This is a genomic window from Streptomyces sp. CA-181903, from assembly GCF_050937075.1.
Lineage (GTDB): Bacteria > Actinomycetota > Actinomycetes > Streptomycetales > Streptomycetaceae > Streptomyces.
The window spans coordinates 3,546,906-4,004,560 of sequence record NZ_JBNJLY010000001.1; the positions used below are offsets into that span (position 1 = coordinate 3,546,906).

At 72.0% G+C, this 457,655-nt stretch carries 358 protein-coding genes, 18 tRNA genes, 6 rRNA genes and 32 pseudogenes (2 of these 414 cut by a window edge); 190 read left to right on the forward strand and 224 right to left on the reverse strand.

The features are described from left to right. A protein-coding gene (locus ACQEVS_RS15840) for a hypothetical protein (RefSeq protein ID WP_433020911.1) crosses the window boundary here: on the forward strand, window positions 1-397 show its 3' portion. 299 nt of this gene lie to the left of the window's left edge; only the last 397 of its 696 coding nucleotides appear in the window; its start codon lies beyond the left edge, outside the window; its stop codon occupies window positions 395-397. Window positions 398-462: 65 nt separating this feature from the next. Here ACQEVS_RS15840 and lysS read toward each other — a convergent pair whose 3' ends face one another. Further along, entirely contained in the window at window positions 463-2,196 is a 1,734-nt protein-coding gene (lysS, locus tag ACQEVS_RS15845) for a lysine--tRNA ligase (RefSeq protein WP_433020914.1), read from the reverse strand. Between the two features lie 194 nt (window positions 2,197-2,390). Between lysS and argS the strand changes: the two genes are divergently transcribed. Next, window positions 2,391-4,154 (forward strand): arginine--tRNA ligase, encoded by a 1,764-nt coding sequence (argS, locus tag ACQEVS_RS15850; RefSeq protein ID WP_433020916.1) that lies wholly within the window; start codon window positions 2,391-2,393, stop codon window positions 4,152-4,154. A gap of 4 nt (window positions 4,155-4,158) precedes the next feature. Here the strand turns inward: argS and ACQEVS_RS15855 are convergent, their stop codons facing one another. The 6 genes from ACQEVS_RS15855 to ACQEVS_RS15880 form a co-directional block, all read right to left on the reverse strand. Beyond that, window positions 4,159-4,608: an ATP-binding protein gene (locus ACQEVS_RS15855; protein ID WP_433020919.1), complete on the reverse strand. Its 450-nt coding sequence runs from the start codon at window positions 4,606-4,608 to the stop codon at window positions 4,159-4,161. A 328-nt stretch (window positions 4,609-4,936) separates the two neighbouring features. Further along, a complete protein-coding gene (hemB, locus tag ACQEVS_RS15860; RefSeq protein WP_433020922.1) occupies window positions 4,937-5,932 on the reverse strand; it encodes a porphobilinogen synthase in 996 nt (331 codons plus the stop codon). Beyond that, on the reverse strand, window positions 5,929-7,578 hold the full coding sequence (locus ACQEVS_RS15865; protein ID WP_433020925.1) for a uroporphyrinogen-III synthase: 1,650 nt from the start codon (window positions 7,576-7,578) through the stop codon (window positions 5,929-5,931). Before ACQEVS_RS15865 ends, hemB begins: the two co-directional genes overlap by 4 nt. Then, on the reverse strand, window positions 7,575-8,537 hold the full coding sequence (gene hemC, locus ACQEVS_RS15870; protein WP_433020928.1) for a hydroxymethylbilane synthase: 963 nt from the start codon (window positions 8,535-8,537) through the stop codon (window positions 7,575-7,577). Before hemC ends, ACQEVS_RS15865 begins: the two co-directional genes overlap by 4 nt. Beyond that, window positions 8,534-9,916, reverse strand: coding sequence for a glutamyl-tRNA reductase (locus ACQEVS_RS15875; RefSeq protein WP_433020931.1), 1,383 nt, complete (start codon window positions 9,914-9,916; stop codon window positions 8,534-8,536). Before ACQEVS_RS15875 ends, hemC begins: the two co-directional genes overlap by 4 nt. Beyond that, window positions 9,913-10,698, reverse strand: a complete 786-nt coding sequence (locus ACQEVS_RS15880) for a redox-sensing transcriptional repressor Rex (protein WP_433020934.1) — start codon at window positions 10,696-10,698, stop codon at window positions 9,913-9,915. Before ACQEVS_RS15880 ends, ACQEVS_RS15875 begins: the two co-directional genes overlap by 4 nt. A gap of 446 nt (window positions 10,699-11,144) precedes the next feature. Here ACQEVS_RS15880 and ACQEVS_RS15885 point away from each other — a divergent pair, with 446 nt between their 5' ends. From ACQEVS_RS15885 to ACQEVS_RS15900, 4 genes and pseudogenes are all read left to right on the forward strand, one after another. Continuing rightward, window positions 11,145-11,414 carry a glutaredoxin family protein gene (locus ACQEVS_RS15885; protein ID WP_433020937.1) on the forward strand — a complete coding sequence of 90 codons (270 nt, stop codon included), beginning with the start codon at window positions 11,145-11,147 and terminating at the stop codon, window positions 11,412-11,414. 173 nt (window positions 11,415-11,587) lie between these two features. Then, window positions 11,588-12,562 (forward strand): HAD family hydrolase, encoded by a 975-nt coding sequence (locus ACQEVS_RS15890; protein WP_433027582.1) that lies wholly within the window; start codon window positions 11,588-11,590, stop codon window positions 12,560-12,562. Window positions 12,563-13,078: 516 nt separating this feature from the next. Beyond that, a complete protein-coding gene (locus ACQEVS_RS15895) occupies window positions 13,079-13,897 on the forward strand; it encodes an ECF subfamily RNA polymerase sigma factor, BldN family (protein ID WP_433020940.1) in 819 nt (272 codons plus the stop codon). Window positions 13,898-14,131: 234 nt separating this feature from the next. Further along, window positions 14,132-15,351: pseudogene (locus ACQEVS_RS15900) on the forward strand (DUF5667 domain-containing protein). 96 nt (window positions 15,352-15,447) lie between these two features. On the opposite strand, the gene ACQEVS_RS15905 reads toward ACQEVS_RS15900, so the two are convergent. The 9 genes from ACQEVS_RS15905 to ACQEVS_RS15945 all read right to left on the reverse strand — a co-directional run bounded on the left by ACQEVS_RS15905 (window position 15,448) and on the right by ACQEVS_RS15945 (window position 25,801). After that, on the reverse strand, window positions 15,448-16,485 hold the full coding sequence (locus ACQEVS_RS15905; protein ID WP_433020943.1) for a lysophospholipid acyltransferase family protein: 1,038 nt from the start codon (window positions 16,483-16,485) through the stop codon (window positions 15,448-15,450). Window positions 16,486-16,499: 14 nt separating this feature from the next. Beyond that, on the reverse strand, window positions 16,500-17,558 hold the full coding sequence (locus tag ACQEVS_RS15910; RefSeq protein ID WP_433027584.1) for an NAD-dependent epimerase/dehydratase family protein: 1,059 nt from the start codon (window positions 17,556-17,558) through the stop codon (window positions 16,500-16,502). A 367-nt stretch (window positions 17,559-17,925) separates the two neighbouring features. Further along, window positions 17,926-18,024, reverse strand: coding sequence for a 30S ribosomal protein bS22 (locus ACQEVS_RS15915; protein ID WP_003948845.1), 99 nt, complete (start codon window positions 18,022-18,024; stop codon window positions 17,926-17,928). A 110-nt stretch (window positions 18,025-18,134) separates the two neighbouring features. Continuing rightward, window positions 18,135-18,344: a helix-turn-helix domain-containing protein gene (locus ACQEVS_RS15920; protein ID WP_154080489.1), complete on the reverse strand. Its 210-nt coding sequence runs from the start codon at window positions 18,342-18,344 to the stop codon at window positions 18,135-18,137. 128 nt (window positions 18,345-18,472) lie between these two features. Next, window positions 18,473-19,270 (reverse strand): phosphatase, encoded by a 798-nt coding sequence (locus ACQEVS_RS15925; RefSeq protein ID WP_433020947.1) that lies wholly within the window; start codon window positions 19,268-19,270, stop codon window positions 18,473-18,475. Window positions 19,271-19,423: 153 nt separating this feature from the next. Then, window positions 19,424-20,596, reverse strand: a complete 1,173-nt coding sequence (locus ACQEVS_RS15930) for an acetoin utilization protein AcuC (protein WP_433020950.1) — start codon at window positions 20,594-20,596, stop codon at window positions 19,424-19,426. A gap of 88 nt (window positions 20,597-20,684) precedes the next feature. Further along, window positions 20,685-20,801: ribosomal RNA gene (gene rrf / locus ACQEVS_RS15935) — 5S ribosomal RNA — on the reverse strand. 77 nt (window positions 20,802-20,878) lie between these two features. Continuing rightward, window positions 20,879-24,001 (reverse strand): 23S ribosomal RNA (locus ACQEVS_RS15940). Window positions 24,002-24,276: 275 nt separating this feature from the next. Then, a 16S ribosomal RNA gene (locus ACQEVS_RS15945) occupies window positions 24,277-25,801 on the reverse strand. The 16S, 23S and 5S rRNA genes sit together here, the layout of an rRNA operon. A 772-nt stretch (window positions 25,802-26,573) precedes the next feature. Here ACQEVS_RS15945 and trpS point away from each other — a divergent pair. After that, window positions 26,574-27,581: a tryptophan--tRNA ligase gene (gene trpS / locus ACQEVS_RS15950; protein WP_433020953.1), complete on the forward strand. Its 1,008-nt coding sequence runs from the start codon at window positions 26,574-26,576 to the stop codon at window positions 27,579-27,581. A gap of 45 nt (window positions 27,582-27,626) precedes the next feature. Here the strand turns inward: trpS and proC are convergent, their stop codons facing one another. Then, window positions 27,627-28,436 carry a pyrroline-5-carboxylate reductase gene (proC, locus tag ACQEVS_RS15955; RefSeq protein ID WP_433020956.1) on the reverse strand — a complete coding sequence of 270 codons (810 nt, stop codon included), beginning with the start codon at window positions 28,434-28,436 and terminating at the stop codon, window positions 27,627-27,629. A gap of 545 nt (window positions 28,437-28,981) precedes the next feature. Between proC and ACQEVS_RS15960 the strand changes: the two genes are divergently transcribed. Further along, entirely contained in the window at window positions 28,982-30,340 is a 1,359-nt protein-coding gene (locus ACQEVS_RS15960; RefSeq protein WP_433020959.1) for a SulP family inorganic anion transporter, read from the forward strand. A 116-nt stretch (window positions 30,341-30,456) separates the two neighbouring features. On the opposite strand, the gene rrf (ACQEVS_RS15965) is transcribed toward ACQEVS_RS15960, so the two are convergent. The 4 genes from rrf (ACQEVS_RS15965) to ACQEVS_RS15980 all read right to left on the reverse strand — a co-directional run bounded on the left by rrf (ACQEVS_RS15965) (window position 30,457) and on the right by ACQEVS_RS15980 (window position 36,734). Continuing rightward, window positions 30,457-30,573: ribosomal RNA gene (rrf, locus tag ACQEVS_RS15965) — 5S ribosomal RNA — on the reverse strand. Window positions 30,574-30,650: 77 nt separating this feature from the next. Beyond that, window positions 30,651-33,775: ribosomal RNA gene (locus tag ACQEVS_RS15970) — 23S ribosomal RNA — on the reverse strand. Between the two features lie 275 nt (window positions 33,776-34,050). Continuing rightward, window positions 34,051-35,576: ribosomal RNA gene (locus ACQEVS_RS15975) — 16S ribosomal RNA — on the reverse strand. Window positions 35,577-36,185: 609 nt separating this feature from the next. After that, window positions 36,186-36,734, reverse strand: coding sequence for a MarR family winged helix-turn-helix transcriptional regulator (locus ACQEVS_RS15980; RefSeq protein WP_433020962.1), 549 nt, complete (start codon window positions 36,732-36,734; stop codon window positions 36,186-36,188). Between the two features lie 151 nt (window positions 36,735-36,885). Between ACQEVS_RS15980 and ACQEVS_RS15985 the strand changes: the two genes are divergently transcribed. Further along, window positions 36,886-38,187, forward strand: coding sequence for an MFS transporter (locus tag ACQEVS_RS15985; protein WP_433027587.1), 1,302 nt, complete (start codon window positions 36,886-36,888; stop codon window positions 38,185-38,187). A 149-nt stretch (window positions 38,188-38,336) separates the two neighbouring features. On the opposite strand, the gene ACQEVS_RS15990 is transcribed toward ACQEVS_RS15985, so the two are convergent. Beyond that, the gene (locus ACQEVS_RS15990) at window positions 38,337-40,079 is read right to left on the reverse strand and encodes an ATP-binding SpoIIE family protein phosphatase (protein ID WP_433020965.1); all 1,743 of its coding nucleotides are present in this window, start codon (window positions 40,077-40,079) and stop codon (window positions 38,337-38,339) included. Between the two features lie 275 nt (window positions 40,080-40,354). Further along, window positions 40,355-41,698, reverse strand: coding sequence for an NAD(P)/FAD-dependent oxidoreductase (locus tag ACQEVS_RS15995; RefSeq protein ID WP_433020968.1), 1,344 nt, complete (start codon window positions 41,696-41,698; stop codon window positions 40,355-40,357). Window positions 41,699-42,078: 380 nt separating this feature from the next. On the opposite strand from ACQEVS_RS15995, the gene ACQEVS_RS16000 reads away from it, so the two are divergent. Beyond that, window positions 42,079-42,834, forward strand: coding sequence for a TetR/AcrR family transcriptional regulator (locus ACQEVS_RS16000; RefSeq protein ID WP_433020971.1), 756 nt, complete (start codon window positions 42,079-42,081; stop codon window positions 42,832-42,834). A 1,027-nt stretch (window positions 42,835-43,861) separates the two neighbouring features. Continuing rightward, a complete protein-coding gene (locus ACQEVS_RS16005; protein ID WP_433020974.1) occupies window positions 43,862-45,805 on the forward strand; it encodes a sigma-70 family RNA polymerase sigma factor in 1,944 nt (647 codons plus the stop codon). Between the two features lie 74 nt (window positions 45,806-45,879). Here the strand turns inward: ACQEVS_RS16005 and ACQEVS_RS16010 are convergent, their stop codons facing one another. Next, entirely contained in the window at window positions 45,880-48,057 is a 2,178-nt protein-coding gene (locus ACQEVS_RS16010) for an asparagine synthase-related protein (protein WP_433020977.1), read from the reverse strand. A gap of 762 nt (window positions 48,058-48,819) precedes the next feature. Between ACQEVS_RS16010 and ACQEVS_RS16015 the strand changes: the two genes are divergently transcribed. From ACQEVS_RS16015 to ACQEVS_RS16030, 4 genes are all read left to right on the forward strand, one after another. Beyond that, window positions 48,820-50,271, forward strand: a complete 1,452-nt coding sequence (locus ACQEVS_RS16015; RefSeq protein ID WP_433020980.1) for an MFS transporter — start codon at window positions 48,820-48,822, stop codon at window positions 50,269-50,271. 266 nt (window positions 50,272-50,537) lie between these two features. Next, window positions 50,538-51,746 carry an L-2-hydroxyglutarate oxidase gene (gene lhgO / locus ACQEVS_RS16020; RefSeq protein WP_433020983.1) on the forward strand — a complete coding sequence of 403 codons (1,209 nt, stop codon included), beginning with the start codon at window positions 50,538-50,540 and terminating at the stop codon, window positions 51,744-51,746. Window positions 51,747-52,047: 301 nt separating this feature from the next. Continuing rightward, window positions 52,048-52,770, forward strand: a complete 723-nt coding sequence (trmB, locus tag ACQEVS_RS16025; protein ID WP_433027590.1) for a tRNA (guanosine(46)-N7)-methyltransferase TrmB — start codon at window positions 52,048-52,050, stop codon at window positions 52,768-52,770. Window positions 52,771-53,141: 371 nt separating this feature from the next. Continuing rightward, on the forward strand, window positions 53,142-54,602 hold the full coding sequence (locus tag ACQEVS_RS16030) for a PrsW family intramembrane metalloprotease (protein ID WP_433020986.1): 1,461 nt from the start codon (window positions 53,142-53,144) through the stop codon (window positions 54,600-54,602). Between the two features lie 76 nt (window positions 54,603-54,678). On the opposite strand, the gene ACQEVS_RS16035 is transcribed toward ACQEVS_RS16030, so the two are convergent. Continuing rightward, complete coding sequence (locus ACQEVS_RS16035) at window positions 54,679-55,911, reverse strand: MFS transporter (protein ID WP_433020989.1); 1,233 nt, start codon at window positions 55,909-55,911, stop codon at window positions 54,679-54,681. Window positions 55,912-55,984: 73 nt separating this feature from the next. Between ACQEVS_RS16035 and ACQEVS_RS16040 the strand changes: the two genes are divergently transcribed. Further along, entirely contained in the window at window positions 55,985-56,962 is a 978-nt protein-coding gene (locus ACQEVS_RS16040) for a helix-turn-helix domain-containing protein (protein WP_433020992.1), read from the forward strand. A gap of 264 nt (window positions 56,963-57,226) precedes the next feature. Then, entirely contained in the window at window positions 57,227-57,538 is a 312-nt protein-coding gene (locus ACQEVS_RS16045) for a hypothetical protein (RefSeq protein WP_433027593.1), read from the forward strand. 149 nt (window positions 57,539-57,687) lie between these two features. On the opposite strand, the gene ACQEVS_RS16050 is transcribed toward ACQEVS_RS16045, so the two are convergent. From ACQEVS_RS16050 to ACQEVS_RS16080, 7 genes are all read right to left on the reverse strand, one after another. After that, window positions 57,688-58,644, reverse strand: coding sequence for an aldo/keto reductase (locus tag ACQEVS_RS16050; RefSeq protein ID WP_433020995.1), 957 nt, complete (start codon window positions 58,642-58,644; stop codon window positions 57,688-57,690). Window positions 58,645-58,779: 135 nt separating this feature from the next. After that, a complete protein-coding gene (locus tag ACQEVS_RS16055) occupies window positions 58,780-60,369 on the reverse strand; it encodes an MFS transporter (protein WP_433027596.1) in 1,590 nt (529 codons plus the stop codon). Window positions 60,370-60,506: 137 nt separating this feature from the next. Beyond that, on the reverse strand, window positions 60,507-62,006 hold the full coding sequence (locus tag ACQEVS_RS16060) for a M23 family metallopeptidase (protein ID WP_433020998.1): 1,500 nt from the start codon (window positions 62,004-62,006) through the stop codon (window positions 60,507-60,509). A 344-nt stretch (window positions 62,007-62,350) separates the two neighbouring features. After that, the gene (locus ACQEVS_RS16065; RefSeq protein ID WP_433021001.1) at window positions 62,351-63,532 is read right to left on the reverse strand and encodes a PP2C family protein-serine/threonine phosphatase; all 1,182 of its coding nucleotides are present in this window, start codon (window positions 63,530-63,532) and stop codon (window positions 62,351-62,353) included. Window positions 63,533-63,855: 323 nt separating this feature from the next. Beyond that, window positions 63,856-65,430, reverse strand: coding sequence for a DEAD/DEAH box helicase (locus tag ACQEVS_RS16070; RefSeq protein WP_433021004.1), 1,575 nt, complete (start codon window positions 65,428-65,430; stop codon window positions 63,856-63,858). A gap of 278 nt (window positions 65,431-65,708) precedes the next feature. Further along, entirely contained in the window at window positions 65,709-65,912 is a 204-nt protein-coding gene (locus tag ACQEVS_RS16075) for a cold-shock protein (protein WP_223772130.1), read from the reverse strand. A gap of 230 nt (window positions 65,913-66,142) precedes the next feature. Continuing rightward, window positions 66,143-66,943, reverse strand: coding sequence for a DUF6227 family protein (locus tag ACQEVS_RS16080; protein WP_004947893.1), 801 nt, complete (start codon window positions 66,941-66,943; stop codon window positions 66,143-66,145). Between the two features lie 216 nt (window positions 66,944-67,159). Between ACQEVS_RS16080 and ACQEVS_RS16085 the strand changes: the two genes are divergently transcribed. Both ACQEVS_RS16085 and ACQEVS_RS16090 read left to right on the forward strand, forming a co-directional pair. Next, window positions 67,160-67,489, forward strand: coding sequence for a nuclear transport factor 2 family protein (locus ACQEVS_RS16085; RefSeq protein WP_433021009.1), 330 nt, complete (start codon window positions 67,160-67,162; stop codon window positions 67,487-67,489). 196 nt (window positions 67,490-67,685) lie between these two features. Next, entirely contained in the window at window positions 67,686-68,057 is a 372-nt protein-coding gene (locus tag ACQEVS_RS16090; protein WP_433021012.1) for a winged helix-turn-helix domain-containing protein, read from the forward strand. Window positions 68,058-68,322: 265 nt separating this feature from the next. Here ACQEVS_RS16090 and ACQEVS_RS16095 read toward each other — a convergent pair. The 4 genes from ACQEVS_RS16095 to ACQEVS_RS16110 form a co-directional block, all read right to left on the reverse strand. Further along, a tRNA-Lys gene (locus ACQEVS_RS16095) sits at window positions 68,323-68,398 on the reverse strand. Window positions 68,399-68,557: 159 nt separating this feature from the next. Further along, window positions 68,558-70,813, reverse strand: coding sequence for a DEAD/DEAH box helicase (locus ACQEVS_RS16100; RefSeq protein ID WP_433021015.1), 2,256 nt, complete (start codon window positions 70,811-70,813; stop codon window positions 68,558-68,560). Window positions 70,814-71,054: 241 nt separating this feature from the next. Then, window positions 71,055-71,615: a hypothetical protein gene (locus ACQEVS_RS16105; protein ID WP_433021018.1), complete on the reverse strand. Its 561-nt coding sequence runs from the start codon at window positions 71,613-71,615 to the stop codon at window positions 71,055-71,057. A 243-nt stretch (window positions 71,616-71,858) separates the two neighbouring features. Further along, on the reverse strand, window positions 71,859-72,209 hold the full coding sequence (locus ACQEVS_RS16110; RefSeq protein WP_004947857.1) for a metallopeptidase family protein: 351 nt from the start codon (window positions 72,207-72,209) through the stop codon (window positions 71,859-71,861). A gap of 173 nt (window positions 72,210-72,382) precedes the next feature. Here ACQEVS_RS16110 and ACQEVS_RS16115 point away from each other — a divergent pair. The 6 genes from ACQEVS_RS16115 (at window position 72,383) to ACQEVS_RS16140 (ending at window position 77,332) form a co-directional block, all read left to right on the forward strand. Further along, window positions 72,383-72,455 (forward strand) — tRNA-Glu (locus tag ACQEVS_RS16115). 39 nt (window positions 72,456-72,494) lie between these two features. Then, window positions 72,495-72,569, forward strand: a tRNA-Asp gene (locus ACQEVS_RS16120). 24 nt (window positions 72,570-72,593) lie between these two features. Beyond that, window positions 72,594-72,667: transfer RNA gene (locus tag ACQEVS_RS16125), tRNA-Phe, on the forward strand. Window positions 72,668-72,782: 115 nt separating this feature from the next. Next, the gene (gene hrpA / locus ACQEVS_RS16130) at window positions 72,783-76,742 is read left to right on the forward strand and encodes an ATP-dependent RNA helicase HrpA (protein ID WP_433021022.1); all 3,960 of its coding nucleotides are present in this window, start codon (window positions 72,783-72,785) and stop codon (window positions 76,740-76,742) included. 116 nt (window positions 76,743-76,858) lie between these two features. Beyond that, window positions 76,859-76,933 (forward strand) — tRNA-Asp (locus ACQEVS_RS16135). A 189-nt stretch (window positions 76,934-77,122) separates the two neighbouring features. Next, the gene (locus tag ACQEVS_RS16140; RefSeq protein WP_433021025.1) at window positions 77,123-77,332 is read left to right on the forward strand and encodes a DUF6274 family protein; all 210 of its coding nucleotides are present in this window, start codon (window positions 77,123-77,125) and stop codon (window positions 77,330-77,332) included. A gap of 499 nt (window positions 77,333-77,831) precedes the next feature. Here the strand turns inward: ACQEVS_RS16140 and bldC are convergent, their stop codons facing one another. Next, the gene (bldC, locus tag ACQEVS_RS16145) at window positions 77,832-78,038 is read right to left on the reverse strand and encodes a developmental transcriptional regulator BldC (protein WP_003980577.1); all 207 of its coding nucleotides are present in this window, start codon (window positions 78,036-78,038) and stop codon (window positions 77,832-77,834) included. Between the two features lie 475 nt (window positions 78,039-78,513). Continuing rightward, window positions 78,514-79,383 carry a hypothetical protein gene (locus ACQEVS_RS16150; RefSeq protein ID WP_433021030.1) on the reverse strand — a complete coding sequence of 290 codons (870 nt, stop codon included), beginning with the start codon at window positions 79,381-79,383 and terminating at the stop codon, window positions 78,514-78,516. Window positions 79,384-79,585: 202 nt separating this feature from the next. On the opposite strand from ACQEVS_RS16150, the pseudogene ACQEVS_RS16155 reads away from it, so the two are divergent. Both ACQEVS_RS16155 and ACQEVS_RS16160 read left to right on the forward strand, forming a co-directional pair. Beyond that, window positions 79,586-80,718, forward strand: a pseudogene (locus ACQEVS_RS16155) (Leu/Phe/Val dehydrogenase). 366 nt (window positions 80,719-81,084) lie between these two features. Further along, window positions 81,085-81,339, forward strand: coding sequence for a DUF3073 domain-containing protein (locus tag ACQEVS_RS16160; protein ID WP_433021033.1), 255 nt, complete (start codon window positions 81,085-81,087; stop codon window positions 81,337-81,339). Between the two features lie 68 nt (window positions 81,340-81,407). Here the strand turns inward: ACQEVS_RS16160 and purM are convergent, their stop codons facing one another. From purM to ACQEVS_RS16180, 4 genes are all read right to left on the reverse strand, one after another. Then, entirely contained in the window at window positions 81,408-82,505 is a 1,098-nt protein-coding gene (gene purM / locus ACQEVS_RS16165) for a phosphoribosylformylglycinamidine cyclo-ligase (protein WP_433021036.1), read from the reverse strand. Window positions 82,506-82,530: 25 nt separating this feature from the next. After that, complete coding sequence (gene purF / locus ACQEVS_RS16170; protein ID WP_433021039.1) at window positions 82,531-84,048, reverse strand: amidophosphoribosyltransferase; 1,518 nt, start codon at window positions 84,046-84,048, stop codon at window positions 82,531-82,533. Between the two features lie 114 nt (window positions 84,049-84,162). Beyond that, a complete protein-coding gene (locus ACQEVS_RS16175; RefSeq protein ID WP_433021042.1) occupies window positions 84,163-84,996 on the reverse strand; it encodes a sterol carrier family protein in 834 nt (277 codons plus the stop codon). Window positions 84,997-85,122: 126 nt separating this feature from the next. Further along, window positions 85,123-85,785: a TetR/AcrR family transcriptional regulator gene (locus tag ACQEVS_RS16180; protein ID WP_433021045.1), complete on the reverse strand. Its 663-nt coding sequence runs from the start codon at window positions 85,783-85,785 to the stop codon at window positions 85,123-85,125. A 79-nt stretch (window positions 85,786-85,864) separates the two neighbouring features. On the opposite strand from ACQEVS_RS16180, the gene ACQEVS_RS16185 reads away from it, so the two are divergent. Then, entirely contained in the window at window positions 85,865-87,367 is a 1,503-nt protein-coding gene (locus ACQEVS_RS16185) for an MFS transporter (protein ID WP_433021048.1), read from the forward strand. A gap of 86 nt (window positions 87,368-87,453) precedes the next feature. Here the strand turns inward: ACQEVS_RS16185 and purL are convergent, their stop codons facing one another. From purL to purS, 3 genes are read right to left on the reverse strand one after another with little or no spacing between them, the layout of a single operon-like run. After that, entirely contained in the window at window positions 87,454-89,703 is a 2,250-nt protein-coding gene (purL, locus tag ACQEVS_RS16190; RefSeq protein WP_433021051.1) for a phosphoribosylformylglycinamidine synthase subunit PurL, read from the reverse strand. Then, window positions 89,700-90,380: a phosphoribosylformylglycinamidine synthase subunit PurQ gene (gene purQ / locus ACQEVS_RS16195; protein WP_433021054.1), complete on the reverse strand. Its 681-nt coding sequence runs from the start codon at window positions 90,378-90,380 to the stop codon at window positions 89,700-89,702. The genes purL and purQ overlap by 4 nt, the downstream gene beginning before the upstream one ends. Further along, the gene (purS, locus tag ACQEVS_RS16200) at window positions 90,377-90,631 is read right to left on the reverse strand and encodes a phosphoribosylformylglycinamidine synthase subunit PurS (protein ID WP_004947817.1); all 255 of its coding nucleotides are present in this window, start codon (window positions 90,629-90,631) and stop codon (window positions 90,377-90,379) included. Before purS ends, purQ begins: the two co-directional genes overlap by 4 nt. Window positions 90,632-90,948: 317 nt before the next feature. Here purS and ACQEVS_RS16205 point away from each other — a divergent pair, with 317 nt between their 5' ends. From ACQEVS_RS16205 to ACQEVS_RS16240, 8 genes are all read left to right on the forward strand, one after another. Further along, window positions 90,949-91,266 (forward strand): histone-like nucleoid-structuring protein Lsr2, encoded by a 318-nt coding sequence (locus ACQEVS_RS16205; RefSeq protein ID WP_433021058.1) that lies wholly within the window; start codon window positions 90,949-90,951, stop codon window positions 91,264-91,266. A 214-nt stretch (window positions 91,267-91,480) separates the two neighbouring features. Then, window positions 91,481-91,552, forward strand: a tRNA-Gly gene (locus ACQEVS_RS16210). 44 nt (window positions 91,553-91,596) lie between these two features. Continuing rightward, window positions 91,597-91,671: transfer RNA gene (locus ACQEVS_RS16215), tRNA-Gly, on the forward strand. 39 nt (window positions 91,672-91,710) lie between these two features. Then, a tRNA-Gly gene (locus ACQEVS_RS16220) sits at window positions 91,711-91,782 on the forward strand. A 78-nt stretch (window positions 91,783-91,860) separates the two neighbouring features. Next, a tRNA-Gly gene (locus tag ACQEVS_RS16225) sits at window positions 91,861-91,936 on the forward strand. A 36-nt stretch (window positions 91,937-91,972) separates the two neighbouring features. Continuing rightward, on the forward strand, window positions 91,973-93,658 hold the full coding sequence (locus ACQEVS_RS16230) for a histidine kinase (protein WP_433021061.1): 1,686 nt from the start codon (window positions 91,973-91,975) through the stop codon (window positions 93,656-93,658). Further along, window positions 93,655-94,260, forward strand: coding sequence for a response regulator transcription factor (locus ACQEVS_RS16235; RefSeq protein ID WP_433021064.1), 606 nt, complete (start codon window positions 93,655-93,657; stop codon window positions 94,258-94,260). The genes ACQEVS_RS16230 and ACQEVS_RS16235 overlap by 4 nt, the downstream gene beginning before the upstream one ends. A gap of 33 nt (window positions 94,261-94,293) precedes the next feature. After that, window positions 94,294-94,366: transfer RNA gene (locus ACQEVS_RS16240), tRNA-Gly, on the forward strand. Between the two features lie 53 nt (window positions 94,367-94,419). On the opposite strand, the gene ACQEVS_RS16245 is transcribed toward ACQEVS_RS16240, so the two are convergent. The 6 genes from ACQEVS_RS16245 to purD form a co-directional block, all read right to left on the reverse strand. Next, window positions 94,420-95,820, reverse strand: a complete 1,401-nt coding sequence (locus ACQEVS_RS16245; protein WP_433021068.1) for an ATP-binding protein — start codon at window positions 95,818-95,820, stop codon at window positions 94,420-94,422. Beyond that, window positions 95,817-96,524: a response regulator transcription factor gene (locus ACQEVS_RS16250; protein WP_433021071.1), complete on the reverse strand. Its 708-nt coding sequence runs from the start codon at window positions 96,522-96,524 to the stop codon at window positions 95,817-95,819. Before ACQEVS_RS16250 ends, ACQEVS_RS16245 begins: the two co-directional genes overlap by 4 nt. A gap of 243 nt (window positions 96,525-96,767) precedes the next feature. Then, window positions 96,768-97,670: a phosphoribosylaminoimidazolesuccinocarboxamide synthase gene (locus ACQEVS_RS16255; protein ID WP_433021074.1), complete on the reverse strand. Its 903-nt coding sequence runs from the start codon at window positions 97,668-97,670 to the stop codon at window positions 96,768-96,770. Window positions 97,671-97,738: 68 nt separating this feature from the next. Then, on the reverse strand, window positions 97,739-99,100 hold the full coding sequence (locus ACQEVS_RS16260; RefSeq protein ID WP_433027599.1) for a N,N-dimethylformamidase beta subunit family domain-containing protein: 1,362 nt from the start codon (window positions 99,098-99,100) through the stop codon (window positions 97,739-97,741). 391 nt (window positions 99,101-99,491) lie between these two features. After that, entirely contained in the window at window positions 99,492-101,183 is a 1,692-nt protein-coding gene (locus tag ACQEVS_RS16265; RefSeq protein ID WP_433027602.1) for a hypothetical protein, read from the reverse strand. 464 nt (window positions 101,184-101,647) lie between these two features. Continuing rightward, entirely contained in the window at window positions 101,648-102,892 is a 1,245-nt protein-coding gene (purD, locus tag ACQEVS_RS16270; RefSeq protein ID WP_433021076.1) for a phosphoribosylamine--glycine ligase, read from the reverse strand. Between the two features lie 280 nt (window positions 102,893-103,172). On the opposite strand from purD, the gene ACQEVS_RS16275 reads away from it, so the two are divergent. After that, entirely contained in the window at window positions 103,173-103,904 is a 732-nt protein-coding gene (locus ACQEVS_RS16275) for an SLATT domain-containing protein (RefSeq protein ID WP_433021078.1), read from the forward strand. A gap of 58 nt (window positions 103,905-103,962) precedes the next feature. On the opposite strand, the pseudogene ACQEVS_RS16280 reads toward ACQEVS_RS16275, so the two are convergent. From ACQEVS_RS16280 to ACQEVS_RS16295, 4 genes and pseudogenes are all read right to left on the reverse strand, one after another. After that, window positions 103,963-104,612, reverse strand: a pseudogene (locus ACQEVS_RS16280) (hypothetical protein). A 146-nt stretch (window positions 104,613-104,758) separates the two neighbouring features. After that, window positions 104,759-107,230, reverse strand: a complete 2,472-nt coding sequence (locus ACQEVS_RS16285; protein ID WP_433021080.1) for a dolichyl-phosphate beta-glucosyltransferase — start codon at window positions 107,228-107,230, stop codon at window positions 104,759-104,761. A gap of 181 nt (window positions 107,231-107,411) precedes the next feature. After that, window positions 107,412-108,083: a GntR family transcriptional regulator gene (locus ACQEVS_RS16290; RefSeq protein ID WP_433021082.1), complete on the reverse strand. Its 672-nt coding sequence runs from the start codon at window positions 108,081-108,083 to the stop codon at window positions 107,412-107,414. Window positions 108,084-108,279: 196 nt separating this feature from the next. Next, entirely contained in the window at window positions 108,280-109,635 is a 1,356-nt protein-coding gene (locus ACQEVS_RS16295; protein WP_433021084.1) for an aspartate aminotransferase family protein, read from the reverse strand. A 425-nt stretch (window positions 109,636-110,060) separates the two neighbouring features. Between ACQEVS_RS16295 and ACQEVS_RS16300 the strand changes: the two genes are divergently transcribed. Together ACQEVS_RS16300 and ACQEVS_RS16305 are read left to right on the forward strand one after the other, a co-directional pair. Next, entirely contained in the window at window positions 110,061-110,264 is a 204-nt protein-coding gene (locus ACQEVS_RS16300) for a cold-shock protein (RefSeq protein ID WP_433021086.1), read from the forward strand. A gap of 131 nt (window positions 110,265-110,395) precedes the next feature. Then, window positions 110,396-112,204, forward strand: coding sequence for a serine/threonine-protein kinase (locus tag ACQEVS_RS16305; RefSeq protein WP_433021088.1), 1,809 nt, complete (start codon window positions 110,396-110,398; stop codon window positions 112,202-112,204). Window positions 112,205-112,265: 61 nt separating this feature from the next. Here ACQEVS_RS16305 and ACQEVS_RS16310 read toward each other — a convergent pair whose 3' ends face one another. Next, on the reverse strand, window positions 112,266-113,552 hold the full coding sequence (locus ACQEVS_RS16310; protein ID WP_433021090.1) for an adenylosuccinate synthase: 1,287 nt from the start codon (window positions 113,550-113,552) through the stop codon (window positions 112,266-112,268). Window positions 113,553-113,728: 176 nt separating this feature from the next. Between ACQEVS_RS16310 and ACQEVS_RS16315 the strand changes: the two genes are divergently transcribed. Then, window positions 113,729-114,571, forward strand: coding sequence for a diacylglycerol kinase (locus tag ACQEVS_RS16315; RefSeq protein ID WP_433021092.1), 843 nt, complete (start codon window positions 113,729-113,731; stop codon window positions 114,569-114,571). A 184-nt stretch (window positions 114,572-114,755) separates the two neighbouring features. Here ACQEVS_RS16315 and ACQEVS_RS16320 read toward each other — a convergent pair whose 3' ends face one another. From ACQEVS_RS16320 to ACQEVS_RS16380, 13 genes and pseudogenes are all read right to left on the reverse strand, one after another. Next, complete coding sequence (locus tag ACQEVS_RS16320) at window positions 114,756-115,382, reverse strand: response regulator (protein WP_433027605.1); 627 nt, start codon at window positions 115,380-115,382, stop codon at window positions 114,756-114,758. 29 nt (window positions 115,383-115,411) lie between these two features. Beyond that, a pseudogene (locus ACQEVS_RS16325) lies at window positions 115,412-116,724 on the reverse strand (sensor histidine kinase). Window positions 116,725-116,748: 24 nt separating this feature from the next. Beyond that, window positions 116,749-117,534: an alpha/beta hydrolase gene (locus ACQEVS_RS16330; protein ID WP_433021094.1), complete on the reverse strand. Its 786-nt coding sequence runs from the start codon at window positions 117,532-117,534 to the stop codon at window positions 116,749-116,751. After that, on the reverse strand, window positions 117,531-118,688 hold the full coding sequence (gene kynU / locus ACQEVS_RS16335) for a kynureninase (RefSeq protein ID WP_433027608.1): 1,158 nt from the start codon (window positions 118,686-118,688) through the stop codon (window positions 117,531-117,533). Before kynU ends, ACQEVS_RS16330 begins: the two co-directional genes overlap by 4 nt. A gap of 118 nt (window positions 118,689-118,806) precedes the next feature. Further along, window positions 118,807-119,628 carry a tryptophan 2,3-dioxygenase gene (locus ACQEVS_RS16340; protein ID WP_433021096.1) on the reverse strand — a complete coding sequence of 274 codons (822 nt, stop codon included), beginning with the start codon at window positions 119,626-119,628 and terminating at the stop codon, window positions 118,807-118,809. A gap of 251 nt (window positions 119,629-119,879) precedes the next feature. Beyond that, window positions 119,880-120,293 (reverse strand): DUF3151 domain-containing protein, encoded by a 414-nt coding sequence (locus ACQEVS_RS16345; protein ID WP_433021098.1) that lies wholly within the window; start codon window positions 120,291-120,293, stop codon window positions 119,880-119,882. A 44-nt stretch (window positions 120,294-120,337) separates the two neighbouring features. Next, window positions 120,338-121,912 (reverse strand): MFS transporter, encoded by a 1,575-nt coding sequence (locus ACQEVS_RS16350; RefSeq protein ID WP_433021100.1) that lies wholly within the window; start codon window positions 121,910-121,912, stop codon window positions 120,338-120,340. 111 nt (window positions 121,913-122,023) lie between these two features. After that, window positions 122,024-123,046 (reverse strand): class II fructose-bisphosphate aldolase, encoded by a 1,023-nt coding sequence (fbaA, locus tag ACQEVS_RS16355; protein ID WP_398267171.1) that lies wholly within the window; start codon window positions 123,044-123,046, stop codon window positions 122,024-122,026. A 203-nt stretch (window positions 123,047-123,249) separates the two neighbouring features. Further along, a complete protein-coding gene (gene pyrE, locus ACQEVS_RS16360) occupies window positions 123,250-123,786 on the reverse strand; it encodes an orotate phosphoribosyltransferase (RefSeq protein WP_433021102.1) in 537 nt (178 codons plus the stop codon). 10 nt (window positions 123,787-123,796) lie between these two features. Beyond that, entirely contained in the window at window positions 123,797-124,597 is an 801-nt protein-coding gene (locus ACQEVS_RS16365) for an aldose 1-epimerase (RefSeq protein WP_433021104.1), read from the reverse strand. Window positions 124,598-124,677: 80 nt separating this feature from the next. Then, entirely contained in the window at window positions 124,678-125,451 is a 774-nt protein-coding gene (locus ACQEVS_RS16370; protein WP_433021106.1) for a CoxG family protein, read from the reverse strand. A gap of 87 nt (window positions 125,452-125,538) precedes the next feature. Continuing rightward, window positions 125,539-126,189, reverse strand: coding sequence for an NAD(P)-dependent oxidoreductase (locus ACQEVS_RS16375; protein ID WP_433021108.1), 651 nt, complete (start codon window positions 126,187-126,189; stop codon window positions 125,539-125,541). 40 nt (window positions 126,190-126,229) lie between these two features. Continuing rightward, a complete protein-coding gene (locus ACQEVS_RS16380) occupies window positions 126,230-126,907 on the reverse strand; it encodes a DsbA family protein (RefSeq protein ID WP_433021110.1) in 678 nt (225 codons plus the stop codon). A gap of 75 nt (window positions 126,908-126,982) precedes the next feature. Between ACQEVS_RS16380 and ACQEVS_RS16385 the strand changes: the two genes are divergently transcribed. Continuing rightward, window positions 126,983-127,903 (forward strand): helix-turn-helix domain-containing protein, encoded by a 921-nt coding sequence (locus ACQEVS_RS16385; RefSeq protein ID WP_433021112.1) that lies wholly within the window; start codon window positions 126,983-126,985, stop codon window positions 127,901-127,903. A 107-nt stretch (window positions 127,904-128,010) separates the two neighbouring features. On the opposite strand, the pseudogene ACQEVS_RS16390 reads toward ACQEVS_RS16385, so the two are convergent. From ACQEVS_RS16390 to ACQEVS_RS16400, 3 genes and pseudogenes are all read right to left on the reverse strand, one after another. After that, window positions 128,011-129,560 (reverse strand): annotated as a pseudogene (locus ACQEVS_RS16390) (polyamine aminopropyltransferase). 70 nt (window positions 129,561-129,630) lie between these two features. Further along, window positions 129,631-130,218, reverse strand: a complete 588-nt coding sequence (locus ACQEVS_RS16395) for a DUF2617 family protein (RefSeq protein WP_433021114.1) — start codon at window positions 130,216-130,218, stop codon at window positions 129,631-129,633. A gap of 389 nt (window positions 130,219-130,607) precedes the next feature. Beyond that, window positions 130,608-131,758 (reverse strand): annotated as a pseudogene (locus tag ACQEVS_RS16400) (aminotransferase class I/II-fold pyridoxal phosphate-dependent enzyme). A gap of 404 nt (window positions 131,759-132,162) precedes the next feature. On the opposite strand from ACQEVS_RS16400, the gene ACQEVS_RS16405 reads away from it, so the two are divergent. Then, window positions 132,163-133,371, forward strand: coding sequence for a hypothetical protein (locus ACQEVS_RS16405; protein WP_433021116.1), 1,209 nt, complete (start codon window positions 132,163-132,165; stop codon window positions 133,369-133,371). Window positions 133,372-133,396: 25 nt separating this feature from the next. Here the strand turns inward: ACQEVS_RS16405 and ACQEVS_RS16410 are convergent, their stop codons facing one another. Further along, window positions 133,397-133,945 carry a YbjN domain-containing protein gene (locus tag ACQEVS_RS16410; RefSeq protein ID WP_223766122.1) on the reverse strand — a complete coding sequence of 183 codons (549 nt, stop codon included), beginning with the start codon at window positions 133,943-133,945 and terminating at the stop codon, window positions 133,397-133,399. Window positions 133,946-134,091: 146 nt separating this feature from the next. Continuing rightward, window positions 134,092-136,713, reverse strand: coding sequence for an ATP-dependent chaperone ClpB (gene clpB, locus ACQEVS_RS16415; RefSeq protein WP_433021119.1), 2,622 nt, complete (start codon window positions 136,711-136,713; stop codon window positions 134,092-134,094). Between the two features lie 193 nt (window positions 136,714-136,906). Between clpB and ACQEVS_RS16420 the strand changes: the two are divergent. The 3 genes and pseudogenes from ACQEVS_RS16420 to ACQEVS_RS16430 all read left to right on the forward strand — a co-directional run bounded on the left by ACQEVS_RS16420 (window position 136,907) and on the right by ACQEVS_RS16430 (window position 138,544). Beyond that, window positions 136,907-137,490 (forward strand): annotated as a pseudogene (locus ACQEVS_RS16420) (Uma2 family endonuclease). A 25-nt stretch (window positions 137,491-137,515) separates the two neighbouring features. Then, the gene (locus ACQEVS_RS16425) at window positions 137,516-137,932 is read left to right on the forward strand and encodes a pyridoxamine 5'-phosphate oxidase family protein (RefSeq protein ID WP_433021121.1); all 417 of its coding nucleotides are present in this window, start codon (window positions 137,516-137,518) and stop codon (window positions 137,930-137,932) included. Between the two features lie 90 nt (window positions 137,933-138,022). Next, complete coding sequence (locus ACQEVS_RS16430; protein WP_433021123.1) at window positions 138,023-138,544, forward strand: GNAT family N-acetyltransferase; 522 nt, start codon at window positions 138,023-138,025, stop codon at window positions 138,542-138,544. A 26-nt stretch (window positions 138,545-138,570) separates the two neighbouring features. On the opposite strand, the gene ACQEVS_RS16435 is transcribed toward ACQEVS_RS16430, so the two are convergent. The 5 genes from ACQEVS_RS16435 to dnaK form a co-directional block, all read right to left on the reverse strand. Continuing rightward, window positions 138,571-139,563 carry an endonuclease domain-containing protein gene (locus ACQEVS_RS16435; protein ID WP_433021125.1) on the reverse strand — a complete coding sequence of 331 codons (993 nt, stop codon included), beginning with the start codon at window positions 139,561-139,563 and terminating at the stop codon, window positions 138,571-138,573. Between the two features lie 180 nt (window positions 139,564-139,743). Then, window positions 139,744-140,214 carry a heat shock protein transcriptional repressor HspR gene (locus ACQEVS_RS16440; RefSeq protein ID WP_433021127.1) on the reverse strand — a complete coding sequence of 157 codons (471 nt, stop codon included), beginning with the start codon at window positions 140,212-140,214 and terminating at the stop codon, window positions 139,744-139,746. A gap of 5 nt (window positions 140,215-140,219) precedes the next feature. Continuing rightward, on the reverse strand, window positions 140,220-141,386 hold the full coding sequence (gene dnaJ, locus ACQEVS_RS16445) for a molecular chaperone DnaJ (RefSeq protein WP_433021129.1): 1,167 nt from the start codon (window positions 141,384-141,386) through the stop codon (window positions 140,220-140,222). A 51-nt stretch (window positions 141,387-141,437) separates the two neighbouring features. Beyond that, window positions 141,438-142,073 carry a nucleotide exchange factor GrpE gene (grpE, locus tag ACQEVS_RS16450; RefSeq protein ID WP_433021131.1) on the reverse strand — a complete coding sequence of 212 codons (636 nt, stop codon included), beginning with the start codon at window positions 142,071-142,073 and terminating at the stop codon, window positions 141,438-141,440. Next, window positions 142,070-143,965 carry a molecular chaperone DnaK gene (dnaK, locus tag ACQEVS_RS16455; protein WP_433021133.1) on the reverse strand — a complete coding sequence of 632 codons (1,896 nt, stop codon included), beginning with the start codon at window positions 143,963-143,965 and terminating at the stop codon, window positions 142,070-142,072. Before dnaK ends, grpE begins: the two co-directional genes overlap by 4 nt. Window positions 143,966-144,240: 275 nt before the next feature. Between dnaK and ACQEVS_RS16460 the strand changes: the two genes are divergently transcribed. From ACQEVS_RS16460 to ACQEVS_RS16470, 3 genes and pseudogenes are all read left to right on the forward strand, one after another. Beyond that, window positions 144,241-146,526, forward strand: a complete 2,286-nt coding sequence (locus ACQEVS_RS16460) for a (Fe-S)-binding protein (protein ID WP_433021135.1) — start codon at window positions 144,241-144,243, stop codon at window positions 146,524-146,526. A 120-nt stretch (window positions 146,527-146,646) separates the two neighbouring features. Further along, window positions 146,647-147,216 carry a Uma2 family endonuclease gene (locus ACQEVS_RS16465; RefSeq protein ID WP_433021137.1) on the forward strand — a complete coding sequence of 190 codons (570 nt, stop codon included), beginning with the start codon at window positions 146,647-146,649 and terminating at the stop codon, window positions 147,214-147,216. Window positions 147,217-147,807: 591 nt separating this feature from the next. Then, window positions 147,808-148,874 (forward strand): annotated as a pseudogene (locus tag ACQEVS_RS16470) (Yip1 family protein). 78 nt (window positions 148,875-148,952) lie between these two features. Here ACQEVS_RS16470 and ACQEVS_RS16475 read toward each other — a convergent pair. From ACQEVS_RS16475 to ACQEVS_RS16485, 3 genes are all read right to left on the reverse strand, one after another. Next, window positions 148,953-149,450 (reverse strand): phosphoribosyltransferase, encoded by a 498-nt coding sequence (locus ACQEVS_RS16475; protein ID WP_185944345.1) that lies wholly within the window; start codon window positions 149,448-149,450, stop codon window positions 148,953-148,955. A 49-nt stretch (window positions 149,451-149,499) separates the two neighbouring features. Beyond that, a complete protein-coding gene (gene dcd / locus ACQEVS_RS16480) occupies window positions 149,500-150,075 on the reverse strand; it encodes a dCTP deaminase (protein WP_004947512.1) in 576 nt (191 codons plus the stop codon). Window positions 150,076-150,159: 84 nt separating this feature from the next. Then, on the reverse strand, window positions 150,160-150,324 hold the full coding sequence (locus tag ACQEVS_RS16485) for a hypothetical protein (RefSeq protein WP_004947509.1): 165 nt from the start codon (window positions 150,322-150,324) through the stop codon (window positions 150,160-150,162). Window positions 150,325-150,581: 257 nt separating this feature from the next. Here ACQEVS_RS16485 and ACQEVS_RS16490 point away from each other — a divergent pair. Together ACQEVS_RS16490 and ACQEVS_RS16495 are read left to right on the forward strand one after the other, a co-directional pair. Further along, window positions 150,582-150,652, forward strand: a tRNA-Gly gene (locus ACQEVS_RS16490). Between the two features lie 319 nt (window positions 150,653-150,971). Then, entirely contained in the window at window positions 150,972-151,439 is a 468-nt protein-coding gene (locus ACQEVS_RS16495; RefSeq protein WP_433021141.1) for a hypothetical protein, read from the forward strand. An 82-nt stretch (window positions 151,440-151,521) separates the two neighbouring features. Here the strand turns inward: ACQEVS_RS16495 and ACQEVS_RS16500 are convergent, their stop codons facing one another. From ACQEVS_RS16500 to ACQEVS_RS16510, 3 genes are all read right to left on the reverse strand, one after another. After that, entirely contained in the window at window positions 151,522-152,673 is a 1,152-nt protein-coding gene (locus tag ACQEVS_RS16500) for a tyrosine-type recombinase/integrase (protein ID WP_433021143.1), read from the reverse strand. Continuing rightward, window positions 152,673-152,912 carry an excisionase family DNA-binding protein gene (locus ACQEVS_RS16505; RefSeq protein WP_433021145.1) on the reverse strand — a complete coding sequence of 80 codons (240 nt, stop codon included), beginning with the start codon at window positions 152,910-152,912 and terminating at the stop codon, window positions 152,673-152,675. Before ACQEVS_RS16505 ends, ACQEVS_RS16500 begins: the two co-directional genes overlap by 1 nt. 134 nt (window positions 152,913-153,046) lie before the next feature. Then, window positions 153,047-153,298 (reverse strand): helix-turn-helix domain-containing protein, encoded by a 252-nt coding sequence (locus ACQEVS_RS16510; RefSeq protein ID WP_433021147.1) that lies wholly within the window; start codon window positions 153,296-153,298, stop codon window positions 153,047-153,049. 771 nt (window positions 153,299-154,069) lie between these two features. Here ACQEVS_RS16510 and ACQEVS_RS16515 point away from each other — a divergent pair. Continuing rightward, window positions 154,070-155,290, forward strand: coding sequence for a DUF3631 domain-containing protein (locus ACQEVS_RS16515; protein ID WP_433027611.1), 1,221 nt, complete (start codon window positions 154,070-154,072; stop codon window positions 155,288-155,290). A gap of 430 nt (window positions 155,291-155,720) precedes the next feature. On the opposite strand, the gene ACQEVS_RS16520 is transcribed toward ACQEVS_RS16515, so the two are convergent. Then, window positions 155,721-155,939, reverse strand: a complete 219-nt coding sequence (locus tag ACQEVS_RS16520) for a DUF397 domain-containing protein (RefSeq protein ID WP_433021149.1) — start codon at window positions 155,937-155,939, stop codon at window positions 155,721-155,723. Continuing rightward, complete coding sequence (locus ACQEVS_RS16525) at window positions 155,936-156,811, reverse strand: helix-turn-helix domain-containing protein (protein WP_433021151.1); 876 nt, start codon at window positions 156,809-156,811, stop codon at window positions 155,936-155,938. Before ACQEVS_RS16525 ends, ACQEVS_RS16520 begins: the two co-directional genes overlap by 4 nt. Window positions 156,812-157,011: 200 nt before the next feature. On the opposite strand from ACQEVS_RS16525, the gene ACQEVS_RS16530 reads away from it, so the two are divergent. The 11 genes from ACQEVS_RS16530 (at window position 157,012) to ACQEVS_RS16580 (ending at window position 167,320) form a co-directional block, all read left to right on the forward strand. After that, a complete protein-coding gene (locus tag ACQEVS_RS16530; RefSeq protein WP_433021153.1) occupies window positions 157,012-157,488 on the forward strand; it encodes an ATP-binding protein in 477 nt (158 codons plus the stop codon). Then, window positions 157,481-157,810: a hypothetical protein gene (locus ACQEVS_RS16535; protein WP_433021155.1), complete on the forward strand. Its 330-nt coding sequence runs from the start codon at window positions 157,481-157,483 to the stop codon at window positions 157,808-157,810. Before ACQEVS_RS16530 ends, ACQEVS_RS16535 begins: the two co-directional genes overlap by 8 nt. A 143-nt stretch (window positions 157,811-157,953) precedes the next feature. Beyond that, on the forward strand, window positions 157,954-158,124 hold the full coding sequence (locus ACQEVS_RS16540; RefSeq protein WP_433021157.1) for a lasso RiPP family leader peptide-containing protein: 171 nt from the start codon (window positions 157,954-157,956) through the stop codon (window positions 158,122-158,124). Beyond that, on the forward strand, window positions 158,121-159,941 hold the full coding sequence (locus ACQEVS_RS16545; RefSeq protein ID WP_433021159.1) for an asparagine synthase-related protein: 1,821 nt from the start codon (window positions 158,121-158,123) through the stop codon (window positions 159,939-159,941). Before ACQEVS_RS16540 ends, ACQEVS_RS16545 begins: the two co-directional genes overlap by 4 nt. Window positions 159,942-159,961: 20 nt before the next feature. Then, window positions 159,962-160,219: a PqqD family peptide modification chaperone gene (locus ACQEVS_RS16550; protein ID WP_433021161.1), complete on the forward strand. Its 258-nt coding sequence runs from the start codon at window positions 159,962-159,964 to the stop codon at window positions 160,217-160,219. Next, the gene (locus tag ACQEVS_RS16555) at window positions 160,216-160,653 is read left to right on the forward strand and encodes a lasso peptide biosynthesis B2 protein (protein ID WP_433021163.1); all 438 of its coding nucleotides are present in this window, start codon (window positions 160,216-160,218) and stop codon (window positions 160,651-160,653) included. Before ACQEVS_RS16550 ends, ACQEVS_RS16555 begins: the two co-directional genes overlap by 4 nt. Then, window positions 160,650-161,801: a protein-L-isoaspartate O-methyltransferase family protein gene (locus tag ACQEVS_RS16560; protein ID WP_433021165.1), complete on the forward strand. Its 1,152-nt coding sequence runs from the start codon at window positions 160,650-160,652 to the stop codon at window positions 161,799-161,801. Before ACQEVS_RS16555 ends, ACQEVS_RS16560 begins: the two co-directional genes overlap by 4 nt. Window positions 161,802-162,232: 431 nt before the next feature. Then, window positions 162,233-162,970: a PIG-L deacetylase family protein gene (locus tag ACQEVS_RS16565; RefSeq protein ID WP_433021167.1), complete on the forward strand. Its 738-nt coding sequence runs from the start codon at window positions 162,233-162,235 to the stop codon at window positions 162,968-162,970. A 63-nt stretch (window positions 162,971-163,033) separates the two neighbouring features. Beyond that, on the forward strand, window positions 163,034-163,921 hold the full coding sequence (locus ACQEVS_RS16570; protein ID WP_433021169.1) for a glycosyltransferase family 2 protein: 888 nt from the start codon (window positions 163,034-163,036) through the stop codon (window positions 163,919-163,921). Beyond that, on the forward strand, window positions 163,911-166,586 hold the full coding sequence (locus ACQEVS_RS16575) for an ATP-binding cassette domain-containing protein (RefSeq protein ID WP_433021171.1): 2,676 nt from the start codon (window positions 163,911-163,913) through the stop codon (window positions 166,584-166,586). The genes ACQEVS_RS16570 and ACQEVS_RS16575 overlap by 11 nt, the downstream gene beginning before the upstream one ends. Continuing rightward, the gene (locus ACQEVS_RS16580) at window positions 166,583-167,320 is read left to right on the forward strand and encodes an ABC transporter permease (protein WP_433021173.1); all 738 of its coding nucleotides are present in this window, start codon (window positions 166,583-166,585) and stop codon (window positions 167,318-167,320) included. The genes ACQEVS_RS16575 and ACQEVS_RS16580 overlap by 4 nt, the downstream gene beginning before the upstream one ends. Before the next feature lie 110 nt (window positions 167,321-167,430). Here the strand turns inward: ACQEVS_RS16580 and ACQEVS_RS16585 are convergent, their stop codons facing one another. The 7 genes from ACQEVS_RS16585 to ACQEVS_RS16615 form a co-directional block, all read right to left on the reverse strand. Beyond that, window positions 167,431-167,937 (reverse strand): Ig-like domain-containing protein, encoded by a 507-nt coding sequence (locus ACQEVS_RS16585; protein ID WP_433021175.1) that lies wholly within the window; start codon window positions 167,935-167,937, stop codon window positions 167,431-167,433. A 664-nt stretch (window positions 167,938-168,601) separates the two neighbouring features. Next, window positions 168,602-169,117, reverse strand: coding sequence for an EF-hand domain-containing protein (locus ACQEVS_RS16590; protein WP_433021177.1), 516 nt, complete (start codon window positions 169,115-169,117; stop codon window positions 168,602-168,604). A gap of 204 nt (window positions 169,118-169,321) precedes the next feature. Further along, window positions 169,322-169,963, reverse strand: a complete 642-nt coding sequence (locus ACQEVS_RS16595; protein WP_433021179.1) for a response regulator — start codon at window positions 169,961-169,963, stop codon at window positions 169,322-169,324. Then, window positions 169,960-171,321, reverse strand: coding sequence for a sensor histidine kinase (locus tag ACQEVS_RS16600; RefSeq protein ID WP_433021181.1), 1,362 nt, complete (start codon window positions 171,319-171,321; stop codon window positions 169,960-169,962). Before ACQEVS_RS16600 ends, ACQEVS_RS16595 begins: the two co-directional genes overlap by 4 nt. A 5-nt stretch (window positions 171,322-171,326) precedes the next feature. Further along, window positions 171,327-173,519 carry an MMPL family transporter gene (locus ACQEVS_RS16605; protein WP_433021183.1) on the reverse strand — a complete coding sequence of 731 codons (2,193 nt, stop codon included), beginning with the start codon at window positions 173,517-173,519 and terminating at the stop codon, window positions 171,327-171,329. Window positions 173,520-173,917: 398 nt separating this feature from the next. Further along, complete coding sequence (locus ACQEVS_RS16610) at window positions 173,918-174,121, reverse strand: cold-shock protein (RefSeq protein WP_004947459.1); 204 nt, start codon at window positions 174,119-174,121, stop codon at window positions 173,918-173,920. 725 nt (window positions 174,122-174,846) lie between these two features. Beyond that, window positions 174,847-175,374, reverse strand: coding sequence for a DUF4232 domain-containing protein (locus ACQEVS_RS16615; RefSeq protein WP_433021186.1), 528 nt, complete (start codon window positions 175,372-175,374; stop codon window positions 174,847-174,849). Between the two features lie 387 nt (window positions 175,375-175,761). Between ACQEVS_RS16615 and ACQEVS_RS16620 the strand changes: the two genes are divergently transcribed. Then, window positions 175,762-177,480 carry a helix-turn-helix domain-containing protein gene (locus tag ACQEVS_RS16620; RefSeq protein WP_433021188.1) on the forward strand — a complete coding sequence of 573 codons (1,719 nt, stop codon included), beginning with the start codon at window positions 175,762-175,764 and terminating at the stop codon, window positions 177,478-177,480. 106 nt (window positions 177,481-177,586) lie between these two features. Here the strand turns inward: ACQEVS_RS16620 and ACQEVS_RS16625 are convergent, their stop codons facing one another. From ACQEVS_RS16625 to ACQEVS_RS16640, 4 genes are all read right to left on the reverse strand, one after another. Continuing rightward, the gene (locus ACQEVS_RS16625; protein WP_433021190.1) at window positions 177,587-178,393 is read right to left on the reverse strand and encodes a hypothetical protein; all 807 of its coding nucleotides are present in this window, start codon (window positions 178,391-178,393) and stop codon (window positions 177,587-177,589) included. A 202-nt stretch (window positions 178,394-178,595) separates the two neighbouring features. Then, window positions 178,596-178,997 carry a rodlin gene (locus tag ACQEVS_RS16630; RefSeq protein ID WP_433021192.1) on the reverse strand — a complete coding sequence of 134 codons (402 nt, stop codon included), beginning with the start codon at window positions 178,995-178,997 and terminating at the stop codon, window positions 178,596-178,598. A 254-nt stretch (window positions 178,998-179,251) separates the two neighbouring features. Beyond that, complete coding sequence (locus ACQEVS_RS16635) at window positions 179,252-179,647, reverse strand: rodlin (protein WP_433027614.1); 396 nt, start codon at window positions 179,645-179,647, stop codon at window positions 179,252-179,254. Window positions 179,648-179,948: 301 nt separating this feature from the next. After that, entirely contained in the window at window positions 179,949-180,185 is a 237-nt protein-coding gene (locus ACQEVS_RS16640) for an acyl-CoA carboxylase subunit epsilon (RefSeq protein ID WP_351505912.1), read from the reverse strand. Between the two features lie 497 nt (window positions 180,186-180,682). Here ACQEVS_RS16640 and ACQEVS_RS16645 point away from each other — a divergent pair, with 497 nt between their 5' ends. Continuing rightward, window positions 180,683-181,282: a TetR/AcrR family transcriptional regulator gene (locus ACQEVS_RS16645; RefSeq protein WP_433021194.1), complete on the forward strand. Its 600-nt coding sequence runs from the start codon at window positions 180,683-180,685 to the stop codon at window positions 181,280-181,282. 124 nt (window positions 181,283-181,406) lie between these two features. Here the strand turns inward: ACQEVS_RS16645 and ACQEVS_RS16650 are convergent, their stop codons facing one another. Further along, a complete protein-coding gene (locus ACQEVS_RS16650) occupies window positions 181,407-182,108 on the reverse strand; it encodes a ScbR family autoregulator-binding transcription factor (RefSeq protein WP_433021196.1) in 702 nt (233 codons plus the stop codon). 958 nt (window positions 182,109-183,066) lie between these two features. Between ACQEVS_RS16650 and ACQEVS_RS16655 the strand changes: the two genes are divergently transcribed. Beyond that, the gene (locus ACQEVS_RS16655) at window positions 183,067-184,140 is read left to right on the forward strand and encodes an alpha/beta hydrolase (RefSeq protein WP_433021198.1); all 1,074 of its coding nucleotides are present in this window, start codon (window positions 183,067-183,069) and stop codon (window positions 184,138-184,140) included. Between the two features lie 157 nt (window positions 184,141-184,297). On the opposite strand, the gene ACQEVS_RS16660 is transcribed toward ACQEVS_RS16655, so the two are convergent. Further along, window positions 184,298-185,668 (reverse strand): alpha/beta hydrolase, encoded by a 1,371-nt coding sequence (locus tag ACQEVS_RS16660; protein WP_433021200.1) that lies wholly within the window; start codon window positions 185,666-185,668, stop codon window positions 184,298-184,300. Window positions 185,669-185,972: 304 nt separating this feature from the next. Between ACQEVS_RS16660 and ACQEVS_RS16665 the strand changes: the two genes are divergently transcribed. From ACQEVS_RS16665 to ACQEVS_RS16685, 5 genes are all read left to right on the forward strand, one after another. After that, window positions 185,973-187,340, forward strand: a complete 1,368-nt coding sequence (locus ACQEVS_RS16665) for a carotenoid oxygenase family protein (protein WP_433021202.1) — start codon at window positions 185,973-185,975, stop codon at window positions 187,338-187,340. A gap of 175 nt (window positions 187,341-187,515) precedes the next feature. Beyond that, window positions 187,516-188,733, forward strand: coding sequence for a VWA domain-containing protein (locus tag ACQEVS_RS16670; protein WP_433021204.1), 1,218 nt, complete (start codon window positions 187,516-187,518; stop codon window positions 188,731-188,733). A gap of 253 nt (window positions 188,734-188,986) precedes the next feature. Then, the gene (locus tag ACQEVS_RS16675) at window positions 188,987-189,286 is read left to right on the forward strand and encodes a hypothetical protein (RefSeq protein ID WP_433021206.1); all 300 of its coding nucleotides are present in this window, start codon (window positions 188,987-188,989) and stop codon (window positions 189,284-189,286) included. 174 nt (window positions 189,287-189,460) lie between these two features. Then, window positions 189,461-191,179 (forward strand): methionine--tRNA ligase, encoded by a 1,719-nt coding sequence (metG, locus tag ACQEVS_RS16680; protein WP_433021208.1) that lies wholly within the window; start codon window positions 189,461-189,463, stop codon window positions 191,177-191,179. Window positions 191,180-191,341: 162 nt separating this feature from the next. Continuing rightward, a complete protein-coding gene (locus ACQEVS_RS16685) occupies window positions 191,342-191,716 on the forward strand; it encodes a DNA-binding response regulator (protein WP_433021210.1) in 375 nt (124 codons plus the stop codon). A 150-nt stretch (window positions 191,717-191,866) separates the two neighbouring features. Here the strand turns inward: ACQEVS_RS16685 and aspS are convergent, their stop codons facing one another. Beyond that, the gene (gene aspS / locus ACQEVS_RS16690) at window positions 191,867-193,633 is read right to left on the reverse strand and encodes an aspartate--tRNA ligase (protein WP_433021212.1); all 1,767 of its coding nucleotides are present in this window, start codon (window positions 193,631-193,633) and stop codon (window positions 191,867-191,869) included. Window positions 193,634-193,784: 151 nt separating this feature from the next. On the opposite strand from aspS, the pseudogene ACQEVS_RS16695 reads away from it, so the two are divergent. Continuing rightward, window positions 193,785-195,928: pseudogene (locus ACQEVS_RS16695) on the forward strand (ATP-binding SpoIIE family protein phosphatase). A 270-nt stretch (window positions 195,929-196,198) separates the two neighbouring features. On the opposite strand, the gene ACQEVS_RS16700 reads toward ACQEVS_RS16695, so the two are convergent. Beyond that, the gene (locus tag ACQEVS_RS16700; protein WP_433021214.1) at window positions 196,199-197,146 is read right to left on the reverse strand and encodes a pirin family protein; all 948 of its coding nucleotides are present in this window, start codon (window positions 197,144-197,146) and stop codon (window positions 196,199-196,201) included. Between the two features lie 110 nt (window positions 197,147-197,256). Here ACQEVS_RS16700 and ACQEVS_RS16705 point away from each other — a divergent pair, with 110 nt between their 5' ends. After that, window positions 197,257-198,087 carry a trypsin-like serine peptidase gene (locus ACQEVS_RS16705; protein WP_433021216.1) on the forward strand — a complete coding sequence of 277 codons (831 nt, stop codon included), beginning with the start codon at window positions 197,257-197,259 and terminating at the stop codon, window positions 198,085-198,087. A gap of 5 nt (window positions 198,088-198,092) precedes the next feature. Beyond that, window positions 198,093-198,230: a hypothetical protein gene (locus ACQEVS_RS16710; protein ID WP_433021218.1), complete on the forward strand. Its 138-nt coding sequence runs from the start codon at window positions 198,093-198,095 to the stop codon at window positions 198,228-198,230. Window positions 198,231-198,305: 75 nt separating this feature from the next. Here the strand turns inward: ACQEVS_RS16710 and ACQEVS_RS16715 are convergent, their stop codons facing one another. Beyond that, window positions 198,306-198,758 (reverse strand): SseB family protein, encoded by a 453-nt coding sequence (locus tag ACQEVS_RS16715; RefSeq protein ID WP_185940286.1) that lies wholly within the window; start codon window positions 198,756-198,758, stop codon window positions 198,306-198,308. Between the two features lie 142 nt (window positions 198,759-198,900). Between ACQEVS_RS16715 and ACQEVS_RS16720 the strand changes: the two genes are divergently transcribed. From ACQEVS_RS16720 to ACQEVS_RS16735, 4 genes are all read left to right on the forward strand, one after another. Continuing rightward, window positions 198,901-200,727 (forward strand): acyl-CoA dehydrogenase, encoded by a 1,827-nt coding sequence (locus ACQEVS_RS16720; RefSeq protein ID WP_433021220.1) that lies wholly within the window; start codon window positions 198,901-198,903, stop codon window positions 200,725-200,727. A 97-nt stretch (window positions 200,728-200,824) separates the two neighbouring features. After that, on the forward strand, window positions 200,825-202,114 hold the full coding sequence (locus tag ACQEVS_RS16725) for a M18 family aminopeptidase (protein WP_433021222.1): 1,290 nt from the start codon (window positions 200,825-200,827) through the stop codon (window positions 202,112-202,114). Between the two features lie 96 nt (window positions 202,115-202,210). After that, window positions 202,211-202,822 carry a DUF4232 domain-containing protein gene (locus ACQEVS_RS16730; RefSeq protein WP_433021224.1) on the forward strand — a complete coding sequence of 204 codons (612 nt, stop codon included), beginning with the start codon at window positions 202,211-202,213 and terminating at the stop codon, window positions 202,820-202,822. 302 nt (window positions 202,823-203,124) lie between these two features. After that, on the forward strand, window positions 203,125-203,349 hold the full coding sequence (locus ACQEVS_RS16735; protein ID WP_433021226.1) for a DUF6458 family protein: 225 nt from the start codon (window positions 203,125-203,127) through the stop codon (window positions 203,347-203,349). A 15-nt stretch (window positions 203,350-203,364) separates the two neighbouring features. On the opposite strand, the pseudogene ACQEVS_RS16740 reads toward ACQEVS_RS16735, so the two are convergent. From ACQEVS_RS16740 to ACQEVS_RS16750, 3 genes and pseudogenes are all read right to left on the reverse strand, one after another. Then, window positions 203,365-205,205 (reverse strand): annotated as a pseudogene (locus tag ACQEVS_RS16740) (NHL domain-containing thioredoxin family protein). 162 nt (window positions 205,206-205,367) lie between these two features. Then, on the reverse strand, window positions 205,368-205,556 hold the full coding sequence (locus ACQEVS_RS16745) for a hypothetical protein (protein ID WP_433021228.1): 189 nt from the start codon (window positions 205,554-205,556) through the stop codon (window positions 205,368-205,370). Between the two features lie 3 nt (window positions 205,557-205,559). After that, window positions 205,560-205,694: a hypothetical protein gene (locus ACQEVS_RS16750; RefSeq protein WP_433021230.1), complete on the reverse strand. Its 135-nt coding sequence runs from the start codon at window positions 205,692-205,694 to the stop codon at window positions 205,560-205,562. A gap of 453 nt (window positions 205,695-206,147) precedes the next feature. Between ACQEVS_RS16750 and ACQEVS_RS16755 the strand changes: the two are divergent. Together ACQEVS_RS16755 and ACQEVS_RS16760 are read left to right on the forward strand one after the other, a co-directional pair. Then, window positions 206,148-206,351, forward strand: a pseudogene (locus tag ACQEVS_RS16755) (helix-turn-helix transcriptional regulator); the annotation flags it as partial. 195 nt (window positions 206,352-206,546) lie between these two features. Beyond that, window positions 206,547-207,344, forward strand: coding sequence for a hypothetical protein (locus ACQEVS_RS16760; RefSeq protein ID WP_433027617.1), 798 nt, complete (start codon window positions 206,547-206,549; stop codon window positions 207,342-207,344). 176 nt (window positions 207,345-207,520) lie between these two features. Here ACQEVS_RS16760 and ACQEVS_RS16765 read toward each other — a convergent pair whose 3' ends face one another. After that, window positions 207,521-208,300 carry a carbon-nitrogen family hydrolase gene (locus tag ACQEVS_RS16765; RefSeq protein WP_433021232.1) on the reverse strand — a complete coding sequence of 260 codons (780 nt, stop codon included), beginning with the start codon at window positions 208,298-208,300 and terminating at the stop codon, window positions 207,521-207,523. 130 nt (window positions 208,301-208,430) lie between these two features. Between ACQEVS_RS16765 and ACQEVS_RS16770 the strand changes: the two genes are divergently transcribed. Beyond that, on the forward strand, window positions 208,431-209,261 hold the full coding sequence (locus ACQEVS_RS16770; protein WP_433021234.1) for a maleylpyruvate isomerase family mycothiol-dependent enzyme: 831 nt from the start codon (window positions 208,431-208,433) through the stop codon (window positions 209,259-209,261). Window positions 209,262-209,357: 96 nt separating this feature from the next. Here ACQEVS_RS16770 and ACQEVS_RS16775 read toward each other — a convergent pair whose 3' ends face one another. From ACQEVS_RS16775 to pdhA, 6 genes are all read right to left on the reverse strand, one after another. Beyond that, window positions 209,358-210,647 (reverse strand): MFS transporter, encoded by a 1,290-nt coding sequence (locus ACQEVS_RS16775; protein WP_433027620.1) that lies wholly within the window; start codon window positions 210,645-210,647, stop codon window positions 209,358-209,360. 7 nt (window positions 210,648-210,654) lie between these two features. Then, window positions 210,655-211,239 carry a GntR family transcriptional regulator gene (locus tag ACQEVS_RS16780; protein ID WP_433027623.1) on the reverse strand — a complete coding sequence of 195 codons (585 nt, stop codon included), beginning with the start codon at window positions 211,237-211,239 and terminating at the stop codon, window positions 210,655-210,657. 333 nt (window positions 211,240-211,572) lie between these two features. Further along, window positions 211,573-212,403 carry a helix-turn-helix transcriptional regulator gene (locus ACQEVS_RS16785; protein WP_433021236.1) on the reverse strand — a complete coding sequence of 277 codons (831 nt, stop codon included), beginning with the start codon at window positions 212,401-212,403 and terminating at the stop codon, window positions 211,573-211,575. 470 nt (window positions 212,404-212,873) lie between these two features. Next, the gene (locus ACQEVS_RS16790; RefSeq protein ID WP_433021238.1) at window positions 212,874-214,379 is read right to left on the reverse strand and encodes a dihydrolipoamide acetyltransferase family protein; all 1,506 of its coding nucleotides are present in this window, start codon (window positions 214,377-214,379) and stop codon (window positions 212,874-212,876) included. A gap of 21 nt (window positions 214,380-214,400) precedes the next feature. Then, window positions 214,401-215,381, reverse strand: coding sequence for an alpha-ketoacid dehydrogenase subunit beta (locus ACQEVS_RS16795; protein WP_433021240.1), 981 nt, complete (start codon window positions 215,379-215,381; stop codon window positions 214,401-214,403). Next, complete coding sequence (pdhA, locus tag ACQEVS_RS16800; RefSeq protein WP_433021242.1) at window positions 215,381-216,532, reverse strand: pyruvate dehydrogenase (acetyl-transferring) E1 component subunit alpha; 1,152 nt, start codon at window positions 216,530-216,532, stop codon at window positions 215,381-215,383. The genes ACQEVS_RS16795 and pdhA overlap by 1 nt, the downstream gene beginning before the upstream one ends. A gap of 370 nt (window positions 216,533-216,902) precedes the next feature. On the opposite strand from pdhA, the gene ACQEVS_RS16805 reads away from it, so the two are divergent. The 4 genes and pseudogenes from ACQEVS_RS16805 (at window position 216,903) to ACQEVS_RS16820 (ending at window position 219,643) form a co-directional block, all read left to right on the forward strand. Further along, complete coding sequence (locus tag ACQEVS_RS16805) at window positions 216,903-217,562, forward strand: response regulator (RefSeq protein ID WP_433021244.1); 660 nt, start codon at window positions 216,903-216,905, stop codon at window positions 217,560-217,562. Between the two features lie 123 nt (window positions 217,563-217,685). Next, window positions 217,686-218,141: a pyridoxamine 5'-phosphate oxidase family protein gene (locus ACQEVS_RS16810; protein ID WP_433021246.1), complete on the forward strand. Its 456-nt coding sequence runs from the start codon at window positions 217,686-217,688 to the stop codon at window positions 218,139-218,141. A 15-nt stretch (window positions 218,142-218,156) separates the two neighbouring features. Further along, window positions 218,157-218,615, forward strand: a pseudogene (locus ACQEVS_RS16815) (phosphotransferase); the annotation flags it as partial. 32 nt (window positions 218,616-218,647) lie between these two features. Further along, window positions 218,648-219,643 (forward strand): phosphotransferase, encoded by a 996-nt coding sequence (locus ACQEVS_RS16820; RefSeq protein WP_433021248.1) that lies wholly within the window; start codon window positions 218,648-218,650, stop codon window positions 219,641-219,643. A gap of 59 nt (window positions 219,644-219,702) precedes the next feature. On the opposite strand, the gene ACQEVS_RS16825 is transcribed toward ACQEVS_RS16820, so the two are convergent. Further along, complete coding sequence (locus tag ACQEVS_RS16825) at window positions 219,703-221,394, reverse strand: protein kinase domain-containing protein (RefSeq protein ID WP_433021250.1); 1,692 nt, start codon at window positions 221,392-221,394, stop codon at window positions 219,703-219,705. A gap of 370 nt (window positions 221,395-221,764) precedes the next feature. On the opposite strand from ACQEVS_RS16825, the gene ACQEVS_RS16830 reads away from it, so the two are divergent. Further along, window positions 221,765-223,480, forward strand: a complete 1,716-nt coding sequence (locus ACQEVS_RS16830) for a protein kinase domain-containing protein (RefSeq protein WP_433021252.1) — start codon at window positions 221,765-221,767, stop codon at window positions 223,478-223,480. Between the two features lie 85 nt (window positions 223,481-223,565). Here ACQEVS_RS16830 and ACQEVS_RS16835 read toward each other — a convergent pair whose 3' ends face one another. The 3 genes from ACQEVS_RS16835 to ACQEVS_RS16845 form a co-directional block, all read right to left on the reverse strand. Continuing rightward, the gene (locus ACQEVS_RS16835; RefSeq protein WP_185940311.1) at window positions 223,566-224,129 is read right to left on the reverse strand and encodes a bacterial proteasome activator family protein; all 564 of its coding nucleotides are present in this window, start codon (window positions 224,127-224,129) and stop codon (window positions 223,566-223,568) included. 114 nt (window positions 224,130-224,243) lie between these two features. After that, entirely contained in the window at window positions 224,244-224,750 is a 507-nt protein-coding gene (locus tag ACQEVS_RS16840; protein WP_433021254.1) for a hypothetical protein, read from the reverse strand. Window positions 224,751-225,258: 508 nt separating this feature from the next. Then, window positions 225,259-226,239: an NAD(P)H-quinone oxidoreductase gene (locus ACQEVS_RS16845; protein WP_433021256.1), complete on the reverse strand. Its 981-nt coding sequence runs from the start codon at window positions 226,237-226,239 to the stop codon at window positions 225,259-225,261. 142 nt (window positions 226,240-226,381) lie between these two features. Between ACQEVS_RS16845 and ACQEVS_RS16850 the strand changes: the two genes are divergently transcribed. Beyond that, window positions 226,382-227,554 carry a potassium channel family protein gene (locus ACQEVS_RS16850; RefSeq protein WP_433021258.1) on the forward strand — a complete coding sequence of 391 codons (1,173 nt, stop codon included), beginning with the start codon at window positions 226,382-226,384 and terminating at the stop codon, window positions 227,552-227,554. Window positions 227,555-227,564: 10 nt separating this feature from the next. On the opposite strand, the gene ACQEVS_RS16855 is transcribed toward ACQEVS_RS16850, so the two are convergent. The 7 genes and pseudogenes from ACQEVS_RS16855 to ACQEVS_RS16885 form a co-directional block, all read right to left on the reverse strand. Continuing rightward, window positions 227,565-228,143 (reverse strand): Uma2 family endonuclease, encoded by a 579-nt coding sequence (locus ACQEVS_RS16855; RefSeq protein ID WP_433021260.1) that lies wholly within the window; start codon window positions 228,141-228,143, stop codon window positions 227,565-227,567. 426 nt (window positions 228,144-228,569) lie between these two features. Continuing rightward, window positions 228,570-230,342 (reverse strand): molybdopterin-binding protein, encoded by a 1,773-nt coding sequence (locus tag ACQEVS_RS16860; RefSeq protein ID WP_433021262.1) that lies wholly within the window; start codon window positions 230,340-230,342, stop codon window positions 228,570-228,572. 163 nt (window positions 230,343-230,505) lie between these two features. Then, window positions 230,506-230,937, reverse strand: coding sequence for a hypothetical protein (locus ACQEVS_RS16865; RefSeq protein ID WP_433021264.1), 432 nt, complete (start codon window positions 230,935-230,937; stop codon window positions 230,506-230,508). After that, window positions 230,934-231,802, reverse strand: a pseudogene (locus ACQEVS_RS16870) (NTP transferase domain-containing protein). Before ACQEVS_RS16870 ends, ACQEVS_RS16865 begins: the two are co-directional and overlap by 4 nt. A 90-nt stretch (window positions 231,803-231,892) precedes the next feature. Continuing rightward, window positions 231,893-233,242 (reverse strand): dihydrolipoamide acetyltransferase family protein, encoded by a 1,350-nt coding sequence (locus ACQEVS_RS16875; protein ID WP_433021266.1) that lies wholly within the window; start codon window positions 233,240-233,242, stop codon window positions 231,893-231,895. Beyond that, window positions 233,242-234,378, reverse strand: coding sequence for an alpha-ketoacid dehydrogenase subunit beta (locus tag ACQEVS_RS16880; RefSeq protein WP_433021268.1), 1,137 nt, complete (start codon window positions 234,376-234,378; stop codon window positions 233,242-233,244). Before ACQEVS_RS16880 ends, ACQEVS_RS16875 begins: the two co-directional genes overlap by 1 nt. After that, window positions 234,375-235,544, reverse strand: a complete 1,170-nt coding sequence (locus tag ACQEVS_RS16885) for a thiamine pyrophosphate-dependent dehydrogenase E1 component subunit alpha (RefSeq protein WP_433021270.1) — start codon at window positions 235,542-235,544, stop codon at window positions 234,375-234,377. Before ACQEVS_RS16885 ends, ACQEVS_RS16880 begins: the two co-directional genes overlap by 4 nt. Before the next feature lie 181 nt (window positions 235,545-235,725). On the opposite strand from ACQEVS_RS16885, the gene ACQEVS_RS16890 reads away from it, so the two are divergent. Then, window positions 235,726-236,220, forward strand: a complete 495-nt coding sequence (locus ACQEVS_RS16890) for an Lrp/AsnC family transcriptional regulator (protein WP_004939966.1) — start codon at window positions 235,726-235,728, stop codon at window positions 236,218-236,220. Between the two features lie 222 nt (window positions 236,221-236,442). On the opposite strand, the gene ACQEVS_RS16895 is transcribed toward ACQEVS_RS16890, so the two are convergent. Together ACQEVS_RS16895 and ACQEVS_RS16900 are read right to left on the reverse strand one after the other, a co-directional pair. After that, window positions 236,443-237,033, reverse strand: a complete 591-nt coding sequence (locus ACQEVS_RS16895) for a TetR/AcrR family transcriptional regulator (RefSeq protein WP_433021272.1) — start codon at window positions 237,031-237,033, stop codon at window positions 236,443-236,445. Next, window positions 237,030-238,556 (reverse strand): 3-hydroxyacyl-CoA dehydrogenase, encoded by a 1,527-nt coding sequence (locus ACQEVS_RS16900; protein WP_433021274.1) that lies wholly within the window; start codon window positions 238,554-238,556, stop codon window positions 237,030-237,032. Before ACQEVS_RS16900 ends, ACQEVS_RS16895 begins: the two co-directional genes overlap by 4 nt. Before the next feature lie 232 nt (window positions 238,557-238,788). On the opposite strand from ACQEVS_RS16900, the gene paaN reads away from it, so the two are divergent. Next, entirely contained in the window at window positions 238,789-240,486 is a 1,698-nt protein-coding gene (gene paaN, locus ACQEVS_RS16905) for a phenylacetic acid degradation protein PaaN (RefSeq protein WP_433021276.1), read from the forward strand. A 37-nt stretch (window positions 240,487-240,523) separates the two neighbouring features. Here paaN and ACQEVS_RS16910 read toward each other — a convergent pair whose 3' ends face one another. The 3 genes from ACQEVS_RS16910 to ACQEVS_RS16920 all read right to left on the reverse strand — a co-directional run bounded on the left by ACQEVS_RS16910 (window position 240,524) and on the right by ACQEVS_RS16920 (window position 243,359). Next, window positions 240,524-241,285 carry a TrmH family RNA methyltransferase gene (locus tag ACQEVS_RS16910; protein WP_433021278.1) on the reverse strand — a complete coding sequence of 254 codons (762 nt, stop codon included), beginning with the start codon at window positions 241,283-241,285 and terminating at the stop codon, window positions 240,524-240,526. Between the two features lie 83 nt (window positions 241,286-241,368). Continuing rightward, window positions 241,369-242,670 (reverse strand): HTTM domain-containing protein, encoded by a 1,302-nt coding sequence (locus tag ACQEVS_RS16915; RefSeq protein ID WP_433021280.1) that lies wholly within the window; start codon window positions 242,668-242,670, stop codon window positions 241,369-241,371. After that, entirely contained in the window at window positions 242,667-243,359 is a 693-nt protein-coding gene (locus ACQEVS_RS16920) for a DUF5819 family protein (RefSeq protein WP_433021282.1), read from the reverse strand. The genes ACQEVS_RS16915 and ACQEVS_RS16920 overlap by 4 nt, the downstream gene beginning before the upstream one ends. Window positions 243,360-243,753: 394 nt before the next feature. Here ACQEVS_RS16920 and paaA point away from each other — a divergent pair, with 394 nt between their 5' ends. Genes paaA through ACQEVS_RS16945 form a run of 5 tightly spaced genes read left to right on the forward strand, consistent with a single transcriptional unit; the run spans window position 243,754 to window position 247,424 of the window. Next, window positions 243,754-244,791 (forward strand): 1,2-phenylacetyl-CoA epoxidase subunit PaaA, encoded by a 1,038-nt coding sequence (gene paaA / locus ACQEVS_RS16925; protein WP_433021284.1) that lies wholly within the window; start codon window positions 243,754-243,756, stop codon window positions 244,789-244,791. Then, a complete protein-coding gene (gene paaB / locus ACQEVS_RS16930) occupies window positions 244,788-245,075 on the forward strand; it encodes a 1,2-phenylacetyl-CoA epoxidase subunit PaaB (protein ID WP_433021286.1) in 288 nt (95 codons plus the stop codon). The genes paaA and paaB overlap by 4 nt, the downstream gene beginning before the upstream one ends. Window positions 245,076-245,113: 38 nt before the next feature. Next, the gene (paaC, locus tag ACQEVS_RS16935) at window positions 245,114-245,818 is read left to right on the forward strand and encodes a 1,2-phenylacetyl-CoA epoxidase subunit PaaC (protein ID WP_433027626.1); all 705 of its coding nucleotides are present in this window, start codon (window positions 245,114-245,116) and stop codon (window positions 245,816-245,818) included. Beyond that, a complete protein-coding gene (paaD, locus tag ACQEVS_RS16940) occupies window positions 245,812-246,342 on the forward strand; it encodes a 1,2-phenylacetyl-CoA epoxidase subunit PaaD (RefSeq protein ID WP_433021288.1) in 531 nt (176 codons plus the stop codon). Before paaC ends, paaD begins: the two co-directional genes overlap by 7 nt. Further along, window positions 246,342-247,424, forward strand: coding sequence for a 2Fe-2S iron-sulfur cluster-binding protein (locus ACQEVS_RS16945; protein WP_433021290.1), 1,083 nt, complete (start codon window positions 246,342-246,344; stop codon window positions 247,422-247,424). The genes paaD and ACQEVS_RS16945 overlap by 1 nt, the downstream gene beginning before the upstream one ends. 75 nt (window positions 247,425-247,499) lie before the next feature. Here the strand turns inward: ACQEVS_RS16945 and ACQEVS_RS16950 are convergent, their stop codons facing one another. The 3 genes from ACQEVS_RS16950 to ACQEVS_RS16960 form a co-directional block, all read right to left on the reverse strand. After that, window positions 247,500-247,829, reverse strand: a complete 330-nt coding sequence (locus tag ACQEVS_RS16950; RefSeq protein WP_433027629.1) for a rhodanese-like domain-containing protein — start codon at window positions 247,827-247,829, stop codon at window positions 247,500-247,502. Between the two features lie 275 nt (window positions 247,830-248,104). Further along, window positions 248,105-248,905 carry a hypothetical protein gene (locus tag ACQEVS_RS16955; protein WP_433027632.1) on the reverse strand — a complete coding sequence of 267 codons (801 nt, stop codon included), beginning with the start codon at window positions 248,903-248,905 and terminating at the stop codon, window positions 248,105-248,107. A 38-nt stretch (window positions 248,906-248,943) separates the two neighbouring features. Further along, window positions 248,944-249,981: a hypothetical protein gene (locus ACQEVS_RS16960; RefSeq protein ID WP_433021292.1), complete on the reverse strand. Its 1,038-nt coding sequence runs from the start codon at window positions 249,979-249,981 to the stop codon at window positions 248,944-248,946. A 92-nt stretch (window positions 249,982-250,073) separates the two neighbouring features. Here ACQEVS_RS16960 and ACQEVS_RS16965 point away from each other — a divergent pair, with 92 nt between their 5' ends. Further along, window positions 250,074-250,508 carry a MarR family winged helix-turn-helix transcriptional regulator gene (locus ACQEVS_RS16965; protein ID WP_433021294.1) on the forward strand — a complete coding sequence of 145 codons (435 nt, stop codon included), beginning with the start codon at window positions 250,074-250,076 and terminating at the stop codon, window positions 250,506-250,508. Between the two features lie 151 nt (window positions 250,509-250,659). Here the strand turns inward: ACQEVS_RS16965 and ACQEVS_RS16970 are convergent. After that, window positions 250,660-250,743, reverse strand: a tRNA-Leu gene (locus ACQEVS_RS16970). A 456-nt stretch (window positions 250,744-251,199) separates the two neighbouring features. Between ACQEVS_RS16970 and ACQEVS_RS16975 the strand changes: the two are divergent. The 6 genes and pseudogenes from ACQEVS_RS16975 (at window position 251,200) to pknB (ending at window position 259,404) form a co-directional block, all read left to right on the forward strand. Then, a pseudogene (locus tag ACQEVS_RS16975) lies at window positions 251,200-252,104 on the forward strand (FhaA domain-containing protein). 10 nt (window positions 252,105-252,114) lie between these two features. Further along, the gene (locus ACQEVS_RS16980) at window positions 252,115-252,657 is read left to right on the forward strand and encodes an FHA domain-containing protein FhaB/FipA (RefSeq protein WP_433021296.1); all 543 of its coding nucleotides are present in this window, start codon (window positions 252,115-252,117) and stop codon (window positions 252,655-252,657) included. Window positions 252,658-252,732: 75 nt separating this feature from the next. Then, entirely contained in the window at window positions 252,733-254,277 is a 1,545-nt protein-coding gene (locus ACQEVS_RS16985; protein WP_433027635.1) for a Stp1/IreP family PP2C-type Ser/Thr phosphatase, read from the forward strand. A 38-nt stretch (window positions 254,278-254,315) separates the two neighbouring features. Beyond that, entirely contained in the window at window positions 254,316-255,728 is a 1,413-nt protein-coding gene (locus tag ACQEVS_RS16990; protein ID WP_433021298.1) for an FtsW/RodA/SpoVE family cell cycle protein, read from the forward strand. Then, window positions 255,725-257,182 carry a peptidoglycan D,D-transpeptidase FtsI family protein gene (locus tag ACQEVS_RS16995; RefSeq protein WP_433021300.1) on the forward strand — a complete coding sequence of 486 codons (1,458 nt, stop codon included), beginning with the start codon at window positions 255,725-255,727 and terminating at the stop codon, window positions 257,180-257,182. Before ACQEVS_RS16990 ends, ACQEVS_RS16995 begins: the two co-directional genes overlap by 4 nt. A gap of 155 nt (window positions 257,183-257,337) precedes the next feature. Then, window positions 257,338-259,404, forward strand: coding sequence for a Stk1 family PASTA domain-containing Ser/Thr kinase (pknB, locus tag ACQEVS_RS17000; protein ID WP_433021302.1), 2,067 nt, complete (start codon window positions 257,338-257,340; stop codon window positions 259,402-259,404). 86 nt (window positions 259,405-259,490) lie between these two features. Here pknB and ACQEVS_RS17005 read toward each other — a convergent pair whose 3' ends face one another. From ACQEVS_RS17005 to ACQEVS_RS17030, 6 genes are all read right to left on the reverse strand, one after another. Further along, complete coding sequence (locus ACQEVS_RS17005; protein ID WP_433021304.1) at window positions 259,491-260,213, reverse strand: class E sortase; 723 nt, start codon at window positions 260,211-260,213, stop codon at window positions 259,491-259,493. Window positions 260,214-260,245: 32 nt separating this feature from the next. Further along, a complete protein-coding gene (locus ACQEVS_RS17010) occupies window positions 260,246-260,914 on the reverse strand; it encodes a class E sortase (protein WP_433021306.1) in 669 nt (222 codons plus the stop codon). Then, window positions 260,872-261,597, reverse strand: a complete 726-nt coding sequence (locus tag ACQEVS_RS17015; protein WP_433021308.1) for a hypothetical protein — start codon at window positions 261,595-261,597, stop codon at window positions 260,872-260,874. The genes ACQEVS_RS17010 and ACQEVS_RS17015 overlap by 43 nt, the downstream gene beginning before the upstream one ends. Next, window positions 261,594-262,232, reverse strand: coding sequence for an aminodeoxychorismate/anthranilate synthase component II (locus ACQEVS_RS17020; protein WP_433021310.1), 639 nt, complete (start codon window positions 262,230-262,232; stop codon window positions 261,594-261,596). Before ACQEVS_RS17020 ends, ACQEVS_RS17015 begins: the two co-directional genes overlap by 4 nt. 4 nt (window positions 262,233-262,236) lie before the next feature. Then, window positions 262,237-262,425 (reverse strand): hypothetical protein, encoded by a 189-nt coding sequence (locus tag ACQEVS_RS17025; RefSeq protein WP_185940340.1) that lies wholly within the window; start codon window positions 262,423-262,425, stop codon window positions 262,237-262,239. Between the two features lie 120 nt (window positions 262,426-262,545). Further along, window positions 262,546-263,328, reverse strand: coding sequence for a DUF881 domain-containing protein (locus tag ACQEVS_RS17030; RefSeq protein ID WP_433021312.1), 783 nt, complete (start codon window positions 263,326-263,328; stop codon window positions 262,546-262,548). A gap of 136 nt (window positions 263,329-263,464) precedes the next feature. Here ACQEVS_RS17030 and crgA point away from each other — a divergent pair, with 136 nt between their 5' ends. Continuing rightward, window positions 263,465-263,719 carry a cell division protein CrgA gene (crgA, locus tag ACQEVS_RS17035; RefSeq protein WP_433021314.1) on the forward strand — a complete coding sequence of 85 codons (255 nt, stop codon included), beginning with the start codon at window positions 263,465-263,467 and terminating at the stop codon, window positions 263,717-263,719. Between the two features lie 319 nt (window positions 263,720-264,038). Here the strand turns inward: crgA and ACQEVS_RS17040 are convergent, their stop codons facing one another. Both ACQEVS_RS17040 and ACQEVS_RS17045 read right to left on the reverse strand, forming a co-directional pair. Next, window positions 264,039-264,899, reverse strand: coding sequence for a rhomboid family intramembrane serine protease (locus ACQEVS_RS17040; RefSeq protein WP_433021316.1), 861 nt, complete (start codon window positions 264,897-264,899; stop codon window positions 264,039-264,041). Window positions 264,900-265,008: 109 nt separating this feature from the next. Continuing rightward, window positions 265,009-265,536, reverse strand: a complete 528-nt coding sequence (locus ACQEVS_RS17045; RefSeq protein ID WP_433021318.1) for a peptidylprolyl isomerase — start codon at window positions 265,534-265,536, stop codon at window positions 265,009-265,011. A gap of 227 nt (window positions 265,537-265,763) precedes the next feature. Between ACQEVS_RS17045 and ACQEVS_RS17050 the strand changes: the two genes are divergently transcribed. After that, window positions 265,764-266,429, forward strand: coding sequence for a DUF5324 family protein (locus ACQEVS_RS17050; RefSeq protein WP_433021320.1), 666 nt, complete (start codon window positions 265,764-265,766; stop codon window positions 266,427-266,429). 244 nt (window positions 266,430-266,673) lie between these two features. Here ACQEVS_RS17050 and ACQEVS_RS17055 read toward each other — a convergent pair whose 3' ends face one another. Beyond that, a complete protein-coding gene (locus ACQEVS_RS17055) occupies window positions 266,674-268,167 on the reverse strand; it encodes an MFS transporter (protein ID WP_433027638.1) in 1,494 nt (497 codons plus the stop codon). Between the two features lie 102 nt (window positions 268,168-268,269). Between ACQEVS_RS17055 and ACQEVS_RS17060 the strand changes: the two genes are divergently transcribed. Beyond that, window positions 268,270-269,148 carry a helix-turn-helix transcriptional regulator gene (locus tag ACQEVS_RS17060; protein WP_433021322.1) on the forward strand — a complete coding sequence of 293 codons (879 nt, stop codon included), beginning with the start codon at window positions 268,270-268,272 and terminating at the stop codon, window positions 269,146-269,148. A gap of 36 nt (window positions 269,149-269,184) precedes the next feature. Here the strand turns inward: ACQEVS_RS17060 and ACQEVS_RS17065 are convergent, their stop codons facing one another. Next, entirely contained in the window at window positions 269,185-269,985 is an 801-nt protein-coding gene (locus tag ACQEVS_RS17065; RefSeq protein WP_433021324.1) for a sulfotransferase, read from the reverse strand. A gap of 315 nt (window positions 269,986-270,300) precedes the next feature. On the opposite strand from ACQEVS_RS17065, the gene ACQEVS_RS17070 reads away from it, so the two are divergent. The 6 genes from ACQEVS_RS17070 (at window position 270,301) to ACQEVS_RS17095 (ending at window position 276,572) form a co-directional block, all read left to right on the forward strand. Then, window positions 270,301-270,795, forward strand: coding sequence for an FAS1-like dehydratase domain-containing protein (locus ACQEVS_RS17070; RefSeq protein ID WP_433021326.1), 495 nt, complete (start codon window positions 270,301-270,303; stop codon window positions 270,793-270,795). Next, on the forward strand, window positions 270,792-271,226 hold the full coding sequence (locus ACQEVS_RS17075; RefSeq protein WP_433021328.1) for a MaoC/PaaZ C-terminal domain-containing protein: 435 nt from the start codon (window positions 270,792-270,794) through the stop codon (window positions 271,224-271,226). The genes ACQEVS_RS17070 and ACQEVS_RS17075 overlap by 4 nt, the downstream gene beginning before the upstream one ends. 177 nt (window positions 271,227-271,403) lie before the next feature. Beyond that, window positions 271,404-273,512 (forward strand): aminodeoxychorismate synthase component I, encoded by a 2,109-nt coding sequence (pabB, locus tag ACQEVS_RS17080; RefSeq protein WP_433021330.1) that lies wholly within the window; start codon window positions 271,404-271,406, stop codon window positions 273,510-273,512. Beyond that, window positions 273,512-274,519 carry an aminotransferase class IV gene (locus tag ACQEVS_RS17085; RefSeq protein WP_433021332.1) on the forward strand — a complete coding sequence of 336 codons (1,008 nt, stop codon included), beginning with the start codon at window positions 273,512-273,514 and terminating at the stop codon, window positions 274,517-274,519. The genes pabB and ACQEVS_RS17085 overlap by 1 nt, the downstream gene beginning before the upstream one ends. Further along, window positions 274,429-275,370 (forward strand): AurF N-oxygenase family protein, encoded by a 942-nt coding sequence (locus ACQEVS_RS17090; RefSeq protein WP_433021334.1) that lies wholly within the window; start codon window positions 274,429-274,431, stop codon window positions 275,368-275,370. Before ACQEVS_RS17085 ends, ACQEVS_RS17090 begins: the two co-directional genes overlap by 91 nt. Before the next feature lie 65 nt (window positions 275,371-275,435). Continuing rightward, the gene (locus ACQEVS_RS17095; protein WP_433027641.1) at window positions 275,436-276,572 is read left to right on the forward strand and encodes an acyl-CoA dehydrogenase family protein; all 1,137 of its coding nucleotides are present in this window, start codon (window positions 275,436-275,438) and stop codon (window positions 276,570-276,572) included. 460 nt (window positions 276,573-277,032) lie between these two features. Here the strand turns inward: ACQEVS_RS17095 and ACQEVS_RS17100 are convergent. Then, window positions 277,033-277,105, reverse strand: a tRNA-Ala gene (locus tag ACQEVS_RS17100). A 117-nt stretch (window positions 277,106-277,222) separates the two neighbouring features. On the opposite strand from ACQEVS_RS17100, the gene ACQEVS_RS17105 reads away from it, so the two are divergent. Then, window positions 277,223-277,768: a helix-turn-helix domain-containing protein gene (locus tag ACQEVS_RS17105; protein ID WP_171164647.1), complete on the forward strand. Its 546-nt coding sequence runs from the start codon at window positions 277,223-277,225 to the stop codon at window positions 277,766-277,768. Between the two features lie 9 nt (window positions 277,769-277,777). Beyond that, window positions 277,778-278,928: pseudogene (locus ACQEVS_RS17110) on the forward strand (serine/threonine-protein kinase). A 120-nt stretch (window positions 278,929-279,048) separates the two neighbouring features. Here ACQEVS_RS17110 and ACQEVS_RS17115 read toward each other — a convergent pair. From ACQEVS_RS17115 to dnaA, 11 genes and pseudogenes are all read right to left on the reverse strand, one after another. Further along, a complete protein-coding gene (locus ACQEVS_RS17115) occupies window positions 279,049-279,183 on the reverse strand; it encodes a DLW-39 family protein (RefSeq protein ID WP_003958712.1) in 135 nt (44 codons plus the stop codon). Window positions 279,184-279,404: 221 nt separating this feature from the next. Continuing rightward, window positions 279,405-279,478 (reverse strand) — tRNA-Ile (locus ACQEVS_RS17120). 83 nt (window positions 279,479-279,561) lie between these two features. Beyond that, window positions 279,562-279,939: pseudogene (locus tag ACQEVS_RS17125) on the reverse strand (DUF3566 domain-containing protein); the annotation flags it as partial. A gap of 71 nt (window positions 279,940-280,010) precedes the next feature. Further along, entirely contained in the window at window positions 280,011-280,136 is a 126-nt protein-coding gene (locus ACQEVS_RS17130) for a hypothetical protein (RefSeq protein WP_433021337.1), read from the reverse strand. Between the two features lie 171 nt (window positions 280,137-280,307). Continuing rightward, window positions 280,308-282,941 (reverse strand): DNA gyrase subunit A, encoded by a 2,634-nt coding sequence (gene gyrA / locus ACQEVS_RS17135; protein ID WP_433021339.1) that lies wholly within the window; start codon window positions 282,939-282,941, stop codon window positions 280,308-280,310. A 46-nt stretch (window positions 282,942-282,987) separates the two neighbouring features. Continuing rightward, complete coding sequence (gene gyrB, locus ACQEVS_RS17140) at window positions 282,988-285,054, reverse strand: DNA topoisomerase (ATP-hydrolyzing) subunit B (RefSeq protein ID WP_433021341.1); 2,067 nt, start codon at window positions 285,052-285,054, stop codon at window positions 282,988-282,990. Between the two features lie 351 nt (window positions 285,055-285,405). After that, window positions 285,406-285,951, reverse strand: coding sequence for a DUF721 domain-containing protein (locus tag ACQEVS_RS17145; protein WP_433021343.1), 546 nt, complete (start codon window positions 285,949-285,951; stop codon window positions 285,406-285,408). Beyond that, window positions 285,948-287,081, reverse strand: a complete 1,134-nt coding sequence (recF, locus tag ACQEVS_RS17150) for a DNA replication/repair protein RecF (protein ID WP_433021345.1) — start codon at window positions 287,079-287,081, stop codon at window positions 285,948-285,950. The genes ACQEVS_RS17145 and recF overlap by 4 nt, the downstream gene beginning before the upstream one ends. A 35-nt stretch (window positions 287,082-287,116) precedes the next feature. Continuing rightward, window positions 287,117-287,992: a phosphogluconate dehydrogenase (NAD(+)-dependent, decarboxylating) gene (gene gnd / locus ACQEVS_RS17155; RefSeq protein ID WP_433021347.1), complete on the reverse strand. Its 876-nt coding sequence runs from the start codon at window positions 287,990-287,992 to the stop codon at window positions 287,117-287,119. 275 nt (window positions 287,993-288,267) lie between these two features. Beyond that, entirely contained in the window at window positions 288,268-289,398 is a 1,131-nt protein-coding gene (gene dnaN, locus ACQEVS_RS17160; RefSeq protein ID WP_004939840.1) for a DNA polymerase III subunit beta, read from the reverse strand. 860 nt (window positions 289,399-290,258) lie between these two features. Then, window positions 290,259-292,082 (reverse strand): chromosomal replication initiator protein DnaA, encoded by a 1,824-nt coding sequence (dnaA, locus tag ACQEVS_RS17165; RefSeq protein WP_433021350.1) that lies wholly within the window; start codon window positions 292,080-292,082, stop codon window positions 290,259-290,261. A 447-nt stretch (window positions 292,083-292,529) separates the two neighbouring features. On the opposite strand from dnaA, the gene rpmH reads away from it, so the two are divergent. The 9 genes and pseudogenes from rpmH (at window position 292,530) to ACQEVS_RS17210 (ending at window position 299,379) form a co-directional block, all read left to right on the forward strand. Continuing rightward, a complete protein-coding gene (gene rpmH, locus ACQEVS_RS17170) occupies window positions 292,530-292,667 on the forward strand; it encodes a 50S ribosomal protein L34 (protein WP_003949374.1) in 138 nt (45 codons plus the stop codon). 24 nt (window positions 292,668-292,691) lie between these two features. Further along, window positions 292,692-293,057, forward strand: a pseudogene (gene rnpA, locus ACQEVS_RS17175) (ribonuclease P protein component); the annotation flags it as partial. A gap of 71 nt (window positions 293,058-293,128) precedes the next feature. Continuing rightward, window positions 293,129-293,446 carry a membrane protein insertion efficiency factor YidD gene (yidD, locus tag ACQEVS_RS17180; RefSeq protein ID WP_004939828.1) on the forward strand — a complete coding sequence of 106 codons (318 nt, stop codon included), beginning with the start codon at window positions 293,129-293,131 and terminating at the stop codon, window positions 293,444-293,446. Between the two features lie 3 nt (window positions 293,447-293,449). After that, window positions 293,450-294,586 (forward strand): membrane protein insertase YidC, encoded by a 1,137-nt coding sequence (yidC, locus tag ACQEVS_RS17185; protein ID WP_433021352.1) that lies wholly within the window; start codon window positions 293,450-293,452, stop codon window positions 294,584-294,586. A gap of 15 nt (window positions 294,587-294,601) precedes the next feature. After that, window positions 294,602-295,123 (forward strand): protein jag, encoded by a 522-nt coding sequence (locus ACQEVS_RS17190; RefSeq protein WP_433021354.1) that lies wholly within the window; start codon window positions 294,602-294,604, stop codon window positions 295,121-295,123. Between the two features lie 152 nt (window positions 295,124-295,275). Beyond that, entirely contained in the window at window positions 295,276-295,992 is a 717-nt protein-coding gene (rsmG, locus tag ACQEVS_RS17195) for a 16S rRNA (guanine(527)-N(7))-methyltransferase RsmG (RefSeq protein WP_433021356.1), read from the forward strand. Between the two features lie 268 nt (window positions 295,993-296,260). Further along, the gene (locus ACQEVS_RS17200; RefSeq protein WP_433021358.1) at window positions 296,261-297,328 is read left to right on the forward strand and encodes a ParA family protein; all 1,068 of its coding nucleotides are present in this window, start codon (window positions 296,261-296,263) and stop codon (window positions 297,326-297,328) included. Next, window positions 297,325-298,431: a ParB/RepB/Spo0J family partition protein gene (locus tag ACQEVS_RS17205; RefSeq protein WP_433021360.1), complete on the forward strand. Its 1,107-nt coding sequence runs from the start codon at window positions 297,325-297,327 to the stop codon at window positions 298,429-298,431. The genes ACQEVS_RS17200 and ACQEVS_RS17205 overlap by 4 nt, the downstream gene beginning before the upstream one ends. A gap of 330 nt (window positions 298,432-298,761) precedes the next feature. Further along, window positions 298,762-299,379: a GNAT family N-acetyltransferase gene (locus tag ACQEVS_RS17210; RefSeq protein WP_433021362.1), complete on the forward strand. Its 618-nt coding sequence runs from the start codon at window positions 298,762-298,764 to the stop codon at window positions 299,377-299,379. 74 nt (window positions 299,380-299,453) lie between these two features. Here ACQEVS_RS17210 and trxA read toward each other — a convergent pair whose 3' ends face one another. From trxA to murJ, 6 genes and pseudogenes are all read right to left on the reverse strand, one after another. Then, window positions 299,454-299,783 carry a thioredoxin gene (gene trxA, locus ACQEVS_RS17215; protein WP_433021364.1) on the reverse strand — a complete coding sequence of 110 codons (330 nt, stop codon included), beginning with the start codon at window positions 299,781-299,783 and terminating at the stop codon, window positions 299,454-299,456. Window positions 299,784-299,826: 43 nt separating this feature from the next. Beyond that, window positions 299,827-300,795, reverse strand: coding sequence for a thioredoxin-disulfide reductase (gene trxB, locus ACQEVS_RS17220; protein ID WP_433021366.1), 969 nt, complete (start codon window positions 300,793-300,795; stop codon window positions 299,827-299,829). A gap of 118 nt (window positions 300,796-300,913) precedes the next feature. Beyond that, window positions 300,914-301,837, reverse strand: coding sequence for a hypothetical protein (locus ACQEVS_RS17225; protein WP_433021368.1), 924 nt, complete (start codon window positions 301,835-301,837; stop codon window positions 300,914-300,916). Beyond that, the gene (sigM, locus tag ACQEVS_RS17230) at window positions 301,834-302,505 is read right to left on the reverse strand and encodes an RNA polymerase sigma factor SigM (RefSeq protein ID WP_433027644.1); all 672 of its coding nucleotides are present in this window, start codon (window positions 302,503-302,505) and stop codon (window positions 301,834-301,836) included. Before sigM ends, ACQEVS_RS17225 begins: the two co-directional genes overlap by 4 nt. Before the next feature lie 135 nt (window positions 302,506-302,640). Then, window positions 302,641-304,349: pseudogene (locus ACQEVS_RS17235) on the reverse strand (protein kinase family protein). Window positions 304,350-304,458: 109 nt separating this feature from the next. After that, window positions 304,459-306,336 (reverse strand): murein biosynthesis integral membrane protein MurJ, encoded by a 1,878-nt coding sequence (gene murJ / locus ACQEVS_RS17240; protein ID WP_433021370.1) that lies wholly within the window; start codon window positions 306,334-306,336, stop codon window positions 304,459-304,461. Window positions 306,337-306,488: 152 nt separating this feature from the next. Here murJ and ACQEVS_RS17245 point away from each other — a divergent pair, with 152 nt between their 5' ends. Then, window positions 306,489-306,722: a hypothetical protein gene (locus ACQEVS_RS17245; protein WP_433021372.1), complete on the forward strand. Its 234-nt coding sequence runs from the start codon at window positions 306,489-306,491 to the stop codon at window positions 306,720-306,722. A 40-nt stretch (window positions 306,723-306,762) separates the two neighbouring features. On the opposite strand, the gene ACQEVS_RS17250 is transcribed toward ACQEVS_RS17245, so the two are convergent. After that, window positions 306,763-309,081, reverse strand: coding sequence for a DUF6049 family protein (locus ACQEVS_RS17250; RefSeq protein WP_433021374.1), 2,319 nt, complete (start codon window positions 309,079-309,081; stop codon window positions 306,763-306,765). 208 nt (window positions 309,082-309,289) lie between these two features. Between ACQEVS_RS17250 and ACQEVS_RS17255 the strand changes: the two genes are divergently transcribed. Further along, window positions 309,290-310,759: a CCA tRNA nucleotidyltransferase gene (locus ACQEVS_RS17255; protein ID WP_433021376.1), complete on the forward strand. Its 1,470-nt coding sequence runs from the start codon at window positions 309,290-309,292 to the stop codon at window positions 310,757-310,759. Window positions 310,760-310,778: 19 nt separating this feature from the next. Here ACQEVS_RS17255 and ACQEVS_RS17260 read toward each other — a convergent pair. From ACQEVS_RS17260 to ACQEVS_RS17270, 3 genes and pseudogenes are all read right to left on the reverse strand, one after another. Beyond that, window positions 310,779-312,109 (reverse strand): annotated as a pseudogene (locus ACQEVS_RS17260) (MFS transporter). Window positions 312,110-312,177: 68 nt separating this feature from the next. After that, on the reverse strand, window positions 312,178-313,260 hold the full coding sequence (locus tag ACQEVS_RS17265; RefSeq protein WP_398267749.1) for an inositol-3-phosphate synthase: 1,083 nt from the start codon (window positions 313,258-313,260) through the stop codon (window positions 312,178-312,180). 49 nt (window positions 313,261-313,309) lie between these two features. Further along, window positions 313,310-313,903 carry a PadR family transcriptional regulator gene (locus tag ACQEVS_RS17270; RefSeq protein ID WP_004950660.1) on the reverse strand — a complete coding sequence of 198 codons (594 nt, stop codon included), beginning with the start codon at window positions 313,901-313,903 and terminating at the stop codon, window positions 313,310-313,312. A gap of 385 nt (window positions 313,904-314,288) precedes the next feature. Here ACQEVS_RS17270 and ACQEVS_RS17275 point away from each other — a divergent pair, with 385 nt between their 5' ends. Both ACQEVS_RS17275 and ACQEVS_RS17280 read left to right on the forward strand, forming a co-directional pair. Continuing rightward, window positions 314,289-316,946, forward strand: coding sequence for a transglycosylase domain-containing protein (locus ACQEVS_RS17275; protein ID WP_433021379.1), 2,658 nt, complete (start codon window positions 314,289-314,291; stop codon window positions 316,944-316,946). A gap of 146 nt (window positions 316,947-317,092) precedes the next feature. After that, the gene (locus ACQEVS_RS17280) at window positions 317,093-318,583 is read left to right on the forward strand and encodes a glycosyltransferase family 87 protein (RefSeq protein WP_433021381.1); all 1,491 of its coding nucleotides are present in this window, start codon (window positions 317,093-317,095) and stop codon (window positions 318,581-318,583) included. 45 nt (window positions 318,584-318,628) lie between these two features. Here ACQEVS_RS17280 and ACQEVS_RS17285 read toward each other — a convergent pair whose 3' ends face one another. The 3 genes from ACQEVS_RS17285 to ACQEVS_RS17295 all read right to left on the reverse strand — a co-directional run bounded on the left by ACQEVS_RS17285 (window position 318,629) and on the right by ACQEVS_RS17295 (window position 321,264). Beyond that, window positions 318,629-319,660 (reverse strand): alanine racemase, encoded by a 1,032-nt coding sequence (locus ACQEVS_RS17285; protein ID WP_433021383.1) that lies wholly within the window; start codon window positions 319,658-319,660, stop codon window positions 318,629-318,631. 45 nt (window positions 319,661-319,705) lie between these two features. After that, window positions 319,706-320,824: a lipid II:glycine glycyltransferase FemX gene (locus ACQEVS_RS17290; protein ID WP_433021385.1), complete on the reverse strand. Its 1,119-nt coding sequence runs from the start codon at window positions 320,822-320,824 to the stop codon at window positions 319,706-319,708. 101 nt (window positions 320,825-320,925) lie between these two features. Further along, a complete protein-coding gene (locus tag ACQEVS_RS17295) occupies window positions 320,926-321,264 on the reverse strand; it encodes a hypothetical protein (protein ID WP_051072700.1) in 339 nt (112 codons plus the stop codon). 302 nt (window positions 321,265-321,566) lie between these two features. On the opposite strand from ACQEVS_RS17295, the gene rpsF reads away from it, so the two are divergent. The 4 genes from rpsF (at window position 321,567) to rplI (ending at window position 323,328) form a co-directional block, all read left to right on the forward strand. Further along, window positions 321,567-321,857: a 30S ribosomal protein S6 gene (gene rpsF, locus ACQEVS_RS17300; protein ID WP_004950685.1), complete on the forward strand. Its 291-nt coding sequence runs from the start codon at window positions 321,567-321,569 to the stop codon at window positions 321,855-321,857. 81 nt (window positions 321,858-321,938) lie between these two features. After that, entirely contained in the window at window positions 321,939-322,523 is a 585-nt protein-coding gene (locus ACQEVS_RS17305) for a single-stranded DNA-binding protein (protein ID WP_433021387.1), read from the forward strand. 103 nt (window positions 322,524-322,626) lie between these two features. Beyond that, window positions 322,627-322,863 carry a 30S ribosomal protein S18 gene (rpsR, locus tag ACQEVS_RS17310; protein WP_004950692.1) on the forward strand — a complete coding sequence of 79 codons (237 nt, stop codon included), beginning with the start codon at window positions 322,627-322,629 and terminating at the stop codon, window positions 322,861-322,863. Window positions 322,864-322,881: 18 nt separating this feature from the next. Continuing rightward, complete coding sequence (rplI, locus tag ACQEVS_RS17315) at window positions 322,882-323,328, forward strand: 50S ribosomal protein L9 (RefSeq protein WP_185940371.1); 447 nt, start codon at window positions 322,882-322,884, stop codon at window positions 323,326-323,328. A gap of 195 nt (window positions 323,329-323,523) precedes the next feature. Here the strand turns inward: rplI and ACQEVS_RS17320 are convergent. Continuing rightward, window positions 323,524-324,849: pseudogene (locus tag ACQEVS_RS17320) on the reverse strand (MATE family efflux transporter); the annotation flags it as partial. Window positions 324,850-325,353: 504 nt separating this feature from the next. Between ACQEVS_RS17320 and dnaB the strand changes: the two are divergent. Further along, window positions 325,354-326,859 carry a replicative DNA helicase gene (dnaB, locus tag ACQEVS_RS17325; protein WP_433021389.1) on the forward strand — a complete coding sequence of 502 codons (1,506 nt, stop codon included), beginning with the start codon at window positions 325,354-325,356 and terminating at the stop codon, window positions 326,857-326,859. A 20-nt stretch (window positions 326,860-326,879) separates the two neighbouring features. On the opposite strand, the gene ACQEVS_RS17330 is transcribed toward dnaB, so the two are convergent. Further along, window positions 326,880-328,052 carry an FAD-dependent oxidoreductase gene (locus tag ACQEVS_RS17330; protein WP_433021391.1) on the reverse strand — a complete coding sequence of 391 codons (1,173 nt, stop codon included), beginning with the start codon at window positions 328,050-328,052 and terminating at the stop codon, window positions 326,880-326,882. Window positions 328,053-328,216: 164 nt separating this feature from the next. Beyond that, on the reverse strand, window positions 328,217-329,110 hold the full coding sequence (locus ACQEVS_RS17335; protein WP_433021393.1) for an NADP-dependent oxidoreductase: 894 nt from the start codon (window positions 329,108-329,110) through the stop codon (window positions 328,217-328,219). Window positions 329,111-329,301: 191 nt separating this feature from the next. Here ACQEVS_RS17335 and ACQEVS_RS17340 point away from each other — a divergent pair, with 191 nt between their 5' ends. Together ACQEVS_RS17340 and ACQEVS_RS17345 are read left to right on the forward strand one after the other, a co-directional pair. Further along, on the forward strand, window positions 329,302-329,880 hold the full coding sequence (locus ACQEVS_RS17340) for a TetR/AcrR family transcriptional regulator (RefSeq protein ID WP_433021395.1): 579 nt from the start codon (window positions 329,302-329,304) through the stop codon (window positions 329,878-329,880). Between the two features lie 212 nt (window positions 329,881-330,092). Next, a complete protein-coding gene (locus ACQEVS_RS17345; RefSeq protein WP_433021397.1) occupies window positions 330,093-330,878 on the forward strand; it encodes an oxidoreductase in 786 nt (261 codons plus the stop codon). Between the two features lie 168 nt (window positions 330,879-331,046). On the opposite strand, the gene ACQEVS_RS17350 is transcribed toward ACQEVS_RS17345, so the two are convergent. Both ACQEVS_RS17350 and ACQEVS_RS17355 read right to left on the reverse strand, forming a co-directional pair. After that, window positions 331,047-331,691, reverse strand: coding sequence for an NAD(P)-dependent oxidoreductase (locus ACQEVS_RS17350; protein WP_433021399.1), 645 nt, complete (start codon window positions 331,689-331,691; stop codon window positions 331,047-331,049). Window positions 331,692-331,797: 106 nt separating this feature from the next. Beyond that, on the reverse strand, window positions 331,798-332,685 hold the full coding sequence (locus ACQEVS_RS17355; protein ID WP_433021401.1) for an EamA family transporter: 888 nt from the start codon (window positions 332,683-332,685) through the stop codon (window positions 331,798-331,800). Between the two features lie 87 nt (window positions 332,686-332,772). Here ACQEVS_RS17355 and ACQEVS_RS17360 point away from each other — a divergent pair, with 87 nt between their 5' ends. Then, window positions 332,773-333,330, forward strand: coding sequence for a MarR family winged helix-turn-helix transcriptional regulator (locus tag ACQEVS_RS17360; protein ID WP_433021403.1), 558 nt, complete (start codon window positions 332,773-332,775; stop codon window positions 333,328-333,330). 77 nt (window positions 333,331-333,407) lie between these two features. Next, window positions 333,408-334,169, forward strand: coding sequence for a MerR family transcriptional regulator (locus tag ACQEVS_RS17365; protein WP_433021405.1), 762 nt, complete (start codon window positions 333,408-333,410; stop codon window positions 334,167-334,169). A gap of 12 nt (window positions 334,170-334,181) precedes the next feature. Here ACQEVS_RS17365 and ACQEVS_RS17370 read toward each other — a convergent pair whose 3' ends face one another. Both ACQEVS_RS17370 and ACQEVS_RS17375 read right to left on the reverse strand, forming a co-directional pair. After that, window positions 334,182-334,556 (reverse strand): thioredoxin family protein, encoded by a 375-nt coding sequence (locus tag ACQEVS_RS17370; RefSeq protein ID WP_433021407.1) that lies wholly within the window; start codon window positions 334,554-334,556, stop codon window positions 334,182-334,184. Window positions 334,557-334,625: 69 nt separating this feature from the next. After that, on the reverse strand, window positions 334,626-335,072 hold the full coding sequence (locus tag ACQEVS_RS17375) for a MerR family transcriptional regulator (protein WP_433021409.1): 447 nt from the start codon (window positions 335,070-335,072) through the stop codon (window positions 334,626-334,628). Window positions 335,073-335,173: 101 nt separating this feature from the next. On the opposite strand from ACQEVS_RS17375, the gene ACQEVS_RS17380 reads away from it, so the two are divergent. From ACQEVS_RS17380 to ACQEVS_RS17395, 4 genes are all read left to right on the forward strand, one after another. After that, complete coding sequence (locus ACQEVS_RS17380) at window positions 335,174-336,595, forward strand: serine hydrolase domain-containing protein (RefSeq protein WP_433021411.1); 1,422 nt, start codon at window positions 335,174-335,176, stop codon at window positions 336,593-336,595. A 112-nt stretch (window positions 336,596-336,707) separates the two neighbouring features. Beyond that, complete coding sequence (locus tag ACQEVS_RS17385) at window positions 336,708-337,835, forward strand: pyridoxal-phosphate-dependent aminotransferase family protein (protein ID WP_433021413.1); 1,128 nt, start codon at window positions 336,708-336,710, stop codon at window positions 337,833-337,835. A gap of 210 nt (window positions 337,836-338,045) precedes the next feature. Further along, complete coding sequence (locus ACQEVS_RS17390) at window positions 338,046-339,029, forward strand: ATP-binding cassette domain-containing protein (RefSeq protein ID WP_433021415.1); 984 nt, start codon at window positions 338,046-338,048, stop codon at window positions 339,027-339,029. After that, window positions 339,026-339,787 carry an ABC transporter permease gene (locus ACQEVS_RS17395; protein WP_433021417.1) on the forward strand — a complete coding sequence of 254 codons (762 nt, stop codon included), beginning with the start codon at window positions 339,026-339,028 and terminating at the stop codon, window positions 339,785-339,787. The genes ACQEVS_RS17390 and ACQEVS_RS17395 overlap by 4 nt, the downstream gene beginning before the upstream one ends. Window positions 339,788-339,969: 182 nt before the next feature. On the opposite strand, the gene ACQEVS_RS17400 is transcribed toward ACQEVS_RS17395, so the two are convergent. Then, a complete protein-coding gene (locus tag ACQEVS_RS17400) occupies window positions 339,970-343,188 on the reverse strand; it encodes a BTAD domain-containing putative transcriptional regulator (protein WP_433021419.1) in 3,219 nt (1,072 codons plus the stop codon). 234 nt (window positions 343,189-343,422) lie between these two features. Between ACQEVS_RS17400 and ACQEVS_RS17405 the strand changes: the two genes are divergently transcribed. Beyond that, a complete protein-coding gene (locus ACQEVS_RS17405; protein WP_433021421.1) occupies window positions 343,423-344,184 on the forward strand; it encodes a TetR/AcrR family transcriptional regulator in 762 nt (253 codons plus the stop codon). A gap of 110 nt (window positions 344,185-344,294) precedes the next feature. Here ACQEVS_RS17405 and ACQEVS_RS17410 read toward each other — a convergent pair whose 3' ends face one another. Then, window positions 344,295-344,747: an N-acetyltransferase family protein gene (locus tag ACQEVS_RS17410; RefSeq protein ID WP_433021423.1), complete on the reverse strand. Its 453-nt coding sequence runs from the start codon at window positions 344,745-344,747 to the stop codon at window positions 344,295-344,297. 419 nt (window positions 344,748-345,166) lie between these two features. Further along, window positions 345,167-345,628 carry a MarR family winged helix-turn-helix transcriptional regulator gene (locus ACQEVS_RS17415; RefSeq protein WP_433021425.1) on the reverse strand — a complete coding sequence of 154 codons (462 nt, stop codon included), beginning with the start codon at window positions 345,626-345,628 and terminating at the stop codon, window positions 345,167-345,169. 357 nt (window positions 345,629-345,985) lie between these two features. Here ACQEVS_RS17415 and ACQEVS_RS17420 point away from each other — a divergent pair, with 357 nt between their 5' ends. The 6 genes and pseudogenes from ACQEVS_RS17420 to ACQEVS_RS17445 all read left to right on the forward strand — a co-directional run bounded on the left by ACQEVS_RS17420 (window position 345,986) and on the right by ACQEVS_RS17445 (window position 350,790). Then, entirely contained in the window at window positions 345,986-347,203 is a 1,218-nt protein-coding gene (locus ACQEVS_RS17420; RefSeq protein ID WP_433021427.1) for an MFS transporter, read from the forward strand. 84 nt (window positions 347,204-347,287) lie between these two features. Next, window positions 347,288-347,926 carry an HAD family hydrolase gene (locus ACQEVS_RS17425; protein ID WP_433021429.1) on the forward strand — a complete coding sequence of 213 codons (639 nt, stop codon included), beginning with the start codon at window positions 347,288-347,290 and terminating at the stop codon, window positions 347,924-347,926. A 1,030-nt stretch (window positions 347,927-348,956) separates the two neighbouring features. After that, a pseudogene (locus ACQEVS_RS17430) lies at window positions 348,957-349,148 on the forward strand (globin domain-containing protein); the annotation flags it as partial. 149 nt (window positions 349,149-349,297) lie between these two features. Beyond that, window positions 349,298-349,474, forward strand: a pseudogene (locus ACQEVS_RS17435) (FAD-binding oxidoreductase); the annotation flags it as partial. Window positions 349,475-349,537: 63 nt separating this feature from the next. Beyond that, the gene (locus ACQEVS_RS17440; RefSeq protein WP_433027647.1) at window positions 349,538-349,954 is read left to right on the forward strand and encodes a hypothetical protein; all 417 of its coding nucleotides are present in this window, start codon (window positions 349,538-349,540) and stop codon (window positions 349,952-349,954) included. 68 nt (window positions 349,955-350,022) lie between these two features. After that, entirely contained in the window at window positions 350,023-350,790 is a 768-nt protein-coding gene (locus ACQEVS_RS17445) for a pyridoxamine 5'-phosphate oxidase family protein (protein ID WP_433021432.1), read from the forward strand. A 16-nt stretch (window positions 350,791-350,806) separates the two neighbouring features. Here the strand turns inward: ACQEVS_RS17445 and ACQEVS_RS17450 are convergent, their stop codons facing one another. After that, on the reverse strand, window positions 350,807-351,331 hold the full coding sequence (locus ACQEVS_RS17450; protein ID WP_433021434.1) for an NUDIX domain-containing protein: 525 nt from the start codon (window positions 351,329-351,331) through the stop codon (window positions 350,807-350,809). A gap of 42 nt (window positions 351,332-351,373) precedes the next feature. Continuing rightward, the gene (locus ACQEVS_RS17455; protein ID WP_433021436.1) at window positions 351,374-352,270 is read right to left on the reverse strand and encodes a LysR family transcriptional regulator; all 897 of its coding nucleotides are present in this window, start codon (window positions 352,268-352,270) and stop codon (window positions 351,374-351,376) included. Window positions 352,271-352,734: 464 nt separating this feature from the next. Here ACQEVS_RS17455 and ACQEVS_RS17460 point away from each other — a divergent pair, with 464 nt between their 5' ends. Beyond that, window positions 352,735-353,001 (forward strand): hypothetical protein, encoded by a 267-nt coding sequence (locus tag ACQEVS_RS17460; protein ID WP_004948400.1) that lies wholly within the window; start codon window positions 352,735-352,737, stop codon window positions 352,999-353,001. A gap of 156 nt (window positions 353,002-353,157) precedes the next feature. On the opposite strand, the gene ACQEVS_RS17465 is transcribed toward ACQEVS_RS17460, so the two are convergent. After that, window positions 353,158-353,538 (reverse strand): phage holin family protein, encoded by a 381-nt coding sequence (locus ACQEVS_RS17465; RefSeq protein WP_433021438.1) that lies wholly within the window; start codon window positions 353,536-353,538, stop codon window positions 353,158-353,160. 81 nt (window positions 353,539-353,619) lie between these two features. Between ACQEVS_RS17465 and ACQEVS_RS17470 the strand changes: the two genes are divergently transcribed. The 3 genes from ACQEVS_RS17470 to ACQEVS_RS17480 all read left to right on the forward strand — a co-directional run bounded on the left by ACQEVS_RS17470 (window position 353,620) and on the right by ACQEVS_RS17480 (window position 355,540). Beyond that, window positions 353,620-353,937 carry a cupin domain-containing protein gene (locus tag ACQEVS_RS17470; protein ID WP_433021440.1) on the forward strand — a complete coding sequence of 106 codons (318 nt, stop codon included), beginning with the start codon at window positions 353,620-353,622 and terminating at the stop codon, window positions 353,935-353,937. Between the two features lie 363 nt (window positions 353,938-354,300). Beyond that, on the forward strand, window positions 354,301-354,522 hold the full coding sequence (locus ACQEVS_RS17475; protein ID WP_433021442.1) for a DUF5326 family protein: 222 nt from the start codon (window positions 354,301-354,303) through the stop codon (window positions 354,520-354,522). 571 nt (window positions 354,523-355,093) lie between these two features. After that, entirely contained in the window at window positions 355,094-355,540 is a 447-nt protein-coding gene (locus ACQEVS_RS17480; protein WP_004948386.1) for an SsgA family sporulation/cell division regulator, read from the forward strand. On the opposite strand, the gene ACQEVS_RS17485 is transcribed toward ACQEVS_RS17480, so the two are convergent. The 3 genes from ACQEVS_RS17485 to ACQEVS_RS17495 all read right to left on the reverse strand — a co-directional run bounded on the left by ACQEVS_RS17485 (window position 355,537) and on the right by ACQEVS_RS17495 (window position 359,155). Next, window positions 355,537-357,243, reverse strand: coding sequence for an SPFH domain-containing protein (locus ACQEVS_RS17485; protein WP_433021445.1), 1,707 nt, complete (start codon window positions 357,241-357,243; stop codon window positions 355,537-355,539). The two genes, ACQEVS_RS17480 and ACQEVS_RS17485, sit on opposite strands and share 4 nt — an antisense overlap. Window positions 357,244-357,301: 58 nt before the next feature. Beyond that, entirely contained in the window at window positions 357,302-357,502 is a 201-nt protein-coding gene (locus tag ACQEVS_RS17490; protein ID WP_433021447.1) for a hypothetical protein, read from the reverse strand. Window positions 357,503-357,583: 81 nt separating this feature from the next. Continuing rightward, window positions 357,584-359,155, reverse strand: coding sequence for a YibE/F family protein (locus ACQEVS_RS17495; RefSeq protein WP_433021449.1), 1,572 nt, complete (start codon window positions 359,153-359,155; stop codon window positions 357,584-357,586). A 190-nt stretch (window positions 359,156-359,345) separates the two neighbouring features. Between ACQEVS_RS17495 and thiC the strand changes: the two genes are divergently transcribed. Continuing rightward, a complete protein-coding gene (gene thiC / locus ACQEVS_RS17500) occupies window positions 359,346-361,172 on the forward strand; it encodes a phosphomethylpyrimidine synthase ThiC (RefSeq protein ID WP_433021451.1) in 1,827 nt (608 codons plus the stop codon). Between the two features lie 129 nt (window positions 361,173-361,301). On the opposite strand, the pseudogene ACQEVS_RS17505 reads toward thiC, so the two are convergent. After that, a pseudogene (locus ACQEVS_RS17505) lies at window positions 361,302-361,532 on the reverse strand (NUDIX hydrolase); the annotation flags it as partial. Between the two features lie 125 nt (window positions 361,533-361,657). Between ACQEVS_RS17505 and ACQEVS_RS17510 the strand changes: the two are divergent. Next, window positions 361,658-363,070: a VWA domain-containing protein gene (locus ACQEVS_RS17510; protein ID WP_433021453.1), complete on the forward strand. Its 1,413-nt coding sequence runs from the start codon at window positions 361,658-361,660 to the stop codon at window positions 363,068-363,070. 12 nt (window positions 363,071-363,082) lie between these two features. On the opposite strand, the gene ACQEVS_RS17515 is transcribed toward ACQEVS_RS17510, so the two are convergent. The 3 genes and pseudogenes from ACQEVS_RS17515 to ACQEVS_RS17525 all read right to left on the reverse strand — a co-directional run. After that, window positions 363,083-364,027, reverse strand: a complete 945-nt coding sequence (locus ACQEVS_RS17515; protein ID WP_433021455.1) for a hypothetical protein — start codon at window positions 364,025-364,027, stop codon at window positions 363,083-363,085. A gap of 179 nt (window positions 364,028-364,206) precedes the next feature. Further along, entirely contained in the window at window positions 364,207-365,400 is a 1,194-nt protein-coding gene (locus ACQEVS_RS17520; RefSeq protein WP_433021457.1) for a metallophosphoesterase, read from the reverse strand. A gap of 479 nt (window positions 365,401-365,879) precedes the next feature. After that, window positions 365,880-366,974 (reverse strand): annotated as a pseudogene (locus ACQEVS_RS17525) (LacI family DNA-binding transcriptional regulator); the annotation flags it as partial. A gap of 439 nt (window positions 366,975-367,413) precedes the next feature. On the opposite strand from ACQEVS_RS17525, the gene hisC reads away from it, so the two are divergent. The 8 genes and pseudogenes from hisC to ACQEVS_RS17565 all read left to right on the forward strand — a co-directional run bounded on the left by hisC (window position 367,414) and on the right by ACQEVS_RS17565 (window position 381,265). Continuing rightward, on the forward strand, window positions 367,414-368,499 hold the full coding sequence (gene hisC / locus ACQEVS_RS17530) for a histidinol-phosphate transaminase (protein WP_433021459.1): 1,086 nt from the start codon (window positions 367,414-367,416) through the stop codon (window positions 368,497-368,499). A 324-nt stretch (window positions 368,500-368,823) separates the two neighbouring features. Next, complete coding sequence (locus ACQEVS_RS17535) at window positions 368,824-370,461, forward strand: cytochrome ubiquinol oxidase subunit I (RefSeq protein ID WP_433021461.1); 1,638 nt, start codon at window positions 368,824-368,826, stop codon at window positions 370,459-370,461. A 29-nt stretch (window positions 370,462-370,490) separates the two neighbouring features. After that, complete coding sequence (gene cydB, locus ACQEVS_RS17540) at window positions 370,491-371,492, forward strand: cytochrome d ubiquinol oxidase subunit II (RefSeq protein ID WP_433021463.1); 1,002 nt, start codon at window positions 370,491-370,493, stop codon at window positions 371,490-371,492. Window positions 371,493-371,514: 22 nt separating this feature from the next. Further along, window positions 371,515-373,575, forward strand: a complete 2,061-nt coding sequence (cydD, locus tag ACQEVS_RS17545; RefSeq protein ID WP_433021465.1) for a thiol reductant ABC exporter subunit CydD — start codon at window positions 371,515-371,517, stop codon at window positions 373,573-373,575. Next, window positions 373,476-375,236, forward strand: a pseudogene (gene cydC, locus ACQEVS_RS17550) (thiol reductant ABC exporter subunit CydC); the annotation flags it as partial. The gene cydD and the pseudogene cydC, both read left to right, overlap by 100 nt. Window positions 375,237-375,317: 81 nt before the next feature. Further along, window positions 375,318-376,991 carry a sensor histidine kinase gene (locus ACQEVS_RS17555; protein ID WP_433027650.1) on the forward strand — a complete coding sequence of 558 codons (1,674 nt, stop codon included), beginning with the start codon at window positions 375,318-375,320 and terminating at the stop codon, window positions 376,989-376,991. Window positions 376,992-377,721: 730 nt separating this feature from the next. Beyond that, window positions 377,722-378,927 carry a M23 family metallopeptidase gene (locus ACQEVS_RS17560; protein WP_433021467.1) on the forward strand — a complete coding sequence of 402 codons (1,206 nt, stop codon included), beginning with the start codon at window positions 377,722-377,724 and terminating at the stop codon, window positions 378,925-378,927. Between the two features lie 607 nt (window positions 378,928-379,534). Continuing rightward, entirely contained in the window at window positions 379,535-381,265 is a 1,731-nt protein-coding gene (locus ACQEVS_RS17565) for a mycolysin (protein ID WP_433021469.1), read from the forward strand. A 30-nt stretch (window positions 381,266-381,295) separates the two neighbouring features. On the opposite strand, the gene ACQEVS_RS17570 is transcribed toward ACQEVS_RS17565, so the two are convergent. After that, the gene (locus ACQEVS_RS17570; protein WP_433021471.1) at window positions 381,296-382,192 is read right to left on the reverse strand and encodes an HAD family hydrolase; all 897 of its coding nucleotides are present in this window, start codon (window positions 382,190-382,192) and stop codon (window positions 381,296-381,298) included. Between the two features lie 146 nt (window positions 382,193-382,338). Here ACQEVS_RS17570 and ACQEVS_RS17575 point away from each other — a divergent pair, with 146 nt between their 5' ends. The 5 genes from ACQEVS_RS17575 to pspAB all read left to right on the forward strand — a co-directional run bounded on the left by ACQEVS_RS17575 (window position 382,339) and on the right by pspAB (window position 385,629). After that, the gene (locus ACQEVS_RS17575) at window positions 382,339-383,241 is read left to right on the forward strand and encodes an LLM class flavin-dependent oxidoreductase (RefSeq protein WP_433021473.1); all 903 of its coding nucleotides are present in this window, start codon (window positions 382,339-382,341) and stop codon (window positions 383,239-383,241) included. A 48-nt stretch (window positions 383,242-383,289) separates the two neighbouring features. Next, window positions 383,290-383,559 carry a hypothetical protein gene (locus ACQEVS_RS17580; protein ID WP_433021475.1) on the forward strand — a complete coding sequence of 90 codons (270 nt, stop codon included), beginning with the start codon at window positions 383,290-383,292 and terminating at the stop codon, window positions 383,557-383,559. Continuing rightward, a complete protein-coding gene (locus ACQEVS_RS17585) occupies window positions 383,556-383,957 on the forward strand; it encodes a DNA-binding protein (RefSeq protein WP_433021477.1) in 402 nt (133 codons plus the stop codon). Before ACQEVS_RS17580 ends, ACQEVS_RS17585 begins: the two co-directional genes overlap by 4 nt. A 160-nt stretch (window positions 383,958-384,117) precedes the next feature. Beyond that, entirely contained in the window at window positions 384,118-385,035 is a 918-nt protein-coding gene (gene htpX, locus ACQEVS_RS17590; protein ID WP_433021479.1) for a zinc metalloprotease HtpX, read from the forward strand. Window positions 385,036-385,044: 9 nt separating this feature from the next. After that, window positions 385,045-385,629, forward strand: coding sequence for a PspA-associated protein PspAB (pspAB, locus tag ACQEVS_RS17595; protein WP_433021481.1), 585 nt, complete (start codon window positions 385,045-385,047; stop codon window positions 385,627-385,629). On the opposite strand, the gene ACQEVS_RS17600 is transcribed toward pspAB, so the two are convergent. The 4 genes from ACQEVS_RS17600 to ACQEVS_RS17615 all read right to left on the reverse strand — a co-directional run bounded on the left by ACQEVS_RS17600 (window position 385,559) and on the right by ACQEVS_RS17615 (window position 390,357). Continuing rightward, entirely contained in the window at window positions 385,559-386,563 is a 1,005-nt protein-coding gene (locus ACQEVS_RS17600; RefSeq protein WP_433021483.1) for a MerR family transcriptional regulator, read from the reverse strand. The genes pspAB and ACQEVS_RS17600 overlap by 71 nt on opposite strands. A gap of 31 nt (window positions 386,564-386,594) precedes the next feature. Then, window positions 386,595-387,497 (reverse strand): metal-dependent hydrolase, encoded by a 903-nt coding sequence (locus ACQEVS_RS17605; RefSeq protein ID WP_433021485.1) that lies wholly within the window; start codon window positions 387,495-387,497, stop codon window positions 386,595-386,597. Between the two features lie 113 nt (window positions 387,498-387,610). Continuing rightward, window positions 387,611-389,437 (reverse strand): SDR family oxidoreductase, encoded by a 1,827-nt coding sequence (locus tag ACQEVS_RS17610; protein ID WP_433021487.1) that lies wholly within the window; start codon window positions 389,435-389,437, stop codon window positions 387,611-387,613. After that, window positions 389,434-390,357, reverse strand: coding sequence for a M24 family metallopeptidase (locus ACQEVS_RS17615; protein WP_433021489.1), 924 nt, complete (start codon window positions 390,355-390,357; stop codon window positions 389,434-389,436). The genes ACQEVS_RS17610 and ACQEVS_RS17615 overlap by 4 nt, the downstream gene beginning before the upstream one ends. 251 nt (window positions 390,358-390,608) lie before the next feature. Between ACQEVS_RS17615 and ACQEVS_RS17620 the strand changes: the two genes are divergently transcribed. From ACQEVS_RS17620 to ACQEVS_RS17635, 4 genes are read left to right on the forward strand one after another with little or no spacing between them, the layout of a single operon-like run. Next, the gene (locus ACQEVS_RS17620; RefSeq protein ID WP_433021491.1) at window positions 390,609-391,643 is read left to right on the forward strand and encodes an ABC transporter ATP-binding protein; all 1,035 of its coding nucleotides are present in this window, start codon (window positions 390,609-390,611) and stop codon (window positions 391,641-391,643) included. Next, window positions 391,633-392,532: an ABC transporter permease gene (locus ACQEVS_RS17625; protein ID WP_433021493.1), complete on the forward strand. Its 900-nt coding sequence runs from the start codon at window positions 391,633-391,635 to the stop codon at window positions 392,530-392,532. The genes ACQEVS_RS17620 and ACQEVS_RS17625 overlap by 11 nt, the downstream gene beginning before the upstream one ends. Further along, window positions 392,529-393,440 carry an ABC transporter ATP-binding protein gene (locus ACQEVS_RS17630; RefSeq protein WP_433021495.1) on the forward strand — a complete coding sequence of 304 codons (912 nt, stop codon included), beginning with the start codon at window positions 392,529-392,531 and terminating at the stop codon, window positions 393,438-393,440. Before ACQEVS_RS17625 ends, ACQEVS_RS17630 begins: the two co-directional genes overlap by 4 nt. Window positions 393,441-393,466: 26 nt before the next feature. Then, window positions 393,467-394,195: an ABC transporter permease gene (locus ACQEVS_RS17635; protein ID WP_433021497.1), complete on the forward strand. Its 729-nt coding sequence runs from the start codon at window positions 393,467-393,469 to the stop codon at window positions 394,193-394,195. 59 nt (window positions 394,196-394,254) lie between these two features. Here ACQEVS_RS17635 and ACQEVS_RS17640 read toward each other — a convergent pair. From ACQEVS_RS17640 to ACQEVS_RS17660, 5 genes and pseudogenes are all read right to left on the reverse strand, one after another. Further along, a pseudogene (locus tag ACQEVS_RS17640) lies at window positions 394,255-395,198 on the reverse strand (aminoglycoside phosphotransferase family protein). A 49-nt stretch (window positions 395,199-395,247) separates the two neighbouring features. Continuing rightward, window positions 395,248-396,510 (reverse strand): CynX/NimT family MFS transporter, encoded by a 1,263-nt coding sequence (locus tag ACQEVS_RS17645; protein ID WP_433021499.1) that lies wholly within the window; start codon window positions 396,508-396,510, stop codon window positions 395,248-395,250. Window positions 396,511-396,578: 68 nt separating this feature from the next. Further along, on the reverse strand, window positions 396,579-397,295 hold the full coding sequence (locus ACQEVS_RS17650; protein WP_433021501.1) for a FadR/GntR family transcriptional regulator: 717 nt from the start codon (window positions 397,293-397,295) through the stop codon (window positions 396,579-396,581). 230 nt (window positions 397,296-397,525) lie between these two features. Beyond that, entirely contained in the window at window positions 397,526-400,462 is a 2,937-nt protein-coding gene (locus tag ACQEVS_RS17655) for a helix-turn-helix transcriptional regulator (RefSeq protein ID WP_433021503.1), read from the reverse strand. 75 nt (window positions 400,463-400,537) lie between these two features. Next, window positions 400,538-401,110 carry an NADPH-dependent FMN reductase gene (locus ACQEVS_RS17660; RefSeq protein WP_433021505.1) on the reverse strand — a complete coding sequence of 191 codons (573 nt, stop codon included), beginning with the start codon at window positions 401,108-401,110 and terminating at the stop codon, window positions 400,538-400,540. A gap of 199 nt (window positions 401,111-401,309) precedes the next feature. Between ACQEVS_RS17660 and ACQEVS_RS17665 the strand changes: the two genes are divergently transcribed. Then, window positions 401,310-402,830 carry an MFS transporter gene (locus ACQEVS_RS17665; RefSeq protein ID WP_433021507.1) on the forward strand — a complete coding sequence of 507 codons (1,521 nt, stop codon included), beginning with the start codon at window positions 401,310-401,312 and terminating at the stop codon, window positions 402,828-402,830. 205 nt (window positions 402,831-403,035) lie between these two features. On the opposite strand, the gene ACQEVS_RS17670 is transcribed toward ACQEVS_RS17665, so the two are convergent. Beyond that, the gene (locus ACQEVS_RS17670; RefSeq protein WP_433021509.1) at window positions 403,036-403,392 is read right to left on the reverse strand and encodes a DUF6247 family protein; all 357 of its coding nucleotides are present in this window, start codon (window positions 403,390-403,392) and stop codon (window positions 403,036-403,038) included. Window positions 403,393-403,568: 176 nt separating this feature from the next. Here ACQEVS_RS17670 and ACQEVS_RS17675 point away from each other — a divergent pair, with 176 nt between their 5' ends. Further along, window positions 403,569-404,309, forward strand: coding sequence for a rhomboid-like protein (locus ACQEVS_RS17675; protein WP_433021511.1), 741 nt, complete (start codon window positions 403,569-403,571; stop codon window positions 404,307-404,309). Window positions 404,310-404,493: 184 nt separating this feature from the next. On the opposite strand, the gene ACQEVS_RS17680 is transcribed toward ACQEVS_RS17675, so the two are convergent. From ACQEVS_RS17680 to ACQEVS_RS17720, 9 genes are all read right to left on the reverse strand, one after another. Next, window positions 404,494-405,306: an HAD family hydrolase gene (locus tag ACQEVS_RS17680; protein ID WP_433021513.1), complete on the reverse strand. Its 813-nt coding sequence runs from the start codon at window positions 405,304-405,306 to the stop codon at window positions 404,494-404,496. Continuing rightward, a complete protein-coding gene (serS, locus tag ACQEVS_RS17685; RefSeq protein WP_433021515.1) occupies window positions 405,303-406,580 on the reverse strand; it encodes a serine--tRNA ligase in 1,278 nt (425 codons plus the stop codon). The genes ACQEVS_RS17680 and serS overlap by 4 nt, the downstream gene beginning before the upstream one ends. Before the next feature lie 642 nt (window positions 406,581-407,222). Beyond that, on the reverse strand, window positions 407,223-408,173 hold the full coding sequence (gene pheA, locus ACQEVS_RS17690; protein WP_433027653.1) for a prephenate dehydratase: 951 nt from the start codon (window positions 408,171-408,173) through the stop codon (window positions 407,223-407,225). Between the two features lie 244 nt (window positions 408,174-408,417). After that, entirely contained in the window at window positions 408,418-409,797 is a 1,380-nt protein-coding gene (gene efeB / locus ACQEVS_RS17695; protein ID WP_433021517.1) for an iron uptake transporter deferrochelatase/peroxidase subunit, read from the reverse strand. Between the two features lie 36 nt (window positions 409,798-409,833). Continuing rightward, on the reverse strand, window positions 409,834-411,810 hold the full coding sequence (locus tag ACQEVS_RS17700) for a copper resistance protein CopC (RefSeq protein WP_433021519.1): 1,977 nt from the start codon (window positions 411,808-411,810) through the stop codon (window positions 409,834-409,836). A 6-nt stretch (window positions 411,811-411,816) separates the two neighbouring features. Beyond that, a complete protein-coding gene (locus tag ACQEVS_RS17705) occupies window positions 411,817-412,281 on the reverse strand; it encodes a copper chaperone PCu(A)C (RefSeq protein ID WP_433021521.1) in 465 nt (154 codons plus the stop codon). Continuing rightward, window positions 412,281-412,943: an SCO family protein gene (locus ACQEVS_RS17710; RefSeq protein WP_004954120.1), complete on the reverse strand. Its 663-nt coding sequence runs from the start codon at window positions 412,941-412,943 to the stop codon at window positions 412,281-412,283. The genes ACQEVS_RS17705 and ACQEVS_RS17710 overlap by 1 nt, the downstream gene beginning before the upstream one ends. A gap of 80 nt (window positions 412,944-413,023) precedes the next feature. Beyond that, window positions 413,024-413,779, reverse strand: coding sequence for a YcnI family copper-binding membrane protein (locus ACQEVS_RS17715; RefSeq protein WP_433021524.1), 756 nt, complete (start codon window positions 413,777-413,779; stop codon window positions 413,024-413,026). A 102-nt stretch (window positions 413,780-413,881) separates the two neighbouring features. After that, window positions 413,882-414,685, reverse strand: coding sequence for a hypothetical protein (locus ACQEVS_RS17720; protein WP_433021526.1), 804 nt, complete (start codon window positions 414,683-414,685; stop codon window positions 413,882-413,884). Window positions 414,686-414,862: 177 nt separating this feature from the next. On the opposite strand from ACQEVS_RS17720, the pseudogene ACQEVS_RS17725 reads away from it, so the two are divergent. Continuing rightward, window positions 414,863-415,440, forward strand: a pseudogene (locus ACQEVS_RS17725) (ATP-binding protein). Window positions 415,441-415,557: 117 nt separating this feature from the next. Here ACQEVS_RS17725 and ACQEVS_RS17730 read toward each other — a convergent pair. Both ACQEVS_RS17730 and ACQEVS_RS17735 read right to left on the reverse strand, forming a co-directional pair. Then, window positions 415,558-416,741 (reverse strand): annotated as a pseudogene (locus ACQEVS_RS17730) (RNA polymerase sigma factor). After that, on the reverse strand, window positions 416,741-417,154 hold the full coding sequence (locus tag ACQEVS_RS17735) for a YciI family protein (RefSeq protein WP_433021528.1): 414 nt from the start codon (window positions 417,152-417,154) through the stop codon (window positions 416,741-416,743). Before ACQEVS_RS17735 ends, ACQEVS_RS17730 begins: the two are co-directional and overlap by 1 nt. Before the next feature lie 441 nt (window positions 417,155-417,595). Here ACQEVS_RS17735 and ACQEVS_RS17740 point away from each other — a divergent pair, with 441 nt between their 5' ends. Together ACQEVS_RS17740 and ACQEVS_RS17745 are read left to right on the forward strand one after the other, a co-directional pair. Next, window positions 417,596-418,003, forward strand: coding sequence for an RNHCP domain-containing protein (locus ACQEVS_RS17740; RefSeq protein ID WP_433021530.1), 408 nt, complete (start codon window positions 417,596-417,598; stop codon window positions 418,001-418,003). Between the two features lie 25 nt (window positions 418,004-418,028). Beyond that, window positions 418,029-418,457: an RNHCP domain-containing protein gene (locus ACQEVS_RS17745; protein ID WP_433021532.1), complete on the forward strand. Its 429-nt coding sequence runs from the start codon at window positions 418,029-418,031 to the stop codon at window positions 418,455-418,457. Window positions 418,458-418,527: 70 nt separating this feature from the next. Here ACQEVS_RS17745 and ACQEVS_RS17750 read toward each other — a convergent pair whose 3' ends face one another. Both ACQEVS_RS17750 and ACQEVS_RS17755 read right to left on the reverse strand, forming a co-directional pair. Then, window positions 418,528-419,982: an aminopeptidase P family protein gene (locus ACQEVS_RS17750; protein WP_433021534.1), complete on the reverse strand. Its 1,455-nt coding sequence runs from the start codon at window positions 419,980-419,982 to the stop codon at window positions 418,528-418,530. Between the two features lie 111 nt (window positions 419,983-420,093). Beyond that, window positions 420,094-421,977, reverse strand: a complete 1,884-nt coding sequence (locus tag ACQEVS_RS17755) for a PP2C family protein-serine/threonine phosphatase (protein ID WP_433021536.1) — start codon at window positions 421,975-421,977, stop codon at window positions 420,094-420,096. Window positions 421,978-422,726: 749 nt separating this feature from the next. Here ACQEVS_RS17755 and ACQEVS_RS17760 point away from each other — a divergent pair. Continuing rightward, entirely contained in the window at window positions 422,727-423,488 is a 762-nt protein-coding gene (locus ACQEVS_RS17760; RefSeq protein WP_433021538.1) for a bifunctional DNA primase/polymerase, read from the forward strand. A gap of 864 nt (window positions 423,489-424,352) precedes the next feature. On the opposite strand, the gene ACQEVS_RS17765 is transcribed toward ACQEVS_RS17760, so the two are convergent. After that, window positions 424,353-424,499, reverse strand: a complete 147-nt coding sequence (locus ACQEVS_RS17765; RefSeq protein ID WP_433021540.1) for a hypothetical protein — start codon at window positions 424,497-424,499, stop codon at window positions 424,353-424,355. 991 nt (window positions 424,500-425,490) lie between these two features. Between ACQEVS_RS17765 and ACQEVS_RS17770 the strand changes: the two genes are divergently transcribed. Then, window positions 425,491-426,459 carry a DUF5926 family protein gene (locus ACQEVS_RS17770; protein WP_433021542.1) on the forward strand — a complete coding sequence of 323 codons (969 nt, stop codon included), beginning with the start codon at window positions 425,491-425,493 and terminating at the stop codon, window positions 426,457-426,459. A 400-nt stretch (window positions 426,460-426,859) separates the two neighbouring features. Here ACQEVS_RS17770 and ACQEVS_RS17775 read toward each other — a convergent pair. Beyond that, window positions 426,860-427,511: pseudogene (locus ACQEVS_RS17775) on the reverse strand (ATP-binding protein). A 56-nt stretch (window positions 427,512-427,567) separates the two neighbouring features. Further along, window positions 427,568-428,416: a glycerophosphodiester phosphodiesterase gene (locus ACQEVS_RS17780; protein WP_433021544.1), complete on the reverse strand. Its 849-nt coding sequence runs from the start codon at window positions 428,414-428,416 to the stop codon at window positions 427,568-427,570. 324 nt (window positions 428,417-428,740) lie between these two features. On the opposite strand from ACQEVS_RS17780, the gene ACQEVS_RS17785 reads away from it, so the two are divergent. Continuing rightward, a complete protein-coding gene (locus ACQEVS_RS17785) occupies window positions 428,741-430,300 on the forward strand; it encodes a trypsin-like peptidase domain-containing protein (protein WP_433021546.1) in 1,560 nt (519 codons plus the stop codon). Window positions 430,301-430,407: 107 nt separating this feature from the next. Next, window positions 430,408-430,494 (forward strand) — tRNA-Ser (locus ACQEVS_RS17790). Between the two features lie 71 nt (window positions 430,495-430,565). Here the strand turns inward: ACQEVS_RS17790 and ACQEVS_RS17795 are convergent. Then, window positions 430,566-432,263 (reverse strand): fibronectin type III domain-containing protein, encoded by a 1,698-nt coding sequence (locus ACQEVS_RS17795; RefSeq protein WP_433021548.1) that lies wholly within the window; start codon window positions 432,261-432,263, stop codon window positions 430,566-430,568. 479 nt (window positions 432,264-432,742) lie between these two features. Between ACQEVS_RS17795 and ACQEVS_RS17800 the strand changes: the two genes are divergently transcribed. Beyond that, complete coding sequence (locus ACQEVS_RS17800) at window positions 432,743-433,246, forward strand: carboxymuconolactone decarboxylase family protein (RefSeq protein ID WP_433021550.1); 504 nt, start codon at window positions 432,743-432,745, stop codon at window positions 433,244-433,246. An 82-nt stretch (window positions 433,247-433,328) separates the two neighbouring features. Here ACQEVS_RS17800 and ACQEVS_RS17805 read toward each other — a convergent pair whose 3' ends face one another. After that, window positions 433,329-433,997 carry a GGDEF domain-containing protein gene (locus ACQEVS_RS17805; RefSeq protein ID WP_433021552.1) on the reverse strand — a complete coding sequence of 223 codons (669 nt, stop codon included), beginning with the start codon at window positions 433,995-433,997 and terminating at the stop codon, window positions 433,329-433,331. Between the two features lie 595 nt (window positions 433,998-434,592). Between ACQEVS_RS17805 and ACQEVS_RS17810 the strand changes: the two genes are divergently transcribed. The 4 genes from ACQEVS_RS17810 (at window position 434,593) to ACQEVS_RS17825 (ending at window position 439,373) form a co-directional block, all read left to right on the forward strand. Continuing rightward, the gene (locus ACQEVS_RS17810) at window positions 434,593-434,916 is read left to right on the forward strand and encodes a hypothetical protein (protein WP_433021554.1); all 324 of its coding nucleotides are present in this window, start codon (window positions 434,593-434,595) and stop codon (window positions 434,914-434,916) included. Between the two features lie 772 nt (window positions 434,917-435,688). Beyond that, window positions 435,689-436,525 carry a DUF1906 domain-containing protein gene (locus ACQEVS_RS17815; RefSeq protein WP_433021556.1) on the forward strand — a complete coding sequence of 279 codons (837 nt, stop codon included), beginning with the start codon at window positions 435,689-435,691 and terminating at the stop codon, window positions 436,523-436,525. A gap of 152 nt (window positions 436,526-436,677) precedes the next feature. After that, window positions 436,678-437,214: a SigE family RNA polymerase sigma factor gene (locus tag ACQEVS_RS17820; protein ID WP_433021558.1), complete on the forward strand. Its 537-nt coding sequence runs from the start codon at window positions 436,678-436,680 to the stop codon at window positions 437,212-437,214. A gap of 488 nt (window positions 437,215-437,702) precedes the next feature. Next, window positions 437,703-439,373: a long-chain fatty acid--CoA ligase gene (locus tag ACQEVS_RS17825; RefSeq protein ID WP_433021560.1), complete on the forward strand. Its 1,671-nt coding sequence runs from the start codon at window positions 437,703-437,705 to the stop codon at window positions 439,371-439,373. A 319-nt stretch (window positions 439,374-439,692) separates the two neighbouring features. Here the strand turns inward: ACQEVS_RS17825 and ACQEVS_RS17830 are convergent, their stop codons facing one another. After that, window positions 439,693-441,036, reverse strand: coding sequence for an MFS transporter (locus ACQEVS_RS17830; protein ID WP_433021562.1), 1,344 nt, complete (start codon window positions 441,034-441,036; stop codon window positions 439,693-439,695). 126 nt (window positions 441,037-441,162) lie between these two features. On the opposite strand from ACQEVS_RS17830, the gene ACQEVS_RS17835 reads away from it, so the two are divergent. Then, complete coding sequence (locus ACQEVS_RS17835) at window positions 441,163-441,741, forward strand: TetR family transcriptional regulator (protein ID WP_433021564.1); 579 nt, start codon at window positions 441,163-441,165, stop codon at window positions 441,739-441,741. 9 nt (window positions 441,742-441,750) lie between these two features. On the opposite strand, the pseudogene ACQEVS_RS17840 reads toward ACQEVS_RS17835, so the two are convergent. Both ACQEVS_RS17840 and ACQEVS_RS17845 read right to left on the reverse strand, forming a co-directional pair. After that, window positions 441,751-446,620 (reverse strand): annotated as a pseudogene (locus ACQEVS_RS17840) (PAS domain-containing protein). Window positions 446,621-447,105: 485 nt separating this feature from the next. Continuing rightward, complete coding sequence (locus ACQEVS_RS17845; RefSeq protein WP_433021566.1) at window positions 447,106-447,687, reverse strand: SSI family serine proteinase inhibitor; 582 nt, start codon at window positions 447,685-447,687, stop codon at window positions 447,106-447,108. 207 nt (window positions 447,688-447,894) lie between these two features. On the opposite strand from ACQEVS_RS17845, the gene ACQEVS_RS17850 reads away from it, so the two are divergent. The 7 genes and pseudogenes from ACQEVS_RS17850 to ACQEVS_RS17880 all read left to right on the forward strand — a co-directional run bounded on the left by ACQEVS_RS17850 (window position 447,895) and on the right by ACQEVS_RS17880 (window position 452,493). Continuing rightward, window positions 447,895-447,985: transfer RNA gene (locus tag ACQEVS_RS17850), tRNA-Ser, on the forward strand. 214 nt (window positions 447,986-448,199) lie between these two features. After that, window positions 448,200-448,272 (forward strand) — tRNA-Arg (locus tag ACQEVS_RS17855). Between the two features lie 47 nt (window positions 448,273-448,319). Continuing rightward, a tRNA-Met gene (locus ACQEVS_RS17860) sits at window positions 448,320-448,393 on the forward strand. A 93-nt stretch (window positions 448,394-448,486) separates the two neighbouring features. Beyond that, window positions 448,487-449,407, forward strand: a complete 921-nt coding sequence (locus ACQEVS_RS17865; protein ID WP_433021568.1) for an amidohydrolase family protein — start codon at window positions 448,487-448,489, stop codon at window positions 449,405-449,407. Between the two features lie 165 nt (window positions 449,408-449,572). Further along, window positions 449,573-449,872: pseudogene (locus tag ACQEVS_RS17870) on the forward strand (winged helix-turn-helix domain-containing protein); the annotation flags it as partial. A 223-nt stretch (window positions 449,873-450,095) separates the two neighbouring features. Then, a complete protein-coding gene (locus ACQEVS_RS17875) occupies window positions 450,096-451,631 on the forward strand; it encodes an MFS transporter (RefSeq protein ID WP_433021570.1) in 1,536 nt (511 codons plus the stop codon). A gap of 64 nt (window positions 451,632-451,695) precedes the next feature. Then, window positions 451,696-452,493, forward strand: coding sequence for a TetR/AcrR family transcriptional regulator (locus ACQEVS_RS17880; RefSeq protein WP_433021572.1), 798 nt, complete (start codon window positions 451,696-451,698; stop codon window positions 452,491-452,493). A gap of 319 nt (window positions 452,494-452,812) precedes the next feature. Here the strand turns inward: ACQEVS_RS17880 and ACQEVS_RS17885 are convergent. Together ACQEVS_RS17885 and ACQEVS_RS17890 are read right to left on the reverse strand one after the other, a co-directional pair. Further along, window positions 452,813-454,446 (reverse strand): annotated as a pseudogene (locus ACQEVS_RS17885) (MDR family MFS transporter). Between the two features lie 30 nt (window positions 454,447-454,476). Beyond that, the gene (locus tag ACQEVS_RS17890) at window positions 454,477-454,980 is read right to left on the reverse strand and encodes a MarR family winged helix-turn-helix transcriptional regulator (protein WP_433021574.1); all 504 of its coding nucleotides are present in this window, start codon (window positions 454,978-454,980) and stop codon (window positions 454,477-454,479) included. A gap of 255 nt (window positions 454,981-455,235) precedes the next feature. Here ACQEVS_RS17890 and ACQEVS_RS17895 point away from each other — a divergent pair, with 255 nt between their 5' ends. Continuing rightward, window positions 455,236-455,469, forward strand: coding sequence for a hypothetical protein (locus ACQEVS_RS17895; RefSeq protein WP_433021576.1), 234 nt, complete (start codon window positions 455,236-455,238; stop codon window positions 455,467-455,469). 353 nt (window positions 455,470-455,822) lie between these two features. On the opposite strand, the gene ACQEVS_RS17900 is transcribed toward ACQEVS_RS17895, so the two are convergent. Both ACQEVS_RS17900 and ACQEVS_RS17905 read right to left on the reverse strand, forming a co-directional pair. Beyond that, window positions 455,823-456,656, reverse strand: coding sequence for an RNA polymerase sigma factor SigF (locus ACQEVS_RS17900; RefSeq protein WP_004943124.1), 834 nt, complete (start codon window positions 456,654-456,656; stop codon window positions 455,823-455,825). Between the two features lie 199 nt (window positions 456,657-456,855). Next, window positions 456,856-457,655, reverse strand: the 3' portion of a protein-coding gene (locus tag ACQEVS_RS17905) for an RNA polymerase sigma factor SigF (protein WP_433027656.1). Its footprint extends 28 nt past the window's final position; only the last 800 of its 828 coding nucleotides appear in the window; its start codon lies off the right edge, out of view; its stop codon occupies window positions 456,856-456,858.

A 457,655-nucleotide genomic window follows, 5' to 3' on the forward strand; every position in this document is an offset into this window, starting at 1 on the left:
CGACGCCGCCGACCAGCAGTTCCGCTCGCTGAACCTGCACATCATGGCCCTGAGCGGCGACCCGACGGCGGGCTCCGCCGACAAGCGCGCGCAGGACTACGCGAACCAGCAGGTCAAGATGGCCACCACCGAGGACGACCCCAAGGACGTCAAGACCGACAAGACCAGTGGCATCGGCGACTGGGCGTCGACGGTGACCACGACGACCAAGAAGAAGGACGTCGACTTCTCCAACGTCACGGTGGTCGCCCGGACGGCCAACGTGGTGGTCGCCCTCAAGTACAGCGGCGCGGGGTACGAGGGCGCGAAGCGCCCGAGCGCGGCCGATCTGACGAAGGACGCGCAGGACGCGGCGAAGGAGGCGGTGGCCTCGGTGGCCGCCGCCAACAAGAAGTAGCGCGGAAAGGCGAAGGGCCCGCCCCCCCCGAGGGGAGGCGGGCCCTTCGTCCGTGTCGCGGCGCGTCAGACGGCGAGCAGCTTGCGCACCCGGTCCGCGCCGACGGCGAGGAGCAGGGTGGGCAGTCGCGGCCCGGTGTCCCGGCCGACGAGCAGCTGGTAGAGCAGCGCGAAGAAGGAGCGCTGGGCGACCTTCAGCTCGGGGGTGGGCTTGGCGTCCGGCTCCAGGCCCGCCTGGATCTTGGGCACGCCGTAGACCAGGGTGGTGAGCCCGTCGAGCGACCAGTGCTCGTCCAGCCCGGCGAGGAGCAGCCGCAGCGATTCGCGGCCCTGCTCGTCGAGGGCGGCGAGGGTCTCGGTGTCGGGCTCGTCGCGGACGATGGTCCGCTGGTCGGCCGGGACCTGGGTGTTGATCCAGTACTCGGCGCGGTCCAGCCGGGGCCGGGTCTCGTCGAGCGAGGTGACCGGGTTCTCCGGGTCGAGGTCGCCGAGGATGCGCAGCGTCTGCTCGTCGTGGCCGGCGGTGATGTCGACGACCGAGGCGAGCGTCCGGTACGGCAGCGGGCGCGGGGTGCGGGGCAGCTCGCCGGCGGCGGTGCGGGCGGCGCGGCTGTACGCGGCGGCGTCGGCGGGCAGCACGGAGCCGTCGGCGACCTTGGCCTCCAGCTTGTCCCACTCGTCGTAGAGCCGCTGGATCTCCTGGTCGAAGGCGATCTTGAAGGACTGGTTGGGCTTGCGGCGGGCGTAGAGCCAGCGCAGCAGCGGCGCTTCCATGATCTTCAGTGCGTCGCCCGGGGTCGGGACCCCGCCCCTCGACGACGACATCTTGGCCATGCCGCTGATGCCGACGAAGGCGTACATCGGGCCGATCGGCTGCTCGCCGCCGAAGATCTTGCGGACGATCTGGCCGCCGACGACGAAGGAGGAGCCGGGCGAGGAGTGGTCGACGCCGGAGGGCTCGAAGATCACGCCCTCGAAGGCCCAGCGCATCGGCCAGTCGACCTTCCAGACCAGCTTGCCGCGGTTGAACTCGCTGAGCAGGACGGTCTCGGAGTGGCCGCAGACGCAGGTGTACGAGAGCTCGGTGCTCTCGTCGTCGTACGCCGTGACCGTGGTGAGGTCGCGCTCGCAGGCGCCGCAGTAGGGCTTGTACGGGAAGTAGCCCGCGCCGCCGCCGCTGCCGTCGTCCTCGCTCGCCGCGCCGGAGCCCTCGGCGGCCTCCAGCTCGGCCTCCTCGACCTTCTTCTGCTGCTGCTTCGGCTTGCCGGTCGCCTTGTCCTTCGTCCGGTACTGGTCGAGGACCGCGTCGATGTCGGCGCGGTGCTTCATCGCGTGCAGGATCTGCTCGCGGTAGGCACCGGAGGTGTACTGCTCGGTCTGGCTGATCGGGTCGTACTCGACGCCCAGCTCGGCCAGGGCCTCGACCATGGCGGCCTTGAAGTGCTCGGCCCAGTTCGGGTACGCCGAGCCGGCGGGGGCCGGGACCGAGGTCAGCGGCTTGCCGATGTGCTCGGCCCAGGACTCGTCGATGCCGGGGACGCCGGCCGGGACCTTGCGGTAACGGTCGTAGTCGTCCCAGGACAGCACGTGGCGGACCTGGTGGCCGCGGCGCCGGATCTCGTCGGCGACCAGGTGCGGGGTCATGACCTCGCGCAGGTTGCCCAGGTGGATCGGGCCGGAGGGGCTGAGGCCGGACGCGACGACGATGGGTTTGCCGGGCGCGCGGCGCTCGCCTTCGGCGATGACCTCGTCGGCGAAACGGGAGACCCAGTCGGCCTCGGTGCTCTGAGCCTGAGCCACGGCACTTCCTTCCTTACGGTCTGGCATGACCATTGTCCCAGACGGCGGCGGGGGGCCGCCGGTTGCCCGGGGAGGCGCGAAAAAGCGCGCGGGGCCTGTGATATCGGCATGGGATACTCGGTGCAGCGGCGCCGCTCTCATCCACAGGTCGCCCTCAGCACGCACGCCCCCTACAAGGAATGGGCCCGCTTCCCATGGCTTTGGTTCCCTCCCTCGCATCCACGCTCGACCGGCGCATCGCGGACGCGCTCTCGGCGGCCCTGCCGGAGGCCGGCGCCGCCGACCCGCTGCTGCGACGGAGCGACCGCGCGGACTTCCAGGCCAACGGGATGCTGGCGCTGGCCAAGAAGCTCAAGGGGAACCCGCGCGAGCTGGCCGCCAAGGTCGTCGGGAACCTGCCGGCGGACGAGCTGATCGCGGACGTCGAGGTGTCGGGCCCGGGCTTCCTCAACGTCACCCTCACCGACGGCGCGATCCTGCAAACGCTGGCCGCGCGGTACGCGGACGACCGCCTGGGCGTGCCCTTCAAGGAGCACCCGGGCACCACGGTCATCGACTGGGCGCAGCCGAACGTGGCCAAGGAGATGCACGTCGGCCACCTGCGGAACTCGGTGATCGGCAACTCGGTCGTCAAGACCCTGGAGTTCGTCGGCGAGAAGGTCGTCAGCCGTCACCACATCGGCGACTGGGGCACCCAGTTCGGCATGCTCATCCAGTACCTGACCGAGCACCCGCACGAGCTGGACCACGAGGGCGAGATCTCCGGCGAGGAGGCGATGTCCAACCTCAACCGGCTCTACAAGGCGTCCCGCACCCTGTTCGACTCCGACGACGCGTTCAAGGCCCGCGCCCGGCGCCGGGTGGTGGACCTCCAGGCGGGCGACGAGGAGACCCTCGCGCTCTGGCAGCGGTTCGTCGACGAGTCGAAGATCTATTTCTACTCGGTCTTCGACAAGCTGGACGTGGAGATCCGCGACGAGGACATCGTCGGCGAGTCCGGCTACAACGACATGCTCGCGGAGACCTGCCGGCTCCTGGAGGAGTCCGGTGTCGCGGTCCGTTCGGAGGGCGCGCTGTGCGTCTTCTTCGACGACGTGAAGGGCCCGGAGGGCAAGCCGGTCCCGCTGATCGTCCAGAAGTCCGACGGCGGCTTCGGCTACGCGGCGACGGACCTGTCGGCGATCCGCGACCGGGTGTTCAACCTCAAGGCCGACACCCTGCTGTATGTGGTGGACAGCCGCCAGTCGCTGCACTTCAAGATGGTCTTCGAGACGGCGCGCCGGGCGGGCTGGCTGACCGACGACACCCAGGCCGTGATGCTCGGCTTCGGCACGGTGCTCGGCAAGGACGGCAAGCCGTTCAAGACCCGTGAGGGCGAGACCGTCCGGCTGGTGGACCTGCTGGACGAGGCGATCGACCGGGCCACGGCCGTGGTGCGCGACAAGGCCGAGAAGGTGGGCCTGTCGGAGCAGGAGATCGTGGAGAACGGCCGGCACGTGGGCATCGGCGCGGTGAAGTACGCCGACCTGTCCACCTCGGTCTCCCGCGACTACAAGTTCGACCTGGACCAGATGGTGTCGCTGAACGGCGACACGTCCGTCTACCTCCAGTACGCCTACGCGCGGATCCGCTCGATCCTCCGCAAGGCGGGCGAGGTCGCGCCGGCCGCCCACCCGGAGCTGCCGCTGGCCCCGGCCGAGCGGGCGCTGGGTCTGCACCTGGACCAGTTCGGCGAGATCGTCACCGAGGTCGCCGCGTCGTACGAGCCGCACAAGCTGGCCGGCTACCTGTACCAGCTGGCCTCGCACCTGACGACGTTCTACGACCAGTGCCAGGTGCTCAGCGACGAGAACGCGCCGGAGGTCGTGGAGAACCGCCTGTTCCTCGTCGACCTGACCGCCCGCACGCTGCGGCAGGGCATGGCGCTGCTGGGCATCCACACGCCCGAGCGCCTCTGACGCCTCAGCCGGCCGCGCCCGTCGGCGCTCCGAGCTCGAACCAGATCAACTTCCCCACCAGCCCCTGGGGTTGATCCCGGAGCGCGAACCCGCCCCAGCTGTCGGCACACCGCTGGACGAGGCCGAGCCCCCGCCCCCGCTCGGCCTCCGGCCCGGCGGCGTCGGCGGGCGGCACGGCGTCCAGCGCGGGCATCCGCGGGTTGGTGTCCCAGACGGCGACCCGCACCCGGTCCCCGTCCCGCCGCACCCGCACGGACGCGGGCCCGTCGGAGTACCGGTAGGCGTTGGTGACCAGCTCGGACGTCAGCAACTCGGCGGTGTCGGCGAGTTCGAGGAACCCGTGCTCCTCGAAGATGGTGCGGAGGGTGCGCCGGGCGATGCACGGTGCCATCGGGTCGGACGGGACCTGGAGCGTGTATTCCCAGTCGTCGGCGAGATCCGGCTCATGACTCATGCACGCCTCCACAGAGTGAGCGATCTGACACGCAGAGTAGTCATGTTCGGTTTTCCGGTGCCAGGGGTGCCCGGTTTCGGGGAGAGACGACCTATGTGGGTGACACGGGGGTACGAAACGGTGGGGGTGCCCCGGTCCCTCCCCTTCGCCGATTCCTGGGGCTGCGCCCCAGACCCCGAAACCGCGCTCCGCGCGGTTGTCCTCAAACGCCGGACGGGCTGTAGTCAGCCCGTCTGGCGTTTGAGGACGCGCGCCGCAGGCGCGCTCAGGGGTGCGGGCCCTCCCGCAAGAAACGGAGAAGGGGCGGGACCGGGGCACCCCGACCGCGTCAGCCCAACTGCCGCGCGACCTCCGTCGCCCAATACGTCAGGATCATGTTGGCCCCGGCCCGCTTGATCCCCGTGAGCGTCTCCAGAATGGCCCGCTCCCGATCGATCCACCCATTGGCCGCAGCGGCCTCGACCATCGCGTACTCACCAGAGATCTGGTAAGCCGCGACGGGCACGTCCACCGCCTCGGCGACCTTGGCAAGCACGTCGAGGTAGGGCAGCGCCGGCTTCACCATGACCATGTCCGCACCCTCCTCAAGGTCGAGCGCGAGCTCACGCATCGACTCCCGAAGGTTCGCCGGATCCTGCTGGTACGTCTTCCGGTCCCCCTGCAAGGACGACCCGACGGCCTCCCGGAACGGCCCGTAGAACGCCGACGCGTACTTCGCGGTGTACGCGAGGACGGATACGTCCTCATGCCCGGTCTGGTCCAGGGCATCCCGGATGACCCCGACCTGACCGTCCATCATCCCGCTGGGGCCCACCACATGGACGCCCGCATCGGCCTGGACCTGGGCCATCTCGGCGTACCGCTCCAGAGTGGCGTCGTTGTCCACCCGCCCGTCGGAGTCGAGCACACCGCAGTGCCCGTGATCCGTGAACTCGTCCAGGCACAGGTCGGACATGATGACGAGCTCGTCGCCGACCTCGGCCTTCACATCGCGGATGGCGACCTGGAGGATGCCGTCCGGATCGGTGCCCGCGGTGCCGAGCGCGTCCTTCTTCGCCTCCTCGGGCACACCGAAGAGCATGATCCCGGAGACGCCCGCCTCGACCGCCTCGACGGCGGCCTTCCGCAGCGTGTCACGGCTGTGCTGCACGACCCCGGGCATGGCCGAGATCGGCACCGGCTCGGTGACGCCCTCCCGCACGAAGGCGGGAAGGATCAGGTCGGACGGGTGCAGCCGGTACTCGGCGACCATCCGGCGCATGGCCGGGGTGGTGCGGAGCCGGCGGGGCCGGGCCCCCGGGAACGTGCCGTACGTGGTGCTCAACTCCGTGCCCTTCTACGCGATCCGGGCCGCCGCTCGCTCGGGCGCGTGACCGGGTCACCGGCCTCGATCGCGGCGTCGCGCCGCGCGGCCCCGAACTCCGCGAGCGCCTCGGCGAGCTTGTGCACCGAGGGCTCGGGCGACAGCACGTCCACCCGCAGGCCGTGTTCCTCCGCGGTCTTCGCGGTGGCCGGGCCGATGCAGGCGATGACGGTGACGTTGTGCGGCTTGCCGGCGATGCCGACGAGGTTCCGCACGGTGGACGAGGACGTGAAGAGCACGGCGTCGAAGCCGCCGCCCTTGATCGCCTCGCGGGTCTCGGCCGGCGGCGGCGAGGCGCGCACCGTCCGGTAGGCGGTGACGTCGTCCACCTCCCAGCCGAGCTCGATCAGGCCCGCCACCAGGGTCTCGGTGGCGATGTCGGCGCGCGGCAGGAAGACGCGGTCGATCGGGTCGAAGACCGGGTCGTAGGGCGGCCAGTCCTCCAGCAGCCCGGCGGCCGACTGCTCGCCGCTCGGCACCAGGTCGGGCTTGACGCCGAACTCGATCAGCGACTTGGCGGTCTGCTCGCCGACGGCGGCGACCTTGATGCCGGCGAAGGCACGCGCGTCCAGCCCGTACTCCTCGAACTTCTCGCGCACCGCCTTGACGGCGTTCACGGACGTGAAGGCGATCCACTCGTAGCGCCCGGTGACCAGGCCCTTGACCGCGCGCTCCATCTGCTGCGGGGTGCGCGGCGGTTCGACGGCGATGGTCGGCACCTCGTGCGGCACGGCGCCGTACGAGCGGAGCTGGTCGGAGAGCGACGCGGCCTGCTCCTTGGTGCGCGGCACCAGGACGTTCCAGCCGAACAGCGGCTTGGACTCGAACCAGGACAGCGGCTCGCGGTGGTCGGCCGCGCTGCGCTCGCCGACCACGGCTATCACCGGCTGTCCGCCGTCGGGCGACGGCAGCACCTTGGCGGCCTTGAGCACCTGGGCGATCGTGCCGAGGGTGGCCGTCCAGGTGCGCTGGCGGGTGGTGGTGCCGGCGACGGTGACGCTCAGCGGGGTGTCCGGCTTGCGGCCGGCCGCGACCAGTTCGCCGGCGGCGGCGGTGACGGTGTCCAGGGTGGTCGTCACCACGACCGTGGCCTGGCTCGCGCCCACCTCGGACCAGCAGGTGTCGGAGGCGGTCCGGGCGTCGACGAACCGCACGTCGCCGCCCTTCGGGTCGCGCAGCGGCACACCGGCGTAGGCGGGTACGCCGACGGCGGTGGCGATGCCGGGGACCACCTCGAAGGTGATGCCCTCGGCGGCGCAGGCGAGCATCTCGTCGGCGGCGTTCCCGTCGAGGCCGGGGTCGCCGAGGACCGCACGGACGACCCGCTTGCCGCCGCGCGCGGCCGTCATGACAAGATTGGCCGTGTCCCTGAGGACAGGGATGCCGACGGCCTTTGACGCCTCGTCAGGGACGGGCTGCGCCGGCATGTCCACATGTGCGCGCGCATGTGCGCGCACCACCTCCAGCACCTGTGGGTCGGCGATCAGGACGTCCGCGGATGCCAGCGCCTCGACGGCGCGGAGCGTCAGCAGTCCCGGATCGCCGGGGCCCGCACCGAGGAAGGTGACGTGCCCGTGCGCGGAGTGGTTCGGGGCGGTGGGGTTCAATGTGCTCGCTCCCCCATAAGACCGGCCGCACCCTTGTCCAGCATGTCGGCCGCGAGTTCGCGTCCGAGGGCCAGGGCGTCGTGGTGCGACGCGGGAACGGGACCGGTGGTGGACAGCTGCACCAGCGTCGAGCCGTCGGTCGTGCCGACGACGCCGCGCAGGCGCATTTCGGGTACGTCCTGCTCGTCTCCCAAGGTGTCGGCCAGCGCACCCACGGGTGCGGAGCAGCCGGCCTCCAGGGCGGCGAGCAGGGAACGCTCGGCGGTCACGGCGGCCCGGGTGTACGGGTCGTCGAGCTCGGCGAGCACGGCGGCGAGCGGCGCGGCGGTGGCGGCGCACTCGATCGCCAGGGCCCCCTGGCCGGGGGCGGGCAAAACGGTGTCGGGCGACAGGAACTCGGTCGCCACGTCGATCCGGCCGAGGCGGGTCAGCCCGGCGGCGGCCAGCACGACCGCGTCGAGTTCCCCGCCGGTGACGAAGCCGAGCCGGGTGTCGACGTTGCCGCGGACCGGCACGGTCTCGATCTCCTTGCCGAGCGCGCGGGCCCAGGCGTTGAGCTGGGCCATGCGGCGCGGCGAGCCGGTGCCGATCCGGGCGCCGGCCGGCAGCTCCTCGAAGGACAGGCCGTCGCGGGCGATCAGCACGTCGCGCGGGTCCTCGCGGCGCGGGACGGCGGCCAGGACGAGGTCGTCGGGCTGCGCGGTCGGCAGGTCCTTGAGCGAGTGCACGGCGAAGTCGACCTCGCCGGCGAGCAGCGCGTCGCGCAGCGCGGAGACGAACACCCCGGTGCCGCCGATCTGCGCCAGGTGCTCGCGCGAGACGTCCCCGTAGGTGGTGATCTCGACCAGCTCGACGGGGCGTCCGGTCAGCCGGCTCACCGCCTCGGCGACCTGGCCCGACTGGGCCATGGCCAGCTTGCTGCGCCGGGTGCCCAGGCGCAGCGGGGTTGTGCCGTTCATGCCGACTCCCGTGCGTTGTTCTTGGTCTCGTGCCGCGCGTCGGCCCGGCTGACGGCGGCGACCGCCTGCGGGTCGAGGTCGAACAGCTCCCGCAGGGCGTCTGCGTAGCCGGCGCCGCCGGGGGTCGAGGCGAGTTCCTTGACGCGCACGGTGGGCGCGTGGAGGAGCTTGTCGACGACGCGGCGGACGGTCTGGGTGATCTCGGCGCGCTGCTTGTCGTCCAGCCCGGGCAGCCGCCCGTCGAGCCGGGCGATCTCGCCCGCGACCACGTCCGCGGCCATGGTGCGCAGGGCGACCACGGTGGGCGTGATGTGGGCGGCGCGCTGGGCGGCGCCGAAGGCGGCGACCTCGTCGGAGACGATGGTCCGCACCCGGTCGACGTCGGCGGCCATGGGCGCGTCGGCCGAGGCCCCGGCGAGCGCCTCGATGTCGACGAACCGCACGCCGTCGATCCCGTGCGCGGCGGCGTCGATGTCGCGCGGCATGGCGAGGTCGAGCAGGGCGAGACGGGCGCAGTCGGCGTCGACGGCGCAGCCGGGCCGGCCAGCGAGCGCGGCGGTGACCGCGTCGGCGGTGAGGACGAGTCCGGTGGCGCCGGTGCAGGAGACGACGATGTCGGCGAGCGCGAGCTCGTCCGGCAGGGCGGTCATCTCGACGGCGCTCGCGGTGACGCGCGCGGCACCGGGCTCGGTGAGGATCTCCACCAGCCGCCGGGCCCGCTCCAGGGTCCGGTTGGCGACGGCCACGTGGCCCACTCCGGCGCGCGCCAGGGTGGCGGCGGCGAGGGACGACATGGAGCCGGCGCCGATGACCAGGGCCCGCTTGCCCGCGGCCCACTCCTCGACGGACGGGCCGTCGTGGAGCTGCTGCAGGCCGAAGGTGACCAGCGACTGCCCGGCCCGGTCGATGCCGGTCTCGCTGTGGGCGCGCTTGCCGACCCGCAGGGCCTGCTGGAACAGGTCGTTGAGCAGCCGGCCGGCGGAGTGCAGCTCCTGGCCGAGGGCGAGGGCGTCCTTGATCTGGCCGAGGATCTGGCCCTCGCCGACGACCATCGAGTCCAGGCCGCAGGCCACCGAGAAGAGGTGGTGGACGGCCCGGTCCTCGTAGTGGACGTAGAGGTGCGGGGTGAGCTCGTCCAGCGGGACGCCCGTGTGGCGGGCGAGCAGCGTGGACAGCTCGGCGACACCGGCGTGGAACTTGTCCACGTCGGCGTAGAGCTCGATCCGGTTGCAGGTGGCCAGGACGGCCGCCTCGGTGGCCGGCTCGGCCGCGAGGGTGTCGTGCACCAGCGCGGCCTTGGCCTCGGGGGTCAGCGAGGCCCGCTCCAGCACGCTCACCGGTGAGCTGCGGTGGCTGAGACCGACGACGAGCAGGCTCATGCCGGCATCACGGCGGGGACGTCCCCGTCCGGACCCTTCCTGCCGCCGCGGGCCGCGGCGGCGGCCGGACGGGCGCTTCCCGATCGCGAAGCCGCGGTCCGCGCGCCCTGCCCCGGCTCCTCCCCGGCCTTGCGCTGCTCGTGGAAGGCCAGGATCTGGAGCTCGATCGACAGGTCGACCTTGCGGACGTCGACGCCGTCCGGCACCGCGAGCACGGTCGGCGCGAAGTTGAGGATCGAGGTGACCCCGGCGGCCACCAGGCGGTCGCAGACCTGCTGGGCGGCGCCGGCCGGGGTGGCGATGACGCCGATGGAGACGCCGTTGTCGCTGATGATCGACTCGAGTTCGTCGGTGTGCCGGACGGGCAGCCCGGCCACCGGCTTGCCCGCCATCGCGGGGTCGGCGTCGATCAGGGCCGCGACGCGGAAGCCGCGGGAGGCGAAGCCGCCGTAGTTGGCGAGCGCCGCGCCGAGGTTGCCGATGCCGACGATGACGACCGGCCAGTCCTGGGTCAGGCCGAGCTCACGGGAGATCTGGTAGACGAGGTACTCCACGTCGTAGCCCACGCCGCGGGTGCCGTACGAGCCGAGGTAGCTGAAGTCCTTGCGCAGCTTGGCGGAGTTGACCCCCGCCGCCGTCGCGAGCTCCTCCGAGGAGACCGTGGGGACCGAGCGCTCGGAGAGCGCGGTCAACGCGCGCAGATACAGCGGGAGCCGGGCGACGGTGGCCTCGGGGATCCCTCGGCTTCGGGTCGCCGGTCGGTGAGTTCGGCCAGTTGCCACGGTGCTCCTGCGGGTAGAGCGGGGCTGCGGGCGGCGCCCTGTCCCAGGACCGCCCCGTCGTATGCAGGCTATGTCTTTGTGAACGCGTGCACAAAGATGGTGTCCGCTTTGTCCGTGCAAAGTGACAGGCGTCACGCGGTCTTTCGGCCCGTTCGGGGAACCATTGGCCGGGTCGCGCCTACAACCACGCACGTCACGCCCGCACCAGGGGTCGGTCGACGGGGACACGGGCGCTCACTCCTCACCGCTATACCCCCGGACACCTACAAATCGCCCATGATGGTAGTCGACTCAGGCACCTATTCGCCCCGCGCGGGAACCGCCCGGGAGCGGCCGGGGAGCGCCCGCGGCAGCCGTTCGGGAACGCTCCCCTTCCCCGGTCCTCCCTGATCACCAGGGCCCGTCCGGCCCTCACCGCACCCGTCCGGCCCCGGCACAATGGCGGCATGAGTCTGCTGCGCCGCCGCAAGAACCCCGCGGATCACCTGGTCACCCTGGTCGGCAAGCCCGGCTGCCACCTCTGCGACGCCGCCGAGGCCGTGATCGCCGAGGTCTGCGGCGGCCTGGGCACCCGCTGGGAGAAGAAGGACATCAACGAGGACGAGGAGCTGCACCGCAAGTACTGGGAGCAGATCCCGGTCGTCCTGATCGACGGGGAGCAGCACGACTTCTGGCGCGTGGACCCGGACCGGCTCCGCAAGGCCCTCGGCGGCTGACCCGCCCCGCGCGGGCGGCGCCCCGAGGTTACCGACACGTATCGTTCATGTCAGGGCTCCTTCACCGTCCTGATCACTCCGAACAAACTGGCTATGCTCGCGGCATGGCCCACCCGTCGCCCGACCGCCGTCCCGGCAGGAGCCCCTTCGGGGCGCGCCTCGAATTCCGCTGGCTGTCCTGGCTCACGTGGCTCTCGCCGCGCCGCTACGCCACCGCGCGCAGCGTCCGGGCAGGCGAGGCGGCGGCCGAGGCGGCCCGCAAGACGGTCCAGGAGCAGGAGGCCCGGGAGGCCGCGCCGGCCGTCGTCGAGGAGACGCCCGCGCCGAGCGGCAAGAAGGCCGCGCGGACCGCGGAGCCGGAGTTCCCCGTGGCGGGCGACGCCAAGGCGGCGGCCTTCTTCGACCTCGACAACACCGTGATGCAGGGCGCCGCCCTCTTCCACTTCGGCCGGGGCCTGTACAAGCGGCACTTCTTCCGCAAGCGCGAACTCGCCCGGTTCGCCTGGCAGCAGGCGTGGTTCCGGCTGGCGGGCAACGAGGACCCGGCGCACATCCAGGACGCGCGCGACAGCGCCCTGTCGATCGTCAAGGGCCACCGGGTCTCCGAGCTGATGTCCGTCGGCGAGGAGATCTACGACGAGTACATGGCCGAGCGCATCTGGCCCGGCACCCGCGCCCTCGCCCAGGCCCACCTGGACGCGGGCCAGAAGGTCTGGCTGGTCACCGCGGCCCCCGTCGAGACCGCGACGATCATCGCCCGCCGGCTCGGCCTGACCGGCGCCCTGGGCACCGTCGCCGAGTCGGTCGGCGGCGTCTACACGGGCAAGCTCGTCGGCGAGATGCTGCACGGCCCGGCCAAGGCGGAGGCCGTCCGCGCGCTGGTCGCGGCCGAGGGCCTGGAGCTCTCCCGGTGCGCCGCGTACAGCGACTCCGCCAACGACATCCCGATGCTCTCGCTGGTCGGCCACCCCTGCGCGGTCAACCCCGACGCGCGGCTGCGGCGCCACGCCCGGGAGCACGGCTGGCGGCTGCGCGACTACCGCACCGGCCGCAAGGCGGCCCGGATCGGCATCCCGGCCGCCGTCGGCCTGGGCGCCCTGGCGGGCGGCGCCGCCGCGGCCGTCGCCCTGCACCGCCGCCGCCGCTGACGACCGCGCGACGCCGGGACCCCGACGCGACTCCGACACCTCCACGGCTCCGACGACGAGCCGCACTCCGGCGACAGGCCGGGGCCGCGGCGAAATGCGCCGCGGCGAAATCCCGCGCCCCGGCCCGCCACTCGCCGTCACCGGATCGGGCGATCACCCAGCCGAGCCGCAGAAGCCCCACTGGCCACTCTGCGTAACCGGCGTTCCCCCACAGGCAATCCGGTTGTCATACCCCCACTCAACCCCCGACAGTCCTGCCGTGTCCGGATTGCCACAACACGCTGCCCAATCGGCCACACCCACAGCAAATACGGTCAACTTCCGCCGGGAGTTCGATATTTGAACGTGCAGCAATAGGTGGAAGTGCGAACGGAAACGGTGATTTGAGCAACTCGGTGTAGTGCTGCCTGTACGAAGGGTTATTCTCCTCAGACGCAATCCGGTACCTCGCTTGTCCCTACGTCGAGTGAAAGCACCGGCACTGCACGTGATGGAAGCTCTGCCTCTGGGAGTCCCGTGTACCCACACGTCGGGGTTGACGCCTCGGGCCTGGCTACGCTGCGCGCAGCGGTCGTCGACCGCCTGCGCGGCTTCGTCCCCACCGCGTACGCCGTCCCCGCCTTCGCCACACCCATCCCCGCGGTAGCCGTTGGCGCTGCCGGGCAAAGGAGCCCCTGCTACGCACTCGCCGAGGCCGGCGCCGCCGTCGGCAGACGCGCCCGCCGCGGCGCTTCGGCCACCACGGCCGCCACGACCACCCCCACGCGCCGTCCCAGCGCCGACAGCGACAGCGCCCGCATGCTGGACCTCGTCGAGCGCGCCCAGGCCGGCGAGGCCGAGGCGTTCGGCCGCCTCTACGACCAGTACGCCGACACCGTCTACCGCTACATCTACTACCGCGTCGGCGGCCGGGCCACGGCCGAGGACCTGACCAGCGAGACGTTCCTGCGCGCCCTGCGCCGCATCGGCACCTTCACCTGGCAGGGCCGTGACTTCGGCGCCTGGCTGGTCACCATCGCCCGCAACCTCGTCGCGGACCACTTCAAGTCCTCCCGGTTCCGCCTGGAAGTCACCACCGGCGAGATGCTCGACGCCAACGAGGTCGAGCGCAGCCCCGAGGACTCCGTCCTCGAATCCCTGTCCAACGCCGCCCTGTTGGAGGCGGTGCGCAAGCTCAACCCCCAGCAGCAGGAGTGCGTCACCCTGCGCTTCCTCCAGGGCCTGTCGGTCGCCGAGACCGCCCGGGTCATGGGGAAGAACGAAGGCGCGATCAAGACCCTGCAGTACCGGGCCGTCCGCACCCTCGCCCGGCTCCTCCCCGACGACGCCCGCTGAGCCGCCGCCGACCCGGTGAGACGCCGCCGGGACCCCGCCGGCCGGCCGCCCCGACGGCCCGCCCGCGACGGCGGCGCGTAACCCGACTGCCACGCCGCTCGTTGTGCGGGATGCAGACTTCCCGCTGTCGCGCCATGCCCGCACACACTCACTCGATCGAGTGGATGCACTCAAGGCGTGCAACCTCCAGGTGTCCGGGGGAGTCGATGGTCATGACGAGAGGAGGTGCCGCCTGTGATCGCGAACGTTTCGGCGCACCGGCGGGCGAACGCCTTCGCCCAAGCTCTGGAGGAGCAGGAACTCCAGGGCGAGGCGGCCGTACGGACCGGCGCACCGGCGGACGAGGCCGAACGGGGGCGGTTGCTGAGCCTGGCCGACGGCCTCGCAGCGCTGCCCGCCCCGGAGCTCGATCCCGAGGTGCGGACCGTGCAGCGGGCGCAGCTGATCGCCGCCATGGAGGCCCAGTTCGCCGGTGGCACCGCGACGGTCCCGGAGCCCCGCAGGGCCCCGGCGGCCTCCGGGTCCTCCGGCCGGGGGCCCACCGGGCCGGCCCGCTCGGCCGGCTCAAGCCGCGCTCCCGCTGGTCCAAGGGACTGGCGGCCGGCGGCCTCACGGTGGGCGTGGCGGCCGGAGCCCTCGGCGGAGTCGCCGCCGCCAGCTCCAACGCCCTTCCGGGAGACACCCTTTACGGGCTCAAGCGCGGCATGGAGGACCTCAAGCTCGGCATGGCCGACAGCGATTCCGAGCGCGGTGACATCCTCCTCGACCAGGCGTCCACCCGCCTCCAGGAGGCGCGCCGGCTGATGGAGCGGGGCCGCTCCGGCCACCTCGACCACGAGTCGCTGAGCGAGATCCGCAAGACCCTCACCGGCATGCGCCAGGACGTCTCCGAGGGCCACCGCCTGCTGCGGGCCGCCTACCACCAGGACGGCTCGCTGGGCCCGCTGCGGCGGCTCTCGTCGTTCACCGCCTCGCACCGCGAGGGCTGGAGCCAGCTGCGCGACCGGCTGCCGCTCCAGCTCACCGACGTCCGGGACGACGTCAGTTCGGTCTTCAGAGCCATAGACGACGAGATCGAGCCGCTGCAGTCGCTGATCCACGACAAGGAGCGGCACGAGAACCACGGCCAGCACACCGCCACTCCTCCCCACTCCGACCACCGGAGCACCCCGGGCCACAGCGCGCCCGCGCCCCGCACGTCGGCGAGCGGCGGCGACAAGCACGCGTCCCACCGCCCGGCGGCGCCCTCCCAGAGCGCCCAGGACGAGCAGGAAGGGCTGCTCGGCGGCACGGGCCTGCTCCACCCGGCCCCGCCCGCGGAGAGCTCCGGCCCGGCCGGCACCGCGCCGCACGGCAAGGACGGCAAGCCGTCCAAGCAGCCGGACGTCACCCTCCCGCCGCTGCTCCCGGACATCATCCCGGGGCTCGGCATCCACGGCGAGGAGCAGAAGTAGCGGCCGACAGGTCCGACGCGGCGGTGGCCGGCGTTCCCACGGGGACGCCGGCCACCGTTTTCCTTCCGCCGAGATCGCGCCGGAAGGGCTCCGGGATCAGAAGAACACCGACCGCCGCTGCACCAGCAGCTTGTAGAGCGTGTGCTGGATCGTCTCCCGCACCTGGTCGGTCAGGTTGAACATCAGCATCGGGTCGTCCGCCGCCTCCGGCGGATAGCCGTCGGTGGGCACCGGCTCCCCGAACTGGATCGTCCACTTCGTCGGCAGCGGGACCGCGCCCAGCGGCCCGAGCCAGGGGAACGTCGGCGTCAGCGGGAAGTACGGCAGCCCGAGCAGCCGCGCCAGCGTCTTGGAGTTGCCGATCATCGGGTAGATCTCCTCGGCCCCGACGATCGAGCACGGCACGATCGGTGCCCCGGCCCGCAGCGCCGTCGACACGAAGCCGCCCCGGCCGAAGCGCTGCAGCCGGTACCGCTCCGAGAACGGCTTCCCGATCCCCTTGAACCCCTCCGGCATCACCCCCACCACCTCGCCGCGCTCCAGCAGCCGCTGCGCGTCCTCGGCACAGGCGAGGGTGTGGCCGAGCTTGCGGGAGATCTCGTTGACGACGGGCAGCTTGAAGACCAGGTCGGCGGCGAGCATCCGGACGTGCCGCGCCGCCGGGTGGTGGTCGTGCACGGCCACCTGGAGCATCAGCCCGTCGATCGGGAGCGTCCCGGAGTGGTTGGCGACGACCAGCGCCGCGCCCTTCTCCGGGATGTTCTCGATCCCCCGCACCTCCACCCGGAAGTACTTCTCGGCGAACGGGCGCAGGGCGGAGAGCACGACCTGGTCGGTGAGCTCCTTGTCGAAGCCGAACTCGTCCACCTCGTAGTCGCCGGTGATGCGGCGGCGCAGGAAGTTCAGGCCGTGGGCGACCTTCCGCTCCCAGCCGTCCGCGGCCGCCTCGGCGGCGCCGGGAGTCCCGGAAGCACCGTCCGTCGCGTCCGCCGCGGCCGGCTCGTCGCGCGGCGGCGGGACGGGCGCGAGGGGCGCCGCGGCGGTCCGCGGGGTACGGCCGGCCTGGGCGCCGCGCCGTGACCGCCGCCGGGAGCGCGGCTCCTCACCGAACGGGATGACCTTCGCGTCCGCCATGGTGCGTGCGCTCCTCACTTCAGGCCGCGGCCGGCAGGCACCGCGGCGGCGATCCGGTCGACGGTACGGGCGAGGGTGTGGGGCGGCAGCAGACCGGTGCCACGGCTCCGGGTGAAGTCGGCGAAGGCCCCCGCCGAGGTGTACCGGGGGTGGAAGCCGAGCGTCTCCCGCATCTGGGTGGTGTCCACGACACGGCCGTGGGTGAGGAGCCGGATCTGCTCCGGGGAGAAGTCCAGCATCCCGAGGGCGCGCAGCGCGGCGCCGGCCCAGGTGACGCTGGGGAGGAAGAACGGCAGGGTGGGGCGTCCGAGGCGCCTGGCGGCCTGTGAGAGCAGGACCACGCCGTCTCCCGCGATGTTGAACGTCCCGCTGTTGAGCGTGCCCCTGGCGGGCTCCGAGGCGGCGATCCGCAGCACCTCGACGGCGTCGTCCTCGTGTACGAACTGCAACCTGGGGTCGAAGCCGAGGACCGTGGGCAGCACGGGCAGCGAGAAGTACTCGGCGAGCGGCGAGTCGGCGTGGGGGCCGAGCAGGTTGGCGAAGCGCAGCACGCACACCGCCACGTCGGGCCGCCGGCGGGCGAATCCGCGGACGTAGCCCTCGACCTCGACGGCGTCCTTCGCGAAGCCGCCGCCGGGCAGCGACTTGGGCGGCGTCGCCTCGGTGAAGACCGCGGGGTCGCGGGGCGCCGAGCCGTAGACGCTCGTGGTGGACTTCACGACCAGCCGCCGCACGGAGGGGGTCTTCTGGCAGGCACCCAGCAGCTGCATGGTGCCGATGACGTTGGTCTCCTTGACCGTGCCCCGGCTCCCCCGGCCGCTGCCCCGCGCGCCGAGCGGGGTGCCGGTGACGTCCATGTGGACCACGGTGTCGACCGCGTGCTCGGTCAGCACCCGGGCGATGGCGGGCTGCCGGATGTCGGCCCGGACGAACTCGGCCCCGCCCAGGCCGTGCTCGGGCGGCACCACGTCCACACCCACGACCCGTTCGACGCCGGGCTCCCGCAGGATCCGGCGGACGAACCGGCCGCCCAGCCGGCGTGCCACTCCGGTGACGAGCACCACCCTGCCCAAGGTCAGCGCCTTCCCTTCCGTGAGGACGATCCCGAGGAGGATCCCGAGGGCGTCCCCGACGACGTTCCCGGAGGCGTCCCCCACCCGGTTCCGGGTGCCCTGTGGCGGCCACCGTAGCGGGTCGCCGTCGCGCTGTGACGTGCGCTCGTCGCGGGGAGCGACATTTCCGGCCGCGCGGACGGACGTGGGGACGGCCGTACGCGGCCCGGGGCGCCCCGGCCGGACCGACGGGTCCCAGGAGCCACCGCGGGTGCCGTACGCCTCACACAGGGCCCGGCGTCTCCCGGGCCTCCCGGAGCCGAACGCACCGCAGCCCTCCCACCGCCGAGGCGATGAGAGGGCTGCGGGACGAACACAGCGACGCTGCTTACTTCTTGTTGCGGCGCTGAACGCGAGTGCGCTTGAGCAGCTTGCGGTGCTTCTTCTTGGCCATCCGCTTGCGCCGCTTCTTGATAACAGAGCCCACGACTACCCTCGCTTACATCGATTCACTCGGTGCGGGGCGTCCGAGCCCACACGACCTACATCGGGCCAGCCTACCCGGCACCGGGCGAACAGCGTAATCCGAGGTCCTCGTCAGGCGGTTTCCACCCCCACAAATGACTCACGGAGGTACTCGTGCACCGCCTGCTCTGGGACCCGGAAGGACCTACCCACCCGGATCGCCGGCAGATGACCACTGTGCACCAAGCGGTACACGGTCATCTTGGACACGCGCATCACCGCGGCGACTTCCGCCACGGTCAGGAACACGACCTCGTTGAGAGGCCTTTCGCCAGCAGCCATGACACACCTGAACCTTCCGCACATGACGCGCACCGGCTTCCCCTCCGGTGACTCCTCGTCGCTGCGCGCTCACTCCCCAGATTAGGGGCGGGTGATGCGAGTGGGGAAGAGGAGCAGCCATCGGCCGCCTACCGTGACAGACACGCTCGATTGAGTACATAGCGAGTAAGCGGTCGGTAGTAATCAGACCGCACAGTGTCATCAAGCGGAACGGCCACGGACACCCTCCCCTCGGCCTCCCCGACGAAGACGGCGGGGTCGTCGGAGTCCGCCAGTCCGATGGCCTCAAAGCCCAGTTGACCTGCCCCGCAGACCCACCCGTGGTCCCCGATGACCAGGGCCGGAAGAGGGCCTCCGGCATCCGCCGCGGCGGCCAGCGCGGCACGAAGCGGGAGGGGTGAATGCGTGTGTGCGCCCGGCTCGTTCGCGGTGGCGCGCGCGCCGGGTTCGCGCACCATCGCGACTCCCCGGACGTAGTCAAGGTTGTATGTGCGTACGCCAAACCGGGTCGTTATGTCGATACTTCGACCCTGCGCCGGGGTGAGGACATCACATCCCGCCGCCGACAGACCGGCGGCCAACCCGGCGTAGAAACCCAGGAGCCGGTGGGGATGACCGGTACCGATCAGCACCGGAGCGCCCGTCGCGGCGACCGTGGCGAGGCGATTCGCGAAGGCTCCCAGCGCCGCCAGCGTTCGATCCGGATCGATCACATCATGCCCGGAAGTCTGTTCAGGATCGGCTGAAACTCCACACCTTTGGCCCATCAGCCGTAACAATTCCTCGTAGTGCCAGTCACTTTCCGGCTCCAGCCCCATCAGCACCCGGGGGTCCCCGGCCACGAACCGCCGGTACCGGTCGAGGCTCCGCTCCCGGGTGGTGGCCACGACCCCGGCGAGGCCGGCGGCGAGCAGATGCGCGCGCAAGCGTTCCACGCACGGGTAACGGGGACGGGCGGGGGCGGGGCACGGCTCCGAGCGCCGGGGGCTCGGGGCTCGGGGCTCGCGTGGCTCAGGGCCTCGGGTGGCTCAGAGGCTTGGGTGGCTCAGTGCGGCAGGCGGCTCAGAGGAGCAGGGGGTTCACGGGAGCAGGCCGTGGGCGGGGAAGGCGGCCCGGCGGGTCGCCAGGATCGCCTGGTCCAGGCGGTCCGCGGGGTCGTAGCCGGACGTCGCGAAGTCCCGCCATTCCGGCCGCAGTCCGTCGGTCATCCGCTGCGGCCCCCACTGGCGGGTGCGCCGGTAGACCTCGTGCCGCCAGTCCTCCGGGACGGCCGTGCCGGGCTCCACGGGCCGGCCGGCGGCGATGGCGCACAGGTGCGTCCAGGACCGCGGCACGACGTCGACGACCGCGTACCCACCGCCGCCCAGGGCCACCCATCGCCCGTCGGTGTGCTCGTGGGCGAGGGCGTGGCAGGACTCGGCGACGAGGCGCTGGGCGTCCAGGGAGACCGTCAGATGCGCGAGGGGGTCCTCGAAGTGCGTGTCGGCCCCGTGCTGGGTCACCAGTACCTGCGGCCGGAAGGCGGCCAGCAGCTCGGGGACGACGGCGTGGAACGCCCGCAGCCATCCGGCGTCCCCGGTCCCGGCCGGCAGCGCCACGTTGACGGCGCCGCCCTCGGCCTCGGGGGCGCCGGTCTCCTCGGGCCAGCCGGTCTCCGGGAAGAGGGTGCGGGGGTGTTCGTGCAGCGAGATGGTGAGGACGCGCGGGTCCTCCCAGAACGCGGCCTGGACGCCGTCGCCGTGGTGGACGTCCACGTCGACGTAGGCCACGCGCTCGGCGCCCAGTTCGAGGAGCCGGGCGACGGCGAGGGCGGCGTCGTTGTAGACGCAGAAGCCGGACGCCGAGCCGGGCATCGCGTGGTGCAGCCCGCCGGTGAAGTTGACGGCGTGTGCGGCCTCGCCGCGCCACACGGCCTCGGCGGCGGCGACGGACTGACCGGCGATCAGCGCGGCGGCGTCGTGCATCCCGGCGAAGGCGGGGTCGTCGGGGGTCCCGAGGCCGTAGGCGGGATCGGCGGCCCGCGGGTCGGCCGAGGCCGCCCGGACGGCCTCGATGTAGTCCTGACGGTGTACCAGCCGCAGCGTCGATTCCCCGGCCGGCCTGGCCGCGACGACCTCCACCGCCTTGTCCAGACCGAACGCCTCGACGAGCCGCATGGTGAGGGCGAGGCGTACCGGATCCATGGGATGTCCCGGTCCGAAGTCGTAACCGGTGACCGCTTCATCCCACATCAGTTGTGCGCGACCGCTCATGACGGCCACGCTATCGGGAAACGCAAAAAAGCCGTAGGCCCCGGATCGATTTCTCATCGATCCAGGGCCCACGGCTTTATCAAATTGAGTTCGGCGGCGTCCTACTCTCCCACACGGTCCCCCATGCAGTACCATCGGCGCTGAAAGGCTTAGCTTCCGGGTTCGGAATGTAACCGGGCGTTTCCCTAACGCTATGACCACCGAAACACTATGAAACAATTTCAACAACCGGCACTTTGGTTGTTCGTGGTTTCAGAACCAACACAGTGGACGCGAGCAACTGAGGACAAGCCCTCGGCCTATTAGTACCAGTCAGCTCCAACCGTTACCGGTCTTCCACACCTGGCCTATCAACCCAGTCGTCTACTGGGAGCCTTACCCCATCAAGTGGGTGGGAGTCCTCATCTCGAAGCAGGCTTCCCGCTTAGATGCTTTCAGCGGTTATCCCTCCCGAACGTAGCCAACCAGCCATGCCCTTGGCAGAACAACTGGCACACCAGAGGTTCGTCCGTCCCGGTCCTCTCGTACTAGGGACAGCCCTTCTCAAGACTCCTACGCGCACAGCGGATAGGGACCGAACTGTCTCACGACGTTCTAAACCCAGCTCGCGTACCGCTTTAATGGGCGAACAGCCCAACCCTTGGGACCGACTCCAGCCCCAGGATGCGACGAGCCGACATCGAGGTGCCAAACCATCCCGTCGATATGGACTCTTGGGGAAGATCAGCCTGTTATCCCCGGGGTACCTTTTATCCGTTGAGCGACGGCGCTTCCACAAGCCACCGCCGGATCACTAGTCCCGACTTTCGTCCCTGCTCGACCCGTCGGTCTCACAGTCAAGCTCCCTTGTGCACTTACACTCAACACCTGATTGCCAACCAGGCTGAGGGAACCTTTGGGCGCCTCCGTTACCCTTTAGGAGGCAACCGCCCCAGTTAAACTACCCACCAGACACTGTCCCTGATCCGGATCACGGACCCAGGTTAGACATCCAGCACGACCAGAGTGGTATTTCAACGACGACTCCACACACACTGGCGTGCATGCTTCACAGTCTCCCACCTATCCTACACAAGCCGAACCGAACACCAATATCAAGCTATAGTAAAGGTCCCGGGGTCTTTCCGTCCTGCTGCGCGAAACGAGCATCTTTACTCGTAGTGCAATTTCACCGGGCCTATGGTTGAGACAGTCGAGAAGTCGTTACGCCATTCGTGCAGGTCGGAACTTACCCGACAAGGAATTTCGCTACCTTAGGATGGTTATAGTTACCACCGCCGTTTACTGGCGCTTAAGTTCTCAGCTTCGCCCCACCGAAATGGAGCTAACCGGTCCCCTTAACGTTCCAGCACCGGGCAGGCGTCAGTCCGTATACATCGCCTTACGGCTTCGCACGGACCTGTGTTTTTAGTAAACAGTCGCTTCTCGCTGGTCTCTGCGGCCACACCCAGCTCAAGGAGTAAATCCCATCACCGGACATGGCCCCCTTCTCCCGAAGTTACGGGGGCATTTTGCCGAGTTCCTTAACCATAGTTCACCCGAACGCCTCGGTATTCTCTACCTGACCACCTGAGTCGGTTTAGGGTACGGGCCGCCATGAAACTCGCTAGAGGCTTTTCTCGACAGCATAGGATCATCCACTTCACCACAATCGGCTCGGCATCAGGTCTCAGGCTTCATGCTGTCCGGATTTGCCTAGACAGCGCCCTACACCCTTACCCCGGGACAACCACCGCCCGGGCTGGACTACCTTCCTGCGTCACCCCATCGCTTACCTACTACAAGTCTGGATCGTCGGCTCCACCACTTTCCATCACCCGAAGGATCCGGAACGGCTTCACGGACTTAGCATCGCCTGATTCGATATTGGGCGTTTCAAAGCGGGTACCGGAATATCAACCGGTTGTCCATCGACTACGCCTGTCGGCCTCGCCTTAGGTCCCGACTTACCCTGGGCAGATCAGCTTGACCCAGGAACCCTTAGTCAATCGGCGCACACGTTTCCCACGTGTGTATCGCTACTCATGCCTGCATTCTCACTCGTGAACCGTCCACAACTCGCTTCCGCGGCTGCTTCACCCGGCACACGACGCTCCCCTACCCATCACAGTCCCCGTTGGGGGTATGTACTGCAATGACACGACTTCGGCGGTACGCTTGAGCCCCGCTACATTGTCGGCGCGGAATCACTTGACCAGTGAGCTATTACGCACTCTTTCAAGGGTGGCTGCTTCTAAGCCAACCTCCTGGTTGTCTCTGCGACTCCACATCCTTTCCCACTTAGCGTACGCTTAGGGGCCTTAGTCGATGCTCTGGGCTGTTTCCCTCTCGACCATGGAGCTTATCCCCCACAGTCTCACTGCCGCGCTCTCACTTACCGGCATTCGGAGTTTGGCTAAGGTCAGTAACCCGGTAGGGCCCATCGCCTATCCAGTGCTCTACCTCCGGCAAGAAACACACGACGCTGCACCTAAATGCATTTCGGGGAGAACCAGCTATCACGGAGTTTGATTGGCCTTTCACCCCTAACCACAGGTCATCCCCCAGGTTTTCAACCCTGGTGGGTTCGGTCCTCCACGAAGTCTTACCTCCGCTTCAACCTGCCCATGGCTAGATCACTCCGCTTCGGGTCTTGGGCGCGCTACTCATTCGCCCTATTCGGACTCGCTTTCGCTACGGCTTCCCCACACGGGTTAACCTCGCAACACACCGCAAACTCGCAGGCTCATTCTTCAAAAGGCACGCAGTCACGACACAAGAAGCAAGCTCCTTGTGCGACGCTCCCACGGCTTGTAGGCACACGGTTTCAGGTACTATTTCACTCCGCTCCCGCGGTACTTTTCACCATTCCCTCACGGTACTATCCGCTATCGGTCACCAGGGAATATTTAGGCTTAGCGGGTGGTCCCGCCAGATTCACACGGGATTTCTCGGGCCCCGTGCTACTTGGGTGTCTCTCAAACGAGCCGCAATGATTTCAGCTACGGGGGTCTTACCCTCTACGCCGGACCTTTCGCATGTCCTTCGCCTATCACTACGGTTTCTGACTCGTCCTGTCGCCGGCAGACGACAGAAGAGAGATCCCACAACCCCCACGACGCAACCCCTGCCGGGTATCACACGTCGAAGGTTTGGCCTCATCCGGTTTCGCTCGCCACTACTCCCGGAATCACGGTTGTTTTCTCTTCCTGCGGGTACTGAGATGTTTCACTTCCCCGCGTTCCCTCCACACTGCCTATGTGTTCAGCAGCGGGTGACAGCCCATGACGACTGCCGGGTTTCCCCATTCGGACACCCCCGGATCACAGCTCGGTTGACAGCTCCCCGGGGCCTATCGCGGCCTCCCACGTCCTTCATCGGTTCCTGGTGCCAAGGCATCCACCGTGCGCCCTTAAAAACTTGGCCACAGATGCTCGCGTCCACTGTGCAGTTCTCAAACAACGACCAGCCACCCGTCACACACCAGACAAGCTGGCGCTTCACCGGGGCCGGACCGAAGATACAGACCGTAGCCCGTACCCTCAGACACCCAACAGCGTGCCCGACCCAGTCACATCAGATCCTGTGTTCCACGCCGAAGCAGTACTAACAAGTCCCTTGCAACTGTGCCGAATAGTCAACGTTCCACCCATGAGCAACCGTGCAGAACGTTTGTCTGCAGTCGGCTATGTGCTCCTTAGAAAGGAGGTGATCCAGCCGCACCTTCCGGTACGGCTACCTTGTTACGACTTCGTCCCAATCGCCAGTCCCACCTTCGACGGCTCCCTCCACAAGGGTTGGGCCACCGGCTTCGGGTGTTACCGACTTTCGTGACGTGACGGGCGGTGTGTACAAGGCCCGGGAACGTATTCACCGCAGCAATGCTGATCTGCGATTACTAGCAACTCCAACTTCATGGGGTCGAGTTGCAGACCCCAATCCGAACTGAGACCGGCTTTTTGAGATTCGCTCCACCTCACGGTATCGCAGCTCATTGTACCGGCCATTGTAGCACGTGTGCAGCCCAAGACATAAGGGGCATGATGACTTGACGTCGTCCCCACCTTCCTCCGAGTTGACCCCGGCAGTCTCCTGTGAGTCCCCATCACCCCGAAAGGCATGCTGGCAACACAGAACAAGGGTTGCGCTCGTTGCGGGACTTAACCCAACATCTCACGACACGAGCTGACGACAGCCATGCACCACCTGTACACCGACCACAAGGGGGCACTATCTCTAGCGCTTTCCGGTGTATGTCAAGCCTTGGTAAGGTTCTTCGCGTTGCGTCGAATTAAGCCACATGCTCCGCTGCTTGTGCGGGCCCCCGTCAATTCCTTTGAGTTTTAGCCTTGCGGCCGTACTCCCCAGGCGGGGAACTTAATGCGTTAGCTGCGGCACGGACGACGTGGAATGTCGCCCACACCTAGTTCCCAACGTTTACGGCGTGGACTACCAGGGTATCTAATCCTGTTCGCTCCCCACGCTTTCGCTCCTCAGCGTCAGTATCGGCCCAGAGATCCGCCTTCGCCACCGGTGTTCCTCCTGATATCTGCGCATTTCACCGCTACACCAGGAATTCCGATCTCCCCTACCGAACTCTAGCCTGCCCGTATCGAATGCAGACCCGGGGTTAAGCCCCGGGCTTTCACATCCGACGCGACAAGCCGCCTACGAGCTCTTTACGCCCAATAATTCCGGACAACGCTTGCGCCCTACGTATTACCGCGGCTGCTGGCACGTAGTTAGCCGGCGCTTCTTCTGCAGGTACCGTCACTTTCGCTTCTTCCCTGCTGAAAGAGGTTTACAACCCGAAGGCCGTCATCCCTCACGCGGCGTCGCTGCATCAGGCTTTCGCCCATTGTGCAATATTCCCCACTGCTGCCTCCCGTAGGAGTCTGGGCCGTGTCTCAGTCCCAGTGTGGCCGGTCGCCCTCTCAGGCCGGCTACCCGTCGTCGCCTTGGTAGGCCATCACCCCACCAACAAGCTGATAGGCCGCGGGCTCATCCTGCACCGCCGGAGCTTTCCACCACCGAGCATGCGCTCAGTAGTCGTATCCGGTATTAGACCCCGTTTCCAGGGCTTGTCCCAGAGTGCAGGGCAGATTGCCCACGTGTTACTCACCCGTTCGCCACTAATCCCCTCCCGAAGGAGGTTCATCGTTCGACTTGCATGTGTTAAGCACGCCGCCAGCGTTCGTCCTGAGCCAGGATCAAACTCTCCGTGAATGTTTACCCGTAATCGGGTGCACACACACGAGAGCGGAACGACCAGGCGGAATAGGCCCGGTCGTTCACAGCGTCCTCGCTGTGTTTTTCAAAGGAACCTCATCCAGGACCACAAGGATCCGTGGACGGGGTTGTTTTATAGTCTGGCGTTGACTTTTGGCACGCTGTTGAGTTCTCAAGGAACGGACGCTTCCTTTGTACTCACCCGAGAGACTCTCTCAGGCTTTCCTCCGGGCGCTTCCCTTCGGTGTTTCCAACCTTACCAGATCCGTTTTCCGTTCCGTTTCCGGTTTGGATTCCGTTTCCGGCCCCCTGTTGGAGCGGGGTTCCCGCCAGCGGAGCGGCTATTTGTTACTGCCGCGCCTTCCGGCGTGATCACTACTTTACCGGATTTCCCCGGCGGCGCCTAATCGGCGCCCGGGGCTCAAACAGAACCGAATTCCGGCATGCCGAAATCAATCCCGTTCAAGGGCCGTGCAGTAGAGGATCCCGCCGAGCTGGCGTGAAGTGCCGCCCCGGTTCCCTCTCGGGCCCCGCTGGCAACTCGAAGAACCTTACACGAGGGCCTTGGTCTGGATCAAACCCGTGGCGCAAGCGGTTTCCGGGCGGTACGGTCGGCGGCATGACCCTGCATGCCCGTAACGGCCAGTGGTGGCCCGCCTGACGGCGGCCACCCCCCTGCGCGTACCCACGCATGCACCCCACGGCCGCCGCCTCGGCGGCCGTTTTCGCTGTCCGTGGCGGTGGTCCCCGTTCCCAAGGAGAGGGACCCATGACCCCCACGACCCGCATCTTCAGCGGTGTGAAGCCCACCGGACACCTGACCCTCGGCAACTACCTGGGCGCCGTCCGGCAGTGGGTCGAGTCGGACCAGCACCGCGCCGACGCCCTCTTCTGCGTGGTGGACCTGCACGCACTGACCGTCGAGCACGACCCGGCCCGTGTCCGTCGGCTGAGCCGACAGGCCGCGACCCTGCTCCTGGCGGCCGGCCTGGACCCCTCCCTCTGCACGGTGTTTGTGCAGAGCCACGTCGACGAGCACACCCGGCTGTCCTATCTCCTGGAGTGCACGGCCGCGGACGGCGAGATGCGCCGCATGATCCAGTACAAGGAGAAGTCGGCACGCGAACGGGCGAACGGCGGAAGCGTCCGCCTGTCCCTCCTCACCTATCCCGTGCTGATGGCCGCCGACATCCTCGCGTACCGCGCCGACGAGGTCCCCGTCGGCGACGACCAGGCGCAGCACGTCGAGCTGACCCGCGACCTCGCCGTGCGCTTCAACCAGCGGTACGGGCCGACGTTCACCGTCCCCCGCGCCGTCCTCCCGCCGGTCGCGGCCCGGGTCATGGACCTCCAGGACCCGACGTCGAAGATGGGGAAGTCGCACGCGGAGACCTCCGGCATCGTCTATCTCCTCGACGAGGCGGACGTGGTGCGCAAGAAGGTGATGCGCGCGGTCACGGACAGCGCGACGGACGTCGTCTACGACCGCGCCGAGCGTCCCGGTGTCGCCAACCTCCTGGAACTGCTCGCCGCCTGTACCGGCACCGCGCCGGACGCCCTGGCCGCGAGCTACGGCTCGTACGGCGCGCTGAAGCGGGACACCGCGGACGCGGTGGTGGAACTGTTGCGCCCGGTACGTGAGAGGCACGCCGAACTCTGCGCCGACCCGACGTACGTGGACGGCGTCCTCCGCGACGGGGCCCGGCGGGCGCGGGAGTTGGCGCGGCCGACGGTCGACGCCGCGTACCGGGCCATCGGCCTGCTCCCCGCCGGCTGACCGCGGGCCACCGCCCGCCGCCTCCGGAACCGGCGGCCCGTCTCGTCAGCCCGTTCCGGAGGCCAGCTCGCGGCTGCGGTCGCGGGCCGCCTCCAGGGCGGCGATGAGCGCGTGCCGCACGCCGTGCTTCTCCAGCTCGCGGATGGCGTTGATCGTCGTGCCGGCCGGCGAGGTCACGGCCTCGCGCAGCTTGACGGGGTGTTCCCCGCTGTCGCGGAGCATCACGGCCGCGCCGATGGCCGCCTGGACGATGAGGTCGTGGGCCTTGTCCCTGGGCAGGCCGAGGAGGATGCCGGCGTCCGTCATCGCCTCGACGAGGAAGTAGAAGTACGCGGGACCGGAGCCGGAGAGCGCGGTCGCGGCGTCCTGCTGCGTCTCGGGGACGCGCAGCGTCTTGCCGACCGGCTTGAAGATCGCCTCGGTGCGCAGCAGGTGTTCCTCGGTGGCGTGCGTGCCCCCGGAGATGACCGACATCCCCTCGTCCACCAGCACCGGGGTGTTGGGCATGACGCGCACCACGGGCGTCCCGGCCGGGAGCCGCTCCTCGAAGAACGCGGTGGGGACACCGGCCGCCGCGCTGATGACGAGCCGGTCGGCCGGCAGGTGCGGGGCGAGCTCGTCGAGGAGCGTCGCCATGTCCTGCGGCTTGACGGCCAGGATGAGGGTGTCGGCGGCCTTCGCGGCGTCGGCGTTGCCGACGATCTCGACGCCGTAGCGCTCGCGCAGGGCCTCGGCGCGCTCCGGGCGTCGTGCGGTGCAGAGCAGCTGCGCGGGGTCCCAGCCTGCCCGGATCATGCCGCTGAGCAGCGCTTCACCGATCTTTCCGGTCCCGAGGACGGCGACTGTCTGGGTCACGGTGTTCACCTTTTCCGCGTTCGCTGTGCCGTGCTGTTGCCGCACTGGCCGCCATCTTCGCACCAGCCCCGACACGGCGGTGGGCAGTAGGAGCGGACGACGGCGCGGGGAGAAGGAGCCACGGCGCGCGCCGGGGCGCATGAGTCAGGGTGTCCGCCGGAGTGAACGGACGGAGCTCTTCCCTCTCCTCGATTCCGTGTTTACAACGCGGTAACGCACCGAACGGCCCGTGGGCACAGGGCTTGGTCACACTGTGGGCGGGTGTTCACGGCGCGCTGCCGGAGGGGGCGAGGACGCGTCCGTACGGGCACCGCGCGCGGACCCGTCCCGCGTCCGCCGCCTGCTCCCGCCTCTCCGTTCGCCTCCGCCCTTCGCCCTCTTCTCCACCCTCTCCCCTTCTCCACCCCTCTCCGCTCTCTTCGCCCTTCGGCCCGACCGTTGCGCACGCAGAGGCTGCCCGGTCCGTTCGCCCGCACTCGTCGTCCACCGCAGGTTCTCGGTCCCCGGCCGCCCCAGTGCGCCCGGGGGCGCTGGAGGCAACCCTCATGGAGCACAAAGACCTCGGCCCCGCCCGCTTCGTCACCTCCCGCCTCGACACCGACTCCCTCCTCCGGTTCCTTCGCCTTCCGCGGCTCCTCCGGGCCGACGTCCACGCGTCCCTCGTCGTCTTCCTCATAACCGTGCCGCTCTCGGCCGGTGTGGCCGTGGCCTCCGGGGTGCCGGTGGAGCTGGGCCTCGTCACCGGAATTGTCGGCGGGTTGCTGACCGGGCTGCTGCCGGGCAGCAGCATCCAGGTGAGCGGGCCGGCCGCGGGCCTCGCCGCGCTCGTGTACGAGGCCGTGCGCACCTACGGGCTCGGCGGCCTGGGCGTACTCGTCCTGGCCACCGGCCTGTTCCAGGTGGTGCTGGGCCTGCTGCGGCTCGGCCGCTGGTTCCGGAAGGTCCCCGTCGCCGTGGTGCAGGGGATGCTGGCGGGGACCGGACTCGTCCTGATCACAGGCCAGTTGTACGAACTCGCCGACGCGAACGCGCCCGGTGGCGGCCTGGAGCGGCTCGGCGGACTCGTCCTCCTGGCCACCGGAACCCTGGAGTCCCCGACGGCGCTGACCGCCGGAGCGGTGGGCGTCGGCACGATGGCGCTGATGGCGCTGTGGCAGCGCTGGCCACGCGGCGTGCGGCTGATGCCTGCGCCACTGGCCGCGGTCCTCGCGGCGACGGCCGTGACATCGGCGCTTCGCCTGCCGGTCGACCGGCTGCGGATCGGTGATCTGATGACCGCCGTCCAGCCGCCGGACGGCCCGGATTTCGTGCGGCTCGGGCAGGTCGGCGTCCTGGGCACGGTCCTGGCCTTCACGCTCGTCGCGTCGGCCGGCACTCTGCTCGGCGCGACGGCGGTCGACCGGCTGCACGACGGTCCGCGCACCGACTACGACAAGGAGCTCATCGCGCAGGGCGCCGGCAACACGGTGTGCGGCATGCTCGGGGCCCTTCCGCTGACCACCGTCATCGTGCGCAGTACGGCCAACGCCCGGGCGGGGGCGCGGACTCGAGCCTCCCGTGTGCTGCAGGGTGTGTGGCTGGCAGTGTTCGCCGCGCTGCTGCCCTGGGCCCTGGGGGCGGTACCGGTCGCCGCGCTCGCCGGTGTGCTGGTGCTCCTGGGCCGGCAGCTGCTGCCGGTACGGGAGTTGGGGCGGCTGTGGGACGGACATCGGGGCGAGGTCGCGGTCCTCCTCGCCACCGCGGGCGCGATCGTGGTGACCGACCCCTTCGAGGGCGCCGTCATCGGGCTGCTCCTGGCCGGCATCAAGGCCGGCTGGGAGGCGACGCGGTTCGGGGGCGACCGCGGGCGAGGAGGAAATGGGCAGGCTGACGACGGCCGTATGCCTTTGATCAGCAAGAAGTGACGGGCACCGAAGTGACGGACGCCGTGGAAGGAATGCGGACGTCTGAAAACGCAAAAAAGCCGTAGGCCCCGGATCGATTTCTCATCGATCCAGGGCCCACGGCTTTATCAAATTGAGTTCGGCGGCGTCCTACTCTCCCACACGGTCCCCCATGCAGTACCATCGGCGCTGAAAGGCTTAGCTTCCGGGTTCGGAATGTAACCGGGCGTTTCCCTAACGCTATGACCACCGAAACACTATGAAACAATTTCAACAACCGGCACTTTGGTTGTTCGTGGTTTCAGAACCAACACAGTGGACGCGAGCAACTGAGGACAAGCCCTCGGCCTATTAGTACCAGTCAGCTCCAACCGTTACCGGTCTTCCACACCTGGCCTATCAACCCAGTCGTCTACTGGGAGCCTTACCCCATCAAGTGGGTGGGAGTCCTCATCTCGAAGCAGGCTTCCCGCTTAGATGCTTTCAGCGGTTATCCCTCCCGAACGTAGCCAACCAGCCATGCCCTTGGCAGAACAACTGGCACACCAGAGGTTCGTCCGTCCCGGTCCTCTCGTACTAGGGACAGCCCTTCTCAAGACTCCTACGCGCACAGCGGATAGGGACCGAACTGTCTCACGACGTTCTAAACCCAGCTCGCGTACCGCTTTAATGGGCGAACAGCCCAACCCTTGGGACCGACTCCAGCCCCAGGATGCGACGAGCCGACATCGAGGTGCCAAACCATCCCGTCGATATGGACTCTTGGGGAAGATCAGCCTGTTATCCCCGGGGTACCTTTTATCCGTTGAGCGACGGCGCTTCCACAAGCCACCGCCGGATCACTAGTCCCGACTTTCGTCCCTGCTCGACCCGTCGGTCTCACAGTCAAGCTCCCTTGTGCACTTACACTCAACACCTGATTGCCAACCAGGCTGAGGGAACCTTTGGGCGCCTCCGTTACCCTTTAGGAGGCAACCGCCCCAGTTAAACTACCCACCAGACACTGTCCCTGATCCGGATCACGGACCCAGGTTAGACATCCAGCACGACCAGAGTGGTATTTCAACGACGACTCCACACACACTGGCGTGCATGCTTCACAGTCTCCCACCTATCCTACACAAGCCGAACCGAACACCAATATCAAGCTATAGTAAAGGTCCCGGGGTCTTTCCGTCCTGCTGCGCGAAACGAGCATCTTTACTCGTAGTGCAATTTCACCGGGCCTATGGTTGAGACAGTCGAGAAGTCGTTACGCCATTCGTGCAGGTCGGAACTTACCCGACAAGGAATTTCGCTACCTTAGGATGGTTATAGTTACCACCGCCGTTTACTGGCGCTTAAGTTCTCAGCTTCGCCCCACCGAAATGGAGCTAACCGGTCCCCTTAACGTTCCAGCACCGGGCAGGCGTCAGTCCGTATACATCGCCTTACGGCTTCGCACGGACCTGTGTTTTTAGTAAACAGTCGCTTCTCGCTGGTCTCTGCGGCCACACCCAGCTCAAGGAGTAAATCCCATCACCGGACATGGCCCCCCTTCTCCCGAAGTTACGGGGGCATTTTGCCGAGTTCCTTAACCATAGTTCACCCGAACGCCTCGGTATTCTCTACCTGACCACCTGAGTCGGTTTAGGGTACGGGCCGCCATGAAACTCGCTAGAGGCTTTTCTCGACAGCATAGGATCATCCACTTCACCACAATCGGCTCGGCATCAGGTCTCAGCCTTAACGTGTGACGGATTTGCCTACCACACGGCCTACACCCTTACCCCGGGACAACCACCGCCCGGGCTGGACTACCTTCCTGCGTCACCCCATCGCTTACCTACTACAAGTCTGGGTCGTCGGCTCCACCACTTTCCATCACCCGAAGGATCCGGAACGGCTTCACGGACTTAGCATCGCCTGATTCGATATTGGGCGTTTCAAAGCGGGTACCGGAATATCAACCGGTTGTCCATCGACTACGCCTGTCGGCCTCGCCTTAGGTCCCGACTTACCCTGGGCAGATCAGCTTGACCCAGGAACCCTTAGTCAATCGGCGCACACGTTTCCCACGTGTGTATCGCTACTCATGCCTGCATTCTCACTCGTGAACCGTCCACAACTCGCTTCCGCGGCTGCTTCACCCGGCACACGACGCTCCCCTACCCATCACAGTCCCCGTTGGGGGTATGTACTGCAATGACACGACTTCGGCGGTACGCTTGAGCCCCGCTACATTGTCGGCGCGGAATCACTTGACCAGTGAGCTATTACGCACTCTTTCAAGGGTGGCTGCTTCTAAGCCAACCTCCTGGTTGTCTCTGCGACTCCACATCCTTTCCCACTTAGCGTACGCTTAGGGGCCTTAGTCGATGCTCTGGGCTGTTTCCCTCTCGACCATGGAGCTTATCCCCCACAGTCTCACTGCCGCGCTCTCACTTACCGGCATTCGGAGTTTGGCTAAGGTCAGTAACCCGGTAGGGCCCATCGCCTATCCAGTGCTCTACCTCCGGCAAGAAACACACGACGCTGCACCTAAATGCATTTCGGGGAGAACCAGCTATCACGGAGTTTGATTGGCCTTTCACCCCTAACCACAGGTCATCCCCCAGGTTTTCAACCCTGGTGGGTTCGGTCCTCCACGAAGTCTTACCTCCGCTTCAACCTGCCCATGGCTAGATCACTCCGCTTCGGGTCTTGGGCGCGCTACTCTGGTCGCCCTATTCGGACTCGCTTTCGCTACGGCTTCCCCACACGGGTTAACCTCGCAACACACCGCAAACTCGCAGGCTCATTCTTCAAAAGGCACGCAGTCACGACACAAGAAGCAAGCTCCTTGTGCGACGCTCCCACGGCTTGTAGGCACACGGTTTCAGGTACTATTTCACTCCGCTCCCGCGGTACTTTTCACCATTCCCTCACGGTACTATCCGCTATCGGTCACCAGGGAATATTTAGGCTTAGCGGGTGGTCCCGCCAGATTCACACGGGATTTCTCGGGCCCCGTGCTACTTGGGTGTCTCTCAAACGAGCCGCAATGATTTCAGCTACGGGGGTCTTACCCTCTACGCCGGACCTTTCGCATGTCCTTCGCCTATCACTACGGTTTCTGACTCGTCTCACAGCCGGCAGACTATGAAAGAGAGATCCCACAACCCCCACGACGCAACCCCTGCCGGGTATCACACGTCGAAGGTTTGGCCTCATCCGGTTTCGCTCGCCACTACTCCCGGAATCACGGTTGTTTTCTCTTCCTGCGGGTACTGAGATGTTTCACTTCCCCGCGTTCCCTCCACACTGCCTATGTGTTCAGCAGCGGGTGACAGCCCATGACGACTGCCGGGTTTCCCCATTCGGACACCCCCGGATCACAGCTCGGTTGACAGCTCCCCGGGGCCTATCGCGGCCTCCCACGTCCTTCATCGGTTCCTGGTGCCAAGGCATCCACCGTGCGCCCTTAAAAACTTGGCCACAGATGCTCGCGTCCACTGTGCAGTTCTCAAACAACGACCAGCCACCCGTCACACACCAGACAAGCTGGCGCTTCACCGGGGCCGGACCGAAGATACAGACCGTAGCCCGTACCCTCAGACACCCAACAGCGTGCCCGACCCAGTCACATCAGATCCTGTGTTCCACGCCGAAGCAGTACTAACAAGTCCCTTGCAACTGTGCCGAATAGTCAACGTTCCACCCATGAGCAACCGTGCAGAACGTTTGTCTGCAGTCGGCTATGTGCTCCTTAGAAAGGAGGTGATCCAGCCGCACCTTCCGGTACGGCTACCTTGTTACGACTTCGTCCCAATCGCCAGTCCCACCTTCGACGGCTCCCTCCACAAGGGTTGGGCCACCGGCTTCGGGTGTTACCGACTTTCGTGACGTGACGGGCGGTGTGTACAAGGCCCGGGAACGTATTCACCGCAGCAATGCTGATCTGCGATTACTAGCAACTCCAACTTCATGGGGTCGAGTTGCAGACCCCAATCCGAACTGAGACCGGCTTTTTGAGATTCGCTCCACCTCACGGTATCGCAGCTCATTGTACCGGCCATTGTAGCACGTGTGCAGCCCAAGACATAAGGGGCATGATGACTTGACGTCGTCCCCACCTTCCTCCGAGTTGACCCCGGCAGTCTCCTGTGAGTCCCCATCACCCCGAAAGGCATGCTGGCAACACAGAACAAGGGTTGCGCTCGTTGCGGGACTTAACCCAACATCTCACGACACGAGCTGACGACAGCCATGCACCACCTGTACACCGACCACAAGGGGGGCACTATCTCTAGCGCTTTCCGGTGTATGTCAAGCCTTGGTAAGGTTCTTCGCGTTGCGTCGAATTAAGCCACATGCTCCGCTGCTTGTGCGGGCCCCCGTCAATTCCTTTGAGTTTTAGCCTTGCGGCCGTACTCCCCAGGCGGGGAACTTAATGCGTTAGCTGCGGCACGGACGACGTGGAATGTCGCCCACACCTAGTTCCCAACGTTTACGGCGTGGACTACCAGGGTATCTAATCCTGTTCGCTCCCCACGCTTTCGCTCCTCAGCGTCAGTATCGGCCCAGAGATCCGCCTTCGCCACCGGTGTTCCTCCTGATATCTGCGCATTTCACCGCTACACCAGGAATTCCGATCTCCCCTACCGAACTCTAGCCTGCCCGTATCGAATGCAGACCCGGGGTTAAGCCCCGGGCTTTCACATCCGACGCGACAAGCCGCCTACGAGCTCTTTACGCCCAATAATTCCGGACAACGCTTGCGCCCTACGTATTACCGCGGCTGCTGGCACGTAGTTAGCCGGCGCTTCTTCTGCAGGTACCGTCACTTTCGCTTCTTCCCTGCTGAAAGAGGTTTACAACCCGAAGGCCGTCATCCCTCACGCGGCGTCGCTGCATCAGGCTTTCGCCCATTGTGCAATATTCCCCACTGCTGCCTCCCGTAGGAGTCTGGGCCGTGTCTCAGTCCCAGTGTGGCCGGTCGCCCTCTCAGGCCGGCTACCCGTCGTCGCCTTGGTAGGCCATCACCCCACCAACAAGCTGATAGGCCGCGGGCTCATCCTGCACCGCCGGAGCTTTCCACCACCGAGCATGCGCTCAGTAGTCGTATCCGGTATTAGACCCCGTTTCCAGGGCTTGTCCCAGAGTGCAGGGCAGATTGCCCACGTGTTACTCACCCGTTCGCCACTAATCCCCTCCCGAAGGAGGTTCATCGTTCGACTTGCATGTGTTAAGCACGCCGCCAGCGTTCGTCCTGAGCCAGGATCAAACTCTCCGTGAATGTTTACCCGTAATCGGGTGACACTCGCGTTGAGCGGAACGACCAGGCGGAATAGGCCCGGTCGTTCACAGCGTCCTCGCTGTGTTTTTCAAAGGAACCTCATCCAGGACCACAAGGATCCGTGGACGGGGTTGTTTTATAGTCTGGCGTTGACTTTTGGCACGCTGTTGAGTTCTCAAGGAACGGACGCTTCCTTTGTACTCACCCGAGAGACTCTCTCAGGCTTTCCTCCGGGCGCTTCCCTTCGGTGTTTCCAACCTTACCAGATCCGTTTTCCGTTCCGTTTCCGGTTTGGATTCCGTTTCCGGCCCCCTGTTGGAGCGGGGTTCCCGCCAGCGGAGCGGCTATTTGTTACTGCCGCGCCTTCCGGCGTGATCACTACTTTACCGGATTTCCCCGGCGGCACCTAATCGGCGCCTGGGGCTCAAACAGAACCGAATTCCGGCATGCCGAAATCAATCCCGTTCAAGGGCCGTGCAGTAGTGGATCCCGCCGAGCTGGCGTGAAGTGCCGCCCCGAAAAGCCCTACGGCTTCGCGGCAGCTCGGAGTACATTACGGATCCGCCGACCCCGTGTCAACCCTCGTGCCGCCGTGCGCCACTGATGGGGTCAGTCGAGGTCCCTGAGGCGTCCGCCGGCGTCCGGCTGGGCCGTTTCGACGCGGCGGAGGAGACGGATCAGGAGTTCGCCGAGCTTGCCGCGGTCCTCGTAGGAGAGGTCCTGGAGGAGTTCCTCCTCGAAGACGGAGGCGAGTCGCATCGCCTCCAGCCACTTCTCCCGGCCGTCCTCCGTGATGCCGACGATGACGCGGACCCGGTTGCTGCCGTCGCGCTCCCGGGTGACGAGACCCTCCGCGACCATCCGGTCGATGCGGTGGGTCATGGCAGCCGGGGTCAGGCCCAGCCGCTTCGCCAGGTCGCCCGGGCCCAGTCGGTAGGGGTGGCCGGCGAGGACCAGGGCCTTGAGGACCTCCCACTCCGCGTTGCTGATCCCCAGCTCGGCGGTCTGCCGCCCGTAGGCGACGTTCATGCGCCGGTTGAGCCGGCTGAGGGCCGAGACGACCTTCTCCACCTGGGGATCGAGGTCCTGGAACTCGCGCTGGTAAGCGGCGATCTGCTCTTCGAGGCTCGGCTCGGCGGAGCCGGGGGTGTCGGCCATGGGCCGCAGTATGACAGACCCCTTGCCGTTAAAGACCTTTGATGTGTACTCTTTAGCTTCGAAGTTTAGCTCTGAAGTCTTCAGGTCTGGACTGTTGCCGTACGCGGCGCGGTCCGGACCGTTTTCGTGATCAAGGAAAAGGAAGGTGAGTGTGACCACCGCGATGGGCGCGGCACTGCGCCGGATCCAGCTGGGCAACGCGCTGAGTGCGTTCGGCAACGGCTTCACGGTCCCGTTCCTGTTCATCTATGTGTCACAGGTGCGGAACCTCGGAGCGAGTACGGCCGGTGTCGTGCTCGCGACGTTCGCCGTGGCCGCGTTGTTCGTGCTGCCCTTCGTCGGGCGGGTGATCGACAGGCGGGGCCCCCTGCCCGTCGCCGTCGCGGGTACGGTGTCGGCCGCCGTCGGCTCCATGGGCCTCGGCCTGGCGGACAGCGAGTTCCTGGTGGTCGTGGCCGCCGCCGCGCTCGGTGCCGGTATCGCGGTCGTCCAGCCGTCGCTGGCCACGATGATCGTCTGGTGTTCCACGACGACCACCCGGTCGCGGGCGTTCGCCACGCAGTTCTTCCTCAACAACCTCGGTCTGGGGGTCGGCGGCCTGCTGGGCGGCCAGCTCGTGGACACGTCCGACCCGTCGAGCTTCGTCCGGCTGTTCGCGATCGAGGCCGTGATGTTCCTGGTGCTGGGCGCCACCGTCGCGACCGTGCGGCTGCCGAAGGCGCCGCGGGTCGAGGACGCCGTCCCGACGGACGGCTCCGCGCGGAACGGGTGGCGGGCGCTGCTCGCCGACCGGGCGATGGTGCAGCTGTGTGTGCTGGGCTTCGTGATGTTCTTCGCCTGCTACGGGCAGTTCGAGTCGGGCCTGTCCGCGTTCGCCGTGGAGGTCACGCGGATCTCGCCCGCGACGCTCGGCATGGCCCTCGCGGCGAACACGTTGGCGATCGTGCTGACGCAGTTCGTGGTGCTGCGGCTGGTCGAGCGGCGGCGGCGGAGCCGGGTCATCGCCCTGGTCGGCCTCATATGGACGGTGGCCTGGGTGGCGGCCGGGGTCTCCGGCCTCGTACCGGGGGCGCACGCGGTCGCGACCACGCTGCTGATCTCGACGTACGCCCTCTTCGGCATCGGCGAGTCGATGCTGGCGCCGACCATGGCCCCGCTGGTCGCGGATCTGGCCGCGCCGGGGCTCGTGGGGCAGTACAACTCGGCGTTCGCCCTCGTGAAGCAGCTGGCGCTGGCCGCGGGGCCGGCCGCCGGCGGGCTGATGGCCGGTTCGGGGCTCTACGCGCCCTACATCGTGCTGCTGGTCGCCTGCTCGCTGGGCATCTCCGTGCTGGCCCTGCGCCTGGGCCGCCGGCTCACGCCCGCGCAGGAGAACCCGCTGCGGGCCCAGGAGCAGCGCACGGTGGCCGCGCGCGTCGTTCCGCAGGAGGAGCGGGCCACGGTCGGCGCCTGACGGCCGACGGGGAGTGTGACGGCGGAGTGGTGCGGTGGAGCGGTGTGCTCCGGCGGCACCGCTCCGCCGTTGTCGTTCATCGGGGCCGGCTCACGTGCGTCGTCACGAGGGCCGGCTTTCGTGCGTCGTCCCGGTGGTGGTCGGCGCGGTCATACGTGGGCGTGTTTCGTCGGCAGGGCGAATTCGCACCAGACCGCCTTGCCGCCGCCGGGGGTGCGGCGCGAACCCCAGGACGAGGCGATGGTGGCGATGATCGAGATGCCGCGGCCGGCCTCGTCGGCCGGTTCGGCGCGGCGGCGGCGCGGGAGGTGGTCGTCGCCGTCGGTGACCTCGATGATCAGACGGCGGTCGGTGCGGCGCAGGCGCAGCTTCATCGGGGGCGTGCCGTGCTGGAGGGAGTTGGCGACGAGCTCGCTGGCGGCGAGGACGCCCAGGTCGCGCAGGTCCGGTGGGAAGCGCCAGCTGGCGAGGACGCCGGAGGCGAAGGCGCGGGCGCGGGGCGCGGCCTCGACGCCGCCGAGCAGTTCGAGCGCCGCGTTGTGGAACAGCTCGGCGTCGTGGCCGGTGCGGGCGGGGTGCTGGAGGACGAGGACGGCGACGTCGTCGTCGTGCTCGTCGGTGATGCCGAGGGAGCGGATGAGGCGGTCGCACATGACCTGGGGGGTGCCCGTGGCGCCGGCGAAGGCGCGTTCGAGGGCGGCGACGCCGTCGTCGATGTCCTCGTCGCGGCGTTCGACCAGGCCGTCGGTGTAGAGGACGGCGCTGCAGCCGGGGCCGAGCGGGACGCTGCCCGAGGTGTGCACCCAGCCGCCGGTGCCGAGGGGCGGGCCGGTGGGCTCGGCGGCGCGGTGGACGGTGCCCTCGGGGTCGCGGACGAGGATGGGCAGGTGGCCGGCGGAGGCGTAGACCAGGCGGCCCTCGTTGGGGTCGTGGACGGCGTAGACGCAGGTCGCGATCTGGGTGGCGTCGATCTCGGCGGCCAGGCCGTCGAGGAGCTGGAGGACCTCGTGGGGCGGCAGGTCGAGGCGGGCGTAGGCGCGGACGGCGGTGCGGAGCTGGCCCATGACGGCCGCGGCGCGCACTCCACGGCCCATGACGTCGCCGATGACCAGGGCGGTGCGGCCGGCCCCGAGGGTGATGACGTCGTACCAGTCCCCGCCGACGGCGGTGTCCTGGCCGCCCGGCTGGTAGGTGGCGGCGACGCGGAGGTCGTCGGGCTGTTCGAGCTCCTGGGGGAGCAGGCTGCGCTGGAGGGTGACGGCGGCCTCGCGCTGGCGGCGTTCGCTGGTGCGCAGCCGTTCGGCGGCCTCGACCTGGTCGGTGACGTCGGCGGCGAAGATCAGGACGCCGGGCTGCGGCGGGCCGTCGCCGGGGACGCCGACGCGCAGCGGGGTGCAGGTGAAGGTGTAGTAGCCGTGCCGGGGGCGGGTGGTGGTGCCGTCCGGGTCCGCGGGGCTGCCGGGGGTGTCGGGGGTGGTGACGCGGCGGGATTTGACGGTGCGGGGTTTGCCGCTGCGCAGTACCTGGTCCATGAGGGCGAGGAGGCCGAGCTCTTCCAGTTCGGTGAGGGCCTCGCGGGCGGGGGCGCCGGGGGTGCGGGGTCCGAAGAGGGCGGCGTAGGCGTCGTTGACGTAGGCGATGCGGTGGTCGGGGCCGTAGACGACGGCGACGAGGGCCGGGACCTGACCGAGGACGTCGTGGACGGACAGTCCGTCGAGGGTGGCGACGGGGCCGTCGGGCGCGGGGAGCGGGCCGGAGCCGGCGCGGGCGGCGGGGACGGATCCCGTGGCAGGTGTCGCCGCGGCGGGGGCGGCCGGGGCGTTGCGGTCGGCGCGCGTCGCGGCCCGGCGCTGTGTGCCGGGGAGCCGGGCGCTCCAGCGGGTGAAGTTCACTGAGGATTACCTCGCGGAGTCGGTCCGGATCAGCTCGGCGACGCGTGGCGGCCGAGCCGCGCGCCCGGCGCGGGGGCGCGGTGGTCGGTGCGGGGGCCGGCCCCCGAGGGAATGCGACAAACGTCTGAATCCTTCGAATCCTCGCGATCGTTACTCTTCGGAAGTGCGAACCCACCCATGGTCACACGTCCAGTGTGGCCGACCGGACTGACATCCGTGAGACGTCGGAGCCGTCGGCGGGAGTTCCCCGCTCCGGTACCGGCGTGGCGTGTGCGTCACCCGGCCTCCGGATGGCGGCCGGTGCCCGCGGCGAGTTCGAATTCGGCCCGGGGGTTCTCCAGCGAGCCGAGCGAGACGATCTCCCGCTTGAAGAGGCCGGCGAGGGTCCATTCGGCGAGGACGCGGGCCTTGCGGTTGAAGGTGGGGATGCGGCTGAGGTGGTAGGCGCGGTGCAGGAACCAGGCGGGGTAGCCCTTGAACTTCTGTCCGTAGACGTGGGCGACGCCCTTGTGCAGGCCGAGTGAGGCGACCGAGCCGACGTACTTGTGCCGGTAGTCGGTGAGGGAGTGGCCGCGGAGGGAGCAGAGGACGTTGCCGGCGAGGGTCCTCGCCTGGCGGACGGCGTGTTGCGCGTTGGGGGCGCATTCGACGCCCGGTTCATGCGCCGTCAGGTCGGGGACGGCGGCGGCGTCGCCGGCGGACCAGGCGTGGTCGACCCCCTCGATCCGCAGGTCGGGGCGGCACTTCAGCCGGCCGCGGGCGTTCAGCGGCAGGCCGGTGGCAGCGAGGAGGGGGTGCGGTTTGACGCCCGCGGTCCACACGAGGGTGCGGGCGGGGTGGCGGGAGCCGTCGCTGAGCACCACGACGCGGTCCTCGCAGGAGTCGAGGCGGGTGTCGAGGCGGACGTCGATGTTCCGGCCGCGCAGCACACGGACGGCGTAACGGCCCATCTCCTCGCCGACCTCGGGGAGGATGCGGCCGGTGGCCTCGACGAGGACGAAGCGCAGGTCCTCCTGCTCGATGTTGTGGTAGTACCGGGAGGCGTAGCGGGCCATGTCCTCCAGCTCGGCCAACGCCTCCACGCCGGCATAGCCGCCGCCGACGAAGACGAAGGTGAGGGCGGCGTCGCGGACCTCCGGATCGCGGGTGGAGGAGGCGATGTCCAGTTGCTCCAGGACGTGGTTCCGCAGGCCGATGGCCTCCTCGACGGTCTTGAAGCCGATGCCGTGCTCGGCGAGGCCGGGGATCGGCAGGGTGCGGGAGACGGAGCCCGGGGCGATGATCAGCTCGTCGTAGTGGACGGTGAGGGCACCCGCGCCGGCCTCCTCGGTGGCGGCCGTCCGGACGGTGGCGGTCCGCGCCGCGTGGTCGAGCGCGGACACCTCGCCGACGAGGAGCCGGCAGCCCTTGAGGACGCTGCGCAGCGGGACGACGACGTGCCGGGGCGAGATGGAGCCGGCCGCGGCCTCGGGGAGGAAGGGCTGGTAGGTCATGTAGGGGTCGGGGCTGACGACCAGGACCTCGGCCTCGCCCTTCCGCAGCTTGCGCTGGAGGTGCAGTGCGGCGTACATGCCCACGTAGCCGCCCCCGACGACCAGAATGCGCGTCGCTTCCTTCACCGCCGGTTCTTTGGCCAAGGCTGTCCCTTCACATCCTCGCGGTCACACGGCTCCCTTCCATGACGCACCGGGTACCGGTGTTTGTCCACAGGGCCGGGCGAAACGTATGACCGGAGACGTAGCCGGAAGGCGGAGCCTCCGCTTGCCCCGCCTGGGACAAGGTATGCAGGTCAGCGCGGATCCGCCGGGGTGGTGAGGTGGTGCGGAATCAACCGCGGACCCGCGCGTACTCCTATTGGGGGCAGGATGTGCGGAACTACCCTCTTCTTTCTTGACCTGGGCTCAACTATGTTCGTACTTCGTCGGGGTTCAGGCAGCGGTCTGCTCCGGCAGTCAGGGCGGGGAGTCTCCGGGGGGAGACGTCATAACCGGGGGAACGTATGCACATTCAGGGCTCTCATTGGTCTACCGCTGTCGCGCCCTCCGAAGGGAACGGCGGCCGTAGTACGCCGTTGCGCGTGGACGCGCAGCGCAATCTGGAACATGTGCTGCGGGCGGCTCGCGAGGTCTTCGGCGAGCTGGGGTACGGAGCGCCGATGGAGGACGTGGCGCGCCGGGCCCGGGTCGGCGTGGGAACGGTCTACCGGCGGTTCCCGAGCAAGGACGTCCTGGTCAGGCGGATAGCCGAGGAAGAGACGGCACGGCTGACCGAGCAGGCTCGGACGGCGCTGGGCCAGGAGGAGGAGCCATGGTCGGCGCTCTCCCGGTTCCTGCGCACCTCGGTGGCCTCGGGCGCCGGGCGGCTGCTGCCGCCGCAGGTGCTGCGGGTCGGCGTCGAGGGCGAGTCCGCCCCGGAGGCGGCGGCACCGCCGCAGGCCCGGGTGCCGCAGCAGCGGCAGCCGGGGGCGGCCGGAGGTCAGCTCCACGAGCTGCGCCTCGTCGAGCAGCGGCCGGTGCCGGTGCCCGAGGGGCAGCGGGACGGCTCGGGCGCGGCGGCGCTGCTGGAGGTCGTCGGACGTCTGGTGGACCGGGCGCGGTCGGCGGGTGAGCTGCGGCCGGACGTGACCGTCGCGGACGTGCTGCTGGTCATCGCCACGGCGGCGCCTTCGCTGCCGGACGCGGCGCAGCAGGCGGCGGCGTCCTCGCGGCTGCTCGACATCCTGCTGGAGGGGCTTCGGTCGCGGCCGGCGGCTTGACCGGTCTGATGGCCTGACGGCTTGACGGCTTGATGTTGGGGCGCACGTTGGCCGGTTGAGGGCGGTCGTCCGATGCCGGCCTTCCCGTGGCGGCCGTTCGACCGGGCCTTCTGGTGGTTGCCGTTCGTCGGCGGATCGGCGGGACCGGTGGGGGCGTGCTTCGCCCGGATCCGGGTCCTGCCGGCGCTTCGGTTCGCTCCGGCCGGTTCGACTCGTACCGGCTCGTTCCGGCTCGTTCCGGTTGTTCCAGCCGGGCGGGCCGGGGCGGTTCACGGTGTCGGTGTGCCGGGCCGGGCCTTGTCGGACGCGGTGGGTCGTGCGGTTGCGGTCGCCGCCGCGCACATCCGGAGGGGGCACCCGGAGCGGCGCCCGAAAGCCGCACCCGAAAGGAGGGTGGCTCTTCGGAAGGTTGTTCCCGTTCGAGTGACTCCGAGAGTGGCGGAACCCGGTTCGGGGCGGGGATTTCTCCACGCTCCGGTGTGCGAACGCTCCTCGGACGAGTGGTTGCCGTTCGCGCGTCTGCCATCGCCGTGTGCGTCTGTGCCACGCTGACCCCTGTTTTGTTCGGTGGCCGGCGTGCACGGGAGCTTCCGCTATGGGTCGTGACGGGCGGGAAGAGCCGTACGGGAACGAGGAGGCGGGCGCCTCGGCGTCGCACCGGACGCCGCCCGGGGTGCCAGGGCAGGGCGGTCCGCACGGTCGCGGCCGAGGGCGGCGCGGAGGGTCCCGGGCGAGCGTTCCCAAGCAGCGCGGCAGTGCGTGGGGCGGCGCGTTCGACGCGGCCATCGCGCACCCCACCGCCGGCAGGCCGCTCCCGCGGCCGTCGGCTCCGGCGGCGCTGCCCGGGCCTGCCGGTCCCGGTGCTCGCGACGCCGACGGCGGTCCCGATGCCCCCGGCGGTTCTGACGGCGGGTCCGATGCGGATGGTGTACCCGACACATCCGGTGCGCCCTCTGCGCCGGATGCGGGGGAAACGCTCCCGGACGGCGCGGAAGACCGGCCCCGGGCCGGCGCCGATGACGACCGTGTGCCTGACGGAGCGGACGCCGGTGGCGCCGGGAAGGCGGGGGCCGTCGGAGACGGGTCGGCGCTCTCGGACACGGAGTTGGTGGCCCGGCTGCGGGACGGCGAGGACGTGAGCGGGGAGGCGTACGCCCTGCTCTACCGGCGGCACGCCGCCGCGGTCCGCGGCTACGCCCGGACCTGCTGCCGCGACGTCCACACCGCGGAGGACCTCACCAACGAGGTGTTCGCCGCCACGCTGCAGGCGGTGCGCCGGGGCGGGGGGCCCGACACGGCCGTACGCGCCTACCTGCTCACCACCGTGCGGCGGGTCGCCGCCGCCTGGACGCGGACCGCTCGGCGGGAGCGCCTCATCGAGGACTTCGCGGTGTTCGCCGTCTCCGCGGCCGGGGCCTCGATGGACCCGGAGGACACCCCCGTCGACCCGGGCGCGGACGTGCGCGCGATGCGGCAGGCCGAGACGTCCCTCGCCGTGCAGGCGTTCCGCAGCCTGCCGGAGCGGTGGCAGATGGTGCTCTGGCACACCACCGTCGAGGAGGAGTCGCCCAGCCAGGTGGCGCCGCTGCTGGGACTGAGCCCCAACGCCACCGCCGTGCTCGCGCACCGGGCCCGCGAGGGGCTGCGGCAGGCGTATCTGCAGGCGCACGTCAGCGCGTCGCTGACGGCTGCGGGGAGTTGCGCGCAGTACGCCGACCGGCTCGGGGCGTACGCGCGCGGCGGGCTGCGGGCGCGGGCCGAGCGGGGGCTGCGCAAGCACCTGGCGGAGTGCGCCCGGTGCCGTACCGCCGCGCTGGAGCTGGCGGACGTCAACGCGCGGCTGCGGGCGGTGCTGCCGGTGGCGCTCGTCGGATGGTTCACCGCCGGCGCCTCGGTCAAGGCCGTCGCCGGGCTGGCGGCCGGCGCGGGAGCCGCCGCGGGTACAGGCGCTGCGGTGAGTGGTGGGGCGGCGGGCGGCGGTGCCTCCGCGGCCGCCGGTTCGGCCGGTTCCGGTGGCAGCGCGGCGGCGGGCGAGGGGTTGGGGGCACCCGCGAAGGTCGCCCTCGGCGTCGGGGCGGCCGTCGTCGCCGCCGGTGTGGCCCTCGCCTGCGTCCTGACAGGCGGTTCCGGGGAGTCGCCCGGGAAACCGCAGGCTGTGCGGTCGGCTCCGCCACCCGTCGTACCGTCCCACCCGCCACGGCCGTCCCAGTCGGCCCACTCCGCGCCGCCCGTGGTGAAGGCGCGGCAGGCCGCCCCTCCGTCGAGTGCGTCGGCGAAGCCCACGCCCGGCCCCTCGCCCTCGCCCTCGGCCGCCCACCGGACGACGTCCCCTCCCCCGGCCCGGCCCGCGCCGCCGTCCGCGTCCCCGCCGCGGGAGCCGTCGACCACTCCCCCACCGCCCCCGACGCCCCCGCCCGCCCGTGCCGTCTACCGGCTCGACGACCTGGACTTCGACGTGTTCGGCAACGGGCGCGAACCGCATGTGCGGATCGACGAGGGCAGCCTGGTGTGGCAGCGGGACGGCCTGCGGATCGGGGGCGTCGCCTACCGCCACGGAGTGAGCGTCGGGCCGACGTCGTCCGTCGCCATCGACCTGAACCGGTCCTGTACCGCCTTCGACGCGGTGGTGGGCGTCGACGACCTGTCGCTCGGGCGGCCTGCGCTGCGGTTCTCGGTGCTCGCGGACGGGGACCCCGTGTGGCGGTCGGGCGTCGTCCGCGGGGGCGCTCCGGCCGTGCCCGTCCACGCGGCACTGTCCGGCCGGCGGACGCTGCGGCTGGTGGTGGGGACGGTGGCGCCGGCCGAGGACGCGGTGCCGGCGCCGGAGGGCCCGGCCGAGGCCGTCGACGACGGGCTGGGCCGGTGGCCGGGCGCGGCGGGCCTGGTGCCGGCGGGCCGGCGGGCGGCGCTCACGCCGGTCACCCAACCGGCGCTCGCGGACTGGGCGGTGGCCCGTATCACCTGCTCCTAGCGTCGGCTGTCGGGCGGGCTGCCCGCCGTGCGGGAGGCGGAATTTCGCGGGGCGGCCCCGGTGCGTGGGCCTCGTCAAAGGCTCGGCCGCGGCACCACTCCCCCCGCCACCGCCCGCATGCGCGGCGCCGCCGGGCCCGTCCAGCAGGTGCCCCGGCGGGCCAGCAGGCGACGGAGCCAGAGCTCGGTGGCGACCAGTTCGGCGAGGCCGTCCAGGGGCAGCGGAGCGCCCTCGGCCGCGGAGCGGAGGGCGTCGCGGACGACGCCGGCCTCGATCAGGCCCGCGTCCGCGAGCAAAGGCGCGTCGAAGAGGCGGAGGAGCAGAGCCGCGTACGCCCGCAGGCCGGCCCGGGCCGCCGCCGCGTGGGCGGCGTGGGTGGGGGCGCCCCAGCCGGGCGGCAGTTCACGGATGCCCGCCCCCGCGAGGACGGAGCGCAGGACGGTGGCACGCGCGCCGGGTTGCACGCGGAGCGCCTGGGGGAGCGCGCGGCAGGCTCGTACGACCTGGTTGTCGAGGAAGGGCGCGTGCAGGCGCTGGCCGCGGATCTCCGCGGCCTGTTCGAGGACGCGGAGGTCCGCCGCGTGCCGGGCGAGGGCGGCGGCGGCCCGGCGTTCTCCCGGGCGCTGTGCCGCTCCGGTCGGCCGGACGGCGGCGGCCTGGAGCCGGACCGACACCTCCGCGAGCGCCGCTCCGGTGAGCCAGCGGGCGGCGGGCCCCGGACGGCACCAGGTGAGGGCGGCGATGGAGGCGTCCACGGCCCCGGCCGCGCCGGTGAGGTGTTCGGCCGTGACGAAGTCCGGCGCCAGGAAGCGGGCGGCGGCGCTCTCCAGTCCTTCCCGGTAGGAGGTGCGGGCCAGCCGGCGCGCCGCACGGTAGACGGTGAAGGGGACGGACGCCGAGAAACCGGCGAGCGCCGCCGGCCCGTCCGCGCGGGCCAGGGCGGAGACCGGGCGGAGGAGGTGGCGGCGCCGGCGGCCCAGCAGGAGGTCGGCGAGGCGGGCCGGGTGGGCGTCGAGGACCTGGCGGGCGCCGTGTCCGGTGAAGTGGTCGGCGCTGCCGGCCGCGAGCCGGTGGCGGTGGCGGGCGGCGGTGACGAGGGCGGGGGACGGTTCGTCGGTGAGCGGGCCGTCGAGCAGGTCGGCGTAGGGCAGGGCTTCCTCGGCCGCGGCGACGACGACGTGGTGGAGGCGCGGGTCGGCGGCGAGCGCGCGGGCGCGTTCGAGTTCGGCCTCGCGGGCTCCGCCGCGGTCGGCCACCAGGTCGTTGAAGGTGACGACGAGGAGCCGTTCGCCCGCGCCGGTGCCGTGGCCGAGCGGGGTGCCGGGTGCGCCGGGCAGGCCCGCGGCGAGCAGGGCCAGGGTGGCGGAGGCACTGCCTCCGGAGAGGTCGGCGCCGATGCCGGGGGCGGGGCCGCCGCGGGCGGCGCGGCGGAAGGCGGGGCCCATGCCGGGTACGGGTCCGGGGTCGGCCTCGGGGGTGCGGGGGAAGCCGTTCGGGGCGTGGCGGGGGGCGGCGAGGCGGGTGCGTACCGCTTCCACGAGGGCGTCGCGGACCCCTTCGACGGCCTGGGCGGCTTCGGGTTCGGGGGCGGCGACGACGAGGGAGGCCGCCGGTTCGTAGCTCGTGACGTCGCGTGCGCCGTCGCGCACCACCAGCGCGTGCCCGGGCGGGACGCGCCGTACGCCGGTGTAGGGGGTGCTGTCGCCCAGGGCCTCCGTGGAGTCGGGGCAGGCGAGGAGGGCGGCGAGGTGACCGATGTCGAGTTCGGCCTCGACGAGGTCGGCGAGGGGCAGGGCGGCGGTGGCGTAGGCGGTGCCGCCGGCCCACGCGGCGTGGAAGACGGGCCGGGCGCCGGCCAGGTCGCCGGTGACGGTGATGCGGCGGCCGATCTGGGCGACGGCCGTGTAGCTGCCGGGCCAGGACGTCAGCGGGCGGAGGGCGCCGCCGCGGGTCGCGAGGAGGCCGGTGCGCAGCTGGTGGTCGTCGGCTCCGCAGCGGCCGAGGACGGCGAGGCGGGCGACGGGCGGCGCGGTGGTACGGCCGGTGGTGTCGGGGCGGGCTCCGGCGGGGCGGGTGCCGTTGGGGTGCGGTCCGGCGTGGACGACGCGTACCTCGTCGGGCCGCCAGTCGCCGACCGCCCACAGCGGGTCGGGGTCCTCCCACAGGAGCCGGGCGCCCACGGGCTGGACCGCGGGCGCGGCGGGGACGCCGGGCCGGGAGCTGGCGCGGCTCCACCCCACCAACCAGCGCATCGCCGCCTCCACAGGCTGTGGACAACCATCGGGTAGCAGTCATCATGCACAGCGGGACGGGCGGCGCGACATCGATCGGGCCACTCGGGCCGGTCGGCGGGCGGCCCAACTGACGGGAAAACCGGGCGAAATGGCGTTCTCCGGCGTCACACCGTGGCGCATGCGCATCCCATGCTGCCACGGTCGCGGCGGACTTGGCCGTTCCGGGCCACTGTCCGGCCATGCGGCTCCGTCGGCGTACGGCGGGTTTCAGCCGTTTCCCGCGCGCCCCGCGCGCGGTACGGGCGGCGCGCTCCCACCGCGCGTTTCCGCTCGCGAACGCCTGTGGAGCCCACTTCCGAGATGACCCTCCGTGTCGTGAACGCCGTACGGCGGAAAGGGCGTTCACCGGCGTACGGGTCCTCCGCCGGCCGGGCGCGTCGTGGAGTCCGCGCAGCCCGGGAGGCACGAGCCGCACCCCCGGGCCGGTCCGCCGCCCGCGGGGAATGGGGCGACGGCTTCCCCCAGCCCACTGGATCCAGTACAGCGGGCCAACCCACGCAGAACCATGGAACCGCCCCGGCGATGGCGTATACAAGGCGCACAGCAGGCGCACGGCCACACTCTGCCGGAGCACGTGCCCCTTCGTGCACGCGCATGCGGACCAGAATCCCGCCATCCGGGACAACGCCCCTTAACGGTCGGGATGTGGGGAACTACGCTGGGTTTACGAATGCCCCGCGCCTATGCCGGGGCGGGCATCGTTGTTGCCGAGGGGTGCGCATGTCCAGGGAGCCACGCGGACCGAACGAGAAGCTGGGCACGGTCCTCGCTCTCGCGGGGATCAGCAACGCCGGTCTGGCGCGGAGGGTCAACGACCTTGGTGCGCAGCGGGGATTGACGCTTCGGTACGACAAGACGTCGGTCGCCCGGTGGGTCAGCAAGGGCATGGTGCCGCAGGGCGCCGCGCCCCATCTGATCGCCGCCGCGATAGCGGGCAAGCTGGGCCGGCCGGTGCCGCTGCACGAGATCGGCCTCGCCGAGTCGGATCCGGCGCCGGAGGTCGGCCTCGCGTTTCCGCGCGATGTCGGCCAGGCGGTCCGGTCGGCGACCGAGCTGTACCGGCTGGATTCCGCCGGTCGCCGCGGGGGCGGCGGGATCTGGCAGAGTCTCGCGGGTTCGTTTTCCGTCAGCGCGTACTCCACGCCCGCCTCGCGCTGGCTGATCACGCCCGCGGACAGTTCGGTGGCGCGCGAGCCGCAGCAGGCGGCCCGGGAGCGCGAGGCCGGCGCGGTGCCCGACTGCGGTCTGCCGCAGCGTGTCGGCCACAGCGACGTGGCCAAACTGCGCGAGGCGGCGGACGACGCGCGCCGCTGGGACTCCAAGTACGGCGGCGGCGACTGGCGTTCGTCCATGGTGCCGGAGTGCCTGCGCGTCGACGCGGCGCCACTGCTGCTGGGGGCGTACAGCGACGAGGTGGGGCGCGCGCTGTTCGGCGCGACCGCCGAACTCACCCGGCTCGCCGGGTGGATGGCCTTCGACACCGGGCAGCAGGAGGCGGCGCAGCGCTACTACATCCAGGCGCTGCGGCTGGCCCGCGCGGCCGCCGACGTGCCGCTGGGCGGCTACGTACTGGCCTCGATGAGCCTCCAGGCCACCTACCGCGGCTACGCGGACGAGGGCGTGGACCTGGCCCAGGCCGCGCTGGAGCGCAACCGCGGCCTGGCCACCGCGCGGACGATGAGCTTCTTCCGGCTCGTCGAGGCAAGGGCGCAGGCGAAGGCCGGCGACCAGCCGGCCTGCGGAGCGGCGCTCAAGGCGGCCGAGGGCTGGCTGGAGCGGGCCCGCTCGGGCGACCCGGACCCGTCCTGGCTGGACTTCTACACCCAGGAGCGGTTCGCCGCCGACGCCGCCGAGTGCTACCGCGACCTGGGCATGCCGCGGCAGGTCCAGCGCTTCACCGAGCAGGCGCTGTCCCGGCCCACGGAGGAGTTCGTACGCTCGCACGGGCTGCGGCTGGTGGTGTCGGCGGTCGCGGAGCTGGAGTCCGGCAACCTGGACGCGGCGTGCGCGGCCGGGGTGCGGGCGGTGGAGGTCGCGGGGCGGATCTCGTCGGCGCGGACGACGGAGTACGTACGGGACCTGCTGCACCGGCTGGAGCCGTACGGGAACGAGCCGCGGGTGGTGGAGCTGCGGGAGCGGGCGCGGCCGTTATTGGTGGCCACGACGGCGTGAGGGCTGCACGGGCGGAGCGGCGGGCACCCCGGGGCCGCCCTCTCCCGTTCGCCGGACGTTGCGGCGATGTTCGCCCGGGGGCGGTGGCCGCTGCCCGCGCGCTCCTCGCGTGGCGTCGCCGGCTTCACCCGGAAAGATCCTTTCCGTCTTTCCCCTGGTCCGACGATGTTTCGGCCCGTTGTCAGTGGCGCACGTCATGATAGGAGCCGTTGAGTCGGCCGCAGCGGAGACGGCCGGTGGGTGCGGGAGGGCGGGGAGGTGAGCCCATGGGGGCGTACGACTGCGACGTGCTGGTGATCGGCGGCGGCATCGTGGGCCTGTCGACGGCCTACGCGGTCACGCGCGCCGCGCCGGGTACGAGCGTGGTCGTGCTGGAGAAGGAGCCCGGCCCCGCGCGGCACCAGACGGGGCGCAACAGCGGGGTGATCCACAGCGGGATCTACTACGCGCCGGGCTCGTTGAAGGCCGGTTTCGCGGTGCGGGGCGCGGCGGAGATGGTGAAGTTCTGCGCGGAGCACGGCCTGCCGCACGAGGTCACGGGGAAGCTGATCGTGGCGACGGAGCGGGCCGAACTGCCGCGGCTGCACGCCTTGGTGCAGCGCGGGCGGCGGCACGGCATTCCCGTTCGCGAACTGGGCCCGGCCCAGATAGCCGAGTTCGAGCCGGACGTACGGGGTGTGGGCGCGATCCACGTCGGCACCACGGGCGTCTGCGACTTCGGCGCGGTCGCGGCGCGGCTGGCCCGGCTCGCCGAGGACGCGGGGGCCTCGGTGCGGTACGGCGCGGAGGTACGGGTCGTGGGGCGGCGCGGCGCGGCGGTCGCCGTACGGACGGCGGACGGCACGGTGGTACGGGCCAGGGCCCTGGTCAACTGCGCGGGCCTGCACAGCGATCGGGTGGCCCGGCTCGCGGGCGACGACCCCGGGGTGCGGATCGTCCCGTTCCGCGGGGAGTACTACGCGCTGGCGCCCACCGCGGCGGCGCGGGTGCGCGGCCTGGTCTACCCGGTTCCGGATCCCGCCTTCCCGTTCCTGGGCGTCCACCTCACGCGGGGCGTCGACGGCGGGGTGCACGTGGGGCCGAACGCGGTGCCCGCCCTGGCGCGGGAGGGGTACGCGTGGCGGACCGTACGGCCGGCGGAGCTCGCCGCCACCGTGGCGTTCCCCGGCACGTGGCGGCTGGCGCGCCGGCACTGGCGGTACGGGGCGGCCGAGGCACGGCGCTCGCTGTCGAAGGCGGCCTTCACCGCGGCCGTCCGCCGGCTCCTGCCGGGCGTCACGGAGGACGATCTGATACCCGCGCCGTCCGGGGTCCGCGCCCAGGCGGTGCTGCGGGACGGCACGCTGGCGGACGACTTCCTGTTCGCCGGCTCGCCGCGGATGGTGCACGTCCTGAACGCGCCGTCGCCGGCGGCGACGGCCTCGCTGCCGATCGGGCGGGAGGTGGCGCGGAGGGTGCTGGCGGAGCTGCGGTGAGGCGGTCGGGCGGCCTGGGGTGCGCGACCGCGCGTGGGCTGACATGTACGGAACCGGCCGGTGCGGGCCTCGCCCGTACTATGGAAGAACTGTGTCCGAGAAGTCCGTGAACCCCGCCCGCCACGCCGTCTCCGCCGCGCCCGCGGCCGAGGACGCCCTGGCCGCCACCCCGGCCGACGCCCCCGCCGATGTCCCGGCCGACGCCCCCGCCGCCGAGCCGACGGGCGAGCCGACCGTCGAAGCCGCCGCCGTCCCGGCCGCCGCCGGTGGCGGTGCGCGCGCCCGTGGCCGCCGGGAGCCGATGTTCCCCGACGGTCCCGCCCCGGACCCGGCCGGTTCGCACCACGAGCGGCGCATCCGCTCGTTCCAGCCGCGCCGCAGCCGGGTCACGACCGGGCAGGGCGAGGCACTGCGCCGGCTCTGGCCGGTGTGGGGTCTCGACATCGACGGCATGCGCCGGATCGACCTGGGCGAGCTCTTCGGCGACCCGGCGCTGCCGGTGGTCCTGGAGATCGGCTTCGGCATGGGCGAGGCCACGGCGGAAATGGCCGCGGCGGACCCCGGCACGGGCATCCTCGCGTGCGACGTCCACACGCCGGGCCAGGGCAACCTGCTCGCGCTCGCGGAGCGGCGGGGCCTGAAGAACGTCCGGGTCGCCAACGGCGACGCGATCATCCTGCTCCGCGAGATGCTGGCGCCCGACGCACTGGCCGGCATGCGCGTGTACTTCCCGGACCCGTGGCCCAAGAAGCGGCACCACAAGCGCCGGCTGATCCAGCCCGAGTTCCTGGCCCTGGCGGCGACGCGGCTGGCGCCGGGCGCGCTGCTGCACTGCGCGACGGACTGGGAGCCGTACGCGGAGCAGATGCTGGAGGTGCTGACCGCCAGCCCGGACTTCGAGAACACCCAGCCGGACGGCGGCTTCGCCCCGCGCCCCGACTTCCGTCCGCTGACCCGCTTCGAGGGCCAGGGGCTGGAGAAGGGGCACGCGGTGCGCGACCTCCTCTTCCGCCGCCGCGGCTAGCGGGGAGCACCGGGGGCGGGAGACGCGGGGAGGCTGGGGCCCAGGGGGCCCGGGGCCGCGGCTCGGGGTGCGGAAGCCCGGGACCCGGAGCCTGGAGGTTCGGGAGCTTAGAGCCTGAAAGTCCTAGAGCCCGGAGCCTGGGCGTCCGCCAGCTTGAAGGTCCGAGAGCCCGAAGTCTGGAGCCTGGCGGTCCGGCAGCCCGGAGGCCCAAAGCGCGGAGCCTGGAAGTCCGGCAGCGAAGGTCCGAGAGCCCGGACCCCGGAGCCCGGGGTCCGGCGACCCGGCGACTCGCAGGCCCGGAAGCCCCGAGGCCGGGTAGCCCGGGAGGCAAACCACTCCGCCCGCGCCGCAGCCTTGGCTAGGGTCGTCCAGTGCATGAGTCCCAGCCTCGCCCGCCCCAGCCCGCCGACCCGGGTCCGATACCCGCGCCCGGGGCCCCGGGGGCGCCCGGGATCCCGCCGGCCTTCGGCGCCCTGCCCCCTCCGGCCCGCTGGCACTACCGGCCACGCCGAGCCTTCTGGGACAACAAGGCCGTCCGCGCCGGCACGGTCGTCCTCCTGCTGGCTCTCTGCGGCCTGCTGATCCTCGCCCTCGTCCGGGAGCAGACCGGCACCCGGGGCTTCCTGGTGGGGCTGGGGCTGGCGGTGCTGCCGGTGCCGCTGCTCATCGCCGCGTTCCGCTGGATGGACCGCGTCGAGCCGAAGCCCTGGAAGAACCTGGTCTTCGCGTTCGCGTGGGGCGCCTGCGCGGCCACCCTGGTGGCGCTCATCGCCAACAGCTACGCGACCGAGTGGATCATGAACAGTGTCGACACGGCACACCGCGAGGACGCCGGCACGTTCGGTGCCACGTTCGTCGCGCCGGTGGTCGAGGAGAGCGCGAAGGGAGCGGCGCTGCTGCTCCTCTTCCTCTTCCGGCGCCGCGACTTCAACGGCATCGTGGACGGCGTCGTCGTCGCCGGCATCACCGCCACGGGCTTCGCGTTCACCGAGAACATCCTCTACCTGGGCAACGCGTACGCCTCCGACCAGAGCTTCGGCGCCTCGGGCTTCTCGACGACGGCGGCCACGTTCTTCGTCCGCGTCCTGATGTCCCCGTTCGCCCACCCCCTCTTCACCTCCATGACGGGCCTGGGCTTCGGCATAGCCGCCGGCCTCCCCACCCGCCGCCGCGTCCTGCGCGCCCTGGTCCCCTTCGCGGGCCTGCTCACGGCGATGGTCCTGCACGGCGTGTGGAACGGCTCGGCGTCCCTCCCGGGACTGGGCTTCCTGGCCGTCTACTCACTCTTCATGCTCCCGGTCTTCGGCACCCTCACCTGGCTGACCATCTGGTCCCGCCAGACCGAACTCCGCACCGTCCGCGCCCACCTCCCCGAGTACCAGGCGGCCGGCTGGCTCACCCCGCCGGAACCCCTGGCCCTCTCCTCCATGCGCGCCCGCGGCATCGCCCGCGCCGTGGCCAAACGCACCGCGGGCCGCCCCGCCGCCCGCACGGTCGCCGAGTACATCTCCTTCGCCACGTCCCTGGCCTTCCTCCGCCAACGCGCCTACGCGGGCCGCCTGACCCCGGACTTCACGGCCCGCGAACAGGAACTCCTCCACCACCTCTGGCAGCGCAAGGACGTCGCCCAGCCGGCCCTCGAACGCGCCGCGATGTCGGTCCCCCGACCGGCGACCGCACCCGTGGGTGCCCACCCCGGCCCGATCATGCCCGGCCCGTACGGCGCCGCGCCCGGGTACGGGACCGGGACCGGGTACGGGGCCGGCTACCGGCCGCCCGGCACCGTCCACGGGCCGGGGGCCTACGGGCAGTGGCCGGGGCGCCCGTTCTGACCGCTCGCCGATCCGCTCGTGCGGCCCGGTCCCGTCCCGTCGCCGTGCGGAGACACGGCCGCCCGGTGTCCGTCCGCTACGCCTCGACCGTCGCCGCCGTCGGCCGGCCCTGCTCCCGGGGCGCCGGCTCCTGAGCACCGGTCCGCCGTCCGATCGCCGTGCTCAGGGCGCCGACGCCGAGGGCCGCGGCCGTGCCGGCGATGGCGCTGAACCACCAGATCGTGGCCGGGCCGGTGGTGGCGTAGAGGGTGGTGCCGAGGGAGAGGGCGGTGAAGCGGGCGGTGCCCCAGGTCCACTGGTAGGCGCCCTGGTAGCGGCCTCGGGCGTGGTCGGGGGCGAGGGCGGCGACGATGGAGCCGGCCACGCCGCCGATGGTGGCCTCGCCGAGGGACCAGAGGGCGACGGTGGCGGCGTAGGCCCAGGGGGTGTGGGCGACGCCGGTGAGGGCGACGCCGAGGGCGACGAGGATGCTGCCGGCCACGTAGACGGGGATCTGGCGGAAGCGGGCCAGGACGGTGATGGCGAGCGGCTGGAGGACGACGACCAGGGCGGCGTTGAGGGTGGCCATCAGGCCGAGGGTGGTCGTGGAGAGGCCGTCGTCGCGGATGGCGAGGGGGAGGGCGACCTCGGTGAAGGTGTAGATGACGAGGGCGACGTAGAAGAGGGGGAGCAGGGCGCGCATCAGGGGGTCCCGGAGGACGACTCCGTAGCCCGTGCCGCCGGTCGCGTCGCGGTGGGTGCGCTCGGCGCGGCCCGCGGGGAGGAGGGACGCGGCGATCACCGCGTAGGTGAGGGTGCTCACCACGTCGACGGTGAAGAGGAGCCAGTAGCCCCGGGCCGCCAGGAAGCCGCCCAGCATGCCGGCGACCGCGGTGCCGATGTTGACGGCCCAGTGGAACAGGGAGAACGCCGCCCGCCGGCGGTCGGCGGTGACCTGGTCGGCGAGGAGGGCGCTCGCGGCCGGGCCGACCATGCTGCCGGCGCCGCTGAGCAGGACGGCGGCGAAGGCGAGGGTGACGGTGCCGGGGGCGGTGAAGAGGAGGCCCTGGCCCGCCGCGGTGCCGACGAGACCGGCGATCATCGTGGCCCGGCGGCCCACCCGGTCGGCCAGCAGGCCGCCGAGGGCCGGGCCGATCAGGTTGCCGGCGCCCAGGGCACCGAGCACGTAGGGGATCTGTTCGGTGGGGACGCCGCGGGAGCCGAGGAAGAAGACGAGGAAGGGGGTGACGAGGTAGCCGAGTCTGTTGACGACCGTGCCGGTGAAGACGATCCAGGCGGCGCGGGGGAGACCGCTGAAGGTGGAGAGCATGCCCCGACCTTCGTCCGCCGCCGGCCCGACCTCCATTGATTAAGATCAGGCCGAATGCAACCGGACGACGGGGGTGTCCGTGCTCTCCGAACTCGCCTTTTCCGCTGACGATCTGGCGCTCACCCGCTTCGCGGTCTCACCGATGTGGGAGGTGGTCGCCGGCTTCCGGCTGCTCGTGTCACGGGCCGCCCACCCCGTCCACCGCCCCTGGACCGAGCAGGTCAGGAGCCGGGTGGACGACGCCGGGCTGACGGCCGGGTGGCTGGCCGACCTCGTACCGCCGCAGAACTACCTCTGCGACTTCCTCACCCCGTTCCCGGCCGAGCCGGCGCCGTCGCTCGACGTCGAACTGGCCGCGATCCGGGCCACGTCCGCCGAGTCCGTCCGTCTCGACATCGGCAAACTCCCCCGGGACTCCGCGCGGATCCGGGCGCTGCGCGCCGATCCGGAACGGTGGCTGCCGCAGATCACGGAGGAGATCGAGACGTTCTGGGAGCTCGCCCTCGCCCCCTACTGGGCGAAGATCCGCGCCGTCCTGGACGCGGAGGTCTTCCGCCGGGCCCGCCAGGTCGCCGAGCACGGGGCCGGGCACTTCTTCAACGACCTGCACGCGACGGTGAGCTGGGACGACAACGCCCTCCGGCTGGTCCGCCGGAGCTGTGTGCTGTCCCGGCGGACCGCCGGGCCGGGGCTGCTGCTCGTCCCGTCGGTGTTCGCCGCCGGCGTTCTGACCTGGATGCGGCACCCCGACCCGCCGCAGCTCGCCTATCCCGCGCGCGGCACCGGCACCCTGTGGGAACGGCGTCCCGTGGCCCGGTCCGAGGCCATCGCCGCGGTCCTCGGCCGCTCCCGCACCCGGCTGCTGACCGAGCTCGCGGCCCCCGCCTCCACCACCGAACTGGCCGGCCGCACCGGCATCTCCGCCGCCGGCGTCTCCCAGCACCTGGCGGCGCTGCGCGGGGCGGGCATGGTCAGCGCACACCGCGCCGGGCGGTCCGTCCTCTACGCCCGGACGGCCGTCGCCGAGACGCTGCTCACGGCGGCCGGCTGAGGACGCGCCCGGCGGCCGCGCAGAGTACGGAGGGCCGGCTTCCGCCCACTCGCCGAGGGGTGTCCGCGCGGGCGGGTTAGTGTCGGGAGAGGCGTACGCGTCTGTGGATGTCTTTGATGCGGATGTCACTGATGTGGGCGTCTTTGAGTAAACGTCTCTGATGGGGACGTCTCTGATGGGGACATCATTGATGCGGATCGACACAGGTCGACGCAGATGACGCGGATCGATGCGGAGGTTGCCGGCATGGCAGCGATGAGTGCAGTGACACGGGTTCCGGCGTCCGTGGTGGCCGCGGCCGGGCTCGTCGGCGGGTACGGCGTGGCCCGGCTGACCAAGAAGCGGCCCCTCGGCGGGATCGCCCTCGGCGCGGCCGGCGTGGCGGCGGCCCGCCGGTGGGCCGGCACGGTGGGGTCCGGCAAGGCCGCCGCCCTGACCGGGCTGTACGTGGCCGCGTTTGCCGGCTCCCACCCGCTGGCCAAGAAGGTCGGCGCCTGGCCGTCCGTCCTGGGCGTGGCCGGCACCGTCGCGCTCGCCTCCTGGGGCGTGGAGCGCACGGCGGCACGCGAGGGCTGACAGCGCGCGAGGACGGTCGGGGGCCGGCAGTGCGCGAGGACGGTCGGGGTCGGCAGCGCGTGAGGAGCGGGACGACGCGCGAGGGCTGAGCCTTCGCGCCGGCGCGCCCGTCATCGCGCGCGCCCGCGCCCCGCACCGCACTCCGTCCGCTACGCCGACGCGTCCGTCAGCCTCGCCAACTCCTCCTCCGTGAGCCGCAGATCCGCCAGCGCCAGCAGCGGCGGCAGCTGCTCGACGGTCCGGGCGCTCGCCAGCGGGGTGGCGACCGTCGGCCGGCTCGCGAGCCACGCCAGGGCCACCGTGGCGACCTCCGCGTCGTGCGCGGCGGCGATCTCGTCGAGGGCGGCCAGCACCCGCAGGCCGCGTTCGGTCCTCAGGTGTCGGGCGGCGCCCTCCGCGCGGGCGCTGTCGACGGTCGCGTCCGGCCGGTACTTGCCGGTCAGGAAGCCGGAGGCCAGGGCGTAGTACGGGACGGCGGCGAGGCCGTGCCGGGCGGCGACCTCGGCGAGCGGTCCCTCGTAGCCGTCGCGCGCGACGAGGTTGTACTCGGGCTGGATCGCGACGTACTTGGCGAGCCCGGCGGAGTCGCTGAACTCCAGCGCGCGGGCGAGCCGTTCGGGGGTGACGTTGGAGGCCGCGATCTCGCGGACCTTGCCCTCCTTCACCAGCCCGTCGAGCGTGGCGATGTAGTCCTCGACGGGCAGCGACGGGTCGTCGTAGTGCGTGTAGTACAGGTCGATGCGGTCGGTGCGCAGCCGGCGCAGGGACGCCTCGACGCCCTCCTTGATGACGGCCGCGGAGAGGCCCGGCCGCTCCGGGTAGCCCGCGCCCACCTTGGTGGCCACCACGATGTCGTCGCGGTTGCGGCGGGAGGCCATCCAGTCGCCGATGATGGTCTCGGACTCGCCCCCGGAGTTGCCGGGGACCCAGGCCGAGTAGGCGTCGGCGGTGTCGATGAAGTTGCCGCCGGCCGCGGCGTAGGCGTCCAGGACGGCGAACGACCGGTCCTTGTCGGCCGTCCAGCCGAAGACGTTGCCGCCGAGGGCGAGCGGGTGGACGGACAGACTGCCGATCTTCCGGGTGTGATGACGGTGCTTGTCGGTCATGTCCTGTTCCAGCGTGCCGGGTCCGGAGCGTATTCCTCCGCCGACTCATGTACGCGGGTCTTTCCTATCCGTCCTCTTCTACGCGGGCCTCTCCCGCGCCCTTCCACCCGTGCCTCCCGTACGCGCTGCCCCCGGCTACTCCTCCGACACCGGCGCCGGCGTCGGCTCCCCGCCCGGCCCGGCCCGGAAGGTGCTCTCCCCGCCCGGCCCGGCCCGGAGGCTGCTGCTCCAGCGCGGCGACGAAGGAGAAGCCGGCGAGGGCGGCAGCGGTTCGGGCTGGACGGAGAGCGGGGTGGCGATGTCCTCCAGGGAGCGGCCCTCGGCGCGTACCGCCAGGAAGGCGGCGGTCACCCCGGCCACGCACATCAGCGTCGCGCCGATCTGGAAGGCCAGCACCGCGTCGCTCACCACGCCCGTGGTCGTCAGCTGGGCGAAGAGCAGGGGCCCGCTGATGCCGCCGGCCGCCGTGCCCACCGCGTAGAAGAAGGCGATGGCCATGGCCCGCGTCTCCGTCGGGAACACCTCCGAGACCGTGAGGTAGGCGCTGCTCGCGCCGGCCGAGGCGAAGAAGAGGACCACGCACCAGCAGGCGGTCAGGGTGTTCGCGGTGAGGTGACCCGCGTCGAAGAGCCACGCGGTGACGAAGAGCAGCGCTCCCGACAGCAGGAACGTGGACGAGATCATCACGCGCCGGCCGATGGTGTCGAACAGTTTGCCGAGGAAAAGCGGGCCGAGGAAATTGCCCAGCGCCATCACCGCGAAGAAGTATCCGGTCCGCGCGGTGGCGACGCCGAAGAACTTGGTGAGGATCTCCCCGAATCCGAAGGTGATGGCGTTGTAGAGGAACGCCTGGCCGATGAAGAGGACGAGGCCGAGAACGGCGCGCCGCCGGTAGTCCGTGAAGACCGTTCGGGCGATGGCCCGGAATCCCGTGCGCTTGCGCTGGCGAATGGTGATCCGCCCGGCGGGCGGGGCCAGTTTGATGCCCTTGTCCGCCTCGATGCGTTGCTCGATGGCATCGACCAGCCGTTCGGCTTCCTCCGCTTTCCCGTGGATGAACAGCCAGCGGGGGCTTTCGGGAACCTGGCGGCGGACGACCAGGATGACGAGGCCGAGCACCACGCCCAGCCCGAACGTCAGCCGCCAGCCGATGTCCTTGGGGAAGATCCGGGTGTCCAGGAGGACGATCGACAGCAGCGATCCGGCGATGGCGCCCAGCCAGAAGCTGCCGTTGATGACGAGGTCGACGCGGCCCCGGTAGCGGGCCGGAATCAGCTCGTCCACGGCCGAGTTGATGGCCGCGTACTCGCCGCCGATGCCGAATCCGGTGAGGAAGCGGAAGGCGAAGAACCACCAGGACGAGTACGAGAAAGCCGTCAGGGCCGTCGCCCCCAGGTAGACCGCGAGGGTCACCATGAACAGCCTTTTACGGCCGAACCGGTCGGTGAGCCGGCCGAAGAACAGGGCCCCTAGGCAGGCGCCCGACACATAGAGCGCGGCTGCCACACCGGTCACCTGGGCCCCGGTGATGGGCAGTCCGCTGCCGTGTTCGGAGAGGCGTCCCGCGATGTTCCCGACGACCGTGACCTCCAGGCCGTCGAGGATCCAGACCGTGCCCAGCCCGATCACCACAGTCCAGTGCCACCGGGACCAGGGCAGCCGGTCCAGGCGCGCGGGCACAGAAGTGCTGATGGTCGCGGTCGTCACACAATCTGAGTTCCCGATCGCACTCGGAACATTCGCGGCAAATTTCCGGATCGGTGTGCGGGAGGACGAACCCGGCGCACGGGCGGATCTTCGAGCCCCGGACCCGCGCGGGCGGCGCCCGTCACCACCGCGGGCCCGGGGTCGACGCACGCGGCCTACGGGCGCAGGCCCTTCGACCGCAGCCAGTGCAGCGGATCGACGGGGTGCCCGCCGTGCGGCCGGACCTCCAGGTGCAGGTGCGCCCCGGTGACGTTGCCCGTCGCCCCGACGCGGCCGATGACCTGCCCGGCCGCGACCTTGCCCTTCGTCCTCACCATGGACGACAGGTGGCAGAACCACAGCTCCGTGCCGTCGTCGAGGCGCAGCACGATGCGGTACCCGTACGAACCCGCCCAGCCGGCGTGGGTGATCGTGCCCCCGTGCACCGCCTTGACCGGACTGCCCGTGGGGGCCGCGAAGTCCGTGCCGGTGTGCCGGTGGGACCACATGCCGCCGGCCTGGCCGAAACGGGCGGTGATCCGGTACGAGGAGACCGGCAGGACGTAGGCGCGCTTGGCCCGCGCGGCGGTGATCCGCTCGGCGGCGCGCCGCGCCTCGGCCTGGGCCTGGCCCGTCGCCTTGACCACCGAGGTCTGGACGCCGGCCGCGGCCTCGGCCCGGGCCTTGGGCGCGTTCCCCGCGGCGTGCGGCCGGCCGGCGTGCGCCGCGCTGTCGGCGTGCTGCGACGCCGTGGGGTGCGCGGTGGCGGGCCGGACGGTCGTGGCGTGCGCCGCCTGTGCCGCGCCCTGGGCCTTCCGGTCCGCCGTGGCCTTCGCCGCCGCCATCCGCTGGGCGTCCGCGGCGGCCCGCTCCTGCGCCTCGCGTGTCTCCTGTGCCGTGTGCGCCTCGTGCGTCGCCTCGGCACCGGCGGACTGCCGCTGGTGGTCGGCCTGCTGGAGGATGCGGGCACGCAGGGCCTCACCGGCGTCGGAGGCATCGGCGGCGCCGGAAGAGTCGGCTGCGCGTACCTGGTGCGCTTCGGCCTGGCGCGCTTCGGCCTGGTGCGCTTCGGGCCCGGTATGCGCCGGGGCGATGGCCTCGTCGTCGTCCCCGTCGTCGATCAGGTACGGGCCCGCGCCCGGCAGATGGGAGACGTCCGGCACGGATATGGCCGCCGGGCGCTCCTGCGCGCTGGCCATGCCGCCGGCGCCGACCGCCGCGATCACACCGACGCCGAGCACCGCGCCACTGCGGGCCATGGAGCCGCCGCGCTGCTTGGGGACCCGGTGCCGGCCGCGGGCCGGAGCCTCGTACTCCGCGCCGGCCTCGGCCGGACCCACGGGTTCCGAGCCCACACCGCCGTCCACCGCACCCACCCCGGCCTCTGCGACGCCCTCTCCGACTTCTCCAGACCCTCCGGCCTCTCCGACCCCTCCGGGCGTGGTGATGCCGTCATAGGAGTCGGCACTACCGAACGGGTCGTAGGCGTCGTAGGCGTCATACGTGCCATAGGGGGCGGGAGAGCCGTACGAGTCGTACGACCCCTGGACTTCGAACGGGCCGTCGGCGCCGCCGGGAGGGGGCGGGACGGGGGAGGAGCCGGGTTCGTCCCCGTAGGGGGACTCCGCCCAGGAGCCGTGCGAACCGTCTCCGCCTGCGGACCTGTTGGACGCCACGGGGGCGCTCTCCTTTCCTTCCCTCTCGCCTGCCGCGTCAGCGGTGGAAGTCCCCGGGACGTTCGGGAACGGGAGGGTGCGGAGCAGGCCGGAGAAGGTCGTCCCCTACGGGCCGGGCGCGGCCCGGCGCGATCCCGAGGGCTGGTGGTTCCCCGGTTCCCTCTCGTGCCCACGGGCCCGTACCCACGGGATTCGGCGAAAGCGCGCGGTGCCGCTTCGTGCGGCGGTATGAGGAACGCGCTGCGTTATCGAACGTTAATAGACAGGACTGGTTGTTTCCAAGCCGAAAGCGTGAATCCACGGGCCCGTTGGAAGATCTGCCGGCGATATCCACTGATGGTGTGTCACTCGTTATGCAGCGTGGCCGCAGTGCGGCGCGGTGCGGGCGGGTGGTGGTGCTCGGTGCGCCGGACGGCGAGCAGGGCCATGTCATCGTCGCCGTGCCCGCCCGTGTGCCGGTCGACGTCGGCCACGAGGTGGTCGAGCAGGGCCTCCGGGCTCCGGAACCGCCGCCCCGCGAGCCGCCGCAGGGGGTCGTAGAAGGCGCCCGCCGCGTCCCGCGCCTCCGTCACCCCGTCGGTGAACAGCAGCAGCGTCGTCCCCGGCGGGAACGGGCGTTCCTCCACCCGGTCCGGCCCCTCCCCCGAGTCCCCCAACTCCCCCATGCCCAGCGGCAGGGCGTGCGCGCTCGGCGGGACCTCGGTCACCGTGCCGTCCGGATGGGCCAGCAGCGGGGGCGGGTGGCCGCGGTTCACCAGCCGGACGACCGGGGCGCCGTCGTGCGGCACCTCCGCCAGGACGGCGGTGGTAAAGCCCTCGAACTGGTCGATGCCGGCCCGCCGGCCACCCTCCCGCAGCAGCGCGCGCTCCAGCCGCAGCGCGACCCCGTCCAGCGTCGCCTCCCCCTCCGCCGCCTCGCGGAACGCGCCGATCAGCACCGCGACGGCCTCCACGGCGCCCAGCCCCTTGCCGCGCACGTCACCGACGATCAGCCGGACGCCGTGCGGGGTGTCCTGGACGGCGTACAGGTCGCCGCCGATCCGGGCGTCGGCCTGCGCCGCCACGTACCGCGCCGCGACGCGCAGCCCGTCGAGCCGGCCCGGCGGGGCGGGCAGGACGGCCCGCTGCGCGGCCTCGGCGATACCGCGGGCGGAACGGAGGCGGCTGTCACTGCGGCGCACCACGCGGTTGATGCCCAGGGCGAGCAGGGAGACGGTCAGCACGGTGACGTTCTCGGTGACCGATTCGCCGGTGCTCGGGGAACCGCGGTGGACGGTGATGTCCACGGACGCCACCACGGCGATCGCCGCCGTCACGGCCGTGGCCCGGGCGGACAGCAGGGAGGCGGCGACGAGCGGAGCGGCGGAGAAGAAGGGGGCGGCGTTGTAGTTGGGAGGGGTGAGGAAGGCGAAGACCTCACCCGCGACGAGGAGGACGGCGGGCAGCCAGCAGGCGGCGCGCCACAGCGCGTTCGGGGCGGCGTCCGCCGGGCGCTCAGGGCGCTCGGGCCTCTCTCGCTTCCCCACCGTGCGCTCCCTGACCCGGCCGGCGCCCGACCCGGCCGGCCTCCGCTGCTCCCTCCCAGCGTCGGGGCCGGGAGGAGCGGCGTCCATCGGAGGTGGTCCGTGCGGGGCGCGCCGGGGCGCGGCCGGGCCGCGAAACAGGCGCGGCGGGTTGCAGCGGAGTGCGGCGGCGCGTACGCGGCGGGACGGCGTACGACCACGGCGCGGCGGGGACGGCGTGCGACGGGTGGGGGCGCCGCGAGCCCGTCAGGCCGCTCTGGCACCCTCCGCCACGGACGCGTCCCGGGCCACCACGCGCGTCAGCCCGCCGATGGCCACCGCGCGTGTCAGCCCGCCGACGGCCGCCGCGTGCGGCCGCCGCCGCGGGGCGCCGGGGCGGCGCCGTCCGGGCGGGGGCGGCGGCGGGGGCCGCGCGCGCCGGTGGCGCCCTGCTCGGCGCCCGTCTCCGGGCCCGCGCCGGAGCGGCCACGGCCGCGCCCGCGCCCACGCCCGGAGCGCGAGGACGACGACGAACCGGCCGAGCCGGACGAGGAGCCGGAGGACGCCTTACGGGCCGGTGCCGGCTGCGGCGGCGGAGCGATCACCACGGGCACCCCGCTGGGCTCACGCGCCCCGGTGATCCGGGTGACCTCGGCGTCCGCGGGCTGCACCCGGGACACCTGCGGCGAGATCTTGGCGTCCACCATCATGCGGGTCATCTCGCGCCGCTGCTCCGGCAGCACCAGGGTGACCACCGTGCCGGACTCCCCCGCGCGGGCCGTCCGGCCGCCGCGGTGCAGGTAGTCCTTGTGGTCCACGGGCGGATCGATGTTGACGACCAGGTCCAGGCCGTCGATGTGGATGCCGCGGGCCGCGACGTTGGTCGCGATCAGCGCGGTGACCTGGTCGGTGCGGAACTGCTCCAGGGTGCGGTTGCGCTGCGGCTGGCTCTTGCCGCCGTGCAGCGCCGCCGCGCGGACGCCCTGCGACAGCAGCCGCTTGGTCAGCCGGTCGGCGCCGCGCTTGGTGTCCACGAACATGATCACGCGCCCCTCGCGGGCGGCGATCCGGGTCACCGTGTCCTTCTTCGTGGTCTCGTCCGCGAGGTGGAAGAGGTGGTGCTCCATCGTCACCACCGCGCCCGCCGAGGGGTCCACCGAGTGGGTGACGGGGTCGGTGAGGAAGCGGCGGACGAGGCGGTCGACGTTGCGGTCGAGCGTCGCGGAGAACAGCATCCGCTGACCGCCCGGGGCGACCTGCTCCAGCAGCCGGGTGACCTGGGGCAGGAAGCCCATGTCGGCCATCTGGTCGGCCTCGTCCAGCACGGTGATCGCGACGTCGGCCAGGGAGCAGTCGCCCCGCTGGATCAGGTCGGCCAGCCGGCCCGGCGTGGCCACCAGCACCTCGGCGCCGCGGGCGAGCTGGTTGGCCTGCCGGCCGATGGACATGCCGCCGACCACGGTGGCCGTCCGCAGGTTCACCGCGGTGGCGTACGGGGCGAGCGAGTCGGTGACCTGCTGCGCCAGCTCACGGGTGGGGACGAGGACGAGCGCGAGCGGCCGGCGGGTTTCGGCGCGCCGGCCGGCGGTACGGGCCAGCAGGGCCAGTCCGAAGGCCAGCGTCTTGCCGGAGCCGGTACGGCCCCGGCCGAGGACGTCGCGGCCCGCGAGCGAGTTGGGGAGGGTGGCGGCCTGGATCGGGAAGGGCGCGGTGACGCCCTCGCGGGTCAGGGTGGACAGCAGCCCGGCGGGCAGGCCGAGCTCGCCGAAGGACTCCACCGGCGGCAGCGCGGGCGTCGTGCTCACCGGGGTCTCGAACTCCGCCGGACCGTCGGCGGACGGGGCCGGCCTGCGGCGCGCCGACTGGCCGCCGCGCGTACCGGTGGAGCGGGGCGGACGGGCGGGGCGGGCGGAGCGTGGCATTCAGGACCTTCCCTGGTGGTGGCGTGAGGTGAAGCGGGTGCGGATGGGGCGCGGCGGGCGGGGGCCGGACGGACCGGCCCGCGGCGCGCCGACGGCGGCCGTAGCGACAATGGGGCCCGCACCCAGTGGTGCGGGCCCCATGGCCTCGTGCGTCGGGCCGCGCCCCGCGCGTCGAGGGCCGTCCGCCACCGGGACGGGGCCGTTCGTCACGCGGGCGTCGCCCGTGCGTCGAGAATCGTCCGCCGACGGCCGGAGCCGCCGGTCAGTGACGACGATCGTCAGATGTTGACGATGTTCTCCGCCTGCAGGCCCTTCTGGCCCTGCGTGACGTCGAAGGAAACCTTCTGGCCCTCGAGGAGCTCACGGAAGCCCGTGGAGGCGATGTTCGAGTAGTGGGCGAAGACGTCGGGGCCGCCGCCGTCCTGCTCGATGAAGCCGAAGCCCTTTTCCGAGTTGAACCACTTCACGGTGCCAGTAGCCATGTCTATCTCCTTAGGAATGGGATGGGCCCCACGCCGGAATAGACCGGCAAAACAAAAATGCGCCTTCGGCTACATGGCCGAGGCGCACACGAGTTCATGGGTACCACAACTGCAACTTCGTCGACAGTAGCACACGCTCGGCGAGCCGTGCTGTGACCCCCGTCTCACCGGCCGCCGGCGGGGGCGACGGCCCGGAACCGCCGCCCCCGTCACCCCCGTCGCATCAGGCCCTATAACTCCACCCCCAGCGCCCGGGCGTGCCGGTCCGCCGCCACTTCCGCCTCCGCCTCGTCCAGGTACACCTCGCACACCAGCCGCCCGTCGGACGTCATGTTGTGTTCCAGCTCCCAGAGCGAGACCTCGCCGCCGCCCTCCAGCAGGAACGCGTGCTCGTAGAACCGGCACCAGGTGGCGTCCCGGTCGGGTCCGCGCCGCCGCGGCTTGGTGATCAGCGCGATGTGGTGGCCCAGGGCGCCGCGCAGGATCTCGCCGACCACCTCGCCGGGACCGTCCGGGTTCTCGGCACGGCGCAGCAGCCGCCGGGCGTGGTCGGGCGACGCCTCGGAGACGTACTCGCGGCGGGGCCGCACCGGGCCCATGGCGAGCAGCAGCTCCTCGGCCAGCCAGGCCGGCAGCTCCTCGTCCTCCGCGCCGGGGCCGATGCCGCCGCCGATCCGCTCGTGGACCCGCCGCTCGGCCTCGTCGAGGGCGTCCTCGCGGGCGTACAGCTCGTAGAGCAGGTCCTCGCTCGGCCCGGTGTCGTGCTCCAGCTCGTACAGCAGCAGGCTGCTGCCGTCCGCGAGGAGGAAGACGTGCCGGTACGTGTTGCACCGCAGCGGGCGGTCGCCGTCGTTGCGCTGCCGGTACGAGCGGAGCTCGGCCTGGTGCATCAGCGCGGTGCGCAGCCGCTCCAGCAGCGGCTCGCCGATCTCGAACCCGTTCTGCGCGCGTGCGAGCAGTCCGGCGACGTGCTCGGCGGGTGTCGGGCCACCACCCCGGTTCGCTCCCCCGCCCGTGCGCATCTGCTCCATGCCCCTCGACCTCCCGGCCTTCTCCTGCCCACCCCGCGCACTTACCGTAGCGGCGCGAACACGGGGCAGGGGCGGGTTCGCCGCATCCGCCGGGGCGCCCGGCCGACCGGCGAACGCGCGCCCCTCGGGCCTCCGGCCTACAGTCGAAGACGTGTGCCGGGCGCCGTGCGGGGCCCGCCGCACCGCCCACCGGGACCCGACGCGCAGGAGGCCGCCGTGACCGCCGCCCCGCCCCCCGAGGAACTCAGCGAACCGGTCGTCCGCGCGCTCGTCGTCGCCATGCGCGACGGCGACCGGGACGCCTTCTACGCCGCCTTCGCCGCCGGCGCCGAGCTCACCGACGACGGCGCCCTCCAGGACCTGCGCTCCTGGGCGGAACGCGAGGTGTTCGAGGCGCGCGGGAGGCTGGAGGTGGCGGAGGAGCGGCAGCACGGGCGGTACCTGCTCGGGCGCTTCCGCTCGGACCGGGCGGATCTGCACGGGACGTACTGGCACTTCCAGATCGCCGACGGACGGATCACCCGGCTCGACGTCGGCCAGGGCTGACCGGCCCGGGGCGGTCGGCTCAGGGCGGTCGGCTCGGCCGGGGCCGACCGGTCCGGGGCCGGCGGGAAGGCCACAGGGCCCGCCAAGCGTGAGGAAGTTGTGCGCACGGCCGGAACCGAGGCAACCCGCGCCCCGGCCCCCTCTTCTTACCGCCGGTGGGAGGCGACCGCCTCCCCGGGGTCAGAGGAGGATCGAGATGTCCCCGCACGAGACGCCCCTGCGTTCCCCGCGGCCCCTCAGCCGGCCGCCGCGCCCCGCCGGCCACCGGGTCGCCCTGGACTACCGGCGCCGCACGGCCGTCGTCGACGGCCGGGAACTGCGGCTCACCGGCCGCGAGTTCGAACTCCTCGCGCACCTGGTCGGCCGCCCCCACCAGGTGCACACCCGGCGCCAGCTGCTGGCCTCGGTCTGGGGACCGACCTCCGTCGGCGGCGGACGCACCGTGGACGTCCACATCGCCCGGCTGCGCGGGAAGTTGGGACCGGGGCACCGCGAGACGATCGTGACGATGCGGTATGTCGGATACGCGTACGACCCGTCGCGCGCGGCGGTGCCCGACGCTCCGTGAGCCGTGAGCCGGGCGGCCCGGCGCGGTGACGAAGTCGGGAAATCACCGGCCGGTGCGGCGGAAGCGTTCCGGCTGTGCCGTGAATCACTCCCGGCGGGCCGCGGAGAGCATTCGGACGGCGGTCCTCCGGAAGCCCGTCCCTCTCCCCCGCCACCGCCATTGCCGGGGCGTCGGCATTTCGGCCGGGCACCGCACGGACCGGCGATCCCGACCGCGCCGATAACGCCACGAAGCCCAGGTCAGATGTCTCTGACCTGGGCTCCCGTGGTAGGCCGTGTGGGACTCGAACCCACAACCAATGGATTAAAAGTCCACTGCTCTGCCAATTGAGCTAACGGCCCGCACCCCGCAGCATAGCCCGGCAGGGCGCCGGATCCCGAGTCGTTATCCCCGGCACTTTTCCGGAAGGGCTCCAGGAAGGAGCCCTTCCGCTACCGGGGCGCCGTACGGGCCCTCAGTTCCGCTGGTGGGAAGGGTGCTTGCCGTTCCCGATCCGATGATCAGCCGTTGCGCTTCCAGCGCGGCTTGTCGGCACGGCGGTCGAACGACGAGCCGGCGGCGCGGTGGTCGTCGCGGCGGCCGTAGGGGCGGTCGCCGCCACCGGAGCGGAAGCCACCGGACGGACGGTCGTCACGACGGTCGCGGTTGAACGGACGGTCGCCGCCACCGGAGCGGAAGCCGCCCGACGGGCGGTCGTCACGGCGGAAGCCGGAGGACGGACGGTCGTCGCGGCGGAAGCCGCCGGAGTGCCGGTCGTCGCGACGGAACCCACCGCGGTCGCCGCCGCGGTCGTCACGGCGCTCGTCGCGGCGGAACCCGCCACGGTCGCCACCACGGTCACCGCCGCGGTCGTCACGGTCGTCGCGGCGGAAGCCACCGGACGGACGCTCGTCACGACGGTCGCGGTTGAACGGACGGTCGCCACCGCGGTCGTCGCGGCGGAAGCCACCCGACGGGCGCTCGTCACGACGGTCCCGGTTGAACGGACGGTCGCCACCACGGTCGTCACGGCGGAAGCCGCCACGGTCGCCCCGGTCGTCGCGGCGGAAGCCACCGGACGGACGGTCGTCACGACGGTCGTCGCGGCGGAACCCGCCACGGTCGCCGCCCCGCTCCTCGCGGTCGTCCCGGCGGAAACCGCCCGAGCGGCGCTCGAAGTTGCCCCGCTCGTCACGGCGCTCGGCCTGCGCGGGCACCGCGGCGGCGGCAGCGGCCTGCTCCGCGATCCGGGCGGCCTCGGCCGCGGCCTCCTCGGCGGCGGCGGCCACGGCGGCCTCCGGGTCCTCGCCACGCTCACGGGCGGCGCGGGCCAGCAGGCGGTCGGCCTCCTCGCGCAGCTCGGTGGCGCGGCGCTGGGCGCGCTCCAGCTGGCGGTTGAGGTCGGCCAGGTCGCGCTCGGCCTGCTTGGCCGCGTTCGCGGCCGAGTCGGCCTGCACCTCGGTGAGCGAGCGGGCACCGGTGATCTCGGCGACCTCGGGGTCGAAGGCGCCGGCGCCGCCGACGATGTGGCGCGAGGCGTCCACGCCCGCGTCCTCCATCAGGCGGAAGATCTGCCGGCGCTGGTGCGGCAGGGCCAGCGAGACGACCGTGCCGGACTGCCCGGCGCGGGCCGTACGGCCGGAGCGGTGCAGGTAGTCCTTGTGGTCGCCGGCGGGGTCGACGTTGAGGACCAGGTCGATGCCGTCGACGTGGATGCCACGGGCGGCCACGTCGGTGGCGACCAGGACGTTGACCCGGCCGCCCTTGAAGTCCTCCAGGACGCGGGTACGGGCGCCCTGGGTCATGCCACCGTGCAGCGCGTCCGCGCGGACACCGGCGTCGAGCAGCTGCTCGGCGACGCGGTCGGCGCCCATCTGGGTGCGGACGAAGATGATGGTGCGGCCCTTGCGGGCGGCGATGGCGGCCGTGACCGGCGCCTTGTCCTTCGGCTTCACGACGAGGACGTGGTGGGTCATCGTGGTGACCGCGCCCTGCGCCGCGTCCACCTCGTGGGTGACCGGGTCGACCAGGTAGCGCTTGACCAGGGTGTCGATCTCGTTCTCCAGCGTCGCGGAGAACAGCAGGCGCTGACCGCCGGACGGCACCAGGTCGAGGATCTCGGTGACCTCGGGCAGGAAGCCCATGTCGGCCATCTGGTCGGCCTCGTCGAGGACGGCGACCTGGACCTTGTCGAGGGAGGCGGCACCGCGGTTGATGATGTCGCGCAGGCGGCCCGGGGTGGCGACGAGGATGTCGACGCCGCGCTCCAGGGCGTAGATCTGGTTGCCCATGGACGTACCGCCGCAGACGACCTTCATCTTCAGGCCGAGGACGTCGCCGTAGGGCTGGAGGGCGTCGGCGACCTGCATCGCCAGCTCGCGGGTCGGGGTGAGGATCAGACCGCGCGGACGCTTCTTCTCCGTGTGGCCGCCCGAGAGGATCGACAGCAGCGGCAGACCGAACGAGAGGGTCTTGCCGGAGCCGGTACGGCCGCGGCCCAGGATGTCCTTGCCGGCCAGGGCGTCCGGGATGGTCGCCGCCTGGATCGGGAAGGGGGTGGTGACGCCGTTCTGGGCGAGCTTGCGGACGATCGCCTCGTCCAGGCCCAGGTCGGCGAAGGTGATCGACGGCTCGTCGGCCTCGGGGGCCTCGGGGGCCTCGGCGGTGACGTCGGTCGCGGCGGCCTCGACGGCCTCGGCGATCTCGACGATCTCGGGGGACTCGACGATCGTCTCGTCGGCCACGGGCATGACGGTCTGGTCAGTGGAAATGGACATGCGAAATGCGAAACCTTCCGGAGTTTCGGCACGCGCCCAAGCTCCGTGTCGGCTTCACAAATGACCGCCTCGATGCGGTCAGCCACGGCAAGGTAAGGAACGCGCCACACGGCGCGCATCTGACAGGCGCCGGGCAAATGGGATCAAACGATCTACCACCATACGCACTCGACACCGTGGAGCGCAACCCCGCCCTCCTCGCCACTCCCGTGACCCACCCCACAGTGCTCATGTCGACCACCTAAGCGACCGGCCCGGCCTGCGGCGTCGGATGCGGGGCGGGCGACTCGGTGGCGGGCGCGGGCGGCGACGGCGGAACCGGTGGGTCCGGGTCGGGGGCCGGGTGGCTGGGCTGCGCGGGCGAGGCGGGCGGCTTCGCGGGGGCGGGGGACGCGCCCGGCGCGGGGGGCTTCTTCCGGTCGCCCGGCTTGGCGGGCCTGCCCTGCGGCGAGGGCGCCGACGACCCCGCGTCCGCGCCGCCGGACGGAGCGGCACCCGACGCCCCGTCGCGCGCGTCCTTGACCCCCGGACTCCCGGCGGCGCCCCGCACCCCCTTGGCGTCCGCCCGCTCCGGCCGGCCGTCCGGCGCGGTCTTCCCGCCGTCCGGCCGGGCCCCGGCCTCCCGCTGCCGCCCGGACGCGGAGGGCGCCGGCCGGCCGGGCTCGCTCACGCTCATGCAGCCGCCGAGGGCCAGGGTCGCCACGGCCACCGCCGCCAGGCGGGTGGCGGCCGACCGCAGCCGGCCGGACGCCGGGTGCACCCGGCCCGCGGGGGGTTCGGAGTGCTCGGGAATCGCGCGCATGGGAGGGACCGCCTTCGGGACTCGCGGGGACAGGCTCCCTGCCCAACTGGCCCCGCACCGCGCAGGACACGCGCCCCGCCGCACCGGCCCGAGACGGAACCCACGCCTCCGGCCGCACACGCGCCGCGCCGCCCGCCGGAGCGGCGGAGAACACCACGGGCCGGGACGTACGCCGCGCCTCGCCGCGCGGGCGACCACGCCCGGGGACCCCGCGCACGCCGGCCCCCGCGCGGCCGCCCGGCCTCAGCCGTACCCGAGCGCGTGCAGCCGCTCGTCGTCGATGCCGAAGTGGTGCGCCACCTCGTGCACCACGGTGACCTCCACCTCCGCCACGACCTCCTCCCGCGTCGCGCACATGCGCAGCGTGGGACCGCGGTAGACGGTGATCCGGTCGGGCAGCACCCCCGCGTACCACTCGCCGCGCTCCGTGAGCGGCGTCCCCTCGTAGAGTCCGAGCAGCTCCGGGTCGTCCGCCGGGGGCTCGTCCTCGACGAACACGGCGACGTTGTCCATCAGCCGCGTCAGCTCCGGCGGGATCCGGTCCAGCCCCTCGGCGACCAGCTCCTCGAACTCCTCGCGCGTCATCTCCAGCACGCTCGCCATTGTCCGCCACGGAGGGCCGCGGCGCGGGGTGCGCGGGCGGCCGCCCCCGGCCGCCGCGCCCCCGCCGCCGCCGGCCTCGGCAAACCGTTTTGGCGTTCGCTCCCGACATCCCATATGCTTCTCACGTCCCCGAGGCGCCGCAAAGCGCCCAGGTGGGCCATTCAGCCCTCATCGTCTAGTGGCCCAGGACGCCGCCCTTTCAAGGCGGTAGCACGGGTTCGAATCCCGTTGGGGGCACGCTGTACCGTGTGCGAGACTAGTGCTCGCACATAGCAAGGTCCTGTGGAGCAGTTTGGAGTGCTCGCCACCCTGTCAAGGTGGAGGCCGCGGGTTCAAATCCCGTCAGGACCGCTGCAAGCATCCCGGTGCTTGCGTGGCTGGGTAGCTCAGTTGGTACGAGCGTCCGCCTGAAAAGCGGAAGGTCGCCGGTTCGACCCCGGCCCCAGCCACAGCCAGAAGGCCCCGATCCTCGGATCGGGGCCTTCTTCGTGCGGCCTTCCGGCAGCACCGCCCGGGGAAATGCGTTCGCCGCTTCGTCCCGCCTGGTGCGATCCTGGGGTCCGTATGTCTACGCAGCCTGCCCTCACCCCCGCCGGCCTCGCCGCGCGCCTGTCCGAGCTGTCCCTGCGCGACGCGCAGCGGCTGGGCCGCAGGCTGGACGGTGCCCGCCGGATCCGCAAGCCCGAGGCCCGGGAGGCGGTCCTCGCCGAGATCGACGCCGAGATCGGCCAGGCCGAGGAGCGCGTGGCGCGCCGCGCGGCCCGGGTGCCGGCCGTCACGTACCCCGAGCAGCTCCCGGTCAGCCAGAAGAAGGACGCGATCCTGGAGGCGATACGCGACCACCAGGTCGTCATCGTCGCGGGTGAGACCGGTTCCGGCAAGACCACGCAGATCCCCAAGATCTGCCTGGAGCTCGGCCGGGGCGTCCGCGGTCTGATCGGGCACACCCAGCCCCGCCGGCTCGCCGCCCGTACGGTGGCGGAGCGGGTCGCGGAGGAGCTGCGGACGCCGCTGGGCGAGGCCGTCGGCTGGAAGGTCCGGTTCACCGACCAGGTCGGGCCGGACACCATGGTCAAGCTGATGACCGACGGCATCCTGCTGGCGGAGATCCAGACCGACCGCGAGCTGCGCCAGTACGACACGATCATCATCGACGAGGCGCACGAGCGCAGCCTCAACATCGACTTCATCCTGGGCTACCTCGCCCAGCTGCTCCCCCGCCGCCCCGACCTCAAGGTCGTCATCACCTCGGCGACGATCGACCCGGAGCGCTTCTCCCGGCACTTCGGCGACGCCCCGATCATCGAGGTCAGCGGGCGGACGTACCCGGTCGAGGTGCGCTACCGCCCGCTGCTGGAGGAGGACTCCGAGGACGCGGACCGCGACCAGATCACGGCGATCTGCGACGCGGTGGACGAGCTCCAGCGGGAGGGCGAAGGCGACATCCTGGTCTTCCTCTCCGGCGAGCGCGAGATCCGTGACACGGCGGACGCGCTGGAGAAGAAGCTCACGCGCGCCGGAGGCGCTGTCGGACGCGGGACCGAGATCCTTCCGCTGTACGCGCGCCTCTCCCACGCCGAGCAGCACCGCGTCTTCCAGCGCCACACCGGCCGCCGAGTCGTCCTCGCGACGAACGTGGCCGAGACGTCGCTCACCGTCCCCGGCATCAAGTACGTGATCGACCCAGGCTTCGCCCGGATCTCGCGCTACAGCCACCGCACCAAGGTGCAGCGGCTGCCCATCGAGCCGGTCTCGCAGGCCAGCGCCAACCAGCGCAAGGGCCGCTGCGGCCGGACGAGCGACGGCGTCTGCATCCGGCTGTACTCGGAGGACGACTTCCTCTCCCGGCCGGAGTTCACGGACGCGGAGATCCTGCGGACGAACCTCGCCTCCGTGATCCTCCAGATGACCGCCGCCGGGCTCGGGGACATCGAGAAGTTCCCGTTCATCGACCCGCCGGACCGGCGCAACATCAAGGACGGCGTCGACCTGCTCCAGGAGCTGGGCGCGCTCGACCCGCAGCAGAAGGATGCGAAGAAGCGGCTCACGCCCCTCGGCCGCAAGCTGTCACAGCTCCCCGTCGACCCGCGCCTCGCCCGGATGGTGCTGGAGGCGGACCGGAACGGCTGTGTGCGCGAGGTGATGGTGATCGCCGCCGCGCTGTCCATCCAGGACCCGCGCGAACGGCCGTCGGAGAAGCAGCAGCAGGCGGACCAGCAGCACGCCCGGTTCAAGGACGAGACGAGCGACTTCCTCGCCTTCCTCAACCTCTGGCGCTATGTGCGCGAGCAGCAGAAGGCGCTGTCGTCCTCGGCGTTCCGGCGCATGTGCAAGTCGGAGTTCCTGAACTACCTGCGGATACGCGAGTGGCAGGACATCTACACGCAGCTGCGCACGGTCGCGAAGTCGATGGGCGTGCACCTGAACGACGAGGACGCGGCCCCGGAGCGCGTCCACCAGTCGCTGCTCGCGGGCCTGCTGTCGCACCTCGGCCTGAAGGACACCGAGAAGAACGAGTACCTGGGCGCCCGCAGCGCCAAGTTCGCGGTCTTCCCCGGCTCGGCCCTCTTCAAGAAGCCGCCGCGCTGGATCATGTCGGCGGAGCTGGTGGAGACGTCCCGGCTGTGGGCCCGGGTGAACGCCCGGATCGAGCCGGAGTGGATCGAGCCGCTCGCCCAGCACCTGGTGAAGCGCACCTACAGCGAGCCGCACTGGGAGCAGAAGCAGGCGGCCGTCATGGCGTACGAGCGGGTGACGCTCTACGGCGTGCCGATCGTCGCGCAGCGCAAGGTCAACTACGGCCGGATCGACCCGGAGACCAGCCGCGAGCTGTTCATCCGCAACGCGCTGGTCGAGGGCGACTGGAAGACGCACCACCAGTTCTTCCACGACAACCGCAAGCTCCTCGGCGAGGTCGAGGAGCTGGAGCACCGGGCGCGCCGCCGGGACATCCTGGTGGACGACGAGACGCTGTTCGACTTCTACGACCGGCGGCTGCCCGAACACGTCGTGTCCGGGGCGCACTTCGACTCGTGGTGGAAGCACAAGCGCCGCGAGGAGCCGGGGCTGCTCGACTTCGAGCACTCCATGCTGATCAACGAGAACGCCGAGGCGGTCACCAAGGACGACTATCCGGACTCCTGGCGGCAGGGCCGGCTGAAGTTCCGGGTGACGTACCAGTTCGAGCCGGGGGCGGACGCGGACGGCGTGACGGTCCACATCCCGCTCCAGGTGCTCAACCAGGTCTCCCCGGAGGGCTTCGACTGGCAGATCCCGGGCCTGCGCCAGGATCTGGTGACGGAGCTGATCCGCTCGCTGCCGAAGCCGCTGCGCCGCAACTGCGTGCCGGCGCCCGACTACGCGAGGCGCTTCCTGGACTCCACCGTCCCCGTGCAGGAGCCGCTGACGACCGCGCTCGCCCGCGAACTGCACCGGATGACCGCCGTCCGGATCGAGCCGGACGACTTCGACCCGGGCCGCGTCCCCGACCACCTGAAGATCACCTTCCGGATCATCGACGAGCGCAAGCGCAAGATCACCGAGGACAAGGACCTGGAGGCGCTGCGCACCCGGCTGAAGCCTAAGACGCAGGCGGCCATCACCAGGGCCTTCGAGAAGGCCACGACGGCCACCGGGAGCGCCGCCGGACCCGAGCAGCGGTCCGGGCTCACCCAGTGGACGATCGGGGCCCTGCCGCGCACCTTCGAGACCCGGCGCGCGGGCCAGCCCGTCAAGGCGTACCCGGCCCTGGTCGACGAGGGCGCCTCGGTCGCCGTCCGCCTCTTCGACACCGAGGAGGAGCAGCGGCAAGCCATGTGGCGCGGCACCCGCCGCCTCATCCTGCTCAATCTCCCCTCCAACCCCGCCAAGTTCGCCCAGGACAAGCTGAGCAACCAGCAGAAGCTCGCCCTGTCGCGGAACCCGCACGGTTCGATCCAGGCCCTCTTCGAGGACTGCGTGGCGGGCGCGGCGGACAAGCTGATCGCCGGCCACGGCGGGCCCGCCTGGGACGAGGAGGGCTTCCGGAAGCTCTTCGACGCGGTCCGGGCGGACATCGTCGACGTGACGCTGGACACCATCCGCAAGGTGCAGGAGGTGCTGGCCGCCTGGCAGGCGTGCGAGCGCCGGCTGAAGGCCACCACCAGCCCCGTGCTGCTCACCTCCCTCACGGACGTCAAGCAGCAGCTCGCGGAGCTGGTGAAGCCCGGCTTCGTGACCGCCCACGGCGTCCGCCGGCTGCCCGACCTGCTGCGCTACCTGGTAGCCGTGGACCGGCGGCTGACCCAGCTGCCCACCAACGCGGAACGGGACCGGGCGCGGCTGGCCAAGGTCAAGGAGATGCAGGACGAGCACGCGTGGCTGCTGGAGCAGTTCCCGAAGGGGCGCCCGGTGCCCCAGGAGGCCCTGGACATCCGCTGGATGATCGAGGAGCTGCGGGTGAGCTACTTCGCGCACGCGCTCGGCACGGCGTTCCCGGTCTCGGACAAGCGCATCGTGAAGGCCATCGACGCCCTCGCGCCCTGACCTCGGGAGAGCGTCGGGACGGCCTCGGGACGGCCTCGGGAAGGCGAGTTCGACCGCACCCCCTGACCTGCTGTAGAGTCTTGCCACGCAGCACCGCGAAGGCGGGAAAGCAGCAAGGTCCTGTGGAGCAGTTTGGAGTGCTCGCCACCCTGTCAAGGTGGAGGCCGCGGGTTCAAATCCCGTCAGGACCGCATCGGAAGAGGCCCGTTCTCCGCGAGGAGAGCGGGCCTCTTCGCTTGCCACCGACGGCGTGCCGCATGGCCGAAACCCGACCCTCCCCCGCCTGGCCGGCGGATGGCCGGGGCCACCCGCCCCTCGCACACGGCTCCTTGACGGCGACACGTGCCAGGGGTACCCAGTCAGTGGGAGGTGCGCGCCCCATGACCACGACCAGCCCGACCGCGAGGACCCGGCACGAGACCGGGGCGCTGCTGCGAGCCCACCTCTCGGCGTCCGTCCGCTACCGCCACCTGACCCGTCACTGCGCAGTCTGCCACCGGCTCCTGCGGCTGGCCCTGGAAACAGCCCCCGGCGGCCCCGCGGGCACCCAGGACGGCCCGGGGGACTCCGGGGAGGGCCCGGCGGCATGACGGACGGCGTGGGTCCCCGAAACGGCGGACGACCGGCCGTACGGTACGGACGTAGGACCGGCGGAGGCGCACCGCGGCCGGCCTTTCCCGGGAACAGACGGGACGGTCGGCTTCTCTATACCGGCCCGGTGACGGGCGGCAACCTCGGGATGCTGTGACGGGAGTCACCGAAAGAGTTACGGAGATGACGGAACTCACGCCCCGGTCATCACCGGTCAATTTAATATGTGCAATTGCACCGGCCGCTCAACCATTCCGGAATGGGAGCCGGCGGTACGCCCGGGGGTTCCGCGATACGGCACGGTTCCGGAAGCGGGCACAAAAAAGACCGCGCTGGACCCGGCGGAGCCCAGCGCGATCGACGACGTCACCCGTTCCGGGCGCGGATCCCTGTTGGGGGCAGGTCTCCGCAGTCGTGTGGTACCTGGTGGAACGTGTGGAGCTGAGGGTGGGCGGTCAACGGGTTGGGGCCCCGGAAAACGCCCGGTCATGCGGTGGTTCAGGACTCGCTGCGCTGCTGCGGGATGCCTGCCAGCAGCGCCCGGACCTCCGCCTCGCGGTAACGGCGGTGGCCTCCGAGCGTACGGATCGACGTGAGCTTGCCTGCCTTCGCCCACCGCGTGACCGTCTTCGGGTCCACGCGGAACATCGTGGCAACCTCAGCCGGGGTCAACAGCGGCTCGGCATCAGGGGTGCGAGCGGTCATGAGCGGCCTCCTCGGGAGAACCGAGTTCAGGATCGGTTCTTTCCTCTAAATTCTGCACCTTGACCCGCGTTGCCCGAAATGGCGGACGCGGGCCGAGTCGGTTATAGGACGAACGGCTTGTCCTCGGCACTACAACTACACCATCTGTCCAGCCACGTCGGCCAAACCGATGGAATTGCCCTCTCAGGTGTTCAACCTCGACGGAAGCCGATGGACCATGCCATAGCGGACAGTCACGCCACCGTGACGATCAGTCACAGCGGGATCAGGGGTCACCAGACCCGCCAAGGAGTGCAATACCGATCCATCCACCCTTACTCGGACGGAAGGAGTCCTTCCCGGACTCCTTGTCCTATTTTGCCACGAGGGTGGGTGATGGGCGCAAGACCTGACGTAAGTGCGTTAGATCACGGTTGCGGCAATTGGCCGGATCAGGACCTAGGTCCTGGAATCATCAAACCCCCGCCGCCGCCCGTCAGTTCGCGAACTGCCGGTCCCGCACCGCGCGCCAACGCTCCGTCAGCCGCTCGTACGCCTCGCCCGCCCGGACGCCGTCCCCGGCCCGCAGCGCGGCCAGCCCCTCCGCCGTGTCCGCCGCGGAGCGGTCGTCGGCGAGCCGTGCCTCCGGCACCATATGCACCAGCCCGCCGTAGTCCAGCTCCACCAGGGACCGCGGATGGAACTCTTCCAGCCATCTGCCCACGTCCACCAGGCCGTCGATCAAGGGCCCCTCCTCGATCGCGTCCCGCAGCGTGCGCAGTCCGCGGGCCACCCGCCGCCGGGCCTCCACCATCGCCGTCCGGTAGCGGAGCACCAGCCCCTCCCGCACCGGGCCGCCGGGGCCGCCGGCCGTCTCGGACGCCTTGCCGTACTCGCGCTCCTCGTCGGAGAAGAGTACGAACCAGCGCAGCGGCACCTGCCAGGTGGCCGTCCTGATCCACGGCCGGGCGTCGGGGTTGCGCTCCAGCCACCGGGCGTAGTCCGCCTCGGCCTGACGCCGCACCACCGGCGGCAGGACGGCGTCGAGCACCGGCGTGGGAAAGCGCTCGGCGAGCTCCTCCAGGGCCAGCCAGCCGCGCAGCCGGGTGCGCCAGGGGCAGACGCAGACGACGCCGTCCCGCACGGCCACGAAGGCGTCGCCGCTCTCGTGCACCGGCACGGCCACGGGCGGGGTGGGCAGCAAGTCGGCGAGCGAGCGCCGGAGTTCGTCCTGCGCGGTGGGGAGCGCCGCGCGCCGGGCGTACTCCTCCCAGTACCGGCGCTCGGCCCGCGGGAAGGCGCTCAGCGGCTCGTAGACCCGCAGATAGGCCGCGTACGGGACGGTCACCGACGACGCCAGACCCACGCTCGCTCCCTCAAGCAGCAGGACACCTCGGGGGTCCGGGCGGATCTCCCCGTACGGAGCGAATCGTCCCACGGGACGGGGGCCCGGGAGAGTGATCCTCGGCACCGGCCCCTTGCGCGGGGCCGTCAGGCCCTACCCTCGTGCCAACCGGCCCTCCTCCACCCCCGGGAGGGCGAAGCGCGAGACATATGGAGTCACCACCGTGACTGACGTACGTCCCACCCCCTCAGCCGAGTCCGAGAGCGTGCTGCACACCCTGTTCGGCTCCGAACTCGGCGGGCACGAGCAGGTCGTGCTCTGCCAGGACCGCGAGACCGGCCTCAAGGCCGTGATCGCCCTCCACTCCACCGCCCTGGGCCCGGCGCTCGGCGGCACCCGCTTCCACGCCTACGCCTCCGAGGAGGCGGCCGTCCGCGACGCCCTCAACCTCTCGCGCGGCATGTCGTACAAGAACGCGCTGGCGGGTCTGGAGCACGGCGGCGGGAAGGCCGTGATCATCGGCGACCCGGACGCGATCAAGACCGAACAACTGCTGCTCGCCTACGGCCGGTTCGTGGCCTCCCTCGGCGGCCGCTATGTCACCGCGTGCGACGTTGGCACGTACGTGCGGGACATGGACGTCGTCGCCCGCGAGTGCCGCTGGACCACCGGCCGCTCCCCGAGAACGGCGGCGCCGGCGACTCGTCCGTGCTCACCGCGTTCGGCGTCTTCCAGGGCATGCGGGCCGCGGCGCGCGTCCAGTGGGGCGAGCCCACGCTGCGCGGCCGGCGGGTCGGCGTCGCCGGGGTCGGCAAGGTCGGGCGCTACCTGGTGCGGCACCTGGTCGAGGACGGCGCGGAGGTCGTCGTCACCGACGTCAAGCAGGCCGCCGTCGAGGCGGTCATCGAGGAGTTCCCGCAGGTCACTTCGGTGTCGGATGTCGACGTCCTGGTTCGCTCCCCCCTCGACGTCTACGCTCCCTGCGCCCTCGGCGGTGCCCTGGACGACGAGACGGTGGCGGCCCTCACGGCGACCGTCGTCTGCGGTGCGGCCAACAACCAGTTGGCCCACCCGGGGGTGGAGAAGGACCTCGCCGACCGCGGCATCCTCTACGCCCCGGACTACGTGGTGAACGCCGGTGGCGTCATCCAGGTCGCGGAGGAGCTCAAGGGCTTCGACTTCGACCGGGCGAAGGCCAAGGCGGCCCGGATCCACGACACCACGCTGGCCATATTCGAACGGGCGGCGGCGGACGGCATCCCGCCCGCCGCGGCGGCCGACCGGCTCGCCGAGCAGCGGATGGCGGAGGCGCGCGGAAGCCGGACGGCCGGGGTGCCGCGCCAGGTACGGCAGTGACGGCCGGGACGGTGGTGCCGGCAGCTGCATAGCCGGCCCCGGCCCGTCCGCTCGGGTGGTCGGAGCCCGCACAGTGGTCCCGACAGAGCGGCCGTCGGGGTGTGGCAAGCGAGACATCGCTCACCACCCCTCGGCGGGTCGCCGGGCGGGACGGGTTAAAATCGCAGCTGACCAGCGGGGACGGGGCGCCCTTAAGGTTGTGCTCCGTGGCACGTCATGCGGGCGACGTACCGTATGGCCGCGGAAGCAGGTACCGTTGAAGTCCTACAGGCCGGATTCCTCTGCGGGAATCCGCTCTGACTCATGACAGTGAACGCGTGTCAAGACTCTGGGGCCGTCGAGCCCCGTAATTGAGGGGGTCGAGCCATGGGGCGCGGCCGGGCCAAGGCCAAGCAGACAAAGGTCGCCCGCCAGCTGAAGTACAACAGCGGTGGGACCGACCTCTCACGCCTGGCCAACGAGCTGGGCGCATCGCCGGTAAAGCAGCCGCCGAACGGTGAGCCGCTCGACGATGAGCTGGACGACGACCCGTACGCGCAGTACGCGGCGCGTTACAACGACGAGGACGACGAGGACGAGCACCACTCGTCCGGTCAGTCCGCTTACCGTCGCCGCGCTTGACGCGATAGCTTTCTCCGACCCGGTCCGGGGCCCCGCCCCGGACCGGGTTCTGTGCTGCCCGGGCCCGGTCAGGCCGCGCGGTCACCTTGGGTGCCGTCGCCGTAGTCCCCGCTGAGCACCGCGGCCTCGGCACGGTCGCCGCGCTCGGTGATCTCGCCGGCGACCCAGGACTCGACGCCCCGGTCGGCCAGCGTGGTCAGGGCGGCGTCGGCCGACTCCGCCGGCACGACGGCCATCATGCCGACGCCCATGTTGAGGGTCTTCTCCAGTTCCGGGCGCTCCACCCCGCCGACCTCGCCGACCAGGGTGAACACCGGGTCCGGCGTCCAGGTCGCGCGGTCGATCTCCGCGTGCAGGTGGTCCGGGATCACTCGGGCGAGGTTGTTGGCCAGTCCGCCGCCGGTGATGTGCGAGAACGCGTGCACCTCGGTCGTCCGGGTGAGCGCCAGGCAGTCCAGCGAGTAGATCCGGGTCGGCTCCAGCAGCTCCTCGCCGAGGGTGCGGCCGAGCTCCGGAACCTCGCGGTCCAGCGACCAGCCGGCCCGGTCCAGGAGCACATGGCGTACCAGCGAGTACCCGTTCGAGTGAAGTCCGGAGGAGGCCATCGCGATGACGACGTCACCCGGACGGACGCGCTCCGCGCCGAGCAGCCGGTCGGCCTCGACGACTCCGGTGCCGGCGCCGGCCACGTCGAACTCGTCCGCGCCGAGCAGCCCGGGGTGCTCGGCGGTCTCGCCGCCGACCAGGGCGCAGCCGGCGAGGGTGCAGCCCTCGGCGATGCCCTTGACGATCGCGGCGACCCGCTCGGGGTACACCTTGCCGACGCAGATGTAGTCGGTCATGAACAGCGGCTCGGCGCCGCAGACCACGAGGTCGTCGACGACCATGCCGACCAGGTCGTGGCCGATGGTGTCGTAGACGCCCATGCGGCGGGCGATGTCCACCTTGGTGCCGACGCCGTCGGTGGCGGAGGCGAGCAGGGGGCGCTCGTAGCGCTTGAGGGCACTGGCGTCGAAGAGGCCGGCGAAGCCGCCGAGGCCGCCGACGACCTCGGGGCGGGTGGCCTTCTTCACCCATTCCTTCATGAGTTCGACGGCGCGGTCGCCCGCCTCGATGTCGACGCCCGCGCTTGCGTAGCTGGCACCAGTGGTCTCTGCAGAGGGCATGCTCTCGAGATCTTTCGTGTCGTTCTTACGGGCGGCGCAGGGCGTCCGCGGCGTCGTGGCCGCCTGCGAGCTCGGTCTCCAGCAGGTGCTTGCCGAGCAGCTCGGGGTCGGGCAGGTCCATCGGGTACTCGCCGTCGAAACAGGCGCGGCAGAGGTTCGACTTGGGGATGGCCGTCGCCTCGATCATGCCGTCGATGGAGATGTACGCCAGGGAGTCGGCGCCGAGGGACTTGCCGATCTCGTCGACCGTCATCCCGTTGGCGATCAGCTCCGCGCGGGTGGCGAAGTCGATGCCGAAGAAGCAGGGCCACTTGATCGGCGGGGAGGAGATCCGGATGTGGACCTCGGCGGCGCCGGCCTCGCGGAGCATCCGGACGAGGGCGCGCTGGGTGTTCCCGCGGACGATGGAGTCGTCCACGACGACCAGGCGCTTGCCGCGGATGACCTCCTTCAGCGGGTTGAGCTTCAGCCGGATGCCGAGCTGGCGGATGGTCTGGCTGGGCTGGATGAAGGTCCGGCCGACGTAGCTGTTCTTGACCAGGCCCGCGCTGTAGGGGATCCCGCTGGCCTCGGCGTAGCCGACGGCGGCCGGGGTGCCGGACTCCGGGGTCGCTATCACCAGGTCGGCCTCGGCCGGGGCCTCGGCGGCGAGCCGGCGGCCCATCTCCACCCGGGAGAGGTAGACGTTGCGGCCCGCGATGTCGGTGTCGGGGCGCGCGAGGTAGACGTACTCGAAGACGCAGCCCTTGGGGCGGGCCTCGGCGAACCGGCTGGTCCGCACGCCGTTCTCGTCGATGGCGACGAGCTCGCCGGGCTCGACCTCGCGGACGAACGCCGCGCCGACGATGTCCAGGGCGGCGGTCTCGGACGCGACCACCCAGCCGCGCTCCAGCCGGCCGAGGACCAGCGGGCGGATGCCCTGCGGGTCGCGGGCGGCGTAGAGGGTGTGCTCGTCCATGAAGACGAGCGAGAAGGCGCCCTGGACGGCGGGGAGGACCTTGGCGGCCGACTCCTCGACGGTCAGCGGCTTGCCGTCGTCGTCGGTCTGGCCGGCGAGCAGCGCGGTGACCAGGTCCGTGTCGTTGGTCGCGGCGACCTGGGTGGCCCGGCCGCCGTCGCGCGGCAGCGCGGCGACCATCTCGGCCAGCTCGGCCGTGTTGACCAGGTTGCCGTTGTGACCGAGGGCGATGGAGCCGTGGGCGGTCGCGCGGAAGGTCGGCTGGGCGTTCTCCCACACCGAGGCCCCGGTGGTGGAGTACCGGGCGTGGCCCACGGCGATATGGCCGCTCAGTGAGCCGAGGGAGGTCTCGTCGAAGACCTGGGAGACCAGGCCCATGTCCTTGAAGACCAGGATCTGGGAGCCGTTGCTCACCGCGATGCCCGCGGACTCCTGTCCACGGTGCTGCAGCGCATACAGCCCGAAATAGGTGAGTTTGGCGACCTCTTCACCCGGAGCCCAGACACCGAAGACGCCGCAAGCGTCCTGGGGGCCCTTCTCGCCGGGGAGCAGGTCGTGGTTGAGTCGTCCGTCACCACGAGGCACACCTCGAGTCTATGGCAGGGACGAGGTTCATCCGAACCGGGGACGACCGGGGATGGCTCACACCACGGACAGCGACGCCCCGTCACGGAGCAGGCGATCCGCGCGTACGTGCGCTCAGCCGAACAAAGGGAGTTGTCCGGACAGATCGGCCCGTTCGCCGCTCGCCGTGACCAGCGCGTCCTCGACCGCGGCGGCCCAGTCGGCGCGGCCGGAGGCCAGCCGGATCCAGGTCAGGGGATCGGTCTCGACGACGTTGGGCGGGGTGCCGCGGGTGTGCCGGGGGCCCTCGACGCACTGGACGACGGCGAAGGGCGGGATCCGTACCTCCACCGAGCCGCCGGGCGCGGCGGCGGCCAGCGCGTCGGCCAGCATCCGGGTGACGGTGGCCAGGGCCTGCCGGTCGTGGGCGAAGGGCACTCCGGTGGCCGCGGCGAGGTCGTCGGCGTGGACGACGGCCTCCAGGAGGCGGGTGAGCGTGTAGTCCGCGACGGTCATGGGGCCGAGCACGGTGGCGAGCGGCGCGGCCGGATCGGCGTCCGCGACGGCGGAGGCGAGCCGGTCCGCCGCCTCGTCCAACCGGGCCGCCGCGGCGGCCGGTTCGTCGCCCAGGGCACGGGCGGCGGCCGGCGCGGCGGCGGCGACGGGCTCGGCCCCGGACCGCATGGCGGCCAGGTAACCCCGCACGTCCACGCGGGGTTCGGCGGGGCCGGGCGCGGGCTGGGCGAGGCGGACGGGCAGGGACTCCAGGGCGATGGCGAGGTGCGCGATCAGGTCGCGGACGGTCCAGTCGCCCAGCCGGGTGGGCGCCGCCAGCGTCGCGGCGGCGTCGGGGCCCTCGCAGAGGGCGTTCACCGCCCGTCGCAGGGTGGTCAACTGCCCGTCCAGGGCGGCCCGGACCTTGGCCGGGTCGTAGGTGCGGGGCTTCGGCTTGCGCTGCGCGGCGGTCATGGGGCGAGCGTAACCAGCGGGGCCGCGGCGGCGTTCCGTCCGGTCGCATCGGGCGTGCTTCAGCCGGCCCTGTCCGGTCGTAGTGGCCGTGCTTCAGCCGGCCGCGTCCGGTCGTCCGGCCATGCTTCACCTGACCGCGTCCGGCCGTACCGCTCCGTAGTCGCCGAGGCCGAACTCCAGTGAGTCGAAGGCCCGTTCCGCCAGCGCCTTGGCGTCGTCCACGAAAGAGGCGGCGGGCTCCCCGCCCAGCAGGCGGCGGTGGTTGAGGGCCACGAGAGAGTAGCGGAGGCCGATGAGCTGTCCGGCGACGATGTGGGCCGTCTGGTGGTCGCCCGGGGCGGCGCTCACCGCCAGTTCCTCGGCGAGCAGCCGTTCGCTGCGGTGGGCGATCTCCCGCGCGCGGGCGAGCAGGACGGGGGTCTCGATGATCAGCCGGCGCATCCGCAGGACGAACGGTTCGTCGCTCATCCCGACCGACGGTTCGAACGCTTCGACGGCGGCGAGGAACTGCCGTCGCACCGCGCGGACCACGGACTCGCCGGGGGCCCGCTCGCGGACCGCGCGGGCGACGTCGTCGACGTGGTCCTCCAGGGCGCCGACGAGGATGTCCTCTTTGCTGCCGCAGTAGTTGAAGACCGTCATCTTCGAGACCTCCGCGGCGGCGGCGATCTCGGCGACGGAGACCTTGTCGTAGCCGCGCTCCTCGAAGAGTTCGACGGCGACCCTCATCAGCTTGGCCCGGGTCTGGAGCTTCTTGCGTTCCCGCAGGCCCGGCTGCTCTTGCGTCATGGCAGAACTGTACCAGGATGAATTTTGGGTCGAGAAAAAGAATTGACTCGGTACATGTTCGTGGTTCAGGCTGTCCCGCATGACCGCACCCATGACCGCCGCCCGGCGGCGCGTCGGCTTCGGCGTCTGTCTCGTGACGATGCTGCTGGCCGTGCTCGACCAGAACATCGTCTCGGCCGTCACCGTCCCCATCGCCCGGGACCTCGACCCCGTCCACGGCATCGACCGCATCCCCTGGCTCGTCACCGCGTTCTCCCTCGCCGCGACCGCCGCCCTGCCGCTCTACGGCAAGCTCTGCGACACCCTCGGGGCCAAGCGGGTCTTCCTGGGCGCGGTCGCGGTCTTCCTCGTCGGCTCGGCGCTGTGCGGCGCGGCCGGCTCGATGGAGTGGCTCATCGCCTTCCGCGCCCTCCAGGGCATCGGCGGCGGCGGGCTGATGAGCGTCACCATGATCGTCATCGCCCAGCTGAAGGACCCCGCGCGGGGCGCCGGCAGGGGCTCCGCCGTCGGCGGCCTCGTCGCCGGGGCCGGCATGGCGCTCGGCCCGCTGCTCGGCGCGTACCTCGCCGACCACGCGGACTGGCGCTGGATCTTCTACGTCAACCTGCCCGTCGGCATCGCCGTACTCGCCGTGTCGGCGGTCGTCCTGGACCTGCCCACGCCCGGCACCCGACACCGCGTCGACTACCTCGGCGCCGCGCTGGCCGCCGCCTTCTCCACCGCGCTGCTGCTGGTCACCGAGTGGGGCGGGCGGAAGTACGCCTGGGGGTCACCCATCGTGCTGGGGCTGATCGGCGGGGCGGTGGTGCTGCTGGCGCTGTTCCTGTGGCGGCAGGCGACGGCGGCCGAACCGGTGCTGCCGCTCGGGCTGTTCCGGGTGCGGACGGTGCGGCTCGCCTTTGCCGTGCAGGCGCTCTCCGGGGTGGCGATGATGGGGTCGATCATTTACGTGATGCTGTATTTGCAGATCGCGCGGGGGGTGGAGCCCACTGCGGCCAGCCTCTTCATGCTGCCTTTGGCCCTTGGGCTGACCGTCGCGGGGCTGGTGACCGCCCGGCTGGGCCTCGCGCCCCGTACGACCGTGCTCTCCGGGTCGGTGTGCGCCGGCGTCGCCATGGGGCTGCTGGCGCTGTCCGGTACGGAGACGGATCTGTGGGGCGTGCGGGGCGAGATGCTGCTCTTGGGGGTCGGCTTTGGGCAGTTGCTGGGCCAGCTGATCGTCATGGTGCAGCAGGCCGTGCCCGTGCGGCGGCTTGGTGTCGCCACGACCAGCATTCGCTTCTTCCAGACGCTCGGGAGTGCGCTGGGGACCGCTGTGTTCGGGACGGTGCTCGCTCGGGTGTACGCGGCGGAGGGGCCGGGTGGGTCGGCGAGTGGGATCGCGGCCCTTCGCGGGACCGAACGCGTCGACGCGGTCGAGGCGTTCACGTCCGCGGTGGACGTGGTGTTCCTGTGTGCGGCGGGGGCGATGGTGCTCGCTCTGGTCTTGGCGTTGCGGCTGCCGCGGGGTGCGGTGGCCGCGGAGGGGAGCCCCGGTCCCGCCCCTTCGCCGATTCCTGGGGCTGCGCCCCAGACCCCCTGATCGCGGCTCCGCCGCTCGTCCTCAAACGCCGGACGGGCTGAACAGTCAGCCCGCCCGGCGTTTGAGGTCGCCGCAGAGCACGGTTCCTACCCGAACAGCCCCGGCAGCGTCGCCTCGTGCGCCTCGCGCAGCTCCGCCAGCGGCAGCTCGAAGTGCCCCTGCACGTCCAGGGAATCACCGTCGACGACACCGATCCGCGTCGCCGGCAAGCCCCGCGCCCCGCACATGTCCGTGAAGCGAAGCTCCTCGCTCCGCGGCACCGACACCACCGCCCGTCCCGCCGACTCCGAGAGCAGGAACGTGAACGCGTCGAGGCCGTCCGGGACGACCAGGCGCGCGCCCTTCCCTCCCCGCAGGCAGGACTCCACGACCGCCTGGACGAGACCGCCGTCGGACAGGTCGTGCGCCGCGTCCACCATCCCGTCGCGGGAGGCCGAGATCAGGATTTCGGCGAGGAGCTTCTCGCGGGCCAGGTCCACGGCCGGCGGCAGGCCGCCGAGGTGGTCGTGGATCACCTGGGACCAGGCGGAGCCGCCCAGTTCGTCCTTGGTGTCGCCCAGGAGGTAGAGGAGCTGGCCCTCCTCGGCGAAGGCCATCGGCGTGCGGCGGGCGACGTCGTCGATGACGCCCAGGACGGCGACGACCGGCGTCGGGTGGATGGCGGTCTCGCCGGTCTGGTTGTACAGGGAGACGTTGCCGCCGGTGACCGGCGTGCCGAGTTCCAGGCAGCCGTCCGCGAGGCCGCGGGTGGCCTCGGCGAACTGCCACATGACGCCCGGGTCCTCGGGGGAGCCGAAGTTGAGGCAGTTGGAGATGGCCAGCGGGCGGGCGCCGGTGGCGGCCACGTTGCGGTACGACTCCGCCAGCGCCAACTGCGCGCCCGCGTACGGGTCGAGCTTGGCGTAGCGGCCGTTGCCGTCCGTGGCGACGGCGACGCCGAGGCCGGTCTCCTCGTCGATCCGGACCATGCCGGAGTCCTCGGGCTGGGCGAGGACCGTGTTGCCCTGGACGAAGCGGTCGTACTGGCCGGTGATCCAGGACTTGGACGCCTGGTTCGGGGACGCGACGACCTTCAGGACCTGGGCGCGCAGCTCCTCGGCCGTCTCCGGCCGGGGCAGCTTGGCCGCGTCGTCGGCCTGGAGGGCGTCCTGCCACTCGGGGCGGGCGTACGGGCGCTCGTAGACCGGGCCCTCGTGGGCGACGGTGCGCGGCGGGACGTCGACGATCTGCTCGCCGTGCCAGAAGATCTCCAGCCGCTCGCCGTCGGTGACCTCACCGATGACGGTGGCGATGACGTCCCACTTCTCGCAGATCTCCAGGAAGCGGTCGATCTTGCCGGGTTCGACGATCGCGCACATGCGCTCCTGCGACTCGCTCATGAGGATTTCCTCGGGCGAGAGCGTGGCGTCGCGCAGCGGGACGGTGTCCAGCTCGACGCGCATGCCGCCGGAACCGGCCGAGGCCAGCTCGCTGGTGGCACAGGAGAGGCCGGCGCCGCCGAGGTCCTGGATGCCCTCGACGAGGTCCTCGCGGAAGAGCTCCAGCGTGCACTCGATGAGGAGCTTCTCCTGGAAGGGGTCGCCGACCTGGACGGCCGGGCGCTTGGCCGGGCCGGTCGAGTCGAAGGTCTCCGACGCGAGGACGGAGACGCCGCCGATGCCGTCGCCGCCGGTGCGGGCGCCGTAGAGGACGACCTTGTTGCCGGTGCCGGACGCCTTGGCGAGGTGGATGTCCTCGTGCTTCATCACGCCCACGCAGAGCGCGTTGACCAGCGGGTTGCCCTGGTAGCAGGGGTCGAAGACGACCTCGCCGCCGATGTTGGGCAGGCCCAGGCAGTTGCCGTAGCCGCCGATGCCCGCGACGACGCCCGGCAGGACGCGCTTGGTGTCCGGGTGGTCGGCGGCGCCGAAGCGCAGCGGGTCCATCACGGCGACCGGGCGGGCGCCCATGGCGAGGATGTCGCGGACGATGCCGCCGATGCCGGTGGCCGCGCCCTGGTAGGGCTCGATGTACGACGGGTGGTTGTGCGACTCCACCTTGAAGGTGACCGCGTAGCCCTGGCCGACGTCGACGACGCCGGCGTTCTCGCCGATGCCGACGAGAAGCGCGTCGTTTTCGGGGGCCTTCTCGCCGAACTGGCGGAGGTGCACCTTGCTGCTCTTGTACGAGCAGTGCTCGGACCACATCACGGAGTACATGGCGAGCTCGGCGCCGGTGGGGCGGCGGCCGAGGATGGCGCGGATGCGCTCGTACTCGTCCTGCTTGAGACCGAGTTCGGCCCAGGGCTGGGCGGTGTCCGGGGTCTCGGCCGCGTGCTTGACCGTGTCCAGGCTCATGCGTTGACCAGCTTCTTGAGGAGCGAGGTGAAGAATCCGAGACCGTCGGTGCGGCCGGTGCCGATCAGCGGCTCGACCGCGTGCTCGGGGTGCGGCATCAGGCCGACGACGTTGCCGGCGGCGTTGGTGATGCCGGCGATGTCGCGGAGCGAGCCGTTGGGGTTGCCGTCCAGGTAGCGGAAGACCACCCGGCCCTCGGCCTCCAGCTCGTCCAGGGTCCGCTCGTCGGCCACGTAGCGGCCGTCGATGTTCTTCAGCGGGACGGAGATCTCCTGGCCCGCCTCGTAGTCGGCCGTCCAGGCGGTGTCCGCGTTCTCGACGCGGAGCTTCTGGTCGCGGCAGATGAAGTGCAGGTGGTTGTTGCGGAGCATCGCGCCGGGCAGCAGGTGGGTCTCGGTGAGGACCTGGAAGCCGTTGCAGATGCCGAGGACGGGCAGGCCGCCCTTCGCCTGCTCGATGACGGTCTCCATCACCGGCGAGAAGCGGGAGATGGCGCCGGCCCGCAGGTAGTCGCCGTAGGAGAAGCCGCCGGGCAGGACGACCGCGTCGACCTGGTGGAGGTCCTTGTCGCGGTGCCAGAGGGGTACGGGCTCCAGGCCGGCGATGCGGATGGCGCGCTGGGTGTCACGGTCGTCGAGGGTGCCGGGGAAGGTGACGACCCCTACGCGTGCCGTCACGAGCCGGCCTGCTCGACTCGAACGGTGAAGTCCTCGATCACGGTGTTGGCGAGAAACGTTTCCGCCATCTCGTGGATCCGGGCGAGGGCGGCGTCGTCGACCGGGCCCTCCACCTCGAGTTCAAAGCGCTTGCCCTGACGGACGTCGGCGATCCCCTCGAAGCCAAGGCGTGGCAGCGCGCGCTGCACCGCCTGCCCCTGCGGGTCGAGGATCTCCGGCTTGAGCATGACGTCGACTACGACGCGTGCCACTGGCACTCCCGGTGGTGTGGTGCGTGAGCTGAAGCGGTGAAGCCAGCGTACCGCCCTCGAAAATCTACGCGGGTAGATATCACGGGCGCTCCGAGCGCTTTACCGCGCCCTCCGCACCGGCTCCCGTCGAAAAAATCCGGGAAAAACCCCGGAAGACCACACGGTTCCCATTGCACCCGGGCGGGCCGACGGAATTAACTGGGCCCCGTCAGGCAATACCCTTTGTGGAACGCCGGAAAAGGCATTGCCCGAGAACCACCTAAACCCATGCATCGCCGCAGGTCAGCGCGGCGGTACAGGCTGAAAGGACCCATTCCGTGGCGCAGCGTGTGGTAGTGACGCTCTTTGATGACATCGACGGGGGCGAGGCCGCGGAGACCGTCACCTTCGGCATCGACGGCAAGTCGTACGAGATCGACCTCAGCACCGCCAATGCGAAGAAACTCCGGCACGCGCTGGAGCCTTACCTGGACGCAGGCCGGAAGCGCTCCCGTTCCGGGAAGGCGTACCGCCGCACCTCCGTCGAGCCGGACCCGGCGGCGGTCCGGGCCTGGGCCCGCTCGCACGGCATGGACGTCCCGCCGCGGGGCCGGATCCCGAAGAAGGTCTACGAGGCGTTCGAGTCCGCGAACTGACGGCCGGGGACGGGGGCGGCGCGGCCGGCACCGCCCCCGCCCCGCGGCCCCCCGCAGGGGTGAACCCCGCCCGGCCGCCGGAGCCCGGCATCCGGATCCGGCCACCCCTCAGATCCCGGTCCCCGCACCGGATTTGCATTCCCCCCCGCATGATCCGCTAGAGTCTGGAGCACGCCGAGGGGCGAGGCCGAAAGGCCGAAACCCCACGAGACGCGCGGGTGTAGCTCAGTAGTAGAGCGCCCCCTTTCCAAGGGGGAGGCGCAGTGTGCGATCCCTGTCACCCGCTCTCGCCGTTCATCGGTCCGCTTCGGCGGCCTGATGGGTGGACGCGCGGGTGTAGCTCAGTAGTAGAGCGCCCTCTTTCCAAGAGGGAGGCGCAGTGTGCGATTCCTGTCACCCGCTCCAGCCGTTCACCGGCCACATACGTGGCCGGAGGATGGTCTCGCGGGTGTAGCTCAGTAGTAGAGCGCCCCCTTTCCAAGGGGGAGGCGCAGTGTGCGATCCCTGTCACCCGCTCTCATCGCTCGTCCCGACCACCCCGGTGGATCAGGTAGAGTGGTGTTCGCACCGCCCGGTGAAGCCGGTCGGGAGCATGCGGACGTAGCTCAGTTGGTAGAGCGCAACCTTGCCAAGGTTGAGGTCGCGAGTTCGAGCCTCGTCGTCCGCTCCAGAGAAAGACCCCGGTCCCCGTGGCCGGGGTTTTTTCATGTCCGACGACAGGGGGTCGATCATGGGGGCCGCGGGGGCCAAGGGCGTCGCGGGGGTACGGACGCGCGTCGGCGGCTGGCGGGGGCGCAGCAGGATCGCCCAGGTCGACAGCTATATGCGCTGGACGATGTATCTGCTGCCCGGCCTCTTCCCGTTCACCCCCACCCTCGCCCTCTTCGGCGCCCCCGGCGGCTTCCGGACCGGTGACGTCGTCCTGCTGCTGCTCGGCTGGGCGCAGTGCGGTGTGGGCATGGTCCTGTTCCGGCGGGCACTGGAGCACTACCGGATGCGCCGTCCCGCGCCCTGGCGGTGGATCGCCCTCTCCGGCGCGCTCCTCTTCCTCTCCGTGGTGCAGCTGGTCGCCCTGGTGCGGGCGGACGGGCCGGAGCACCTCACGTCGCGGCCCATGGTGCTGATGGGCGGGGCGCTGGTCTTCTTCGGCTCGCTCAGCCTGGTGGCGCCCCGGGTGCGGACGTACCTGTGGTGGTGCCTGCTGGGCGGCGTCGCGGCGGCCGTCGCCGTCCTGCCGTTCGGCGGCCGGCCCGTCGGCGCGGCGATCACCATGGTGATGGTCTGGCTCGCCGCCCTGTGGTCGCTGGCCACCGTGCGCACCACGGGCTGGATGCTGGCGGTGATGTGGGAGGCGGACAACGCCCGGACCGTCCAGGCGCGGCTGGCCGTCGCGGAGGAACGGCTGCGCTTCGGCCGGGACATGCACGACGTACTCGGGCGCAACCTCACCGTGATCGCCCTCAAGAGCGAGCTCGCGGCCGAGCTCGCCCACCGCGGCTCGCCTGCCGCGCTGGAGCAGATGGCCGAGGTGCAGCGCATCGCGCGGGACGCGCAGCGCGACATGCGCGAGCTCGTACGCGGCTACCGGCAGGCCGACCTGCACACGGAACTCGTCGGCGCGCGCGGCGTACTGGGCGCGGCGGGGATCGCCTGCCGCATCGACGACGCCTCGGGGGACGCGCTCCCGGACCCGGTGCAGTCCGTCCTGGCGTGGGTCGTGCGCGAGGGCACGACGAACGTGCTGCGGCACGCGGAAGCGCGGCGCTGCACGGTACGGCTGCGGGTCGGCGGGGCGACGGTGGCGCTGGTGATGGAGAACGACGGGGCCCCCGACGAGCGGGGCGGCTCGGGTGGTTCGGGTGACTCGGGTGGTTCGGGTGGTTCGGGTGGTTCCGGGCTGGCGGGGCTGCGGGAGCGGGTGACGGCTCTCGGGGGCACGTTGGAGGCCGGATGCCGGGGCCGGGGGATGTTCCGGCTGACGGTGGAGGTGCCGCTGGCGGCGGTGGAGGTGCCGCCGGTGGTGGAGGAGGGCGCTGTGACGGATGTCGTGGGGGTGGAGGTTCCGGCGGGCGGCGTTCCGGTGTCGGACATTGCCGCGGCGGACGTTCCTGTGGGGGACATTCCCGCGGAGGGCGTTCCCGTGGCTGCCGTTCCCATGGCCGGCGTTCCCATGGCCGGCGTTCCCATGGCCGGCGTTCCAGGAGCCGTCGTTTCCGGGGCCGTGGCCGGCGGGCCGAACGCGCCGGCCGGCGGGCCGCCCGGGGCGGAAGGGCAGGCCGTCGGGCGGCCTGAGACGGAAAGGCCGGAGGACGGGGAACGGGCCGTGAACGGGGGGCCGGTCGCCCGGTCCGGAGCCGCCGCCCTCACCCGTACCCCTGGAGGAAACACGTGATCACCCTGCTCCTCGCCGACGACGAGCACCTCATCCGGGGCGCCCTCGCCGCCCTCCTGGGCCTGGAGGACGATCTCCGGGTGGTCGCGGAGGCCGCCTCGGGGACGGAGGCGATCGCCATGGCGCGGGCGCACCGGCCCGATGTGGCGGTGCTGGATCTCCAGATGCCGGGGGCGGACGGTGTGACAGTGGCCACAGCCCTGCGGGCCGAAGTCCCCGGCTGCCGCTCCATGATCGTGACGGGGCACGGGCGGCCCGGGCATCTGAAGCGGGCCCTGGAGGCGGGTGTCCGGGGGTTCGTCCCGAAGACCGTCTCGGCCCGGCGGCTCGCCGAGATCATCCGTACCGTGCACGGGGGAAGCCGTTATGTCGACCCGGAGTTGGCGGCCGACGCGATCAGCGCGGGTGACTCTCCGCTGACCGCGCGGGAGGCCGAGCTGCTGGAGCTGGCGGAGGACGGGGCCCCGATCGCGGAGATCGCGGAGCGGGCCCGGCTGACGCCGGGGACGGTCCGGAACTACCTCTCCGCGGCGGCGGCGAAGCTGGGTGCGGAGAACCGGCACGCGGCGGCGCGCATCGCACGGTCTCAGGGTTGGCTATAGTGGTACCCGCACCGCACGGAACGCGCGGAGCATGCGGACGTAGCTCAGTTGGTAGAGCGCAACCTTGCCAAGGTTGAGGTCGCGAGTTCGAGCCTCGTCGTCCGCTCAGAGTGAAGGCCCCGGTCCTGGTGACCGGGGCCTTCGTCGTGTGCCGGTGGTTCACTCCACGGCCGGGAAGCGGAGACGGAAGAGGGCGCCCGGGCCGCTCGGCGGCCGTTCCGCCGTGAGTTCCGCGCCGTGCGCGCGGGCGATCTGCCGGGCCATGGCCAGGCCGAGTCCCGAGCCGGGCAGGGCGCGGGCCTGCCGGGAGCGGTAGAAGCGGTCGAAGACGTGCGGCCGGTCCTCGTCGGAGATGCCCGGCCCGTGGTCGCGGACGGTGAGGTCCACCGCGTCCGGGCGCCGGTCCAGGCGTACCTCGACGGCGGCGCCGGGCGGGCTGAACTTGGCGGCGTTGTCCAGCAGGTTGGCGAGCAGCCGGGCGAGCCGGGCGGGGACGCCCGGCACGGTGAGGTCCGCCGCGTTCCCGATGTGCAGGGTGAAGGGGGTGGCCGGCCAGTGACCGCGCGCGGCGGCCACACAGCTCTCGGTGAGCAGGTCGAGCCGTACCCGCTCCACGAGTTGGCGCGGTTCCTCGTCGCGGGCCAGCTCGATCAGGTCGTTGACGAGGCCGGTCACCTCGCGGAGCTGGCGGCCGAGGGCGCCGGCCGCGCGGTCGCGCTGGGCGGGGGTGAGCCGTTCGGCGCGGGCGAGGAGTTCGGCGTTGGTGCGGAGGGCGGTGAGCGGGGTGCGCAGTTCGTGCGAGGCGTCGGCGACGAGCCGGCGCTGGGCCGCGACCGCGTCCTCCAGTTCGGCCAGCATGGTGTTGAAACTGGTGGCGAGCCGGGTGATCTCGTCGTGCGAGTCCTGGGAGTCCCGGGGCCGCTTGCCGTCCGGCGGCAGGGTGATCCGGTGGGCCGGGTCGCGGGTGGCGGCGATGCGTTCGGCGGTGACGGTGAGCCGGGAGACCGGGCGCAGGGCGGTCCGGGACGCGGCGTAGCCGAGGCCGGCCGCCAGCAGCACCCCGGCGCCGCCGACCGCGCCGAGCAGCAGTCCGGCCTGCTCCACGCCCTTGTCGACGGTGTCCGAACGGACCGCCACCTGCAGCGCGCGGCCCTGGCCGAGCGGGGAGGTGAGCATCCGCAGCGAGCGGCCGTCGCGGACGATGTCGCTGTAGTAGGCGCCGAGGGTGCCGGCGGCGACGCGGCGGGTGGCGCCGGTGACCGGCAGCACCAGGCCGCGCTGCCCGGGCGCGGCCGGGTCGGCGGGGACGACCTGGGCGCAGGCGGGGGCGGCCAGCCAGGCGCACTCGGCGTAGAGCACGCCGGTGCCGCCGCCGCGCGCCTGCTGGGCGAGGGTGCCGGACTGCTGCTTGAGCTGGAGGTCGAGCTGGTTCCTGATCTCGTAGCGGATCACCACGTAGGCGGCGGCGAGCACGCCCAGCGCGACGAGCGCCACGGCGGCGGAGGTGACGACGGCCAGGCGGGTGCGCAGCGGGCGGCGGCGGAACGCCCTGGGGATCACCGGTCGGCCAGCCGGTAGCCGATGCCGTGCACCGTGTGCAGCAGGCGGGGCGCGCCGTCCGCCTCCAGCTTGCGGCGCAGGTAACCGATGTAGACGGAGAGGGAGTTGGACTCGGGGCCGAAGTCGGCGCCCCAGACGTGCTGCTGGATGGTGTCGCGGGGCAGTACCTGGCCGGGGTGGCGGAGGAACAGTTCCAGCAGGGTGAACTCGGTGCGGGTGAACTCCAGGGGTGTTCCGCCGCGCTCGCCGGTGCGGGTGGCGGGGTCCACGGTGAGGTCGGCGTACCCGAGCCGGCCGGGCGCGTCCCCGGGCCCGTCGGCCGTACCGGACGGTCCCGGGGACGCGCGGCGCAGCAGGGCGCGCAGCCGGGCCAGCAACTCATCGAGGGCGAACGGTTTGACGAGGTAGTCGTCGGCCCCGGCGTCCAGGCCCGCGACCCGGTCGGAGACGGCGTCGCGGGCGGTGAGGACGAGGATGGGCGTGCGGTCGCCGAGTTCGCGCAGCCGGCGGCAGACGGCGAGGCCGTCGAGGACGGGCATGGCGAGGTCGAGGACGATCGCGGCGGGCGGGGCGACGGCCACGGCGGACAGGGCCGCGAGCCCGTCGGCGGCGTCGCGGACGTCGTAGCCCTCGACGGCGAGGCCGTCGACGACGGCGGCGCGGACGTCGGGGTCGTCGTCGACGACGAGCACGGCGGGGCTCATGGGGCTGACGGGAGGGACAGGAGCGGCCATGGTGCCCCACTGTGGCAGAGGGAGTCTGAGAGACCTCTTAGGACTCTGCCGGGACTCCGCCGCGGTCACCGGGCCGGGCGGGCCCGGATGAGCCCGCCGCGTCCGACGGCCCGCCCGCGTCCGGCGGACCGCCACATCCTTTGCGACGACGGGCCCGGGGTGCCGGCCGCCGAGGCCCACTCGCGTCCGTCAGCCCGCCGGCCGGTCAGCCCGTCACGTCCAGCGGGTGAGCGTCAGCCGCTCGTACGCCTCCACGTAGCGGGAGCGCGTCTGCTCGACGACGTCCTCGGGCAGCGGGGGCGGCGGCAGTTGGCCGTGCCGGTCCCAGCCGGCGGCGGGCGAGGTGAGCCAGTCGCGGATGTACTGCTTGTCGAACGACGGCTGCGGACGGCCCGGCTGCCACTGGTCGGCGGGCCAGAAGCGGGAGGAGTCCGGGGTCAGGACCTCGTCCGCGAGGATCAGCTCGCCGTCCTCCGCCCGGCCGAACTCGAACTTGGTGTCGGCCAGGACGATGCCGCGGTCCCGGGCGATGCCCCGGGCGCGGTCGTAGACGGCGAGGGTGATCTGGCGGAGTTCGGCGGCCGTCTCGGCGCCGACGCGCCGGGCCACCTCCTCGTAGGAGACGTTCTCGTCGTGCTCGCCGACCTCCGCCTTGGTGGCGGGGGTGAAGATCGGCGAGGGGAGTTCGGCGCCGTCGGTCAGGCCCTCGGGGAGGGCGAGGCCGCAGACGGTGCGGTTCTCCTCGTACTCGCGCAGCCCGGAGCCGGCGAGGTGGCCGCGGGCCACGCACTCGACCGGGAGCATGTCCAGGGAGCGGCACACGAGGGTGCGGCCCGCCCAGTCGGCGGGGGCGCCGGGCGGCAGCTCGGTGGAGAGGACGTGGTGCGGGACGAGGTCGGTGAGGCGCTCGAACCACCACAGGGACAGCTGGGTGAGGATGCGGCCCTTGTCCGGGATCTCGGTGGGCAGCACCCAGTCGTAGGCGGACATGCGGTCGCTGGCGACCATCACCAGCCGGCCTTCCGCGTCCCGGTAGAGGTCGCGCACCTTGCCGGTGTGCAGATGCACAAGGCCCGGCACCTCTACGGGTTCGGGCTTCTCGACGAATCCGGACACGCGTCCTCCTGGTGGTTTGTCCAAACGCCTCGATTCTGCCGTATACGCCTGCCCGGCCGGACCGGGGGTCAGGCCCGTTTGCAGATGTGGTCCAGGAGGTTGGCGGTGGCGCGCTGGACACGTGGGTCGGCGTGGCCGGGCCGGTCCAGGGCCGGGGCCCAGCCGGAGGTGCCGGAGGCGAAGACCAGGGCGCCGCCGGGTGTCCGGTAGAGGGAGGTCTCCTGGTGGCGGCGGACCCCGTCGGCGTCGCGGTACGGGGAGTGGGCGAGCAGGATGCGTTCGGAGTGCGGGGGCAGGGCGGTGCGCGGGTGGTAGCGGTCGGCGTCGCCCGCGACCAGGCCGGGCAGCTCGTCGCCCTCGGCGGCGCCGGTGCACTCCCACAGCCAGTGGTCGGTGTTGCGGACGACGAGGGGGGCGGGGCGGGGGACGCGGCCGGCGTGCTGGATGCCGAGCAGCTGCTGCTCGGGGGCGGTGTCGCGCCAGGGCGCGGCCCGGCCGCCGGAGCGCTGCCTGCGGCAGGTCAGCAGCCGGTCGGGGCCGGCCGGCGAGGGCGCCGTCACGACCTGCCGGGCCAGGGCGCCGGCGCCGAGGAAGACGAGCGAGGTGCCGGCGTCGCGGGCGGCCTCGACGGCGCGGCGCAACGGAGCGGTCCAGTACCGGTCCGGGCCGGGGAAGACCAGGCCGCGGTAGCGGGTGGGGTCGACGCGGCCGGCGTGCAGGTCGGTGGCGTGGGCGTAGCCGAGGTCGTAGCCGTAGCGCTCGGCCCAGCGGATGACGTCGTACACGGGCCCGACGTCGGGCGGCAGACCGGTGCCCGCGTACGGGCGGTCGGCGCTGACGGTGACGGCCGCGTCCGCCTCCCCGAGCAGCCGGCCCCGCTCGTCCCAGGCGTGCCGCAGCCCGGCACCGGTGCGGCCGTCCTCGGGATAGACGTTGTGCGCGTGCCAGGTGAGGTCGGGAAGGACGAGCAGCAGGTCGGCGGAGGTGCCGTCGCGGACGGTGAACGGGACGTGCGCCCGCTCCCCGTCGGCCGTGGCGAGGACGGCGACGTACGCGCCCGGCGGCCAGTGCGGCGGCACGTCCAGCCGCCAGGACCGCCACCAGTGGTGGCAGGCCACGGCCCGCCCCACCACCAGCGGCGCCGGCTGCGCCAGCCCGTCCAGCGGCGGACTGACGGCCATCCGCGCGGCGCCGTGGCCCGCGTAGTGGCCGACGCGGTACACCTCGACGGTGAACGGCCGCGGGGGCTCCACGGTGACCCGGAAGGCCACGGACTCGCCGGGGGCGACGGCGGTGTCGGAGGTGAAGCCGCGGATGGGGCGGCGGACGTCGTCGGCGGTGGCGTACCAGGGGCGGGGGTCGGCCGTCGTGGAACCGTCGAGCCAGGTGAGCGGGGCCTCGGGGAAGGGGTCGGCCGCGGCCCGGGCCATGGCGGCGGACTCCCAGGCGCCGCGGGCGACGCGGCCCGCGCCGGCCGGGCCGGGCCCGGCCGCCTCCGGGGCCGCCGGAACGCGCGGACGGCGCCGGCCGCGGGCGGGTGCGGGGGCCCGCGAGGCCGTCCCTGCCGCCTCGCCCGGCGGGACGCGGCCCGCCCCGGCCCGGCTGCCGCCCGGCGGCGGGGCCTGCATCGCGTCGTGGACCGGGCCGGCGGCGGACGCTTCGATCGGGCCGGGTGCGGGGGATTCGCGGGTGGTTCGGCCGGGGGTGCGGTCCCGGGGCCGTTCGCGGGCCGCGTCGGCCGTCCGGGCGGACCGGTGGCGGCGGTCTTCGCGATCGTCCAGGCCGTTCGCGCCCCCCTCGTTCACGCCGCCCCCCGCGTCCTCAGCCCAGCCGTACGGGTTTTTCCGGGCGGACCCCGACCTCGCCCAGCCAGGCGCGCAGGGGTTCGCCGTCGCCGTCCTCGATCAGGGAGAGGACGGTGCGGGCCAGGTCGGCGCGGCGGGTGCCGCCGACGAGGAGGGCGGGGCCGTCGAGCCAGTCCAGGCCGGGGGTGGCGCCCGCGGTGTCGACGGCGGCGCAGCAGATCATCGCCGTCACGTGGTCGGTGAGCAGCTCGCGGCCGCTGCGCGGGGGCTGGAGCGGGAACAGCGGGGCGAGGCCGGCGAGGCCCGGTTCGCAGGTGGCCGGCGGGGTCTCGGGGCCGGCGCCGGCCTCACGGGCGAGTTCGGCGCTGAGCCGGTGGCCCAGCCTCTCCCCCACGCCCGGGCCGGCCGGGCCGGTGAGGCGGTCGAGGACGCGGTCCACGGTCGGCGGGACGGGTGGGGCGGGGGTGGCGGCGCCGTCCTGGACGGGCGGCAGGGCCGGCGCGGCGCCGGGGACCGTGACGTCGTCGAGGACGTCCTCCAGGACGCGGTGCAGCCGGGCCGCCTCCACCCGCCATTTGCGGTCCACGACCTCCTCCGGGTACTGGCTCCAGCTCACCGGGGACCAGTCGGGGCCCGGCTCCGGCGGCCCGCCGTGGAACAGCCGGGCGGCCAGCAGGGAAGCCGCCTCGTCGATGACGCCCGGCTCCTCCAGGAGGTCGCAGGCGGGCCGTTCGCCCAGCCGGGAGGCGAAGCCCTCCGCGAGCCGGTCCCGGCGGGACAGCTCGGTGAGCGCCGAGACGACGCCCGCGTCCAGCCGCGACGGCCAGCGGCCCATCCGCCAGGCGGGCAGCGCAACCCGGTTGAGCAGCCGGTCCCAGCCCGCGTAGGCCAGGCCGACCTGTTCCTGGGCGACGACCCGCAGCCCGTAGTCGACGGTCTGGGCGCGCTCGGACGCCGCCGCCGCGACGCCGCGTTCCATCTCGGCGGCGTGCTCGCGGCAGGAGCGCAGCAGGAGGCGGGCCGCCCAGCCCACGAAGGCCAGCAGCGGGCGGCCCGCGGCGACCGCGACGGCCGCGTCGAGGCCGCGGACGAAGCGGCGGGCGGCCGCTATGTCCGGATGGGCGGACGGGCCGGTGCCCGCCACCACCGGGGCCAGCAGGGCGCGCAGCTCGGCGACGCGCATCCACCACAGGAACGGCGAGCCGATCACCAGGACCGGCGCGGTGGACGTCCGGCGGCGCGGCAGCGTTCCCGTGCGTCCGGCCGGGGACCCGGACAGGGCGGCGCGGTGCGCCGGGTGGGTGCGGTCCTCCAGCCAGCTGTCGCAGTCCGGGGTGAGCGCTATGGCCGAGGGGGCCGGGACGTCCATCCGGTCCGCGAGGTCGCGCACCAGGCGGTAGAGGTCCGGGGCGGTCTCCTCGGGGATCGGCACGGTGGGGCTGAGCGCGGGCCGGGCCCGGGCCACCACGGCGGCGACGACGCCGGCGACGGCCAGCGCGGCGAGGGCCGCGGCGACGACGGCGGGACGGGCCGCGTCCCCGACGCTGCCGTCCGGGAACCGGCCCATGAGCGTGCCGGCCAGCAGCACCACGGCGGCCGCCGCGGGCAGCAGGGCGACGGCGAGCGCGGTGCTGCGGACGCGCAGGACCGCCAGGGCCCTGAGACGCGCGGTGTGCGCGCCGGCTTCCGTACCTGCCACGAGACCGATCACCCCCAGTCGCCTGTAGTGCTCCGTCCGCCAGTTACCACCCCCCACTGTGGCACCGGCCTCTGACATCGCAATGCCGGTGGGCCAGTTGCCGGACGTCGCGGCGGTCGGCCTGCGCGGCACCCTAGTGGGGCGTGGGGCGTTCGTCAGCCGGTTGGCGGATCGGTCACTCGATGGAATGGCTATGCCCAAGGGTTCGGGCATGGGGTGGGGGCGCCTGCGGCGGGCTGGTGCCCCGGTCCCGCCCTTTCACCGTTTCTTGCGAGGGCCAGCCCCCGCACCCCCCGAAACCGCGCTTCGCGCGGTTGTCCTCAAACGCCGGACGGGCTGAATAGTCAGCCCGTCCGGCGTTTGAGGACGAGCGGCGAAGCCGCGACAAGGGGGGGCTGGGGCACAGCCCCAGGAATCGGCGAAGGGGTGGGACCGGGGCACAGCCCGCCGCAGGCGCGGCCCGACGCCGGGGACTACTCCTTACCCGCCGCGATATCCGTCCGGTACTGCGCCCCGCGCATCCGCACCAGCGCCACCGCCTCGTAAGCCCGCTCCCGCGCCACGGGAATCCCGGAACCCGTGGCCGTCACGGACAGCACCCGCCCCCCGGCACTGACCACGGCGCCGGAAGCCTCGTCGCGAGCCGTGCCCGCGTGCAGGACGTACGCGTCGGAAACGGCCGCCGCCTCCTCCAGCCCCTCGATGACGTCACCGGTACGCGGCGTCCCCGGGTAGTTGTGCGACGCGACCACGACGGTCACCGCCGCGTCGTCCGTCCAGCGCAGGGGCGGGAACGTCCCGAGCGCCCCGGTCGCGGCAGCGTGCAGCAGCCCCGCCAGCGGCGTCTTCAACCGCGCGAGCACGACCTGCGTCTCCGGGTCCCCGAAGCGCGCGTTGAACTCGATCACCCGTACCCCGCGCGAGGTGATCGCCAGTCCCGCGTAGAGCAGGCCGGAGAAGGGCGTGCCGCGCCGCCGCAGTTCGTCGACGGTCGGCTGGAGCACGGTCCGCAGGACCTCGTCCACCAGGCCGGGGTCGGCCCAGGGCAGCGGGGAGTAGGCGCCCATGCCGCCGGTGTTCGGCCCCTGATCGCCGTCGAGGGCGCGCTTGAAGTCCTGCGCGGGCTGGAGCGGGACGACCGTCTCGCCGTCGGTGACGGCGAACAGTGACACCTCCGGCCCGTCCAGGAACTCCTCGATCACCACTTGGTCGCAGGCGAGCGCGTGGGCGCGGGCGACGTCGACGTCGGGGGTGACGACGACACCCTTGCCGGCCGCGAGGCCGTCGTCCTTGACGACGTAGGGGGCGCCGAACGCGTCGAGCGCGGTGTCGATCTCGGCGGGGGTGGTGCAGACGTAGCTGCGGGCGGTGGGCACGTTCGCCGAGGCCATGACGGACTTGGCGAACGCTTTGGAGCCCTCCAGCCGCGCCGCCTCGGCGGACGGCCCGAAGGCGGGGATGCCGCGCGCGCGGACGGCGTCGGCGACCCCGGCGACCAGCGGGGCCTCCGGGCCGACGACGACGAGGTCGGCTTCGAGGGTGGCGGCCAGTTCCGCCACCGCCGCGCCGTCGAGGGCGTCGACCGGGTGCACCTGGGCGGTCTCGGCGATCCCGGCGTTGCCGGGAGCGCAGTGCAGGGCGGTGACGTCGGGGTCGAGGGACAGGGAGCGGCACAGGGCGTGTTCGCGGGCGCCGCCGCCGATGACGAGGACCTTCACGGGTGTCACCCTATTGCCTTCCGGAACGATCAACGCCGTGCGTCCCGGCTCCCCCACTTCTCCCGTCAGACCTCGTCAGAACGTTTCGCCGCACCCGCCCCGTCACGTCCACACAGGCCACCCACTCTTTCGGGTGAGGGGGATATCGCCCCCTATACCCGATTCCCTGGCACTTACGGGCGGCAAAGGAGCGATCCGGTCCACAAGGCCAACCGTTCGGCGGTAGGAAAGAGGCGGTGACAGGGGTACGGAGCAGCAGCGGCGTAGAGGGAGTGCAGGGGTGAGCCAGCCTGAGATGCAGCCCGAGGGGCTCCCCAAGGAGCAGGACGGGAGGCACCGGGGAGATCTGCGCGGCCGGACCTTCCCGCTCGGCGACTGGGGGGAGCCCGCTCAGCGACTCGACGAGCTGTACCGGTGGGTGGAGAGCGGCGCGCTGCTCCTCGCCGACTGGTATCTCGCCGACCGCGCCTGGAAACGCCGTTGGGCCCGCATCCTGCGGATCGCCGCCGCGGTCTTCGCCGTCATCGGCGCCGCGCTGCCGCTGCTGGAGCTGACGAAGGCCATCCGCTCGGGCTCCACTTGGGCGTTCCTCGCCCTGCTGGGCACCGTCGCGTGCGTCGCCTGCGACCGCTACTTCGGGCTGACGACGGGCTGGATGCGCGCGGTCTCCACGGCGCAGGCGGTTCAACGGCGGCTGGAGGCGCTGCAGTTCGACTGGGCGTCGGAGTGCGTACGCGAGGTGCTCGGCCCGACCGAGGGGACGGCGAGCGAGGCGGCCGAGCGCTGCCTGACGGTCCTGCGCCGTTTCTCGGAGGACGTCTCGGAGCTCGTCCGGGCCGAAACCGCCGACTGGATGGTGGAGTTCCGGGCCGGTCCCGCGCCCCTGCTGACGCAGTCGCTGGTCGCGTGGGGGCCGCGCGGGGAGAACGGCGGGCCCGTCGGCCGGTTCCCGCTGCCGCCCGGCTCCCGGCCGAACATGCCCCGGCAGCGTCCGCCGGAGCCGCCCCGCTGACGGTGAACGCGTCCGGCCCGGTACGCCGAGTACCGGGCCGGACGTCTTCGCCGGTCCGCTAGCTGAACACGATCATCGAGCCCTGGCCCAGGCTGCGCGTGACCGCCGCGTGCAGCCCCAGCCAGACGTGCCGTTCGCGCGCGAACGGGCTGTCGTCCGCCGGCCCGGGGGCGGCCCGTTCGTCCAGGGTCGTGGGCTGCCGGGGTGCGGCGGGAGCGGCCGGCGGATTGTCCGGATCGATGCCGAGCACCGGTGCCACGCTGAGGAGTTCCCGCAGCAGACCATGGCTGGATCCCAACGGTCCGCCGCCCTCCAGCAGTTCGTCGCTCGTCAGCGGATGCGTGAAGTCGACGGGCACGTAGGCGCCCGCGTGGTCGTAGTGCCACACCAGGTGCGACTGCTGGGCCGTGGTCTCGAACATCTCCAGCAACTGCTCGTAGTCCCCGCCGAGTTCGTCGACCGGCGTGACGGTCAGCCCGCAGAGGTTCAGCAGGTGGGCGCGGCGCAGGAAGTGGAGCGCGTCGTAGTCGAAGCCCGCGACCGGGGCCACGTCCCCGGACAGGCCCGGCATGTAGCCGAAGACGGGGACGGGGGCAGGCCGGCCGCGCCGAGGGCCCGGTCGTAGACGGCGATCTCTTCGGCGAAGGGGTTGTCGGGGCTGTGGCACAGCACGTCGACGAGGGGGACAAGCCAGAGGTCACATGCCACGTGAGCTCACTCTCTGTTCGCCTTCAGTGCGATGGTCGGGCCAGGGTAGTGCCGCTGAGCTGGTTGTCACACAGGGGCGACGGACATGGAGGAGCGGGTTCCGTCCGGTTTCGGGCACGTCCGGATCCCCCGGGGAACACCGGGGTTCACACCCCGTCCCGCACGTCCCACACCCAGACGCCGCCCACCCGCTCCGGCGCCCGCCCGGTCAGCCGTTGCAGGGTCTCCCGCAGCGGAGTCCCCTGGTCCTGCGGCGGCAGGACGATGGCGTCGGCCCGCCAGGTGGCCAGGTCCCGGCCGAAGGCACGGCGCGTCCGGTCGTCGACGGCCGCCGTCCGGCCGGTCTCGCGGACCTTCTTCAGCAGCTCGGACGTGACCGTGGGCACCGGGCCGTAGATGCCGCGCCGGTCCGCTCCGTAGGGTCCGTTGAAGTAGCCGCCGGGCAGGGCGAAGCCGAAGTCCGCCCGCACCTGCCAGTCCAGCGCCGCGACCTGCCCCGGGTCGGGCACCGGCACGGGCACCAGTGTCCGGCCGGGCCGGACGTAGTCCTGCCAGTGCCCGTCCGCGACGAACGCCGGCACCGGCGCGCGCTCGACGGTCCGGTACGGCGTCGGCAGCAGCGGCACCAGCGCCGCGGCCAGCGCCGCCCAGGCGAGCAACCGGCGGCTCCGCTCGCGTTCGTCGCGCGGCCGGCGGGCCGCCGCCCGGTCGCAGGCGAGGGCGAGGAGGATGCCGAGGGCCGGGACGCAGATCATGGCCGTACGGGACTCGATGACGGACTCGAACAGCGGCAGCTCGCCCACGACCCGCCACGGTCCGGGCAGCGTGTGGACCGTGCCCGGCAGCGGGATGTCCCGCCCGAGCGACAGCACGGCGGCGGCCAGGGCGGTGAACCCCAGGGCCCGCACCAGCGGCCGCCGCCGCATCCGGACCACGAGGACGGCCGCCAGCAGCACCAGCGGCCAGCCGAAGAAGGCGTTCTCCTCGGTCCGGTTGAGGGACAGCGCCGCCGCCTTGTGCTCGTCCCCGGCGAGCGAGCGGGTCGCGAACTCCAGCAGCGCCATCGGGTTGTTGCCGACCGACCCGTGCAGCACGCTGTGGTAGCTCTGCGCCCCGAAGAACTGCCGGTACAGCGGCACCGCCAGCAGCGGCACCGCCACCGCCGCCGCGACGCCCAGCCCGCGCAGCAGCGGCCCGGCGGCCGCCCGCGCCGCCGCGGGCGCGGCCACGGCGTACCCGAAGGCGAACAGCAGCAGCCCGGTCACGGCCAGCAGCAGTACCTCCTCGCCGAGGAAGACCTGGTAGACGAGGAGCAGGCCGAGGATCACCCCGTCGCGCCGGACCCGCCGGCCCTCGCAGAGCCGCAGCGCCCGCTCGATGATCAGCGGGATCACGAACAGCACGGCGAAGTTGGGGTGCGCGGTGCCGTGCGAGACCATCGGCGGCGCGAAGGCGCAGAACCCGCCGCCCAGCGCCGCCGCCCACCGCTCACGGACGAAGCGTTTCGCCAGCAGCCGGTACCAGGCCCAGGCCGTGGCGGCCACCCCGCCGGTGAGCACCACCGCCCAGGTGACGTGCGGTCCCAGGGCCAGCGTCAGGGGCGCGAGGGGGACGGAGACGCCCAGCATGGCCGTGTTGGCCATGAGGTTGACGCCGTAGGGATGGTTCTGGAGGTCGGTGAAGAGCGGATCGCGCAGGTGGGCGACGTTGTCCGCGGTGACCGCGAAGAACCACTCCCACTGCTGCTGGTCGGAGGCGGAGTCGACGAGGTACGCCGCGTTCGGCGCGGCCCACAGCCCGCCGTACAGGAAGAGGGCGAGCAGCAGGTAGAGGCCGGCGATGGCGGGCCCGGACGGGTGGACCGCCCGGATCCGCAGCCGCACGAGATCGCCGAGGACGGCGGCGTACGCCGGCGGGCGCACCTTGGAGCCGGGCCGGTGGTCCCAGCGGACGGGCACCTCGGCGACCGTCCAGCCGTGCTGGCGGAAGAAGCGCAGGATCTCGACGTCGAAGGCCCAGCCGTTCAGCCGGGACGCGGCGAACGCGGTCCGCGCCCGTTCGCCCTCGAAGAGCTTGAACCCGCACTGGGTGTCCCGCACCCCGGGCGCGGCCAGGGCGCGGATCACGCCCGCGCCCGCCCGGCCCAGGGCCTCGCGCAGGGCGTGCTGGCGGATGCCTATGCGCGATCCCGGCAGCGCCCGGGAGCCGACGGCCGCGGCGGCGCCCTCGTCCAGCCGGGCGGTCAGGAGCGGCAGTTCCGCGATGGGGGCGGCCAGGTCGGCGTCGGTGACCAGGACGCGCCGGCCGCGCGAGGCCAGCACGCCGGTGCGGACGGCGTGCCCCTTCCCGCGGTTGGCGGGCGAGCCGAGCAGCCGGACGCGGGGGTCCTCGGCGGCGGCGGCCCGGACCACGTCGGCCGTGCCGTCCGTCGACCCGTCGTCCACGACGATCAGTTCCCAGCTGTCCGGACCCTCCGCGTCGAGGTGGGCGCGGATCGCCTTGAGGCTGGGGGCGAGGCGGTCCTCCTCGTTGTAGGCCGGGACGACCACGGACAGGCCGACGGAGCCGGCGGCGGGGGGTCCGTCGGCGGGCCGCGGCGGAGGGTTCTGGGACGTCATGCTTTCCAGACGTGTCCGGGTGATCGTTGGGTTGCACACCCTGATGCGATCGGCCCGGAAAAGTGACCGAAAATACTCGCTGTTCCGGTCGCTTCGACCGGAGGTGTCCGGAATCCGCCCCTACGTCGGTCATCCGCCCGTCCGCCCGCGCCGGTCACACCGCCCACGCCCCCGGCGACCCTCACCCCGTCAGCGACCTGATGAGCGTCAGGGCGTGCGTGTTGTACCCGGTGATGATCCGCTGCACCGCCCGGCCCTCCTGCCGGGCCAGCGCGTCCACCATCTCGACGTGCCCGCACCACAGCCGTCCGCGCAGGTCCCCGACCCGGCGCAGCAGCGGCACCATGAAGACCCAGCACTGCACCCGCACCCGGTCCAGGAAGTCGGAGATGTAGGGGTTGCCGACGAGGGCCGCGAACTCCCGCCAGAAGCGCAGGTCGTAGCCGATGAGGATGTCGAGCTCCCCGGCGCCGGCGGCCCGGGCCGCCTCCTCCGCGCGCCGCCGGACGGAGGCCAGGACGGCCGGGGTGGCGGCGCTCAGGGCCTGCTCGGTGGCGTGCCGGTACATCCCCTCCAGCATCATCGTGCGCGCCTCGACCATGGCCAGGAAGTCCGCGTACGAGAACTCCCGCACCCGGTAGCCCTTGTGCAGCTCGACGTGGAGCAGGCCCTGGGAGCACAGGTCGAGCAGCGCCTCGCGGACGGGGGTGGCCGAGACCCCGTAGCTCTCGGCTATCTCCTTGACGGTGAACTGCCGTCCCGCCGGGAGCCGGCCCGCGATGACCTCCTCGCGCAGGGCGTCGGCGATCTGTGAGCGCAGCGTCGTGCGCTTGACAGCGTCGCTGCCGGGCATGGTGTCCGTCTCCCCTTCCGTGACCGCGCGCCGGCGCGCGAACGGCCCTCGCAACAAGATAGGCGAGGGCCGCCGGGGAGCGTACCGGCCCGTCCGTACGCGGAACGGATGCGGAAGGGGCGCGGGAGGGCCCTGGAACGACTCGGGAGCGACGCGGGAGAGGCCCGGAAGGTCCCCGCAGGACCCCCGGCGCCCGTCAGCCGGTGTACGTGTCGGCCACGGTGAGCGCCTCGTCCAGCAGGGCGAGGCCGTCCTTGGCCTCCGTCTCGGTGACGGTGCACGGCGGGACGGCGTGTGTCCGGTTCATGTTGACGAACGGCCACAGCCCCGCGGCACGGCAGGCCGCGGTGAAGGCGGCCATCGGGGCGTTGTCCTCCCCCGAGGCGTTGTACGGGACCAAGGGCTCCCGGGTGGCGCGGTCGCGGACCAGCTCCAGCGCCCAGAAGACGCCGGTGCCGCGCACCTCGCCCACCGACGGGTGGCGCTCGGCGAGCTCCCGCAGCCCGGGGCCGAGGACCTCCTCGCCGATGCGGGCGGCGTTCTCGACGATGCCCTCCTCGGCCATCGCCCCGATCGTCGCCACGGCGGCGGCGCAGGCCAGCGGGTGCCCGGAGTAGGTCAGGCCGCCCGGGTAGGGGCGGTGGTCGAAGGTGGCGGCGATCTCGGCGGAGATGGCGACGCCGCCGAGCGGGACGTAACCGGAGTTGACGCCCTTGGCGAAGGTCAGCAGGTCCGGGACGACGTCCCAGTGGTCGGCGGCGAACCAGCGGCCGGTACGGCCGAAACCGGCCATCACCTCGTCGAGGATCAGGACGACGCCGTACTTGTCGCACAGCTTCCGCACTCCGGGCAGGTAGCCGGGCGGCGGGACCATGATCCCCGCCGTGCCGGGCACGGTCTCCAGGACGATCGCCGCGACGGTCCGCGGCCCCTCGAAGACCAGCGTGTCCTCCAGGTGCCGCAGGGCCCGCTCGCACTCCTGCTCCTCGGTCTCCGCGTGGAACGGGGAGCGGTAGAGGAAGGGGGCCCAGAAGTGCACCACCCCGGCGGAGGCGGTGTCGGACGGCCAGCGGCGCGGGTCGCCGGTGAGGTTGATCGCGGCGGCGGTGGCGCCGTGGTACGAGCGGTAGGCGCTGAACACCTTGGTCCGCCCGGTGTGCAGCCGGGCCATGCGGACGGCGTTCTCGACGGCCTCGGCACCGCCGTTGGTGAAGAAGATCTTGTCCAGGTCGCCGGGCGTCCGCTCGGCGATCAGCCGGGCCGCCTCCCCGCGGACGTCGACGGCGAAGCCGGGCGCGATCGTGCACAGCCGCGCGGCCTGCTCCCGGACGGCCTCGACGACCTTGGGGTGCTGGTGGCCGATGTTGGTGTTGACGAGCTGGGAGGAGAAGTCGAGATAGCGGTTGCCGTCGTGGTCCCAGAAGTACGAGCCCTCGGCGCCCGCGACGGCGAGCGGGTCGATGAGGGCCTGGGCGGACCAGGAGTGGAAGACGTGGGCCCGGTCGGCGGCCTTGACGGCGGCACCTCGGGACGGATCGGGCTGCGTGCTCACGGCGGCGACCTCGGCGGTTCGGCGGTTCTCTGACGGATGCTCCCCCGCCCTCGCGGCCAGGGGGCTGTCCTGCGCTGACGCGGGCCCAGCGTACGGTCCCGGCACGTCGGGAGGCACCGGCACACTGTCAGGAACCCGGCACGCACGGCGACACACTGCCGGATCCGCGCGCCGTTCACGCGGCTGCCGCGCCCCGCGAATCACCGCACCGGAAATCCCGATTCGCCTCGGTTTCGCATGCTACGTTCGTCGCGAGTTGCAGTGGTGGTACCCATACGACATGTGCGCCCGACGGTCTGTGACCTCGGGCGCACTTTTCTTTCCGGACCCCGGCCCCCGGCCCTCCGGAACCCCCTCCCAGCCCCCGTCCCAGGAATTCCGCGCCGTCGCGGAATTTTCGCGCACCCACCTATCGAGGAGTCACCTTGGCTACCGGCATCGTGAAATGGTTCAACTCGGAGAAGGGCTTCGGCTTCATCCAGCAGGACGGCGGCGGCGCCGACGTCTTCGCGCACTACTCCAACATCGCGACCACCGGCTTCCGGGAACTGACGGAGGGCCAGAAGGTCACCTTCGACATCACCCAGGGCCACAAGGGACCGCAGGCGGAGAACATCCTCCCCACCTGAACCGGCAGCGCCCCGGACAGGAGGCCGGAGCCCCGCACTTTCCCGTGCGGGGCTCCGGCCTTCTTGCCGTACGACTATCCTCCGGCTCTGGAACAACGGGGGAAATCACGGGGGGAAGGAGTGCTGACGGCATGGATGCCCTGTCGCCCGAAGACCCACGCACACTCGGCGCCTACCGGCTGCTCCGCCGGCTCGGCGCGGGCGGCATGGGCCGGGTCTATCTGGCCCGCTCGGACCGCGGCCGTACGGTCGCGGTCAAACTCGTCCAGCCGGAGCTGGCCGGCCGGGAGGAATTCCGCGACCGCTTCCGGCGCGAGGTGCGGGCGGCCCGCCGGGTGGGCGGGGAGTGGACCGCCCCCGTCCTGGACGCCGACACGGAGGCGGCGGTGCCCTGGGTCGCCACCGGCTATATCGCCGGGCCCTCCCTGCGGCAGGTCATCGGACGCGACTTCGGGCCGCTGCCCGAACGTACCGTCCGGATCCTGGCGGCGGGGCTCGCCCGCGCCCTCCAGGCCGTCCACGCCGCGGGCATCGTCCACCGCGACCTCAAGCCGTCCAACGTGCTGATCACGCTGGACGGGCCGCGCGTCATCGACTTCGGCATCGCGCGCGCCCTGGAGACCGTCACCGACGGGGACGGCCTCACCCGCACCGGCGCGGCCGTGGGTTCCCCCGGCTTCATGTCGCCCGAGCAGGTGCGCGGCCGCGAGGTGACGCCGGCCAGCGACGTGTTCTGCATGGGCTCGGTGCTCGCCTACGCGGCGACCGGGCGGATGCCCTTCGGGACGTCCGACAGCGGCGTCCACGCCCTGATGTTCCGGGTCGCGGAGGAGGAGCCGGACCTCGTCGGCGTTCCGGAGCCGCTGCTTCCGCTGATCGCCGACTGCCTGGCCAAGGACCCCGCCGCCCGGCCCACCACCGAGCAGGTGCTGGAACGCACCGGCGCCCGCGAGGAGCTGGCCGACCTGCGGTCCGCCGAGCCGTGGCTGCCGGCCGGGCTCGTCGCCCAGCTGGGCCGGCACGCGGTGGGGCTGCTCGACGCCGAGGACCCGGTCGATGTCGACCCGCCGCCGGGACCCATATCCACGTCCGGGATACCCGCTTCCGGAACACCTGCTTCCGGGACGTCCGCGTCCGAACGGCGCACGGACGTCGTCCCGCTCACGCCGGGGACCCTGCCGCCCGGGTACCCGCCGCCGGACCCCGGGACCGCCACCGCCGCCACCACGTCCGTCGTCCATCCCGGCCACGGCGGCCCCGGTCCTCACACCCCGCCGCCGGGCTACGGCTACCCGCAGCACCCCGGCCCGTACGGCCCGCCGCCCGCCGCGTACCAGCCGGCTCCGGCGGCACCGGCGTCCCGGTCCCGCAAGCCGCTGGCCCTCGTCGCCATCGCGGCGGCCGGGCTGCTGGCGGGCGCCGGGACGGTGTACGTGGTGAAGCACCAGTCCGGGACCAAGGCGTCCCCCGCCCCGACCGCGGCCCCGCGGAGCGGTGGCGGCACCAAGGCCGCCCCCGGCACCGGCGGCACTCCGCCGACGCCCTCCACCAGCCCCTCCGCGACGCCGACGGCCACCGGCGTCGAGCGGTACAAGGGCACCTGGCAGTCGGAGTTCGGCACCGCCGGGCACCGCAGCAAGCGCGTCCTCTCCGTCCGGCCGGGCGTCTCGGGCGCCCTGGTCGAGATCACCGGCGACGGCACCCTGGACGACGGCACGGACTACCACTGCGCCTGGCAGGCCACCGTGACCGGCGGCGCCGACGCCACCACCCCCGTCCCCCTGGTCCTCGGCCCGTCCACCGTCACCAGCGCCCAGCCCACCTCCGCCTGCCAGCCGGGGGACTCCTCGGAACTGGTCCTCCTGCCGGACGGCCGGATGCGGCGCGACTTCATCGCCTCGGGGACGAAGGACGCCTCGCTGGTCTACTCCAAGCAGTGAGAACGCGGAGCGCCCCGGCGGCCGTGACGGCCGCCGGGGCGCTCCCCGTACCCCGCTCCCGTTACGACAGGAACGAGTTGATCTCGATCGTCTCGGTGCGGCCCGGGCCGACGCCGATGGCGGAGATCGGGGCGCCGGACATCTCCTCCAGCGCCTTCACGTACGCCTGGGCGTTCTTCGGCAGGTCGGAGAAGGTCTTGGCCTTGCTGATGTCCTCGGACCAGCCCGGCAGCATCTCGTAGACCGGCTTCGCGTGGTGGAAGTCGGTCTGGCTGTAGGGCAGCTCCTCGACGCGCTTGCCGTCGATCTCGTACGCGACGCAGACCGGGATCTGCTCCCAGCCGGTGAGCACGTCGAGCTTGGTGAGGAAGAAGTCCGTGAGGCCGTTGACGCGGGTCGCGTAGCGGGCGATCACCGCGTCGAACCAGCCGCAGCGGCGGTCGCGGCCGGTGGTGACACCGCGCTCGCCGCCGATGGTGCGGAGCTTCTCGCCGTCTTCGTCGAACAGCTCGGTCGGGAACGGGCCGGCGCCCACGCGGGTGGTGTACGCCTTGAGGATGCCGATCACCCGGTTGATCTTCGTGGGGCCGACGCCCGCACCCGTGCAGGCGCCGCCCGCGGTCGGGTTCGAGGAGGTCACGAAGGGGTACGTGCCGTGGTCGACGTCCAGCAGGGTGCCCTGGCCGCCCTCGAAGAGGACGACCTTGCCCTCGTCGATGGCGTTGTTCAGGACCAGCGTGGTGTCGGCCACGAACGGCTTGATCTGCTCCGCGTAGCCGAGCATCTCCTCGACGATGCGGGCCGGCTCGATCGCCCGGCGGTTGTAGAGCTTCGCCAGGATCTGGTTCTTGAAGTCGAGGGCCGCCTCGACCTTCTGGGTCAGGATCGACTCGTCGTAGAGGTCCTGGACCCGGATGCCCACGCGGTTGATCTTGTCGGCGTAGGTCGGGCCGATGCCGCGGCCGGTGGTGCCGATCTTCCGCTTCCCGAGGAAGCGTTCCGTCACCTTGTCGACCGTCGTGTGGTACGGCGTGATCAGGTGCGCGTTACCGCTGACCAGGAGCTTCGACGTGTCGACGCCGCGCTCGTTCAGCCCGCTCAGCTCGGAGAGCAGGACCGCCGGGTCGACGACGACGCCGTTGCCGATGACCGGGGTGCACCCCGGCGAGAGGATCCCGGAAGGGAGGAGATGCAGCGCGTATTTCTGGTCACCGACGACCACCGTGTGACCGGCGTTGTTGCCGCCTTGGTAACGCACCACATAGTCCACGGAGCCACCGAGCAGGTCGGTGGCCTTTCCCTTGCCCTCGTCACCCCACTGAGCACCGAGCAGCACAAGTGCGGGCACAGGCGTACACCCCTTCCGGGCGGGGCATGTCCAACGTGCGACGGGTGGCGTGAGCCCATGTTTCAGGGCGTCCACCACCGCGAGAGCCGTCGAACCGGTGCCCCGGATAGACGAAGCCCCTGGCGCAACAGCGACAGGGGCTCTTGCACCGAGAGGTTACCTGAGGAAGGACGAACGTGTCGGCTGCAGACCCGACTGGACAGCAGCTGCTGATCGTCGTCGACCCGGTCGCGCGGCGCGTGGACGGTGAATCCGTGCGGATCGCCAAGGACGTGCTGACGGCCGGGTCGATGGCCAGAATCTGCCTCCCGGACGGCCCCGGCGAGGTCGCGCGGGCGGTCGCCCGGCGCGGCCGGCGGCGGACGGTCATCGTCGGCGACGACCGGGCCTTACTGCGGGTCGTCGGCCTGCTGCACCGGGAGCGGGAGCTGATGGACGCGTCCCTCGCCTGGGTGCCCGTCGGCCCGCTGCCCGCCCTGTCGGTCGCCCGCGCGCTGGGCGTGCCCCCGGGCGCCGTGGCGGCGGCCCGAGCGGTGCTGGACGGCGTCGAACGGCGGCTGGGCCTGCTGGCCGACGAGGACGACGGCGTGGTGCTCGGCGGGCTCTGGGCGCCCGCGGAACGGCCGCGGACCCGGACCGGCTACCCGGCGGCGGCCCGCCCGGCGTACCGCCCGTGGTGGTCCCCCGCCGCCCGCACGGCCCGCACGGCCCTGGCCCTGCTCTCCCGCCCGGCGGCCCGCCCCGGGACCGGGCCCCGGCTGCGGGTGGAGGCGGACGGGGTGCTGCTGGCCGACGAGGAGCACCCGCTGGAGCGGGTGGCTGTCACGGCGGCCGGGGGCTTGGCGGAGGTGTCCGTGCAGCCGCAGGGAGCTGCCGGGCCGCTGCTCTGCCGCGCGCGGTCCGTCACCCTGTCCGGCCCCGACTTCCGGTACCGGGCCGACGAGCGGCTGCGGGGGCCGGTGGGGGAACGGACGTGGACGGCGGTGGGGGAGGCGTGGCGGCTGACGCTGCCGGGGTGAGGGGCCCCGGTCCCTCCCCCAGAGGGGGCACCCAGACTGAAGAGTGCGCCCGGGCGCGCTATCCAGCCCGTCCGGCGCTTGAGGACGAGCGGCGAAGCCGCGAAAAGCGGGGTCTGGGGCGCAGCCCCAGGAATCGGCGAAGGGGCGGGACCGGGGCACAGCCCGCCGCAGGCGCCCCCGCCCGCTACCCACCCGGCGTGATCAACCCCGCCTCGTACGCGAACACCGCGGCCTGCGTCCGGTCCCGCAACCCCAACTTCACCAGGATCCGGCTCACATGCGTCTTCACCGTCGACTCGGCGACGACCAGATACGACGCGATCTCCGCGTTCGACCGCCCCTGGGCGACCAGCACCAACACCTCCGTCTCCCGCTCCGTGAGCTCCCCGATCCGCTCCTGCGTGGGCTGCCGCGGCGTGCCGAGCCGCGAGAACTCGTGGATGAGCCGCTTGGTGACGGTCGGGGCGAGCAGCGCCTCGCCGGCGGCGACGACGCGGACGCCGTCGGCGAGCTGCCGGGCGGACGCGTCCTTGAGCAGGAAGCCGCTCGCCCCGGCGCGCAGCGCCTGGTAGACGTATTCGTCCAGGTCGAAGGTGGTGAGCACGAGCACCTTCGCGTCCGCGTCGGCGGCGACGATCTCCCGGGTCGCGTCGATTCCGTTGAGCCCGGGCATCCGGATGTCCATGAGGACGACGTCGGGCCGCAGCTCCGCGACCTTTTCCAGCGCCTGGCGCCCGTCCACCGCCTCGCCGACGACCTCGATGTCGGACTGGGCGTTGAGCAGCACGGAGAAGCCCTCGCGCACCATCATCTGATCGTCGACGATCAGCACCCGGATGCTCACGCGGCGGCCTCCGCCCGGACGTCGACGGGCAGGAAGGCGCTGACCTCGTAGCCGCCGTCCGCCGTCGGCTCGGCCGTCATCTCCCCGCCGAGCATGCCGACGCGCTCGCGCATGCCGAGGACGCCGTGGCCGGCGCCGGGCGACGGCTTGGCGGTCCGGTCGGGCGGCCCGTTGACGACGCGCAGGCCGAGCCCGCCGAGGACGTACGAGACCTCGACGCGCGCCGTGGAGCCGGGCGCGTGCCGCAGGACGTTGCTCAGCGCCTCCTGGACGATGCGGTACGCGGAGAGCTCCACGCCCTGCGGCAGCGGCCGCACCGCGCCGGTGACGACGTGCTCGACGGTCAGCCCGGCCTGCCGGACGTTGGCCAGCAGGCCGTCCAGCGCGTCCAGGGTCGGCTGCGGGGCCTCGGGCCCGTCGAGGACGTCGGAGCTGTCGGAACGGATGACGCCGAGGACGCGGCGCAGCTCGGTGAGGGCGGCCACGGCGTTCTCGCGGATGGTGGCGAACGCGGCGGCCAGCTCGGGCGGGGTGTCCTGGACGCGGTAGGGGGCCGCCTCGGCCTGGATGGCGACGACGGACATGTGGTGCGCGACGACGTCGTGCAGCTCGCGGGCGATGGTCGTGCGCTCCTCCAGGACGGTCCGCCGGGACCGCTCGACCTCGGTGACGGCCGTCTGGACGGCCACCTGCTCCCGCGATTCCCGCAGCACGCGGAACGCGAGGACCGCGAAGAGCAGGACCCCGGTGACGACGAGGTACTCGAAGAGCGAGGAGCCGGCGAGCACCGGATGGATCACGGTCAGGAAGACCCCGATGCCCGCCGTCGCCAGCCACATCTCGCCGGCCACCCGCGGCCGGCTGCGCATCGCGACGAGCAGCATGACCAGGGCGTGCACGGCGAACGGGATCGACATCGACAGGCCGGACCCCGTGACCGCGGCGCTCGACAGGAGGATCACGGCGACCGAGCACCACCACGCGCCGATCGGCCGGACCAGGGTCAGCAGGATGGGCACCCCGACGAGCAGCGAGGTCGCCGGCGTCCCCCCTGTACCAGTGCCTGGAACATCAGGAACACGGTGAACGTCACCAGTGCGGCGTGCGGCAGCCACCGGACGTAGCGGCGGGTCGCGCGCGGCACCACGGCGAGGAGCCGGCTGCCGTCCGCGAGCGGCGCCAGCGGCCGGAAGGCGAAGGCGCCGGCGAAGAGGTCGCGGTGGATGCCGTCGAGGGCGCTCTTCAGCACGAGCAGCTCACTGCGGAGGGTCGTCCCGGGGGAATGGTTCACGCGTTCCACCGTAAGCATCCGGACGGCGTACGTCGTCCCCGTTCATGGGGATCCGTCGGTGTCCGTCTCAAGTACTACGCGGCCGGTGCCGGGCTCCGGACGGACGCACGACGCGACGGCCACCAGCAACGCGTCGCAGGCCGGGGTGCCGGGCGTGACCGGCGCGTAATGCCCGACGCCGGGCAGGACGCGCAGTTCGGCCGTGCCCAGCAGCCGGGCGGCGACGGCGTAGCGGTGGGACAGCTCCACCGGCACCTCGGGGTCGGCCGAGCCGTGCAGCAGGGTGACGGGGACGCGGGGCCGCAGCAGCGCCGGGTCGGCCTCCGCCGCCGGACGGTCGCCGAGCAGCGCGTCGACGGCGCCGCCGCCGGTCCCCAGCCGCCGGGCCCGGGCCAGGTCGGCGACGGCGGCGACGGCCACCACCGCGTCCACGCCCGCGTCCTCCCGCGCGGCGGCGCACAGTGCGAGGTGGCCGCCGGCCGAGTGGCCGACGAGGACGTGCGGCCGGGTGCTCGGCGGTCCGGCGGCGAGGGCGGACCGCACGTCGTCGAAGGTGGCGGGCCAGCCGCCCCCGCCGCCGACCCTCCGGTACTCCGCGAGGGCGGTGTCGAACCCGCGCGCGGCCAGCGCGGCCGCGAGCGGGGCGAGGTGCCGGCGGTCGTACGCGGCGCGCCAGAAGCCGCCGTGCAGCAGGGTGACGCGGACGCCGTTGGGCATGCCGCGGGGCAGGTAGTGGTCGACGAGCTGGTCGGGGTGCGGACCGTAGGCGGTGGTGGCGTCGGGCGGGACGTACGGGAGCCCGAACAGCGCCTCTTCCTCGCCCTTCACAGCACCTCCGCGAGGGTCCGCGCCGCCCGCTCGGCCTCCGCGAAGGTGGTGTACAGCGGCGCGAAGCCGAATCGGAGCACGTCCGGGCGGCGGAAGTCGCCGACGACGCCGCGCCGCACCAGCGCGGCCATGACGTCCTCCGCGCCCGACGGGCAGCGCAGCGACACCTGGCTGCCGCGCTCGGCGTGCGCGGCGGGGGTGACGGGCTCCACCCGGCCGGGCGGGACGAGCGCGGCCACGCGGCGCAGGAAGAAGTCGGTGAGCGCGAGGCTCTTGGCGCGGACGGCGGCGAGGTCGACGCCGGCCCAGACGTCCAGCGCGGCGTCCAGCGCCAGCAGGGAGAGGATCTCGGGCGTCCCGGTCCGGCCGCGGGCCGCGCCGTCGGCCGGCCGGAAGGCGGGGTCCATGCCGAAGGGGTCGGCGTGCGAGTTCCAGCCGGGCAGCGGGGAGTCGAAGCGGTCCTGGTGGTCGCGGCGGACGTAGAGGAACGCGGGCGAACCGGGGCCGCCGTTCAGGTACTTGTACGTGCAGCCGACCGCGAGGTCCACGCCGTGCTCGTCCAGTCCGACGGGCAGCGCGCCCGCGCTGTGGCACAGGTCCCAGACGGCCAGCGCGCCGGCGGCGTGCAGGGCGGCGGTGGTGCCGGGCAGGTCGTGGAGCCGGCCGGTGCGGTAGTCGACGTGGTTGACCAGGGCGGCGGCGGTCCGCGGGCCGGCCGCGGCGGCGATGTCGGCGGCGGGGACGGCACGGATCCGGTGGCCCGTCAGCCGGGCGGCGGAGCCGGCGATGTAGCCGTCGGTCGGGAACGTCGCGGCGTCGACGAGGATCTCGTCGCGGCCGTCCCCCGCCAGTCGGACGGCGGCGACCACGGCCTTGAAGACGTTGACGCTGGTCGAGTCGCCCACCACCACCTGCCCGGGCGCGGCCCCGACCAGCCGCCCGATCCGGTCGCCGACGCGCTCGGGCGCGGCCCACCAGCCGGACTCCTCCCAGGAGCGGATCCGCAGCCGCCCCCACTCGCGGCGGACGACGTCGGCGAGGCGGGGGGCGACGGTGCGCGGCAGGGCGCCGAGGGAGTTGCCGTCGAGGTAGACGGTGTCGTCGTCGAGTTCGAACGCGGCGCGCTTGCCGCCGAGTTCGTCGGCGGCGTCCAGGCGCGCGGCGTCGGGGGCGGGTTCGGCGGCGCGTTCGTCAGTGTCGCGTTCGACGGCGGCGCGTCCGTCAGCGGAGCGTTCGCCGGCCTCGCATTCGTCAGCGGCACGTCCGTCCGCGTCAGACACGGCCGCGCGCCGTCCACAGCTCCGGGAACACCGTCTTGGCGGCCCGTTTCTCCAGCCAGGCGACGCCCGACGAGCCGCCGCTGCCCGGTTTGGCGCCCATCGCCCGCCGGGTGGCGATCAGATGGTCGTTGCGCCAGCGCCACACCCGCTCGGCGATCTCGGTCAGCTGCTCGCCGAGCCGGCACTCGTCGGCGCCCTGGTCGCCGGCGTAGACGCGCCGCCACACCTCCTCCACGCCCGGATCCGGTGCGTAGCGCGCGGTCACATCCCGGTCGAGCACCGCGCGGGGCACCGGGTGGCCGCGCCGGGCGAGCCAGCGCAACGCCTCGTCGTACAGGGACGGTTCGTGCAGCGCCTTCTCCAGCCGGGCGTGGACGCGCGGCACGTTGCGGTACGGCACCAGCAGGGACGTGGTCTTCTCGCCGAGCAGGAACTCCACCCGGCGGTACATGGCCGACTGGAACCCGGACGCCTCGCCGAGCGCCGGCCGGAACCGGTTGAACTGGGCGGGCGTCAGCCGGGCGACGGGCTCCCAGGAGGCGTTGAGCGAACCCAGCTCGTGCACCGACCGTTCCAGCGCGGCCAGCGCCGTGGGCAGGTCGTCCCCGCGCAGCGCGCGGGCGGCGGTCTCCCACTCGCGGACGAGGAGCGTGAACCACAGCTCCATCACCTGGGTGGTGACGAGGAACGCGAGCTCCCCGGGATCGTCGGTGACCGGGTGCTGGAGGCTGGAGAGGACCTCGGCGCGGACGTAGTCCTCGTAGGGCGTCGTGGCCTCGAACTCAAGGGAGGGGGGCGTGGGCGGCTGCGGCATCGTGGGCTCCTCGGCACTGCATGCGGCTTCCGGGTAGCGGTCCGCCCCTTTCCGTCGCGTTGGAGCCCCGGTCCCCTGTTCGCATCATGCGTCCCTGGGGGCGCGCCCGCAAGAGGCAAGCGCCGGACGCGCCTTGCGGCCCGTCCGGCGTTTGAGGACAACCGCGCGGAGCGCGGTTTCAGGGGGTCCGGGGGCTTGCCCCGGGAAACGGGGAAAGGGAGGGACCGGGGCACCAACCCGCCGCAGGCGGCTCAGCCCAGCGTGCTCGCCGCCGTAGGCGAGCTGTCCCGCAGGAACGCCGAGCACCGCTCGTACTCCTCCTGCTCCCCGATCGCCTGCGCGGCGCGGGCGAGCGCGTGCAGCGCCCGCAGGAACCCGCGGTTCGGCTCGTGCTCGAACGGCACCGGCCCGTGCCCCTTCCACCCGCTGCGCCGGAGCGCGTCGAGGCCGCGGTGGTAGCCGGTGCGGGCGTAGGCGTACGACTCGACGACCCGGCCGGCCTCGAACGCCTCGTCGGCGAGCTGCGCCCAGGCGAGCGAGGAGGCGGGGTACTTGGCGGCGACCTCGGAGGGCGCGGCGCCGGAGGCGAGCAGTTCGCGCGGCTCGGGGTCGTCGGGCAGGTGGGTCGGGGGCGGTCCCCCGAGCAGGTTCTGGTGAATGGCCATGGGCTCCAGTCTGCACTGTCGCCGCAGGCGCGCCAGGAGAGGCGTCACCCCGGCTCCGCCGGCGGCTCGGGCGGCGCCTCAGGGCCCGGCGACCGACGGGATCCATTCTCCCCGGGATCCAGCGGAGGGGCGGTCACCCCGCAGTGGAAGTCGCACTCGGGGTGGCGGCCGCCGCGCCGCGGCTCCCGGATCGTCGTCCAGGCCAGGGCCGCGCCCACCACCAGCGACCCGGCACACCAGGCCATCGCCCGCCGGAAGGCGCTGCCGAACGCGCCGGGGTCGCGGTACGCCTCGGGGCCCATCCCGGCGAGCAGCGGCAGCGCCGCCACCGCGACGAGGCCGGCGGCCCGGGCGGCGGCGTTGTTGATGCCGCTGGCCAGGCCGGCCCGGCCGACGTCGACCGAGGCCAGGACGGTGGCGGTGAGCGGGGCGACGAGGAGGGTCATGCCGAGGCCCAGGACGACGAGGGCGGGCAGCACGTCCCGCCAGTAGACGGCGCCCGCTCCGGCCCGCGTCATCAGCAGCATGCCCGCCGCGCACAGCAGCGGCCCGGCGGTGAGGGGCAGCCGGGGACCGATCGCCTGCCCGAACCGGCCCGCGCGGGAGGAGAGCAGCAGCATCAGGACCGTGGTGGGCAGTAGCGCGGTGCCGGCGGCCAGCGCGGACCAGCCGGCGACGATCTGGAGCTGGAGCACGGAGAGGAAGAAGAAGCCGCTGAAGGCCGCGTAGACGCAGACGGTGACGGCGTTGACCGCCGAGAAGGTACGGATCGCGAAGATGCCCGGCGGCAGCATCGGCTCGGCGAGGCGCCCCTCGACGTACACGAAGAGGGCGCCGAGCAGCACTCCGGCGACGGCCGGGCCGATGACCCAGGGGGACGCTCCCCGGTCGGGGGCGGCGATCAGGGCGTAGGTGACCAGGGCGAGGGCCAGCGCGCCGAGGGCGGCACCGGTCGCGTCGAAGCGGCCGCGGGCCGTGGGGTCCCGGGTCTCGGGGACGTGGCGGAGGGCCACCGGGACGCAGACGGCCGCGACCGGCAGGTTGATCAGGAAGACCCAGCGCCAGCCGGGCCCGTCCACCAGCCAGCCGCCCACGAACGGGCCGATCGCCGAGGCCACGCCGCCCAAGCCTGACCAGGCGCCCACAGCGGCGGCCCGGTCGTCGGGCCGGAACACGGACTGGAGGAGGGCGAGGGAGCCGGGGGTGAGCAGGGCACCGCCGACGCCCTGGAGCGCGCGGGCGGCGATCAGCACCCCGGCGTTCGGGGCGATCCCGCAGAGCAGGGAGGCGAGCGCGAACCACACCACGCCGACGACGAACACCCGCCGTCGCCCGAACCGGTCGCCGAGCGATCCGCCGAGGAGGATCAGCCCGGCGAGAGTGAGCATGTAGGCGTTCACCGTCCACTGGAGGACGGCCAGGTCGGCGCCGAGGTCGGCGCCGATGTGCGGCAGGGCGACGTTGACGACGGTGCTGTCCAGCATCGCCATGCCGGACCCGAGGACGGCCGTGAGCAGCACGAACCGTCCGGTGGCCGTGCCCATCCGGATCCCGGGGCCGGTGTCCGCGTCCGGTGCCCCGGGCACGGTGGTCGCGCGCTCGCGCTCGGACTCGCTCATGCTCCGATGGTCTCCCGGGGCGCCCGGGGAGGCCATGCGAAAGGGCCCGGCGCCCAAACGCCAGACCCTTCCGCGATGCCCTGCCGGCTACTCAAGCTAGTGCCCGTAGACCTACTTGAGCTTGGTGCCCGTCGAACGCAGGTCGGCGCACGCCTTGGTGACGCGCTCGGCCATGCTCGCCTCGGCCAGCTTGCCCCAGGTGCGCGGGTCGTAGGTCTTCTTGTTGCCGACCTCGCCGTCGACCTTCAGCACGCCGTCGTAGTTCTTGAACATGTGGGCCGCCACCGGACGCGTGAAGGCGTACTGGGTGTCGGTGTCGAGGTTCATCTTCACGACGCCGTTCTCCAGCGCGGTGCGGATCTCCTCCTCGGTGGAGCCGGAGCCGCCGTGGAAGACGAAGTCGAACGGGTCCTGCTTGCCGTGCTTGGCGGCGATGCCGTCCTGGAGCTCGCGGAGCAGCTCGGGGCGGAGGACGACGTTGCCCGGCTTGTAGACGCCGTGGACGTTGCCGAAGGAGGCGGCCAGCAGGTAGCGGCCCTTCTCGCCCAGGCCCAGCGCCTCGGCGGTCTTCTCGACGTCGGCGACGGTGGTGTAGAGCTCGTCGTTGATCTCGTGGGTGACGCCGTCCTCCTCGCCACCGGTCGGGGTGATCTCGACCTCAAGGATGATCTTCGCCTTGACGGCCTCGGCGAGCAGTTCCTTGGCGATGGCCAGGTTCTCGTCGAGCTTCTCGGCGGAGCCATCCCACATGTGGGACTGGAACAGCGGGTTCTGCCCGGCGGCCACGCGCTCCTGGGAGATCTTCAGCAGCGGGCGGACGTAACCGTCCAGCTTGTCCTTGGGGCAGTGGTCGGTGTGCAGGGCGATGTTGACCGGGTACTTCTTGGCCACGACGTGCGCGAACTCGGCCAGCGCGACGGCGCCGGAGACCATGTCCTTGCTGTACTGGCCGCCCAGGAACTCCGCACCACCGGTGGAGATCTGGATGATGCCGTCGCTCTCCGCCTCGGCGAAACCGCGCAGCGCGGCGTGCAGCGTCTGCGTCGAGGTCACGTTGATGGCCGGGTAGGCGAACTTGCCTGCCTTCGCCCGGTCGAGCATCTCGTTGTAGACCTCGGGAGTTGCGATGGGCATCTGTCCGCTCCTTGTGATGTGCGGGTGAAGCTACGGATGGGCCCTGACCTAGGGGCGACGTTCATCGTCGTCCCCATCTTCCCAGACTCCCCGATTTGCTCCACACGGTGCGTCCCGGCCAGGCCGCGGCCGCATACGCCGACGGGTGCGTGGTTTCACGTGAAACCACGCACCCGTCATCGATGCCCTGGGGAAACCGCAGGTCAGGCCAGACCGAGGTCCCCGAGCCGGTAACCCGTGACGTACCGCAGGCCGGCGTCGGCGATGGCCTGGGCGGCACCGCGGTCGACGATCGTCGCCACGGCGACGACCTCGGCACCGGCCTCGCGGGCGGCCTCCACGGCGGTCAGCGGCGAACCGCCGGTGGTGGAGGTGTCCTCGACGACCAGCACCCGGCGGCCCGCGATGTCCGGGCCCTCGATGCGGCGCTGCATGCCGTGCGTCTTCTGCGCCTTGCGGACGACGAAGGCGTCCAGCTTCCGGCCGCGCGCGGCGGCGGCGTGCAGCATCGAGGTGGCGACCGGGTCGGCGCCCAGGGTCAGCCCGCCCACGGCGTCGTACTCCAGGTCGGCGGTGGCGTCCAGCATCACCTGGCCGACCAGCGGGGCGGCCTCGGCGTCGAGGGTGATCCGGCGCAGGTCGATGTAGTAATCGGCCTCCTTGCCGGAGGAGAGGGTCACCTTGCCGTGGACCACGGCCTTGTCCTTGATCTGCTGCAGCAGGGCGTCACGCGCGTTCATGGGCATGAGCCTATGCCAGGCTCCGCCAGCTCCACGTGGTGGAGATCTCCAGCGGGTCGATGGGGGTGACCAGGCGGGGCATGGTGTTCAGCCCGTTGGGCGGTCCGGACTGCGGCTCGACGCAGACGGCCTCGTCCTGCTCGTCGTAGACGACGACCCACTCGGCGCGGCTGGTGATCTTGAGCTCCAGGGCCCCGGGCCAGGTCAGGGTCACCGCGACGCCGTCCGGCATGCCGAAGCAGTCGTCCCACGGGCCGGGGAGCGGGTCGATCCGCCGGCCGGTCGGCAGGTGGTCCTCGCCGCGCTCCTCCTGCCAGGCGGGGGCGAAGTCCAGCTCCGCGTCGCCGCCGGTGCCGAGGTTGCGCAGGAACCAGGGGTGCCAGCCGGCCTGGGCCGGGAAGGAGTCCGAGGCCGCCTCGACGCCCATGGTGAGGGTCAGCGAGTCCTCGGCCAGCTCCACCAACTGGGTGACGCGACCGGGGTACGGCCAGGGTTCGGCGAGGTCGTAGGTGAACGCGGCGAAGGAGTCCTCGGCCCGGGAGACCCGCCAGGCCGTGTCGCGGCCGGTGCCGTGCAGCGCGTGCGGATGCGGGAGGTGGTTCAGCGGCATCTGGTGCGTCTCGCCGCCGTTGCGGAACCGGCCTTGGGCGATCCGCCCGCACCACGGGACCATGGGGAAGGAGCCGTACTTCGGCCCTTGGCGGAGGAGTTCGGTCCCGTCGATCCTGAGACTGGAGAGGCGGCAGCCGTTCTCCGCGTCCACGGTCACCGCGGCCTTGCCTGCGGTCAGTGTCGTCTGAGCGTTGGTCACCCTCCCGACGATAGGCGGGCTCCGGCGCGCGCACGCGGCGGCGTCCCGGCCGGGCGCCGCCCCGGGTCACCGTCCCCGGGTCACCGCCTGCGGCGCAGCACCCGGCCGACGACCACGGCCGAGGCCAGGGCCACGGCCGCCGCCGGGGCCGCCCAGCGCAGGGCCGCCCGGCCGGACGTGGTCTCGGGCGCGGGGACCGGCGCGTACCGGCCGCGCGGTGGCGCGTGGTCGACCTCCTCCGCGCTGCGTCCGATCATCGTCCGGCGGGCGTGGGCCGCCTCGGCCGGCGGCTCGTCGTCCGGCAGGACCTCGGCGGGCAGCACCTCGGAGGCGGGTGCGAACGCCTCGTCGTCCAGGGGCGGCAGTTCGTCGCGGAGCGCCGCGTCCCGGACGTCCTGGGCCAGCTCCTCGGCGAGTGCCGTGGCGAAGCGGTCCAGCAGCCGGCGGGCCGTGCCCTCGGCCGTCCGGGCGTCGAACTCGGCGAGCCGGCCGGCCCGGGAGACCGTTCCGGAGCAGGCCACCCGGGTGCCTCCGGGGGCCTCCTCGGGCAGGGCGCTCAGGGTGAGCGACACGGACGCCGAGCCGCGGGCCTCGGTGCCCTCGGCGGACAGCTCGTACGCGCCGTCGTGCTCGGTCAGCCGCAGCGATCCCCGGTAGGTGATCGTCGACCCGCCGATGCGCAGCCGCAGCCGGCCGGCCACCGTGATGCCGGTGCCCGCCGGCGCGCCGTCCGCGTCGTCCGTCCCGCCCTCGTCCTGCTGGAGGCCCGGGACGCACCGGGCCACCCGGGCGGGGTCGGCCAGGGCCCGCCGGACGTCACCGACGGGGAACGGAACGAAAACCTCGTGCTCCATGGCAAGCGAGCCTACCCACCGGGTCCTTCACCATGGACTCCCCGGTCGAATCCGATCGAACTTTCCGATGGGTCGCCCTTGGCGGTGTCAGTCGGCGACCGTGAAGCGCTCGCCGATGTGCCGCGGCTTCTCGATCTCGTCGACGAGGGCGACGGCGTAGTCCTCCGCGGAGATGCGGCTCTTGCCGTTCTCGTCCACGACCAGGTCGTCCAGGCCGGTGCGGTAGGTGCCGGTGCGCTCGCCGGGCTCGATCAGGCCAGCCGGGCTGAGGTTGGTCCAGCGCACGTCGGTGACCGTGCGGTAGAAGTCCAGCGCGTCGCCGTGGGCGTGCATGATCTGGAGCAGGAACTCGGGCAGCCCCTCCGCGTCCCAGACCTGCTTGCCGTCGGGCGTGCGCAGCGAGCCGGCGCCGCCGACCGCGATCAGCCGCGGGGCCGCGTCGCCGAGCGAACGCAGGCCCTCCACCAGGGACTTGGCGGCGGGGGTGATGGTGGCGAGGTGGCCCGGGCCGTCGCCGCCGCCGACCGCGCTGACGACGACGTCCTGGCCCTGGGCCACGGCGGCGACGGACTGCGGGTCGAGCACGTCACCGGTGGTGACCGTGAGGTTGGCGTGCTGCTCGGTGAGCTTGGCGGGGTCGCGGACGACGGCCGTCACCTGGTGTCCGCGGTCGAGGGCCTCGCGCAGCACGCGGCTGCCGATCGTGCCGTTGGCGCCGAAGAGGGCGATCTTCGCCATGGGGTTCTCCTGAGGGGGTCGGTGGTGTTTCGAGGGGGGATTACGCGCCGGTTCCATGCTCGTCGAGGGCACGGGTGAGCGCCTGCGCGGAGGTCGCGGGGCCGCCGAGCCGGCGGACGCCGCCGTCGGGGGTGTGCAGCAGCAGGGTGGGGAAGCTGTCCACACCGAGCCGCCGGACCTCGCGGAAGCCGGCCAGTGCCTCCTGCCGGGTGTCGGGGCGGGCGTAGGCGGCGGCCGCCTCGTCCGCGTCCAGGCCGGCCCCGGCGGCGACGGCCTTGAGGGTGGCCGGGTCGGACAGGCTGCGCCCGTCGCGGTACCAGGCGCCCTGGAGCGCCCCCGCGAGTTCGAACGTCCGCTCGGGCGCCTGCCGGGCCAGGGCGACCAACGCCGTCGCCGCGTCGGCGGAGTCGAGCACGGTCGTGCCCTCCGTCACCGCCCGGGAGTACGCCGCGCCGAAGACCGCGCCCGTCAGCTCGGCGATCCGGGCGTCCGACTGCGGGATGTACGAGGCGTACGCGCCCACCGGCTGCGCCCGGGCGCCTGTGAACAGGCCGCCGCTCAGTACCCGGAGGTCGAGCCGGTCGGCGTTCACGGCAGCGAACTCGCGGACGGTGGGGCCATAGCCGTAGCACCAGCCGCAGTAGGCGTCGAATGCGTAGGTGACGGTCTGCCGGGGCCGTGCCATGGCGTTCACCTCGTTCTCCTTGAGTAGTTGCACGGGAAATCACTGTGGTGACTGATGGCAACGCTACGAGGGCCCGGCGGCCACGACCAGGTACGCTCGGGTCCCGTCATGGTGAAAAAGCGACACGGGTGCACGGACGCCGCCGACGGCGCCGGCGAGGCCGACGGCATCGTCGAGCTGACCTACCGGCCGCCGCCCGGCACGCCGCAGGGCATCGAGGTGATGACCGTCGCCGAGCTGCGCGCCCGGGCGCCCGAGGGCCTGCTGCCCCGGCCGCAGCGGCTGGACTTCCATCAACTGGTGGTCGTCGACTCGGGCGCCACCTCGCACACCGTGGACTTCACGGGCTACTGGCTGACCGAGGGCTCGGTGCTCTGGGTACGTCCCGGCCAGGTGCAGAGCTTCGGGGACGCGGACCGGATCGAGGGCACGGTGATCCTCGTCCAGCCGAACTTCCTCCCGCCCGGTTCGCCCGTGGCGGCGCTGGCCGACGACCCGTTCCACCCCGTGCTGTGGCAGCCCGTCGGCTCCGACCGCGAGGCGGTGACCTGCGCGGTACGCCATCTCGCGGCCGACTTCCGCACCGGCGCCGGCCTCCCCGCCGACGTGCACGCGGACGTCCTGCGCCACCTGCTGTCCGTGCTGGTCCTCCGGCTGGCGCACCTCACCGCGCCGGTGGGCAGCCGCGTCCCGGCGCCGTCGGACGCGTTCCTCCGCTTCCGCGCCGCGGTGGAACGCGACTTCGCCGGCACCCACCGGGTCACCGACTACGCCCGCGCCCTCGGCTACGCGCCCCGCACCCTCTCCCGCGCCACCCTGGCCGCGGCCGGGGTGGGCGCCAAGGAGTTCATCGACCGGCGGGTGATGCTGGAGGCCAAGCGGCTGCTCGCCCACAGCGACCTGGCGGTCGTCCGGGTCGGGGAACGGCTGGGCTTCGAGGACGCCGCGAACTTCTCGAAGTTCTTCCAGCAGCGGGCCGGGACGACCCCGGGAGCCTTCCGGGAGACGGCTCGCGGGGCGGGGCGGTAGGGGGCAGCGGGGTCCGGCGGGCGCGCGGCCCCGGAGGATCGGGGAGCGTCCGCGGCGGCGGGGCCGGAGCGCGCGTGCGGCCCCGAGCCGTCAACGCGGCGCCGCGCTCACTCCTCGTACCGCGGACGCATCAGCGTCGACGGCGGCTCCGCCGCGCCCGGCGGCCGTACGACGGGCCGGGCGCCCACGGCGGACGCCTCGGGCAGCCCCGCGAGCGGCGCCTCACCGGCTTCCGGCCGCCCCGGCCCCCGCCCCGGAGCGCCCTCCTCCGCCCGGCCGGCCAGCAGGAAGCCCCACTCCTCCCCCGCCGCCCCGGCCCGGTACGCCTCGGTGGCCAGGCCGACCGACCGCAGGGTCGCGTCCACCGTCCAGAAGTCGTGCGCGTTCCCGGACACGCGCCCGGCGTGCACCACCAGGCGCCCGCCGGGCGCGAGGCGCCGCGCGGCCAGCCCGTAGAACTCCTGCGAGTACAGCTTGGCGCCGCCGGGCCCGTCCGGCCCCGGCAGGTCGCAGACCTCCACGTCGTAGGGTTCCCCGCCGGCCGCGGCGCGCCGCAGCCAGGCGAAGGGGTCGGCGTGCGCGACGGTGACCCGGGGGTCGGCGTAGGCGTCCCGGTTGAGGCGGCGCAGGCCGGGGTCGGTGCGGGCGAGCCGCACCACCGCCGCGTCCGGCTCGACGACCGTCACCGCCGCCACGCCCGGCCGCCGCAGCACCTCGCGCAGGGCGAGGCCGTCGCCGCCGCCGAGCACCAGGACGCGCCGGTGGGGCCGGCCGTCGCGGGCCGCACCAGGGCCTCCTGGTAGCGGGAGGACTCGCCGGCGGCGCGCAGCCGCCCGTTGAGGAAGAGGGAGAGCGGACGGCCGCCGCGGCCGCCCCCGGTGAGGACGATCTCCTGGAGCTCGGTGCGGACGGCGACCCGGACGTCCCCGCCGTAGACCGCGTGCCGGGCGGCCCGTTCGAACGGTCCCGTGAGGGCGGAGCAGACCGCGAGCAGCGCCAGGACCAGCGCGTTCGCCGCTGTCACGACCCGGCGGGCGCGGGCGCTGAGGTCGCCCCGGAACACCGCGAGCACCAGCGCCCCGCCCGCGACGGCGTTGATCGCGCCGGTCACCAGCGCCCCGGTCAACTGGCCGAGCATGGGCAGCAGCAGGAACGGGAAGGCGAGCCCGCCGACGAGGGCGCCCACGTAGTCGGCGGCGAACAGGTCGGCGACCGCGCCGCCCGGGTCCTGCCGCCGGACACGCTGGATGAGGGTCATCAGCAGCGGCACCTCGGCTCCGATGAGCACCCCGATGACCAGGGAGAACACCACCAGGGCGGGCCACGCCCGGCCGTACCAGGCGAAGCAGGCGTAGAGCGCCATCGCCGACAGGCCGCCGACCAGGGCCAGTGCCGCCTCCACGGCCGCGAAGCCGAGCGCGGCGCGCCGCCGCAGCCGTTTGGCCAGCAGCGATCCCACGCCCATGGCGAAGACCATCACCGACAGCACGACGGACGCCTGGGTGACGGAATCGCCGATGAGGTACGAGGCCAGGGCGACCAGTTCCAGCTCGTACACCAGGCCGCAGGCGGCGCAGACGAAGACCGTGATCAGCACGAGCAGACGGCCGAGCCCGGCCGGTACGGGCAAGCGTGCGGGTACCGGTCGGTAGATCATGCCGGAACGCTACGTCACGATCCGGCCACGTCACGTCACCCACACGAGTTCAATGCGGGTGTTGCACGAGCTAGTTGAGGGACGGGCCGTTCGCCAGGGGGCTCGCGCCAGGGCGGGGGGCGGCGCCCCGTGCGCCCGCCGGCGCGACGTACTCGGCGCGCACGCCCACCCGGGTGCGGGTGACGACCAGCCGCCCCTCCTGCGGGTACGCGTGCCAGGTACGCCAGCTGACCTGGCCGTCCCTGCGCTGGGCGAGCAGGGCGGTGAAGGCGTGCGGGTCGCCCGGAAACGTTCCGGCGAGCCCCTGGGGGTGTTCGGCGACCAGCGCCAGCAGCTCCTGCGCGCGCCCGGCGAAGGAGCACCGGGTCAAGGTCTCGACGCGGGCCGCGAATTCGTACTCCCAGCAGCCGACGCGCTTGGCGACGCCCAGGGGCAGCGGGGTGCTGCTGCCGGGTATGCAGGCGACGGTCTCCGAACAGCTGCCGCTGTCCTCCTCCAGAAGGACCTGGTGGGAGGCGCCGAGCAGGCGCAACTGCACGGACGCCGCATCGAGTTGGAGGTCGAGTACGGCCAGCGCCGGCAGCGGTTCCCGGCCCAGGCACCAGGCCAGGTCGGCCGCGCGGGTGTCGGTATAGCTGGTCTTGAGGGTGGTGAGCATGGGTCGGCTCCGCGAGCGAACAGTGGGGGGATGGCCGGCCCACCCGAGGAGGACCAGATCTTCGAGGCGCCGGCTCATGCCCGCTTTGGAGGCTCCCGGATCCGGCGGAGGCGATTCCGAGAATCCCAGGAGTTTTCTCTGAACGTGGCTCTGATCGAAAGGAAATCATGAAGCCAACGGCGCCCACAGCATTTTTACCCATCATCGTCGATTTTCCATCCACGCGTGGGCCGGACAGCTCACATGTTCAACGAAACAACGCCCGGCGGCAGTTGTCGCCGCCGGGCGCATATGCGGTCAAGCATGGGCCACTTGCAAATCCCCAGATCAAACGGCCTTTGCCAGGGGTTTCCCGGCGGGTTTGCCCCGACGGGACGCCCACTCCTGGCTCAGCACGCCCCGGCGGACGCCGCCCGCTCCAGCCGTTCCACGGCATCGAGAACGGCTTCCTCGCGCTTGCAGAACGAGAATCGCACCAGATGGGACGGGGCGCCGGGGCGCACAAAGAAGGCGGATGTCGGAATGGCCACCACCCCGGCGCGCAAAGGGAGTTCACGGCAGAATCGCACGCCGTCCCCATGCCCCCACGCGCGGATGTCCGCCTGGACGAAATACCCGGCGTCCGCCCGGTAGGGGCGCAACCCGGCGCGCGTCAGTCCGTCGCTCAGCAGATCGCGGTTGCGCCCCAGCGTCCGCCGCAGCTCCGCCGCCCACTCCTCCACGCCCCCAGCGCGCGGGCGAGCGCGTCCTGGAAGGGCGCGCCCGAGGTGTAGGTGAGGAACTGCTTCACTCCCGCCACCGCCGCCACCAGCCGCGCGGGCCCGCAGACCCAGCCGACCTTCCAGCCCGTCACCCCGAACGTCTTGCCGGCCGACGAGATGGTCAGCGTCCGCTCCCGCATCCCGGGCAGCGCGGCGATCGTCCGGTGGACGGGCCCGTTCCCCTCTCCCTCACCGGCCCCTCCTTCGCCGAAGACCAGGTGCTCGTACACCTCGTCCGTCACGACCGTCAGCCCGTGCTCGCGGCACACCTCCGCGACGGCCGCCAGCTCCGCCGGCGTGAACACCTTGCCCGTCGGGTTGTGCGGCGTGTTCAGCACCAGGACCCGGGTCCGCGGGGTGACGGCGGCCCGCAGCGCGTCCGCGTCCAGGACGAAGGCATCCCCTTCCGTGACCAGCGGCACGGGCACGAGCTTCGCACCCGCGAAGCGGGCCACCGCCGCGTAGGCGTCGTAGCAGGGGTCGAAGGCCAGCACCTCGTCCCCCGGATCGCACAGCCCCAGCAGCGCCCCGGCGAGCGCCTCGGTGGCGCCCGTCGTCACCAGCACCTCGCCGAGCGGGTCGTACTCCAGGCCGTACCGCCGCCGCTGATGCGCGGCGACCGCCTCGCGCAGCGCGGGCGTCCCGTGCGCCGGCGGATACTGGTTGGCCCCCGCCAGCACCGCCGCCGCGACGTCCTCCAGCAGCGCGCGCGGACTGCCCAGCTCCGGCACGCCCTGCCCCAGGTTGACCGCCCCGGTGCTCCGGGCCAGCTCGGTCATCTCCGTGAACACCGACGTGCCCAGCCCCGTGAGCCGTGCCGCCGGCCCCCGCGTCCCGTACCCCGTCCCGCTCGGCGCTCCACCGTGTTCCGCGCTCATCCGCGCCCCTCCCGGTCTTCCTCCGGACTGTCCGTGACCCGGACCACCCTAGGGGGACGCGAACACCCGTGCCCGGGTACGGGCGACGCCGTCCCGGTGCGCCAGCCGGGTGGAAGCCGCGCCCCCTACGGGCGTGACGCACCGCGCCCGCGAGGCCCCGGACGCATGGTCGGTATGCCGCACGTTCCGCACCGTCCGTACCGGCGCCGTCCCCGGCGCCCCGACCGGTCCCGCCGCCCGGCCCGTCCCCGCGGGGCCCGGCCGCACCTCCCCGGCCGGCCCGGGAGGTGCCCCGAGGAGGTCCCGTGTCCGCCGACACCGCCGTGCCCGTCCGCGCCCCGGAGCCGCGCCGCGCCCCCGCCGACGGCCCGGCCCGGCGCGCGGAACGGGTGCGCGAGGCTCTGCGCCGCGCCCTGCCCGCGCTCGTGCTCTACGCCGCGGCCCGGCTGGCCGGCGTGGCCACGATGGCCTCCTGGGCCTGGTCGACCGGCCGCCATCCGCGCACCCTGCTCGGCCACTCCTGGGACGCGATCTGGTACGCGGGCATCGCCGAGGACGGCTACGGGCTGATCCTCCCGTCCCCCACCAGCCACTCGGTGATCTACAGCGACTACGCGTTCTTCCCGCTCTTCCCCGGTCTCGTGCACGCGCTGACGACGCTGACCCCGTTCTCGATCGTCTCCGCGCAGCTCGTCGTCGCCTGGACCGCCGCGGCCTGCGCGGCCTGGGGGATCTACGCCGTCGGCGAGCGGCTGTACGGACGGCGGGCGGCCACCTGGCTGGTGCTCCTCTGGGGGCTGCTGCCGCACTCCATCGTGCAGACGATGGGCTACACGGAATCCCTGATGACCGCCCTCGCCGCGTGGGCCCTCTACGCCGTCGTCACCCGCCGGCACGTCTGGGCGGGGGCGCTCGCGCTGGCCGCCGGGCTGTCCCGGCCCAACGCCATCGCCGTCGCCGCCGCCGTCGGCTGCGCCACGCTGGTCGTCCTGCACCGCGAACCGCGTTCCCGCACCGACTGGCGGCTGTGGACCGGCCTCGCGCTCGCCCCGCTGGGGTGGGGCGGTTACGTGCTGTGGGCGGGCTACCGCTCGGGGTTCGGCCCGCTGGGCTACTTCACCGTGCAGCGGCGGTGGGGGTCGCGGTTCGACTTCGGCGCGGACGCGTTCCGGTTCGTCCGGCACCTGTTCACCGGCCGCGACGGGATGGCGTACTACGGCTCCCTGGGCGTCCTGGTCGTCGCGCTGGTCGCGCTCGTCTTCCTCGTGCTGGAACGGCCGCCCGCCCCGCTGCTCGCCTACACCCTGGTGCTGTGCGTGATCGCCCTCGGCGGCTCCAGCTACTTCGCGTCCAAGCCGCGCTTCCTGCTGCCCGCCTTCCCGCTGCTGATCCCGCTGGCCCTGGGCATGACGAGAGCCCGGTCGCGCACCGTCGCGGTGACGGTCGGCGCGCTGGCCGGGCTCTCGTGCGTGTACGGGACCTACCTGGTGACGACGGCCCGCCTGCCCATGTAGGCCCCGGGCCGGCGTCGTCCGAAGATCAGGCCTCGGCGTCGGGCTTGTCGTCGCCGTCGCCGTCGCCGGACTCCAGGTCCTCCTCCAGGCCCAGCTGCTCCACCAGCCAGCGGTCGAACTCGACCGAGGCGCGGACCCAGCTGACGGTGCTGGACACGAAGTGCTCCAGCGACACCCCGACGCCGATCAGCATCTGGGCCTCGCCGATGAGGCGGACCGTGCCGTCGTCGTTGGTGTGCGTGTAGACCTTGGGCCACAGGGTGCGGCGGTTCCAGTCGTCGATGACCTCGAGCAGCTTGCCCTTGTCGTCGATGCCGTGCGGCCGGTCGTAGAACGTCCGCACGGAGAAGACCTGCTGCTCCTCCTCACCGCGGAACATGAAATACGTACGGAACTGCTCCCACGGAGCCGCGAGGTCACCCTCGTCGTCCACGAGGTACTTCAGCTCCATCTGCTCCAGGAGCTGCTTGACCAGGTCCTGGTCGGGGATGACGGGACCGGCCGGGCCCGTCTCTTCGGGCTGCGGCTCGGGCTGGCCCCCGAAATTCGGAATCGAGGACGGGTCGATGCTCACCGTGGATTTCCCTTCGTACGGTTGCGGCCATCCTCCCCCACACCAGCCCCTGCCCCGCAACCCCTGGCGCATGCGTCGCTCACCGTCCACGCCCCGGGGGTGCGCCCCGGACCATGCGAAGCCCGATCCGGCCGGGCCGCCGCCCGCTACGACGCCGCCCGCACCGACAGCCCCTCCTCGTCCGGGACCCGCTCGACGCGGACCGTGTCGCCGTCCCGCACCTCGCCGGCGAGGATCGCGCGCGCCAGCCGGTCGCCGATCGCGGTCTGCACCAGCCGGCGCAGCGGCCGGGCGCCGTAGGTGAGGTCGGGCGCCTCGTCCGGGCCCTCGTGGCCGAGAGCGGCCAGCCAGCGCAGCGCGGACTCGTCGACATCCAGCGCGAGCCGCCGGTCGGCCAGCCGCCGCTGGAGCTGGTCGATCTGGATCCGAGCGATCCGCTCCAACTGGCCGGTGCCGAGCGGATGGAACACCACGATGTCGTCGAGCCGGTTGAGGAACTCCGGGCGGAACGCGGTCCGGACCGTCTCCAGCACCTTCTCCCGCTTCTGCTCCTCCTTCAGCAGCGGGTCGACCAGGAACGTCGAGCCCAGGTTGGAGGTGAGGATGAGGATGGTGTTGCGGAAGTCGACCGTCCGGCCCTGGCCGTCGGTGAGCCGCCCGTCGTCCAGCACCTGGAGCAGGATGTCGAAGACCTCGTGGTGGGCCTTCTCCACCTCGTCCAGCAGCACCACGGTGTACGGCCGGCGCCGCACCGCCTCGGTGAGCTGGCCGCCCTCCTCGTAGCCGACGTAGCCGGGGGGCGCGCCGACCAGCCGGGCGACCGAGTGCTTCTCGCCGTACTCGCTCATGTCGATGCGGACCATCGCCCGCTCGTCGTCGAACAGGAAGTCCGCGAGCGCCTTGGCCAGCTCGGTCTTGCCGACGCCGGTCGGGCCAAGGAAGAGGAACGAGCCGGTGGGCCGGTCGGGGTCGGCGATCCCGGCGCGCGAGCGGCGTACCGCGTCGGAGACGGCCCGGACGGCCTCCTCCTGCCCGATCAGCCGCTTGCCCAGCTCCTCCTCCATGCGCAGCAGCTTCTGCGTCTCGCCCTCCAGCAGCCGGCCGGCCGGGATGCCGGTCCAGGCGGCCACGACCTCGGCGATGTCGTCGGGCCCGACCTCCTCCTTGACCATGAGGTCCCGGGAGGCCGCCTCCTGCTCGGCCTCGGCCTCCGCGGCCTCCTCGAGCTCCCGCTCGACGGCCGGGATCTCGCCGTAGAGCAGCTTGGACGCGGTGTCGAAGTCGCCGTCGCGCTGGGCGCGCTCGGCCTGTCCGCGCAGGTCGTCGAGGCGCTCCTTCAGCTCGCCGACGCGGTTGAGGGACTGCTTCTCCTTCTCCCAGCGCGCGGTGAGCCCGCGCAGCTCCTCCTCCTTGTCGGCGAGGTCGCGGCGCAGCTTGGCCAGCCGCTCCTTGCTCGCCTCGTCCGTCTCGTTGCGGAGCGCCAGCTCCTCCATCTTGAGCCGGTCGACGGCGCGCTGGAGCTCGTCGATCTCCAGCGGCGAGGAGTCGATCTCCATCCGCAGCCGGGACGCTGCCTCGTCGACCAGGTCGATCGCCTTGTCCGGCAGGAACCGGGAGGTGATGTAGCGGTCGGAGAGGGTGGCGGCGGCGACCAGCGCCGCGTCCGCGATCTGCACCTTGTGGTGCGCCTCGTAGCGGCCCTTGAGCCCGCGCAGGATCGCGATGGAGTCCTCCACCGACGGCTCGGCGACCAGTACCTGCTGGAAGCGCCGCTCCAGGGCGGGGTCCTTCTCGATCCGCTCGCGGTACTCGTCGAGCGTCGTCGCGCCGACCATGCGGAGCTCGCCGCGGGCGAGCATCGGCTTGAGCATGTTGCCCGCGTCCATCGCCGAGTCCCCGCCGGCGCCCGCGCCGACGACGGTGTGCAGCTCGTCGATGAAGGTGATGACCCGGCCCTCGCTGGCCTTGATCTCCGCCAGGACGGTCTTCAGCCGCTCCTCGAACTCGCCGCGGTACTTGGCGCCGGCCACCATCGCGCCCAGGTCCAGCGAGACCAGCCGCTTGTCCTTCAGCGACTCCGGGACGTCGCCCTTCACTATCCGCTGCGCCAGCCCCTCCACGACCGCCGTCTTGCCGACGCCCGGCTCACCGATGAGCACGGGGTTGTTCTTGGTGCGGCGGGAGAGCACCTGCACCACGCGGCGGATCTCGTGGTCCCGCCCGATGACCGGGTCGAGCTTGCCGTCCCGCGCGGCGGCGGTGAAGTCCGTGCCGAACTTCTCCAGCGCCTTGTACGTGCCCTCGGGATCGGCGGTCGTCACCCGCTGCCCGCCGCGCGCCTTCTCGAACGCGTCGAGCAGCCGCTTGGCCGAGGCCCGCTGCTGCTCCAGCAGCTCGGCGACCCGGCCGCCCTTGGCGGCGAGCCCGATCAGCAGGTGCTCGGTGGAGATGTACTCGTCGCCCAGATCACGGGCCCGCTCCCCGGCGTCCACCAGCACGGCCTGCAGCTCCCTGGTGGGCTGCGGCGGCGCCACGGTCGACCCCTGCACGCTCGGCAGCCCGGCCAGCACCCGCTCGGCCCCACCGCGCAGCACCGCGGCGTCCGCCTCCACCGCGGCCAGCAGGTCGAGCAGGTTCTCGTTCTCCTGCCCGGCCAGCAGGGCCAGCAGCAGGTGGGCGGGGGTCATATCGGCATGCCCGGCCGACACGGCCCGCTCATGGGCGGCGCTCAGCGCCTCACGGCTCTTGTTGGTCAGCTCGGCATCCACGACGGGGAGCTCCTCCTCGGATTCGCTTCTTCATCCTGCTTTCGGCAACGTGCGATAAGTTGAGTCTATTCCACTCAACCCTCACCTCGGTAGTCCGGCCGGGCACTCCCCCTTGCGAGTGAACCGGTACGACGAACGGCCCGCCACCGGGGACGGCCCGCCATGCTGGCGTTCGACCACGGGGAGGTGCAGCATGACGGCCATGGCACAAGAGCCAAGGCTTATGACGTCGGAAGAGACCCTCCTGGACTACTTCCTGGCCCTGGAGACCCCTGAGGGGTTCCGGGCGCAGCTCATCGAGGGGAGATCATCGTGTCACCGGCGCCGGACGGCGACCACGAGGACGCCATCGAGCTGATCGTCGCGCAGATGTACGACCACTCGAAAATCCGCATGCAGTACTCGGGCAACAAGGGGCTGAAGCTGCCCCGAGGCGGAGCGTGCCCGAAGAACTACGCCATTCCCGACGCCACCTTCGCCCCGCGGGAACGGCGCCTTTTCCGTGGCGCGCCGACCTGGATGTCCCCGGACGGCATCGCCATGGTCGCGGAAGTGACCAGCAGCAAGCCGGAACGCGACCGCGTCGCCAAACGCCACTGCTACGCCCGCGCCGGCATCCCCCTCTACCTCCTCGTGGACCGCGACGAGAGCACGGTCACGCTCTTCGCCGAACCGGCGCGGGAGGACTACGCCGAGATCCACAGCGTCCCCTTCGGCAAGCCCCTCCCCCTCCCCGCCCCCTTCGAGTTCGATCTCGACACCACCGACTTCCTCTGATCCCCGGACCACTACCCTGGCGGCCATGGCCCACGACCTCCGCAACCTGCCGGACGCCTACGTCGCGTTCTGGCGCGAGCGCCATTTCCCGACCCTCACCACCCTCCGCCGGGACGGCAGCCCGCACGTCGTGCCGGTGGGCGCCACGTTCGATCCGGAGACGTCCATAGCCCGGGTGATCACCCGCAAGCAGAGCACCAAGGTCTCCAACGTCCTCGCGGCCGGCCCCGGCGGTCTCCGCGTCGCGCTCTGCCAGGTCGCTCCGGGCGGGCTGTGGGCCACCCTGGAGGGCACGGCCGTCGTCCGCACGGAGCCGGAGGCCGTCGCCGACGCGGTCGCCCGCTACGCGGAGCGCTACGGGCGGACCCCGGAGCCCAACCCCGACCGCGTCCTGATCGAGATCGCGGTTAGCCGGGCGATGGGTTCCCAGCGCATCTCCTGAAGCCCGCCAACTCCTCGCGGCCGGCACAGCGTTGACTCGGCCCGGAAATCGCCGTCCCGCCCCGGCGGCCCGCGATTTAGGATGCCCCGCATGGTTCCCGTGCACTGCGAGCCCGTCACCGCCGGCACCTATGAGGCGGTGATAGCCCTCGACGTCCTGCCCGGTCAGCGCGACTACGTCGCCCCGAACGTCCGCTCGCTGGCGGACGCGTGGGCCTGCCCGGCGGCGGAGCCGCTCGCCCTCCGCCAGGGCTCCGAGCTGATCGGTTTCGCCCTGTTGAAGCCTGCGGCCGACGCCCCGGGTACCGTCACGCTCTGCCGCTACATGATCGACCACCACTTCCAGGGCCGCCGGCTCGGCCACGCCGGCCTCGCCGCCGTCCTCGACCGCGTCCGGGCCGCCGGCTACACCCGGATCCGGCTGAGCGTCGTCCCCGGCAACCACGTCGCCTTCCGCCTCTACCGGGCGGCGGGGTTCGGCGAGACGGGGGACCTGGAGGACGGGGAGATCGTCCTGACCCTGGATCTCGACCGGACCCCGGTCCAGCCGCCCTCGACGCCCCGGACGGCCGCACCGCCCCATTCGGCCGCGTCGCGCGAGTCGGCCCGGTAAGCACCGCCCCAGGCGTCCCCACCACGTCACGAAGCGAGCCGCCATCCCGCCGTCACCCCGCTCTCCCCATCCGCCGAGACCCCCGTGCCCACCGCGCCGTCCAAGGCTCGCCGGACCGTCCGCACCAGCGTCACCGGCCGCCGGAAGACGTCGTCGGCCGTGAACCGCAGCACCCGCCGCACCTCGGGGCAGCGCGTCAGCTCGTTGTAGCGGGCGATGTCCCGCTGGTGCCGGGCCCGGTCGCCGTGCCAGGCGTAGCCCTCGATCTCCACCACCAGCCCCCGTTCCCTGAAGAAGAAGTCCGGGTACACCCGGCGCCCACCGGGGAGCGACAACTCGGCCTGGGGTTCCGGGTACAGGCCCGCGTCGTTCATCCGCAGCCGGGCGATCGTCTCCGCCGGGGAGCCCGCCCGCTCGTCGGCGAGGGTCAGCCAGGCCAGCGCCCGTCTCCCTCCGCGCATCCCCGCGCCGTCCCGCACCGCGTCCCGGACGGCGTCGAGAACGGTCAGCGGTCCGCGCGTGCCCTCTTCGCCGGCGGGCCGGCGGCTCACCGCGGACTCCACCGCCACCAACGCGTCGTCCCGCGGCCCCGACCGCAAGAGGTCGGCCAGGGTGCGCGGGACCGTCGTCACCGCGAGCCCCGCGCTGCGCGTCACCTCGTCCGGCCGCAGCGGAAGGCGGTGCGCTCCCCGCCCACCGGCCGGCGCGGTGAACTCGGGCCGTTCCACGCGCCGTTCCACACCGTGCAGCAGCGCCGCCGCCCAGTGGCTGACCACCAGGTCCGGCCGGGCCAGCTGCTGCGCCCACAGGTGCGCGACCAGCCCGGCAGGCCGCCCCGGCGCCGCGAACGCACCCGGGCGCACCGCCTGCCAGCCCTCCTTCCGCAGCCGACGCCGCAGCCCGCTCCGCGACCAGCCCAGCCGCTCCGCCTGGGACAGGGCCACGACCCCGCCCTGCTCGTCCGCCAACGCGGCCACCGCCGCGAACTTCCGTGACTCACCGCACTTTTTCGCACTCATGCTCACTGAGTGTGACGGCACCCAGTGGTCTTCGCCATGCCTGTGGACAACCCTCTGTGGAGAATCGTTTCCCCAACCAAGAGAGGCCCGTCCCTCACCGGGGACGGACCTCTCGAACGACGAACGGACCGGCAACCACCGATCGGCAACCACCGATCGGTGACCAGTAATGACGACCGATCAGCGATCCCGCTTCGGCGGATGCCAGACGACCAGCGCGCTCGTCTGCTGCATCTCCTGGTACGGGACCAGGTCCCGCCGGTACGAGGCGTGCACCGCCGCCTCGCGCTGCTGCATCGCCGCGGCGGCGCCGTCGACGACCGCCTGGAGCTCGGCGACCCGGGCCGACAGCGCGGCGACCTGGTTCTCCAGTTCGATGATGCGCTTGATGCCGGCCAGGTTGATGCCCTCGTCCTGCGACAGCTGCTGCACCTGGCGGAGCTGTTCGATGTCGCGGGCCGAATAGCGGCGGCCGCGCCCCGCCGTGCGGTCGGGCGAGACCAGGCCGAGGCGGTCGTACTGGCGGAGGGTCTGCGGGTGCAGGCCCGAGAGCTGAGCCGCGACCGAGATGACGTACACGGGCGACTCATCGGTCAGCTCGTACGGCTGAGCGGGTTCGAAGCGCCGACGGGTGCGGCCGTCGCCGTTCATCACGGTCACTCTCCCTTCGCCGCCCGGAACAGCTCCGCGCGCGGGTCCTCACCCGCCGTGGCGTCGCGGAAGGTCTCCAGGGCGTCCCTGGCCTTGTCGTCGAGATCCTTGGGAACCACGACCTCCACGGTGACCAGCAGGTCGCCGCGGGTGCCGTCCTTGCGCACCGCCCCCTTGCCGCGGGCCCGCATGGTGAGCCCGTTGGGCGTGCCGGGCGGGATCCGCAGGGTGACCGGCGGTCCGCCCAGGGTGGGCACCTTCACCTCGCCGCCGAGCGCCGCCTCCGGGAAGGTGACGGGCACGGTGACGGTGAGGTTGTCGCCCTTGCGTCCGAAGACCGGGTGGGTGCCGACGTGCACCACGACGTACAGGTCGCCGTTGGGTCCGCCGCGCTCGCCCGGCGCTCCCTTGCCGCGCAGCCGGATCCGCTGGCCGTCGGAGACGCCCGCCGGGATCCGGACCTGCATGGTGCGGGAGGACGTGGCCCGGCCGCTGCCCTTGCAGACGTCGCAGGGGTTCTCGGGGATCAGCCCGCGGCCCTTGCAGTCGGGGCAGGGGTCGGTCAGCGAGAAGCCGCCGCCGGAGCCGCGCGACACCTGGCCGGTGCCCACGCAGGTCGGGCAGACCCGCGGGGTGCCGGCCTTGTCGCCGGTGCCGGAGCACGCCTTGCAGGCCGCCGAGGAGGACATCCGCAGCGGGACCGTGGCCCCGTCCACCGCCTCGGTGAAGCTGAGCGTCACCTCGGACTCGATGTCCTGCCCCCGGCGCGGCTGGGTGCGCGTGGTGCCGCCGCCCCGGTTGAAGAGGCCGCCGAAGACGTCGCCCAGGCCGCCGCCGAAGCCGCCGGCCCCCGCTCCGCCCTGGGCGCCCCCGAAGAGGTCGCCCAGGTCGAAGTTGAAGGAGCCGCCGCCCGGACCGGGCCGGAAGCCGCCGTTGCCGAACAGCGCCCGCGCCTCGTCGTACTCCTTGCGGCGCTTGGGGTCCGCGAGGACGTCATACGCCTCGGAGATCTCCTTGAACCGCTCCTCGGCCGAGGCGTCGCCCTTGTTGGCGTCCGGGTGGAACTCGCGGGCGAGCTTCCGGTACGCCTTCTTGATGTCGGCCTCGGCCGCGTCCTTGGGCACGCCGAGGACCTTGTAGTAGTCCTTCTCCACGAAGTCCTTGGTGCTCATCCCCGGCGTCCCTCCTCCCGGTACGTGCGGTCAGTGCCGTGCTTCATCGCGTCAGCCCTCGTCCGGGCCACCGCTCTCCTCGTCCGACTCGCCCTCGGCCTTGCCCTGGGCGCCCGGCTGCGGCTCGGCGACGGCGACCCGCGCGGGGCGGATCGTGCGCTCGCCGATGCGATACCCCGGCTGCAGGATCTGCACGCACGTCGTCTCGGTGACGTCCGGCGCGTAGCTGTGCATCAGGGCCTCGTGGACCAGCGGGTCGAAGGGCTCGCCCTCCTTGCCGAACTGCTGGAGGCCCATCTTCGCCACGACCGTCTCCAGCGATTCGGCGACGGACTTGAAGCCGCCGACGAGCTCGCCGTGGTCACGGGCGCGGCCGATGTCGTCGAGCGTGGGGAGCAGTTCGGACAGGAGGTTCGCGACGGCGACCTCCTTGACCTGCGCCCGGTCGCGCTCGACGCGCCGGCGGTAGTTCTGGTACTCCGCCTGGAGCCGCTGGAGGTCCGCGGTGCGCTCGTTGAGCGCGGCCTGCGCCTGGTCCAGCTGCGCCTGGAGGCCTGCCTCGACCAGCTCCTCCCCGGCCGGGGCCGGGCCCGCCTTGTCGGCGGGACCGGCGCCCTTCTCGTCGGCCGAGTCGTCGGAGGGAGTGCCTTCAGGCTTTTCGTCGAAGCCCGGGGTCTCCTCCGTCACGCCGACGCACCGCCCTTCGGCTTGTCCTCGTCCACGATCTCGGCGTCGACGACGTCGTCGTCGGCCTTGGCCTGCTGGCCCGCACCGGCACCGGCACCGGCACCGGCACCGGCACCGGCGGCACCCTCGGCGCCCTGGCCGGCCTGCGCGTCGGCGTACAGGGCCTGGCCGAGCTTCTGGCTGACGGCGGCGACCTTCTCGGACGCGGTGCGGATCTCGGCGGTGTTGTCGCCCTCGGCGGACTCGCCCTTGAGCTTGTCCTTCAGCTCGGCGACGGCGGTCTCGACCTCGGTCTTGACCTCACCGGGGACCTTGTCCGCGTTGTCCTTGAGGAACTTCTCCGTCTGGTAGACGAGCTGCTCGGCCTGGTTGCGGGTCTCGGCGGCCTCGCGGCGCTTGTGGTCCTCCTCCGCGTACTTCTCGGCCTCCTCGCGCATCCGGTCGACCTCGTCCTTCGGCAGCGAGGAGCCGCCGGTGACGGTCATCTTCTGCTCCTTGCCCGTGCCGAGGTCCTTCGCGGCCACGTGCATGATGCCGTTGGCGTCGATGTCGAAGGTGACCTCGATCTGCGGGACGCCGCGCGGCGCCGGGGGCAGACCGGTCAGCTCGAACATGCCGAGCTTCTTGTTGTACGCCGCGATCTCGCGCTCGCCCTGGTAGACCTGGATCTGCACGGACGGCTGGTTGTCCTCGGCCGTCGTGAAGATCTCGGAGCGCTTGGTCGGGATCGTGGTGTTGCGCTCGATCAGCTTGGTCATGATGCCGCCCTTGGTCTCGATGCCGAGGGACAGCGGGGTGACGTCGAGCAGCAGGACGTCCTTGACCTCGCCCTTGAGGACACCGGCCTGGAGCGAGGCGCCGATGGCGACGACCTCGTCCGGGTTGACGCCCTTGTTGGCCTCGCGGCCGCCGGTCAGCTCCTTGACGAGCTCGGCGACGGCGGGCATACGGGTGGAGCCGCCGACCAGGACCACGTGGTCGATCTCGGAGAGGGCGATGCCCGCGTCCTTGATGACGTTGTGGAACGGGGTCTTGCAGCGCTCCAGGAGGTCCGCGGTGAGCTGCTGGAACTGGGCGCGGGTGAGCTTCTCGTCCAGGTGCAGCGGGCCCTCGGCGGAAGCCGTGATGTAGGGCAGGTTGATCGTGGTCTCGGTGGACGAGGACAGCTCGATCTTGGCCTTCTCGGCGGCCTCGCGGAGGCGCTGGAGGGCCATCTTGTCCTTGGACAGGTCGACGCCGTGGCCGTTCTGGAACTGCTTGACCAGGTAGTCGACGACGCGCTGGTCCCAGTCGTCACCACCGAGGTGGTTGTCGCCGTTGGTGGCCTTCACCTCGACGACGCCGTCGCCGATCTCCAGCAGCGAGACGTCGAAGGTGCCGCCACCGAGGTCGAAGACGAGAATGGTCTGGTCGTCCTTGTCGAGGCCGTAGGCCAGCGCGGCGGCCGTCGGCTCGTTGACGATGCGCAGGACGTTGAGGCCCGCGATCTCGCCGGCCTCCTTGGTTGCCTGACGCTCGGAGTCGTTGAAGTACGCCGGGACGGTGATGACCGCGTCCGTGACCTTCTCGCCCAGGTACGCCTCGGCGTCCCGCTTCAGCTTCTGCAGGATGAAGGCGGAGATCTGCTGGGGGTTGAAGTCCTTGCCGTCCAGGTTGATCTTCCAGTCGGTGCCCATGTGGCGCTTGACCGACCGGATGGTCCTGTCGACGTTGGTCACGGCCTGGCGCTTGGCGACCTCACCGACCAGGACCTCGCCGTTCTTCGCGAAGGCGACGACGGACGGCGTGGTCCTGGCGCCCTCGGCGTTGGTGATGACGGTGGGCTCACCGCCTTCGAGAACACTGACGACGGAGTTCGTCGTACCCAGGTCGATGCCGACCGCACGTGCCATGTCGATTCCTCCAGCTGACTTGAGTGGAACAGACTCAAGGGTGCAACACGAATGGCGGACTGTCAACGGAGCTGAGTCGGGCGGACTCAAGTCTTATGCGGGCCTTATTCGCAACCCGGCGCTCGGGGCGGAGCCCCGCCTACCCGAGGCCGCCCGCGCGACGCAGATCACCGGCGCTGCGGGTATATCGCGGGCGCGAGAGTGAGTAGTCTCGTACGGACTGGATAAGTTACCGAGTAGTAATCCCGCTCTCGCAGGTCCGAGGAGCTCCAACCATGCAACTCGCCGCGATCATCGTGTCGCTGGTCCTCATCGCGATCGGCTTCGCGCTGCTCGGCCGTGCCGTCCTGCAGATCTACCAGCACATGCGCCTGGGGCAGCCGGTGCCCAAGGGCACCCGCACCGACGACCCGGTCCGGCGCACGGTCACGGTGGCCACCGAGTTCCTCGGCCACACCCGCATGAACCGGTGGGGCCTCGTCGGCGTCGCCCACTGGGGCGTCGCGCTGGGCTTCTTCTCCCTGCTGATCACCATCGTCAACGCCGTCGGACAGCTCTTCAAGGCCGACTGGCTGCTGCCATACATCGGTGAGTGGCTGCCGTTCGAGCTCTGGGTCGAGTTCTTCGCCACGACGACCACGCTGGGCATCCTCGCCCTGATCGTCGTCCGGCAGCTGAGCAAGCCGGGGAAGCCGGGACGCAAGTCGCGCTTCGCGGGCTCCAACTTCGGCCAGGCGTACTTCGTCGAGGCCGTCATCCTCATCGTCGGCTGCTCGATCGTGACGCTGCGCGGCCTGGAGGGCGCCCAGCACGGGGTCGAGAGCTACGAGGCCGGTTACTTCGCCTCGTACCCGCTGGTCGCCGCCTTCCGGGGGCTGAGCACCGAGACGCTGCAGAACCTCACCTACCTGGTCGCCATGATCAAGATCGCGACGTCCTTCATCTGGATGATCACGATCTCCCTCAAGACCGACATGGGCGTGGCCTGGCACCGCTTCCTGGCCTTCCCCAACATCTGGTTCAAGCGCGAGTCCAGCGGTGACGTCGCCCTCGGCGCGCTGCAGCCGATGACCAGCGCGGGCAAGCCGATCGACTTCGAGGACCCGGGCGAGGACGACCAGTTCGGTGTCTCCCAGATCGAGCACTTCTCCTGGAAGGGCCTGCTCGACTTCGACACCTGCACCGAGTGCGGCCGCTGCCAGTCGCAGTGCCCCGCCTGGAACACCGGCAAGCCGCTCTCCCCCAAGCTGCTGATCATGTCGCTGCGCGACCACGCGCACGCCAAGGCGCCGTACCTGCTCGCGGGTGGCGGCAAGTCCGCGGAGGGCGAGGAGAAGGCCACCGAGGAGCAGCTGAAGGACGTTCCGGCCGCCGCCCTGGCCGAGGCCGAGCGCCCGCTGATCGGGACGCTGGAGGAGAACGGCGTCATCGACCCCGACGTCCTCTGGTCCTGCACCACCTGCGGCGCGTGCGTCGAGCAGTGCCCGGTGGACATCGAGCACGTCGACCACATCGTCGACATGCGCCGCTACCAGGTGATGATCGAGTCCTCGTTCCCGTCCGAGGCGGGCACGATGCTCAAGAACCTGGAGAAGAAGGGCAACCCCTGGGGCCTCGCCAAGAAGCAGCGCCTGGCATGGACCAAGGAGGTCGACTTCGAGGTCCCGGTCGTCGGCAAGGACATCGAGGACCTCACCGAGGTCGACTACCTGTACTGGGTCGGCTGCGCCGGCGCCCTGGAGGACCGCGCCAAGAAGACCACCAAGGCGTTCGCGGAGCTGCTGCACATGGCGGGCGTGAAATTCGCCATCATGGGCGGCGACGAGGCGTGCACCGGTGACTCCGCGCGCCGCCTGGGCAACGAGTTCCTCTTCCAGCAGCTCGGTCAGCAGAACGTCGAGATGCTCAACATGGCCTTCGGCGAGTCCGCCGAAGGTGAGGACGGGGCGGAGGGCGTCAAGGTCGAGAAGTCGAAGAAGAAGATCGTCGCGACCTGCCCGCACTGCTTCAACACGATCGCCAACGAGTACCCGCAGCTCGGCGGCGAGTACGAGGTCATCCACCACACGCAGCTGCTCCAGCACCTCGTCGACGAGGGGAAGCTGGTCCCGGTCACCCCGGTCGAGGGTCTGATCACCTACCACGACCCGTGCTACCTGGGCCGGCACAACAAGGTGTACACGCCGCCGCGCGAGATCATCGCCAAGGTCCCGGGCCTGCGGAACGAGGAGATGCACCGCCACAAGGAGCGCGGCTTCTGCTGTGGCGCCGGCGGCGCGCGCATGTGGATGGAGGAGCGCATCGGCAAGCGCATCAACAACGAGCGCGTGGACGAGGCGCTGTCCCTCAACCCGGACATCGTCTCCACCGCCTGCCCCTTCTGCCTCGTCATGCTGACCGACTCGGTCAACGGGAAGAAGAACGACGGCAAGGCCAAGGAGTCCATCCAGGTCGTGGACGTCGCCCAGCTGCTGCTGGAGTCGGTGAAGACGCCGGTGGAGCCGGAGGGCGACGGCGAGACGACCGCCGCGCCGGAGCCGGATCCGGAGCCGGTGAAGTAGCGCCACGCACACGGTGACGACGGCCGGGCCCCGCGGACTTCGCGGGGCCCGGCCGTTGTCAGTGGGGCGTGGGACGATGATTCCGTCAGCGCTCGCAGCACGCTCGGCAGGAGCCGGTTCATGGATTACGCACGCATGCGCGCCATCGCGGAGGAGCTGCTGGAACATGCTCCCGACCCGATCGTGGGAGCCGAGATCACCGGTGACGGCATTTTCATGATGATGTCACCATCGCGCCCGCACGAGCTCATCGCGATGCGCCTGCGCCGCCAACTGGACCGACAACTCGCGGAAGGGCTGGTGGCACATCCGGGAGGCGAGGTGGAGGACGCCTCCATCGGCAGGCTCCGCCGCCCGGATCTGATCGTGGTCCCCGAGGAGATCTTCGCGGAGGACACCATGGACCCATTCCATCCACGGGACCTGTCCCTGGTCGCCGAGATCGTGTCCCCAACGAACCATGGCAATGACTACGTCGACAAAATGCGTGACTACCCGCTCATGGGCATCCCCCTCTACCTGCTGATCGATCCGCGCAAGGGCACGCTCTCCGTACTGTCGGATCCGCACGGCACTGACAGCGAGGGCCGTCGGAGCTACCGCCGGCGCGCCGACTACGTCTTCGGCGACTCGGTGCCTGTGGGTCCCTGGACCGTGGACAGCTCCGAGTTCCGCCGGTACCCCGAATGAGACGCGGAGGGGAACGAGGAGCGGTTTCGCCCTGATCTCAACGGACGAGGTCTTGGCGTCGCGTTCATGACCACGCCTCAACCGGTCGACCGCACCGGCCCGCCGGACAGTCCCGCGACGAGCTCATGACGCGCCTCGCCGGCACGCTCGGCGTCGCGCGGGAGGAGACCGGACAGCCTGCTCACCTGCGGCTCACTGGCCGCGGACAGCCGGGGTGCCCTCCGGCTGACGGCCGCCCGGCGGAGCGGGACCCGGTCTCCGCCCGGCCCCACCCACCCCGTCCCGAACCCATAGCGCAGCCCCGTAAACCCCCGCTTCCCCTACTTCTCCCGGGCCTCTCCCCTAGGGGATGTCACAGCTCAGCAGCAAGGAAGCCCCTGCGCCCCACCCCCGCACCACCGCTCCCCGGGAGCGGGTACGTTCGAAGGCGTGGCTGGATTCAGGATGGGACGCGGACGGGACTCGGAAGAGGGCAACGCCGCACGACAAGCAGGACACCCCGGGCAGCAGGCCCCGTACGGGGGCGCCCCCTACGGCGGTCCGGGCGGCGGCGCCCCGTACGGGCCCGGCCCGGCAGGCGCGCCCGGCGGGGTGCCCGGGCACGCCCCCGGCGCCCCCGGCGGCGGCTGGGACGGGCGGCAGTGGCAGGGCGGGCCGGCGGTCGGCGGGGACGAACCGGAGTACTTCGGCGGCGAGCCGTCGCACCACCGCCCCCCGCAGGGCCCGGGACCGTCCTACGGCGGGCAGCAGACCTACGGGGGACCGTCCTACGGCGGGCAGCACGGTGGCCAGGGCGGCCAGGGTGGCCCCGGCGGCCACCCCTATCCGGGTCCGGGCCATGCGCAAGGCCAGGGTCACGGTCAGGGCCACGGCCAAGGCCACGGCCAGGGCCACCGCCCCCCGCAGCCGTACCCCGGGCAGAGCGGGCCCCGAGCGGGCACCCGGGCGACCGCCAGGGCAGCACCCAGCAGTTCGGCCTCGGGGAGGCCCCGGACGCGTACCCACCCCAGGGCGGCAACGCCCCCTACGGGGACGGCGGTTACGACGACGGGCACGGCGACGGGTACGGCGACGACGGCTACGGCGACGCGCAGACCTACAATGGCCCCCCGCCCGGCCCCAAGCTGCACTGGAAGGACCTGCTGACCGGCTTGGTGCTGCGCCCGTCCGCCACCTTCTGGCGGATGCGCGACCACCCGATGTGGGTCCCCGCGCTGCTCGTCACCTTCATCTACGGCCTGCTCGCGGTCTTCGGCTTCGACAAGGCCCGCTCGGACGTGCTCAACGCGACGTTCGCCAACAGCATCCCGCTGGTCCTGATCGCCGGTGTGATCGTCCTCGTCTCCGGGCTGATCCTCGGCGCGGTGACCCACACGCTGGCCCGGCAGCTGGGCGGCGACGGGCTGTGGCAGCCGACCATCGGCCTGTCCATGCTCATCATGTCGATCACGGACGCCCCGCGCCTGGTCCTCGCGGTCTTCCTGGGCGGCGACAATCCGGTCGTGCAGCTGCTCGGCTGGGCCACCTGGCTGCTGGCCGGCTACCTCTTCACCTCCATGGTGAGCAAGTCGCACGACCTGCCCTGGCCGAAGGCGCTGGGCGCGTCGGCGATCCAGCTGGTCGCCCTGCTCTCGATCATCAAGCTGGGCACGCTGTAACCGCGCCGTCCGGCACACACGAAGGCCCCGGCTCCTCGCACAGGAGCCGGGGCCTTCGCGGTGGACCGGACGGTCGGGTCACGCGTCGAGGACCTGGCCCTCACGCCGCACCACCGGCGGCTCGACGCTCCACGGGAAGTTGATCCACTCGTCGGTGCGCTTCCACACGTACTCGCACTTCACCAGCGAGTGCGACTTCTCGTAGATCACCGCGCTGCGGACCTCGGCGACGTGCTCCAGGCAGAAGTCGTGGACGAGCTTGAGCGTCTTGCCGGTGTCCGCGACGTCGTCCGCGATCAGGACCTTCTTGTTGGAGAAGTCGATCGCGTTCGGGACGGGCGACAGCATGACCGGCATCTCGAGCGTCGAGCCCACGCCGGTGTAGAACTCGACGTTCACCAGGTGGATGTTCTTGCAGTCCAGCGCGTAGGCGAGGCCGCCGGCGACGAAGACGCCGCCGCGCGCGATGGACAGGATGATGTCGGGCTCGTAGCCGTCGTCCGCGACGGTCTGGGCCAGCTCCCGGATGGCCTGCCCGAAGATCGGGTAGGTCAGGTTCTCGCGGATGTCACTCACTTGCTCTTCGCCCTGTTCCCTGGTCGTCGGACCTGCGCGACCTGCGCGGTCAGACCTGCGTGCGATGGAAATTCTGGAAGGACCGCGACGGTGTCGGCCCGCGCTGACCCTGGTAACGGGAACCGTGCTTCGCGGACCCGTACGGGTGCTCGACCGGCGACGTCAGCCGGAACATGCACAGCTGCCCGATCTTCATGCCCGGCCAGAGCTTGATGGGGAGCGTCGCCATGTTCGACAGCTCCAGCGTCACGTGGCCGGAGAACCCCGGGTCGATGAAACCCGCGGTCGAGTGCGTCAGCAGGCCGAGCCGGCCCAGGCTGGACTTCCCCTCCAGCCGCGACGCGATGTCCCCGGGCAGCGTGATGACCTCGTACGTGGAGGCCAGCACGAACTCGCCCGGGTGCAGGATGAACGCCTCGTCCCCCTCCGGCACCACCTCACGGGTGAGGTCCGCCTGCTCCACGGCGGGGTCGATGTGCGGGTACCGGTGGTTCTCGAACACCCGGAAGTAGCGGTCGAGGCGCACATCGATACTCGACGGCTGCACCATCGATGCGTCGTACGGATCGATCCGCACCCGGCCGGCGTCGATCTCGGTCCGGATGTCCTTGTCTGAGAGAAGCACGGGTCGAGGATACGCGGAGAAGGAGGACGACGCGGGCCCGGTCCTGACCGGGCCGGGCCCGCGTTGCCGCTCACCGCGCGGCGATCACCGCTTCTGCTGCCCCACCGGCACCGAGTGCCGCAGCCGCGCGCAGCGCGGACAGCGCAGCAGACGGCCGGGACCGATCCGGCCGGGACCGAGGTTCTGCATCGGGAACGAAGCGGTGCTGAACACGTGCCCCTCGGCACAACGGACGACGGTGCGCTCCATCGAGTCCCTTTCCCCATGGACGTGAAAGACAAAAGCCACATTAGGGGATGTATGGGATGCGCCCGCACGCGGCACTCCCACCACCCCCGAGGCCGACCACCGCGCCCCACGGTACGCCCCAACTCCCGCACCCCACGCCGCCGTCCCCGCCCCTTCCACACCACCCCCGCAAACGAAAAAGCCCCTGCGGCACGTGCGCCGAGGGGCTCGAATGGGGTAGAGTGTGCGACGATGCGACGCCCTGATGGGGCGTCCTCGCGGGCGTAGTTTAATGGTAGAACATGAGCTTCCCAAGCTCAGAGCGCGAGTTCGATTCTCGTCGCCCGCTCTTTATAGAACCCCCAGGCTGACGGCCTGGGGGTTCGCTGTTGTCTAGACCTACCTGGGCCTGCCGTGCCCTCTGCGTGCCCCAACTCAGGGCGATGCCCTGTCGGGAGGGCCGCCCCGACCTCAGAGAGCCGTCGCCCCCCCCAAGCCGCATCTCGAATTCCGAGACACTCTTTGCGTGACCCGTGTCACCAGTGCCCTGCTGGCTCCGCAAGACCTGATCACCCCCGAGCTTGCGTATCTGCCGTACGGGGGGACTCACACCACGCGTCACCCTCAAGCCCACGGCCCCGAGCCAGCCAGTCGTGAAAATCGCGGTCATGACATCGATGACGGAGACCTTCCGCCAGGTCCTGCACAATGCGCTGGCCCGTCGGGACACAGTCAGCATCCGCAAAACTCTGATTGAGATGCTGGAACGGGATCCCTCCAAGGCGGAGATCTCGGCAGCGAACAAGGTGGCCCGAAGGATCGCCCAGGACGGGGACGCGGTCCTCATCTCTCTGCTTCCTGACCAGGCCGGTGCCGAAGCATACGTGCCTACGGCGCGCGGGGCCGGGAGGCGTGCGTCGAACTACCTGACTGTGGATGAGGAGATCATCAAGGACTTGCCCTGTCGCGTCGAGCTCGCCACAGAGAAGTGGGACGCGCTCATCGATGAAGGTATGCGGCTCACCCAACAGAAGATCCAAAGCGATCCGGTGCTCTCAGCGTTCCTGCCCGGCTGGAAAGCCGAACCGCGTGCCGAGCGGCGGACCCGCCTCGCATCAGAGGCAGCGGCCGGCTGACCGTCCGTGCACTGAGCGACGATCAGGAGCGGGCAGGCAAGGGGGCGGGAACTCAGTCGTCGCGTTCCCGCCCCTACCGACATCAGGCTTCCAGCGCGACGGGGCGCTCGGCCGCCGCCCTCTGGCGCGTGGCCCGAACCCTCGCGTCGATACCGGCGGCGACCTCCTGCTGGCGCTCGTCGTCGGAGTGCTGGTAGATCATCGCGGCCTTCTCCGAGGACTGGCCGGCGCGGACCATCGTGTCCTTCAAGGTGGCGCCGGACTGGGTGGACAGGGTGTGGCCGGTGTGGCGGAGATCGTAGAAACGGAAGCCGTCCGGCAGGCCGGCCGCTGCTCGGGCCCGTCGCCACTTGCGGCCGAAGGTGGACCGGCGGAAGGGTGCACCCTTCTCGCCGACGAACAGCAGGCCGTTCGGGTCCTTCTCCGCGAACCAGTCGAGATGCCGCTTGACCTCCATATAGAGGAAGGCGGGCAGGTGGATCGTGCGCTTGCCGGCCGCGGACTTGGTGTCGCCCTCGACGCGACGGCCGGTGCACAGCTCGGGTGCCGCTTCAGTGACCTGGGCGGCGAGGGGGTCAAGCGTGATGTCGGGCCGCCGCAGAGCCGCCTGTTCCTCCGGCCGCATCGGGCCGTAGGCACCGAAGTAGACCATCAGGCGCCACCGCGGGCCCATGGCGTCGGCGAGGGCGTCGACTTGCTCGACCGTCGCGGTCGGCCGTTCCTTCGGCTTCTCGATGCCAGCGCCCTTGATGCGGCAGGGGTTACGGCGGATCAGCTCGTCGTCGGTCGCCGTCTGGAGGATGGCCTTCAGCAGGCGGTAGGACTTGGCGGTCGTCGTGGCACCGGTGGCCTTCAACCGCTCGGCCCGCCAGGTCCGCACGCCGGGCGGCGTGATCTCGTCGAGTTCCAGCCGCTCGAAGGTGGGCAGGATGTGCAGCCGCAGAAGCCTGCGGTACAACTCGTCGGTGGTGGCGGCCAGGTCGCGCTCCTCGATCCACTTGAGGGCGTAGACCTCGAAGTTCACGGCGCCGACGTCGGGGTCGATCCAGTCGTTGCGCTCGATGTCGGCCTGGGTCAGCGTGAGCCAGGTCTGCGCGTCGGTCTTGGTACCGAAAGTCTCCGGAGCGTTGCGGCGGGCGCCGTCGGGTGCCCAGTAGCGGGCCTGCCAGCGACCGGAGGGCAACTGGCGTACGGTGCCAAACTCACGACGACGCTGTGGCCGGCGCGTCGCCATCAGGCCGCCTTCCCGTAGCGGGAGCGTATGCGGCGCGCGGGCTCGACCGTGTTGGCCTGGATGTATGCGGCGAGCACGCTGTCGGCGATGCGGACGTGGCGTCCGACCTTGACGAATGCGATGCGTCGCTCGGCGATCAGGCGCCGGATGAAACGTTCCCCCGTGCCAAGGCGCTCGGAGGCTTCGGCCACGGACAGCAGGCGGTCGGAGGGAGCAGGGGACAGTGCAGGTCGGTGCAAGGGGTGTTCCTCATCTGGCACGCGGGCTGGCAGGCCCGTTCGCGCCGGTCTTGCTCGCTCAGGCATGGGCGGGTGGTGATGGCGTCGCCTTCGGGTGTTGGCGCACCTGAAGGCCGGCGACGGGGCGCTGGGCGCTACGGCGTCCCGTGAAGGAGGGCGAGCGGCGAGACGCCGAGGGCGGCCGAGATGACGACGAGGTCGTCGACGTCGCAGCGGCGCTGTCGGCGCTCGATGCGCGACAGCATGGTGTTGGACATCGGGCGGCCCAATTCGGTGACGCGGTCGGCCAGCTGGCGCTGGGCCAGGCCGCGTGCCATTCGGGCACGTTCGATGGCGAGGGCGGTCCGCTCTCCGGCGGGACCTATTTCCAAGGGGCGTCGGGACATGCGTTCTGTTTTAACTCGCGTTCGCCGTTTTCGGTAACCGGGAACCGTGGTTTATAAAGCGCCCTGCACAAGTGGCAGTAGGTGCCGGAAAGCGGGGGCGCGGCGCCCGGACGAGGCGACCGCATGCCTTGACGTGCAGCATCCTTCATCGGGCAGCACAGCTCGCCCGCTGCTGTTTGGTCAACAGGCGATTCGGCTTTACCGTTTTGGACAACTGCCTGAGCAGCGTTCTCGGTGAGCAGACCGAGGCTGCAAATGAACGCTGGACTTTCGCGGTTCGGCTGTGGCTGTGTTGGCCACACCAGGGAAATGAAAAGGCCCCCGGCGCGCCAACGCCGAGGGCCAATGTGTCCCTACCAGTCGCCCATGCCTGAACGAACAAACGGTGGCGGCGGGCCTGCCAGCCCGCACGCCGCCGGGTGAGGAACGTCTATGCCCAACCCTACGTCCCCGACCGCAGAGACCGCAGCCAGCGGATGCACCTGGCCCCCGGTCGCGGTCCCCGGCCGGGGCCGCAGTCAGGAGGCTGACCGTGGGGACGATGCGCCCACGGATCGGTCCGCACTCCTACCGGAACAGCCGGAGGGGACGTCGGGGACCGGTCGCCGAATATCGGTCGACGAGCCGGAAGGGGACCGGTCCCCGGTCCCGATGACGTGTGAACCGGCTGAGCCCCTGGACAACGCCGAGGGCGGAAAGTTGCTGGTCAGCGTGCTGGGGACCGGTCCCGGGCTTGGGGACCGCCAGGGCGGAACGGCATCGGACGGTCCCCTGGTCCCCGCGCCCATAGCAGTGTCCGCAACGGTCGGCCCCGAGGACAGCCCGGCCGGGGACGGCGAGGAGACCGGTCCCCGACCCCCGTCCGGACCGGCGGACCGGACGGTGCCCGTCCCCAGCGAGGGCGAACGCCTGCTCAACGAGTTGCGCGAGGCCCTTGCCCGGTACGTCGTGCTGCCCGGCCCCGAGTCCCTCGACGCGGTCACGCTGTGGATCGCCGCCACCCACCTCCAGACCGTCATCCAGCACGCACCGCGTCTCGCGGTGGTGGCTCCGGTCAAGCGGTGCGGCAAATCCCGGCTGCTGGACGTCGTCACGGAGACCGTGCACAGGCCGGTCATCACCGTGAACTCGACGCCGGCCGCGATCTTCCGCTCCATCTCCAAGGACGACCCGCCGACCCTGCTGGTCGATGAGGCCGACACCATCTTCGGCACGGTCAAGGCCGCCGAGAAGAACGAGGAACTGCGCGGCCTGCTCAACGCCGGTCACCAGCGCAACCGTCCCAGCCTCCGCGTCGCCGGCCCCGACCACACACCGACCGAGTTCCCCACCTTCGCCATGGCCGCCATCGCCGGCATCGGCGACCTGCCCGACACCGTGATGGACCGCTCCATCGTCATCCGCATGCGCCGCCGCGCTCCGGGCGAGAAGGTCGCGGCCTTCCGCACCAGCCGCGACGTGCCCGCGCTCCACGCCCTGCGCGACCGCATCGCCTCCTGGCTCAAGACCCAGCGCCAGGCCGCCGCCCACTTGGAGCCCGAGATGCCCGTCGAGGACCGGGCAGCCGATACGTGGGAGCCCCTCGTCATCGTCGCCCACCTCGCCGGAGGGCGCTGGCCGGCCCTTGCCCGCGCCGCGTGCATCGCCATGGTCGGACACGAGGCCGGGGAAGAGGAGGACACCGGGATGAAGGTCCGCATCCTGGTGGATGTCCGCGCCGCCTTCACCTCCTGCGGCAACCCCGACGCGCTGCCCACCACCCGCCTGATCAGCATCCTGCGCGAAGACCCCGAAGCCCCCTGGGCCGAGTACGGCACCAACGGCCTCACCCCGCGCCTGCTCGGCATCCTGCTCCAGGACTACGGCATCCGCTCGGCCAACATCCGCTTCCCCGAAGGCGGCCAGGCCAAGGGCTTCGCCCGCAACAAGTTCCTGGACGCCTGGGAGCGCTACTGCCCCGCTCCTGCACCGGCCGGCTCCTCGGGCGCCTGACCCGTAACACTGGTCCCATCCGTCCCCGTGCAGGTCAGCGCGGGGACGGGTCTGTTGCGCGCAACGAGTCGACCCGTACCTGCGCTCTCACCCGTACCTGCTCTGACCAGGCATGCAACCGGTGGGACGAGTGCAACCGCAGCATGCCCAACCTCGCCCCGGCCGGGGAGCAAGTTATCGGCGAAGACACTCTTCGCCGGTTCGCCCGAGGGCGAGCAAGTTATCGCAAGAGCATTGCTCTTGCGGTTCGGCCGAGGCCGAGCAAGTTGGGGCGGAAGCATTGCTTCCGCCGCTCGGCCAAGCCGGGCAAGCTGCCTCCGCCCCGGAGGTGGCGAAGGCAGTCGGGCCCCAGACGCGTCCAAGAAGCCGATCGTTGAAGCCGTCGAGCTGCCGCTCCCAGCGACGCCACACGCTTCGCGCCCCCGCGTCGCTACAGCTCGCCGCTCACTACCCCTGCGCGGAACGCGTCCCATTCGGCGAGGCTGAAGCGGAGAGGTTCGAGGCGGGTGTTCTTCGAATCACGTACGGCGATGCCGCCGGGGAGGTCGGCGGTCTCGACACAGTTGCCTTCGCCTCCGCTAGCGGAGGACTTACGCCAGGTGGCGGCGGAGAGGTCGTACGCGTACAGCTCCGCCTTGGGTCCGTTCACTTTGGGCTGCCTTCTTCGATGCGTTTGATCAGTGCCAGGGAGTCGTCCACCGGTAGCGCGGCGGCGACGATCCGCTCGAAGGCGCCGGCGAAGACGCGGACGTCCTCGCTGCCCTCGACGTAGGAGTTGCCCCGGAGGTTCTCCACCAGGACCACGTCCGGCATCGGGCCGGGGAAGTTGACCACGGTGAAGCCTCCGACGACGCCCGGGTGCGGGGTGGCGCCCAGGGGCATGATCTGGAGGGTGACGTTGGGCAGCTCGGCTACGTTGAGCAGACGGTGGAGCTGTTCGCGCATCGTGGCCGGGCGGACGGCGAACCGCTGGTGCAGCACCGCTTCGGAGATCACCGCCCACACGTTCAGGGGCCCGGTGCCGTCGGGGCGGGAGAGGATGGCCTGGCGGGCCATGCGGACCTCGGCGAGCGCGGCGACTTCCTCTGGGGTGCGTGTGACGGCCGAGGCCGCGATCATTTCCCGCGCGTACGCGGCGCTCTGCAACAGGCCGGGCACGAGAGTGGGCGACCACTCGCAGACGCGCTCGGCGTCGGACTCCAGCGAGAGGTAGTCGGCGTAGGCGGGTGCGACCACGCCGCTGTAGGTCTGCCACCAGCCCTTCTTGCCGGCGTCCCGGGCCAGGTTCTCCAGCGCGGTGAACACCTCGGGGTTGGTCACGCCGTACGCCTTGAGCAGGTCGGTGACCTCGGCCGGGCGGATGCCGGCTGCGGCGTTCTCGACCTTCGACATCTTCGGCGCCTTCCAGCCCATCGCCGCGGCTGCACCATCCAAGGTCAACCCGGCGTCGTTGCGGAGCTTGCGCAGGGCTGAGCCGAGTCGGCGGCGCCGGATCGTCGGTACGACGGGGCTGTTGGGCATATGCGCAGTGTTTCACCACCGTCGGGAGAGCGGGAGCCCCTTCTTCAGATCATCCGAACGAGGTTGGTGGAAAACTTGCCACCCGTGGGCGGTTGGGTCCATCCTCTTCGGAAAGGCCGCCAGGGACGGTCAACTCACTTTCTCTGGCGGGCACTTGTGTCGATCTTGCGTGGGCGAAAGCCTGTGCGGATGGAGGGGCCATGGTCACCATGGCGGACGAGAGGGCACCGGCGGTCCCGGGCTTCTACCTCACCGAAAGGCCCGGCGGATTTGCCGTCCACATGCACTCCTCCGCCGAGCACTTACGCCGCGTCCGGCACATGACGGGCACGACGTTGTGCGAGGCCGGTGTCGCCGGCGAGACGGCCGAGTGGGCCGAGCTGGTGGCGAGCGAGCTGATCGGCAACGCGGTGGCCCGCTGCGGGCCCTTCGTGCCCCTGGTCGTGGAGGTGGCCGCAGGCCCGGCTGCGGTGTCGGTGAAGGTCCACGACCCGGACGGCGAGCACCTGCCCCGCAGGTCTCCCGTCCTGCTGGACGACCCGGAAGCCGAGTCCGGCCGTGGGCTGCCCCTGCTCGACCTGCTCGCTCCGGGCTGGCACACGGTCCTCACCCCGGTCGGCAAGCAGATCCGCTGCCGCGTGCCCTACAGAAGAGGCGGGGGTGAAACCCGTGCCTGAACCGGCCGCCGCACCACTGCCGTTCCACGTGCGCTTCGATGTCGGCACGGGCGAGGTCGTGGTGATGATGACCTTCGGGAACCCGCCTCGGCAGACGGTGCGCCGCAAGACGTACGCCTCGACCGAGGCCCTGGCCATCGCGATAGCCGAACACCACCACGAATCCCTCCTCCAGGCCCGGCTGGCCGACGAACTGGCCACCGCCGCGATCACCCACCTCGGCGCGGACCCAGGACGGCTCCAGCAGGCCGTCCGCGCGCTGTCCGACCCGACGAGCACGGTGCCGGTCGGCTCGATCCTGCGAGGCGACCCGCAGCCGTGAACCCGAGCTCCTGCCCCGCCGGTGGCATCCCGCTGGGACCCGGCCGGGCAGGTCGCACCATCCTGCACCACCCTCCGGGCCGGACGGCCTGGGGGTCACCGTGCTGGACAACGGCGTCCGGCACCCGCAGAAGGGAAGTGCCCATGAGCAAGACGACCAGCGGCGAGACGGAGACGGCCTACGAGGCCCCGAAGGTGATGGCGGTGGGCTCCTTCGCCGCCGACACCCTCGGGGACGTCAGCGTCGGCCAGAGCGACGACTCCGACGCGGGCCAGTACTACGCGCCCCTGTTCGCCCCGACCAGCCGCTCGTGACCGAGGCGGCCGGTGCGTTCAGGCCGCCGTGGTTCTGCGTTCTGCCCGATGACGCCGCTGCCGGGCCCCTGGCCCGGCGGCTCGCCCGGCAGGACGCGGCCCGCACCTTCCAGCACAGCTCGGGACGCCCGTGGCTGATCGCGTTCGGGTGGGGGACGAGGCTGCGGACGGTCGCGGCCGGTCCGCTGAAGGTGGTGCTGATCGGGTTCTGCCCGGTCAGCACCACCCGGCTGCGGGCCCTGGCCGACAGGGCGGCCGAGACGGGGAACGCGGAGGAACTGGCCGCGCTGCCCGGTAACTACTACCTGATCACCTCGCGGTCGGGGGTCCGTAGCGCACGTGGGGACGTTGCGGGCCTGAACCGGCTGTACTACGCGAGCGTGGACGGTGTGTGGGTGCTCTCCAGCAGCCTCCGGAAGCTGGCCCACGAGGTGGGCAGGGGCGTGGACGAGCGGTGGGCGGCCTTGCGGCTGCTCGCTCCGCACGCGCCCGCCCCGTTGCTGTTCGGCCGCAGCCCGTACGAGGGCGTCAAACCCGTGCCCCCGGGGTGCCAGGCCACGCTGAGCCCGTCCGGCCGGCTGGCCGTCACCCGCCACTGGACACCGCCCACGGCCGCCCTCCCGCTGGAGACGACGGCGGAACGGCTGCGGGACGTACTCGCCAAGGCGGTCGCCGGCCGGGCGGCCTCACCGCCAGTGGCCAGCGTGCAGTTGTCCGGCGGCCTGGACTCGGCGGCTCTCGCAGCCCTGGCCGCGCGGGCCCGCCCCGCGGCCACCACCATGCTGATCACCGTCGGCTCGCGGGCGGCGGACAACCCCGACGAGCGATGGGCCCGCCGCACGGCCGCCCTGCTGGACGGCGTGGACCACCTGATCCTCGACCCCGGCGTCTACCCGCGGATCTTCCAGGACCTGGAAGCGTCACAGTTCGCGCTGGACGAGCCCGCCCCGTTCGCGTCCTCGGCAGCCCGCTTCCGCCACACGCTCCACGTCCTGGCCGAGCACGACAGCGGCGCCCACCTCAACGGGCAGGGCGGTGACGAGACCCTCCTCGCCCCCCTGTCCTACCTGCCCCAGGCCGCCGGCCGCAGCCCGTACCGCGCGTGGTGGCACCTGCGCGGCCACGCGGCCCTGAACCGCACCAGCAGCCTGAGCCTCGCACGGGCCGCCGCCACGGCCGGAACCTACCGGCAGTGGCTCATCCGAGCCGCCGACCGGCTGACCCTCCCGGTCAACCCGGCTGCCGCCCTGGCCGGATGGGAGGCTCCTCCCCGCCTCCCGCCCTGGGCGGCACCCGAGGTGATCCGCGACCTGCGGCACGAACTGCTGGCGGCGGCGGAGACGGCCGAGCCGGTGTCCGGGGACATCGCGACACACGGGACGGTGATGCGCATCCGCTCGGTCGCCCGCCGCGCGAGCCTGTACCGGGACGCCGTGGAGGCCGCCGGAGTCCCCGGCCACTTCCCCTACCTGGACCGGGCAGTGATCGAGACGGCCCTGGCCACGTGGCCGGAAGACCGAGCCGACCCGTGGGCGCCCAAGCCGCTGCTGACGATGGCCGTCGCCCCGCTGGCCCCGCCGAACCTGCTCGTCCGGCGGGACAAGGGCCACTACAACCACGAGATCCACACCGGCCTCGCCGCCCACCACCGTGAAGTCGCCGAGCTGTTCCGCGGTTCGACGCTGGCCAAGGCCGGGCTGATCGACGAAGCAGCCGTCCGCCAGGCCCTGGCCCAGGCCGCCACCCGCCGCATCCCGCCCGCGTTCATCACCGAGACGGTCGCTCTGGAACTGTGGCTCCGCAGCGCCCGCCCCTGACCACCAGGAGGCCGACCGCCATGCCCTTCCGCCTCGCCCGTGGCGTCGAGCGAATCGACGCCGACGGCACGCCGATGCTCTTCAACACCCGCACCGGCGGCTACTTCGCCCTCAACGACTCGGCGTCCACCGCCCTCGACGCGCTCGTCAACCACGGCGAACAGGAGGCCGCCACCGCCCTGGTGGACACCTACGGCATCACCCCGGACCGAGCGGCGGCCGACATCCGCGACCTGACCGCGACCCTGACCGACCACAGGCTGCTGGAGGGGCGATGAGCACGGTCATCGCCCTGCCCGAACGCGTCCACCTCACCCGCACCGAGCAGGCCGCCGGACACCTCGCCGTCGGCACCGCCCACCTGATCACCGCTGCCCTCGGCTCCCGCCCGGCCCGGCTGAGGGGGCTACTGGCCGTGCTCGCTCGCCAGGCCGCCCCCGCCACCATCGAGCAGGCCGCGCGGGCGAGGGACGTGGTGACGACGGTCAGCCCCCGCTGCGGCAGCGGCTACGGCTGCCTGCCCCGCTCGATCGCCACGGCCCTGGTCTGCCGCCTCGCCGGCACATGGCCCACTTGGAAGAGCGGCGTGCGCTTCCCGCCGCTCGCCTCCCACGCGTGGGTCGAAGCCGACGGCGCGCCCGTCGGCGAGGACCCGCCCTTCATCGCCACGTTCACCACGACCCTGACCGTCGAACCCGGAGGAGCCTCGTGACCGACCAGACCACCAGCCCGTCACTGACCACGCGCATGGCCGACTATGCCGCTGCTCTGCGCGAGCGCGGGGCGATCCGCACCAGCGCCGTCGAACGAGCCTTCGCCACCGTCCCCCGGCACCTCTTCCTGCCCGGCGGCTACTACACCAGCGGCCGTTTCGTCCCCGTCGCCGCCGAGCCCGACGAGGACCTGCTGGACCGCATCTACTCCGACACCGCCCTGATGACCCACGTTCCCACGAGCGACGACGCGGCCGGCCGCTACAGCTCCACCTCCCAGCCCCGCGTCATCGCCGCCATGCTCGAAGCCCTCCTCCTCGCCCCCGGCATGAAGGTCCTGGAGATCGGCGCCGGGACCGGCTACAACGCGTCCTTGATCGCCACCATCACCGGCGCCGAGGTCGTCACCATCGACGTCTCCAACGTCATCGTCACCGAGGCCGCACGCGCTGCCGAGCGGGCCGGGGAGAAGAACGTCACCGCCCTGACCGCCGACGGCTACCTCGGCCACCCCGCCAAGGGCCCCTACGACCGGATCGTGGTCACCTGCGGCGTCACCGGCATTTCCCCGCACTGGCTCGATCAGCTCACCGACGACGGCCTGATCGTGGTCCCCGTCGCCCACGGAGGCTTCCATCCCACCCTCGCCGTTACCCGCGAAGGCGCCCAGCTCATCGGCCGCGGCGTAATGTCGAGCGACTTCATGTCCGCCGCCGGCCCTCTCTATGCCTGGCCGGAAGGCGAGACCCAAGCCCTGACCGAACCGCTCCCGTCGCAGCCGCTGACCACGAGGGAGAACGTCGGCCCGGTTCTGGAACCGGAGCAGTACTACGACCTGTGGTTCCGCCTCGGCACCCAAACCGGCCGCACTACCCGAGCCCACATCGAGCGGCTCCACCCCGCCCTCGGCATGGCCTGCCTCCATGAGCCCGGCCGTGGAACCGCCTGGATCCAGCGCAACGGCCATCTCCACCACACCGGTGACAGCGCCATCGCCGACGACTTGGAGGCACTGGTGCACCAGTGGGTGGACCTGGGCCGGCCCGGCATCTCCGACCACTACACAGTCCTCGAACGCCCCGGCACCGATGCACTGGCCTTCTACCCGGGCGCCTGGCACCTGCGCAAACCCCACGAGCACACCTGACCGCCCGACCTTCACCGGCCGGGTTCGTGTCCGCCCAGGGGCGGATGCGGGCCCGGCCGAGGTCGTCACGACGCATAACCATCACCACTACGCGGGAGCCGGCGCGCCGGCCGCGAGGAGACCGACACTCAGCGCAGCCCCGCCCTCTACAGGCCCATCAGCGCATCGGCACTGCCGACCTGCCGTTGCTGCTTCGTCCGTTCGACCAGCCTCAAGAACGACCACGTCCTGGTCGGCCCAGGCGGAGGACGCTGGGCTGTCTGTCCATTCGCCCGGTTGGGTGATCAGGCCCAGTAGCCCGGTGCTCGTGGGTGCGGAGATCCTGCCAGGTCAGCGCCATTTCAGCCGTGAAGCCTGCGTCGCTCTTCTGCACGGATGACGGGACGCGACCCGATCGTCTCTCGCTGTAATAGGGGCGGAGGTGGGGACCTGTGCCCACGGTGCTGTTCTCGCCGCATATGGATGACGTGGTGCTGTCGGCGGCGGTCTGTCTCATGCGGCCCGGAGCAGAGTTGGTGACGGTGTTCGCGGGGTCGCCGCCGGCGAGTGTCGGGCTGACTCACTGGGACCGCTTCACACGAGCGCGGAGTTCGGCCGAGCGACATGAGCAGCGGATCGCCGAGGACGATCGGGCGATGGCCGCCCTGGGGGTGACTTATCGCCGGCTGGACGAGGTGGACAACCAGTACCGGGAGAAGCCGCTGGATGAGGACGCGCTCGCGCTGCGGCTGGGCGTGTTCGTGGAGCAGGCCGATGAGGTATGGGTGCCGGCGGCGATCGGCGGCCATCCCGACCACGTCGCGGTCCGTGATGCGGTGCTGGCCGCGACGGACAGGATGAGGGACAGGCGGCCGGGTGTCGTGCTGTACGGGGACCAGCCGTACTCGCTGTTTGCCGGATGGCCGACCTGGATCACTGGCGAGAAGCCGGCCGAGTTCCTCGATCCGGACTACTGGCTGGAGAGTGAGCTCGCTGCTCAGGGCTTCCATCAGGAAAATCTCACGGGCGAGTTCGTAGAGCTCTCCGTCGACCAGCGGTGCCGGAAGCAGGCCGCGGTGCTCTGCTACCGCTCGCAGTTGGCGGCACTGCCGCTCGATCCCCGCGACACCCGGCGATGGGAGTCGTTCCTGCGGTACGAGATTGCCTGGCGCCTGGCACCCATGCCGTAGAACCCCCGACTGCAGATGGTGTGATCCATGGCCGTTCGGCCGGGAAGGACAAAGGGACTTGCGGTGAAGATCGTCGGTTGCATGCTCGTGCGCAACGAGTCGTGGGTACTGGGCTGTTCGCTGCGCGCGGCCCTGGAGTGGTGCGATGCGGTCGTGGTGATCGATCACGCTTCCACTGACCGGACACCGGCGCTGCTGGAGGAGATCGGAACGGAGGTGGGCCCGAACCGCGTGTTGGTCGACACCTGGCCGGACGCCTCACGCTGGGACGAGATGGCACAGCGGCAGCAGTTGCTGGAGATGGCCCGGAAAGTCGGCGGTACGCACCTGGCGCTGGTGGACGCGGACGAGGTTCTGACTGCGAATCTGCTTCCCTATATGCGGGATTGGGTCGGGGCTCTCGCGCCAGGTCAGGTCCTGGACGTACCCCTCGTTCCGGTCTGGCGGGACCTCGATCACTTCCGCGACGACGACTCGGAGTGGTGCCACTCGTATGTGTCGATCGCGGTCGCGGATCGGGACGACCTGTGCTGGGCTGCGGCGAAGGAAGACGGCTACCAGCATCACCACCGCGCACCCCGGCATGCTCGCGACGGGGTCATCCCCACACCGGTGTTGACCTGGCAGCGCGGCGGCATGATGCACCTGCAATGGGCCGCCTGGGACCGTCTGGTGTGGAAGCACCGGGCGTACAAGCTGTTCGAACAGTTGCGCTGGCCGGACCGGCAGAGCGTCGTGGAGCTGGACGCCAAGTACTCACGGGCGCTGGACGAGACGGGGATGGTCCTGTCCGAGGTACCGGCCGCCTGGTGGGGTACGTACCGGCGGGACCTGATCGATCCCGCTCATGAGACGTGGTACGTCGGTGAGTGCGAGCGGCTGCGGCGGGAGAACGGCCCGGAGGCGTTCGCCGGACTCAATCTGTGGGGATGGCCGGCCGATGCGCGCTGACAGCCGGCGGCTCGGACGGCACCGGGCCGCGGTCGCGCTGTGTGCCCTTCCGGCCGTGGTGTGGCTTCTGTGGCTGGTCCGCTCGGTCGGCGGACCGCTCGGGTGGGGTCTCGCCGTACTCGCTCTCGCCTGCGCGGGGTTGCCCTTCGGCCGCTCGTTGCACCGCCTGGCGCGGGTGTGCTGCGCTTGTGCCGTCGAGGCCGCAGTGCTGGCGTGCGGCGCGCTCGGCGTGCGGTTGACCGACGCCCCCGGAGCCGCCGAGGCCCTGGGAGTGACGGGTATGGCGCTGGTCGTTCTCCTGACGGCCAGCTCCCAGCTCGACCTGCTGCTGGCGATCGGCCGGCGGGCGGCCCCGACCGCGGAACTTCCCGATCCGGTGGTGTGGCCAGGCATCTGCGTGCAGGTCCCGGCCCATGACGAGCCGCCGCAACTCCTGCTCGCCACCCTGCGGCAACTCTTGGAGCAGGACTATCCCGGCCGCTGGATGATTCAGGTCATCGACAACAACACCCCTGACCGCGAGACGTGGATCCCGGTCCGGGACTTCTGCAGCCGGCACCCGGAACGGGTCGACTTCATCCACCTGGAGAACTGGCCCGGACACAAGGCGGGTGCCCTCAACGAGGGAATCCGCCGCCTGCCCGACTGGGTGGAACACATCGCCGTCGTCGACGCCGACTACCTCGTCGACCCCCACTTCCTGACGCTCGCCGCCCGGCACCTCGCCGACCCGGCCGTCGCCTTCGCCCAAGTCCCTCAGCATTACCGGCAGTGGCGCGGATCGCGCTTCCACGAAGGCGTGTTCCACATGTACGAGCAGTACTACGCCGCGATCGTCCCGGCCCGTGCCGAGGCGAACGGACTGATCTGCGTCGGCACCATGGCGGTCCTGCGCCGCCGGGCCGTCGAGAAGGCGGGCCTGTGGGACGAGACGTCGGTCACCGAAGACGCCGAACTCTCCCTCCGGCTCCTCGGTCAAGGCTGGCGAGGCGTCATCGACCCACGCATCATGGGTTCCGGCCTGATGCCGTTCGACTTCGCCGGACTGCGCCGCCAGCGGTTCCGCTGGGCCTTCGGGATGATCCACGTCCTGCGCAAACACCGCGGCGCCCTGCTCGGCCCGCCGCGCCCCGGTCGCTCCCTCTCCACGGCCCAGCGGCTGTCCTACTGGGGGTTGGCGGTCCAATACCTGACCGAACTGGTACCACTCGCCGCCACCTCTCTGGTCGCCCTGGTCCTGGTGAACACCGCCGTCATGTCACCCGGCACCCGGCTGATGCTGGTCGCCGCGCTGGGCCTGTACACCCTGGCCGCCCTGGCACGGCTGACACTCGCCGTACGCGACAGCGGCAGGTCCGTCGGCACCGCGGTCCTCGCGGCCCTGACCGCGCACTGGGCACAGTCCTGGACGATGGCCCATGCCTGCCTCAGCGCCCTCGCCCACCGGAGGGCGGTCTTCCTGCGCACCCCCAAAACGGCCGGCCACAGCACTATCACCGCCGCGCTGGGCGCCGCCCGCACCGAAACCACCCTCGCGGTCATCAACGCGACATTGGCCGTCTGCGCTCTGTACCAGCACTCGCCGCTGCTCGCAGCGGCCACCGCACTTCCCACAGCCGTCTACGGATGCGGGCCGGTCATGGCTCTCGCCTACCAGCGATCCGCAGCCCCCGACTCGCCGGCGCCGGCTCCCGTACCAGAGCCCGTCTCTGCCGCGCCGTACACCCTGGGTGCCCCTCCGGCGACCGCGAGCAGCTCGGCGGGAGAGGCGATCAGCGTGGACGGACTGTGTCACCGCTACGGCGATCGCGAAGTGCTCACCGGGCTGTCGTTCAACGTCGCAGCCGGAGAGTTCTTCGGCATCCTCGGCCCCAACGGCGCAGGCAAGAGCACCACCCTTGAGATCCTCGAAGGACTCCGCCGGCCCACCGCCGGCCTGGTCCGCGTCCTTGGAGAGACCCCCTGGCCGCGCAATCCCAAGCTGCTGCACCGGCTGGGCGTTCAGCTACAGTCGTCCGCCTTCTTCGACCACCTCACCACCCGGGAGCAACTGGAGACCTTCGCCGCCCTGCACCGCGTCGCACGCGCAAAGGCGGGAGAGGTGCTGGAGCTCGTCGGCCTCACAGAACAGGCGGGGACCCGCGAAGCCCGTCTGTCCGGCGGACAGCGCCAGCGCCTGGCCATCGCCTGCGCGTTGGTGCACGAGCCAGAAATCCTCTTCCTCGACGAGCCCACCGCCGCGCTCGACGCGCAGGCGCGCCACGATCTCTGGGACGTCCTGGGCGCCGTCCAGCAGCGTGGCACCACCATCGTCTACACCACTCACCACCTGGACGAGGCCGAGATCCTCTGCGACCGGATCGCCGTTCTCGACGGCGGCCGCATCCTCGACCTGGCCACTCCGACCGAGCTCATCCACCGCCACGGCGGTACCACTCGGGTGAATGTCAGCACCACGAGGCTGACGCTCCGGCAGGCCGAAAGCCTCGCCGCTGCCGAGCGCGTTCACCTCCACGATCAGACCCTGACCATCACCACGCACAAACCCGACCTACTTCTGACCGAACTGGCCGCACTGCACTCCCTGCACGGAATCCGCATGCACAGCCCGACCCTCGAAGACGCCTTCCTCACCCTGACCGACGGCGGGGCGAAGCACCCGTGACCCCCTTCCACGCCCTGTCCCTGGCCATGCTCAAAGGCTTCGCACGGGACCGGATCACCCTCCTGTTCACCTTCCTCTTCCCCATGATGTTCGTCGTCGCATTCGGCCTGCTGCACAGCGACGCGAACCAAGCCGACGCGCTCCTGCGGATGGTCCCCATGCTGTCCTGGGCCGTCGCCGGCACGGGCGTCTTCGGGATGGGCATGACCGTCGTCTCCTGGCGGCGCCGCGGACTCTTGCGCCGTATCCGGCTCGCCCCCGTGACCGTACCCGCCGTACTCCTGTCCCGCCTGGCGACCAACCTCCTCGTCACCCTCGCTCAGACGGCGGCCTTCCTCGGCGTCGTACTCCTCCCGGTCTTCGGGGTACGACTGGGCGACCGCTGGTGGCTGAGCGTGCCCGTCATCCTCCTCGGCGCCTCGGCCTTTTCCGCGCTCGGGCTGCTCGTCGGTGCCGTATGCCGAAGCGAGGAGGCCGCCTCCGCCCTCGCCAACTTTCTGGTCATGCCGATGGCCCTGCTGTCCGGCACCTTCTTCGACCTCGATCAAGCCCCGTCATGGTTGCGGCAGACCGCCCGGCTCCTGCCCCTGCACCACCTCGACACTGCGCTGCTGGACACGCTCACCAGCCGCCACAGCGTTACTGCGCTCCTCCAGCCCTCGACGGCCCTGGCCGGCTTCACCGCTGTGACCGCAGCACTCGCGCTCCGTCTGTTCCGATGGGACAACGAATGAGATCCGGGACGCCGGCCTCTCCGCTCCCGAGGGGGCGGTAGGGGGGCGGTCCCCCATGAGGCCGGCGCAGGACATGCCCCGCATCGCGGGGCATGAAGGGTCGACGACTCTCAGCCGATGCCGGGCTCGATCTTGCCGCGGGCGCTCGCGGGCATGAACTTCTTGTTGCCCTGGTAGTGCGCCTCGTAGCCGGAACCGAGCGCGTGGGCCCACAGCAGGGGGTCGAGGAGGTTCGATCCGCTGTCGAGGTGGGCGACACCGGTCGCGTCGGTCACCGCAGTACCGATCTGCCGGCCGTCCGAGACCGTGAAGGTGACCGGCTGCCCCTTGATGGGCTGGCCGTCGCTGTCGATCAGTTTCGCGCTGATCTGGGCCTGCGCCTGCCCGAGCACGGTGCCCTTCACGGTCGACGCCGTGAGCTGCGGGTATTCCTTCTCCGGATCCGGCTGGGGCTGCGGCGGGTAGTAGTACCCGTAGGGACCCGGCTGGGGCTGCGGCGGGTAGTACCCGTACGGTGCCGGCTGCGGCTGGGGCGGGTAGTAACCCCAGGGTCCGGGCTGCGGCTGGGGATACCCGTACGGTCCGGGCGGAGGCTGCTGCGGGTAGGGCTGCGTCACAGGAGAACTCCTCGTAGGCGTGTGCGGTGAGCTTCTCTGTCGAGCCGGCGCGGTGAAGAAGGACCCGGATCAGGCATCCGGAATGTCCCGCCCCTGCGCACTTAAAAGGTAAGTCGCCGCCCAACCCGCCCACATCAGCCGTATCTAGCCATCAGCCTCGAAAGAGAGAAACAAGACGCGGCGCCGCTGGTATCTGTCGTACGTGCAGGGCAGGGGAGTCAAACAGCGCCCTCGACCTCAACTTCACCTGCGGTCGCGGCTCTTGCGGCCGGAATCCGTACGGCAACCGTTTCTGCAGACCGAGAGCCTGACCAGAACTGGCCGGAACCGGAACCGGAATCAGAACCACGCCGAACGACGCGTCCCATCCCCCGGAAATGGCCGGAGAGGGCGACTCGTCATCACCTCACCGCCTCGTGCCCCATCCGTGCCCTCCGGGACGGCCAGCAAGGGTCACCACGGGCACCAGCAGTCAGCCACATCGAACTCGGGCCGGTACATCGGCGCAGGTCAGAGCACAGGGGACACTCCCCACACCCTCCAAACCCCCGTGATTCCCAAGCTCAGAGCGCGAGTTCGATTCTCGTCGCCCGCTCCGTACGGAACCCCCGGGTCAGCGACCCGGGGGTTCTTTGTGTTCCCGGCAAACCCCGAGACATCCGGGCTACGCCACCGGCACCCCGCCGTACAGCGCCTCTCCCATGGGGGAGTTCCCGCCGGTCACATGGGAGCGGATCGACGCGACGTAGTCGGCGCGTCGGACGCGGCCGGTGCCTTGGGGGTCGAGGATCGTGAACGCCGCTTCGGCGTTGTCGGCCGGGTTGTTGAGGGCTGTGCGGAAGGTGGTGAACTCGGCGAGGTCGAGGGTGCCGTCCCCGTCGGTGTCGGCGAGGTCGAAGAGGGCGCCGAGGAGGGGGGCACAGATGGTGTCGAACGCTTCGGCGCCCGCCCAGGCCGTGTACTCATCGAACGTCATCCGCCCGTCGCCGTCGGCGTCCATCGACGCCCACGCCCGCGCACCGAGCGCGCGGGCGGTGACGACGAGGGGGTCGTCCTCCTCGCGTCCCACCGCCCGGGCCGCGTGGGTGGTACGCGCCAGGTACTCGTCCCGGGAGACGACGCCGTCCCCGTCCGCGTCCAGCATGGCGAAGACGAGCCTGTGCGCTGCTGCCTGGTCCATCGGCATCCCTTCTGTCGAACGCCGGGGCGCTCGGCTGTGAGCGCTGCGGTCCGTTCCGGTTCGGCTGTCATACCCCTCGGGGTGAAGGCTGAGGCCCGCCTTCCGGTGCACGAGGCGCGCTTACCGCGCGCGGAGCGGACGCGCGCGGTAAGCACGCCTCAAAGAGCCGGGGTGGCAGCGGCGGGCCCGCCCGTCCGGTCAGGGCTACGAGGGCCGGCGGAGCAGGCCGCGTTCCATGGCGACGACCACGGCGCGCGTCCTGTCGTTCACGTCCAGCTTGGCGAAGAGCCGCAGCAGGTGGGTCTTCACCGTGGCCTCCGCGATGACCAGCCGGGCGCCGATCTCGGCGTTGGTGAGCCCGTCGGCGACCGCGGCCAGCACGTCCACCTCCCGTGCCGTCAGCGGAATCTCCGCCGGCTGCCGCATCCGGGCGACGAGTCTCGCGGCCACGCGCGGGGCGAGGACGGTCTCGCCGCGCGACGCCGAGTGGATCGCGTCGACGAGCTGATCGCGGGTGGTGTCCTTGAGCAGGTAGCCGATGGCGCCGGCCTCCACCCCGCGTTCGATCTCGGCGTCGGTGTCGTACGTGGTGAGGATCAGGACGCGGGTCCGCGGATGCCGGGCGACGATCTCGGCCGTGGTGGCGACGCCGTCGAGGACGGGCATCCGCAGGTCGACCAGGGCGACGTCGGGCTCGTACCGGTCGACGAGTTCGAGGGCCTGACGCCCGTCGGCGGCCTCGCCGATGATCTCGATGCTGGGCTCCGAGGCCAGCAGGGCGACGACGCCGGCGCGCATGACCGCGTGGTCGTCCACCACGAGGACGCGGAGCTTCCCGTTCGTCATGCCGCCGCCTCGCTCTCCGTGGGATCCAAGGGGGCTGTGGGGGCTGTGTGAGCTGTGGGGTCTATGGGGTTCACGCGGGCCACAGAGTCCGTTGGATCAGCCGGATCCGTGGAATCCGCCGGATCCATGGGAATCACCGCCAGGACGCGCGTACCCTCCCCCACCGAGCTGGTGACCGTCAGCCGCCCGCCCAGCTCCGCGAGCCGCTTGCGCATCCCGTCGAGTCCGAACCCCCGCGACCGGTCGACCACGAAGCCGCACCCGTCGTCGGTGATCTCCAGCTCGACGCCGAACGGCTGCCGCGTGAGGACGACGCCCACCGTGGAGGCCGCCGCGTGCTTGCGGACGTTGGCCAGCGATTCCTGCGTACAGCGCAGCAGCGCGATCCTGGTGGGCTGGTCGCACACGATGTCGGCCAGGTCGGCGTCGACGGTGAGCCCGGTGTCCTCGGTGAACCGGTCCAGCGTCCGGCGCAGGGTCCTGGCCACCGAGCCCGCGGCCACCTGGCTCCGCTGCGCGGAGCCGACCAGGACGCGCGCCTCGGCGAGGTTCTCGCGCGCCGTGCTCTCGATCGAACGCAGTTGCTGCGCGCTCCGCTCCGGATCGCTGTCGAGCCCGGCCCGCGCGGCTTCCGCGAGGACGACGATCGACGCGAACCCCTGCGCCAGCGTGTCGTGGATCTCCCGCGCCATGCGCTCCCGTTCCTCCGTGGCGCCCTGGCGCTGGTACGCCTCGGACAGTTTGAGCTGTGTCTCCTCCAATTCGGCGATCAGCCGCGCCCGTTCGCGGCTCTGCTCGACGACGGAGTGCACCCACAGTCCCATCAGGACGCTGGCGGCGACCACCACGAGCGTGGAGACGAGGGTCTCGCTGAGGAACTCCGCGCTCCATCCCTGCCGCAGCCAACTCCCGGTCAAGGACGAGACGGTGGCGAGCCCGGTGAAGACCACGGAGGTGCGCGGGGTCCTGCCGAAGAGCCAGAAGTGCGGCAGCGCCACGATGAACAGCGCCGCGTAGCCGCTGCGCAGGTAGGAGAGGCCGCCGATGCCGAGGACGAGCATCCACAGGTAGGCGTGCGGCCGGAGCACGGGGTTGTCCGGGAAGCGGTCGAGGACCGTGTAGCCGAGCACGATGCAGCCGAGCAGCGCCAGCACCCCGTACCTCGTCCCGCCGCCGCGGTCCGTCAGGACGAGCCCGAGGGCCATCGCGCCGAACAGCACCTGGCAGACGGTGTTCCACTGGCCGAGCGTCCTGATCCGGAACGGGTCGGCGGGACGGCCGGGGACCGGGCCGTGAGCGGAGTCCTCACCGTCGCCGGCCCCCGCCCCGCGGCTGCCGATCCTCGACCACAGATTCATGGGGATCAACGTACGTCGACCGGCACGCCGACGGCCGCCCCCTCCCGCGACGGGACGTCCTGCGCACGCCGCATACCGCGCGAAGGCCACCAGCTCGCCTTGCCCAGCAGCAGCATGGCCGACGGCAGGATCATGATCCGGACGACGAAGGCGTCGAGCAGGACGGCCGCCGCCAGGACGAAACCGATCTGCTTCATCTCGATCAGGTGCAGGAAGACGAAGCTCGCGAAGACCGTCACCATCACCACCGCGGCGCTGGTGACCACGCTCGCCGAGCTGCCGATGCCGTCGAGCACCGCCTTGCGGGCGGGCAGACCGCGCAGCGCGGCCTCCCTGATCCGGCTCACCACGAACACCTGGTAGTCCATGGAGAGTCCGAAGAGGATCACGAACAGGAACAGCGGCACCCGCGACCCGATCGTCCCGGTGGAGTGGAAGTCCAGCAGCCCCTCGGCCCACTTCCCCTGGAACACCAGCACCAGCAGTCCCAGCGCTGCCGCGGCGGACAGCAGATTGAGGACGACGCCGACGAGGCCGAGCACCACCGAGCGGAACGCGAGCAGCGTCATGACGAAGGTGACGAGCAACAGCGCCCCGATGACCAGCGGCAGTTTGTCCCTCTGGTGTGCCGGATAGTCGGCGTACCGCGCGACGTCCCCGGTCACCCCCGTCTCGGCCCCCGGAATCCGGCCGACCGTCCCGGGCACGTAGTCGTCGCGGAGGTGGGCGAGCGACTCCCGCGCCTCGGCGGAGTCGCCCAGGTGCGGGACGGACAGGTTCAGCACGCTGATCCGGTGGTCGGCCGAGGTCCGCAGCCGTGGCTCACCGGTGAACAGCCGGTCCGCCCGCGCCCGTCGTCCCAGTTCCCGCAGTTCCTCCGCCACGTCGCCGGCTCGGTCCGCCCCCGCGCGGACGACGACCTGGTGGGTGACCCGCAGCTCGGGGAACGCCTCGTTCAGCCGGTCGTAGGTCCGCATGGCGGGGATGGCGCGCGAGTGGGTGTCCTGGCTCATCTCGGTCAGCTTGAGCCCGGCCACCGGGGCGGCGAGGGCGAGCATGGCCGACGCCGAGACGCACAGGGTGATCGCCGGGTGCTCGCCGGCGGGCCGCATCAGGGCGGCCCACACCCGGCCGGTCCCGGACGTCCGCGCCCAGCGGGACGGGCGCGTCCTGCGGGCCGCGCGGCGCTCAGCCCGCTGTCCGATCTTGACGAGCAGGGCGGGCAGTACGGTCAGCGAACTGGCCACGGCGACCAGGACGACGAGGACGGTCCCGGTGGCCAGCGAGGAGAAGATGACGTCGGAGGCCAGGTACAGCGTCGCCGTGGAGCAGACGACCGCGAGTCCGGCGACCACGACCGCCCGGCCGGACGTCGCCGCGGCCAGCTCCACCAGCGCCTCGGGGCTGATCCGGCCGCCGGAGCGCTCGCGTTCCTCCCGCTCCCGCTTGAGGTAGAAGAGCGTGTAATCCACGCCGACGGCGAGGCCGATGAGCAGGATGACGTTGTTGCCGACCCCCGCGTCGGGAGAGACGTGCGAGGCGATCATCGACAGTCCCATCGCCGCGGCGATCGACGAGAGCGCCAGCAGCACGGGCACCAGGGCCGTGACCAACGAGCCGAACGCGACCAGCAGCGTGACCAGGGTGACCGGCAGGGTGATCTTCTCGGAGAGCGCCAGGTCGCTGTCGCGCTGGCCGTCAACGCCCTTGCCGACGGACGGGTGCCCGGTCTCCTCCACCAGCAGCCGCGGATGGCCCTTGCCCACCGCCGCCGTCTGCTCCCGCAGCGGAGCGACGTGCTTCTGGGCGTCCAGCTCCGATCCCTTCATGGTCACTTCGACCACGAGCGCCCGGCCGTCCCCCGCCGTGCGCGGGGCGCCGACCTTCTCGACCTCGGGGAGCTTCGCCATCCGCGCCGCGACGTCCCGCGCGGCGGCGCAGGCCGCCGCCCGGTCCAGGGCGCCGGCCCTGGCCGATATCAACACCTGCTCGGTGGGCCTGCGTTCCAGATGTCCCTCGGCCGCCATCGCCTCGGCACGGCCTGCCTCGCCGACCCGATAGTCCTCCGTGGTCGCGCTGTTGGTCCCGACCGCGATGCCGACGCCCAGGCACAGCACCACGAACGCCAGCCATCCGGCGATCGCGCGCCAGGGGTGCAGAGCGCTTCGGCGAGCGACGCGCACAGATAGGTCTCTCATACGGAAGACCCTGGTCGAACGGGGTCCGCCCGCGACAGCACCGCCCGGTTGTACTTCCCGTCCACCGGTCGGTGGACCCCGGGGGTGGGGGTGTCCCCACCGTGCCGGTCCGACGACGCCGTAACGAACCGCTCAGGCTCGCGCCCGGGCCGGCGTGGCGGCGCCGGGCGAGCGGCCGGCCGGGCACACGCTCGTAATCGCCGGTAAAAAGCGACGGGAAACCGACGGATTTCCGAACGACGTGCGTCCGCTCGGCGAACGCCCGGGCGTCACGGAAATGCCGGAACACCAGGGCCTGCTCCTGCCATACCGCCGAAGCCGCCACGCGAAAACACCGGGAAACAGCGAAACGCCGACCCCGCATCCGAAGATGCGGGGCCGGCGCCGAAGGTTCGCGATCAGGCGGGAACGATGTTCTCCGCCTGCGGGCCCTTCTGGCCCTGGGTCACGTCGAAGGAGACCTTCTGACCCTCCTGGAGCTCACGGAAGCCCTGGGTGGCGATGTTCGAGTAGTGGGCGAAGACGTCGGCGCCGCCGCCGTCCTGCTCGATGAAGCCGAAGCCCTTTTCCGCGTTGAACCACTTGACGATGCCGGTAGCCACGATGTTTCTCCCTCAGGGAATGCTTTGGACCCGCACTGCGCGAGCCTCGCGTCGCCGCGATGATTTCCCCGTACGGAGAGACCCGGTCACGCCGAGTGCCCGCTCCGGCCGGAGAGCCGGGAGGCACTGGGTTTTCGGGAACCACAACTGCAACTGACGTCGACGGTAGCACGGCACACCCCACCCTGCGGAAGGGATTTTGGGCCCGTTCTGAACGGCGGGATAAAAGCGGGGGCGTCGCTTTTCGGGAATCTGTAGCGACGGAATGAGAAATTCGTTTGGCGTAACGCGGCGTCCGTCCGCCGCCCCCGCCCGCTCATGGGGCCCGCCCGTCCCGTCGGGCGCCCGGCCGGGCGCCGAAATCTATCGTGGCGGCGACAGACATGCCGCCCGGCCCCTCCGTTCGACAGGATCCGCGCGTGGCGCGACGCCGACCGGCGGACGCACCCCGTCGAGTGCAGGCGGCGGCCGGCCGGCACCGTTCACCGGGCCGACGGCGACGGCCCACCCGTGGGGCCCGGGCTCGCACAGGCCCGCCGCCCGTCCGTTCCTCCGACTCCCCGACTCCCCGAAGAAGGGTGTGCATGGCTCCGGAGCCCGCCCCCTGCCCGGCCGCGCCGATCGACGGCCGGGCATCAGGACCGACGCCCGTACCTCAGCTTCCGCTCACCGTACGGCGGTCGCGCACACCCGCCGCCCGGACCGAACCCTGTGCGGGCCCCCGTTCACCAGACGAGGGCGTCGGACGGGTCCGCCTGCCAGTAGGTGACGGCGACCGAGTCGTCGATCCACGTACCGGCGGGCAGCGCGACCTTCACCGGATTCCCGGCCGGACCCGACCCATTGTCGAGGATGACCCGGACGGTACGCGCCCAACGGCCGTGGTCCGCACTGCCGTCGGCCGCGGAGAGGGCTATTCCGGCGTACGCGGACTCGCCCGGCGCGAGGGTGACCACCGCCTGCGGCTTGCTGTCCTCCACGGCGCCGGTCACCGACTGGTCATCGTCGAAGCCGATGTACGGGTACGCGTAGGCGTTGCACTTGGTGCTGCCGGTGTTGGTGAGGGTGAGGAGCTGGTGGTTGATCGGGCGGGACACGTTCTGCACGGTCAGCTTGGTGTGTGCCGCGGAACACGCGGCGGTCACGGGCGCCGACGCCGGACGGGGTGCCGGCGCGGCCTGGCTCGTCCCGGCGGCGAGTGCGAGCGTGGTGGCCGCGAGAAGGGTGGCGGCGGCGAGGCGCGAGGTACGCATGTGGGGACTCCTGTTGTCGAGAAAGGCGTTCTTGTCTGTCGATGACCAGCCGTCAAGCCGCGCCACCAGGCGGCACCTTCGGCAGGTGGCGCCCTCACAGGTGGTGCAGGAGTGCCACGACCGTCAGGACGGCCGCGAGCAGCACTCCCAGGGCCACGACGTCGACGAGTTCGAGACGGAGGCGGAATCTGATCCGCACGGCAGCTCCTGTTCCGACCGCACCCGGTGGTTCGCTTCCGGACCGCGGTCTGTGCCGACAGCCTGTGCCGTGGCGCGTTCCGGCGGCAAGGCGTGTCGCCCGCTTGGGGAAGCCGGAACGGCTGCATATAGTCCGATCTGGGAAAATGCCGCGCCCTGGAACGCGGATATGGGACGGGAAGAGCCTGTATGTCCGAGGGGATAGCCGAGTTCGCGGCCCGTTTGCGGGAGCTGAAGGGCCGTTCGGGACAGAGTTACGGAGTCCTGGCCAAGCGGCTGCACATGAGCACGTCCACACTCCACCGGTACTGCCACGGCGTCGCCGTGCCCACGGAGTACGCCCCCGTCGAGCGCTTCGCCCGGCTCTGCGGCGCCGCGCCGGACGAGCTCGTCGAGCTGCACCGCCGCTGGATCATCGCGGACGACGCCCGGCGCCGGAAGGCACAGGCGGCCGCGGACGCGGCAACGGACAAAGCGACGGACAAGGCAGCAGACAAGGCGGCAGACAAGGTCCTCGACGAGGGCCGACGTCCCGACGCGGGGACGACCGACGACGCGCAGCCGCCACAGGAGGCGACGTCGGAACGGCGCATCCCCGCCGACACCGACCCGGTCGAGCGACCGGAGCCGGAACCAGCCGCCGGAAAGCCCGCCGAGACCCCTGCCCCCGCCCCTGCCCCGACGGCCACCCCCTCGGAGGGGCCGAAACCGGCCGTTTCCGAAACGGCACCCGTGTCCGCTCCGGCCAACACGCCTGCCGAGGAAGAGGAGTCACGGGAAACCGCTCCCCCCGAAGCGCCGAAACCCGCCGCCCCGGGCCGTACCCGGGCAGTGATCGGAACCCGTCGGCCGAAAACGGCTTCCACCCGGCCGGCCACCGCCCCGCACACTTCCCGCAAGCGCGTCCGTCGTGCCCTGATCGCCGCCGCCGTGGCCGTCGCGGTCCCGGCGGCCGTCGTCGCCAGCTACGCCGCCACCAAGCCCGGTGCCCGCGCGGATGTGAGCGCCGACGGGTCGCCGACGGGCAGGACGGAACGGGGCCTCTCCGCGGACCGACGCCCCGGAGGGCCGGGCTACGCTCCCACCGCGCCGGCCCCGGGCCTGCCCGGGCTGTCCAGCCCAAGCGCCACTGCCGTCCCGTCCGTCCCGCCCTTCCCGGGTGACTCGCCCGCGTCGAGTGGCCCGCAGGGGAATCCGGCGGACACCGCGCGCGAGTCGGCGTTCCCCGGACCGACGCCCCCCGAGACCGGCAAACCCGTCCCCGACGCGCCTTCCGGGACGCCCCTGACGGTGAACACCCGCCCGTACACCGTGATCGACCGCTGCGATCAGGTGTTCGTCACGGGCCGCACCCCGGCCGAGGTGCCCCCGCCCCCGTCCGACGGGAACGCGCGGGGCTGGGTGAGCGCGTTGCGGGCGGTGCCCGGCGGGCGGATGCAGATCGAACTGGCCGTCCAGGGCACGTCCCGGCAGGCGGTCGTGCTGCGCGCGCTCCACGTGCGCGTCGTGGGGCGGACGGCGCCCCTGGCCTGGTCGGCCTATGTGATGGCGGACGGCTGCGGCAGCGGCGTCACACCGTCCACGTTCGACGTCGACCTGGACCGCGACAGCCCGCTCGCCCGGCCGGTGGCCGGAAAGCAGGGGGACGTCCGCATCCCGGCGACGGACTTCCCGTACAAGACGTCCGCCACCGACCCCCAGGTCCTGGACGTGGTCGCCCACACCACCGGCCACGACGTGCGGTGGTACCTGGAGCTGGAGTGGAGCAGCGGCGACCGGCACGGCACCCTGCGCATCGACGACCGCGGACAGCCCTTCCGCACCACAGCGATCAAGGACCGCCCCCAGTACCTCTACCGGGGGGACATCGACGTCTGGGAGGCCGCGCCGGACTACGCGCGGCGGTGAGGGCTCGACCCGGCGGTGACGGCTCGACAGCGAGGTGACCCTCCGGGTGCGGAGCGGGGGCCTGCTCCTCCCCGGCCTACTCCTCCCCGGGCTACTCCTCCGCGGGCTACTCCTCCGCGGCCTCGTCCTCGTACGGAGCCTCCTCGGCAAGCCGCTCGCCGATGTCGTCGGCCCAGAACTGCGCCCAGCGCCGCACCTCCTCCGTGGCCGCCTCGTCCAGCCCGCAAGCGCCGAACTCGGCGTCCCCGCGCCAGTCCAGCCCCTCCAGCCGGGCCTTGAGATCGGCCGGGTCGAAGGAGTCCCGGGCGTGCCGGCGGCCGAGTTCCTCCAGTTCGAGGCGCGACCAGCGGTCCGACACGGAGTGGACGTCGACGAGGTCGCGCGCGAGCCCCCGGTCGGCCAGGTCCCGGACCTTCGTCCCGACCACGTCCTCCACCGCGAGGACGCGTACGGCTCCGCAGCGGACCGGCGGGCGCCACAGCGTCTCCTTGGCGACCTCGGCTTCGCACTCCTCGTCGTTCAGCGAGTCCGTGACGACGAACCGCGCGGCGAGCGGTTCCGCCGCCGCGTCCCGCACCCGCCACCCCCGGGCCTCCAGTCCGGCCCGCACCGTCGCCAGGACGTCGGCCATGGGCGTCTGGGTGTCGGTGGCGAAGCCGAGGTCGGGGCCGGTCCCGAGGCGGCGGCCGGCATGACGGCCGGCTTCCCTGGGCAGGCCGTGGAACCGCACCGCGAGCCCGCCGGCCAGGACGAGCGGGAACGCGGCGCCCACGTCGGAGACGTCGTCGAGCAGCCGCCGCCGCGTCCCGTCGAGGAGCGCGGTGAGGCGCGGGTCCTCCACCCGGTCGGACGGCGTGGACGGCACGGAGGGCACGGACGGCGTCGGGGGCGTGGGCGGCGAGTTCGTCATCACCCGGATTATCCGGCGGCACACGGCACACCGCGAGCCACGCCCTTCCCACCACGTCCCCAGGCGCTCACGCCCCTGTCCCCCACCGGGTCGTGCCCGACGACGAACGCCGCCCCGGGCGACGGTCGGCGCCGGCCCAGGGGGTCACTCCCACGCACAGGAGCCGCCCCCGGCCGGGAGCGGCTCCGCTGTGACGCCGACAGGGTCAGTGCGAGTGGTTGTGGTCGGCGTTGAAGGACAGGATCGGGACGTTGTCCAGGAAGTGCGACAGCGGGTCGTCGCCGTCGTTGATCGTCGAGTTCTCGGTGCACATCTGCTGCTGCTGCGAGGACAGGATCGGAATGTCCTGCAGGCCGATGTTCACCAGACCGACGACGTCCTGGAGGTTCAGCCTTCCGATGGCGATACACGGCTTGTTAAACGAGCCGTTGATGAGACCCATCTGGGGACTCATATAACCGCCGGTGTAAGTGTTTCCGTACATCTGGACGGCCTGGTTGCCATTGGCGACATCCTGGCTGCGGGGTCCGTCTGCCAGGGCGGGGCCGACGGAGCCGCCGACTGCCGACGCCGTCAGGGCGGCCGTGGCCACTACCTTCTTGATCACGATGGTTCCTTCGCTCTGGTCGATTAAACGAGCGCTACTTGCCTAACTCGGCGGGGAGGGGGAAGTTATCGGCTTTCATTCATTCGGGCCTCCGTCATACGGCCCGCGGCCGGCGTCGCAGTACGCCGCTTTTCCCCCGCGCCCGGCCCGTTTTCACCGGCACCGCGAGCCGTACCACCGCCCGGAAAACGGAAACCCCCTGCCGCGGGGCCCGCACACCCGCCGCAGGGGGATTCCCGTGCTCGTTTCCGGGATCAGCCGTTGGCCGAACCGTTGCCCGAGATGATCGGGATGTCGTCGAGCAGGTGCGACAGCGGGTCATCGCCGTCGTTGATGGACGAGTTGTCGGTGCACTGCTGCTCCTGCTCCGACGAGAGGATCGGGATGTCCTGCAGCCCGATGTTGACGAGGGCCACGATGTTCTGGATGTTGGCCCGGCCCAAGCCGATGCACGGCTTGTTCAGCGTGCCCTGGATCAGGCTCATCTGCGGGCTTTCCTTGCCACCGGTCTTGGTGTTGCCGTAACCGGTCTTCGCGCCGTTCGCGTTGGCGATGTCCTGCGAGTCGTGACCCACGGCCATCGCGGGGCCACTGACGGCTCCGACCGTGGAGACCGTCAGAGCGGTCGTGGCGAGTACCTTCTTGAGCACGTCCATAGCCTTTCGATCGTGTAGCGCCCCCACTGAGAAAGCGATCTGGATAACTTCGTCCGGAAGGAGAGGTTCCGGGCTTTCACTCATTCGAGCCAGTGAGCGCACGGGGCCGGAAGGGTAAGGAGGCCGGGCCCTTCCGGTACGAAAAGAGGCTGGTCCGCACGGACGTTTTCCGGGCATTCCCTTCGGAACGCCCGTCATGATTTCCGGGGTGCCTGACGATGTGATTTCCGCGCCGCGGGAAGATGCGATTCCCGCGCCGCGGGATAACGCGGGCGGGGGCGGGGGAACGCTCCGGTCAGGCCCAGCCCTGCCAGCTGGTGGGGGCGGTGAAGCCCGTCGGCCGCCAGCGGGCCGGGGTGCACGACAGGCCGTACTCCGAGATCTCGGGAGCGGGCCCGGCTCCGAGGACGGCCTCGGGCTCGGGGCCGGCGTCGCAGCCCGTGGCGGCGCAGGCGAGGAGCACGGTGGTCACGGCGGCGAGCTCCTCCTCGCCCGCGACACCCTTCTCGACCCTCACGAACATGTCGGTCATAGCCGTTCCACTCCCTCGGCGCACCGGACGTCCGTGCGGCGACGCCGCGAGTGTCCGGTTCTTCCACCGTGCTCCCACCGGCGGCGGGGAGGAACCCCGGTACCTCCGAACGGGTGACGGCGGGCGCACCGGGCGGTTCGCGCGTCCGGATGAACCGTTCCGCCGGCCGACCGCCGCCGGGCCGCGATCAGGGCCGTGATCAGGCTGCGGGCAGGCCGTGGGCAGAGCGGGCGGGGAGCGGCCGGGCAGCGCTCCTCGGGGGTTCGGGAGGCCGGTCCGGGCAGACGCAGTCCCGGATACAGGTGCCACGCGGCTCCGCGCCGTCCCGCCGGGGGCGGGACCGGAGCACCCATGGGGGCCCGTCCGCAGGGTAGGAGGCCCGGGAGCCGATGGTTACCTGAGCCATGATCTCTCTCCCCGCGGGCGGACGCCGCCGCGGGGAGACGCTCCGACGACGGAAGTACGGGCACAGCGGAACGAAGGAGAGCAGGGACCACATGGGCAGTACCCCCCACACGCGCAGGAGCGACACCCGCGAGCGCATCCAGCGGACCGCACTCGACCTCTTCGTCACCCGAGGCTACGAGAAAACCTCCCTGCGGGAGATCGCCGAGCGGCTCGGAGTCACCAAGGCGGCGCTGTACTACCACTTCAAGACGAAGGAGGACATCCTCGTCGCCATCTCGGACCAGGTGGGGGCGCCCGTGGACGAGCTGGTCGCCTGGGGCGAGAGCCGGCCGCCCACGCTGGAGACGAAGCGCGAACTCCTGTGCCGTTACAGCGAGAAGCTGCGGGAGGCGGTGCCGGTGTTCCGCATCCTTCAGGAGAACCAGGCGTCCCTGCGGACCCTGGACATCGGGGCCCGGCTCAGAGAGCGGGTCACCCGGCTCTCCCGGCTGGTCCACTCGGGCGCGGACGACCTGGCGACCCGGGTGCGCTGCGTGAGCGCCCTGCTCACCGTCCACTTCGGGGCCCTCGCCCTGGACGACCTGGCCGGGGACCCGGAGGAGCGGCGGCTCGCCGCGCTGGCCGTCGCGCTGGAGATCCTGGACACGACGGCGTCCGGCCCGGCCGTCGCGGGCGCGGCGACCGCCTGACGTCCGCCCCGGCCCCGCTCCCGGCCGCGTAAGCGCCCCTTACGGCCCGGGGCGGGCCGGGCCGTAAGGGGCGGGGACCCGTAGGGGGCGTGCGTCCTTTACGGGTCCGGGGTCCGGGTCCCGGTCAGCCGACCCCGACGGGGGCAGGGGCCGGCGCCGGCCCGGTGGTCGCGTCCGCGCGCAGCCGCTCGGCCTCGGCCAGGGCCCGGGCGCCCCGGCCGGGGGCCATGTCGAGGCGGGCGAGCACGGAGGGCACGGCGACGCTCGGCATCACGTGCTCGTACAGGGAGATGGCGCGGCGCTCCAGGTCGGCGCGGCCCGTCACGACCTGGGACATGATGTTGATGCCCGCGTAGGCGCCGACGATCAGCTCCGCCGTGTCGGCGGGCACCACGTGCGGCAGCACCTCGCCGCGTTCCTTGCCCTCGGCGAGGACGCGGCTGTGCACCTGGCTCCAGCCCTGGAACGGGCCGCTGCGGTTGAGCGTGGTCGAGCCGTGCTCCAGGGTGAGCCGGACGCTGCCGCGCAGCAGCGGGTCCGTCCGGAGCCGGTGGGCGAAGACCAGTCCCATGTCCACGAGTTGCTGCATCCTCGACGTCGCCGGCGGTCCGAGGGTGGCCGGTGACTCCGTCAGCTGGGCGTCTATGACGGCCAGGGCGAGGTCTTCCTTGGAGGCGAAGTGGAAGTAGAGCGCGCCCTTCGTCACCGCGGCCCGCGTCAGGATCTCCGTGATGGTCGCCGCGTCGTAACCCCGTTCGTCGAACACCGCCGCGGCCGCTTCCAGGATGGTCCGGCGCGTTCTGATCGCGCGGTCCTGCTTTGCCACGGTCTGCCTCCGAATCGATAGCCCGCCCCGCCGCGCACCGGCCGACGGCGGGGCGGCGCATGACCGTGTCGTCCGACGCCTTGACGCACTTCCCGAAGCAAACCGACGCGTACGTATCGTAAGTCGCCCCGCACGGGCGGACCCGCCCGGGGAGTTCGGGGAGTTCGCGTGACGAGCCTACGCAGCGGAGGCCGCCCGGCGCGACGGTGAACCGGCCATGTGCCGACCGGTCGTGGCCGGTGTGCGATGTGTGAAGATCCATGGGAGACCGACCGGTTGGTATGGAACGGTGCCGCGCCCGCTCCGATGGCGGCGGCGACGGCGACGGCCCGTCGCGACCCTTGGCACGCGACGCGTGAGCGGAAGTCCGCGCGCGTGGGGACGGGTTGCGACGGGCCGGAGACGATTCGGTCGCCACGGAAGGGAGTTCGAGGAAGGGCGGCGGCAGCGCGCGGTGCGTGACCGGGGCGCGCGTACCGGTCCGCGGTGGCCGGGCCGGCGATCGGACCGGAGTGCGTCCGACGGTCGCCGCCGAGGGGCGGAACGGGTGTTCAGCACCGAGGTGCGGAGTCGAGCGTCGAAGTCGAGGGTCAGGGCTGAATGTTGCCGATCATGTAGCAAACGATCGCGATCACTATGAGGGCCAGAACGACAACGGTCTTTCTTTCCTTGCGCGTCATGGATTCCATCACGCCTCCCAGACAACAGCCGGTGATTCGGACCGCCCTGGCCAGGAAACTACTCGTGATGGGAGGGCGACACTACGGATGCATCGAAAGTCTGAGCTGGACTTGAGGTTGCCCCTCCGGTTGCCCGCGCGCCGGACATATGACCGTTTGGACCGCCGGACCCATCCGGGTTCTCGTCCTCGGTTCCGCCTGATACCCGCACGTTCTGTCGTTATGGTCTGCCGTGCCCGTCGCCTGTCGGCGGCCCGACCGAGGGAGATCACAGCGGGATGACTCTCAGCCTCACCGGAACCGCCTTCTTCGCCCTGCTCGTCGCCTTCACGGTGCTGTCCGTCCTGGCCACGCTGCTGTTCTGGGCGAGGATCCCGGGCCCCGGGCCGGTGCGCTGGGCGGCCCGCGTGCTGTTGATCGCCGTGTGCCAGCTCACCGCGATCTGCACGGTGGCCACCTGGATCAACAGCAGTTACGGCCTCTACGCCTCATGGGACGACCTGCTGGGCCGCACCGACGGCGCCGGGCCCGTCGCGATGCAGGGGCCGCCCGCCGAGCACGCCCAGTTCGCCGAGGACGACCACGGCATGCGGGAGACGTACTTCCACGGCACCCGGTCCGCGCTGTCGGGGCAGGTCCTGGTGTGGACCCCGCCGGAGTACGACGACCCCCGCTACCGCCGCGCCACGTTCCCCGTCGTGATGCTGCTGCACGGGGTGCCGGGGACGCCGCAGTCGTGGATCGACCAGGGCCGGATGCCCCGCTCCTACCGGCAGCTGCTCGCCGAGGGGCGCACCCGCCCGTTCATCCTCGCCGTGCCGGTCATCAACCCCGGCGGCCGGGACACGGACTGCTCCGACGCGGCCGGGCGCAAGGTCGCGACCTGGCTCGCCCGGGACGTGCCCGAGCTCGTCCGGCGGCACTTCCGGGCCGCGCCGCAGCCCGCGTCGTGGGGGCTGCTGGGGATCTCCACCGGCGGCTTCTGCGCGGCCAAGCTGCCGCTGCAGTTCCCCCGGGTCTTCGCCGCCGGCGCGGCCCTCGACCCCGACCCGCTCAACGGCGACGGCGGGGCCCTCGCCGACCCCGCCCTGCGGCAGCGCAACAGCCCCACCTGGCTCGTCGGTCACACGAAGGCGGATGTCGCCCTCTTCCTCGCGACCTCCCGGCAGGACCGCGACAGCCCTCCGGCCTACATCGAGGAGTTCCAGCGGGAGGCGGCGAGCAGCCGGGTGCGGCTGAAGACGATGCTGCTCGACAAGGGGGGCCACAACTACCGCACCTGGTCGGCGCTCTATCCGGAAGCCTTCACCTGGCTCGCCCAGCAGCTGCCGGGCGGCCCGCCGGCGCGGTGAGGTCCGGGGCGCACGGGCGGGCGGGGGCGGGGCGGGTACGGGCGGGACGGCGTGCGGCTGTACGGCCTGCGGCGGGACGGCGTAAGGGCCGGTACGGCCTGCGGGGCGGTACGGCCTGCGGCGTCGGCCGGAGTGCGCCGTGGCGGTGGCGAGGGCGTCAGCCCCGCTCGCCCTCGTCGTCGCCCTGCCGCTTCGGGGCTGCGTCTCCGTCGGCCTTCCCCTCGTCCGCCTCGGCGTCCTTGCCGTCGTCCTTGCCGTCGCCCTCCTGCCGCTTCCGGTCCGCCGCCGCCTCCTCCCGCTTCCGCTTCTCCTCCTCCTGCTTCTTCTCCTCGTCCGGCTTCTTCCCGCCCTCCGTGTCCTGCGGGAACGTGAGCTCCTTGCTCATCCACTCCATCACCGGCCCGATCTCCCGGCGCCAGGTGGAGAACTGGTGGCTCCCCTCGGGCAGGACGATCGTCGCGGTGCGGAGCTTCTTCTCGGCGGCCAGGCGCAGGAACTCCTCGGTGTCGTGGAAGTTCTTCTCGCCCTTGCGGCTGGTCGCGAGGAGCAGGGAGACGGGCGGGGTCGGGAGGTTGCGGAGGCGCCACATCAGGTCGTGCTCGCGCTTGCGCTGCTTGCCCTTCTCGCCGCCGCCGAAGAGGTCGCCGGTGGCGATGTCGTTCTTGACCGAGAGGTCTCCGGAGAGGGAGGCGGCCACCGGGTAGACGTCAGGGGCACGCATGGCGAGCTGGAGGGCGCAGGTGCCGCCGGTGGAGTAGCCCATGATCCCCCAGGCGGTGGCGTCCTGGCCGACCCGGTAGGTGCTGCGCAGCGCGTCGGGGAGGTCCTTGGTCAGGAAGGTCTCGGCCTGCGGGCCGTCCGGCACGTCGACGCACTCGGTGTCGCGGGGCTGCGCGATCGTCGGGCTGATCATCACGATGACCGTGGGGGCCATCTTCTTCTCCTCCAGGAGGCGGGCCGCGTTCAGCGGCACCTGGAGGTTGCGGGCGAGGCTGACCCGGCCGCCCGGGTAGCCGCTGACGACGACCATGACGGGGAAGTGGGCGCGCTCGTACTGCTTCTGGAAGTACTCGGGCGGCAGGTAGACGTACGCGGAGTTGACGGCCAGGGTCCGCTTGCCGATGACGCGCACCGAGCGGACGGCGCCCACCTTGTCCTCGGGTCCCTTGGGGTACCCGGCGAACTTCTCGACCCTTTCGCCGCCGGTGGGCTGGATCAGGCCGTCCTTGGTCTCGCTGACCGAGGCGCGGGGGCCGGTCCCGCTGTTCATCTGCGTCACGTTGACGGGGGCCTTGTCGACGCGGCCGAGCAGCTGGTTCCAGGTGCCGAAGAAGCCGACGCTGGAATTGACCACCAGCAGCACGGCGGCCATGATCGACAACTGCGTCAGCAGGATGGCGCCGAGCCGGCCGAACACCGGCAGCACTCCCCGCCCGGAGAGCCGCGGCCAGATCCACACCATGAGAGCCACACACAACACGGCGGCGAACGCCACCGTGTACATCAGCGACCTGCTGGTCAGGCCCATGCGGTTCTCACTCCCTGCCTCCGGTTTCCGTGGGTACTCACGTTCGGTTCCGCCGGTTCATCGGATAAGAGGCGAGAAAGGGCCGACAGGGTTGCCCTGCCTCCTGTTTCTTCCCCGGCCCTTCCCTGCTCGTTTCCTGCCCGTTTCCGGTTCGGGCCCCCGGCCTCCCCGGGGGTTCCCGTAGCGGAAGGGACGCCCGGAAGGCCCCGAACACCTGGCGCGGTCTGGCCGAACGCGGCCTTCCGCCGGATGGTGGAGAAAGGTTCCGCGGGGGCGGGCCGGGACACCGGTGGAGGTGGAGGGCATGCCGAACGACGCCGCCAGGGCGGTCACCTCGGGGGCGAACCCCTGGCTCAGTGGCTTGTTCGAGCCGGTGCGCGAGGAGATCACGGCCCTCGACCTCCCGGTGACCGGCCGGCTGCCGGACGCGCTGCGCGGCCGCTACCTGCGCAACGGGCCGAACCCGCTCCAGGTGGACGATCCGGCCGCCCACCACTGGTCCGCCGGGGAGGGCATGGTGCACGGCGTCCGGCTGCGGGACGGGCGGGCCGCCTGGTACCGCAACCGCTGGGTGCGCTCCGACGCGGTGGCCCGGCGGCTGGGCGAGAAGGTGCTGCACGGGCCCCGGCACCTGGTGGACTTCGCGCCCAACACCCACGTCCGCCGGTTCGCCGGGCACCTGCTGACCCTGGTCGAGGGCGGGGCGCTCCCCTACGAGCTGGACTCCGAGCTGGACACGGTGGGCCCGTTCGACTTCCACGGGACGCTGCCCGGCGGGCTGGCCGCGCACACCGTCCTCGACCCGGCCACCGGCGAACTGCACGCCGTCGCCTACTGCCCGGCCTGGCCGTACGTGCAGTACCTGGTCGCCGGGACGGACGGCCGGATCCGCCGGCACGTCGAGGTGCCGGTGACGGGCCGGCCGATGATGCACGACTTCTCGCTCACCGAGCACCACGTGCTGCTCTACGACCTGCCGGTCGCCTTCACCCTCGGCCCCGGCCTCTCGGTGGCCGCCTTCGGCTGGGACCCCGACCGCCCGGCGCGGCTCGGGGTGCTGCCCCGGGAGGGGAGCGCCCGGGACGTGCGCTGGCTGGAGCTGGAGCCGTGCTTCGTCTACCACGCCATGAACGCCTATGAGCGGGACGGGCTGATCACCGTCCATCTGGCCCGCTACGAGCGGCTGTTCGACGGTACCCGCAAGGGCCTGGACAAGCAGCCCGCCCATCTGGAGCGCTGGACCGTGGACCCGGCCGCGCGGACCGTCCGGCGGCTCCGGCTGGACGACCGCGCGGTGGAGTTCCCGCGCATCGACCCGCGCCGGCCGACCCGGGAGCACCGTTACGGGTACGCGGTGCGCGAGCCGCTGGGCGAGGACCGGGCCGGGTTCGGCGTCGGGCTGCTCAAGTACGACCTGGAGCGCGGGACCTGCGACGAGTACCCGGTGCCGCCGGGCGGCGACGTCGGCGAGGGCGTGTTCGTACCGGCGGCGCCCGGGGCGGCGGAGGACGACGGGTGGGTGTTGGCCTACGCCTTCGACCCGGAGCGCGGGGCCACCGATCTCCTGGTGCTGGCGGCCCGGGACTTGGCGGCGGGACCGGTCGCCCGGGTGCACCTGCCGGTGCGGGTACCGGTCGGGGCGCACGGCGATTGGATCCCGGATCCGGGGTAGACGAAGGGCAGCGCTCCGGTGGCTGGACCGGGCCCGGCGCGAACGGGACCAGCCCTGGCCCCGGACCCGGTGCGAACGGGACCAGCGAGGAGCACGTTACTGACGAGGCGTTAGAGCTAGCCTTACCGGAGTCGCACAGTAGGTACATTCCAGACAAAGGTAAGGATTTCTCCTCATGGGAATTCGCAGCCTGCTGCGGAACGCGTTCGGCCGGTCGAAGCCGGGTGACGACGGAAGGCCCGGCCTCCCCCAGCAGAGCACCGCCCCCGCCCCTACGGCGGACACGGCCGCCGCCCCGGCGTCCGTCCCCGCCCAGGCCACCACCGACCGGATCCCCGACCCCGGTCCGCTGCACCCCGTCCCCGGGCCGCCCACCCCGGGCCCGCGCCCCGACCCGGTGCCGGACCCGGAGCCCGCCCCGACGCCGATGCCCGAGCCCAAACCCGTACCGCAGCCGGAGCCCGTCCCCACCCCGGACCCCAACCCGGTGCCCGAGCCGGCGCCGGGCCCCGAGCCGGAGCCGTCGCCTGCGATGGCGGCGGCGGCCGCGTCCCCGGCGGCCGTGGCGGCACCGGTCGCACCGGCCGTCCCGGAGGCCGCCCCGGGGGCCGTCCCGGGCCCCGCCGCGCCGCCCACCGCGTCCCCCGCCGGCGGCGGGCGCGGTTCCGCCATCAGCCTGGAGAAGGTCAAGAGCTCCGCCCCCGGCCTGGTCAGCCTCTACAAGTCGGCGGGCGTCTCGCTGCGCAAACGCGGCCTCGCCGGACAGCGGGCCGCCGTCTACCTCGTCCTCGACCGCTCCGGCTCGATGCGCGAGTACTACAAGGACGGCAGCGTCCAGCGCCTCGCCGAGCAGGTGCTCGGCCTCTCGGCGCACCTCGACGACGACGGGGTCGTTCCCGTCGTCTTCTTCTCCACCGAGGTCGACGGCGTGGCCGAGCTCGACCTCACCGACTACACGGGCCGCATCGAGGAACTCCATTCCTCCCTCGGCCACATGGGCCGCACCAACTACCACCTCGCCATGCGGGAAGTGATCAAGCACTACAAGAAGTCCGGGGCCACCGACCCGGCGTTCGTCGTCTTCCAGACGGATGGTGGCCCCTACAGCAAGTCCGCCGCCGAGAAGGCGCTCTGCGAGGCCGCGAAGCTGCCGATCTACTGGCAGTTCGTGGCCTTCGGCGACCCCGAGGGCAAGGGCTTCGACTTCCTGCGCAAGCTGGACGCGCTGCCCGTGCCGGAGCGCCGCGCGGTGGACAACGCGGGCTTCTTCCACGCGGGCCGCGACCCCAAGGGCCTCTCCGACGAGCTGCTCTACGAGGAGCTGACGGCCGGGTTCCCCGCCTGGCTGGAGGAGGCCCGCGGGGCCCGGGTCATCCGGCAGCGCACCGGCTGACCCCTGTCCCGGCGCGCCTGCCGCCCTGATCCCTGGCCCCTTGGCCCCTCGGCCCCTCGGCCCTTGGTCAGGCCACCCGGGAGCCGTCCCAGCCGGACGGGGACGGCCCCCGGAGCCGGGGAATCCGGCAATTGGGGCGACGGAGAGTAACCGCCTCACCGAACGCACCGCGTAAGCACGGCGCCCGCACAGATCACCCTCCGTACTCCGCCTCTCGCTGATCAGAAGCCGCTGAAGTGGGCATCGTAGGGGTGTGAACGATGAATTCCCCCTCGGCAGCTACGTCGTCGACACCCGCACCGGCCGGCTCGGGCAGGTCATGGACACCCACGCCGGTTACGTTCAGCTACGGCCGCCGCGCGGCGGGATCGAGTGGTCCTGCCCGCCGTCGGCCATCCGGTTCCCGTCCGACGCCGAGGCGGAGGCTCAGGTTCCGGCCCAGCCCCAGGCCGGTACGGCGAGCGGCGGGCGGTCCCCCGAGCGGACCGGAGGCCGGACCGGTGGAGGGGCGGAAGCGGGCGGCAACGCCGGGGAGCGCGGCTGGAGTCGGTGAGCCCGTGCGGCGCCTCCGGCCCCGTGACCCGGCCGCGGCGGCCCGCCCGCGAGCCCGGCACCGGGCCGTCATGAACGCCGCGCTGCCGCCGCCTGGTACTCGGATACGCTAAAGGAGCCTGTGGACACAGGGTCACAGGCTCCGTACCCGAGCACCGACCAGGGAGCAGCCGGCATGGCTCGACACCTCATCACCAGCGCCCTTCCGTACATCAACGGGATCAAGCACCTGGGCAACATGGTGGGGTCCATGCTCCCGGCGGACGTGTACGCGCGCTACCTGCGCCAGACCGGCCGCGAGACGCTCTACATCTGCGCCACCGACGAGCACGGCACCCCGGCCGAACTGGCCGCGAAGGAGGCCGACCTGCCGGTGGACGCGTACTGCGCCCAGCAGCACGAGGCGCAGAAGGCGATCTACGACGGCTTCGGCCTCTCCTTCGACTACTTCGGCCGCAGCTCGTCCGCGCAGAACCGTGAGATCACCCAGCACTTCGCGCGGCAGCTGCAGAAGAACGGGTTCATCGAGGAGCGCGCGATCCGCCAGGTGTACTCGCTGGCCGACGAGCGCTTCCTGCCCGACCGCTACATCGTGGGCACCTGCCCGCACTGCGGCTACGACAAGGCGCGCGGCGACCAGTGCGAGAACTGCACGCGCGTGCTGGACCCCACGGACCTGATCGACGCCCGTTCGGCGATCAGCGGCAGCAGCGACCTGGAGGTGCGGGAGACCAAGCACCTGTTCCTGCTGCAGTCCAAGCTCCAGGGCGAGGTGGAGGCGTGGATCGACGAGCAGGGCAAGGACTGGCCGGTCCTCGCCTCGTCGATCGCCCGCAAGTGGCTGACCGAGGGCCTGCACGACCGGGCCATCACCCGCGACCTGGACTGGGGTGTTCCGGTCCCGGCCGACACCTGGCCGGAGCTGGCGGCCGAGGGCAAGGTCTTCTACGTCTGGTTCGACGCCCCGGTCGAGTACATCGGCGCCACCAAGGAGTGGGCCGACGAGCTGCCGGCGGAGCGCGACTGGAAGTCGTGGTGGTACGAGGCGTCGGACGTCCGCTACACGCAGTTCATGGGCAAGGACAACGTCCCGTTCCACACGGTGATGTTCCCGGCGACGGAGATCGGCACCCGTGAGCCGTGGAAGCGGGTCGACTACGTCAAGGCCTTCAACTGGCTGAACTACTACGGCGGCAAGTTCTCCACCTCGCAGCGGCGCGGTGTCTTCACGCACGACGCGCTGGAGATCCTGCCGGCCGACTACTGGCGCTACTTCATGATGGCCAACGCCCCCGAGTCGGACGACACCTCGTTCAGCTGGGAGCTGTTCTCCGCGACGGTCAACAAGGACCTGGCCGACGTGCTGGGCAACTTCGTCAACCGCGTCCTGTCCTTCTCCCGCAAGCGGTTCGGCGACGAGGTGCCGGCCGGCAGCGAGGCGGGCGCGGCCGAGACGGAGCTGGGCCGGGAGGTCGCGCGGCTGCTCGCCGAGTACGAGGGCCACATGGAGGAGATGCAGTTCCGCAAGGCGGCGCAGGCGCTGCGCGCCCTGTGGAGCGCGGGCAACTCCTACCTGGAGACCAAGGCGCCCTGGCTGGAGATCAAGACCGACCCGGACGCGGCGGCGCTGACGCTGCGCACGGCGATGAACCTGATCCACCTGTACTCGGTGGTCTCCGAGCCGTTCATCCCGGCGACGGCCGCCGCGATGCGGTCGGCGTTCGCGCTCGGCGCGGACGAGCGGACCTGGGTGACGCAGGACGAGGCCCGCTCGCTGTCGTCCGTCCCGGCCGGTACGCCGTTCACCGTGCCGCCGGTGCTCTTCGCGAAGATCACGGAGGAGGACCTGGAGTCCTACCGCGAGCGCTTCGGCGGGGGCGACGAGGCGGCCTGACGCGCTCCTCGAACCCTTACGCGCAGGGCCCGGAACCCCAGGTTCCGGGCCCTGCGCCGTATCCGCTCGGTACGCGTTGATCGTTCGGCAATCGTTCGTTGAGCGGGGCACGCCAGGCTGTGAGGTGTTGGCCGTGGGGGAGACCGAAGGAAGACCGGACCAGTGTTGGATGACCGAATCACCGTGAGCGTGCACGCCACCGACGAGGTGGGCCGCGCCCGACTCGTCCGCGGCCTGCGGACCCTGCCCGGCATCCGGGTGGTGAGGAACGGCGCGGCGGTGCAGATCCTGCTGCTCGGGCGGCACGACCGCGACGCCGCGGGCGAGCTGCGCCGGCGCGGCGCCGGCAGCTGGGCGCCGCTGCTGGTGGTGGCCGACGGGCTCGGCGACGCGGAGCTGATGGCCGTGTGGGAGTACGGCGCGCGGACCGTCCTCCCGATGCACCGGGTCACCCCGCGGCGGCTGGGCCGGGCGGTGCACGCGGCGGCCGGCTGCTGTCCGCGCGAACCGCTGCCGGATCTGGGTGTGCTGGTATGAGCCGGCCGTCGGCTCCCCACGGGGGTGGGGGCCGCCCCGGCCACTCGGAACATCCGGGACGCCCCGGCCACCGGAGCGCCGGTACCGGAAGGACGACGCGGAAGGGCCCGGCACATCGGCGCCGGGCCCCTCGTCGTACGGCTCTCGCGGTTACTTCACCGTCGGCGGCTTGCGCAGCGAAAGGTGCAGCTCCTTCAGCCGGGACTCGTCGACCTCGCTCGGGGCGCCCATCAGCAGGTCCTGGGCGTTGCCGTTGAGCGGGAAGGCGATGGTCTCGCGGATGTTGGGCTCGTCGGCCAGCAGCATCACGATGCGGTCGACGCCCGGGGCGATGCCGCCGTGCGGCGGGGCGCCGAACTTGAACGCGCGGAGCATGCCGCCGAACTCGCGCTCGACCTCCTCCTGCGAGTAGCCGGCGATCCCGAACGCCTTGTACATGACCTCGGGCTCGTGGTTCCGGATGGCGCCGGAGGAGAGCTCGACGCCGTTGCAGACGATGTCGTACTGCCAGGCGAGGATGTCCAGCGGGTCCATCGTCTCCAGGGCCTCGAGGCCGCCCTGGGGCATGGAGAACGGGTTGTGGGAGAACTCGATCTTCCCGGTCTCCTCGTCCTTCTCGAACATCGGGAAGTCGACGATCCAGCAGAACCGGAAGACGTTCTCCTCGAACTGGCCGGCGCGCTTGGCGGCCTCGACGCGGACCGCGCCCATGATCTTGGAGACCTCGTCGAACTCGCCCGCGCCGAAGAAGACGGCGTGGCCGGCGGCCAGGCCGAGCCGCTCGGTGAGGACCTTGACGTTCTCCTCGGTGAGGAACTTGGCGATCGGGCCGGACAGCGTCCCGTCCTCGCCGACGCGGACCCAGGCCAGGCCCTTGGCGCCCTGCTCGACGGCGAACTCGCCCAGGCCGTCGAAGAACTTGCGCGGCTGGTCCTGCACGGACGGCACCGCGAGGGCGCGCACGTGCTTGCCGGCGAACGCCTTGAACTCCGAGCCCTCGAAGACGTCGGAGATGTCCACCAGTTCCAGCTTGGCGCGCAGGTCCGGCTTGTCGGAGCCGTACTTGAGCATCGCCTCGCGGAACGGGATGCGCGGGAACGGCGAGGTGACGTGGCGGCCGTTGCCGAACTCCTCGAAGAGCTCGGTCATGACCTTCTCGATCACCTGGAAGACGTCCTCCTGCTCGACGAAGGACATCTCCATGTCGAGCTGGTAGAACTCGCCCGGCGAGCGGTCGGCGCGGGCGTCCTCGTCGCGGAAGCAGGGCGCGATCTGGAAGTAGCGGTCGAAGCCCGCGATCATCAGCAGCTGCTTGAACTGCTGCGGCGCCTGCGGCAGGGCGTAGAACTTGCCGGCGTGCAGCCGGGACGGCACCAGGAAGTCGCGCGCGCCCTCGGGGGAGGTGGCCGACAGGATCGGGGTGGCGAGCTCGTTGAAGCCCTGCGCGGTCATCTTCTCGCGGATGGCGCGGATGACGGCGCCGCGCAGCATGATGTTGCGGTGCATGCGCTCGCGGCGCAGGTCGAGGAAGCGGTACTCCAGGCGGCGCTCCTCGTTGACGCCGTCCTCGGTGTTGATCGTGAAGGGCAGCGGCTCGGCGGCGCCCAGCACCTCGACCTCGGTGACCTCGACCTCGATCTCGCCGGTGGGCAGCTCGGGGTTGACGTTCTCGGCGCCGCGGCTCATCACGCGTCCGTCGATGCGGACGACGGTCTCCTTGGTGAGCCGGCCCAGCGCCTCGTTGGCGGGGGTGCCGGGGCGGGCGACGAGCTGCACGAGACCGTGGTGGTCACGGAGATCGATGAAGAGGATGCCGCCCAGGTCGCGCCGATTGTGCAGCCAGCCACTCAGCCGCACGTCGGTGTCGACGTCAGCCGCACGGAGCTCGCCGCAGGTGTGGGACCGGTAACGATGCATCGTTCATCCAAGTCGTGGTCGAAGGCGTGGTTCGAGGGGCGCGCTGCACTGGCTCGCCGCACTGGGTTAGCGTGCATACAGCACTGAGCAAGGGTACTGCCCCACCCGCCATCGGTGGTCTGCACCGAGCGAACCCACATAAAGTGGGGCAATGCGCACCGAGGATGTGCTGGCCGCCGTCGCGACCGGCCTGTGGCACTGGGACCGGGCCACGGGACGCGTCACCTTCGACGCCGAGGCGGCCCGGCTGCTGGGGCTGCCCGCCGAACGGACGGAGCTGCCGGAGTCGGCCGCGCGCGCCCGGTTCCACGCGGTGGACTGGGTGGAGTTCCAGGGCGTGCTCAGCGTCGCCGTCTCGGAGGACGCGCTCGCCGAGGCCCGCATCCGGGTGGTGGACGAGGAGGGCCGGGTACGCCGGACGGTCCGCGCCCGCACCCGGCAGCCCGCCCACGGCGGCGCCCAGACGCTCGTCGGCACCCTGGAGGAGGTCCCGGAACCGCACCCCGGCACCTCGCCCGCCCGGACCACCGTCACCGGCGACTGGCGCCGCAACCGGGAGGCGTTCCTGCTGGACGCGGGCCGGGCGCTGGCCGAGGCCCGGTCCACGGCCGAGGTGCTGCGGGTGGCGGCGGGACTGTCGATGCCGGGCTTCGAGCCGTCGGCGCTGGCGGTCTTCGGCACCGACGGCGGCCGGGTGACGCTGATCGGCCACCACGGCTACGCGCTGGAGGACGTCGCGGCGTTCCTGGAGATACCGCTGGACGGCAACCACCCGGCGCCCGAGGTCGTCCGCACCGGCCGGGCCATCTACATCCCCTCCCCCGAGGACTACGCCCGCCGCTTCCCGAAGGTCTGGCCGCTGGTGGCCGGGTTCGGCCGGCGGTCCTGGGCCTTCCTGCCGCTGATCAACGCCGGGCAGACGATCGGCGCCTGGATGGCCGGCTTCAGCGTGCCGGTGGCCTTCACCCCGGACGAGCGGTCGGTGCTCACCACGGTCGCCCGGATGCTGGCGCAGGCGCTGAGCCGGGCGAGCGTCCACGAGTCGGAGAAGGAGCTCTCCGTCGGCCTCCAGCGCTCGATGATGCCGACCGTCCAGCCGGACATCCCCGGGATGACCGTGGCCGCCCGCTACGTGCCGACCGGCGGCGGCCTGGAGGTGGGCGGCGACTGGTACGACATGATCCCGCTGCCCTCCGGCCGGCTCGCGCTGGTCATCGGGGACGTCCAGGGGCACGACGTACGGGCCGCCGGGCTGATGGGCCAGCTCCGCATCGCGCTGCGCGCCTACGCCTCGGAGGGGCACCACCCGGACGCCGTCCTCTCCCGCGCCTCCCGCTTCCTGGCCGGCATCAACGAGAGCGGCCTGTCCGGCGTCGACGACGGCGTCCCCCAGGACCCGCGCTTCGCCACCTGCCTCTACATCGAGGTGGACCCGGCGACCGGGCTGCTGGTCATCGCCCGGGCCGGCCACCCGGACCCGGCGATCCGGATGGGCGACGGCACGATGCTCGTCCGCGCCACCGCGGGCGGCCTGCCGCTGGGCATCGACCCCGACACCGACTACCCCACCACCCGGCTGCTCCTGGAGCCCGGCGAGACGATGCTGGTCTGCACCGACGGCCTGATCGAGACCGGCGGGCACGACCTGGAGACCGGCTGGTCCCGGCTGCGGGAGGTGATCGAGGGCGAGCGGGCGGAAGGCGACCCGGAGTTCCTGGAGACGCTCGCGGACGCCCTCGTCCAGGCCGTCCACGGACCGTCCTCGCACTACACGACCGGTCCGCTGGTGGACCGGCGGGAGGACGACATCGCGCTGCTCCTGCTCCGCCGCGAGGCGCCCGCCCGCGCCGCCGCGCGGGCCGCGGAGCCGCCGTCGCGGCGGACGGTGATGAGCATCGCCCAGGCCGAGCCGGAGCGCATCGCGGAGGCCCGGCAGCAGGTGCGGGACCTGATGCACGACTGGCCGGACGCCGACCAGACCGACTCGGCGGTGCTCATGGTCTCCGAGATGCTCACCAACGTGCTGGTGCACACGGACGGGGACGCGGTGCTGAGGGCGTCCGTGTCCGGGAAGCGCGGGCACCGGCGGGTGCGCGTGGACGTCGCGGACACCAGCGACGAGCTGCCGCACCGGCGCCACCCCGGCGAGATGGCCTCGTCGGGGCGCGGGCTGGTGCTGATGGAACTGCTCGCCGGGGCCTGGGGGTGGACCCGCGGGGCGAGGGCAAGAACATCTGGTTCGAGCTGTACGAGGCGGGGCGGCCGTCGCCGGACGAGCTGGCGGCGATCACCTGACGCGTCGGGGGTGTGCGGCGGTGGAGCGTGGGGCGGTGGAGCGTGGGGCGGTGGGGGCTCACCCCCTGAACCGGGTGAGCCCCCACCGCGTCTTGGGCGCCCCTCCGGGTGGGCCCGGAGGGGCCGGGTCCGCGCGGGAGGGGCGGGCCCGATTTCTTCCCCCGCGCCGGGTGAGGGGAACACCGACCGCCTTCACTCGTTGGAGTGATTCACCGGATGAATGGACCGGTTCACCGGCGGGAGTGGCGGCCGCGTCCCGGGAAGGCGGCCTCAGGCCGCCGGGATCGTCCCCAGCCGCCCGGCCTTGAAGTCGTCGAAGGCCTGGGCGAGTTCCGCGTGGGTGTTCATGACGAACGGGCCGTAGTGCATCATCGGCTCGCGCAGCGGCAGCCCGCCGAGCAGCACCACCTCGAACCGCTCGCCGCGGGAGTCCTGGACGTCCCCGGCCTGAACCACGAGCGCGTCCCCGGCTCCGAAGACCACCGCCTGCCCGCTGCGGAACGGCCGCCGCTCGGTGCCGGCCGTGCCGTGCCCGGCCAGTCCGTAGGCCAGCGCGTTGAAGTCGGGCCGCCAGGGCAGCACCAGGCGGGCGCCCGGGCTGAGCGAGGCGTGGATCATCGTTATCGGGGTGTGCGTGGCGCCCGGGCCTGCGTGGCCCGCGACGTCCCCGGCGATCAGCCGGACCAGCGCGCCGCCGTCCTCCGAGGCGAGCAGCTTGACGTTGCCGCCGCGGATGTCCTGGTACTTGGGCGCGATCATCTTGTCCTTGCGGGGCAGGTTGACCCACAGCTGGAGGCCGTGGAACAGCCCACCGGAGACCACCAGTTCCTCGGGCGGTGTCTCGATGTGCAGCAGCCCGGAGCCGGCGGTCATCCACTGGGTGTCGCCGTCGGTGATCACGCCGCCGCCCCCGTGCGAGTCCTGGTGCACGAAGGTGCCGTCGATGATGTACGTGACGGTCTCGAAGCCGCGGTGCGGGTGCCAGGGGGTGCCCTTCGGCTCCCCGGCCGCGTAGTCCACCTCACCCATCTGGTCCATCATGATGAACGGGTCGAGGTGCCGGTAGTCGATCCCGGCGAAGGCCCGGCGGACCGGGAAGCCCTCGCCCTCGAACCCGGCGGGCGCGGTGGACACCGCCAGCACCGGGCGGGCCGCCGGGCCCACGGGTGCCGTCACGCGCGGCAGGGTCAGCGGGTTCTCCGCAGTTACAGCAGGCATGTCGCCCTCCTTCGGACGCTCCGTCCCCCGGGTCGCCTCCAATTTAGTTGAAGACTGAACAACCCGCAAGGAGTGGGTGTTCCCCGCCGGTCTCCTGGGACACTTGATCAATGCGCGCCAGATCCGCCCGGCCCGGACCGCGGCCCGGCCCCGGCAAGGCCGGGTACACCGTCCTCTTCGCCACCGTGCTGGCCCTGGCCCTGCTGGGCGTCCTGGCGGCGACCCGCGGCGCGGCCACCGACGGGCCGCTGGCCTCCGGCGCGTCCTCGGGGCACTACGCGGAGCCGGAGGCCGCTGGGGACGCGGCCGCGGACGCCATGGCCTCGGCGGTACGGATCGAGCCCGGTGGGCCGGGACGGGCCGCGGCACGGTCGGCCGACCGGGGAACGGACCGGGGGGCGCGTACGGACCCCCTCCCGCCCTCCGAGCCCCTGGAGGCCGCCCCTCAGGACCCCTCGCCCGCCATCGGCCCCCTCTTCTACACCGACCAGGACCGGCCCGGCCACGGCTGCACCGCGAGCGTCGTCCACAGCCCGAAGGGGAACCTGCTGGTCACCGCCGCGCACTGCGTCCACACCGACGGCTTCCGCACCGACATCGCCTTCGCCCCCGGCTACCACGACGGCGAGGCCCCCTACGGCGTCTGGGTCCCCACCTCGATCGACGTCGACCCCGAGTGGATGTCCGACCGGGACGAGGACCACGACGTCGCGTTCCTGCGGGTGCGCCAGGCCGGCACGGACGCGCGGGTGGAGGACGTCACGGGCGCCGAACGCATCGCCTTCCACCCGGCGGTGGACCGCCCGGCCCGGGTCCTCGGCTACCCGGGGGACGGCGAACGGCCGCTGGCCTGCCAGAGCGTGGTGCGGCGGGAGAGCGCTTCACAGCTGCGGTTCGACTGTGCGGGGCTGCCCGGGGGACGAGCGGGAGTCCGCTGCTGACGGATGTGGACCCCGGGTCGGGGCTGGGGACCGTGGTGGGGGTCCTGGGCGGGAAGGACGAGGGTGGGGACGACGAGGTGTCGTACAGCTCGTACTTCGGGGACGCGGTGGAGCGGCTGTACCGGCGGGCGACCGCCGGGTGAGGGTGCCCCGGACCCTCCCCCGAGGGGGCACCCCCATTTCGCCGTTTCCCGGGGAGGTCCCCGGGGCGCCCACCCTCAGCCGTACATCCGCCGCATCGCGAAGTCCACCATCTGCTCGACCGCCTTCGCGTCGAACACCATCCGGTGGTCCCCCTCCATGTCGAGCACGAACCCGTACCCCGTCGGCAGCAGATCGATCACCTCCGCCCCCGTGATCACGAAGTACTTCGACTCCTTGCCCGCGTAGCGCCGCAGCTCCTTCAGGGAGGTGAACATCGGGATCACCGGGTGCTGGGTGTTGTGCAGGGCGAGGAAGCCGGGGTTCTCGCCGCGGGGGCAGTAGACCTTGGAGTTGGCGAAGATCACCTGGAAGTCCTCGGCGGACATCGAGCCGGTGGTGAAGGCCCGTACCGCGTCGGCGAGCGACGGCGGGGACGGCTCGGGGTAGAGCGGCTGCTCGCCGTAGCCGCCGGGCTGCTGCGGCGGCGCGTAGCCCTGTTGTCCCACGTTCTGGTCGTAGCCGTACATGGGCCAAAGCGTAACCAGTCACAGTTGGCCCAACAGGGGTTGCTTCTTATTACCGGTGGGTAGCATCATGCAGATTACCGATCGGTACGCACTCGGTAAGCACGAGGAACGCCCTCCCGTCACCCCTTACGGAGCCGTTGTCATGGGCCACTACAAGTCGAATCTCCGCGACATCGAGTTCAACCTCTTCGAGGTGCTCGGCCGCGACAAGCTGTACGGCACCGGCCCGTTCGCGGAGATGGACGTCGAGACCGCCAAGGACATCCTGTCGGAGATCGCCCGCCTCTCGGAGAACGAGCTGGCCGCCTCCTACGCCGACACCGACCGGAACCCGCCGGTCTTCGACCCCGAGACCAACACCGCGCCGATCCCGGACACCTTCAAGAAGAGCTACCAGGCGTACATGGACGCCGAGTGGTGGCGCCTGGGCATCCCGGAGGAGATCGGCGGCACGGTCGCGCCGCGCAGCCTCCTGTGGGGCTTCGCGGAGACGATCCTCGGCGCCAACCCGGCCGTGTGGATGTATTCCTCGGGCCCGGCCTTCGCCGGTGTGCTGTTCGCGGAGGGCACCGAGCAGCAGAAGCACATCGCGAAGATCGCGGTCGAGAAGCAGTGGGGCTCGACCATGGTCCTCACCGAGCCGGACGCCGGTTCGGACGTGGGCGCCGGCCGCACCAAGGCCGTGCAGCAGGAGGACGGCTCCTGGCACATCACCGGCGTGAAGCGGTTCATCACGTCGGGTGAGCACGACATGGCCGACAACATCCTCCACTACGTGCTGGCCCGCCCCGAGGGCGCCGGTCCGGGCACCAAGGGCCTGTCGCTCTTCCTCGTGCCCAAGTACGAGTTCGACTTCGAGACCGGTGAGCTGGGCGCCCGCAACGGCGTCTACGCCACCAACGTCGAGCACAAGATGGGCCTCAAGGCGTCCAACACCTGCGAGATGACCTTCGGCGACAAGCACCCCGCCAAGGGCTGGCTCATCGGCGAGAAGCACGACGGCATCCGCCAGATGTTCATGATCATCGAGTTCGCGCGGATGATGGTCGGCACGAAGGCCATCGCCACCCTCTCGACCGGTTACCTGAACGCGCTGGAGTACGCCAAGGAGCGCGTGCAGGGCCCCGACCTGGCCAACTTCATGGACAAGACGGCCCCCAAGGTCACCATCACGCACCACCCGGACGTCCGCCGCTCGCTGATGACGCAGAAGGCGTACGCGGAGGGCATGCGCGCCCTCGTCCTCTACACGGCCGCCGTCCAGGACGAGATCCTGGTCAAGGAGGCCGCGGGCGAGGACACCAAGGCGCTGAACGGCCTCAACGACCTGCTGCTGCCGATCGTCAAGGGCTACGGCTCCGAGAAGTCGTACGAGCAGCTGGCGCAGTCGCTCCAGACGTTCGGCGGCTCCGGGTACCTCCAGGAGTACCCGATCGAGCAGTACATCCGCGACGCCAAGATCGACACCCTCTACGAGGGCACCACCGCCATCCAGGGCCAGGACTTCTTCTTCCGGAAGATCGTCCGCGACCAGGGCCAGGCGCTGACCACCCTCTCCGAGGAGATCAAGAAGTTCCTCGCCGAGGCCGCCGGCGGCGAGGAGCTGGCCGCCGCCCGCGAGCAGCTCGCCAAGGCCGCCGGGGAGCTGGAGGCCATCGTCGGCGCCATGCTGACCGACCTCGCCGCCACCGAGAAGGACGTCAAGTCCATCTACAAGGTCGGCCTCAACACCACCCGCCTGCTGATGGCCTCCGGTGACGTCGTCGTCGGCTACCTCCTCCTCCGCGGCGCGGCCGTGGCGGCCGAGAAGCTGGCGTCCGCCTCCGCCAGGGACAAGGCGTTCTACACCGGCAAGATCGCCGCCGCGAAGTTCTTCGCCGCGAACGTCCTGCCCGCCGTCTCGGTCGAGCGCACCCTCGCCGAGAACGTCGACCAGTCGCTGATGGAGCTGGACGAGGCCGCCTTCTGACAGCCCCCGCTTCTCGACGCACGAGGCCCGCTCCGCGCCGGAGCGGGCCTCCGCGCGTTCCCGCCGCGACCCTTGCCGCGCTCCTTATCCTGAGGCCATGAGCACTGCGCACCGCTTCGACCGCGGCCACACCGACGACCTCATGTCCTTCCTGGCGGCGAGCCCCTCGCCGTACCACGCGGTGGCCAACGCCGCGGCCCGGCTGGAGAAGGCGGGTTTCCGGCAGCTCGCGGAGACGGACGCGTGGGACGCGTCCACGGGCGGCAAGTTCGTCATCCGCGGCGGTGCGCTCATCGCCTGGTACGTACCCGAGGGCGCGACGGCCGCCACCCCCTTCCGCATCATCGGCGCGCACACCGACTCCCCCAACCTGCGCGTCAAGCCGCGGCCCGACACCGGCGCGCACGGCTGGCGCCAGATCGCCGTCGAGATCTACGGCGGCACCCTGCTCAACACCTGGCTCGACCGCGACCTGGGCCTCTCCGGGCGGATCACGCTGCGCGGCGGCGAGCACCGGCTCGTCCACGTCGACCGCGCGCTGCTGCGCGTCCCGCAGCTCGCCATCCACCTGGACCGCGCCGTCAACGAGGGCCTGACGCTGGACCGGCAGCGGCACATGACGCCGCTGTGGGGCCTGGGCGACGTCCGCGAGGGCGACCTCGTCCGCTTCGTCGCCGAGGAGGCGGGCGTCGGCGCCGACGAGATCACCGGCTGGGACCTGATGACGCACAGCGTCGAACCCCCGTCGTACCTCGGCCGCGACCGCGAACTCCTCGCCGGGCCGCGGATGGACAACCTCGTCTCCGTGCACGCCGGCACCGCCGCGATGGCCGCCGCCGTCAGCTCCGAGGCGCTGCCGTACATCCCCGTCCTCGCCGCCTTCGACCACGAGGAGAACGGCAGCCAGTCCGACACCGGCGCCGAGGGCCCGCTGCTCGGAAACGTCCTGGAACGCTCGGTGTTCGCGCGCGGCGGGGCGTACGAGGACCGGGCGCGCGCCTTCGCCGGCACCATCTGCTTCTCCTCCGACACCGGCCACGCCGTGCACCCCAACTACGCGGAACGGCACGAGCCCGGCCACCACCCCGTCGCCAACGGCGGCCCCATCCTGAAGACCAACGCCAACCAGCGCTACGCGACGGACGGCGGCGGGCGGGCCGCGTTCACGGAGGCGTGCGACCGGGCCGGCGTGCCCTGGCAGCACTTCGTCTCCAACAACTCCGTCCCCTGCGGCAGCACCATCGGCCCGATCACCGCCGCCCGGCACGGCATCGCCACCGTCGACATAGGCATCGCTATCCTCTCCATGCACTCCGCCCGCGAACTCTGCGGCGCGGACGACCCGCATCTGCTCGCCTCGGTGCTCACCGCCTTCCTGGCGGGCTGACACCCCGTCGGAGTCCTGGCCTCGAACCGGCGGTACCCACGGGCGGGTTGGCGCGGTGCGCACCACCGATCCACCACATCCCACCCGGGGGAACCCATGACCCACCGCCTCCTGCGGACCACCGCCGTCGCCCTCACCGCCGCGGCCGCCCTGACCCTCACCGCCTGCGGCGGGGGCGGTGGCGGCGGCGGCAAGGGCGACGGTGACGGCAAGAGCGACCAGGCGGCGGCGACGCCCTCCGACGCGCCGTCCGGCGCCGCGGGCGAGGACAGCGCGGGCAAGGGCGCCAAGAAGGGCGACGCCTGCGCCCCCGCCGACGTGAAGGTCGACGCCCGGCCGGCGAAGAAGCCCGCCGGCGCGCTGCTCCTCGTCGCCACCGCGAAGAAGGAGTGCACCGCCTACGGCTTCCCCTTCCTCCGCTTCGACAAGGACCAGGCGACCGCCGACATGGACGCCGCCAGCAAGCCGAAGGAGCCGGTCCGGCTGTCGCCCGGGAAGGCCGCCTACGCCGGCGTCCGGCCCACCTCCCCCGACGGCGGGACGGCCCGCGAGGCCAAGGAACTGTCCGTCGGCCTCCAGGCGGCGAACGGGGATCCGGTCGAGGGCGGCGAGGTCCCGGCGGCGCTGCCGGGCGGGAAGCTGCGGATCGACGATTCGGTGCGGACGTCGTACTGGGTGACGAGTGAGGCGGCTGCGCTGGGCGGGTGAGGGGCGCCCCGGTCCTCCCCCAGAGGGGGACCCCCACTTCGCCGATTCCTGGGGGCTGTGCCCCCAGACCCCCCTTATCGCGGCTGCGCCGCTCGTCCTCAAACGCCGGACAGGCTGGATAGCGCGCCCGGGCACACCACTCAGCCCGTCCGGCGTTTGAGGACGAACGCGGCGCAGCCGCGTTGCCGGGGTGCGGGCCCTCCCGCAGAAACGGAGAAAGGGCGGGACGGGGGCACATCCCCTCCCCACCCGGGGGTAGGCGCGTGGATGAACGACCGACCCCACCCGGAAGGAGTCATGCCATGGGCATGGGATGGTGCATCGGTCTCATCGCCACCGGCGCGATCCTCACCTTCGCAGTCGACTGGCACATGCAAGGCGTCAACCTCACCCTCGCCGGCCTGATCCTCATGGCCGCCGGCCTCATCGGCCTCAACGCGTACGTCGCCGTCTTCAAGCGCCGCCGTACGCAGCCGCCGCCGCCCGCGGCGCCGGTGGTCGAGGAGGACCACCGGTTCGTCCGCTGACCCCCTGACGGGAAATCAGGCGTCGAACCCGGCCAGGACCAGCGGCAGCCGGTCCGCCCCGCCGGGAACGACCCGGACGGGAACTCCCCAGTCCTGCTGGTGCACATGGCAGGCGGGGTACTCTCCCCCAGAGGGGGTGCCCCCAGCAGGGTCGTCGTCGCAGGACGCGGCCATCGCCGACACGTGCAGCACGCCCTCCCCGACGCCGTCCGCGAGGACGACGCGCCGGGCGAGGTCCGTGCCCGCGCCGGCGCCCTCGGCGAGCAGCTCCGGCGGCGTGGCACTGACCAGCAGCCGCGTGGACGGCCCGTACCGGGTGTCCAGCTTCTGGCCGGCCGGCGCGTGGAAGACGACGTCGAGCAGCAGCTCGCCGGGCGCGACCTCGGTCGCCTCGCGCCGGGTGCGGTGGGCCACGGACTCGACCCGTACCGCCTCCTCCGGCAGCCGCAGCCGCGTCAGCCGGTGCCGGGCGGACTCGACGACGACGATGTCGTCACCGTCGAGGACCGCGTCGGAAGGCTCGCGCAGGTCGGTCGCCAGCGTGGTGACCTGGCCGGTCGCGGGGTCGTAGCGGCGGAGCGCGTGGTTGTAGGTGTCGGCGACGGCGACCGAGCCGTCGGGCAGAGCGGTGACGCCCAGCGGGTGCTGGAACAGGGCCTGCGCCGCGTCGCCGTCCCGGTGCCCGAAGTCGAACAGCCCGGTGCCGACGGCGGTCCGGACCGCGAAGCCGTCGCCCTCGCGCTCGACGTAACGCAGCGCGGACGTCTCCGAGTCCGCGACCCACAGCCGGTCCTCCGCGGCCGCCAGCCCGGACGGCTGGGCGAACCACGCCTCCCCGGCGGGCCCGTCGACCAGGCCCTCGTTGGTGGTGCCGGCCGCCACCCCGACGGTGCCGGCGGCCGGGTCGTAGGCCCACAGCTGGTGGACGCCGGCCATGGCGATCCAGAGCCGGTCCGCGAACCAGGCCAGGTCCCACGGCGAGGACAGGTCGACCTCGCGCGCCGGCCCCTCGGTGGCCGCGCCCTGCCACCACTGGCGGCCGGTGCCGGCCAGCGTCCCGACCTCGTGGGTCTCCGGGTCGTAGACGCGCAGCGCGTGGTTGACGGTGTCGGCGACGGCCACCCGCCCGTCGGGCAGCAGCGCGAGCCCCTGCGGCTCGCTGAACCGCGCCGGGCTGTCACCGAACCCGCGCTCCCCCGTACCGATCCGCCGGACGACGGTCTCGCCGTCCGCGGCGAGCTCGACGAGCTGGTGCCGGGTGGTGTCCGAGACCAGGTACGTACCTCCGGGCAGGGCCAGGACCTTCCCCGGGAAGCGCAACTCCCCCGCGACCGGCTCCGGGGCCACGTAGGGGTGTCCCCGCGCCGCAGCGTCCCCTTCGCCTCGTGCTCCGCCTCCAGCTCGGCGACCAGCGTCTCCAGCGCGTGCGCGTGCCCCTCGCCCGCGTGCTGCGCCACCACGTACCCCTCGGGGTCGACGACGACGAGCGTGGGCCAGGCCCGGACGGCGTACTGCTTCCAGGTGACGAGCTCGGGGTCGTCCAGTACGGGGTGGTGGACCCCGTACCGCTCGACGGCGTCGACGACGGCCTGGTGCTCGGCCTCGTGCACGAACTTCGGCGAGTGCACCCCGATGATCACCGTGGTGTCCCGGTGCTTCTCCTCCAGCTCCCGGAGCTCGTCCAGGACGTGCAGGCAGTTCACGCAGCAGAACGTCCAGAAGTCGAGGATCACGATCCGCCCGCGCAGCGCGGCCAGGGAGAGCTCCTCGCCTCCCGTGTTCAGCCAGCCACCGGCACCGACGAGCTCGGGAGCGCGGACACGGGGACGACGGGGAGCGGGCGAAGCGGCGTTCATGACACCAGGGTGCCATCCGCTTGTGAACGCGGGATCACAACCACCTGTCGGGGTCAGGCGGTCGGCCCCGCCCGCGCGCCGGTGGGAGGAACACGTCGAAGGTGCGCGCGAGCGTCCGTACAACGGCCCCGCCCGCACACCGCGAGAGGATCAGCGGACGACTCAGCCGAGGCCGATCCCGGCCTGTGCCTTGATCGTGGCCACGGCGTCACCGGTGAGCCACCGGAGCGGCACGACGGTCCAGCGGTCGCCGTTGCGCATGATCAAGGCGTTGCCGTCCTCGGTACGCCCGATGTGCACGAACCCGTGGTCGCGTCGCAGATCTTTCGCCAGGTGCTCGCCGTGGATCACGCGCTATTTCCCTTCGCGCTCCTCATCGCCGGCCATGCTGCTGTAAACGCTACCGTTCCGGGAGACTTGCGTAGCGGGGTCGGTGGCCTGGTCACGGTTCTCGTCCGGGTCCCAGCGGTCGTCCTTCCCCTTGTTCATGGACCCGTACTCCTTTCGGGTCGGTGCTGTGTGGGCACAAGGGCGTCCTCACGCCGTTGTGCGGTGTCGGCGATGCGCCGGGTCTCGACCGCAGCACGGAACCCGACGCCGTCACGTCGGCCTGTGCGGGACCTGCGCCAGGTGTTCTCTCCACCCTTTGCGGTAGTCGGCGGCCTCGCGGCGAACGGCGTCGGCTTCATCCTGAAAGCCTTGGACACGGGCCCATTGGGCGCGCCCCATAGCACCGTTGACAGCGCTGCGGTACCGACCGCAGATCCCGCACTCGTCCCGCGTCGGGTACATGGGCGGGCCACTGGTGTGCGACACGGCGGGCGCGCACTCCAGGGCGGCCTGCGGTGCATTTCCTCGCTTGACCATGCCGGTGATCCTCCTGCCGGAGGAGTGCACCCACCAGCGGCCCCGTGTAGGCCAGGTGTCGGCCAGACTGAGGGCATGACGGGAAACGTCGCGGCCAACATCAGGCGGTTCCGCGAGCAACGCGGCTGGAGTCAGGCGCGGTTGGCACGGGAGGTGTGTCTCCTCGCCGGCGTTCAGGGGCAGCCGGTCGGGCGACAGGAAGTCAGCAGGTGGGAAACAGGGAAGCGGACGCCTCGTGAGTGGTTGCCGTTCATCGCCGCGGCTCTTGGGGTGCCTGTGCAAGCGCTCAGGGCGTCACGGGATCCCGTGGAGCCGCCCCCACCTTCGTTGACCGACTACCTGCCCGAGGGCGATCCGCTCGCTTCACTCGGTGCTCGTGAGGGACGACGCGTCGGTGTGGCCGCCGTCGCCGACTTGCGGCAGCGTGTGCACGGGCTCAGGCTCGCGGACGATGTGATCGCGGGGGGAGACTTGTTGCGCCCCGCATTACGCGAGTTCGGCTCGGCTGTACGGCTGTTCAGGGAGGGGACCCACACGGAGGCCGTGGGCCGGTCGCTGCTCGGCGTCATCGGGGAGCTGGCGCAGATCGTCGGGTGGATCGCGAGTGACGCCGGCCGGCACGCGGAAGCCGAGCGGATCTACCGGCTGGGGCTGTCGGCAGCGCACACGGCGGGCGATACGACCCTGGCGGGCAATGTGCTGGGCTCTCTCGCCTACCAGCGCACGAACACGGGGGACGTACGGGGAGGGCTCGGCATGGCCCGCGCGGCCCTTGAGACCGCCCACGAGGCACCGCCACGGGCGCGCGCCCTGTACCTGGACCGTGTGGCGTGGGCGCATGCCAAGGCCGGGGAGGACCAGGCCGCCATGAGGGCCGTCAGCGAAGCCGGCGAGGCGCTGGCGGGCCACGGCGGGGAGGACGAACCCGGCTATCTCTACTGGGTGGACGCCGGAGAGCTGCGGGTCATGGAGGCACGCGTCTACACGGAGCTGCGCCGTCCGCTTCGAGCCGTCCCTGCGCTCCGGGACGTCCTCGGCCGCTACGACGCGACGCACACGCGGGAACTCGCGCTCTACCTGTCGTGGCTGGCCGTCGCTCTGGCCGACGCCAACGAGCCGGAGGAAGCGGCGGCGACGGCGGAGCGGGTCATGACGCTGTCCGCCGGCCTGGCCAGTGACAGGACGGCACGGCGCGCCAAGGTCGTGCTCTCGCGACTGGAGAGGTTCGGCGACGTTCCGGAGGTGCGAGCCCTCCTCGGTGGTGCCGCTTGAAGCCCCCTCCGGGCGCGCGGCCCGCCCTCGCCCCTACGGACGGGCCTGGGCTCGACGTGGAGATCACCGCACAGACTCCGGCCCCCGGGAGGGGCCCGCCCTCGCCACCGCGGCGGGAACCAGGGCTCGACGTGCAGGTCACCGCACGTACACCGGCCCCTGGCAGGGGACCCGTCCTACCGCCCCAGCACCCGGTTGCGCAGCGCCGGGAACTCCTCGCGCGTCCTCGCCACGCGGCCCATGTCCAGGTCGGCGGTGAGCACCTGCTCGTCCGGGCCGGCCTCGGCCAGGGTCTCTCCCCAGGGGTCGATCACGAGGCTGTGGCCCGCCTGCTGTACGCCCGCGTGCGTTCCCGCCGTGCCGCAGGCCAGGACGTACGCCTGGTCCTCGACGGCCCGGGCGCGGGCCAGCAGGGTCCAGTGGGCGCGGCGGCGTTCGGGCCAGCCGGCGGGGACGACGAGGGTTTGGGCGCCGGCGTCGACGAGGGCCCGGAAGAGTTCGGGGAAGCGGAGGTCGTAGCAGGTGGCGAGGCCGAGGACGGTCTCCGGGAGGGGGGCCGTGACGATGTCGTGGCCCGCGCTCAGCAGGACGGCCTCGCCCTGGTCGAAGCCGAAGAGGTGGATCTTGCGGTAGGTGCGGGCGAGCGTGCCGTCGGGGGCGAAGAGGAGGGAGGTGTTGAACAGGGCGCCGTCCGGGTCGCGTTCGAGGATCGAGCCGGCGTGCAGCCAGACGCCCGCGTCCCGCGCGGCGGCCGACATCGCCGTCGCCGTGGGGCCGTTCAGCGGCTCGGAGCCCGAGGCGAAGGAGTCGAACGCGAAGGCGCCGACCGTCCAGAGCTCGGGGAGGACCACCAGGTCACGGCCCCGCTGGGCGCGGACGAGACCGGCCGCGCGCTGCCGCCGGGCGTCCGTCGTCTCCGCCGGGTCCACGGCGAGCTGGATCAGGGAGACGCGCACAGTACCACCACTCTCGGCCCGGGAAACCTCTGCCGTGCTGCCCGTGCGCAGCGTAACTTAACTGCTGAGACCCAGACAGCACTTGCCCCGTAACCATGCCGCCGAACGCTCGCACCGCACGAGGGATCACGTGACCGTCCACCCCAGTCTGCAGCCCGCCATCGACGCCTGGACCCATTCCATCGAAGCGATCAACGAGTTGGTGAAACCGCTCGCCGAGGGCGACTGGAACCGGCCCACGGAGTGCCCGGGGTGGTCGGTGCGGGACGTCGTCTCGCACGTGATCGGGGTGGAGAGCGAGATGCTGGGCGAGCCCCGGCCGATCCACACGCTGCCCCGGGACCTGTTCCACGTCACCGACGAGTTCTCGCGGTACGTGGAGGTGCAGGTCGACGTGCGGCGCTGCCACACCGCGCTGGAGATGACGTCCGAGCTGGAGTTGACGATCATCCGGCGGTCGCGGCAGCTGCGGAACGAGACGCGGTCGCCGGGGACGCCGGTGCGCTGGCCGTTGGGCAGGGGGCCCGAGCGGACGCTCGAAGACCAGCTGACCATGCGGGCCTTCGACGTGTGGGTGCACGAGCAGGACCTGCGGCGGGCGCTGGGCGTGCCCGGCAACCTGGACTCGCCGGGTGCCCTGGTGGCCCGTGACGTGCTGCTGGCCGGGCTGCCGAAGGTGGTGGCCAAGGGCGCGGGGGCGCCGCCCGGCAGCGCGGTGGTCGTGGACGTGCACGGGCCGGTGGAGTTCCTGCGGACCGTACGGGTCGACGCGGAGGGGCGGGGCACGCTCGACTCCAGCGTGTCCCTCGGGCCCGCGGCGACGCTCGCCATGGGCTGGGAGACGTACCTCCGGCTGGCCTGCGGACGGGTGCGGCCGGAGGGGGTGCCGGGCCGGGTCTCGGCGGAGGGCGATCCCCGGCTGGCGGAGGCGATCCTGCGGACGTTCGCGGTGACGCCGTAAGGGAATTCCCCCTCGGGCCGCTCCCGAGGGCTCCCCGGGGACTCCCCTAGGGGTCCGCCTAGGGCTCCGCCCCATAGGGCCGTCCCGCCCCGCCCGTCACACCGGCACGTGCACCGTCTCCACCCGCGACGCCACCACCCGTTCCCGCTCCCGCCGCCGGACCCGGTCGCGCAGCCGCAGGATCTGGGCCAGGCCCGCCGCCTGGACGGCGAAGAAGGTGGCGAAGGCGGCCCGGTAGTCGTCGTCGGTCGCGTCGAGGATGACGCCGATGGCCAGCAGGGTGGTGATGGACGCGGTGAAGCCGCCCATGTTGACGATGCCGGACGCCGTGCCCTGCCGCTCCGGCGGGTTGGCGGGCCGGGCGAAGTCGAAACCGATCATGGAGGCCGGGCCGCAGGCGCCGAGGACCGTGCACAGGGCGATCAGCAGCCACATGGGGGCGTGCGGTCCGGACCAGGCCAGGGTGGCCGCCCAGAGGAGCGCGGTCGCGCCGATCGTGCCGAGGACGAGCGGCAGCCGGGCGGCGTGGTGGCGGGCGACGATCTGGCCGTAGACCAGGCCGACGGCCATGTTCACCAGGACGACGAGGGTGAGCAGCCGGCCCGCGGTCTCCCGGCTCAGCCCCTCGGCCTCGACGAGGAACGGCATGCCCCACAGCAGCAGGAAGACGATGGCCGGGAACTGCGTGGTGAAGTGCACCCACATGCCCAGCCGGGTGCCGGGCTCCCGCCAGGCGCGGGTGATCTGCTGCCGGACGTAGCCGGCGCCCGGGTGCGGGGCGGGCTCCGGTTCGTACCCCGCCGGGTGGTCCCGGAGGAAGACCAGGAGCAGGACGAGGACGACGACGCCGGCCGCCGCGCTGCCCCCGAACGTCGTGGTCCAGCCGCGGGAGTGCAGCAGCGGGGCGAGGACGAGGGTGGAGACGAGGTTGCCGGCCATCCCGAACAGCGCCGCCACCTGGGCGACCATCGGCCCGTGCCGGGCGGGGAACCAGCGGGCGCCGAGCCGCAGGACGCTGATGAACGTCATCGCGTCACCGCAGCCGAGGAGGGCGCGGGCGGCGAGGGCCATCGCGTAGGAGTGGGAGAGCGCGAAGCACAGCTGGCCGGCGGTGAAGAGGACGGCGCCGAGGGCGAGCACCTTCTTGGTGCCCATGCGGTCGACCATCAGGCCGACGGGTATCTGCATGCCCGCGTAGACGAGCAGTTGGAGTATGGAGAACGTCGACAGGGCCGAGGCGTTGATGTGGAACCGCTCGGCCGCGTCGATCCCGGCCACGCCCAGGCTGGTGCGGAAGACGATGGCGACGAAGTAGACGCCGACCCCGACGCCCCACACCGCCGCCGCCCGCCGGCCGCCCGGCGGGTCCCGGGCAGCCCCGGGCAGGGGGCGGTCATCGGTCGTTCCCCTGGGCGAGGGTGCGCACCCAGCTGACGTGCCGGTCGACGACGGCGATGGCCGCGGGGGCGTCCCCGGCCCGCAGGGCGTCCAGGATCTCGGCGTGTTCGGCGATGTTCTTGGCGATGCGGTCGGGGTGGGCGTGCATCGCGGCGACGCCCATCCGGAGCTGGCGGTCGCGCAGCTGGTCGTAGAGGCGGGAGAGGATCTGGTTCCCGGCGCTGCGGACGATCTCCGCGTGGAAGGCGCGGTCGCTGACCGAGACGGCGGCCAGGTCGCCCTCGGCGGCCTGCCGGCGCATGTCCGCGAGCAGTTCCCCCAACCGGGTGATGAGGGCCGGCGGGGCGGGTACGGCCTTGGCCGCCGCGTGCTTCTCCACCAGCAGCCGGGTCTCCACCACATCCGCGATCTCCTGGGCGGACACGGCCAGCACGAGCGCCCCCTTCTTCGGGTAGAGCTTGAGCAGTCCCTCACCCTCCAGCCGCAGCAGCGCCTCCCGGACGGGCGTCCGGGAGACCCCTACGGCCTCCGCGAGACCGCCTTCCGTGAGCAGCGTCCCACCGGCGTACCGCCGGTGCAGGACACCGTCCTTGACGTGTGCGTAGACGCGGTCGGCCGCGGCCGGCCGGCCCGCGGGCGCCGTGGAGGGGCCACGGAGGGGTCCCTCAAGGGGGACGCGGCGGGGGTGGAAGGCATGCACACAGCATAGATACAAGACAGATGCCTTGATGAGGGGCTGTCCGCGATACGGACGGGGCGTGGTACGGACCGCGGCGTAGGCGGTGCCGACGGCATAGGCGGCGTCGGGGGAGCGGGTGGGGGTGGAGGCGGTGCCGATGGCGTAGGCGGCCTGGACGGAAGGGGCCTTGCCGGGGTCGCCGCATCGCTCCGGCGGCGCAGTGGCCGTACGCGCTCAGTCGGGCAGCGGCGTGATGAAGACGAAGCGCAGGTCCGGGCGCTGTATCGGCAGCAGCACGTGGCTGGTCACCCGGAGTTCGGCGTGGCCGTGGTACGGCAGCCGGAGCCGGAAGACGTCCCCGTCGCGGTGTTCGACGACGTCGTGCTCCTCGGCCCAGATGCGGCGGCAGTCGGCGTCGGAGTCCAGGACCTCGCGGACCAGGGCCCGCAGCCCGGCGTCGCCGGGGTTGCTGTTGGCGGCGACGCGGAGCATGGCGAGGTAGGCGCGGGCGCAGCTGTTCTCCCAGTCCAGGATCTGCTCGCGGGCCTCGGGGTGCAGCAGGCCCCAGCGCATGAGGTTGGCCCCCGGGCGGAGCACCCAGGGGAACCACTCGCCCATCAGGCGGTTGGAGGCGACGATGTTCCACGCGTTGTCGGAGAGGTAGGCGGGGTACGACGTCTGCTGGACGAGCAGGTTCCGGACGCCCTGCGGGAGTTCGCCGGCCGGGCACGGGGAGCCGGGCGGGCGCCGGCCGCAGACGGCGAGGAAGAGCGTCAGCGTCTCCGCCTCGCTCAGCCGGAGCGCCGCGGCGACCCGGAGCAGGAAGTTCTCGGAGAAGTCCTGGCGGCGCCCGGCCTCCAGGGCGCGGTACCAGCCCTCGCTGACGCCGGTGAGCCGGGCGACGTGCCGCTGCGAAAGCAGACGGCCCGGTCGGGGCTGGACGCCGCGCAGCTCGGGGACGGTCCGCGCGTCGACCCGGGTCCGCCATGCGCGGAGCAGACGGCTGATGGACTCGCCGCCCTCCGCCGGATCCGGAACACCTCCGCCCGCGCGTGCGCCCGTCACTGGGAGCCTCCGATTCCGACACTGCAAGTGTCGGCCAATCTTAAGTAAATTGCCCCACACGGGCCATTCCACCCTGCCGATGGAATGGTTCGAGGCCGCTCTGCCGTGAGAACGGGGGCCCGGATGCCGTCCGCTCCTCACTGGAGGGGGTGAGGAACGGACGGCGTCCGGGCCCTTCGTCATGCCCGGGCGAGCCCTTCGTCGTACCCGGCCGGCACAGTCGCCGCCGGTCGGAGACGTCGCAGCCGGCCGAGGGAGTCACAGCCGGTCGGAGAAGTCACAGCCGGTCAGGGGCGGGCCGGAGCGGACCGCGGGGCGCGGAAACCGACTCCCCGGTACGGAAACGGCCGGGAAGGCCGTCCGTCCGCCCCGGGGAACCGGCCCGCCGTCAGCCCACCGGCCCACCGGCCGGTCAGCCCACCGGCCCGTCGACCGGCCGGGCCCCTTCGACAGGTCGGCCGGTCCGCCCGTCAGCCCCAGGTGAGCAGCCGCTTCGGCTGCTCCAGTACCGCCGCGATGTCGGCCAGCACCCGCGAGCCCAGTTCCCCGTCCACCAGGCGGTGGTCGAAGGAGAGCGCCAGCGTGGTCACGTGCCGCGGCTTGACCTTGCCCTTGTGCACCCAGGGCTGGAGCTTGATCGCGCCGAACGCCAGGATCGCCGACTCGCCGGGGTTGAGGATGGGCGTCCCGGTGTCCACCCCGAACACCCCGACGTTGGTGATGGTGACCGTGCCGCCGGACATCTCCGCCGGGCTGGTCTTGCCCTCACGCGCCGTGCTCACCAGGTCGGAGAGCGCCCGCGACAGCTCGGGGAGCGTCTTGGCCTGCGCCTCCTTGATGTTGGGCACGATCAGCCCGCGCGGCGTCGCCGCGGCGATGCCCAGGTTGACGTAGTCCTTGCGGACGATCTCCTGGTTCTCCTCGTCCCAGGAGGCGTTGATGTCCGGGTTGCGGCGGATCGCCACCAGGAACGCCTTGGCCACCAGCAGCAGCGGGTTGACCCGCAGCCCGGCCATGTCCGGGTCGTCCTTCAGCCGCTGGACGAGCTTCATCGTGCGGGTGACGTCGACGGTGACGAACTCCGTGACGTGCGGCGCGGTGAAGGCGCTGGCCACCATCGCCTGCGCGGTCGCCTTGCGGACGCCCTTGACGGGGATCCGGGTCTCGCGTGCGGCCCACGCGCCGGCGGCCGGTGCCTCGGCCGGGGCGGCGGCGACGGGCGCCTCCGGCACCGGCGGGGCCACGCTCGCCTGGTGGGCGGCGTGCACGTCCTCGCGGGTCACGATCCCGTCGGGCCCGGTCGGGCTGACGGCGGCGAGGTCGATGCCGAGGTCCTTGGCCAGCTTGCGGACGGGCGGCTTGGCCAGCGGCCGGGCGTTCCCCGCGACGGCGGGGGCACCGGTCACCGACGGAGCGGCGGGAGCACCGGTCACCGGCGGAGCGGCGGGAGCGGGAGCCACCGGAGCGTGCCCGTTCAGCTCCGCCTGGACCGCCGCGCCGACCGTCGACGCCTCCGGACGGGCCGCCTTGCGCGGCCGCCGCTTGGTGGACGACGGCGCCGCGCCGTACCCGACGAGGACGGCCTGCCGGCCCTGCCCCTGGCCCTCGCCCTCCGGCGCGGCCGCCGTCTCGGCGTGCGCCGCGGGCTCGGCCGGGGCGCCGGCGAGGGTCGGGTCGATCGCTCCGGGCGGGGTCACCGGCCCCTCACCGGGCCGGGTGTCGACCGAGATGATCGCCGTGCCGACGTCGACCGTCACACCCTCCTCGAAGCGCAGCTCGTGCACCACGCCGTCGAAGGGGATGGGCAGTTCGACGGCGGCCTTGGCCGTCTCGACCTCGCAGACCACCTGGCCGTCGGAGACGGTGTCGCCCACCGCCACGTACCACTTGAGGATCTCGGCCTCGGTGAGGCCCTCGCCCACGTCGGGCATCTTGAACTCGCGGAAGCGCTGGTCGCTCGCTGTGCTCGCAGTCATCGTCACGACTCTCCTCAGCCCTCAGTACGCAAGCGCGCGGTCTACGGCGTCGAGCACCCGGTCCAGTCCCGGAAGGTACTCGTCCTCCAGCCGCGACGGGGGGTAGGGGGCGTGGTAGCCGCCGACCCGCAGGACGGGGGCCTCCAGGTGGTAGAAGCAGCGCTCGGTGATCCGGGCCGCGATCTCGGCGCCGGAGCCGAAGAAGACCGGGGCCTCGTGGACGACCACGAGCCGGCGGGTGCGCTCCACGGACGCCTGGACGGCGTCGAAGTCGATCGGGGAGATCGACCGCAGGTCGATCACCTCCAGGTTCTTGCCCTCCTCGGCGGCGGCCGCGGCCGCCTCCAGACAGGTCTTGACCATCGGCCCGTAGGCGACCAGCGTCAGGTCCGTGCCCTGGCGCACCGTACGGGCGGTGTGCAGCGGGCCCGGGATCGCCTCCGTGTCGACCTCGGACCGGTCGTGGTAGCGGCGCTTGGGCTCGAAGTAGATCACCGGGTCGTCGCTCTGGATGGCCTGCTGGAGCATCCAGTACGCGTCGGAGGCGTTCGACGGCGACACGATCTTCAGGCCGGCGACGTGCGCGAACAGCGACTCCGGGGACTCGCTGTGGTGCTCGACGGCCCCGATGGCACCGCCGTAGGGGATGCGGACGACGACGGGCATCTTGATCTTGCCGAGCGCGCGGGCGTGCATCTTGGCGAGCTGGGTGACGATCTGGTCGTACGCGGGGAAGACGAACCCGTCGAACTGGATCTCCACGACCGGCCGGTAGCCGCGCAGGGCCAGGCCGATGGCGGTGCCGACGATGCCGGACTCCGCGAGCGGGGTGTCGACGACCCGGTCCTCGCCGAAGTCCTTCTGGAGCCCGTCCGTTACGCGGAAGACGCCGCCGAGCTTGCCGACGTCCTCGCCCATGACGATGACCTTGGGGTCGTTCTCCAGGGCGGTGCGGAGGGAGGCGTTGATCGCCTTGACGATCGAGAGCTTCTCGGTGGCCATTACTTGCTCTCCTCGTCGGCGAACGAAGCCTGGTAGGCGATGAATTGTTCGCGTTCCTCGTCGACCAGCGCGTGGCCGTCCGCGTAGATGTTCTCGAAGATGGCCGTGCTCTCCGGGTCGGGCATGGCGCGCACGGTCTCGCGGACGCGCTTGGCCAGCGCGTCGCTCTCGGCCTCCAGGGCGGCGAAGAACTCCTCGTCGGCGAGGCCCTCGCGCTCCAGGTGGCGGCGGAGGCGCAGGATCGGGTCCTTGGCCTCCCACAGCTCCCGCTCCTCGTCCCGCCGGTAGCGGGTGGGGTCGTCGGAGGTGGTGTGGGCGCCCATCCGGTAGGTGAACGCCTCGACGAAGGTGGGGCCCTGGCCGGTGCGGGCGCGCTCCAGCGCGGCCCGGGTGACGGCGAGGCAGGCCAGCACGTCGTTGCCGTCGACGCGGACGCCGGGGAAGCCGTAGCCCTGGGCGCGGCGGTAGAGGGGCACGCGGGTCTGCTTCTCGGTGGGCTCGGAGATGGCCCACTGGTTGTTCTGGCAGAAGAAGACCACGGGGGCGTTGTAGACGGCGGCGAAGGTGAACGACTCGGCCACGTCGCCCTGGCTGGTCGCGCCGTCGCCGAAGTAGGCGATGACGGCGGAGTCGGCGCCGTCCTTGGTGATGCCCATGGCGTAACCGGTGGCGTGCAGCGCCTGCGAGCCGATGACGATCGTGTAGAGGTGGAAGTTGTTCTCGTTGGGGTCCCAGCCGCCGTTGTTGACGCCGCGGAACATCCCCAGGAGGTTGGTCGGGTCCACGCCCCGGCACCAGGCGACGCCGTGCTCGCGGTAGGTCGGGAAGACGTAGTCGTCGTCGCGGGTGGCCCGGCCGGACCCGATCTGGGCGGCCTCCTGGCCCAGCAGGGAGGCCCACAGGCCCAGTTCGCCCTGCCGCTGGAGGGTGGTCGCCTCGGCGTCGAAGCGGCGGGTCAGCACCATGTCGCGGTAGAGGCCGCGCAGTTCCTCGGGCGTCACGTCGATGGCGTAGTCCGGGTGCTCGACCCGCTCGCCCTCGGGCGTCAGCAGCTGTACGAGCTCCGGCTCGCCCGCCCCGGCGGCCGGCTTCTTCGCTCCGGCGCGTTTGCCGCCCCGCGGCTTGCGCGCGGCGGTGCTGTCCACGGTCACGTGTGCTCCTCCGTCTGTCCGGCCCCCGGGGTCGCCGGTGGCCGTAGGGGGTCCCCCCGCCGTGGGGCTGGGGGATGCTCGCCCGCTTCCCGACGGCACACGGGGTGGGTGTGCCGAGGCCGAACCGGGCGTGACAGGTGTCCCGCCGAATGGCCTGCAATATGCACGTTACCCAGTACTCCGCATTCCTGCGAAACCCTCTCTGACCTGCGATTTTGCTTGGATTTCCAAGTAAATCGAGAAAGGGCCGACAAAGCACTGGTCACAGCGTTGCGGGCCGTCCCCGCCGAGGCAGGGTTACCGCCGGAACGACGGCACGTTATCCCGGAGGACAAGAGCAGGGGAAGACTCGATGTGTGAGACTGACACTGTGCGCGAACAAGGAAAAATCACGGTATTTCTGCTCGACGACCATGAAGTCGTGCGGCGCGGCGTTCACGAGATGCTCTCCACCGAGGAGGACATCGAGGTCGTCGGAGAGGCCGGTACCGCCGCGGACGCACTGGTGCGCATTCCCGCCACCCGGCCCGACGTCGCCGTTCTGGACGTTCGGCTTCCGGATGGCAGCGGGGTCGAAGTCTGCCGTGAGATTCGTTCGCTCGACCCGCGAATCAAGTGCCTGATGCTGACGTCGTTCGCCGACGACGAGGCGCTTTTCGACGCGATCATGGCCGGGGCCTCGGGTTATGTCCTGAAGGCGATTCGCGGCAATGAGCTGCTCTCCGCCGTCCGGGACGTCGCGGCCGGGAAGTCGCTGCTCGATCCGGTGGCGACCGCGCGGGTGCTGGAGCGGCTGCGCGACGGCAAGAGCCCGCGCGGCGACGACCGGCTGGCCTCGCTGACGGAACAGGAACGGCGGATCCTGGACCTGATCGGGGAGGGGCTGACGAACCGCGTGATCGGCGAGCGGCTGCACCTGGCGGAGAAGACCATCAAGAACTACGTATCCAGCCTGCTCTCCAAGCTGGGCATGGAACGGCGTTCGCAGGCGGCCGCCTACGTCGCGCGTCTGCAGGCGGAGAAGCGCTGAGGGGAGGGGGCTTTACAGCCCCGGGAGATCCCGTACGGGGTGCCCGTTTAGGGACCAACGTCCCGCCCGCGACGGGGCGGGTGGCTCTACGTGTACCGGACGTGACGGTGCAGAGTAAGGCGCATGCCCGCACCGGTACAGCCGGCCGCCCCGCCGGCCACAGACGAACACCGAGCGCTCGAACTGCTCGGCCGCGCCCCCTACGGGCACCTTTCGGTGACCCTGCGCGCACTCCCGTTCGTCATCACCACCCGGCACATCGTGTCCGACGGGCGCGTGCTGGTGCGGCTGCACGGCGGCTACGGCTACGGCCGGGCCTGCGACGGCAGCGTCATCGCCTACAACGCCGACAACTTCGGCGGGCGGGAGGAAGGCGACGAGGACGTCTGGCACGTCCAATTCGTGGGTACCGCACGGCGGTTCACCCCGGGACCGGTGGAACTGCTGCACTTCGGGCCGGCACCGCGAGCGGCGGACAACGCACCCTTCCTTCCCGAATACCTGTGCATAGAACCGCAGTTCATCACCCTGCACCACCTCGAAGGCGTACCCGCACGACAGGCCGCGCACTCGCCGTGAACTAACATTTGGGGCGTGCCGCGCTCACTTGTCCCCCCTGTCGCACCTCCCGACGGCGGCACCCTGCGCACGCTCCTGCGCCGCTACCGGCACGCCGGCGAGCCCCTCGCCTGCGAACCGCTCAGCGAGGGTCTGCTGAACCACGGGTACCGACTCTCCACCAGCCGGGGCCACTTCTTCCTCAAGCACCACCTCGACGGCGACCGGGCCGCCATCGCCCGGCAGCACGCGGCGACGCAGCGGCTCGGCGCCCTCGGCCTGCCGGTCGCCCCGCCGGTGGCGGCGGAGGACGGATCGACCGTCGCGGTCCTCGGCGGCCGCTGCTACGCGCTGCACCCGTGGGTCGAGGGACGGCACCGGGACGGCGGCGAGCTCACCACCGCCCAGTCGCGCGGCCTGGGCGCGCTGCTCGGCACCGTCCACGTCAGCCTGGAGACGGTGATGCGGGAGGTCGCCGGGCCGGGGGCGGCGGAACGTGGGATTCCGAGGGCGCGGGCGGTCGGACGGTGGGCACCGGGGACGGCACCCGGGCGGCGCGGGCCGGGGCGGTGACGGGCGCGGCGTCGGGCGCCTGGGCCGGCACCGCCGGCGCGGGCGGGCGGAACGGGACGCTGACGGCCGCGCGGGCCGGCGCGCGGCGCGGTGACGGCACCGGAGCCCGGCTCGGCGCGGGCGTCCCCTACGGGCCGGGAGCGGCCCTCGTGCCCGGCGCGGTGGGGGCGGCCGTCGGTGCCGCGGCGGGCGGCTGGCCGCTCATCGCCCCTGGAAGGTGTCCCGCGGGGCTCAGGGGCGCCCCGCCGGGGACACCGGCGCGCCAGGCCCCCGAGAGCGCCCCTGAGGGCCCTCAGCGCGCCCCTGGGGGGCCGCCCGGGGCACCGTCCGGGGATCGGAGGCACGCCCCCGACCCCCGTCGCACCCCCGACACGCTGGACGTCGCCGCCGACCCCGAGGACACGTACGCGCTCATCGAGGAACTGCTGGTCCTGGTCCGCCGGGGCCCCCGCGACTCCTTCGACGAACTCGCCGAGCACCGCCTCGTCGAACGCCGGGCCCTGCTGGAACGGCACGCCCACCGCCGCCCGCCCCCGGCCGCGACCCCGGCGCGCGGCTGGGTACACGGCGACTTCCACCCGCTCAACCTGCTGTACCGGGACGCCGAACCCGCCGCGATCGTCGACTGGGACCGCCTCGGCGTCCGCCCCCGCGCGGAGGAGGCCGTCCGCGCCGCCGTGATCTTCTTCCTGCGCCCCGACGGCACCCTCGACTTCGCGAAGATACGCCCGTACGCCCGCGCCTACCGGCGCACCACCGGCGCCGGCCCCGAGGAACTCGCGGCGGCCGTGCACCGCGTGTGGTGGGAGCGCCTCAACGACTTCTGGATGCTCCGCTGGCGCTACCAGCTCGGCGACCACCGCGCCGACCCCGGCTTCCCGGCGTCGGCGGCGCTGGCGGTGTGGTGGACGGGCTCGTACGAGGACGTGCGGGACGCGTTCACGGACTGAGGCGGGGCACGAAGCCCCGCCTCGGCGGTCGGAACGGCCCGGTCACCGGGCCCGCGTGTTCACGACACGCTGTCAGTGGTGACGTTGGTGTTGCCGGGGTTGTTCGCGTTACCCGGGTTGTTGGCCGACCCTGGGTTGTTCGCGTTACCCGGGTTGTTGGCGTTACCCGGGTTGTTCGCCGTGCCCGGGTTGTTCGCGTTACCCGGGTTGCTGGTGGGGTTGTTGCCGTTCCCCTCGCTGGTGCCCTTGGACGTGGTTCCCTTGCCGTCGTCGGTCGGCTTGTTGCCGGTCGGCTCACCCGACGGTTCCCGGGTCGGATCCGTGGTGGGCGCCTTCGTGTAGCGGTGCCTCGACCCGCCGGTGCTGCCGTAGCTGTCGTTCTCGTCGGAGGTACCGCCCGTCGAGCCGGTCCCGTTGTCGGGCTCGGACGACTTCTCGCCCTTGGGGGTGGAGGAGGAGCCGGTGGGGCCGGGGGTCTGGGACGCGGAGTGGCTCGGCGTCTTGACGGGCTCCTCTTTCTTGGCTCCCTTGTCCTTGCCAATCGCCGCGTACGCCGCCACGGCGGCCACCACCGCCGCCACCAGCACCACGATGGCGATCAGCTTGTTGCGGCTGCCCCCGCCGCCCCGCCCGTGCCCGCCCGGCTCGTAGTCGTCGTCGCCGGACCCGCCCATGCCCTGGGGCAGGATCCGCTGCGGCGAGGTGTCGCCGTGCTGCGGGCGCTGCATGGCCGTGGTCTGGCCCAGGCCGACGCCGCCCAGGACCTGGGTGGCCGCGGCGGCCGGGATCTGGCCGGTGTCCCAGGCGCCGCTGTGGCCGCCGGCCTCGTGCAGCATCTGGAGGCTGTACTGGACGAGCGAGCGCATCTCCTCGGCGCTCTGGAAGCGGTCGTCCGGGTCCTTGGCCAGGGAGCGCATGACGAGTCCGTCGAGCTCCGGCGGGACGGAGTCCAGCACCTGGGACGGCGGGACCGGATTGTCCTGAACGTGCTGGTAGACGACCGAGAGCGGGGTCTCGCCGGTGAACGGCGGGCGCAGCGCCAGCAGTTCGTACAGCATGCAGCCGGTCGCGTAGAGGTCGGACCGGGCGTCGACGGTCTTGCCGAGCGCCTGCTCGGGGGAGAGGTACTGCGGGGTGCCCATGACCATGCCGGTCTGGGTCATGGTGGACGCGGCGCCGTGCAGGGCGCGGGCGATGCCGAAGTCCATGACCTTGACGGCGCCGTTGTTGGTGATGATGACGTTGGCGGGCTTGATGTCGCGGTGCACGATGCCGTGCTGGTGGCTGTAGGCCAGCGCGTCGAGCACCCCGGAGACGATGATCAGCGCCTGCTCGGGCGGCGGTGCCTCCGCGTTGAGCAACAGGTCCCGGATGGTGCGGCCTTCAACCAGTTCCATGACGATGTACGGCACGGTCTGGCGGCCGACGATGTCCTCGCCGGAGTCGTAGACGGCGACGACGGCGTGGTGGTTCAGTCCGGCGACGGACTGTGCCTCGCGGGTGAAGCGGGCCTTGGAGACCGGGTCCTCGGCCAGGTCGGAGCGGAGCAGCTTGACCGCAACGGTGCGGCCGAGGCGCACGTCCTCGGCGGCGAAGACCTCGGCCATGCCGCCGCGGCCGAGCCGGTGGGTGAGGCGGTAGCGGCCGTCGCCGACCACGCCGCCGTTACCCCACATTTCCGGCACATCGGGCATACCGCCCCCGTTGGCGTCAGGGTCGGACGGACCCTGGGCGCTCTGCGTCTGTGCCATCAGTCCTCGCCGTCGTGTCTGGCCGCTCGCGGGGGCCAAGCCTTGGGGCAGTGCTCACGCTGCTGAGCCGTACGCGGAGCAATGCAGTCTTCCGATAAGGCACGCTACAGGTTCCGCGACGCGCGCCGGTCGGGGATGGACGGGCAATCAAACCCGCAGCGGCCCGGGCAAGGCAAATTCCGTGACGGCTTGTCGCGCATCCGGTCACGGAACGGGCACGCGGCTTGACGTGCCCCTGGCCTGCGGCACACTTGGCCGGGATACGTGTCCGGCCGGATGGGATCCGGCCGGATCCAACCTATGAGCCGGGCCCGGCCCGGGTGTCGCGTCACCGACCGACGCCGGTCGGCGCCGAGGGGGAAGCAACACCATGAGCCAGGACGGCGCACAGGGCCGCTACGCGGGACGGGCCGTCGGCGGCGGCCGCTACCAGCTGCGCGACCTGCTCGGCGAGGGCGGCATGGCCTCCGTGCACCTCGCGTACGACTCCGTGCTCGACCGCCAGGTCGCCGTCAAGACCCTCCACACGGAACTCGGCCGGGAGTCGTCCTTCCGCGAGCGGTTCCGCCGCGAGGCCCAGGCCGTGGCCAAGCTCACCCACACCAACATCGTCTCCGTCTTCGACACCGGCGAGGACGCGCTGGACGGCACGACGATGCCGTACATCGTCATGGAGTACGTCGAGGGCAAGCCGCTGCGCTCCGTCCTCGACGCGGACGTGGCGCAGTACGGCGCGATGCCGACGGCCAAGGCGCTGAAGATCACGGCCGACGTGCTGGCCGCGCTCGAGGTCAGCCACGAGATGGGCCTGGTCCACCGGGACATCAAGCCCGGCAACGTGATGATGACCAAGCGTGATGTGGTCAAGGTCATGGACTTCGGCATCGCCCGCGCCATGCAGTCGGGGGTCACCTCGATGACGCAGACGGGCATGGTCGTCGGCACCCCGCAGTACCTCTCCCCCGAGCAGGCCCTGGGGCGCGGCGTGGACGCGCGCTCCGACCTGTATTCGGTCGGCATCATGCTCTTCGAGCTGCTGACCGGCCGGCTGCCCTTCGACGCGGACTCGCCGCTGGCCATCGCGTACGCGCACGTCCAGGAGGAGCCGGTCGCGCCCTCCACGATCAACCGCTCGATCCCGCCGGCGGTGGACGCCCTGGTGGCCCGGGCGCTGAAGAAGAACCCGAACGAGCGCTTCCCGAGCGCCGCCGCCATGCGGGACGAGTGCGCGCGCGTGGCCGGTACGGCACGCACGGCCGCTTCGCCGGTGATCTCCGGGGACGCGCCCGCTCCCGGCAGCGGTGCCGGGGTCTCCTCGGCGGTCTTCCCGCCGGTGGACCAGCAGGCGGTGCCCGCCCCGGGCATCCAGTCCGTACAGACGCCGTACCAGGCGCCGCCGCAGCAGAACCCGTACGGGGCGTACGGGTCGAATTACGCGGCCCAGCCTCCCGGCCCTTCCCCTGCCTACCAGACGCCCCCGTCGTACCAGGGCGCGCACACGCCCCCGCCCGGCGTCATGCCGGCGCCCTCCGCCGGGGGCGGCGGCGGGAACGGGAACGGTGGCCGGGGCAACAAGCCGGTCATCATCGGCTCGGCCATCGTCGCCGCGCTGGCGGTCATCGCCGTGATCGCCGTCGTCGCCCTCAAGGACAACAAGAACGACGACCCCGCCAAGGCGGACAAGCCGGTCGCCCAGGTCTCACAGTCCGCGGCCCCGGTCCCGGTGGGCGGCTCCTCCGGCGGTTCCAACGGCTCGACGGGCGGCGGCAACGGGGGCGGCGGCGTGGGCAACAAGCACGTCGACGGCGACAAGTCCAAGGTCATCGACGCGGACAAGTGCACCAACGCGCGCCCCAGCTTCCTGGACAAGACCAAGACGAGCATGCCGGAGGTCACCTTCGTCACCGCCGAGTCGGTGAAGCAGTGCTTCCAGGCCGCTCACTGGCGATACCGCGAGGACAAGCAGAACGAGAACGTGTTCGGCAAGGGCACGGTCGTGATGCAGAACCCTCAAAAGAATGATCCGTTCGACCCGAAGACCACGACGATCGTCATCACTGTCTCGACGGGCGACCCGGCTTCCTGACGGCGGAAAGCCGGAGACCGGCCGCCGCTGTATGGCGGCAACCGGTCTCCGGTGTACGTCCCTTGGCCCTACGGGCCCCCGTGGATCACAGGTACGGGCCCGAGCGCGCCCCCTGCTGGCCCCTGCCGCCGCCTTCGCCGTCGTCGTCGCCGATGCCGGCCGGGAGGGCGCGGCGCATCTGCTCCAACTGGGCGCGGGCGGCCATCTGCTGGGCGAACAGCGCCGTCTGGATGCCGTGGAAGAGCCCTTCGAGCCAGCCGACGAGCTGGGCCTGGGCGATGCGGAGTTCGGCCTCGGTGGGGATGTTGTCGTCGGTGAACGGGAGCGACAGCCGCTCCAGTTCCTCCACGAGCTCGGGGGCGAGCCCGTCTTCCAGTTCCTTGACGGAGCTGTGGTGGATCTCCTTGAGCCGGACCCGGCTCGCCTCGTCCAGGGGCGCGGCGCGTACTTCCTCCAGCAGCTGCTTGATCATGCTTCCGATGCGCATGACCTTCGCGGGCTGTTCGACCTGCTCCGTCACGGGGACCTCGCGCGACTCGTCGTCACCCGCCCCGCCGCCGGGGCTGGTGCTGCCGAGAGCCATGCCGTCCGGGCCTACGACCAGGATGTGCGGGCTCTCCTGCGACCGTTCGTTCCTCGGCATATCCATGCCGCCATTCTCTCGCACAGATGATTTCCCCCTGGTGATGCCCCCGTACGCGTCTGATCCACCGGGGTGCGCGGTGCGGGTGTGCCCCGCCGGACGGACCGGCGCGCACGCCGGTCAGCGCCGCCGCAGGCGCAGGGCGAGGAACCCCAGGCCCAGGCCGGTGAGGGTCATGCCGGTCCCCAGGGGCAGGACCCGCATCACGGGCTCCTCGTCCGGGGCGGCCCGGCCGTTCCGCACGCCGGCGCGGGCGGGCGCGGGCCGTACCGGGGGTTCCGGAACGATCTGTGCCGGGGTCCAGGCGGGTTCGGGGTCGGCGCCGGTGCCGGGGGCCGGGGACCCGTAGGGGTCCGGCCCCGGCCCGGAAGGGTTCTCGGGGTTCTCGGCGTTGGCAGGGTTCTCAGGAGCGCGTCCGGGGTGCGGGCGCCCCTGACCCGCGACGGTTCCCGCGAGGCGCCCGGCGTCGGTGGGGGCGGGGGGTACGGGCGGCGCGGGTGCGAGGACCGGTGGCGGCGCGAGGGGCCGAGGCGAGGTGAGAGACAGGGCCGGATCGACGGGCAGCAGCGGGCCCGGCGGCGCGAGGGCCGGAAGGGACGGGAGCGGTGCGATGGGCGCGGACGGCATCAGCGGTCCTGGCGGCGCCGGCAGCACCGACGGCACCGGCACCGGCGCGGGCAGGGCCGCCGAAGGCGTCAGAGGCAGGGACGGCGCAGGGGGGCCGTCCTCGGCCCGTGCCACGTCGGGCGGCCCGGCGAGGACGGCCGTGAGCGCCAGGACGGCCGCCAGCGCCAGACCGGCCGGGGCGGCCGGGCGCCCGGCCCCCGCGACACCCCAGGCCCCGGGCCCCGCGCGTCCGGGACGTCCAAGGCGCCCAGGGCGTACGTGGCCGGCCGGCCGCGGCCCGAAGCGTTCCGGCGATCACTGCGATCACCCGTCCACCGTCACACGCCCGTCGGGCCCGGGCACGCCGGGCGGCCGGACGGGTGACGGCCCGGCCGCCCGCCGACGCGCCCGCGCCGACCCGCGCTGGGCCGGGCGGCGCAGGCCGCGCCGCGCCTCGTTCCCCTCAGTCCGTGGGGAGCAGCCCCTCAGCCCGTGGTGAGCAGCACCTCAGCCCGTCGTGAGCAGCACCTCAGCCCGTCGTGAGCAGCACCTTCCCCACGTGCGAGCTGTCCTCGACGACCCGATGTGCCCGGGCCGCGTCCCGCAGCGGCATCGTCCGGTCGACGACGGGCCGGACCCGGCCGCCCGAGACGAGGGGCCAGACGTGCTCGCGGACGGCCGCGATGATGGCGGCCTTCTCGGCGAGCGGCCGGGAGCGGAGGGCGGTCGCCATGACGGCGGCCCGCTTCGTCAGCAGCTTGCCGAGGTCGAGTTCAGCCTTCCGGCCGCCTTGCAGACCGATGATGGCGAGGCGGCCGTTGGCGGCCAGGACGTCCACGTTCCGGTCCAGGTACTTGGCGCCCATGATGTCGAGGACGACGTCGACGCCGGTCCCGCCGGTCACCTTGCGGATCTCCTCGACGAAGTCCTGCTCCCGGTAGTCGACGAGGATGTCGGCGCCGAGCTCGCGGCAGCGCTCCAGCTTCTCCCGGCTTCCGGCGGTGACCGCGACCCGCGCGCCGACCGCCTTGGCGAGCTGGACGGCCATGGTGCCGATGCCGCTGCCGCCGCCGTGCACGAGCAGCGTCTCGCCGGGCCGCAGGTGGGCGAGCATGAACACGTTCGACCAGACGGTCGCGGTGACCTCGGGCAGGGCGGCGGCGGTCACGACGTCCAGGCCGTCGGGCACGGGCAGCAACTGGCCGACGGGGACGGCGACCTTCTCCGCGTATCCGCCGCCGGCGAGCAGCGCGCAGACCTGGTCGCCGACCGCCCAGCCGCTCACTCCGGGGCCGAGGGCCGCGATCCGGCCGGAACACTCCAGTCCGGGGTACGGCGAGGCGCCGGGCGGCGGATCGTAGAACCCCTGCCGCTGCATCAGGTCGGCGCGGTTGACGGCCGTCGCGGCGACCTCGACCAGCGCCTCCCCCTCACCGGGCACGGGGTCGGGCACCTCGGACCAGACCAGGGCGTCGGGTCCACCGGGCTCGGGAATGGTGATCGCATACATGGCGCGAGGCTACTCCCCGCCCGTCGAACCCCCTAGGGACCCGGCACGTACGGGGGCACTCGCGCGGGCGGGCGCCGATGCGGCCCGCGACCCGTAGGGGTCACTGAGGGTCACCCGCGCCCGCATAAGAGATCATGGGCGAGTGCCGAACCCATCGTCCTCCGCGCCCCGGAACCGGATGACCGGCGGCAACCACGCCCACTCCCCCGAGCCCCCGGCCGCCCCCGATCACCACAGGGGCGGCGGACTGCTCCTCAAGTCGCTCTGGCGCCGCACGCGCGCCGAGGCGGAGGACGCGGAGGCGGGCCGCTCCATCGTTTTGCCCGTCCAGCGGGTCACCGCGCCCCTGCAACAGGTGCTGCGACGCCTGGTGATGGCGCTGATGGTGCTGGTGGTGACGACGCTCGTGGTGTGGCTGGACGGCGACGGCTACCACGACAACGCGGGCGGCCCGGTCGGCTTCGTCGACGCCGCGTACTACGCGACCGTCACCCTCTCGACCACCGGCTACGGCGACATCACGCCGGTGAGCGACGCCGCCCGGCTGACGAACATCTTCGTCGTGACCCCGCTGCGCGTGCTGTTCCTGATCATCCTGGTCGGCACCACGCTGGAAGTGCTGACCGAGCGGACGCGCCACCAGGTCCGCATACACCGTTGGAGGTCCCGGATGCGCGACCACACCGTCGTCATCGGCTACGGCACCAAGGGCCGGCACACCATCGAGACGCTGGTCGGCCAGGGCCGCCCGAAGGACAGGATCGTCGTCGTCGACCCGCAGAAGAAGGCCGTGGACGCCGCCGCCTGCGACGGCATCGTGGGGGTCGTCGGCGACGGCACCCGCTCCGACACCCTGCTCCGCGCCGAACTCCAGAACGCCTCCCACGTGGTGATCACCACAGAGCGGGACGACACGGCCGCCCTCGTCACCCTGACGGCGCGTCAACTCAACAAGCGGGCCACGATCGTCGTCGCCGTCCGCGAGGACGAGAACGTGCCGCTGCTGCGGCAGAGCGGCGCCAACACGGTGGTGACGAGCTCCAGTTCGGCGGGCCGCATGCTCGGCATGTCGATGGTCAGCCCGTACGTCGGCACGGTGCTGGAGGACCTGCTCACGTACGGCACCGGCCTGGACGTCGCCGAACGCCCGATCACCAAGGCGGAGGCGGGCCTCTCCCCCCGCGACTGCGCCGACCTCGTCGTAGCCGTCGTCCGCGGCCACCGCCTCCTGAACTTCACCGACCCCGAGGCGACCCCCCTCCGCCTCACGGACCGCGTGATCACCATCCGCCAGGCGTCGGGACCGGCCGAGTAGCGCGCCGGGGTCAGTCGGCGAAGTCCTTCAACTCCTCGGTCTCCAGGATGAAGGCGACCGGCTCCGGGAGGCTGACGGGGGCGCCGTACGGCCGGGATACCGAGCTCAGGTACGTGCCGTCCTCGGGGTCCGAGTAGACGGTCACCATGCGGCGCTCGCGATCGACGAGAAGGTAGACGGGAATGCCCGCGGACGCGTAGCCGACCGGCTTCTCCATCCGGTCGCGCCGGTTGGTGTCCGCGTCGTCGGAGGTCACTTCGACCACCATCAGCACGCCCTTCGGGTCGGACCAGTCCCCGTGCCCGGCGAAGTGCTTGCGGGGGGCGAGGGCGGCATCGGCGATGGCGCGGCCTTTCCGGTAGCTCTCCACCTTCAGGCTCGCCTCGGCGTAGAGGCGCATGTCCGGTCGCCGGTCCCGGCATACGTCCTGCAGCCACATCACGATCTCGCGGTGGTCCCCGTCCGGCACCGGCTTGACCTCGATCCTTCCGTTGATGAGCTCCAGGCGCACGGTCTCGGGCGCGGAGCGGGCCAGTTCCTCGAACTCCTCGACACCGAGCAGGGGACGTGCGGCGGGGACCGGGGTCATGTGATCGCCTCCTCGCCTCCATGGTGCCCCGGCGAGCGACAGCATGTCGTGTATGGCGGTCATGGCTGCCCTTCGTCCTGTGCCCACGGTCACGTGCTGCGCAGGCTATGCACCGGTTACCGACTGCAGCAAACCCGGCACCGAACGTGAGGCTTCTGTGGTACGCGCGCGTCTCCGGCCGGCGTCGGCTGGCTGCCCGGTTCACCCGGGGATACAGGGCACTTCCTTCAGAGGAGCGCGTTTCGGGGGCGTGGGGCGCAGCCCCATGGGAAACGGCGAAAGGGCGGGGCAGGGGCACAACCCATGGGCGCCGGCCCGAGGTCACCCCGACTCCCATGGGGTCCAGCCGGACGGCTACCCGGGGGCCAAGCGTCGGGCATCCCGTGGCGTGCGGGCGGCCCGGAGCGGACGGCGCGCCCCCGGCCCTCAGCCGACGCCCCCGCCGGTGGCCGTCCACGGCAGGTCCAGGAGGGCCACCCGGCCCCGCGCCGTGTTCCCGCCGGGCGGGATCACCGCGATGGCGTCGGCCGCCGCCAGGCCGCGCAGCATCGCCGGTCCGTGGAAGCGCAGCGGACGCGCTCCGTCACCGCCGCGCAGCACGACCGGCACCAGGCGGGTGTCGGACGGGTGGCTCGGTACGGGGCCGGTGAGCACGGCGCGGCGGAGGGACGGCGCGGCGCGGCCGGAGAGGCCGCGCAGCAGGGGCTCGGCGAGGGTGAGCAGGCCGGCGACCGCCGCCAGCGGGTTGCCGGGCAGGCCGACGAGGTGCCGCTCAGGGGTGAGGCGGGCGAGCAGCATGGGGTGCCCGGGGCGGACGGCGACGCCGTCGACCAGCAGTTCCGCGTCGAGGCGGCGCAGGGTGGGGTGCAGGTGGTCGCGCGGGCCGGACGCCGTACCGCCGGTGGTGATCACCACGTCGGCGTCGGTCGCGGCGAGCGCGTCGTGCAGCGCGTCGGCGTCGTCGCCCAGGCGGACGGTGTCGACCGCCTCGGCCCCCAGGGAACGCAGCCAGGGAGCGAGCATCGGCCCGAGCGCGTCCCTGATGCGGCCGTCCTGGGGCAGCCCCTCGTGGACGAGTTCGTCGCCGAGGACGACGATCAGCACGCGCGGCCGGGCGGTCACGGGAAGTCCGTCGTGGCCCGCGGCGGCGGCGAGGCCGAGGACGGCCGGGGTGATCAGCGTGCCCGCAGGCAGCAGTTCGTCGTCGCGGCGGCACTCCTGGCCGCGCGGGCGGATGTCCTGGCCCTGGGCGGTCCGGCGGGTCGCGTGCAGTTCGCCCCCGCTCGTCCGGCCGTGTTCCGTGCGCAGCACGGCCGTGGCTCCGGCCGGTATGCGGGCGCCCGTCGCGATCGGCACGGCGTGGCCGTCGCGCAGGGCCTCGCCGCCGGCGTGGCCTGCGAGGATGCCCTGGTCCGCGTCGTCCGGAAGGCGCCATGGCCCCGGGCCCGCGACCGCCCAGCCGTCCATCGCCGAGGTGTCGAACGACGGCAGGTCCGTCAACGCGGTGAGCGGCGCGGCGAGCGTCCGGCCGACGGCCTCCGCCAGGGGGCTGGTCAGGGCGGGCAGGGGCTCGGCGGCCCCGGCCGCGACGCCGCCGGCCATGGCCCAGGGCATGGAACGCCGGGGCTGCTCCGACGCGGTGCGGGCGGGGTCGGGGTGGCGGGGGGCCGCGTTTTCCTTCCCATCCGCGTCCTCGGCCTCCTCTCCTCCTGCGGAGGACGTAAGGGGCTTGTCCGAACGCCGCCTGTTCTTGCGGGACTTCGGGGGCTTGGGCGCCTGGGTGTGGGCCTCCTCGACCGCGGCCGGGTCGGCCTCCGCACCGTCATCAGGACGGGTCTCCCCGCCCTCCGCCCCGGCGGTCACGTCACAGACCGACCGCCAGATGTCGGCCAACTCGCCACCGTCGTCGACATGATGCCGTCCCCTGCCGTCCTGTCCCCCGGGCGCCGTCGTGTCCGCCGGGGTCCCCGGGGGGCGTCCGTCCGAGGCGGCGGCGCCCTGTACGGAACGCCAGACGTCCGTCAGTCCCTCGCCGGCGTCGGCGTCGGCGTCGGCGGCGTCCACGTCCGCATACGCGTCCGCGTGCCCGTCGACGTCCGCGTCACCGGGCCCGCCGCCCGGACCGTTCCGCATCGGCCCCCGCGCCCGCGCCGACGCGGCGCCGAGAGGCAGTCCTTCACCACCGGCACCACCCGTCATGTCACGAATCGACCGCCACACATCCGTCAACGCCTCGCCGCCACGTGACCCGTCGCCGGACCCGCTCCCGGGATCACCGCCGCGTGACGCGGCCGGAACCCCTCCGGCCGGGCCTCTCCCGGTAGGCCCCCCTGGCCCCCTCCGGTCGAACAGGTCCCTACCCCTACGGCCCCCTGACCCGGGACGGCTCGTCCGCGCCCGCCACTTCACGGATCGACCGCCAGACGTCAGTCAGCGCCTCACCGGCATCGGACCGCCCAGGCCGTCCCCCGGAGACGGCGTGAGCGTCACGCGCCCCCGGCACCGCGGCTGCCCGGCGGCCGGAAGCGGCGTCGGCTGTCCGGCGGCCGGACGCGGCGTCCGGCACCGCACCCGCTGCCCCTTCGGCCTGAGCCCCAGGCGCCTCGCGCTCTCCGCGCTCCCCAGGCTCCTCGCGCTCCCCATGCTCCCCATGCTCCTCGAAGGGCAGGTACCCGCCCTCGACCGGCGCCACCTGCCGTTCCGGAACGCCGTGTTCACCGGAGAGCAGGGCCAGGGCCTCGTCCGTGGCGCGGTCCAGCGCCGCCGCGTCCGCCTCGCGATCCCGGTCCCTCATGAGGGGGGTCCCGCGGGGGCGCCGGCCGGGGAGTCGTCCTGTTCGGCCGCCCACCGTTCGGCCAGGGCCGCGGCCTCGCGGGCGGCCTGGGCGACCGCGTCGGGGCCGCCGCCGCGCAGGGCGGCGGCGTAGCCGACGAGGAAGGTGGTCAGGGGGCGGCGGGGCGGGCCACGCCGTGCGCGGCGTCGCGGGCCAGGTCGAGCAGGAGCGTTCTGTCGACGTCGAGTTCCATGCCGAGTTCGGCCTTGACCGCGGCGATCCATTCATCCAGCACGGTCCCATCGTCCCTGATCCTGGCGCGGGCCGTGCCGATGTCGTCCCAGGTGTCGCAGTCGAACGACGCTTCGTGGTGGGGCAGCCGTCTCAGGGACAGCCCCTGGGTGAGCAGCCGTACGGGAAGTCCCGTGAGGGTCCCGTGCTCGGTCGCCAGCAGGGCCAGTTCCCGGCGGGCCGGTTCCGCCCGGTAGGCGGCGACGAGCGGCTGGTCGCGCCCCTCGGCGTCGGTGACCAGCGCCCCTTCGGCACCGGCCGCCGCGGCCTCCAGCAGGGCCCGTACCGCCCCGGCGTCGAGGAAGGGCAGGTCGGCCGAGAGGGCGAGGACGACCTCCGCCGACGTGTGGCGCAGCCCGGCGGACAGGGCGGCCAGCGGGCCGCCGCCGGGCGGCTGTTCGCGGGTCCAGGTGACCGGCCGGACCGTGGCCCGGCGGGGTCCGACGACCACGGTGGTACGGGCGCCGGCGCACGCGCCGAGCACGCGGTCGAGCAGGGCGCGCCCACCGACGCGCAGGCCGGGCTTGTCCGCCCCGCCCAGCCGCCGGGCGGCTCCTCCGGCGAGTACCACCGCGTCGAAAACCGTGTCCGTCACCCCCGCAGTATGCGCCCGCCGGGAGACGGCCGTACGCCGGAGGGCGACGCCCTCGCCCTCAGAGTGATCGGAGGAGGTGACGCCCCGTCCTCAGAGCGATCGGAGGAGCAGGGCGGGCCGCTCCACGCAGTCGGCGACGTACCGCAGGAATCCGCCGGCCGTTCCCCCGTCGCACACCCGGTGGTCGAAGGTGAAGGACAGCTGCACCACGTGGCGTACGGCCAGTTCGCCCTCGTGCACCCAGGGTTTGGGGACGATCCGGCCGACGCCCAGCATGGCCGCCTCGGGGTGGTTGATGATCGGCGTGGAGCCGTCGACGCCGAAGACTCCGTAGTTGTTGAGGGTGAACGTGCCGCCGGTGAGCTCCGCCGGGCTCAGCCTGCCCTCGCGGGCGGCCTCGGTGAGGCGGGCGATCTCCTCCTGGAGGGAGGCCGTGCCGCGCGTGTGCGCGTCCTTGACGACCGGGACGACGAGGCCGCGTTCGGTCTGGGCGGCGAACCCCAGGTGCACGGCCGGCAGCCGGACGATCTCCCGGGCCTCGGTGTCCACCGTCGCGTTGAGCTCCGGGAACTCGGCGAGCGCGGCCGTGCAGACGCGGGCCAGGAGGGCGAGGAGGGAGATCCTGGTGCGGCCGGGTGCGTCGTTCATGGCCCGGCGGGCGGCGAGCAGTTCGGTCGCGTCGGCGTCCACCCAGCAGGTGGCGTCCGGGATCTCGCGCCGGCTGCGGCTCAGCTTCTCGGCCACGGTCCCGCGCAGCCCGCGCAGGGGGACGCGCTCACCGGTCGCGTGCTCCGCCGCCGGTGCCGATACCGACATCGACACCGGTACGGGCGCCGGCGCGGTGGCGCGTTCGACGTCCGCGCGCAGGATGAGCCCCTCGGGCCCGGTGCCGCGCAGGCTCGCGAGGTCCACCCCGCGCTCCCGGGCCAGCCGCCGTACGAGCGGCGATATCACGGCCACGGTCGCGGGCGCCGCCGCCGGGGCCGCCGCACCGCTCGCCGTCACACCGGCCACACCAGACACACCGTTCACCGCCGCGACGGCGGTCGGCTCCGGCTCGCGCCGGCCCGGTGGCCGGATCCGCGCCCGGCGGGCGGCCGGCGCCTGGGTCCCGTACCCGACGAGGACGTTCCCCGACCCCTCGCCGACCTCCTGGCTTCCCTGATCCGCACCTTGTGCGGTTTTGTCGGCCGGCTCGCCCACCGCCACCGTCAACAAGGCCGCGCCCACGGGCAGTTCCGCCCCCTCCTCCCCGAAGCGCGCCGTGACGACACCCCCGTAGGGGCACGGCACCTCGACCATCGCCTTGGCCGTCTCCACCTCCACGACCGGCTGGTCCACGGCGACGACGTCACCGACGTCGACGAGCCAGCGGATCACCTGCGCCTCGGTGAGCCCTTCCCCGAGGTCCGGCAGCGCGAATTCCTTCACGACGGCCATCAGCGCGCACCCCCCGGCGTGCCCGACTGCGAACCCGATACTCCGCGCGCCCCCGGGGCGCTCCCCCGAGAGAACCCGGAGCCGCTTTCCCGAGAGACCCCGGAGCCACTCTCCGGAGAGGTCCAGTCCGCCTCCCACTGCAACCGCGCGACCGCGTCCAGCACCCGGTCCACGCCCGGCAGATGATGCTTTTCCAGCATCGGCGGCGGATACGGGATGTCGAATCCGGTCACCCTCAGCACCGGCGCCTCCAGGTGGTGGAAGCAGCGTTCGGTGATCCGGGCGGCCAGCTCCCCGCCGGGGCCGCCGAAGCCCGTCGCCTCGTGCACCACGACCGCCCGCCCGGTGCGCCGGACGGAGGCGCACACGGTCTCCTCGTCGAGCGGGACCAGCGAGCGCAGGTCGACGACCTCCAGGTCCCAGCCCTCCGCCGTGGCGGCCTCGGCGGCCTCCAGGCAGACCGGCAGGGACGGTCCGTAGGTGACCAGCGTCGCCGAGGTGCCGCGCCGGCGGACGACGGCGGTGCCGATCCCGGGCACCTCCTCGGGCCGGTCCGGCTCCCAGTCGGCCTTCGACCAGTACAGCCGCTTGGGCTCCAGGAAGACGACCGGGTCGTCGGAGGCGATGGCCGCGCGCAGCAGCCCGTACGCGTCGGCGACGGTGGCGGGCGTGACGACGTGCAGGCCGGGGGTGGCCATGTACAGCGCCTCGGAGGAGTCGCTGTGGTGCTCGACGCCCCCGATGCCGCCCCCGTAGGGGACGCGGACGGTGATCGGCATGGGGAGGGCGCCGCGGGTGCGGTTGCGCATCCGGGCGACATGGCTGATGAGCTGCTCCAGCGCCGGGTAGGCGAACGCGTCGAACTGCATCTCGACCACCGGGCGCAGCCCGTACATCGCCATGCCGACGGCCGTGCCCAGGATGCCCGCTTCGGCCAGTGGCGTGTCGGTGCAGCGGTCCTCGCCGAACTCCTTCGCCAGCCCGTCGGTGATCCGGAAGACGCCGCCCAGGGTGCCGACGTCCTCACCGAGGACGTGCACCGCCGGATCGTCGGCCATGGCGTCGCGCAGGGCCCGGTTGAGGGCCTGGCTCATCGTCGCGGGCTTGCGGCCCGTCGGGGCGACCGCGGTGGTCATCGGTCCGTTCCTTCCCGCTCGCCGCCGGGCGCGGAGCCGTCGGCGGCACCGGCCGCCGCGAGCTCGGCGCGCAGCAGCTCGGCCTGTTCGCGCAGGCGCGCGGTGCGCCGGGCGTAGACGTGCTCGAAGAGCTCCATCGGATCCGGCTCGGGATCCTCGTTCATGCGTTCGCGCAGGCCGGCGGCCATGCGCTCGGCCGTCTCGCGGACGGCGGCGAGGCCGTCGGCGTCCACCAGTTCGCGTCGGATCAGCTCCCGTTCCACCAGTTCGACGGGGTCGTGCGAGTGCCAGGCGGCGACCTCGGCGTCACTGCGGTACCGCGTGGCGTCGTCGGCGTTGGTGTGGGCGTCGAGGCGGTAGGTGACGGCCTCGACGAGGGTGGGGCCGCCGCCCGCGCGGGCCCGCCGAACGGCCTCCGTGAGCACCTCCAGGACGGCCGGCGCGTCGTTGCCGTCGACCAGGCGGCCGGGCATGCCGTAGCCGACGGCCTTGTGGGCGAGGGAGGGCGCGGCGGTCTGTTTGGACAGCGGTACGGAGATCGCGAAGCCGTTGTTCTGCACCAGGAAGACGACGGGCGCCCGCCAGACCGCGGCGAAGTTCAGCGCCTCGTGGAAGTCGCCCTCGCTGGTGCCGCCGTCGCCGACCATGGCGAGGGCCACGACGTCGTCCCCCTTGAGCCGCGCGGCGTGCGCCAGCCCCACGGCGTGCGGGAGTTGGGTGGCGAGCGGGGTGGCCAGCGGGGCGACGCGGTGCTCGTGCGGGTCGTAGCCGGTGTGCCAGTCGCCGCGCAGCAGGGTGAGGGCCTGGACGGGGTCGAGGCCGCGGGTGACGGCGGCCAGGGTGTCGCGGTAGCTGGGGAAGAGCCAGTCGCGGTCCTCCAGGGCGAGGGCCGCCGCGATCTCGCACGCCTCCTGACCCGTCGAGGACGGGTAGACGGCCAGCCGGCCCTGCCGGGTGAGGGCGGTGGCCTGGGTGTTGTAGCGGCGCCCGCGCACCAGGTGGCCGTGGAGCAGCCGGAGCAGTTCGGGGTCCAGCGTGTCCGCGGCGGGGGTGCCCAGCAGCCGGTACGGCTCCTCGTCGGGCAGCAGCGGAGCCGGATCGGTGCGGGGCTGCCAGGCGGGGGGCGGGGTCGGCCGGTAGGCACCGGGCTGCTCCAGGACCGTCATGACGAGCACCTCCTCTGGGGGCAGGCGTGAGGCAGGCGTGACCGGAAAGCGCCCTGCGCTCTCCCTACCGATTGTTCGGTTGCCGGTGCATTTTGGCTACAGGCGGCCCGGGCCTGTGGACAAACGGTTCTCCACAGCCTGAGATATGAACAGCGCGTCCACCCAGGGGAGGCATGGCGGTATGCCGGACGAACAGATGGCCAAAACGAGCCCCAGAACGCCCGCACGACCGCTCGACGAGATCGACCGCTCGATCCTGCACATGCTCCAGACCGACGGACGGGCGTCGATACGCTCCGTGGCCGAGCGGGTGCACGTCTCCCGCGCCAACGCCTACGCGCGGATCAACCGCCTGATCGACGACGGGGTGATCCGGGGCTTCGGGGCGCGCATCGACCAGGAGCGGGCCGGGCAGGGCGCGTCCGCGTACATCACGCTGAAGATCGTGCAGAACTCCTGGCGCACCGTGCGCGAGAAACTGCGGGTGCTGCCGGGGGCCGCCCATATCGCTCTGGTGAGCGGGGACTTCGACGTCCTGCTGCTGGTCCACACCAAGGACAACCGCGCCCTCCGCGAGCTCGTGCTCACCCGGATCCAGGCCATAGAGGAGGTGCTGAGCACCCGCACTCTGCTGGTCTTCGAGGAGCAGGACCTCAAGGAGGGCGTGGACGGATGAGACGTTCAGGGCAGCCGCCGGCACAGGGCGCCGCGATCGGGCCGCTGCGTCCAGGGCCCCGCACCAAGGTCTCGGCGCCAAGGTCTCGGCTCCCAAGGCCCTGTGCCCAGGGTGCGTCCAAGGCGCGGCGTCCAGGGAAACAGCGTCCAGGCCACGACCCAGGACACAGCGTCCAGGCCGCGACCTCCAGGGCGCGGCGCTCAACGCCCTGCACGCCCCGCCTCAGTGCGCCCGCAGTCCCGCGAACGCCGTGTTGATCACCGCGTCCGCGACCTCCTCGCTGGTGGCCGCGTTGCCGCGCTGCGGCCGGTACCACTCCACCACGGAATTGATCATGCCGAAGAGGAGCCGGGTCGCCAGCCGGACGTCCACGTCGGCCCGCAGGTCGCCGTCGGCGGCGGCCTCCTTGAGGAGGGCCGCGACCCGGTGGTCGAACTCGCGCCGGCGCTCCATCGCCCAGCGCTCCGTGTCGGTATTGCCGCGCACACGCAGCAGCAGCGTCACATACGGCAGTTCGGCGATCAGCACCTCGACGGTGCGGCGGGTGACGTGTTCCAGCCGGGCCACGGCGGGCCCCGTGGTGGCGCCCGGCTCGTCCAGGACGGCGAACAGCCCGTCCAGCGCACGGCTTATGGCCCGCCGCAGCAGCTCCTCCTTGCTCCTGACGTGGTGGTAGATCGAGGACTTGGAGATTCCCGCGGCGCGCGACAGGTGCTCCATGGAGGTCCCGTCGTAGCCGCGCTCGTTGAACACCGCGACGGCGACCGCGAGCAGCGAGTCCGGCGTGTAGGTGTCGCGCTTGGGCATGGTCATGATGGAAGCAGGCTCTCCTTGACGGCGGCGGCCGCTCGGCGGCGCAGCGGCTGGGACGGGGCGTAGCGACCGCCCGGGTACTCGTACTCCATGTTCGCCAGGAAGCGGCGGACCCAGGCGGCACCGAGCTCCCGGCCCCACTCCAGCGGCCCGCGCGGGTAGTTCACGCCGAGCCGCATGGCGGTGTCGATGTCCTCCGGCCCGGCGACGCCCCGGCCGACGGCGTCCTCGGCGAGGTCGACGAGCAGGGCGACGGTCCGCGCGACGATCAGGCCGGGCGCGTCCGCCACGACGCTGACCTCCTTGCCGAGCGCCTGGAACAGGCCGACGGCGGCCCCCAGGTCGGCGGCGGAGGTGCCGACGGAGGCCGCGAGGGCCACGCGGGCGCAGGACCGGTAGTCCAGGGCCAGGTCGAAACGGACCGCCGGCTCCCCGGCGTCGCCCGTGGCGGAGCGGCCGTCGGTGAGGGCCAGCCGGGCGCCGCCGGGCAGCGCGAAGTACCCGTCGCCGTCCGCTTCCGCCCGAGTGAGGGCCATGCCCGCGGCCTCGACCAGCTCCGGCAGGACGGCCGCGGCGGGAGGCAGGGCGCCGTGCAGGACGAGCGCCCCGGGCGCCTTCTCCGGGGCCGCTGTGTGCGGTTCGGGCCGTGCGGCGCCCTCGGCGTGGTCGTACCAGCCCCGTCCGCTCTTCCGTCCCAGCAGCCCCGCCTCCACCAGGCGCCGCTGGGCGAGGGACGGCGTGAACTTCGGGTGGTGGAAGAAGGCTTCGTACACCGAACGGGTGACGGACTCGTTCACGTCCTGTCCGATGAGATCGGTCAGTTCGAACGGGCCCATGGCGAAGCCGCCGCTCTCGCGCAGCACCGCGTCGATGGTGGCGGGATCCGCGGCCCGCTCCTCCAGGAGCCGGAACGCCTCGGCGTAGAACGGCCGGGCGAGCCGGTTGACGATGAAGCCGGGGGTGTCGGCGCAGCGTACGGGCGTCTTTCCCCAGGCCGCGGCGGTGGCGTACGCGCGGTCGGCGGCGGCCGGATCGGTGGCGTGCCCCCGGACGACCTCGACCAGCGGCAGCAGTGGCGCCGGGTTGAAGAAGTGCAGGCCGACGAGGCGTCCGGGGCGGCGCAGCGGCCCGGCGACGGCCGTCACGGGCAGGGACGAGGTGTTGGTGGCGAGCAGGCAGTCGTCGTCGACGACCTCCTCCAGCTCGCGGAACAGCGTCCGCTTGACGTCCAGCCGCTCGACGACGGCCTCGACGACGAGCGCGGAGCCCGCGAGCCCGGCGGGCCCGGCGACGGGGCGCAGCCGGGCGACGGCCGCGTCCCGGGCGTCCGCCGGCATCCGGCCCTTGGCCACGAGGCGGTCCAGCCGGGCGGTGACGGCCCGCGCGGCGTCCTCCGCGCGGCCCGGGAGCGCGTCGTACAGCCGCACGGGATGGCCCGCGACCAGGGCGACCTGGGCGATGCCCTGGCCCATGGTGCCCGCGCCCACGACGGACACGGTCTGCTCCGGCTCGATTGCGGTCATGGCAGTGATCCTCCCCGATGAGGTGGTCCCGGATTCGCCGGGCCCCCTTGTCCCGACCGATCGTTCGGTTAATGTATCTGGCGGGTACGACAACGGCACCCGGCCGTACGGATCCGGCACCACCGCTTCACCTGGTTCCACTGCTTTCCCAGCTTTCACCGCGCTGTCACCAGCGCGTTCCCAGGTCCACCGCCACCGCATCCATGCCCGTCCGACGAGGAGTTGGTCAACCGTGACCGCCGGACTCACCATCGACCAGTTGGCCGAGAAGCACTCCGCCACGCTCGACACGGCCCTCGACGTCATCCGCACCCGCGCCTACTGGTCCCCGCATCCCGAGCACCCCAAGGCGTACGGCCCCGACCAGGACCGCGGCCTGGACGCCGCCGCGGGCCAGGCGGCCTTCGACGCCCTCCGGGACCGGCGCTTCGAGCTCGACCAGCCCGGCACCGACGGCTGGACCGGCTCCGAGGTCTCCCCCTACGGCCCGCGGCTCGGCGTCGAGTACCCCCACGCCGACCTCTCCGTGCTGCTCCCGGCCATGCGGTCCGCGATGCGCCCCTGGCGCGAGGCGGGCCCCCGCCACCGGGCGCTGGTGTGCCTGGAGATCCTCAAGCGGATCAGCGCCCGGACGCACGAGATGGCGCACGCGGTCATGCACACCAGCGGCCAGGCGTTCATGATGGCGTTCCAGGCCGGCGGCCCGCACGCCCAAGACCGCGGCCTGGAGGCCGTCGCCTACGCGTACGCCGCGCAGGCCGAGGCGGAGCGGACGGCCGAGTGGGTCAAGCCGCAGGGCAAGCGCGACCCGCTGAAACTGGCCAAGGAGTTCACCGCGGTGCCGCGCGGCATCGCCCTCGTCATCGGCTGCAACACCTTCCCCACCTGGAACGGTTACCCCGGCCTCTTCGCCTCGCTCGCCACCGGCAACCCCGTCCTGGTCAAGCCCCACCCGCGCGCGGTCCTGCCGCTCGCGCTGACCGTGCGCGTCGCGCGCGAGGTGCTGCGCGAGGCCGGCTTCTCCCCCGACCTCGTCGCGCTGGCCGCCGAGCGGGACGGCGAGGGCATCGCCAAGTCCCTGGCCGTCCACCCGGACGTCCGGATCATCGACTACACCGGCTCCACGGCGTTCGGCGACTGGCTGGAGGCCAACGCCCAGCAGGCCCAGGTCTTCACCGAGAAGGCCGGCGTCAACACGGTGATCATCGATTCCACCGACGACTACCGGGGGATGCTCGGCAACCTCGCCTTCTCGCTCTCCCTCTACAGCGGCCAGATGTGCACCACCCCGCAGAACCTGCTGATCCCGCGCGGCGGCATCGGCACGGACGCCGGCCACAAGACGTACGACGAGGTGGTGGCCGACCTGGCGGAGGCCGTCGGCAAGCTCCTGGGTGACGACGCCCGGGCCAACGCCCTGCTCGGGGCCATCGTCAACGACCAGGTCAAGGAGCGCGTCGAGGCGGCCGGCCGGCTGGGCGAGGTGGCGCTCGCCTCCCGCGCGGTGGACAACCCCGACTTCCCCGACGCCACCGTCCGCACCCCGGTGATCGTCAAACTCGACGGCGCCAAACCGGACGCCGAGGCCGCCTACTTCTCCGAGTGCTTCGGCCCGGTGTCCTTCGCCGTGGCCGTGGACTCCACGGCGGAGGCGGTGGAACTGCTGCGCCGCACGGTGCGGGAGAAGGGCGCGATGACCGTCGGCGCGTACACCACCTCGGCGGAGGCGGAGCGGCTGATCGAGGAGGCGTGCCTGGAGGAGTGCGCACAGCTTTCGCTGAACCTCACCGGCGGCGTCTACGTCAACCAGACCGCCGCGTTCTCCGACTACCACGGTTCGGGCGGCAACCCGGCGGCCAACGCGGCGCTGTGCGACGCGGCGTTCGTGGCGAGCCGGTTCCGCACGGTGGAGGTGCGGCGGCAGGCGTGACCCGCCGGCGGGCGGGGCGGCTGCCCGGCGCGTTCCGTCAGACCGCCGCCTTCGGCCCGCCCCAGTGGAACAGCGTCATCCCGACGCTCGTGGCGAGGTTGTAGCTCGACACCTGCGGGCGCATCGGCAGCGAGACCAGCCGGTCCGCCCGCTCCCGCACCTCGTCCGAGATGCCGTGGCGTTCGGATCCGAAGGCGAGGACGGCGTCGTCCGGCAGGACGACGGACCGGATGTCCTCGCCCTCCGGGTCCAGCGCGAACAGCGGCCCCGGAGGCAGAGCGCAGGTCTCCACCCGCTCCACGGCCGTGGCGTAGTGCAGCCCCGCGCCCGCACGGACGGCGTTCTGGTGCCACGGGTCGAGGTCCCCGGTGGTGACGACGCCGGCCGCGCCGAAGCCGGCGGCCAGCCGGACGACCGCGCCGACGTTCCCGAGGTTGCGCGGGTTGTCGAGGAGGACGACGGGCGCGGGGCGGGGCCGGCGGGCCAGCGCGGCGAGGTTGTCCTCGCGGGCGGGCCGGGCGGCCAGCGCGGCGACCTCGGTGGTGTGGCCCCGGGGCACCAGCTCGCGCAGCGCGTCCCGGTCCACCTCGGTCAGCAGCCCGCGCAGCGCCTCGGTCACGTCATCGGCGAGCCGGTCCGCGAGCGCCAGGACGGCGGCGGCGTCGGTGGTGAGCACGGGACCGACCCGGGCCCTGAAGCGCAGGGCGTGCTTGATGGCGTGGAATCCGTCGAGCAGCACGGCGCCGGGGGCCAGCTCGCCCCACTGCCGCACGGCGATACCGGTCGCGTCCTCGGTCATGGGGCTCAGCCTACGGCGCTGACCTGGGGAGTCGTGGAACGGAGCCGCGGCATCCGATGGTGGGCGGGACCGGCCGCGCCCGCTCAGCCGGTCTTCGAACGAGCCGGGTCCGCTTCGGTCGTCTCAGCCTTCGCGTCGACGTAGGGGGCTCGGTCCGCTGCCCTCCGGTTCGACTGGGCGGGAATCTCACGCCGGTTGACCCGGACGAGCGTGTTCCAGCCCCGCGCCGCCGTCCGCCCCACCACGCCGCCCGCGCGCATCAGGAAGGCGGTCGGCAGGAACACGGCGTCCGCGAAGACCATCACCAGGGAGAAGAAGGGCAGCCCCAGCAGGACCGCGATCCCCAGGTGTTCCGCGATCATCACCACCACCAAGGCGTTCTTCACCCGGCGGTTGATCAGCGTGAGGGGGAAGGCCGCCTGGACCGCCACCGTCCCGTAGCTGAGCAGCAGCACGACGACGCCGCTGGCGGCCAGGGCGTGCGACAGGCCCGGCCAAGGGGAGAAGTAGTCGAGGTGCAGCGGGTAGTAGAGCGCGGTGCCGTCCTGCCAGAGCGAGCCCTGCACCTTGTACCAGCCGGCCGCCCCGTAGATCAGGCAGACCTCGGCGAGTATCACCAGCAGGGCGGCGTTGTGCGTCAGGTTCCCGAACGCGGCCATCACGGCGCGCGGTTCGGTGCCGCCGTACCGCCGCACGGCCCACCAGAGCCCATGCCCGCACCACAGGGACCACAGCACCGCGGCCCAGCCGATGCCCGGCACCGGCCCGTGCGCCGCCCAGGCGAGCCGGGTGCCGGCGTCCGTCGTCGCCAGGGCCAGGGCGAGGCCGCAGAGCGTCCACAGCACGACCCCGGTGACGTCCCGGTCCTCGCCGGGAGCCGTGCCCGCGTCCGCCCGGCGCGCCCGGCGCCGGGCGCGCCGGGCGTCGAGTGACCACACCTGGCCGCAGCGGGTGAACACCGTGTAGATCGCCATCAGGTGCAGGACGTTGTCCCCGCCATCGCCGACGAACACGCTGCGGTTCTGCAGTGACAGCAGGCCGATCATGTAGAGGACGGACATGGTCCTGGTCCGCCAGCCGAGCATCAGCAGCAGGGCCGAGGCCATCGCCATGAGGTAGACGAGCTCGAACCACCAGCCGCTGTCGGACCACATGAGCACCGTGAAGGCGCCGTTGTCGTCCGTCAGCCGCCGGGCGAGGTCCCAGCTCCAGGCGGCGTCCGGGCCGTACAGCTCATGGCGGTTGACCCACTCGCGGGCCAGGAAGAACAGCCAGGTGAAGGAGAACCCGATCCGGATCAGGGCGGTCTGGTACGGGCCGAGGGAGCGGCCCGTGACCCGGGCGTAGGCGTCCGAGCAGGCGGTGCGTACGGAAGAGAGGCTCACCGGGACCGCACCACCTTCAGGTCCTCGGCGCTGACCTGCCACCAGGCCAGCTCACGTCGGACGGGGTCCCCGGTCTGGCCCTTGTTCCACGGCGGCGGCGCGACGTTCGAGGTCACCGAGCGGAGCTGGACGCGTTCCAGGTCACCCGCGTGGCGGTCGGGACCGATCCGGGAGACGGCGATCCGGCGCAGGTACTCCTCGGCGAGCGGGCTCCGCTTCCCCAGCGGCCTGCCCTGTTCGTCGTGCCACGAGAGGTAGAAGTCCCAGGCACGGCGGAGCTGGTTCTGCCGTGCGTGGCTCGGGAGGGGGTTGTGGTGGATGGCGGCACCGTCCTGGGCGGAGAGGTCGGTCCACGGGGTGACCGTGACCTTGCCGTCCGGGGCGCGCACCTGGGCACGGACCTGGACGTGGATGTTCTGCTGAAGCGGGTTGGGCGCGAAGAACTTCCAGTTCTGCTCGAACTCGGGCAGGACGTAGTCCGCGATGGTCGAGGCGTGCTGCTTGCTGACCGTGTTCGACGGCGCCACATGCAGGAACATCATGCCCAGATGGACCGCCGTCACCAGGGCGACGGCCAGGGCACCGAGCGCGATGACGCAGCGGGCGGGCCGGGACAGCCCGGCGGGGGCGGCCGGAGCCGCCCGTTCACCGGCGCCGTCCTTCCGCTCGCGTCCGTCGTCCGTGTCCATGTACGCCCCGTTTTCCGCTCGTCCGATCGCGCGCGGACGCCTTCCGCGCACCCGAACGGTACCGACCCGACCGCGGCCGACACAGCGGCCATAAGACCTTGGTCCCGTCGTCCGGCCCGCCGCCGGACCTCCTGGCCCCTTCCCTCCGCAGGGCCGTGGGGCCGGGCGCCCGCCCCGCAGGGGTTTCCGCTCGGTCCCCGAGACACTTCGGCACGGTTGTCCACAGCCGGTCACAGCGAGTCACAGCCGGTTATCCACAGGCTTGACACGGCTCCGGGGCCACCTCACCATTGAACCGAACGATCGGTCGGTAGCTCACCGTGGACTCTCCCCGGGCACCGCCGGACGCCCGTTCACGCGCTCACATCGGACGAGGGGGCAGAGGGGCATCGACATGACCACGACGGCACCGGAAACGGTGGACACGGCGGCTCTGGAGGCGGTGTTCGACGCCGCGGTGGCGGCGGACGAGCGCATCGAGCCGCGGGACTGGATGCCCGACGCCTACCGCGCCACCCTCATCCGGCAGATAGCCCAGCACGCCCACTCCGAGATCATCGGCATGCAGCCCGAGGCCAACTGGATCACCCGGGCTCCGTCGCTGCGGCGCAAGGCCATCCTCATGGCCAAGGTCCAGGACGAGGCCGGCCACGGCCTCTACCTCTACAGCGCCGCCGAGACCCTGGGCGTCGGCCGGGACGAGATGCTGGACAAGCTGCACTCCGGACGCCAGCGCTACTCCTCGATCTTCAACTACCCCACGCTGACCTGGGCCGACGTCGGCGCCATCGGCTGGCTGGTGGACGGCGCGGCCATCACCAACCAGGTCCCCCTCTGCCGCTGCTCCTACGGCCCGTACGCGCGCGCCATGGTCCGCGTCTGCAAGGAGGAGTCGTTCCACCAGCGCCAGGGGTACGAGCTGCTGCTCGCCCTCAGCCGCGGCACCGAGGCGCAGCACGCCATGGCCCAGGACGCGGTGAACCGCTGGTGGTGGCCGTCGCTGATGATGTTCGGCCCGCCGGACGGCGAATCACCGCACTCCGCCCAGTCCATGACCTGGAAGATCAAACGCCACTCCAATGACGAGCTGCGCCGGCGCTTCGTCGACATCTGCGTCCCGCAGGCCGAGTCCCTCGGCCTCACCCTCCCCGACCCCGAGCTCCGGTGGAACGAGGAGACCGGGCACTACGACTTCGGCCCGATCGACTGGGACGAGTTCAACGAGGTCCTGCGCGGCAACGGCCCCTGCAACGAGCAGCGGCTCGCCCGCCGCCGCGAGGCCCACGAGGAGGGCGCCTGGGTACGGGAGGCCGCCGCCGCGTACGCCGCCAAGCACGCCCCCGGGCCCCGCCCCGGCGGCACCCCGCACAGCACCCCCGAGCGCGGGACCGCCGCGTCCGGCCCCACCGAGCACCCGGAGGCGATGGCATGACCGGCACCGACTGGCCGCTGTGGGAGGTGTTCGTCCGCAGCAGGCGCGGCCTCTCGCACACCCACGCCGGCAGCCTGCACGCCCCGGACGCGCGGATGGCCCTGCGCAACGCCCGTGACCTGTACACCCGGCGCTCCGAAGGCGTCTCGATCTGGGTCGTGCCCTCCGACACCATCACCGCCTCCTCACCGGACGAGAAGGACCCCTTCTTCGAGCCGGCCGGCGACAAGGCGTACCGCCACCCGACGTTCTACGAGATCCCCGAGGGGGTGCGGCACCTGTGATCCCCGCGACCACCCGGGCGTCCACCGGCTCCGTGCCCATCGCGGCCGCCCTGGCACTCGGAGACGACGCCCTGGTCCTCGCGCACCGGCTGGGGGAGTGGGCGGGTCGCGCCCCCGTCCTGGAGGAGGAGGTCGCGCTCGCCAACATCGCCCTCGACCTGCTCGGCCAGGCCCGCACCCTGCTCTCGCTCGTCGGCGACGAGGACGAACTGGCCTACCTCCGCGAGGAGCGCGCCTTCCGCAACGTCCAGCTCGTCGAGCGGCCCAACGGGGACTTCGCCCACACCATCGCCCGGCAGCTCTACTTCTCCGCCTACCAGCACCTGCTCTACGCCCGGCTCGCCGAAGGTGAAGGGCCGTTCGCCCCGCTGGCGGCCAAGGCCGTCAAGGAGGTCGCCTACCACCTCGACCACGCCGAGCACTGGACCCTGCGGCTCGGCGACGGGACGGCCGAGAGCCACGAGCGGATGCGCCGCGCCGTGGACGCCCTGTGGCGGTACACGGGCGAGCTGTTCGAGCCCGTGGAGGGCCTCGACGGCGTCGATCCGGCCGCCCTCCGCGAGGCGTGGACGGAACGCGTCGGCGAGATCCTGCGGCGGGCCACCCTGGAGCTGCCCACCGGCCCGGCGTCGGGCGCCTGGACCGCGGGCGCCGGGCGCCAGGGCATCCACACCGAGCCCTTCGGCCGCATGCTCGCCGAGATGCAGCACCTGCACCGCAGCCACCCGGGGGCGTCATGGTGACCGGATCCGCGCCCCCGCCCCGGGCCGCCGGTGGCCTGACGCCCCTGGAGGAGCGGCTGCGCGCGCTGGCCGGCGCCGTCCCCGACCCCGAGCTGCCCGTCATCTCCCTGGAGGAGCTCGGCGTCCTGCGCGACCTGCGCGTCACCGCCCCCGGCCGGGTGGAGGTGGACCTCACCCCCACCTACACCGGCTGCCCCGCCGTCGAGGCCATGTCCGCCGACATAGAGCGCGTCCTGCACGCCGAAGGGGTCGCCGACGTCGAGGTCCGCACCGTGCTCTCGCCGCCCTGGACCACCGACGCGATCAGCGCCGAGGGCCGGCGCAAGCTCGCCGAGCACGGCGTGGCCCCGCCCCGGCCCTCGGGCCCGGGCGGCCCCGTCCCGGTACAGCTCGCCATCCGCTGCCCGCACTGCGGCTCCACGGACACCACGCTGCTCAGCCGCTTCTCCTCCACCGCCTGCAAGGCCCTGCGCCGCTGCGAGGCGTGTCGCGAACCGTTCGACCATTTCAAGGAGTTGCACTGATGGCAGCGGCCCGCCACGGCACCTTCCACCGGCTCCGGGTGGCATCCGTCGAACCGCTCACCGACGACGCGGTCGCCGTGACCTTCACCGTCCCCACGGAGCTCCGGGACGCCTTCCGCCACGCCCCCGGGCAGCACCTGACCGTTCGCCACACCGCCCAGGGCGCCGAGATACGCCGTACCTACTCCGTCTGCGGACAGGCCCCCGGCCCAGAGGGACCCGGCACCCTGCGGGTGGGCGTGCGACTGGTCGACGGCGGCGCGTTCTCCACCCACGCCTTCAAGGAACTGCGGGCGGGGGACGAGCTGGAGGTGATGACCCCGGCCGGGCGGTTCGTCCTGGAGCCGCGCCCCGGGCACTTCGCCGCCATCGTCGGGGGCAGCGGGATCACCCCCGTCCTGTCCATCGCGACGACCCTGCTCGCCCGCGAGCCCGAGGCCCGCTTCACGCTCCTGCGCAGCGACCGCACCACGGCCTCCACGATGTTCCTGGAGGAGGTCGCCGACCTCAAGGACCGCTACCCCGGCCGGCTCCAGGTCGTCCAGACCCTCTCCCGGGAGGAGCAGCAGGCAGGCCCCGCCTCCGGCCGGCTCGACGAGCGGCGGCTGACCGGCCTGCTGCCCGCGCTGCTCCCCGTCGACTCCGTGGACGGCTGGTTCCTCTGCGGCCCGCACGGGCTGGTCCTGTCCGCCGAGCGTGCCCTGCACGGCCTGGGAGTCCCCCGGGACCGCGTCCACCAGGAGATCTTCCACGTCGAGGACGGCCCGACCGCTCCGGCCCCGCCCCGGTCCGCCGCCGCGCCCACCCGCGGCACGGTGACGGCCACGCTGGACGGCCGCGGCGGGCGCTGGCCCGTCCGCGAGGGCGAATCCCTGCTGGAGGCGGTCCTGCGCAACCGCCCCGACGCGCCCTACGCCTGCAAGGGCGGCGTCTGCGGCACCTGCCGGGCGTTCCTGGTCTCCGGCGAAGTGCGGATGGACCGCAACTTCGCCCTGGAGGACGACGAACTGGCGGCGGGGTACGTCCTGGCCTGCCAGTCGCGGCCGGCCACGGAGGAGGTGGAGCTGGACTTCGACCGCTGACCCGGCGAACGGCGCGCGGCGCACGCCGGGACGTCTCCGCCCGAGTCGAATCCGCCCGAATCGGATCCGCCCGGCTCAGATCACCGCACCCGGACCCCCGCCGGACGCGACGACCGGACGGCCCTCGGCCGCCCACGCCTGCATGCCGCCGTCGACGTTCACCGCGTCCATGCCCTGCTGCACCAAGTAGGCGGTGACCTGGGCCGAGCGGCCACCCGAGCGGCAGATCACGTTGATCCGGCCGGCGGCGGGCGCCTTCTCCGTGAGCTCGCCGAAGCGCGCGGTGAACTCGCTCATCGGGATGTGCAGGGCGGCTTCGACGTGCCCGGCCTCCCACTCGTCGGCCTCGCGCACGTCCAGCAGGAAGTCGTCCGCCGCGAGCGCGCCGACCTCGACCGTGGGGATTCCGGAACCAAACATCATGCGCCCGACGCTACCCGACCGCCCGACGCCGCTCGACCGCCCAGCACCACCCGACGGCCAACCACTCGTCACTACCGACCGTTCGCCGCCCCCCGACCACCGGACCCAGCCCCACCCGACCACCCGACCACTCATCGCAACCAGCCGTTCGCCGCCCGGCTGCACGACCACCCGAGCCACCCGACCACCCGGGCCATCCGCCCGACCACCGCCACCCGACCGCCCAGCACCACCCGGACCATCCGCCCGACCCGCCGCTACCCGACCAGCGAGGCCAGCCGGGTCTCGCGCTCGGCGATCTGCGCCAGCAGCCCGCCCGCGATCTCGTCGAGCAGCCCGTCGGGGTCCTCCGGCGCCATCTTGATCATGGCGCCGATCGCCGAGGACTCCAGCTCGGCGGCCAGCTCGGCCAGCAGTTCCTTGCGCCGCGCCAGCCACTCCAGCCGCGCGTAGAGCTCCTCGGCGCGGTCCGGGCGCCGCTGCCCGGGGACGGGCCCGGCGGCCCACTCCTCGGCCAGCTCGCGCAACCGCTCCCCGTCCCCCGCCGCGTACGCCTCGTTGACCCGGACGACGAACTCCTCGCGCCGCCGCCGTTCCCCCTCCTCCGTGGCCAGGTCGGGGTGGGCCCGGCGGACGAGGTCGCGGTACGCCTTGCGGGCCGCGTCGCTGGGCCGGACGCGCTCCGGCGGCCGGACCCGCTGCCCGGTGAGCATGGCGGTCGCCTCGGGCGACAGCCCGTCGGAGTCCATCCAGCCGCCCAGCAGCTCCTCGACGTCCGGCATCGGCTGCACCAGCGCCCGCGCCTCGCGCGCACGCCGCAGGTCGTCCGGGTCGCCGGAGCGGGCGGCGACGGCCTCGGCGATGCGCGCCTCCAGCTCGTCCAGCCGCCCGTACAGCGGGCCGAGCCGCTGGTGGTGGAGCCGGGAGAAGTTCTCCACCTCCACCCGGAACGTCTCCACCGCGATCTCGAACTCGATCAGCGCCTGCTCGGCGGCCCGCACGGCCCGCTCCAGCCGCTCGGTGCCCGGTTCGGCCGGCACGTCGGTCTCGGGATTCATCACCCGCCCAGCCTACGAGCTCCGGGCCCCCTCCCGCCTCAGACGCCGACGGCTTCCTCCATCTCCTCCTCGGACTCGGGTCCGGCCGCGGCCACCGCGGCCGCCCGCGCCCCGCGCCGGCGCTCCACCGCCCAGGCGGCCCCCAGCACCACGAGCCCCACGACCAGCCAGGCCAGCAGGGTGGCCACATGGCCGCCCAGCCCGGAGTGGCCGAAGTAGACGAGGCTGCGCGTGCCCTCCACGAAGCCCGCGCCGTTCCAGAAGCCGTGCAGCCCGGCGAAGAATCCGTTCTGCAGCTCGGGCCGGAAGACGCCTCCGGCGCTGGTGAAGTTCAGCATCACGAACAGCACCATCACCCCGAGCGTGGTCCACCGCTTGAGGAAGGTGTGCAGCCCGGTACCGACGAAGAGCACGCCCGCCGAGTACAGCCAGGACAGACCCCACAGCCCCCACAGCCCGTGGTCCACCAGGTTGAAGACGGGCCCCGCCAGCACCACGCCGATCAGGCTGACCACGAGCGATGTAGCGGCGGCCAGCACCGCCCGTATCCGCAGCGCCAGCGCCCCACCGGCCCCGCCGATCACCGCGACGGAGGCGTAGGAGCCGATGCTGAGCGCGACCAGCAGGAAGAAGATGCCCTGCCCGGTCGGGTCGCCCTCGGAGGGCGGAACCACGTCCGTCACCTTCAACGGGGCGTGCTGCCGGGCGGCGACGGGCGTGAACACCTTCTGCACCGCCGACGCCGTGGTGTCCGAGCCGGCCGAGGCGATCAGCAGCTCCGGCGCCCGCCGGTCGGGGACGTAGGCACCGAAGACGTCCTGGTCCTTCAGCTCCCGCACGGCCGCCGCGCGGTCGGGGACGGTGTGGACGGACAGCTTGTCGCCGGCCTTCTCCCCGAGCGCGCCGGCCAGCCGCTCCGCGCTCGGGCCGGAGCCGACGACCGCCACCGGCAGTTCGTGCGGCGACGGGTCGGCGAAGGCGCCGAGGTAGGCGAGCCCCATGCCGACGCACATCAGCAGCGGCGTGAGCAGGTGGGTCAGTACATGCCGGAGCGCGGCGCGCGTCGCGGGCCTCATGGGCACCCCTCTCCAGGAGATCAAGGTAGTTGGCTTATACAACTTTCACTTTCAGTTGTACTATACAACCAAACGGGCGGGAAGGGACTTCCGTGGCACATCGAGCCGATCACCTCGACACCATCCAGCGGGAACTGACCGCCTTCGCGCGCCGCGCCCGCGCCGCCGCGGCCCGGCTGCACCCCGAGCTGTCGCTGGTCTCGTACACCCTGCTCGCCCACCTCCAGGACCAGCGGGGCTGCCGGGCCACCGACCTCGCCGCGCACTACCTGCTCGACAAGTCCACGGTCAGCCGGCAGGTGGCGGGCCTGGAGCGGCTGGGCCTCGTCGAGCGCCGCGCCGACCCCGACGACCAGCGGGTACAGGTCCTGCACCTCACCGACCGCGGCACCGAGGTCCTGGACCAGGTCGCGGCCAGCCGCCGCACCGCGTTCGAACACCGCCTCGCCGACTGGGACGAGGCCGACCTCGCCCGCTTCGCCGGCTACCTGCTGCGCTACAACGCCTCCGGGACCGAAGGGGATTGATCAACCCGCCCGACGGGCGGCCCCGCTGAGAGATACGGCACAGGAACGCCCCGGCACCCCGGCGAACACCGGACGGCCACCGAGCAAACAGAAAAACGGGCAAACAGAAGAACGGGCCCCGTCGTTTTCACGACGAGGCCCGTTCTCACGGTGCGCGAGGGGGGAGTTGAACCCCCACGCCCTTTCGGGCACTGGAACCTGAATCCAGCGCGTCTGCCTATTCCGCCACCCGCGCATTGGGTGTGTCTTCCGGCTTCCGCTCTCTCACCGGACTTTCGTCCGGTTCGCGGCGCGTCCGCCTTCCGACATGCAGAACATTAGCACGCTCCGGAGGGTGCCTTCACACCCGTTGTCCACCGCCCGCCCCCCGGCCGCCCCCGGTCCGTCCCCGGGGTACCGGCGGGGACCCCGCCGGTTGCGGGACACTGGCCTTCGGGCGCCTCTACGATCCCCCGTGGAGGATCCCGGCAGGAGCCGCCGACGGACCCCGGAGGATTCCGGAGGCCCCCGGAGGGTCCCGCAGGACCGCACGGAACGTGGAGGGAAACGCGGCACGGACGCGGGGGCGACACTCGTCACTCCTGGCGCCGAAGGGGAACCAGCCGTTTTCCCGGCGCGTGGATACGATCAGTAAGCAGTATCAGGAACGGCACCGGGCATCACAGGCGTCACCGAGGGAAGGAGGTGCCCCGTGGGAGTACTGAAGCGCTTCGAGCAGCGACTCGAAGGTCTCGTGAACGGCACCTTTGCCAAGGTGTTCAAGTCCGAGGTCCAGCCCGTGGAGATCGCGGGCGCACTCCAGCGGGAGTGCGACAACAACGCCACCATCTGGAACCGTGACCGCACGGTCGTTCCCAACGACTTCATCGTGGAGCTGAGCGGCCCGGATTACGAGCGGCTGAGCCCCTACTCCGGCCAGTTGGGCGACGAGCTGGCCGGCATGGTCCGCGACTACGCGAAGCAGCAGCGGTACACCTTCATGGGGACCATCCAGGTCCACCTGGAGAAGGCGGACGACCTCGACACCGGTCTGTACCGCGTCCGCAGCCGCACGCTCGCGGCCAGCGAGTCCCAGGACCATGGCCAGGACTACGGCCAAGGCCACGGGCAGAGCCCGCAGGCGTCCCACGGGCACCAGGCACCCCACGCCCCGTACGGCGGCGGCGCCGCCCGCGGCGGCGGCCCCTCCCCCGTCACCCAGGGCGGCGGCTACCCGCCGCAGCCCTCCGGCGCCCCGCCCATGCCGGCGTCCCCGCCGCCCGGCGCGGCCCGTCCCCAGCCCGCGCGGGTGGGCCGGGAGCCGGCGCGGCGGAGCGGACGCGGCGCTGGATCGAGATCAACGGTGCCCGGCACCAGATCTCCCGTTCGACGCTGGTGCTGGGCCGCAGCACCGAGGCGGACGTCCGCATCGACGACCCCGGCGTCTCCCGCAGGCACTGCGAGATCCGGGTCGGCACCCCCGCGACCATCCAGGACCTGGGGTCCACCAACGGCATCGTCGTGGACGGGCAGCACACCACGCGCGCTACGCTCCGCGACGGCTCACGGATCGTCGTGGGCAGCACCACCATCGTTTATCGGCAAGCCGAAGGGTGAAGCGGGGGCAATGTCAGAGCTGACCCTCACGGTCATGCGGTTGGGTTTCCTCGCCGTACTGTGGCTGTTCGTCATCGTGGCCGTGCAGGTCATTCGCAGTGATCTGTTCGGCACGCGGGTGACCGCGCGCGGCTCGCGCCGCGGCGGCGACGGACGTCCTGCGCAGCGGGCGGCCCAGCAGGCCACCCCGCCGCCGCAGCGCCAGCAGTCCGGCGGGCGCCGGGCCGCGGGCCGCGCCGAGAGCCGCGGCCGCCGCGGCGCGCCCACCAAGCTGGTGATCTCGGAGGGCACGCTCACCGGCACCACGGTCGCCCTGCAGGGGCAGACCATCACCCTCGGCCGCGCCCACGACTCGACGATCGTGCTGGATGACGACTACGCCTCCAGCCGGCATGCCAGGATCTATCCCGACCGCGACGGCCGCTGGATCGTCGAGGACCTCGGGTCGACCAACGGCACGTATCTCGACCGGACCCGGTTGACCACCCCGACCCCGATCCCGCTCGGCGCGCCGATCCGCATCGGCAAGACCGTCATCGAGCTGCGGAAGTAGTAGGACCATGACGACCGGAGGGTGGGCAGCGAGGTGGGCAAGGGGCTGTACCCGGAGCCGACGGGCGAGGTGCGCATGAGTCTGACACTGCGTTTCGCCGCCGGATCGCACAAGGGCATGATCCGGGAAGGCAACGAGGACTCCGGTTACGCCGGCCCCCGCCTGCTCGCCATCGCCGACGGCATGGGCGGCCAGGCCGCGGGCGAGGTGGCCAGCTCCGAGGTGATCTCCACCCTGGTGACGCTGGACGACGACGTCCCGGGTTCGGACCTGCTCACCTCGCTCGGCACCGCCGTCCACCGCGCCAACGAGCAGTTGCGCGTGATGGTCGAGGAGGATCCGCAGCTGGAGGGCATGGGCACCACGCTCACCGCCCTGCTGTGGACGGGCCAGCGGCTCGGCCTCGTGCACGTCGGCGACTCCCGCGCGTACCTGCTGCGCGACGGCGTCCTCACCCAGATCACCCAGGACCACACCTGGGTGCAGCGGCTGGTGGACGAGGGCCGGATCACCGAGGAGGAGGCCACCACCCATCCGCAGCGCTCGCTGCTGATGCGCGCGCTGGGCAGTGGCGACCACGTCGAGCCGGACCTGTCCATCCGCGAGGTGCGGGCCGGCGACCGCTATCTGATCTGCTCCGACGGCCTCTCCGGCGTGGTCAGCCACGAGACGATCGAGGAGCGGCTGGCGAGCTACCAGGGCCCGCAGGAGACGGTCCAGGAGCTGATCGAGCTGGCCCTGCGCGGTGGCGGCCCGGACAACGTGACGGTCATCGTCGCGGACGTCCTGGACGTCGACGGCGGGGACACCCTCGTCGCGCAGCAGCACAGCGACACCCCGGTGGTCGTCGGCGCGGTCGCCGAGAACCAGTTCCCGACGGGCGACCACGGCGCCATGCAGACCCCGGCCGGCCGGGCGTCCGAGCTGGGCCGCACCCCGCCGCCGGACCCGGCGGGCGGCGGCTTCGGCCCGCCCGGCAGCGGTCCGGACGGCGACGCGGCCCCGGCCGGCGAGTTCGGCGCCTTCCACGACGACTACGACGAGGGCGGCGTGGAGGCCGGCAAGCCCCGGCGGCGCGGGGGCTGGGTCAAGCGCTCCCTGATCATCGCGGTGGTGCTCGGCGTCGTCGGCGGCGGCCTGTACGGCGGCTACCAGTGGACGCAGACGCAGTACTACCTGGCGGCCAAGGACAACACCCATGTCGCCCTCTACCAGGGCATCAACCAGGACCTCGCCTGGATCAGCCTCAGCAAGCTGTACCAGGACCACCCCGAGATCGAACTCAAGTACCTCCCCGTCGACCAGCGCGGCCGGGTGGAGGACACGATCGCGGTGAGCAGCCGTTCGCAGGCGGAGCAGAAGGTCAAGGACCTCGGCACGCTGGCGAGCGCCTGCAGGAAGAAGGACGAGCAGCAGAAGGCCGAGCGCCGGCAGCGCGAGAGCCAGAAGCCCGAGACGGCCAAGCCCGACGCCGGGAAGCCGACGGGCAAGCCCACGACCGCGCCGGCCGGCGCGGGTTCGGGCCTCACCCTCCAGGCCGCACCGACCCCGGCGCCCGGTCCCACCCTCAGCGAGGAAGAACAGAAAGTGGCAGCGCAGTGCAACGGCTCCCAGCAGTAAGGCTGTAGGGGGCCAGCGACGTGTCAGCCATCTCACCCATGCCGAACACCAACACCACCACCGTCAGCACGGCGGGCCAGCCGAGCCGGCGCAACACCGAGTTGCTGCTGCTCGCCTTCGCCGTCATCCTCCCCTGTTTCGCGTACGCCAACGTGGGCCTGGCGCTGGACGGCGAGATGCCCTCCGGCATGCTCGGCTACGGCATGGGCCTCGGCCTGCTCGCCGGTGTCGGCCATCTCGTGGTGCGGAAGTTCGCGCCGTACGCCGACCCGTTGCTGCTGCCGCTGGCCACGGTCCTGAACGGGCTGGGGCTGGTCATCATCTGGCGGCTGGACCAGTCCAAGCGCCTCCAGGCGTCCAAGACGTTCGCTCCGGCCGCCACCAACCAGCTGCTGTTCTCGGCGCTGGGCATCGCGCTGTTCGTGGCCGTGGTGATCTTCCTCAAGGACCACCGGGTCCTCCAGCGCTACACGTACATCTCGATGGCCGTGGCGCTGGCGCTGCTGATCTCGCCGCTGTTCTTCCCCGCGAAGTACGGCGCCCGCATCTGGATCACCCTTCCCGGCCTGGGCAGTCTCCAGCCCGGTGAGTTCGCCAAGATCGTGCTGGCGGTGTTCTTCGCCGGCTATCTGATGGTCAAACGGGACGCGCTGGCCCTGGCCAGCCGCAGGTTCATGGGCATGTACCTGCCGCGCGGCCGCGACCTGGGCCCGATCCTGGCCGTCTGGGCGTTCAGCATCCTGATCCTGGTCTTCGAGACGGACCTCGGCACCTCGCTGCTGTTCTTCGGCATGTTCGTCGTGATGCTCTACGTCGCGACCGAGCGCACCAGCTGGATCGTCTTCGGTCTGCTGATGTCGGCGGCGGGCGCGGTCGGCGTGGCCTCGTTCGAGACGCACGTGCAGCAGCGCGTCCAGGCGTGGCTCGACCCGCTGGGCGAGTTCCTGATGAGCAAGAAGGGCATCGGGGGCCACTCCGAGCAGTCCATGCAGGCCCTGTGGGCGTTCGGCTCGGGCGGGGTCTCCGGCACCGGCTGGGGCCAGGGCAACTCGGACCTGATCGGCTTCGCCGCCAACTCCGACTTCATCCTCGCCACCGTCGGCGAGGAGCTCGGCCTGGCCGGTCTGATGGCCGTCGTGCTGATCTACGGCCTGATCGTGGAGCGCGGTGTCCGCACCTCGCTGGCCGCCCGCGACCCGTTCGGCAAGCTGCTGGCCATCGGGCTCTCCGGCGCGTTCGCCATCCAGGTGTTCGTGGTGGCCGGCGGTGTCACCGGGCTGATCCCGCTGACCGGTATGACAATGCCGTTCATGGCCCAGGGCGGATCCTCGGTGATCGCCAACTGGGCGCTGATCGCCATCCTCCTCAAGATCAGTGACGCGGCGCGCCGTCCGGCCCCGGCGCCCGTGAGCAACCCCGACGCCGAGATGACCCAGGTGGTCCGACCGTGAACAAGCCCGTGCGCCGGATCGCGATCTTCTGCGGACTCCTCGTCCTCGCACTGATGATCCGCGGCAACTGGCTCCAGTTCGTCAAGGCCGACGAGCTCAAGAACGACAAGAACAACATGCGGGTGAACATCGCCCGTTACAGCCAGCCCCGCGGCAACATCATCGTCGACGGCCAGGAGATCACCGGCTCCAAGGAAGTCAACGGCATCAACTACAAGTACAAGCGCACGTACAAGAACGGCGAGATGTGGGCGCCGGTGACCGGCTACAGCTCGCAGGTCTACAAGCCCACCCTGCTGGAGGGCGTCGAGGACAAGATCCTCACCGGTGACGACGACCGGCTGTTCTTCAACCGGACGATCGACATGATCACCGGTAAGGGCAAGAAGGGCGGTGACGTGATCACCACCCTCAACGCCAAGGCCCAGGAGGCCGCTTTCAAGGGGCTGGGCAGCAAGAAGGGCGCCGTCGCCGCCCTCGACCCGCGCACCGGCAAGATCCTGGCGCTCGCCTCCACCCCGTCGTACGACCCGTCGCGGATCGCCGGGGCCAACGACGGCGACGCCTGGACGAAGCTCAACGCCGACAAGAACAAGCCGATGCTCAACCGGGCGCTGCGGGAGACCTACCCGCCCGGTTCGACGTTCAAGGTCGTCACCGCCGCCGCGGCCCTGGAGAACAACCTCTACAAGGACGTCGACGAGAAGACGAACTCGCCCAAGGGCTGGACGCTGCCCGACACGCAGAACCTGCCGCTGCCCAACGAGACGACGATGCCCTGCGACAACGTCTCGATGCGCGCGGCCCTCCAGTGGTCCTGCAACAGCGTCTTCGGCAAGATCAGCGCCGACCTGGGCAACCAGAAGATGATCGAGCAGGCGAACAAGTTCGGCTTCAACAACGACGACCTTCAGGTCCCGGTCGGCGTCTCGAAGAGCGTCTACCCCAAGGACAACCGCCCGCAGAACGCCATGGCCGGCATCGGTCAGGCGTCCAACCGCGCCACCCCGCTCCAGATGGCCATGGTCGCCGCCGCCGTCGCCAACAACGGCAAGCTCATGGAGCCGTACATGGTGGACAAGCTGCGCGCGCCCAATCTGAACGTGATCGAGACGCACCAGCCGAAGGAGCTGAGCCGGCCGCTCAGCCCGGAGCACGCCCAGTCGCTGCAGAGCGCGATGGAGACGGTCGTCGAGGAGGGCACCGGCACCGAGGCCAAGATCGACGGCGTCAAGGTCGGCGGCAAGACGGGTACCGCCCAGCACGGCGTGGACAACAGCGGCAACCCCTACGCGTGGTTCCTCTCCTACGCCAAGAAGGGTGACGGCTCGCCGGTGGCCGTCGCGGTCGTCATCGAGGGCTCGAACACGATGCGCGACGACATCGCCGGCGGCAAGCTGGCCGCGCCGGTCGCCAGGGGCGTCATGGAGGCGGTGCTGAACTCCTCGAAGTGAGCCCCGGCACGCGCCGGCACCGCGCGCCGGTACCAGGTACGTATCGGGTGCCGGTCACGCCCGGGTGCCGTACGGGACGCCGGGTACGGTAAGCGCGGACAGCACACCGCCGGACCCACGTCGGTGCGGTCGGGAAGAACGGAAGGGCTGGAGCTATGGAAGAGCCGCGTCGCCTCGGCGGCCGGTACGAGCTGGGCTCGGTGCTCGGCCGTGGTGGCATGGCCGAGGTCTATCTCGCCCACGACACCCGGCTCGGCCGCACCGTCGCCGTGAAGACGCTCCGGGTGGACCTCGCCCGGGACCCGTCCTTCCAGGCCCGGTTCCGCCGTGAGGCCCAGTCGGCCGCCTCGCTGAACCACCCGTCCATCGTCGCGGTCTACGACACCGGCGAGGACTACGTGGACGGGGTCTCGATCCCGTACATCGTCATGGAGTACGTGGACGGGTCCACCCTCCGCGAGCTGCTCCACTCCGGCCGCAAGCTGCTTCCCGAACGTTCACTCGAAATGACCATCGGGGTCCTCCAGGCACTGGAGTACTCCCACCGGGCGGGCATCGTCCACCGCGACATCAAGCCCGCCAACGTCATGCTGACCCGCACCGGCCAGGTCAAGGTCATGGACTTCGGCATCGCCCGTGCGATGGGCGACGCCGGCATGACGATGACGCAGACGGCGGCCGTGATCGGCACCGCCCAGTACCTCTCCCCGGAGCAGGCCAAGGGCGAGCAGGTGGACGCCCGCTCCGACCTGTACTCGACGGGCTGCCTCCTCTACGAACTGCTCACCGTCCGGCCGCCGTTCATCGGCGACTCCCCGGTCGCGGTCGCGTACCAGCACGTCCGCGAGGAGCCCAACCCGCCGAGCGCCTTCGACCCCGAGATCACGCCCGAGATGGACGCCATCGTCCTGAAGGCGCTGGTCAAGGACCCGGACTACCGCTACCAGTCGGCCGACGAGATGCGCGCCGACATCGAGGCCGCCCTGGAGGGCCGCCCGGTGGCCGCCGCGGCCGGCTACGGCGCCATGGGCGCGGTCGGCTACGGCGGCGAGGACCAGCCCACCGCCATGCTCGGCCGGCACGACCCGAACGCCGCCGGGCAGACGTCCATGCTCCCGCCCGTACGGGACGGCGGGGGCTACGGGGGCGGTGGCTACGGCGGTTACGACGACGGCGGGGAAGGCCCCGGCCACGGCGGCAACGGCCGGAAGAAGAGCAGCCTTTCGACGATCCTCCTGGTGATCGCGGGCATCCTGGTGCTCGTCGGCGCGATCTTCATCGGGAAGTCGCTGTTCAGCGGCGACGGCAAGAGCGGTGACGTCGTCGTGCCCAACCTGATCGGCGAGAAGCTGGACTCCGCCCAGAAGCAGGGCGAGAACGTCGAGCTCAAGGTCGTCGACAGCGGCAAGAAGGTCAACTGCGACGCCGACCCGGGCAAGGTCTGCGAGCAGGACCCCAAGGCCGGCGCCAAGGTCGCGCGGAACAGCGAGGTCAAGGTCTCGCTGTCCAAGGGCCCGGCCAAGGTCGAGGTCCCCAACGTCCTGCACACCCAGTTCGACAAGGCGAAGAAAACGCTGGAGGACAAGGGCTTCACGGTCCACCGCGCGGAGGAGCAGACCGACGAGGCCACGGCCGGGACCGTCATCAAGCAGGACCCGGACGCCAACGAGCAGGCCGAGAAGGGCTCGGAGGTCACCCTCACCGTCGCCACGGCCGTCCCGACGAAGACCGTCCCGCCGGTGGTGGGTCAGCAGTTCGACGCGGCCAAGAAGCAGCTCGAGGACAACGGCTTCAAGGTGTCGCGGAAGGACGTCGACAACGACGCCCCGGCCGGGCAGGTGACCGACCAGTCCCCGCAGGGCAGTACGGCCGCCTCGCCCGGCTCGACGGTCGAGCTGACGGTCTCCAAGGGCCCGCAGGACGTCGATCTCCCCAACCTGGCCAACATGACCCTCAAGGACGCCAAGAAGGCCCTGGAGGACGCCGGGCTCAAGGTCGGCACCATCATGGGCCCGAACGACGACAAGGCCGTCGTGCAGACGTCCATGCCGCTCCCCGGCGGCAAGGTGAAGAAGGGCACGACGGTCAACCTGGTCACCCGCCCGCAGACCCCCGGCACCGACATCGGCGGCGCCAACCAGGGCGGTGACAACCAGGGGAACCCCGGCGGCAACGACCAGGGCGGCCCCTTCGGCGGCTTCCTCGAAGGCCGCCGGCACTGACCCGTACGCACACAGGAGCCCCGGCACCGCCTTCTTGAGGAGGACGGCGCCGGGGCTCTCGCGTGCGTGCGGGGCCCGGCCCGGGATCAGCCCCGGAGCTCCTTCGGCGGCGTCCGCTTCTCGTCGACCTTCTCCGTCCGCGACAACTCCGCCCAGACGACGTAGCGGTAGTCGGAGGTGTAGATCGGCGTACAGGTCGTCAGCGTCAGGTAGCGGCCCGGAACGGTCTTCCCGGACTCCCGGGGCACGGGGTCGAGGACCTTCACGTTGAACCGCGAGGTCTGCTTGAGCTCCTTGTAGACCGTGTAGACGTACCAGGTGTCCCGCGTCTCGAAGACGACCGGGTCACCGTCCTTGATCTTGTGGATGTTGTGGAACTTGGCGCCGTGCCCGTCCCGGTGCGCCGCCAGCGTGAGGTTGCCCTGGCCTTCCCAGGGCAGGGTGGCCTTCACCGGCTTGCGGTAGTAGCCGGCCACGCCCTCGTTGAGCACGGAGCTGCCCGTGCCGGGCTTCACCAGCACCTCGCCCTTGCCCATGGCGGGCACGTGCAGGAAGCCGACCCCGTCCTTGGTGTCCAGGGCGCCCGGCCCCTTCCGCGCCCAGTTCTCGCGCACCTGCGCGCCCTGCCGCTTCGCCTCGCGGTCGGCTATCACGTTCGTCCACCACAGCGAGTAGACGACGAACAGCGCCAGCAGCACGCCGGCGGTGATCAGCAGTTCGCCGATCACGCCGACGGTGGCGGCTATCCGGCCCCGGGTACGGCCGCGCCGCGGTGGCGCGCCGTCGGTCAGCTCCTCGGTCCCTGCCACAGCCCGCCCGTACCCCGCTCCCCTGCCGTCCGTCAGTCGACGAGCGCGTCCGGCTTGCCCTTCCCGCGCGGGCGCTCGTCCACCATCTTGCCCCACACGATCATCCGGTACGTACTGGTGAATTCGGGGGTGCAGGTGGTCAGGGTGATGTACCGGCCCGGTCCCGTGAAGCCCGAACCCTGCGGTACCGGGCGGATGACCCCGACGTTCGCCGGTGACGTCTGGTCCAGTCGGCTCGTCATCTCATAGGTGTAGAAGGCGCTCTTCGTCTCCACCACGATCTTGTCACCGGGCTGCAGCCGGTTGACGTAGCGGAACGGTTCGCCATGGGTGTTGCGATGGCCCGCGAGCGCGAAGTTGCCCTGTCGGTCCCAGGGCATCGCCGTCTTCAGCGGCCCCTTGCCGTAGTGCCCGACCATGCCGCGGTCCAGAACCTTGTGCTTCCCGGTGCCCTCGGCGATCGGGGCCTTCACGTCGAGCTTGGGGATGTAGATGATGGCGAAGCCCTCGCCGGGCGAGAACGCGCCCGCGTCCCGGTCCTTGCCGCCGTCCCGGGCCCAGCTCCTGCGGAGGTCCTTCGCCGCGCCGCCGGCCTGCTGCTGGGCGATGACGTTCGTCCACCACAGTTGGTAGGCGACGAACAGCAGCATCACCACGCCTATGGTGATGAACACTTCGCCCAGCAGCCGGCTGACGACCACCCCGAGGCCGTCCTTGCGCGCCCGCTCCGCCCGCCGGGCGGCCCGGCGCCGCTCCGCCCGCCCGCCGGCCGGGGAGCCACGGCCGGCGCCGCGGCCGAGGGGGCCGCCGTCCGGCGCAGCGGCATCGTCGCGTCGTCCTCGGGCGGCAGGGGCAGGGCACCGCCGTGGGACTGCGGGGGAATGCCCACCGGGGCTTCCGGCGGGAGGGGGCGGGAGACGGCCTCGCGCGGCATCTCGGGTGGCAGCGGCCGGGCGACGGGCCGTCCGGCGTTCTCCGGCGGCAGCGGCCGGGAGACGCCCGGGGACCAGGCGGCGAGTCCGGGCGCGGACGGCCAGGGCCCGCCGGCCCGCCCGCCCGGCACGTACTCGTACGGGTCGTCGGCCGGAACGTTCCGCCCGTGTCCGTAGGGATCGGTGGACGTCTCGCCGGCGTACGGGCCGGTGGACGACTCGCCGGCGTAAGGGCTGTTGGATGTCTCGCCGCCGTACGGGCCGGTGGACGACTCGCCCCCGTACGGGCCGCCAGCCGGCTCGCCCTGACCGTGTCCGTACGGCTCGTCGGCCGGCTCACCCGACCCGTGCCCGTACGGCTCCGCGGGCGGCCGGGGGTCCGCCGGCGGGGGCGCGTACCGCTCCGGCGCCGGCGCCCCCCAGGGGTCCCGCTCGGGGCGGAGCCCGTTCACTCTCCGGCCTTGCCCACCACCGGGGCGAGCCCGGCCGACCGTTCCACCGCCCCCGTGTCACCGCAGGAGACGAGCCAGTTGGCGAGCATCCGGTGCCCCCACTCGGTGAGCACCGACTCGGGGTGGAACTGCACGCCCTCGACGGGGAGATCGCGGTGGCGCAGGCCCATGGCGATGCCGCTCTCCGTCCAGGCGGTCATCTCCAGCTCGTCCGGCCAGCCCTCCCGCGCGACGGCGAGGGAGTGGTAGCGGGTGGCGGTGAACGGCGACGGCAGCCCCTGGAAGACGCCGGCGCCCTGGTGGCTGACGGACGAGGTCTTGCCGTGCAGCAGCTCGGGCGCCCGGCCGACCACCCCGCCGTAGGCGACGGCCATCGACTGCATGCCCAGGCAGACGCCGAACACCGGCACCCCGGTGGCCGCGCAGTGCCGCACCATGTCGATGCAGACACCGGCCTGTTCGGGCGCTCCCGGGCCGGGCGAGAGCAGTACCCCGTCGAAGCCCTCCTGGGCGTGCGCCGGTTCGACCTCGTCGTTGCGGCGCACCTCGCACTCGGCGCCGAGCTGGTAGAGGTACTGGACGAGGTTGAAGACGAAGCTGTCGTAGTTGTCCACGACGAGGATGCGCGCGCTCATCGCGTCACCGCCATTCCGTTGCCGGTGTCGGCAGGCTGTCGTTCACCGTCACGTCGTTGAACGGCAGCAGCGGTTCGGCCCAGGGGAAGACGTACTGGAAGAGGACGTAGACGACGGCCAGCACGAGGACCACGGAGATCAGGGCCTTCACCCACGCGTTGCCCGGCAGATGACGCCAGATCCAGACGTACATGCTGTCCCTACTTGCCGACGGGGATGGTCTTTGCCGGACCAGAGTAAGGGGCCGCACCCGTGCGCGGGGCGCAGCCGGGCAAACCCCGGCGCGGAGTCCCCGCCGGGCGCTCCGGGCCCGTCAGCCGGCCGGCTTGGCGTAGTGCAGGTCCACCACGCCGGTGTAGCCGGGGAGGGTCACCTTGTCGTGCTGGTCGACCTTCCAGCCGAGGCCGTAAGCGGTGACGTACTGGAGGTAGTTCTGGATGGTGGGCGACGTGTCCAGGGCCTTGCGCAGCCGGCCGCGGTCACCGACGGCGGTGATCTTGTAGGGCGGGGAGTAGACGCGGCCCTGGAGGATGAGGGTGTTGCCGACGCAGCGGACGGCGCTGGTCGAGATCAGCCGCTGGTCCATCACCTCGATGCCCTGGGCGCCGCCCCGCCAGAGGGCGTTGACGACGGCCTGGAGGTCCTGCTGGTGGATGACCAGGTCGTTGGGCTGGGGCTGCGGGACGCCGGGGACCTTGGCGGTGGCGTTGGGCGGGGCGTCGGTCAGGGTGACCGTCAGCCCGCTGCCACCGATCTCCCGGGTGCCGGCGGCGTCGCCCAGGGCGGCCAGTCGGCGGGCCTCGGCGGTGTCGCCGCCGGAGTCGCGGCCGGCGAGGGAGTCGACCTCGGCGCGCAGGGTGGCGGCGCTCCGCTCCAGTTCGCCGTTGCCCTTGCTGCGCTCCTGGATCAGGTCGGAGAGGCGGAGCATGGAGGCGTCGGTGCGGATGTCGGTGCCCTTGGCGGTGTTGAAGCTCATCCAGAAGATGAGGCCCGCGAGCGCGAAGACCGCGGCCGTCAGCAGCCGTACCGGGCGGAATCGCCGGGGAGGGCGGTGGTCGGGCGCTGCGTCGCTGGTGGAGACGGCAGAATTGCTCAACGTACCCTTGTCCTCTCCGACGCCGCTGAAGCACTACGCTAACGGACGCCCGGGGGGAGGAAGCGCTCCCCGACGCGGCCGACCAGCCCTTGTACACCCAGCGCGGTTACGCAGCGCATCGACAGGAGAGTTCCTCGTGCCGAAGTCACGGATCCGCAAGAAGGAAGACTTCACGCCCCCGCCGGCGAAGCAGCAGAGCATCAAGCTGAACAGCGGGCGGCGGTGGGTGGCTCCGCTCATGCTGGCACTGTTCCTGATCGGGCTCGCGTGGATCGTCATCTTCTACGTGACGGGCAGCGACATGCCCATCGAGTCCCTGCACAACTGGAACATCGTGGTCGGCTTCGGCTTCATCGCGGCGGGGTTCGTGGTCTCCACCCAGTGGAAGTAGCGGGTCGGAGCGGGGCGGCGGAGTAGTGGGCCAGCCCGGTTATCCACACCCTCATCCACAGTGGGGAAAAACTCAGAAGATCTGTGGATAACTTCCTCGGCGTTGACGCCGGTGTGACTGTTCGCGATCCCTGTGGATCGTCGCCCACACCGGCGTCCGTCGTCATACCCGCAGGTCGGAGCGGGTGCACCAAAAACCGGAGGCGGCTTTTCCGCCGTCCTGCACACCGGCCGGTGGATGCTGTGGACAACTCCCGGCGCACTGATGTGGGTGACAGGGGAGGGTGACGCTCCGGAGCCGGCGCCCCGGAGGGCGTCCCCTAGGTCAGCTCGGCCGTCCTGACGACCACCGTCACCAGGATCGCCACCAGCGCGGCCCCACAGGTCAGCCACTGCACCAGCGCCCGCCGCGCGCGGGGCGCGTGCACCATGCCGTACGCCACCAGGGCGCCCACCACCAGGCCGCCGATGTGCGCTTCCTTGGCGATGTTGTTCCAGGTGAAGGTGAAGATCAGGTTGAGCACGAGCAGCGCCATCACCGGCCGCATGTCGTACTTCAGCCGGCGCATCAGCACGGCGGTGGCCCCCAGCAGGCCGAAGATCGCGCCCGAGGCGCCGTACGACCGCCCGCCCGGGTCGACCATCAGATAGGTGAGCGCGCTGCCGCCGAGCCCCGACAGCAGGTAGAGCGCCAGGTACCGGGCCCGGCCGAAGGCGGCCTCCAGCGGCGGTCCCAGCCACCAGAGCGACAGCATGTTGAAGCCGATGTGCATCACCGACTCGTGGAGGAACAGCGAGGTCAGCAGCCGGTACCACTGGCCCTCGGCGACCCCCTCGCCGTCCTGGAACGGGTCGCGCCCGATCAGCTCCAGGGTGCCGACGACGTCCTGCCCCTTGACCATCACCGCGATCCAGATCGCGATGTTGATGCCGAGCAGCACCTTGGTCACCAGAAAGGGGTCACCGGGGCGTTCGACGGAGCCCGCGGCCGTACGCGGGGCGGCGTCCTCCCGGTCGTTCCCCCGCGCGGGGCCGGAGCCGCCGCCCGAGCACTCGGGGCAGTGAAAGCCGACCGAGGCGTTGACCATGCAGTCGGGACAGATCGGCCGTTCGCAGCGCGTACAGCGGATGCCCGTCTCGCGGTCCGGATGCCGGTAGCAGCAGACGGCCTGGTCGTTCATGCTCTCCCCTCGCCCCTGTGGCGGACCCGGGCGCCGCCGTTGCCGAGCAGGGCCCCGACCGTCTTACGGACGGGCGGGGCGCCGGGTTCCCTGCGTACGAAAACGGTCCTCAGCGGGACTCGATCACAACGCTCTCGATGACGACGTCCTGGACCGGACGGTCGGTGCGCGGGTTGGTCTGGGCGCCCGCGATGGCGTCCACGACCTTCTTGCCCGCGTCGGTGCTGACCTCGCCGAAGATGGTGTGCTTGCCGGTCAGCCACGTGGTCGGGGACACGGTGATGAAGAACTGCGAGCCGTTGGTGCCCGGGCCGGCGTTGGCCATGGCCAGCAGGTACGGCTTGTTGAACGCCAGGTCGGGGTGGAACTCGTCCTTGAACTCGTACCCCGGGCCGCCGGTGCCGTTGCCCAGCGGGTCACCGCCCTGGATCATGAAGCCGCTGATGACGCGGTGGAACACCGTGCCGTCGTACAGCTTGTCCGTGGACTTCTTGCCGGTCGCCGGGTGGACCCACTCGCGCTCGCCCTTGGCGAGCTCGACGAAGTTCTTGACCGTCGTCGGGGCGTGATTCGGCAGGAGCCGGATCTCGATGTCCCCCTGGTTGGTCTTCAGGGTCGCGTAGAGCTGCTCGGCCACGATCTACCTTCCATAGTCTGCACTGACAGCCACCGATCCTCGCACGGACCGGCGTCCGGCGAGTAACGCCCAAAGCCCCGCGCGCGGCGGCGAACCATGGCATTGTCGAGCCGGAGGCCCGTTGACCCGGATGCCTTACCGAACCTGCCGGACCACCCCTGGACAGGCATGATTTCCCACTGGGTGGAAAGGCGACAGTCCAGTACGCCACCGAGGAGGAGGTTCTCGTGACCCGCAAGGACAGCGTGCGCGCCGCGACCAGCACCGCCAAGGACAGCGTGCGCCACGCGGCCGAAGTGGTGGCGCCCTACGCCGGCACGGCCAAGGACGCCGCCGTGCACTACGCGCACGAAGCCCGCGTCCGGCTCGCTCCCAAGGTGGCCGAGGCCGCCCAGCAGGCGCGCTCCCAGTACGACGCGCACCTGCAGCCCCGGATCGACCATGCCCGCGAGGTGCTGCCGCCCAAGGTCAACCAGGCCGCCGCCCGGGCCCGCGCCGCGGCCGAGCCCGTCCGCGACGAGGCCGTCTCCCGCGGCACCGCCGCGCTCGCCGTGCTGCGCGGCCAGGTGCCCGCGCAGGACGTGGAGCGCCTGGGCCGCAAGCGCTCCCGCCGCGGCCGGGCCGGCCGCGTGGCGAAGCGGCTGGCCTTCGCGGGCCTGCTGGTGGGCGGCGCCGTCGCGGCCTGGCGCTGGTGGGACAAGCAGGCCAACCCGGACTGGCTGGTCGAACCCCCGGCCGCCACCGAGATCGCCGACCGCCCCCACCTCACCTCCGTCGACGGCAGCGGCGACCGCTCCCCCCTCGACCCGGAGGTCCAGGCCAAGCAGGCCGAGGCGGAGGCCGACGAAGACAAGGAAGCCGAGAGCAAGAAGAAGGACGACGACCACTCCTGACGCCCCGGCCCCATCGGCCCCGGACGTCAAAAAATCCCCTCCGACCGCGTCGACGCAGGTCGGAGGGGATTGTGCGTGGAGCCTAGGAACGCCTAGGGGGCTGGTGCCTGGTGCCTGGTGCCTGGGGAAGTCAAATCCGTAATCGCCGCTCCCGCCCCCACGTCTCCACACCGCACCGCGGGCGCCCCTCCCCTTGGCACACGTCGGCGAGATGGCCGTCATGCATCCGATCGCGAGCCGTCTGTCAGGCGGCCTCGGCCGGTTTCTCGCGGGGCAAAGCGAAGAGCAGCGCGGTGGCGACGACCGCGATGGCCAGATTCAGGATCGCCGCTGTGCCGAAGGCATGCGCATACTGCGCCACCCTGCTGCCGTGCGGCGTCAGAGCGTCGAAGAAGAACACGCCGATCACCGCGACCCCCACCGCTCCGCCGACCTGCTGGCCGGTCGACAGAACACCGGAAGCCATGCCGATCTCGCTCGGAGGGATCCGTCCGAGCACCGTGTTCAGCAGCTGGGGGAGCAGCAGGCCGTTGCCGAGTCCCACCAGGATCAGCGGCGCGATCAGCGGACCGGCCGAAAGCCGCCCACCCGCGGAGAGGGCCATCAACAGCGTGGCGAGGAAGCCCGTCGCGGCCAGCACGCTGCCGAGCTCCAGCACGCGTCGGCCGTGGCGCGGCGTCCAGCGCGCCGCCAGCAAGCTGGTGGCGAAGAAGGCGACCGCCAGCGGTGTGTACTCGAGCCCCGCGCCCAGGGCGGACATCCCGAAACCGTTCTGGAGCATCAGCGAGAGGATCAGGAAGAAGGAATTCACACCGGCGTAGGCGACGACCACGAGCGTGATGCCGATCGCGAACGGGCGCTCGGCGAACAACCGCAGGGAGACCAGCGGGGCACGCCCCGCCCGTTCCACCCAACGCTCGACCACGATGAACAGCACGAACGCGACCACACTGCCGGCGAGGCTGACCCAGCTCCAGACCGGCCAGCCTGCGTCGCGCCCCTCCACCAGCGGAATCACCAGGAGGAACAACGCCATCGTGAGCACCGCAAGACCCGGCAAGTCCAGTGAGCGGGCCTGCGGCGCCCGGGTCTCGGGCAACACCCGGGCCGCCAGCGCCAGCGTGATCAGCCCGATCGGGACGTTCACCCAGAACACCGGACGCCAGGTGGTGCCGAACAGGTCCGCCGAGATCAGCAGGCCGCCGACCAACTGACCGACGACCGTCGAAACGCCGATCACCGAGCCGAGCGCGCCGAACGCGCGGTGTCTCTGCTGTGCCGGGATCAGCACCTGGATCATCGAGAAGACCTGGGGGAACATCAGCGCCGCGCTCAGGCCCTGCGCGAGGCGCGCCCCGATGAGCACCCCGGCGGTCGGCGCCAGGGCACAGGCAACCGAGGTGAGGGTGAACAGGCCCATACCGACCATGAACAACCGCTTGCGGCCGAATGCGTCGCCGAGCCGAGCCCCGGTGATCAGAGCCACGGCGTAGGTGATCTGGTACCCGGCGACGATCAATTGGACTTCGCCGTCGGAGGCGTGCAGGTCGGCCTGGATCGCGGGGGCGGCGACCAGCACGATGAAGGTGTCGAGGATGGCCATGAAACTGCCGACGAGGATGACCGGCAGCGCCCGCCAGGGCGAGGCGGCGGTGGATCCCGCCAAGGCCGTCCCGTGGGTCGCTTGCGGCGCGCTCGTCGGTCCGTGGGCGGCCGGGCCGGCCTTACGGTGCGTCATGTCACCCAAGATTCCACTGTGTTCGGCCTCCGCACATGGGCGCGGATATGCTAGTGGTGACGGCACCAGCATCGACGGCTACGGTCCGTACCGGGGGATGGGATGGACAACACGGCGCAGCGGCAGGAGCTCGCGGACTTTCTCCGGGCCCGGCGCGGGCAGATCTCACCCCGTGACGTCGGGATCGAGCCGGGGCCCCGGAGGCGGACGCCGGGACTGCGGCGAGAAGAGGTCGCACACCTCTCCGGGGTGAGCATGACCTGGTACACCTGGCTCGAACAGGCACGGGACATCACGGTCAGCAGACAGGTGCTCGACAGCCTGGCGCGCGCGCTGCGCCTGTCGACCGCCGAGAAGCGGTACATGTACACGCTCGCCGACCAGCAAGGTGTCGTGCGTCAGGAGGTCGCCGACGCACCGAGCGGCGAGCTGCAGCGCCTCGTGGACGCGCTCAACCCGAACCCGACATATCTCATCGGCCCCAGCTGGGACCTGCTGGCCTGGAACGCGGCCGAGGCCGGGCTGATCGGCGATCCCGCCCGGCTGCCCGGCCCCGAACGCAACATCATCCGCCTGGTGTTCACCGACCCGGAGACGCGCGGCCTGCTGGTGGACTGGCGCGCCCAGGCCTCCGGGCTGCTCGCCCAGTTCCGTGCGGATGCCGCCCGCAACCTCGGCGACCCGCGCTTCGCTCAGTTGAGCGACGAGCTGTACGACGTAAGCGACGAGTTCCGCGAGTTGTGGGACGAGCACCGCGTGGCCGACTTCGGATCCGCCCGCTGGAAGTTCGATCACCCCCGGCTCGGCCGGCTGACCGTGGACTACGTGCGGCTGGCCGCCCTGCAGTCCCCGGGGGTGAAGCTGTTCACCTGCCTACCGGCGGACACGGAGACCGAGGCCAAGCTGCCCGGCTTGATCGACCCTGACCACAGGCTCGACCCGGTCGCCGCCGGGGCGACGGCGGGGACGCTCTGGAGCTAGCGGGCTGCCTGGCCGTACCTCTTCACCGTCGGTCACTCAACGCCGTCGCTCCGCAGAGGTGGCTGCACCTGTGCGAGAAGGGGTCTCCGAGAGGAGCGTCACGGTCGTGACCCCCCTCGTGTACGACGTCAGCACGCGGACCGTGACCACCCCGCGTCTCGCGTGGCGCAGTTGGCGTGGCTCGTCCCCGACACCGGTGGGCGCGTCCTCAATGTGCCGCGTACGCGAGTCGCCGCGGACGGCGTCACGCAGTTTCTGCAGGGCCGGGTCGTCCGGGTGTCGGGCGAGAGCGAGACGCAAGTCCGCGAGAAGGTGCGGCGCCCAATCCCGTTCCCAGTTCTGCAAGACCTCCTCACGGGCCTCGGCGGACAGCAGCGCCCACTCCGTCACGTTGGACGGTGGCCCACCGGTCGGGAACATCCGGGTGAAAGCGTCGTTGGCGGCGATGACGTCGCCGGCCGGAGAGCAGACGAAGGCCATCTCCGTGTGGCTGCCGACCCAGCGGTGCCAGTGTGGGGAGACGGGACCCATCGGCAACACCGGGTCCGTCCTGAAGAGATCCAGATGGGCGATGCGCAGATGATGGTCGCTGAAGTGCAGGGTCCTGGCGACGCGCAGGAAGAGTTCGCGCGACGGAGCCAGGACACCGTTCTCCAGTTTCTGATACGTGCCCGTACCCCCTCGAAGTGCTTCGTCCATGTCGGATTGGCGAAGATTTGCACTGCGTGAACGCCGCGTGGAGATACGGGGCGGCAACCCGATTAGCTCGCGGGTGACTTTGGCGCGATATCTCCGGAGAAGCTCCTGATAATCGCGGTCGGGCGGCTTCTGATTCACGGTTCCCCCCGGTTTCGGATGGCCTGTTAACGGAATAGTTGAATCCGTTGTAACTCCATGACGTAGTCCGTCCCGACGACGTGGATACGTGCGCACCCCAACAGCACTCACTATATATGCGCGCACAAGCCTGCCGTTGTCAGTTGCCTTGCCACTCCTGAATCATTACGCCCGAAACCGATCGAGCGTCCGGCTCCGATCGAATGGAATACGACGCAGAACGTCCCGAAGTAAAAGAATCGTCAATTATTTCGGAGTGCGTCTCCAATCACCGGGCAACGCCTGGACCGTACGGGGAGGAAAGATGGTTCGATCATGCCGTTGAATCGCGCGGTCATCGGCCGCAGTAGCAAATCGGAAGCTGTCCTGGTGATCAATGAGGGCACGTTGCGTGATGCGGCGGCTCAGTTCGAGGAACCACTCGCGGTCTACTGGGACTGGGAAGCGGCCCGTTCGCTCGGGCACCCCGCACCGATCGCGCCGCCGGCGTTCGCCTCACGGCTGTGGTTCCGCATGGTGTGGGCCTGGCCGATGTACGAACCCGACCTCGGGCGAAAGCCCGGCGCCAACTTGCTGCTGGCCGATCTGCACACGGTCTCGCACCGCCCCATCCGCCTCGGCGACCGGCTCACGCTGACCTCGACCGTCGCCGACATCACCGAGATCAGCCGGCGGCGCGACATCATTCACATTCAGAACGAGATCACCACCGACGACGAGCCGGTGTGCAGCACGGGCTACAAGTTCGTCATCTCTCACACGGACACCTTCGATCCGACTGCCGAGACCGAGCAGGAGAACGCGGCATGACCGCCAAGGTGCGCTACGAGGACACCACTGCCGGACAGAAACTGCCGCATAAAGAAGTATCGGTCGACCGCCTCGCGCTGCTGCTGTTCGGCGGCCGAACCATGCGCTTGGACTTCGCCGCCACCCACTGGAGCGAACGGATCTCGCGCTCCGTGGGACTCCCTGATGTGATCATGCACGGTCCCTTCACACTCGGCAAAGTGTTGGAGATCGTCAACGGGTGGACCGGCGACCCAGGCGCTCTGGTGGAGCACCGTATCCGCCTGACCCGGCCGGTTCCGGTCCCGGACGACGCGACAGGCGCGGTCTTCCTGCTGTCCGGGACCGTTGAGGAGAAACTGCCCGGCAACCGGGTACGGGTCGAGGTGACCGCCGCATCACCCGAGGGCCAAGTTCTCGCCACATTGCACGCCACCGTCCAACTGGCCTGAGCAGTCGCGTATGTGCCGGACGGTCGACCGACCGCCGGCCTTCGGACTCGCCACGCGGCCATGCCGCCTCGACCCTCTGTGCACACACCGTTGCGCCCATGGTCCGGACGACCTGTACCGTCCGCGAACCAGGGTTTCACGCCGCCGACGGCGACCGCTTGAACCAGGAGTATTCGAGTGCGCACCCTGCTAGTCGACAACCACGACTCTTACAGCTTCAATCTTTTCCAGCTAATCTCCCAGGTCACCAGCGTCGACCCAGTGGTGGTCGTCAACGACGACCCCGCCCTGCCCACGATGTCGCTGGACGGGTTCGACAACATCGTCATCTCCCCGGGTCCCGGACGGCCGCAGAACGGCCGCGACGTGGGGTACATCGGTGATCTTCTGCTGCGCACCAGTCTCCCGGTGCTCGGCGTATGCCTCGGCCACCAGGCCATCGCACACCTGGCCGACGGCACCGTCTCCTCGGCTCCGCAACCGCGGCACGGCCATCTCACTACGGTCAAACACAGCGACGACGAACTCTTCATGGGCATCCCCACCGAGTTCACCGCGGTGCGATATCACTCGCTGTGCGTTCAGGAGCCGCTGCCCGACACCTTGATCGCCACCGCCCGCTCCGAGGATGGTGTGGTCATGGCGCTGCGCCATCGCGATCTGCCGCGCTGGGGCGTCCAGTTCCACCCGGAGTCCATCGCCTCGGAGTACGGGCAGGAACTCGTCGCGAACTTCACCGACCTCACCCGCCGGACCGCGCGCACGCGCACCCATGCCGGCATACAGCCGTCGACCGTCCGGGCCCGGGCCGACGCACGACCGCAGGACACCGGTTCCGCTCCCGACGACCGACTACGGATACTGAACACCGAACTTCCCGAAGCGGTCGACACCGAGGCGGTGTTTCTGGAGCTGTTCGCCGACAGTCCGGACAGCTTCTGGCTCGACAGCAGCCGGGTGGAGGCAGGACTCTCGCGTTTCTCGTTTATGGGCGACGCCGGTGGTCCGCTCAGTGAGGTGCTCACCTACCGAGTCGGTGCCTCGGCGGTCAAGGCGCGCGATGCCTCCGGCGTGCGCGTGCTCAGCGGCAGCGTGTTCGATGTACTGCAGGCGCGACTGCGCGAGCACAAGATCGACCCGGGCTCACTGCCGTTCGACCTGACCGGCGGCTACGTGGGGTACTTGGGATACGAACTGAAGGCCGAGTGCGGCGCGAGTGTCCGGCACTCCGCCGACACCCCGGACGCTGCCTGGATGCTCGCCGACCGGCTGGTCGCGGTCGACCACCTGGAGAACCGCACCTACGTGCTGGCCCTCTACAACGAGCAGACCGAGAAGGAGGCGCGCACATGGGTGGAACGCACCGCTGCCCGCCTGGTGCGACTGTGTCCGGTACCGGTGCCGGACCTGACCGATGCGAGTCCGGCTCCCGACCTCACCGAGCACCTGGTGCGCGGGCAGGTCGGGTATGAAGACGACGTCCGAGCCGCCCAGCGTCAGCTGATTCGCGGCGAGAGCTACGAAATCTGTCTGACCAACAAGCTGCATCTGCCCTTCGACGGTGATGACACGGAGTTCTACCGCCGGTTGCGGCGATTGAATCCGGCGCCATACTCCGCGTTCCTCCGCATCGACGGAGTGACGGTGTTTTGCTCCTCGCCGGAGCGCTTTTTGCGAATCGAACGGGACAGACGGGTCGAGAGCAAGCCGATCAAGGGCACCGCCCCACGCCACGCCGACCCCACACGGGACGCCGCACTTGCCGCCGGCCTCAAGGCCAGCGCGAAGACGCAAGCAGAGAACCTGATGATCGTCGACCTGCTGCGGAACGACCTCGGTCAGGTGTGCGAGGTCGGCAGTGTGCACGTCGATCCTTACATGGCCGTCGAGAGCTACCAGACGATGCACCAGTTGGTCTCCACAGTCAAAGGACGGCTGCGCCCCTCCGTCGGCGCCGTCGACTGCGTTCGGCGTTGCTTCCCCGGCGGCTCCATGACCGGTGCGCCAAAGCTGCGCACCATGGAGATCATCGACCGCCTCGAGACCGAGGCACGCGGTGTCTACTCCGGTGTCCTGGGCTACTTCGGCTTCTCCGGGGGCACCGATCTCAACATCGTGATCCGCACGGCCGTCCGCAACGGTGACGATCTGAGTGTCGGCGCCGGAGGTGCGATCGTGCTCGACTCGGATCCGCGCGACGAGTTCCAGGAGATGATCCTCAAGGCCGACGCTCCATTGCGCGCCTACCGCGCGCCGTTCCCTGCTCAGTCGGGCACCACGGCCTGATGAGCGTCTCCACCCCGGCACGGCCCGGCCGCTATGTCTGGGATCCGGCCGCCGGTCCGCACGGTGCGCTGCTGCCCGAGCCGGAACCGGCACCGGCACCGGGCCCCACGCTCGTCGCCGATTCATGGCTGGTCGAGGACGGCAGGGTACGGGCGCTGCCGAACCACGCGCGCAGGTTCCGGGATACCTGCGGCCGACTGCTCGGCGTACCGGACGGTCACGCAACCGGCTTCCTGCGCGCGGCCGTAAACCTTCTGCCGTCTCGGGGACGCTGGTTCCCTCGGGTGGAGGCCCGGCCGGGTACGTATGGCGCGCGCCTGGTCCTGTGGCTGCGCCCCGCACCGCAGCGCGGTGGACCGGTGGTGATATGGCACCCCGGCATGGCAGACCCCCGTGAACTGCCTTGGGCCAAAGGTCCGGACCTCGCTCTGCTCGAGCGGCTGCGCGAGGCCGCCAGGGCGGCGGGCGGTGATGAGCCACTTCTGCTGTCAGCGTCCGGGCACGTACGCGAGGGCGGTACCACCAGCCTCGTCTGGTGGCGCGGTTCGGCCCTGTGTCTCCCGCCGCCCGGGCCTGACCTGCTGCCCGGAGTGACGCGGGCGCTCCTGACCGCCGAAGTGGCCGCGGCCGGCCATCGGGTGGTCTTCGAGACGGCCACCATGGCGGACCTTTCCGGCGTGCCTGTATGGGCGGTCAACTCCCTGCACGGCATCCGGCCGGTCGCCGGCTGGCTGAACCCGGCCGGCGAGCTTCCACCACCCGTGGACTCGTCGGTCGAAGCAGAGCGCTGGCAGGCGCGTCTCGATCGACTCGCCCTGCCGGCCCACCCCGGCTTGGTGCCCGATGCCGATGACCCGGCTTCGGGCGCCGCCGGGGCCTTCCCTTCCACCGACCCGCAGCATGAGGCTGACATCGCATGTCCACCGACACCCCTGCGCAACGACCGAGCTACGAGCGTGACCTGCTGGCCCAGCTCACCACGCGCTGGAGCCGACGCGTCGCAGTGAAGAAGGACGAGCTCGACCTCGATGGGCACTTCGACCCGGACCTGCCGGACTTTCCCGAGCACCTCGTACCGGTGCTCGCTCTACCCGGCGCCGAGCCACTCGACCGGGAGGCACGCCAGCGCGTACTCGCGGCCGCGTGGATCGCGTACAACGCGAAGACGACGGCCGTCGAGAACGAGATCATCCTGCCGGCCTGCCGGCTGATGCTGGAGGAGCACATCCCTGTGCGCCGCGACGACGTGTCGTTCATCGCTCTGCACCAGACCATCGTCGACGAGCACTTTCACATCCTGATGTGCCAGAACGCGGTCGGTGTCACCAAGCGCCGACGCAAGCTCGGCGACCTGGCCTTCGACCCGCGTGGCTGGTCGGTGGTGCAGGGCCTCGACCGTGCTCGCGAGGGCTTGTCGGGCTTCGGGCGCGACCTGGTCGAGATCGCCTTCTCCCTCGCCGCCGAGACCACCATCAGTGGCTTTCTTTCGGCCTTGGCCACCGCCGAGGGCATCCAGCCGATGAACCGCATGACGGTGGATATGCACCGCCGCGACGAGAGCGGGCACGCTGTCGTGTTCCGTGAGCTCGCCGGGTCGCTCTACCGCTCGCTCGACGGTTCCGAGCGCGCGCTGTTCCGCGACGCGTTGATCAGCGGGCTGGCCGCGTTCCGGGCCGCGGACTTCGACCCCTGGGTAGCGGTGGCAGCGGCCGGTGACCTGCGGTTCGATCCCGGGCACCTGGCCGAGTGGGCTTCCAGTCGCCCGGCCCCGCGTCGTGACACCGGTCCGCTGCAGTTGCTGCTCGACGACCTCGGGATCGACCAGTCGCTTGTCCACGCGATACCGCAGGGCGGTTGATCCCGGATGCCGTTCCCGGTCGCGCCGCGCCGCGTTCGGTCCTCACCACGGAAATCGAGGAGAAGATGTTCACCCTGACCGAAGAGCTCCAGGACATCGCCCGTACCGCACGGGATTTCGCCGACGAGCACCTGGCCCCAAACGCGGTGGAGTGGGACGTTAGCCACCACTTTCCCGTCGACACCCTGCGCAAGGCCGCCCAACTCGGTATGGGTGGCATCACCGTACGGGAGGACGCCGGAGGTTCGGGCCTGTCCCGGCTCGCCGGAGTGCTCGTCTTCGAGGCGCTGTCCACAGGCTGCCCGGCCGTGGCGTCGTACCTGTCCATCCACAACATGGTCGCCACGTTGATCGACACTTTCGGCGACGCCCGGCAGCGCGATCGCTTCCTACCTCAGCTGTGTTCGATGCAATCCCTGTCAAGTTACGGTTTGACCGAACCGGGCTGCGGCTCGGACGCCGCGGCACTGCGCACCACCGCCGTGCACGACGGTGACACGTACGTGCTGAACGGCGTCAAGCAGTTCATCTCCGGTGCCGGGACTTCGGATATCTATCTCGTCATGGCACGCACCGGCGGCCCCGGCCCGAGCGGCATCTCCGCGCTGCTGGTCGAGGACGGCACACCGGGCCTGTCGTTCGGGCCCAATGAGCGCAAGATGGGTTGGCATGCCCAGCCCACCCGCCAGGTCGTGCTGAACGACGTGCGGGTACCGGCCGCCAACCTGCTCGGCGGCGAGGGAAGCGGCTTCCGCATCGCCATGGCGGGTCTGAACAGCGGGCGGCTGAACATCGGGGCCTGCTCTCTCGGCGGTGGTGCGGCCGCGCTGGAGCGCACCATCGCCTACCTGCGCGAAAGGGAAGCCTTCGGCAAGCCCTTGATCGAGTCGCAAGCCCTGCAGTTCCGGCTGGCCGATCTGGCCACTGAGCTTGAAGCCGCCCGCGCCCTTCTGTGGCGCGCCGCAGCGGCGCTGGATGCCGGCGACGGGAACGCGGTCACTCTGTGCGCCATGTCCAAGCGGATGGCAACCGACGCGGGCTTCGCGGCCGCCGACGGGGCGATCCAATTGCACGGCGGCTACGGCTACCTGACCGAGTACGGCATCGAGAAGATCGCCCGTGACCTCAGGGCGCATCAAATCATCGAAGGCACGAACGAGATCATGCGGTTGATCGTGGCACGCTGCCTGGTCGCAGCGTGAAGGTCTTGCCTGTAATGCGCACCTATTTTCGACTACGCGAGATCGGCCTGCGACCGCCTGTGCGCCCTCTCCCCGCAGCTCGGATCGGCCCTCTCTGTCCCGGGGGCCGAAACCCTCATCCGTCGGCTTGCAGCGGTTCAGCGTTCCTCCCGGCGAGCATCTCGCCGAAAACCCCGCGCGTCCGGCCCTGTGCCTGCTCCGAGGCAGGCCCTTGAACCGCTCGTCGCCGGCCGTACGGCCCATGCTCGACGGCCGCCGCGATGACGACGGCCCCCTGCCCAGAGGCAGGAAGCAGCGAGACAGCCGGCGCCTTGGCCCCTGGCGGCGGATACGAGGAGCCCACGCCCCGGCTCCCCCAGCGCTGTACACCACCGGTTGTGTCGACACGGCGGAGCGGAAAAAATCGGGACAAAAAGACCCCTCTAACCGCGTTTCCGCAGGTCAGAGGGGCCTGATCTTGTGGAGCCTAGGGGAGTCGAACCCCTGACATCTGCCATGCAAAGACAGCGCTCTACCAACTGAGCTAAGGCCCCTCGGAGCACCAGGGTACCCGGTGCCGACGGCTGGGCCGACCAGGTATCGCCGCGTCCCGCCACTCTCCGTAGGATGCACCGCAAGATTCGCGGCAGCGAAGCGAAGGGGAGAGCGAGATGGACGCAGCACAGCAGGAAGCCACCGCCCGCGCACGAGAGCTGCAGCGGAGCTGGTACGGGGAGCCGCTGGGGGCGCTCTTCCGTCGGCTGATCGACGATCTCGGTCTCAACCAGGCGCGTCTGGCCTCCGTGCTGGGTCTTTCGGCGCCCATGCTCTCGCAGTTGATGAGCGGTCAGCGGGCGAAGATCGGCAACCCGGCGGTGGTACAGCGCGTCCAGGCCCTCCAGGAGCTCTCCCACCAGGTGGCCGACGGCAGTGTGAGCGCCGCCGAGGCCGCGGAGCGGATGGAGGAGGTCAAGCGGAGCTCCGGGGGCTCGGTCCTCAACTCCACGCAGACCACGGCCAGCAGCGGCGCGCCGACCGTCAAGCGGGTGGTGCGCGAGATCCAGTCGCTGCTGCGCTCGGTGGCCGCCGCCGGCGACATCATCGACGCGGCCGGCACGCTCGCCCCGACCCACCCCGAACTGGCCGAGTTCCTGCGCGTCTACGGCGCCGGCCGGACCGCCGAGGCGGTCGCCCACTACGAGGCCCACCAGAGCTGACCCGCCGCGATGGGGGAGGTCCTCGCCGGGCGGTACGAGCTGGTGGACCCCATCGGGCGCGGTGGGGTGGGGAGGTCTGGCGGGTCTGGGACCGGGTACGGTGGCGGTACGCGGCGGCGAAGGTGCTCAAGCAGAGCCACGCCCACACCCTGCTGCTGCGCTTCGTCCGGGAGCAGGCGCTGCGCATCGACCATCCCCATGTGCTGGCCCCGATCAGCTGGGGCGCCGACGACGACCGGGTGCTGTTCACCATGGACGTGGTGCACGGTGGCTCGGTCGCCCATCTCATCGGCGACTACGGGCCGTTGCCCGCGCGATTCTGCTGCGCGCTGCTGGACCAGTTGCTGGACGCACTCACCGCGGTGCACGCGGAAGGCGTGGTGCACCGGGACATCAAACCCGCGAATCTGCTTTTGGAGGCGACCGGGACCGGGCCCCCGCATTTACGCCTCTCCGATTTCGGCTGTGCGATGCGGAAGGGCGAACCGCGGCTCACCGAGACCAACTATGTGATGGGGACGCCGGGTTACTTCGCGCCCGAGCAAATGGCGGGCGAGGAGCCGGACTTCCCCGCCGATCTGTTCGCCGTCGGACTGGTCGCGCTGTATCTGCTGACCGGACGGAAACCGGACGCCGACGCCCTCGTCGGCCGGTTCCTCGCGGAGGGCCGGCCGCCAGCCCCGGACGAGGTCCCGGCGGCGCTGTGGGACGTCCTGGCCCGGCTGCTGGCCCCCGACCCTGTGCTGCGCTTCCGGAGCGCCGCGGAGGCCCGTACGGCCCTGGCCGCGGCCGTACCGCTGCTGCCCCCGCCGGCCGCCGGGGAGGAGCCGGTGGAGGTGTTCGACCAGATCGGTCCGCTGCCGCCGGGCTTCGGCCCCGAGGGCCCCGAAAGCCCCCGCGGCCAAGGGCGTCCCGAAGGCCCCGTGCCGGCGCCCCCACACGGCCCCTTGGGAGCCCCGCCGCGGCCCGCGCCGCCCCCGATGCCGCCCACGCCCCCGCAGCCCGTCGTACTCCCCTTGGCTGCGGCCCCCGGCGGCGCCGTACGCCACCGGCCGCGCTCCCGGCGACCGGCGCCACCGTCACGCTCCACGGCCGTCACCGTGCTGGTGCTGGCACTGCTGTGCCTCGTGGTGGGGGTGTGGGCCCTCGTCAGCGCCTGACCCCACCCGGGCGCTTCACAACTGCAATCACTTTATTCGCAATGGCGAATCCGAAGCGGCCGGGAAACAACGAAGCCCCGGCCGTCGTACCGGCCGGGGCTCCGCGTAGAACTCGTCGTCTCACACACCCGAACCTGCGGGCACGGAGTCGGTCGCCTCCGTCCACAGATCCTGCTCGGCGCGATCCGCCTGGATCTGGCGGTACACGAGGAGCCCGCCGATGGCGGCCAGTGCGACCAGGAGCAGCTTCTTCACCGCGCGACCTCGTCTTTCCTTGACGTAAGGGGACTCTGGTGGCCGATGATACACACCGGCCGATACCGATCGGTGACCTGTATCGGACCTTTGTGGGACCGTTCCCGGCGCCGCCCGCCCGCCCCGGCCGACCCGTACGCACTTGTCCGGAAAACAGAACGCCCCGGAAAAGCCGATCGGCCCGGCCGGAGATTTCTCTCCGTCCGGGCCGATCGGGCCGGTGGGGCTAACAGGACTTGAACCTGTGGCCTCTTCCTTATCAGGGAAGCGCTCTAACCGTCTGAGCTATAGCCCCGCGCTGCACCGAAAGATTAGCGCACTTGGGGCCCAGTCCCAAAATCGCCCGGCTGACCCTCCCCGGCGGGCTTTCCGCGAGGGCTACTCGTCCTCGGCGAGAGTGAGCTCGACACCGCCCACGAAGGACGCCGAGAGGTTGTAGACGAAGGCGATGAGGGTCGCCAGGGCGGTCGCCAGGACCACCTCGATGACCGCGATCACGACGGTGAACATCAGGACCCGCGGCAGCGACAGGAACGACTGGAGGTCGAACCCGCCGCCCTCCCCGGAGGTGGCGTCGCTGATGGTGCCGCCGACGGCGGAGAAGACCCCCATGGCGTCCAGGACGAGCCACAGCACCGTGACCGCCACGATCGTGCAGACGGCCAGGGCGAGCGACAGCAGGAAGCTGACCTTCATCACCGACCACGGGTCGGCCTTGGCCACCCGCAGCCGTGCGGAGCGGGTGCGGGGCGCCGCGGCGGCCGGCGCCGCCTGGGCGGGCACCTGCCGGGACGCGGACGGGGCCGTGGCGGTCCCCGCGGGCTTGCTCATGCTCTTGGTGCCCCCTTGGCGGCGCCCCCGGCGCCCTTGCCGGCCTTGGACGCGGTGCGCTCGGCCGGCGGCTCGTAGGCCTTCGGCGGGTGGTACGGCTTCGGGCCCTTGGTCTCCGTCATGGAGTCCCCCCTGTCGGCGGCGGTGGTGTCGCTCCCACCCGGGGAGTCTGCCCCGTCCGCGTCGGCGCCACGGGCACCTTCCTTGCCGACCGCGGTGCTCGACGAAGCACCGGCACCGCGTCGCTTGGCGTCCGCACCGCTTGCCGCGGTGCCCGTGGCTCGACTCACGACTTACTCCTCGGTGTCCTCGACCGCAGGCTCCGTGCCTCCGGCCACCTCGGGCCCCCCGCCCCCGGCCTCGGCCGACGTGTCCTCGTCGACCTCCTCGGCCTCTCGGCCGGCCTCGGCGTTCCTCGCGATGCCCACGACGGCGTCGCGCTTGCCCAAATTGATCAGTTGGACGCCCATGGTGTCACGCCCGGTTTCCCGCACTTCGTTGACCCGGGTCCGGATGACACCACCGCTGAGGGTGATCGCGAGGATCTCGTCCGTCTCCTCGACGACCAGGGCGCCGACCAGCGATCCCCGGTCCTCGACGATCTTCGCGGCCTTGATTCCGAGGCCGCCCCGGCCCTGGACGCGGTACTCGTCGACGTTGGTGCGCTTGGCGTAGCCGCCGTCGGTGGCGGTGAAGACGAACGTGCCCGGACGGACGACGTTCATCGACAGCAGCTCGTCACCCTCGCGGAAGCTCATGCCCTTGACGCCGGAGGTCGCCCGGCCCATCGGGCGGAGCGAGTCGTCCGTCGCGGTGAACCGGATGGACTGCGCCTTCTTGCTGATCAGCAGCAGGTCGTCGTCGGCCGACACCAGCTCGGCGCCGATCAGCTCGTCCTCCCGGCCGTCGTCCATCGCCCGGAGGTTGATGGCGATGACGCCGCCGGAGCGCGGGGAGTCGTAGTCCTTGAGGGACGTCTTCTTCACCAGGCCGGACTTGGTGGCGAGCACCAGGTAGGGCGCCGCCTCGTAGTCGCGGATGGCGAGGATCTGGGCGATCTGCTCGTCCGGCTGGAAGGCGAGCAGGTTGGCCACGTGCTGGCCGCGCGCGTCCCGGCCGGCGTCCGGCAGCTCGTACGCCTTGGCCCGGTAGACCCGGCCCTTGTTGGTGAAGAAGAGCAGCCAGTGGTGGGTGGTGGAGACGAAGAAGTGGTCGACGATGTCGTCCTGCTTCAGCTTGGTGCCCCGCACGCCCTTGCCGCCGCGCTTCTGCGAGCGGTAGTCCTCGGTCTTGGTGCGCTTGACGTAGCCACCGTTGGTGATGGTGACGACGATGTCCTCCTCGGCGATCAGGTCCTCGATGGACATGTCGCCTTCGAAGGGCACCAGCTTGGAGCGCCGGTCGTCGCCGAACTTCTCGACGATCGCCGTCAGTTCCTCGCTGATGATGCCGCGCTGGCGCTCCGGGGAGGCCAGGATCGCGTTGTACTGGTTGATCTTCGCCTGGAGTTCGTCGTGCTCCGCGACGATCTTCTGCCGCTCCAGGGCCGCCAGCCGGCGGAGCTGCATCTCCAGGATCGCGTTGGCCTGGATCTCGTCGATCGACAGCAGGCCCATCAGGCCCTCGCGGGCGACGTCGACGGTGTCGCTGCGCCGGATCAGCGCGATGACCTCATCGATGGCGTCCAGCGCCTTGAGCAGACCGCGCAGGATGTGGGCGCGCTCCTCGGCCTTGCGCAGCCGGAAGCGGGTGCGCCGGACGATGACCTCGATCTGGTGGGTGACCCAGTTGCGGATGAACGCGTCCAGCGAGAGGGTCCGCGGCACACCGTCGACCAGGGCGAGCATGTTCGCGCCGAAGTTGGTCTGGAGGTCGGTGTGCTTGTAGAGGTTGTTGAGGACGACCTTGGCGACCGCGTCCCGCTTGAGGACGATCACCAGGCGCTGGCCGGTCCGGGACGAGGTCTCGTCGCGGACGTCGGCGATGCCGCCGATCTTGCCGTCCTTCACCAGGTCGGCGATCTTCTGCGCGAGGTTGTCCGGGTTGACCTGGTAGGGCAGCTCGGTGACCACCAGGCACTGGCGGTTGTGGATCTCCTCGACCTCGACCACCGCGCGCATGGTGATCGAGCCGCGGCCGGTGCGGTACGCCTCCTCGATGCCCTTGCGGCCCACCACGAGGGCGCCGGTCGGGAAGTCGGGGCCCTTGATCCGGTCGATGAGCGCGTCGAGCAGCTCCTCGGGAGTGGCCTCCGGGTTGGCCAGATACCACTGGGCGCCCTCGGCGACCTCGCGCAGGTTGTGCGGCGGGATGTTGGTCGCCATGCCGACCGCGATGCCGGCGGAACCGTTCACCAGCAGGTTGGGGAAGCGCGACGGCAGCACCGTCGGCTCCTGGTTCCGGCCGTCGTAGTTGTCCTGGAAGTCGACGGTCTCCTCGTCGATGTCCCGGACCATCTCCATGGACAGCGGCGCCATCTTGCACTCGGTGTACCGCATGGCCGCCGCCGGGTCGTTGCCCGGCGAGCCGAAGTTGCCGTTGGAGTCGACCAGCGGCATCCGCATCGACCAGTGCTGCGCGAGGCGCACCAGGGCGTCGTAGATGGAGGCGTCACCGTGCGGGTGGTACGTACCCATGACGTCGCCGACGACGCGGGCACACTTGTAGAAGCCCTTCTCGGGACGGTACCCGCCGTCGTACATCGCGTAGAGCACGCGCCGGTGCACCGGCTTGAGGCCGTCCCGCACGTCGGGCAGCGCACGCGAGACGATGACGCTCATCGCGTAGTCGAGGTAGGAGCGCTGCATCTCCGTCTCGAGCCCGACGGGCTCGACGCGCATCCCGACGCCCTCGATGGTGGCGGGCTGGCCCTCCGGCGTGGTGCCGTCCGGCGTCACGGGCGTTTCAGGCATGTTCTCGTCGGCCATTGGTGTTCAAAATCCTTTCGAGCCGCGGCTGTTCGTTCAGGCCGACTCAGATGTCGAGGAAGCGGACGTCCTTGGCGTTGCGCTGGATGAACGAGCGCCGTGCCTCGACGTCCTCGCCCATGAGCACCGAGAACAGGTCGTCCGCCTGCGCCGCGTCGTCCAGGGTGACCTGGCCGAGCACCCGGTGGTCGATGTCCATCGTGGTGATGCGCAGCTCCTCGGCGTTCATCTCGCCGAGACCCTTGAAGCGCTGGACCGAGTCGTCCCTGATGCGCTTGCCGTTCTCGCGGCCGAGCTGGATCAGCGCGTCGCGCTCGCGGTCCGAGTACGCGTACTCGAAGTCGTCCCGGCCCCACTTGATCTTGTACAGCGGGGGGCGCGACAGGTAGACGTGGCCGGCCTCGACCAGCGGGCGCATGAAGCGGAAGAGGAAGGTCAGCAGCAGGGTGTTGATGTGCTGACCGTCGACGTCGGCGTCCGCCATCAAGATGATCTTGTGATAGCGGAGCTTGTCGATGTCGAAGTCCTCGTGCACGCCGGTGCCGAACGCGGAGATCAGCGCCTGGATCTCCTGGTTCTGGAGGATCTTGTCGATCCGGGCCTTCTCGACGTTGAGGATCTTGCCGCGGATCGGGAGGATCGCCTGGTACTCGGGGTTCCGGCCGGACTTGGCCGAGCCGCCGGCGGAGTCACCCTCGACGATGAAGATCTCGCACTTGGCCGGGTCGTTCGACTGGCAGTCCGACAGCTTGCCGGGCAGCGAGGCGGTCTCCAGCAGGCCCTTGCGGCGGGTCAGGTCGCGCGCCTTGCGGGCGGCGACGCGGGCCGTGGCGGCCTGGATCGACTTGCGGATGATGTCCGCGGCCTCGATCGGGTTGCGGTCCAGCCAGTCGGTGAGGTGCTCGTAGACCGCCTTCTGGACGAAGGTCTTCGCCTCCGTGTTGCCCAGCTTGGTCTTGGTCTGGCCCTCGAACTGCGGCTCGCTCAGCTTGACCGAGATGATCGCGGTCAGACCCTCGCGGATGTCGTCGCCCGTGAGGTTGTCGTCCTTCTCGCGGAGCAGCTTCTTGTCGCGCGCGTACTTGTTGATCAGCGAGGTCAGCGCCGCCCGGAAGCCCTCCTCGTGCGTGCCGCCCTCATGGGTGTGGATGATGTTGGCGAAGCTGTAGACGCCCTCGGTGTACTGGCTGTTCCACTGCATCGCGATCTCGACCGAGAGCATCCGCTCCTTGTCCTCGGCCTCCAGGGCGATCACCGTGGGGTGGATCAGTTCGCCCTTGCGCGAGTTGAGGTAGCGGACGAAGTCCGAGATGCCGCCCTCGTAGTGGTAGCGGACGGAGAGCGGCTTGCCCTCCTCGTCCACGTGGTCCGGGCGTTCGTCGGTCAGGGCGATGGTCAGGCCCTTGTTGAGGAACGCCATCTCCTGGAAACGCCGCGAGAGCGTCTCGAAGGAGTAGTCGGTGGTCTCGAAGATGTCGCCGTCGGCCCAGAAGGTGACGGAGGTGCCGGTCTCGTCCGTCGCCTCGTTCTTCTGCAGCGGGGCGGTGGGGACGCCGAGCTTGTAGTCCTGGGTCCAGCGGAAGCCGTCCGTCTTGACCTCGACGGCGACGCGCGTCGACAGCGCGTTGACGACGGAGACGCCGACGCCGTGCAGACCGCCGGAGACCGCGTAGCCGCCGCCGCCGAACTTGCCGCCCGCGTGCAGGACGGTCAGCACGACCTCCACGGCCGGCTTGCCCTCGGAGGGGACGATGCCGACCGGGATGCCTCGGCCGTTGTCGACCACGCGGACGCCGCCGTCCGGCAGGATCGTCACGTCGATGGTGTCGGCGTGGCCGGCCAGGGCCTCGTCGACCGAGTTGTCGACGACCTCCTGCACCAGGTGGTGCAGACCGCGCTCACCGGTGGAGCCGATGTACATGCCCGGCCGCTTGCGGACCGCGTCCAGACCCTCCAGCACGGTGATCGCGCTGGCGTCGTACGACGCACCTCCGCCCGGGGTGCCGGACGAGGCGTCCTCCGGCACAGGAGTGGCGCCTTCCTCGGGGGAAGGGGTGGTGTTCTCGTTGGGGTTGCCGGAATCGGCCACGAAGCGCCCTTTCTGGCACAGCACAGACCTTCTCCTGCCTGTGCGGCGGGGCGCCGTCGTCGGTCCGGGGACCGGGAGGGCAGGCGGGAGCGACTGCGTCGTTCGACTTGTTTCCGCGAAACGCGCGGGATTACCACCAGTCTACCGGTAGCGCCGACATGAATGGGGGTTTGGCGGCGCCTGAGTCCGCATGTGCCGCCCTGAACCGGCATCAGCCGACTCCCTATATGCGCCCCGGGGCTCCAAGAGGCTCACAGCGGCACTCAGCGCTTTGGGTTGTCAACCGCCCGCTACCACGCCCGGAGGACACCTCCGCCCCGTCTTCCCCAGGGCTCTTCCGCGTAGGGGACCGACGGGGTGCGGGAGGGACGCGGCTCACCCGTAGGTGTCGCCCGGTCCCGTGCTCCCCGGCGCGCGCAGCGCTCCGTACCGGCGCGACGGCCCACCCGGACCCAGCACCTTGATCAGCCGGACGGTGCCCTGGCCCAGGTCGTCGTTGAGCCGGGCCACCAGCGTCGGGGCCAGCAGCCGGAGCTGGGTCGCCCACGTCGTCGAGTCACACCGCACGGTCAGCACCCGGGCGTCCTCGTCGTAACCCTGCGGCTCGCAGTGCAGCGCCACGTTCTCGCCGACGATCTGCGGCCAGCGGCCCGTCACCCCGCCGACCGCGGCGGGCGTCTCCCAGCCGCGCTCGGTGATCAGACGGTTGATGGCCGCGCCGAGCGGCAGCGGGTCGCGTCCGTCGGCGCGCGCGCCGGAGCGCAGGCCGCCGCGGCGCGCCTGCTTCTTCTGCTGCACGGCCGCGCCCCGCGCCCGCGCCTGCTCCTTGGCCGCGCGCAGCGCGACCCGCGCCAGGTCCACGCCGGACGGCTCCGGGACCCGGCGCGCCGGGGACTGCCGCGCCTGCGAGTGCTCGGTCATACCCGCTCGACCGTCCCCTCGGAGACCGCGTACCGCGCGCCCGTCAGGACGTCCGGGACGTCGTCGTCCACCGCGGCCGTCACCAGCACCTGCTCGCCGCCGGCGACCAGCTCCGCCAGCCGCTCCCGGCGGCGGGCGTCCAGCTCGGCGAAGACGTCGTCGAGGACGAGCACCGGCTCGTTGCCCTCCGCCTTGAGCAGCTCGTACGAGGCGAGCCGCAGCGCCAGCGCGTACGACCAGGACTCGCCGTGGCTCGCGTACCCCTTGGCGGGCAGCTGCCCCAGCCGCAGCACGAGGTCGTCGCGGTGCGGGCCGACGAGCGTCACCCCCCGCTCCATCTCCTGCTTGCGCGCCTCGCCCAGCGCGGTCAGCAGCACCTCGTACAGCTCCTCGCGGGAGCGCGCGCCGTCCGGGCCGCCGACGCCGACCGGCCCGCGGTAGTCGAAGGCGACCGGGCCGCCGCCGGGCGCCAGCCGCTCGTACGCGGCGTCGGCCAGCGGCAGCAGCGCGGCGATCAGGTCCAGACGGTGCGCCAGCAGTTCGGCACCGGCGCGGGCCAGGTGCTGGTCCCAGATCTCCAGGGTGGAGACGTCCATCGACCGGCCGGCGTGCCGGCGGGCCAGCACGGCGGACTTCAGCAGGCTGTTGCGCTGCTTGAGCACGCGCTCGTAGTCCGAGCGCACGCCCGCCATCCGCGGGGACCGGGCGGTGACCAGCTCGTCGAGGAACCGGCGGCGCTCCCCGGGGTCGCCCTTGACCAGGGCCAGGTCCTCGGGGGCGAACAGCACCGTGCGCACGATGCCGAGCACGTCCCGGGGCCGGACCTGGGACGAGCGGTTGATCCTGGCGCGGTTGGCCTTGCCCGGGTTGAGCTCCAGCTCGATCAGCTGCTGCCGCTCGCCCTGGACGACGGCGGCGCGGATGAACGCCCGGTCCGCGCCGAGGCGGACCAGCGGGGCGTCGGAGGAGACCCGGTGGCTGCCGAGGGTCGCCAGATAGCCGACCGCCTCGACGAGGTTGGTCTTGCCCTGGCCGTTGGGTCCCACGAAAGCCGTGACACCCGGGTCGAGCGGGACCTCGACCCGGGCGTACGAGCGGAAGTCGGCGAGCGAGAGATGCGAAACGTGCATGGGTGCGCGCCGAGCCTCCTGATTCGCGTGGGGTGTTACTTGCTCTCGACCGCGTGGCCGCCGAACTGGTTGCGCAGCGCGGCGATCATCTTCATCTGCGGCGAGTCGTCCTGGCGGGACGCGAAGCGGGCGAAGAGGGACGCGGTGATCGCCGGGAGCGGAACCGCGTTGTCGATGGCGGCCTCGACCGTCCAGCGGCCCTCGCCCGAGTCGGACGCGTAGCCGCGCAGCTTGTCGAGGTGCTCGTCGTCGTCCAGGGCCTTGACCGCGAGGTCGAGCAGCCAGGAGCGGATGACCGTGCCCTCCTGCCAGGAACGGAAGATCTCGCGCACGTCGGTGACGGAGTCGACCGCCTCCAGCAGCTCCCAGCCCTCGGCGAACGCCTGCATCATGGCGTACTCGATGCCGTTGTGGACCATCTTGGCGAAGTGGCCCGCGCCGACCTTGCCGGCGTGCACGGAACCGAACTCGCCCTCGGGCTTCAGCGCGTCGAAGATCGGCTGCACCTTCGCGACGTCGTCGGCGTCGCCGCCGTACATCAGCGCGTAGCCGTTCTCCAGGCCCCAGACACCGCCGGAGACACCGCAGTCGACGAAGCCGATGCCCTTGGCGGCCAGCTCCTCGGCGTGCTTCTCGTCGTCCGTCCAGCGGGAGTTGCCGCCGTCCACGACGACGTCGCCGGGCGACAGCAGCTCGCCGAGCTCGTCGATGGTGGACTGGGTCGCCGCGCCCGCGGGGACCATGACCCACACGACCCGGGGACCCTTCAGGGAATCCACAAGCTCCTGGAGGCTGTGGACGTCCGCGAGGTCCGCATTGCGGTCGTATCCGATGACGGTGTGGCCTGCGCGGCGGATGCGCTCGCGCATGTTGCCGCCCATCTTGCCGAGACCGACGAGACCGAGCTCCATCAGTGATCCTCTATGCCGTAGTCGTAGCGGTTTACCCGGATCCGAGCCTACGCCCGGGGGTCCGTGCACACCTGTCGGGACCGAGCGCTCAAACGGTGGGGCGGGTACCCGCCCGTCATCCGTCCATGCGGCGCTCCGTCCCCCGTCCGCTGACCCGTACGGGGGACGTCGGTGCCCGTCGGCGGAACGTCAGCCCGACAGCCGCACCGGCATGCCGCGGTCTCGCGAGGGACGACCCTCGCGCACCCAGCCTGCCGGGGCATCGGGCCGGAGCGTCAGCCCGACAGCCGCACCGGCATGATCAGGTACTTGTACGCCTCGTCCGCCTCCGCGTCGACCGCGGGCTTGCCGCTGAGCAGCGCCGGCTTGGTAGAGGTGGTGAAGGAGAGCTGCGCGACCGGGGAGTCGATCGCGGAGAGGCCCTCCAGCAGGAAGCCGGGGTTGAAGGCGATGGAGATGTCGTCGCCCTCCAGCCGGGCGTCGACCCTTTCCACAGCCTGTGCGTCGTCGCTGGAACCGGCCTCCAGGATCAGCACACCCTGCTCGAAGCTCAGCCGGACCGGGGTGTTGCGCTCGGCGACCAGGGCCACGCGCTTGACGGCCTCGACGAAGGGGGCCGTCTCGATCACGGCGACCGAGTTGAACTCGGTCGGGAAGAGCGTGCGGTACTTCGGCAGGTCGCCTTCCAGCAGCCGGGTGGTGGTGCGGCGGCCGGCGCCCTCGAAGCCGATCAGGCCCTCGCCCGCGCCGGAGCCGGAGAGCGCCAGCGAGACGGAGTCACCGCCGCTGAGGGACTTGGCGGTGTCCAGCAGCGTCTTGGCGGGGACCAGGGCGACGGCGGAGACGTCGGGGGTCTCCGGCTTCCACATGAACTCGCGGACGGCGAAGCGGTAGCGGTCGGTGGAGGCCAGGGTGACGGTGTCCCCCTCGATCTCGATGCGCACACCGGTGAGCACCGGAAGGGTGTCGTCACGGCCGGCGGCGATGGCGACCTGGGCGGCGGCGGACGCGAAGACCTCGGCCGGGACGGTGCCGGTGGCGGTGGGCATCTGGGGCAGCGCCGGGTACTCCTCCACAGGCAGTGTGTGGAGTGTGAATCGCGAGGAGCCGCAGACCACGGTGGCGCGGACGCCGTCGGTGGAGATCTCCACAGGCCTGTTGGGAAGTGCGCGGCAGATGTCGGCGAGGAGCCGGCCGGAGACGAGGACGGTGCCGTCCTCTTCCACGTCGGCCTCGACGGAGACGCGGGCCGAGACCTCGTAGTCGAAGCCGGAGAGGCTGAGCGAGCCGTCCTCGGCCTTCAGCAGCAGTCCCGCGAGGACCGGCACCGGCGGACGGGCCGGGAGGCTGCGGGCCGCCCAGGCCACTGCCTCCGCGAGTACATCGCGCTCCACCCGGATCTTCACCGGAACCGCCTCCTGCTTGTTGCTGGCTGGCCCTGCTGGGCTGTCTTCGTCGGGGCTCCGTCGGCCTTGGACGGCTACGAAGCCGGAGACCAGTCTGACGTACGCCGCTGACAGCCGGCGCTGCTCGGGGTCAAGTCGGACCGGACGGCGTGGCGCGGCCTCGGGCCGAGTTGTGCACAGGGCCCACTTCGAAACGAGTTCCCAGCTTGATCTCAGTGGTCGTAGTAGTAGGGCCTGTGGAAACCGTGGAAAACTTCCTTTGCCCTGGTCAGGCCGGATTTTTTGTCCACTGCCCCTGTGGGCGGCCACGGTGGAAAACAGGGGGTCGCTGTGGAGAAACAAAAGTTCTGCACAGGCGGTGCACAGGCAGGGCGCACTTCTCCCCAGGCTCGTCCCCAGCTTTACCCAGGTTCCCCACAGCCCAACCCGGCAGCTTGGTGTGACGCCTTTCACTCGGCGCGGTGAGCCCGGGCGTTTCGTTGCCGAACAGTGGACAACCCTGGGGAAAGGCTGTGCACAACGCCCTTCTTCCTGTGGGCGGCCGGTGGACAACCGGCGCGGCCGCTGGGGGCCGACTCGTCATCCACAGGCTGTGGACTTCGGTTCCCCACACTTCCACACCCTGCTGACCTCGCCTGATGAGCTGTCAACAGGCCCGGCTGTGGACATCATCTGGATAACTTCCCAGTCCCCAGGATGTGGACGGGCCTCGGGGGTGGATTCTGTGGAGAACGGGGTGACGGGGGTCCCTATTCGAACGAGGTGGCCGTGAGGCGACGCGGACCGGAACGGCGAAGGGCGCCCCGGGAACCGTCCCGGAGCGCCCTGGGAGGCGTCCCCGCGCGCTCGGCGCGGCCCTGTCAGCCGTTCTTGATGCGGTTGGTCAGCTCGGTCACCTGGTTGTAGATGGACCGCCGTTCGGCCATCAGCGCGCGGATCTTGCGGTCCGCGTGCATCACGGTCGTGTGGTCGCGGCCGCCGAACTGCGCGCCGATCTTCGGCAGGGACAGGTCCGTGAGCTCACGGCAGAGGTACATGGCGATCTGGCGCGCCGTCACCAGCACCCGGCTGCGCGAGGCGCCGCACAGGTCCTCCACGGTGTGCCCGAAGTAGTCGGCCGTCGCGGCCATGATGGCCGGCGCGGTGATCTCCGGCGAGGCGTCCTCGCCACCCGGGATCAGGTCCTTGAGGACGATCTCGGTGAGGCCCAGGTCGACGGGCTGCCGGTTGAGGCTGGCGAACGCCGTGACGCGGATGAGGGCGCCCTCCAGCTCACGGATGTTGCGCGAGATCCGGGAGGCGATGAACTCCAGCACCTCCGGCGGCGCGTTGAGCTGCTCCTGGACCGCCTTCTTCCGGAGGATCGCGATCCGGGTCTCCAGCTCGGGCGGCTGGACGTCGGTGATCAGACCCCACTCGAACCGGTTGCGCAGCCGGTCCTCCAGGGTCACCAGCTGCTTGGGCGGCCGGTCGGAGGAGAGCACGATCTGCTTGTTGGCGTTGTGCAGGGTGTTGAAGGTGTGGAAGAACTCCTCCTGTGTCGACTCCTTGCTCGCGAGGAACTGGATGTCGTCGACCAGCAGGATGTCCATGTCGCGGTAGCGCTTGCGGAACGCGTCCGCCTTGCCGTCGCGGATGGAGTTGATGAACTCGTTGGTGAACTCCTCGGAGCTCACGTACCGCACCCGCGTCCCCGGGTAGAGGCTGCGCGCGTAGTGCCCGATCGCGTGCAGCAGGTGCGTCTTGCCGAGTCCCGACTCCCCGTAGATGAAGAGGGGGTTGTACGCCTTCGCCGGCGCCTCGGCGACCGCCACGGCCGCCGCGTGCGCGAACCGGTTGGACGCGCCGATGACGAAGGTGTCGAAGAGGTACTTGGGGTTCAGCCGGGCGGTCGGTTCACCCGGGCCCGACCCGGAGGACTTCCCCGGGCCCGGCGCGCCCGAGCCACCGGGCACCGGCCGGTCGCCCTGCCCGCCGCCGCGGCCGTGGGCGTCCGGGAGCTCGCGCTGCTGCTCGTAGGAGCGGTCGCCGCCGGCCGGGCGGTAGCCGCCGGTGTCCCGCGACTGCTCGTAGCCGGACGAGGTGTGCTGCGGCGAGGCATAGGGGTCGCGGTCGTTCTCCGCGAAGCCGAGCCGAGGCTGCTGCCAGCCGTAGTCGCCGCGGTCCTGCGTACGGCCCGAGGGGCCACCGTGACCGCCGGGGCCCGTGTGGCGCGGCCAGGAGCCGGGCTCGGAGCGGGACTGCTGGTAGTCGGGGTAGGCCGGGCGGACCGTCGGCAGGTCGTCGCCGGCGCCGCGGCCGTAACCGTCCCGGCCGTCGTAGCCCGAGCGCCCGTCGTACCCCTCGTACGTGTCACGGCCCTGGCCGTTGTGCGAACGCTCTTCGTGCACGGGCTGCTGCTGCGCGGCCGGCTCGCCGACGGAGTTGTCGACGGTGATCGCGATGCGGATGGGCCGGCCGCACTCCCGGCTGAGGGCGTCGCTGACCACCGGGGCCAGCCGCCCCTCCAGTACGCCCTTGGCGAACTCGTTGGGAACGGCGAGCAGCGCCGTGTCCGCGACCAGGGCCAGCGGCTGACAGCGCTTGATCCAGTGCTCGTCCTTGCTCTCGACTCTTCCCTCACCGAGGAGCTGCTCCAGCACGCGCGGCCACACTGCGGCAAGATCGGCAGGCAGGTCAGCCACAGGGCACGCTCTCTCGGTCAGCGGGGGCGCCCTCCGGTCCCACGAAGGTGTGGTTCTCGGGACGGGCGGGAAGGATTCGGAGTTCAGCCACGGTAGTCAGGCCGTGGCACGTCGTTCAAGTCGTTGTCCACAGGGTGTGTACAAATGTGCCATGGGGCCGTCCGTGGCGCCTCATCCGGGCACGGCTGGTGCTCCCGGGGCCCCAGGGAGGCTACGGTTAATGCTGGTGCGCTGCCGGTTTGACCGGATGGCGTAACGGCGCGTACCGTGACCAGGTCGAGTTGTCGATGGCTGCTGCCGCCTGCCTCCGATGGGCAAGGGTCGCACTTCTCCAAGTTGGAGTGTGATCGTGAAGCGGTGCCTTGCGTATTGCGAGCTTCCTCGTGGGCGCACGGTGACAGCCAGGCGATGTCCCGCCATCACACGATTCATTTCTGGAGCCCCCGAGTGAGCAAGCGCACCTTCCAGCCGAACAACCGCCGTCGTGCGAAGACCCACGGCTTCCGCCTGCGCATGCGCACCCGTGCCGGCCGCGCGATCCTCGCGTCCCGCCGTGGCAAGGGTCGCGCCCGCCTGTCGGCCTGAGCAGCCTGACTCAAGGTCCATGACGTGCTGCCTTCCGAGTCTCGGCTGAGGCGGCGCGAGGACTTCGCGACCGCGGTTCGACGAGGACGCAGGGCCGGGCGCCCACTCCTCGTCGTCCACCTCCGCACCGAAACGGACCCGCACGCGCCTGGGGGAACTGTCCCCCCGGCACGTGCGGGTTTCGTCGTGAGCAAGGCGGTGGGCGGCGCGGTGGTCCGCAACCGTGTCAAACGCCGGCTGCGCCACCTCGTGCGTGACCGGCTCGAAGCGCTGCCCGCCGGTAGCCTGGTGGTGGTGCGAGCCCTGCCGGGCGCGGGCGAAGCCGATCACGGTCAGCTTGCCCGCGATCTCGATACCGCATTGCAGCGGCTGTTGGGAGGGGCGCCGCGAAGCTGCAATCCCCCGGGTACCGATACCCCGGTTCCCCGGAACCCCGGCCATGACCCGGGAGGGAGTGCACGGTGAAGTACCCGCTGCTGTGGTTGATCAAGCTGTACCAGTGGACCATCAGTCCGCTGCTCGGCCCGGTCTGCAAGTACTACCCGTCGTGCTCGCACTACGGCTACACGGCCATCCAGGTGCACGGCGCGATCAAGGGGACGGTGCTGACGGCCTGGCGCATCCTGCGCTGTAACCCGTGGTCGCTCGGTGGCGTCGACCACGTACCTCCCCGGAAGCGTCCGGTCTGGCACCAGCGGCTGAGGAGCCGACTGGGCGGACACCCCGTAGCCGGGGCCGCCGCACAGCCCGAGACTCAGCCCAACGCCCAAGGAGCCTGATACGTGGACACGGTCCTCAAGCCCCTTTATTACGCAGTTTCCTGGATCATCGTCCAGTTCCACTCGTTCTTCAGTCTGATCTTCGACAAGAACAGCGGCTGGGCGTGGGGTCTGTCGATCGTCTCGCTGGTGGTCCTGATCCGTATCTGCCTGATCCCGCTCTTCGTGAAGCAGATCAAGGCGACCCGGAACATGCAGGCGCTCCAGCCGAAGATGAAGGCGATCCAGGAGCGCTACAAGAGCGACCGGCAGCGCCAGTCCGAAGAGATGATGAAGCTCTACAAGGAGACGGGCACCAACCCGCTCTCGAGCTGTCTCCCGATCCTGGCCCAGTCGCCGTTCTTCATCTCGCTGTACCAGGTCCTCAACCACATCGCCCAGGGCAAGACGGTCGGGTTCATCAACCAGGACCTGCTGGCCAGCGCCCGTGAGGCCCACATCTTCGGCGCCCCGCTGTCCGTGAAGTTCATGGACGGCGCGGCCAAGATCGAGAAGCTCGGCTCCACCGTCACCGACGTCCGCGTCGTCACGGTGGTCATGATCGTCCTGATGTCGCTGTCGCAGTTCTACACGCAGCGCCAGCTGATGACGAAGAACGTCGACCTCACGGTCAAGACGCCCTTCATGCAGCAGCAGAAGATGCTGATGTACGTCTTCCCGATCATGTTCGCCGTCTTCGGCATCAACTTCCCGGTCGGTGTCCTCGTCTACTGGCTGACCACGAACGTCTGGACCATGGGTCAGCAGATGTTCATCATCCGCCGCAACCCCACCCCGGGCAGCCTCGCCTACAAGCAGCGCCAGGAGCGTCTGCGGGCCAAGGGCCAGCTCAAGGAGGACCCGGCCGAGGTTGAGGCGAAGCAGGCAGCGGAGGCCGCGCGTGCCGCCCGCCAGCAGCCCAAGCGGCAGCCGAAGGCCAAGCGCACCGCGACCCCGGCCGCCGGGCAGCAGCCGGCCGGCCGCCCGCAGGCCCGTACCAAGGCGTCTTCGGGGAACGGTGCCGCCTCCTCGGAGAACGGTGCCAAGGAGCAGTCCGGGGACGCCAAGCCCAAGCAGGGCGGGGGCTCGTCCCGCGGTGCCAAGTCCGGGCAGCGCAAGGGCGGCCCACAGCGGCCCAAGCACCCGTCGTCCAAGAAGTAACGAAGGAGTCCCACCGTGACGGACACCCAGCACGAGACCCGTGCGGACGCCGCCGAGGGCACCGACCTGCTGACCCGCCTGGAGCAGGAGGGCGAGATCGCGGCCGACTACCTGGAGGGTCTGCTCGACATCGCCGACCTGGACGGTGACATCGACATGGACGTCGAGGCCGACCGGGCGTCCGTGTCGATCATCAGCGACTCCACCAGCCGGGATCTGCAGAAGCTGGTGGGCCGCGACGGCGAGGTGCTGGAAGCGCTCCAGGAGCTCACGCGGCTCGCGGTGAACCGGGAGACCGGCGACCGCAGCCGGCTGATGCTCGACATCGCCGGCTTCCGGGCCCGGAAGCGCGAGGAGCTCGCCAAGCTGGGTGCCCAGGCCGTCGCGGACGCGAAGGAGAGCGGCAAGCCGGTCAAGCTCGACCCGATGACGCCGTTCGAGCGCAAGGTCGTCCACGACGCGGTGGCCGCCGCCGGGCTGCGCAGCGAGTCCGAGGGTGAGGAGCCCCAGCGCCGCGTGGTCGTCCTGCCGGTGTGACCTGCTCCCGTTTCCCGGTAGCTTCGGCCCCGTCTGTGCGCAGACGGGGCCGATCCTTGTCAGCCTGACATCGGACTCCGGTGCTTGGAGTCCCACCGATTCGTCGATACGCAGAGTCGTCGATACAACGTGGTACGGAAGGACGGTTCACTGTGGAAGAGGCAGCGGAGCTCCCCCCGGCGCCCCCGGAGGCACGGGCGGTTTTCGGTGACCGCTTTCAGGACGCCGTCCGCTACGCCGAACTGCTCGCCGACGCGGGCGTCCGGCGTGGGCTGATCGGCCCGCGGGAGGTCCCCCGGCTCTGGGAGCGGCACCTGCTGAACTGCGCGGTGCTCTCCGAGGCCGTCCCCGAGGACGTCTCCGTGTGCGACGTGGGCTCGGGCGCCGGCCTGCCGGGCATCCCGCTGGCCCTGGTCCGCCCCGACCTCCAGATCACCCTGCTGGAGCCGCTGCTGCGGCGGACGACCTTCCTGTCCGAGGTCGTCGAGCTGCTCGGCCTGGACCATGTCACGGTCGTCCGCGGGCGTGCCGAAGAGGTCCTGGGCAAGCTTCCGCCGGTGCACGTGGTGACGGCGCGGGCCGTGGCCCCGCTGGACCGGCTGGCGGGCTGGGGCGTTCCCCTGCTGCGGCCCTACGGCGAGATGCTGGCCCTCAAGGGCGACACCGCGGAAGAGGAGCTGAAGGGTGCCCGGGCCGCGCTCAGCAAGCTGGGCGTCGAGCGCACCTCGGTGCTCCAGGTCGGCGAGGGCGTGGTGGATCCGCCGTCCACGCTGGTGCGGGTCGAGGTCGGGGAGAGCCCCGGCGGTGTCCGCTTCGCGGCCAAGCGGGCCAAGGCCGCCCGGGTGAGCCGGACGCGTCGCCGCCGCTGAATTACTCCGGCCGGCGGCACCGGGAGTGCTCCATACAAGCTGCCTAAAGTATGCGTCACGGAGTGTCGTGACAAGGTAGCCAAAGGTCACGGGCATCGTGTTTCACGTGAAACATCGCTCGTTGCTGCAAGGGATCATCGGTCGTGGCCGTGCGGCCGCGGCTCGCGACCGTCGGCCGGCCGACGCTGTGGAAACTTCCCCGGTATCCACAGGAACGGCGGATTCATCCACAGGAGAGTGGGCCTCACTGGTTCGTACCCGGCGAACCATGGCAGGCTCTCCCCATCGCGAGCCTGATGTCGAGGAGAGTGAATCCTTGCGGTCCGACGCCAATATCGCGGGGCCGATGGCCGACCCGGTCCCCGGTCCCCGCCCCGCCGACTCCGAGCCGGTGCCCGGCCCTCTGGGTACCGCCGAGGTCGTTTCACGTGAAACCCGGATGCCGCGACCCGATCAGACCCGGGTCATGGTGGTGGCGAACCAGAAGGGTGGCGTCGGCAAGACGACGACCACCGTGAATCTGGCGGCCTCCCTGGCGCTGCACGGCAACCGTGTGCTGGTCGTGGACCTGGACCCGCAGGGCAATGCCTCAACCGCGCTCGGCATCGACCACCACGCCGATGTGCCGTCCATCTATGACGTCCTGGTGGACCAGAGAAAGCTGTCCGACGTCGTGCAGCCGGTCCGGGACGTGGAGGGCCTCTTCTGCGCACCGGCCACCATCGACCTGGCCGGAGCCGAGATCGAACTGGTCTCCCTGGTGGCCAGGGAAAGCCGGCTGGACCGGGCCATCAAGGCGTATGAGCAGCCGCTGGACTACATCCTCATCGACTGCCCGCCCTCGCTGGGTCTGCTGACGGTCAATGCGCTGGTCGCCGGTGCCGAGGTGCTGATCCCGATCCAGTGTGAGTACTACGCGCTCGAGGGCCTGGGACAGCTGCTGCGGAACGTGGAGCTCGTCCGCGGCCACCTCAACCCGGAGCTGCATGTGTCGACGATCCTGCTGACCATGTATGACGGACGCACCCGGCTCGCCTCCCAGGTCGCCGACGAGGTGCGCAGCCACTTCGGCAAGGAGGTGCTGAGGACCAGCATCCCGCGTTCCGTCCGGATCTCCGAGGCTCCCAGCTATGGGCAGACGGTGCTCACCTATGACCCGGGGTCCAGCGGGGCGTTGTCGTACATGGAAGCGGCCCGCGAGATCGCGCTGCGGGGCATCGGCGTGCATTACGACGACAGCAGGGCCCATACCGTGGGTCATCAGCCGATGGGGCACCAGTCGGTGAGCCATCAGCAACAGCAGGACCAGCACAGCATGTCGGAGGGGCTGCAGTGAGTGAACGACGTAGAGGACTGGGCCGTGGGCTCGGGGCACTGATCCCGGCGGCGCCGAAGGGGGCGGAGATCGGCACCCCCACGGTGGGGCCCGGCGCCACGTCTCCCACTGCGGTGCCGCTGCTGACCGCCGAGCGGGGGCACGCGCCGGCAGGCGTGACGCCTCTTGAGGGCGGGGTGCCCGTGGCGGAGCCGGTGGACGTCCGGAAGCCCGAGCCGGAGCCCGAGGTCGCCGAAACGGTGGCGGGGGCGCACTTCGCCGAGCTGCCCCTGGACTCCATCACCCCCAACCCCCGGCAGCCCCGGGAGGTCTTCGACGAGGACGCCCTGGCCGAGCTGGTCACCTCCATCCGTGAGGTGGGCCTGCTGCAGCCGGTGGTCGTCCGGCAGGTGGCGCCCGAGCGCTACGAGCTCATCATGGGCGAGCGCCGCTGGCGCGCGTGCCGTGAAGCCGGGCTGGAGAGCATCCCGGCGATCGTCCGGGCTACGGAGGACGAGAAGCTCCTCCTGGACGCCCTCCTGGAGAACCTCCACCGTGCACAGCTCAATCCGCTGGAGGAGGCCGCGGCCTACGACCAGTTGCTCAAGGACTTCTCCTGCACACATGACGAACTGGCGGACCGCATCGGGCGGTCGCGCTCGCAGGTCTCCAACACGCTGCGGCTTCTGAAGCTCTCGCCCGAGGTACAGCTCCGGCTCGCTTCGGGGGTGCTGTCGGCCGGGCACGGCCGGGCGCTGCTCGCCGTGGACGACGTCGAGGAGCAGGAGAAGCTCGCCCGCCGCATCGTGCAGGAGGGCCTCTCGGTCCGGTCGGTGGAAGAGATCGTCCAGCTGATGGGGTCCCGGACGAAGAAGTCGGCGAAGGCCAAGGGGCCACGGGCCGGCGCCCGCGTATCCCCGGCTCTCAGCGATTTGGCGTCCCGCCTTTCCGACCGCTTCGAGACGCGGGTCAAGGTGGACCTCGGGCAGAAGAAGGGCAAGATCGTCGTCGAGTTCGCTTCGATCGAGGACCTTGAGCGGATCCTCAGCACACTCGCCCCGGGTGAGGGCGGTGTGCTGGAGCAGAAGTTGTCGGACGGGCACGCTGAGGACGCGGACGAGTAGGGTTCCGGCCGGATGCACCCCGGGGGCGGGGCGTGTTCCACGGGAAACACGATGTTTCACGTGGAACACGCCCCGCCCCTTTGCCTTTGTCGGCTGTCGGGCCAAACGCCCGGTGGATACGATGCGTTGAGGTATGGCACCACCACGTCGGACATGCGGACGCAGTTGACGGAGGAACGAGGCCATGCGAACGGTGAGCCGGACCGGACTGGTGGCGACGGGCCTGGGCCTGGGCGCGGTCGGCGGATTCGTCGGCGGCCTGCTCAGAGAGCGCAGCGCGCTGGGCGCCGCCCGCGGCGCGGCACAGGTAGGAAGTGAGGAACTGGCTCCATGGGGCGTCGCCTCGTACCGCTCACTCTGGACAATCTGCCGGACCTTCCCAAGCGCTGCCGGGCGTGCGTGTTCTGGGAGCTTGACCCCGTCAGCGGCGAGGCCGCACTGAGGGCGGGCCGGCCCGAGCTGGAGAAGGAGGCGTGGATCTCCGCCGTACTTCTGGAGTGGGGGTCCTGCGGCCGGGTCGTCTATGTGGACGATGAGCCGGCGGGGTTCGTCCTCTATGCTCCCCCGGCCTATGTGCCCCGGGCGACGGCGTTTCCCACCAGCCCGGTGGCCGCCGACGCCGTCCAGCTCATGACCGCCTGGCTGACACCGCGGTTCCAGGGGCAGGGTCTGGGCCGGGTCATGGTGCAGACGGTGGCCAAGGATGTGCTGAGGCGCGGTTTCAAGGCGATCGAGGCGTTCGGTGACGCGCGATGGAAGGAACCCGCGTGTGTCCTCCCGGCAGATCACCTGCTCGCGGTGGGCTTCAAGACGGTGCGTCACCACCCGCGTTACCCTCGGCTCCGGCTTGAGCTGCGGTCCGCGCTGTCCTGGAAAGAGGATGTGGAGCTGGCGCTCGACCGGCTGCTGGGTGCGGTGCAGAAAGAGCCGGCGCTACGGCCGTTGTAGCAGGGGTACTCACGGAACAGGGTCCGTTCCCTCGCGGGGACGGACCCTGTTTCACGTGAAACGTCAGAGCATTCTTACTTGGCGTGGATAACGTCCGACAGTTCGCGCTCCAGGGCGGCCTTCGGCTTGGCGCCCACGATGGTCTGCACGACCTCGCCACCCTTGTACAGGTTCAGGGTCGGGATCGACATGACGCCGTACTTGGCAGCGGTACCCGGGTTCTGGTCGATGTTCAGCTTGACGATCTCGATCTTGTCGCCGTATTCGGCGGCAATGGCCTCGAGGGAGGGAGCGATCTGACGGCACGGGCCGCACCAGTCGGCCCAGAAGTCCACCAGCACGGGCTTGTCGCTCTTGAGGACGTCGTCATCGAAGGACGCGTCGGTCACGGCCTTGAGAGCCATTACGGTCTCCTTGGTTGTTCTCTGTGGGGGAAAAGGGTCAGGCTCAGGCGCTCTGCTCGGGCTCGCGGACGTTCTCGCCGTCGCCGAGGGCGGCGAGGAAGCGCTCCGCGTCCAGGGCGGCGGAACAGCCGGTGCCCGCGGCGGTGATCGCCTGGCGGTAGGTGTGGTCCACGACGTCACCGGCGGCGAAGACGCCCGTGAGGTTGGTCCGGGTGGAGGGCGAGTCGACCTTGAGGTAGCCCTCGTCGTCCAGCTCCAGCTGGCCCTTGAGGAGCTCGGTGCGGGGGTCGTGACCGATGGCGATGAAGAGGCCGGTCACCGGCAGCTCCGAGGTCTCGCCGGTCTTGACATTGCGCAGGGTCAGACCGGAGAGCTTGGCGTCACCGTGGATCTCGGCGACCTCGCTGTCCCAGACGAAGGAGATCTTCGGGTCGGCGAAGGCCCGCTCCTGCATGGCCTTGCTGGCGCGCAGGGCCTCACGACGGTGGATGACGGTGACCGACTTGGCGAAGCGCGACAGGAAGGTGGCCTCCTCCATCGCGGTGTCGCCACCGCCGACCACGGCGATGTCCTGGTCCTTGAAGAAGAACCCGTCGCAGGTGGCGCACCAGGACACACCGCGACCGGAGAGTTCGTCCTCGCGCGGCAGGCCGAGCTTGCGGTGCTGGGAGCCGGTGGCCACGATCACGGCCTTGGCCCGGTGGACGGTACCGGCGGAGTCGGTGACGGTCTTGATCTCTTCGGTGAGGTCGACGGCCGTGACATCGTCCGGGATCAGCTCGGCGCCGAAGCGCTCGGCCTGGGCCCGCATGCTGTCCATGAGGTCCGGGCCCATGATGCCGTCGCGGAAGCCGGGGAAGTTCTCGACCTCGGTGGTGTTCATCAGCGCACCACCGGCGGTCACGGCGCCCTCGAACACCAGCGGCTTCAGCGAAGCACGGGCGGTGTAGAGCGCGGCCGTGTAGCCCGCGGGCCCGGAGCCAATAATGATCACGTTGCGGACGTCGCTCACGGGTGTCTTCCTTGTCTCTGCCGACTGCTGACTGGGTCCTTGCTGGGTCTCACCCCACCCAACGGATCCTACGGGGCGAGCATTCCCCCAGGGACATCGCAGCGGCCGGAGAGACGGCTCAGGAACGCGAGACCGTCTCGCGCGCCAGCACCTTCCCGGGGGCCCCGGGGGAAGTGACGACACAGTCCGCCGCGACGACATAGACGTCAACGAGCGCGGCATCAGAGGAGTGCGGGTAGATCACCAGGTAGGTGTCCGTTCCGGTGAAGCGCTCCTGGCGCACCGTGAGGACGTGATCCGTACGGCCGATGCCCTGGCTCACACAGTAGGGGGCGGTACCGTCCGAAGAGCCCTGGTAGGTCTCGGCGCCGTCCTGCGCGCGCATACCGCGTGTCTCGGCCGGCTTGAGATTCGACAGCGCGTCGTGGACCCGCGTCTTCAGCTCTGCCACGGCCACTGGGGACGCGTCCGTCTGTGGCGCCGCGCGGTCGCTTCCGTCGTCGCCGGCGCCCTGGATGAGGAAGGTGCTCACGCCGATGGCGGCCGCCGCGCAGGCCGTACCCAGAAGCGTGCGGCGCCAGCGTCGGCTGCGGGTGGGCGACTGACGCCCTGGACCGGCGGTGCCTTGGGGACGCCCGGCGGGTCGATCACCGGCCGGTGTTTCACGTGAAACCAGGCGCTCCATGTCGAGGGTGGGATCAAGCGGTGTTTCACGTGAAACGGGACCAGCCATCGCTGCCGTCGTTGTTTCACGTGAAACGCTCGCGGCCGCCTCCTGGGGCGCCGTCGCGTCGAGCAGCGCCTCGGCGGCGAGAGCCGCGTCGATCCTGCCGGCGACGTCCGCCGGCATCCTGGCGGGACCGGGCAGGGTGCCCAGCAACTCGCGGATCTCGTCGAGGGAGGCCCGGACGTCGTCACAGACCACGCAGTCCGCCAGATGTTCCCGCAGGTCCGCGCTGCGCGCGGGAGGGAGCACGCCCTCGGCGAGTGCGGAGATCTCGGAGACCTCCGGGTGCCCGTCCGTATCGGTCGTCGAGGTCACGCCCGCCCACCTCCGCCCTTCACTGGGTTCACGTCACTCCGTCCAGCCGGTGGTGGGACGGACGTCCCCTGCGACCGGTTCCTTTCCCCCTCGATACGAGGGCTACCCCTGCCGCCGGGGCGCAGATGGGTGAGCAATGGCAGCAGTCTCGCCCGTGCTCTGGCGCACCGGCTCTTCACCGTGCCCACGGGAACATTCAATACGGCCGCCGCCTCGGCGACGGGATAACCCTGCATATCGACCAGGACGAGAACGGCTCGCTGATCGGGCGGCAGGGTCGCGAGGGCTCTCAGCAGCTCTCTGTGGAGGTCGCTCCGCTCGGCCGGTTCGGCCGCCGACTCGTGGGGTTCCAGGAGATGCTCGAACTTCTCGGTCTCGGCGAGCGGCGACGTACGGCGTGCGGCGGCCTTGCGAGCCCGGTCCAGGCAGGCGTTCACGGTGATGCGGTGCAGCCAGGTGGTGACGGCGGACTGGCCGCGGAAAGTGTGGGCGGCGCGATAGGCGGAGACGAGGGCGTCCTGTACGGCGTCCGCCGCTTCCTCCCGGTCGCCGAGGGTCCGGAGGGCCACGGCCCAGAGCCGGTCACGATGACGCCGGACGAGTTCGCCGAAGGCATCGGGGTCCCCCGCGACATGCAGCGCGAGCAGCTCGCTGTCACTGCCGGCCATCGGCGTCCGCTGCTGCCGTCCGTCCTCTGCGATGGCACTCACCCCGCCCTGAGAGCGCTGTCCCGCGCGCGATCTGTTGTTGGGACCAACTTAGAGAGGTGGGGGATTGGCTGGGTAGGGCCCAGGGTCTCTCGGTCAGCGGCCGCGGAAGCGGACTTCGGTGATGCCCTGCTTGTGTCCGGCCTTGCTCCACGCTTCTTGTGGGGCGTTGGGCATGGCCGTGATCCACACCAGGACGTATCGCGTCTTGGCGGGTTTCTTGAGAGAAAGCTGTGCGTTGACGCCGTTCTCCGTGACCTCGGACAGTTTCTTCAGGCTGCTCGGCGGACTGGAGGGCGTCAGGCTGTCGGCCGCGTACAACGCGATCGTGGTCCCCCCGCGATGGAGCATGTCGATCTCCGCCTTGGTGACCTGCTCCTCCTTGCCGAGGTCGTAGACGATGCCGACGCCATCCTTGTAGGAGTTGGGCGCGAGCTGGTCATTGAAGGAAAGCGACCGCCAGGCCGTCCCGCTCTCCTGGTCGTAGGTGTTCGGCACCTGACCGGGATGTTGCAGGCCTCCGTCCGTCGCGTACTCCTGCGCGTTACGGATTTTCAGCAGATGGCTGGTGATCTTCTTCTTGCTCTCGTTGTCCGACAGCTGTGACTGCTGAGGATCGTCGTCCGAGTCCGTGTGCTTCAGCAGGGTGTCCGCGAGCTGCCAGCTGCCCAGGCCCAGCGCCGCGATGAGCAGCGAGGAGACGATCCACTTGATGGCGGTGCCGGTACGGCTCTGCAGTGGCGGCGGGGGCACGGGAGTGGGGTGGATGGCCTGGGGGCCGTAGGCGCCGCCCGCCTGGGGCGGGGGTAGGCCGGTGTGGCGGAGAAGGGCGTCTCCGGGGGGCGGATCCGCGGCATGGCCGAGACGGCCTTGGCGAGTTCCTCCGGAGTTGTGCAGGGCGGCTCTTGGCGGGACGCGGTGGCGCCGTCGTTGACTAGCGCGCGCATCGCCAGTTGGGAGAGCCCCCGGTGGACACCGGCCCGCACCTGGTCGGGAGGGATGAGACCGACGCCCTTGGGCAGGCCGGACAGACCGTGGGCGTCCCCCTCGTAGGGCCAGCGCTGGGTGAGGGCGGCGTACAGGAGGGCGCCGATGGCCTCGGTGTCGGTGCGCTGGGGGGTGTCCGAGGTGATGCCGCGAAGCGCCGCCATCACGGCCAGCCCGCGAATGCGGTACTGCCCGGAACCGGTGCGCAGCACGCAGCCGGGGCCCAGGCGCAGGTGGGCGAGGCCCTCGCGGTGTGCGGCGGCCATGGCCTGCGACACCTGGCTGACCAGCTGGTAGGCGTCGAAGGCCGCCATGGGCCCGGAGGCCAGTACGGAGGTCAGTTCGGAGGCGTCGGGCAGCCACTCGTGGACGACGTAGACGAGATCGTCCTCCTCGACGGCGTCGAGAACCTGGACGAAGCGCGGGTCACCCAGCAGCGCGGCGGAGCGGGCCGCGGCCAGCACCGTGCGGGCGCGCGGGTGCTCGGCCGGCAGCAGATGGACGCCGACGGCCCGGCGCAGCTTCTCGTCGACAGCACGCCAGCTGCTGAATCCCTCCAGACGGGTGACGCACTCCTCCAGGCGGTACCGTCCGGCGAGCTTGTGACCGCTGTGCAGTTCGGGCGCGCGGTCGCCGCGCTGGGCCTTTCCGCTTGTCGTGCGCTCGGTGTCCGGGGGCGCACCGGTGCCGCGCTCCCCGGTGTTCCCGGTCTCCGTCCCGTCGGCCGTGGCCTTGTCCGCCTTGGCGGACAGCGACGGTTCGTCCTGCGCGTCGCTGCTGTCTGCCACGTCGACGGCAGCCGTGCTCCGTTCCGCCACCGTCGCTCCTGCCTCCCCGTCCGTTGCACCCTGTCCGCAGCCAAGACAATTGTGCCCACACTCCGTCGCCCTGCACGACACGCGACGACGGGTGATGGTTGTGCTCCGGTCAGCGCCCCAGGCGCCCGCGGACCATGCCGACCATGGCGTTGACCTCTTCCACGCGCATGCGTTTGGCGGCGATGTAGAAGACGCCGAGCAGCATCACGCCACCGCCGATCAGGGCGGCGAGCGAGCCGAAGACGCCGCTGCCCAGGACCTGGCCGATGCCGTAGGCGATGGCGCCGCCGATGAGCGTCGCCGGGACGCACGCGCCGATGAGGCGGGCATACGTACGCACCACGCGGGTGCCGTCCAGATCGCCGCCGAGCCGGTTGCGCAGCCTGCGCCATGCGACCCCCACACCGACGGCGTAGGCCAGACCGTAGGAGACGCCCATACCGACCACGACCCAGCGGGCGGGCAGGATGAAGTAGCTGAGCGCCGAGCCCGCGGCGTTGACCGCCGCGACGATGACCGTGTTGTAGAAGGGGGTGCGGGTGTCCTCGTAGGCGTAGAAGGCGCGGAGGACGACGTACTGCACCGAGAAGGGGATCAGACCGAGGCTGAAGCCCATGAGGGCGTAGCCGAAGAAGCGGGCTCCTTCGACGCCGCCGGATCCGAAGAGCAGCGTGCAGATGGGAACGCCGAGGGCCAGAAAGGCGAAGGCGATGGGCACGATCGCCACCGCCGAGGTGCGCAGGCCCTGCGAGATGTCGTCCCGGACGGCGCTGGTGTCACCGTCGACGGCCGAGCGCGACAGCCGCGGCAGCATCGCCGCCATGATCGAGACGGTGAGGATGGCCTGCGGCATGTTCCAGATGAGCTGGGCGTTGATGTAGGCGATGATCCCGGTGCCCTTCTGGCCGCTGTGGGCACCGGCAGCAGTGGCGAGCTGGGTGACGACCAGGTTGCCCGCCTGGTTGGCGAGCACGAACAGTACGGTCCACTTGGCCAGCTTCGCGGCCTTGCCGAGGCCGTGGCCGCGCCAGTCGAAGCGGGGACGGATTTTGAAGCCCGCCGCCTTGAGGTAAGGGACCATGGCCAGGGCTTGGACGACCAAGCCGAGGAGGGTACCGACGCCCAGGAGCCGAACGCCTTCCGGCGGGATCGTGTGCTCGCTGAGATTCGAGCTGCCCGCCGTGCCGTACACCCAGAGGAACAGCCCGAACGTGGCGATGACGACGACGTTGTTGAGGACGGGCGTCCACATCATCGCGCCGAACCGACCGCGGGCGTTGAGGATTTGCCCCATCACCACGTGCACACCCATGAAGAAGATGGTGGGCATGCAGTAGCGGACGAAGGTGACCGTCACCGAGTTGGCGTCGGGCTTGTTGGCGAAGTCGTTGGACATCAAGGGGACGAGGTACTGCGCCCCCAGCACGGTGATCAGCGTGAGCCCGCCGAGGATCACCGCGACCAGCGTCAGCAGCCGGTTCGCATAGGCGTCTCCACCGTCGGCGTCCTCCTTCATGGAGCGCACGAGCTGCGGGATGAAGACCGAGTTGAGGCCACCGCCGATGGTCAGGAAGAAGATCATTGCCGGGAGCTGGTTCGCTACCGTGTAGGTGTCGCCCAGCACGCCGGCACCCAAGGCGGCGACAATCAGCGCCTGCTTCACAAAACCCAGCAGCCGGGACGCCATCGTGCCCGCCGCCATCAGGGCGCTCGACTTCAGCAGGCCCGCTGCCTTGCCGCCCTTCGCCGCCGGTGCCGCGGGAGCCGGTTCCGGCTCCACCAGGGGCTCGGCCGCCGGAGGCTCCACTGCGGGCACCATCGGCTGGGTGTGTTCCATCGAGGACGGCACCGGGTGCTGCCCGGGCGGCGGGGCCTGCCGGCCCTGCGGCCGCTGCGGCTCGTAGGGCTGCTGCTGGTCCCGGTAGAGGTGGGCGAAGGCGTCGCGCTGGGGTGGCGTGGGCGTCGTCCGGTCGGGGAAACCGCTCACGCTGCCGATGAGCTGGGTCGCGTCCTCGTCACCGGCCGCAGGCGGAGTCTGAGCCTGGGGAGCGGGCGGCCACGCCTGCTGCTGCGGGTACGAGGGGGCGGGCGGCGGGGGGCCTGTGACCCGCCCTGGGGCTGCCCGTACTGCTGCTGTCCTTGGAAGGGCTGTCCGCCCTGGTGGGAACCGCCCTGCCGCGGCTCGCCCTCGTCGGCCGGAGCCTTGCCGGGGTACGGCTCGGCGGGGTAAGGGTCCCCCAGGTATGGGTCCGGGGCGTACGGGCCCGGCTGCGGCGGCTCCTGGGCACCGGGCGGCGCCGGCGGGTACTGGTCCCGTCGGTCACCTCCCGCGCCCCGGCCGCGGTCACCGTCGTACGGCGCGTTCATCCCTAGCCCACCTCATCCGTCCGCGGCCGACCGGCCCCACGACACGTCAACGTTCCACTTTCTCACCCGGCCGGGAGGGCTCACCGCTCCCTGTACCGGTGTCCGCCGCCGGGTCCCCCGGCCGCTCGGGCTCGCCGCCACCGCTGTCACCGCCGTCCGAGGGGCCCTCGCCACCGGTCTCCGGGCCGTCCCCCGCGCCGTCGTGGCTGCCCGACCGCTTGCGCTTCAGGTAGATGCGGAGCCCCGCGAGAACCAGGAGGAGGACACCACCGGCGATGACCAGCAGAACCATAGGGGTGATGGACGTGACATGCACAGTGAAGCGCATCGCCTCACCGACCTGCTGGCCGTCGGCGGTGTAGAGCTGCGCCTTCACCGTGACCGGACCGTTGGCGTAGGCCCTGGTCTCGAACTTCACCGACTGGCTGTGACCGCCGTCGATCTTCACGGGCTGCTTGTCCGTGACCTTGAGACGGTTCGGCTGCGTGGATTCCAGCTGCAGATACAGGTGGTCGATGCCCTGGAGCAGGCCGTTCTTCACGGTTACCGGGATCGTCGCACTGCGGCCGGAAAGGGTCGCGTCGGACTTCTCCACCAGCTTGACCTGGCCCTGCAGGGTGGCGAGGTACGACTGCACGGCCGCGCGGAAGTCGGACGCGCCCGCCGGGTCACCGCGCCAGGAAGTGGACATCTCGCGGATGATCGCGCTGCCGAAGGGGATGACGACCCGGTCCGGGGAGGTCAGGATCGTCTTGAAGGAGGACAGCTCCCGCTGGGTCTTCTGGATCTCCGTGAACGCCTCGGTGGGCAGTTCCTGGGCGCGGAGGGCGTCCGGGTACGAGCCGGGGCCGGGCACCCGGCGGCCGGCGGCGGGGTCCGGTTTGGCCTTGGCCGCGTCGCTCAGGCGGTCGAGTGGCTGGGTCCAGCGTCCGGCGGACAGCCCGTTCAGCGCCGTCGCCATCGCCTGGGCCTGGCTGGTGGTCGGCATGCGCTGTGGGGCGACGACGATGCTGCGCTCGTTCTCCGGCGCCTGCTTGTTGATCATCAGGCTCTGTGCGAGGAACCGCTGCACCGCGAGCGATGCGTCGCCCGCATGGGTCATATCGCCTTCGAAGGCCGTGGAGAGGCGCGCGTCGGCGACGATGGCCGTGTTCCCCCCGCCGATCTGGCGGGCCGCCGTGGGGGCGTAGGGAGAGCCGTCGGGCTCCCGGAGGCTGTCGCTGCGGGTGATGATGTTGTGGGCGCCGGCCGAGGTGCCGACGTCGACGACGGAGCGGTCGATGGCACCGTCGACCGGCCAGGCGAAGTCCGTGCGCGGCTTCGTCTGGAGGATGGTGTCCACGGTCATGGCCGCGAGCTCGGTGGCGGACTGGAGGTGGCTGAGGCCGCCGCCGCGGTGCGCCAGCGAGGCGATGTCCGGGTCGCCGAAGGGCAGGGCGACGACCTCCTTGCCGTTCACCGCCGTCTGCAGCTGGCTGAGCCACTGCTTGGCGACCGCCTGGCCCCGGCCGGGGGTGTCCTTCCCGCCGGGCCCGGCGACCTGGTAGCTCTTGGTCATCGCCTCGACGGTGGCCAGCAGATCGGGGTCGATCACCCAGGTGACGTGCAGGTCCTGGCCCAGGGCCACCAGCTGTTGGAGTCGGCCGCCCGGGGCCAGCTCCGCGGCGAGGTCGTCGTTGGGGAAGATCGGCGTCTGCTGCTGGTCCGACTCGGTGCGGGCCGTGAGGTGGGTGCCGGAGATCAACGGCCAGAGGAAGGTGACCTTGGTCTTCTTGCCGTCGGCGCCGGACGGCTGCCACGGAAGCAGGGTGCGACGGATGCCGAGCACCCGGTCGTACTGCTGGTCGCTGGTCTGCCCGGAGAACGAGACGCCCAGCGCGTAGACACCGTCCCGGTCCAGATTGAGGTCCTTCGCGGGGACGGTCAACGTGAACTCACGGGAGATGCCCGGCTGGAGCTTTCCGATCTTCTGTGTGTGGCCGCTCAGCTCGGGGCCGTCGGTGCCCGCGGAGAAGGGGGTCCGGTCGCCGATGTCGTCGATCTCGCTGCGCGTCGAGAGCAGCCCTCCGACCCGCAGCCCGACGTGTCCGGCGCTGACCGTGGACCGTCCCTTGTTGGTGACCGTCCCCGAGACCGTGATCTTGTCGCTCTGGGTGGGGGCGACGGGGGTCAGGGAGTCGATGGAGACCGCGACCGTACGGGAGCCCGTGCCGTCGGCGCGGGCCGTGGGCGCGGTGGAGAGCTCGGTGGCGCCCAGGAGCACCAGCAGTACGGCGAGCAGGGGCAGGACCGCCCGGATCCGGTGGAAAGCGGCAGGAGGCGTCGTCCCCCGGAACGTCTCCTGGAACTCTGCCGCCTCGGCCACGCGCTCGCCCGTCCCTCGTCGTCGTCAGTGGTCGTCGGATGTGCGTCCACGAATGGTAACGAGGCGCGCTGTGCCGAAGTGCTGCGGACCGTAGCGCAAGATCACCGGAGCGGGCCGATGCCCAGGCTGTGGCGGTTTATGACGGTCCTCACACAGCTCCGCCGATAGAGGACGGCTATAGGCGTCCGGCCACGTACCCTTTCCTGTTGTGCCGAACGCCAACAACAGCCACTCCGTGCCGACGAACGAACTGAGCCAGGTGCAGCGCCGCGCCGTGAGCGAGCTCCTGCGGGTGTCCCCCGTGGCCGACGACCTCGCCCAGCGCTTCCGCGCCGCCGGGTTCACCCTCGCCCTGGTCGGCGGCTCGGTACGGGACGCGCTGCTCGGCCGTCTCGGCAACGACCTGGACTTCACCACCGACGCCCGTCCGGACGACGTGCTGAAGATCGTCCGGCCGTGGGCGGACACGGTCTGGGAGGTCGGCATCGCCTTCGGCACCGTCGGCTGCCGCAAGTCCGGCTTCGATCTTGAAATCACGACTTATCGGTCGGAGGCGTACGACCGGACCTCCCGCAAGCCGGAGGTCTCCTACGGCGACTCCATCGAGGAGGACCTGGTCCGCCGTGACTTCACCGTGAACGCCATGGCCGTGGCGCTCCCGGAGAAGGAGTTCATCGACCCGCACAACGGCCTGGAGGATCTCGCCGCCCGGGTCCTGCGGACTCCCGGCACCCCGGAGGAGTCCTTCTCCGACGACCCGCTGCGCATGATGCGGGCCGCTCGCTTCGCCGCCCAGCTCGACTTCGAGGTGGCGCCCGAGGTGGTCACCGCGATGGAGGAGATGGCCGGGCGGCTGGAAATCGTCTCCGTCGAGCGGGTCCGGGACGAGCTCAACAAGCTCGTCCTCTCCGATCACCCGCGCAAGGGTCTCCGGCTGATGGTCGACACGGGACTGGCCGCCCTGGTCCTGCCGGAGCTGCCGGCCCTGCGGCTGGAGCGTGACGAGCACCACCGCCACAAGGACGTCTACGAGCACAGCCTCACCGTCCTCGACCAGGCCATCGACCTGGAGGCCCCGCGCGGCGAGCCGGGCGGTGGTCCCGACCTGACGCTGCGGCTGGCGGCCCTGCTGCACGACATCGGCAAGCCGAGGACGCGCCGCTTCGAGAAGGACGGCAGGGTCTCCTTCCACCACCACGAGGTGGTCGGCGCGAAGATGACCAAGTCCCGGATGACCAAGCTCAAGTACCCCAACGAGCTGGTGAAGGACGTCTCCCGGCTCGTCGAGCTACACCTGCGCTTCCACGGCTACGGCACGGGCGAGTGGACGGACTCGGCCGTCCGCCGGTACGTCCGGGACGCCGGGCCCCTGCTGGACCGGCTGCACAAGCTCACCCGCTCCGACTGCACGACGCGCAACAAGCGCAAGGCGCAGGCGCTCTCCCAGGCGTACGACGGGCTGGAGCGGCGCATCGCGGACCTTCAGCAGAAGGAGCAGTTGGACGCCATCCGCCCGGACCTGGACGGCAACGACATCATGCGGATCCTGGACATCGCTCCGGGACCCCAGGTCGGCAAGGCGTACCAGCACATGCTGGAACTGCGGCTGGAGAACGGCCCCATGGAGCATGACGAGGCCGTCGCCGCGCTGAAGGAGTGGTGGGCCGCGCAGGGCTGACCGTTCCGTCGGCGATGTTTCACGTGAAACGTGGGGCATCGTCGGCGGCCTCGGGCCCGCCCTCCGTCGGCGATGTTTCACGTGAAACCCGGCCTCGGACCGCCAGCGCGGCGGCCGTCGCCGCGTAGAGCACGGCGACGGTGACGACCAGGGGCATGGACCGGCCGTCGTGCGGCAGCATCAGGGCCGCCACGGCGGCGGCCCCCACGAAGGCGACGTTGAACAGGACGTCGTAGAGGGAGAACACCCGGCCGCGGAAGGCGTCGTCCACCGAGGCCTGGACGACCGTGTCCGTCGAGATCTTGGCGCCCTGGGTGATGAGCCCCAGGACGAAGGCGGCGATCAGCATCGGGACCGGCTCGAAGGGCAGTCCCAGGGCCGGTTCGAGCACGGCGGCGATGGCGGCGCAGACGACCATCCAGCCGAGCTGCCCGAACCTGCCCACAGCCCAGGGGTGATCAGGGCCGCCGCGAAGAAGCCGGCCCCCGACACCCCGACCGCGAGCCCCAGCAGGGCAAGTCCGGCGGAGTCCGTCTCCGTCCAGGCGTAGCGGCACAGCATCAGCAGGGTGACGGTCAGGGCGCCGTAGCAGAAGCGCATCAAGGTCATCGCGGCGAGCGCCCGTGCGGCGGGCCGGCGGTGGGCCAGATGGCGGAGCCCGGCGGTCAGGCCGTGGACGGTCATCCCGATGGCCGTACGCAGGGTGGTCGGCGTTCCGTTGGTGTCCGGGCCCAGCAGGCCGGGCGGCATGCGCAGGGCGCTGAGGCCGGCGCAGAGGTAGAGCACGGCACCGACCAGGACCACCAGGGCGTCGGAGGCGCTCCCCTTGGGGGCGGCGAGCCGGACCGCGAAGGCGATTCCGCCGCCGGCGGTGGCGGCGAGAGTGCCGGCGGTGGGTGAGACCGAGTTGGCCATCACCAGCCGCTCCCGGCTGTCGACCACATGCGGCAGGGAGGCGGAGAGGCCGGACAGGACGAAGCGGTTGACGGCCGTCACCGAGAGGGCCGAGGCATAGAAGATCCAGTCGGGGACCGCCGCGAGGATGAGCACGGCGGTGCCGACGGCCAGGACGGAGCGGACCAGGTTGCCGTGGAGCAGCACCTGGCGGCGGCGCCAACGGTCCAGCAGGACGCCGGTGAACGGGCCCAGCAGCGAGTAGGGCAGCAGCAGGACGGCCATCGCCGAGGCGATGGCGGCGGGGGACGCCTGTTTCTCGGGGGAGAACACCACATAGGCGGCGAGCGCGACTTGGTAGACGCCGTCCGCGGCCTGGGAGAGCAGCCGTACGGTCAGGAGACGGCGGAAATCGCGCAGTCGGAGCAGGACGCGGAGATCACGCACAACGGGCATGGCGCACAGCCTCACACACGGGACAGGCCCTCGGGGGATTCCCTCCGAGGGCCTGAACGGGGGTGGGGTCAGCGCTCGACTTCACCCTTGATGAACTTCTCGACCTGGTCGCGCGCCTTGTCGTCGAAGTACTGGACGGGCGGCGACTTCATGAAGTACGAGGAGGCCGACAGGATCGGGCCGCCGATGCCGCGGTCCTTGGCGATCTTCGCGGCACGGAGGGCGTCGATGATGACACCGGCGGAGTTCGGGGAGTCCCAGACCTCCAGCTTGTACTCCAGGTTCAGCGGGACGTCGCCGAAGGCACGGCCCTCGAGGCGGACGTAGGCCCACTTGCGGTCGTCCAGCCAGGCCACGTAGTCGGACGGGCCGATGTGGACGTTCTTCTCGCCGAGGTCCCGGTCGGGGATCTGGGAGGTGACGGCCTGGGTCTTGGAGATCTTCTTGGACTCCAGGCGCTCGCGCTCGAGCATGTTCTTGAAGTCCATGTTGCCGCCGACGTTCAGCTGCATCGTGCGGTCCAGGATGACGCCCCGGTCCTCGAAGAGCTTGGCCATCACGCGGTGCGTGATGGTGGCGCCGACCTGGGACTTGATGTCGTCGCCGACGATCGGGACACCGGCCTCGGTGAACTTGTCCGCCCACTCCTTGGTGCCGGCGATGAAAACCGGGAGGGCGTTGACGAAGGCGACCTTGGCGTCGATGGCGCACTGCGCGTAGAACTTCGCGGCGTCCTCGGAGCCCACCGGCAGGTAGCAGACGAGCACGTCGACCTGGCGGTCCTTGAGGACCTGGACCACGTCGACGGGGGCCTCGGGGGACTCCTCGATGGTCTGGCGGTAGTACTTGCCGAGACCGTCCAGGGTGTGGCCGCGCTGGACCGTCACGCCGGTCGCGGGGACGTCGCAGATCTTGATCGTGTTGTTCTCGCTGGCACCGATGGCGTCCGCGAGGTCGAGACCGACCTTCTTGGCGTCCACGTCGAACGCGGCCACGAACTCGACGTCGCGCACGTGGTAGTCGCCGAACTGCACGTGCATCAGACCCGGCACGCGGCCGTTCGGGTCGGCGTCCTTGTAGTACTCGACGCCCTGCACCAGCGAGGCGGCGCAGTTGCCCACGCCGACGATGGCTACGCGAACCGAACCCATTCCGGTTGCTCCCTGTTCGTTCTCGACGAAGCCCTGCTGTGTGCAGGGCTCACTGGTCCGGACCGGTGCGTCTGTCACGCCCGGCCCGCTCGCTCTCGATCAGCTCGTTCAGCCAGCGGACTTCGCGCTCCACCGACTCCATGCCGTGCCGCTGGAGTTCGAGGGTGTAGCTGTCCAGCCGCTCGCGTTCGCGGGAACGGGCGAGAGAGGCACGCATCTTCTCCAGCCGCTCCTCGAGCCGGCTGCGGCGGCCTTCCAGTACCCGCATCCGTACGTCCCGCGAGGTCTGTCCGAAGAACGCGAAGCGGGCGGCGAAGTGCTCGTCCTCCCACGCGTCCGGACCGGTGTGCGCGAGCAACTCCTCGAAGTGCTCTTTTCCCTCTGCCGTCAGCCGGTAGACGATCTTCGCCCGCCGTCCGGCCAGGGACGCCGCCTTGGCGTCGTCGGGAGCACTCCCCTGCTCCTCCACCAGCCAGCCGTTCGCCACCAGGGACTTCAGGCAGGGGTAGAGGGTGCCGTAGCTGAACGCCCTGAACACCCCGAGCGAGGTGTTCAGCCGTTTCCGCAGCTCGTAGCCGTGCATGGGGGACTCGCGGAGCAGGCCGAGGACGGCGAACTCGAGGATGCCGGAGCGTCTGCTCATGTTTCGCCTCCTTGTCCCCCACAGCCTAGTCCTTTGCTCCCGCGTCTTTACTGGTCACTTATGCCGAGCTGATGTATCGACTCGATACATCCAGACGATAGAACGAGCCTCCTGAGTCGACAAGAGGAGGAACGGTGAACGAGGTCACATCACCGGTTCGTGGGACACGAGCGGCCTGAATTGGAGTGAACATCCCCAGTAGTCGCGATTTGACCGTGCGTACTCTGTGCGCCATGCAGACCACTGGGAACCGGGTGACGCGACATGACGTCCTCGTCCCGGATGCAGTGCGCCCGGCCGTTCAGGGGGCCGGATCGCACCGGGGGGAACGCAAGCCACCTGCCGCTTCCAGGCGATAGCGCCTGCCCGAGGAAGTAGTCGTTCGATGAGCGAGCATCGCCGTAAGCCGCCCCAGCCGCAGGGCGGCGGACGAGCCGCGGCCCGGCGGGCGGCGCAGCAGCCGACGCCCGGCCGCCGCGCCGCACCACGCGGCGGCCCCGCCCTGCCCGGCCGCGACCGGGCGGAGGAGCCCCGGTCGGGGGGCCGCGCCGAAGCCCGGCGGGCGGACCGGCGCGGCGCCGCGCCGGGAGGGCGCAGACGTCCGCCCGGCGGTGCGGGGCCGGGCCGGTCCCGGCGGGACGGTGGCAGGCCGGGGAAGAAGCGGTTCATCGACTATCCGCGGGCCGGCCGCGACGGCTGGCGGCGCTGGATCCCGTCCTGGCGCCTGGTCACCGGTTCGATCGCGTCGTTCATCGGGCTGATCGTGGGCACCGTGGGCGTGGCCCTGGCCGTGGTGCAGGTCCCCAGCGCCCAGCTGGCCTCGAAGGTGCAGAAGAACGTCTATTACTGGTCCGACGGCAAGCAGATGGTCGTGGCCGGCGGCGGCAGCATCAACCGGCAGATCGTGCCGATCTCGCAGATCCCGATGTCGATGCAGAACGCGGTGATCTCCGCCGAGAACGCCAGCTTCTACAAGGACTGGGGCGTGGACCCGATGGGCATCGCCCGCGCGGTCGTGAAGATGGCGCAGGGCGGTGAGACGCAGAGCGGTTCGACGATCACCCAGCAGTTCGTGAAGAACACGTACCTGAGCCAGGAGCAGACGCTCAAGCGCAAGGCCACCGAGCTGCTGATCTCGGTCAAGGTCGGGGCCACCCAGGACAAGCACGACATCCTCGCCGGCTATCTCAACACCGCCTACTACGGCCGGGGGGCCTACGGGATCCAGGCGGCGGCGCGCGCGTACTACGACAAGGACTGCGCGGACCTGACGCCGAGCGAGAGCGCCTACCTGGCGGCGACGCTGAACGGGCCAAACCTGTACGACCCGTACGGCGGCCAGGGGCCGGCGGCGACGCCGGAGAAGAACACCAAGCGGGCCACGGACCGCTGGAAGTGGACGCTGGACCGTGAGGTCCAGGTCGGCCATATGCAGGCCGCCGAGCGGGACAAGTGGGTCGGCCAGGGCTTCCCGCAGCCGCAGAAGCCGAAGCCGGCGACCAACCGCGCGGGGCAGATCGGCTACCTCACCGACCTCGCCGACAACTACATCACCAACCACTCCACGATCAGCAAGGGCGAGCTGGACAAGGGCGGTTATCAGATCTACACGACCTTCGACCGGAAAAAGGTCAACGCCCTGGCAAAGTCGGTCGAGGACGTGCGCAAGGCGAACCTCAAGCCCGATGTGCGGGACGTCGACAAGTACGTCCAGTTCGGCGGGGCGTCGGTCGAGCCGGGCACCGGGAAGATCGTGGCCATCTACGGCGGCGAGAACGCCCTGACCCACTTCACCAACAACGCGGACTACACCGGTGTCCAGGTGGGATCGACGTTCAAGCCGTTCGTGCTGGCGGCGGCCATGACGCACGGGAAGCGGAACCCCGCCCTCGGGGCGCAGCAGAGCGACAGCCAGCGCACGCTCGTCTCCCCGGAGAGCATCTACAACGGTGACAACAAGCTGGCCCTGCGGATGTACAACGGGACCGTCTGGCACGACCAGGACGGCCAGGAGTGGCACCAGAAGAACGACGGTGACGAGGACAAGGGCCTGATCAGCCTCCGGACGGCCATGCAGTTCTCCGTGAACACGCCCTACATCCAGCTGGGCATGGACGTGGGCACGGACCTGGTCCGGGAGGCGGCGCTGGCCGCGGGGCTGGACAAGGAGCAGCTGGCCTCGATCACCCCGACCTTCTCGCTGGGCACCTCCGCGCCGAGCGCGATCCGGCTGGCGGGCGCCTACGCGACCTTCGCGGACAGCGGCCGGCAGATCGACCCGTACTCCGTCGAGAAGGTGGAGAAGAACGGCAAGCCGGCCTACCAGCACGAGAAGAAGAGCGCCCAGGCGTTCAGTGCCAACGTCGCGAACAACGTCACCGACGTGCTGAAGACGGTCGTGGAGGCGGGCACCGGTACGGCGGCCAAGCTGGGCGCGCGGCCGGTGGCGGGCAAGACGGGCACGACGGACGGGAACCGCTCGGCGTGGTTCGCGGGCTACACCCCGCAGCTCTCCACGGCCATCGGGATGTACCGCGTCGACCCGAACGCCAAGAACCAGCAGTTCCTGTCGATGCGCGGGGTGGGTGGCAAGCCCACCATCCACGGTGCGTCGTTCCCGGCGGAGATCTGGGCCGACTACATGGGCAAGGCGCTCAAGGGCGTTCCCATCCGGCAGTTCGACCCGCCGCAGCCCATCGGCGAGAAGATCTTCGGCGACGGGGCCAGCCCATCCCCGGCCCCCGCGCCGTCGGCGTCGCCGTCCGCGTCGCCCTCGGAGTCGGCGCCCGCGTCCCCGTCCGCCCCGCCGTCCCCGACGCCTCGGCCCACCCGGACCTGCGGGATCCTCGACCCGCGGTGCCGGCTCGGCGACCACGGGCACAAGGACGACGGCGGGCCCGGCGGCGGCCCGGCCGGGGCCACGGGCGGCGAGCCCGGTGGTCCGGGCGGCCAGGAGGGCGACCCGGGTGGCGGCGACGACCAGATGCCGCCGGGACAGAGCCGGCGGCAGGGCGGCGGCCTCTTCGGCGGGCCGTTCGGCTGAGCGTCCACCGCCGCTGAGCGCGCGCTGAGGCTTCGGGGCCGTTCCGTTCACTCGGAACGGTCCCGAGGTTTTCCACAGGCGCGGGCTTGTCCCCGGGTTGTCCACAGCCTCCAGCGGGCCCGGGGGACGTACGGCAGGATGGGCGCATGAGGAGCGTGCGGGACGACCGGATGGTGCGGCCCACCCAGGAGGACGAGGTCGCCGCGGCCGGCAGCGAGCTGATCGGCGGGCCGGCCGGGCGGCGTGCGCTGCCCGGCGGGTGGCGGACGCCGGTACGGGTGGTCGTGCTGGTGATGATCGGCATGTTCGCGCTCGGCATGGTGCAGAAGGTCCCCTGCTACGACCACGGCTGGTTCTTCGGCGCCACCACCCAGTACACCCACGCCTGTTACTCCGACATACCGCACCTGTTCACGGGCCGCGGCTTCGACCAGGGGCTGATCCCCTACCTGGACGAGATCCCGCGCTCCATGGGCGACATGGACTACCTGGAGTACCCGGTCCTGACCGGGGCCTTCATGGAGGTCGCCGCGCTGCTGACGCCCGGTGGCGGTGCTCAGCACCGGGCCCAGCTCTACTGGTTCGTGAACTCGGGGATGCTGCTGGTCTGCGCCGTGGTGATCGCCTTCTGCGTGTCCCGGACGCATCGGCGGCGGCCCTGGGACGGGCTGCTGGTGGCCCTCGCGCCGGCCTTCGCGCTGACGGCCACCATCAACTGGGATCTGTTCGCGGTCGCCCTGACCTCGGTGGCGCTGCTCGCCTGGTCGCGGGGGCGTACCGGTACGGCGGGGGTGTTCATCGGGCTGGCGGCGGCGGCCAAGCTGTATCCGGTGCTGCTGCTGTGGCCGCTGTTCCTGCTGTGCTGGCGGGCGGGCCGATGGCGGGAGTTCCGGACCGCGCTGTCGTCGGCGGTCGTCGCCTGGCTGGTGGTGAACGTGCCGCTGATGCTGGTCGTCGACGGGCCGACGGCGCCGATCCGGGCCGGCTGGGCGAAGTTCTACACCTTCAGCCATGACCGGCCGGTCGACTACGGCTCGCTCTGGCTGCTCGTCTCCCAGCGCACGGGGGACCCGATGGACGACGTCAACACCTACGCCGTGGTGCTGATGGTCCTCGGCTCCCTGGCGATCGGCGCGCTGTGCCTCTACGCGCCGCGCCGCCCGCGCCTCGCCCAGCTGGTCTTCCTGGAGATCGCGCTGTTCGTCGTCACCAACAAGGTCTACTCGCCGCAGTACGTGCTGTGGCTGATCCCGCTGGCGGTTCTGGCCCGGCCGCGGTGGCGGGACTTCCTGATCTGGCAGACGTGCGAGGTGCTCTACTTCCTCGGCATCTGGTCGCACCTGGCGTACACGGGCGACGGCGACAAGCACCAGGGGCTGCCGCAGGACGGCTATCAACTCGCGCTGGTGCTGCACCTGCTGGGGACGCTGTACCTGTGCGCGCTGGTCGTGCGCGACGTTCTCAGGCCCGACCGGGACGTGATCCGGCGGGACGGCTCGGACGACCCGTCCGGCGGGCCGTTCGACCGGGCGCCGGACATACGCGTCCTCGGCCGGGCGCGGCCGCGGGAGTGGCAGGACGAGCGTCCGGAGACCTTGCGGGTCCAATGGGGCTCCGGGAGCGGCGGCACGGTCTAGCCGCCGCTGCGGGGCCGGTCACACGGGGAGATCAACCGGGGGGGCTCAGTGATCGAGTATCCGGTCGAACTGGGTGGTGGTGTGCCGCAGGTGGGCCACCAGTTCGTCGCCGACCTGCGGCGCGGGGGCGTCGTTGGGCACGAAGAGGATCGACACCTGCATGTGCGGGGGCTCGGCGAACCAGCGCTGCTTGCCCGCCCAGACGAAGGGCGACAGGTTGCGGTTCATGGTGGCCAGGCCCGCGCGGGCGACGCCCTTGGCGCGCGGCATCATGCCGTGCAGCGCCTTGGGAGCCTCCAGGCCCACGCCGTGCGAGGTGCCGCCGGCCACGACGACCAGGTAGCCGTCGCCGGCCGTCTTCTGCTGGCGGTAGCCGAAGCGGTCGCCCTTGGAGACGGGCGTGACGTCCAGGACCGCGCCGCGGTACTGGGTGGCGTCGTGGTCGCCCAGCCAGAGCCGGGTGCCGATCCGGGCCCGGAAGCGGGTCTGCGGGTACATCTGCTGGAGGCGGGCCAGTTCGTCGGACTTCAGGTGGCTGACGAACATGGTGTGCAGCGGCAGGTGGGCGGCGCGCAGCCGCTCCATCCACGCCGAGACCTCGTCCACGCCGGTGGTGCCGTCGGCGCGGTCCAGGGGCAGGTGTATCGCGAAGCCCTCCAAGCGCACGTCCTCGATGGCGGCGTGCAGCTTGGGCAGGTCGTCCTCGCTGATGCCGTGCCGCTTCATGCTGCTCATGACCTCGATGACGACGCGCGCGCCGACCAGGCCGCGCACCCCCTCGACCGAGGAGACCGAGCGGATGGCCCGGTCGGGCAGCGGCACCGGCTCCTCGCCGAGCCGGAACGGGGTGAGCACCAGCAGGTCACCGCCGAACAGGTCCTTGGCGCGGGCCGCTTCGTAGGTGGTGCCGACGGCGAGGATGTCCGTGCCGAAGCGGATGGCCTCCTCGGCGAGGCGTTCGTGGCCGAAGCCGTAGCCGTTGCCCTTGCAGACCGGGACGATGCCCGGGAACTGCTGGAGGACGGACTGCTGGTGTGTCCGCCAGCGCTGGGTGTCGACGTAGAGCGTGAGCGCCATGGCCGGTCCCGGAACCTTTCCCTGAGTGTGGATGGAGCTGTCGGATCAGCGGCGCGACATGTAGATGTCGAGGGCCTTGTGCAGCAGCTTGTTGAGCGGGAAGTCCCACTCGCCGAGGTACTCGGCCGCCTGTCCGCCCGTGCCGACCTTGAACTGGATGAGGCCGAAGAGGTGGTCGCTCTCGTCCAGCGAGTCGCCGATGCCACGGAGGTCGTAGACGCTGGCGCCGAGCGCGTAGGCGTCGCGCAGCATCCGCCACTGCATGGCGTTGGACGGCCGGACCTCGCGCTTGTGGTTGGCGGAGGCGCCGTAGGAGTACCAGACGTGCCCGCCGACGATCAGCATCGTCGCCGCGGCCACGGCCTCGCCCTCGTGGATGGCGAAGTAGAGCCGCATGCGGTTGGGGTCCTCGGTGTTGAGGGCGGTCCACATGCGCTGGAAGTAACTCAGCGGGCGGGGGCGGAACTTGTCGCGCTCCGCGGTGATCTCGTAGAGGTGCTGCCAGGTGGCCAGGTCCTCGTAGCCGCCCTGGACGACCTCGACGCCGGCCTTCTCGGCCTTCTTGATGTTGCGGCGCCACAGCTGGTTGAAGCCCTTGTGGACGTCCTCCAGCGACCGGTTCTCCAGCGGCACCTGGAAGACGTAGCGCGGCTGGACGTCGCCGAAGCCGGCGCCCTCCTCCTCGCCCTGCTGCCAGCCCATGCGGCGCAGCTTGTCGGAGACCTCGAAGGCGCGCGGCTCGATGAAGGTGGGCTCGACGTCGCGCAGGCGCTTGGCGTCCGGGTCGGCGATGCCGGCCTTGATCGCGTTGGCGTCCCAGCGGCGGATGACGACGGGCGGGCCCATCTTCACCGAGAACGCGCCCTGCTTCTTGAGGTGGGCCAGCATCGGCTGGAGCCACTCCTCGAGGTTCGGGGCGTACCAGTTGATCACCGGGCCCTCGGGCAGGTAGGCCAGGTAGCGCTTGATCTTCGGGAGCTGGCGGTAGAGCACCAGGCCCGCGCCGACCATCTGGCCGGTCTTGTCGAACCAGCCCAGGCTTTCCGAGCGCCACTCGGCCTTGACGTCCGCCCAGGCCGGCACCTGCATGTGACTGGCAGCGCGCAGGCTCTGGATGTATGCCAGATGCTGCTGTCGGCTGATGGTCCTCAGGGTCAGGCTCATGCGGGGCGCTCCTCGGCAGGTGTGTCCCCAGGGTCGGGGCTCCGGCTCTCGCGCCGAAGCCTACTGCGACCGGGGAGCGCCCCGTTTGGGCGTACGGTCCGTTATCCGATCACACCTCCGAAGAGGCCGCCGTGGGCCATGCCCAGGAAGAAGCCGATGGCGGACGCGCCCAGGCCGATGATCAGCAGGAAGCGCTCGCCCGTGGTGGCGGAGATGAACTGGCCCCACGCCCCGGTGAGGATCCCCACCAGGCCGCTCCAGGAGCTGAGCAGGTGGAGGTTGGACCAGGCGGAGGAGACGATGGCCAGCAGGCCCAGCACGACCGTCGCCGCGACCAGGGTGTTCTCGCGTGGATGCGGCTTTCCGTCGCTGTTGAGCACCGTGTTGATGAACGAGCGGGGGTTCCTCGATGTGGGAGTCCGGCGGACTGCCTGTGTCATGGGTCTACCTCCTGAAGGCAGGCGGCGCGGTGTAGCGCCGGTCACACCCGGTGCGTCCAGAGTGAAGGGGCGGGCGGCCGGATTTCAACCGGACGCCGTGGTGCGGGTACTCTGGACGGTCTGCATCGGTATCTGCCCGGACCCGGCTTCCGTCCCGGGGCGACCCAGGGACTTCCCGCTGATCGTCCGTGCGGTTGGCATCGGCCTCGGTGTCAGTGTCAGCCGATACCGTTGTTCACGCATCACGACCCTCCTGCCACGGATCGACCGTGGCCGCTGAGTCCAAAGGAGGTGGGTTCCACATGCGTCACTACGAGGTGATGGTCATCCTCGACCCCGATCTGGAGGAGCGCGCTGTCTCTCCCCTGATCGAGAACTTCCTCTCCGTCGTCCGTGAGGGCAACGGAAAGGTCGAGAAGGTCGACACCTGGGGCCGTCGTCGTCTCGCTTACGAGATCAAGAAGAAGCCCGAGGGCATCTACTCGGTCATCGACCTGCAGGCCGAGCCTGCGGTCGTCAAGGAGCTCGACCGCCAGATGAACCTGAACGAGTCGGTCCTCCGGACCAAGGTCCTCCGTCCCGAGACCCACTGAACCCCTTCGGTTCAGAGGTAATCGGGCTGTATCGCAACGAGTAGCAAGCAGCCAGCAGCACACCCGCCGAGAGGTTCACCCATGGCAGGCGAGACCGTCATCACGGTCGTCGGCAATCTCGTCGACGACCCCGAGCTGCGCTTCACCCCGTCCGGTGCGGCGGTCGCGAAGTTCCGCGTCGCGTCCACTCCCCGCACCTTCGACCGCCAGACCAACGAATGGAAGGACGGCGAGAGCCTCTTCCTGACGTGCTCGGTGTGGCGGCAGGCGGCGGAGAACGTCGCCGAGTCGCTTCAGCGAGGCATGCGCGTCATCGTGCAGGGCCGGCTGAAGCAGCGGTCCTACGAGGACCGCGAGGGCGTCAAGCGCACGGTCTACGAGCTCGACGTCGAAGAGGTCGGCGCCAGCCTGAAGAACGCGACGGCGAAGGTCACCAAGACCACGGGTCGTGGTGGCCAGGGTGGCTATGGCGGCGGCAACGGCGGCGGCCAGGGTGGCGGCGGCTGGGGCTCCGGTCCCAGCGCTCCGCAGGGCGGCGGGGCTCCCGCCGACGATCCCTGGGCGACCGGCGCTCCGTCCGGCGGCCAGCAGGGCGGCGGCGGAGGTGGCTGGGGCGGCGGCTCCGGCAACTCCGGCGGCGGCTACTCCGACGAACCGCCCTTCTAGGCCCTCCGGGGTCTGGAGCCAGGCCCCTCGGGGCCCGGGCCGTCCTTCGCGGACGGTCCGAGGGCGACAGCAAAAAACTTCTTGATCACACTGGAGAGAGACAATGGCTAAGCCGCCTCCGCGCAAGCCCAAGAAGAAGGTCTGCGCTTTCTGCAAGGACAAGACCGCTTACGTGGACTACAAGGACACGAACATGCTGCGGAAGTTCATTTCCGACCGCGGCAAGATCCGTGCCCGCCGCGTGACCGGCAACTGCACTCAGCACCAGCGTGACGTCGCCACGGCCGTGAAGAACAGCCGTGAGATGGCGCTGCTGCCCTACACCTCGTCCGCGCGATAAGGGAAGGGTGACCGAAAAATGAAGATCATCCTCACCCACGAGGTCTCCGGCCTCGGCACCGCCGGTGACGTCGTCGACGTCAAGGACGGCTACGCCCGCAACTACCTGGTCCCGCGCGGTTTCGCGATCCGCTGGACCAAGGGCGGCGAGAAGGACGTGGCGCAGATCCGCCGCGCCCGCAAGATCCGCGAGATCGCCACGATCGAGCAGGCCAACGAGGTCAAGGGTCAGCTGGAGGGTGTCAAGGTCCGCCTGGCCACCCGTGCCGGCGAGGCCGGCCGCCTGTTCGGCTCCGTGACCCCCGCCGACATCGCTTCCGCGATCAAGGCTTCCGGTGGTCCCGAGGTCGACAAGCGCCGTGTCGAGGTGGGCTCGCCCATCAAGACCCTGGGTGCCCACCAGGTGTCCGTGCGTCTGCACGCCGACGTCGTCGCCAAGCTCGGCATCGAGGTCGTCGCCGCGTAAGCGGAACGCCGCTCCCCAGTGGAGCGGCGTGACGAAGGGCCGTACCCCTCGGGGTGCGGCCCTTTCGGCGTTCGGGGGAGGGGTCGCCGAAAGGGGCTCAGGCCCGGTACGGCCCTGGTGACGAGCGCGGGCTCGTACGGCCCCGGTGACGGGCTGGGGCCGTGAGGCCCCGGAGGCGAGCTCAGGCTCGTACGGCCCGGTGACAAGCCAGCGGCCGGAGCGGATGCGCAACCACAGCGTGACCATGCGTACCGCCATCATCAGGGCCATCGCCCACCACAGGGCCGTGAGTCCGCCGCCCAGCGGCGGGACGAGCAGTGCGAAGGGCGCGAACACCGCGAGCACCACCAGCATCGCCCAGGCGAGGTAGGGGCCGTCCCCGGCGCCCATCAGGACCCCGTCCAGGACGAAGACGACCCCGGCGACCGGCTGGCTGAGCGCGGCCACCAGGAGGGCGGGCAGCAGCGTCCGGCGTACGTCCGGGTCGGCGGTGAACAGCGGGGTGAACAGCGGCCGGGAGGCCACCACCAGGAGCCCGAGCACGACGCCCGTCCCGATCCCCCACCGCACCATCCGCCGGCAGGCGGCCCGGGCGCCGTCGGTGTCGCCCGCGCCCAGGTACCGGCCGATGATCGACTGGCCGGCGATGGCGATGGCGTCGAGGGCGAAGGCCAGCAGGTTCCACAGGGAGAGCACGATCTGGTGGGCGGCCACCTGCCGGTCGCCCAGCCGGGCCGCGACCGCCGTGGCGATCAGCATGGCGGCGCGCAGGGCCAGCGTGCGCACGAGCAGGGGGACGCCGGCCCGGGCGCAGGCGCGGATGCCCGCCGCGTCCGGGCGCAGCGACGCGCCGTGCCGCCGGGCGCCCCGGACCACGACGACGAGGTAGGCGGCGGCCATGCCGTTCTGGGCGACGACGGTCCCCCAGGCCGAGCCGGCGATGCCCCAGCCCGCTCCGTAGACGAAGGCGAGGTTGAGCACGGCGTTGGCGGCGAAGCCGGCGACGGCCACGTACAGCGGGGTCCGGGTGTTCTGCAGGCCGCGGAGGACGCCGGTGGCGGCGAGGACGGCGAGCATGGCGGGGACGCCCAGGGCACTGACGCGCAGGTAGGTGACGGCGTGCGGGGCGGCGTCGGCCGAGGCGCCGAAGGCGTCGACGAGGGCGGGGGCGCCGGGGAGGACGGCCAGGGCGATGACGGTGCCGAGCAGCAGGGCGAGCCAGATGCCGTCCATGCCCTGCCGGATGGCGGCCGGGAGGTCGCCCGCGCCGACGCGGCGGGAGACGGCCGCGGTGGTGGCGTAGGCGAGGAAGACGCAGACGCCGACGGCGGTGGTGAGGAGCGGGGCGGCGATGGCGAGACCGGCGAGGCGGTCGGTGCCCAGGTGGCCCACGATGGCGGTGTCGGCCATGAGGAACAGGGGTTCGGCCACGAGTGCGCCGAAGGCCGGCACGGCCAGGGCGAGTATCTCGCGGTCGTGCCGCCGGGCGGGGCGCGGTCCGCGCGCGAGGGCGTCGCTCATACGTTCCATTCAATCTTCCACAGGTAATGAGCGCAACCGGCAGTCGTCTGTTACCTTGAGCGCCGGGGTGTGATCTTCTCTGCGCCGTTTGTCGCGATCCGGCCCCGGCGGGAGAACTTTTTCTCCTCAACAGCCGGTGGATGGGAAAAGTGCAGGTCAGAGGCGCTCGGACGGATCGGGTGTGGGGTTGTCCACAGCGGTTTCCCCCGGCTCGTGCACAGGATCGGGGGAGTTCTCCACAGGATGGGGCCCGTCATCCACACCTCCTGTGGATAACCAGATTGGCTGACGGTGCCCGCGGCCCTACCGTGGACCGGCGCCCGCCGTCCGTTCCCGTCCCGTTCCGCGCCTCCGGACCACCCCGTCCGGCACCGCGCGGAGCGTCGGAAACCGCGTCGAACCCGATGTGCCGGAACCGGAGTCGGGCGTCCTGTTTGTCGGTGCCGTGCCGTAAGAAAGAGGTGCACGGCGAGGTCCGCGCCGCGGACGGGAGGAGGTGGCGGGGTGAGCGTCCACGAGCCCATGGACGGCCCGTGGGGCGATGAGGGGCCGGGCGACCGGCTGCCGTTCCCCCGCTCCCGCCGGAACGACGGCAAGGGCCGTGGCGAGCGGCGCGACGGGGACGAGGGCGGCGACTGGCAGGGCTCGCAGGGCGAGCGGGGTTCTCAGGGATCGCAGGGAAGCGGTTTCGAGCGCGTCCCGCCGCAGGATCTGGACGCCGAGCAGTCGGTGCTGGGCGGCATGCTGCTGTCCAAGGACGCCATCGCCGACGTCGTCGAGGTCCTCAAGGGCCACGACTTCTACCGGCCCGCCCACGAGACCGTCTACCAGGCCATCCTCGACCTCTACGCGAAGGGCGAGCCGGCCGACCCGATCACCGTCGCCGCCGAGCTCACCAAGCGCGGTGAGATCGCCCGCGTCGGCGGCGCGGCCTATCTGCACACCCTGGTCCAGACGGTCCCCACCGCCGCCAACGCCGAGTACTACGCCGAGATCGTCCACGAGCGGGCGGTCCTGCGGCGGCTGGTCGAGGCGGGGACCCGCATCACTCAGATGGGTTATGCGGCCGACGGTGACGTGGACGACATCGTCAACAGCGCGCAGGCCGAGATCTACGCCGTCACCGAGCAGCGGACCAGCGAGGACTACCTGCCGCTGGGCGACATCATGGAGGGCGCGCTCGACGAGATCGAGGCCATCGGCTCGCGCAGCGGCCAGATGTCCGGCGTCCCCACCGGCTTCACCGACCTCGACGCGCTGACCAACGGCCTCCACCCCGGCCAGATGATCGTCATCGCGGCCCGTCCCGCGATGGGCAAGTCGACCCTGGCGCTGGACTTCGCCCGGGCCTGTTCCATCAAGCACAACATGCCGAGCGTGATCTTCTCGCTCGAAATGGGGCGCAATGAGATCGCGATGCGCCTGCTGTCCGCCGAGGCGCGGGTGGCGCTGCACCACATGCGCTCCGGCGCCATGACGGACGAGGACTGGACGCGGCTCGCCCGCCGGATGCCGGACGTCTCCCAGGCCCCGCTGTTCATCGACGACTCGCCGAACCTGTCGATGATGGAGATCCGCGCCAAGTGCCGCCGCCTGAAGCAGCGTCAGGACCTCAAGCTGGTGATCATCGACTACCTCCAGCTGATGCAGTCCGGCGGCTCCCGGCGGGCCGAGAGCCGTCAGCAGGAGGTCTCGGACATGTCGCGAAACCTCAAGCTCCTCGCCAAGGAGCTGGAGCTCCCGGTGATCGCCCTGTCCCAGCTGAACCGTGGCCCCGAGCAGCGCACCGACAAGAAGCCGATGGTCTCCGACCTCCGTGAGTCCGGCTCCATCGAGCAGGACGCCGACATGGTCATCCTGCTGCACCGCGAGGACGCCTACGAGAAGGAGTCCCCGCGCGCGGGCGAGGCCGACATCATCGTCGGCAAGCACCGAAACGGCCCCACGGCGACGATCACCGTGGCCTTCCAGGGCCACTACTCGCGGTTCGTGGACATGGCGCAGACCTGACGGGCGGCGCCGGCGGGAGTTCAGCCGCCGGTCCGGTCGCCGCGGGTGAAGAAGGCGATCAGCTCCTGGGGGGTGGGGTTGCGGCCGGCCACGGTGGCGGCCGCGGCGCCGCGGGGGAAGAGTGCCTGCTCGTACGCGGCGAGGGCGGTCTCGACGTCGTCGGGGTGGGCGGCGAGGGCCTCGCCGAGTCCGGCGCCGTCGAGCATGGCCAGGTTGGCCCCTTCCCCGTTGGGGACCGAGAGATGGGCGGCGTCGCCGAGCAGGGTCACCCCCGGCACCCGGTCCCAGCGGTGTCCGGCCGACAGGTCGTGGAGCGGACGCAGGATTGGCGCGGTGTCGCCGGCGGTGATCAGGGCGGTGAGTTCCGGGGCCCAGTCGGCGTACTCGGCGGCGAGCCGGGCGACGGTCGCGGTGGGGGTGGTGGCGTCGGTGGGGTTGGTGCGGGCGCCGGGACCGGTGGTAGGGGTGCCGGGGTCGGTGGTGGCGAATCGGGTTCGTGGTCCGGTCGCGGTGATGTAGGCGCGGAGGGTTCCGCCTCTCTCCCGGTGGGCCACCAGCCACTTCCCGTGCCCGTCCGGATCGAGCGCGACGAGCGTCCCGCCGCCGACCGCCTTCGCGGTGGCCGGGTGCCGGGTGTCGGCGTCGTGCAGGCAGGTCTCGACGACGGACCGGCCGACGTATCGCGGGACGGCGTCCGAAAGCAGCGGGCGGACGCGTGACCACGCGCCGTCCGCGCCGACCAGCAGGTTCGTGACGGTGGTGGTGCCGTCGGCGAAGGCCACCTCGTGGCGCCCCCCGGCCAGGGCCCGGACGCCGGTGGCCTTGCTGCCCCAGCGGACCGTGCCGGCGGGGAGCGCGTCGAGCAGGACCCGCCGCAGCTCGCCGCGCTGTACCTCGGGGCTCCCGCCCGTGCCGTCGTCGGCCTTCTCGAACAGGACGGTCCCCTTCCGGTCGAGGAGGCGTAGGGCTTGCCGGCCGGGCAGGATGAGATCACGGAAGGCGTCCGTCAACTCAGCGGCCTCCAAGGCGAGTCGGCCGCTGTGATCGTGGATGTCGAGCATTCCGCCCTGCGGGCGTGCCGTGGGGGAGGGATCCGCCTCGTGGACCGTGGCCGGGATGCCGTGCAGATGCAGGACGCGGGCCAGGACGAGGCCGCCGAGGCCGGCGCCGATGATCGTGACGGGAGTGCGCATGGGGCTCCTCGCTGGGAAAGGGTGACGGACCAACGGAGTTCTGATCGCCGGAGTTCGGACCATCGGAGCCGGCTCACGGGAGTCGGCTCGCCGGAGTCGGCTCGCCGGAGTCGGCTCGCCGGAGTCGGCTCACCGGCCGTTCGGCCGCGCGGCGGGTGAAGGGGTCAGACGAGCAGGACGCGGCGGCCGCGCGTATGGCCGGCCCGGCTGTCGATGTGCGCGGCGGCGGCGTCGGCGAGCGCGTACGACTTCTCGACCGGGATGCGGAGTCGTCCGCGGGAGATGAGGTCGACGGCCTCGGCGAGGGCCCGCGGCACGTCGCCGGTCACGCCGGAGAACCGGGCACCGTGGTCCGGCGCGCCGAGGTCGGCGATGGAGACGACCTTCCCCGGATCCCCGGTCAGCTCGACGAGTTCGCGGATCACGCCCGAGCCGGCCAGGTCCAGCGCGGCGTCGACGCGGCCGAGCCGCCGGACCCGTTCGGTCCAGCCCTCGTCGTACGTGGTGGCCAGAGCGCCCAGGCCGCGCAGGTAGTCCTGGTTCGCGGCCCCGGCCGTGCCGATCACCGTGATGCCCCGGTCGCGGGCGATCTGCAGCACCGCCGACCCGACGCCCCCTGACGCGCCGCTGACCAGCAGCGTCTGCCCGGGCCGCACACCGGACTCGTGGATGACGCGCAGCGCGGTCTCCACGACGGAGGGGTATCCGGCGGCCTCTTCGAAGGTCAGGCCCTCGGGCATCCGGGCCCAGGCCGACAGTACGGCGTACTCGGCATAGGTCTCGGAGCCGCGCCCGAACACGAGGTCGCCGACCGCGACCCCTTCGACGCCCTCACCGATCTCGTCCACCACCCCGGCGGCGTCCTGCCCTATCCCGGAGGGCAGTTCGATCGGGCGGGTCTTCTGGAACTGGCCTTCCCGGATTCTCCAGTCGACGGGGTTCACGCCCGCCGCCCGCACGGCGAGGCGTATGTGGCCGGGGCCCGCGTGGGGCTCCTCGGCGTCGACGAGTCGGAGCACGTCGGGACCGCCGAACTCGGTGAAGCTCACTTTCTTCATGCGGGGAACGTAGCACTAGCGGTTAGCTTTTTGGAACAGGTTGGAAGATGTAATTGGTAGGGGTTGGTGGATGGTGGGCGCTGAAGCTCCCGGGGGTACCTGCTTGTCGGTGGGTCGCTGAAGTGGGTCGCGGTGACCGCGAGGCCGAATTTATTTGACCTATGGGTCAAGAAAGCGCTAACTTGATGATCATGGGAAGGCCGAAGCAGTTCGATCCGGACGTCGCCGTCGAGCGGGCCATGGAGGTGTTCTGGAGCAAGGGGTACGCCGCCACCACGCCCCAGGACCTGGTCGACGCGCTCGGCATCGGCAAGGGCAGCCTCTACAACGCCTTCGGAAGCAAGCGGGAGTTGTTCGAGCGGGCGCTGTGCCGGTACCGCGACAGCCAGGCGCTCGCGCTCATCGAGCTGCTGGAGGCTGACGGTCCGGTGAAGGAGCGGTTGCGCCGGACGCTGCGCCTGCTCGCCGAGATGGATCTCGCCGACCCCGGTCGCCGCGGCTGCATGGCCGTCAACACGGCGGCCGAGCTGGGCGGTAGGGACGAAGAGGCCGTCGCGCTCGTCCGGCGCATGTTCGACCGCACCGAGGACGCCTTCCGCGCCCTGATCGAGAAGGGGCAGCGGGCGGGGGAGATCGCCGCCGACCGTGACGCCCGGGACGTCGGAAGCCTGCTGTTGAACACGGTGATCGGCCTGCGGCTCATGGCCCGGATCGTGGACGGGCCGGAGCGGCTGGACCGGGTGATCGACGCCGTGATCGACGGGCTCTGATCAGCGGTTTCTGGCGGCCCTGGTGGCCTTGGCGGCCCTGACGGCCCCTGTCGGGTTTCGGCGGCTCCGACGGTCTCCGGTCGGACTCTGACGGGTTCGGCGCACGATTTCGGGTGAGTTCTGCCCGGCGCCGGGTCCAAGCCGGCCGTCCGTCGGCTTCGGGCTTCCCCTGCCCTCTTTTTGTACCTGCGATTCAAGAATAATGAGGAACCATGGATCTCCACCTCACCGGCAAGACCGCCGTCGTCACCGGCGCGAGCCGCGGCATCGGCCTCGCGGCCGTCCGTTCGCTGGTCGCCGAGGGCGTCCGAGTGGTCGGAGCGGCCCGGACGATCACTCCCGAGCTCCGCGAGACCGGCGCCGTGGCCGTCTCCGCCGACCTGGGTACGCCCGAGGGCGTACGGACCCTGGAGGAGCGGGCCCTCGCCGCCCTCGGCGGCATCGACCTGCTGGTCAACAACGTCGGCGCCGGCGACGACGTCGAGCCGGGCGGCTTCTTCGACGTGGACGACGCCCGGTGGCGGGCCGTCTTCGACCTCAACCTCATGAGCGCCGTGCGCGTCTCCCGGTTCGCCCTCCCGAGCCTCGTCGAGCGCCGCGGGTCGATCGTCAACGTCTCATCGGTCAACTCCCGTCTCCCGGCCGCCGGTCCCGTCGCGTACAGCGCGGCGAAGGCGGCGCTCACCGCGTTCGGGAAGTCCCTCAACGAGGAGTTCGGGCCGCAGGGGGTGCGCGTCAACACCGTCTCCCCCGGCGTCGTCCGGACCGGTATCTGGGCCGGCCCGGACGGCTTCGGCGGGCAGGTGGCGGCGGCCGCCGGGGTCGAGAACTACGACGATTTCCTCCGGGACCTGCCGTCGGCGTTCGCCATCACCACCGGGCGGATCACCGAGCCGGAGGAGGTCGCGGCGCTGATCACGTTCCTGCTGTCCGACGTGGCGGGCAACATCTCCGGCGCGGACCACGTGATCGACGGCGGGACGGTCAAGGTGCTGTGACCCGCGGGAGCCGGCTGGTGAGCGGTCGGGAGCATCAGGGCGAGCCGGTTCGTGAGCGGTCGGGAGCAGGAGGGCGAGCCGGCTCGTGAGCGGTCGGGACGTCAGGGCGAATCGGCCCCGTGAGCAGTCGGGAGCCGCACGACAAGCCGGCAAGCCGGTCCGTGCAGGTCAGTACGCCACGGTGAACCGCGCCCCCCGGTGCCTCGGCCGCTCCGTCTCGTCCAGCAGGGCGACCGCGAAGTCCTGGTACGAGATGGCCGAGTTGCCGTCGGCGTCGATCAGCAGCTCGTCCGCGCCGGAGCGGTAGCGGCCCGTCCGTTCGCCGTTCTCCAGCAGGGCCGGCGGGCTGACGTACGTCCACTCGACGTCGGGCCCGGCGGCGCGGACGAGGGCGAACTGCTCCGTGCTCGCCTGGGCGATCGGCCGCCAGGCGGCGGGCACCCAGGCGGGGTCGTCGAGGACGGTGCGGCCGTCGCCGCCCGGTACGGTCAGGCTGCCGGCGCCGCCGACGACCAGCAGCCGGGCGCCGGTTCCGGCGACGCCCGTGAGCAGCGCCTTGGTGGCGGTGAGCAGGTCGTGTTCGCGGCCCGGCGCCGGACGGACCGCGCTCACCACGACGTCCTGGCCGGCCGCCAGCCGTGCCACGTCGCCGGGGTCGGCGGCGTCGCCGGTGCGGTGCGCGGCCGCCGTGGGCAGCCGGTCGAAGCGGGCCGCGTCCCGGACCACGGCGGTGACCTGGTGGCCGCGGGCCAGCGCCTCGGCCGCGATGGTGCTTCCCGCGTTGCCCGCCGCGCCGAAGATGGTGATGCGCATGGTCGTTCTCCTTGTGGATGCCGGTGAAGACGTTGAAGAGAGGTTGAGGAGGCTGAAGAGACGCTGAGGACGCTGAAGGGACGTCGAAGAGGTTGAAGAAGGGGGATCAGCGGATCGGGGCGGCGGCCTCGCGCCGGGCCGCCGACGGGCGGAGCTGGGCGGCGACGAGGGAGCCGAGGACGATCAGGCCGCCCAGCGACTGGAGCGCGGTGAGCCGCTCGCCGACGGCGATCAGGCCGATGGCCGTGGCGACGAGCGGGCTGAGCAGGCCGAGGAACGTCACGTCCGTGGCGGGCAGTTCGCGCAGGCCGCGGAACCACAGGGTGTAGGCGAGCGCGGTTCCGACGGCGGAGAGGTAGGCGTACCCCGCCAGGTTCCCGGCGGTCAGCCCGGCCGGCGGGAGGCCCTCGACGAGCAGCGCGACCGGGACGAGGAGCACTCCGCCGGCCACCAGCTGCCAGCCGGTGGTGGCGAGGAGGGGCGCCGGGGACGGCCAGCGCTTGCTGAGGACGACGCCCGTCGCCATGAGGAGGGCCCCGCCCAGGGCGGCGGCGACCCCGACTCCGTCCAGCCGAGCCTCGGCACGGAGGACGAGCAGGCCGACGCCGGTGACGCCCGCGATGCCGGCCACGAGGGTGCGGGTGGTGAGCCGCTTGCCGAGGAGGCCGGTGGAGAGGAGGGCGGCGATCAGGGGTTGTACGGAGCCGACGGTGGCGGCGACGCCGCCGGGGAGGCGGTACGCGGCGACGAAGAGGAGGGCGAAGAAGGCGCCGATGTTGAGCGTTCCGAGGACGAGTGCGCGCCACCACCAGTCGCCGCGCGGCAGTCGCCGGGTGAGCGCCACCAGGAACAGGCCGGCGGGCAGCGCCCGCAGGACGGCCGCCAGCAGCGGGCGGCCCGGGGGCAGCCACTCGGTGGTGACGTAGTAGGTGGTGCCCCAGAGGGCCGGTGCGAGTGCGGTGAGGAGGAGGACGCGCAGTCGTTTGCTTAGCACGAAGGTAAATTAGCTCACCGCTAAGCTAACTTGACCCCCGCTGAGGGGTGATCTACCTCACCGCTAAGACATTGCTAGGGTGAGCGCGTGGCAGATCACGTCGACCTCGTGCTGGAACAGTGGGCCGCCCAGCGGCCCGACCTGGACGTCTCGCCCATGGCCGTGTTCGGCAGGCTGAGCCGGCTCACGCGGGTGGTCGACGCCGAGTTGGGGCGGACCTTCGCCGCTCACGGCCTCGACAGAGCCTCGTTCGACGTCCTCGCCACCCTGCGCCGCAGCGCGCCCCCGCACCGTCTGACGCCGACCGAGCTGATGCGGGCCGGAATGGTGACCTCCGGCGCGATCAGCCAGCGCCTCGACCGCCTGGAGGGGCGCGGCCTGGTGGTCCGCACCCCCAACGAGGAGGACGGCCGGGGCGTCCGCGTCTCCCTGACGGACGAGGGGCGCGCGCTCATCGACCGGGCGCTGCCCGAACACCTCGCTACCGAGCGGCGCCTGCTGGGCCCGCTGTCGGACGAGAAGCGGGAACGGTTCGTCGAGACGCTGCGGGAGCTCCTGGAGGAACTTGAGGGGCCGGTCGAGCCGGTGGGGGTGGCGTGCTGCCACAAATCCCCGCGGCCGGGCGGTGCTTGCTGCGCCACGTGAGGGTGTGCCCCCGGAACGCCTCCGGACCGAGCGCCGATCTTGACCTTCAAGCCGCTCGAAGGCCGAGGATCCCCCACATGCATCCCACGGACACCCCACGTCACCCGGAAGGCGACTCCGAGCCCCTCCTGAGCATCGGCGTCTTCGCCCGCAGGGTCGGGTTGGCCCCCAGCGCCCTGCGCTTCTACGACGACTGCGGTCTGCTGCGCCCCGCCCGCGTCGACGCCGTCACCGGTTACCGCTCCTACCGCCCGGAGCAGGAGCGGCGTGCCCGGCTCGTCCGCCGGCTCCGGGACGCCGGACTGCCGCTCGTCGACGCGGTGTCCGTGCTCGACGGCCCTCCGGAACAGGCCGCACGGATCCTCCGCGACCACCTGCGGACCACCCGCGCCGCCGCCGAGGCGGCCCGGGCGGCCGTCGAGGACCTGCTCGACGCCCTGCCCGCGGCCGACGGCGGGGCGTCGGCGCGGCTGGGCGGTCCCGAACTGGCCGCGGCCGTACGGCAGGTGGCGCCCGCCGCCGCCGAGGGGCCCGTCCGGGAGGCGTTCCCGGTGCTCGGCCGGGTACTGCTGGAGCTGGAGGGGGACGAACTCGTCCTCACCGGCGGCGGTTCCGACGGCGTCACCCTGCGCGCCGTGTGCACCGGGCCGCCGCTGCGCGTCGCGTTCGACCCGGCGGTGCTCCTGCCGGCCCTGGACGCGGGTGTCGGTCCGGACGCCCTGCTGGAGATCGCGTCCCCCGCCGGCCCGGTCGTCGTACGCTCGGCCGATCAGGGGAGCTTCACGACGCTCGTCATGCCGGTCCGCGACATCGCGGCCGTGCCGGGCGGGCAGGGGTGAGCGGCGCGCCGGTCAGTTGGGGGCGATCCAGGGCAGCTGGGCGGCGAGGTCCTGGCGCAGGCGGCGCAGGGGGCGGGCGCCGACCAGGGTCAGGACGGGCTCGCCGGCGCGGAACAGGATCAGGGTCGGGGCCGACAGGACGCGGTGGGCCGCGGCCGTCGCGGGGTTGAGGTCCACGTCGAGCGCGACGACCTTCAGCCGGCCCGCCTCGGCCGTCGCCAGCTCGGCGAGGACGGGGGCGATCTGCCGGCAGGGGCCGCACCAGTCGGCGGTGAACTCCACGAGGACGGGGAGGCCGGAGGCGAGGACCTCGTCGTGGAAGGTGGCGTCGGTGACAGGAGTCACGGGGGTCGCGGGAGTCACGGGAGTGGCGGTGGTCGTGGGCATGGCGGGGTGTTCCTCCGTGAGTGGGGATGTCGCGGGTGAGAGGGATGCCGTGGGTGCTGGTGAGTCCGGTCAGGAGCGTCCGGGGTCTCCCGCGTCGCACGGCGTGAGTTCGCAGCGCGGCGGCGGGCCGCCCGGGACGTCGGCTTCCGCTTCGAGCGCGGCGCGCGCCCGCTGTGCGTCGGCCAGTTGCGCGCTCACCTCGGCGCGGACCTGGGCCAGCCGCTCGATGCACTCGTCCAGCTCGGCGAGTTTGCGCCGGTAGACCTCCAGGGACGCCGGGCAGGAGTCACCGGAGGGGTGGCCGGCGCGCAGGCACTCGACGAACGGACGCGTGTCCTCCAGGCCGAAGCCGAAGTCCTGGAGCGTACGGATCTGGCGCAGCAGCCGCAGGTCGGCCTCGTCGTAGTCCCGGTACCCGTTGCCCGCGCGGCGGGCGGGCAGGAGGCCGAGCGACTCGTAGTGCCGCAGGGCGCGCGTGCTGATGCCGGCCCGTTCGGCCAGTTCCCCGATCCGCATGAACCGACCGTAAACGTTGACGCGGACGTCAAGGCCAGCCCCGGGCAAGGGAGAAGTCGAAAATCTCCGTCCGTCACAGGGGGACTGTTTAGGCTGCGGAAATGACCAGGGATCACCAGAACACCAGGAGCACCTCCGGCATCACGGAGACCGACCGTTTCGCAGACCTGCTGCCCGCGACCCGTCGGGCGCTCCTGCACCACGTCGCCACCACCCAGGCGCAGGGCCGGGCCCCCTCCCTGGTGGCGGCCCTGGTCCGGGACGGACGGCCGGTGTGGGCCGCCGGCCGAGGGGAAGTGGACGGCCGTGAGCCGGACCCGGAGGCGACCCAGTACCGCGTCGGGTCGATCACCAAGGCCCTGATCGCCGCCCTCGTCCTGCGGCTGCGCGACGAGGGCCTGCTCGGTCTGGGCGACCCGCTCGGCCGGCACCTGGACACACCGGCCGGCGGGGAGGCGACCATCGCCCAACTCCTCGCCCACAGCTCCGGCCTGGCCGCGGAATCGCGCGGTCCGTGGTGGGAGCGGACGGCCGGGGAACTGCGCCCGGCGCCGGAGGACGTGTTCGGCGAGCGCCCGCAGCGGCACCGGGCGGGGGAGCTGTACCACTACTCCAACACCGGTTACGCCCTGCTCGGCGCGCTCGTCGAGAAGCTGCGGGGCGAGCACTGGTACCCGGTCCTGCGCCGCGAGGTGCTGCTGCCGCTGGGCATGGAGCGGACGACGTACGTACCGGAGGGCCCCCACGCGGAGGGCTGGGCCGTGCACCCCTGGGCGGACGTCGTCCTTCCGGAACCGCTCGCGGAGACCGGCCTGATGGCGCCGGCGGGACAGCTCTGGTCGACCGCCGCCGATCTGGGCCGGTTCGCCGTCTTCCTGATGGAGGGCGACGAGCGGGTGCTCTCCGCCGCGACCCTGGCGGAGATGCGGCGGCCCGTGTCCGAGCCGCAGAACGCGGACTGGAGCGCGTCCTATGGCCTCGGCCTCCAGCTGATCCGGGTGGACGGCCGGGTCCTGGTCGGCCACGCCGGGTCCATGCCGGGCTTCGTCGGGGCCGTGCTCGCCGCCCCGGAGGAGGGTCTGGCGGGCGTCACCCTCGCCAACCAGACGTCCATGCCGGAGATCGTGTCGCTCGCCGCCCGGCTCGTGTCGACCGCCGCCGACGCGGAGCCCCGCATTCCGGAGCCGTGGCGCCCGGACGCGGACCCGGACCTCGCGCTGCTGGAGCTCACCGGCCCCTGGTACTGGGGGCCCCGGGCCATGGTCCTCCGGCTGGGAGCGGGCCGGACGCTCGAACTGGCGCCGCTCACCGGCGGAGGCGCGCGCGCCTCGCGGTTCCGGCCGGAGGAGGACGGGACGTGGACCGGCCTCGACAACTACTTCACGGGTGAGACGCTCCGGGTCGTCCGGCGGGCGGACGGCACGGTGAGCCACCTGGACGTCGGCACCTTCGTCCACACACGGGAGCCGTATGCGCCGGAAGACGCCGTTCCGGGCGGGGTGGCCGAGGGCGGCTGGCGCTGAACGGCTCCGCGCCCGCCCCGACGGCCGGTACGGCCGGGGGCGGCCCGGCGTAGGGTCGGGGCAGAGACCGGCGGGCGCCGCGACCCGGCGCCACCACATCCTGGAAGGCACCGTGACCGCGAACACCGCACCGGACCTGCTCGACCTCGCGCCGCTGGGCGCGGACCACTTCGCCCGCATCGAGGACAAGATCGCGGCGCTGATGCGCACCCGCGAGACCGTCGTCACCATGCAGGGCGAGGCGCTGCTGCCGCTGGAGGCGTGCATCCGCTCGGCCGTGCGCCCCGGCAGCACCGCCCTCAACGTGATCACCGGGCCGTACGGCGAGACGTTCGGCGGGTGGCTGCGGTCCTGCGGCGCCGACGTGGTCACGGTGTCGGCGCCGTTCAGCGGCGCGGTGGGCCCGGAGCCGATCGCCGACGCGCTGCGCGCCCACCCGGAGATCGAGTTCGTCAGCCTGGTGCACGCCGAGGCGGCCACCGGCAACACCAACCCGGTCGCCGAGATCGGCCGCGTCGTGCGGGAGCACGGCGCGCTGCTGATGCTCGACGCCGTCGCATCCGTCGCCGCCGAGCCGCTGCTCACCGACGAGTGGGGCGTCGACCTGTGCGTCATCGGCGGCCAGAAGGCGATGGCCGGCCCGGCGGGCGTGTCGACGGTGTCGGTCAGCGCCCGCGCGTGGGAACGGATCGCGGCCAACGAGCAGGCGCCCCGGCGCTCGTACCTGTCCCTGCTGGACTGGAAGGAGCGCTGGATCGACGCAGGGCGCGCGGTACTGCCGCACGCCCCCGCCCAGTTGGAGATGCTGGCCCTGGAACAGGCGGCCGACCGGATCGCGGCCGACGGCCTGGACGCGGTGATCGGCCGCCACCTGGCCGCCCGGGGCGCCACCCGCACCGGCGTCCGCGCGCTGGGCGGCCTCATCCCGTACGTCGTCCGGCGGGAGCACGCGGCGCCCGCCGCGACCACGCTGCGCGCGCCCGAGGGCGTCGACGCGCGGGAGATCGTCGCCGCGGCCCTGGCGGCCGACCCCTCGGTGCCGCTCCAGGCGGGCGGCGGCGCGCTCGCCAAGGAGATGATCCGGGTGAACCACTACGGGACGGCCGCCTCCCGAGCCACTGTCCTGGACTCCCTGGCGGCCCTCGCGGCGGGCCTGCGGGCGCTCGGCGTCGCGGTCGCGGACGACGACGAGGTGCTGGCCGCGGCGGGGGCGGAGTGGGACGGTCTCGTACGGGGCTGATCTGCGACGGGGGGAAGCGGCCGGTGCGCGGGGTGCGCGCGCCGGCCGCTTCTTCGTGTCACACGCCGATCGTTTCTTCGTGTCACGCCGGCCGTTTCTTCGGGTCCGGCCGGCCGTTTCCTCGTGTCAGGGCTGGTGTGAGGGCTGATGTCAGGACCCGTGTCAGGGGCGTGACAGCCGCGTGTCAGCGCCGGCCGCGACGGTAGTGACATGAACGGTTCGGCGATCGCGGTCTCGGGACTGCGCAAGGCATACGGTGATCAAGTCGTCCTCGACGGCATCGACTTCGACGTCCCCGCGGGCTCGGTCTTCTCCCTGCTCGGCCCGAACGGCGCGGGCAAGACGACGACCGTCAACATCCTGACGACGCTGGGGAGGGCCGACGCGGGGACGGTGCGCGTCGCCGGTCACGACGTCGCGACCGGGACGCGCGACGTACGCGCCGCCATCGGCGTCACCGGGCAGTTCGCGGCGGTGGACGAGCTGCTCACCGGCCGGGAGAACCTCCGGCTGATGGCGGACCTGAAGCGCGTCCGCTCCGCCGGCCGGGTGGTCGCGGAGCTGCTGGAGCGGTTCGACCTGGCGGAGTCGGCGGACAAGCCGGCGGCGGCGTACTCCGGCGGCATGCGCCGGAAGCTGGACCTGGCGATGACGCTGGTCGGCGCCCCACGGATCATCTTCCTGGACGAGCCGACGACGGGCCTCGACCCGCGCAGCCGCCGCACGATGTGGGACGTCGTCCGCGGACTGGTGGCCGACGGCACCACCATCTTCCTCACCACCCAGTACCTGGAGGAGGCCGACGAACTCGCCGACCGCGTCGCGGTGCTGAGCGGCGGCGCCATCGCCGCCGAGGGCAGCCCCGACGAGCTGAAGCGGCTCGTCCCCGGCGGGTACGTGCGGCTGCGGTTCACCGACCCGGCCGCGTACCGGTCCGCCGCCGACGCCCTGCGCGACGTGACCGCGGACGACGAGACGCTGTCGCTGAGCATCCCCAGCGACGGCAGTCAGCGCGAACTCCGCGCCCTCCTCGACTGGCTCGACGCGGCCGGCGTCCAGGCCGACGAGCTGACGGTCCACACGCCCGACCTCGACGACGTCTTCCTCTCCCTCACCGATCACACCCGCACCGACCGCACCTCTACCGACCGCACCCGCACCGACCACACCCGCAAGGAGGCGATCGCGCCGTGAACACGCTCCCCGCGCCCCTGGCCGACTCGTTGATCATGCTGCGCCGCAACCTCAAGCACACGGTGCGGAACCCCGTCACGGTGTTCCAGGCGCTCCTGTTCCCGATCGTCATCATGCTGATGTTCGTCAAGGTGCTCGGCGGCGGCTTCGCCGTCGGGGAGAGGTACATCGACTACGTGACGCCCGGCCTGCTCGTCATGGCCGTCAGCTACGGGCTGGGGACCACCGCGGCGGCCGTCAACTCCGATATGACGAAGGGCGTCATCAACCGGTTCAAGGTCATGGACGTCTCCCGGGGCGCCGTACTGACCGGGCACGTCGTCATCACCACGCTGCGCTGCCTGGTGGCCTGCGCGGCCATCGTCGGGGTCGCCTTCGCGATGGGCTTCGACCCGGGGGCGGGCGCCCTCGACTGGCTCGGTGTGGCGGGGATGATCCTGCTGCTCGGCGTCTCGGCCGGCTGGCTCACCGTCGCCCTGGGACTGGCCGCGAAGACCGTGGAGTCGGCGGGCATGGCCGCCGTCCCGCTGATCATGCTGCCGTTCCTGAGCAGCGCGTTCGTCCCCGCGGACACGATGGGGACCGGTGTCCGGCAGTTCGTGGAGTACCAGCCCTTCACCCCGATCATCGAGACGCTGCGCGGGCTCCTGGCGGGGCACCCGTCGGGCGGCGACGCGGCCGCGGCGGTCGCCTGGTGCGTCGGGTTCGCGGTGCTGGGGTACGCGTGGGCGGTCGCGACGTTCAAGAAGCGGGCGTGACGCACCCGCTCGCCCCGGCCCCCCCGGCCCCCCCGTCCGGCCTTCGAGGACAGCGCGCGAAGCGTGCTTCGGGGGCGTGCGGGGGCGCGACTCCCGCGAGAGACGGGAAGCGGGGGTGCCCCCTCTGGGGGAGGGACAGGGCCATACGGGACAGGGGGCATACCCCTTCCTCCCGCCCACCCCTACGCCAGCGCCACCTCCACCAGCCGCTCCCAGCCTCCCTCCGCCCCCTCCCGAGCCGCCTCCGCGAAGGCCGCCTCACCGAGGTGCCCCCGCGCCGCCCGTTCGATCCGGACCGCGTCCGGGTGGGAGAGGTCCGGCAGCCCGCGCACGGCCGTGCCCGCCGCGAGCAACCGCGCCGCCTGCGCGTACTCGCCGCGGCGCAGTGCCAGGTCCGCGACCCCGACGAGCACCTGCGCGACCAGCGGCGCGTGCCCCGCCTCGGACGCGGCCGCGCAGGCCGCCGCGCGGTGCGAGCGGGACTCCTCGAAGTCGTCGGCGAGGTACGCGAGCAGATCGTGGCGCCCCGCGCGGATGTTCGGCTGTTCCGCCTCGTCGCCCCAGAGGGCCGTCGCGACGCCGAGCTGCCGGCGCGCCTCCTCGTTGTCGCCCCGCCACCGGGCGAGTTCGGCCCGCGCGAGGGCCAGGTCGATCAGCGCGTCCGGCCAGGTGACCCGCTCCGCGCGGCGCGTCGCCTCGGCGAGGGCCGCGGCGCCGGCCTCCTCGTCGCCGAGCAGCCGGTACAGGCGCGCCTGCCGGGCCCGCATCCGGATGACGTCCTCGGTGGCGCCGACCTCGGTGACCGCGGCGATCGCCTGCTCGTAATGCTCGCACCCGGCGGCGAACTCGCCGCGTACGGCGATGCGTTCGGCCAGTTCGGTCAGGGCGATCGAGATCCCGTACCGCTCGCCCAGCGCCCGGAACTCGGCCACCGCGCCCTCCAGGTACGCGTCCGCCTCCCGCCCGCCGTGGCCGAGCATGACCCGCATCTTGCCCAGGTGCCAGCGGCCCAGGGCGCGTATCCAGGGGTCCTCGTCGTCGAGGAGCGGTTCGAACGCGGACAGGGCCGCGTCGGGCGTCCGCAGCATGCGTTCCAGCGGTTCGACGAGTCTCAGCAGCGGGTAGCGGTGCCGTCCGTCCCGGCCGAGCCGGTACGCCTCGCGGATCCAGTGCTCCGCGTGGTGCTCGTCGCCCTGCCCGCCGCTCACGAACAGCACGACCAGCCCGTACGCCATCGCCCGGACCTCGTCGTCCGCCGCGCCGGGCGCCGCGGCGGCCGCCGTGACCAGCTCGTGGCCCTCGGCCTTGTGCCCGCTGAGCCACCAGTACCAGCCCGCGCCCGCCGCCAGCCGCATCGCCGCCTGCGCCTCGCCCGCCGCGAGCGCGCCGCGCAGCGCGGCGACGATGTCGTCGTGCTCGGCGTCGAGCGTGGTCAGCCAGTCGAGTTGCTCGGCGCGGCGCAGGTGCGCGTCGGCGGTCTCGGTGAGCCCGGTGAAGTACGCCAGGTGCGCGCGGCGGGCCGCCTCCGACTCGCCCGCCTCCGCGAGGCGCCGCGTGGCGTACTCCTTGATCGTGCCGAGCATGCGGTAGCGCGGGGCGCCTTCGCCCTCGGCGACCAGCAGGGACTTCTCGGTCAGGGCGGTGAGGAGGTCGAGGACGTCGTCGCGCGTCACGCCGTCCGCCTCGCTCGCGCAGACGTGTTCGGCCGCCTCCAGGCTCGCCCCGCCGGCAAACACCGCCAGCCTGCGCAGGACCGTCCGCTCGGCGTCGGTGAGCAGCTCCCAGCTCCAGTCGACGACCGCGCGCAGCGTCCGGTGGCGCGGCAGGGCGGTGCGGCTGCCGCCGGTCAGCAGGCGGAAGCGGTCGTCGAGCCGGGCGGCGAGTTGGTCGACGGACAGGCTGCGGAGCCGGGCCGCGGCCAGTTCGATCGCCAGCGGCATCCCGTCCAGCGCCCGGCAGACGCGCGCCAGCGTCGTCAGGGTGCGGTCGTCGGCCGCGAGGTCCCGGCGTACCGCCCCGGCCCGGTCGCGCAGCAGCCGGACGGCGGGGGACGACGCGATGGCGCCCGGGTCCGCGTCCGGCCCCGGCAGGGCCAGCGGCTCTACGGGCCACAGCGCCTCGCCGGTGATGCCCAGCGGCTCCCGGCTCGTCGCCAGGATCCGCAGCCGCCGGCACGCGCCGAGGAGCCGGTGGGCGAAGACCGCCGCGGACTCGATGACGTGCTCGCAGTTGTCCAGGATCAGCAGCGCCTCCCGGTCCCGGACCGCGGCGACGAGCCGGTCCGCCGGCTCCGCGTTCGGGGCCCCGCCGAGGAGGGCGTCCCGGAGGCCGAGCCCGGCGAGCGCCGCGTGCGTCACGTCGGTGACGTCGGCGTCCGGGCCGAGGGCGGCGAGCTCGATCAGCCAGACCCCGTCCGGCAGTTCGCCGAGCAGCGTCCGCGCCGTCTCCGCGGCCAGCCGGGTCTTGCCCGAGCCGCCCGGGCCGAGCACGGTGGTGAGCCGGTGCCCGGCGACGAGACCGCGGACGGCGTTCACGTCGGCGTCCCGGCCGACGAAGGTGGTCAGCTCGGCGCGCAGATTGGTCTTCGGGGGCTCCTCGCCGCGCGCCACCTCGCCTCGCAGCAGCGCGACGTGCAGCGCGGCGAGGTCCGGGGAGGGGTCGGCGCCCAGCGCGTCGGCCAGGGCCTCCCGCGTCCGCTCGTACACCAGCAGCGCCTCGCTGTCGCGGCCGGCGGCGGCGAGAACGCGCATCAGGGCGGCGGCGAACCGTTCCCGCAGGGGGTGCGCGGCCACCAGGTCGGTCAGTTCCCGGACCGTCTCCGCGCCGCGTCCGAGGGCGATCTCCACGTCGAAACGGTCCTCCAGGGCGGCCAGGCGCAGCGCCTCCAGCCGGCCGGCCGCGGCGTCGAACGCGGTGCTGTCCCGGAGGGGGACGTCCTGTAGTGCCGCGCCGCGCCACAGTCCGAGGGCTTCGCGCAGCAGCCGGGCGCGTTCGGAGGCGCCCGCCGAACCGGCGTCCGCTGCACGGGGATCTGTTGTGCGGGCATCTGTTGTGCGGGGCTGTTCCGTACGGGCGTGCGCGGCGGTGACGAGGCGCTCGAACCGCACGGCGTCGACGGCGTCGGGGTCCACGGCCAGCCGGTAGCCGTCCGGTCGGCCTTCGACCGCGTCGCCGTCCGGCAGGGCCTTCCGCAGCCGGGAGGCCAGCCGCTGCAGGGCGTTCGCCGCGTCGGCGGGCGGGTTCTCCCCCCAGATCCAGTCGACGAGCGACGCCTTGGGGACCACCCGGCCCGGCTTGAGCGCGAGGGCGGCGAGCAGCGCGCGCAACCGCGCGCCCGGCACGTCGACCAAGTCGCCGTCGTTCGCGCGTACCTCGAACGGACCCAGCATCCCGATCTGCACGCGCTGATTTTGCCACGGGCGGTGGAGCGGCTCAGCGGACCGGATCCGCTGCGGCTTTTCTCTCGGTCTGCCATGGTCTCCCGCTCGATTCGCCCTTCTGCGTGACCGCCCTTCTGCGCGTTCCGCTCTTCTGTGCGATCCGCTGCGGCCTCCCTCTCGATCTGCCGCGCTAGAATCGGAACTCGCGTCCCGTTTCCGTCCCGCTCTGCCCCGTTCTTTCATGAGGCCCTCACCATGTCGCGGAATCCCGCTCAGACGCCCTCCGGCAGCCGTCCGGGCCCGCTCCGGGCGGACGCGCGCCGCAACCGGCAACTGGTGCTCCAGGCGGCCCGATCCGCCTTCGGGGAAGTCGGGTTGAGCGTCCCGCTGGGGGAGATCGCGCGCCGGGCAGGGGTCGGCACGGGCACCGTGTACCGGCATTTCCCTTCCAAGGAAGCACTGTTCAGGGCGACGGTCGTGGACCGCGTGCGGCTCTTCACGGACACGGCAAGGGAGTTGGCCGACGCCGACGACCCCGGGCCGGTGTTCTTCAGGTACCTGGCGTCGGTGGTCCGCCTGTCGGTACGCAACAAGGGCCTCTGCGACGCCCTGGAAGCGAGCGCGGAGGGCCGGTTCGACCCGTCGCCGGGCGTGGAGCGGGACTTCCGCGAGGCGCTGGCCGTCCTGCTCGACCGGGCCCAACTCGCCGGGGCGGTACGGCGGGATGTCACGCTGGACGACGTGCTGGTCCTGCTGCTGGGCTGTCTCTCGATGGAGCAGCGGCGGGGCTCCCACGGCGAGCCGGGGCGGATGACGGCCCTGGTGTGCGACGCTCTGCGGCCCGGCCGGAACGTGACGAAACTCCCCGTTCCGGTGCCGCCGAGGCGTAACGAAACCGGTTGCCCGGTGTGCGGGGCCGTGCTGCCCGCCGCCCGCACCGGACGGCCCGCCCGGTACTGCGGCGGGGCGTGCCGGCAGAAGGCGCACCGGGCGCGGGTTCGGGGTCGGGGGCTGTAGCGGGCGGGGGCGCAGGGCCGGCGGAGTCGCGGAGCCGGCGGGGTGCAGAGCCGACGGAGTCGCAGAACCGGCGGGGTGCGGAGCCCACGTTCCCGCCGGGCGCGGGAGGCTCAGAGGTGGTACTTGAACCCGAGGTGTGACGCCTCGAAGCCCAGCCGCTCGTAGAAGCGGTGCGCCTCCACCCGCGTCGCGTCGGAGGTCAGCTGGAGCAGGACGCACCCTTGGCGGCGGGCTTCGTCGATGGCCCACCGCATGAACCGGCCCCCGATGCCGTTCCCCCGCTCGTCGGCGTGGACGCGGACCGCCTCGACGATCGCGCGCTTGGAGCCGCGCCGGGAGAGTCCGGGGATGACGGTGAGCTGGAGGGTGCCTATGGTGCGGCCGTCCCGGACGGCGACGGTCAGGTGCTGGTGGGGGTCGGCGTCCAGGGCGCGGAACGCCTCCAGGTACGGAGCCAGGTCGTCGGGTGACTCCCGCCGGGAGCCGAGCGGGTCGTCGGCCAGCATGGCCACGATGGCGGGGATGTCGTCGGCGGTCGCGCGCCGGAACTCGATGTCGCTCATGACCGGACCTTATGTGCCGGCCGGCGTCGCCACGAGGGCTGCCGCGGGGTTGTCACGAGGTGCGCCGGGAGAGTTGTCACCGGCTTGCCACAGGGTGTCGCGGGCTTGTGGTGAGGGCTGTCAGCGGTTTTCCGCGACGGTCGTCACGAGACCGGAACAAGGGCTGCGCGAAGCCGGAGCAAGGGCTGCGCGGGGCCGGACTGAGGGCTGTCACGGGGCCGGAACCAGGGTTGGCGCGGGGCCGGAGTGAGGGCTGTCGCGGGGCCGGAACCAGGGTTGGCGCGGGGCCGGAGTGAGGGCTGTCGCGGGGCCGGAACAGTGGCCGGCGCGAGGGCCGGCACGAGGCCCGAGCGAAGGCTGTCATCAGAGCTGTCATCAGAGTCGGCAAGAGGGCAGGCCGAGGGCCGGCCCGACAGCCGTCACGAAGTCGGAGCGAGGGATTCCACGGCGGCGACGAGCGGGGCGAGCTCGGGCCTGGCCGCGGCCTCCCGGAGCGCCTCGCGCAGGGCCGCGTCATTGGTCGGACGGGCCTCCGCCAGCAGCGCGAGCCCGGCCTCGGTGACGTCGGTGTAGATGCCGCGGCGGTCGGTGAGACACAGGTAGCGGGTGAGCAGGCCGCGGTCCTCCAGCCGGTTGACCAGTCGGGTCGTGGCGCTCTGGCTGAGCACCACCGCGTCGGCGACCTCGTTCATCCGCAGGTGGCCGCCCTCGCCGCTGTGCTGCCGGCTGAGCACGTCCATGACCGAGAACTCGCGGACGCTCAGGCCGTGCGCGGCCTGGAGCGCACGCTCGATGTGCGCCTCGATCCGGCCGTGCAGCGCGGAGAGGGCACACCAGCCCTGTGCCAGGCCGGCCAGTGCGGGGTCCAGGGCGCGGGTCATGGGGCCCTCCTTCGTTCGGTCGTCCGTCGGTCGGCGACGCTGCGCGCGGATGCGGGGCGGCCTCGGGGCCGTCGTTCACCAGGATATCGCCTCGACGCAATAGTCAGCGCTTGCAAGTAAAGCGCGTCTGCAATTATTGTGGACGCCGGTTGAAGCTGCGCGCATGGACCTGCGCGCGCTCCGGCCGAACCACGGGCACCGGGCCGGAACGGCCTGCCCGGCCCGGCGCCCGTACCGGCCGGCCGCGGCGCGCGCCGCACACCCCGCCCGTATCCACGCTCCGGGCCGACGACGCCCCGGACGGACCCTCCGCGTCACCGACAGCGCAAGCCCCCCACCCGACCCAAGGACCCCCTCATGCCCCTCGCCCTGCTGGCGCTCGCCATAGGCGCCTTCGGTATCGGCACCACCGAATTCGTGACCTCGGGCCTGCTTCCCGAGGTGGCGGAGGAATTCCACGTATCCGTCCCCACCGCCGGCTGGCTGACCACCGGCTACGCGCTCGGCGTCGTCATCGGCGCCCCGATCATGGCGATCCTCGGCAGCCGCGTCTCCCGCAAGAAGATGCTGATCTCCCTGATGGGCCTGTTCACCGCGGGCAACGCGCTGTCGGCGGTGGCTCCGGTCTTCGGCCTGATGCTCGCAGGCCGGATCGTCGCCTCCCTCGCGCACGGCGCGTTCTTCGGCATCGGCGCGATCGTCGCCGCGGGGCTCGTCGCCCCGCAGAAGAAGGCGGCCGCCCTCTCGATGATGTTCTCGGGACTCACGATCTCCAACATCGTCGGCGTCCCGTTCGGCACCCTGCTGGGCCAGAGCGCGGGCTGGCGCGTCACCTTCGGCGTCATCGCCGGGCTCGGACTGCTCGCCATGCTGGGCATCGCCACCCTCGTACCGCGACTGCCAAACCCCGAGCGCACCCCGGTCTCCGGCGAACTCGCCGCCTTCCGCAACCCGCAGGTGCTGCTCGCCATGGCGATGACCGTCCTGGGCTTCGGCGGGGTCTTCACCCTCAGCACCTACATGGCCCCCGTCCTCACGGACGTCGCCGGATACGCGCCCTCGTCCGTGACCTGGCTGCTGGTCCTCTTCGGCTTGGGGATGTTCGGCGGCAACCTCATCGGCGGCCGGTTCGCCGACCGCGCCCTGATGCCCATGCTCTTCACGGCCCTCGGCGGACTCACCCTGGCCCTCGCGCTGCTCCCGCCGGCCGCCGAGAACAAGGTCACCACGGCCATCGCCCTGCCGCTGATCGGCGGGTTCGGCTTCGCGACCGTGCCGCCGCTCCAGAAGCGGGTGCTCGACCAGGCCGCCGCCGCCCCCACCCTGGCCTCCGCCGGCAACATCGGCGCCTTCAACCTGGGCAACGCCATCGCCGCCTGGCTCGGCGGCCTGATCATCTCCGCCGGATTCGGCTACACGACGCCGACCTGGGCCGGCGCGGCAATGACCGCCGGTGCTCTGGCGCTCGCCCTCGTCTCGGCGGGCCTGGAGCGGCGGACGACGGCCGCGGGCCACGCCGTCGAGGCGGCCGCGGACACCTCCGACGCCCGGCCGGCCGTCGCGGTGGGACGCTGACCGACGGGCGGGGCGGACGGGGCCGGGGTGCCCCCGGGGATATTCCCTCGGGGAGCACCCCGCCGCCCGCCTACGCTTCCCGCCATGAGCAGACTGCACTTGTTCGACCTCGACGGCACCCTCCTGCACGGCTCCGCGGCGGCGATAGAGATATCGCGCCGGCTCGGCTGCGAACGGGAGATCGACGCCCTGGAGCGGGACTTCTTCAACGGCCTCATCGACCCGGCCGGCTTCGCGGCGGCCGCCTGCGCGCTGTGGGGCGAGGCGCTGACGGACGCCGTGGTGGCCGCGGCCTTCGAGAACGCGCCCTGGCTGGAAGGAATCAAGGACGTCTGGGCGGACATCGAAGCCCGGGGCGAGCGCTGCGCCGTGATCTCACTGTCCCCCCAGTTCTTCGTGGAACGCCTCACCGACTGGGGCGCCCACGCCACCCGCGGATCGCGATGGCCCGCGATCCCGTTCCGCGAACCGGTGGACCCGGCGGGCATCCTCAACGCCGAGGCGAAGGTGCGGATCGCGGACGAACTCTGCGCCGCGTACGGGCTCACGCGCGCCGACTGCGTCGCGTACGGCGACTCGATGTCCGACGCCCGGCTCTTCGCCGCCGTCCCCGTGTCCGTCGCCGTGAACGCCGACCACCACGTCCGCGACGTCGCCTCGCTCGCGTACAACGGCCGCGATCTCAGGGAGGCTTACGCGCTGGTCGGAGACGGGCGCGGGTAACGGCGGCCGGTGAGGGCGCCGGGCCCCCGCCCTCACAACGCCCATCCGTCACCGGCCCGTCACCCCCCATCGCCCGCCCGCCGCCCGTCCATCGTCCGATCGTCGTCCAACCGCCCGTTCGAACCGCGAACCATAACCGCAATCGCCCTGCCGCCGCGCGGAGTTCCGCGAAACGGCCGGTGCCGGAGCGCGGGCTGGCATGCTTCCCGGCACCGAACACCCCATCACCCCAAGGGGATCGCGGGCACCGCCCGGCTCGGCCGGGCGGCGCGTACCGACGAGAGATGGTCGAGGCGAGAGACGAATGGACGCTCCGAGCCGCCCGTCGCCCGAAGACGGCGCCCCCGGCAGGCGCGGCGACTGGGGCTGGTTCACCCCACCCGGCAGACCCCCGACGCCCCACCGCCGGCCCCCCACCCCGGAGCACCGGAACCCACCTCATCCGGACGCCCCCCAGGCCACGAACGCCTCTCAGGCCACGGACGCGTCTCGCACCACGGACGCCTCTCGCGCCCCGGACGTTTCCCAGGCCCCGGACGGCGCCCACGGCCTGGGCGGTTCCCGCCGACCGGACGGTGACCCGGACGGCTCCCGCAGGCCGGACGGCTCCCACGACCCGGGCGGCGCGCGCCGCCCCGACGCCACCACTGCCATCCGAGGCGCCTTACGCGCCGGCCCCCGCCGCCGCACCGCCGCTTCCGGGCCGAGCGCTCCGGACGGGCTCGACCGCGCCACGCCCGACAGCCCGCGGCACGACGGGAAGAAGGGCGCCCGCGGTGATCACGGCGAGGCCGCGTGCCGGACGGCGCCGAACGACGGACCGCAACGCCCAGGCGGCCATCCGCGGCCACACACCGATGAACGGCTTCCCCCGCCGCCGCCCGAACCACCCGGCGCACCGGCCGCCGACGGCGACCTCATCCGCCGGACCCTGGCCGAGATCGAGCCGATCGCCGACACGGTCGTCTCGCACTTCTACGCGCTGCTCTTCCTCCACCACCCCCCACTCCGCGACCTCTTCCCCCCGGCCATGGACGCCCAACGCGACCGCCTCTTCAAGGCCCTGCTGGCGGCGGCCCGGTGCGTCGACGACGCGGCGGCCCTCACCGCGTACCTCTCCCCGCTGGGGCGCGGGCACCGCAAGTACGGCACCCGGCCCGAGCACTACCCCGCCGTGGGCGAGAGCCTCATCGGCGCTCTCGCCCGCTTCGCCACCCGCACCTGGAGCCCGGCGGCGGAGGCCGCCTGGGTGCGGGTCTACACGGTGATCTCCCAGACCATGATCGACGCCGCCGCCGAGGACGAACCGGGCTCACCCCCTGGTGGCACGCGGAGATCGTCGGGCACGAGCTCCGCACGCCGGACATCGCCGTGCTCACCCTGCGCCCCGACCAGCCGTACCCCTTCCTCGCCGGCCAGTACACCAGCGTCGAGACCCCCTGGTGGCCGCGTGTGTGGCGGCACTACTCCTTCTCCTCCGCCCCCCGTCCGGACGGGCTGCTCTCCCTCCACGTCAAGGCCGTCCCCGCCGGCTGGGTGTCCGGTGCGCTGGTCCATCGCGCCCGCCCCGGGGACGTCCTGCGACTCGGTCCTCCCGCCGGTTCCATGATTGTGGACCACACCACTGACAACGGGCTGTTGTGCCTCGGCGGCGGCACCGGCATCGCCCCGATCAAGGCGTTGGTCGAGGACGTCGCGGAGCACGGCGGCCGCCGGCCCGTCGAGGTGTTCTACGGCGCCCGGCACGACGGCGACCTCTACGACATGGACACCATGCGGGACCTGGAACGCACCCACCCCTGGCTGTCCGTCCGCCCGGTGGTCTCCGACGGCCCGACGAGCGCCCTCAGCGGTCAACTCCCGCACGTCGTGCGCGCGTACGGGCCGTGGAACGCGTACGACGCCTACCTCTCCGGGCCGCCGGGGATGATCCGCAGCGGTCTGGACACCCTGGTCGGGGCCGGGATCCCGACCCACCGAATACGCCACGACGGGATCGACGGACTTCTTGCGGAGGCGAGAGGCTGATGCGGACGGACGAGCCGGCAGTGATGGACACGCCCGCAGTGATGGACGGGCCCGCCGCAGCGAGGGGCATGACCACAGCGGAGGGCAAGCTCGCAGTGACGGGTGAGCCGGCGGTGCAGGACGAGCCGGCGGTGTCGGACGAGCCGGTGGTGCCGGACAAGGCGGCGGTGTCGGACGAGCCGGCGGTACCGGACGAGCCGACGCTCATGGAACCGCAGGCGCCGCCGGCTCCGCGCCCGGGCAGCGCGGGCGAGCACGCCCTGCAGAAGCGATTCGGTACCGCCGACCGCGCCGACCGCTTCTACGCCGAGCAGACGCTCGCCCACGTCAACTCGGCCATGCGGGAGTTCCTGGCCCGGCAGGAGATGTTCTTCCTGGCCACCGCCGACGCGAGCGGCGCCTGCGACAACAGCTTCCGGGCCGGACCGCCCGGATTCCTCAGGGCACTTGACGAGCGCACCCTCGCCTACCCCGAGTACCGGGGCAACGGGGTCCTGGCGAGCATGGGCAACATCGAGGAGAACCCCCGGGTCGGCATCCTGCTCGTCGACTTCTTCCGCGACCGCGTCGGCCTCCACGTCAACGGGCGCGCCCGAGTGGTGGAGGACGCCGAGATGCGGACCGCCCATCCCGGCCTGCCGGTCGAGGAGGCGCCCGGTCGCCGTACGCCGGTGTGGGTGGAGATCACGGTGGAGGAGGCGTACGTGCACTGCGGCAAGTACATCCCCCGGCTGAGCCGGGTCCGGGAGGGAGCGAACGCGGAGGCCGCCCTTCCGACAGCCCGCGACAGCCGGAAGGGCGGCGACTACTTCGGAGCCGCCGCCGGCCGTCCCTGAAGGGCGTCCGGGGGCGCTATCCGAGATCGTCGGCGAGCAGCGCCCGTACCCCCTCGACGTTCTCGCGCAGATATGTGCGGAGCGAAGGCGGCACGACCTCCACCGAGGCGATGCCCTCGCGGGTGAACGGCACCCGGACCACCTCGTACGTGCCGCGCGGTTCGTCGACCTCGGGGCCGTGCCGCAGGGCGAGGTCCATCGAGGCCAGGCGGCAGACGAAGAAGTGCTGGACCTTGACGCCGCCGGGGACGGTCCGGTCGTCCGGGTCGGCGGGGTCGGGGACGTGGAGGACGGTGTCGACGAACGCGGGCACGACGTCGACGACCTTCGCGCCCAGTTCCTCGTCGACCTCCCGGTGCAGGGCGGCGATCACGGTCTCGTCACCGGCTTCGACGCCGCCTCCCGGGGTGATCCAGTAGGGGTCTTCCCCGGGTTTGGTGCGCTTGATGAGGATGAGGCGCAGCTCGCCGGAGCCGTGGCCCGGCTCGCCTTCCAGCAGAATGGCGCGGGCGGTGCGTTTGACCACCGGTCGTACGGTCATAAGCGACATCTGCCGCGCCACGACCGTCGCGAAACCCTTTCCTCACCAGGAAACGGCGGCGCGCAGCAGCCACTCGTGTGCCCGGGCCAGATGCGGGTGGGCCAGCGTGCCGGTCCGGACGACGAGGAAGTACGTGCGCAGCGGCGGCACCGGCGGGTTGAGCAGGGCGACGACCTCCCCGGTGTCCAACGCGTCCTCGCACAGGTAGCGGGGGAGGACCGCGATGCCCGCCCCCGCGACGACGCAGGACAGCACCGCTCGCAGGTCGGGGGCGATCACGGCGCCGGTGGCGAGGGGCTTGCTGTCGAAGACGGTGGCCCAGTAGCGGCTGACGAACGGCAGGCTCTCGTCCACCTCCACCACCGGCAGGTGCTCCAGGACGGCCACCCCCTTGTCGCGGACGACGGCCGCGCCGCCGAGCCGGGCCGCCCAGCGCGGTGCCGCGATCAGGACGTGCTCCTCGTCGCAGAGCGGGGTGGCGGTCAGCAGCCGGCCCCGGGGCCGGGACGTGGTGACGGCGAGTTCGTGGTGGCCGGCGGCGAGCCCTTCGAAGAGCGGTTCCGACATGCCCTGGGCGGCGCGCACGGTGAGCCCCTGGGTGATCAGCGGGCTCAGCGCGGGCAGCACGCGCAGCGCGGTGAACTCCGGCGGGCCCGCGAGGTGGAGGGTGCGGTGCGGCCACTGCTCGTCGAGCCCGGATTCGGTGATCTCCAGCAGGGCGTCGACGTGCGGGGCGATCCGGTGGGCCAGTTCGTCGCCGAGCGTCGTGGGGGTGACGCCGCGCGCCTGGCGGAGGAAGAGGGGGTGGCCGAGCCGGCGCTCCAGAGTGCGTATCTGCCCGGTGACCGCCGGCTGGGAGAGGCCCAGGAGAGCGGCGGCGCGGGTGAAGGAGCCCGCCCGGTGGACGGTGACGAAGGTGCGCAACAGGGTCAGATCCATGCTGTCTCCCCGGGAGGTCCGCCACCGACCGTAGAGGAACTATAAATAAGTCGATAGGGCTGTGTCGCCAGGGTGATTGGACACTGACGTAGAGTCAACTAGCCTTGGTCGCGCGGTTCTTCTTCACGTGAACCGCGGCGGCTCAAGCCATGAGGGGGGAGGCTTGAGCCGCCTTCGTGCTGCCAGGGCCTGTTCCGCGGTGCCCGGGCCGTACGCGCTCCGGGGCGCCACGTCGCCAAATCGCCTGCGGCCGACCCGCTTTGTGCCTGTCACTTTGTCGACGGTGGGCGACGTCCCCGCGTCGGCCGGCCTGTTGTCTTGTCGACGTTTTCGCAAGCTGCCCTCCCGGGCCTGGCCCCGCCCTGACTTCCGGTGTGCGGAACGCGGGACGAACGCGGGACACGTCGCGACGCGTCGTGCCGACAAGGTGTGCGCCGGGGTGCGCCCGTGGCAGTCTGGGGCGCATGGATGAGTTTTCCGCCGGCGCGTCCCCGGATCCTCCGTACCCATGGCGGTCACCGGCCCTGCCCGGTGAACCGCCGTACTACACCACGGACACGTGCGCCGGCTGCGGCGCCATCGTGCACGGCATCCACGGTCGCTGGACCTGCGCCGCCTGCGGGGCGTGCAGCCCGTACCAGGAGCCTCCGGAGGGTTGGTCGACGGAGATCACGCCGGAGGAGCTGGCCGCCAACACGGTCGGGTACGACCCGCCGCCGGCCGGCCGGTGAGGCGGCTTCCGCTCTCCCGCCCTCCCGTACGTGCCGCGTGAGTCCCCGCGGCGGTGCCGTACGCGCCGCGCCGGCTCCTGCCGCGGTGCTCGCCGCGCCGGCCCCTGCCGCGCGGGTGCTCGCGGTGTCGGTCCTTGTCGCGTGGTGCTCGTCGCGTCAGTCCTTGTCGTCCGGCAGGATCACATGCATCGCCCAGGCCACGATCGAGATGATCACGCCGCCCACCAGCGCCGGCCCGAAGCCCTCCACGTGGAACGCGAGATCGAACTTGTCGGCCAGCCAACTGGTCAGCAGCAGCATCAACGCGTTGATCACCAGGGTGATCAGGCCGAGCGTGAGGATGAAGAGCGGGAACGACAGCAGTTTGACGACCGGCTTGACGAGAAAGTTGACCAGGCCGAACAGGAGCGCCACGACGAGCAGCGTGATCGCCTTGGCGGCGGTCGTCTCACCGGCCAGGGTGATGCCCTTGAGCAGCCAGATCGCGACTGCGAGGGCCGCCGCATTGGCGATCGTCTTGACTACGAAATTCTTCATACGTGAGATCGTGGCAGACGGGACCGACAGGTGGGATCGGCGATCGGCGGTACGGCCGGCGCCCGGAGGAGGAGGCGACGGATGAAGGCGTTCCGGCTGGATGAGCTGGAGGCGGAGCGGGCCGCGAACGAAGGGGCGTACCTGCAGTTCCTCAAGGAACGGAACATGTCGGTCGGCCTCTACGCGCTCGACGCCGGGGACGCGGACCCGCAGGGCCCGCACAGTCAGGACGAGGTGTACGTGGTGGTGAGCGGCCGGGCGTCGATCACCGTGGGGAACGAGACGACGGAGGTCGGGCGGGGCAGCGTCGTCTACGTTCCGGCCGGGGTGACCCACCGGTTCCACCACATCAGCGAGGACCTGCGGGTCCTGGTCGTCTTCTCCCCGCCGGAGAGCTGACCCGGCCCGCCGCCCGGGGAACCGGGCCGGCGGTGGTCCGGGGAACCGGACCCGGCGGTCGTCCGGGGAACGCGCCGACCGGCCGTCCCTCCCGGAGCCGGTCCTGCCGAGGCCCTGCGGGGCCCGGGATCTCAGGGTCGCCGGCGCCCATCCCGTAGGGGGAGGTTCAGGGATGTCCGGGGGTCGCGGTGGCCCCGTTCGCACCCCGGCCCGCCCTAGCATCGAAGCAGGCCGGGGCGACCGCTCCGGACGGCCGGTGACACCGGTGGCACACGATCCGCCCGCCGCTCGCGCCGCGGACGGCGGAGTGGCACGGCGGCCGTGATCCGACAACGACGCGCTAAGCGGAGAGCAGGGAACGACATGGGTCAGAAGGGGATACTCGCGGGACTGCCGTGGTGGGTTAAGTGGATCGCCCTGCCGGTGCTCGTGTGCGTGGTGTTCGGCAGCCTGATCGTCAGCGTGCTGGGGATCGTCATCGACGTTCTGTTCAAGGCGCTGCTGCTGGTGGCGCTGATCGGTGGCCTGATCTTCGTCGTCAAGAAGTTCACGGGGTCCTCGTCGTCGAAGGGCGGCGACTGGTAGGCCCGTCGCTCCGGCGAATTCGTCAACTCAACGAATCGGAACGCGGGGAGTAACTTCGGCCGTCAGCCGGGACGGCCGGTTCACCCCGGCACCGAGTGTGCGAGGAGGGGCGGGATATCCGCCCCTCCGGCATGTCCCGGCATGATTCCAACCGGTTTGCGCGGGGCAGGAGTAGGGCGGGCCGAGCCCGCCCGTTTCCTCATCGCCCCAGCGTCGTTCGTCGTCTTTCCTCGTCGTGCCGACGGCCTCGCCCGCCGCCGGTACGCCGTCCGCCGACTGCCCGCAGGCCGTCTGCCGGACGTCCGTCCAGCGCCCCGCCCCGGCGGTGGACGCCCCGCACTTTGGCCAGTTCTCTGCTTATGTCCGCCCGGAATCCGACGGAACGACTCCGCGCCGTAGTCGAGTCGCTACTCTCCAGAGTCGAAGAGCCGTAAGCTCCCTCTCAATCTCTATCGGTAACTGAAAAATCACTCCTTGTGATCCGCAGGGCGTTGTTGTCAGACTATGGCGTCATGAGTAGGGCCATGAGGATCCAATCCCGGCCAAACCGACAAAGACGGGGCATTGGGCGATGCGCGACACAGTTCAGGCAGAAGTGATCATGACGTTCCTCGTCTCCGAGGAGCTGTCCTTCCGTATCCCGGTGGAGCTGGCCTATGACAGCAGCGATCCCTACGCGGTGAAGTTCACCTTTCATCTGCCCGGCGACGCCCCGGTGACCTGGGCTTTCGCAAGGGAGTTGTTGCTCGACGGATTGAGCCAGCCCTCTGGCGAAGGCGATGTGCACATCGCCCCCGCCTCCGCACAGCACCTCTCGGACGTCTTCATCCGTCTGCAAGTGGGCGGCGAAGGCGCGCTGTTCCGGGCCGGGGCGGCGCCCCTCGTGGCCTTCCTGGACCGGACGGACCGCGTCGCCCCGCTCGGCGAGGAGCGCTCGGTCGCCGACTTCGACTACGACCTGGCCGCGGCGCTCGAGAGCATCCTCGCCGGCAACACCGAGGGGCAGAACGCCGGTTAACGCGCCGGTGCGCCGCCACCGCCCCCGGCCGGGCCCCCGGCGGGCCGCTCGACCGGCACCCGCTCGGTGCGCGGGACGGGGCCGCCCGGCGCGGCGGCCGTGCCCCGGCCGGGGCCCGCGGCTCCGTCACTGCCGTCGGTGCCTCCCACGGCCCCCGAGGCCCGGCCGCCCCTCGCGCCGGTGCCCTCGACGCCGTCGCCGCCTTCGGGACCGCCGCTCATGGCCGTCAGCAGCTGCCGTGCCAGCCCCAGGCCCGTACCGCCCAGGGTCAGCGCCTTGGCGAACGCCTCCGACAGGCCGTCCGCGCCGTTCAGCACCACCATGTGGTCCACGCTGCCGAACGCCTGGGCGCCGGCCCCGACGATCTCGGGCCACTTCTCGGCCAGTTGCTGGGCGACCACCGCCTCCTGGTTCTCCGCCAGCGCCGCCGCCCTCGCCTTGATCGCCTCCGCCTCCGCCAGCCCCCTGGCCCGGGCCGCCTCCGCCTCGGCGAGGCCCCGGGCCCTGGCCGCCTCGGCCTCCGCCAGCCCGCGCGCCCGGGTGGCCTCGGCCTCCGCCAAACCCTGGGCCTTGGCCGCCTCGGCCTCGGCCACGCCCTGCGCCTGCCCGGACGCGGCCTCCGCCTCACCGGTGGCCCGGGTCGAGGCGGCCTCGGCCAGGCCGCGCGCCTTGGTGGCCTCCGCCTCGGCCGCGGCCTCCGTCTTCACCCGGGTCGCGTCGGCCGCCGCGGCCAGTTCCGTCTCCTTGGCCAGCGCCTGTGCCGCCGAGATCCGGGCGTCCCGCTCCGCCTCCGCCAGGGTGCGCGTCTTGTACGCGGCCGCGTCGGCCGGCTTCCGGACGTCCGCCTGGAGCTGCTGTTCCCGGCGCCGCGCCGCCAGCTCCGCGACCCGAGTCTCCTGGACCACGACCTCCTGCTGCGCGGCCGCCTCGGCCAGCGGCCCGGCCTGCCGCGCCTTGGCCGCGGCGCCGTCCCGCTCGGCCTGGTAGCCGGCCTGGAGGATCTCGCTGTCGCGGGTCGCCTCGGCCATGCGCGCGGCCGCCGCCTGCTCCGCCTCGGTGGCCAGCCGGTCCGCCTCGGCCTGGGCGATCCGGGCGTCCCGGTGCACGGCCGCGGCGTGCGGCGCGGACAGGTTCTTGATGTAGCCGGTCGGGTCCTGGATCTCGTGGATCTGCAGCGAGTCGATGATCAGGCCGAGCTTCTCCATTTCCGTGCCGGAGGCCGCGCGGGTCTCGCCCGTCAGCCGCTCCCGGTCGCGGATCATGTCCTCCACGGTCAGCCCGCCGACGATCGACCGCAGGTGTCCGGCGAACACGTTGTGCACCCGCTCGGCCATGAACTTCTGCTGGTCCAGGAAGCGGCGGGCCGCGTTGGCGATCGAGACGAAGTCGTCACCGACCTTGAAGATGACCACGCCATGGACCTTGAGCGGTATGCCCTGGTTCGTCACGCAATCCACGTTCAACTGCGCCTCGTTGAGATCCAGGGACAGCTTGCGCACCACCTGCACCCCGGGCAGCACCAGCGTGCCCCGCCCGGTGACGATCCGGAAGCCCATGCCCTCCCCGAGGCCCTCCGTGCGGTGCTTCGAGCCGGAGATGACCAGCGCCTCGTTGGGTTCCGCGACGCGCCACATCAACTTGAACAGCCCTACCGCGAGGCCGACGGCCACCACGACGGCCCCCGCCACGATCCCGATGAACATGTACCGTTTCCCCCTTTTGTGTTGAGATCCGGTGTTGCGACGGCCGCCGTCGAGCACGTCATCCGTAGGCGGACGTCACATAGACCGTGCGGGGCGGCTGGTACTCCACGACCACCACGAGCGTCCCCCGCGCGATGCGCTCGCCCGGCTCCACCGCGTACGCCAGGAACGCCTCGGCACCCCCGCGCACACGGAGCATCACCTCGCCGACCAGCCCCGGGCCGATCGCCCCCGTCACCCGGCCCGTCTCCCCGATCACCGGTACCCCCCGTCCGGTCGTCCCACCGACAAGCTCCTGCGAGCGGACGCCCGTCGGCGCCCGTACCGTCCGCCCCCGGCGCTAGCGCTTCGCCCGGCGGCGCCTTCCGCCGCCGGAGCGCGCACCGGCGCCGCCCCCGGGCACGGTCTCCGCTCCCTCACCCTCAGTGTGCCGGTCGGCACTGACAACGAGCGCCGCCAGCAGCGTCGTCACCGGTACCGAGAGCACGAGCCCGATGCTCCCGACCAGCGTCCGTACGATCTCCTCCGCGACGATCTCGCTCGTGGCCACCGTTCCCACGCCGCTGTCGGCGATCGAGAACAACAGGAGCAACGGTAGTGACGCACCGGCGTACGCCATCACGAGCGTGTTGACGACAGAGGCGATATGGTCCCGCCCGATGCGCATCGCCGCACCGTACAATTTGCGCCAACTCGCGGAGGGGTTGGCCTCCTTCAGCTCCCACACCGCAGACGTCTGCGTGACCGTCACGTCGTCGAGGACGCCCAGCGAGCCGATGATGATGCCCGCCAGCAGCAGGCCCTGGGTCTCGATGCCCGGAAAGAGGCCGTGGACGAGTCCGGTCTGGTCGTCGGTGTTCCCGGTCAGCCGCGCCCAGTCGATGAACCACGACCCCAGCACCCCGATGACCAGCAGTGAGGTGAGCGTGCCCAGGACCGCCACCGACGTGCGGGCGTTGAGGCCGTGGCACAGATACAGCGCGATCAGCATGATCGCGCTGCCGCCGACCACCGCCACCAGCAGCGGATCCGAGCCCTGGAGGATCGCGGGGAGGATGAACAGCGTCAGCACGCCGAAGCTGATGACGAGGGCCACCAGTGCGAAGACGCCGCGCAGCCGTCCGATGGCCACCACCGCCACGGCGAACAGGCCGGCCAGCAGGCCGACCGGGAGATCGCGGTCCACGTCCATGACCGAATACCGCAGGTTCTCGGGGGCCTTGGGGGCGTAGGCGAGGACGACCCGCTGGCCCACCGTGTACTGCCGGGACGCCCCGGGGTGCACGATCTCGGTGAACGTCCGGCCCTTGTCCGGCCCCGAGGAGACTTCGATGACGGCCGACAGGCAAGGGCCTTCGGCCGGGACCGGACCACCCGGCGCCCCCGCTCCCTGCGGCGGAGGAGCCTGACCGTCCCCCGGCCCGCCGGCGGCTCCCGCGCCCCCGGCGCACGCCACCTGCTCCTGCTTCACCACCCGTCCCGACTCCGTGTGCCGGTCCAGCCCGAGCCCGGTGTGCGAGTGCGGCGGCGTGCCCCCCGGCCACAGCACCACCAGTCCCACCAGCACCGCCGCCGTGAACGGGATCAGCACCGCGGCGATCACCTTGCGCAGCCGGTGGGAGACGGGAGTGGCGGGGCCGTGGCTGTGACTGTGGCTGTGCCCATGTCCATGTCCGTGGTGCCCGTGACCGTGGTGGCCATGGCCTTGGTGGCCGTGATCGGACCCGTGCCGGCCGTGCCCGTGGCCATGGCTCTGCCCGGTCCCGGTCCCGGTGTTGGCCCCGGTACCGGCCTCGGCTCCCGCACCGAACCCGAACCCCTTCCGCCGTCTGCGCCCCCGCCCGCGACCATGGCCGGATCCGTGCGGGGACGAGGGCGGCCGGGGCGGGGGAACGGCGTCGCTGGCGGTCATCGCCCGATCATCGCAAGCCCCTCTGGCACTCCGGCGCCGGAAGGCGCTAGCGTTGTGGCACCTTTGCAATCGCGGGAGCTCGGAGCACCGGGCTGAGAGGGCGCTGACCTCCGTACGAACGGTACGGAAGCCGCTGCGTCGACCGCTGAACCTGTTACCGGGTAATGCCGGCGTAGGGAGTTACGGTCATATGACCTCGCAGGACGCACGCACGTCTGCCGACCCGTCCACCACGCGACCGACGGCCGAAGCCACGGAACGTACCGGACGGACCGGGCGTATCGGCTGGCACAAGGACTACGTCACCGGCTCCCGCCCCGACCTCCGGGTCCCGGTGCGCCGGGTGCACCTGACCAACGGGCAGGACGTACAGCTGTACGACACTTCGGGCCCCTACACGGACCCGGACGTCACCACGGACGTCCGCCGGGGCCTGCCGCCGCTGCGCGAGAACTGGATCATCGGCCGCGGTGACACCGAGGAGTACGCGGGCCGCCCGATGCGCCCGGAGGACGACGGCGTCAAGCACGCGTCGCCGCGCGGCGGCCTGAAGAACCTCGACGCGGTCTTCCCCGGCCGCCCCCGCCAGCCCCGCAGGGGACGGTCCGGCACCGCCGTGACGCAGCTCGCCTACGCGCGGCGCGGGGAGATCACCGAGGAGATGGAGTACGTCGCCCTCCGGGAGAACGTCTCCCCGGAGACCGTCCGCGAGGAGATCGCGGCGGGCCGGGCCGTCCTCCCGGCCAATGTGAACCACCCGGAGATCGAGCCGATGATCATCGGCAAGAAGTTCCTGGTCAAGGTGAACGCCAACATCGGCAACTCGGCCGTCACCTCCTCGATCGAGGAGGAGGTGGAGAAGATGACCTGGGCCACCCGCTGGGGCGCCGACACGGTGATGGACCTCTCCACCGGCCGCAACATCCACACCACCCGCGAGTGGGTGCTGCGCAACTCGCCCGTCCCCATCGGCACCGTGCCGCTCTACCAGGCCCTGGAGAAGGTGGACGGCAAGGCCGAGGAGCTCAGCTGGGAGATCTACAAGGACACGGTCATCGAACAGGCCGAGCAGGGCGTGGACTACATGACCGTCCACGCCGGCGTACTCCTGCGCTACGTCCCGCTGACCGCGCGCCGGAAGACCGGCATCGTCTCCCGCGGTGGTTCGATCATGGCCGCCTGGTGCCTGGCGCACCACAAGGAATCGTTCCTCTACGAGAACTTCGAGGAGCTCTGCGAGATCCTCGCGGCCTACGACGTGACGTACTCCCTCGGCGACGGGCTCCGCCCGGGTTCGATCGCGGACGCGAACGACGAGGCGCAATTCGCCGAACTGCGCACGCTGGGCGAGCTCAACACGATCGCGAAGCGGCACAACGTCCAGACGATGATCGAGGGCCCGGGCCATGTCCCGATGCACAAGATCAAGGAGAACATCGACCTCCAGCAGGAGATCTGCGAGGAGGCGCCGTTCTACACCCTCGGCCCCCTGACGACGGACGTCGCCCCGGCGTACGACCACATCACCTCGGGCATCGGCGCCGCGATGATCGCCTGGTGGGGCACGGCGATGCTCTGCTACGTCACCCCCAAGGAGCACCTGGGGCTGCCGGACCGCGACGACGTCAAGACCGGCGTCATCACGTACAAGATCGCCGCACACGCCGCCGACCTGGCCAAGGGCCACCCCGGCGCCCAGGAATGGGACGACGCGCTCTCCGACGCGCGGTTCGAGTTCCGCTGGGAGGACCAGTTCAACCTGGCCCTCGACCCGGACACGGCCCGCGCCTTCCATGACGAGACGCTCCCCGCCGAACCGGCGAAGACCGCGCACTTCTGCTCCATGTGCGGACCCAAGTTCTGCTCGATGAAGATCAGCAGGAGCATCACGGAGCGGTTCGGCGGCGCGGACGCGGACGGGACGGCCACGCCCGACGAGGTGGAGGCGGGGATGATGCAGAAGTCGAAGGAGTTCGCGGAGGCCGGTGGCAGGGTCTACCTGCCGATCGCGGACTGAGCGGCCACTGGTCGCAGGCGGTCGGACGCGGCCGCCCCGGCAGACCGGGACGGTCTGCCAGGGCGGCTCGTGCCCCACAGGGATCGCCCTCACAGGGATCGCCCTCCCGGATACCGAGCCGCCGTTCGATCACCCCAAGTAGGGCTGCTCCCGCCCTTCCAAGAAGTGCCGGATACGCAGTCGCTGCGTATGGTGCATGGGGAGTCCCGGGATCTCATCGGGGTGTACGAACCGGAGTTCCGTGGATTCGTCGGAGATCGCGAGTTCACCACCGATGATCCGTGCGGTGAAGCACACGTTGAACTGTCGACGCACCTCCCCGTCCGAGTAGGCGATCACATGGGCGGCGGGGTCGGCGTAGTACTCGGTGCGGGTCATGGTCACCTCTGACGGTGGATGCGATGACGGGGGAGTTCCGCTCGGCGGGGTTGTTCCGGCGGGCGGCGGATTGTCCGGTTCCTCTGTTTGCCCGTGAGACTGGCCGGATGAATGACATATCTCTGGGCAAGGGCGCCAATTGTGTGGTGCCCGTGACCGCAGTGCACGCCGTGCTCCGTTGGAAAGCCGTGCCGGGGGCGCCCGACGTCGATGCCACCGCGCTGCTCCTCACCGCCGACGGAACGGCGCGCGGCGACGGTGACTTCGTCTTCTACAACCAGCCGCGGCATGCCTCGGGTGCCGTCGCGCACCGTGGCAAACGGGCGGGGGCGGACGGTCTCGTCACCGACGTCATCGCGGTCGACCGGGACGGACTGGAGGCGGACGTCGAACGGGTCGTGCTCTGCGCCGCGACGGATGGCGGGACGTTCGGCGAGGTGAGCGGGCTGACGCTGGAGCTGCTGGACGCGGCGACGGGGGCGCGGCTGGCCCGGTACGAGATGGCCGGGGGGCCGGAAACAGCGCTGATCTGTGGGGAGTTGTACGTGCGGGACGGACGCTGGAAGTTCCGGGCGGTCGGTCAGGGGTACGACACCGGACTGGCCGGACTCGCCACCGACTTCGGCGTCGTGGTGGAGGAGGAGGACGTGCCGGTTCCGGCGCAGCCCGCCGGGTCCGGGTCCGCCTCGTCCCGCCCCACTGCCTCCGGCCTCGCCGCCTCCCGCCCCGCCGCGTCCGGCCCCGTCGCCTCCGGTGAGGAGCGGCTTCCCGTCGAGTTGCGCGAGCGGCTGGCGCTGCGCAAGGAGCAGGTGTCCATCAGTCTGAGGAAGCGGGGCGCCGACGGGCTCCGGGCGCGGGTGGTCCTGGTGCTCGACGCGTCCGGTTCGATGAGCGAGTTGTACGACGACGGTGTCGTCGCCGGCGTGGTGGAGCGGATGGCGGCCGTCGCGGCGCAGTTGGACGACGACGGCACGATGGAGGCGTGGGTCTTCGCCGACCGCCCGGCCCGGCTGCCCGATCTGCGGCCGGCCGACCTGCCGGAGTGGATCTCCCTGCATGTGCGGCTGGACGACCCCTGGGAGCACGGGCAGGGTGAACGCCGTGCCGGGCAGATCGACATGCGCCGCATCGGCTGGGGGAACAACGAGCCGAGCGTGATCGCCAAGGTGCGCAAGGAGGTCCGGACGGACCCGTCCGCCGACCCGACCCTCGTCCTGTTCTTCTCCGACGGCGGTGTGTACGAGGACGAGCGGATCGAACGGCAGCTCCGGGCAGCCGTACAGGAGCCCGTTTTCTGGCAGTTCGTGGGGCTCGGGCGGGCCGACTACGGGGTGCTGGAACGGTTCGACACCCTGCCGAACCGTTCCCTCGACAACGTCGGGTTCTTCGCCGTGGACGACATCACCGCCGTTTCCGACCGCGAACTCTACGACCGGCTGCTGTCCCAGTTCCCCGGCTGGGTCGCCGCGGCCAGGCGGGCGGGCGTCCTCGGACCGGAAGCCTCCCGGACCGCGCCGTGAGCGGCGCGGGACTCACTCCCGGCCGTTCGAGCCGCCGAACTCCGGCCCGGTGTAGTCGGGGCTGCTGAAACGGGGCCGGAGGTGGGGGCCCGGCTGTTCCTCGTGGCTGGAGAAGCCGGGACTGGAGAAGCCCAGCCGCGAGTTGTGACCCCGCTCCTCCCGCGGCCCCGGCACGTACGAGGAATCGGGTGCCACGGGTGCGTCGGCCAGGGCCTGACGCAGGAAGGGCAGGACGCCGCGGTGCAGCAGGGCCTCGTGCCAGGCGTCCCGGGCCCGGTCGGCGGCCAGGGTCAGCCGGTCATGACGGGAGGTGTGGGAGGCGTGGGACGGGCGGGAGGATCCGGCAGCGGACGCTCCGCCTCCGGAAGCGCCCGGGCGGCCGTTGCGCAACGCCGTGAGCAGCAGTGCGCCCATGGCGATCAGCGCGCCGGCGGCCATGAGGCCGGCGAACCACCAGCCCGCGGTCACCATCGGCCGGGCGACCGAGCTTTCGGTGCCGATCGCCTTGAGCACATAGCCGATGAGGAGGAACAGGAAGGCGGCTATCCCGGCGAGGACCGGTGCCAGGACGGTCAGCACCGCCCCCGCGCCCGCCCCGGCACCCGTTCCGGAGGCGTCCGGGCCGTCAGGGACGTCAGGACCGTCGAGGCCGTCGTCGCCCTCCTGCCCGCCGCGTCCCCGGGAACCGGCAGAGGCGGAACGGTGGTGGTGCAGGCTGCGCAGTTCCTCGCGCGCCCGGACGTAATTCCGGTATTCCGGCAGCGCGCGCGCCGAAATGTCGGCCATGGCCCGGAGGGCCGAAGTCCGCAGCTGTTCGGTGTCGAGTCGCCGTCCTTTCGCGGCGATCAGTGCGCTGATCTCCGGATCCCGGTCCGCCGAGCGCAGTGCCAGGTCCAGGACCCGCTCGAATTCCGGGCGGTCCTCGGCCAGCAGATGCGGAGCGCTGTTCATGTGCATCCCCCGATGCTCCGTAGGGCCCTTGGCGCCGACGGCGCCTGTATGGGGCGGAAACGGAGGAGAGCCTGCTACGGATAAGCCGATGGTAGAGCCGCACCGGCGCGGGGTGACAGTGCGTTTCGCGAATTCCCCCGCGGCGGTGGGAATCCCAACCTGCCCATGAACCGGTCGGATAATCCTCAGTCCGCGAGCGGCAGTTGCACCACCAGCAGCTTTCCGGCCATGGTGACGCCGCCGTCCATGGCGAGGGCCAGCCCGTCCGCGTACAGGTGCGGCCCTTCGACGACGGGGGCGCTCTCCTCGCCGTCGGAGTCCTCGCCGGGGACCTCGCCGAGGAGGTACGGGATGGGGCTGTGGCCGTGCACCACGCGGCTGCCGCCGTAGGTCTCCAGCAGTTCGCGGGCGGCCGTGGAGCCGGACTCGTCGCGGAAGGCGAAGCGCTTGGTGAACTTGCGGAACAGGTCCCAGCACTCGTCGGGGTCGTTGCGCTGGAGGGCCTCGGTCACCGCGTCGTTGACGGCCTCGATCGAGTCGCCGTACTCCAGGTAGGCGGTGGTGTCGGAGTGGACGAGCAGGTGGCCGTCCTCCTCCGCCATCGCGTCGAGCCGCGACATCCACTGGAGGTGGTGGTCCTCCAGCCGCTCCATGTCGGTGCGCTGGCCGCCGTTGAGCAGCCAGGCGGCCTGGAACGAGGCCGTGCCGGCGCCCGAGTTGACGGGGGTGTCACCGAACCGCTTGGCGCCGATGAGCAGCAACTCGTGGTTGCCCATGAGCGCCTTGCAGTAGCCGCCGGCCGCCGCGGCCTCGGCGGAGAGCCGCATCACCAGGTCGATGACGCCGACGCCGTCCGGGCCCCGGTCGGTGAAGTCGCCGAGGAACCACAGGCGGGTGTTGCCGGCCGCCCAGTTGCCGTGCGCGTCGACGATGCCCTGCGCGGCGAGCGCCGCGTACAGCTCGTCCAGGTAACCGTGGACGTCGCCGACGACGTACAGCGGGCCCGGGCCGCCCGGGACGGGGTGGTGCTGCGGGGCGGTGATCGGGGTCAGCTCGACGGTCGGGACGTCGTGGGGCGCCTCGCCGTACGGCTGCGGCTGCCGGGGCTCGATGACCGGCAGGTCGCGCGCGGTGGGCGTGTAGCCGTCGAGGTGCCCGGGGTCGTCCGCGGCCGGGTGGTGGCCCTGTTCGTCCCCGAGGTGGTGTCCGTGGTCCTCTCCGAGGTGCTCCCCGAGGTGGTGCCCGTGGTCCTCCCCGAGCTGCTCCCCGAGGAGGTGTCCACGGTCCTCTCCGAGGAGATGCCCGTGATCCTCCCCGAGGTGCGGAGGGGGCAGCGGATGGGTGTACCCGGGCAGGGCGTACCCCGGGTAGGGCGACATCGCCTCCGCGGTCCGTCCCGCAGGTCCCTGTCCGGCCCCTGAGCCATCGACCCCTCCACCGTCGCGCCGCAGTGCACCTTGTGGACCCTGCCTGGTCATGGCGGCCCGTGGTGTCGTGCGCCCATCATAGGAATGACCGTCGCGGCTTGTGACGCACCAGGGGCCGTCAATCGGGGACGGAACCCGGGAACGCCGGTGTTTTGCCGGGTATTGGCGGTTTTGCTCCCCCTTGTCGAGGTGCTCGTGTGTGGTGGCCCATAGGAGGAGTGCGGTTGACGGGGGTGGGCGGGGGTGCCCCCCGGTCCCTCCCTTTCTCCGTTTCTTGCGGGGGCTGCGCCCCCGCACCCCCGAAACCGCGCTCCGCGAGGACGAGCGGCGAAGCCGCGACAAGCGGGGTCTGGGGGCGCAGCCCCAGGAAACGGCGAAGGGGAGAGACCGGGGCGCAGCCCGCCGCAGGCGGATTCACCCCCGCCCGCCCCCCGCGGCGCGCCCACCGTGCCGCGCGGCGGCCGGCGCTCCGACGAGGTGCGGATGATCAGTTCGGTGGATATGACCTGCTCCACCGGCCGCCCGTGGTCCAGCCCCTCGATCGCGTCGATCAGCAACTGCACCACCGCCGTGCCGATCCGCCGCGGCTTGAGCGACAGGGTGGTGATCGGCGGCTCGGTGGTGGCGTAGACCGTGGACTCGCTGCAGCAGACGAGCAGCAGGTCGTCGGGGACGCGCAGGCCGTAGCGGCGGGCGGCGGCCAGCAGGTCGGTGCCGTTGGGGTCGAAGAGGCCGTACACCGCGTCGGGGCGGTCCGGGCGGGCGAGCAGCCGGTCGGCCGCGACCGCGCCGGCGCACGGGTCGTGCGCGGGGTACTCCTCGTACACCGGGTCCTGTCCGCTCCGCTCGCACCAGTCCAGGTAGGCGTGGGTGGAGAGGCGGGTGTACGTGTCGGTGGACGTGCCGGTGAGCAGCCCGATGCGGCGGGCGCCGGCGGCGGCGAGGTGGTCCAGGATGCCCAGGACGGCCTGCTCGTGGTCGTTGTCCACCCAGGCCGTCACGGGGAGCGTGCCGGCGGGGCGGCCGTCGGAGACGACGGGGATGCCCTGCCGGACCAGTTCCGAGACGACGGGGTCGTGGTCGGAGGGGTCGATCACCACCGTGCCGTCCAGGGCCACGTTGGACCAGACGTCGTGCCGCGACGTCGCCGGGAGGATCACCAGGGCGTAGCCGCGGGCGAGCGCGGCGGAGGTGGCGGCCCTGGCCATCTCGGCGAAGTAGGCGAACTCGGTGAAGGTGAAAGGTTCATCCCCGTAGGTGGTCACGGTCAGGCCGATGAGGCCCGATTTGCCCGTGCGGAGGGTGCGGGCGGCCGCGGACGGCCGGTAGCCGAGCCGGTCGGCCACCTCGCGGACGTGGCGGCGGGTCGCGTCCGGCAGCCGGCCCTTGCCGTTGAGCGCGTCGGAGACGGTCGTGATCGAGACACCGGCGGCGGCGGCCACATCACGGATGCCCGCCCGCCCCTGCCGGGTGCCTCGCCGGGTGGTCTCCGTCCGGCTCACCTGGTGCTTCCCTGCTGCTGTCATGGCGAGCCGATAGTAGGGCTCGGCCGGTGCCCGGCCGGGGCCCCACATTTTGGAGTTGACAGGTACGTTTCTGCATGCCGGAACATGCTCAATGACCATGGAAGTACAGGCAGTTGTCCCGGCTTGCAGTGAACCGTTGGCCCCTGGCATATCTACGTCTGATGAAGGTGCCAGGTCTCGAAGAGGTCTCAACTCACCTTCACGGGGGATGCGCGCCAGGGCGCTCGCCACGGCGCACGCTCATCGGACTGGCGCGCCCGGAACTCTGGACGCCACCCGGGGCAATCCTCATAAGGTGTGCAGTATTCACGTGCACGCGGCGGTGCCACGTGGGCGCTGCCGGCCTGTGCGCCGGGTCACACGCCCCCGTGCCCACGTGTGCTGACGAGTGCGGATTCCCGGGTGGCCGGAGCGCACGGGATGCGGAGGAGGACCCGCGGTGACCGAGAAGACCCCCAGGCTGCGTCCGGCCCTGGACGACGTCCCCACCTACAAGCCCGGCCGCCCGGCCGCCAAGAACGGACCGGTCGCCTACAAGCTGTCCGCCAACGAGAACCCGTACCCGCCGCTGCCCGGTGTGCTGGAGGGCGCGGTGGCGGCTGTCGGGCAGCTCAACCGCTACCCGGACATGGCCTGCGCCGGGCTGATGGCCGAGCTCTCGGACCGCTTCGACGTGCCGCTCTCCCACCTGGCGACCGGCACCGGCTCCGTCGGCGTCGCCCAGCAGCTCGTTCAGGCCACCGCCGGCCCCGGCGACGAAGTGATCTTCCCCTGGCGCTCGTTCGAGGCGTACCCGATCGTCGTCCAGGTGGCCGGCGCCACCCCGGTGCCGGTGCCGCTGACCGCGGACGACCGGCACGACCTGGACGCCATGGCCGCCGCGATCACCGAGCGGACCCGGCTGATCTTCGTCTGCAACCCCAACAACCCCACCGGCACGGTGGTGCGCACCGCGGAGCTGGAAGCCTTCCTGGACCGCGTGCCCTCCGACGTCCTGGTCGTGCTGGACGAGGCGTACATCGAGTTCATCCGGGACGCGGACGTGCCCAACGGCATCGACCTCTACCGGACCCGCCCCAACGTCTGCGTGCTCCGGACCTTCTCGAAGGCGTACGGGCTGGCCGGGCTGCGGGTCGGCTTCGCCATCGCGCACGAGCCGGTCGCGGCGGCGCTCCGGAAGACCGCGGTGCCGTTCGGCGTGCTGCAGGTGGCGCAGGAGGCCGCCGTCCTCTCGCTGCGCAGCGAGAAGGAGCTGTGGGAGCGGGTGGACGCGCTGGTGGCCGAGCGGACCCGGGTGGTCGAGGGGCTGCTGGCGCAGGGGTGGCCGCTGACGGACACCCAGGCGAACTTCGTCTGGCTGCGGCTTGGCGAGCACACCGAGGCGTTCGCGGCGGCCTGTGAGCGGGCGGGCGTGATCGTGCGGCCGTTCGCGCCGGACGGGGTCCGGATCACGATCGGCGAGACCGACGCCAACACGATCTTCCTGCGGGTGGCCGGGGAGTTCCGCAAGGAAATGTCGCTCTAGCCGCAAGGAGACGTCGCTCCGGGCGACGGCCGCGCTCGGCAGGCGAAAGCGCCGCGCACCCCTGGAGAGGGGGCGCGGCGCTTTCGCGCGTCCGGCGCCGAGGGCGACGAGAGCCCCGTCCGCCGATCGCAAGAGCCGAAAGGGGTACCCCGCTGCTTGTCCGAAAATCTCATGCGCCATAATTGCTTGTGAATGTGAACGCGTTCACAAGCTCGCCCTTTATGTGGCCTTTCACCCGGTCATAACAGGGCGAAACGCCGGCGGGGAGCGTCGGTGAAGCGCCGGTACGGGGTGCCGGTGAGGCAAGACGCAAGGAGGGACCGAGTGAACCTGGCTCTGGCGCCGGAGACGCTGGCGCGCTGGCAGTTCGGCATCACGACCGTCTATCACTTCCTCTTCGTCCCTCTCACGATCAGCCTGGCGGCGATCACCGCGGGTCTGGAGACGGCCTGGGTCCGTACGGGCAAGGAGAAGTACTTCCACGCCACCAAGTTCTGGGGGAAGCTCTTCCTGATCAACATCGCGATGGGGGTGGTCACCGGCATCGTGCAGGAGTTCCAGTTCGGCATGAACTGGTCGGACTACTCCCGCTTCGTCGGTGACGTCTTCGGGGCGCCGCTCGCGATGGAGGCGCTGCTGGCGTTCTTCTTCGAGTCCACCTTCATCGGACTGTGGATCTTCGGCTGGGACAAGCTGCCCAAGAAGATCCACTGCGCCTGCATCTGGATCGTCGCCCTCGGCACGGTCCTGTCGTCGTACTTCATCCTGGCCGCCAACTCCTGGATGCAGCACCCCATCGGCTACGCGGTCGACAAGGCGACCGGGAAGGCGCGGCTCACCGACATCTGGGCCGTGCTCACCCAGAACACCACCCTGGTGGTGGTCTTCCACACCCTGACCGCCGCGTTCCTCACCGGTGCCGCCTTCATCGTCGGCATCTCCTCCTTCCACCTGTGGCGCGCCAAGCGCCGGCGGATCAAGGGCGAGGAGCTGGGGGAGAAGCAGCGGAAGCAGCTCCCCGCGATGCTCACCTCGCTCCGCGTCGGCCTGGTCGTCGCGGTGATCGCCGGCATGGGCACCGCGATCAGCGGTGACGAGCTGGGCAAGGTCATGTTCGAGCAGCAGCCGATGAAGATGGCCGCCGCCGAGGCCCTGTGGGAGAGCCAGTCGCCCGCGCCCTTCTCGGTCTTCGCGGTCGGCGACGTGTCCAAGGGGCACAACAGCGTCGAGATCGAGGTTCCCGGCCTGCTCTCCTTCCTCGCCCACAACAACTTCACCGAGACCGTCCCCGGCATCAAGGACACCGCCGCCAAGGAGGCGGCCCTCTACGGCGGCAGTCCGGACGACTACATCCCCAGCATCTTCATGACCTTCTGGGGCTTCCGCCTCATGATCGGGTTCGGGATGACGTCCTTCGTCGCCGGTCTCGTCGGGCTCTGGACCACGCGCAAGAAGTTCTGGCTGGCGCCTGAGTACCGCTCGGGCGAGGACGAGATCCCGCGGCTGATGCTCACCAAGCACCGCGAGATGAACCCCTTCCTCACCAAGTGGTCCTGGCGGATCGGCATCCTGACCATGGGCTTCCCGCTGATCGCCAACTCCTTCGGCTGGATCTTCACCGAGATGGGCCGCCAGCCCTGGGCCGTCTACGGCCTGATGAAGACCCGCGACGCGGTGTCGCCGGGCGTCGGCCAGGGCGAGGTGCTCACCTCCGTGGTGGTCTTCACCGCGCTGTACGCGGTGCTCGCCGTGGTCGAGGTCAAGCTCCTCACCAAGTACGCCAAGGCCGGCCCCGACACGGACGAGAAGCCCCCGGCCAAGGACCCCCGGCTGCGGTTCCCGTCGGGTGGTCCCGGCGGACCCGGCGGGCCCGGTGGACCGGGCGGCCCCGGCGCGGGCGGGTCCGCGGCGGCGGCCGAGGCCGCCGAGGAAGCCGACAAGCCGATGACCTTCGCCTACTGACGCGGCCGGCGGAGAACGGAGAACCGACCATGCACCTCCACGACTTCTGGTTCCTGCTGATCGCCGTCCTGTGGACGGGCTACTTCTTCCTCGAAGGCTTCGACTTCGGCATCGGCGTGCTCACCAAGGCACTGGCCAGGGACCGCACCGAACGGCGCGTCCTGATCAACACCATCGGTCCCGTCTGGGACGCCAACGAGGTGTGGCTGATCACCGCGGCGGGCGCCACCTTCGCGGCCTTCCCCGACTGGTACGCCACCCTCTTCAGCGGCTTCTACCTGCCGCTGCTCGCCGTCCTGGTCTGCCTGATCGTGCGCGGCGTCGCCTTCGAGTACCGCCACAAGCGCACCGGTGAGCGCTGGCAGCGCAACTGGGAACACGCCATCTTCTGGTGCTCGCTGATCCCCGCCTTCCTCTGGGGTGTCGCCTTCGCCGACATCGTGCGCGGCGTGCCGATCGGCCCGGACAAGAACTACTCGGGCGGCCCGCTCGACCTGCTGAGCCCTTACGCCCTGCTCGGCGGACTCCTCACGCTCGTCCTCTTCACCTTCCACGGAGCGCTGTTCGCGGCGCTGAAGACGGTCGGCGACATCCGGCAGCGGGCGCGGGCCTTCGCCGGTGTGTCCGGCCTGGCCGCGGGTGCCCTCGCGGTGGCCTTCCTGGCCTGGACCCAGGCCGAGTCGGGCAACGGCCGCAGCCTGCCCGCGCTCGTCGTGGCCGTCGCGGCCCTGGCCGCCGCGCTGGTGATGAACCGGCTCGGCCGGGAGGGCTGGGCGTTCGCCCTGTCCGGCCTGGCCGTCGTGGCCGCCTTCGCCATGATCTTCCTCGCCCTCTTCCCGGACGTCATGCCCTCCTCCACCGACGCCCGGTGGAGCCTCACCGTCACCAACGCCGCCTCCAGCCCCTACACGTTGAAGATCATGACCTGGGTCGCGGGCTTCATGACGCCCGTGGTCGTGGCCTACCAGGCGTGGACGTACTGGGTGTTCCGCAAGCGGATCGGCACCCAGCACATCCCCGCGGCGCACTAGAGCACCAGAGGACCGGCAGCCCATGAAGCCCGTCGACCCCCGCCTCCTCCGCCACGCGTCCGCCACCCGCCGCTTCCTGGCCGCCTCCGTGCTGCTCGGACTCGTCGGCGCGGGCCTGGTCATCGCCCAGGCCATGCTGATCGCGGAGACCGTCACGGGCGCCTTCCGGCACGGCCGCTCGCCCGGCGACCTGGCCGTGCCCCTCGCCCTGCTGGCCGCGACCGCGGCCGGCCGGGCCCTGGTCGCCTGGCTCACCGAGCTCGCCGCGCACCGGGCGAGCGCCGCCGTGAAGTCCCGGCTGCGCACCCGGCTGCTCGGCCACGCCACCCGGCTCGGCCCCGGCGCGGTGAACACCGGCGAGCTGACCACCCTGGCCACCCGGGGCGTCGACGCGCTGGACGACTACTTCGCCCGCTACCTCCCCCAGCTCGGCCTCGCGGCCGTGGTGCCCGTCGCCGTCGTCGCCCGTATCGCCGGCGCCGACTGGCTCTCCGCCCTGATCATCGTCCTCACCCTCCCCCTCGTCCCGCTGTTCATGGTCCTCATCGGCTGGGTCACCCAGTCCCGGATGGACCGCCAGTGGCGCCTGCTGGAACGGCTCTCCGGACACTTCCTCGACGTCGTCGCCGGGCTCCCCACCCTCAAGGTCTTCGGCCGGGCCAAGGCCCAGGCCGCGTCGATCCGCGCGATCACCTCGGACTACCGGCGCGCGACCCTGCGCACCCTGCGCATCGCCTTCCTCTCCTCCTTCGCCCTGGAACTGCTGTCCACCCTCTCGGTCGCCCTCGTCGCGGTCGGCATCGGCATGCGGCTCGTCCACGGCGAACTCGACCTCTACACCGGCTTGTTGGTGCTCGTCCTCGCCCCGGAGGCGTACCTCCCGCTACGCCAGGTGGGTACCCACTACCACGCGGCGGCGGAGGGTCTGGCCGCGGCGGACCGGGTCTTCGCCGTACTGGAGACCGCGCCGCCCGCGGCGGGCACCCGGCCCGCGCCCGACGCCCGCGGCGCCGTGCTCACCGTCGACCGGCTGGTGGTCCGGCACCCCGGCCGGGAGCGGCCCTCCCTGGCCGAGACCTCGTTCGAGGTGCGGCCCGGGGAGACGGTGGCCCTGACCGGCCCCAGCGGCGTCGGCAAATCGACCCTGCTGCACGTGCTCCTCGGCTTCGCCCGCCCCGCGAGCGGGCGGGTGTCGGTCGGCGGTACGGATCTGTCATCGCTCTCCCCCGAAAGCTGGCGGGACCAGGTGGCCTGGGTCCCGCAACGGCCTCATCTCTTCGCCGGCACGGTCGCCGAGAACGTCCGGCTGGCGCGGCCGGACGCCACCGACGCACAGGTGCGCGAAGCACTCCGTGCGGCCGGTGCCCTCGACTTCGTCTCCATGCTGCACCACGGCACTGACACTCGCCTCGGCGAGGACGGCGCCGGCCTGTCGGCCGGTCAGCGCCAACGCCTCGCCCTGGCCCGGGCGTTCCTCGCCGACCGGCCCGTCCTCCTCCTCGACGAGCCGACCGCGAACCTCGACGGCGAGACGGAAGCGGCCGTCGTCGAGGCCGTCCGCCGCCTCGCCGCCGGCCGGACGGTGCTCCTGGTCGTCCACCGGCCCGCGCTGTTGGCGGTGGCGGACCGGGTGGTGCGGCTGGAACGCGACGACGCGGAGGGGGAGGGCCCGGAGGGCGAGAACGAGTGGCGCGCCGGGCGGGAAGGCCAGCCTGCGCACGGGGGCTTGGTCGCGCAGGGGCGCCAGGCCGCGCGCGAGGGCCTGGTCGCGGGCGAGGGCCAGGCTGCGCACGAGGGTCTGGTCGCGCACGACGGGCCGGCGTCCGCCGAGAAACCCGCCTTCGGCGAGGTGCCTGCCTCCGGCGAGGAGCCTGCCTTCGGCGGAAAGCCGGGAGGGAACGTCTCCGCGCCCCTCCCTCGATCCCGCCTCAACCCTCCGCCCCCGCCCCCGCCCCCACACTCGTCACCACCCCAACTGGCGCCCCCCTCACCCGAGTCCGAGCCGAAGGCCGCCCCTTCCGGTCCCGCTTCCTCCTTGCCCTGCTCCTCGGCAGCCTGGCGCTCGGCAGCGCAACCGGCCTGATGGCGGTCTCCGGCTGGCTGATCTCGCGCGCCTCCCAACAGCCGCCCGTCCTCTACCTGATGGTCGCCGTCACCGCGACCCGCACCTTCGGCATCGGCCGTTCCGTCTTCCGCTACGCGGAGCGCCTCGTCTCGCACGACGCCGTGCTGCGCGCCCTGGCCGGTCTGCGGGTCTCCGTCTACCGGCGGCTGGAGCGGCTGGCGCCCGCCGGGCTGCGGGACGTGCGCCGCGGCGATCTGCTGTCCCGGCTGGTCTCCGACGTGGACGCGCTCCAGGACTACTTCCTGCGCTGGCTGCTGCCCCTCGGCTCGGCCGTCCTCGTCGGCGCGGCCTCCGTGGGCCTCACCGCCTGGCTGCTGCCGGAGGCGGGCGCGGTGCTCGCCGCCGGTCTGCTGGCCGCGGGGGTCGCCGTGCCGCTGCTGTCGGCGGCCGTGGCGCGCCGCGCGGAGCGGCGGCTGGCGCCGGCGCGCGGCGAGTTGTCCGCGCATGTGGTCGACCTGCTGTCCGGTACGGCCGAGCTGACGGTCGCGGGCGCCCTGCCCGCCCGGCTGGCGCGGCTGCGAAGGGCGGACGGCGTCCTCACGGGCATCGCCCGCCGGGCCTCCACCGCCACCGCGCTCGGTGCCGGTCTGACGGCCCTGGCCTGCGGACTCACCGTGGCGGGCGCGGCCTGGGCGGGTGTGGCGGCCGTGCACGACGGGCGGCTGGACGGCGTCCTGCTGGCCGTCGTCGTCCTGCTGCCGCTCGCCGCGTTCGAGGCGGTGACGGGGCTGCCGCTCGCCGTACAGCACCGGCAGCGCGTCCGCCGGTCCGCGGAGCGGGTGTACGAGGTGCTGGACGCGCCGGAGCCGGTGCGCGACGGAACGGAACCGGCCCCTCCGGCCCCGTTCCCGCTGCGGCTGACCGGGCTCACCGCGGCGTACCCCGGCAGCCCGGTCCCCGCGCTGCGGGGCGTCGACCTGGAGCTGACCGCCGGGCGGCGGGTGGCCGTCGTCGGCCGGTCGGGGGCGGGCAAGACGACGCTCGCCCAGGTGTTGCTGCGCTTCCTGGACGCCGACGGCGGCACGTACACGCTCGCGGGCCGGGACGCGTCGCGGATGGACGGCGACGGGGTGCGGCGGCTGGTGGGGTTGTGCGCGCAGGACGCACACATCTTCGACAGCTCCCTCCGCGAGAACCTGCGCCTCGCACGCCCCGGCGCGAGCGACGCGCGGCTGCGCCGGGCGCTGGCCGACGCGCGCCTGCTGGAGTGGGTCGACTCCCTGCCGCGGGGGCTCGACACGCCGGTCGGCGAGCACGGTGCCCGGCTCTCCGGCGGCCAGCGTCAGCGGCTGGCGCTGGCCCGGGCGCTGCTGGCCGACTTCCCCGTGCTGGTGCTGGACGAGCCGGCCGAGCACCTCGACCTGGCGACGGCCGACGCGCTCACCGCCGACCTGCTGGCGGCGACGGAGGGCCGCACCACGGTGCTGATCACGCACCGGCTGGCGGGGCTGGAGGCGGTGGACGAGGTGATCGTCCTGGACGGTGGCCGGATCGTGGAGCGGGGCCCGTACCGGGAACTGGCGGAGGCGAACGGAACGTTCCGTTCGATGCTGGAGCGGGAACGGGCCGAGCACGACATGGTGCATCCGCCGCTTTCCCTGGCAAAAGGTACTTATTAGGCTCTGCCTATGCCCGCCACCGAGGACCCCGCCCCTGAGGAACCCATCGGCACCCCGCACCCGACGCCCCCGTTCGGGCCGATGGATCCGGTGGCCGTCGCCACGGAGGCCACCCGCGGCCTCCAGGGCATGTCGACCGAGCTCACCGGCCGGGTCCCGCAGCTGCTGGAGGCCATGCGGTCGGTGGGCACGGGCCTGGAACTGCACTCCACCCTCGACCGGATCGCCCGGACCGCCGCCGAGCTCGCCGGTGCCCGTTACGCGGCCATCGCCGTCAACGGCGCGGCCGACCCGTCCGGCGAGGGCCTGGCCGACTTCGTCACCTACGGCGTTCCCGACGCGGACACCGCCGATCAGGACGTTCGCGACGGCGAACCCTCCGCCGACCGCGAGGTGCTCGACGCCCTGCTGCGCCACGCGGGCCGCCGGACGGCGGACGGTGTGGCGGACGGCGTGCCGGGCGACGTACTCGGCGTCCCGATTCGCGTGCAGGGTGAGGAGTTCGGCAACCTCTACCTGGCCGGGAAGCTCGGGGGCGGCGCGTTCGGCGTCGCCGACCTGCACATGGTGAAGATCCTCGCCACGGAGGCGGGCATCGCGATCGGGAACGCGCGGGTCTATGAGCAGGGCCGGCAGCGGATGCGCTGGATCGACGGCTCGGTCGCCGTCACCACCGCGCTGCTCTCCGGCGGCGACGCGGAGGACGCCCTCGCCGTCGTCGCCGAGCAGGCCCGCCGGCTGGCGGAGGCGGACGCGGGGATCGTGCTGCTGCCGGACGGCGAGGGCGGCCTGGAGATAGTGGTCGTCTCGGCCGACGATCCGGCGGGGCTGCTGGGAACGGTGATGCCGCCGCATAGCCCTGTGGTGTCCCAGCTCCTCGCCGGGGAGCCGGTGTTCATCGACGACTCCGCCACCGACCCCCGCATGATCACGGCGGTGGCGCCGCGCTTCGGCCCGAGCATGCTGCTGCCGCTGCGCAGCGGCGGGCGGGTGCTCGGCACCCTGGCCATCCCGCGCCGCCGGGGCGCCCGGCGGTACACGGCCACCGAACGCACGCTGGCCGCGCAGTTCGCCGCCCAGGCCGCGCTCGCGCTCGTCCTGGCCGAGGCGCAGCGCGACCGGGAGCGGCTGGCCGTCTACGAGGACCGCGATCGGATCGCCCGCGACCTGCACGATCTCGTCATCCAGCGGCTGTTCGCCACCGGCCTGCTGCTGGAGAGCGCGCAGCGCAGGGCCGTGGTGCCGGAGGTGCGGACGACCGTCGGGCAGGCCGTGGACGAGCTGGACCGGACCATCCAGGAGATCCGGACGGCGATCTTCGCCCTCCAGCAGGGCCCGGCCGAGGCGCCCGCCGGACTGCGGACCCGCGTCCTCCGGGAGATCGGCACGGCCGCCGTCCCGCTGGGCTTCCAGCCGTCCGTGAACTTCGTCGGCCCGGTGGACGCGCTCGTCGGCGAGGGCACGGGCAAGAACCTCATCGCCGCGCTGCGGGAAGCGCTGTCCAACGCCTTCCGGCACGCGCACGCCTCGCGCATCGAGGTCGTCGTCGACGCGACGGCCCGGCTGCCGGACGGCCGCGACGCGGTCCGCCTCACCGTCGCCGACGACGGCATCGGCCTCCCGGAAGGCGGCCGCCGCAGCGGTCTGCGCAACCTCGCCAAGCGGGCGGAGTCGCTGGGGGGTTCGTGCGTGTGCGGGCCGGGGCTGGGCGAGGAGGGCGGAGGGACGCGGGTGGTGTGGAAGGCGCCGCTTTAGGGAGTGGCGGGGGGCCCGTGTCGGGGTACGGCCGTGCCTTCCCCGGCTCGCCGGCCGCTGCTTCGCGCGGTGGGGCCGGGCTCGCGGCTCCTTCGCCGGGCCCGGCTCGTGCCTCTTCTGCCGGGCCGGGCTCGCGGCTTCTCCGCCGGGCCCCACTCGTGCCTCCTCTGCCGGGCCGGGCCGACGCTCCGTCCGGCCCGTGCCGTCGCCTGCCGTCCCCAGCGTCGTGGCTCGGGCCGGGACGCCGCCGACGGGGCTGGAATCCTGGCCTCTTGAGCGCGCGGAGGGGTGGTCCGGCGGTGTACGACGCCGCCGGACCAGCGGCGTAGGGCATGTGGGGGCACAGGGGGCAGGGGGACAGGGGCGTGTGAGGGAGCGCTGTCGGAGTCCACGGCGTGGAGCGCGCAGGACGGCGCGCAGGGCGGCGTGCTGGGCAGTGCCGCCGGGCCGGCAGCGGTGAGTGCGGGGGGCCGCGGGGTGGTGTGGCGCGAGCCGGCCGCGTCGTGCGGGTGGGACACGGCTCGGCGGGGCCGGACCAACGGCGCCGTCGACGCGTCCGAGCGCGTCCCAGCATGTCCGAGCGCGTCCGACCGCGCCCGAGCATGTCCCCCCGCGCCCCGCCCGCGTCCCCGCCCGCGCCTCTGCCCGCGCCTCCGGGCCCGTCCGGGCGTCGCCTGAACGGTCCCCTTGCGGAAGCGGAGGTGCCGGGTCCCGGGTCACGATCGCGTCCATGCGCCGACTTCAGCGTTCCCATACCGGCGGCGGCCGGCAGCCGTTCGGCACCTGCGGCGGCGGCCGGCCGCGGTCCCGTCCCGGCGGCGGCCGTGGTGACGACGGTGACCGGCCGCGCCCGCGCCGCACCCGCCGCCGGCTCCGCCGCGACGGCTGCCTCGTCCTCTGCGCGCTGGCCGTCACCGTGTCCCCGGTGCTCGGCTCCCGGCCGCCCGACTCGTACGCGGCCCCGGGCCGGCTCGCCCGCGCCACCTCCGACGTGTACCGGCTGACCCGCGAGGAAGCCCAGGTCAAGGAGGTCTACGCCCGCACGGAGCCGGCCGCGCGGGAGCGGCGGCGGGAGGCGGACCGGCTCGCGGAACGGCTGAACGGCCTCCGGTTCGTCTCCGGGGTGCTGCGGGAGGACGCCGGCGCCGCCGCCCGCGCGCAGTACCGCACCGGCGGCTTCACCGCCCGGGAGAGCCCCCGGCTGCTGGACGACCCGCTGGAACTGCTCTCCGTCCAGGAGGACGACACCGGACGCAGGGAGCGGCTCGCCCGGCGGCTCGGCGAGACGGACGACCGGAGCCGGGCCCTCGCCGCCGAGGCGCGCGCGACGGCCCTGTCCTGGCGGGCGCTGGACCGGGACGCCGCCCGGATGCGGACCGCCCTCGACGCCATGGCCGACCGGCTGGCCGAGGCCCGCGGCCGGCTCGACGCGCTGGCCGCCGCCGAGGTCGCCGAAGGCCGCTGCCGGACGGCCGACCGCGACGCGCTCGAACCGGACGAGGGCGAACGGCCGGACGGCGACCCGTCCCGCCACGGCTGGACGCGCCCGGTACTGGGCTACCGGCTCTCCGCGGGCTACGGCGGCTCCGGCGCGAACTGGTCCGGGACGCACACCGGCCAGGACTTCGCCGTGCCCACCGGCACACCCGTGCGCTCGGTCGGACCGGGCACGGTGGTCTCCGCGGGGTGCGGCGGCGCTTTCGGCATCAGCATGGTCATCCGGCATCCCGGGGGCTGGTACTCCCAGTACGCGCACCTGGCGGTGCCGTTCGTCGCGCCGGGGCGGAGGGTGCGGCCGGGGGAGTGGATCGGGCTGTCGGGGACGACGGGCAATTCGACCGGGCCGCATCTGCACTTCGAGGTGCGGACGACGCCGGAGTTCGGGTCCGCGGTGGATCCGGTGGAGTGGTTGCGGCGGCGGGGGGTTGGGGTCTGAGGGTGCCCGGTCCCACCCCTTCGCCGTTTCCTGGGGCTGACGCCCCAAACCCCCTTTTCGCGGCTTCGCCGCTCGTCCTCAAACTCCCCCAGAGGGGGACCCCCAACGGGCTTGATTTCGCGCCCGGGCGCACTATTCAGCCTGTCCGGCGTTTGAGGACAACCGCGCGGAGCGCGGTTTCGGGGGTGCGGGGGCGCAGCCCCCGCAAGAAACGGTGAAAGGGAGGGACCGGGGCACCCCTCCGCCGAAGGCGGCACCACCCCGCCCGTAGATCGATAGTCACTACCCGTAGTCGGCCCCCATGGTTCGGGCGATGCTTCGTGATCTCCGCCCGCTGACGTCCGTCATCCGACGGATCATCAAACTTCCTGCTCAGGGCCCTGATTGAGGCCGAAAATCAACCTCCGCTTATCGCATTGCCATGCTCAGGCCATGGTGTATGGTTCCGACCGCTGTCACCCAGAGTGCTGCTTTGGCCAGTGGTCCCCTCGCCGGACGATCACGCCCGCACCCCGGGGGCAGTGCGCAACTCCCCCACAGCGGCGCCCGCGTGGCCCGGAGCCGATCGGCCGGAACCGGACAGCGCACGCCGCGGAAAGGTTTGCTCATGTCCGGAAAACGGGCCAAGAGACGCGTCCTGAGACCCGTCCCGCTGACCGCCCTCGCGGGCGTCGGCGCTTGCCTGGTGGCCGCCGCCGTCGTACCGTCCGCGTTCGCCTCGGATGCCGCGCGTACCGAGGCCCGCGCGGCCGCCGCCCCCAGCGGCACCTGCACCATCCGCTCCGCGGACAACCGCGCGGAGACACCGCTCAGTTGCCTCGGCGTGACGGCCGCCCTCGACCACCTGCCGGCCGTCGGCGAACAGGCCACCCTCACGGTCGTCGTCAAGGCGCAGGCGAGCGTCAAGAACGCCGGCCTGTCCGTCCAACTGCCGCCCGGCCTGCGAATATCCGGCAGGGATGCCGGGCTCGCCGCCCCCACCGGGGACGCCTTCGGCCAGCGCACCGGCCGGAAGCTCGCCCTGACCCCCGGCACCCGCACCGTGAAGCTCAAGGTCAAGGCCGTCGCCGCCGGGCCCGCGCAGATCCAGGCGGACATCAGCGACATCGACCACCCGGACCCGCGCCGCGCCGGACACGACTCGGTCGAACTGACCGTCGGCGCCACCAAGGGCTCCACCGGCAAGGGCGTCACGGTCTCCAAGGGGCGCGCTACCAAGGTCCCCAGCCCCGGGGCCGGTACCCGTAAACCGCGTCAGGTCGCCCCGAAGTCCCCCGCCCCCGCCCGCTCCTCGGTCGCCCCCGCCCCGTCCGCGCGGGCCCAGGTCTGCGTCGGCGGCACCTTCCGCAACCGCTTCCAGTCCGCCGAGGGCGGCGACTGGAACGGCAAGGCCGTCCGGGACGAACCGGTCAGCAACGCCAACGTCATCCTGTGGGGCAAGCCGACCGCCAACGGCGCCACGCGCCAGCTCGCCGCGGGTATGACCGGCAACGGCGACGGCAAGTTCAACCTCTGCTACACCCCGAGCACCTCCGTCACCTCAGCGGCCTGGGTGGAGTTCCGGACGCAGGCCGGCCGCATGTGGTCGGTGGTCGATGCCGACGGCGGCCTCTACGCGACCTCGTCCTACGCGCTGAACAACGTCTCGGGCAGCACCAGCCTGGGCAACGTGTACGCCAACTCGGGCCAGAGCCGCGCGTGGCACGTCCTGGACACCCTCAACAAGCTGTGGTGGAACCGCGGTTCGACGACCGACTGCTGGGCCTCCAGCGAGCAGAACGGCCGCTGCTCCCCGATCACCGTCCAGTGGTACCCCGGCTCCACCGACGGCACGTACTGGAACGGCGGTGAGGACAAGGTCCACCTCGCGGACAACGACCCGGACTCCGAGCACACCACCGTCCACGAGGCCGGCCACGCCCTCCAGGGCAAGCTCTACCGGGGCTGGTGGCCGCGGGTGAGCAACTGCTCGCCCCACTACGTCGACCGCACCTCCTCCACCGGCTGCGCCTGGACCGAGGGCTACGCCAACGCGGTGGCGTTCCACACCTTCGGCGACACCACCTACTACTGGGGCAACGGCGCGTCGCTGAACCTCGCCAACGACCGTTCCACCCGCGGCATCGACCCGGGCGACGCCTGCGAGGCGCGCGTCGCGACCGCGCTGGTCGACCTGTGGTCCCAGGTCGACGGCGGCTGGACGAAGAGCAACACCATGATGTCCCGGGACACGCAGTCCAGCTTCCGCGAGTACTTCGTCACCGACCGGCCCGCCTACGGCCTGGACACGGGTGCGGCGGCCCGCGACATCATCTGGAAGCACACCATCTGGTACTGACCGGTATGCGGTGAGCGCCGAGCGCGGCGCTCACGGGCACGCCACCCGCACGATCCGCTCGATCACCGCCGCCACTCCGTCCTCGTTGTTGGCGGCGGTGCGGTGCGTCGTGGCGGCCAGGACCTCGGGGTGGGCGTTGGCCATGGCGTAGGAGGTGCCGGCCCAGCCGAGCATCTCCAGGTCGTTGGGCATGTCGCCGAAGGCCACGACCTCCTCGGGCGCGATGCCGTGCTCGGCGCAGTAGCCGGCGAGGGTGCTGGCCTTGCTGACGCCGAGGCCGCTGACCTCCAGCAGCGCGGTGGGGCTGGAGCGGGTGATCGAACCGTGCTCGCCGGCCGCGGTGCGGGCCAGGGCGAGGAACGCGTCGGGGGCGAGCTCCGGGTGGTGGGCGAGCAGCTTGAGGATGGGCCCGCGGGACTCACCGTCCTCTCCCGCGACGGGAGCCCCGGCCAGGAACTCCTCCGCCGGGCCGACCGTCGCGTGCGGGTCGAGCTGGTACGGCGGGTACTCCGGCTCGTAGTGGAAGCCCGTCGTGCACTCGACGGCGAACGAGGTGCCCGGCACGGCGGCGCGCACCAGCTCCACGACGGCCAGGGCGTCCGCCCGCTCCAGCGGTCTGACCTCGACGAACCGGCCGCCGCCCCGGAGGTCCACGACGGCGGCGCCGTTCGCGCAGATCGCCAGGCCGTGACCGTGCACATGCGCGCTCGCGACGTCCATCCAGCGTGCCGGGCGGCCGGTGACGAAGAAGACCTCGATCCCGGCCGCCTCGGCGGCGGCCAGCGCGGCCACGGTCCGCTCGGACACCGTCTTGTCGTCCCGCAGCAGGGTGCCGTCGAGGTCGGTGGCGATCAGCCGGGGTATCGGGGCGGTCCGGCCGGCGGCCGGGGTCTCGGGCTGCTCGGTAGCTGAAGTCACGGTTCCCATTGTCGGATACCGGACGCTTCACGGCGCACGAGTGTGCGCGGCGGCGCGCTTTTGAGTCAGGGTCCCGGGGACCGTGGTGCTCATGTGGCCCGGATCAACCAGAGAGACGTGGTCGTAGCAGGGAGGCGAGACGTAGGCTCCGACGCATGAGTCTGCGCCTGAGCACCGTGATCCTCCCTGTCGACCGCTGGCACCAGGGAGGCCGTGCGAAGTGGCAGCGCGCCGAGGAGCTCGGCTTCCACGCGGCGTACACCTACGACCACCTCTCGTGGCGCACCTTCCGCGACGGCCCGTGGTTCGGCGCCCTGCCCACCCTCACCGCCGCCGCGACGGCGACCGAGCGCCTCCGCCTGGGCACTCTCGTGACCTCGCCGAACTTCCGCCACCCGGTGACCCTCGCCAAGGAGCTGATCTCCCTCGACGACGTCTCCGGCGGCCGGATCACCCTGGGGATCGGCGCGGGCGGCAACGGCTTCGACGCGACCGCGCTCGGGCAGGAGGCGTGGACGCCGAAGGAGCGGGCGGACCGGTTCGCCGAGTTCGTGGCGCTGCTCGACCGGCTGCTCACCGAGGGCGCCGTCACACAGGAGGGCGCGTTCTACACGGCCGTCGAGGCCCGGAACGTCCCCGGCTGCGCGCAGTCCCCGCGGCTGCCCTTCGCCGTCGCGGCGACCGGCCCCCGCGGGCTGAGGCTCGCGGCCCGGTACGGGCAGGCGTGGGTGACCACGGGCGATCCGAAGCTGTACGAGACGGGCACGCCCGCCCAGTCGGACGCGGCGCTGCGGGGACAGGTCGCGAAGCTCGCCGCGGCGTGCGAGGAGACCGGCCGGAAGCCCGCCGAGCCGGACCGGATCCTCCTCACCGGCTTCACCCCGGACCGCTCCTCGATGCTCGACTCGGTCGACGCCTTCGTGGACTTCGCGGGCCGGCAGCGGGAGGCCGGCTTCACCGAGATCGTGCTGCACTGGCCGGTCCCCGACTCCGACTTCGCCGCCGATCAGGCCGTCTTCGAGCGCATCGCGACCGAGGGGCTCGCGCAGCTCGGCTGAGCGCCGGCCTCCGGCCGAGGGTGTGCATATCGCAGTATGTTCGGCGGTGTGGCGGACACGACGCGCATCACGGTGACGCTGCCGACCGAGCAGGTCGCCGAGCTGAGGAAACTCACCGACAACGTCTCCGGTTACGTCGCCGAGGCGGTGGCACGCCGGCTGCGGCACCGGCTCCTCGGCGCCGATCTGGTGCGCCACCAGGAGGAACACGGGGCTTTCACGGAGGAGGAGCTGGCGGAGGCCCGCTCCCGGATCTTCGGGACGGCGGGCGCCGACGGACCGGGAGCAGGCGTCCGCGGGCCGGCGAGCGCGGGGTGAAGGAGCACGTCGAGACCGTCGTCCTCGACTCCCAAGGGGTGTCCGCCTGGATCGCGCAGGACCGGAAGGTCCTGGCCCTGTTCCAGGTGTTCCACGCCATGGGCGCCGATTTCGTCATCGGAGCCAACTCCATCGTGGAAGTCGGTCACGCGCGGGTGAACATGTCCCGGCTGCGCTGGATGCTGTCCCGCGTCAAGGTCGAGCCGGTGATCGAGAGCGCGGCGAGGGCGTCCGCGGAGTTGCTGAAAGGCGCGGGGCTGCATGGCCACGAGAACGCGGTCGACGCGACCGTCGCCGAGGTGGCCCTGCGCCGGCCTGGTCCGGTGGCTCTGCTGACCTCCGACGTCGACGAGATGGCACGGCTGTGCGGCGACCGGGTCCGGATCATCGGGCTGTGAGCCCGGATGAGCGCAATAGGCGAGGCAAGAGGGAGAATCGTGACAGAAGGGTCTTTTCCGGCGTGACGGAGGCGTCGGCGCGGCTGTCCGCGTGACCGTGCGCGCCCGACGTGACGGAGGAGCCTCCCCCGGGCGCCGGTGCGAGGACTGGGAGGCCGCCGTGCGGAAGACGACACGGGGAACACGATTCGCCCCCGACCGCGGGCTGACCACCCGCATGGTGGGCACGATGTTCTTCATCGGGCTGCTGTACGTGGTGTTCGTCGGCGTGCTGGTGGTGCTGCTGCGCGGGGCGTGGCCGATCGTTCTGGTCCTGGCGGGCGGGCTGTTCGTCGCCCAGTTCTGGTTCAGCGACCGCATCGCCGAGTTCGGGATGGGGGCGCGCGAGGTGACCCCGCGCGAGGCACCCGAGCTGCACGGCGCGGTCGACCGGCTGTGCGCCCTCGCCGACATGCCCAAGCCGCGCGTGGCCGTCGCCGACACCGACGTCCCCAACGCCTTCGCCACCGGCCGCAACCGGAACAACGCCCTGGTCTGCGCCACGACCGGGCTGCTGCGCCGGCTGGAGCCCGAGGAGCTGGAGGGCGTCCTGGCGCACGAGTTGAGCCATGTCGCACACCGCGATGTCGCGGTGATGACGATCGCCTCCTTCCTGGGCGTCCTGGCCGGGATCATCACCCGCGTCGGCCTGTGGGGCGGCCTGCGCCGCGTGGGCGGCCGGGATGCCAACACGGCCCTCCTGATGGTGGTCGTCCCGCTGGTCAGCGCCGTCGTCTACGCCGTGAGCTTCCTGCTCACCCGGATGCTGTCGCGCTACCGGGAGCTGTCCGCCGACCGGGCCGCCGCCCTGCTGACCGGCCGCCCGTCGGCGCTCGCGTCCGCGCTCACCAAGGTCACCGGCCAGCTCGCCCGGATCCCCACCCGCGACCTGCGGCAGGCCGAGCCGTTCAACGCCTTCTGGTTCGCCCCGGCCCTCTCCCGGGAGACCCTGAGCGGCCTGCTCTCCTCGCACCCCCCGCTGGAGCGGCGGCTGGACCAGCTCGGCCGGATCGCGGCGGCCCTCGGACGGGCGGGGTGACGGCGACCCATGGGCCTCCTGGACGTGATCCTCGGGCGCACCAAGCCCGTCCGCCCCGATCTCGACCGCCTCTTCGCCCTGCCGTCCGCCGCCGTCACGCTCCGCGCCGGCGCGGGGCTGGAACCGACCGGGCGCGGCTCGGTCTGCTTCGCCAGCGTGGAGGGCGGCGCCTTCGACGCGCTGCGGGAGGACGTCCGGCGGCTGCTCGACGCGGACACCGCGCGCGGCGGGACGCCCGTCGAGTTCCGGCGAGATCCCTACGGGTACACCTGGCTGCTGGCCCAGGAGCCGCCCGACGACGTCCCGGCCCTGGTCAACGACCTGCACGCGGTCAACACGCTGCTGGAGGACGCCGGGTTCGGTCCCCAGCTCCTCTGCTCGCTGCTGGGCTTCCGGGACGGTCGCGGACGCCCGCTCGCCCTCGTCTACCTCTACAAACGCGGCACGTTCTACCCGTTCGCGCCCGTCGAGGGCGCCCGGGAACGACGCGATCACGAACTGGAGCTGCGGACGAGGGCACTGCTCACCGACGACCTGCGGATCGAGGACGATCTGAGCCGCTGGTTCCCGGTGTGGGGCGCGCCGGGCCTGTGACGGCCTGGCCCGCGCCCTGCCGATGCCGCTCGACGAGGCCGTCCATCGCCCGCGCCCGCGCCTCCCGTTCCGCCGCGGCGGCCACGAAGGCCCCCACGCCGTCCGGGCCGACCAGGTCCCGTACCGCGTCCACCGTCGCGGCGGGCAGCTCCACCGCGACCCCGGCCTCGGCCGTCGCGACGGCGGGAGCGCTGCCGTTGACCTCCCACAGATGGCGGCGCAGGTTCCGGACGGCCAGCAGCCGCATGGCGCGGGCGAGTTCGGCGTCCACGGTCTGCTGGGCGAGCGGCCGCAGCCGGCGTACGAGGGCGGCGGCGCGGTCCGCCTCCTCCTCGGACGGCGCGTGGTCGAGGTACGGCCGGAAGACGTGCTCGGTGGTGAAGTCGAGGAAGCGGCCGGCGAGGTGCTCGACCTGGGCGCGTACCTCCCGCAGGTGGGTGAGGATGGCGCGCAGCGGGACGCCGGAGGCGTGCAGTTCGGCGGCGACGGCGAGCTCCTGCGGGCTCGGCACCAGGAAGGTGTCCGGGGAGCCCGGCACCGGTTCGAGGACGCCCAGCTCCACGGCGTCCTCGACGGCGGCCTCGTCCGGCACGCCCCCGAACCGTTCGACCAGGTCGGCGCGGGTGACGCGGCCGGTCCGCTCGTCCGACCACGGCCCGTCCACCTCCGCGACGAGCCCGAGGATCCCGCCGAGCCCCCGCCCGGCGTCCCAGGCGTCCAGCAGTTCCTTGATGCTGGCGAGGGTGTAGCCGCGTTCCAGGAGGTCGCCGATCCGCCGGAGCCGTTCCAGATGGGCGTCGCCGTAGACGTTCGCCCGGCCGCGCCGCTCGGGCTTGGGGAGGAGGCCGCGGTCCTGGTAGGCGCGGATCGTGCGGACCGTGGCGCCGCTGAGGTGGGCCAGGTCCTCGATCCGGTACGCCGGCGGTTCGTTCAAGGGTCGCTCCTCCCGGAAACCACCCGTCACTCTACGACGCGACCGCGCCGCCGGGCGCCCGCCCCCGGCCCGCGGCCGGCGAGGCCGCCAGGTAGGCGACGGCCCTGCTCAACGACCCCTCCTGCGACGGGTGGTACGAACGCCGGAGGTAGCGAGGGACGGCCGCGCCCAGCTCACGCCAGGTGGGCAGCAGCCCCTTGTCGACGGCCCGCTTGTGGTGCCGCAGGGTGTAGCGGAGCCGCTTGGCGAGCCGGGGGTCGTGCCGGATCAGATAGGCGGCGCCGCGCCCCCACAGGTACGTCAGGACGGGCGCGGTGATCGCCATGCCGAGCACGCGGCGGGCGTAGCGGCCGGGCTCGTCGCCACCGCAGTGCTGGTACATGTCGAAGGCCACCGACCGGTGTTCGACCTCCTCGGCGCCGTGCCAGCGCAGCAGGTCGAGCATCACCGGGTCGGGCCGGGCGGCGTCGAGGGCGTCGGCCCGCAGCACCCAGTCGCCGAGGACGGCGGTGAACTGCTCCACCGCCGCGATCACCGACAGCCGGAACCGCAGCCACTCCCGCTCGGACACCGGCAGCCCGAACGGCGGGCGCTCGCCGAGCAGCACGTCGAAGAGGAAGTCGACCTGTCTGGTGTACGGACCGGTGTCCAGCTTCTGGTGGGCCAGGTGGTCGAGGACGTAGGAGTGCTGGACGCTGTGGGTGGCCTCCTGGCCCATGAACCCCTTGACGTCTTTCAGCAGTTCGGGGTCCCTGACCAGCGGCAGGGCCTCCTTGAAGACCTTGACGAACCACCGCTCCCCGGCGGGCAGCAGCAGGTGCAGCACGTTGATGACGTGGGTGGCCGTCGGCTCGTCGGGGATCCAGTGCAGCGGCGTCTCCCGCCAGTCGAAGGAGACGCGCCGGGGGGTTATGGGGTGGTGGTCGGTGGTCATGCGGGGTCCTCCTTCGAGGGCTTCAAGGGCTGTGGGGCTTGGGGTTGTCGCGAGGCTCCGAATGTGGCGGACGCCGTGACGGCTTCGGGGCGGCCGATGGCGGAGGCGCCGGGTCAGAGCCGGGGTTCGGCGCGTGCGACGGCCCGCCGCAGGCGGGGTGCGAAGCGGGCGAGGAGGCGGAGGCCGTGCGCCTCGGGGGTGACGGGGACGACGGGCAGGTCGTCGTGGACGGCCCGCAGGATCGCGTCGGCGACCCGCTCCGGCGGGTAGTTGCGCCGCCCGTACAGCCGGGTGGTCCGCTCCCTCAGCCGGCGCTGCTCCTCCGCCGGGACGCCGGTGAAGAGGGTGGCGGACGTGATGCCCGTGGCGACGATGCCGGGGCAGACGGCGGTGACGCCGATGTCCCGGTCGCCGAGCTCGGCACGCAGGCACTCGGAGAGCATCAGCACCGCCGCCTTGGAGGTGCTGTAGGCGGACAGCCTCCGGGAGGGCTGGAAGGCGGCGGCGGAGGCGGTGTTGACGATGTGGCCGCCCTCGCCGCGCTCGGCCATCTGCCGGCCGAAGAGGCGGCAGCCGTGCAGCACGCCCCACAGGTTGACGTCCAGGGTCTTCCGCCACGCCTCCGGCGGCGTGTCGAGGAACGGCCCGGCGACGCCGATCCCCGCGTTGTTGACCAGGACGTCCACGACGCCGTGGGACTCGGCGGTACGGGCGGCCAGCTTCTCCATCGCCGCCTCGTCGGAGACGTCGACGCACTCGGCCCACGCCCCGGGCGCGCCGAGGAGCCGGGCGAGCTCGGCGGTGCGCGTCGCGCCCTCCGCGTCCCGGTCCACCGCGACGATCCGGGCACCGGCCTCGGCGAAGGCGAAGGCGGTGGCCCGGCCGATGCCGCTCGCGGCGCCCGTCACCAGGACGAGCCGCCCGGCGAAGCGTTGCGCGTACCGCTCCGGACGGGCCTTGCCGGACCCGGGGAGGGGGCGCCGGACGGGGACGGCCGACGGGCCGTCCGCCTGCCGGCCGACGAACTCGGTGATCTGGTCCGCCAGTTGCCCGGGACGTGTGCGCGGCACCCAGTGACCCGCGCGCACGGTGCGCCGCACCAGGCCGGGCGCCCAGCGCTCCAGGCCGTCGTAGAGCCGTTCGGAGAGGAACGGGTCGTCGGTCGGCGTGATCAGCTGCACGGGGGCGTGCGCGTACGCGTCGGGGCGCGGGCGGCGCATCCGCTCCCGGACGTTGTCGCGGTAAAGCCAGGCGCCGTGCGCGGCGTCGGTGGGCAGGGACGCGGTCGGGTACGGCCCCTTCGGCACCTTCTCGGACCGCTCCAGCAGGCCCGGCCACCGCCGGCCGAGCGGCCCCCGCCAGGCCGCCTCCGGCAGCACGGGCGTGTGCAGCGCGTACACGTACCAGGACCGGGCGCCCTGCCCGAGCAGTTGGGCGGCGCGGCGCGGGGTGGGCCGGGCGGCGCGCTCCTTGATCCAGTGGCCGAAGTGGTCGAGCGAGGGCCCTGAGATGGAGGTGAAGGAGGCGACGCGCCCCTCGGTGCGAGGGACGGTGGCGAACTCCCAGCCCTGCACGGATCCCCAGTCGTGTCCGACCAGGTGCACGGGGGCGTCGGGGCTCACCGCGTCCGCGACGGCGAGGAAGTCGTCGGTCAGCTTCTCCAGGGTGAAGCCGCCGCGCAGCGGGCTGGGCGCCGTGGAGCGGCCGCAGCCGCGTACGTCGTAGAGCACGACGTGGAAACGTTCCTGCAAGTGCCGGGCGACCGGCGCCCAGACCTCTTTGCTGTCCGGGTAGCCGTGGAGGAGGACGACGGTGGGGTCGACGGCGTCGCCCAGTTCGGCGACGCACAGCTCGACCCCGGCCGACCGCACCCTGCGCTCCCGCGCCCCGCCGAGCTCCGTGCCGTGCCCGCTGCCGAGCTCCGTGCCGAAGGCGTTCATCGTCCGGTTCCCTCCTGTCCGTCCCGTCCCACTGCCTGCCGCTCTGCCTGCTGCCTTGCCTGCCGTTCCGTCTGCCGCCCCGCCTGTCGCCGCCGTACGTGCGGAAGATCGTCGTCCAGCCAGAACGCGCTTTCCTCCGGATCCCGCGAGTCGGTCACCACCAGCAGCTCCTCGAACTTCACGCCCGTCCCGCGGAATCCGAGGTGCGGCTCGACCGCCCACAGCCCGGGCGTGGGCGGGTGGTCGGAGAAGCGGTACGGACTCCACAGCGGCGACCAGCCCTCCCGGTGGCCGTGCAGCGCGTCGGAGGCCAGCCCCTTCAGCGCCTGGGTGCCGAAGCCGAGGACGCGCGGCGACCGGCGCCGGTCGCGGACCCGGCCGACCTTGTGGGCGATCACCCCGAAGGGGTAGGCGCGGTGCCGGTTGGCGTAGCCCTGGCGCATCATGAGCCGGTCGACGTCCTCGTAGACCGTGCGCAGCGGGCGGCGCTCCCGGACGCCGCGCAGGACGAGGTCGCGGTGGTCGAGGAGATCGTCCAGCATCCGGGCGTGCAGCGGGTCCGGGCCGAGACAGCCGGAGTAGCCGACGTCGGCGGTGAAGCCCCGGTACACCGGCGCGAGGTCCAGGACGAACGGCATCCCGGGCGCCAGCCGCCGGCCCGACGGGAAGAACTGCGTGGGCACCCGGAAGCCGGTGAAGGCCGTGCGGTCGCCGAACCAGGCGAAGGGCAGATGGAACCAGTCGCGCACCCCGCGCCGCCGCAGCCACTCCCGTTGCAACCGGGCGGCGTCGCGCTCGGTCATCCCGGGAACGAGCTGCGCGGCGACGGCCTCGGCGCAGTCGTAGGCGAGGCGCTGCACTTCCCGGAAGCCGGCCAGGTCCTCTGTGACGTGCGGGAGTGATGACGCGGCGGTCTTCATGACGCAACCGTCCCTGCCGGTGCGGAAGTTGACATTGATGAATGTGACAATATTTGGAGGCGGCGTCAAGGGGTGGGGCATGAGGTGCCTCCGGCAGGCCGATCCGGGGCCGTGCCCCCCGGCACCCCGATCGCCACCCCCGCCTCCGCACCCACGCCCCCGATGTCCGGTTCCGTACTTCCGGCCCATCCCCTACGGGACGGTCAGACCCGAGGACTACGCCGAAGCCGTCATCCAGACTGACGCCGACTGTGGTCCGCGCCACTACCGTCGATGACGTGACAGTGATCGCCACCGAAAGCCTCAGCAAGCGGTACCCCAAGGTGACCGCGCTCGACCGGCTCTCCGTCGACATCACTCCGGGTGTGACCGGTCTGGTGGGCGCCAACGGGGCCGGCAAGTCGACGCTGATCAAGATCCTGCTGGGGCTCTCCCCGGCCACCGAGGGCCGGGCCCACGTGCTGGGCCTGGACGTGGCCACCGAGGGCGCGGCCATCCGGGAGCGGGTCGGCTACATGCCGGAGCACGACTGCCTGCCACCCGACGTCTCGGCCACCGAGTTCGTCGTGCACATGGCGCGGATGTCCGGACTGCCGCTGTCCGCCGCGCGCGAGCGCACCGCGGACACCCTGCGCCACGTGGGCCTCTACGAGGAGCGCTACCGCCCGATGGGCGGTTACTCCACCGGCATGCAGCAGCGGGTGAAGCTGGCCCAGGCGCTGGTCCACGACCCGCGCCTGGTGCTGCTGGACGAGCCGACCAACGGCCTCGACCCCGTCGGCCGCGACGAGATGCTCGCCCTCATCCGCCGGGTCCACACCGACTTCGGCATCTCGGTGCTGGTCACCTCCCACCTGCTCGGCGAGCTGGAGCGCACCTGCGACCACGTCGTCGTCATCGACGGCGGCCGGCTGCTGCGCTCCTCCGCCACCAGCGATTTCACCCAGGCCACCGGCTCCCTCGCGGTCGAGGTCACGGACACCGACGCCCACCCGGACGGGACGGCCGCCCTCGGCGCCGCCCTGACGGCCGCCGGGCTCGCGGTCCGGGCGGCCGGCGGCGCGGGCGGCGGGTACGCGGTGGCGGGCGGCGGGCACGTCCTGCTCGTCGACCTCGCCGGCGACGAGACGTACGACGTCGTGCGCGACGCCGTGGCCGGGCTCGGGCTGGGCCTGGTGCGGATGGAGCAGCGCAGGCACCGCATCGCGGAGGTGTTCCAGGCGGACGCCGACGACAGGACGAACGACCACAGCGCGCAGAAACGGGGCACCACCCATGCCGCCTGAGACCACGGCCACGCCCGCCCAGGACGTGATCCACAACATCGGCTACCGGCCGTACACCGGCCCCCGCCTGGGCCGCGGCTACGCCCGCCGCGCGCTCTGGTCGCAGAGTCTGCGCGGCGCGTACGGGCTGGGCCGCTCGGCCAAGTCCAAGGTCCTGCCGATGACGCTGTTCGCCGTGATGTGCGCGCCGGCCGCGATCATCGTCGCGGTCGCGATCACCACGAAGCTGGACGACCTGCCGGTGGAATACACGCGGTACGCGATCCTCCTCCAGGCCGTCGTCGGCCTCTACCTCGCCTCCCAGGCGCCGCAGGCGGTCTCCCGTGACCTGCGCTTCCGGACGGTCCCGCTCTACTTCTCCCGCCCGGTGGAGCGCGTCGACTACGTGCTGGCCAAGTACGCCGCGCTCGCCTCGGCGGTGTTCCTGCTCACCGCGGCGCCCCTGCTGATCCTCTACGTGGGCGCCCTGCTGGCGAAGCTCGACTTCGCCGCCCAGACGAAAGCCTTCGCCCAAGGACTGGTCTCCGTGGCCCTGTTGTCCCTCCTCTTCGCCGGCCTCGGCCTGGTCGTCGCCGCGCTGACGCCGCGCCGCGGCTTCGGCGTCGCCGCCGTGATCGCCGTCCTGACCATCTCGTACGGCGCCGTGAGCACCGTCCAGGGCATCGCCTACGCCCGGGACAACACCGACGTCATCGGCTGGCTCGGCCTGTTCTCGCCGATCACCCTGATCGACGGCGTGCAGACGGCGTTCCTCGGCGCCACCTCCAGCTTCCCCGGCGCGCACGGCCCGGGCACCGGTGCGGGAGTCGTCTACCTGCTGGCCGTCCTCGCGCTGATCACCGGCTCGTACGCCCTCCTGATGCGCCGCTACCGGAAGGCGGGCCTGTGACAACCATCCATATCGACAACGTCTCCCGCTGGTTCGGCAACGTGGTGGCCGTCAACGACGTCTCCATGACCATCGGCCCCGGCGTCACCGGCCTGCTGGGCCCCAACGGCGCCGGAAAGTCCACGCTCATCAACATGATGGGCGGCTTCCTGGCCCCCTCCACCGGCACGGTCACCCTCGACGGGACGGTCATCTGGGGCAACGAGGAGATCTACCGGCACATCGGCGTCGTCCCCGAGCGCGAGGCGATGTACGACTTCCTCACCGGGCTGGAGTTCGTCCGCGCCAACGCCGAGCTCCACGGGCTGCCCGAAGCGGCGGCCCGACGGGCGCTGGCCACGGTCGAGATGGAGTACGCGCAGGACCGGAAGATCTCCACGTACAGCAAGGGCATGCGGCAGCGCGTCAAGATGGCGTCCGCGCTGGTCCACGACCCGTCCGTGCTGCTGCTCGACGAGCCGTTCAACGGCATGGACCCCCGTCAGCGCATGCAACTCATGGACCTGCTGCGGCGGATGGGGTCCGAGGGGCGCTCGGTGCTGTTCTCCTCGCACATCCTGGAGGAGGTCGAGCAGCTCGCGGCGCACATCGAGGTCGTGGTGGCCGGACGGCACGCCGCGTCCGGCGACTTCCGCAAGATCCGCCGGCTGATGACCAACCGGCCGCACCGCTACCTCGTCCGCTCCAGCGACGACCGCGCCCTGGCCGCCGCCCTGATCGCCGACCCGTCGACGTCCGGCATCGAGGTGGACGTCCAGGAGGGCGCGCTGCGCGTCCAGGCCGTGGACTTCGGCCGGTTCACCACCCTGCTCCCGGCCGTGGCCCGCGCGCACGGCATCCGCCTCCTCACGGTCTCGCCCTCCGACGAGTCCCTGGAATCGGTCTTCTCCTACCTCGTCGCGGCCTGAACATCCTGAAAGGAGGCGCCGAACCCATGCACCGCTTCTACCACCCGACCGTCGCCCGGCTCACCTACCGGGGACTCCTCGGCCGCCGCAGGGCCGCCGTCCTCTTCACCCTCCCCGCCCTCCTGCTGATCATCTCGGTGGCGGTCCGCCTGCTCACCGGCGCCGACGACGACACCGCCACCAAGGTCCTGGGCGGCTTCGCGCTGGCGACGATGGTCCCGCTGATCGGCGTCATCGCAGGAACGGGCGCGATCGGCCCGGAGATCGACGACGGCTCGGTCGTCTACCTCCTCGCCAAGCCGGTGAAACGACCGACGATCATCTTCACCAAGCTCATCGTCGCGACCGGCGTCACGGCCGTCTTCTCGGCCGTCCCGACCCTGCTCGCCGGGCTCGTCCTGAACGGCGACAGCCAGCGGATCGCCCTCGCCTACACGATCGCCGCGGCCGTCGCCTCCGTGACGTACAGCGCCCTCTTCCTCCTGCTGGGCACGGTGACCCGGCACGCGGTGGTCGCGGGCCTGGTGTACGCGCTGATCTGGGAATCGCTGTTCGGCAGCCTGGTACCGGGCGCGCGCACGCTCAGCGTCCAGCAGTGGGCCCTGTCCCTGGCCGAACGCATCGCGGCGCCCGGCGCCATCTCCTCCGACGTGGGCCTGCCGGTGGCGGTGGTCCTGCTCGCGGGGGTGACGGTGGCGGCCACCTGGTACGCGGGCGAAAAGCTGCGGAAGCTGACGCTGGCGGGGGAAGAGTAGGGAGCTCGGGTCCCCCAGAGGGCGCGTCCCTCCTTCGTGAAGGGAGGGACCGGGGCCCCTCACACATACCGCGCCAACGCCCGCACCACCGTCACCTGCTCCTCCTCCAGCCGCGTCCCCCGTCCTCCACCGTCCACAGCGAGTTCTGCAGCGCCCGCGCCAGAGTCCACCGCGCCGCCCGTCCCCGGTCCAGGCTCAGCACGTCCGTCATCAGGTCGAACCGCCGCCGCAGGGCCCGCTCCACGTCGCCGGTGGCGATCAGGTCGTCCCACCGGTTGTCGAGCGCCGGCATCAGGTCGAAGCAGGGGTCGCCGACGAGCGGCACGGGGTCGATGGCCAGCCACGGTCCGCGATCGGCGGCGGCGTCGGGGAGCGGCGCGAGCACGTTCTCGTAGTGCAGGTCCCAGTGCAGCAGCCGGTCGCCGGGCTCGTCGGCGACCTCGCGGACGGCCTCGGCGCAGTCGCCGAGCCAACGGCGCTCGTCCGCGTCGTCCAGGGCCGTCGAAGCCTGGGGTACGGCCGCGAGCATCTCGCGCACCACGTCCCGCAGGTGCCGCAGGCCGTCCGGCGCGGGAGCGGTGTGCAGCCGGGCCAGCAGTCCGGTGAGGGCGAGCAGCGCGGCCTCCGCGTCCGTGACGCCGCCCAACGACCGCGCGGCGTCGAGCCGTTCGAGCAGCATGGTGCCCGTCGCGGGGTCGTGTTCGAGGAGCCGGACCGCGCCCCGCCCGGACCAGGCGCGGAGCGCCGGCGGCTCGCCGGCCCGTTCCTCGTCGACGGGCTGGAGCTTGAGCGCCGCCGGGGTGCCGTCCTCCCGGCGTACGGGCAGGACGAGCGCCACGTAGCCGTGGGCCGGCTCCCCGTCGGACCGCAGGTTCCAGCGGTCCAGGAAGCCGGCCGCCAGGCCGGGCAGGCCCGCGATCCACTCGGCGGCGTGCTCCGGGTTGTGCTCCTCGTGGTGCTCGGCGAGCTGTGGGGGGACGGTGATCGGGGGCGGGGTGGGCACGGGTCGCACGCTCCTCACGGGTGACAGCGGTCTCACCCACCCCAACGTCTCAGATCTTCCGATCGCGCCCGGCGCCGAGACCCAGGAACACCAGCGCCAGACAGGCGGCGAGGAGCACACCGATCGGCAACTCCCACCCGCCCGTGGCCTGGTGGACCGCGCCGACGGCGAACGGGCCGACGGAAGCGAGCAGATAGCCCCAGGTCTGGGCCATGCCGGAGAGCCGGGCCGCGGTGTGCGCGTCGCGGCTGCGCAGCACCATCAGCGTCAGCGCCAGACCCAGCGTGCCGCCCTGGGCGACGCCCATCATGGTCGCCCACAGCCAGGCCCCCGCCACGGGAGCGAGCAGCAGGCCGGTCGTCCCGCCGGCCATCAGCAGGACGACGCAGACGGCCAGCAGCCGCTGGTCGCGCAGCCGCCCGGCGAGGACGGGCACGACGAACGAACCGGCCATCTGTACCAGCGTGTAGAAGGCGTAGACGAGCCCCGCCTCGCCCTTGTCCATGCCGTGGTCGGTGAAGACGGTCGGCATCCAGGCGATGCACACGTACGCGACCAGCGACTGGGTGCCCATGAGCAGGGTGACCTGCCAGGCCAGCCCCGAACGCAGCAGGTTCGGCCCCTCGGCGGCGGTTCCGCCGGCCGCGGGGGCGACGACGTGGTGGCCGCCGCGCCGGGCGATCAGCGCCTGCGGGATCCACACCACGACGGCGACGGCGGCGAGCAGCGCCCAGGACGCGAGCGAGCCGCGCCAGCCGCCGAGGGCGTTCTCCAGCGGGACCGCGCAGGCGGCCGAGACGGTGGCGCCGAGGATCATCGCCGTCGAGTAGAGGGCGGTCATGCTCGCGGCCCGGTCCGGGAAGTCCCGCTTGATCAGGCCGGGCATCAGGACGTTGAGGAAGGCGATCGCCGTGCCGACCAGCGCGCCGCCCACGAAGAGCGCCACCACCGGCGGCGCGACGCGCACCAGGATGCCGCCGCAGAGCAGGACGAGCGCGGCGCACAGCACCGGCTCGGTGCCGAATCGCCGGGCGAGCCGCGGCGCGGCGATCGAACCGAGGCCCATGAAGACCAGCGGGATGGTCGTGACTAGGCTGCTCGCGGTCGCGTTCAGTCCGAAGTGGTCGTTGATCTCGCCGACGAGCGGGGAGACGCCGGCGAGGGCGGCCCGCATGTTCAGCGACGCCAGGACGATGCCCGCGAGGACCAGCGCGGGGTGCGCCCGCAGGGCGCGGACGGCGGTGGGGGCGGGGGCCGCCGAGGGGGGCTCCTCGGCGGCTATGAGGGGTGTCTGGGGCCTCGATTCGGACATGTGGGTGCCTTTCGGGTGGAGCTCGGGGGTGGCGGGGGCGTGGAGAACGGCAGGCGTGACGGGTGCCGTCACGGCCGCCGGTCGGCCAGCAGCGCCTCGACCGCCTGCTTGGGGCGTTCGAGAAGCGCCCGCGCGGCACGGTCGGCCGCGTCCGGGTCGCCGGAGGCGATGGCCTCCATGAGGTCGCGGTGGTCGCCGTGGAGGACGCGCGGCATGTCCCGGTCGCCGAGCGCCGTGAGCAGCGCCTCGCGCACGGAACTGCTGAACCAGGTGTACGTCGCGGTCAGCGCGGTGTTGTGCGCCGCCTCGACGACGGCCTTGTGGAACTCGATGTCGTGGTGCGCGTACAGCTCCACGTTGTCGGCGTCCGGCTGGCCATGGTCGTCCTCCAGCTCCGTCTGGGCGTCCAGGGCGGCGCGCATCCGCTCCAGATCGGCGGGCTCGTGCCGGGTGGCGGCCAGCCGGGCGGCCTCCGCCTCCAGCGCGATCCGCAGCTCCAGGACGTCGCGTACGCCGGCGCGCTGCACGCCGCGCATGATCTCCGCCGGGTCGGCGGTGGACACGACGAACGTCCCCTCGCCCTGCCGGGAGCGCAGCATCCCCGCGTGCACCAGGACGCGGACGGCCTCGCGGACGGTGTTCCGCCCGACCTGAAGCTGCTCGGCGAGGGCGTGCTCGGTGGGGATGCGCTCGCCTACCGGCCACTCCCCGGCCGCCACCTGGGCGCGGAGCTGCTCCACGACGGTGTCGACGAGGGACTGGCGTCCTGCTGCTTGTAGTGCCACGGTCGCCTCCGGCGGGGGTTCGTCTGCGGTCCACCGGTGTCCCGGTTGCCCAGTCATCCTACAACCTGCGCTTGGTGGCGCCCCGGTCCCGCCCTTTCACCGTTTCTGCGGGAGGGCCCGCACCCCCTGAAACCGCGCTCCGCGCGGTTTCAGGACGAGCGGCGAAGCCGCGAAAAGTGGGGTCTGGGGCGCGGCCCCAGGAAGCGGCGAAGGGGCGGGGCCGGGGCACCTCACACCCCCAGCCGCGCCAGCTCCCTCCGCGAACTGATTCCAAGCTTCGGGTAGATGTTCGACAAGTGGTACCCGGCCGTCCGCGGGCTGATGAACAACCGGGCGCCGATGTCCCGATTGCTCAACCCCTCCGCCGCCAGCCGCGCCACCTGCGCCTCCTGCGGCGTGAGCCGGTCGAGGAGGCCCGGCGCCGGGGCCGGCGCCCCCAGGCTCTCGCCGGAGGCGCGCAGCTCCGCACGGGCCCGCTCCGCCCAGACGACCGCCCCCAGCCGGTCGAAGGTGTCCAGCGCCGCCCGCAGCAGGGGCCGCGCCTCGGAAGCCTGCCGGCGCCGGCGCAGATGCTCGCCGTAGAGCAGCTCGGTACGGGCCCGCTCAAAACCGGACCCCCCTTGCCGGTGCAGGCCCAGAGCCCGCACGAAGCCCGCCCCCGCGGCGGCCGGATCGGCGGCCAGCAACGCCCGGCAGCGCTCGGCGACCGCCTCCGTCCACGGCCGCGGGTACGCCGCCGCGTGCCGTTCGTACCAGGCCAGGGCCGCCCGCCCGCCCTCCGGCCGGTCCAGGCGGGCGGCGGCCTCGACGAGATCGGGAAGGCTGCCGATCACACCCTGCCGGTCCGGGCCGGCGGTGACGGCGGAGAGCCGGTCGAAGGCCGCCTCGGTGCGGCCGAGGCCCAGGTCGAGGAAGGCGAGGGCGCAGGCGGCGTGCACCGTGCCGGGGGCCACGCCCCGCGCCAGGGCATCGGCGGTCAGCTCGCGGCAGCCCTCCTCGTCGCCCCGGACGGCCGCGAGCTGGGCGAGGACGGTGGCCAGGTGGACGCGGACGCGGGCGTGCCCGGTGTCCTCGGCGACGCGCATCCCCTCCGTGGCGGTGGCCAGCGCCTCCCGGTGCAGGCCGAGGAGCAGCTGCGTCCGGGCGAGGAGCATCTGTACCAGGGCCAGCGTGCCGATCGCGCCGCTCTCCCGGCACCGCCGCTCCAGCGCGACGGCCAGGTCCCGCGCGGCCGGCAGGTCACCCGCGAACAGGTGCCACCAGCCGAGGCGCACCGCCTCCCGCAGGTCCGCCGCCGACTCCCCGTCGGCACCGATGAGCTGCCGGACGGCGTCGGCGCCGGCACCCGGGTCGTCGGGGCCGCAGCGGTGCTGCCCGGCGGCGAGCCGGGCGAGCGCGGCGATCCGCCCGGCCTCGGACAGGCCGAGCTCGGCCGCCTGCGCGGCGGTACGGTCCAGGGCGTCCTGATCCCCGGCGTGCCAGGCGGCCTGCGCGGCTTGGAAGAGCAGCGGCCCGACGAACTCGGGGGCGGGGCCGGCAGGTCTGGGGGCGGGATCGTCGAGTTCGCCGACGGAACCGTCGAGTTCGCGGCCGAAATCGGCGAGTTCGCGGCCGGAACCACCGAGTTCACGGGTGGACCCACCGCGTTCACGGCTGGATCCACCGCGTTCACGAGCGAAGGGGACGTGTTCACGAGCGAAGGGGACGTGTTCACGGGCGGCCCCGGCCGGTTCGGGGGCGGTCCCGACGAGCTCCGGTACGACCCCGGCGAGCAGGGCGTAAGCGTCCCGGGGGCGGCCCTGTTCGTCGAGGGCCTCGGCCTTGATGCGTACGGCGCCGGCCAGCGCGCCGGGTCCGTCCGCCAGGGCCACGGCCCGGCCCGCCAGCTCCTCCGCGTGGGCCGGCTGCCCGGCGTCCGCGGCGGCCCGTGCCGCGGCCGTCAGCCGGCGGCACCGGCCGGCGGCGTCCGGGGTGAGCTCGGCCGCCCGCTCGTACGCCGCCGCGACGGCGCGTGAACTGCCGCGCGCGCGGGCGCGTTCGGCGCTCTCCTCCAACAGGAGGGCGGTCTCCGGATCCGGCCCGGTCGCCGCGGCGGCGAGGTGCCAGGCCCGCTGGTCCGCCTGGTCCGGGCGGCCGGCGAGCACGTCGGCCAGCGCCCGGTGGGCGGCGATCCGGCGGATCGCGGGCGCGTCCTGGTAGACGGCGGTCCGCACGAGGGGGTGCCGGAACGCGAACCGGCCGTCCGCGAGGCCCAGCAGCCGGGCGCGTTCGGCCGGTTCGAGGTCGTCGAGGGAGGCGTCGAAACGTTCCGCCGCGCCGAGCACCGTCGCGAGGTCGGCCCCGCCCGCCGCGGCGGCGACGAGGAGCAGGGCCCGGGTGCGTTCGGGCAGCGCCGTGACCGACGTCGTGAACGCGCGCAGCAGCCTGCTGTGCCGGGGCAGCGCGGCCATGCCGTACGGGGAGGCGTACCGTTCCGCGTCGCCCTGGGCGCCGGGGAGTTCGCGCAGGGCGAGGGGGTTGCCCGCGGCCTCCTTGAGGACGAGGTCGCGCGCGTGCCGGGGCAGCCCGGCGGCCGATTCGTCCAGCAGCGCCCCGGCGGACTCCGCGTCCAGCCCGCCCAGACGCAGCTCCGGGACGCCGGGGGCGGGGAAGGCGGGCGCGTCGTCCTCGCGGACGGCCAGCAGGACGGCGATGGGCTCGGCGCCGAGCCGGCGGACGGCGAACAGGAGGGCGTCCGCGGACTCCCGGTCCAGCCAGTGCGCGTCGTCGACGACGCACAGCAGCGGCCGTTCCTCCGCCAGTCCGTCGAGGAGGGTGAGCACCGCGAGGCCGACGAGGAAGCGGTCGCCCCCGGTGCCGTCGGAGGCCATGCCGAAGGCGGACCGCAGCGCCTCCGCCTGGGCCGCGGGCAGCCCGGCGACGCGGTCGAGTACCTCGGCGAGCATCAAGTGCAGGCCGGCGTACGGAAGTTCGCCTTCCGCCTCGACGCCGGTGCCGCGCAGCACCCGCATCCCGGCGCCCTGCGCGGTGCGGGCGGCGTGGTCGAGGAGCACGGACTTGCCGATGCCGGCCTCGCCGCGGAGCAGCAGGGCGCCGCTGCGCCCTTCGCGGGCGTCGGCGAGGAGCCGGTCGAGCGCGTGGAGTTCACCGGAGCGTCCATGAAGCATGCCGGTCACAGTAACCGCTGGTCAGAGCCGTGCGAAGGGGCGAGCGAGGCGAATGGGGCCAGTGGGGAGCCAGCGTCAGGCAGCGTAGGGCACCTCGTCGCGGGCCTGCCGCAGGGCGCGGCCCCACCAGACGAGCTGGTCGAGCATGCGCTTGGCCGCGCCGTTCACCACGGCCGGGTCCAGCGGTTCGCCCGCGTCGTCGAAGCGCTCCCAGGCCATGTGGAAGCTGACCGTGTCCCGGACGGTGACGGCGTGCAACTCGGCGAAGACCTGCCGCAGGTGCTCCACGGCGCGCAGGCCGCCGCTCACCCCGCCGTAGGAGACGAAGGCGACGGGCTTGGCCTGCCACTGCGGGAAGTGCCAGTCGATGGCGGCCTTCAGGGAGGCGGGGTACGAGTGGTTGTACTCCGGCGTGATCACCACGAAGGCGTCGGCGGCGGCCAGCCGCGGGCTGACCGCGGCGACCTCGGGGGTGGGCTCGCCGGACAGGGTGCTCGGAATGCCGGCGTCCGCCAGGTCGATCACGTCCACGTCGAACCCGGTGTGGGTCCGGGCCTCGCGGACGAACCAGTCGGCCACGGTCGGGCCGAACCGGCCCTCGCGGGTGGAACCGACGATGACGGCGAGGCGGAGGGGAGCGGTGTTCATCGCGGTACGTCCTTGACGGTGTGAGGGGAAGGGCGGCCGGCCGATCGGCGGCCTCCCGGTGACGTCGAGAACGCTACGGACCCGGCCCCCACCCGCACATCTGTCGAATGACCAGGTCTCGACGACCGGGTGGACGGGTCGCCGAACCCGGTCGTCCGGCAGATGTGGCGGCCCGGCCGGTGGACCTAGCGTCGCCGCCATGAAAGCCGCCACCGTGACCACCACCGCCCCGATCACCACCGCCCCGGCGACCACCCCTCCGATCACCGCCCGCGAGGCCCCCCACCGCCCGGCCGTGACCCTCGCCCTGGTCCTGCTCGGGATGCTGACCCTGGCCATGTCGATGTCCGGCACCACCGTGGCGCTCCCGGACATCGGCGCGGACCTCGGGGCGTCCGGCGCGGGCCTGCAGTGGGCGGTCACCGGCTACTTCCTGACCGCGTCCAGCTTCATGCTGGTCACCGGCGCGCTGTCCGACCTCCTCGGCCGCCGCCGCGTCCACCGCGCCGGCGCCGCCCTGTTCACCGCCGGCCTGCTGCTGAGTGCGACGGCCACCGACGTCCTGGTGCTGGACGCGGCCCGCGCGGTCGCCGGCCTCGGCGCGGCCGGGGTGATGGCGAGCGGCGGCGCGCTGCTGGCCACCACGTTCTCCGGCCCGGCCCGCACCAAGGCGTACGCCGCCCTCGGCACGACCGGCGGCATCGGCTTGGCCGCCGGGCCGACGATCTCCGGGGCGCTCGTCGGCGGACTCGGCTGGCGGGCCGGGTTCCTGGTGTTCGCCGCGGTGGGCGTGGTGCTGCTGGCCGGCACCTTCCTCGTCGCCGAGTCGCGGGCGGCCGTCCGGCCGCGCCTGGACGTGCCCGGTGCCGTGACCTTCATCGCCGCGCTCGCCCTGGTGATGACAGGCGTCACCCAGGGCCCGCAGAACGGCTGGACGCATCCGCTGGTCCTGGCCGCCTTCGGCGCCGGCGCGCTCCTGCTCGTCCTCTTCACGGTCCTCCAGCGCCGCTCGGCCCACCCCGTCCTCGACCTGACGCTGGTCCGCGACCGCCGCTATCTGGCCTGGACGCTCGCCGGGCTGACGGGAGCCGTCGGCTTCGCCGGCTCGCTGACCTACCTGCCGACCTACTTCCAGGGCGTGAACGGCGTCCCGGCGGGCGAGGCCGGTACGACGATGCTGCTGCTGACCGCCCCCGTCCTCGTCGCGCCGCTGGTCAGCGGGCAGTTGGTGAACCGGGGCGTGCCCGCCCGGCTGCTGATCACCGTCGCCATCGCGCTGGTCGCCGCCGGCAACGCCTGGCTGACCGTCCTCACCCCGGGCGGCGGCGTCGCCCTCCTGGCCGGACCGCTGCTGACCATCGGCATCGGCACCGGACTGGCCAACGGCATCATCGACGGCCAGGCCATGAGCCTCGTCGACCCCGAGCGCTCCGGCACGGCGGCGGGCTTCCTCAACACCGTCCGCGGCGGGGGCCAGGCCATGATGATCGCCGCCCTCGGCGCGCTGATGCTCAGCCTCCTCCAGGACCGCCTCGGCTCCGCCGCCCTCGCCGCCCGCGTCGCCTCCGGCCACCTCACGGGCCCGGACCACGCCCACCTCGCCCGGCAGTTCACCGGCGTCTGGCACACGGCCCTCTGGGGCATCGCCGGCCTCACCGCCCTCCTCTGCGTCACGGTGGCCACCCTGCTCCGCGCCCCGCGGCCGACTGCCACACGGTGAGCCCCTCCCCCCTCGGAACCGGCACCGCGAACGGGCCCGGAAGGCACCCGCCTCCCGGGCCCGCGAGCCTGACGTCGGTACCCGTACCGGCGAGGTCGACGAACCGGCCGGCCGGCCAGTCGCTCCGCCTCCGCCACCACGTGCGCGGGGATTCCACCCGCGACATGGCCGTGGTCGGGGTCGTACTCCCAGCGCCAGTCCCCGCTCACCGGGGCGGCAGACCGATGGCTGCGTGGGCTCCGTCCAGAATCCGTCCGATCGCTGAGGCAGCCGCCCGTGCCTGGGCGGCATCGCCCGACTGCGCGGCGTCTTCCCAGCGGCGGAGGTCTGCGGCGAGGTCGGGCTGGCGCTGGATGCGGACATAAACCGCCCACTGGGCGATGAAGCGCTGGAGCGGCGCCAGGTCGGAGCCTTGCCGGGACTGGTCCGCGGCTTGGTCAAGCTCCCTGGTGAAAGCCGGTAGTGCGGCAGGCGCGATCTGGCTGATGGCCTGCCGCAGCGCGGTGACCGTGGCAGGGGGTTGTGGGATGAGCGGTTGCCCGGCGGCGGCGGAGGTGGTCACGGTTGCTCCCATGGGCGCGATTCTGATCCCGGCCTCAGCGTATCGGCCACGAGTGCGTTTCCCGCCGCTCGAACGAGTGAGGAAGAAGCGATTCGGCGCCCGGCTCGCCCGGCTCGTCCCGCGGCGCCCGGGGTCGTCCGCTGTCCGCCCGGCAGCCCCTCGACTACCGTCGAATGATGCAACAGGACGAACCCGAGGCCCCCGGGAGCGGCCGTCCGTCGGTTCCCGCCCGGGTGCGCCGGTACGGACGGGGCACGCTCGAGGCCCGGGACCTCGTCCGCTCCTGGGTCCGCAGTTCTCCCGGCACCCACATCTGGCTGCTCGTCATCGGCGTCACCAGCCTCGTCATCGCGGCGGCCAGCGAGGGACTGGAGACCTTCCTCCTCCACCGCACCAGCAGCAACATCCACGAGCTGAACAAACATCCGCTCCAGTCCCTGCTCATCAGCGGCTTCTGGATCGAGACGCCCTCGTCGTTCCTGCTCTACGTCGTCCTCTTCGAGCTGCTGCACGCCAACGTGGAGCGCTGGGCCGGGACCTGGCGGTGGCTGTTCACCGTCGGCGTCGCGCACATCGCGGCCACGCTGATCAGCCAGGAGGTACTGCTCGTCGCCATCGAGCACCATGCGGCGCCGCGTGCGATGCGGCACGTGGTGGACATCGGGGTGTCGTACGGGCTGGCCGCGGCGGCGGGGCTGCTCACGTACCGGATTCCGCGGCCTTGGCGGTGGGGGTGGCTGGTGGCGGTCGTCCTGTTCTTCGCCACACCGCTGGCGACCGGCGGCACCTTCACCGATGTCGGGCATGCCATCGCGGTGACCGTCGGCCTCGCCTGCGGGCTGCTCGTACGCGGCCGGCCGACGTGGGACGGCACGGCGCCGGTCCGCGCCGTCCGGGCCCTGCGTGGTGGGGGATGAGCGGTGCCCCGGCCCCGCCCTTGCACCGTTTCTCGCGGGGGCTGCGCCCCCACACCCCGAAACCGCGCTCCGCGCGTTTGAGGACGAGCGGCGAAGCCGCGACAAGGGGGGGCTGGGGCGCAGCCCCAGGAAACGGCGAAGGGGAGGGACCGGGGCACCATCCGCCGAAGGCGTACCTCCCGCCTCAGCCGAAGAGCCGCTCCACCACGACGGCGATGCCGTCCACGTCATTCCCCGCCGTCACCTCGTCGGCGACGGCCTTGAGCTCCGCGTGCGCGTTGGCCATGGCCACGCCGTACCCCGCCCAGCCGAACATCGGCACGTCGTTCGGCATGTCGCCGAAGGCGATCGTCTCGGCGGCCTTCACTCCGAGCCGCCGCGCGGCCAGCGACAGCCCGGTCGCCTTGCTCAGCCCGAGCGGAAGCAGCTCGACGATGCCCTCACCGGCCATCGTGACGTCCACGAGCCCGCCCGCGGCGGCCCGCGCGGCGTCCGCGAGGGCGTCGTCGCCGAGCCGCGGGTGCTGGAGGTAGAGCTTGTTGAGCGGCTCGGCCCACAGTTCCGCCCGGTCGGTGACGGGGACGGGCGGCCGTGGCCCCTCATGGAGCCGGTAGCCGGCGGTGACCAGCAGGTCGCCGTCGAGTCCGTCCCGGGAGGCGGCCAGGTGCAGCGGTCCGGTCTCCGCCTCGATCTTCTCGACGGCGAGCGCGGCCACCCGCCGGTCCAGGGTCACCGAGGTGAGCAGCCGGTGCTCGCCCGCGTGGTAGACCTGCGCGCCCTGCCCGCACACCGCGAGGCCCCGGTAGTCCAGCGCGTCGAGTATGTGTTTCGTCCACGCGACCGGGCGGCCGGTGACGACGATGTGCGCGGCCCCGGCCGCCGCCGCGAGGGCGAGGGCGGCGCGGGTGCGCTCGGAGACGGTCTGGTCGGACCGCAGCAGCGTGCCGTCGAGGTCGGTGGCGACGAGACGGTACGGGGGCGGGGGCGCGGACGTCACTTGGCGACCGGCTCCAGGACCTCGCGTCCGCCCAGGTACGGCCGGAGGACCTCGGGCACCCGGACCGTGCCGTCGGCCTGCTGGTGGTTCTCCAGCAGCGCGACGATCGTGCGCGGCACCGCGCACAGCGTGCCGTTCAGCGTGGCGAGCGGGCGGACGTTCTTGCCGTCGCGCATCCGCACGGACAGCCGGCGGGCCTGGAACTCGTCGCAGTTGGACGTCGAGGTCAGCTCGCGGTACTTGCCCTGGGTGGGGATCCACGCCTCGCAGTCGAACTTGCGGGAGGCGGAGGCGCCGAGGTCACCGGTGGCCGTGTCGATCACCTGGAACGGCAGCTCCAGGCTGGTCAGCCACTGCTTCTCCCACTCCAGCAGCCGGGCGTGCTCCGCCTCGGCCTCCTCCGGGGCGATGTACGAGAACATCTCCACCTTGTCGAACTGGTGGACGCGGAAGATGCCCCGGGTGTCCTTGCCGTACGTACCGGCCTCACGGCGGAAGCAGGGCGAGAAACCGGCGTACCGCAGCGGCAGCTGCGCGGCGTCGATGATCTCGTCCATGTGGTACGCGGCGAGCGGCACCTCGGACGTGCCGACGAGGTAGAGCTCGTCCTTGTCCAGGTGGTAGACGTCCTGCGCGGCCTGGCCCAGGAAGCCGGTGCCCTCCATGGCGCGCGGCTTGACCAGCGCCGGGGTGAGCATCGGGGTGAACCCGGCCGCTGTCGCCTGCGCGATGGCGGCGTTGACGAGGGCGAGCTCCAGGAGCGCGCCGACGCCGGTGAGGTAGTAGAAGCGGGAGCCGGACACCTTGGCGCCGCGCTCGACGTCGATCGCGCCGAGCGACTGGCCGAGCTCCAGGTGGTCCTTGGGCTCGAAGCCCTCGGCGGCGAAGTCGCGGGGGGTGCCGACGGTCTCCAGGACGACGAAGTCGTCCTCGCCGCCGCGCGGTACGTCGGGGTGGACGAGGTTGCCGATGCCCAGCAGGAGGCGCTGGGCCTCCGCCGCGGCCTCGTCCTGCTCGGCGTCGGCTGCCTTGACGGCGGCGGACAGCTCGCCGGCCTTCTTCAGCAGCTCGGCCTTCTCGTCGCCGGTGGCCTTGGGGATCAGCTTGCCGAGCGCCTTCTGCTCGGCGCGGAGTTCGTCGAAGCGGACGCCGGACGACCTGCGCCGCTCGTCGGCGGAGAGCAGCGCGTCGACGATGTCGACGTCCTCTCCACGGGCGCGCTGGGAGGCGCGCACACGGTCGGGGTCCTCACGAAGCAGGCGAAGGTCAATCACCCCCCCAGGCTACCGTTGACCGTCGCGATCACTCGACGCGATATTCCTCTTCGGCAGGGTTTGCCCCATTCCGGGTGGTTTTCCCGGCTTTCCGAAACCGGCTGCGGGTCGGCTGCGAAAGGGCTGCGGGCCGGATGCGAAAGGGTGGAAAACCCATGGGGCGCATGGGGTGAATTCGGCGATCCGCCGCGAAAAGGCGAGAGGTCGACGAATCGCCCCAGGGCCGTGAGGAAGCGCCTGTGGAGCCTTTGGTTGTCCACAGGAAGAGGTGATTCCGGTTTGTTGTCCACAGGGTGTGCGCGAAATCTGTGGATGCCGGAAGCGGATCTTCCGGCTGTTTTCGTTATCGGCCACGGTTTGGTGGCTTTCTGGCGGATAAACCTTGTTCCAACACTCTTTCGGGTGGAGATTTCCCGCTCTTAAGGGTTGTTCGAGACCTTTCGGCTGACTCCGGGGTGGTGGACGATCCCACCACCCGACAGCCGCCCCTGTGGACGATCCGGTGGATTGCTAGAGAGATTTGTCGACGTTGACCGATTCGTGCCGCCCGGCCGACCCTCACTCTGTCGACTTATCCCCAGGAGTGGGCCACCCTGTGGATAACTCTGTGGACGACCCCACGGCAGGCCCTCGGGACGGTGCTCAGGCCCGCCCGTCCTGGCAGCGCGCCAGCCACTCCGCCGCCGCCACGAAATCGGCGTCCGACGTCCCCGGCCGCGGCGCGCCCCCGGCCGACGCCCCCGGCTCCCCGCCCTCCGCACTCGCGCGCGGATACGACCCGAGGAACCGCACATTCGGGCAGATCCGCTTCAGGCCCATCAGCGTCTCGGCCACCCGCCGGTCCGTGATGTGCCCCTCGCAGTCGATGGAGAAGCAGTACCGGCCCATGCCCTCGCCCGTCGGCCGCGACTCGATCCAGGTCAGGTTGACGCCGCGCGCCGAGAACTCCTGCAACAGCTCCATCAGCGCACCCGGGTGGTCGTCCCGCAGCCATACGACCATGGACGTCCGGTCGGCACCCGTCCGGGCCGCGGGCCGCGCCGGCCGTCCCGCCAGCACGAACCGCGTCTCGGCGTTCCGCGCGTCGTGGATGTCGGTGACCAGCGGCTCCAGGCCGTACGTCGCGGCGGCGAACTCCCCGGCGAACGCCGCGTCGTAGCGGCCCTCCCGGACCAGCCGCGCCCCGTCCGCGTTGGACGCCGCCGACTCCCAGCGCGCGTCCGGCAGATGGGCCGCGAGCCACTTGCGCACCTGCGGCTGGGCGACCGGGTGCCCGGTCACCGTCTTGATGTCGGAGAGCTTCATCCCCGGCCGGACGAGCAGGGCGAACGCGATCCGCAGCAGCACCTCGCGGTAGATCATCAGCGGGGTGCCGGTGGCCAGTTCGTCCAGGGTCGCGGTGACGCCGCCCTCCACCGAGTTCTCGATCGGCACCAGCGCCGCCGCCGCCTCGCCGCCGCGCACGGCGTCCAGCGCGGCCGGGACGGACACCTTGGGCACGAGCTCGCGCGTCGCCGCCTCGGGGAGCGTACGCAGCGCGGCCTCGGTGAAGGTGCCTTCGGGACCGAGGTAGGTGTAGCGGCTGGCCGACATCACGCGATACTCCTCCGAACGGTCCGCTGCGGAGAGCGGGCTGCCGCCACGATACCGAGCGGGAGGGGAGGGCCCCTGCCTGCCGGCGGCCTTCCCGCCCACCGGTGGCCTTCCCACCCACCGGCGGCTCGGGCGCAGCAGCAGCCGCCACGTCCATCGACGGCCCGGACGTACCACCGAGCCCAGGCGGACCGCCGACCCCCGCCGCACCACCGTCCTCGGCCCCTCACCGCACCGCCCCCGACTACCCCTCCAGCAGCCGCTGCCCCACGTACTCGCCCTCGGCGCAGCCGCCCGGCACCGCGAACAGCCCGCTCGCCTCGTGCCGCAGGAAGCGCGACAGCCCGTCCCCCCGGTCGAGCTTCCGCTGCACCGGCACGAACCCCTTCATCGGGTCCGCCTGCCAGGCGACGAACAGCAGTCCGGCGTCCGGGGCGCCGTCGTCGCGGAAACCGTCGTGGTACGAGAAGGCGCGGCGCAGCATCGTCGCGCCCCGGTTGGCGGAGGGCGCGGCGACGCGGATGTGGGCGTCACCGGCGATGGCCAGCCCGCCGTCCGGTCCGATCTTCTCCAGGTCGACGGGGGTCGTCTCGCCGCCGCCGGACAGCGGGGCGCCGTCCGACTTGCGGCGGCCTATCACCCGTTCCTGGCGCTCCAGCGGCAGGTTGTCCCAGGTGTCCAGCAGCATCCGGATGCGCCGCACCACCGCGTACGAGCCGCCCGCCATCCAGGCGTCGGGGCCCTTGTGGTCGCGCGGGACGAAGATCTTCTCCTCGAAGTCCGGGTCCGTGGGCTTGGGGTTGTTGGTGCCGTCGACCTGGCCCATCAGGTTGCGCTGGGTCATCGGGCGCGGGGTGGCGCCGGGGGTGCGGTTGAAGCCGCTCATCTCCCAGCGCGGCCGGACGGCGTCGCCGGCCTGCTTGCGGAGCAGCCGCAGCGCGTGGAACGCGACGAGCGCGTCGTCGGCGCCGATCTGCACCCAGAGGTCGCCGTCGCCGCGCTTGGGGTCGAGGGCGTCCTGGGTGAAGGCGGGCAGTGGTTCGAGGGCGGCGGGCCGCCGGTCGGCCAGACCCGTGCGGTCGAAGAAGGTGCGGCCGAAGCCGAAGGTGACGGTCAGCGAGGACGGCCCGGCGTCCAGCGCGATGCCGGTGTCGTCGCCCTTCGGCGCCCGGCCCTCCGCCAGTTCGGCCGCCGTCGCCGACCAGCGTCTGAGCAGGGCGGCGGCGGCCTTGCGGTCCGCGCCCGGCGCGAGGTCGAAGGCCACCAGGTGGCCGTGGGCCTGGGCGGGGTCGGCGATGCCCGCCTGGTGGTCGCCGTGGAAGGGGACGGTCGCGGAGCCGACGCCGGACAGCGGGTCGGGGTCCTTGCGGACCGCCTCCGCGACCGAGGCGCCGCCCAGGCCGCCGACGACGAGCCCGCCGGCCCCCACCGCGCCGGCGGTGCCGAGCAGCCGCCGCCGGGAGAGCCCGTCCGGCTTGCCTTGGGATTCCGCCTTCTTGCCGGTCTTGGCGGTCGTGTCAGCCTTACCGGTCTTGGCGGGCTTACCGCCCTTGGCGCCGGTGTCGGCCTTCACGTCGGCCTTGCCGGTCCGCTGCGTCTTGGTCTTGCCGGAACTCTCAGCCATGAGCCTCAGCCATCTCAGCCATCACAGTCTCAGCCATCAGTCGATCTTCACGTCTTCGATCTCGGTGACCTGGTCGATCTCGGAGGTCCGTACGGTCAGGGTGAGCTGCCACCGTCCCGCCATGGGCAGCTGGAATCCGGAGGCACGCGACCGGCCGGCCGACAGGCGCTTCAGCGGCGCCCGCAGCGGGCCGATGCCCTTCTCCTTCTCGGTGAACGAAACCGCCACCTCGGGGACGTCCACCGGTCGCCCGGCGGGGTCCGTGAGCGTGACGTCGACGGTGTTGGCGCCGGAGCGCCCCGGGGCGACGGTGATCCGGGCCGTGCCGCGCCCGTCCTTCCCCCCGGTGTCGTACGCGATCCGCGCCTCGACCGGCCCGGCGGCGGACGCCGACGAGCCGCCGGCCGCGCGGCCGGCCCTCTCCTGCTCGGTCTCGGCCCGGCCGGGCTGGGTGGTGGTGAGGACGGTGGTGACGGCGAGCACCACCACGGCCACCGCGGCCTCGGCGAGCACGGTACGGCGCAGACCGGACCGGCCCTCGTCCGCGGCGCGCTCCCGCCGCCCGGCGGCCTTGGCCATCGCGGCCCGCTGCCGGGCGAGTTGGGCGGCACGCTCGGGCGACGCGCCGGCGGCCCCTTTCTCACCGGTCTTCTCGCCGGATTTCTGGCAGGCCTTCTCGCCGGTCTTCTCGGGTACGGCCTTGGGGCGCGCCCCGCGGCCCGGCGCCCGGTCGGTGAGCCGCGCCGTCCAGCGCCGCGAGAACGCCGCCAGGACGACCAGCACCCCCACCAGCCCCACCTTGACCAGCAGCCATCGCCCGTACTCCGTACCGGTCAACGCGGCCCAGCCGCCGACCTGCCGCCACGACTGGTAGGTCCCGGTGGCGACGAGGATGCAGACGGCGGTGAAGGCCAGCCGGGAGAACCGGCGGGCCGCGTCGCCGGGCAGCGGCTCCTCCGTCCCCAACGCGGCGAGCAGCGCGGCGAGTCCGCCGAGCCACACGCCGACGCCGAGCAGGTGGAGGACGTCGACGGGCATGGCCACCCAGGGCTGGAGGCCGGCCGAGGCGTGCTCGGCCGCCGCCCAGGTCGCCGCGAGCCCCGCGGCCACCAGCCCGCCGCCGGCGCCCAGCCCCCAGGCGTACGCCCGCCGCCCGCCACCCGTCCGAGCGCGCTCGCCGGAAACCCCCGGCCGCGTGCGTTCGCCGGAAACCCCCGGCCGAATGCGCTCACCGGAAACTGTCGGTTGGACGTGCTCGCCGAACACCACGGCCAGCACCACCGCCGCCGCGCTGAGCAGCAGCAGCCGCGTCAGCAGGGCGGCGCCCGGCCGGCTGGACAGCGCGTCCCCGAGCAGCGAGAGGTCGAGGACGGCACCGGGCCCCCGGCCGCTCGTGTAGGCGCCGCGCAGCACCAGCAGCGCCGCCGTCGCCAGGAACAGCGCCACCCAGCCGCCGACCGCGACCCGCCGCACCCCGCGCCCGGTGTGGCACACGGCGGCGAACACGCAGCCGCCGACGAGCAGCGCGAAGCCCGCGTACGCGGCGTACCGCGCGGTGTCGTAGAGCGTCCCGACCACCGGGTCCGTCCCCTTGACCGCCGCCTTCACCGTGGTCGCCGAGGGCGCGCCGACGGAGAAGGTGAAGGCCCCGGCCACCGGGTGGCTGTCGGCGGAGACCGCCTGCCAGGCCACGGTGTACGTCCCGTTCGCGATCCCGGCCCGCAGGGTGACGGCCGCCGTCTCGGACCGACCGTCGACGTGCGCGGGCCGCCCGTCGTCGACGCGCGCGCCCTTGGGGTCCAGGACCCGCACCGAGTCGGCGCCGAGCAGCACCCCCTCGGAGAAGGTGAGCCGGACCTGGCGCGGTGCCTCCGGCACCACCGAGCCCTGGCGGGGGTCGGTGGCGGTGAGCGCGGCGTGCGCCGACGCGGTGCCCGCGGCGGTCAGCACGCAGAGCAGGGCGGCGGCGAGCGCGCCCAGCAGGCCGCCGAGCCGACGGACGGTCGTGCTCATGCCGCGTCAGTCCTTGGGCCGGTACGACGCGTCCTCGACCGGCACCTTGATCTTCACCGGCGCGGACGTGGCGAAGTGCAGCGTGAACTCGATCTTCTCGCCCACCTTGGGCAGGTGGTCGAGCTTGCCCAGCATCAGGTGGTTGCCGCCGTGCGTGAGGGACAGGCTGCCCTTCGCCGGGACATCCAGCTTCTCGGTGTGCTTCATCCGCGAGCCGTCGGTGGTGTGCAGGGTGACGTCGCGGGAGAGCGGCGTGGTGACCTCGGTGAGCTGGTCGGTCGAGTCGCCGTCGTTCTTGACGGTGAAGTACGCCGCGGCCATGTCGTCCATGGCCGGCCGGGGCATGTAGGCGCCGCTGACGGACAGTTCGGGGCGGTCGGAGGAGCCGGTCCCGGTGCTGGCGATGGCCACCAGCGCGCCGGCCAGCAGCAGCGGGAAGGCCGCCACCGCGGCGATGACGGACTTGCGCATCAGGGGTTCTCTCCCTTGACGATCTTCGGGAGGCCCTTGGCGTACTGGTCCGCGGTGGTCTCGGCCGTGTAGAGCCAGTGGCCCTTGTCGTCCTTGGGCGAGAACCCGACGACCTGCGCGCCGTGGCTGACGGTGACCGAGCCGTCCTTCTCCTTCTTCGGCTTGTCGACCAGGATGCCCAGCGGCTTGGCCGCCGCCTGGATGGTGTCGAACGAGCCGGTGAGACCGACGATGTCCTGGCCGCCCTGGGCGTCCAGCCACTTCCGCATCCGGGCGGGGGTGTCCCGCTCGGGGTCGGTGGTCACGAAGACGATCCGCAGCTTCTCGCGGTCGGCCTGCGGCAGCTTCTTGGCGGCGGCGGCCATGTCGGACACCACCGTCGAGCAGACGTCGGGGCAGTAGGTGTAGCCGAAGTAGAGCAGCACGGGCCGGCCCGCGGTCTCCTTGACCAGCTGGTACTGCTTCTCGGAGGTGTCCTTCAGGACCAGGTCCGGCTTGGCCTTGGCGTCGTCCAGCGTGATCGGCGACTTCTTCGGCTCGCCGCCGGACACGTCGGCGATCGGCTTGTCCTCCGCCTTGTCGTCGGAACCGCCGCAGGCCGACAGGGTGAGCGCGGCGGCGAGGGCCAGCACCGTGCTCGCGGTCTTGGTACGCATGCGCATGGAGTGCTTCTCCAGGTGTGGGTTCGGGGATGGGGGCCGGCGGCCGCCCGGTGCGGCGCCGGCCCTGGCCGTTCCGTGCGTCAGGCCGCCGTGCGGCGGCGTCCGGCGAACACGCCGAAGGCGGCGCCCGCCACACCGACGACGATGCCGACGACGCCGAGGACGCGGGCGGTGGTGTCGGTGGAGTCGCCGTCGCCGGAGTCGACGGCCGCGGTCGCGGTGCCCTGGTTGTTCTTGCCGTCGTCCGCGGGCTTGCCGGCGGCCGGCTTGTCGACGAGCTTCAGGACGGGGGCGGGGTGCTCGGGCTCCTCGCCGCCCGGCTTCGACGGGTCGATCCAGCGCACCACGTCGTCGTCGGAGTACGTCTGGAGCGCCTTGAAGACCAGCTCGTCGGTGTCGGTGGGCAGCTGTCCGACCGACAGCGGGAACTGCTGGAAGTTCCCGGGCTCGATCTTGCCGCCGGTCCAGACGACCTTGCTGACGGCCTCGTCGATGGACTTGCCGTGCATCCGCACCGGCTTGTCCAGCTTGGTCTTCTCGACCTTCACGTCCCAGCCCGGCACCGCCTGTGGCATCACGGAGACGAGTGGGTGCTTGGGATCGAGGGCCAGCTCGACCTTGACCGTCGAGGCGTTGTCCTTCTCGTTCGGCACCTTGACGGAGATCGTGCTGTAGCCGCCCTTCTCGGCGGTCCCGGGCTGCACGCTGACGTGCGCCGAGGCGGGCCCGGCGAGGAACAGCACCCCGGCCGCGGCGGCGGTGCCGACGGCGGCGAGGCGGCCGGCGCGGGTGCCGAAGCGGGGGCGGGCAGCGGTCATCGTGGTCTTGGCGTTCATGCGAAAACACTCCCTGTGCAGGAGGGGGCGGATGAGGTGGCACGCGTACGGCCACCACGCGTCCGCCCTCCCGCCGTGCGGCGGACGGAGTGCGACGCGTGCTCAGGCCGCGAGGGCGAACCGCGGCGGGCCCCGCCTGATCACGACGTGGTGCAGCTCCGGCTCGCGCGCCGGGCGCTCGTCGTCCCCGCCCGCCCGGCGCGCGAGGACCACCGGCCGCCGCAGGACACCGGCCAGGAGGGCGCGGACGAGCCCCGCCGCCGCGCGCAGCGCGCGGACCAGCGCGGCCTCCACGACGACGCGCGCGGGCCGCTCCGACAGCCGCACCAGGCGCCACAGCGCCGCCTCGCCGCGCCACAGCAGCCAGCCGACGGCCAGGGCCGCGAGCAGATGGCCGAGCAGCATGGTGGGCGAGGGCATCAGGACGTGTGCGACGGCGTCCCACGGCCCGTTGCCGCCGTGGACGTCCTGGGCCGCCGGGGCCGTCGGGGCTGTCGGGGCCGAGGCGCCGAGCCCGGCGTCGGTGAGGATCCGGCGCGCCTCGGCCGGGGAGGCCGGGGGCCGCTGATTGCACAGCAGCCGGCCGGCGAAGGAGACCAGGGGCCCGTCGTGTCCGGTGCGCGGGGACGCCTCCGGGCCGCGCTGGCCCACGGCGAACAGCGCGTGCAGCGCCACCTGGCCCACCGCCAGACAGGCCGCGATCCCCGGCAGCGAGCGCTCCCGCCCGGCCAGCGGCGCGACGAGCCCGAACACCACCGCGAAGCCCGCCGCCAGTGTCCACACCGGGACGGGCGCGCAGGACGCCAGCGCGTGCCCGGCCGCGGACAGCAGAACGCAGACCGCGGTGAACACCGCGGCCCGGAGCAGTCGCAGATCGGCGCCGGCGCGCGCGACGGGGTGAGGCATGGCCGCGCCATCATCCCACCGGACGCACGCCCTCCTCACGGCAGGGTCCACCGCATACCCCAATGCGCCGTCCTGTCGCATCCGCCGAATGAGCGGACTCTCACGCCCGGCAGGCTTACCACGTGTCGCGCACGGCTATAGGTATCGGTATGTCGAGCCGCGGCCGGGAGGCTGAGCATGAGCATCTGGTGGTCACTCCATTTGCGGCGCGAGGCTGCGAGCGTTCCGCTCGCCCGGCGGCTGCTGGTCGGTGCGATGGAGACGGCCGGTGTCGACCCCGAAACGGCCTACGACCTGGCGGTCGCCCTCAGTGAGGCGTGTGCCAACGCCGTCGAGCACGGCGGTGACGAGTCCACCGGCTACCGGGTGACGGCCCGCATCGACGGGGACACCTGTCGCATCGAGGTCACCGACTCGGGCCCGGGCTTCGCCACCCCTCCGCGAGCCCCACGAAGCCCGTGAGCGCCACGAATCCCACGAGCTCCGCAGGCCCCTCGGGTGCTACGGGTGCTCCGTGCGCTACGGGTCTCAGGGCGCCCCGCCGCCTCCCGCACCGCGCCGAAGCGCGAACCTCCGCTCCGGCCCCCGCCCACACCCCCGCCTCCGCCCACGACGAGCACGGCCGGGGCCTGTTCCTCATCGAGTCCCTCACCGACCACGTCCATGTCCGCAACCGCCCGGGGCGGCAGGGGGCGGTCGTCACCTTCGACAAGATCCTCAAATGGCGCGAGGACGCGCTGCTGAAGGCGTCCTGACCGCTGCGGTCGCGGCGAGGAGCGCGGGCGCGGGCGGGGGCGCCAACCTCGCCGGACCGGCGGTCGCGCGCCGGGCCGTGTGCCGGGGACCTGACATCGAGCGAGAGGGATCCGGGATCAGCGGCCCCGACGGGCGTTGAGCCGGGCGGCCCGGCGCGTCAGATGATCGCGCTCGGCGAGCGTGGGCGCCTTGAGGGCCGCCTCGGCGTACAGCCGCGCCGCCGTCACCGGGTCGCCGTCGCGCTCGTGGAGGTACGCCGCCACCGCGGTGTACCGGGGGATGGGGTCTCCCCGCTCGAGCGAAGCCGAGAGCCTGGGGAAGAGGCGTCCAACGCCGCGAGCGCCGCCAGGCCGGCGCGCGGCCCGTCGGCCTCCCCGACGGCCACCGCGCGGTTGAGCCGGACGACCGGGCTGTCGGTCAGACGCATGAGCTCGTCGTACCACTCGACGATCTGCGCCCAGTCGGTCTCCTCGGCGGCCGGCACGTCCGCGTGCAGCGCGGCGATGGCGGCCTGGGCCTGGAACTCGCCGAGCCGGTCGCGGGCCAGGGCCGCCTGCAGGATCGCGACGCCCTCGGCGATCAGCGCGGTGTCCCACCGGCCGCGGTCCTGCTCGGCGAGCGGCACCAGACTCCCGTCGGGCGCGGTCCGGGCGGCGCGCCGGGCGTGGTGGAGCAGCATGAGCGCGAGCAGCCCGGCCACTTCCGGGTGGTCGACGGCGGCCGCGAGCTGCCGGGTGAGCCGGATCGCCTCGGCGGCGAGGTCGACGTCGCCGGAGTAGCCCTCGTTGAAGACCAGGTAGAGGACGCGCAGCACGGTGGCGACGTCGCCGGGGCGGTCGAACCGCACACCGGAGACGGTGCGCTTGGCCCGGCTGATCCGCTGGGCCATCGTCGCCTCGGGCACCAGGTAGGCACGGGCGATCTGCCGCGTGGTCAGCCCGCCGACGGCACGCAGCGTGAGCGCGACCGCTGACGACGGCGTCAGCGACGGGTGCGCGCAGAGGAAGTAGAGCCGGAGCGTGTCGTCCACCGCGGGCGCGGGTCCGGGCGGCGGCTCCTCCTCGACGCGCCCCTCCCGCCACCGGCGGGCGGCGTCGGCCCGCGTCGCGTCGAGGAACTTCCGCCACGCCACGGTGACCAGCCACCCTTTGGCGTCCCGCGGCAGATCGTCCGGCCAGACCCGCAGTGCCTCGACCAGCGCGTCCTGCACGGCGTCCTCGGCCGCCGCGAAGTCGGCTCCGCGGCGGCCGAGGACGGCGAGGACGCGCGGGGTGAGGCTCCTGAGCAGGACCTCGTCCATCAATGGCACTCGGTGATGGCAGGCGTCGCCGTCATCACCGGCCGCACCTCCAGCCACTCGTGAATCGGCTTCCCGCCGGCCCCCGGCGCGGCCGACAGTTCCCCGGCCAGCTCGACGGCCCGCTCGTGACTGTCGACGTCGATGATCATCCAGCCGGCGATCAGGTCCTTGGTCTCGGCGAACGGCCCGTCGGTCACCGGCGGCCGCCCTTCCCCGTCGTAACGCACCCACTCCCCCTCGGGCGCGAGCGCGTTCCCGTCGACGAACTCCCCGGTCTCCTCCAGCCGGGCCGCGAAGTCGTGCATGAACCACACATGCGCCGAGATCTCCTCCGGCGTCCACTGATCCATGGGCACGTTGTTCACCGGAGCCGGGGCGCCGCGGTAGTGCTTCAGCAGCAGGTACTTGGCCATCGTCGTTCTCCTCGGTGCTGGTGCGGCCCATTGTGACCGCGTCCACACCGGGGACGGAGCAGGACGGGGATTCTCGACATCGGCGGCCGAAGAATGTGCGCGGGTGGGCACCCCTCAGCCCGTCCGGCGTTTGAGGACGAGCGGCGAAGCCGTGAAAGGGGGTCTGGGGCGCAGCCCCAGGAAACGGCGAAAGGGTGGGACTGGGGCACCCCCCACCCCGACCCGCGCCCGCGGAAATCCGCTGGCGACGGTGGAACGCCCGCTGCTACGTTCCGCCCGTATCCGCCGGGGCCCGGCCCCGAAGCCCGAAAGAAGAGGTGTGTATGACGACCCGGCCCGCGCCGAGCGCCCCTCACCGCGCCGCGTGACCCGCGAAACGCCCCGAGGACCGCTCGGCCCCCTCCTGCTGACAGCGAGAACTTCCCAGCGAGGAGACCCCGGGTGTCCACCCACCACCACGACCACGCTCACCGGAGCGAATCCACCCACGCCCGTACCGCCACCGGCTTCGGCAGCACCGACACCTTCACGTGCGTCCACTGCGGCCTGACCGTCTCCGCCCTCGCGGCCGACGGCCGCCGGCGCGACCACTGCCCGTCCTGCCTGCACTCCCGGCACGTCGTCGACCACGTCGAGGGCGGCCCCTCGGAGTGCCGCGGCCGGATGACGCCCATCTCCATCGCGGTGCTGCGCACCGGCGACTGGATGGTCGTCCACCGCTGCGTGCGCTGTGACGAGCTCACCTCCACTCCCGTCCGCGCGGACGACAACCGGCTGATCCTGATGCGGATGGCCGTCCGCCCGCTCGCCCAACCCCCGTTCCCGTTGGAAGCGTTCGGGGACATCTGAGCGGCGCGAGGGAGAGGAGACGGACATGCCGCGACGCAAGAACCCGCGGGACGACGGGCGTTCACGCCGTCCGCAGCGCCGCAAGGACGTCCTGCACGGACAGGGCGGCCACCGGGCGGCCGACTTCCGGTGCGTGGGCTGCCGGCTCGGCGTGCCCCTTGCCGCACCGGGCACCGCACATCGCAACCACTGCCCGCACTGCCTGGTCAGCCTGCACGTCGACGGACGCGTGCCGGGTGACCGGGCCGCGGCCTGCCGGGGCCGGATGGAGGCGCTGAGCCTGTCCGTCCGCCCGGACGGCGAGTGGTTGATCATCCACGAGTGCCGCTCCTGCGGCGAACTGAGCGCCAACCGCATCGCCGGGGACGACAACGCCCTCGTCCTGATGCGCCTCGCGCTCCGCCCGCTCCGGGACGTCCGGGCCGAGGCGAACGGCGCGCTCATGGCGCTGTGAAACGGCGGCGGCGCAGCCCGGTGCGGGAAACTCCCGCCGGGCCGCGCCGCCGCGCCGGTACAGCCGGGGCTCAGCCCTTCAGCCGGGCCATCCACGCCTCGACGTCCGAGGACGTCCGGGGCAGGCCGGCGGACAGGTTCCGGTTGCCGTCCTCCGTGACGAGGATGTCGTCCTCGATGCGGACGCCGATGCCGCGGTACTCCTCGGGCACGGTCAGGTCGTCGGCCTGGAAGTAGAGGCCGGGCTCGACCGTCAGGACCATGCCGGGCTCCAGGACGCCGTCCACGTACGCCTCGGTGCGGGCGACCGCGCAGTCGTGGACGTCCATGCCGAGCATGTGGCCGGTGCCGTGCAGCGTCCAGCGGCGCTGCAGGCCGAGCTCCAGGACGCGCTCGACCGGGCCCTCGACCAGGCCCCACTCGACGAGCTTCTCGGCGAGGACGCGCTGGGCGGCGTCGTGGAAGTCGCGGAACTTCGCGCCCGGCTTGACCGCGGCGATGCCGGCCTCCTGCGCCTCGTACACGGCGTCGTAGATCTTGCGCTGGAGGTCGGTGTACGTGCCGTTGATCGGCAGCGTCCGGGTGACGTCGGCGGTGTAGAGGGTGTGGGTCTCCACGCCCGCGTCGAGCAGCAGGAGCTCGCCGGCGCGGACCGGGCCGTCGTTGCGCACCCAGTGCAGGGTGGTGGCGTGCGGGCCGGCGGCGCAGATGGAGCCGTAGCCGATGTCGTTGCCCTCCACGCGGGCGCGGAGGAAGAACGTCCCCTCGATGTAGCGCTCGGAAGTGGCCTCCGCCTTGTCGAGGACCTTCACGACGTCCTCGAAGCCCCGGATGGTCGAGTCGACGGCCTTCTGCAGCTCGGCGACCTCGAAGGCGTCCTTCACGAGCCGCTGCTCGCTGATGAAGATCCGCAGTTCCTCGTCGCGCTCGGCGGTGACCTTGTCGGTCAGCGCCGCCTCGATGCCGGCGTCGTGGCCGCGGACGGCGCGGACCGGGCCGGTGGCCTTGGCGAGGGCGTCGGCCAGCTCGCGCACGTCGGCGCAGGGCAGGCCGTAGAGCCGCTCGCCCTCGGTGAGGCTGTTCCGGCGGCCGACCCACAGCTCGCCCATGCCGTCGAGCCAGAACTCGCCGTTCTCACGGTTCGAGCGCGGCAGCAGGTACAGCGTGGCGTCGTGGCCGTCCGCCGTCGGCTCCAGGACCAGGACGCCGTCCTGCGTCTGGTCGCCGGTGAGGTACGCGTACTCGGTCGAGGCGCGGAAGGCGTACTCGGTGTCGTTCGAGCGGGTCTTGAGGTTGCCCGCGGGGATCACCAGGCGCTCGCCCGGGAAGCGCGCGGAGAGCTCGGCGCGGCGCCGCGCCGTCTCCTCGGCCTGGGGTATCGGCCGCAGGTCGTGCAGCTCGGTGTCGGCCCAGCCGCTCTTCATGTTCTCGGCGAGCTCGTCGGAGACGGCCGGGTAGAGGCCGTTCTTCCGCTGCTTGATCGGCTCGTCGCCTTCGGGGTTCTCGGGCGCGGGCTGCTCGGTCATGCTTTCCTCCTCGAACGGGGCCGCCCCCCATCGTAGGTGGGCGGAGGAGCGCCGGAGGCGGCCGGAAGAGGGGCATACGTCCGGATTCGCAACCGGACGAACCGGATGGGATCAGTCGAAGTGTGCCACCAGGAGGACGACGTCCTCACCGGAGCGGAGTTCGTCATATCCGCCGGACGCGTCCGTTCCGTCGCCTGAGCCCCGGCCGCGGGCGGCCGTGGCCTCGGTGTCCTCCGGCAGGACCGTGCGGAGGATGTGGTCGGCCACCGCCTCCGGATCCCGCCGCGCCGCCCGGGGGACGCTCGCCGCCGCCGCGTGCAGCCGGGCGAACGCCCGGTCCATCGCGTCGCCGGTCCGGTGCAGCAGTCCGTCGCTGTAGAGCAGGAGCGTCTCGCCCGGCGCCGGTTCGATCTCGACGCTGGGCGCCTCCCAGCAGGCCAGCATGCCCAGCGGCGCGGAGAGCGAGGTTTCCACGTACTCGGTGCGGTGGTCGCCGATGATCAGCGGCGAGCAGTGGCCCGCCGCGGCGATGACGACCTTGCGGCCGGCCGGGTCGCAGTAGGCGAAGAGGGCGGTGGCGGAGCGGGCGGGCTCGGTCAGCCGCAGCAGGAGTTCCAGGTCGGAGAGGACGGCGACCGGATCCTCGCCCTCCATCACCGCGTACGCCCGCAGGGACGCCCGCAGCCGGCCGGTCGCCGCGACGGCGGACGGGCCGGAGCCGGTGATCCCGCCGACGGCGAGGCCGAGCGCGCCCTCGGGGAGGGGAAGCGCGTCGTACCAGTCGCCGCCGCCGCGCGGGCCGGTGCGGTGCCGCACCGCGAGCCGGATCCCGGCCACGCGCGGCAGCCGGCCGGGCAGCAGTTCGTCGTGGAGCGCGGCCAGGGCCGCGCGGGCGCGGCCGAGCTCCAGCAGCCGGGCCAGGTGCCCGGCCGCGTGGGCGCAGTAGCGGGCGGCGAGCCGCCGCTGGCGCTCGGTGGGCTCGGCCGGCTCGTCGTAGAGCCAGACGGCGGCGCCGATCCGGCGGTCCGGCGGGGGCTCGGCGGGGTCGGCTCGGCCGGGGACGTCCTGGGCGGAAGCCTCCTGAGCAGGGGGTTCCTGAGCGGGAGCTTCCTGGACAGGGGTGGGCGAGGCGGCGTCCAGCGGCATCGCGTAGCTCGCGGCGTACCCGAGCCGGGCCGCGACCTCGCGGTGCCGGGGGTCCAGGTCCTCCTCCCCGGGGATGTCGGGGCGGGCGGTGCCGGAGCGGGAGCCGACGGGCGGCAGTCCCTCCAGGAGGTGAACGTACGGGTGGGACGCGGCGCAGGGGGCAGGCGCGGGGGGCGACGGACGCGAGGAGGGTGAGGAAGGAGAGGAGGGGGACGAGGGTGCGTGTGAGACGTGTGAGGTGTGCGGCGGGACCTGCGGCCCGTTCAGGCTCCGCGGACCGTACGAGGCGTTCGGGCTCTGGGAGTCGTACGAGGCGTTCGGGCTCTGCGAGCCGTACGAGACATCCGGCGCACCCGGTGCGTCTACTGCATCCGTTACGTGTGGAATGGTCTCCAAGTGGCCCAGATCCGCGCGGCCGAGCCCGAGTGTGGCGGTCGCCGTACGGCCGGTGTCGTCGACCGGGTGGAGGGTGACCAGGCCGCGGCCGGCGCCCAGGAGGGTGGCGCCGGCGCGCAGGAGTTCACGCAGTGCTTCGTCCAGGTCCGTGGTGCGGGTGAGGCGCTCGGTGAGTTCCTGGAGCGTGGTGAGGTCCGAGACCCAGCCGGCGAGCCGGTCCTGGACGAGGCCGTCAGGGCGCTGGGGGCCGCGGGGGACGCCGGTGCTCGGGGGAGACGTGGGGCCGGACGGTTCCGTGGTGGAGGACAGGTCCGTGGTGGCGGACGGGTCCGTGGTGCCGGTGAGGGGGGAGGTGGCGGCGTTCGCGGGGCACGCGGCGGAAGCAGAAGCCACGGCCGGGGCGGGGAGGGACGGATCGATTCCGGCCACTTTCGGGAGGTGGGGGGCGCTCATGGCCGTCTGCTCCGCCGGACCCGTGCGGAGGCGGCCCCGGGGTCCGCCCCGGAGGGCGCCCGCAGAGCTCCGGCGTACGGATTCGACCGGCCCGTCAGCCTGCGTGTTCCATGGAATAGCACCGCAAACCCCCTGTCGTGGTGCGCGCTATCGGTGACTCCACATGTACACGCCCCGGTGAGGCGATGTCCAGCATTGGACCAGTGGGAATGATGGTGTCTGAGGGGTTTTGAAGTTGGCCGGAAAATAGTGCCGTGCTCGCCGAATTGCGGTCGACTGGCCGTGCTCGACAGCGCGTCACCGCCACCGCGGTGGGTACGTACTTGAGGAAGGGCAGGGGGAGTTGGGGGCGCCCCGGAACCCGGCGGAAGGCCCGGGCGTCTTACCCGGCAACGGCCGTGCCCGTCCCCGAGTGGCATGGGGGAACCCATGCCGTGGGCGAGGGGCGTACCGGCCCCAGCACCAAGCGCCATGCGTGCGCCACCCTCCGCCATGTTTCACGCTCGGCCCCAGGCGTGATGCGCTGCGTTGTACGCGCAGTGACCTGTGATCCATGTGGTGCGCCGACCATGAAGCGCGGCGGCGCGTCGAGTGCCGCGCGAAGCGGCGCCCGTAGTGCCATGTAATGCGACACGCAGTGCTGCACCTGCAACGAATGCAGTGCCCTGAAGCAACGAATGCAGTGCCCTGACGGCCCTGGTCTCCGACCGGGGCCCACCTTCGGCGTTCACGGAAAGGAACGAGCGCTCATGCGCGAGATCCTCGGAAGGCGACGCAAGCTCTCGCTCCGGCGGCCCGGCCGGTCCGCGGTGGTCACCGCGGCCCTGACCTACGCCACGGAGTGGCAGTGGCCCGTACTCCCCGGTGTGGGCCTCCGGCCCGGCATCGGCCGCGTGCGCGAATGCGGCTGCGCCCACCCGGACTGCGCGGTACCGGGCGCCCACCCGTTCGACCCCGGGCTGCTGGCGGCCACCACGGACGCGCGGATGGTCCGCTGGTGGTGGACCAACCGCCCGGAGGCGCCGATCGTCCTCGCCACCGGAGGGCGCGCGGCGAGCGCCGTGAGCCTCCCCGCGATCGCCGGGGCGCGCGCGCTGGCGGCCTTCGACCGCGCGGGCGTGCGCCTCGGCCCGGTGGTGGCCACGCCGACGCGCTGGACGCTCCTGGTGGTGCCCTACTCGCTGGAGGTCCTCGGCGAACTGCTGCACAACCAGGAGTGGGTGCCCGGTTCGCTCCGCTTTCACGGCGACGGCGGCTACGTCGTCCTCCCCCCGTCCACCACGGGCCCCGGCCGGGCCCGCTGGGAGCGGACGCCGCAGCCCGTCGGAGCACCGTCCTCCGGGGCGACGCCAGGGCGGAACCGCGTCGGCCGGCCGGGCGGGCGGGCCGCCGGCGGAGCGGGCGCGGGGGCGCGGCCCTGGCTGCCGGACGTGGCCTCGGTCGTCGACGTCCTGGTCGAGCAGAGCGCGGCCACCGGATCGACGGGCGGCGGCAGCCGGCTGGCGTACTGAACGGCCGCACGGAACGGTCACACCGAACGGCCGGACTGAACGGCCCAATCCGATGGCCGCGTTGGACGGCCGCACCGGAAGGCCGGGTGCCAAGGCCCCGGAACCCGGAACGCATCGCTCGGGCGCGGCTCGCCCGTGGAGCGCGTACGGACGGGAGACGCACGCGCTCTCACTCGTACGGGTGCAAGCCGCGCCGAGAACTGCGGGATTCGGGTGGTGAACGGCAGGGTGCCGGGGGTGGGGGCCGCTATGTTCGGGGACCGGGCCTGCGTCGGAAGCGGTGCCGGTCGAACGCCGGTCGTCGCCGGCGGGTTCCGACCGGACGCCCCCTCGGCCGCGCCGGTCCGGCGGGGCGCGTTCCGAATCGCCCCGCGTCCAGTGTCCGCGGCGAGTCGCAGGTGGTCCCATGGAGCGTGCGTCCGGTGTGCCCGGCGTGTCCCAGCAACGTGCAGCGAATCTCCGGATGGTCGCGCTCGCGGCCGCGGTGGTGCTCGCCGTCGTCCTGCCGCTCGCGGCGGCGACGGCGGGTCCCGCCACCCCGGCCGACCGGGCGAAGGCCGGGCCGGACCGGAAACCGGCGGGTGCCCGCCCGGCCGGCGCGGAGCGGCCCGCGGCGCTCGGGAGCCTCGGGGACACGGCCGGTGACGCGGTCGCGGCGGCCGGTGCCCTGACGGACGGCGCGCGGAAGGGGGCGGGCGCCGGTGGCGGCTCCGGCGCGGACCGGGGTGCGCGGCCCGCGGCGGCGGCGCCCGCCGACCCGGACGAGCCCGTGACCCGCTGCGGCCCCGAACTCGGTTCCGCCGGCGGCCTGGAGGCCCAGACCTGCGTGCTGACCGAGGGCGCGGAGACCTGGGCGCGGACGTACTACCGGAACGGCACCGATGATCCGGTCACCGGCGTGTTGACCTTGATGGCGCCGGACGGCGGCTCGCTCCAGGTGCGCTGCCCGATGCCCGCGACGGACGCTCCCGACAGCTGTGAAACCCCCGGCGGCGGACGGTACGCGGACATGGCGCGTATGCGGCGGTCGCGGAGATCGCCTCGGCCGATGGGAAGCTGCTCCTCCGCTCCGGCAGCAACTCGCCGGAGGCGTCGGACGATTAGCGCGGCCCGCGCGGAACGCTCGGCTCCGGCGAGGAGCCGGCGTTCTTCGCCGCCGCCGGGCCGGCGCTCGGGACCGGCCGCCCCCGGGCAGGAGAAACGTCGTGGCCTCGGCCTGCGAGCTTCGAAGAGGTGGCATCGGGGCGGCCCGGGGATTCCCACCGGGCGAGCTCCCGGAGACGCCCGGTGATCCGCGGCGGGTTCCGCCGGCATCCGGGCATGGAAGCGCCCGATCGCTGGCGACGGGGGATGCACCAGCGACCGGGCTCCTAGAACGGTAACAAGAGATCGGCGGTTCGCAAATTCGATCGTGGATTTCCGGACGCCGATTTCCGGGCTGACAGCGGGAGTTGTGACAGGAGTCACGCGAGTGGCGCCCCCGAAAGCCCGGAACCGACGCCTCCGCCGAGCCGTGAAGCACGGGTCCCAGGGCCCCGGCCCCCGACCGGACCACCGGCCTCCGCGACGACCACCCCCTCGGGGGCACCGGACCCCACCCCGGATGCGGACGGCGAGCCGGAGGCAGGGGCCCGGCCTTTCACCGTTTCTCAAACGCCGGACGGGCTGAATCAGCCTGTCCGGCGTTTGAGGACCTCGCGGCGAAGCCGCGATGCCAGGGGTCCGGGGGCGCGCCCTGGAAGAAACGGTGAAAGGGAGGGGCCGGGGCCTCCCACCCCGCGTGCGAGCGGGCGCTAGGCTCGCGCCCGTACGGGCCGGAGCATCCGGCCTGCAGCCGGCGGGCCGGCGGGCGGACGTCCGGAGCGGACGGCCGGACGCCGGGGATCCGGCGACAGGAGATCCGGCAGCGGAGATCCGGACGTCGGGCATCCGGAAACGGAGCGCCGCGGCGCCGGAGCCCCGAGCCCGGAGTCGGAAGCATCGATCGGGAGACACGCACGCCATGGCCAAGAAGCGCCGCCCCCAGACCAAGGCCGCCGCACCGCGGGCCGTCGACGGGCCGATCCCCGTCGTCGGTGCCCGCGAGCCCTGCCCCTGCGGCTCGGGCCGCCGCTACAAGGCGTGCCACGGCCAGCAGGCCGCCCACGCCTCGGCCGAGCTGGTCCAGCGGCCCTTCGAGGGCCTGCCGGGCGAGGCCGACTGGGTCGCCCTGCGCGAGCTGGTGCCCGCCGCCACCGTGCGGCTCACGCTGAAGGACGGGCTGCCCGAGGGCGTGCCCTCGGTGACCCTGGCGACCGTCCTGCCCATGGCCTGGCCGGCCCTGCGCCGCGACAACGGTGTCGTCCTGCTCGGCCTGCAGAACGACACCGCGACCGGCGACCTCAGCCGCGACCTCGCGGACACCCTCCAGCGCGCCCTGGCCGCCGAACCGGGCACCCCCGTCGGCGGTTCCCGCACGGGCGGCGACGGGCCGCGGCTCCAGGACCTGCTGGACCTCTCGGCGCCCTTCGAGCCCGAGGTGCACACCGGCTTCGAGTTCTGGGTCGAGAACGCCGAGAACGCCACCGGCGAAGTCGCCGCCTCGCTGGAGCGGGCCAACGCCGCCGCGATCCCCACCGTCCGGCTCGCCGGGGCCGAGGGCGCGTACTGGTGCGAGACGCCCGAGAAGAACCACCTGCGCTGGGTGATGACCCACCCGGAGGAGAAGCTGCTGGACGCGCTCGCGCGGCTGCACGCGGCCGGTGAGTCGTCGCTCGGGGAAGGCACCCGGCTCGTCGGCTCGTTCCGCGCCCACGGGCTGACCGTGCCCGTCTGGGACCTGCCCACCGGCGTGGGCGCGGCGGACGTCGAGAAGCCGGCCGCCGCGTTCGCGGAGCGGCTGAACAAGGCGCTCGCCGACGAGTCGCCGCTGTCCGGCGAGGAGCGCCGGGCACGCAACGGGCTGACGAGCCGTCAGGTCACGCTGAACTGACCCTTCCGGGTTGGCCCTTCGCCGACGGCAGCCGGTCGCCTGTCGTCCGCAGCCGGTTGCCCGTTGCCCGTTGCCCGTGGGCCGCCCGCCCGCTCGTCGTCCGCCGTCGGTCTCCGCTGGTGGGCGCTGCCGGGCGGCGGCCCCCGGGGCTGGACGGTGCCGGGCGCCCCCGGGCCTGCGGCGCGTCCTGCGTCGAGCCCCGCGGCGCCTCCCGCGGCCGAGCGCCGCGAAGTCCGGCGGCGCGGCCGCGAACCCGCGGGCACGTCCCCGAACCTCCGGAAGGTACGCGTCCGCCTCCCCCGGGAGGAGCCCGCCCGCCTTCCCCGGAGGGAGCGCATGCGGCTCCCCGGAAGGGGCGCATGCGGTTTCCCGGAAGGTGCGCGTCCGGCCGCGCGACGGACTACACCAGCCCGTCCAGATCCGAGAAGTCCAGCTCCGGCGCGAGGTCGACGCGCGTAGCGAAGCCGGCGCGGGCGGAGAGCACGGCCCATACCGTCACCTCGCCCGAGGCGTCGCGGACGCCCCACTCCTGGGACAGCGCGCTGATGATGTTGAGCCCGCGGCCGCCGCGGGCCGTGACCGAGGGAGTGGCCGGAAACGGACGGGTCGGGCCGCCACCGTCGGTGACCTCCACGGTGAGCCGTCCGCGTTCGTCCACTCGCCAGGCGGCGAGGACGCCGCCTTCGCCGTCGGCCCGTGCCGGGCCGCGCTCCCGGCTCAGCGGGCGCCCGTGCCGGTACGCGTTGCTGAGCAACTCCGAAAGAATCAGTACGGCGTCGTCGATGACCGGATCCGGTACCCCGCTCGTTCGCAGGTCCTCACGCATGCGGTGTCTCGCTTCGCCCACACCGGCGGGACCATGGGGTACGGCCATGATCGACGACGTGGGCACCTCCTGTGCCACCACCAACGCCACCCCCGAGACCTCCTTTGCCCCACGTCAGGGGATGAATGCCCCAATGGCCTGGACCGGAAACCGGCCACTCCGGGTCCGGTGGGGGCACTTGAGACGGCCGAACACGGGTCGAACGCGCCGGGGCACACCCTGTCATGTGCGCGGGGGCGTGCGGACGCGCCCGACGGCGCGTGCCGCGCGGGAAGCGCGCGTTCAGCGCCGTCCCACCTGTGTGAGCACCGCCTTCGGCCGATTGGTGATCACCGCGTCGACGCCCAGCCGCAGGCACAGTCCGACGTCCTCGGGCTCGTTGACCGTCCACACGTGCACCTGGTGCCCCGCACGATGCAACCGTGCCACGTACCCCGGGTGGGAGCGCACGATCCGGATGCTGGGCCCGGCGATGCCCACACCGGGCGGCAGCCGGCCGTCGCGCAGCCGCGGCGAGAGGAACTGCATCAGGTAGACGGCGGGGAGCGCGGGCGCCGCGGCCCGGATCCGGTGCAGGGAGCGCGCGGAGAAGCTCATCACGCGGACGGCCGGGGGCTCCCCGGGCGGCGGCCGGTCGAGGCCGAAGCGGCCGAGCAGCGCGAGCAGCCGGGCCTCGACCAGGCCCGCCCAGCGCGTCGGGTGCTTGGTCTCGATGGCGAGCTCGACGCGGCGGTCCGCGTCGACGACGAGTTCGAGGAGCCGCTCCAGGGTGAGGACGGAGGTGTCGGCCGGATCGCCGGGGCCCGTCGCCTCGGTGTCCGGCGCCTCCGCGTCCGTGGCGTGCCCCTTCCACGATCCGAAGTCGAGCGCCGCGAGATCGGCCAGTTCCAGGGACGAGACGGCTCCGCGCCCGTTGGACGTGCGGTTGACCCGCCGGTCGTGGACGCAGACGAGGTGCCCGTCCGCCGTCAGCCGCACATCGCACTCCAGCGCGTCCGCGCCGTCCTCGATCGCCTTGCGGTACGCGGCGAGGGTGTGCTCCGGCGCGTCCTCGGACGCGCCGCGGTGGGCGATGACGGCCGGCGGGCGGCTCCCGGGGCGGGACGCGGGGGCCGGGTGCGCAGTGGTCACCGCGTTATGGTGCCACCGCCTGGCACAATCGCGCATGGGGCGCTTGTGCCCGGTCGGTCCGCTTGCCGCGCCGACCGGTCCGGCCGCCTGGCCACCCGGCTGCCCGGCCACCCGGCCGTTCCGGCGAATCGCCACCGCCGTCCCGTACGCCACCCAGGCCACCCGACCACCGGTCCGGGCGGCGCGGAGGCGCACAGGGACCGCTTACGGCGGCCTGACGGGCGATGGGAAAGGCTGGCGGGGGTAGGTGTTCCGGCGTGGCCCCGCCCGTCCCGCAGCGGCTCCGGCCGTGAACGAACCGACGTACCTGATGAGGAGACCACCGTGAGCACCGAGAACGAGGGCGCCGCCGTTCCTTCCGCGGGTGGTTCGCAGTCGGGATCTCCGGCTCCGGAGGGGGCGAAGGCTCCGGAGGGGGCGAGGGCTCCGGAGGCGGCGAAGGGGACGACACCGCCCGCGCCCCCGGCTCCGCCCGCCGGCGCCGCCGCGACGGAGGGCGGGGACGGCCGCACCGAGCAGCTCCCGACCGTACCGCCGCACGCTCCCGCCGGTCCTTCCGGTCATCCCGCTCCTCCCTCCGGTCACCCCGCTCCGCCCGCCCCCGGAACCCCTCCGCCGCCCGCGGGCCAGGAGGGTCCCTGGTTCAACGCGGCGGGCGCCCCGGCCGCGTACGGCGCGGCGCCGCAGGACGGCACCGGGCACGGCGGCCCGTTCGTCCCGCCGGCCGCGCCCTGGGGCGCGCCCGAACCGCCGCGGCGCCGGCGCGGGGGCGGCCTCGCGGCGGCGGTCCTGGTGGCGGCCCTGGTCGCCGGCGCGGCCGGCGGCGGCATCGGCTACTGGGCGGCGAACCGGAGCGACACCTCGTCCACGACGGTCTCGGCCCCCGGCGACCCGAAGACCGCCAGCCGGACCCCCGGTTCCGTCGCGGACATCGCCGCCAAGGCGCTGCCGAGCGTCGTGACGATCGAGGCGCAGAGCAGCGGCGGCGAGGGCGGCACCGGCACCGGCTTCGTCTACGACACCGAGGGCCACATCCTCACCAACAACCACGTCGTGGCCGCGGCCGCCGACGGCGGCCGGCTCTCCGTGACGTTCTCCAACGGCAAGCAGTACGACGCGGAGGTCATCGGCCGCGCCCAGGGTTACGACGTCGCGGTCATCAAGCTGAAGAACCCCTCCGGGGCGAAGCTCAGCCCGCTCCCGCTGGGCGACTCCGACAAGGCGGCCGTGGGCGACGCGACGGTGGCGATCGGCGCGCCGTTCGGCCTCTCCGGCACGGTCACCACGGGCATCGTCAGCGCCAAAAACCGTCCCGTGGCCTCCAGCGACGGCGGCGGCAGCGGCAACGCCTCCTACATGAGCGCCCTGCAGACCGACGCCTCGATCAACCCGGGCAACTCGGGCGGCCCGCTGCTCAACGCGCAGGGCGCGGTCATCGGCATCAACTCGGCCATCCAGTCCGCGAACAACGGCGGTGGCTTCCCCGGCGCCCAGGGCCAGTCCGGCAGCATCGGGCTGGGCTTCGCCATCCCCATCAACCAGGCCAAGAACGTCGCCGAGCAGCTGATCAAGACCGGCAAGCCGGTCTACCCCGTCATCGGCGCCACTGTGAACATGAAGGACGGCGGCACCGGCGCCCGCATCGCCGAGAACGGCACCGACGGTGCCGCGTCGGTGACCCCCGGCGGCCCGGCGGACAAGGCCGGCCTCAAGCCGGGCGACGTGATCACCAAGCTCGGCGACACCAAGATCGACAGCGGCCCCACCCTGATCAGCGAGATCTGGACCCACAAGCCCGGCACCAAGGTCCCCATCACCTACGTGCGCGGCGGCAAGCAGACGACGACGGACATCGTCCTGGGCGAACGCACCGGCGACAAGTAACCCCATCCCCACCGTCCCCATCACACCCACCACCCCCGGCAGGTCTCCCCGCCCCAACCCGCACCCGGTAGGCTGTCCCCCGCGCCGCGGCGGGCAGCCCGGCGCGGGGAGGCTTGCCCGAGCGGCCTAAGGGAACGGTCTTGAAAACCGTCGTGGCAGCGATGTCACCGAGGGTTCAAATCCCTCAGCCTCCGCCGAGGTCAGCGTAGATGCTGGTCAGAAGGGGTGCCGACCTTTCGGGCGGCACCCCTGGCGCATTTCCCGGCTAGTGCTTTTCGACGCGGACCAGGTCGCTGCGGCCGGATTCCAGGCCGTCCTTGGACACGGCGACCACGTAGTAGGTCAGGCTGCCGCGGCGGGCGTTCGTGTCCAGGAATTCCAGCCGGCCGTCGCCGGCGTTCCGGACGGAGCCGGCGGTGGTGAAGGCGGGGCCGTCGCCTTCCCGCTGGACGTAGATACGGAAGCTCGGGGCATTGTCGAGGGAACGCCAGTACAACTGGACGCCCTGAGGGGCGTCATAGGCTTCCAGGCCGAACGGGGGCTGGGGTGCTCCGCGGAATTCGGGTGTGAAGCGGACGGTCTGTACGGAACGCTTGCCCTCCTGCTCGTTCAGGGCCACCCCGCTGAGCGCGTACTCGTAGGTGGTGCCGTCGACCGTGGGGTCGTCGACGTAGAACGGCAGGCCGGCGCTGCTCTTTCCGATGGCCTTCCAGTCGTGCCGCGGGTCGCGGCGCCAGACGCGGTAGGCGATCAGGCGGTCCGCGGAGGGGCCCTTGTCCCAGGTCAGTTTGGCCCGTCGGCCGTCGATGCCCGTCACCTTGAGACCGGTCGGAATTCCCGGCTCTCCGGGGCGGCGGGCCTCGGGGGTGAAGGAAACGGGTGCGGAACGCTCCGAACGCGCTTTCTCCGAGACCGCCACGACGGCGTACTCGTATGTGGTGCCGTCATCCTTGGGAGTGTCGATGGCCGAGGTCTCGGCGGTCGTGCCGGTGAGTTCCCAGTCGTGGCCGGCGGCGCGGCGCCAGACCTGGTATTCGCGTACCTCCGGCTCGGTGTTCTTCGTCCAGGAGAGTTCGGCCTGCCGGCCGTTGGACGAGGTCGCCTTGAGCCCGGCCGGGGCGGCCGGTGCGGTGGGGGCGGGCCTGGGCGTGCTGACGCGCGCCTCGGCGGAGAGGGGGGAGACGTTGCCGGCCTTGTCGACGGCGGTGACGGCGTAGGCGTAGCCGCTGCCGTCCTTCGCCGGGCGGTCGGTGAAGGACGTGCCGGTCACCGGCTTGCCACTGCTGACGGCCTGCCACGGCCCGGGCTTGCCGGCGGCCGGGAGGGTACGGCGGTGGACCTGGTAGCCGGCCAGGTCGAGTTCGCTGTTCTTGACCCAGGTCACGGTCGCCTTGCCGGACGCCGCGTCGTAGGCGGCCCGCGTGCCGGAAGGGGCGAGGGGCTTGACCTTGTCGTCGGTCTTGCCGGTAACCGGCGTATAGGTGAATTTCACGGCGGCCGGGCCCGTGACATTCGCGTACTCGACGCGGAGCGTGTGCTTGCCCTGCGGAACGCTGATTCGAGCGGACTTCTTCCGGGTACCCTTCGCGCTCTTCCAGAGGTCGATCGCACGGGTTTTGTCCATGTAGACGCGGACGCCGCCCTGGACTTCGGTGGCGAGGGTGAAAGGGCCCCCGGAGCCGAAGTCACGGGTGGTCGTCCAGCGCACGCCGAAGTTGTCGCGCGGGAGGCCCGCCGGGGCGCCGTTTCCGTAGTTCTCGGCTATCGCGTCGTCGCAGGCGGTCTTCTTGGGCTTGCCCGCGAACGTGGTGCCGGCGAAGAATTCGGCCTTCCAGACGCCGGGAGCGCAGCCGGAAACGGGCGCCGCGAGGGCGGACCCGGTCGGCACCGTCAGTCCCAGGGCCGCGGAGGCGATGACGAGGGTGGTCGCCGATGCGCGACGTACGGCGTTTCGTCCGTGCATGCCAGATGGGTCCTTGCTGTGAAACGGATGGCGCAAGGATGTGGGGGGAACGCCGCCGTGATAGTGCCATGCGGCGGGCGGCCCCGCACACGTGGGGCCGCCGTTCCGGGTGAGGAGATGTCGTCGTACCGTCCCCAGCCGCCGGCCAACCGCTTGAGATTCACCGACGCCGGAGACAGAGCGGTTGGTTGCCATTCAGCTGGGCGTGAGTGACCGTCCGTCAACCCCGCGTAGTACGGGCTGATGACGCCTCTTCGGTACTGAGGCGCCGACATCGCTCTGTGGGCCTTCGTGCCGGTGGCCCAATGAATCACGCAGAGGCATCGGGCGGCATTCGCGTCGGGTGAAGGCGTGCTCCGGATCACAATCCGCCGCCGGTCACGTTCGTTTCCCTCGATCCGTCAGTGCGGTGTCGGCGAAGAACGAAGAACACGGCGGCGGTTCGGCCGCGGCGGTGGCGGATCGAGGAGGAGATGACGATGGCGGAGCGTGCGATCACGGCAGAGGTGGCGGCGGCCTCGCGGATGTCCGACCCGGTGGAGCTCGTGCCGGAGATGGCGGAGGTGTCGGCGGCGCTGTTCAAGGCCGTCGGGAACCGGACGGTCCCGCGGCGCACGATCGGGCTGGTGCACCTGCGGGCCGGTCAGATCGTCGGCAACACGTACCTGACCATGCTGCATACCGAGCTGCTGCGGAAGGCCGACGAGACCGAGGAGCGGATCACGGCGGTGTCCTCGTGGCAGGACGCGCCCTACTTCACCGCGGCGGAGCGGGCCGCGCTGGCCCTGGTCGAGGCGGTGTTCCAGCCGTCGGCGTGGGGTGAGCGGGTGTCCGACGAGCTGTACGCGGAGGTGGCCGAGCATTACGACGACAAGGCGCTGGCCACCTTGACGATCGCGATCGGCCAGGTCGGGTTCTTCGTTCCGCTGGCCCTCGTCGCGAAGCCGGTGCCCGGGCGGACGTTCTCCGACCAGTGGAAGTAGCGGCGTAGGGCGGCAGGGGCGGTGCGGTGGTGGTGACGCCGGTCGCCGGGCGGCGGGGGCGCCGCCCGGCGGGCGCCGGCGTTCAGGAGGCGGCCCGGCGGCGGACCGGGGCGAGCAGCGTCAGGTGCGTTCCCGGGCGGCCCACGCGGCGTCCGGCCACCGTGGGGTACGTGCCGGTGGAACCGGCCGGCCGCCAATGGTCACCGAGGCGCTTGGCCGTGTACATGGCCTCGTCGGCACCGCGCAGCAGGTCGGGCAGGGCGGCACCCGGGCGGTGCGCGGTGTGACAGAGGCCGATGGACGCGCGAGGGGCGAGTGTGACGGTTCCCGCGTCGAGAGGCGCGGACAGCCGGGCGGACAGCCCGTATGTCAGCTCGTCGTCGAGGTCGGCGTCGGGGGAGAGGCGGACCACCGCGGTGAACTCGTCGCCGCCCAGCCGTGCGGCGAAGCCGCCGCGTGAGGCGCACCAGGCGGCGAGGCGACGGCCCACGGCGGCGAGGACCTGGTCGCCCACCGCGTGCCCGTGCGTGTCGTTGATCTGTTTGAACCCGTTGAGGTCGAGCAGCAGCACCGCGGCCTGCGGGTGGCGCACCGCGCGCGGAGCACGGGCCGTGAACTCCTCGCGGCGCATCAGCCCGGTGAGCGGGTCCGTACGGGCGGTGCGGAGGCGGCGGGCGAGGACGAGGGCGTGGGCGGCCCAGCCGAGGGTGGGGGCGGCGATGGGCAGGACCTGGCATATGAGGTTCATCATCGGGTGCCTTCCTGTGCGATCGCTGGTGCTTGAGGGCGTTCCGGCGTGCCGGCCGGCGGAGGGCGCCGGCGTGGGTGAAGTTCCTTCGCTCGGTGCTCTGTTGCCTGGGGAACCGGTGCGCCGGCTTGCCGGTGCATCGCGGGTGCGCTTGCGGCCGCGCGCCCGCGCCGTGCCGTGCCGTGTCGTGCGGAACCGCGCGGACTCCCGTGCCGCGCCGAGGAGTTCGTCCGGGGCGGGCGGCGCGTCGGCCGTCGGGCGGCGGGAGCGGACGGTGCACATCCTTTGCCCGTTCCGCGCCGGGGGAGTGGCGGGGTGGCGGTGCGGGGTACGCCGGGGCGGATCGATGGTGAAACGGTTCGGTCCGTGGGGCTTTCGGGGGTTCGGGGTGGTGCGGGAAGGGTGTGCTGCCGGATGCACGGGCCTGTGGAGGTGGTGAAGGTTTATCCATGGAACGTCATGCTTGCGAGGGAATGGGGAGTCGCAGGGGGTTCGGGGGGTGCTCGGTGGGCAATTCTGCTGTCGCGACGTCGTTGATCCGCAGGGTGGCCGGCTAACCGCCTTGCACAGCAACGCAGTTCCTTTATGGAGGCATGACATGGCAAGCACCCGCACGGCCGCCCGAATCCTCGCCGCCGTAGCCGCCCTCCCGATGGCGGCGCTCCTCTTCGCCGGCTCGGCGCAGGCCGACGACGGTCCCCGTGGGCAGTTCGCCAACCGGGGTTCCAACGCGGCCATCGCCGGCGTCGTCGGCAGCGGTGTCGGCGGCAGCAACCATGGGAACTCGACGACCAGCCAGCAGGTCGCGACGGGCACGGGAGCCACGAACCAGGAGAACACCGCGAGCGTCGCCGGCCCCGGCCACACCGACATCCAGCAGGAGAACGTCCGGGTCGTCTTCGCCAACGTCCACGACGACTGATGCGCTGATCCACACCATCGCCGGGAAACGCCCATGGTGGCCGGGGAGGCGGCCGAGGTGACCGGGCCTGTCGGGGCCACCGGGGCGTTCGCGGCGGGGGTGGGGGAGTGCGGTGGGGGGAGTGGCTGAGGCGGTCTGAGGTCGGGGGGTTCCGGAAGGGTCTCGAAGGCTTCGAAGGCCCCCGGTGCCCAGGGTGCCCTGGGCGCCTCGGGCGTCTCCGGAGATCCGGAGCCCGTGGGCCCGGAGACCTGTGGGCCCACGGGCCGGTGAGCCTCCGGGCCGGTGGTGAGTCCCCGGGCCGGTGAGCCTCCGGCGTCAAGAAAGAGGCGGGGACGCCGGGGTGGGTCGGGCGTCGAGGCGGCCGGGTATCCGGAATGAGACGAGAGCCCGTAGGAAAGGGGCGGCATCGGAGGGCAACGGACAAACCAAGGGCAGGATGAGGTCAGGGTCAAGGGAAGGGCCGGGTCCAGGGGAAGGGCCAGGACCAGGGTCAAGGCCCGAACGGCCGCGCGGGGGCGCCCCGGTGCCCGTCACGCGGCCGCTCGCCGACACTGCCGGCGGGGCGGCGCCGGAACGACGGCGGGGCTGCGCCGGCGGAGCGGTGACGGGGCAGCGGCGGGGCGATGGCGGAGCGGCGGCGAAGTGTCCCGAAAGGGCGGTTTCGTCACCCTGGAGCCGGAGTTCCCACGTCCGGGCTGCCTTTCGGGCCAGACGGATGAATCGAGGGCGTGTCAGCGAAGGCCCATGGGATCCTGGACCTTGACTTCGCCGTATGGACGCACGAAGAAGGATCATCGGATATCTCGTCGCCCTGATGGCGGGCGTGGTCCAGCTCCCGGCCGGCTACGCGCCCGCCACGGCGGCCGACGCGAACGCCCCGATGGCCAAGGCCCGCGCCGTGTTCCGGGGCCGGGCGTTCGACACCTGCCAGGCTCCGTCGCTGGTGACATTGCGGGCGTGGAAGACCTCTCCGTACCGTGGCGTCGGCGTCTACTTCGCCGGTGACGGCCGGGCCTGCCCCCGCCAGCGGTGGCTCAGCCACACATGGCTCACCGGCGCCCGCGATCTCGGCTGGCGCGTGCTTCCGCTGTACGTCGGCTCGCAGTCGCCGTGCGTCCGCTCGGAGACCAAGCGGGTCATGCCCATCGGCGACGAGCCGGAGGACCAGGGGGCCGAGGAGGCCGTCGAGGCCGTGGAGAAGGCGCGGCAGCTCGGCATCCTGCCGGGCAGCCCGATCTATCTCGACATGGAGGCGTACAACGACAAGGACGAGGACTGCGCCGCGGTCACGCTGGCGTTCATCCGGTCGTGGAGCGGCACGGTCGCCCGGCACGGTTACATCTCCGGCTTCTACAGCAGCGCGGAGTCCGGCATCCGGCACATGGAGCGCGCCCGGCGCGCGGGGGTCAGGTCGCTGCCGTCGGTGATGTGGTTCGCCCGCTGGCGCGTCACCGCCTCGACGGCCAACGAACGCACCCTGTCCAAGACCGCCTGGCAGCCCCACCGCCGTATCCACCAGTACGCCGGGGAGGTCTCGGAGACCCACGGGGGCCGGAAGCTGACCATCGACCGGGACCTCGTCGACGCCCCGGTGGCCGTCATCGGGTGATGCCGCGGGTTCCGGGGGCGGACCGATACCGACGTCGCGCCGTCTACCCCTCCAGGAGGTGGGGGCGGCCCCACCCGTACGACCTGAGGGGGAGCGGTCTTCGGCACCTCCGGCCGATCCGCCGGGTACACGGGCGCTCCTAGCGTTGAGGCATGACCACGACCGTGTGCCCCAGTGCATCCACTGCCGTGTACCCGTCGTTCTCGTCGTACGTACGGGCACGCGGCCCGGTTCTGCAGCGCACCGCCCGCTCGCTGACCGCCAACCCCAGCGACGCCGAGGACCTGCTGCAGACCGCGCTCACCAAGACCTACCTGGCCTGGGAGCGGATAGAGGACCACCGGGCGCTCGACGGTTACGTCCGGCGCGCGCTGGTGAACACGCGCACCTCGCAGTGGCGCAAGCGGAAGGTCGACGAGTACCCCTGCGAGGAGCTCCCCGAACGGGAGGCGCCGCCCGCCGCCGACCCGGCGGAGGCGCAGGCGCTGCGCGACGCGATGTGGCGCGCGGTGCACCGGCTCCCCGACCGGCAGCGGGCCATGGTCGTCCTCAGGTATTACGAGGACCTCACCGAGGCGCAGACCGCCGAGCTGCTCGGCGTCTCGATCGGCACGGTCAAGAGCGCCGTCTCGCGCGCCCTGGGAAAACTGCGCGAGGACCCGGAGCTGGAGTTGGTCCGGGCGGCGTGACGGGGCGGGGCCGCGCTTCGGGCTCCCCGCTGCCTTGCGACCCGGGCTCCCCTGCCCCCGCCTCGCGATTTCCCGGATCCCCTGCCGCGGCCTCGCGCTCCGGGCTCCCCCGCCGCCCCCGCGCTCCCCGCACTTCGTACCCGCGGTGCCGCCCTCGCGTTCCCTACCCCCGGCGCGCCCCACGCTGTGCGCTCCCCCGCGAGCCCCGCGCTCCGTACCCCAGCGCGTGTCCACCCTTCATACCCACGGCGCCGCCCACCCTCCGTACCCCCACCGCGCGTCCCACGCTCCGTACGCCCCATGCTCCGTACCCCCGGCGTTCGCTCCGCGGGCCATGGCACCGCTTTCCCGAAAGATCAAGCCCCGCCGAGGTAGTGACGTACCACCGGAAACGCCACCAGAATCACCCGGGAACGACCTGACGACCTTCGCGTGACGGCCCAACCGGCCGCCACAGGTGCGAAACAGGCGAAATGGGGAGGCCCCTGGTGCAGAGCACGATGCAGGACGTACCGCTGACCGTCACTCGGATACTGGCCCACGGGACCGTGATCCACGGGCGGGCGCAGATCACGACCTGGACCGGGGACGGCACACCGCGCCGGCGGAGCTTCGCGGAGGCCGGGGCGCGGGCGACGCGGCTCGCGCACGCGCTGCGGGGGCTGGGCGTCGCCGGGGACGACGTCGTCGGGACGCTGATGTGGAACAACGCCGAGCACGTCGAGGCGTACTTCGCGATCCCCTCCATGGGCGCCGTGCTGCACACGCTCAACCTCCGGCTGCCCCCCGAGCAACTGGCCTGGATCATCCGGCACGCGGCGGACCGCGTGGTGATCGTCGACGGTTCGCTGCTGCCCCTGCTGGCACCGCTCCTGCCGCATCTCGACTGCGTGGAGCACGTGATCGTCTCCGGCCCCGGCGACCGCTCCGTCCTCGCGGACTGCCGCCCCCGCGTGCACGACTACGAGGAACTCCTCGCCGCGCAGACCGCCGACGCCTATGACTGGCCCGAGGTGGACGAACGCCGGGCCGCCGCGCTCTGCTACACCTCCGGGACGACGGGCGACCCCAAGGGCGTGGTCTACAGCCACCGGTCGCTCTACCTGCACTCGATGGAGATCAACTCGGCCGCGACGTTCGGGCTGAAGCAGGGGGAGACCTGCCTTCCGGTCGTTCCCATGTTCCATGTGAACGCGTGGGGGCTGCCGCACGCCGCCTTCATGTCGGGTACGTCGCTGCTGCTGCCCGACCGTTTCCTCCAGCCCGCGCCGCTCGCCGAGATGATCGAGCGCGAGCGGCCGACCATGACCGCCGGGGTGCCGACCATATGGCAGGGCCTGCTGGCCGAACTGGACGCCCGCCCGCGTGACACGTCCTCCCTGGAAGCCGTGATCAGCGGAGGCGCGCCCTGTCCGCCGTCGCTGATGAAGGCGTTCGAGGAGCGGCACGGGTTGCGCGTGGTGCAGGCGTGGGGGATGACGGAGACGTCGCCCCTCGGCTCGATCGCCCACCCGCCGGCCGGCCTCACGCCCGAGGAGGAGTGGCCGTACCGCATCACCCAGGGCCGCATCCCCGCCTCCGTCGAGGCGCGGCTCGCCGGGCCGGACGGCGGCTTCCTGCCGTGGGACGGCACGTCGGCCGGCGAACTGGAGATCCGCGGGGCGTACATCGCCGGGGCGTACCACGGGGGCGCGGGCGGCGAACCGATTCGCCCGGAGGACAAGTTCAGCCCCGACGGCTGGCTGCGCACCGGCGACGTCGGCACGATCACCCCCGACGGTTATCTGACCCTCACCGACCGGGTGAAGGACGTCATCAAGTCGGGCGGCGAGTGGATCTCCTCCGTCGAGCTGGAGAACCACCTCATGGCCCACCCGGAGGTGGCCGAGGCGGCCGTCGTGGCGGTCCCCGACGACAAGTGGGGCGAACGGCCGCTCGCCGTGGTGGTGTTGCGAGACGGTTGCTCGACGGGGTACGAGGTGCTGCACGCGTTCCTCGGGGAGCGCGTGGCGCGCTGGCAGTTGCCGGAACGGTGGGTCCGGGTGCCGTCCGTGCCGAAGACGACGGTGGGGAAGTTCGACAAGAAGGCGCTGCGGCGGCAGTACGCGGAGGGGGAGCTGGAGGTGACGGTCCTGCCGCCGGTGCGGGCTGAGGTGTAGGCGCGAGCGGGCGGGTGGACGGGGGGACAGGTGGTACGGGCGAGGCGCTCGGAACGAAGCCCCGCCTGTATCGCTCCGACCGCTTGTAACGCCCGTCCCGTCCGTACCGCCTGTACCGCTCGTACTGCCCGTATCGCTCGTTCCGCCGGCTTCGTCGTCCCGTAGGTCCCGTCGGTCCTATCGGTCCTGCCGGTTTCGCCCGTCCCACCCGCGTCAGTGCTCCCGCGCGTCAGCGCCCTCGCGTCACCGTTCCTGCGCGTCGCCGCTCCCGCGCGTCAGTGCTCCCGCGTCAGTGCTCCCGCGCGTCACCGCTCCCGCGTCACCGCTCCCGCTCCACCAGCGCCCCGCCGGCCCAGCCCGCCACCGCGCAGACCGCGGCGATCACGCACACGCCGTCCCAGCCCCAGTGCCCGTACGCCGGACCGGCGAGCGCCGACGTGATCGCGCCGCTCGCGAACGAGCAGACGACGTACGCGGTGTTGGCCGCGGAGGGCGTCGAGGTGGCGCCCAGGGCGCGGGTCTGATTGGCCACCTGGCCGGCCGTGAAACCGGCGTGCAGCAGGATCGCGCCGGCGCACAGCGCCCACAGCTGCCGGCCGCCGAGCCAGAAGAGGGGCAGGGAGACGACCGCCGCCAGGTAGCCCGTGGCCATCACCCGGTGGGTGCCGAAGCGGTCGATCAGGGTGCCCGCGAGGGGCGAGGCAGCGGCCGAGGTGAGGCCGAAGAGGCCGAACAGACCGGCTGTGGCCGTGGACATGACGTACGCGCCGTGCTCGTCCGTCAGCAGCAGGACGAGCGTCGTCCATAGGGCGCTCCAGGTGCCGAACACGCCGGCCTGCCGGACGCACGCCGCCCGCAGGGCCGGTGAGGAGACCATCAGGCCGGGCAGCCCGGCGATGACCTTGAGCGGCCGGGACCGGCGGACGGGACGCGTCTCGGGCGGGAGTACGGCAGCCGTCAGGACGCCGATGGCCAGGGTGAGGACGGCCGCGCCGAAGAAGACCGGCCGCCACCCGTACGCCTGGCCGGCCAGTCCGCCGAGGACCCGGGCCGCGACGCTGCCCGCGAACAGGCCGGTCACGACGGCCCCGACGTGCCGTCCCCGGCGCTCGGCGGGCGCGCGCTCGGCGACCAGGGGGACGAGCAGTTGCGGGACGACCGTGGCCGCGCACGCCACGAGGACGGCCGCCGCCAGTGCGGGCGTACCGTGCATCAGCCCGGCCGCAGCAACCGCCACGGCCGCCACGGTGGAGAGCATCCACACCAGCCGCCGCCGGTCGGCGGTGTCGCCGAGCGGGGCGAACAGCAGCAGGCCGACGGCGTAGCCGAGTTGGCCGACCGACGCCACCCAGCCGACGGAGGAGGAGGGGACGCCGAAGTCCTTGGCGATCAGGCCGAGGAGCGGGGTCGCGAGGTAGATGTTCGCGGCCGTGATGGCCGTGCATATGGAGATGACGGTCAGGAGGAGGCCGGTCCGGGGACCTTTCCGGCCGGTTCCGGGAAGGCTGGTCCGGGGGCTTTTCCCGCCCGTTCCGGGGAGTTCGGTGTGGGCGCCCGTTCCGGGGAGTTCGGTGTGGGCGGCAGTGGCAGAAGTGACGGCAGCGGCTGGGGCGGTTTCGCCAGTCGTGGCGGAGGTGGTGGGTGTGACGGGTGTGGCGGTCATCGCGGGAGGTGCTCCCCACTTTCGGTAAGGCATCGCGTCGCGCGGTTGGCAACCAACTGGTTGGTTGCAGATATTCCCGACCGACCCGGGTCCTTGTCAACCAATTAGTTGGTTACTCTGGGTGGTATGGCAGGAGCAAGGGACCCCGAGGCCACCAAGGCCCGTATCTTCGAGGCGGCCACCGCCGAGTTCGCCGCGTACGGCATCGCCGGCGCCCGGGTGGACCGCATCGCCCGCGAGGCCAAGGCCAACAAACAGCTCATCTACGCCTATTTCGGCAACAAGGCGGAGCTGTTCTCACAGGTCCTGGAGGCCCGGCTGACCCAACTCGCCGCCGAAGTCCCGGTGGACGCCGAGGAGGTCGACACCTGGATCGACCGCCTCATGGACTACCACGCCGCCCACCCCGAGCTCATCCGCCTCATCTACTGGGAGGGCCTGGAGTACGGCACCGACACCTTCCCGCACGAGGACGAGCGCAAACGGCACTACGACCGCAAGGTCGCCGTCTTCGCCGAGGCCCAGCGCAAGGGCGTGATCAGCTCCGAGATCCCGCCCGCCGACCTGCTGTTCATGCTGATCGCCATGGTCTCCTGGTCCACGGTCCAGCCGCAGATGCGCCGCGTCCTGACCGGCGACACGGACGAGGACCGCGCCCGGCTCCGCACCTCGGTACGGACCGCCGCGCGCCGGCTCGTGCGCTGAGGCGGCCCCTCACCCCGGGCTGGTGCCGATCTTCGTCAGGAGGTCGACGATCCGGCTCTGCACCTCGGCGCTGGTGGAACGCTCGGCGAGGAACAGGACCGTCTCGCCGGAGGCCAGCCGGGGAAGCTGCGCCGGGTCGATGCCGGCCGAGGTGTAGACGACCAGGGGGGTCCGGCTCAGGAGCCCCTGTGCCCGCAGCCAGTCCAGGATCCCGGCCCGGCGGCGCCGCACCTGCATCAGGTCCATCACCACCAGGTTGGGGCGGATCTGCCCGGCCAGCGCCACGGCCTCCGCGTCCGTGGCGGCACAGGCCACCTGGACGCCGCGCCGCTCCAGCGTCGCGGTGAGCGCGTTGGCGATCGGCTCGTGCTCCTCGACGAGCAGCACGCGGGCCGGGTGCATCTCGCTGTCGCGCGGCGCCAGCGCCTTGAGCAGGACGGCCGGGTCGGCACCGTACGCCGCCTCCCGCGTGGCCTGCCCGAGACCGGCCGTGACCAGGACGGGAACGCCGGCGGCCACCGCCGCCTGACGCAGCGCCTGGAGGGCGGTACGGGTGATCGGCCCGGTGAGCGGATCGACGAACAGCGCGGCCGGATAGGCCGCCATCTGCGCGTCCACCTCCTCACGCGAGTGCACGATCACCGGCCGGTAGCCGCGCTCGGTCAGGGCCTGCCGGGTGGACGTGTCCGGGGCCGGCCAGACGAGGAGACGGCGCGGGTTGTCGAGCGGCTCGGGCGGCAACTCGTCGTCCACGGGCGGCGGAACGGGCTCACCGGGGTTGATCTCGACGGCACCGTTGGGACCGTCCAGCGGCTCCGGGCCCTCGGCGCCCTCGTCCGGCGCGCCTATGGCAAAGGCGCGGCCTTCCGGCGCGGCGGCCGACGGGCGCGGGCCGTTCGGGCCGGGGTGAATGGGGCTGCCGGGGCCGCCGGGGTGGGCGGGGGCAGGGCCGACGGAACCGGAACCGATCGGACCGGAACCGATCGGACCGGAACCGATCGGGCCGGAGCCGAGAGGTCCGGAGCCGAGCGGACCGCCCGTCGGGCCGGGGCGCGGCGTGGCGACGGGCGCCTGGGCCCGGGCCTGCGCCTCCCGTTCACCGGCGTTGTCAGCCGGATTGCCCAGTTTGCGCCGCCGCCCGGAACCGGCTCCCGACGCGCTAGGGGTGCCGCCGGGCGGAGTCTCCCCGCCCTGCTGGGCGTAGGGCGCGCCCTGCCCGAGCGTGCGCACGCTGATGGCACGGGCGACGTCACCGGAGCCCGGCAGCACCGACGCGCCCGGCTCCTCGGCGAGCGCCCGGCGCGCACGCCGGCGCCCGGTGGGCGGAGCTTCGGCCGAACCGTCGAATTCCGTACCGACGTTGGGAGCCTCCTGCCCGGCCGGCGCGGCGGGACCGGCGATCCCGGGCGCGGACGGCGCGGGCGCGGGCGCCTGCGCCGACGAACCGGGCTGCTGCCCGGCCGGACCGACGGGGCTGTCGGGGCCCGCGGGGCCGACGGACATGGGCGCCCGGCCCACTTCGGGACGCCCGGCATCGGCGGCACCGGCACGCTCAGGGCCTTCGACGCGATCGGCGTGACCGACATGGGCGGGGTGCCCGGGGTGACCGACATGGCCGACATGGCCGGCTGGGTCGGCCGGACCGGCAGCGGCATGTCCCGCACCTGCGTGCCCGGCACCGGCCTGACCCCCGCCGACCGGACTCAAACCGACCTGACCGGGCTCAGCCGGGCCGGAGTGCCCCGACGCGGCGGGCGGAGCGGCGGGCCCGACGGGCCGGGCGGGCCCCATCGGCCCGGCGGCGTCCACAGGGCGTGCGGCGACGGGCGCACCGGGGGCACCGGACTGCCCGGCGGGCATCGGCACAGGACCACCGAGACCACCGGAACCACCAGGAAGACCGGGACCACCAGGACCACCGGAACCGCCCGGAGCTCCGGCCTCGCCACCGCCGCCTACGCCATCACCGGCACCGTCGACCGCATTGCCGCGCACGGGACCGCCCCGACCAGCTCCACCGTGCCCGGGACCTCCCTGCTCGGAACCCCCGTGATCGAGGCCCCCGTGACCGGGATTGCCATGCCCGACCGCCGCTGGGCCAATCGGTCCACCTTCCACGGCTCCGCCGTCAAGCGGTCCGCCCTGCGCCGGCACCGGCCGCTCAGGGACGGGTTCGGCACCCGCGCCGGGCGCCGGCTTGCGGTCGGCTTCGGCCGGCGGCAGCGCGAACGCGGTACGCGGAACGTCGGGTTCGGCATCGGCCTGGCCGGGGATCGGCCGCTCGGGCGCCTCGGCGAGAGCGCGCCGGGCGCGGCGCCCGGTGGGCACGGCGACGGCCTCGGCGGCCGAGTCGGGCCTGCGGTCCGCCTCGGCGGGCGGCAGCGCGAACGGCGTGCGCCGGGCGTCCGCGCCCGTCGCCTCCGCCGGTTCGGCCGCGGCGGCCTCGCGCCGGGCACGGCGTCCGGTCGGTTGCGCGGGCGCGGCCACCTGCGGCGGCACGAGCCCGGCACCCGGTGCGGGAGCCTGGTCGGCGCCGCGGCCGTGCCGATTGGCCCGGACCCGCTCGGCGCCGGCCGCCTCCTCCTCGTCGGGACGGGCCGGACCGCGCCGACGCCCGGTCGGCTGGGCGGGCACGGGCGCGCCGGGTACGGGACCGGGGTGCGGCGCCGCGCCCTCCGCTCCCTCGAGGGGTACCGCGGCGTTGGGAACGCCGGGTTGTGCGGGGACACCAGAGGCACCTGAGGCAGGGGCGTGCCCGGAAGGCGAACTTCCTCGCCGCGCCTGCGGAACCGGGTACGCCGGATGAGCCACGGCGACCGGATGAGACGGATCGGGCGAAAGAGGCGAAGGGGAAGCGTGCGGCCGAGGAGCCGAAGGGCCGGGCTGCGCCTGCTGGTTCTGCTGGGGCGTGGCGATCGGCCGCGCTGCGGAGTTCGGCGCATGCGGAGCAGCCGGACCGCCGGAAGCCGCACCTCCGGCCCTCCCGGCGTCACCGGCATTCCCAGCGCTCGCGGCGCCACCGGCACCCGCAGCAGGAACCGCCACTCCAGCGGAACCCGCCACTCCAGCGGAACCCACCGATCCAGCCGACCCCGTAGGCCCCGCCATCCCCACCGGCCCCGCCGCGCCTCCGGAGCCCCCGGACCCCGAGCCGTCCCAGCCCCGCCTACACCACCGGAAGCCGCAGAACCCCCGGAACTCCCAGGAACACCAGAACCCGCAGAGCCCGCCGCTCCCTCAGCCCCACCAACTCCCGCCACGGCACCGGACGCAGCAGAGCTTCCAGCGCCCCCATTCGCCCCAACCGTCCCCGGGCCGCCGCCGTCTCTCCCGACCGCTGCCCCGGCATCGGCATGATCGTCGTCCCGCTGCCGATGCTGGGCGGCGAGTCGGGCCGGTCGGACGGGTTGACGGGCCCGGCCTCCGCCGAGACCGGCACCTCCAGCACGTACGCCTTCCCGCCCCCGTTGCCCGGCACGTCGTGGGTCTGGAGGACGCCACCGTGGCGCTGGACGATGCCGCGCACGATCGGTCCGTGGACCGGGTCGCCGCCGGGGTGCGGGCCGCGCACCTCGATCCGGACGGCCGTGTCCCGCTTCGCGGCCGCGACGACGATCGTCGAGTCGCCGGACGGCGCCGCGCCGGCGGCGGCCTCGCCCGTCGCGTCCACGCCCGCGACGTCGGCGATCAGGTGGGTGAGCGCCCGGGCGAACCACTCCGCGTCGATCTCGGCCTCTATGGCCGGCGCGTGCACCGCGAACTGCGCACGGCCGGGACCGATCAGCTCGACGGCCCCCTCGACACCGGCGGCGACGACCTCGTCCAGGGCGGTCGCCACCCGCTCCAGCCGCCCCTCGCCCGCCTCCAGCCGCTGGTAGGCGAGCACGCTTTCGACGAGCCGCGCCATGCGTCCGTAACCGGCGGCGAGGTGGTGCAGGATCTGGTTGGCCTCGGGCCACAACTGCCCGGCCGGGTCGGCGGCCAGCGTGCCCAGCTCGCCGCGCAGCCGCTCCAGCGGCCCGTGCAGCGAGCCATCGAGCACAGCCACCAACTGGGCGTGCCGCGCGGCCAGCGCGTCGTACGGGCGGCGGTCGGTGAACGTCATCACCGCGCCGACCAGCTGGTCGCCGTCGCGCACCGGCGCCGTCGTCAGATCGACGGGCACCGCGCGCCCGTCCTTGGCCCACAGCACCTGCCCCCGCACCCGGTGTTTGCGACCGGAACGCAGCGTGTCGGCGATCGGCGAGTCCTCGAACGGGAACGGCGAGCCGTCCGCGCGCGAGTGGTGGATCAACGGGTGCAGTTCACGTCCGCCCAGGTCGCTGGCGCGGTAGCCGAGGATCTGCGCGGCGGAGGGGTTGACGAGGACGACCTTGCCCGCCGTGTCCACGCCGACCACGCCCTCGGCCGCCGCGCGCAGGATCATCTCCGTCTGGCGCTGCTGACGGGCGAGTTCGGCCTCGGTGTCGAGCGTGCCGGTCAGGTCGCGGACGACGAGCATCAGCAGCTCGTCGCCGGTGTACGGGCCCTGTTCGGCATACGGGGTGCGGCTGTCGGGGAGGTTGGCGCTGGTGACCTCGACGGGGAACTGGGTGCCGTCCGTCCGCCGCGCGATCATGCGCGTCGGCTTGGTGCGCCCGCCGTTCGTCCGGTCCTCGGGCAGGCGCATCGAGCCGGGGATGCGGCGCGAGTCGAACGCCGGCAGCAGGTCGAGCAGACCGCGTCCGACGAGCCCGGTGCCGGGGACCTCGAACGTCTCCAGCGCGATGTGATTGGCGTTGACGACCGTGCCGTTGCAGTTGACGAGCAACAGCGCGTCGGGCAGGGCGTCGAGTATGGCTGCGAGGCGAGCAGCGCCTCGGGATGGCCTGCTGCTCACTGCGACGCTTCCTCCCTGTTACCGCACGGTGCGACCCGAGGGACGGGGGGCACCCCCAGCTACGGCTGGGAGAGTTCCGCCGCCCCTGCGGCGTGTTGCTGGGGGAAGTCTACGGGCTGTGGAGTCCGGCGCGACGGCGGTCGAGGGGCGCGGCGCCCCTGCCGTGCGGCGCCCGGGAAGGGCGGTGTGTCGGCCCGGGGTTGGGCGGAGCGAATGGTTCCGCAGCGGGGCCGAGGTCGGAGGCCGGTGGAGGGCGGAGCCACGGGCGGTGACGACGGAAGCGGTCGTCAACGGTCGTTGGCGGTCGGAAGGGGTCGGCAGCGGGAAAGAGGCGGGCCGATGTGGAGGGGGAGGCAGGGGCGGCTCTCGGGCGGGGGAGAGCTGCCCTGGGAAGAGACGGATCAGCTTTCGGGCGGGGGAATTCGGTCCTCGGAAGGGTCGGCCCTCGGACGGGACAGCCACGGATGTAGAAGACGTAGAAGGGGTCAGCCCTCGGACGGGTGCGCGGGCTCGCCCAGGAGGCGGGAGAACCGGTTCCAGCGCGCCATCTCGCACCCGTTCACCCTGTTGAAGTCCGTGTCGACCGGCCGCCCGGCCCACGTCCCGCTCACATGCGCCCGCTCCGGACCGCCGTAGACCATCGTGCACTGCGCGTCCGCCGGCACCGGCGCGAAAAGGTCACGGTCCCAGCGCGTCTGCCCGTCGAGCTGGTCGCACGCGCCCTGTGGATCGGGGACGGTGCCGAACGTCGGGTGGCAGTGCAGCTCGTACCGGCCGTCGCTCCGTCCGCTGTCGATGATCACGACCGTGAGGTGGTCCCACGGCGTGTTCCCCTGCGCCGGCCCGGACCCGGACCCGGACCCGGACCCGGAACCGGACTCGGAACCGGATCCGGAACCCGGGCCCGGCAGTGCCGCCCCCGTGGCCGGCACCGCCCCGGGCCCCGGCGGGATCGGCAGCGGGCGGGCGGCGGCCGGCGAGGCGCCGATCAGCGGGAGCAGCAGCGGGACGAGCGCGGCGGCTGCCAGGACGGGACGGCCGGAGGGACGGGGACGGTGGAGCGGCATGCGGGGACTCCGTGGGTCGCGGGGTGGTGCGGACCGGCGGACCGGCCGCATCCTCACCCCTCTAACGCCCGGATGCGCCGTGCGTTGCGCGTCCGAAACCGCTTTGCCCGGCGGCCGTCGGGCCCGGTACCGTAGAGTGCGATTGGTGGCGAGCCCCAGGGCTGTGTCATCATCTGCACGCAACATCCGCGCACGCGCGGATGTGCTGGAGGCGTCGCCTAGTCCGGTCTATGGCGCCGCACTGCTAATGCGGTTTGGGTCTTAAAGCCCATCGAGGGTTCAAATCCCTCCGCCTCCGCAGCCGGGAGCCCCGGCCGTCGATCCGACGGCCGGGGCTTTTCCGTGTTCCCGGAGCGGTTTCCGCGGCTGTCGCCGATGGGGTCGCTGGGAGGCCCCGGACCGGGTTTCCGCAGGTCAGGCGGGGTGATGGCAATGGATTTCGCCTCACGGCGCAGTTCATGTAATGTTGTTCCCGCAACGCCGACCGGCAAGAAAGTCCGCCGGGAAGCCAAGCGCTCGTAGCTTAACGGATAGAGCACTTGACTACGGATCAAGAGGTTGCAGGTTCGAATCCTGCCGAGCGCACAGCCGAGAGGCCGGTACCAGAGTGTTGGACCCGGTCTCCCGACCGTCGCGGGGTGGAGCAGCTCGGTAGCTCGCTGGGCTCATAACCCAGAGGTCGCAGGTTCAAATCCTGTCCCCGCTACTCGATCCGAAGGCCCGGTACTCATGTACCGGGCCTTCGGCGTTCCCGGACCCGGATCCAGACCCTGACCCGGACGCGCCGAAGGGGAGCTCCGTGCGAGACGACGACGAGATCATCCGCTTCTGGCGCGCCCTCGCCCTCCCGGGCCTCATCGACGTGCACACCCACTTCATGCCCGAGCGCGTCCTCACCAAGGTCTGGTCCTACTTCGACGCGGCCGGCGAGCGGATCGGCCGCCCGTGGCCGATCACCTACCGGGACGCCGAGGACGACCGGGTGCGCACCCTGCGCGCCTTCGGGGTGCGCGCCTTCACGTCGATGATCTACCCGCACAAGCCGGGCATGGCCGACTGGCTCAACACCTGGGCGGCCGACTTCGCCGCCCGTACGCCGGACTGCCTGCACACCGCCACCTTCTTCCCCGAGCCGGGAGCCGTCCGGTCGGTCCGGACGGCGCTCGACGCCGGCGCCCGGATCTTCAAGGCGCACCTTCAAGTGGGCGCCTACGACCCGTGCGACCCCCTGCTGGACGGCGTGTGGGGGCTGCTGGCCGAGGCGGGTGTGCCGGTGGTGACGCATTGCGGTTCCGGTCCGGTGCCGGGGCCGTTCACCGGCCCGGAGCCCATCGGGCGGGTGCTGGCCCGGCATCCGCGACTCCGGCTGGTCGTGGCCCACATGGGCGTCCCCGAGTACGGCGCCTTCCTCGACCTGGCCGAGCGGTACCCGGGGGTGCACCTCGACACGACCATGGCGTTCACCGACTTCATCGAGGACGTGGCGCCGTTCCCCGTCGCGGAGCGCCCGCGGCTGGCGGCGCTGGGGGACCGGATCCTGTTCGGCAGCGACTTCCCCAACATCCCCTACGGGTACGGGCACGCCCTGACCGCCCTCACCCGGCTGGGGCAGGACGACGACTGGCTGCGCGGAGTGTGCCACGACAACGCGGCGCGGCTCCTCGGCGTCCCGGCCCCGGACGACCACGACCACGGCGGCGGAGCTCCGGCCGCCGGATGACCGCGGTCGCCACTCCTCTCCCTCCCCTCGCCCGGATTCTCAGACGTTTCCCAGATGGCGGAAAGGCGGTTCTCAGGGGCCCGGCGCACTCTCATGAGCATGACCATCGCATCGACGGAAGCGCGCCCCCGCCCCGCTCTCGGAGCCCCAAGTGCCCGGCCCTACCTGGCCGTAGGCGATCTGGTCCTGGACGAGACGAACCGTGAGGCGATCCGCGGCGGTACGGCGATCCCGCTGACGGCGACGGAGTACGCGCTGCTGCGCCAGCTCATGCGGGAGCCCGGCCGGGTGCTCAGCAAGACGCTGCTGCTGGACCGCGTGTGGGCGCACTCCTTCGGCCGGGGCGACCGGGGCAATGTGGTCGAGCTCTATATCTCCTATCTGCGCAAGAAGATCGACGCCGGCCGGCCGCCGATGATCCACACCCGGCGCGGCATGGGCTACGTCCTGAAGCCGGCGCCCTGACGCACACCGTGCGCCACACGTCGTACGTGGCACCCCCACACCCCCACACCCCCGCAGCACCCCGCGCGCCACGCCACACACCGCAAGCCACACCCCCACACACACCGCACATACCCCCGGACGACACTTCTTCTACGGCGTACGACGAATTACCTGTACACCGTAGATCTCTGCTTGTACGGTGTAGACCGATCACGTCGGCCTGCCCTGCAAGGAGCCCGCCATGGCGGCGTCCACCCCTCTCTCGTCACCCCTTTCGGAAGCACCTCACCCCGCCCGTAACCCCACCCGCTGGGTGATCCTGGGTGTCATATGCCTCGCGCAGCTCACCGTGCTGCTCGACAACACCGTTCTCAATGTGGCGATCCCGTCGCTCACCACGGAGATGGGCGCCGCGACCGCCGACATCCAGTGGATGCTCAACGCGTACTCGCTGGTGCAGTCCGGTCTGCTGCTCACCGCCGGCAACCTCGCCGACCGCTACGGCCGGAAGAAGATGCTGGCCATCGGGCTCGCGCTGTTCGGCCTCGGCTCGCTCGGCGCCGGACTGTCGGAGACCACGGGCCAGTTGATCGCCGCGCGGGCCGGCATGGGCGTCGGCGGCGCGCTGCTGATGACCACCACGCTCGCCGTCGTCGTCCAGGTCTTCGACGACGAGGAGCGCACCAAGGCGATCGGCATCTGGGGCGCGGTGAGTTCGCTGGGCTTCGCCTGCGGGCCGCTGATCGGCGGCACCCTGCTCGACCACTTCTGGTGGGGCTCGATCTTCCTGGTCAACATCCCGGTGGCGGTCGTCGGCCTGGTCGCCGTCCTCAAGCTGGTGCCCGAGTCGAAGAACCCGGCCGGCGACCGCCCCGACCTCCTCGGCGCCCTGCTCTCCACCCTCGGCATGACCGGCATCGTCTTCGCGATCATCTCCGGTCCGGAGCACGGCTGGACGTCCGGCCGGGTGCTGCTCTCCGGCGGCGCCGGCCTCCTGATCATGGCCGCGTTCGTGCTGTGGGAGCTGCGCATCCCGTACCCCATGCTCGACATGCACTTCTTCCGCAACCGCCGCTTCGTCGCGGCCGTCATGGGCGGGATCCTGGTGGCGCTCGGCATGGGCGGATCGTTCTTCCTGCTCACCTCGCACCTCCAACTGGTGCTGCACTACGGGCCGCTGGAGACCGGGCTGCGGATGACGCCGCTGGCCCTGATGATCGTCGTCCTCAACCTCACCGGTGTCGGCGCCCGGCTGATGGCGAAGCTCGGCGGTCCGTTCACCATCGCCGGCGGCATGACGCTGCTGGCCGCCGGCCTGGCCGTGATCGCCTGGACCGGAGCGCACGGGTACGGCGGGATGTTCGCCGGCCTGGTCCTGATGGGCACCGGCATCGCACTGGCCTCGCCGGCCATGGCCACCGCGATCATGTCGGCCATCCCGCCGGAGAAGGCCGGGGTCGGCGCCGGGGTCAACGGCACGCTCCAGGAGTTCGGCAACGGGCTCGGCGTCGCCGTCCTCGGCGCGGTGCTCAACTCCCGTTTCGCCGCGCTGCTCCCGGCCGTCGCCGCCGGGGCCGGTTCGCTGCCGGAGGCCCTGGGCAAGGCCCGGACGGCCGCGCAGCGCTCCGAGGTGCAGGACGCGTTCGGGTCCGGTGTGCAGGCGGGCCAGCTGGTCGGCGCGGCGGCCGTGCTGGCGGGCGGCATCGTGGCGGCCTTCCTGCTGCGCAGGGCCGAGCGGACCGACGCCGCTGCCGCCCCGGCGGGGCCGGGCGTTTGAGAACGGCGTGGTCGGCAGGGCCTAGCATCAGGGACAGGGCAGCGAAGCGGTGGAAAGGGAACGCATGACCGGCGGCAATCGCGCGGGGTACCCGAGGACCAGCATCTGGCTGGCCGAGGAGAAACCCTCGCCGCGGCGCAGGGCGTCCGCGGACCGGTCCCGGGAGCAGCCGGGCTCGCTGGACCGCGAGCGGATCATCGCCACCGCCGTCCGGCTGCTCGACGCCGAGGGGCTGGCCAAGTTCTCCATGCGCCGCCTGGCCGCGGAGCTGGGAGTGACCGCCATGTCGGTCTACTGGTACGTCGACAACAAGGACGACCTCCTCGAACTGGCCATGGACGAGGCGAGCGGCGAGATCGCGCTCCCCGACCCGGACGCCGCGGACGCCGACTGGCGCGACCAGCTCCGGCACCTCGCACACGAGTACCGCGGGGTGCTCACTCGGCACCCGTGGGTGGCCCGGCTCGTCGGCCAGTACCTCAACATCGGCCCCAAGGCGATGCGGTTCTCCGACGTCACCCTCCGGGTGCTCCGGCGCAGCGGGGTCGAGCCGAGCCGGATCGCGGGTTCGCTGGGCGCGCTGTTCCAGTTCGTCTACGGCTACGCCACCGTCCAGACGCTCTACGCGGAGCGCTGCCGGGAAGCGGGCGTCGAGCAGGACCAGTACTTCAAGGAGATCACGGACACGGTGACCGAGCGGGCGGACTTCGTGGACCGGTACCAGGAGAGCGTGGAGATGGCGCGCAGGGTGCGCGACGGGTCGCTCGACGACATGTGGGAGCGCGATTTCGCCGTCGGGCTGGACACGGTGATCGCGGGCATCGAGGTGATGCGGGCCCGGGTGCGGGACGAGACGCCGTAACGTTCCGGAGACGGTGAAGGCCCCTTCCCCGCGTCCCTGAGACGCCGAAGGCCCCGCGCGTGCGTCCCGGAGACATGCATTCCGGAGACATGGAAGGCCCCCGTCCGCGAAGGAGATTCCTTCGCGGACGGGGGCCTTCACCATCGGCGAGCGGGAAAGCACTCGGCCCCGGAAGCCGTGCGCAGGCCGTCCCCTGCCTTGTGTGCGCACCGCTTCCGGGGCCGTTCGCCCGGGGTCATCTCATGCCGTTCGGCCCCGGGCCGCCGGCCGGTCGTCTCCGCTCGTGGACGCCCGGCCGGAGTCTGTGAGGCGCGGGGCCTCAGGCCGCGTTCGCGGGCTCGGCGTCCTTCGCCGGGGCGGAGGTGTCCGCCGGCGCGCCGGGCCGGCCCTTGAGGGCCACTTCCTTGATGAACAGGGTCAGCAGGAAGGCGATCAGCGCGGTCGGGGCGGCGTAGCTGAAGACGTCGCCGACGCCGTGCCCGTAGGCGCTCTCCATGATCGAACGCAGCGGCTCGGGTAGGTGCTTGACGTCGGGGATACCGCCGCCGCCCCCGCCCTGCTTGGCGATGGCCGCGCCCTTCGGGCCGAGGGCGTCAGACCGTCCTTGACGTAGTCCGTGACCCGGTTGGCCATGACCGCGCCCAGCGCCGAGACGCCGACCGCACCACCGAGGGAGCGGAAGAACGTGACGACCGAGCTGGCGGCGCCGAGGTCCTTGGGGGCGACCTGGTTCTGCGAGGCGAGCACCAGGTTCTGCATCATCATGCCCATGCCGAGGCCCATGAGCGCCATGTAGCAGGCGAGCTGCCAGTACGGGGTGTCGTACCGGATGCTGCCCAGCAGGCCCAGACCGGCGGTGAGCAGGACGCCACCGGAGACCAGCCATGCCTTCCAGCGACCGGTCTTGGTGATGACCTGACCGGAGACGGTCGAGGAGATGAAGAGACCGGCGATCAGCGGGATGGTCATGACGCCGGACATGGTCGGCGTCTCGCCGCGGGCCAGCTGGAAGTACTGCGAGAGGAAGACGGTGCCGGCGAACATCGCCACACCGACGAAGAGGCTCGCCGCCGAGGCGAGGGCGATCGTCTTGTTGCGGAACAGCCGCAGCGGGATGATCGGCTCCGCGGCCTTGGACTCGACCAGGATGAAGATCGCGCCCAGCAGGACGGATCCGCCGATCATGACGGCGGTCTGCCAGGACAGCCAGTCGTAGTTCTTGCCGGCCAGGGTCACCCAGACCAGCAGCAGCGTGGCGGCGGCGGATATGAAGAACGCGCCGAGCCAGTCCACCTTCACCTGCCGCTTGACGACCGGGAGGTGCAGGGTGCGCTGGAGCACGATCAGGGCGAGGACCGCGAACGGCACACCGACGTAGAAGCACCAGCGCCAGCCGAGCCAGCTGGTGTCGGTGATCACGCCGCCGAGCAGCGGACCGCCGACGGTGGCGACGGCGAACGTGGCGCCCAGGTAACCGCTGTACCGGCCGCGCTCACGCGGCGAGATCATCGCGGCCATGACGATCTGGGCGAGGGCCGACAGACCGCCGACGCCGATGCCCTGCACGACACGGCAGCCGATGAGCATGCTCGTGTTCTGCGACAGACCGGCCACCACGGAACCGGCGACGTAGACCACCAGCGCGACCTGGACCAGCAGCTTCTTGCTGAAGAGGTCGGAGAGCTTGCCCCACAGCGGCGTCGACGCGGTCATCGCGAGCAGTGCGGCGGTGACGGTCCAGGTGTAGGCGGACTGGCTGCCGTGCAGATCGTGCATGATCTTCGGCAGCGCGTTGGAGACGATCGTCGACGACAGGATCGCCACGAACATGCCGAGCAGCAGGCCGGACAGCGCGCGCATGATCTGGCTGTGCGTCATGTCGATGCCGGGCGCGTCGGACGGTGCGTGATCGGTGTGGCTGTCCCGCACACCTGGCGGTGTGGTCTTGGCCATGGACTTCCTTTTCGTGATGCTGTCGGGCGGTCAGTGGGGTGTACGGGCCGACGGGCAGGCCGCGAGGTCGTGCGCCGGGGAGGCCCCGCCGGGGGCGACGGGCCGGTGGCACTCGCCGAAGCTCTCCCGGAGCCGGCCGAGCAGGCCGACGATCTGGGTGATCTCCGCGTCGCTCCAGTCACCCAGGCAGTGCGCCAGGGCCTCGGTGTAGCGGGCGCTGACGTCGTCCAGCAGCGCCTCGCCGCTGGGGGTGAGGCGCAGCAGCCGGGAGCGCTTGTCCAGCCGGTCCGGCTGCCGGTCGAGCCAGCCCCGTTCCGCGGCGTACGCCACGTGGCGGCTGGTCACCGACATGTCGACGACCAGCAGCTCCGCGAGCTTGCTCATCCGCATCTCGCCGTACCGCTTGAGCAGGGTGAGCACGATGACCGAGGTGGGCGGGCAGTCGGGGGGAAGGACCCGGGCGAGGCCGCGCTTGATGACGCCGATGGCGCTGAGCTGCTGGGCGAGCTCCTGGTACTGCTCGTGCGCGGCCAACGGATCCTCCCGTTTTAAGTTGCTTAGGGCAACCATAGAGGTTGTTGGTTGCTGAAGGCAAACGAAAAGCGGTAAAGGAGGGGTCAAGTTCAACGATAAAACGATGAGTGAAGAGCGCGTGACGGAGCGCGGCGCCTTGGTGGGCGGGGGCGGTGGGGGCGCGTGGCGGGGGCCGCGGGGGTGCGGGTCGGCCGAGGGCGCGGGAGCGGTGCCCCGCGCGCGGGGGCCGGTCCGTCTTCGCTAGGGTCCTGGTCCATGGCCAACCCCCATCAGCAGCCGCATCAGCAGCGTCCCGAGGGCAATTACGACCCGGCGGGCAGCACTCAGATGTTCCGCGCCTTCGTCGACGAGGGCGCTCCCGGGCCGCGTGCGGCCGCTCCGGCGAGCCATGGGCGCTCGTCCTCGTCCGGCCCCCGGGTGGGGCTGATCGTGGGCGTCGTGGCGGCGCTGGCGGTCGTGGCGGCGGTGGCCTGGCTCGCGCTCGGCTGAGGCTGGGGCGCGCGGCAGGGACGCTGGGCAGCGGGCGCAAGGCGGCGGCGCGAGGCGATGGCGCGGCCCTTCCGGTTCGCCCGGGGGCTCTTCCGGCTCGCTGCGGAGGTGTGCGCACGCGACGGGTGCCTCCCCGGGGGCGGGGTGTCCGCCGGGCGGGATGAGGCGCCGGCCCCGCGGCCGTCCATGGGTGGGGCGGCGGGCCGGGCGTGCCGGCGCCGGAGGCGCCGCGTACCAGCCGGACGGCCCGGCGGCCCCCGCCGCGACCTGCGTGCCGCGGCCCGCCGCTGCCGTACCGGGGGTCGGTCGACCGGTGGTGGTCCGTCCTGCCTGCGAAGGGTGGACGAGGCGGCTCAGTCGGAGATGAGGCCCTCGCGCAGCTGGGAGAGCGTCCGGGTGAGCAGCCGGGAGACGTGCATCTGGGAGATGCCGACCTCCTCGCCGATCTGCGACTGCGTCATGTTGGCGAAGAAGCGGAGCATGATGATCTGGCGCTCGCGCGGGGGCAGCTTGGCCAGCAGCGGCTTCAGCGACTCCCGGTACTCGACGCCCTCCAGCGCCGTGTCCTCGTAACCCAGCCGGTCGGCGAGCGAGCCCTCGCCGCCGTCGTCCTCCGGTGAGGGCGAGTCCAGCGAGCTGGCCGTGTAGGCGTTGCCCACCGCGAGCCCGTCGACCACGTCCTCCTCGGAGACGCCCAGGCACAGGGCCAGTTCGGGCACCGTCGGGGAGCGGTCCAGCTTCTGCGCGAGCTCGTCGCTGGCCTTGGTCAGGGCGAGCCGCAGCTCCTGCAGGCGCCGTGGCACCCGCACCGACCAGCTGGTGTCCCGGAAGAAGCGTTTGATCTCGCCGACGACCGTGGGCATCGCGAACGTCGGGAACTCCACCCCGCGTTCGCAGTCGAACCGGTCGATGGCCTTGATCAGTCCGATGGTGCCGACCTGGACGATGTCCTCCATCGGCTCGTTGCGGCTCCGGAACCGCGCCGCCGCGTAGCGCACGAGGGGGAGGTTGAGCTCGATGAGGGTGTCACGGACGTACGTACGCTCGGCGCTGTCCCGGTCCAGGGCCGCCAGCCGCAGGAACAGGGAGCGGGAGAGGGTGCGGGTGTCGATGGCTTCGCAGTCGTCGAGCACGGCGTGCGGTGCGTCGTTGGTGAGCACCTTCGCGCTGCCCAGGTCTACGGACATGCCACCCCCTTGAGGTCGCGGACGGATCACAGCACAGCCCCGGCCGCGGATTCGGCCGAGGATGCAGCCCCCACCCTGAATACCGGAGGCTGCGCTGTGGCAAACGCAGTTCCAGCAGAATGTCACATGTCGGCAACGCGCTGTAGCGTCAAGTCGACATATCTGCCGGGGAGTCCGGAGAGGGTGTCACCCACAAGGGTTAAGCATCGATACGGTTTGCGGATCTCAGCCGGGCGAAGCTCCGTGAGAGCAGCCGCGACACGTGCATCTGCGACACCCCCAACTCCGCGCTGATCTGCGACTGCGTCAGATTGCTGTAGTAGCGCAGCAGCAGGATGCGCTGCTCGCGCTCCGGCAGCTGGACGAGCAGGTGACGCACCAGGTCGCGGTGCTCGACCCCGGCCAGCGCGGGGTCCTCGTACCCGATCCGGTCCAGCAGTCCGGGCAGCCCGTCGCCCTCCTGGGCGGCCTCCAGCGAGGTGGCGTGGTACGAGCGCCCGGCCTCGATGCAGGCGAGCACCTCGTCCTCGCCGATCTTGAGGCGCTCGGCGATCTCGGCGGTGGTCGGCGACCGGCCGTGCAGCACGGTCAGGTCCTCGGTGGCGCCGTTGACCTGCACCCACAGCTCGTGCAGCCGGCGCGGTACGTGCACGGTCCGCACGTTGTCGCGGAAGTAACGCTTGATCTCGCCGACGACGGTGGGCATCGCGAACGTCGGGAACTGCACCCCTCGGTCGGGGTCGAAGCGGTCGATGGCGTTGATGAGGCCGATGGTGCCGACCTGGACGACGTCCTCCATGGGCTCGTTGCGGCTGCGAAAACGCGCCGCGGCGTACCGCACGAGGGGGAGGTTGGCTTCGATGAGGGCGGCGCGCACGCGGGCGTGCTCCGGCGTGCCGGGCTCAAGGGTGGCGAACTTCTTGAACAGCACCTGCGTCAGCGCCCGGGCGTCCGCGCCCCGGCTCTCCCGCGTCTGCGGTTCCCGCGGCGCCTCCTGCG

Excerpts from the sequence above, each read along its gene's own strand:
- ACQEVS_RS16645 (WP_433021194.1), top strand. The coding sequence starts at position 180,683 with ATGGGCAGTACCCCCCACACGCGCAGGAGCGACACCCGCGAGCGCATC.
- lhgO (WP_433020983.1), top strand. The coding sequence starts at position 50,538 with ATGGGGGCGTACGACTGCGACGTGCTGGTGATCGGCGGCGGCATCGTG.
- ACQEVS_RS16175 (WP_433021042.1), bottom strand. The coding sequence starts at position 84,996 with ATGACCGCCGCGCAGCGCAAGCCGAAGCCCCGCACCTACGACCCGGCC.
- ACQEVS_RS17210 (WP_433021362.1), top strand. The coding sequence starts at position 298,762 with ATGGGGCGTCGCCTCGTACCGCTCACTCTGGACAATCTGCCGGACCTT.
- trpS (WP_433020953.1), top strand. The coding sequence starts at position 26,574 with ATGACCCCCACGACCCGCATCTTCAGCGGTGTGAAGCCCACCGGACAC.
- ACQEVS_RS16865 (WP_433021264.1), bottom strand. The coding sequence starts at position 230,937 with ATGAGGGACCGGGATCGCGAGGCGGACGCGGCGGCGCTGGACCGCGCC.
- ACQEVS_RS17880 (WP_433021572.1), top strand. The coding sequence starts at position 451,696 with ATGACCGGCGGCAATCGCGCGGGGTACCCGAGGACCAGCATCTGGCTG.
- ACQEVS_RS17475 (WP_433021442.1), top strand. The coding sequence starts at position 354,301 with ATGGGTCAGAAGGGGATACTCGCGGGACTGCCGTGGTGGGTTAAGTGG.
- rpsR (WP_004950692.1), top strand. The coding sequence starts at position 322,627 with ATGGCTAAGCCGCCTCCGCGCAAGCCCAAGAAGAAGGTCTGCGCTTTC.
- ACQEVS_RS16540 (WP_433021157.1), top strand. The coding sequence starts at position 157,954 with ATGAGCAAGACGACCAGCGGCGAGACGGAGACGGCCTACGAGGCCCCG.
- ACQEVS_RS16395 (WP_433021114.1), bottom strand. The coding sequence starts at position 130,218 with ATGCTCACCACCCTCAAGACCAGCTATACCGACACCCGCGCGGCCGAC.
- ACQEVS_RS16735 (WP_433021226.1), top strand. The coding sequence starts at position 203,125 with ATGGGCATGGGATGGTGCATCGGTCTCATCGCCACCGGCGCGATCCTC.
- gyrA (WP_433021339.1), bottom strand. The coding sequence starts at position 282,941 with ATGGCCGACGAGAACATGCCTGAAACGCCCGTGACGCCGGACGGCACC.
- ACQEVS_RS16350 (WP_433021100.1), bottom strand. The coding sequence starts at position 121,912 with ATGAGCGAGTCCGAGCGCGAGCGCGCGACCACCGTGCCCGGGGCACCG.
- ACQEVS_RS16015 (WP_433020980.1), top strand. The coding sequence starts at position 48,820 with ATGTCCAGGGAGCCACGCGGACCGAACGAGAAGCTGGGCACGGTCCTC.
- ACQEVS_RS17270 (WP_004950660.1), bottom strand. The coding sequence starts at position 313,903 with ATGAGCAGACGCTCCGGCATCCTCGAGTTCGCCGTCCTCGGCCTGCTC.
- ACQEVS_RS17130 (WP_433021337.1), bottom strand. The coding sequence starts at position 280,136 with ATGACGGAGACCAAGGGCCCGAAGCCGTACCACCCGCCGAAGGCCTAC.
- ACQEVS_RS15905 (WP_433020943.1), bottom strand. The coding sequence starts at position 16,485 with ATGGCGGACGCGAAGGTCATCCCGTTCGGTGAGGAGCCGCGCTCCCGG.
- ACQEVS_RS17900 (WP_004943124.1), bottom strand. The coding sequence starts at position 456,656 with ATGTCCGTAGACCTGGGCAGCGCGAAGGTGCTCACCAACGACGCACCG.
- ACQEVS_RS17770 (WP_433021542.1), top strand. The coding sequence starts at position 425,491 with ATGGCCAAGAAGCGCCGCCCCCAGACCAAGGCCGCCGCACCGCGGGCC.
- ACQEVS_RS17635 (WP_433021497.1), top strand. The coding sequence starts at position 393,467 with ATGCACCGCTTCTACCACCCGACCGTCGCCCGGCTCACCTACCGGGGA.
- ACQEVS_RS16500 (WP_433021143.1), bottom strand. The coding sequence starts at position 152,673 with ATGGCGACGCGCCGGCCACAGCGTCGTCGTGAGTTTGGCACCGTACGC.
- ACQEVS_RS17520 (WP_433021457.1), bottom strand. The coding sequence starts at position 365,400 with ATGTCGCCCTACCCGGGGTACGCCCTGCCCGGGTACACCCATCCGCTG.
- ACQEVS_RS17280 (WP_433021381.1), top strand. The coding sequence starts at position 317,093 with ATGAGGAGCGTGCGGGACGACCGGATGGTGCGGCCCACCCAGGAGGAC.
- ACQEVS_RS17660 (WP_433021505.1), bottom strand. The coding sequence starts at position 401,110 with ATGAACACCGCTCCCCTCCGCCTCGCCGTCATCGTCGGTTCCACCCGC.
- ACQEVS_RS17375 (WP_433021409.1), bottom strand. The coding sequence starts at position 335,072 with ATGCGGATCGGGGAACTGGCCGAACGGGCCGGCATCAGCACGCGCGCC.
- ACQEVS_RS17305 (WP_433021387.1), top strand. The coding sequence starts at position 321,939 with ATGGCAGGCGAGACCGTCATCACGGTCGTCGGCAATCTCGTCGACGAC.
- ACQEVS_RS16555 (WP_433021163.1), top strand. The coding sequence starts at position 160,216 with ATGAGCACGGTCATCGCCCTGCCCGAACGCGTCCACCTCACCCGCACC.
- ACQEVS_RS17575 (WP_433021473.1), top strand. The coding sequence starts at position 382,339 with ATGAGTCTGCGCCTGAGCACCGTGATCCTCCCTGTCGACCGCTGGCAC.
- ACQEVS_RS15930 (WP_433020950.1), bottom strand. The coding sequence starts at position 20,596 with ATGAGCGGTCGCGCACAACTGATGTGGGATGAAGCGGTCACCGGTTAC.
- ACQEVS_RS16750 (WP_433021230.1), bottom strand. The coding sequence starts at position 205,694 with ATGAACAAGGGGAAGGACGACCGCTGGGACCCGGACGAGAACCGTGAC.
- paaA (WP_433021284.1), top strand. The coding sequence starts at position 243,754 with ATGACCACGACGGCACCGGAAACGGTGGACACGGCGGCTCTGGAGGCG.
- hemC (WP_433020928.1), bottom strand. The coding sequence starts at position 8,537 with ATGAACGGCACAACCCCGCTGCGCCTGGGCACCCGGCGCAGCAAGCTG.
- ACQEVS_RS16305 (WP_433021088.1), top strand. The coding sequence starts at position 110,396 with ATGGATGCCCTGTCGCCCGAAGACCCACGCACACTCGGCGCCTACCGG.
- ACQEVS_RS16700 (WP_433021214.1), bottom strand. The coding sequence starts at position 197,146 with ATGCCTGCTGTAACTGCGGAGAACCCGCTGACCCTGCCGCGCGTGACG.
- ACQEVS_RS16485 (WP_004947509.1), bottom strand. The coding sequence starts at position 150,324 with ATGGAGCGCACCGTCGTCCGTTGTGCCGAGGGGCACGTGTTCAGCACC.
- ACQEVS_RS16525 (WP_433021151.1), bottom strand. The coding sequence starts at position 156,811 with ATGCCCAACAGCCCCGTCGTACCGACGATCCGGCGCCGCCGACTCGGC.
- ACQEVS_RS17405 (WP_433021421.1), top strand. The coding sequence starts at position 343,423 with ATGTCGCGGAATCCCGCTCAGACGCCCTCCGGCAGCCGTCCGGGCCCG.
- pheA (WP_433027653.1), bottom strand. The coding sequence starts at position 408,173 with ATGTCGGCCAGCCGCTACACCTACCTCGGTCCCGAAGGCACCTTCACC.
- ACQEVS_RS17465 (WP_433021438.1), bottom strand. The coding sequence starts at position 353,538 with ATGAAGAATTTCGTAGTCAAGACGATCGCCAATGCGGCGGCCCTCGCA.
- ACQEVS_RS16715 (WP_185940286.1), bottom strand. The coding sequence starts at position 198,758 with ATGTACGGCTACGACCAGAACGTGGGACAACAGGGCTACGCGCCGCCG.
- ACQEVS_RS17750 (WP_433021534.1), bottom strand. The coding sequence starts at position 419,982 with ATGACCGAGCAGCCCGCGCCCGAGAACCCCGAAGGCGACGAGCCGATC.
- ACQEVS_RS17830 (WP_433021562.1), bottom strand. The coding sequence starts at position 441,036 with ATGACCGCCACACCCGTCACACCCACCACCTCCGCCACGACTGGCGAA.
- ACQEVS_RS16980 (WP_433021296.1), top strand. The coding sequence starts at position 252,115 with ATGTCAGAGCTGACCCTCACGGTCATGCGGTTGGGTTTCCTCGCCGTA.
- ACQEVS_RS16160 (WP_433021033.1), top strand. The coding sequence starts at position 81,085 with ATGGGGCGCGGCCGGGCCAAGGCCAAGCAGACAAAGGTCGCCCGCCAG.
- ACQEVS_RS17455 (WP_433021436.1), bottom strand. The coding sequence starts at position 352,270 with ATGGATCTGACCCTGTTGCGCACCTTCGTCACCGTCCACCGGGCGGGC.
- ACQEVS_RS17805 (WP_433021552.1), bottom strand. The coding sequence starts at position 433,997 with ATGATGAACCTCATATGCCAGGTCCTGCCCATCGCCGCCCCCACCCTC.
- ACQEVS_RS16795 (WP_433021240.1), bottom strand. The coding sequence starts at position 215,381 with ATGGCCACCGAGAAGCTCTCGATCGTCAAGGCGATCAACGCCTCCCTC.
- ACQEVS_RS16890 (WP_004939966.1), top strand. The coding sequence starts at position 235,726 with ATGCCGGACGAACAGATGGCCAAAACGAGCCCCAGAACGCCCGCACGA.
- ACQEVS_RS16100 (WP_433021015.1), bottom strand. The coding sequence starts at position 70,813 with ATGTCCATTTCCACTGACCAGACCGTCATGCCCGTGGCCGACGAGACG.
- ACQEVS_RS17390 (WP_433021415.1), top strand. The coding sequence starts at position 338,046 with ATGAACGGTTCGGCGATCGCGGTCTCGGGACTGCGCAAGGCATACGGT.
- ACQEVS_RS17735 (WP_433021528.1), bottom strand. The coding sequence starts at position 417,154 with ATGGCCAAGTACCTGCTGCTGAAGCACTACCGCGGCGCCCCGGCTCCG.
- ACQEVS_RS17340 (WP_433021395.1), top strand. The coding sequence starts at position 329,302 with ATGGGAAGGCCGAAGCAGTTCGATCCGGACGTCGCCGTCGAGCGGGCC.
- ACQEVS_RS17265 (WP_398267749.1), bottom strand. The coding sequence starts at position 313,260 with ATGGGTTCGGTTCGCGTAGCCATCGTCGGCGTGGGCAACTGCGCCGCC.
- purL (WP_433021051.1), bottom strand. The coding sequence starts at position 89,703 with ATGAGCCTGGACACGGTCAAGCACGCGGCCGAGACCCCGGACACCGCC.
- thiC (WP_433021451.1), top strand. The coding sequence starts at position 359,346 with ATGACCTCGCAGGACGCACGCACGTCTGCCGACCCGTCCACCACGCGA.
- ACQEVS_RS17350 (WP_433021399.1), bottom strand. The coding sequence starts at position 331,691 with ATGCGCATCACCATCTTCGGCGCGGCGGGCAACGCGGGAAGCACCATC.
- ACQEVS_RS17675 (WP_433021511.1), top strand. The coding sequence starts at position 403,569 with ATGCAACAGGACGAACCCGAGGCCCCCGGGAGCGGCCGTCCGTCGGTT.
- ACQEVS_RS16530 (WP_433021153.1), top strand. The coding sequence starts at position 157,012 with ATGGTCACCATGGCGGACGAGAGGGCACCGGCGGTCCCGGGCTTCTAC.
- ACQEVS_RS16375 (WP_433021108.1), bottom strand. The coding sequence starts at position 126,189 with ATGGCGAAGATCGCCCTCTTCGGCGCCAACGGCACGATCGGCAGCCGC.
- ACQEVS_RS17765 (WP_433021540.1), bottom strand. The coding sequence starts at position 424,499 with ATGTCCGCGTACCGTCCGCCGCCGGGGGTTTCACAGCTGTCGGGAGCG.
- sigM (WP_433027644.1), bottom strand. The coding sequence starts at position 302,505 with ATGGCCGGCAGTGACAGCGAGCTGCTCGCGCTGCATGTCGCGGGGGAC.
- ACQEVS_RS17025 (WP_185940340.1), bottom strand. The coding sequence starts at position 262,425 with ATGTACGTCTGGATCTGGCGTCATCTGCCGGGCAACGCGTGGGTGAAG.
- ACQEVS_RS16345 (WP_433021098.1), bottom strand. The coding sequence starts at position 120,293 with ATGGCCATTCACCAGAACCTGCTCGGGGGACCGCCCCCGACCCACCTG.
- ACQEVS_RS16075 (WP_223772130.1), bottom strand. The coding sequence starts at position 65,912 with ATGGCTACTGGCACCGTGAAGTGGTTCAACTCGGAAAAGGGCTTCGGC.
- ACQEVS_RS16600 (WP_433021181.1), bottom strand. The coding sequence starts at position 171,321 with ATGAATCTGTGGTCGAGGATCGGCAGCCGCGGGGCGGGGGCCGGCGAC.
- ACQEVS_RS16990 (WP_433021298.1), top strand. The coding sequence starts at position 254,316 with ATGCCGAACACCAACACCACCACCGTCAGCACGGCGGGCCAGCCGAGC.
- ACQEVS_RS17565 (WP_433021469.1), top strand. The coding sequence starts at position 379,535 with ATGTCCGGAAAACGGGCCAAGAGACGCGTCCTGAGACCCGTCCCGCTG.
- ACQEVS_RS17820 (WP_433021558.1), top strand. The coding sequence starts at position 436,678 with ATGACCACGACCGTGTGCCCCAGTGCATCCACTGCCGTGTACCCGTCG.
- rplI (WP_185940371.1), top strand. The coding sequence starts at position 322,882 with ATGAAGATCATCCTCACCCACGAGGTCTCCGGCCTCGGCACCGCCGGT.
- ACQEVS_RS16605 (WP_433021183.1), bottom strand. The coding sequence starts at position 173,519 with ATGAGAGACCTATCTGTGCGCGTCGCTCGCCGAAGCGCTCTGCACCCC.
- efeB (WP_433021517.1), bottom strand. The coding sequence starts at position 409,797 with ATGGCTGAGAGTTCCGGCAAGACCAAGACGCAGCGGACCGGCAAGGCC.
- ACQEVS_RS17365 (WP_433021405.1), top strand. The coding sequence starts at position 333,408 with ATGCATCCCACGGACACCCCACGTCACCCGGAAGGCGACTCCGAGCCC.
- ACQEVS_RS17200 (WP_433021358.1), top strand. The coding sequence starts at position 296,261 with ATGGCAGGCTCTCCCCATCGCGAGCCTGATGTCGAGGAGAGTGAATCC.
- ACQEVS_RS16955 (WP_433027632.1), bottom strand. The coding sequence starts at position 248,905 with ATGAATCCCGAGACCGACGTGCCGGCCGAACCGGGCACCGAGCGGCTG.
- ACQEVS_RS16900 (WP_433021274.1), bottom strand. The coding sequence starts at position 238,556 with ATGACCGCAATCGAGCCGGAGCAGACCGTGTCCGTCGTGGGCGCGGGC.
- ACQEVS_RS16435 (WP_433021125.1), bottom strand. The coding sequence starts at position 139,563 with ATGAGTGCGAAAAAGTGCGGTGAGTCACGGAAGTTCGCGGCGGTGGCC.
- ACQEVS_RS17330 (WP_433021391.1), bottom strand. The coding sequence starts at position 328,052 with ATGCGCACTCCCGTCACGATCATCGGCGCCGGCCTCGGCGGCCTCGTC.
- ACQEVS_RS16985 (WP_433027635.1), top strand. The coding sequence starts at position 252,733 with ATGAGTCTGACACTGCGTTTCGCCGCCGGATCGCACAAGGGCATGATC.
- ACQEVS_RS16855 (WP_433021260.1), bottom strand. The coding sequence starts at position 228,143 with ATGACCCCGGTCCCCGCCGCACGTCCCCTGCTCGGTGTCGAGGAGTTC.
- argS (WP_433020916.1), top strand. The coding sequence starts at position 2,391 with ATGGCTTTGGTTCCCTCCCTCGCATCCACGCTCGACCGGCGCATCGCG.
- ACQEVS_RS16250 (WP_433021071.1), bottom strand. The coding sequence starts at position 96,524 with ATGAGCCCCGCCGTGCTCGTCGTCGACGACGACCCCGACGTCCGCGCC.
- ACQEVS_RS16960 (WP_433021292.1), bottom strand. The coding sequence starts at position 249,981 with ATGAGGCCCGCGACGCGCGCCGCGCTCCGGCATGTACTGACCCACCTG.
- ACQEVS_RS17605 (WP_433021485.1), bottom strand. The coding sequence starts at position 387,497 with ATGACCACCGACCACCACCCCATAACCCCCCGGCGCGTCTCCTTCGAC.
- ACQEVS_RS17450 (WP_433021434.1), bottom strand. The coding sequence starts at position 351,331 with ATGACCGTACGACCGGTGGTCAAACGCACCGCCCGCGCCATTCTGCTG.
- dnaJ (WP_433021129.1), bottom strand. The coding sequence starts at position 141,386 with ATGAGCACCAAGGACTTCGTGGAGAAGGACTACTACAAGGTCCTCGGC.
- rpsF (WP_004950685.1), top strand. The coding sequence starts at position 321,567 with ATGCGTCACTACGAGGTGATGGTCATCCTCGACCCCGATCTGGAGGAG.
- ACQEVS_RS17755 (WP_433021536.1), bottom strand. The coding sequence starts at position 421,977 with ATGAGCGCCCCCCACCTCCCGAAAGTGGCCGGAATCGATCCGTCCCTC.
- ACQEVS_RS16285 (WP_433021080.1), bottom strand. The coding sequence starts at position 107,230 with ATGACGTCCCAGAACCCTCCGCCGCGGCCCGCCGACGGACCCCCCGCC.
- ACQEVS_RS17845 (WP_433021566.1), bottom strand. The coding sequence starts at position 447,687 with ATGCCGCTCCACCGTCCCCGTCCCTCCGGCCGTCCCGTCCTGGCAGCC.
- aspS (WP_433021212.1), bottom strand. The coding sequence starts at position 193,633 with ATGCATCGTTACCGGTCCCACACCTGCGGCGAGCTCCGTGCGGCTGAC.
- ACQEVS_RS16460 (WP_433021135.1), top strand. The coding sequence starts at position 144,241 with ATGCAACTCGCCGCGATCATCGTGTCGCTGGTCCTCATCGCGATCGGC.
- pspAB (WP_433021481.1), top strand. The coding sequence starts at position 385,045 with ATGGGCCTCCTGGACGTGATCCTCGGGCGCACCAAGCCCGTCCGCCCC.
- ACQEVS_RS17470 (WP_433021440.1), top strand. The coding sequence starts at position 353,620 with ATGAAGGCGTTCCGGCTGGATGAGCTGGAGGCGGAGCGGGCCGCGAAC.
- ACQEVS_RS16510 (WP_433021147.1), bottom strand. The coding sequence starts at position 153,298 with ATGTCCCGACGCCCCTTGGAAATAGGTCCCGCCGGAGAGCGGACCGCC.
- ACQEVS_RS17090 (WP_433021334.1), top strand. The coding sequence starts at position 274,429 with ATGTCCACCGACACCCCTGCGCAACGACCGAGCTACGAGCGTGACCTG.
- ACQEVS_RS17095 (WP_433027641.1), top strand. The coding sequence starts at position 275,436 with ATGTTCACCCTGACCGAAGAGCTCCAGGACATCGCCCGTACCGCACGG.
- cydD (WP_433021465.1), top strand. The coding sequence starts at position 371,515 with ATGAAGCCCGTCGACCCCCGCCTCCTCCGCCACGCGTCCGCCACCCGC.
- ACQEVS_RS16140 (WP_433021025.1), top strand. The coding sequence starts at position 77,123 with ATGACCACGACCAGCCCGACCGCGAGGACCCGGCACGAGACCGGGGCG.
- ACQEVS_RS17275 (WP_433021379.1), top strand. The coding sequence starts at position 314,289 with ATGAGCGAGCATCGCCGTAAGCCGCCCCAGCCGCAGGGCGGCGGACGA.
- ACQEVS_RS16705 (WP_433021216.1), top strand. The coding sequence starts at position 197,257 with ATGCGCGCCAGATCCGCCCGGCCCGGACCGCGGCCCGGCCCCGGCAAG.
- ACQEVS_RS16180 (WP_433021045.1), bottom strand. The coding sequence starts at position 85,785 with ATGACGCAAGAGCAGCCGGGCCTGCGGGAACGCAAGAAGCTCCAGACC.
- ACQEVS_RS17720 (WP_433021526.1), bottom strand. The coding sequence starts at position 414,685 with ATGCCTCACCCCGTCGCGCGCGCCGGCGCCGATCTGCGACTGCTCCGG.
- ACQEVS_RS16810 (WP_433021246.1), top strand. The coding sequence starts at position 217,686 with ATGCCCGCACCGGTACAGCCGGCCGCCCCGCCGGCCACAGACGAACAC.
- ACQEVS_RS17515 (WP_433021455.1), bottom strand. The coding sequence starts at position 364,027 with ATGCACATGAACAGCGCTCCGCATCTGCTGGCCGAGGACCGCCCGGAA.
- ACQEVS_RS17085 (WP_433021332.1), top strand. The coding sequence starts at position 273,512 with ATGAGCGTCTCCACCCCGGCACGGCCCGGCCGCTATGTCTGGGATCCG.
- pyrE (WP_433021102.1), bottom strand. The coding sequence starts at position 123,786 with ATGAACGCGCGTGACGCCCTGCTGCAGCAGATCAAGGACAAGGCCGTG.
- ACQEVS_RS17645 (WP_433021499.1), bottom strand. The coding sequence starts at position 396,510 with ATGTCCGAATCGAGGCCCCAGACACCCCTCATAGCCGCCGAGGAGCCC.
- ACQEVS_RS16880 (WP_433021268.1), bottom strand. The coding sequence starts at position 234,378 with ATGACCACCGCGGTCGCCCCGACGGGCCGCAAGCCCGCGACGATGAGC.
- ACQEVS_RS17875 (WP_433021570.1), top strand. The coding sequence starts at position 450,096 with ATGGCGGCGTCCACCCCTCTCTCGTCACCCCTTTCGGAAGCACCTCAC.
- ACQEVS_RS16920 (WP_433021282.1), bottom strand. The coding sequence starts at position 243,359 with ATGGACACGGACGACGGACGCGAGCGGAAGGACGGCGCCGGTGAACGG.
- ACQEVS_RS16575 (WP_433021171.1), top strand. The coding sequence starts at position 163,911 with ATGCGCGCTGACAGCCGGCGGCTCGGACGGCACCGGGCCGCGGTCGCG.
- ACQEVS_RS16080 (WP_004947893.1), bottom strand. The coding sequence starts at position 66,943 with ATGGAGCAGATGCGCACGGGCGGGGGAGCGAACCGGGGTGGTGGCCCG.
- ACQEVS_RS16945 (WP_433021290.1), top strand. The coding sequence starts at position 246,342 with ATGGCAGCGGCCCGCCACGGCACCTTCCACCGGCTCCGGGTGGCATCC.
- ACQEVS_RS16620 (WP_433021188.1), top strand. The coding sequence starts at position 175,762 with ATGTCCGAGGGGATAGCCGAGTTCGCGGCCCGTTTGCGGGAGCTGAAG.
- ACQEVS_RS17445 (WP_433021432.1), top strand. The coding sequence starts at position 350,023 with ATGACCACAGCGGAGGGCAAGCTCGCAGTGACGGGTGAGCCGGCGGTG.
- ACQEVS_RS17075 (WP_433021328.1), top strand. The coding sequence starts at position 270,792 with ATGACCGCCAAGGTGCGCTACGAGGACACCACTGCCGGACAGAAACTG.
- ACQEVS_RS16230 (WP_433021061.1), top strand. The coding sequence starts at position 91,973 with ATGTCCGACGACAGGGGGTCGATCATGGGGGCCGCGGGGGCCAAGGGC.
- ACQEVS_RS17060 (WP_433021322.1), top strand. The coding sequence starts at position 268,270 with ATGGACAACACGGCGCAGCGGCAGGAGCTCGCGGACTTTCTCCGGGCC.
- ACQEVS_RS16340 (WP_433021096.1), bottom strand. The coding sequence starts at position 119,628 with ATGCCGCAGCCGCCCACGCCCCCCTCCCTTGAGTTCGAGGCCACGACG.
- hrpA (WP_433021022.1), top strand. The coding sequence starts at position 72,783 with ATGTCTACGCAGCCTGCCCTCACCCCCGCCGGCCTCGCCGCGCGCCTG.
- ACQEVS_RS15920 (WP_154080489.1), bottom strand. The coding sequence starts at position 18,344 with ATGGCTGCTGGCGAAAGGCCTCTCAACGAGGTCGTGTTCCTGACCGTG.
- ACQEVS_RS16260 (WP_433027599.1), bottom strand. The coding sequence starts at position 99,100 with ATGGCCCGGGCCGCGGCCGACCCCTTCCCCGAGGCCCCGCTCACCTGG.
- ACQEVS_RS16670 (WP_433021204.1), top strand. The coding sequence starts at position 187,516 with ATGGGAATTCGCAGCCTGCTGCGGAACGCGTTCGGCCGGTCGAAGCCG.
- ACQEVS_RS16665 (WP_433021202.1), top strand. The coding sequence starts at position 185,973 with ATGCCGAACGACGCCGCCAGGGCGGTCACCTCGGGGGCGAACCCCTGG.
- ACQEVS_RS17705 (WP_433021521.1), bottom strand. The coding sequence starts at position 412,281 with ATGCGCAAGTCCGTCATCGCCGCGGTGGCGGCCTTCCCGCTGCTGCTG.
- ACQEVS_RS17555 (WP_433027650.1), top strand. The coding sequence starts at position 375,318 with ATGGATCCGGTGGCCGTCGCCACGGAGGCCACCCGCGGCCTCCAGGGC.
- trmB (WP_433027590.1), top strand. The coding sequence starts at position 52,048 with ATGTTCCCCGACGGTCCCGCCCCGGACCCGGCCGGTTCGCACCACGAG.
- ACQEVS_RS17290 (WP_433021385.1), bottom strand. The coding sequence starts at position 320,824 with ATGAGCCTGACCCTGAGGACCATCAGCCGACAGCAGCATCTGGCATAC.
- ACQEVS_RS17335 (WP_433021393.1), bottom strand. The coding sequence starts at position 329,110 with ATGAAGAAAGTGAGCTTCACCGAGTTCGGCGGTCCCGACGTGCTCCGA.
- ACQEVS_RS17560 (WP_433021467.1), top strand. The coding sequence starts at position 377,722 with ATGCGCCGACTTCAGCGTTCCCATACCGGCGGCGGCCGGCAGCCGTTC.
- ACQEVS_RS17570 (WP_433021471.1), bottom strand. The coding sequence starts at position 382,192 with ATGGGAACCGTGACTTCAGCTACCGAGCAGCCCGAGACCCCGGCCGCC.
- ACQEVS_RS17425 (WP_433021429.1), top strand. The coding sequence starts at position 347,288 with ATGAGCAGACTGCACTTGTTCGACCTCGACGGCACCCTCCTGCACGGC.
- ACQEVS_RS16845 (WP_433021256.1), bottom strand. The coding sequence starts at position 226,239 with ATGTATGCGATCACCATTCCCGAGCCCGGTGGACCCGACGCCCTGGTC.
- ACQEVS_RS17610 (WP_433021487.1), bottom strand. The coding sequence starts at position 389,437 with ATGAACGCCTTCGGCACGGAGCTCGGCAGCGGGCACGGCACGGAGCTC.
- ACQEVS_RS16320 (WP_433027605.1), bottom strand. The coding sequence starts at position 115,382 with ATGATGGTGCGCGAGGGCTTCTCCGTGCTGCTCAACGCCCAGTCCGAC.
- ACQEVS_RS16290 (WP_433021082.1), bottom strand. The coding sequence starts at position 108,083 with ATGCCCGGCAGCGACGCTGTCAAGCGCACGACGCTGCGCTCACAGATC.
- ACQEVS_RS16835 (WP_185940311.1), bottom strand. The coding sequence starts at position 224,129 with ATGGATATGCCGAGGAACGAACGGTCGCAGGAGAGCCCGCACATCCTG.
- recF (WP_433021345.1), bottom strand. The coding sequence starts at position 287,081 with ATGCACGTTTCGCATCTCTCGCTCGCCGACTTCCGCTCGTACGCCCGG.
- ACQEVS_RS17800 (WP_433021550.1), top strand. The coding sequence starts at position 432,743 with ATGGCGGAGCGTGCGATCACGGCAGAGGTGGCGGCGGCCTCGCGGATG.
- ACQEVS_RS16465 (WP_433021137.1), top strand. The coding sequence starts at position 146,647 with ATGGATTACGCACGCATGCGCGCCATCGCGGAGGAGCTGCTGGAACAT.
- bldC (WP_003980577.1), bottom strand. The coding sequence starts at position 78,038 with ATGACCGCTCGCACCCCTGATGCCGAGCCGCTGTTGACCCCGGCTGAG.
- ACQEVS_RS16495 (WP_433021141.1), top strand. The coding sequence starts at position 150,972 with ATGACATCGATGACGGAGACCTTCCGCCAGGTCCTGCACAATGCGCTG.
- ACQEVS_RS17715 (WP_433021524.1), bottom strand. The coding sequence starts at position 413,779 with ATGAACGCCAAGACCACGATGACCGCTGCCCGCCCCCGCTTCGGCACC.
- ACQEVS_RS16910 (WP_433021278.1), bottom strand. The coding sequence starts at position 241,285 with ATGACCGAGGACGCGACCGGTATCGCCGTGCGGCAGTGGGGCGAGCTG.
- paaD (WP_433021288.1), top strand. The coding sequence starts at position 245,812 with ATGGTGACCGGATCCGCGCCCCCGCCCCGGGCCGCCGGTGGCCTGACG.
- ACQEVS_RS15875 (WP_433020931.1), bottom strand. The coding sequence starts at position 9,916 with ATGAGCCTGCTCGTCGTCGGTCTCAGCCACCGCAGCTCACCGGTGAGC.
- metG (WP_433021208.1), top strand. The coding sequence starts at position 189,461 with ATGGCTCGACACCTCATCACCAGCGCCCTTCCGTACATCAACGGGATC.
- ACQEVS_RS16000 (WP_433020971.1), top strand. The coding sequence starts at position 42,079 with ATGCACATTCAGGGCTCTCATTGGTCTACCGCTGTCGCGCCCTCCGAA.
- ACQEVS_RS17810 (WP_433021554.1), top strand. The coding sequence starts at position 434,593 with ATGGCAAGCACCCGCACGGCCGCCCGAATCCTCGCCGCCGTAGCCGCC.
- ACQEVS_RS17105 (WP_171164647.1), top strand. The coding sequence starts at position 277,223 with ATGGACGCAGCACAGCAGGAAGCCACCGCCCGCGCACGAGAGCTGCAG.
- ACQEVS_RS17495 (WP_433021449.1), bottom strand. The coding sequence starts at position 359,155 with ATGACCGCCAGCGACGCCGTTCCCCCGCCCCGGCCGCCCTCGTCCCCG.
- ACQEVS_RS16825 (WP_433021250.1), bottom strand. The coding sequence starts at position 221,394 with ATGGCACAGACGCAGAGCGCCCAGGGTCCGTCCGACCCTGACGCCAAC.
- ACQEVS_RS17055 (WP_433027638.1), bottom strand. The coding sequence starts at position 268,167 with ATGACGCACCGTAAGGCCGGCCCGGCCGCCCACGGACCGACGAGCGCG.
- ACQEVS_RS17370 (WP_433021407.1), bottom strand. The coding sequence starts at position 334,556 with ATGCCCACGACCACCGCCACTCCCGTGACTCCCGCGACCCCCGTGACT.
- ACQEVS_RS16875 (WP_433021266.1), bottom strand. The coding sequence starts at position 233,242 with ATGGCCGTCGTGAAGGAATTCGCGCTGCCGGACCTCGGGGAAGGGCTC.
- ACQEVS_RS16035 (WP_433020989.1), bottom strand. The coding sequence starts at position 55,911 with ATGCTCTCCACCTTCAGCGGTCTCCCCCGCGCCGCCTGGATCGTCTTC.
- ACQEVS_RS17795 (WP_433021548.1), bottom strand. The coding sequence starts at position 432,263 with ATGCACGGACGAAACGCCGTACGTCGCGCATCGGCGACCACCCTCGTC.
- ACQEVS_RS16105 (WP_433021018.1), bottom strand. The coding sequence starts at position 71,615 with ATGCGCGCGATTCCCGAGCACTCCGAACCCCCCGCGGGCCGGGTGCAC.
- ACQEVS_RS17510 (WP_433021453.1), top strand. The coding sequence starts at position 361,658 with ATGAATGACATATCTCTGGGCAAGGGCGCCAATTGTGTGGTGCCCGTG.
- dnaK (WP_433021133.1), bottom strand. The coding sequence starts at position 143,965 with ATGGCACGTGCGGTCGGCATCGACCTGGGTACGACGAACTCCGTCGTC.
- ACQEVS_RS16430 (WP_433021123.1), top strand. The coding sequence starts at position 138,023 with ATGGTTCCCGTGCACTGCGAGCCCGTCACCGCCGGCACCTATGAGGCG.
- ACQEVS_RS17380 (WP_433021411.1), top strand. The coding sequence starts at position 335,174 with ATGACCAGGGATCACCAGAACACCAGGAGCACCTCCGGCATCACGGAG.
- ACQEVS_RS15855 (WP_433020919.1), bottom strand. The coding sequence starts at position 4,608 with ATGAGTCATGAGCCGGATCTCGCCGACGACTGGGAATACACGCTCCAG.
- ACQEVS_RS17460 (WP_004948400.1), top strand. The coding sequence starts at position 352,735 with ATGGATGAGTTTTCCGCCGGCGCGTCCCCGGATCCTCCGTACCCATGG.
- ACQEVS_RS16550 (WP_433021161.1), top strand. The coding sequence starts at position 159,962 with ATGCCCTTCCGCCTCGCCCGTGGCGTCGAGCGAATCGACGCCGACGGC.
- ACQEVS_RS16425 (WP_433021121.1), top strand. The coding sequence starts at position 137,516 with ATGGCCCACGACCTCCGCAACCTGCCGGACGCCTACGTCGCGTTCTGG.
- ACQEVS_RS16655 (WP_433021198.1), top strand. The coding sequence starts at position 183,067 with ATGACTCTCAGCCTCACCGGAACCGCCTTCTTCGCCCTGCTCGTCGCC.
- ACQEVS_RS16895 (WP_433021272.1), bottom strand. The coding sequence starts at position 237,033 with ATGACCATGCCCAAGCGCGACACCTACACGCCGGACTCGCTGCTCGCG.
- ACQEVS_RS16070 (WP_433021004.1), bottom strand. The coding sequence starts at position 65,430 with ATGCCACGCTCCGCCCGCCCCGCCCGTCCGCCCCGCTCCACCGGTACG.
- ACQEVS_RS15885 (WP_433020937.1), top strand. The coding sequence starts at position 11,145 with ATGAGTCTGCTGCGCCGCCGCAAGAACCCCGCGGATCACCTGGTCACC.
- ACQEVS_RS17020 (WP_433021310.1), bottom strand. The coding sequence starts at position 262,232 with ATGAGCGCGCGCATCCTCGTCGTGGACAACTACGACAGCTTCGTCTTC.
- ACQEVS_RS17420 (WP_433021427.1), top strand. The coding sequence starts at position 345,986 with ATGCCCCTCGCCCTGCTGGCGCTCGCCATAGGCGCCTTCGGTATCGGC.
- ACQEVS_RS17815 (WP_433021556.1), top strand. The coding sequence starts at position 435,689 with ATGGACGCACGAAGAAGGATCATCGGATATCTCGTCGCCCTGATGGCG.
- ACQEVS_RS17710 (WP_004954120.1), bottom strand. The coding sequence starts at position 412,943 with ATGCGCATGCGTACCAAGACCGCGAGCACGGTGCTGGCCCTCGCCGCC.
- ACQEVS_RS16090 (WP_433021012.1), top strand. The coding sequence starts at position 67,686 with ATGTCCCCGCACGAGACGCCCCTGCGTTCCCCGCGGCCCCTCAGCCGG.
- ACQEVS_RS16370 (WP_433021106.1), bottom strand. The coding sequence starts at position 125,451 with ATGGAGCACGAGGTTTTCGTTCCGTTCCCCGTCGGTGACGTCCGGCGG.
- ACQEVS_RS17760 (WP_433021538.1), top strand. The coding sequence starts at position 422,727 with ATGCGCGAGATCCTCGGAAGGCGACGCAAGCTCTCGCTCCGGCGGCCC.
- ACQEVS_RS16840 (WP_433021254.1), bottom strand. The coding sequence starts at position 224,750 with ATGCCGTCCGCGCCCATCGCACCGCTCCCGTCCCTTCCGGCCCTCGCG.
- ACQEVS_RS17295 (WP_051072700.1), bottom strand. The coding sequence starts at position 321,264 with ATGACACAGGCAGTCCGCCGGACTCCCACATCGAGGAACCCCCGCTCG.
- ACQEVS_RS17700 (WP_433021519.1), bottom strand. The coding sequence starts at position 411,810 with ATGAGCACGACCGTCCGTCGGCTCGGCGGCCTGCTGGGCGCGCTCGCC.
- ACQEVS_RS16660 (WP_433021200.1), bottom strand. The coding sequence starts at position 185,668 with ATGGGCCTGACCAGCAGGTCGCTGATGTACACGGTGGCGTTCGCCGCC.
- ACQEVS_RS17485 (WP_433021445.1), bottom strand. The coding sequence starts at position 357,243 with ATGTTCATCGGGATCGTGGCGGGGGCCGTCGTGGTGGCCGTCGGCCTC.
- ACQEVS_RS17895 (WP_433021576.1), top strand. The coding sequence starts at position 455,236 with ATGGCCAACCCCCATCAGCAGCCGCATCAGCAGCGTCCCGAGGGCAAT.
- ACQEVS_RS16050 (WP_433020995.1), bottom strand. The coding sequence starts at position 58,644 with ATGACCGACAAGCACCGTCATCACACCCGGAAGATCGGCAGTCTGTCC.
- ACQEVS_RS16720 (WP_433021220.1), top strand. The coding sequence starts at position 198,901 with ATGGGCCACTACAAGTCGAATCTCCGCGACATCGAGTTCAACCTCTTC.
- ACQEVS_RS17415 (WP_433021425.1), bottom strand. The coding sequence starts at position 345,628 with ATGACCCGCGCCCTGGACCCCGCACTGGCCGGCCTGGCACAGGGCTGG.
- ACQEVS_RS16595 (WP_433021179.1), bottom strand. The coding sequence starts at position 169,963 with ATGACGAACGGGAAGCTCCGCGTCCTCGTGGTGGACGACCACGCGGTC.
- ACQEVS_RS15980 (WP_433020962.1), bottom strand. The coding sequence starts at position 36,734 with ATGGCCGACACCCCCGGCTCCGCCGAGCCGAGCCTCGAAGAGCAGATC.
- ACQEVS_RS16885 (WP_433021270.1), bottom strand. The coding sequence starts at position 235,544 with ATGACGGTCCTGGAGCAGCCCGGTGCCTACCGGCCGACCCCGCCCCCC.
- ACQEVS_RS16440 (WP_433021127.1), bottom strand. The coding sequence starts at position 140,214 with ATGAACGGCGACGGCCGCACCCGTCGGCGCTTCGAACCCGCTCAGCCG.
- ACQEVS_RS17665 (WP_433021507.1), top strand. The coding sequence starts at position 401,310 with ATGAAAGCCGCCACCGTGACCACCACCGCCCCGATCACCACCGCCCCG.
- ACQEVS_RS16860 (WP_433021262.1), bottom strand. The coding sequence starts at position 230,342 with ATGACGGGTGGTGCCGGTGGTGAAGGACTGCCTCTCGGCGCCGCGTCG.
- ACQEVS_RS17145 (WP_433021343.1), bottom strand. The coding sequence starts at position 285,951 with ATGACCGAGCACTCGCAGGCGCGGCAGTCCCCGGCGCGCCGGGTCCCG.
- ACQEVS_RS15960 (WP_433020959.1), top strand. The coding sequence starts at position 28,982 with ATGGAGCACAAAGACCTCGGCCCCGCCCGCTTCGTCACCTCCCGCCTC.
- ACQEVS_RS16010 (WP_433020977.1), bottom strand. The coding sequence starts at position 48,057 with ATGCGCTGGTTGGTGGGGTGGAGCCGCGCCAGCTCCCGGCCCGGCGTC.
- purM (WP_433021036.1), bottom strand. The coding sequence starts at position 82,505 with ATGCCCTCTGCAGAGACCACTGGTGCCAGCTACGCAAGCGCGGGCGTC.
- trxA (WP_433021364.1), bottom strand. The coding sequence starts at position 299,783 with ATGGCTCTCAAGGCCGTGACCGACGCGTCCTTCGATGACGACGTCCTC.
- ACQEVS_RS17480 (WP_004948386.1), top strand. The coding sequence starts at position 355,094 with ATGCGCGACACAGTTCAGGCAGAAGTGATCATGACGTTCCTCGTCTCC.
- ACQEVS_RS17835 (WP_433021564.1), top strand. The coding sequence starts at position 441,163 with ATGGCAGGAGCAAGGGACCCCGAGGCCACCAAGGCCCGTATCTTCGAG.
- cydB (WP_433021463.1), top strand. The coding sequence starts at position 370,491 with ATGCACCTCCACGACTTCTGGTTCCTGCTGATCGCCGTCCTGTGGACG.
- ACQEVS_RS16615 (WP_433021186.1), bottom strand. The coding sequence starts at position 175,374 with ATGCGTACCTCGCGCCTCGCCGCCGCCACCCTTCTCGCGGCCACCACG.
- ACQEVS_RS16590 (WP_433021177.1), bottom strand. The coding sequence starts at position 169,117 with ATGGACCAGGCAGCAGCGCACAGGCTCGTCTTCGCCATGCTGGACGCG.
- pknB (WP_433021302.1), top strand. The coding sequence starts at position 257,338 with ATGGAAGAGCCGCGTCGCCTCGGCGGCCGGTACGAGCTGGGCTCGGTG.
- fbaA (WP_398267171.1), bottom strand. The coding sequence starts at position 123,046 with ATGCCCATCGCAACTCCCGAGGTCTACAACGAGATGCTCGACCGGGCG.
- ACQEVS_RS17655 (WP_433021503.1), bottom strand. The coding sequence starts at position 400,462 with ATGCTTCATGGACGCTCCGGTGAACTCCACGCGCTCGACCGGCTCCTC.
- ACQEVS_RS16640 (WP_351505912.1), bottom strand. The coding sequence starts at position 180,185 with ATGACCGACATGTTCGTGAGGGTCGAGAAGGGTGTCGCGGGCGAGGAG.
- ACQEVS_RS17615 (WP_433021489.1), bottom strand. The coding sequence starts at position 390,357 with ATGAAGACCGCCGCGTCATCACTCCCGCACGTCACAGAGGACCTGGCC.
- ACQEVS_RS16385 (WP_433021112.1), top strand. The coding sequence starts at position 126,983 with ATGGTGAAAAAGCGACACGGGTGCACGGACGCCGCCGACGGCGCCGGC.
- ACQEVS_RS16790 (WP_433021238.1), bottom strand. The coding sequence starts at position 214,379 with ATGACTGCGAGCACAGCGAGCGACCAGCGCTTCCGCGAGTTCAAGATG.
- ACQEVS_RS17345 (WP_433021397.1), top strand. The coding sequence starts at position 330,093 with ATGGATCTCCACCTCACCGGCAAGACCGCCGTCGTCACCGGCGCGAGC.
- ACQEVS_RS16730 (WP_433021224.1), top strand. The coding sequence starts at position 202,211 with ATGACCCACCGCCTCCTGCGGACCACCGCCGTCGCCCTCACCGCCGCG.
- ACQEVS_RS17745 (WP_433021532.1), top strand. The coding sequence starts at position 418,029 with ATGCCGCGACGCAAGAACCCGCGGGACGACGGGCGTTCACGCCGTCCG.
- ACQEVS_RS16830 (WP_433021252.1), top strand. The coding sequence starts at position 221,765 with ATGAGCCAGGACGGCGCACAGGGCCGCTACGCGGGACGGGCCGTCGGC.
- ACQEVS_RS16185 (WP_433021048.1), top strand. The coding sequence starts at position 85,865 with ATGACCGCACCCATGACCGCCGCCCGGCGGCGCGTCGGCTTCGGCGTC.
- ACQEVS_RS17625 (WP_433021493.1), top strand. The coding sequence starts at position 391,633 with ATGCCGCCTGAGACCACGGCCACGCCCGCCCAGGACGTGATCCACAAC.
- gnd (WP_433021347.1), bottom strand. The coding sequence starts at position 287,992 with ATGGAGCTCGGTCTCGTCGGTCTCGGCAAGATGGGCGGCAACATGCGC.
- ACQEVS_RS16725 (WP_433021222.1), top strand. The coding sequence starts at position 200,825 with ATGAGCACTGCGCACCGCTTCGACCGCGGCCACACCGACGACCTCATG.
- ACQEVS_RS17410 (WP_433021423.1), bottom strand. The coding sequence starts at position 344,747 with ATGAGCGACATCGAGTTCCGGCGCGCGACCGCCGACGACATCCCCGCC.
- ACQEVS_RS17040 (WP_433021316.1), bottom strand. The coding sequence starts at position 264,899 with ATGAACGACCAGGCCGTCTGCTGCTACCGGCATCCGGACCGCGAGACG.
- paaB (WP_433021286.1), top strand. The coding sequence starts at position 244,788 with ATGACCGGCACCGACTGGCCGCTGTGGGAGGTGTTCGTCCGCAGCAGG.
- ACQEVS_RS17070 (WP_433021326.1), top strand. The coding sequence starts at position 270,301 with ATGCCGTTGAATCGCGCGGTCATCGGCCGCAGTAGCAAATCGGAAGCT.
- ACQEVS_RS17285 (WP_433021383.1), bottom strand. The coding sequence starts at position 319,660 with ATGGCGCTCACGCTCTACGTCGACACCCAGCGCTGGCGGACACACCAG.